This is a genomic window from Microbulbifer maximicatervae (SeqCode), from assembly GCF_052467825.1.
Genome location: NZ_CP174327.1, coordinates 1,403,848 through 1,865,220, shown reverse-complemented (window position 1 = coordinate 1,865,220; position 461,373 = coordinate 1,403,848). Strand labels below are relative to the sequence as shown.

Annotated in this window: 388 protein-coding genes, 3 tRNA genes, 1 pseudogene and 1 riboswitch (1 of these 393 only partly in view); of the genes and pseudogenes, 144 read left to right on the top strand and 248 right to left on the bottom strand. The window is 50.0% G+C overall.

Annotation, left to right across the window (positions count from 1 at the left end; translation table 11 throughout):
* Window positions 1-680 carry the 5' portion of an amino acid--tRNA ligase-related protein gene (locus ACJJII_RS08245; protein WP_413664195.1) on the bottom strand. It extends 352 nt beyond the left edge of the window, so 680 of the gene's 1,032 nt are visible here — the first part of the coding sequence; it begins with the start codon at window positions 678-680; its stop codon lies off the left edge, out of view.
* A gap of 212 nt (window positions 681-892) precedes the next feature.
* Here ACJJII_RS08245 and ACJJII_RS08240 point away from each other — a divergent pair, with 212 nt between their 5' ends.
* Window positions 893-1,492 carry a 3'-5' exonuclease gene (locus ACJJII_RS08240; RefSeq protein WP_444912004.1) on the top strand — a complete coding sequence of 200 codons (600 nt, stop codon included), beginning with the start codon at window positions 893-895 and terminating at the stop codon, window positions 1,490-1,492.
* A 65-nt stretch (window positions 1,493-1,557) separates the two neighbouring features.
* On the opposite strand, the gene bioD is transcribed toward ACJJII_RS08240, so the two are convergent.
* Window positions 1,558-2,256 (bottom strand): dethiobiotin synthase, encoded by a 699-nt coding sequence (bioD, locus tag ACJJII_RS08235; RefSeq protein WP_444918877.1) that lies wholly within the window; start codon window positions 2,254-2,256, stop codon window positions 1,558-1,560.
* Window positions 2,257-2,437: 181 nt separating this feature from the next.
* Here bioD and ACJJII_RS08230 point away from each other — a divergent pair, with 181 nt between their 5' ends.
* Window positions 2,438-2,977: a L,D-transpeptidase family protein gene (locus tag ACJJII_RS08230; protein ID WP_413664192.1), complete on the top strand. Its 540-nt coding sequence runs from the start codon at window positions 2,438-2,440 to the stop codon at window positions 2,975-2,977.
* Between the two features lie 46 nt (window positions 2,978-3,023).
* Here the strand turns inward: ACJJII_RS08230 and bioC are convergent, their stop codons facing one another.
* The 3 genes from bioC to bioB are packed head-to-tail and all read right to left on the bottom strand — an operon-like array spanning window position 3,024 to window position 6,804.
* Window positions 3,024-4,568, bottom strand: a complete 1,545-nt coding sequence (bioC, locus tag ACJJII_RS08225) for a malonyl-ACP O-methyltransferase BioC (RefSeq protein ID WP_444912003.1) — start codon at window positions 4,566-4,568, stop codon at window positions 3,024-3,026.
* Window positions 4,565-5,758 carry an 8-amino-7-oxononanoate synthase gene (gene bioF / locus ACJJII_RS08220; RefSeq protein WP_444912002.1) on the bottom strand — a complete coding sequence of 398 codons (1,194 nt, stop codon included), beginning with the start codon at window positions 5,756-5,758 and terminating at the stop codon, window positions 4,565-4,567. The genes bioC and bioF overlap by 4 nt, the downstream gene beginning before the upstream one ends.
* Window positions 5,755-6,804 (bottom strand): biotin synthase BioB, encoded by a 1,050-nt coding sequence (bioB, locus tag ACJJII_RS08215; protein WP_413665834.1) that lies wholly within the window; start codon window positions 6,802-6,804, stop codon window positions 5,755-5,757. The genes bioF and bioB overlap by 4 nt, the downstream gene beginning before the upstream one ends.
* A gap of 180 nt (window positions 6,805-6,984) precedes the next feature.
* On the opposite strand from bioB, the gene ACJJII_RS08210 reads away from it, so the two are divergent.
* Together ACJJII_RS08210 and ACJJII_RS08205 are read left to right on the top strand one after the other, a co-directional pair.
* Window positions 6,985-7,677 carry a ComFC family protein gene (locus ACJJII_RS08210; RefSeq protein ID WP_444912001.1) on the top strand — a complete coding sequence of 231 codons (693 nt, stop codon included), beginning with the start codon at window positions 6,985-6,987 and terminating at the stop codon, window positions 7,675-7,677.
* A 159-nt stretch (window positions 7,678-7,836) separates the two neighbouring features.
* Window positions 7,837-8,982, top strand: coding sequence for a beta-ketoacyl-ACP synthase III (locus tag ACJJII_RS08205; RefSeq protein WP_444906554.1), 1,146 nt, complete (start codon window positions 7,837-7,839; stop codon window positions 8,980-8,982).
* A 135-nt stretch (window positions 8,983-9,117) separates the two neighbouring features.
* On the opposite strand, the gene ACJJII_RS08200 is transcribed toward ACJJII_RS08205, so the two are convergent.
* Window positions 9,118-9,606 carry a DUF1203 domain-containing protein gene (locus ACJJII_RS08200; RefSeq protein WP_444912000.1) on the bottom strand — a complete coding sequence of 163 codons (489 nt, stop codon included), beginning with the start codon at window positions 9,604-9,606 and terminating at the stop codon, window positions 9,118-9,120.
* Window positions 9,607-9,702: 96 nt separating this feature from the next.
* Window positions 9,703-10,248: a PadR family transcriptional regulator gene (locus ACJJII_RS08195; protein ID WP_444906556.1), complete on the bottom strand. Its 546-nt coding sequence runs from the start codon at window positions 10,246-10,248 to the stop codon at window positions 9,703-9,705.
* Between the two features lie 242 nt (window positions 10,249-10,490).
* Between ACJJII_RS08195 and alaE the strand changes: the two genes are divergently transcribed.
* The 5 genes from alaE to ACJJII_RS08170 all read left to right on the top strand — a co-directional run bounded on the left by alaE (window position 10,491) and on the right by ACJJII_RS08170 (window position 15,093).
* Window positions 10,491-10,988: an L-alanine exporter AlaE gene (alaE, locus tag ACJJII_RS08190; RefSeq protein WP_413664185.1), complete on the top strand. Its 498-nt coding sequence runs from the start codon at window positions 10,491-10,493 to the stop codon at window positions 10,986-10,988.
* A 40-nt stretch (window positions 10,989-11,028) separates the two neighbouring features.
* The gene (locus ACJJII_RS08185) at window positions 11,029-11,730 is read left to right on the top strand and encodes an aspartate/glutamate racemase family protein (protein WP_444906557.1); all 702 of its coding nucleotides are present in this window, start codon (window positions 11,029-11,031) and stop codon (window positions 11,728-11,730) included.
* A gap of 374 nt (window positions 11,731-12,104) precedes the next feature.
* Window positions 12,105-13,478: a response regulator gene (locus ACJJII_RS08180; RefSeq protein ID WP_444918876.1), complete on the top strand. Its 1,374-nt coding sequence runs from the start codon at window positions 12,105-12,107 to the stop codon at window positions 13,476-13,478.
* 168 nt (window positions 13,479-13,646) lie between these two features.
* Complete coding sequence (locus ACJJII_RS08175) at window positions 13,647-14,000, top strand: DUF4870 family protein (RefSeq protein ID WP_413664182.1); 354 nt, start codon at window positions 13,647-13,649, stop codon at window positions 13,998-14,000.
* A 373-nt stretch (window positions 14,001-14,373) separates the two neighbouring features.
* Window positions 14,374-15,093, top strand: coding sequence for a cysteine hydrolase family protein (locus tag ACJJII_RS08170; protein ID WP_413664181.1), 720 nt, complete (start codon window positions 14,374-14,376; stop codon window positions 15,091-15,093).
* A gap of 562 nt (window positions 15,094-15,655) precedes the next feature.
* Here the strand turns inward: ACJJII_RS08170 and ACJJII_RS08165 are convergent.
* Entirely contained in the window at window positions 15,656-16,963 is a 1,308-nt protein-coding gene (locus ACJJII_RS08165; protein ID WP_444911998.1) for an NAD(P)/FAD-dependent oxidoreductase, read from the bottom strand.
* Window positions 16,964-18,133: 1,170 nt separating this feature from the next.
* A complete protein-coding gene (locus tag ACJJII_RS08160) occupies window positions 18,134-20,008 on the bottom strand; it encodes an MFS transporter (RefSeq protein WP_444918875.1) in 1,875 nt (624 codons plus the stop codon).
* A 322-nt stretch (window positions 20,009-20,330) separates the two neighbouring features.
* On the opposite strand from ACJJII_RS08160, the gene ppc reads away from it, so the two are divergent.
* Complete coding sequence (gene ppc / locus ACJJII_RS08155; protein WP_444918874.1) at window positions 20,331-22,994, top strand: phosphoenolpyruvate carboxylase; 2,664 nt, start codon at window positions 20,331-20,333, stop codon at window positions 22,992-22,994.
* A 73-nt stretch (window positions 22,995-23,067) separates the two neighbouring features.
* On the opposite strand, the gene ACJJII_RS08150 is transcribed toward ppc, so the two are convergent.
* Window positions 23,068-24,312: a DUF945 family protein gene (locus ACJJII_RS08150; RefSeq protein WP_444918873.1), complete on the bottom strand. Its 1,245-nt coding sequence runs from the start codon at window positions 24,310-24,312 to the stop codon at window positions 23,068-23,070.
* A gap of 682 nt (window positions 24,313-24,994) precedes the next feature.
* Between ACJJII_RS08150 and ACJJII_RS08145 the strand changes: the two genes are divergently transcribed.
* From ACJJII_RS08145 to ACJJII_RS08135, 3 genes are all read left to right on the top strand, one after another.
* Window positions 24,995-25,381 carry a hypothetical protein gene (locus tag ACJJII_RS08145; protein WP_282934530.1) on the top strand — a complete coding sequence of 129 codons (387 nt, stop codon included), beginning with the start codon at window positions 24,995-24,997 and terminating at the stop codon, window positions 25,379-25,381.
* A 134-nt stretch (window positions 25,382-25,515) separates the two neighbouring features.
* Window positions 25,516-26,454, top strand: coding sequence for an NADP-dependent oxidoreductase (locus ACJJII_RS08140; RefSeq protein ID WP_444918872.1), 939 nt, complete (start codon window positions 25,516-25,518; stop codon window positions 26,452-26,454).
* 47 nt (window positions 26,455-26,501) lie between these two features.
* Entirely contained in the window at window positions 26,502-27,101 is a 600-nt protein-coding gene (locus ACJJII_RS08135; RefSeq protein ID WP_413664175.1) for a DUF1287 domain-containing protein, read from the top strand.
* 27 nt (window positions 27,102-27,128) lie between these two features.
* Here ACJJII_RS08135 and ACJJII_RS08130 read toward each other — a convergent pair whose 3' ends face one another.
* The 3 genes from ACJJII_RS08130 to ACJJII_RS08120 all read right to left on the bottom strand — a co-directional run bounded on the left by ACJJII_RS08130 (window position 27,129) and on the right by ACJJII_RS08120 (window position 28,856).
* Complete coding sequence (locus tag ACJJII_RS08130; protein ID WP_413664174.1) at window positions 27,129-27,983, bottom strand: AraC family transcriptional regulator; 855 nt, start codon at window positions 27,981-27,983, stop codon at window positions 27,129-27,131.
* Between the two features lie 80 nt (window positions 27,984-28,063).
* Window positions 28,064-28,366: a DUF1330 domain-containing protein gene (locus tag ACJJII_RS08125; RefSeq protein ID WP_282934534.1), complete on the bottom strand. Its 303-nt coding sequence runs from the start codon at window positions 28,364-28,366 to the stop codon at window positions 28,064-28,066.
* 58 nt (window positions 28,367-28,424) lie between these two features.
* Window positions 28,425-28,856 carry a DUF4345 domain-containing protein gene (locus ACJJII_RS08120; protein ID WP_143729557.1) on the bottom strand — a complete coding sequence of 144 codons (432 nt, stop codon included), beginning with the start codon at window positions 28,854-28,856 and terminating at the stop codon, window positions 28,425-28,427.
* A gap of 209 nt (window positions 28,857-29,065) precedes the next feature.
* Between ACJJII_RS08120 and ACJJII_RS08115 the strand changes: the two genes are divergently transcribed.
* Both ACJJII_RS08115 and ACJJII_RS08110 read left to right on the top strand, forming a co-directional pair.
* On the top strand, window positions 29,066-29,980 hold the full coding sequence (locus ACJJII_RS08115; protein WP_444918871.1) for an SDR family NAD(P)-dependent oxidoreductase: 915 nt from the start codon (window positions 29,066-29,068) through the stop codon (window positions 29,978-29,980).
* A 117-nt stretch (window positions 29,981-30,097) separates the two neighbouring features.
* Window positions 30,098-31,993 carry a multicopper oxidase family protein gene (locus ACJJII_RS08110; protein ID WP_444918870.1) on the top strand — a complete coding sequence of 632 codons (1,896 nt, stop codon included), beginning with the start codon at window positions 30,098-30,100 and terminating at the stop codon, window positions 31,991-31,993.
* 67 nt (window positions 31,994-32,060) lie between these two features.
* Here the strand turns inward: ACJJII_RS08110 and ACJJII_RS08105 are convergent, their stop codons facing one another.
* Together ACJJII_RS08105 and ACJJII_RS08100 are read right to left on the bottom strand one after the other, a co-directional pair.
* On the bottom strand, window positions 32,061-32,909 hold the full coding sequence (locus tag ACJJII_RS08105; RefSeq protein ID WP_444918869.1) for a putative porin: 849 nt from the start codon (window positions 32,907-32,909) through the stop codon (window positions 32,061-32,063).
* A 579-nt stretch (window positions 32,910-33,488) separates the two neighbouring features.
* Window positions 33,489-33,857, bottom strand: a complete 369-nt coding sequence (locus tag ACJJII_RS08100; RefSeq protein ID WP_444918868.1) for a hydroxymethylglutaryl-CoA lyase-like TIM-barrel protein — start codon at window positions 33,855-33,857, stop codon at window positions 33,489-33,491.
* 146 nt (window positions 33,858-34,003) lie between these two features.
* On the opposite strand from ACJJII_RS08100, the pseudogene ACJJII_RS08095 reads away from it, so the two are divergent.
* The 3 genes and pseudogenes from ACJJII_RS08095 to ACJJII_RS08085 form a co-directional block, all read left to right on the top strand.
* Window positions 34,004-34,087, top strand: a pseudogene (locus ACJJII_RS08095) (hypothetical protein); the annotation flags it as partial.
* Between the two features lie 13 nt (window positions 34,088-34,100).
* The gene (locus ACJJII_RS08090) at window positions 34,101-34,355 is read left to right on the top strand and encodes a multicopper oxidase domain-containing protein (RefSeq protein ID WP_444918867.1); all 255 of its coding nucleotides are present in this window, start codon (window positions 34,101-34,103) and stop codon (window positions 34,353-34,355) included.
* 182 nt (window positions 34,356-34,537) lie between these two features.
* Window positions 34,538-34,978 carry a hypothetical protein gene (locus tag ACJJII_RS08085; RefSeq protein WP_444918866.1) on the top strand — a complete coding sequence of 147 codons (441 nt, stop codon included), beginning with the start codon at window positions 34,538-34,540 and terminating at the stop codon, window positions 34,976-34,978.
* A 295-nt stretch (window positions 34,979-35,273) separates the two neighbouring features.
* Here ACJJII_RS08085 and ACJJII_RS08080 read toward each other — a convergent pair whose 3' ends face one another.
* The 7 genes from ACJJII_RS08080 to ACJJII_RS08050 form a co-directional block, all read right to left on the bottom strand.
* On the bottom strand, window positions 35,274-36,173 hold the full coding sequence (locus ACJJII_RS08080; RefSeq protein ID WP_444918865.1) for a hydroxymethylglutaryl-CoA lyase: 900 nt from the start codon (window positions 36,171-36,173) through the stop codon (window positions 35,274-35,276).
* Window positions 36,173-38,173 (bottom strand): acetyl/propionyl/methylcrotonyl-CoA carboxylase subunit alpha, encoded by a 2,001-nt coding sequence (locus tag ACJJII_RS08075; RefSeq protein ID WP_444918864.1) that lies wholly within the window; start codon window positions 38,171-38,173, stop codon window positions 36,173-36,175. Before ACJJII_RS08075 ends, ACJJII_RS08080 begins: the two co-directional genes overlap by 1 nt.
* 5 nt (window positions 38,174-38,178) lie before the next feature.
* On the bottom strand, window positions 38,179-38,976 hold the full coding sequence (locus tag ACJJII_RS08070) for an enoyl-CoA hydratase/isomerase family protein (RefSeq protein WP_444919266.1): 798 nt from the start codon (window positions 38,974-38,976) through the stop codon (window positions 38,179-38,181).
* A gap of 72 nt (window positions 38,977-39,048) precedes the next feature.
* A complete protein-coding gene (locus ACJJII_RS08065; RefSeq protein WP_444918863.1) occupies window positions 39,049-40,656 on the bottom strand; it encodes a carboxyl transferase domain-containing protein in 1,608 nt (535 codons plus the stop codon).
* A 118-nt stretch (window positions 40,657-40,774) separates the two neighbouring features.
* Window positions 40,775-41,944 carry an isovaleryl-CoA dehydrogenase gene (locus ACJJII_RS08060; protein WP_108731530.1) on the bottom strand — a complete coding sequence of 390 codons (1,170 nt, stop codon included), beginning with the start codon at window positions 41,942-41,944 and terminating at the stop codon, window positions 40,775-40,777.
* Window positions 41,945-42,054: 110 nt separating this feature from the next.
* Window positions 42,055-42,471 carry a MerR family transcriptional regulator gene (locus tag ACJJII_RS08055; protein ID WP_444914920.1) on the bottom strand — a complete coding sequence of 139 codons (417 nt, stop codon included), beginning with the start codon at window positions 42,469-42,471 and terminating at the stop codon, window positions 42,055-42,057.
* A 98-nt stretch (window positions 42,472-42,569) separates the two neighbouring features.
* The gene (locus ACJJII_RS08050) at window positions 42,570-43,682 is read right to left on the bottom strand and encodes a hypothetical protein (protein ID WP_444918862.1); all 1,113 of its coding nucleotides are present in this window, start codon (window positions 43,680-43,682) and stop codon (window positions 42,570-42,572) included.
* Window positions 43,683-43,992: 310 nt separating this feature from the next.
* Here ACJJII_RS08050 and serB point away from each other — a divergent pair, with 310 nt between their 5' ends.
* On the top strand, window positions 43,993-45,102 hold the full coding sequence (gene serB / locus ACJJII_RS08045) for a phosphoserine phosphatase SerB (protein WP_444918861.1): 1,110 nt from the start codon (window positions 43,993-43,995) through the stop codon (window positions 45,100-45,102).
* 427 nt (window positions 45,103-45,529) lie between these two features.
* Here serB and ACJJII_RS08040 read toward each other — a convergent pair whose 3' ends face one another.
* On the bottom strand, window positions 45,530-47,473 hold the full coding sequence (locus ACJJII_RS08040; RefSeq protein WP_444918860.1) for a M1 family metallopeptidase: 1,944 nt from the start codon (window positions 47,471-47,473) through the stop codon (window positions 45,530-45,532).
* 311 nt (window positions 47,474-47,784) lie between these two features.
* Between ACJJII_RS08040 and ACJJII_RS08035 the strand changes: the two genes are divergently transcribed.
* Window positions 47,785-49,446 (top strand): alkaline phosphatase D family protein, encoded by a 1,662-nt coding sequence (locus ACJJII_RS08035; RefSeq protein WP_444918859.1) that lies wholly within the window; start codon window positions 47,785-47,787, stop codon window positions 49,444-49,446.
* Window positions 49,447-49,515: 69 nt separating this feature from the next.
* Here ACJJII_RS08035 and ACJJII_RS08030 read toward each other — a convergent pair whose 3' ends face one another.
* Both ACJJII_RS08030 and epmB read right to left on the bottom strand, forming a co-directional pair.
* Entirely contained in the window at window positions 49,516-51,603 is a 2,088-nt protein-coding gene (locus tag ACJJII_RS08030) for a GGDEF/EAL domain-containing response regulator (protein WP_444918858.1), read from the bottom strand.
* A 381-nt stretch (window positions 51,604-51,984) separates the two neighbouring features.
* Window positions 51,985-53,025 carry an EF-P beta-lysylation protein EpmB gene (gene epmB, locus ACJJII_RS08025; RefSeq protein ID WP_444918857.1) on the bottom strand — a complete coding sequence of 347 codons (1,041 nt, stop codon included), beginning with the start codon at window positions 53,023-53,025 and terminating at the stop codon, window positions 51,985-51,987.
* 1,017 nt (window positions 53,026-54,042) lie between these two features.
* On the opposite strand from epmB, the gene ACJJII_RS08020 reads away from it, so the two are divergent.
* From ACJJII_RS08020 to epmA, 4 genes are all read left to right on the top strand, one after another.
* Entirely contained in the window at window positions 54,043-54,753 is a 711-nt protein-coding gene (locus tag ACJJII_RS08020; RefSeq protein ID WP_444918856.1) for an iron-containing redox enzyme family protein, read from the top strand.
* A gap of 202 nt (window positions 54,754-54,955) precedes the next feature.
* The gene (locus tag ACJJII_RS08015) at window positions 54,956-55,750 is read left to right on the top strand and encodes an aldolase (protein WP_444911975.1); all 795 of its coding nucleotides are present in this window, start codon (window positions 54,956-54,958) and stop codon (window positions 55,748-55,750) included.
* 312 nt (window positions 55,751-56,062) lie between these two features.
* Window positions 56,063-56,635 (top strand): elongation factor P, encoded by a 573-nt coding sequence (gene efp, locus ACJJII_RS08010; protein WP_108731510.1) that lies wholly within the window; start codon window positions 56,063-56,065, stop codon window positions 56,633-56,635.
* 53 nt (window positions 56,636-56,688) lie between these two features.
* A complete protein-coding gene (gene epmA, locus ACJJII_RS08005; RefSeq protein WP_444918855.1) occupies window positions 56,689-57,642 on the top strand; it encodes an EF-P lysine aminoacylase EpmA in 954 nt (317 codons plus the stop codon).
* On the opposite strand, the gene ACJJII_RS08000 is transcribed toward epmA, so the two are convergent.
* The 13 genes from ACJJII_RS08000 to ACJJII_RS07940 form a co-directional block, all read right to left on the bottom strand.
* Window positions 57,629-58,441, bottom strand: coding sequence for a GNAT family N-acetyltransferase (locus ACJJII_RS08000; protein WP_444918854.1), 813 nt, complete (start codon window positions 58,439-58,441; stop codon window positions 57,629-57,631). The genes epmA and ACJJII_RS08000 overlap by 14 nt on opposite strands.
* 92 nt (window positions 58,442-58,533) lie before the next feature.
* Complete coding sequence (gene cysE, locus ACJJII_RS07995) at window positions 58,534-59,361, bottom strand: serine O-acetyltransferase (RefSeq protein WP_413664156.1); 828 nt, start codon at window positions 59,359-59,361, stop codon at window positions 58,534-58,536.
* Window position 59,362: 1 nt separating this feature from the next.
* A complete protein-coding gene (locus ACJJII_RS07990; RefSeq protein ID WP_444918853.1) occupies window positions 59,363-60,349 on the bottom strand; it encodes an SrkA family protein kinase in 987 nt (328 codons plus the stop codon).
* Window positions 60,350-60,508: 159 nt separating this feature from the next.
* Entirely contained in the window at window positions 60,509-60,979 is a 471-nt protein-coding gene (locus tag ACJJII_RS07985; RefSeq protein ID WP_444918852.1) for an ankyrin repeat domain-containing protein, read from the bottom strand.
* Between the two features lie 56 nt (window positions 60,980-61,035).
* Window positions 61,036-62,535, bottom strand: coding sequence for a catalase (locus ACJJII_RS07980; RefSeq protein ID WP_444918851.1), 1,500 nt, complete (start codon window positions 62,533-62,535; stop codon window positions 61,036-61,038).
* Window positions 62,536-62,700: 165 nt separating this feature from the next.
* Entirely contained in the window at window positions 62,701-63,087 is a 387-nt protein-coding gene (locus ACJJII_RS07975) for a DUF6632 domain-containing protein (RefSeq protein WP_444918850.1), read from the bottom strand.
* Between the two features lie 25 nt (window positions 63,088-63,112).
* A complete protein-coding gene (locus ACJJII_RS07970) occupies window positions 63,113-63,490 on the bottom strand; it encodes a VOC family protein (RefSeq protein ID WP_444892625.1) in 378 nt (125 codons plus the stop codon).
* Window positions 63,491-63,636: 146 nt separating this feature from the next.
* Window positions 63,637-64,053, bottom strand: coding sequence for a hypothetical protein (locus ACJJII_RS07965; RefSeq protein WP_444906581.1), 417 nt, complete (start codon window positions 64,051-64,053; stop codon window positions 63,637-63,639).
* 197 nt (window positions 64,054-64,250) lie between these two features.
* A complete protein-coding gene (gene acs / locus ACJJII_RS07960) occupies window positions 64,251-66,188 on the bottom strand; it encodes an acetate--CoA ligase (protein WP_444918849.1) in 1,938 nt (645 codons plus the stop codon).
* 216 nt (window positions 66,189-66,404) lie between these two features.
* Entirely contained in the window at window positions 66,405-66,770 is a 366-nt protein-coding gene (locus tag ACJJII_RS07955) for a cupin domain-containing protein (RefSeq protein ID WP_444914935.1), read from the bottom strand.
* A gap of 40 nt (window positions 66,771-66,810) precedes the next feature.
* Window positions 66,811-67,185 carry a 2-thiouracil desulfurase family protein gene (locus tag ACJJII_RS07950; RefSeq protein WP_444918848.1) on the bottom strand — a complete coding sequence of 125 codons (375 nt, stop codon included), beginning with the start codon at window positions 67,183-67,185 and terminating at the stop codon, window positions 66,811-66,813.
* 56 nt (window positions 67,186-67,241) lie between these two features.
* Window positions 67,242-69,059 carry an Ig-like domain-containing protein gene (locus ACJJII_RS07945; protein ID WP_444918847.1) on the bottom strand — a complete coding sequence of 606 codons (1,818 nt, stop codon included), beginning with the start codon at window positions 69,057-69,059 and terminating at the stop codon, window positions 67,242-67,244.
* Between the two features lie 265 nt (window positions 69,060-69,324).
* On the bottom strand, window positions 69,325-69,819 hold the full coding sequence (locus ACJJII_RS07940; RefSeq protein ID WP_444918846.1) for a 2-thiouracil desulfurase family protein: 495 nt from the start codon (window positions 69,817-69,819) through the stop codon (window positions 69,325-69,327).
* 178 nt (window positions 69,820-69,997) lie between these two features.
* On the opposite strand from ACJJII_RS07940, the gene ACJJII_RS07935 reads away from it, so the two are divergent.
* Window positions 69,998-70,915, top strand: a complete 918-nt coding sequence (locus ACJJII_RS07935) for a polysaccharide deacetylase family protein (RefSeq protein WP_444918845.1) — start codon at window positions 69,998-70,000, stop codon at window positions 70,913-70,915.
* Window positions 70,916-70,959: 44 nt separating this feature from the next.
* Here ACJJII_RS07935 and panD read toward each other — a convergent pair whose 3' ends face one another.
* Window positions 70,960-71,346, bottom strand: a complete 387-nt coding sequence (panD, locus tag ACJJII_RS07930) for an aspartate 1-decarboxylase (protein WP_413664143.1) — start codon at window positions 71,344-71,346, stop codon at window positions 70,960-70,962.
* 13 nt (window positions 71,347-71,359) lie between these two features.
* Window positions 71,360-72,208: a pantoate--beta-alanine ligase gene (panC, locus tag ACJJII_RS07925; RefSeq protein ID WP_413664142.1), complete on the bottom strand. Its 849-nt coding sequence runs from the start codon at window positions 72,206-72,208 to the stop codon at window positions 71,360-71,362.
* 293 nt (window positions 72,209-72,501) lie between these two features.
* Between panC and ACJJII_RS07920 the strand changes: the two genes are divergently transcribed.
* The 6 genes from ACJJII_RS07920 (at window position 72,502) to ACJJII_RS07895 (ending at window position 79,621) form a co-directional block, all read left to right on the top strand.
* Entirely contained in the window at window positions 72,502-73,200 is a 699-nt protein-coding gene (locus tag ACJJII_RS07920; protein WP_444918844.1) for a DUF6515 family protein, read from the top strand.
* Between the two features lie 232 nt (window positions 73,201-73,432).
* Window positions 73,433-75,355 carry a biosynthetic arginine decarboxylase gene (gene speA, locus ACJJII_RS07915; protein WP_413664140.1) on the top strand — a complete coding sequence of 641 codons (1,923 nt, stop codon included), beginning with the start codon at window positions 73,433-73,435 and terminating at the stop codon, window positions 75,353-75,355.
* A gap of 72 nt (window positions 75,356-75,427) precedes the next feature.
* The gene (locus ACJJII_RS07910) at window positions 75,428-76,621 is read left to right on the top strand and encodes a saccharopine dehydrogenase family protein (protein ID WP_444906588.1); all 1,194 of its coding nucleotides are present in this window, start codon (window positions 75,428-75,430) and stop codon (window positions 76,619-76,621) included.
* Between the two features lie 69 nt (window positions 76,622-76,690).
* Window positions 76,691-77,884: a carboxynorspermidine decarboxylase gene (gene nspC / locus ACJJII_RS07905; RefSeq protein ID WP_444918843.1), complete on the top strand. Its 1,194-nt coding sequence runs from the start codon at window positions 76,691-76,693 to the stop codon at window positions 77,882-77,884.
* A 63-nt stretch (window positions 77,885-77,947) separates the two neighbouring features.
* The gene (gene speB / locus ACJJII_RS07900) at window positions 77,948-78,820 is read left to right on the top strand and encodes an agmatinase (protein ID WP_413664138.1); all 873 of its coding nucleotides are present in this window, start codon (window positions 77,948-77,950) and stop codon (window positions 78,818-78,820) included.
* Between the two features lie 111 nt (window positions 78,821-78,931).
* Window positions 78,932-79,621 carry a DUF6515 family protein gene (locus ACJJII_RS07895; RefSeq protein ID WP_108735126.1) on the top strand — a complete coding sequence of 230 codons (690 nt, stop codon included), beginning with the start codon at window positions 78,932-78,934 and terminating at the stop codon, window positions 79,619-79,621.
* Here the strand turns inward: ACJJII_RS07895 and ACJJII_RS07890 are convergent.
* The 6 genes from ACJJII_RS07890 to rpsF all read right to left on the bottom strand — a co-directional run bounded on the left by ACJJII_RS07890 (window position 79,611) and on the right by rpsF (window position 84,364).
* A complete protein-coding gene (locus ACJJII_RS07890) occupies window positions 79,611-80,702 on the bottom strand; it encodes a winged helix-turn-helix domain-containing protein (RefSeq protein WP_444918842.1) in 1,092 nt (363 codons plus the stop codon). The two genes, ACJJII_RS07895 and ACJJII_RS07890, sit on opposite strands and share 11 nt — an antisense overlap.
* Window positions 80,703-80,756: 54 nt before the next feature.
* Window positions 80,757-82,199, bottom strand: a complete 1,443-nt coding sequence (gene dnaB / locus ACJJII_RS07885; RefSeq protein WP_282930237.1) for a replicative DNA helicase — start codon at window positions 82,197-82,199, stop codon at window positions 80,757-80,759.
* A gap of 109 nt (window positions 82,200-82,308) precedes the next feature.
* Window positions 82,309-82,755: a 50S ribosomal protein L9 gene (gene rplI / locus ACJJII_RS07880; RefSeq protein ID WP_282930238.1), complete on the bottom strand. Its 447-nt coding sequence runs from the start codon at window positions 82,753-82,755 to the stop codon at window positions 82,309-82,311.
* A gap of 36 nt (window positions 82,756-82,791) precedes the next feature.
* Window positions 82,792-83,634 carry a YybS family protein gene (locus ACJJII_RS07875; protein WP_413664135.1) on the bottom strand — a complete coding sequence of 281 codons (843 nt, stop codon included), beginning with the start codon at window positions 83,632-83,634 and terminating at the stop codon, window positions 82,792-82,794.
* A gap of 43 nt (window positions 83,635-83,677) precedes the next feature.
* Entirely contained in the window at window positions 83,678-83,908 is a 231-nt protein-coding gene (gene rpsR / locus ACJJII_RS07870; RefSeq protein WP_108731487.1) for a 30S ribosomal protein S18, read from the bottom strand.
* A gap of 12 nt (window positions 83,909-83,920) precedes the next feature.
* Window positions 83,921-84,364 carry a 30S ribosomal protein S6 gene (gene rpsF, locus ACJJII_RS07865; RefSeq protein WP_282930240.1) on the bottom strand — a complete coding sequence of 148 codons (444 nt, stop codon included), beginning with the start codon at window positions 84,362-84,364 and terminating at the stop codon, window positions 83,921-83,923.
* 307 nt (window positions 84,365-84,671) lie between these two features.
* Here rpsF and ACJJII_RS07860 point away from each other — a divergent pair, with 307 nt between their 5' ends.
* A complete protein-coding gene (locus ACJJII_RS07860; RefSeq protein ID WP_444918841.1) occupies window positions 84,672-85,499 on the top strand; it encodes an alpha/beta fold hydrolase in 828 nt (275 codons plus the stop codon).
* 223 nt (window positions 85,500-85,722) lie between these two features.
* A complete protein-coding gene (locus ACJJII_RS07855) occupies window positions 85,723-86,520 on the top strand; it encodes an isocitrate lyase/PEP mutase family protein (RefSeq protein ID WP_444918840.1) in 798 nt (265 codons plus the stop codon).
* Window positions 86,521-87,298: 778 nt separating this feature from the next.
* On the opposite strand, the gene rlmB is transcribed toward ACJJII_RS07855, so the two are convergent.
* Complete coding sequence (rlmB, locus tag ACJJII_RS07850; protein WP_444918839.1) at window positions 87,299-88,054, bottom strand: 23S rRNA (guanosine(2251)-2'-O)-methyltransferase RlmB; 756 nt, start codon at window positions 88,052-88,054, stop codon at window positions 87,299-87,301.
* A gap of 12 nt (window positions 88,055-88,066) precedes the next feature.
* Window positions 88,067-90,805, bottom strand: coding sequence for a ribonuclease R (rnr, locus tag ACJJII_RS07845; protein WP_444918838.1), 2,739 nt, complete (start codon window positions 90,803-90,805; stop codon window positions 88,067-88,069).
* Window positions 90,806-91,048: 243 nt separating this feature from the next.
* Between rnr and ACJJII_RS07840 the strand changes: the two genes are divergently transcribed.
* Window positions 91,049-91,135 (top strand) — tRNA-Leu (locus ACJJII_RS07840).
* Between the two features lie 171 nt (window positions 91,136-91,306).
* Here ACJJII_RS07840 and ACJJII_RS07835 read toward each other — a convergent pair.
* The 3 genes from ACJJII_RS07835 to ACJJII_RS07825 all read right to left on the bottom strand — a co-directional run bounded on the left by ACJJII_RS07835 (window position 91,307) and on the right by ACJJII_RS07825 (window position 115,597).
* Window positions 91,307-110,797: a beta strand repeat-containing protein gene (locus tag ACJJII_RS07835; protein WP_444918837.1), complete on the bottom strand. Its 19,491-nt coding sequence runs from the start codon at window positions 110,795-110,797 to the stop codon at window positions 91,307-91,309.
* Between the two features lie 110 nt (window positions 110,798-110,907).
* A complete protein-coding gene (locus ACJJII_RS07830) occupies window positions 110,908-112,893 on the bottom strand; it encodes a ShlB/FhaC/HecB family hemolysin secretion/activation protein (RefSeq protein WP_444918836.1) in 1,986 nt (661 codons plus the stop codon).
* Between the two features lie 82 nt (window positions 112,894-112,975).
* Entirely contained in the window at window positions 112,976-115,597 is a 2,622-nt protein-coding gene (locus ACJJII_RS07825; RefSeq protein WP_444918835.1) for a bifunctional serine/threonine-protein kinase/formylglycine-generating enzyme family protein, read from the bottom strand.
* A 589-nt stretch (window positions 115,598-116,186) separates the two neighbouring features.
* Here ACJJII_RS07825 and ACJJII_RS07820 point away from each other — a divergent pair.
* The 6 genes from ACJJII_RS07820 to ACJJII_RS07795 all read left to right on the top strand — a co-directional run bounded on the left by ACJJII_RS07820 (window position 116,187) and on the right by ACJJII_RS07795 (window position 121,505).
* Entirely contained in the window at window positions 116,187-116,675 is a 489-nt protein-coding gene (locus ACJJII_RS07820; RefSeq protein ID WP_413664127.1) for an Hcp family type VI secretion system effector, read from the top strand.
* A 163-nt stretch (window positions 116,676-116,838) separates the two neighbouring features.
* Entirely contained in the window at window positions 116,839-118,746 is a 1,908-nt protein-coding gene (locus ACJJII_RS07815; RefSeq protein WP_444918834.1) for a type VI secretion system Vgr family protein, read from the top strand.
* 13 nt (window positions 118,747-118,759) lie between these two features.
* Window positions 118,760-119,338 carry a DUF6931 family protein gene (locus ACJJII_RS07810; protein ID WP_413664125.1) on the top strand — a complete coding sequence of 193 codons (579 nt, stop codon included), beginning with the start codon at window positions 118,760-118,762 and terminating at the stop codon, window positions 119,336-119,338.
* Between the two features lie 3 nt (window positions 119,339-119,341).
* Entirely contained in the window at window positions 119,342-119,635 is a 294-nt protein-coding gene (locus tag ACJJII_RS07805; RefSeq protein WP_444918833.1) for a PAAR domain-containing contractile injection system baseplate protein, read from the top strand.
* A 59-nt stretch (window positions 119,636-119,694) separates the two neighbouring features.
* Window positions 119,695-120,111, top strand: a complete 417-nt coding sequence (locus ACJJII_RS07800; RefSeq protein ID WP_444918832.1) for a DUF6795 domain-containing protein — start codon at window positions 119,695-119,697, stop codon at window positions 120,109-120,111.
* Window positions 120,112-120,335: 224 nt separating this feature from the next.
* Window positions 120,336-121,505 (top strand): lipase family protein, encoded by a 1,170-nt coding sequence (locus tag ACJJII_RS07795; RefSeq protein ID WP_444918831.1) that lies wholly within the window; start codon window positions 120,336-120,338, stop codon window positions 121,503-121,505.
* Window positions 121,506-121,612: 107 nt separating this feature from the next.
* Here ACJJII_RS07795 and tssH read toward each other — a convergent pair whose 3' ends face one another.
* The 18 genes from tssH to ACJJII_RS07705 form a co-directional block, all read right to left on the bottom strand.
* Window positions 121,613-124,282, bottom strand: coding sequence for a type VI secretion system ATPase TssH (gene tssH, locus ACJJII_RS07790; protein ID WP_444918830.1), 2,670 nt, complete (start codon window positions 124,280-124,282; stop codon window positions 121,613-121,615).
* Between the two features lie 41 nt (window positions 124,283-124,323).
* Window positions 124,324-125,454, bottom strand: coding sequence for a type VI secretion system baseplate subunit TssG (gene tssG, locus ACJJII_RS07785; RefSeq protein WP_444918829.1), 1,131 nt, complete (start codon window positions 125,452-125,454; stop codon window positions 124,324-124,326).
* Window positions 125,418-127,247, bottom strand: coding sequence for a type VI secretion system baseplate subunit TssF (tssF, locus tag ACJJII_RS07780; protein WP_444906604.1), 1,830 nt, complete (start codon window positions 127,245-127,247; stop codon window positions 125,418-125,420). Before tssF ends, tssG begins: the two co-directional genes overlap by 37 nt.
* Window positions 127,247-127,720: a type VI secretion system baseplate subunit TssE gene (tssE, locus tag ACJJII_RS07775; protein ID WP_444895421.1), complete on the bottom strand. Its 474-nt coding sequence runs from the start codon at window positions 127,718-127,720 to the stop codon at window positions 127,247-127,249. The genes tssF and tssE overlap by 1 nt, the downstream gene beginning before the upstream one ends.
* A 5-nt stretch (window positions 127,721-127,725) precedes the next feature.
* Entirely contained in the window at window positions 127,726-129,240 is a 1,515-nt protein-coding gene (gene tssC, locus ACJJII_RS07770; RefSeq protein WP_444906606.1) for a type VI secretion system contractile sheath large subunit, read from the bottom strand.
* A gap of 107 nt (window positions 129,241-129,347) precedes the next feature.
* The gene (tssC, locus tag ACJJII_RS07765; RefSeq protein WP_444918828.1) at window positions 129,348-130,835 is read right to left on the bottom strand and encodes a type VI secretion system contractile sheath large subunit; all 1,488 of its coding nucleotides are present in this window, start codon (window positions 130,833-130,835) and stop codon (window positions 129,348-129,350) included.
* Window positions 130,832-131,353, bottom strand: coding sequence for a type VI secretion system contractile sheath small subunit (gene tssB, locus ACJJII_RS07760; RefSeq protein WP_444911959.1), 522 nt, complete (start codon window positions 131,351-131,353; stop codon window positions 130,832-130,834). Before tssB ends, tssC (ACJJII_RS07765) begins: the two co-directional genes overlap by 4 nt.
* A 44-nt stretch (window positions 131,354-131,397) precedes the next feature.
* Window positions 131,398-132,699 carry a type VI secretion system protein TssA gene (tssA, locus tag ACJJII_RS07755; protein WP_444918827.1) on the bottom strand — a complete coding sequence of 434 codons (1,302 nt, stop codon included), beginning with the start codon at window positions 132,697-132,699 and terminating at the stop codon, window positions 131,398-131,400.
* Window positions 132,700-132,877: 178 nt separating this feature from the next.
* Window positions 132,878-133,678, bottom strand: a complete 801-nt coding sequence (locus ACJJII_RS07750; RefSeq protein WP_444918826.1) for a hypothetical protein — start codon at window positions 133,676-133,678, stop codon at window positions 132,878-132,880.
* Window positions 133,679-133,799: 121 nt separating this feature from the next.
* Window positions 133,800-134,525, bottom strand: a complete 726-nt coding sequence (locus tag ACJJII_RS07745) for a SapC family protein (RefSeq protein ID WP_444918825.1) — start codon at window positions 134,523-134,525, stop codon at window positions 133,800-133,802.
* Between the two features lie 16 nt (window positions 134,526-134,541).
* Window positions 134,542-135,219: a type VI secretion system-associated protein TagF gene (gene tagF / locus ACJJII_RS07740; RefSeq protein ID WP_444911956.1), complete on the bottom strand. Its 678-nt coding sequence runs from the start codon at window positions 135,217-135,219 to the stop codon at window positions 134,542-134,544.
* A gap of 14 nt (window positions 135,220-135,233) precedes the next feature.
* A complete protein-coding gene (gene tssM / locus ACJJII_RS07735) occupies window positions 135,234-138,776 on the bottom strand; it encodes a type VI secretion system membrane subunit TssM (protein WP_444918824.1) in 3,543 nt (1,180 codons plus the stop codon).
* 57 nt (window positions 138,777-138,833) lie between these two features.
* On the bottom strand, window positions 138,834-139,697 hold the full coding sequence (icmH, locus tag ACJJII_RS07730) for a type IVB secretion system protein IcmH/DotU (protein ID WP_413664109.1): 864 nt from the start codon (window positions 139,695-139,697) through the stop codon (window positions 138,834-138,836).
* A 1-nt stretch (window position 139,698) separates the two neighbouring features.
* Window positions 139,699-141,036, bottom strand: coding sequence for a type VI secretion system baseplate subunit TssK (gene tssK / locus ACJJII_RS07725; protein WP_413664108.1), 1,338 nt, complete (start codon window positions 141,034-141,036; stop codon window positions 139,699-139,701).
* A gap of 72 nt (window positions 141,037-141,108) precedes the next feature.
* The gene (gene tssJ / locus ACJJII_RS07720) at window positions 141,109-141,768 is read right to left on the bottom strand and encodes a type VI secretion system lipoprotein TssJ (protein ID WP_413664107.1); all 660 of its coding nucleotides are present in this window, start codon (window positions 141,766-141,768) and stop codon (window positions 141,109-141,111) included.
* Window positions 141,746-143,593: a type VI secretion system-associated FHA domain protein TagH gene (tagH, locus tag ACJJII_RS07715; RefSeq protein ID WP_444918823.1), complete on the bottom strand. Its 1,848-nt coding sequence runs from the start codon at window positions 143,591-143,593 to the stop codon at window positions 141,746-141,748. Before tagH ends, tssJ begins: the two co-directional genes overlap by 23 nt.
* An 86-nt stretch (window positions 143,594-143,679) precedes the next feature.
* Window positions 143,680-145,176, bottom strand: a complete 1,497-nt coding sequence (locus ACJJII_RS07710; protein WP_444918822.1) for a type VI secretion system contractile sheath domain-containing protein — start codon at window positions 145,174-145,176, stop codon at window positions 143,680-143,682.
* An 80-nt stretch (window positions 145,177-145,256) separates the two neighbouring features.
* On the bottom strand, window positions 145,257-145,976 hold the full coding sequence (locus ACJJII_RS07705) for a transposase (RefSeq protein ID WP_413664104.1): 720 nt from the start codon (window positions 145,974-145,976) through the stop codon (window positions 145,257-145,259).
* Between the two features lie 190 nt (window positions 145,977-146,166).
* Here ACJJII_RS07705 and ACJJII_RS07700 point away from each other — a divergent pair, with 190 nt between their 5' ends.
* From ACJJII_RS07700 to ACJJII_RS07690, 3 genes are all read left to right on the top strand, one after another.
* On the top strand, window positions 146,167-147,030 hold the full coding sequence (locus tag ACJJII_RS07700) for a Stp1/IreP family PP2C-type Ser/Thr phosphatase (protein ID WP_413664103.1): 864 nt from the start codon (window positions 146,167-146,169) through the stop codon (window positions 147,028-147,030).
* Window positions 147,031-147,053: 23 nt separating this feature from the next.
* Complete coding sequence (locus ACJJII_RS07695) at window positions 147,054-150,137, top strand: DUF6531 domain-containing protein (RefSeq protein ID WP_444918821.1); 3,084 nt, start codon at window positions 147,054-147,056, stop codon at window positions 150,135-150,137.
* A 93-nt stretch (window positions 150,138-150,230) separates the two neighbouring features.
* On the top strand, window positions 150,231-151,253 hold the full coding sequence (locus tag ACJJII_RS07690) for a succinylglutamate desuccinylase/aspartoacylase family protein (protein ID WP_444919265.1): 1,023 nt from the start codon (window positions 150,231-150,233) through the stop codon (window positions 151,251-151,253).
* Window positions 151,254-151,260: 7 nt separating this feature from the next.
* On the opposite strand, the gene ACJJII_RS07685 is transcribed toward ACJJII_RS07690, so the two are convergent.
* The 13 genes from ACJJII_RS07685 to ACJJII_RS07625 form a co-directional block, all read right to left on the bottom strand.
* A complete protein-coding gene (locus tag ACJJII_RS07685) occupies window positions 151,261-152,481 on the bottom strand; it encodes a lytic murein transglycosylase (RefSeq protein ID WP_444918820.1) in 1,221 nt (406 codons plus the stop codon).
* Window positions 152,482-152,658: 177 nt separating this feature from the next.
* Window positions 152,659-153,312 (bottom strand): PAQR family membrane homeostasis protein TrhA, encoded by a 654-nt coding sequence (gene trhA / locus ACJJII_RS07680; RefSeq protein WP_282930278.1) that lies wholly within the window; start codon window positions 153,310-153,312, stop codon window positions 152,659-152,661.
* A gap of 141 nt (window positions 153,313-153,453) precedes the next feature.
* Window positions 153,454-154,776 (bottom strand): adenylosuccinate synthase, encoded by a 1,323-nt coding sequence (locus ACJJII_RS07675; protein WP_444918819.1) that lies wholly within the window; start codon window positions 154,774-154,776, stop codon window positions 153,454-153,456.
* A gap of 112 nt (window positions 154,777-154,888) precedes the next feature.
* Entirely contained in the window at window positions 154,889-156,082 is a 1,194-nt protein-coding gene (locus tag ACJJII_RS07670; RefSeq protein WP_413664099.1) for an ATP phosphoribosyltransferase regulatory subunit, read from the bottom strand.
* 199 nt (window positions 156,083-156,281) lie between these two features.
* The gene (hflC, locus tag ACJJII_RS07665) at window positions 156,282-157,154 is read right to left on the bottom strand and encodes a protease modulator HflC (RefSeq protein ID WP_282930281.1); all 873 of its coding nucleotides are present in this window, start codon (window positions 157,152-157,154) and stop codon (window positions 156,282-156,284) included.
* Between the two features lie 11 nt (window positions 157,155-157,165).
* Window positions 157,166-158,320: an FtsH protease activity modulator HflK gene (hflK, locus tag ACJJII_RS07660; RefSeq protein ID WP_282930282.1), complete on the bottom strand. Its 1,155-nt coding sequence runs from the start codon at window positions 158,318-158,320 to the stop codon at window positions 157,166-157,168.
* 186 nt (window positions 158,321-158,506) lie between these two features.
* Window positions 158,507-159,817 carry a ribosome rescue GTPase HflX gene (hflX, locus tag ACJJII_RS07655; protein WP_413664097.1) on the bottom strand — a complete coding sequence of 437 codons (1,311 nt, stop codon included), beginning with the start codon at window positions 159,815-159,817 and terminating at the stop codon, window positions 158,507-158,509.
* A gap of 131 nt (window positions 159,818-159,948) precedes the next feature.
* Entirely contained in the window at window positions 159,949-160,233 is a 285-nt protein-coding gene (hfq, locus tag ACJJII_RS07650; protein WP_020413623.1) for an RNA chaperone Hfq, read from the bottom strand.
* A gap of 191 nt (window positions 160,234-160,424) precedes the next feature.
* Window positions 160,425-161,348 carry a tRNA (adenosine(37)-N6)-dimethylallyltransferase MiaA gene (miaA, locus tag ACJJII_RS07645; protein WP_444919264.1) on the bottom strand — a complete coding sequence of 308 codons (924 nt, stop codon included), beginning with the start codon at window positions 161,346-161,348 and terminating at the stop codon, window positions 160,425-160,427.
* 70 nt (window positions 161,349-161,418) lie between these two features.
* Window positions 161,419-163,305: a DNA mismatch repair endonuclease MutL gene (gene mutL, locus ACJJII_RS07640; protein ID WP_444918818.1), complete on the bottom strand. Its 1,887-nt coding sequence runs from the start codon at window positions 163,303-163,305 to the stop codon at window positions 161,419-161,421.
* A 45-nt stretch (window positions 163,306-163,350) separates the two neighbouring features.
* On the bottom strand, window positions 163,351-164,661 hold the full coding sequence (locus ACJJII_RS07635) for an N-acetylmuramoyl-L-alanine amidase (protein ID WP_413664095.1): 1,311 nt from the start codon (window positions 164,659-164,661) through the stop codon (window positions 163,351-163,353).
* 55 nt (window positions 164,662-164,716) lie between these two features.
* Entirely contained in the window at window positions 164,717-165,211 is a 495-nt protein-coding gene (tsaE, locus tag ACJJII_RS07630) for a tRNA (adenosine(37)-N6)-threonylcarbamoyltransferase complex ATPase subunit type 1 TsaE (protein WP_444918817.1), read from the bottom strand.
* Window positions 165,211-166,692 carry an NAD(P)H-hydrate dehydratase gene (locus ACJJII_RS07625; RefSeq protein WP_444918816.1) on the bottom strand — a complete coding sequence of 494 codons (1,482 nt, stop codon included), beginning with the start codon at window positions 166,690-166,692 and terminating at the stop codon, window positions 165,211-165,213. Before ACJJII_RS07625 ends, tsaE begins: the two co-directional genes overlap by 1 nt.
* A 134-nt stretch (window positions 166,693-166,826) precedes the next feature.
* Here ACJJII_RS07625 and queG point away from each other — a divergent pair, with 134 nt between their 5' ends.
* The gene (queG, locus tag ACJJII_RS07620) at window positions 166,827-167,942 is read left to right on the top strand and encodes a tRNA epoxyqueuosine(34) reductase QueG (protein ID WP_444918815.1); all 1,116 of its coding nucleotides are present in this window, start codon (window positions 166,827-166,829) and stop codon (window positions 167,940-167,942) included.
* Between the two features lie 13 nt (window positions 167,943-167,955).
* Here the strand turns inward: queG and orn are convergent, their stop codons facing one another.
* Window positions 167,956-168,495: an oligoribonuclease gene (gene orn / locus ACJJII_RS07615; RefSeq protein ID WP_444918814.1), complete on the bottom strand. Its 540-nt coding sequence runs from the start codon at window positions 168,493-168,495 to the stop codon at window positions 167,956-167,958.
* A gap of 86 nt (window positions 168,496-168,581) precedes the next feature.
* Between orn and rsgA the strand changes: the two genes are divergently transcribed.
* Genes rsgA through asd form a run of 3 tightly spaced genes read left to right on the top strand, consistent with a single transcriptional unit; the run spans window position 168,582 to window position 171,302 of the window.
* Window positions 168,582-169,622, top strand: coding sequence for a small ribosomal subunit biogenesis GTPase RsgA (gene rsgA / locus ACJJII_RS07610; RefSeq protein WP_444918813.1), 1,041 nt, complete (start codon window positions 168,582-168,584; stop codon window positions 169,620-169,622).
* Window positions 169,619-170,413, top strand: a complete 795-nt coding sequence (locus ACJJII_RS07605) for a sulfurtransferase (protein WP_444918812.1) — start codon at window positions 169,619-169,621, stop codon at window positions 170,411-170,413. The genes rsgA and ACJJII_RS07605 overlap by 4 nt, the downstream gene beginning before the upstream one ends.
* Window positions 170,414-170,438: 25 nt before the next feature.
* Window positions 170,439-171,302 (top strand): archaetidylserine decarboxylase, encoded by an 864-nt coding sequence (asd, locus tag ACJJII_RS07600; RefSeq protein ID WP_444918811.1) that lies wholly within the window; start codon window positions 170,439-170,441, stop codon window positions 171,300-171,302.
* Window positions 171,303-171,355: 53 nt separating this feature from the next.
* On the opposite strand, the gene ACJJII_RS07595 is transcribed toward asd, so the two are convergent.
* The 11 genes from ACJJII_RS07595 to ACJJII_RS07545 form a co-directional block, all read right to left on the bottom strand.
* Window positions 171,356-172,708, bottom strand: coding sequence for a cyclic di-GMP phosphodiesterase (locus ACJJII_RS07595; protein WP_444918810.1), 1,353 nt, complete (start codon window positions 172,706-172,708; stop codon window positions 171,356-171,358).
* A 170-nt stretch (window positions 172,709-172,878) separates the two neighbouring features.
* Complete coding sequence (hemE, locus tag ACJJII_RS07590; RefSeq protein ID WP_444918809.1) at window positions 172,879-173,958, bottom strand: uroporphyrinogen decarboxylase; 1,080 nt, start codon at window positions 173,956-173,958, stop codon at window positions 172,879-172,881.
* Window positions 173,959-174,118: 160 nt separating this feature from the next.
* Complete coding sequence (locus ACJJII_RS07585; protein WP_282930294.1) at window positions 174,119-175,537, bottom strand: glutamate synthase small subunit GltD family protein; 1,419 nt, start codon at window positions 175,535-175,537, stop codon at window positions 174,119-174,121.
* 20 nt (window positions 175,538-175,557) lie between these two features.
* On the bottom strand, window positions 175,558-180,006 hold the full coding sequence (gene gltB, locus ACJJII_RS07580) for a glutamate synthase large subunit (protein WP_444918808.1): 4,449 nt from the start codon (window positions 180,004-180,006) through the stop codon (window positions 175,558-175,560).
* 343 nt (window positions 180,007-180,349) lie between these two features.
* Window positions 180,350-181,435 carry a 3-dehydroquinate synthase gene (aroB, locus tag ACJJII_RS07575; RefSeq protein ID WP_444918807.1) on the bottom strand — a complete coding sequence of 362 codons (1,086 nt, stop codon included), beginning with the start codon at window positions 181,433-181,435 and terminating at the stop codon, window positions 180,350-180,352.
* Window positions 181,436-181,502: 67 nt separating this feature from the next.
* Window positions 181,503-182,024 carry a shikimate kinase AroK gene (gene aroK / locus ACJJII_RS07570; protein WP_444913413.1) on the bottom strand — a complete coding sequence of 174 codons (522 nt, stop codon included), beginning with the start codon at window positions 182,022-182,024 and terminating at the stop codon, window positions 181,503-181,505.
* Window positions 182,024-184,198 carry a type IV pilus secretin PilQ gene (locus tag ACJJII_RS07565; protein WP_444918806.1) on the bottom strand — a complete coding sequence of 725 codons (2,175 nt, stop codon included), beginning with the start codon at window positions 184,196-184,198 and terminating at the stop codon, window positions 182,024-182,026. The genes aroK and ACJJII_RS07565 overlap by 1 nt, the downstream gene beginning before the upstream one ends.
* Window positions 184,198-184,728 (bottom strand): pilus assembly protein PilP, encoded by a 531-nt coding sequence (locus ACJJII_RS07560; protein ID WP_444918805.1) that lies wholly within the window; start codon window positions 184,726-184,728, stop codon window positions 184,198-184,200. The genes ACJJII_RS07565 and ACJJII_RS07560 overlap by 1 nt, the downstream gene beginning before the upstream one ends.
* The gene (locus tag ACJJII_RS07555; RefSeq protein ID WP_444918804.1) at window positions 184,725-185,345 is read right to left on the bottom strand and encodes a type IV pilus inner membrane component PilO; all 621 of its coding nucleotides are present in this window, start codon (window positions 185,343-185,345) and stop codon (window positions 184,725-184,727) included. Before ACJJII_RS07555 ends, ACJJII_RS07560 begins: the two co-directional genes overlap by 4 nt.
* A gap of 15 nt (window positions 185,346-185,360) precedes the next feature.
* Window positions 185,361-185,933: a PilN domain-containing protein gene (locus ACJJII_RS07550; RefSeq protein WP_444918803.1), complete on the bottom strand. Its 573-nt coding sequence runs from the start codon at window positions 185,931-185,933 to the stop codon at window positions 185,361-185,363.
* Between the two features lies 1 nt (window position 185,934).
* On the bottom strand, window positions 185,935-187,011 hold the full coding sequence (locus tag ACJJII_RS07545) for a pilus assembly protein PilM (RefSeq protein WP_444918801.1): 1,077 nt from the start codon (window positions 187,009-187,011) through the stop codon (window positions 185,935-185,937).
* A 148-nt stretch (window positions 187,012-187,159) separates the two neighbouring features.
* Between ACJJII_RS07545 and ACJJII_RS07540 the strand changes: the two genes are divergently transcribed.
* On the top strand, window positions 187,160-189,820 hold the full coding sequence (locus ACJJII_RS07540; protein ID WP_444918800.1) for a penicillin-binding protein 1A: 2,661 nt from the start codon (window positions 187,160-187,162) through the stop codon (window positions 189,818-189,820).
* A 63-nt stretch (window positions 189,821-189,883) separates the two neighbouring features.
* Here the strand turns inward: ACJJII_RS07540 and ACJJII_RS07535 are convergent, their stop codons facing one another.
* The 6 genes from ACJJII_RS07535 to pilG form a co-directional block, all read right to left on the bottom strand.
* The gene (locus tag ACJJII_RS07535; RefSeq protein ID WP_444918799.1) at window positions 189,884-190,363 is read right to left on the bottom strand and encodes a chemotaxis protein CheW; all 480 of its coding nucleotides are present in this window, start codon (window positions 190,361-190,363) and stop codon (window positions 189,884-189,886) included.
* 35 nt (window positions 190,364-190,398) lie between these two features.
* Window positions 190,399-196,665 carry a hybrid sensor histidine kinase/response regulator gene (locus ACJJII_RS07530; RefSeq protein ID WP_444918798.1) on the bottom strand — a complete coding sequence of 2,089 codons (6,267 nt, stop codon included), beginning with the start codon at window positions 196,663-196,665 and terminating at the stop codon, window positions 190,399-190,401.
* Window positions 196,666-196,804: 139 nt separating this feature from the next.
* On the bottom strand, window positions 196,805-198,946 hold the full coding sequence (locus ACJJII_RS07525; protein ID WP_444918797.1) for a methyl-accepting chemotaxis protein: 2,142 nt from the start codon (window positions 198,944-198,946) through the stop codon (window positions 196,805-196,807).
* 160 nt (window positions 198,947-199,106) lie between these two features.
* Window positions 199,107-199,646, bottom strand: coding sequence for a chemotaxis protein CheW (locus ACJJII_RS07520; protein WP_444892581.1), 540 nt, complete (start codon window positions 199,644-199,646; stop codon window positions 199,107-199,109).
* A 16-nt stretch (window positions 199,647-199,662) separates the two neighbouring features.
* Window positions 199,663-200,025, bottom strand: a complete 363-nt coding sequence (pilH, locus tag ACJJII_RS07515; protein WP_108731421.1) for a twitching motility response regulator PilH — start codon at window positions 200,023-200,025, stop codon at window positions 199,663-199,665.
* A gap of 234 nt (window positions 200,026-200,259) precedes the next feature.
* On the bottom strand, window positions 200,260-200,655 hold the full coding sequence (gene pilG / locus ACJJII_RS07510; protein WP_020413651.1) for a twitching motility response regulator PilG: 396 nt from the start codon (window positions 200,653-200,655) through the stop codon (window positions 200,260-200,262).
* Between the two features lie 350 nt (window positions 200,656-201,005).
* Between pilG and gshB the strand changes: the two genes are divergently transcribed.
* From gshB to ACJJII_RS07465, 9 genes are all read left to right on the top strand, one after another.
* Complete coding sequence (gshB, locus tag ACJJII_RS07505) at window positions 201,006-201,962, top strand: glutathione synthase (RefSeq protein ID WP_444919263.1); 957 nt, start codon at window positions 201,006-201,008, stop codon at window positions 201,960-201,962.
* A gap of 92 nt (window positions 201,963-202,054) precedes the next feature.
* A complete protein-coding gene (locus ACJJII_RS07500; RefSeq protein ID WP_444918796.1) occupies window positions 202,055-202,966 on the top strand; it encodes an energy transducer TonB in 912 nt (303 codons plus the stop codon).
* A gap of 34 nt (window positions 202,967-203,000) precedes the next feature.
* Entirely contained in the window at window positions 203,001-203,585 is a 585-nt protein-coding gene (locus tag ACJJII_RS07495) for a YqgE/AlgH family protein (protein WP_282930307.1), read from the top strand.
* Window positions 203,586-203,605: 20 nt separating this feature from the next.
* Window positions 203,606-204,028, top strand: coding sequence for a Holliday junction resolvase RuvX (gene ruvX, locus ACJJII_RS07490; protein WP_413664071.1), 423 nt, complete (start codon window positions 203,606-203,608; stop codon window positions 204,026-204,028).
* Between the two features lie 77 nt (window positions 204,029-204,105).
* Window positions 204,106-205,023 (top strand): hydroxymethylbilane synthase, encoded by a 918-nt coding sequence (hemC, locus tag ACJJII_RS07485; protein WP_444895456.1) that lies wholly within the window; start codon window positions 204,106-204,108, stop codon window positions 205,021-205,023.
* Complete coding sequence (locus ACJJII_RS07480; protein WP_444918795.1) at window positions 204,920-205,807, top strand: uroporphyrinogen-III synthase; 888 nt, start codon at window positions 204,920-204,922, stop codon at window positions 205,805-205,807. Before hemC ends, ACJJII_RS07480 begins: the two co-directional genes overlap by 104 nt.
* A gap of 120 nt (window positions 205,808-205,927) precedes the next feature.
* A complete protein-coding gene (locus tag ACJJII_RS07475; RefSeq protein ID WP_444918794.1) occupies window positions 205,928-207,256 on the top strand; it encodes a uroporphyrinogen-III C-methyltransferase in 1,329 nt (442 codons plus the stop codon).
* Window positions 207,253-208,503, top strand: a complete 1,251-nt coding sequence (locus tag ACJJII_RS07470; RefSeq protein ID WP_444918793.1) for a heme biosynthesis HemY N-terminal domain-containing protein — start codon at window positions 207,253-207,255, stop codon at window positions 208,501-208,503. Before ACJJII_RS07475 ends, ACJJII_RS07470 begins: the two co-directional genes overlap by 4 nt.
* Window positions 208,504-208,591: 88 nt before the next feature.
* The gene (locus ACJJII_RS07465; protein WP_444918792.1) at window positions 208,592-209,641 is read left to right on the top strand and encodes an alpha/beta fold hydrolase; all 1,050 of its coding nucleotides are present in this window, start codon (window positions 208,592-208,594) and stop codon (window positions 209,639-209,641) included.
* Between the two features lie 177 nt (window positions 209,642-209,818).
* On the opposite strand, the gene ACJJII_RS07460 is transcribed toward ACJJII_RS07465, so the two are convergent.
* The 15 genes from ACJJII_RS07460 to proC form a co-directional block, all read right to left on the bottom strand.
* Complete coding sequence (locus ACJJII_RS07460; protein ID WP_444918791.1) at window positions 209,819-210,148, bottom strand: hypothetical protein; 330 nt, start codon at window positions 210,146-210,148, stop codon at window positions 209,819-209,821.
* Window positions 210,149-210,455: 307 nt separating this feature from the next.
* Complete coding sequence (locus tag ACJJII_RS07455; RefSeq protein WP_444918790.1) at window positions 210,456-210,959, bottom strand: hypothetical protein; 504 nt, start codon at window positions 210,957-210,959, stop codon at window positions 210,456-210,458.
* Window positions 210,960-211,045: 86 nt separating this feature from the next.
* The gene (locus ACJJII_RS07450) at window positions 211,046-212,266 is read right to left on the bottom strand and encodes a serine hydrolase domain-containing protein (RefSeq protein WP_444918789.1); all 1,221 of its coding nucleotides are present in this window, start codon (window positions 212,264-212,266) and stop codon (window positions 211,046-211,048) included.
* Window positions 212,267-212,450: 184 nt separating this feature from the next.
* A complete protein-coding gene (ubiD, locus tag ACJJII_RS07445) occupies window positions 212,451-213,917 on the bottom strand; it encodes a 4-hydroxy-3-polyprenylbenzoate decarboxylase (protein WP_444918788.1) in 1,467 nt (488 codons plus the stop codon).
* 156 nt (window positions 213,918-214,073) lie between these two features.
* Window positions 214,074-214,343 (bottom strand): RNA-binding regulator, encoded by a 270-nt coding sequence (gene rbp, locus ACJJII_RS07440; protein ID WP_020413665.1) that lies wholly within the window; start codon window positions 214,341-214,343, stop codon window positions 214,074-214,076.
* Window positions 214,344-214,618: 275 nt separating this feature from the next.
* The gene (gene rho, locus ACJJII_RS07435; protein WP_108731406.1) at window positions 214,619-215,878 is read right to left on the bottom strand and encodes a transcription termination factor Rho; all 1,260 of its coding nucleotides are present in this window, start codon (window positions 215,876-215,878) and stop codon (window positions 214,619-214,621) included.
* Between the two features lie 365 nt (window positions 215,879-216,243).
* On the bottom strand, window positions 216,244-216,573 hold the full coding sequence (gene trxA, locus ACJJII_RS07430) for a thioredoxin TrxA (protein ID WP_282930316.1): 330 nt from the start codon (window positions 216,571-216,573) through the stop codon (window positions 216,244-216,246).
* Window positions 216,574-216,720: 147 nt separating this feature from the next.
* Window positions 216,721-217,935, bottom strand: a complete 1,215-nt coding sequence (hemW, locus tag ACJJII_RS07425) for a radical SAM family heme chaperone HemW (RefSeq protein ID WP_444918787.1) — start codon at window positions 217,933-217,935, stop codon at window positions 216,721-216,723.
* Window positions 217,928-218,545, bottom strand: coding sequence for an RdgB/HAM1 family non-canonical purine NTP pyrophosphatase (gene rdgB / locus ACJJII_RS07420; protein WP_444906642.1), 618 nt, complete (start codon window positions 218,543-218,545; stop codon window positions 217,928-217,930). Before rdgB ends, hemW begins: the two co-directional genes overlap by 8 nt.
* Window positions 218,546-218,637: 92 nt before the next feature.
* Window positions 218,638-219,087, bottom strand: a complete 450-nt coding sequence (locus ACJJII_RS07415) for a DUF4426 domain-containing protein (protein WP_413664060.1) — start codon at window positions 219,085-219,087, stop codon at window positions 218,638-218,640.
* Between the two features lie 140 nt (window positions 219,088-219,227).
* The gene (metW, locus tag ACJJII_RS07410; RefSeq protein ID WP_444918786.1) at window positions 219,228-219,818 is read right to left on the bottom strand and encodes a methionine biosynthesis protein MetW; all 591 of its coding nucleotides are present in this window, start codon (window positions 219,816-219,818) and stop codon (window positions 219,228-219,230) included.
* Window positions 219,818-221,020, bottom strand: a complete 1,203-nt coding sequence (metX, locus tag ACJJII_RS07405) for a homoserine O-succinyltransferase MetX (protein WP_444918785.1) — start codon at window positions 221,018-221,020, stop codon at window positions 219,818-219,820. Before metX ends, metW begins: the two co-directional genes overlap by 1 nt.
* Before the next feature lie 119 nt (window positions 221,021-221,139).
* A complete protein-coding gene (locus ACJJII_RS07400) occupies window positions 221,140-223,107 on the bottom strand; it encodes a dynamin family protein (RefSeq protein WP_444918784.1) in 1,968 nt (655 codons plus the stop codon).
* A gap of 232 nt (window positions 223,108-223,339) precedes the next feature.
* Window positions 223,340-223,948, bottom strand: a complete 609-nt coding sequence (locus ACJJII_RS07395; RefSeq protein WP_444918783.1) for a YggT family protein — start codon at window positions 223,946-223,948, stop codon at window positions 223,340-223,342.
* 67 nt (window positions 223,949-224,015) lie between these two features.
* Window positions 224,016-224,849 (bottom strand): pyrroline-5-carboxylate reductase, encoded by an 834-nt coding sequence (gene proC / locus ACJJII_RS07390; RefSeq protein WP_444906645.1) that lies wholly within the window; start codon window positions 224,847-224,849, stop codon window positions 224,016-224,018.
* A gap of 126 nt (window positions 224,850-224,975) precedes the next feature.
* Here proC and ACJJII_RS07385 point away from each other — a divergent pair, with 126 nt between their 5' ends.
* Complete coding sequence (locus ACJJII_RS07385; RefSeq protein WP_444918782.1) at window positions 224,976-226,991, top strand: S9 family peptidase; 2,016 nt, start codon at window positions 224,976-224,978, stop codon at window positions 226,989-226,991.
* A gap of 77 nt (window positions 226,992-227,068) precedes the next feature.
* Here the strand turns inward: ACJJII_RS07385 and ACJJII_RS07380 are convergent, their stop codons facing one another.
* Both ACJJII_RS07380 and ACJJII_RS07375 read right to left on the bottom strand, forming a co-directional pair.
* Complete coding sequence (locus ACJJII_RS07380) at window positions 227,069-227,356, bottom strand: hypothetical protein (RefSeq protein ID WP_444906647.1); 288 nt, start codon at window positions 227,354-227,356, stop codon at window positions 227,069-227,071.
* A 38-nt stretch (window positions 227,357-227,394) separates the two neighbouring features.
* Window positions 227,395-228,099 (bottom strand): YggS family pyridoxal phosphate-dependent enzyme, encoded by a 705-nt coding sequence (locus ACJJII_RS07375; RefSeq protein WP_444906648.1) that lies wholly within the window; start codon window positions 228,097-228,099, stop codon window positions 227,395-227,397.
* Window positions 228,100-228,168: 69 nt separating this feature from the next.
* On the opposite strand from ACJJII_RS07375, the gene ACJJII_RS07370 reads away from it, so the two are divergent.
* The 4 genes from ACJJII_RS07370 to ACJJII_RS07355 all read left to right on the top strand — a co-directional run bounded on the left by ACJJII_RS07370 (window position 228,169) and on the right by ACJJII_RS07355 (window position 232,021).
* Complete coding sequence (locus ACJJII_RS07370) at window positions 228,169-229,203, top strand: type IV pilus twitching motility protein PilT (protein ID WP_108731395.1); 1,035 nt, start codon at window positions 228,169-228,171, stop codon at window positions 229,201-229,203.
* Window positions 229,204-229,263: 60 nt separating this feature from the next.
* On the top strand, window positions 229,264-230,415 hold the full coding sequence (locus ACJJII_RS07365) for a PilT/PilU family type 4a pilus ATPase (protein ID WP_108731394.1): 1,152 nt from the start codon (window positions 229,264-229,266) through the stop codon (window positions 230,413-230,415).
* Between the two features lie 236 nt (window positions 230,416-230,651).
* Window positions 230,652-231,401: an SDR family oxidoreductase gene (locus ACJJII_RS07360; RefSeq protein WP_444918781.1), complete on the top strand. Its 750-nt coding sequence runs from the start codon at window positions 230,652-230,654 to the stop codon at window positions 231,399-231,401.
* An 11-nt stretch (window positions 231,402-231,412) separates the two neighbouring features.
* The gene (locus tag ACJJII_RS07355; protein ID WP_444918780.1) at window positions 231,413-232,021 is read left to right on the top strand and encodes a LysE family translocator; all 609 of its coding nucleotides are present in this window, start codon (window positions 231,413-231,415) and stop codon (window positions 232,019-232,021) included.
* Window positions 232,022-232,024: 3 nt separating this feature from the next.
* Here ACJJII_RS07355 and ACJJII_RS07350 read toward each other — a convergent pair whose 3' ends face one another.
* Window positions 232,025-232,771 carry a LytR/AlgR family response regulator transcription factor gene (locus ACJJII_RS07350; RefSeq protein ID WP_444918779.1) on the bottom strand — a complete coding sequence of 249 codons (747 nt, stop codon included), beginning with the start codon at window positions 232,769-232,771 and terminating at the stop codon, window positions 232,025-232,027.
* Window positions 232,768-233,925: a sensor histidine kinase gene (locus tag ACJJII_RS07345; protein ID WP_444918778.1), complete on the bottom strand. Its 1,158-nt coding sequence runs from the start codon at window positions 233,923-233,925 to the stop codon at window positions 232,768-232,770. The genes ACJJII_RS07350 and ACJJII_RS07345 overlap by 4 nt, the downstream gene beginning before the upstream one ends.
* Before the next feature lie 89 nt (window positions 233,926-234,014).
* Here ACJJII_RS07345 and argH point away from each other — a divergent pair, with 89 nt between their 5' ends.
* The gene (argH, locus tag ACJJII_RS07340; protein ID WP_282930328.1) at window positions 234,015-235,439 is read left to right on the top strand and encodes an argininosuccinate lyase; all 1,425 of its coding nucleotides are present in this window, start codon (window positions 234,015-234,017) and stop codon (window positions 235,437-235,439) included.
* On the opposite strand, the gene cyaY is transcribed toward argH, so the two are convergent.
* The gene (gene cyaY, locus ACJJII_RS07335) at window positions 235,436-235,762 is read right to left on the bottom strand and encodes an iron donor protein CyaY (protein ID WP_444906653.1); all 327 of its coding nucleotides are present in this window, start codon (window positions 235,760-235,762) and stop codon (window positions 235,436-235,438) included. The genes argH and cyaY overlap by 4 nt on opposite strands.
* Window positions 235,763-235,869: 107 nt before the next feature.
* On the opposite strand from cyaY, the gene lptM reads away from it, so the two are divergent.
* The 4 genes from lptM to ACJJII_RS07315 all read left to right on the top strand — a co-directional run bounded on the left by lptM (window position 235,870) and on the right by ACJJII_RS07315 (window position 239,270).
* Window positions 235,870-236,220, top strand: a complete 351-nt coding sequence (lptM, locus tag ACJJII_RS07330) for an LPS translocon maturation chaperone LptM (RefSeq protein WP_282930330.1) — start codon at window positions 235,870-235,872, stop codon at window positions 236,218-236,220.
* 11 nt (window positions 236,221-236,231) lie between these two features.
* A complete protein-coding gene (gene lysA / locus ACJJII_RS07325; RefSeq protein ID WP_413664047.1) occupies window positions 236,232-237,485 on the top strand; it encodes a diaminopimelate decarboxylase in 1,254 nt (417 codons plus the stop codon).
* 93 nt (window positions 237,486-237,578) lie between these two features.
* Window positions 237,579-238,409, top strand: coding sequence for a diaminopimelate epimerase (gene dapF / locus ACJJII_RS07320; RefSeq protein ID WP_413664046.1), 831 nt, complete (start codon window positions 237,579-237,581; stop codon window positions 238,407-238,409).
* A 123-nt stretch (window positions 238,410-238,532) separates the two neighbouring features.
* On the top strand, window positions 238,533-239,270 hold the full coding sequence (locus ACJJII_RS07315; protein ID WP_444918777.1) for a DUF484 family protein: 738 nt from the start codon (window positions 238,533-238,535) through the stop codon (window positions 239,268-239,270).
* A gap of 74 nt (window positions 239,271-239,344) precedes the next feature.
* Here the strand turns inward: ACJJII_RS07315 and ACJJII_RS07310 are convergent, their stop codons facing one another.
* The 5 genes from ACJJII_RS07310 to ACJJII_RS07290 all read right to left on the bottom strand — a co-directional run bounded on the left by ACJJII_RS07310 (window position 239,345) and on the right by ACJJII_RS07290 (window position 242,809).
* Entirely contained in the window at window positions 239,345-239,569 is a 225-nt protein-coding gene (locus tag ACJJII_RS07310) for a hypothetical protein (RefSeq protein WP_108731384.1), read from the bottom strand.
* Window positions 239,570-239,952: 383 nt separating this feature from the next.
* Window positions 239,953-240,291 (bottom strand): P-II family nitrogen regulator, encoded by a 339-nt coding sequence (locus ACJJII_RS07305; RefSeq protein ID WP_108731383.1) that lies wholly within the window; start codon window positions 240,289-240,291, stop codon window positions 239,953-239,955.
* An 87-nt stretch (window positions 240,292-240,378) separates the two neighbouring features.
* The gene (gene amtB, locus ACJJII_RS07300) at window positions 240,379-241,638 is read right to left on the bottom strand and encodes an ammonium transporter AmtB (RefSeq protein WP_282930335.1); all 1,260 of its coding nucleotides are present in this window, start codon (window positions 241,636-241,638) and stop codon (window positions 240,379-240,381) included.
* Window positions 241,639-241,692: 54 nt separating this feature from the next.
* Window positions 241,693-242,031: a P-II family nitrogen regulator gene (locus ACJJII_RS07295; RefSeq protein WP_282930336.1), complete on the bottom strand. Its 339-nt coding sequence runs from the start codon at window positions 242,029-242,031 to the stop codon at window positions 241,693-241,695.
* Window positions 242,032-242,083: 52 nt separating this feature from the next.
* Window positions 242,084-242,809 (bottom strand): TorF family putative porin, encoded by a 726-nt coding sequence (locus ACJJII_RS07290; protein ID WP_413664042.1) that lies wholly within the window; start codon window positions 242,807-242,809, stop codon window positions 242,084-242,086.
* Between the two features lie 426 nt (window positions 242,810-243,235).
* Between ACJJII_RS07290 and ACJJII_RS07285 the strand changes: the two genes are divergently transcribed.
* Window positions 243,236-243,478: an accessory factor UbiK family protein gene (locus tag ACJJII_RS07285; protein WP_108735120.1), complete on the top strand. Its 243-nt coding sequence runs from the start codon at window positions 243,236-243,238 to the stop codon at window positions 243,476-243,478.
* Between the two features lie 29 nt (window positions 243,479-243,507).
* Window positions 243,508-244,998 (top strand): YifB family Mg chelatase-like AAA ATPase, encoded by a 1,491-nt coding sequence (locus ACJJII_RS07280; RefSeq protein WP_444918776.1) that lies wholly within the window; start codon window positions 243,508-243,510, stop codon window positions 244,996-244,998.
* 85 nt (window positions 244,999-245,083) lie between these two features.
* Here ACJJII_RS07280 and ACJJII_RS07275 read toward each other — a convergent pair whose 3' ends face one another.
* Window positions 245,084-245,785 carry a hypothetical protein gene (locus ACJJII_RS07275; protein ID WP_444918775.1) on the bottom strand — a complete coding sequence of 234 codons (702 nt, stop codon included), beginning with the start codon at window positions 245,783-245,785 and terminating at the stop codon, window positions 245,084-245,086.
* Between the two features lie 309 nt (window positions 245,786-246,094).
* On the opposite strand from ACJJII_RS07275, the gene ACJJII_RS07270 reads away from it, so the two are divergent.
* The 3 genes from ACJJII_RS07270 to ACJJII_RS07260 are packed head-to-tail and all read left to right on the top strand — an operon-like array spanning window position 246,095 to window position 247,027.
* Entirely contained in the window at window positions 246,095-246,382 is a 288-nt protein-coding gene (locus ACJJII_RS07270; RefSeq protein WP_444918774.1) for a putative quinol monooxygenase, read from the top strand.
* A 7-nt stretch (window positions 246,383-246,389) separates the two neighbouring features.
* Window positions 246,390-246,833 carry a MarR family winged helix-turn-helix transcriptional regulator gene (locus ACJJII_RS07265; RefSeq protein WP_444918773.1) on the top strand — a complete coding sequence of 148 codons (444 nt, stop codon included), beginning with the start codon at window positions 246,390-246,392 and terminating at the stop codon, window positions 246,831-246,833.
* Window positions 246,830-247,027, top strand: coding sequence for a putative antibiotic biosynthesis monooxygenase (locus tag ACJJII_RS07260; protein ID WP_282930358.1), 198 nt, complete (start codon window positions 246,830-246,832; stop codon window positions 247,025-247,027). The genes ACJJII_RS07265 and ACJJII_RS07260 overlap by 4 nt, the downstream gene beginning before the upstream one ends.
* A gap of 31 nt (window positions 247,028-247,058) precedes the next feature.
* Here the strand turns inward: ACJJII_RS07260 and bla are convergent, their stop codons facing one another.
* The 6 genes from bla to ACJJII_RS07230 form a co-directional block, all read right to left on the bottom strand.
* A complete protein-coding gene (bla, locus tag ACJJII_RS07255; RefSeq protein WP_444918772.1) occupies window positions 247,059-247,931 on the bottom strand; it encodes a subclass B3 metallo-beta-lactamase in 873 nt (290 codons plus the stop codon).
* A gap of 9 nt (window positions 247,932-247,940) precedes the next feature.
* The gene (locus ACJJII_RS07250) at window positions 247,941-248,891 is read right to left on the bottom strand and encodes an alpha/beta hydrolase family protein (protein ID WP_444918771.1); all 951 of its coding nucleotides are present in this window, start codon (window positions 248,889-248,891) and stop codon (window positions 247,941-247,943) included.
* A gap of 145 nt (window positions 248,892-249,036) precedes the next feature.
* Window positions 249,037-249,594 (bottom strand): GNAT family N-acetyltransferase, encoded by a 558-nt coding sequence (locus tag ACJJII_RS07245; RefSeq protein WP_444906662.1) that lies wholly within the window; start codon window positions 249,592-249,594, stop codon window positions 249,037-249,039.
* A 12-nt stretch (window positions 249,595-249,606) separates the two neighbouring features.
* Window positions 249,607-250,110: a GNAT family N-acetyltransferase gene (locus ACJJII_RS07240; protein WP_444906663.1), complete on the bottom strand. Its 504-nt coding sequence runs from the start codon at window positions 250,108-250,110 to the stop codon at window positions 249,607-249,609.
* Between the two features lie 17 nt (window positions 250,111-250,127).
* A complete protein-coding gene (locus tag ACJJII_RS07235; protein WP_152450565.1) occupies window positions 250,128-250,580 on the bottom strand; it encodes a YaiI/YqxD family protein in 453 nt (150 codons plus the stop codon).
* A 2-nt stretch (window positions 250,581-250,582) separates the two neighbouring features.
* Window positions 250,583-250,801 carry a DUF3565 domain-containing protein gene (locus ACJJII_RS07230; protein WP_252084134.1) on the bottom strand — a complete coding sequence of 73 codons (219 nt, stop codon included), beginning with the start codon at window positions 250,799-250,801 and terminating at the stop codon, window positions 250,583-250,585.
* Window positions 250,802-250,954: 153 nt separating this feature from the next.
* Here ACJJII_RS07230 and rep point away from each other — a divergent pair, with 153 nt between their 5' ends.
* The gene (rep, locus tag ACJJII_RS07225; RefSeq protein WP_444918770.1) at window positions 250,955-252,988 is read left to right on the top strand and encodes a DNA helicase Rep; all 2,034 of its coding nucleotides are present in this window, start codon (window positions 250,955-250,957) and stop codon (window positions 252,986-252,988) included.
* A 57-nt stretch (window positions 252,989-253,045) separates the two neighbouring features.
* Here rep and ACJJII_RS07220 read toward each other — a convergent pair whose 3' ends face one another.
* Entirely contained in the window at window positions 253,046-255,568 is a 2,523-nt protein-coding gene (locus ACJJII_RS07220) for a hypothetical protein (protein WP_444918769.1), read from the bottom strand.
* Window positions 255,569-255,868: 300 nt separating this feature from the next.
* Window positions 255,869-256,291, bottom strand: a complete 423-nt coding sequence (locus ACJJII_RS07215; RefSeq protein WP_444918767.1) for a c-type cytochrome — start codon at window positions 256,289-256,291, stop codon at window positions 255,869-255,871.
* 191 nt (window positions 256,292-256,482) lie between these two features.
* On the opposite strand from ACJJII_RS07215, the gene ACJJII_RS07210 reads away from it, so the two are divergent.
* Window positions 256,483-256,559: transfer RNA gene (locus tag ACJJII_RS07210), tRNA-Arg, on the top strand.
* 346 nt (window positions 256,560-256,905) lie between these two features.
* Here ACJJII_RS07210 and moeA read toward each other — a convergent pair.
* Together moeA and narL are read right to left on the bottom strand one after the other, a co-directional pair.
* Window positions 256,906-258,147 (bottom strand): molybdopterin molybdotransferase MoeA, encoded by a 1,242-nt coding sequence (gene moeA / locus ACJJII_RS07205; protein ID WP_444918766.1) that lies wholly within the window; start codon window positions 258,145-258,147, stop codon window positions 256,906-256,908.
* A gap of 41 nt (window positions 258,148-258,188) precedes the next feature.
* Window positions 258,189-258,854 (bottom strand): two-component system response regulator NarL, encoded by a 666-nt coding sequence (gene narL / locus ACJJII_RS07200; RefSeq protein WP_108731363.1) that lies wholly within the window; start codon window positions 258,852-258,854, stop codon window positions 258,189-258,191.
* Window positions 258,855-259,052: 198 nt separating this feature from the next.
* On the opposite strand from narL, the gene ACJJII_RS07195 reads away from it, so the two are divergent.
* The gene (locus tag ACJJII_RS07195) at window positions 259,053-260,666 is read left to right on the top strand and encodes an MFS transporter (protein ID WP_444918765.1); all 1,614 of its coding nucleotides are present in this window, start codon (window positions 259,053-259,055) and stop codon (window positions 260,664-260,666) included.
* 54 nt (window positions 260,667-260,720) lie between these two features.
* Here ACJJII_RS07195 and ACJJII_RS07190 read toward each other — a convergent pair whose 3' ends face one another.
* The 12 genes from ACJJII_RS07190 to ACJJII_RS07135 all read right to left on the bottom strand — a co-directional run bounded on the left by ACJJII_RS07190 (window position 260,721) and on the right by ACJJII_RS07135 (window position 271,003).
* On the bottom strand, window positions 260,721-261,923 hold the full coding sequence (locus ACJJII_RS07190; RefSeq protein WP_444918764.1) for a hypothetical protein: 1,203 nt from the start codon (window positions 261,921-261,923) through the stop codon (window positions 260,721-260,723).
* A gap of 100 nt (window positions 261,924-262,023) precedes the next feature.
* The gene (locus ACJJII_RS07185; protein WP_444918763.1) at window positions 262,024-263,142 is read right to left on the bottom strand and encodes an ATP-binding cassette domain-containing protein; all 1,119 of its coding nucleotides are present in this window, start codon (window positions 263,140-263,142) and stop codon (window positions 262,024-262,026) included.
* Window positions 263,142-263,864: a molybdate ABC transporter permease subunit gene (gene modB / locus ACJJII_RS07180; RefSeq protein ID WP_444918762.1), complete on the bottom strand. Its 723-nt coding sequence runs from the start codon at window positions 263,862-263,864 to the stop codon at window positions 263,142-263,144. Before modB ends, ACJJII_RS07185 begins: the two co-directional genes overlap by 1 nt.
* Window positions 263,861-264,643 carry a molybdate ABC transporter substrate-binding protein gene (gene modA / locus ACJJII_RS07175; RefSeq protein ID WP_444918761.1) on the bottom strand — a complete coding sequence of 261 codons (783 nt, stop codon included), beginning with the start codon at window positions 264,641-264,643 and terminating at the stop codon, window positions 263,861-263,863. Before modA ends, modB begins: the two co-directional genes overlap by 4 nt.
* Complete coding sequence (gene moaE, locus ACJJII_RS07170) at window positions 264,628-265,107, bottom strand: molybdopterin synthase catalytic subunit MoaE (RefSeq protein WP_444919262.1); 480 nt, start codon at window positions 265,105-265,107, stop codon at window positions 264,628-264,630. Before moaE ends, modA begins: the two co-directional genes overlap by 16 nt.
* A 10-nt stretch (window positions 265,108-265,117) precedes the next feature.
* Entirely contained in the window at window positions 265,118-265,363 is a 246-nt protein-coding gene (gene moaD / locus ACJJII_RS07165) for a molybdopterin converting factor subunit 1 (protein WP_444895498.1), read from the bottom strand.
* A 21-nt stretch (window positions 265,364-265,384) separates the two neighbouring features.
* The gene (gene moaC, locus ACJJII_RS07160) at window positions 265,385-265,876 is read right to left on the bottom strand and encodes a cyclic pyranopterin monophosphate synthase MoaC (RefSeq protein WP_444918760.1); all 492 of its coding nucleotides are present in this window, start codon (window positions 265,874-265,876) and stop codon (window positions 265,385-265,387) included.
* A gap of 3 nt (window positions 265,877-265,879) precedes the next feature.
* Window positions 265,880-266,422 carry a molybdenum cofactor biosynthesis protein B gene (gene moaB, locus ACJJII_RS07155; RefSeq protein ID WP_020413723.1) on the bottom strand — a complete coding sequence of 181 codons (543 nt, stop codon included), beginning with the start codon at window positions 266,420-266,422 and terminating at the stop codon, window positions 265,880-265,882.
* A 2-nt stretch (window positions 266,423-266,424) separates the two neighbouring features.
* Window positions 266,425-267,024 carry a molybdenum cofactor guanylyltransferase gene (gene mobA, locus ACJJII_RS07150; RefSeq protein WP_444918759.1) on the bottom strand — a complete coding sequence of 200 codons (600 nt, stop codon included), beginning with the start codon at window positions 267,022-267,024 and terminating at the stop codon, window positions 266,425-266,427.
* A 4-nt stretch (window positions 267,025-267,028) separates the two neighbouring features.
* Window positions 267,029-268,006, bottom strand: coding sequence for a GTP 3',8-cyclase MoaA (moaA, locus tag ACJJII_RS07145; protein WP_444918758.1), 978 nt, complete (start codon window positions 268,004-268,006; stop codon window positions 267,029-267,031).
* Window positions 267,995-268,145: riboswitch (molybdenum cofactor riboswitch) on the bottom strand. Its footprint overlaps the gene before it by 12 nt.
* A gap of 195 nt (window positions 268,146-268,340) precedes the next feature.
* Window positions 268,341-269,549 carry an alginate export family protein gene (locus ACJJII_RS07140; protein ID WP_444918757.1) on the bottom strand — a complete coding sequence of 403 codons (1,209 nt, stop codon included), beginning with the start codon at window positions 269,547-269,549 and terminating at the stop codon, window positions 268,341-268,343.
* A 143-nt stretch (window positions 269,550-269,692) separates the two neighbouring features.
* Complete coding sequence (locus ACJJII_RS07135; RefSeq protein ID WP_413664019.1) at window positions 269,693-271,003, bottom strand: MFS transporter; 1,311 nt, start codon at window positions 271,001-271,003, stop codon at window positions 269,693-269,695.
* 403 nt (window positions 271,004-271,406) lie between these two features.
* Here ACJJII_RS07135 and ACJJII_RS07130 point away from each other — a divergent pair, with 403 nt between their 5' ends.
* The 5 genes from ACJJII_RS07130 to ACJJII_RS07110 all read left to right on the top strand — a co-directional run bounded on the left by ACJJII_RS07130 (window position 271,407) and on the right by ACJJII_RS07110 (window position 278,491).
* Window positions 271,407-272,882, top strand: coding sequence for a NarK family nitrate/nitrite MFS transporter (locus ACJJII_RS07130; RefSeq protein WP_444887739.1), 1,476 nt, complete (start codon window positions 271,407-271,409; stop codon window positions 272,880-272,882).
* 101 nt (window positions 272,883-272,983) lie between these two features.
* Complete coding sequence (locus ACJJII_RS07125; RefSeq protein WP_444918756.1) at window positions 272,984-274,756, top strand: bifunctional protein-serine/threonine kinase/phosphatase; 1,773 nt, start codon at window positions 272,984-272,986, stop codon at window positions 274,754-274,756.
* A gap of 955 nt (window positions 274,757-275,711) precedes the next feature.
* Window positions 275,712-277,292, top strand: a complete 1,581-nt coding sequence (locus ACJJII_RS07120) for an AAA family ATPase (protein ID WP_444918755.1) — start codon at window positions 275,712-275,714, stop codon at window positions 277,290-277,292.
* 2 nt (window positions 277,293-277,294) lie between these two features.
* Window positions 277,295-278,158 carry an HNH endonuclease gene (locus tag ACJJII_RS07115; RefSeq protein WP_444918754.1) on the top strand — a complete coding sequence of 288 codons (864 nt, stop codon included), beginning with the start codon at window positions 277,295-277,297 and terminating at the stop codon, window positions 278,156-278,158.
* Window positions 278,159-278,284: 126 nt separating this feature from the next.
* Window positions 278,285-278,491 (top strand): hypothetical protein, encoded by a 207-nt coding sequence (locus ACJJII_RS07110; protein WP_444918753.1) that lies wholly within the window; start codon window positions 278,285-278,287, stop codon window positions 278,489-278,491.
* Between the two features lie 423 nt (window positions 278,492-278,914).
* On the opposite strand, the gene csrA is transcribed toward ACJJII_RS07110, so the two are convergent.
* On the bottom strand, window positions 278,915-279,085 hold the full coding sequence (gene csrA / locus ACJJII_RS07105) for a carbon storage regulator CsrA (RefSeq protein WP_444918752.1): 171 nt from the start codon (window positions 279,083-279,085) through the stop codon (window positions 278,915-278,917).
* 723 nt (window positions 279,086-279,808) lie between these two features.
* On the opposite strand from csrA, the gene ACJJII_RS07100 reads away from it, so the two are divergent.
* The 10 genes from ACJJII_RS07100 to ACJJII_RS07055 all read left to right on the top strand — a co-directional run bounded on the left by ACJJII_RS07100 (window position 279,809) and on the right by ACJJII_RS07055 (window position 286,568).
* A complete protein-coding gene (locus tag ACJJII_RS07100; protein ID WP_444918751.1) occupies window positions 279,809-280,393 on the top strand; it encodes a hypothetical protein in 585 nt (194 codons plus the stop codon).
* Between the two features lie 421 nt (window positions 280,394-280,814).
* Window positions 280,815-281,354, top strand: a complete 540-nt coding sequence (locus ACJJII_RS07095; RefSeq protein ID WP_444918750.1) for an SF0329 family protein — start codon at window positions 280,815-280,817, stop codon at window positions 281,352-281,354.
* A 526-nt stretch (window positions 281,355-281,880) separates the two neighbouring features.
* The gene (locus ACJJII_RS07090) at window positions 281,881-282,573 is read left to right on the top strand and encodes a hypothetical protein (RefSeq protein ID WP_444915032.1); all 693 of its coding nucleotides are present in this window, start codon (window positions 281,881-281,883) and stop codon (window positions 282,571-282,573) included.
* Between the two features lie 8 nt (window positions 282,574-282,581).
* Window positions 282,582-282,998, top strand: a complete 417-nt coding sequence (locus ACJJII_RS07085; protein WP_444918749.1) for a hypothetical protein — start codon at window positions 282,582-282,584, stop codon at window positions 282,996-282,998.
* A 247-nt stretch (window positions 282,999-283,245) separates the two neighbouring features.
* The gene (locus ACJJII_RS07080; protein ID WP_444918748.1) at window positions 283,246-283,752 is read left to right on the top strand and encodes an HD domain-containing protein; all 507 of its coding nucleotides are present in this window, start codon (window positions 283,246-283,248) and stop codon (window positions 283,750-283,752) included.
* A gap of 358 nt (window positions 283,753-284,110) precedes the next feature.
* On the top strand, window positions 284,111-284,407 hold the full coding sequence (locus ACJJII_RS07075) for a hypothetical protein (RefSeq protein WP_444918747.1): 297 nt from the start codon (window positions 284,111-284,113) through the stop codon (window positions 284,405-284,407).
* 78 nt (window positions 284,408-284,485) lie between these two features.
* Complete coding sequence (locus ACJJII_RS07070; RefSeq protein ID WP_444918746.1) at window positions 284,486-284,947, top strand: hypothetical protein; 462 nt, start codon at window positions 284,486-284,488, stop codon at window positions 284,945-284,947.
* A complete protein-coding gene (locus tag ACJJII_RS07065) occupies window positions 284,944-285,273 on the top strand; it encodes an energy transducer TonB (protein ID WP_444918745.1) in 330 nt (109 codons plus the stop codon). Before ACJJII_RS07070 ends, ACJJII_RS07065 begins: the two co-directional genes overlap by 4 nt.
* Before the next feature lie 626 nt (window positions 285,274-285,899).
* A complete protein-coding gene (locus ACJJII_RS07060; RefSeq protein WP_444918744.1) occupies window positions 285,900-286,310 on the top strand; it encodes a hypothetical protein in 411 nt (136 codons plus the stop codon).
* Between the two features lie 114 nt (window positions 286,311-286,424).
* Window positions 286,425-286,568 (top strand): helix-turn-helix domain-containing protein, encoded by a 144-nt coding sequence (locus ACJJII_RS07055; protein ID WP_444915039.1) that lies wholly within the window; start codon window positions 286,425-286,427, stop codon window positions 286,566-286,568.
* Between the two features lie 133 nt (window positions 286,569-286,701).
* Here the strand turns inward: ACJJII_RS07055 and ACJJII_RS07050 are convergent, their stop codons facing one another.
* Window positions 286,702-287,187, bottom strand: coding sequence for a hypothetical protein (locus ACJJII_RS07050; RefSeq protein WP_444895515.1), 486 nt, complete (start codon window positions 287,185-287,187; stop codon window positions 286,702-286,704).
* Window positions 287,188-288,080: 893 nt separating this feature from the next.
* Here ACJJII_RS07050 and ACJJII_RS07045 point away from each other — a divergent pair.
* The gene (locus ACJJII_RS07045) at window positions 288,081-291,119 is read left to right on the top strand and encodes a TonB-dependent receptor (protein WP_444918743.1); all 3,039 of its coding nucleotides are present in this window, start codon (window positions 288,081-288,083) and stop codon (window positions 291,117-291,119) included.
* Window positions 291,120-291,640: 521 nt separating this feature from the next.
* Here the strand turns inward: ACJJII_RS07045 and ACJJII_RS07040 are convergent.
* The 7 genes from ACJJII_RS07040 to ACJJII_RS07010 all read right to left on the bottom strand — a co-directional run bounded on the left by ACJJII_RS07040 (window position 291,641) and on the right by ACJJII_RS07010 (window position 301,525).
* Complete coding sequence (locus ACJJII_RS07040) at window positions 291,641-292,105, bottom strand: PraA/PraB family alkane oxidation protein activator (RefSeq protein ID WP_413663995.1); 465 nt, start codon at window positions 292,103-292,105, stop codon at window positions 291,641-291,643.
* Between the two features lie 1,135 nt (window positions 292,106-293,240).
* On the bottom strand, window positions 293,241-293,888 hold the full coding sequence (gene can / locus ACJJII_RS07035; RefSeq protein ID WP_444918742.1) for a carbonate dehydratase: 648 nt from the start codon (window positions 293,886-293,888) through the stop codon (window positions 293,241-293,243).
* Window position 293,889: 1 nt separating this feature from the next.
* Complete coding sequence (locus ACJJII_RS07030) at window positions 293,890-294,714, bottom strand: peptidylprolyl isomerase (RefSeq protein WP_282930421.1); 825 nt, start codon at window positions 294,712-294,714, stop codon at window positions 293,890-293,892.
* 54 nt (window positions 294,715-294,768) lie between these two features.
* Window positions 294,769-295,458, bottom strand: a complete 690-nt coding sequence (narI, locus tag ACJJII_RS07025) for a respiratory nitrate reductase subunit gamma (RefSeq protein ID WP_282930422.1) — start codon at window positions 295,456-295,458, stop codon at window positions 294,769-294,771.
* A 4-nt stretch (window positions 295,459-295,462) separates the two neighbouring features.
* Window positions 295,463-296,185, bottom strand: coding sequence for a nitrate reductase molybdenum cofactor assembly chaperone (gene narJ / locus ACJJII_RS07020; protein WP_444918741.1), 723 nt, complete (start codon window positions 296,183-296,185; stop codon window positions 295,463-295,465).
* A 19-nt stretch (window positions 296,186-296,204) separates the two neighbouring features.
* The gene (gene narH / locus ACJJII_RS07015) at window positions 296,205-297,752 is read right to left on the bottom strand and encodes a nitrate reductase subunit beta (protein WP_444918740.1); all 1,548 of its coding nucleotides are present in this window, start codon (window positions 297,750-297,752) and stop codon (window positions 296,205-296,207) included.
* Window positions 297,753-297,754: 2 nt separating this feature from the next.
* Window positions 297,755-301,525: a nitrate reductase subunit alpha gene (locus tag ACJJII_RS07010; RefSeq protein WP_413663992.1), complete on the bottom strand. Its 3,771-nt coding sequence runs from the start codon at window positions 301,523-301,525 to the stop codon at window positions 297,755-297,757.
* 320 nt (window positions 301,526-301,845) lie between these two features.
* On the opposite strand from ACJJII_RS07010, the gene ACJJII_RS07005 reads away from it, so the two are divergent.
* Both ACJJII_RS07005 and ACJJII_RS07000 read left to right on the top strand, forming a co-directional pair.
* Window positions 301,846-303,696: a histidine kinase gene (locus ACJJII_RS07005; protein ID WP_444918739.1), complete on the top strand. Its 1,851-nt coding sequence runs from the start codon at window positions 301,846-301,848 to the stop codon at window positions 303,694-303,696.
* A gap of 481 nt (window positions 303,697-304,177) precedes the next feature.
* Window positions 304,178-304,855 carry a CHRD domain-containing protein gene (locus ACJJII_RS07000; protein ID WP_444892519.1) on the top strand — a complete coding sequence of 226 codons (678 nt, stop codon included), beginning with the start codon at window positions 304,178-304,180 and terminating at the stop codon, window positions 304,853-304,855.
* Window positions 304,856-304,977: 122 nt separating this feature from the next.
* Here ACJJII_RS07000 and ACJJII_RS06995 read toward each other — a convergent pair whose 3' ends face one another.
* A complete protein-coding gene (locus tag ACJJII_RS06995) occupies window positions 304,978-306,177 on the bottom strand; it encodes an alginate export family protein (protein WP_444918738.1) in 1,200 nt (399 codons plus the stop codon).
* A 471-nt stretch (window positions 306,178-306,648) separates the two neighbouring features.
* Between ACJJII_RS06995 and ACJJII_RS06990 the strand changes: the two genes are divergently transcribed.
* Entirely contained in the window at window positions 306,649-307,092 is a 444-nt protein-coding gene (locus ACJJII_RS06990; RefSeq protein ID WP_444918737.1) for an SRPBCC family protein, read from the top strand.
* A gap of 317 nt (window positions 307,093-307,409) precedes the next feature.
* Complete coding sequence (locus tag ACJJII_RS06985) at window positions 307,410-309,245, top strand: histidine kinase (RefSeq protein WP_444918736.1); 1,836 nt, start codon at window positions 307,410-307,412, stop codon at window positions 309,243-309,245.
* A gap of 687 nt (window positions 309,246-309,932) precedes the next feature.
* Here the strand turns inward: ACJJII_RS06985 and rtcA are convergent.
* The 4 genes from rtcA to ACJJII_RS06965 form a co-directional block, all read right to left on the bottom strand.
* A complete protein-coding gene (gene rtcA, locus ACJJII_RS06980; RefSeq protein ID WP_444918735.1) occupies window positions 309,933-310,952 on the bottom strand; it encodes an RNA 3'-terminal phosphate cyclase in 1,020 nt (339 codons plus the stop codon).
* 46 nt (window positions 310,953-310,998) lie between these two features.
* Entirely contained in the window at window positions 310,999-312,159 is a 1,161-nt protein-coding gene (locus ACJJII_RS06975; RefSeq protein WP_444918734.1) for a slipin family protein, read from the bottom strand.
* A gap of 368 nt (window positions 312,160-312,527) precedes the next feature.
* Window positions 312,528-312,599: transfer RNA gene (locus tag ACJJII_RS06970), tRNA-Ser, on the bottom strand.
* A gap of 189 nt (window positions 312,600-312,788) precedes the next feature.
* On the bottom strand, window positions 312,789-314,018 hold the full coding sequence (locus tag ACJJII_RS06965) for an RtcB family protein (protein WP_444918733.1): 1,230 nt from the start codon (window positions 314,016-314,018) through the stop codon (window positions 312,789-312,791).
* A 219-nt stretch (window positions 314,019-314,237) separates the two neighbouring features.
* On the opposite strand from ACJJII_RS06965, the gene rtcR reads away from it, so the two are divergent.
* The 3 genes from rtcR (at window position 314,238) to ACJJII_RS06950 (ending at window position 318,258) form a co-directional block, all read left to right on the top strand.
* Window positions 314,238-315,836 (top strand): RNA repair transcriptional activator RtcR, encoded by a 1,599-nt coding sequence (rtcR, locus tag ACJJII_RS06960; protein ID WP_444918732.1) that lies wholly within the window; start codon window positions 314,238-314,240, stop codon window positions 315,834-315,836.
* A gap of 60 nt (window positions 315,837-315,896) precedes the next feature.
* Window positions 315,897-317,387 carry a C13 family peptidase gene (locus ACJJII_RS06955; RefSeq protein WP_444918731.1) on the top strand — a complete coding sequence of 497 codons (1,491 nt, stop codon included), beginning with the start codon at window positions 315,897-315,899 and terminating at the stop codon, window positions 317,385-317,387.
* 88 nt (window positions 317,388-317,475) lie between these two features.
* Window positions 317,476-318,258, top strand: a complete 783-nt coding sequence (locus ACJJII_RS06950) for a TSUP family transporter (protein ID WP_444918730.1) — start codon at window positions 317,476-317,478, stop codon at window positions 318,256-318,258.
* An 84-nt stretch (window positions 318,259-318,342) separates the two neighbouring features.
* On the opposite strand, the gene ACJJII_RS06945 is transcribed toward ACJJII_RS06950, so the two are convergent.
* The 10 genes from ACJJII_RS06945 to ACJJII_RS06900 form a co-directional block, all read right to left on the bottom strand.
* Window positions 318,343-319,569 (bottom strand): glycosyltransferase family 2 protein, encoded by a 1,227-nt coding sequence (locus ACJJII_RS06945; protein WP_444918729.1) that lies wholly within the window; start codon window positions 319,567-319,569, stop codon window positions 318,343-318,345.
* Entirely contained in the window at window positions 319,566-320,549 is a 984-nt protein-coding gene (locus tag ACJJII_RS06940) for a glycosyltransferase family A protein (RefSeq protein ID WP_444918728.1), read from the bottom strand. The genes ACJJII_RS06945 and ACJJII_RS06940 overlap by 4 nt, the downstream gene beginning before the upstream one ends.
* Before the next feature lie 259 nt (window positions 320,550-320,808).
* Window positions 320,809-321,852: a DUF5700 domain-containing putative Zn-dependent protease gene (locus ACJJII_RS06935; RefSeq protein WP_444918727.1), complete on the bottom strand. Its 1,044-nt coding sequence runs from the start codon at window positions 321,850-321,852 to the stop codon at window positions 320,809-320,811.
* A gap of 252 nt (window positions 321,853-322,104) precedes the next feature.
* Window positions 322,105-323,889: a DUF885 domain-containing protein gene (locus ACJJII_RS06930; RefSeq protein ID WP_444918726.1), complete on the bottom strand. Its 1,785-nt coding sequence runs from the start codon at window positions 323,887-323,889 to the stop codon at window positions 322,105-322,107.
* Between the two features lie 205 nt (window positions 323,890-324,094).
* Window positions 324,095-324,832, bottom strand: a complete 738-nt coding sequence (locus ACJJII_RS06925; RefSeq protein ID WP_413663975.1) for a YopT-type cysteine protease domain-containing protein — start codon at window positions 324,830-324,832, stop codon at window positions 324,095-324,097.
* A gap of 616 nt (window positions 324,833-325,448) precedes the next feature.
* The gene (locus ACJJII_RS06920; protein WP_444918725.1) at window positions 325,449-326,186 is read right to left on the bottom strand and encodes a YopT-type cysteine protease domain-containing protein; all 738 of its coding nucleotides are present in this window, start codon (window positions 326,184-326,186) and stop codon (window positions 325,449-325,451) included.
* 647 nt (window positions 326,187-326,833) lie between these two features.
* Window positions 326,834-327,841, bottom strand: coding sequence for a fumarylacetoacetate hydrolase family protein (locus ACJJII_RS06915; RefSeq protein WP_444911876.1), 1,008 nt, complete (start codon window positions 327,839-327,841; stop codon window positions 326,834-326,836).
* The gene (locus ACJJII_RS06910; RefSeq protein ID WP_252084079.1) at window positions 327,838-328,398 is read right to left on the bottom strand and encodes a VOC family protein; all 561 of its coding nucleotides are present in this window, start codon (window positions 328,396-328,398) and stop codon (window positions 327,838-327,840) included. Before ACJJII_RS06910 ends, ACJJII_RS06915 begins: the two co-directional genes overlap by 4 nt.
* Window positions 328,399-328,412: 14 nt before the next feature.
* Window positions 328,413-329,492: a 4-hydroxyphenylpyruvate dioxygenase gene (gene hppD / locus ACJJII_RS06905; protein ID WP_444906715.1), complete on the bottom strand. Its 1,080-nt coding sequence runs from the start codon at window positions 329,490-329,492 to the stop codon at window positions 328,413-328,415.
* Window positions 329,493-329,766: 274 nt separating this feature from the next.
* Window positions 329,767-330,018, bottom strand: a complete 252-nt coding sequence (locus tag ACJJII_RS06900; RefSeq protein WP_413663971.1) for a hypothetical protein — start codon at window positions 330,016-330,018, stop codon at window positions 329,767-329,769.
* A gap of 348 nt (window positions 330,019-330,366) precedes the next feature.
* Here ACJJII_RS06900 and ACJJII_RS06895 point away from each other — a divergent pair, with 348 nt between their 5' ends.
* Window positions 330,367-331,347: a calcium/sodium antiporter gene (locus ACJJII_RS06895; protein WP_413663970.1), complete on the top strand. Its 981-nt coding sequence runs from the start codon at window positions 330,367-330,369 to the stop codon at window positions 331,345-331,347.
* A 138-nt stretch (window positions 331,348-331,485) separates the two neighbouring features.
* A complete protein-coding gene (locus tag ACJJII_RS06890; RefSeq protein WP_444918724.1) occupies window positions 331,486-332,472 on the top strand; it encodes a glycerophosphodiester phosphodiesterase family protein in 987 nt (328 codons plus the stop codon).
* Between the two features lie 6 nt (window positions 332,473-332,478).
* Here ACJJII_RS06890 and ACJJII_RS06885 read toward each other — a convergent pair whose 3' ends face one another.
* The 7 genes from ACJJII_RS06885 to ACJJII_RS06855 all read right to left on the bottom strand — a co-directional run bounded on the left by ACJJII_RS06885 (window position 332,479) and on the right by ACJJII_RS06855 (window position 338,408).
* Window positions 332,479-332,799 carry a chaperone modulator CbpM gene (locus ACJJII_RS06885; protein WP_413665909.1) on the bottom strand — a complete coding sequence of 107 codons (321 nt, stop codon included), beginning with the start codon at window positions 332,797-332,799 and terminating at the stop codon, window positions 332,479-332,481.
* A gap of 5 nt (window positions 332,800-332,804) precedes the next feature.
* The gene (locus tag ACJJII_RS06880) at window positions 332,805-333,758 is read right to left on the bottom strand and encodes a DnaJ C-terminal domain-containing protein (RefSeq protein ID WP_444918723.1); all 954 of its coding nucleotides are present in this window, start codon (window positions 333,756-333,758) and stop codon (window positions 332,805-332,807) included.
* A 260-nt stretch (window positions 333,759-334,018) separates the two neighbouring features.
* Window positions 334,019-334,387: a hypothetical protein gene (locus ACJJII_RS06875; RefSeq protein ID WP_282930449.1), complete on the bottom strand. Its 369-nt coding sequence runs from the start codon at window positions 334,385-334,387 to the stop codon at window positions 334,019-334,021.
* 310 nt (window positions 334,388-334,697) lie between these two features.
* Window positions 334,698-335,261: a TFIIB-type zinc ribbon-containing protein gene (locus tag ACJJII_RS06870; RefSeq protein ID WP_444918722.1), complete on the bottom strand. Its 564-nt coding sequence runs from the start codon at window positions 335,259-335,261 to the stop codon at window positions 334,698-334,700.
* Between the two features lie 121 nt (window positions 335,262-335,382).
* Window positions 335,383-337,092 carry a flotillin family protein gene (locus ACJJII_RS06865; RefSeq protein ID WP_444918721.1) on the bottom strand — a complete coding sequence of 570 codons (1,710 nt, stop codon included), beginning with the start codon at window positions 337,090-337,092 and terminating at the stop codon, window positions 335,383-335,385.
* Window positions 337,093-337,746, bottom strand: coding sequence for a YqiJ family protein (locus ACJJII_RS06860; protein WP_444918720.1), 654 nt, complete (start codon window positions 337,744-337,746; stop codon window positions 337,093-337,095).
* Window positions 337,746-338,408, bottom strand: a complete 663-nt coding sequence (locus ACJJII_RS06855; RefSeq protein WP_444918719.1) for a PspA/IM30 family protein — start codon at window positions 338,406-338,408, stop codon at window positions 337,746-337,748. The genes ACJJII_RS06860 and ACJJII_RS06855 overlap by 1 nt, the downstream gene beginning before the upstream one ends.
* A gap of 560 nt (window positions 338,409-338,968) precedes the next feature.
* Between ACJJII_RS06855 and ACJJII_RS06850 the strand changes: the two genes are divergently transcribed.
* The 11 genes from ACJJII_RS06850 (at window position 338,969) to ACJJII_RS06800 (ending at window position 353,392) form a co-directional block, all read left to right on the top strand.
* Entirely contained in the window at window positions 338,969-339,106 is a 138-nt protein-coding gene (locus tag ACJJII_RS06850) for a hypothetical protein (RefSeq protein ID WP_282930454.1), read from the top strand.
* Window positions 339,107-339,143: 37 nt separating this feature from the next.
* Entirely contained in the window at window positions 339,144-340,556 is a 1,413-nt protein-coding gene (locus ACJJII_RS06845) for a nicotinate phosphoribosyltransferase (protein WP_444918718.1), read from the top strand.
* 198 nt (window positions 340,557-340,754) lie between these two features.
* Window positions 340,755-342,386, top strand: coding sequence for a TldD/PmbA family protein (locus ACJJII_RS06840; RefSeq protein WP_413663966.1), 1,632 nt, complete (start codon window positions 340,755-340,757; stop codon window positions 342,384-342,386).
* A 35-nt stretch (window positions 342,387-342,421) separates the two neighbouring features.
* Window positions 342,422-343,753: a TldD/PmbA family protein gene (locus tag ACJJII_RS06835; protein WP_444918717.1), complete on the top strand. Its 1,332-nt coding sequence runs from the start codon at window positions 342,422-342,424 to the stop codon at window positions 343,751-343,753.
* Between the two features lie 27 nt (window positions 343,754-343,780).
* Window positions 343,781-345,412 carry a TldD/PmbA family protein gene (locus ACJJII_RS06830; RefSeq protein WP_444918716.1) on the top strand — a complete coding sequence of 544 codons (1,632 nt, stop codon included), beginning with the start codon at window positions 343,781-343,783 and terminating at the stop codon, window positions 345,410-345,412.
* A gap of 214 nt (window positions 345,413-345,626) precedes the next feature.
* On the top strand, window positions 345,627-346,352 hold the full coding sequence (locus ACJJII_RS06825) for a DUF4159 domain-containing protein (protein WP_444918715.1): 726 nt from the start codon (window positions 345,627-345,629) through the stop codon (window positions 346,350-346,352).
* Between the two features lie 2 nt (window positions 346,353-346,354).
* Window positions 346,355-347,353 carry an AAA family ATPase gene (locus ACJJII_RS06820; RefSeq protein WP_444918714.1) on the top strand — a complete coding sequence of 333 codons (999 nt, stop codon included), beginning with the start codon at window positions 346,355-346,357 and terminating at the stop codon, window positions 347,351-347,353.
* Between the two features lie 5 nt (window positions 347,354-347,358).
* The gene (locus ACJJII_RS06815) at window positions 347,359-348,261 is read left to right on the top strand and encodes a DUF58 domain-containing protein (protein ID WP_444918713.1); all 903 of its coding nucleotides are present in this window, start codon (window positions 347,359-347,361) and stop codon (window positions 348,259-348,261) included.
* 1 nt (window position 348,262) lies between these two features.
* Window positions 348,263-349,483 (top strand): BatA domain-containing protein, encoded by a 1,221-nt coding sequence (locus ACJJII_RS06810; RefSeq protein WP_444918712.1) that lies wholly within the window; start codon window positions 348,263-348,265, stop codon window positions 349,481-349,483.
* A complete protein-coding gene (locus tag ACJJII_RS06805) occupies window positions 349,476-351,704 on the top strand; it encodes a hypothetical protein (RefSeq protein WP_444918711.1) in 2,229 nt (742 codons plus the stop codon). The genes ACJJII_RS06810 and ACJJII_RS06805 overlap by 8 nt, the downstream gene beginning before the upstream one ends.
* Complete coding sequence (locus ACJJII_RS06800; RefSeq protein WP_444918710.1) at window positions 351,701-353,392, top strand: hypothetical protein; 1,692 nt, start codon at window positions 351,701-351,703, stop codon at window positions 353,390-353,392. The genes ACJJII_RS06805 and ACJJII_RS06800 overlap by 4 nt, the downstream gene beginning before the upstream one ends.
* Here ACJJII_RS06800 and ACJJII_RS06795 read toward each other — a convergent pair.
* Together ACJJII_RS06795 and ACJJII_RS06790 are read right to left on the bottom strand one after the other, a co-directional pair.
* Window positions 353,381-353,944 carry a lipocalin family protein gene (locus tag ACJJII_RS06795; protein WP_444918709.1) on the bottom strand — a complete coding sequence of 188 codons (564 nt, stop codon included), beginning with the start codon at window positions 353,942-353,944 and terminating at the stop codon, window positions 353,381-353,383. The genes ACJJII_RS06800 and ACJJII_RS06795 overlap by 12 nt on opposite strands.
* A 140-nt stretch (window positions 353,945-354,084) precedes the next feature.
* The gene (locus ACJJII_RS06790; RefSeq protein WP_444918708.1) at window positions 354,085-354,861 is read right to left on the bottom strand and encodes a ferredoxin--NADP reductase; all 777 of its coding nucleotides are present in this window, start codon (window positions 354,859-354,861) and stop codon (window positions 354,085-354,087) included.
* 124 nt (window positions 354,862-354,985) lie between these two features.
* On the opposite strand from ACJJII_RS06790, the gene ACJJII_RS06785 reads away from it, so the two are divergent.
* The 4 genes from ACJJII_RS06785 to ACJJII_RS06770 all read left to right on the top strand — a co-directional run bounded on the left by ACJJII_RS06785 (window position 354,986) and on the right by ACJJII_RS06770 (window position 359,106).
* Window positions 354,986-355,867: a LysR family transcriptional regulator gene (locus ACJJII_RS06785; protein ID WP_444918707.1), complete on the top strand. Its 882-nt coding sequence runs from the start codon at window positions 354,986-354,988 to the stop codon at window positions 355,865-355,867.
* A 274-nt stretch (window positions 355,868-356,141) separates the two neighbouring features.
* Window positions 356,142-356,633, top strand: coding sequence for a hypothetical protein (locus ACJJII_RS06780; RefSeq protein WP_413663955.1), 492 nt, complete (start codon window positions 356,142-356,144; stop codon window positions 356,631-356,633).
* A 23-nt stretch (window positions 356,634-356,656) separates the two neighbouring features.
* Entirely contained in the window at window positions 356,657-357,055 is a 399-nt protein-coding gene (locus ACJJII_RS06775) for an ApeA family protein (RefSeq protein ID WP_444918706.1), read from the top strand.
* Window positions 357,056-358,041: 986 nt separating this feature from the next.
* Entirely contained in the window at window positions 358,042-359,106 is a 1,065-nt protein-coding gene (locus tag ACJJII_RS06770; protein WP_444918705.1) for a hypothetical protein, read from the top strand.
* A 46-nt stretch (window positions 359,107-359,152) separates the two neighbouring features.
* Here ACJJII_RS06770 and ACJJII_RS06765 read toward each other — a convergent pair whose 3' ends face one another.
* The 20 genes from ACJJII_RS06765 to ACJJII_RS06670 form a co-directional block, all read right to left on the bottom strand.
* Entirely contained in the window at window positions 359,153-359,785 is a 633-nt protein-coding gene (locus tag ACJJII_RS06765; protein WP_444918704.1) for a sulfotransferase family protein, read from the bottom strand.
* Window positions 359,786-359,943: 158 nt separating this feature from the next.
* Entirely contained in the window at window positions 359,944-360,477 is a 534-nt protein-coding gene (locus ACJJII_RS06760) for an acyloxyacyl hydrolase (RefSeq protein ID WP_444918703.1), read from the bottom strand.
* A gap of 36 nt (window positions 360,478-360,513) precedes the next feature.
* Window positions 360,514-361,740 (bottom strand): beta-ketoacyl-ACP synthase, encoded by a 1,227-nt coding sequence (locus ACJJII_RS06755; protein WP_444918702.1) that lies wholly within the window; start codon window positions 361,738-361,740, stop codon window positions 360,514-360,516.
* A complete protein-coding gene (fabG, locus tag ACJJII_RS06750; protein ID WP_282930472.1) occupies window positions 361,740-362,468 on the bottom strand; it encodes a 3-oxoacyl-ACP reductase FabG in 729 nt (242 codons plus the stop codon). The genes ACJJII_RS06755 and fabG overlap by 1 nt, the downstream gene beginning before the upstream one ends.
* Complete coding sequence (locus ACJJII_RS06745; protein ID WP_444892484.1) at window positions 362,469-362,915, bottom strand: hotdog family protein; 447 nt, start codon at window positions 362,913-362,915, stop codon at window positions 362,469-362,471.
* A 5-nt stretch (window positions 362,916-362,920) separates the two neighbouring features.
* Complete coding sequence (locus tag ACJJII_RS06740; protein WP_444918701.1) at window positions 362,921-364,081, bottom strand: beta-ketoacyl-ACP synthase; 1,161 nt, start codon at window positions 364,079-364,081, stop codon at window positions 362,921-362,923.
* 2 nt (window positions 364,082-364,083) lie between these two features.
* Window positions 364,084-364,584 carry an ApeN family LolB-like membrane protein gene (locus tag ACJJII_RS06735; protein WP_444918700.1) on the bottom strand — a complete coding sequence of 167 codons (501 nt, stop codon included), beginning with the start codon at window positions 364,582-364,584 and terminating at the stop codon, window positions 364,084-364,086.
* A 35-nt stretch (window positions 364,585-364,619) separates the two neighbouring features.
* Window positions 364,620-365,849: an NAD(P)/FAD-dependent oxidoreductase gene (locus tag ACJJII_RS06730; RefSeq protein WP_444918699.1), complete on the bottom strand. Its 1,230-nt coding sequence runs from the start codon at window positions 365,847-365,849 to the stop codon at window positions 364,620-364,622.
* Between the two features lie 3 nt (window positions 365,850-365,852).
* Window positions 365,853-368,117, bottom strand: coding sequence for an MMPL family transporter (locus tag ACJJII_RS06725; RefSeq protein WP_444918698.1), 2,265 nt, complete (start codon window positions 368,115-368,117; stop codon window positions 365,853-365,855).
* A gap of 4 nt (window positions 368,118-368,121) precedes the next feature.
* Window positions 368,122-368,736 (bottom strand): LolA family protein, encoded by a 615-nt coding sequence (locus ACJJII_RS06720; RefSeq protein WP_444918697.1) that lies wholly within the window; start codon window positions 368,734-368,736, stop codon window positions 368,122-368,124.
* 2 nt (window positions 368,737-368,738) lie between these two features.
* A complete protein-coding gene (locus ACJJII_RS06715) occupies window positions 368,739-369,173 on the bottom strand; it encodes an acyl-CoA thioesterase (protein ID WP_444918696.1) in 435 nt (144 codons plus the stop codon).
* Window positions 369,163-370,722, bottom strand: coding sequence for an HAL/PAL/TAL family ammonia-lyase (locus ACJJII_RS06710; protein WP_444918695.1), 1,560 nt, complete (start codon window positions 370,720-370,722; stop codon window positions 369,163-369,165). The genes ACJJII_RS06715 and ACJJII_RS06710 overlap by 11 nt, the downstream gene beginning before the upstream one ends.
* A complete protein-coding gene (locus ACJJII_RS06705) occupies window positions 370,719-371,642 on the bottom strand; it encodes a lysophospholipid acyltransferase family protein (protein ID WP_157953838.1) in 924 nt (307 codons plus the stop codon). The genes ACJJII_RS06710 and ACJJII_RS06705 overlap by 4 nt, the downstream gene beginning before the upstream one ends.
* Entirely contained in the window at window positions 371,639-372,379 is a 741-nt protein-coding gene (locus ACJJII_RS06700) for a glycosyltransferase family 2 protein (RefSeq protein ID WP_444918694.1), read from the bottom strand. Before ACJJII_RS06700 ends, ACJJII_RS06705 begins: the two co-directional genes overlap by 4 nt.
* Window positions 372,372-374,078: an ApeI family dehydratase gene (locus tag ACJJII_RS06695; RefSeq protein WP_444918693.1), complete on the bottom strand. Its 1,707-nt coding sequence runs from the start codon at window positions 374,076-374,078 to the stop codon at window positions 372,372-372,374. Before ACJJII_RS06695 ends, ACJJII_RS06700 begins: the two co-directional genes overlap by 8 nt.
* Window positions 374,079-374,087: 9 nt before the next feature.
* The gene (locus ACJJII_RS06690) at window positions 374,088-374,615 is read right to left on the bottom strand and encodes a COG4648 family protein (protein ID WP_444918692.1); all 528 of its coding nucleotides are present in this window, start codon (window positions 374,613-374,615) and stop codon (window positions 374,088-374,090) included.
* Window positions 374,616-374,635: 20 nt separating this feature from the next.
* Entirely contained in the window at window positions 374,636-374,890 is a 255-nt protein-coding gene (locus ACJJII_RS06685; protein ID WP_413663941.1) for an acyl carrier protein, read from the bottom strand.
* Between the two features lie 11 nt (window positions 374,891-374,901).
* Window positions 374,902-375,159 (bottom strand): ApeE family acyl carrier protein, encoded by a 258-nt coding sequence (locus ACJJII_RS06680; RefSeq protein WP_108731261.1) that lies wholly within the window; start codon window positions 375,157-375,159, stop codon window positions 374,902-374,904.
* The gene (locus ACJJII_RS06675; RefSeq protein ID WP_444918691.1) at window positions 375,156-375,926 is read right to left on the bottom strand and encodes a lysophospholipid acyltransferase family protein; all 771 of its coding nucleotides are present in this window, start codon (window positions 375,924-375,926) and stop codon (window positions 375,156-375,158) included. Before ACJJII_RS06675 ends, ACJJII_RS06680 begins: the two co-directional genes overlap by 4 nt.
* Window positions 375,927-375,930: 4 nt before the next feature.
* The gene (locus tag ACJJII_RS06670; RefSeq protein ID WP_444906745.1) at window positions 375,931-376,656 is read right to left on the bottom strand and encodes a beta-ketoacyl synthase chain length factor; all 726 of its coding nucleotides are present in this window, start codon (window positions 376,654-376,656) and stop codon (window positions 375,931-375,933) included.
* Window positions 376,657-377,012: 356 nt separating this feature from the next.
* Here ACJJII_RS06670 and ACJJII_RS06665 point away from each other — a divergent pair, with 356 nt between their 5' ends.
* Entirely contained in the window at window positions 377,013-377,732 is a 720-nt protein-coding gene (locus ACJJII_RS06665) for a 4'-phosphopantetheinyl transferase family protein (RefSeq protein WP_444906746.1), read from the top strand.
* A gap of 26 nt (window positions 377,733-377,758) precedes the next feature.
* On the opposite strand, the gene ACJJII_RS06660 is transcribed toward ACJJII_RS06665, so the two are convergent.
* From ACJJII_RS06660 to ACJJII_RS06620, 9 genes are all read right to left on the bottom strand, one after another.
* Window positions 377,759-379,384, bottom strand: a complete 1,626-nt coding sequence (locus ACJJII_RS06660) for a M28 family metallopeptidase (RefSeq protein WP_444918690.1) — start codon at window positions 379,382-379,384, stop codon at window positions 377,759-377,761.
* A gap of 176 nt (window positions 379,385-379,560) precedes the next feature.
* Window positions 379,561-380,304 carry a hypothetical protein gene (locus ACJJII_RS06655; RefSeq protein ID WP_444918689.1) on the bottom strand — a complete coding sequence of 248 codons (744 nt, stop codon included), beginning with the start codon at window positions 380,302-380,304 and terminating at the stop codon, window positions 379,561-379,563.
* 14 nt (window positions 380,305-380,318) lie between these two features.
* On the bottom strand, window positions 380,319-380,729 hold the full coding sequence (locus ACJJII_RS06650; protein ID WP_444911866.1) for an ACT domain-containing protein: 411 nt from the start codon (window positions 380,727-380,729) through the stop codon (window positions 380,319-380,321).
* Window positions 380,730-381,088: 359 nt separating this feature from the next.
* A complete protein-coding gene (locus ACJJII_RS06645) occupies window positions 381,089-381,763 on the bottom strand; it encodes a hypothetical protein (RefSeq protein ID WP_444918688.1) in 675 nt (224 codons plus the stop codon).
* A gap of 45 nt (window positions 381,764-381,808) precedes the next feature.
* Window positions 381,809-382,288 carry a hypothetical protein gene (locus tag ACJJII_RS06640; protein WP_444918687.1) on the bottom strand — a complete coding sequence of 160 codons (480 nt, stop codon included), beginning with the start codon at window positions 382,286-382,288 and terminating at the stop codon, window positions 381,809-381,811.
* A gap of 265 nt (window positions 382,289-382,553) precedes the next feature.
* A complete protein-coding gene (locus ACJJII_RS06635) occupies window positions 382,554-383,018 on the bottom strand; it encodes an ecotin family protein (RefSeq protein WP_444918686.1) in 465 nt (154 codons plus the stop codon).
* Between the two features lie 44 nt (window positions 383,019-383,062).
* The gene (locus ACJJII_RS06630) at window positions 383,063-384,259 is read right to left on the bottom strand and encodes a biotin/lipoyl attachment domain-containing protein (protein WP_444918685.1); all 1,197 of its coding nucleotides are present in this window, start codon (window positions 384,257-384,259) and stop codon (window positions 383,063-383,065) included.
* Window positions 384,260-384,382: 123 nt separating this feature from the next.
* On the bottom strand, window positions 384,383-385,069 hold the full coding sequence (locus ACJJII_RS06625; protein WP_444911864.1) for a thiol:disulfide interchange protein DsbA/DsbL: 687 nt from the start codon (window positions 385,067-385,069) through the stop codon (window positions 384,383-384,385).
* Window positions 385,070-385,298: 229 nt separating this feature from the next.
* A complete protein-coding gene (locus ACJJII_RS06620; RefSeq protein WP_282930502.1) occupies window positions 385,299-385,973 on the bottom strand; it encodes a c-type cytochrome in 675 nt (224 codons plus the stop codon).
* Window positions 385,974-386,097: 124 nt separating this feature from the next.
* Here ACJJII_RS06620 and yihA point away from each other — a divergent pair, with 124 nt between their 5' ends.
* Window positions 386,098-386,757: a ribosome biogenesis GTP-binding protein YihA/YsxC gene (yihA, locus tag ACJJII_RS06615; protein WP_444895556.1), complete on the top strand. Its 660-nt coding sequence runs from the start codon at window positions 386,098-386,100 to the stop codon at window positions 386,755-386,757.
* 75 nt (window positions 386,758-386,832) lie between these two features.
* Here the strand turns inward: yihA and ACJJII_RS06610 are convergent, their stop codons facing one another.
* From ACJJII_RS06610 to polA, 4 genes are all read right to left on the bottom strand, one after another.
* Entirely contained in the window at window positions 386,833-387,045 is a 213-nt protein-coding gene (locus ACJJII_RS06610) for a hypothetical protein (RefSeq protein WP_444895557.1), read from the bottom strand.
* A 13-nt stretch (window positions 387,046-387,058) separates the two neighbouring features.
* Entirely contained in the window at window positions 387,059-387,517 is a 459-nt protein-coding gene (locus ACJJII_RS06605; RefSeq protein ID WP_413663928.1) for a hypothetical protein, read from the bottom strand.
* A 727-nt stretch (window positions 387,518-388,244) separates the two neighbouring features.
* A complete protein-coding gene (locus ACJJII_RS06600; RefSeq protein ID WP_413663927.1) occupies window positions 388,245-389,213 on the bottom strand; it encodes a ribose-phosphate diphosphokinase in 969 nt (322 codons plus the stop codon).
* Window positions 389,214-389,623: 410 nt separating this feature from the next.
* The gene (gene polA, locus ACJJII_RS06595) at window positions 389,624-392,362 is read right to left on the bottom strand and encodes a DNA polymerase I (RefSeq protein WP_444918684.1); all 2,739 of its coding nucleotides are present in this window, start codon (window positions 392,360-392,362) and stop codon (window positions 389,624-389,626) included.
* Window positions 392,363-392,696: 334 nt separating this feature from the next.
* Here polA and ACJJII_RS06590 point away from each other — a divergent pair, with 334 nt between their 5' ends.
* Window positions 392,697-392,990, top strand: coding sequence for a hypothetical protein (locus tag ACJJII_RS06590; RefSeq protein ID WP_444918683.1), 294 nt, complete (start codon window positions 392,697-392,699; stop codon window positions 392,988-392,990).
* 55 nt (window positions 392,991-393,045) lie between these two features.
* Here ACJJII_RS06590 and ACJJII_RS06585 read toward each other — a convergent pair whose 3' ends face one another.
* Entirely contained in the window at window positions 393,046-393,948 is a 903-nt protein-coding gene (locus tag ACJJII_RS06585) for a metal ABC transporter substrate-binding protein (protein WP_444918682.1), read from the bottom strand.
* 121 nt (window positions 393,949-394,069) lie between these two features.
* On the opposite strand from ACJJII_RS06585, the gene znuC reads away from it, so the two are divergent.
* The 3 genes from znuC (at window position 394,070) to ACJJII_RS06570 (ending at window position 398,504) form a co-directional block, all read left to right on the top strand.
* A complete protein-coding gene (gene znuC / locus ACJJII_RS06580) occupies window positions 394,070-394,861 on the top strand; it encodes a zinc ABC transporter ATP-binding protein ZnuC (protein ID WP_444919261.1) in 792 nt (263 codons plus the stop codon).
* On the top strand, window positions 394,862-395,662 hold the full coding sequence (locus ACJJII_RS06575; RefSeq protein WP_444918681.1) for an iron chelate uptake ABC transporter family permease subunit: 801 nt from the start codon (window positions 394,862-394,864) through the stop codon (window positions 395,660-395,662).
* A 202-nt stretch (window positions 395,663-395,864) separates the two neighbouring features.
* Window positions 395,865-398,504, top strand: coding sequence for a TonB-dependent receptor (locus ACJJII_RS06570; RefSeq protein ID WP_444918680.1), 2,640 nt, complete (start codon window positions 395,865-395,867; stop codon window positions 398,502-398,504).
* 87 nt (window positions 398,505-398,591) lie between these two features.
* Here the strand turns inward: ACJJII_RS06570 and ACJJII_RS06565 are convergent, their stop codons facing one another.
* From ACJJII_RS06565 to ACJJII_RS06525, 9 genes are all read right to left on the bottom strand, one after another.
* Window positions 398,592-398,762, bottom strand: a complete 171-nt coding sequence (locus tag ACJJII_RS06565; protein ID WP_413663921.1) for a hypothetical protein — start codon at window positions 398,760-398,762, stop codon at window positions 398,592-398,594.
* 194 nt (window positions 398,763-398,956) lie between these two features.
* On the bottom strand, window positions 398,957-399,193 hold the full coding sequence (locus ACJJII_RS06560) for a hypothetical protein (RefSeq protein WP_444918679.1): 237 nt from the start codon (window positions 399,191-399,193) through the stop codon (window positions 398,957-398,959).
* Window positions 399,194-399,278: 85 nt separating this feature from the next.
* Window positions 399,279-400,475, bottom strand: coding sequence for a dipeptidase (locus tag ACJJII_RS06555; RefSeq protein ID WP_444918678.1), 1,197 nt, complete (start codon window positions 400,473-400,475; stop codon window positions 399,279-399,281).
* A 197-nt stretch (window positions 400,476-400,672) separates the two neighbouring features.
* Window positions 400,673-401,464, bottom strand: coding sequence for a CPBP family intramembrane glutamic endopeptidase (locus tag ACJJII_RS06550; RefSeq protein ID WP_444918677.1), 792 nt, complete (start codon window positions 401,462-401,464; stop codon window positions 400,673-400,675).
* A 56-nt stretch (window positions 401,465-401,520) separates the two neighbouring features.
* The gene (locus ACJJII_RS06545; protein WP_413663917.1) at window positions 401,521-402,189 is read right to left on the bottom strand and encodes an SCO family protein; all 669 of its coding nucleotides are present in this window, start codon (window positions 402,187-402,189) and stop codon (window positions 401,521-401,523) included.
* Window positions 402,190-402,196: 7 nt separating this feature from the next.
* Complete coding sequence (cyoE, locus tag ACJJII_RS06540; RefSeq protein ID WP_444918676.1) at window positions 402,197-403,090, bottom strand: heme o synthase; 894 nt, start codon at window positions 403,088-403,090, stop codon at window positions 402,197-402,199.
* A 37-nt stretch (window positions 403,091-403,127) separates the two neighbouring features.
* The gene (locus ACJJII_RS06535; RefSeq protein WP_444918675.1) at window positions 403,128-404,219 is read right to left on the bottom strand and encodes a COX15/CtaA family protein; all 1,092 of its coding nucleotides are present in this window, start codon (window positions 404,217-404,219) and stop codon (window positions 403,128-403,130) included.
* Between the two features lie 25 nt (window positions 404,220-404,244).
* Window positions 404,245-404,883, bottom strand: a complete 639-nt coding sequence (locus tag ACJJII_RS06530) for a redox-active disulfide-containing membrane protein (protein ID WP_444918674.1) — start codon at window positions 404,881-404,883, stop codon at window positions 404,245-404,247.
* A gap of 1 nt (window position 404,884) precedes the next feature.
* On the bottom strand, window positions 404,885-405,646 hold the full coding sequence (locus ACJJII_RS06525) for an SURF1 family protein (protein WP_444911856.1): 762 nt from the start codon (window positions 405,644-405,646) through the stop codon (window positions 404,885-404,887).
* A gap of 32 nt (window positions 405,647-405,678) precedes the next feature.
* Here ACJJII_RS06525 and ACJJII_RS06520 point away from each other — a divergent pair, with 32 nt between their 5' ends.
* Window positions 405,679-405,903, top strand: coding sequence for a DUF2909 domain-containing protein (locus tag ACJJII_RS06520; protein ID WP_413663912.1), 225 nt, complete (start codon window positions 405,679-405,681; stop codon window positions 405,901-405,903).
* Window positions 405,904-405,948: 45 nt separating this feature from the next.
* Here ACJJII_RS06520 and ACJJII_RS06515 read toward each other — a convergent pair whose 3' ends face one another.
* Genes ACJJII_RS06515 through coxB form a run of 4 tightly spaced genes read right to left on the bottom strand, consistent with a single transcriptional unit; the run spans window position 405,949 to window position 410,137 of the window.
* Window positions 405,949-406,839, bottom strand: coding sequence for a cytochrome c oxidase subunit 3 (locus ACJJII_RS06515; protein ID WP_282930522.1), 891 nt, complete (start codon window positions 406,837-406,839; stop codon window positions 405,949-405,951).
* Window positions 406,840-406,844: 5 nt separating this feature from the next.
* Entirely contained in the window at window positions 406,845-407,417 is a 573-nt protein-coding gene (locus tag ACJJII_RS06510; protein WP_413663911.1) for a cytochrome c oxidase assembly protein, read from the bottom strand.
* A gap of 3 nt (window positions 407,418-407,420) precedes the next feature.
* Window positions 407,421-408,971: a cytochrome c oxidase subunit I gene (ctaD, locus tag ACJJII_RS06505; protein WP_282930524.1), complete on the bottom strand. Its 1,551-nt coding sequence runs from the start codon at window positions 408,969-408,971 to the stop codon at window positions 407,421-407,423.
* Window positions 408,972-408,991: 20 nt separating this feature from the next.
* A complete protein-coding gene (gene coxB, locus ACJJII_RS06500; RefSeq protein ID WP_282930525.1) occupies window positions 408,992-410,137 on the bottom strand; it encodes a cytochrome c oxidase subunit II in 1,146 nt (381 codons plus the stop codon).
* Window positions 410,138-411,089: 952 nt separating this feature from the next.
* Here coxB and ACJJII_RS06495 point away from each other — a divergent pair.
* Complete coding sequence (locus ACJJII_RS06495) at window positions 411,090-412,376, top strand: MATE family efflux transporter (protein ID WP_444918673.1); 1,287 nt, start codon at window positions 411,090-411,092, stop codon at window positions 412,374-412,376.
* Between the two features lie 211 nt (window positions 412,377-412,587).
* Here ACJJII_RS06495 and ACJJII_RS06490 read toward each other — a convergent pair whose 3' ends face one another.
* The 3 genes from ACJJII_RS06490 to ACJJII_RS06480 are packed head-to-tail and all read right to left on the bottom strand — an operon-like array spanning window position 412,588 to window position 415,777.
* The gene (locus ACJJII_RS06490; RefSeq protein WP_444918672.1) at window positions 412,588-413,418 is read right to left on the bottom strand and encodes a hypothetical protein; all 831 of its coding nucleotides are present in this window, start codon (window positions 413,416-413,418) and stop codon (window positions 412,588-412,590) included.
* Window positions 413,415-413,693, bottom strand: a complete 279-nt coding sequence (locus ACJJII_RS06485) for a YheV family putative zinc ribbon protein (RefSeq protein WP_444918671.1) — start codon at window positions 413,691-413,693, stop codon at window positions 413,415-413,417. The genes ACJJII_RS06490 and ACJJII_RS06485 overlap by 4 nt, the downstream gene beginning before the upstream one ends.
* 35 nt (window positions 413,694-413,728) lie before the next feature.
* Window positions 413,729-415,777 (bottom strand): M3 family metallopeptidase, encoded by a 2,049-nt coding sequence (locus ACJJII_RS06480; protein WP_444918670.1) that lies wholly within the window; start codon window positions 415,775-415,777, stop codon window positions 413,729-413,731.
* A gap of 65 nt (window positions 415,778-415,842) precedes the next feature.
* Between ACJJII_RS06480 and ACJJII_RS06475 the strand changes: the two genes are divergently transcribed.
* The 3 genes from ACJJII_RS06475 (at window position 415,843) to ACJJII_RS06465 (ending at window position 417,935) form a co-directional block, all read left to right on the top strand.
* Window positions 415,843-416,397, top strand: a complete 555-nt coding sequence (locus ACJJII_RS06475) for a gamma carbonic anhydrase family protein (RefSeq protein WP_444918669.1) — start codon at window positions 415,843-415,845, stop codon at window positions 416,395-416,397.
* Between the two features lie 19 nt (window positions 416,398-416,416).
* On the top strand, window positions 416,417-417,331 hold the full coding sequence (locus ACJJII_RS06470) for a LysR family transcriptional regulator (protein ID WP_444918668.1): 915 nt from the start codon (window positions 416,417-416,419) through the stop codon (window positions 417,329-417,331).
* A gap of 85 nt (window positions 417,332-417,416) precedes the next feature.
* Window positions 417,417-417,935: a carboxymuconolactone decarboxylase family protein gene (locus tag ACJJII_RS06465; protein WP_413663903.1), complete on the top strand. Its 519-nt coding sequence runs from the start codon at window positions 417,417-417,419 to the stop codon at window positions 417,933-417,935.
* A gap of 32 nt (window positions 417,936-417,967) precedes the next feature.
* Here the strand turns inward: ACJJII_RS06465 and ACJJII_RS06460 are convergent, their stop codons facing one another.
* The 8 genes from ACJJII_RS06460 to ACJJII_RS06425 form a co-directional block, all read right to left on the bottom strand.
* Window positions 417,968-418,369 carry a hypothetical protein gene (locus ACJJII_RS06460; RefSeq protein ID WP_282930533.1) on the bottom strand — a complete coding sequence of 134 codons (402 nt, stop codon included), beginning with the start codon at window positions 418,367-418,369 and terminating at the stop codon, window positions 417,968-417,970.
* Between the two features lie 15 nt (window positions 418,370-418,384).
* Window positions 418,385-419,218, bottom strand: a complete 834-nt coding sequence (gene aroE / locus ACJJII_RS06455) for a shikimate dehydrogenase (RefSeq protein ID WP_444911849.1) — start codon at window positions 419,216-419,218, stop codon at window positions 418,385-418,387.
* Window positions 419,215-419,664: a DUF6841 family protein gene (locus ACJJII_RS06450; RefSeq protein WP_413663901.1), complete on the bottom strand. Its 450-nt coding sequence runs from the start codon at window positions 419,662-419,664 to the stop codon at window positions 419,215-419,217. Before ACJJII_RS06450 ends, aroE begins: the two co-directional genes overlap by 4 nt.
* Window positions 419,665-419,694: 30 nt before the next feature.
* Window positions 419,695-420,600: an oxygen-dependent coproporphyrinogen oxidase gene (hemF, locus tag ACJJII_RS06445; RefSeq protein ID WP_444911848.1), complete on the bottom strand. Its 906-nt coding sequence runs from the start codon at window positions 420,598-420,600 to the stop codon at window positions 419,695-419,697.
* Window positions 420,601-420,627: 27 nt separating this feature from the next.
* Window positions 420,628-421,194: an L-threonylcarbamoyladenylate synthase gene (locus ACJJII_RS06440; protein WP_444918667.1), complete on the bottom strand. Its 567-nt coding sequence runs from the start codon at window positions 421,192-421,194 to the stop codon at window positions 420,628-420,630.
* 295 nt (window positions 421,195-421,489) lie between these two features.
* Window positions 421,490-422,923, bottom strand: coding sequence for a catalase (locus ACJJII_RS06435; RefSeq protein WP_444918666.1), 1,434 nt, complete (start codon window positions 422,921-422,923; stop codon window positions 421,490-421,492).
* 127 nt (window positions 422,924-423,050) lie between these two features.
* Complete coding sequence (dprA, locus tag ACJJII_RS06430; RefSeq protein WP_444918665.1) at window positions 423,051-424,217, bottom strand: DNA-processing protein DprA; 1,167 nt, start codon at window positions 424,215-424,217, stop codon at window positions 423,051-423,053.
* A 78-nt stretch (window positions 424,218-424,295) separates the two neighbouring features.
* On the bottom strand, window positions 424,296-425,378 hold the full coding sequence (locus ACJJII_RS06425; RefSeq protein ID WP_444918664.1) for a LysM peptidoglycan-binding domain-containing protein: 1,083 nt from the start codon (window positions 425,376-425,378) through the stop codon (window positions 424,296-424,298).
* A 183-nt stretch (window positions 425,379-425,561) separates the two neighbouring features.
* Here ACJJII_RS06425 and def point away from each other — a divergent pair, with 183 nt between their 5' ends.
* The 9 genes from def (at window position 425,562) to ACJJII_RS06380 (ending at window position 435,633) form a co-directional block, all read left to right on the top strand.
* Complete coding sequence (gene def, locus ACJJII_RS06420; protein WP_444918663.1) at window positions 425,562-426,068, top strand: peptide deformylase; 507 nt, start codon at window positions 425,562-425,564, stop codon at window positions 426,066-426,068.
* A gap of 75 nt (window positions 426,069-426,143) precedes the next feature.
* Window positions 426,144-427,091, top strand: a complete 948-nt coding sequence (gene fmt, locus ACJJII_RS06415; protein WP_444918662.1) for a methionyl-tRNA formyltransferase — start codon at window positions 426,144-426,146, stop codon at window positions 427,089-427,091.
* Between the two features lie 2 nt (window positions 427,092-427,093).
* Entirely contained in the window at window positions 427,094-428,401 is a 1,308-nt protein-coding gene (rsmB, locus tag ACJJII_RS06410) for a 16S rRNA (cytosine(967)-C(5))-methyltransferase RsmB (RefSeq protein ID WP_444918661.1), read from the top strand.
* 30 nt (window positions 428,402-428,431) lie between these two features.
* Window positions 428,432-429,817, top strand: coding sequence for a Trk system potassium transporter TrkA (gene trkA / locus ACJJII_RS06405; protein WP_282930545.1), 1,386 nt, complete (start codon window positions 428,432-428,434; stop codon window positions 429,815-429,817).
* 86 nt (window positions 429,818-429,903) lie between these two features.
* Entirely contained in the window at window positions 429,904-431,355 is a 1,452-nt protein-coding gene (locus ACJJII_RS06400; protein ID WP_282930546.1) for a TrkH family potassium uptake protein, read from the top strand.
* A gap of 97 nt (window positions 431,356-431,452) precedes the next feature.
* On the top strand, window positions 431,453-432,484 hold the full coding sequence (locus ACJJII_RS06395) for an efflux RND transporter periplasmic adaptor subunit (RefSeq protein WP_444918660.1): 1,032 nt from the start codon (window positions 431,453-431,455) through the stop codon (window positions 432,482-432,484).
* Between the two features lie 46 nt (window positions 432,485-432,530).
* Window positions 432,531-433,226 (top strand): ABC transporter ATP-binding protein, encoded by a 696-nt coding sequence (locus ACJJII_RS06390; RefSeq protein WP_444918659.1) that lies wholly within the window; start codon window positions 432,531-432,533, stop codon window positions 433,224-433,226.
* A complete protein-coding gene (locus tag ACJJII_RS06385) occupies window positions 433,223-434,383 on the top strand; it encodes an ABC transporter permease (RefSeq protein WP_444918658.1) in 1,161 nt (386 codons plus the stop codon). Before ACJJII_RS06390 ends, ACJJII_RS06385 begins: the two co-directional genes overlap by 4 nt.
* Window positions 434,384-434,445: 62 nt before the next feature.
* Window positions 434,446-435,633, top strand: a complete 1,188-nt coding sequence (locus ACJJII_RS06380; protein WP_444918657.1) for an ABC transporter permease — start codon at window positions 434,446-434,448, stop codon at window positions 435,631-435,633.
* A gap of 34 nt (window positions 435,634-435,667) precedes the next feature.
* On the opposite strand, the gene ACJJII_RS06375 is transcribed toward ACJJII_RS06380, so the two are convergent.
* Entirely contained in the window at window positions 435,668-436,555 is an 888-nt protein-coding gene (locus tag ACJJII_RS06375; RefSeq protein ID WP_444918656.1) for a lysophospholipid acyltransferase family protein, read from the bottom strand.
* A gap of 159 nt (window positions 436,556-436,714) precedes the next feature.
* On the opposite strand from ACJJII_RS06375, the gene glyQ reads away from it, so the two are divergent.
* The 4 genes from glyQ to ACJJII_RS06355 all read left to right on the top strand — a co-directional run bounded on the left by glyQ (window position 436,715) and on the right by ACJJII_RS06355 (window position 443,646).
* Complete coding sequence (gene glyQ, locus ACJJII_RS06370) at window positions 436,715-437,671, top strand: glycine--tRNA ligase subunit alpha (protein WP_282930551.1); 957 nt, start codon at window positions 436,715-436,717, stop codon at window positions 437,669-437,671.
* Entirely contained in the window at window positions 437,671-439,752 is a 2,082-nt protein-coding gene (glyS, locus tag ACJJII_RS06365; protein WP_444918655.1) for a glycine--tRNA ligase subunit beta, read from the top strand. Before glyQ ends, glyS begins: the two co-directional genes overlap by 1 nt.
* Window positions 439,753-439,808: 56 nt before the next feature.
* Window positions 439,809-440,360 carry a D-glycero-beta-D-manno-heptose 1,7-bisphosphate 7-phosphatase gene (gene gmhB / locus ACJJII_RS06360; protein ID WP_444918654.1) on the top strand — a complete coding sequence of 184 codons (552 nt, stop codon included), beginning with the start codon at window positions 439,809-439,811 and terminating at the stop codon, window positions 440,358-440,360.
* A 304-nt stretch (window positions 440,361-440,664) separates the two neighbouring features.
* Window positions 440,665-443,646 carry a S8 family serine peptidase gene (locus tag ACJJII_RS06355; protein WP_444918653.1) on the top strand — a complete coding sequence of 994 codons (2,982 nt, stop codon included), beginning with the start codon at window positions 440,665-440,667 and terminating at the stop codon, window positions 443,644-443,646.
* Between the two features lie 371 nt (window positions 443,647-444,017).
* On the opposite strand, the gene ACJJII_RS06350 is transcribed toward ACJJII_RS06355, so the two are convergent.
* Complete coding sequence (locus ACJJII_RS06350; RefSeq protein WP_444918652.1) at window positions 444,018-445,013, bottom strand: GlxA family transcriptional regulator; 996 nt, start codon at window positions 445,011-445,013, stop codon at window positions 444,018-444,020.
* 269 nt (window positions 445,014-445,282) lie between these two features.
* Here ACJJII_RS06350 and ACJJII_RS06345 point away from each other — a divergent pair, with 269 nt between their 5' ends.
* Window positions 445,283-446,473: a class I SAM-dependent rRNA methyltransferase gene (locus ACJJII_RS06345; protein ID WP_444918651.1), complete on the top strand. Its 1,191-nt coding sequence runs from the start codon at window positions 445,283-445,285 to the stop codon at window positions 446,471-446,473.
* Window positions 446,474-446,544: 71 nt separating this feature from the next.
* Here ACJJII_RS06345 and ACJJII_RS06340 read toward each other — a convergent pair whose 3' ends face one another.
* Entirely contained in the window at window positions 446,545-448,725 is a 2,181-nt protein-coding gene (locus ACJJII_RS06340) for a TonB-dependent receptor family protein (protein ID WP_444918650.1), read from the bottom strand.
* 230 nt (window positions 448,726-448,955) lie between these two features.
* Between ACJJII_RS06340 and ACJJII_RS06335 the strand changes: the two genes are divergently transcribed.
* Complete coding sequence (locus ACJJII_RS06335; RefSeq protein WP_444918649.1) at window positions 448,956-449,402, top strand: GNAT family N-acetyltransferase; 447 nt, start codon at window positions 448,956-448,958, stop codon at window positions 449,400-449,402.
* Between the two features lie 139 nt (window positions 449,403-449,541).
* Window positions 449,542-450,222: a phosphoadenosine phosphosulfate reductase domain-containing protein gene (locus tag ACJJII_RS06330; RefSeq protein WP_444918648.1), complete on the top strand. Its 681-nt coding sequence runs from the start codon at window positions 449,542-449,544 to the stop codon at window positions 450,220-450,222.
* A gap of 221 nt (window positions 450,223-450,443) precedes the next feature.
* On the opposite strand, the gene ACJJII_RS06325 is transcribed toward ACJJII_RS06330, so the two are convergent.
* Window positions 450,444-450,950, bottom strand: a complete 507-nt coding sequence (locus tag ACJJII_RS06325) for an SRPBCC family protein (RefSeq protein ID WP_282930559.1) — start codon at window positions 450,948-450,950, stop codon at window positions 450,444-450,446.
* A 96-nt stretch (window positions 450,951-451,046) separates the two neighbouring features.
* Between ACJJII_RS06325 and ACJJII_RS06320 the strand changes: the two genes are divergently transcribed.
* The gene (locus tag ACJJII_RS06320) at window positions 451,047-451,940 is read left to right on the top strand and encodes a LysR family transcriptional regulator (RefSeq protein ID WP_413663881.1); all 894 of its coding nucleotides are present in this window, start codon (window positions 451,047-451,049) and stop codon (window positions 451,938-451,940) included.
* A gap of 259 nt (window positions 451,941-452,199) precedes the next feature.
* Here the strand turns inward: ACJJII_RS06320 and ACJJII_RS06315 are convergent, their stop codons facing one another.
* The 5 genes from ACJJII_RS06315 to dnaA all read right to left on the bottom strand — a co-directional run bounded on the left by ACJJII_RS06315 (window position 452,200) and on the right by dnaA (window position 460,725).
* Complete coding sequence (locus tag ACJJII_RS06315; protein ID WP_444918647.1) at window positions 452,200-453,981, bottom strand: hypothetical protein; 1,782 nt, start codon at window positions 453,979-453,981, stop codon at window positions 452,200-452,202.
* Window positions 453,982-454,290: 309 nt separating this feature from the next.
* The gene (gene gyrB, locus ACJJII_RS06310; RefSeq protein WP_444918646.1) at window positions 454,291-456,711 is read right to left on the bottom strand and encodes a DNA topoisomerase (ATP-hydrolyzing) subunit B; all 2,421 of its coding nucleotides are present in this window, start codon (window positions 456,709-456,711) and stop codon (window positions 454,291-454,293) included.
* 18 nt (window positions 456,712-456,729) lie between these two features.
* The gene (recF, locus tag ACJJII_RS06305; protein WP_444918645.1) at window positions 456,730-457,836 is read right to left on the bottom strand and encodes a DNA replication/repair protein RecF; all 1,107 of its coding nucleotides are present in this window, start codon (window positions 457,834-457,836) and stop codon (window positions 456,730-456,732) included.
* A 117-nt stretch (window positions 457,837-457,953) separates the two neighbouring features.
* The gene (gene dnaN / locus ACJJII_RS06300) at window positions 457,954-459,060 is read right to left on the bottom strand and encodes a DNA polymerase III subunit beta (protein ID WP_444895604.1); all 1,107 of its coding nucleotides are present in this window, start codon (window positions 459,058-459,060) and stop codon (window positions 457,954-457,956) included.
* Window positions 459,061-459,093: 33 nt separating this feature from the next.
* Window positions 459,094-460,725: a chromosomal replication initiator protein DnaA gene (gene dnaA / locus ACJJII_RS06295; RefSeq protein ID WP_444918644.1), complete on the bottom strand. Its 1,632-nt coding sequence runs from the start codon at window positions 460,723-460,725 to the stop codon at window positions 459,094-459,096.
* 511 nt (window positions 460,726-461,236) lie between these two features.
* On the opposite strand from dnaA, the gene rpmH reads away from it, so the two are divergent.
* Window positions 461,237-461,371, top strand: coding sequence for a 50S ribosomal protein L34 (gene rpmH, locus ACJJII_RS06290; protein WP_020413885.1), 135 nt, complete (start codon window positions 461,237-461,239; stop codon window positions 461,369-461,371).
* Window positions 461,372-461,373: the final 2 nt, after the last annotated feature.

The following is a 461,373-nucleotide window of genomic DNA, read 5'->3' as shown; positions in this document are numbered from 1 at the left end:
ATAGTTCTGATAAGCTCTCGTTCTCCCGCTCTAGTAAGATTTCGCCCGTAATCAGTTTTATCGATAAACTCAGGCTTGTCCTGAAGAAGCTTGGCAGCCTCATCAAAAGTAACAGAATTAAAAGTTAAATCTCCGTTTGCCACTGACTCTAAGTGACTTAGACTGCCGGCTGCTCGTGTAATCGACTCAGCTTGCTCCCTAAGCATCGCTTTGCTGAGCGCGCGGATATACCCTTCAGCCAAAGACATAGCCTCAGCCAAGTCCCCACTAATTTCTACCTCGCTGTGCATAAACTGGCAGAGATGTGTAGCGTCCCAGTCCTCCCCACGAAATGACGGCATTAGATAATAAGCGCCTCGGGGCTTCATTCGACAACACAACTCAAGCTGAAACTGCATGGAGTCGGCTAAATATGTTTCCTGACCATTTAATTGAATACATACAGGAATTGAGTCACTTCCCAGCCCAACTGGACTTGAAATACTGCCAGTCGTAACAGGTAAGTGAACGGTGCCAATCCCCTGGTTCCACCAAAACACAGCTGTCTCTCGAGTAAGTATGTCTTGTAAATCTACCAGTAAGTTAAACCAAGGATTATTTGCGAGTTTCAAATATCTGCTGGGATCTTCAAGAATCGGTGGTTGCCAGCCATTTGTATGCCCATTCGTAGTCAATTTCACAACCCCAATCAGAGAGATATCCCCATAAGAATATATCCATCTACTTTTTACTGCCGGGTGATACAAATTTTTGCTGCGTGTTTTAGCTCCCCCTTTAAAAATTCAATAACTGCAATAGCCGAGTAAGGAAATAATGAAAAATTAGAAAAAATCACGACAGTTTTATCAGAATAACTACATAGACTATAAATTAAACATTGCCATGAATATTCTTGCAAAAAGTTTCTCAATTAAAGATGAAAAATCAAACTTACATTCTTTTGGTTGATCTCGAATGTACTTGTGATAACGAGCCGCCCATCCCTCCAGAGGAAGCCGAAACCATAGAGTTGGGTGCGATAGTGGGAAGTTTGACACAAAAAGCTTTTGTTCAATTAGATGAAAGGCAGCTTTACGTAAAACCCACTATTCACAGAGAATTGACACTATTTTGTACCGAGTTAACGGGTATTACTCAGGAGCAGGTTGATAAGGCCTCGTTGTTACCCGGGGTACTGGATAAATTCAAAGATTGGCTTTCCAACTATGAATTAGCCGCATGGGGCAGCTGGGGAAATTTTGATGCATGGCAATTGCACATGGAAACAGGCGGAAAGGAAATAGCAAACCCCTTACAATACCTGCCTCACATTAATGTGAAGCAAATATTCGCTGACAATAAAGGATACCGCGTCGACCTAGCCAAGGCTATTCAACTATCGGGGCTTAAATTTAAAGGGCGACAGCATTCCGGTATCGATGACACACGAAATATCGCCCAACTTCTGGAAAATGATATCGCCCTGCGAACTAGTTTTTTAAATCAGATATAATCAGGCCTAGTAATATCACCTTGTAAGAACAGCATTCTGCGTCTTCTCCTTACCCTACCGCCCCATCAGTGATCGGCTTGGGCAATTAACCCATCGACATCCAGGTACTGGGCAGCATTGCGATAGTTCGCGGCGCTATCGAATGGAAGGGATCCTAGAAGAGGAGCCGGCAGTAGAGCCTTAAGGGTATGCAGATTCTCCTCTGCGCGAGCCATACCCTCACCACGTACAAAGTTGGCTACCCAACCCACTAACGGAAGCCCATCACGGCGGATTGCCTCTACCGTGAGTAATGCATGGTTGATACAGCCAAGTTGCATTCCCACCACGAGTATGACCGGTAGGTTTAGTTCCCGGGGCAACTGGGACAGAAAGCTTCTTGGACCCAACGGGGTGCGCCAGCCACCAGCACCTTCGATCAAAACCAGGTCGGCCCCTGCAGACATCACTCCCCGACAGACGCCAGCCATCCGCGCAACATTTAACTGCTTACCCACCTCTGCGGCCGCTATATGCGGAGCAATAGCGGGCTCCAGGGCAAAGGGGTTTACTTGCTGGTAAGGCAGCTTCAGAGTCATCGCTTCCTGGAGCAAAAGGGCATCTTCATTGCGCAGGCCATCATCCGTGTGCTCACATCCAGATGCCACAGGCTTCACTGCCGCCGTTTGCAAGCCTGCCTCCGCCGCTGCCGATAGCAGTGCGGCGCTCACATATGTCTTGCCGACCTCGGTGTCAGTACCGGCGATAAAATAGGTTTTTGCCAAGGCCTAACCCCCTCCTCCAATTAAAGTTAACTTTTTTCATAACGTGACTTTTCACGCCACTCAGATGGTGATAAATTAACCCGGTAGCGCAAATTTTGAACAGATCAAGCCGTACATCGATAAGAAGGCACGGGGTTGCGCTCACACAATAACCCCCTCTTAAAGGGGACAGACAGCAGGGATGCGGTGTCATTGCGAAATAACCGACAACTACCCGAACTGCTTAAAGACCATGCGATACCTGACCTTTGCCCTGCTCCTGCTGGTGCCAATCTTTGCTTCAGCGAAAGTTGATCCCGTTGACCACGTCGTAGTTTATAAGTCCAAGAAACTCATGCAGCTGATACGGGACGGCCGTGTCGTGAAAAGCTATACCGTGTCTTTTGGGGATAACCCCAGGGGACACAAAGTTCGCCAGGGGGACGAGCGCACCCCTGAAGGCCGCTACACACTGGACTGGAAGAATCCCAACAGCCGCTTTTACCGTTCAATCCACGTGTCCTATCCCAACAAGCAGGACCGTGCACGGGCAGCCAAAATGGGGGTCAGTCCCGGCGGTGACATTATGATCCACGGTATCAAGCCCCAGTGGTCCTACATGGAAAGGCACCTGCGCCGCACCAACTGGACCGATGGCTGTATCGCCGTGGCCTCCAATCGTGAAATGGACGAAATCTGGGCTCTGGTGAAGACGCCAATCCCTATCGACATCTACCCCTGATCTCTTCAATCTTGCACCCGGCTCCCTGCGTTGCGATAGGCGCAGGTCAGCCGGATTTTTTTGCCCTGCAAGCGGTGAGATTCATATAGATCACCTCGTAAGTTACCGGCAATCCTCGCTCTTCCCGCTTATTTTCATAGGCTACGGACAAGTGCTGCAGTTTGCGACGACCTGTCATACCTTTATCCGCCGCCCGGTTAATATTGTGTGCACCCACTCCCTTAAGCTCCCGCATCAACTGCCGCAGGCTATCAAAGTGCAGTAGGCGCAATTCATCCGTAACCAATCCGCTGAGGTCACTGTGCAGTGCCGCTTCACGCCATTGCTCGGCGGGCAGGAACTGATTGACATGTACACCCCCATCCACTTGAGCCCAACTCTGTTTCAATTCCACCAGGGTTTTAGGGCCAAGGGTGGCAACCAGGCACCGCCCTTCAGGGGCCAGTATTCGCTGCAACTCAGCAAACAATTGCGGCAGGCGGTAGCACCATTGCAGCGCCATACTTGAAAACACCAAATCAATACTACCCGCCGCCAGGGGTAACTGTTCGGCATCGGCCACAATGTAACCATCAGCTTCGGGTCTTTGCGTCCGGGCAAACTTCAGCATCCCCTCCGCCAGATCCAGGGCAATAATTTGCGACTGAGGAAAATGCCGCCGCAACAGTTCAGTACCGAATCCGGTGCCACTGCCCAAATCGAGGATCATACGGGGTGCACAGCTGTCATCGGCTTGGGCCAACAGTTGCCGGCAGACTGCCCGCTGCAGATGGGCGCAATCATCGTAGCCCTGTGCTGCCCGGGTAAAAGAGCGAGCTACCGCAGCCTTATCAAACGGATCAGCCGGGGGATTTCCAATAGACTCGAGAAGCTCGAATAGATATTCAGCGACGATGTCAGCTTTGGTGCAATGGGGTAAATGGCCCGTCTCGGGTATGACTTTGACGGTGCCCCCACACGCCTCAATGGACCGAGCAGCTTCAATGGGAACCAGGGCATCCCTGTCACCAAACAGGTGCAGTGCCGGCACGGACAGATGTTCCAGGTATTGGCGATTATCCAGCTCTGCCAAGCAGCACAATGCTCCCCGCCAGGCATCACTATTTATTTGTGGTTTTTGTGCCTTAAGGTCCTTAAGCAAAGAGCGCATGGAGCTATCACCCCGCGCCTGTAGTGAGCAAAAACGCTCCCAGGTACTCTCCGGAGATGATGTAAAAGCATCGAAAAATGCCTTGAAAGTGCTCTCGGCCATGCCTGGCCAGCCGTCTCGTTCCACAAAGCAGGCATTGGCAGCTATGGTCACTAAACCCAGAACTTTGTCCTGCTTCGCTATAGAAGCCAGGCGAACGGCCAGCATACCGCCGAGGGAGTGGCCAACCAGGACACAGCTAGGGGGAAGTTGCTGGTAAAGCTTCTGCAGCAAAGCTTCTAGTGGGGGCCAGTCTTCAGCACCTTGTGTAGCAAATCCAGGTAACTCAATACAGTGGAGTTGCAATTCTGTACGACGCGCCAGGGATTCTATAAGCGGCTGCCAAAGATCTGCACTCCCGCCCCACCCGTGCAGGAAAACCAAGTGTTCAACCCGTGTCACTTATCCAGTACCCCTGCGCCCTGCAAAATCTGCTGCAGTGCGCCTAGTAGCTCATCAATATCCTCGGCCCGGTGAGCCGCGCTCAGGGTAATGCGCAAGCGTGCAGTGCCCAGCGGCACTGTAGGCGGGCGAATGGCACCCACCAGGAACCCGCGCTCCTGCAATTCTCTGGCAACCGCCATCACAGTGTTTTCACAGCCCAACACCAGCGGCTGTATCGCACTGGCTGACGCCTGAAGAGGTAGACCGAGCTGTAGTGCCCTGCGGCGGAAATAAGCGATATTTACCCGCAAGCGCCCTTGCAACTGAGGCTCATCGCGAATCAATTCGATAGCAGCCAAGGCACCGGCAGCCACTGCTGGCGTCATTCCGGTGGTATAGATATAGGGCCGCGCAAACTGGGTGAGGAAATCTATCAGTGCCCGGGAGCCCGCAATAAAGGCACCGGCATTGCCAACCGCTTTACCCAAGGTACCCATCACAACCGGGGCTTGTTCCTGGGTCAGCCCCGCCAGGGCACAGCTGCCCGCCAGCGGGTATGCTTCACTACCCATTACGCCAAAGCCGTGGGCCTCATCAACCATTAACCAGGCGTTGTATTGCTTACACAGAGTGGCAATCTCAGCCAGAGGGGCCAAATCACCATCCATGCTGTAAACGCCATCCACCGCTACTAAAGTAGCGCCACCCCGGCTAGTAGCGCGCTGCAATTGGCGTTCAAGGCCAGCGAGATCGTTATGGGCAAAGCGCAGACTGTTGGCGCCACTCAAGCGGGCACCGTCAATCAGTGAGGCGTGATTAAGCCTGTCCGAAACAATATTGTCGGCTCGCCCCAACAGGGCACAAATAGTGCCGATATTCGCCATGTAGCCACTCGAGAATATCAGCGCCGCTTCTCGCCCACTTAATTCGGCGATGCACTGCTGCAAGCGGTGATGAATATCCAGGTGACCATTAACCAGGTGAGAGGCTGTGGCGCCTGCACCACACTCTGCTCCCGCCTTCTGTGCTGCGATGACTTCCTCGCGGCTGGCAAGCCCTAGGTAGTCGTTACTGCTAAATACCAGTAGCTCCCGCCCATCGACCCGGGCTCGCGGCCCGGGTGCGCGATCGAGGGTTTTTAGTTCCCGGTACAGATTCTGCTGGCGGCGCTCGGCGAGGCGCTGTTGCAGGACTTCATTCAGGGTCATTTGGCCGCGTCGTAGAAGAAGGCATCATTTTGCTGTTCGGTGATCTGCGCGTTCAATTCCGCTTCCACCTCAGCCTCATCGGCGTACTGCTGATACTCTTCTGGCTTAATACCCAGGCGACTGAACAACTGCATATCTTCGTTAGCTTCCGGGTTCGCGGTCGTCAGCAGTTTTTCACCGTAGAAAATAGAGTTGGCGCCGGCGAGGAAAGCCATTGCCTGCATCTCATCGCTCATCTGCTCGCGACCGGCGGATAGGCGCACATGGGATTTCGGCATCATGATACGAGCCACAGCAATGCAGCGAATAAACTCGAAGGGATCCAGGTCCTTTTGTTCTTCCAGCGGGGTACCTGCGACTTTTACCAGCATATTGATGGGCACTGATTCGGGGTGCTCCGGCAGGTTCGCCAATTGCATCAATAACCCGGCGCGATCTTTATCGCCTTCACCCATTCCCACAATGCCACCAGCACAGACCTTCATTCCCGCTGAGCGCACTCGCCCCAAGGTTTCCAGGCGATCCTGGTAAGTGCGAGTGGTAATAATCTCACCGTAATATTCCGGCGAAGTATCCAAATTGTGGTTGTAGTAATCGAGGCCTGCATCCGCCAACTCCTGGGCCTGATCATCATTTAACATGCCCAGGGTCATACAGGTTTCCATACCCAGCGCCTTTACTTCACGTACCATCTGGGTCACGTAAGGCATGTCTTTTTTCTTGGGGGAGCGCCAGGCGGCCCCCATGCAGAAGCGGGTAGCACCGCCGGCCTTAGCTGCCCTTGCCTCCTGCAACACCTTTTCAACCTTCATCAGTTTTTCCCGCTCCAGCCCGGTGTCATAGCGGGCACTTTGGGGACAGTAGGCACAGTCCTCAGGGCAAGCACCGGTCTTGATAGAGCAAAGGGTACTGACCTGTACCCGATTGGCGTCAAAATAAGCTCTGTGCACTTGCTGCGCGGTAAACATCAAGTCGCTAAACGGCATGGCGAAGAGGTCCAGTACCTGCTGGCGGGTCCAGTCGTGGCGGATCTCTGCGGCGGGCATTTGCTGGGCGGCAGTCACAGGGCGTACTCTCTCTGTTGCTTATTAAAATCGGATACTCACAGCCTGTTAGCAGGCTCTAGTGGAATCGATCAGCGGGCTCTAATTCAGCCTCTGCCGTTCAATCCACCAGACTGGCCAGTTTAGCCACGGCCAAACCGCTGTCAACTCGGAAGAGACGATATGGTTTACAAGCTTTTCAGTAGAAAACTTGCCCAAAGTCTGGCCCGCTGCCTGCTGTGCGGCGGAGTATCGGGAGAGGTTGGAATCTGTTCTGCCTGCACCCAGGAACTACCGGCGCTAGGCCGCGGCTGCCGCTACTGCGCCCTACCCTTGGCGGCGGCAAAAGATAATATTTGCGCGGCCTGTTTACAGAGGCCACCCGCCTTAAAGAAGATCAGTGCTGCCTGGCAATACGCTTACCCGATCAACCACTTAATCCAACATTTCAAATACCACCGGGACCTGGCCGCCGGACACAGCCTTATACAGCTAGCAGCCCGCCAATTGGGGCTTCCAGAGGATATGCCTGACATACTTACCCCGGTTCCTCTGCACTGGCGTCGCTATTGGCAACGCGGTTACAACCAGGCTCAACTTATTGCCAGTGGTCTGGGGCAAAACTGGTGCCTGCCAGTAGATCTGCAACTACTGCGCAAAACAACTTCCACCAAAACCCAGTCTCAACTCAGCCGCAACCAACGGCTGAAAAACCTGTCTGACAGCTTTGCCGTGCGTGGAGGAATATCGGGTGCCCATATCGGCCTGGTAGACGATGTTGTAACCACGGGAGCGACCCTAGAAATCATCACTCGCCAGCTACTCACAGCCGGGGCAAAACAGGTCAGCGCCTTCGTTTTGGCCAGAACGCCATGACTGTTCGGCGCGACTACAAATAGACCCATAGTCACCCCGACGTCACAATAGCTTACCTTGCCGTTCTGGCGCCTCAGTCCCTCACCTGCCAGCACTGCTAAGGTTCTAACAGCGACTAAATTGCCCGCATTTCTGTTGTCGCGGGCCAGGAATTCAGCGATGAGTGAATACAAGTTGCCACGGGGCATTGTCATCAGCGGCACAGGCCTGTGGACCCCACCGGAATCTATTAGCAATGAAGAGTTGGTAGATGCCTATAACACCCATGCCGAGCAGTACAATCTTGAGCATGCTCAAGAGATTGAGGCCGGTGAGTGCGCGGCAAAACCTTTCTCTTCTGCAGAATTTATCGAGAAGGCCTCAGGCATCAAGAGCCGCTATGTGGTGACCCGCGATGGCATCCTTGATCCGAAGCGCATGCGCCCCCTTATTCCCGAGCGCGCAGATGACGAGCTGAGTGTACAAGCCGAAATGGGCTTAAAGGCCGCCAGACTAGCTCTGGAGAAAGCCGATAAGCAGGCGTCTGACATTGATTTGGTCATTGTCGGTGCCTCCTATATGCAGCGCGCCTACCCCGCTATTGCTATTGAAATCCAAGGTGCACTGGGTATCGATGGTTTTGCCTTTGATATGGAAGTGGCCTGCTCCTCAGCCACCTTCTCACTTCAGCGTGCGGTGGATGCGATCTGCTCAGGCTCAGCCAAAACTGTACTGGTCATCAATGCCGAGCTGGCCTCACCACAAGTGGATTACACCGACCGAGACAGCCACTTTATCTTTGGCGATGTAGCCGTAGCCAGCATTATCGAGCGCAGAGAAACCTGTACTGTCGAAAGCGCCTGGGAAATTCTCGGCACCAAAGCGAAAACCGTTTTCTCCAACAATATCCGTTCGAACTTTGGCTACACCGCTCGCGCCGCCGATGTGGACCCTTTTGGCCCCGGTAAGTTGTTCCGCCAGAATGGGCGAAAGGTATTTAAAGAAGTTTGCCCCATGGCGGCGTCCCATATTGAGGCCCACCTGCAAGAGACAGACACCGATCCTCACAGCGTGCGCCGCTACTGGCTCCATCAGGCCAATATCAATATGAACAACCTGATCGCCAAGAAGCTAATGGGTGACAATGCAAGCGTTGAACGCGCGCCCATCGTTCTGGACCGCTACGCCAACACGGCAAGTGCCGGCTCAGTTATCGCATTTAATTTGCACAGCGATGACTTGCAGGTCGGTGACCGGGGAATTATCTGTTCCTTTGGTGCAGGCTATTCTATTGGCAGCTTGGTATTGGAAAAAATCTCCATTTAATTTTGAAATATTTTCGGAGTTCGGGAATAAATACTGAACTCCGAAACAACCACCAAAAAGACCGGTGGTTCTCACTACCACTGACACCAGGATTTTATTAACCGGCGACCTGGCCTTCACAAATATCTATTAAAACTATGCGCGATCCAGCCGCAGCGCATAGCAACCATAAGCAGCGAAGCGCAGCAGAGCGAAATCAATCTGATCCTGCATAAAATATTCACTCACTTCTGTTTTTATTTGTTCAGGGCCCACCAATTTCGCAGACACGATATGCTCTTCAGCGCTATAGGCGCGAAGCACTAGTGGCACACCATTCTTGAAATAATCTTCCGCATTATTATTTAGCGGGGGGAAGCTGTTCTGTACTCTGAAGTTTTGTTCCGGCTGTGGCTGCGCCAGTACAAATACAGGCCCGTACTCCCGATAAGGACCGGCAAAAGAGAAAGGGCAGTAGCTGGCCAGGAGGATTTTCTCCCCGGGCCGTGCGCGCCGCCGCACATCACGACATGGCTCACCGCCCTGGGCGCTCAGCTGCCGTACCGGCTGCCCTAGATCATCTAGACCTGCTTGACGAACCTTTTCTAAAAAATCTTCGCGGATAGGTGTTACGGTAAAAGTCATGGCTAAGGTCACCCCACTTGCTAAAAGAACGAGGTTACTGAACACCAAACAGCATCGCTGGCCAGATTCGGGCGCGTCATTCCAAGTGAGTAGCAGTTATTTTTTTGCGGACTCTTCAAGCTCACTCAACAGACCTTCCGCCCAACTGATCCAGGTCTTTTCCGCCTCAATACCCAAAAGCAGGGTTTGATGTGCCAACCAGTAGCGCTCCTGGAGCGCTGTATCACTCTTTAATACGCGCTCATTTTGCTCCTGGTAACTTTCCAGAGAGCTGCGATGTTGGCGCAGTTGGCCCTCCAGAGCATCTCGCATTTCATCCTTGCTCAGGTTGTGACCGGCGAACATACGCACCAGAAAAGGCTCGCGAATCTTCTGCGGCGCACTGGGCTGAATGACCCAGTCACGCAGCTCGGCGCGGCCTAGATCCGTGAGGCTATAGACCTTCTTGTCCGGCTTGCCTTCTTGGGCCTGCTCCTCACAGTCCAGCAGGCCCTCCTCATGTAACTTGTGCAGCTCGCGATACATCTGCTGATGGCTGGCACTCCAGAAGTGGGAGACGCTGCGCTCAAAGCGCCGCTTAAGGTCATATCCACTGCCGGGCTCAATATCCAGCAAGGTGAGAACGGCAAAGCGCAGAGACATGAAAACTCCAACTCATCTTATGCAAAGAGTTGCATATTAACCGGAGCCAGCCATTTATGACCAGCTGCCGGGTTTTCATAACAAGATAATTAGATTAATAAAACATTAAAAAATAGGACAAATGTATCGACAAAAACTAACAGTCGAGATGTAAGGCTAGCTTTTATGCAAATTGGAGATATAATCGCCGGCTTGTCGCCAAAGTCGTTTAGGCGACCACTGTCTACGAGGTTGTTTGCCCAATGTCCGCGCCCGCACTATCCCCATCCAGTCCAGATGCCCCAGATGAAAAGGCTTCTGGTGCGCGCCGCTGGGACTTTATGCTGGACATCTTCGCCATGAATAGCTTCTCTTGGGCTGTAGCGATCCCCATCGAGCTGGTTCTGGCGGGTATGAGTTGGAACGAACACCTGAAAGTTCGCCTGATGGCCCTGGTATTCAATACCCTTATCGCCCGCCCATTCAGTATGTATCGCAACTGGATTGTGAACCGTTTTGGGGGTGGCGGCTTTATCAATGCCTACCTGGTAGACACCTTTGTATTCCTCAGCTTCCAGTTCCCGCTATATATGGCCAATATGCGCCTCGGTGGGGCCAGCTGGGACGAAATTGCCACCGCCAGTATTACTTTTATGCTCATCGCGGGAGCTCTTGGCCGCCCCTACGGAATTTATCTCGACTGGGTGCGCCGAGTATGGATTAATACGCTTGTCCCCCTGTGGAGCAAACGCGCTGCCTGAGGGGTCACCGATACTCGATTAGGCATTACGAGAGAGGAACATGACTGTGTTGACCGATAACGCCATTGAAAACAGTTCCATGACCGTTGGCGTGGTCGCCGGCACCCCCACAGATACCCGCTTCGGGTTGGACTTCCTCGCCGCGCGCCAACTTCGTGGCGTGGGCCTGTCCCTATCCTCGTCTCCCCAGGCCCAGACTCAATTGCAGGCGCTGGAGCGCGACGCCCTTACCCAACAATTGATCGAAGCCATTGAGCAGCTGTACCAGGCCGGTGCAGAAGCGGCCATGATCTACTGCAACTCTCTTTCCGGTGCTGTGGATATGACGGTGGTAAAAGCTGCCTCCCCCATTGAGGTGGTATCCCCTCTCGAGGTCTACGCTGAGCTTACCCAGCGCTATCGCAACTTTGGACTGTTGGCCGCCAACTGCCAGAGCTGCGCCAATATCGAGCGGGAAATACTCGAGCGCAATACAACCGCCAAAGTCATCGGTATTGGCAACTTGCAAATTGTGGAAGATATCGAGGACGGCCTCGCCGCAGAAATGATTGTTCGCCAACATGCCCTTGATGACTTGGTCGCGGCATTGGTGAAAAGCGGCGTACAGATCCTGATTTTGGGCTGCACCCATTTCGATTATTTTTATCGGGAATTGCTCGCACACTGCGATGGCATTCGCCTTTTCCTTCCCTCAGAGCGTATGTTGCAATTGCTGCAAGAGCGCATTCCCCAAGCCGCCTGAATACTATTTCCTCACGGCAGCTCCCGCGCAATTTGTTCTGGAGCTGTCGCTAAACTACCCATCCAACCTAGTAAATTGCTGCTAGATCCCTCTATGTAATCAGATGCAATCTGTGGATTAACTCCCTGCCAACAACCCGGCTACCCGATCCAAGGGCTGAACAGACGGGGCTGGCAGGCTACTTCTCTATTGGTACGTTCACTGAAGCGCCTCTGCTCCCCCCACAGCAGAAGGAAAATTTTTCTTGTACCAAAAGCGGGCTTATTGCAGTATCAAAAATCTCCGATGTGCCTGGGTATCCATTACAACAAGTCGTATTAAAACCTTTTTGGACTGCAGGATTTAGTCCAATTTAAATAACGTTGGTTACAAGGATGATAGAAACCACTTTGTCTGGGGGAATTCCCTCTCGTCACGTATTCTTGCGTGCCATATGCCTCGGCCTATTGGTCTCGGGTTCGGTATTTTTATCGAGTACTGCACAGGCCGATGTTATTACCACACTAAAAAGTCAGGTCCCGCTCTTTTGGGTGGGAATACCCGCTGTACTTGTACTGCTAATTTGTGCGTTTGCAATAAATAGGCAAGTTAAATTACGCCAATTAACCCTCGATACCAATGCTCGGCTTAAAAATTTGAGCAAGGAAAATAGCAATCTTTTCCAACAGGTACACAGTCGTAACAGCGAATTTGTCGCACTGGAAAAACAACTTGCTGATGCCCTTAGTAAGCTTGAACAATTGCGCCAGGAAAAATCTGATCTCCTCACCATAACCCGGCACCATTTACAGCATCCCCTGGATACACTTCTCGGCACTTTGAATTTATTAGCTCGCAGCGAAGACAACAATACGCGCGCCCTGGTAGAAATCGGGAAAAGACAATTAAACAGCGCCCTTAAATCCCTGGAGAACTTACATCAGTGCGGTAATGTTGAGACAGTAGAATTAAAACTCCCCACTGAAAGCCATCGTGCGCCCGGCAAACGGCTCTCTGTTTTACTCGTTGAAAACAGTAAGCATGACTCCCTTCAACCCACCCTGGAAACCATGGGCCATAACGTACAGCGGGAGTGCAATGGGATCGATGGGAGCAGCGCTGCACTGCAAAAAAACTTCGATCTTATTTTGGCAGATACCCATCTTCCGTTGATGGATGGCGTTGAAGCAGTGCGGGAAATCCGTAGGGAGAGAGGTGCTGAACTACCTATTTTTGCCCTGTTACAAAATGCCAGCTCTGGCGATAAGGAGCGCTACCAGGCCAGAGGCTTTACCGGGGTATTGACCCACCCGATCGGCGACCGACAGCTGATGCAATTATTGAGCTGGGCTGTTCGCCGAAGCCAGGGCATTGCAGGCCCCCAGGGAGCAAAGCCCACTCGACTCCTTAATACCAATACCCTATTTCGCCTGCGGGATACATTGGACCACCATACGTTTGCCGAATTACTCAGCGAGCGTACCGCCACCCTGCCAAAACAAATAACGTCATTAACCAGCGCTATTACTGGACGCCACTGGCTTGATGCAGAACAGCAGGCACAAAGACTGGCTCGCTCAGCTATTGAGGTCGGCCTCGAAACAATAGCTTCTCGCTTACGTACCCTGGCCGCAAACCTCTCTATCGATAGTGAAAGAGAACACTGTCGCCAACAGCGCACAGAGCTGTTACAGCTTATGCGCGAATCTGTGCGCCAACTAAAGGCCTGGCGCGAGCGCAATGTTCACACTGAGTGGGCATTAAAATAAACCACCCTACTGTGGCCCGATTTCGAGTCACAGTACTCTTACTGGGAAACAATGGGGCGGAAGAGGCGTCTGCAGTCCACCGCGCAAATAACACATCCCAGCGCAGCTAAGTTGAAATGCACTATTTGCACCACACTATATTGGAGTGAATAGTAGAGAGAACAAGTTATGTCAGAGCAGTATCCCGAACGCAGCCACGAAGCCCGAGAACAAAGCGGGCGCGACCTGGCCATCATGGTTTACCTGATCCAGGCGATCAGCTTATTTACCGCAGTACCATTTTTTATCGGGGTATTAATCAACTACTTTAAGCGCAGCGATGTTCGCGGAACCCTGGCCGAGTCCCATTTCCGCTGGCAGATTCGCACCTTCTGGTTTTGGCTGCTGTGGACCATTGTTGGCTCCCTAACCATTTGGGTACTGGGGCTGGGCTATCTGATTCTGGCAATTAACTGGGTGTGGGTAATCTATCGGGTTATTCGCGGCTGGCTGATGCTGGTAGACAGACGTCCGACCTATTAAAAGTAAGCCTTCAATTTGGGGCCCGAGTGATTGTGGGCCCTTGTAAAATTCTGAGTTATTTAAATAAATTCCCCACTTCGAATATTTAATCCACTTTCACACTTCAATACTTCGGACAGTTTTAAGAGATGAAATGGGTGGGAATTATGGGCAGGTATTGCCTAACGTCTCATGGACACAACTTTCAACGACTTAGATCTAGGTCTAAGATGTAGAAAAGTTGCCAGTATTTATGAACGGTATAGTGACTACGGGGCTATAGCTGGATAAAGCCTTCCGAAGTGTTACGATTTAAGAATTACAAGATAGTACTGCTGTGGGGCTGCTATAACAGTTTTGTCTCATCGATAACCCCAACAACTAAGACTTGAGTATGGCTGATGATGGAGATGACAATGTGGTAAATTATCTGTCAACGAATATCAGCGCGGCTCTGGTTGTTGTCGACATGCAAAACGATTTTTGTTGCGCGGGGGGCTATTACGACCGTAGGCGACAGGGTTCCAGCAATATTGAGCTTGAAACTCCGTCACCAAGTAGAGATTGGAGTCCGCGGATCATCCGCAAAGGTGATGATCTGAAAAAGGTAGTTAATAATATTATTTTATGTATGAGGGTTGCCAAAGAGAGAGAGATTCCTATTCTTCTGTTAAAGACAGTTATTAAGCCAGATCATAAATATCTTAATTCTTTTCTTCGTGGCGAGGAAAATAGAGGTAGGTGTTACTATCCGTGTAAGTTAGGTACTTGGGGTGCGGAAATTATAGAGCCTATTTGGCAGATGGCAGAAGAGGGGGTAATTGTAGTTGAAAAGCATGTTTATAACGGCTTTGTTGGTACCTCCCTGGAAGAGGAATTACTAAGTTTAGGGGTTGATACAGTTTTTATTGTCGGTGTGGAAACACACATATGTGTCCTGGCTACTGCACAAAGTGCTTCATTTCGTTTCAAGACGTATGTTTTTGAAGATGCTGTTTGGAGTGCCAATTGTGAGCTTGCTAAGCATGCACTTTCAATATTTAAAGATGGCTATGGTTATATCGCTGACCACAAGATTTTGTATTTTGTGGGGGTATCACATGGCTCTCCATAAACAATATTTTAGAGTTGGTTTATCTTGAATTTAGTTTTCTGTCTAAACTATTTCGAATAGCTTGCCATATCCTAAAAATTTCGCGCAGTTTTAGGCTGTAAAACAGGCCGGCCCTTGGGTAGACCCTGAGGAAAATAAGGTTCGGCCCTTCCGGGTATCTCGCTAAGATAGTAAAACTGTCAAGCGAGGTTAAGTATGAAAACAAAAAGTACACGAAGGAAATTCAAGCTGGAATTCAAGAAAGGGGGCTGAGTTCTAGTCTCTGAGCAAGGATATTCATTTTCTAGGACTGCAGAGGCTGTAGGAACCAATACCTGCGACGTGAGGTAAAGCAGTTGTGTATGGAGAAAGAAATCATAATTTTTTTCATGGGGAGGTTGTCTTCCTGTCGATATTACTAATAAGCCAACTCCCCGATCCCTGAAGACCTTTTGCCCTGCTCGCGCCTCAGTATCCTATGCATTGTCACTACTTCAGTGCCCCCCGGTGAGGATTAACCTTAAACAGGGCGACTTCGGTGTGTAGTCATCTTTTTGTCGTGATAGTTTTTTATTTATCCTTATCAGTGCATTTTAAGACCGGGATTCAATGCTCGATTGGCTTGACTAAGTAAATAGAGCAGTATGGCCTTGGGCCAGCCGTGGATTGCCGCCAAGTGCATTTGGTAAAGGGAGTGGTAGGCCAAACTGGCAATACGGCCCTCAAGAGTAAGGTTTCTTCTTACAAAAGACCCCCTTAAGTTTCCTACAGCAGTGTTTGTACTAAGAGAAACCAGCGAACCACGATCCCGGTAATAGAAGTGCCCCAGGGATTTTTTTTCTATCAGGGCGATCAGGTTGGTGGAACAGAGCTTGGCCATCTGTTGTGCGGCGAGTGCGCGTGATGGTACACGCCGTTTGTTACCGTCGATGCAGCTGGCACAATCCCCTATAGCAAAGACATGGGGGTCATTTTTGCTTTGCAGGGTGGTTTTCACCTCTATCTGGTTGAGTTGGTTGGTGAAGAGACCATCCAACTGAGTGAGGAACTCCGGTGCCTTAACCCTGGTGACCCAGGCTCGAATTGCTGCGGGGATCTCTTTGCCGTCATCGGTAGTGAGGCTGTTGGCACTTGCAGTCTTAATATGGCAGTTGGTAAGTATACGAACCCCCATTTTAGATAGTTCTCGCGCGGCGCTGTTGCCTAATCTTGCCGGTAATCCCGGTAGTAACTGAGGCTCGGCCTCGACTAATGTAATGTCAATGGCACCGGTTCGGATACGCCCATATTGACTAACCTGTCTACTAGCAGCCATCAGCTCCGCAGAAAGTTCCACCCCAGTACAGCCACCGCCGATAATGGCAATTTGTAATGTTCTATCGGGGTGTGTTTCTAGGCATAAAAAGTAATCGAGCAGTTGCTTGTGAAATTTGTGTGCCTGCTCAATGCTGTCGAGAGGAATGCAGTGCTCGCGCACTCCCTGTGTATTGGAGTCATCGCTTATGCTGCCAACGCAGATCACTAGATAGTCGTACTCTAGCTCGCGCGGAGGTATTAGTTCGCAGCCTTTGTCATTCAGCACCGCCCCTAGGGTCAAAATCTGGCGCTTCCTGTCGAGGGATTGTAGTGAGCCGAGCTGGAATTCATAGCCATTAGAGCTGGCGTGAATTTGGTAGTTAAGAGCATCCATGCTGGTATCTAATGTGCCAGTGGCCACCTGATAGATTAGGGGCTTCCAGATATGGGTGCGATTCTTATCGACTAAAGTGATCTGAGCAGATGGGGCCTTACGCTTAAGCCCAAACATCCGAGTAGAATTGAAATGGCGTCCAAGTCGAGTTGCTAAATGAAGGCCGCTGGCTCCGCCACCGATGATCACAATCTTTTTCATGAAGGTTGGTCATCCTGTTTATTACTTAAAAAGTTGACTCACTAATCTTTTTATAACTCTTGTTATATATAGGTGCTTGTCGGCGTCAATTTTGACGTCATAAAACTCAGAATTAACGGCGATAAAGTAATTTAGGCTAGTACGGGATTATCACACTTGGCTGTGTTCCGCTTCGTTATCGCGGGTAAGTAACTGCCGTCATTAGCCATTTCTACGCAGGTTTACCTTTGGGTGTGGCTTCTCATTGCTACTGATCACATCAATGATAGAGGCTTGGCTGCAACTCTCTACGGTAGTGCGCACACACAGGGCTCCACTTTGTCTGCCGCCTCTGCAACGAACAGGCCACCACAGTCCTATGGATCTATGAACAGGGCCCAATGTCGCAGGGATTGCCATTCTCGCAGGTTTTATACAAAAGCCGCGATACAGGTACGCGCCCGGCAACGGATTAGTAGCCCACATTTACAACGCTATGGCGTGGGCGTGGGAAATCTATCTCTATTGAGTAGACGCCAACCTTTTGGATAGGGTAGGAAAAAAATGGTGAAAATACAGAGTGAAGAACATGTATATCGAATACTCAAAGGATTTCAAAGTTAGAGTGGTAGTTCTCATTAATCAACTGAAAGTAGAGAAGGCAAATTGGTCGAGAGGCCCAGCCGTAGAATAAGTATGACAAAGACAGCGAAATCTCAATCTCAATCTCAATCTCAATCTCAATCTCAATCTCAATCTCAATCTCAATCTCAAAATGATGATAATGAGATAAAATGTTTAAGAAAATAGGTTAAGAAATTATAGAAGGAGGAAGCTTCCCTAAAAAGTGGGAAGTATTTCTGAAAGATTCGCGTGGGCAGCCCTTAATCCGTAGGGAATTGGTGTCAGGTACCTATGTAGATATTTGAGCGATTCACCCCAGGAGTTTTATAAGTGGCTTCACCGTGATGAGAGTGATCGAGACATAGAAAATTGGCGAACTCTAGAAAGCACTTTCTCTCATGAGAATGCTATAGAAGGAGCGCGCGTAGCTTCCTACTGTGAGTATGAGTCAGTTAAATATACAACTTGGCTTCAGGTAATATAAAGGAATTATTGATTTTCTGAGCTAAGAATAACTAAGCCTCTGTACGCATTCTCGTTTCTATCGTTCCTATCGTTCCTTCCTTATTAATTTTCCTTAAGATCTCGCATTTGTTTTTGTAGGCTTTCCGAATCTGTATTAATACTTTCTACCGGTTGCCCTGCGATAACAAGAACTTCGGGAAATAAGCGTCGTTTTCTTTTCTTTTTAAACTGCTGCACTGAATTCTCGGCTTGGGAACCGGCTCCATGTAAGGCAATGGGAATAACCGGAACAGACTTGCGCTTTAAAATTTCCTCAAGGTCTTTCAGAAATGGCTGCAACTCGCCATCTTCGCTGATTTTTCCCTCAGGAAAAATACAGAGTAATTCCCCATTTTCAAAACTTTCCACTATGGTTTTGTAAGTGCGTTCACGGCTGTTTGGATCATCGAGATCCAAACCTATGGGAATAGCATCGCTCATATGCAATATACATCGCAGTAAGCGGGATTTATAGATTTTAGGGTGTGCGATAAAGCGCACATAACGCTCGATGGTGTCCGCTAATATTACTGGATCTAGAAAACTGATGTGGTTACTGATAATGAGGGCGGGTCCCTCTCTGGGGATTTGATCCAATCCTTTTAGGCTGACCCGATAGAGGATTCGTGCAGGCAGCAATAGCAGCCCGCGCATGATGAACTCTGGTAGCTTGGCAAAAATCAGGGTGACCACAATCAGGTTTAGTAAAGCGATAATGATGAAATATGTGGGGATAGAGATCTTTAGGATATCCAGGAAAGTGATACTCACGAGAGTAGCGGCCACCATAAACAGTGCATTGACCATATTGCTGATCGCGATAATCTGCGAGCGGATCTTTACACTTGAGCGGTCTTGGATCATTGCGTACAAAGGAACAGTAAAAATACCGCCAAAAATACCAAGGAGCGCCATATTGAGAAGGATCCAATAGGAACCATGATGATTAAAAAATTGAGTCAGGTTTGCGTTGGGAAGTGTATGAAAACTATTGGATTGGAGACCCAGCGCCAATCCAGCGCAAGTGATGCCAATAGCACCCAATGGCACTAAACCCGATTCGATACGACCTCGGGATAGCCAGTTGCACAGCAACGACCCCAAGGCAGTGCCCACAGTGAGGCTGCTCAACAACAAAGTGATAACATCTTCATTTCCACCAAGAGTATCGCGGGTAAAGTTGGGAATCTGCGCAAGGAATGCGGTGATTGTCAGCCAGAACCAGGAAATAGCGAAAATGGAGTAAAACACTGGAGGTGTCTGCCATGCCAAGTACATGACACGCACGACGTGTGCCACCGGGTTCCAATTGATGTGCAGTTTCGGAGATAAAGGCGGGGCCTTAGGAATTGCACAACTTGCCAGAAAACCAATGACGGCCATGAATACCAAAATGACCGCGATAAATGTCAATCCGTGTTGGCCGGGATGGGTGAATCCGACCAATATAGTACCGACAATTGTTCCGGTCAGGGTACCAATAAAAGATCCCATTTGGATTAACGCATTGCCAGCGAGTAGCTCACTTCTATTTAATTGCTGGGGTATCAGGGAAAATTTTGCCGCACTGAAAAGTGTAGAGGAAGTGCCATAGCAGAAAAAGACCACCATGCTCAGGGCATAATGCTGGGTAAACATAGCAATAATACCCACGATACCTATGCCTATTTCGGCCAATTTGTAGATTCTGATGAGCTTACTTTTATCGAACTTATCGGAGATTTGGCCTGCCAAGGAGGAAAAGAGGAAGTAGGGCAGAATCATCAGGCTAAAGGCAATATTGATCAGCGTGTTAGCTTCTTCTTCAGCCATACGGAATGCGAGTAGAACTATTAACCCATTCTTGTACATATTACGACTGAAAACTGCAAGAACCTGGGTTACAAACAGCGGTAGAAAACGCCGCGTACCGAGCAGCTTAAACTGGTTTTGAGCCATTACTTATCGCTCTTGTGGGCAATGCTCCGCATGGTGGCTGTGGCGCTATAGATTGCTGCTTAAAGATCCAATGATGCTTATGCAGCTATGGATCTATCGGCTGAAATCCGAATCTGTACCTGAATATAGCGAATTCAGTAAACTGTCCGAAATGTTGACACTTTAAAACCGCCACAATCTGGCTGGACATTAACGCACCGATATTTCCCGTTATTTTTCCGCCAAAAGTTGCAGCTGCAACATTGCATGCTTCAGCGCAAAGTGTGCGAATATGCCTATCCGATTGACTTTCACCGCGTTGTTAACAGGGAGAAATAGATTCGTGAACCAGGACCAGAATGCCCCCTTGCGGGAAGATGTACGCCTGCTGGGTGAAGAACTCGGCGCAGTATTACGAAACCAAGTTGGCGAGCCACTATTTGATACCGTTGAAAATATTCGTCAGGCGGCCGTTGAAAGCCGCAGCAAAGGGGCTATGCAGGCCGACCACTTGCGAGAGCTACTCGACCCCCTGGATGATGCGACCCTATTGGAAGTTGCCCGGGCATTCAGCCAATTTCTAAACCTAGCCAATATTGCCGAACAGCGCCATCGCGAGAGACTGCACCGCCAGCATCAGCGCTTTCCCGGAGATCCCGATACAGACCGCGGCCTGCGACAGGTACTGGCAGAGTTAAGCAAAGCGGGTAAGTCTCCCGAGGAAATCCACGGAACACTTAAAGAGCTATCCGTAGAACTGGTCCTAACCGCTCATCCCACCGAAGTGACACGCCGTACCCTAATTCGCAAATACGATCGAGTCGCAGACCTGCTCAACACACTGGACAGGCCCGACCTGACCCCAGAAGAATCCCAGGATTTACGTCGCCACCTACAAGAGCAAATCCTTTCCGCCTGGAGCACTGACGAGATCCGCCGCTCCAGGCCCACCCCAGTTGATGAAGCCAGGTGGGGCTTTGCCACCATCGAGCAATCCCTGTGGCAGGCACTTCCCAGAAATATGCGGGAAATAGACAGTGAATTGGCCCTGGCCAAGCTGCCCCCATTACCGGTGGATTGGGTTCCCATCCACTTTGCCTCTTGGATGGGGGGAGACCGGGACGGCAACCCCAATGTCACCGCGAGCGTCACCCGGGAAGTTCTGCACCTAGCCCGCTGGATGGCCGCCGACCTCTATCTGCGCGATGTGGAAAACCTGCTCGCAGACTTGTCCATGCATCGCGCCAGCGAAGAGCTTTTACAGCGCACTGGCCCCAGCCACGAGCCCTATCGCCTGGTGCTGCGCCAGGTTCGAGACCGCCTCAAAATAACCCGGGAAAAAATGGAGGCCCGCATTGGTCGACGCGCAGAGCCTTCCGGCCTCGCGTTTACCAGCAACGAGCAGCTAGCCGACGAACTGCGCCTGATCGACCGCTCCCTGCGCGATGTGGGCCTCTCAGCCATCGCCGATGGCCAACTTAAAGATACCCTGAGGCGACTCAACTGCTTCGGCATCACTCTATTGCGTTTGGATATACGACAGGAGTCCACCCGCCACGCTGACACCCTGGATGCCATTACCCGCTACCTGGGTATGGGCAATTACAGCAGTTGGAGCGAAGAGGAGAAGCAGGTGTTCCTGGTGTCCGAGCTGGACAGCCGCCGCCCACTGGTGGACGAGAGCTTTTACCGCAGTGATTTCTGTGACGAAGAGGTAAGTGAAGTCTTACAGACCTGCAAGGTCATTGCCGAACAGGGTCCCGAGGGATTAGGTGCCTACGTTATCTCAATGGCGACCACACCTTCCGATGTTCTCGCCGTAATGCTACTGCAAAAAATTGCCGGGGTGCAGGTGCCAATGCGAGTGGTTCCCCTGTTTGAAACCCTCGACGATCTCGATGGTGCAGCAACCACAATGAGTACCCTGTTGAATATCCCCCTCTACAAGCAGCGTGTGCTCGATGGCCAGGAAGTGATGATCGGCTACTCGGACTCCGCCAAGGATGCTGGCTTCCTGGGCGCCGCCTGGGCACAGTACCGCACACAGGAAGCTCTCACCGGAATATTCCGCAACCACGGTATCCCCCTAACTCTGTTTCACGGCCGAGGCGGCTCCATATCCCGGGGCGGCTCGCCTACTCGTATGGCCCTGCTGTCGCAACCACCGGGATCAATAGCCGGGCGTATTCGCGTTACCGAACAGGGAGAAATGATTCGCTTCAAATACGGCCGTCCCTCTGTAGCCGCCTACAACCTGGAGCAGTATGTCGCCGCAACTCTGGAAGCGACACTGATGCCCCCGGCAGAGCCACGTTCAGAGTGGCGCGCGGAGATGGACCGGCTCACGGAAGTCTCCGTCGGCAACTACCGGGAAGTCGTGCAGGATGATCCGGCCCTGGTGGCTTACTTGCGCACTGTCACCCCGGAAACCGAGTTGAGCCGCCTGGCCCTGGGCAGCCGCCCGGCAAGGCGTAAACCCGGTGGCGGTGTCGAATCACTGCGGGCGATTCCGTGGGTGTTTGCCTGGACCCAGATACGACTGATGCTACCAGCCTGGCTGGGCACTGGCGCCGCCTTGGAGAATGCCCTCAAGCACGCAGATGAAACCGATATCTTGCGGGATATGAGTCGCCAATGGCCCTTTTTCCAAGGCGTTGTGGATATGCTAGAAATGGTACTGGCCAAGGCCGATCCCCGCGTTGCCTCCTGGTACGAAGAACGACTCACTGAGGATGCAGACCTAATCCAACTGGGTGTCAGTTTGAGAGAGCGACTGGCTCACACCGTAGAGGCCCTAAAACAGCTTACCGGGCGGGAGAGCTTGTTGGATAACAATCCCGTGATGCGCTGGTCCATCCGCGTGCGCGATCCCTACACTGACCCTTTGCACCTATTGCAGGCCGAGCTGATGGCACGTTTGCGCGAACGGGAAAGTGATGCAGTATTGGAAAGTGCGCTGATGGTCACTATCGCCGGGATTGCAGCGGGTATGCGCAATACGGGTTAGAAGGAGACTCCGGCCACTTTGGTGCACTGGGATTTGAGGCCTGCTCTTTTCACAACAGCAGGCCCCCAAGCAATCAGAACCTGCCGGTAAGTGCCATCACGAACAGGTCTGCCGGCAACTGCTCTCCATTCACCTCCAACTGGCCACGGTTGACCTTGAGGTACATTTGCAGCTCGCCATTGTCTTCGATCAGCAGTCCATAATCTCGCAAAAGCATTGCCTGTCCTACCAGGGGAGACTGCAAAAGCGCCTGCTCTGCAGCGCTAACGGTCATACTACCTACCAGCGGTTTGAGCCACTGATCGATCTCACTGGCACCTCGGCGGGAGGATTTGCGCATACCCCGCCAATCGATATCAGCATCTACTAACACCGGGCCATTGCGGGATTGAATCGCCAGCTGTTGCTCCAGGCGCAGCGGGCGACTCATTTCACGGGCCCAATTCCGTTCAGGGGCCGGCAACAATACACGCAGGTAGTGCCCCAGATCCGCAGTCTTAATTCTCGGCAAGGTCATCTGCTGGCGCACAGAGGTAATCGGTGTTGCCGAGTCCACGGTGGGGAGCTTCAGGTCACTGATAATTTTCAGGGTCTGGGCAGCCAACTCTTCCAAGGTCAGGTCCAGGGTAACATCGCGCAATTGAACCGGTCCGGAATCTGATTCTGCCCTCAGCAACGACAAGCGCAGCTCCGCATTACCGCCCTCGCCAGGCATATATTCAAACTCGCCTTCAAGGGGCTCGGTAAACAGTACTTCGATACCTTCGCGAATATGGCGCAAGCTTCCCAGCTCCACGACACCGTTCAGCACAGCACCGGTGTAATCCGTAGATACGGCAATCTCCCCACCGTCAAACTCCAGCTCCCCGAGTGGGCCAGTATTTTTGAAAGGGTCTAAGCGGAGGGTATTCAGCACCCGGTTGTCGGCGGTAACCAGGGTTTCCAGAACTACCGGACTCGCCTGTAAAGCGCCATAAATGGACTCCAATTGAGCGCGCAATTCAGTCTGTAGTTGATCCAGCTCCAGCCGGGTCTCGGTATAAACCACACCCAGGCGCGGCCCCTTGGAGGTAAGCAACACCGGCCCATGATGGATCTCGGTATTGAGCTGGGTAGTGCCATCCGGCAATGCCACTTCAGTATTGGTTTCAGCACCAAACCATCCGCGTTCGTAACCCGTGGAATTCCCCCCCTGCAAGCGGCCCAATTGCTGCTTCCAAATTTCCTCTACTTTGGGGCCGATAAAACCCGGCGCAGCCAGGGCAGATATCACCATTAGGGCAAGCACAATAAATAGAAGTGAACGCAGTAGTTTCATAAAAAATCATCTAGCGAAGGGGTTTGCGCCGATGGTATCAGATTATGAGGCTATTAGTGCGACAAGAGCCTCGTTACTTGGTACGAGTGCTGAACATTCATCAACCACGGCATAAGGACCTACGACCCATTTCTAAAGAGCAGAATCTCGGCTTGTAAATTAGTAAATCTATATTTCAAAAGCTCTGATCAAGCCTAAGAAGAGGGGGTTGTAAGCGGCCATAAATTGAAATTGACCATTATCGCTAGAGATCAGCTCGCAAGTCTCTTGATCTCCTGTGGCACGCCTGAGTAATTTTATGGCTCGATGACAGTTTTAAACAACAATGTAATTTTTTAAACCACTCTTTAACTTCCCCTAAATCAGAGCAATTTAAAATGGTAGGTGACAATCTATTTTTCTTGTATTTCAATCTAACCCAGATTCTTATCTCCACGATTTAGCTTTCTTACAAATACCTCCGCAAAATAAAGGTCCTGATTACTATAAGAAAACCGCTATCTAGGAAATTTTTTTGTTTTCTACCTATTCATGTAAAAAATAATTATTGAATTCATAACCGTTATCTCGATCGGATCTTAAAAGATACCTTTACAACAACCGAAACTTCCATTACCGCACGTTGGGACACTCCCCCAGTTTGAGTAGACTTGTGGCCAAACTAGGAGAAGGAGAAGACGTTATGCGATATCTTGTTTCAATGGTGCTCTTGTGTTCTCTCGCAGGTTTCAGTTATGCAGATGACCGCATGACGCGCCTCCCATCCAACGCTGAACCCGTGCAAATTCTCGGCAAGACTTATTATCAAAGTGGTAATACTTTCTATGCCTTTAATGAGCAGGGCCGTTATTTCTACAGAGTACAGCCCCCCACCTCTATTCGTAGTTATGAGAATCCCCGGGATATGTATATCCGCGGCTCACAACCTCGCCCCCAAACTTGGGGTCTGACTAGAGACCAGGTAGAAGGCTGTATGAATGCCGCTGCAGATATGGCAAATGCTAACCCTGCGGTAGGTGGTAAGATTTATATTCGCGAATATAACCGCTGTATCAGTAACTTGCGCTAGCCATTGTGGCTATATTTACTGCTACAAGGGGCCTTCGGGCCCCTTTTTTCAATCGTTATTTTTTATAGTTACTAAACTAGCAAGTCTTTCAACACACTAAAGCTATCAATCCTCTAATTTTAGAGCTGTGAAATATGCAAGCAGCTATTATCAGGTCTTATGGCAGCCCCATCGAAATTGCACAGATGCCTAAACCTTCACCGGATAAAAATAGTATTTTAGTAAAGGTACAATCGGCCAGTATCAACCCCCTCGATAACTGGGCAATATCGGGGGCTTTACAAAACGTAATGCCTGTAAAAATGCCGCATATTGTCGGGTACGATGTTACTGGGAAAGTAGTAAAAATTGGCAGCGCTGTCAGAAATTTTAAAATTGGCGATCTGATATTTGCACGCCCCGATACAAATCAAGCGGGTACGATTGCCGAATACACTTCAATCAAAGCAATGGACGCAGCTATCCGCCCCTGCAATCTTTCCAACAATGAGTGTGCCGCTTTCCCTCTCGTGGGTTTAACAGCCTGGCAATCTCTCATTGAAGTGGGAAAATTACAGAAAGGGCAAAGAGTTCTTATCCACGCTGGCTCCGGCGGAGTCGGTACTATCGCTATACAAATAGCGAAATATATTGGCGCCTTCGTAGCCACAACCACCAGTGATGCCAACTTTACATTAGTCAAACGACTCGGTGCCGACACTGTTATCAATTATAAAACCGAAAAATTTGAGGAATTACTCGAGGATTATGACCTTGTACTCGACTCTTTAGGCGGAGAAGTATTAGAAAGGTCTGCCAAAGTTCTTAACAAACATGGTCTATTAGTATCAGTCTCCGTCAAAACTAAAGGGTCAGATACCTTAATTGAAAAGATGAGGCAGCGTCTCCAACTAGTCTATTCATGGCCAAGTGGCACTACTCTCGCAGAACTTGCTTCATTACTTGAGAAAGGATTTTTGAAACCGGTTATTGATAGAGTCTACCCCATACATGAAACTCAAGCCGCACTCGACTACCTAAATAAGGGAAGAGCCAAAGGTAAAATAGTTATTGATGTGTTGCAGGGTAAATAAACGATAGTATAGGATTTCAACCTAGACTCAAAAAAACTGGAGCCCTAGTGAAACGGATATTTCTATTTTTGGGTACCCTGATTTCTGCCGCCAGTTATGCACAAAATATAACTTTGGCCGAAGCTGCTCTGGAGCGAACCTATCATAAGGTACGCTACGATCCAGCTTATGTGTCTATTCCCTATCCAAATGGAGATGTGCCGGCTGATACCGGTGTTTGTACCGACGTAGTGATTCGATCATATAGGAAGCTGGGGATCGATTTGCAAAAAGAAGTTCACGAGGATATATCGGGTCATTTTCAAGCCTACCCATCTAAACGCATTTGGGGACTTTCCAGGCCAGATAAAAATATTGATCACCGGCGAGTACCCAATCTACAGGCTTTTTTTACTCGCAAAGGACAATCACTCTCAATAAGTGACAAGGCAGAGGATTATCTACCAGGGGACATCGTTACCTGGATGCTGCCCGGTAATTTACCACATATCGGTATTGTGACTGCGAAACGCTCTCTAAAGACCAACCGGTACTTGGTCGCACACAATATCGGGGCTGGACCCGTGCTGGAAGACATGCTGTTTTCCTTTAAAATTACCGGGCATTACCGATACAACGCCGGCCAGGCAACCGAAAAGATTGAGTAGCGAAAAAACTACGCTAGTGCCAAGCGATTACGGCCTTTCTTTGACCGGGATATGGAGAAACATTTCCGCTGTCGGGCTGGTAACCTGATATCTGGGTGGGTACAGCTCAAAGTCTGGCCTCTCAATATAGTCGTAATTGGACTTTGGCAACCAGCTTCCCCAAATATACTTCAATGTCTGTTCCAGGGTGGTAATAGATCCACGGTGAACAAATTTTGCATATAGCTGCTCCGGTAGTTCCCGCGCCACCATACCCTCGGGTACCTGAGTCAAGTCGGCAACCGGCGCACAGCAGACATACTTAAACTGAATTTCATCACCCGCTTCCTCATAACATTCATAGATACCAAAAGATTCATCGCTGATACGATTGGGGATTTTATCCCTGTAGGGCCGAAATGCAGACCAGAGCTTTGGCAAGCTGAGATTTTCATGGTCGTATTCCTGCGCTACCCCCACCAATTGCATCGCTGGCCGCGAAATAATTTGTGGCTCCATGGACAACTCATTTTGCAAGAAGTGCAGCATATGAGGGCTAAATTGATCCTTATACAACAACCGAAAAGGATCCTGCTGCTTTCGATACTGTGCCGGGGTTACGTTAAATAAAGCTTTAAACGCGCGAGTAAACGCTTCTTGGGAGTCAAATTGGCACTCCATGGCAAGCTCAAGAATACCAATATCTTCACTCAACAACCTCTTTGCGGCGACGGTCAATCGGCGCTTACGCAAATACTCTTTCGGTGAGTCCCCCACTAATGCCTTAAAAATACGGCTGAAGTGGTAGGTGGAGTAATGAGAGGCAGCAGCAATTTCGTGAACAGAAATTTTGTCATATAGATGCTGCTCTACGAAGTTAATACTTTTAAAAAATCGCTGCATGAGAGGCTCCTTTACTGCCAGTCTACGTTGGGACGGTGAAATTTTCGAACAATACCTTCTCGGTTTAGTATGCCTTTAAATTAAATTCGCTCACTAGTGATAAAAAAGCGTAAATGGGCAAATGCTTTGTCCCTCAAAGGAATAATCGCCTGGTAGGCTGGATCATTAAAGAATGCATAGATCGCCTCCCGATCCGGAAAAGATACCACAACAAATGCCCTTGGTGACCGACCCCCGTCCAGGGCCTCTTCCACATCATAAGAGGCAATAGGCACCCCCCCATACTGTTGCATTAATTGCGGTGCCAGACCTATATACTGCTGAAGAGCCTGCAATTCCTGTAAGTTTGGTGAAGACTCTATATGTAAAAATACTGGTAACAAAGTAATAACCTCTTAAGTGTAAATAAATTTTAGTTGCTTAACTAAGAGCTTCTAATGACTAACTTTGAGAGGCTACTCGCCTATGCCAAAAAACCAGAAGTGGAACTATCGCAAGCTCAATAATCGTAGGGGGTAAGACCTGATCATCCACCAATCCAAATTCCAGAATATTGCTTAAGCGGCCCAGACCGCCAATAAAGAGGGATAAAGCCACGAAGTAAAACAATGCTTTATGTTTTTCGATATTGCTCAGGAAATACAGTAGAACCAATCCCTGGGCAAAGAAAACACCAAAGGCAAATCGATATTGATTATCCCCAAATCCTCTCAAAGGGCTATCCGGGCCAAAAATCATAGCACCACCACTCAGGGCAGCACTGCCATTCAGCCCTCCAAATGCACTGATACCACCGGGTACAAAACAGATCACCGCTAGCGCTACCACTAACAATTGGAAAATTTTTCTTTCTATAGAACTCGCCTGATTCATAGTGTCACCTTAGTTTGCCGTATTTGGAGTGATGACCTAATCATATTGGCCAGTAAGGCCCTACTTTTGATATTTCTTGCGGTCTTGGTATCCCACTAAGACAGCAAGAAATGTCAAAAGACGAGGCGATTAACCGCTTATCTTTCTCTCCAACAGCCGGGTATATCCATATCCGGGCACCAGTTCCCAATATCCACAGAGACAGAAAGATGATTAAGAGTGTTTTGATTACCGGAGCGAATGCAGGCTTAGGCAGGGAATGCGCCAAGCAACTGGCGGAATACCAGCAAATTAACAAGATCTATCTCGGCTGCCGCAATCTGCACAAAGCCAAGGAAGCCCAAGCCGATCTGGTGTCGGTAACAGGCAGGAATATCTTCGAAGTATTGCTGATCGATGTCGCGGATCAACAATCTGTGAAAGAGGCAGTTAAGAACCTGGACTCCCCAGTTGATGCGCTGGTTATGAATGCTGGCGGTACCGGGGGGAAAGAGTTTTACAACAAGACCCCCGAAGGAGTCACACAAATTTTCGCCGTCAACCTGCTCGGGCATGCTCTACTGACTAACGAGTTACTGAAAGCCAATAAATTAACCCAGACTGCTATCTATGCCGGCTCCGAGGCCGCTCGCGGCGTAAAAGAGATGGGTATGAAGCGACCAAACCTGAAAAGCGCCTCTGTGGAGGAATTTATGCAGATCTGTGAAGGAAAGCTCTATGCCAGCACCAAAGACGCTACGGTACCCTATGGTCCGATAAAGTATATGGGCGCCCTATGGATGTCTTCCATGGCGCGGGAATTCCCCCATATCCGCTTCGTAACCATGAGTCCCGGGGCTACGGTAGGCACAGAGGGCTTCAATACACTGTCGTTATTCAAGCAATATATGATGAAGGGCATGATGCAGATTATGCTGCTACTTGGCAAAGTCCACAAAGTAGAAATAGGCGCCAAGCGCTATATCGATGCCCTACTGGATACAAGATCCTTCCGCACAGGTATTTTTTACGGCAGTGAACGCGGATTGACTGGACCTCTTGGTGAACAGCGGAAGCTTTTCCTGGACCTGGACAATCCTACCTATCAAGACAATGCCAAAACAGCGATCAATCGCTTTATCTAATGAAGGGTCGCATCAGGGAAGGGCCCTGTACACTCTTCCCCGCCCCCAAGTTAACGCCACCGAAACCGCTTGTTTACCTATACTTGACTGTTAAATACTTACTGCTAAAAACAGCCAATGTTTCGGGTAATCTTTTCCCTGCTGTTGTTAATTCCCCTTGCCCTGACTGCTGCTGAAGATGTAGCTAAAGCAGCTCCCCTGCGGCTGCTGGATCCAGCAACTGTGGATAAGTTCGTCAATGAACTGCCAATACCCGTAGAAATCCGCCCTCAGAGCTCAGCCCCAATTAAACTACCCGCCCGCCCCACTGAAGTTTGGATGGGGCTACGGGATAAGGAAGGCAAACGTTTAATGACAAAGGCCTGGGGTTTTGAATATGCAGGTCGCATCCACTCTCCTGGCCCTACTATTCGCGCCCGAGAAGGCCAACCGGTATTTGTACACTGGGCCAATGAGCTACCGGGTCCGCATCTATTTCCTGTGGATCGATCCATTCACCTCGCCGACGTAAAAGATCCAAAAGCTGTACCTATGGTTATCCACCTTCACGGCGGGCATACAGAGTGGAAAAGTGACGGCAACCCCCTCGCTTGGTACACCCGCAATTATCGTGAGACGGGACCATTATTTGAGAAAAAGGTTTACGAATACGACAACTCCCAGGATGCCGCCACTATCTGGTATCACGACCACACCCTGGGCATGACGCGCCTTAATGTTTACGCAGGTCTATTCGGTTTTTACCTGGTTGGCGATGACAATGAAGACCGTCTGATACAGGAGAAACTGCTCCCTGCAGAAGAGCGCACTTTTGTAGCCGCTATTACAGACAGCTTGTTTAGCTCCGATGGGCAGCTGTATTTTCCTGGCTGGAGGGACCAGCCTCCATCACCGGTTTCCCATGAGGTGGTTAAAGCCAATTGGCCCAATCCGTCCCATCTCGACGAATTTTTTGGCAATATTATTCTGGTAAACGGCATGACCTGGCCCAAAGTCAGTGTCACTCCACACGTCTATCGATTTCGGTTACTCAACGCATCCGATACCCGCACACTGATACTCAGGATCGACGAAAATACACCCTTTGTACAAGTCGGCGGTGACGGCGGATTTCTCGATTACCCTGTAAAATTGAACGAGTTGATATTGGCACCCGCAGAGCGAGCAGATGTTTTAGTAGATTTCAGCGGTTATGAAGGGCGTGAACAAACACTGCGAAACTTTGGACCGGATGTCCCTTTTAAAGGCTTTGTAGAGGCCAATGATCCAAAGAGTTCGATTCCACTTGTCTACAACCCGGGAGGTAAACGCGTATTAAGCGATGGACGCGGCGGCATCACACCAGCTACCGATCCAAATACTACAGGCCAGATCCTACAATTTCATATTGCTTCAACACCGATCCCCCCCCCTTCTAATAAACAGAAATCAGAGATTAAAAATACCATTGGAGATTTAAAACTCACCCTAAATACTCCCTTGCGCACCCCACTTAATAGGCTTAACCAAGCCAGTCGTACACGACAACTTGCCACCTACCGATTGGACGATCCCTACGGCCGCAATCTGCTCATGTTAGGTCCAGTAAAGGAGGGCTCCCTATTTTTTGAAGACCCTACTACAGAAATAATCCAACACAACGCCGTTGAGATCTGGGAGATATACAACCCTACAGTATCGGCTCACCCTATCCATATTCATCTGGTTGAATTCCAGGTGCTTGACCGCCAGCCGTTTAGAGGCAAACTGATCCCCAAGCCGCAGAAATTCATGCATACCAATAAGACATTCCAGGGAGCACGACTGGAAATTGAATCCCTACTAGGAAAACCCCTGCCACCACAACCAGAGGAAAGTGGCCCCAAAGATACCGTGATTGCCCTTCCCGGCCAAGTGACCCGGGTAATTGCACGATTTGACCGCAAAGGCCTTTATGTATGGCACTGCCATCTACTCTCCCATGAAGATTACGATATGATGAGGCCGTTTGAGGTTTTGCCGCCTAAACCATGAGATAGCCTTAGTTTCAAGAAATAACTGCAAAAGGATTTAGTCGATCAACCCCTTTTGCCTTCTTAAACTAAAATTGCATCGTAACTCCCAATTCAAACTTATCTACTTCCGTATCCGTATTCCAGCTGGCTTTGTAGATATCACTTCCAAAGCTGGAATACTTAAATGGACTTCCTAACCTAGTACTATAAGAAGCCTCCACCGCAACGTTCCGATTAAAAAAGTGAGATAAACCTAGCTTGTAATCATTATTTTCATCATAACTAGCACCAAGGGAAGTACTCTCAGTAAAATAGTAATTGCTTCCAACCTCCCAATAATCATCCCCTTCATTATAATTTAAATAGCTAAACTCAAAAGAAATGTACTGGACATCACCAATTTTTGAAAAGTATTTAGAGGAAAAAGTCTGCCAGTCAAAAACAATATCGGCAGAAAAGTCGAAACCAATATAATCAGTTTCATTTAATTCATAATTATAACGAAATTTACTATATGTATTGCCCTCAGTATTATAAAATTTCATCAAAAAGTTAGGAGTAAACATGTAACCTAAAGCTATAGTATTAAAGCTCTCACCTCCAAGATCTGCAATGTTAGCTCCCAGCACAAATCCATTTTCGGCAAAATATTCACCAGCGACTGCAAAACTATCGCTATTTGTAGACCCAATGCTTCGATGGTAGTAAGCCGCAGACAAATTACTTGCCTTATTAATAAACTCAAACTCTCTTAGAGGCCCAAGAGTTTCCTTGCCAGAAAAATAATAAGTTGATTCAGTAGAGAGTTCATTCCCACCTCTTGCACTGAAATCCAAATTAGAATAACCGGCAGTAGTAATTGACTTATACTCTTCAGCAGTGGCATTAACAGCCATAAAAAAAACCAACGAGAGAGCTGCGAAATATATTTTCATTTTGATATCCTATTTTTTGAGCACTGAGTATGACCATCCACTCAAAAAAAGTTCAAAAAAATAAATCAAATTATATTCACTAGCAGTGAAGGTGCGCCCAACAAACTCTATAGATCACTATCATTTTCTGTGGGAAATTCTGATGGCTATCTCATCCCAAGGTTAGGTAATAAAAAGCGTGAAGGAAGGTCTACCCCAACGAAATATTCAAAGAATTCAACCTGAACCTACAAGAGATGCTGTATAGTCATAATTGTCAGCATAACTCAAACAATGAAGTTGATAATAAAAAATCCAGCCACAGAAAGTGTGAGCATCAACCCACCTAATATTTAATCGACACTAGATAAAGGCAGAATCTATCTCTAACGGCCTTTAATCACAGGAGTATAATTTTTAAATCAGGTAAAGGTGGCCCCAACAAAGACGGCTTGTTAATATGTGAAGCGGGTTGTACACCGTGAAGAAAATTTTAACTTGTAGATAACGGATTATTATTCTCCGTTATGTAGACTGCTACAAACTTGTAATTCCAGTAGTAAAAAACGTAGGATATAGCTTCTAGAGAGGTGTTTCACTCTAAACTCTAGCGATTAAATTCACATCAGGATAAATATAATCCCGATGTGAACCTATCAAAAACTCAACAAGGCACCAAAGTCTTAGCCACACGGGAGTTAGTCTCCTGCCCCTGCTGTTCAGAAATAAAGTTCCCAGCAACTGTATATCCACGCCAGTTCCAATACCCATGCCATTGAGCATATAAAGCACATCCTCACTGGCAACATTACCGGAAGCGGCACGGGCATAGGGGCAGCCGCCCAAACCAGCTACGTCGGAATCTACTACTGCGACACTCATTTGTAAGGCCGCGTAGATATTGGCCAAGGCCTGGCCGCAGGTATCGTGGAAGTGCACCGCAAGTTTTTCCACGGGTACGCGGGCCATCACCTGTTTCAGTATACGCCTGGATGCCCCTACGACCCTAACTTGCTGATGGTAGGTCCAGTAAAGGAGGGGTCCCTTTTTTTGCGGACCCTACTAAAGAAGTAGTTCAGCACGACGCCATAGAAACCTGAGAACTATACAATGCCACCGTATCGGCCCATCCTATCCATATTCACCTTGTAAAATTTCAGGTGCTAATCCCTCAACCTTCAAATGGAGCTTATCCCTAAGCCACAGAAATTTATGCATATCGATAAGATATTTCAGGGTGCACAACTGGAAATAGAATCTCTACAGGGGAAACTCCTTCCACCACAACCAGAAGAAAGCGGCCCCAAAGATACGGTCATCGCCCTTCCCGGCCAAGTAACACGGGTAATTGCGCGCTTTGATCGAGAAGGCCTCTATGTATGGCACTGTCATCTGCTCTCCCATGAGGATTACGATATGATGAGGCCGTTTAGGGTGTTGGCGCCAAAGCCAATAAACAACCAGTAATCTATTAAGCTTTAACATCTAATCTCAGATAAAAAGTAAACACCTAAAAACTTATCGATAAGCCGAACAATAAATAAGACAGCAAGAAAAAGAATAGAACAAAACAACATTATCAATGGTTACAATCATCCAAGAAAACCAAAAACAACTCGGAATTGATCTGCACAAAACAAGTAATTACGATGAAAACACTAATAATATTATTATTTTTTACACTGGCATCAGGGGCAATTGCCGCTGAAACACCGGAATTAACAAAGGAAAACTTGAAGAAAAAAGCTGTCCTTATCAATGAGCTACAAAACAAAATACTGATGAAGGGATCGACAGTCGAAGATATCGACAAACTATTTTTTCACTACACAGACGACTTTATCTATATCCATGAAGTTTATGGCGGCACCTACACCAGAGAGCACCTATACAACAACTCCATAAAGTATTTAAAGGAGGGAGAATATCAAATGACTGGCGCTAGATATAAAATTATATCAATCATCGCTGGTTACAAAGCAGTCTCACTTGAGCGGCAACAAACCTATCAAGGCGTTACCTCTAACCACTTAACAGTATTTGAATTTGAGGGTGATCAGATTTCTAGGATTATTGAATACTGGAAATAGGAATCTAATGAAATGTTTGATTATAGAGCTCTATACATGTCTCTAAATCTATCACTCTACATGTCGTTAATTTCTGTCAATAAAAATCAACAACCAAGAGGGGATATTATTTCTCTAAGCGGGAAGCTGAGCAGACGCTTAAGAATTGAAATTTAAGAATTAACTGAGAAGGGGTGAGGCAAAATATCTTAGAACAGGCAACCCTGTTTATTTTAGCTCTGACAAAAATGATTCTAAAATTCTCTAAAAGGTCCTCTCCAGAAAAAACACTCTCTGGAGAGAACCCACTACTCACTCAGCAAGGCACCAAAGCCTTAGCCACACGGGAGTTAGTCTCCCGCCCCAGCTGTTCAGAAATAAAGTTCCCAGCCTCTGCCAGCAACTGTAAATCCACGCCGGTTTCAATACCCATGCCATTGAGCATATAAAGCACATCCTCACTGGCAACATTACCGGAAGCGCCGCGGGCATAGGGGCAGCCGCCCAGGCCGGCTACGGCGGAATCTACTACTGCAACACCCATTTGTAAGGCCGCGTAGATATTGGCCAGTGCCTGGCCGTAGGTATCGTGGAAATGCACAGCAAGTTTTTCCACGGGCACGCGGGCCATCACCTGCTCCAGCATACGCTTGGCGGCTTCCGGGGTGCCGACACCTATGGTGTCGCCGAGAGAGATTTCGTAGCAGCCCATTTCCAATAGAGCAGCACTAACTTCTGCCACTTTGGCCGGGTCAATATCGCCTTCATAGGGGCAACCAAGTACGCAGGATACGTATCCGCGCACGGGTATGCCGTCTTGCTTGGCCTTTTCCACCAGTGGGCGGAAGCGCTCCAGACTCTCAGCGATACTGCAATTAATATTTTTCTGGGTGAAGGCTTCCGAGGCCGCACCGAATACGGCGACCTCATCTGCTTTGGCTTCCACTGCGCGCTCATAGCCTTTTAAGTTTGGCGTGAGCGCACTGTAGATAACACCGTCTTTGCGCTGGATACCCGCCAGCACTTCCTCGCTGGCGGCCATTTGCGGTACCCATTTGGGGCTGACAAAACTGCCGGCTTCAATAACCGACAGCCCACTGGCACTGAGCTTGTCCACCAGAGCGATACGGGTCTCCACAGAGATAGGCTGCTTTTCATTTTGCAGTCCATCGCGGGGGCCCACTTCGACGATTTTGACTTGCTTGGGCAAAGTCATTACTGCTCCTCCCCAGCAAAATCCACCAGCAGACTGCCACCATCCACTAATTCACCTTCGGCACAGAAGAACTGCTGCACGGTACCGGCGGCTGGAGCCCGCAGGGTGTGTTCCATTTTCATGGCTTCCATTACCAGTAGCGGCTGGTCTTTTTCCACCGTAGAGCCGGGCTCAACCAGCAGCGAAATTATGGTGCCGTTCATGGGGGCATCGAGGCCGTGGGCCTGGTCATTGCTCTCACCGATATCCGGTGGCAACAGCTTGAATTCCACCTGAGTGCCATCGATAAATACAGCACCGCCATCGCGGGTATCCACGGCGGAGAAACTCATGCGGCGGCCATCCACCAACATCAAGTCACGTCCCGGCAGCAGGCGAATCTCACCGCTGTTTTGTTCCTCAGGCAAGGCATCGCAAGTCCAGCGCAGGCTATCGCCCTCCGCAACAAAGCGAATTTGAGCGTGCTGGCCACGGTAGTCCACCGTCTGGGTGCGACTGCCAGCCAGAGCATTGCGCCAGTTATCACCATTGTGCCAAGGAGAGAAAGGATCCCGCTGAGGTGCGCTATTGCGCAGATCGCGCTCTTCACGCTGCTGCAAATAACCGGCAATAGCAGCACATTTCAGCGGCGTCAGTGTCTGCTCCTGATGCAGTACTTCCGCCTCGTAGTCCTCGATAAAGTGCGTCGAAATACAACCGCTGGCAAATGCCTGGTGATTGATCACTCGGCGCAGGAATTCGATATTGTGGCGCACACCGGCAATTTGATAATCACGCAGTGCGCGATCCAATTTGGCCAGGGCTTCTTTGCGGGTGCGGCCGTGGCAGATTAATTTAGCGATCATCGGGTCGTAATGCACACTGATTTCATCGCCGGTCTGCACACCGGTATCCACTCGCACACCCTCGCCTTCCGCCGGGGGCTGGTGGCGCACCAACACGCCCGTTGCCGGCAGGAAATCATTGTCCGGGTCTTCGGCATAGATGCGCACTTCCATGGCGTGGCCGTTGATCTGCAGCTCATCCTGGCTCATGGGCAGGGTATCGCCAGCGGCAACTGACAGCTGCCAGGCCACTAGGTCCTGGTCGGTGATCATTTCCGTCACCGGGTGCTCCACCTGCAGGCGGGTATTCATTTCCATAAAGTAGAAGGCACCGCTGGCATCCAGCAGAAATTCCACCGTGCCGGCCCCCACGTAACCAATCGCGTGGGCCGCGCGCAGGGCCGCTTCACCCATGCGGGCGCGCAGCTCCGGAGTCATACCCGGTGCGGGAGCTTCTTCCACTACTTTTTGGTGGCGGCGCTGCACCGAGCAATCCCGTTCAAACAGGTAGACGCCATTGCCCTGCTGATCACAGAACACCTGGATTTCCACATGGCGGGGACTCACCACATAGCGCTCTAGCAACATAATGTCGTCGCCAAAGGCATTCATGGCCTCACGCTTGGCAGCGGCCAGAGCTTCGTGGAATTCATCGGCACTGTCGACACGGCGCATGCCCTTACCACCGCCGCCGGCAGCAGCTTTCAGTAATACTGGGTAACCGATGCGATTGGCGTGGCCTTCCAACAGATCTTCATTTTGGTTGGTGCCGTGGTAACCGGGCACCAGGGGCACATTAGCCTCTTCCATAATGCGTTTGGCAGCGGACTTGGAGCCCATCGCCTCAATCGCTCCGGTGGGTGGGCCGACAAAAATAATGCCGGCGCTATCGCAGGCGCGGCAAAACTCGGCATTTTCCGACAGGAAGCCATAACCCGGATGGATGGCATCGGCACCAGTCTGCTTGGCAGCACCCAATACTTTGTCGATATCCAGATACGAATCCCTGGCCGGGGCCGGACCCAGGTGCACCGCTTCGTCCGCCATCTGCACATGCAGGGCGTCGGCATCCGCATCGGAATAAACGGCGACAGTGGCCACCCCCAGGCGGCGCGCGGTCTTGATAATGCGACAGGCAATTTCGCCGCGATTAGCTATTAACAGTTTGCGAATCATAAAAATTACCCTTCGCTACCATTCATCCAACTGGGTGCACGCTTTTCCAAAAACGCACTCAACCCTTCCTGTCCTTCCGGCGACACACGCACGGCAGCGATCAGCGCGCTGGTCTGGCCCTGCAATTCATCGTTGATAACCCGGTTGGACATGGACATAGCCAGTTGCTTGGCCATGGCGACTGCCTTGGGGCCATTGTCGGCAATGGCATTCACTAATTTCTGCACATGCAGGTCCAGATCGGCCTCGGCACAGACTTCGGATACCAAACCGATCTGTTCCGCGCGTTCAGCGGGAAAACGTTCCGCTGTGACAAAGTAACGACGCGCATGGCGAGTGCCGATAGCATTGATGACATAGGGACTGATGGTGGCGGGCAGCAACCCGATTTTGACTTCGGACAAACAGAAGCTGGCGCGCTCAGAGGCCACGGCCATATCGCAGCAGCTCACCAGGCCCACGGCCCCGCCAAAAGCGGCGCCCTGTACTCGCGCAATGGTGGGCGCAGGAAAAGTGTCGAGCTTGTACAGCATGGCGGCGAGCGCAGCTGCATCGCGGCGGTTTTCCTCTTCTGAATAAGTCGCCATGCGCTTCATCCAGTTGAGGTCGGCTCCGGCAGAAAAGCTCTTGCCATTGGAGGCTAGTACCAACACACGTACAGCGGGGCTTTGCGCCAGGGTGTCAAAGGTGGTGGCCAGCTCGTGGATCAGTTCATCATCAAAAGCGTTGTGGATTTCCGGCCGGTTCAGGGTGACCGTGGCCACGCCCTCGCTATCCACTTCGCACAGCAATTTATCGCTCATTGTAATTCCTCGATTGGGGCGTCTATCAAAAGCGGCACCGGAACATTTCGCTGGCGCCGCAACCACGGTTCCTTACATGCGGAACACGCCGAACTTGGTCTCTTCCGGTTCCTTGTGGCTGGCCGCCGCCAGGCACAGACCGAGCACGCGGCGGGTATCCGCCGGATCGATAACGCCGTCATCCCACAAGCGCGCGGAGGCGTAGTATGGGTGCCCCTGGTGTTCGTAGTTATCCACAATCGGCTGCTTAAACTGGCGCTCTTCCTCTTCGCTCCAGGATTCACCCCGGGCGGCCATCTGGTCGCGCTTCACCTGGGCCAATACGCCAGCAGCCTGTTCACCCCCCATAACCGAGATGCGCGCATTGGGCCACATAAACAGGAAGTTGGGATCGTAGGCGCGGCCACACATACCGTAGTTACCGGCGCCGAAAGAGCCGCCGATGAGGATGGTAATTTTGGGCACCTTGGCGGTAGCGACAGCGGTCACCATCTTGGCGCCGTGTTTGGCGATGCCGCCCGCCTCGTACTGTTTGCCCACCATAAAGCCAGTGATATTTTGCAGGAACACCAGCGGGATCTTGCGCTGCGCGCACAACTCAATAAAGTGCGCGCCCTTCTGCGCACTCTCCGCAAACAGGATGCCGTTATTGGCAACAATTCCCACCGGGTAGCCCTGGATACGGGCAAAACCGGTTACCAGGGTGGTGCCGTACAACGCTTTAAATTCATCGAACTCAGATCCGTCCACAACCCGCGCGATAATCTCACGCACGTCAAACGGCTGACGCGAATCTTTGGGCACCACGCCGTAAATGTCTTCCGGTGGATAAATCGGCTCCACAGGCTTTTGGATATCCAGGCCAGGATTTTTGATACGGTTCAGGCGAGCTACAGAGCGGCGCGCTAACTGCAGGGCGTGTACATCATTATTGGCGTAGTGATCGGAAACCCCGGAAGTGCGACAGTGCACCTCGGCACCGCCGAGCTCCTCAGCGGAAACTTCTTCACCGGTGGCCGCTTTCACCAGGGGCGGGCCCGCCAGGAAGATGGTGGCCTGCTCTTTCACCATAATGGATTCGTCTGCCATGGCCGGCACATAGGCTCCACCGGCGGTGCAGCTACCCATAACCACCGCGATCTGCGGAATATTCTGTGCAGAGAGATTGGCTTGGTTAAAGAAGATGCGACCGAAGTGCTCACGGTCAGGGAAAACGTCGTCCTGGCGCGGCAAATTAGCACCACCGGAATCCACCAGGTAAATGCACGGCAGATTGTTCTGCTCGGCGATGGTCTGCGCGCGCAGGTGTTTTTTTACTGTGAGGGGATAATAGGTTCCGCCTTTTACAGTGGCATCGTTAGCTACTATCACACAGGGCTGACCGGAGACGGTGCCGATGCCGGTAATAATACCCGCAGCCGGAACATCCTCACCGTAAACCTCGTGAGCGGCCAGCTGGGAAAATTCCATAAAAGGGCTACCCGGATCGAGCAGCGCATCGATACGGTCCCGTGGCAATAATTTTCCTCGCGCCAGGTGTTTTTCCCTTGCGCGCTCGCCGCCGCCCTGGGCGATGGCTTCCACTTTCTCGCGCAGGTCTGCCACCAGCGCCTGCATCTGCTCGCGGTTTTCGCCAAAGGCGGTATCGCGCGTGTTTATTTTGCTCTGCAACTGATTCATAAAGTCCGATTCACTTTCCCGGAGAAAAGACCTCCACAGGGCGCAGCTTATTGCCGCAGTGCCCGGCTGGAGACAGCTGCCGCCGGCAGGCGCCGGCGGCGAGAAGAAATGCCCAGCCTTAGCGGGTCTCTTTAAACAGCTCGCGACCAATCAGCATACGGCGCACTTCAGAAGTGCCCGCGCCGATTTCGTAGAGCTTGGCATCGCGCAGCAGACGACCAGTGGCGTACTCGTTGATGTAGCCATTGCCGCCCAGTGTCTGGATAGCCTGCAGGGCCATCTGTGTTGCGCGCTCCGCAGTAAACAGGATTACAGCGGCGGCGTCCTTGCGCGAGTCCTCACCGCGATCACAAGCCCGGGCCACAGCGTACAGGTAAGAGCGGCTGGCATTCAGGTCAGCGTACATATCGGCGATCTTGCCCTGCATCAGCTGGAACTCACCGATGGCCTTGCCGAACTGCTTGCGCTCGTGAATATAGGGAACCACCACATCCAGGCAGGCCTGCATAATTCCGACAGGGCCTCCAGAGAGAATCGTGCGCTCGTAGTCGAGACCGCTCATCAATACGCGTACACCGCCGTTCAATTCACCGAGGATATTTTCTTCCGGCACTTCACAGTCTTCGAACACCAGCTCACAGGTGTTGGAACCGCGCATGCCCAGCTTGTCGAGCTTTTGTGCCTGGGAGAAGCCGGCAAAGCCGCGCTCAACGATAAATGCAGTGATACCACCGGAGCTGATGCCCGGCTCAGTGCGGGCGTAGATCACGTAGGTATCGGCATCGGGACCGTTGGTGATCCACATTTTATTGCCGTTCAAAATAAAGCGATCACCGCGCTTCTCGGCGCGCAGTTGCAGACTTACCACGTCGGAACCGGAGTTGGGTTCACTCATGGCCAAGGCGCCTACATGTTCACCGGAACACAGCTTGGGCAGGTACTTGAGCTTCTGCTCGCGGGTACCATTTTTACGGATCTGGTTTACGCACAGGTTGGAGTGGGCACCGTAGGACAAGCCCACAGAAGCAGAGGCGCGGGAAATCTCTTCCATGGCCACAGCGTGTGCCAGGTAACCCATATTGGAACCGCCGAACTCCTCTTCCACGGTCATGCCCAGCAGACCCAGCTCGCCAAACTTTTTCCACATGTCCGCTGGAAACAGGTTGTCTTCATCGATCTGCGCCGCGCGCGGGGCCAGCTCCGCCTGGCAGAACTTGTAAACCATGTCACGGAGCATATCGATGTCTTCACCGAGACCGAAATTCAGGGTTGGGTAGGAGGTGTTCATAACGGCTCCACTGATATTTAAAAATGTCTTTAATTCAAATAACCGCCTTGGCGGCTGTTCAATACCACATGAGGCAACTGCGCCACTCTTGGCACAGTGCCGAAATCTGTTTAGGAAACGCTGCTGTCATCGCTTTGCGCCAGGGACTCACGGGCCCTGGATTCAGCTTCATCCAGCTCTTCCATCAGGCTTTCGATATCCCGCAGTTGCTGTTGTAACTGCAGTCGCTTTTGCGCGATGCGCTCCAATAGACGGTGCAACTGCTCTACATTGCCGTGGGCCGGGTCGTACATATCGATAATTTCGCGGCTCTCATCCAGGGAGAATCCCAGCCGCTTTCCGCGCAGGATCAGCTTTAGGCGCACACGCTCTTCGGGACTATAGACGCGAGTCTGGCCGCGACGCTCCGGATTGAGCAGGCCCTTGTCCTCATAGAAGCGGATGGCGCGAGTAGTGATATCGAACTCCCGCGCCAGCTCGGAAATGCTGTAACTATGGGGCTCAATTTGGCTTGCTTCTGCTTTCATAACGACTTCCTCAAGATGCCATCAAGCCTAACAAGAGTTTACGTTAACGTAAACGTAAAGCACGCGCCAAAAAAGAACCCTAAGGCACTTCCGGTCACTTAGCCTACGGGGGTCCTGTGGGGAGTAGACTCAGCGCCGAGCAGCTGTTGTAGCTGATTATTGAGAAGTTTTTGATAGGAAGGGGTTAGGCCGGTCACCTCCAATGCCCAACCGGCACCGTGATGCTCAATTCGCCCCACCAGGGAACTGTCCTCAAGAAGTTCCGGGTGCAAAAACAAGCCACGGGACTGGTTGAGTAGCTGATCGGCACAGAAATCCGGACTCTGTGGCTGGGATGGGACTACCGCCAGAGCCAGTTTCAAACCGGTCGCACGGCTAACGCTCTGCATCTCCCGCAGCAATAAACCACAGCAGACTGCGCGGAAGGCCGCATCAGTTCCAGTGAAATCCAGGCCGATCTGTGGCCCGGCGCAACTCAAGGGGGTGGCGCCGTATATGCGCTGCAACAAACGCATACGTCCATCTAGCTCCCGCTGCAAACCCTCCAGGGCACTGCGACTTAACTGGTTGCCCAACTGCGCCCAGTTAAGGGGGCGAAGATAAAGCCCAATGCTGGGCTCGGTAACTTCAGCTACAGCTTGAGCAGACTCAGTAACTTGTGCGGGCAATTTGCGCTCCCGGGACAAGCTACCGGTAAGCAGGGCCGCAGCTGCACTAAATGGCAGGGCAAAAACGAGGGTCAGCAACAAGCTGGCCCAAGGGAAGGTAACGGAATTACCAGGCTCAAACGCTACGGTAATATTGCCGGCAATACTATCGTGCAGGACCACTGGCTCGGTGATCGTCTCCCCCTCTTTCAGGTCCCCCACTTCGGCCAGGGAATTCGATTCCACATCCTCAATTAAAATGCCGGAAACCATTGGAAGCTCCAGCAGTTGGCGAGCGATGAGCTGTAAGCTGATACGATCCCCCGCAACAATACTCTCCAGGCTCTGCCCCGCGAGAATAGTCGCTGCCGCCTTCGCGGTAACTCTGTCTCGCTCTATCTGGCCGGTGCGCTGCTGACCATAAAAATGCCCCAGTGCCGCCGCACAGAATATTGCCAGTGTTAGCCAGATAACCAGTGCCAATAAACGCTGACGGGCGCGTTTGGACAACTGTGCTAATTGAGCCGGTATTTTGCGAAGAATAGATACAATGGAAACTGACATAAACGGCGGCAGACATCTTGCGTATTGTTTTTTTACTATTGCCCCAGCTGTTTTGGAGCAGCGAGCATTTTAACGGTAGGCACCAAAATTGTGCATACCCAATTAATTCCTGAGCGATTGGTAAAGCAAACGACGAAATAGTTCAATTCAACTCGCACAATTCGAAAAGGAATTTTACTCTCCATTCGAACTGAGCCCATTAAAAACCCTGCTGACCGGCAGTCAATGAAATTAAAGCCCGGCAATTTTAGCGAAGAATCTCATAAGAGCTATAATGCGCCGGACATTTAATTCAATCGGGACAGAGCTTATGGGTGATCAAATAAATTCACAGGAATTCCACCTCTCCCTGAAACAGATTTCCCAGGCGTCAGGAAGTGGCACCCTGCGCTACCTGAGCTATCGAGATCAAGTCGCCAAGCTCGGCCTGGAGTATTCCGGTGTAGCCCCTTTTCCCGGTGAGGCTACGGACTTTACCCCGCCCCCCGAAGAACCGAGTGCACTTGAAGCCATTTGGTGTATCACCCTGCTGAGCCCCTCTGCCTCCCTATCCCAACTCCAATACCTTCTGCGATTTTTTGATGAGCAACAGTGGAGCCTATTCGCCGCTGATACTTTGGCACAAAGACGCGATCGCACCGTTATCCGCTTCCAAATTGATGGCGACCTCGATTTTGACAGCGCGCGCCTGGCCTGCCTTGGAGTGGCCGATGAGTTGGGAGTAGACCTAACAATCCAGGCTTCTGTTACCCAGAGAGTGCCAAAGCTGGCGGGCTTTGATATGGATTCAACCCTGATTGATGCTGAAGTCATTGACGAGCTGGCAAAAATTACTGGTATCGGTGATCAGGTTGCCGCCATCACCCAATCTGCCATGGCAGGGGACATAGATTTCTGCGAGAGCTTTAAGCGGCGTATGGCCCTGCTAAAAGGTTTTTCCGAGCAGCGTTTGGCAGAAATTGCCCGGGAATTGCCGTTAAAAGAAGGGGCCTATGAGTTACTGGCAGCCTTGCACGCACTGGGCTGCAAAACGGCACTGCTTTCCGGCGGCTTTACCTACTTCGCGAAATTCCTGCAGCGAGAGCGCCTGCCCCTGGATTATATCCATGCCAATGAACTGACATTTGCCGAAGGGGCCCTCACCGGCGAAGTAGTGGAACCCATTATTGATGGCGATCGCAAACGCAAGTTACTGCAGGAAATTGCCGGAAGCTTAGATTTAGCACTGGAAAGTGTGGTCGCTATGGGTGACGGCGCCAACGATATTCCCATGTTGAATTTAGGGGAACTGGGTATCGCCATTCACCCCAAGCCCAAGGTGAGGCTACAGGCCCCCCAGGCCATCAATCTGTTTGGCCTGGACGCCGCCCTCTACTTATTTGGTCTCAATGACCAACAAATTGCCAAGCTCGGGGTATAACCCGGCTTAGCTCTTAAAGCATCGCGTGAGGAAAAGGGAAACTCGGCCGCTTATTGTGATCCGTGCAAGCACTGGGCCCGGGTTTCTGCCCACAACTGGCAAGAAAAAGCCCCAGGACGACTATTAGTAAAGCCCGTTTATACATAGGTGCCTCCCTTCCTGAGTAAAATCTCTGGGCAGCAGAGTACGCAAAGGCAATCCATTTGAACAGCCGTTTAATGATTTTTATGCCAGAAATCTGGCGTATTAATCACGCTATCGTACCAGTTCACTTAGCTATAAAAACAAACTGAAAGAATGCCCATAAAAAATATTTTGTGGAGCAAACTTTAGCATTAGCCAAAGTGGAAGGGAAAAAGAAAGGGGAGAGTTGCCGCAACTCTCATATTGACCTATGGGAATTGCGACAACCGGGAAAAGAGAGCGATTAACTCTCTTTTTTACCGTAAATAACCAGGCTATTTACTTTTACCGTCAGCGGGTGATAACCCACCTTGGCGCGCTCAAAAATGCGTGCAGCCACGTCTTTTTTACCAGTCTCAACCATATTGCGATATAGCGGGCGCAGGAACTTGTTGCGGCCGATACTGGTGAGAAAATTCTCAAGGCGCTCGAAGGCCGGCTCGTAATCGTTGCGCACTGCAATCATCAGCCAGCTGAAAGCCACCTCGTTATTGCGGGATTCGGTCAGGCCAAAGGCGCCGTCCAACTCCTTCAACTGAGCTTCCGTCAGTTTTTCCGGCATACCATCGAGGAAGTACTTCCACTGGTGGAAAGTCCAGCCTTTGGTATCGATATCCTTCGCCGCCAGTTTGCCGTCCAACCACTGTTGACGCACTGGATCCAATTTAGTGAAGGCATCGGACTTCGGATGCGGCGCACCTTCGGGAATACCCGGATCGAAGATCCACTGAAGGATGCGGTCGCGGTCCAACTTATCGGCGTGCTCAACCAACAAGGTCTTGTCGAGATACTTAACGAAGTCCTCGGTGGTGATGCTCTGGAAGGAGAAGTGGTTGAAGTACTCCATCAGGAAGCGGTCAAACGCTTCGCGACCTACTTTCTGCTCCAGCTCATACAGGAACAGGGAGCCTTTCTCGTAGGGAATATTGGAGAAAACTTCATCCGGGTCACGTCCGCGCAGGTCGATCGCCATAATTTCATCGCGGGGCTCTTTATCAGCCAGATCCGCTTGCAGGTCGTCATAGCCCAGGGCCATTTCCATCTGGTAGCGCTCATCACCGTAGACGAACTGCATGATGCGGTTAGTCAGGTAGGTGGTGAAACCTTCATTCAGCCAAAGGTCGCGCCAGCTGGCATTGGTTACCAGGTTGCCGGACCAGGAGTGGGCCAGTTCGTGGGCAATCAGGGCTACCAGGCTCTTATCACCGGCGATCACCGTCGGAGTGATAAAGCTAAGACGCGGGTTTTCCATACCGCCGAAGGGGAAGCTGGGTGGCAGAATCAGCAGGTCGTAACGATCCCAGTGGTAGGGGCCATAAGCCTTTTCGGTCACTTCCAGCATGGATTCGGTATCGGCAAACTCCGCCGCTGCAGATTCCAGCATGGAGGGCTCAGCGTAGACACCGGTGCGCTCGCCCATGGGCTTGAACTTCAGGTCACCAACCGCCAGGGCAATCAGGTAGGAGGGGATGCGCTGGGGCATTTCAAACTCGTAGACGCCATCTTTGGCCGCCTGCGGGTCATTGTTCGCACTCATGACTGCGCGCAGTTCTTTCGGAGTGCGTACAGTGGCGTTGTAAGTGATGCGAACTTTCGGGGAGTCCTGCAGCGGAATAAAGCTGCGCGCGTGAATTGCCTGAGCCTGGGTAAACAGGAACGGATGCTTTTTACCCGCAGTCTGCTGGGGCTCCAGCCACTGCACGCCAGAAGCGCCCGGCACTGTACGGTAGCGGATAGTAATGCTGTCGGCATCTTCCGGCAGCTCAATGTTCAGCGGAGTGCCCAGGTGGCTGTCTTTCTCGCCCATGGAGAATTTTACTGGCGCGCCATTGGCGGATACAGAAACCACTTCCAGTTCGCGGGTATCCAGTACCATCGGCAGGTTCTTGTCGTTGAGACGCTTGAAGTCCAACTTGGCTTCACCCTCAAGAACCTTGCGAGTGAAGTCGACAGTCAAATCCAGATCCAGGTGTTGCACCTGGTAGTCATTGCTGTTGGCGAAAGAGTGGTAATCCACACCGGACTGAGGTGCCTTTTTAACACCCGGCTTCTTCTCGATCACAGCGGACGCCTTCATCGGCGCGCTCGCACTGTCTAATTCGGCCTTGGAAGGCTCCGACTTGGAACAGCCACCGGCAACGGCAAGGCCGCCAACGATCAGACTGGTACACAGTAAACGGGGCAACATGGGTCTACTCCCTGAGTTCAGCTTTTCAATTTGCGCCACAGGATACCTGACAGAGCGCAGATGAGAAACGACAGGGGACTCTGCACCCGCCGCAAGGGGGCACACTGATCACCCGCTCAAGCCACCGGTACCGACGGTCATGCCGCGTTTTGCCAATAAACCAGATTAATGTCTCAGTTTCGTCGCCTTAGGACGAATTTCATGACTAATAGCAGCGAGGGAAGAAAAATACTGACCGGGAATTAATACATCGTTCACTTTCCAGATTCAGACTGCGGCTCTTTTATAACAAGCACTATAAGGAGAACCCCATGTCTCTGTCCCGGAGGCGGTTTCTACAATTTTCCGGCGCAAGCCTGGCGGCCCTGCCCCTACTAAAAGCCTACGGTTCCGGCCAGGAGCCCTTCCAGCACGGCGTAGCCAGCGGTGACCCCCTGGCAGATCGCGTAATTCTCTGGACCCGTATCACTCCGTCCGCCGATCCAGAATTCCAGTCCATGGTGCCCTACACCTGGCAGGTCGCTCTGGACCCGGAAATGGCCATGGTGGTCAATAGCGGCAGCGGTATTACCGGGCCTAATGTGGACTACACCATCAAAGTGGATGCCAGCGGTCTGCAACCCGGCACCAGTTACTACTACCGCTTCTACTCTAACGGTATCGACTCGCCCATAGGCCGCACTCGCACACTGCCCATCGGCCATGTGGATAAGCTGCGCTTTGCGGTGACCAGCTGCTCCAACTATCCCATGGGTTATTTCAATGTTTACCGGGAAATTGCCCTGCGTGCAGACCTGGATGTGGTACTGCACCTGGGGGATTACATTTACGAGTACGGACCCGGTGGCTACGGTACCGGTACGGGCCTGGGGCGAGAGCCAATCCCCGCCAAGGAAATGGTGGATATCCAGGATTACCGCCTGCGCTACGCCCAGTACCGCGCCGACCCCGATTTGCAGGAAGTACATCGCCAACACCCGTTTATCTGCGTCTGGGACGACCATGAAACCACTAACAACGCATGGGCTGGCGGTGCCGAGAACCACAATGTCCAAGATGGCGAGGGCGACTGGTTTGTACGCCGCTCGGTGGCCAACCAGGCTTACTTCGAGTGGATGCCCATCCGCGATAACGGCATCTTTGATCTATTTGGTGACAGGGCCATCTACCGCAGCTTCCGCTTCGGCAACCTCATGGACCTGATGATGCTGGATACCCGCATCGCCGCACGCTCCGAGCAGGCCAACTGGTTCGATCAGCAGACCGCCGACGACCCGGAGCGCAGCATCCTCGGTACCCAGCAGGAACAATGGCTGCACAGTAGCCTGACCCAGTCCCAGTCGGATGGCGTGCGCTGGCGGGTATTGGGGCAACAGGTAATGATGGCGCAACTCACCCTGGCCAGGGATTTGTCTGTGAATATGGACCAGTGGGATGGTTACACCGCATCCCGCGAGCGCCTGTTCAACCACATTGCCGACAATAATATCGACAATTTTGTCGTCCTCACTGGAGATATCCACAGCTCCTGGGCCTGGGACCTGGCCAGCAATCCTTTCAGTATTTTGAAATACGGGCGCCTGACCGGACGCGGCGCCCTCGGCGGAGAATTTGTCACCCCCGGAGTAACCTCCAGCTTCCTGGACAAATCCCACCTGACGGATGTTGCAGCGATTGCTATGGACGGGTTAATACCGCACCTCAAGTGGGTGGAGATAACCCAGCGCGGTTACCTGCTGATGGATGTTTCCCACTCCCGCGCCAAGGCCCACTGGTATCACGTGGATACAGTCACCAGCCAGAATTACAGCGCCAGCCTGGCAAGGATTTATAAGCAGGAAGCGGGGCAGAACCATATCCAGCGTGCCTGGAGTGAAAGCACAGCTGATGAGTTGGTACCGGCACCGGCACCGCAGTACGGCGCCCTGGCGCGCAATACCATCGCCGCCCTACGCAGCCGCTACAACGCCTGATTTGCAGGCAATAAAAAACCGCACCCCTGTTAAGGCGGTGCGGTTTTTTAAAAAGCTTTCAGAGAGAAATTATTCGAGACTGAAATCGAAGTTCATATCCTCCGCCGGCGCCTGCACATAGTACCCCTGAATATAATCAGTACCGGTCTGCCACAAAGTCGGCAGCATACTGGCCTGCTCAATATGGGGCACTATCACCTTGGTATCCGCCTCACCCAAGCGCTGTACCAATCCTGCCAGGGAGTCACTGCTCTCGCCTTCATCCTGGACCTCGCGCACGAAGGAGGGATCGATCTTGGCGATATCCACTTTCACATGCTCAAGAGCCTTGAACGGATTGAGTCCGGTGCCGAAATGACAGACCGAAACGCGACAACCCAATTGCTGGACCTGAGTGGTAAAGTCCCGGGCCGCGTGCAGGTTGCTGTTGATATCCTCCTGACGCAACTGGAAGATCACCGTTCCCGGCGCCACCTTGGCAGCTTTGAAGGCAACCCCCAGCCAGCCGGGTAAGCTGCTGTCCACCAGTGAAGCAGTGGTGATATGCAGCATCAAAGAAATATTCTTTCCCTCAGCCCTGGCGGCTGCGGCGGCCTTGATCGCGGTAATAATTACCCAGCGATCCATTTTCGCCGACAGGCCCGCATCGCCGAGTTCCTGCAGGAAGGCCAGCGGCGCCAGCTCTTCCTTGTCATCGAGCATACGCACCAATACTTCGTACAGTTGCTCGCCAGTTCCCTGCAAACTGAGAATTGGCTGATAAAGCAGCTTCAAGCTGCCGGCCTCCAGGGCCTGAACCACCCGTGCACGGTGATAGGTATCGGCGTCGGCACCACCTTCATTATCGGGCTCGTAGAGCGCAAAATTCCCACCTTTCTTCTCTTCACCCAAGGCCTGCTTGTGAGCAGATAGCGCTTGGTCCAGCACCTGTTGCGCACCGCTGGAGGCCTCACTCATCAGGGAAATACCGATAGAGGCGGTAATTTGCAGGGTTTTGCCATCTGCATCGAAGATGGTGTCGGAAATCTTCTTCAATATATCCTGCGCGCGTTGCTCGATGCTGTCCGGAGTCGTATTCGGGCTGAGCAGGCAAAAGGCATCTTCACTGTACCGGGCCAGGGTATCGCCACTGCGTTGGCAGGACTTGAGTAATTCCGCCATGCCTTTTTGCAGGGCGTCGGCACCGGCCACTCCAACAACTTTCAACACTTCATCTTCAAAGCGATCCACTTCTATCAGCATCAGACCGCCAGTATTGTGGGAGTCCGCTGCAGATTTGATGCTGGAATCCAGTACCTGCAGGAAGTGCTGACGGTTGAAAAGCCCCGTCAGCGGATCGCGGTTCTTGATATCGCTGAGCTGCGCTTCCAATTGCTCCGTATCACCCCGGCGCGAGGCAATACGCACCTGCAGACAGCGCTCATCGTCGTAGGTGGTACTGAGTACCTCTGCGCGAGTGGGCAGGGATTCGCCAGAGGCGGTCTTAGCGGTAAATTTCCACTCTTTCGCCTCCAGCTCATTGTTGTCGATAGCGCAGCTTTTGAGGAATTCACGCCCCTCTTCCTGCTCATTTTCAGCCAGCATATCAATCAGTGGCTGGTATTCGATGTCCTCGCCAGAGTCGTAACCAAAGCGCTCTGCAAGGGAGTCATTGGCGTAGACGATCAAACCATCAGATATATAAGCGATGGCATCTTTGGAGCTATCGAGTAGCTCCTTGGCACGGTTAAGGGTCGCGTGATAGCGGCGGTCGTGTAGGCGAGCCTGACGGCGATTGGCGAGCGCCCCTAGCTCCCGCTGTATCACAAAGAGAAGGTGTTGGTCTTCATCCACCACTACAACATCGCGGGCTCCGAGCTTCAAACCTTCCACCACGGGTTGGGCACCGGTGCGCTCGGTCAGCATAATTACCGGGACATCTTTTTGCAGCTTGCTGATGGTGCGCAACGCCACTGAGGGGGGCACCTGAGTACTGCTTTCAGCCGCGATCACTAAATCCCAGGTTTTATCCTGGAGCAGGCGGTTAAACACAGCCTCGCTGGCCACATGCTGTGCTCGGTTGGGACGGCCTGCGTTGTGCAGCATACTCACAAGGCGCTGGGCTTCCGACGGGGTATCGTGAATCAGGAGAAGTCGTATTGTGTCGTTGCTACTCATTATTTGCTCTATTTTTTTAATGGCGGCACACAGCTACCGCTGGCGGTAATTTTAGGGGGCGTCAAGGATGGCATACAAGGGTAGATCAAACTGGTACCTGTGATCTAAATCACACAACGCTCCCCTATAAAAGCTTCCGCCTTTCCTATTTGCGAAACCACAGCCGCTAATCAAACTTTCCCAACCTAAGAAGCCCCTGAATACAGCGCTATAAAGCGAAATAGCAGCTGCTGAATAGGTCGACCGGACAACTATATCTGGCACTGGCGTTACGGGGTTAGCCTAGATCAATTTGGCGGTATTTATTCGTCCAACCTATCTCTCTTTATGAAAATCCCTGTCGAATACACAAAGATAACCCATACAGCTATCAGCTGAGGTTTAGCTATGTTCAGCAACTATCGGGGATTTTGATGGGACGCCGGGGATTTCACGCACCAGTTTTGGTACCAGATAACCGGGTAACTGCTGGCGGAGATGTTCGATTAGTTCCAGCGCTTTCGCATCAGAGACTTCAAAATGTGCGGCACCATTTACTCGATCCAGCTGATGCAAATAGTACGGAAGTACTCCTGCTGCAAAGAGGGATTCGCTCAACGCACCCAGCGCCTCGCGACTATCATTGACGCCTTTTAATAGCACCGCTTGGTTGAGCAGGGTGACCCCTCCACTTCGCAACTTTTGCAGAGACTCCCGCACCTCACTATCAATTTCATTGGCGTGGTTGCAGTGCAACACCAGCACGGGCTTCAGGCGGGAACCAGTAAACCAATCCAACATTTTCTGGTTTACCCGGCTAGGAGCAACTATCGGGAGGCGGCTGTGAATTCGCAGCTTATCCACATGGGGAATCTCGGCCAGTTCATCGGTGAGCCAGGCCAGTTGACGGTCACTCATAACCAAAGGATCACCGCCGCTCAGAATCACTTCGCGCAGCTCAGTGCGCGCGCGAATGTAGTCTAGAGCTGCCAGGCTCTGTCTGCGAGTTAGGTGGTTGTCGCCGTAGGGGAATTCACGTCGGAAACAGTAACGACAATTAACCGCACACTGGCCCGCAGTGATCAGCAGTAGGCGCCCGTGGTATTTGTGAACAACTCCAGGTAGAGGGTTAGCTTCTGCCTCTTCAAGGGGGTCTGAACTAAATCCCGGCACTTTCTCCAACTCATCCGCACCGGGTAAAACCTGTAACAACAATGGGTCTTCGGGATCGCCGCAACGCATGCGCCGGACAAAGGGGCGCGGCACGCGTAGGGAAAAGCCAAAAGCCGCTTGCAAGGCCTTCGGGAGGTTACGCGGGTCTAGCTGTAGTAATTGAATCAACTCTGCCGGATCAGTGACCAGATCAGACAACTCATCCTGCCAGCAGCGGGATTCCTGTGTGTCGATAAGCTCTATACCGGGGGCCGATGATGACGCCATCATGGAGATACACTACAAAATAAGAGATTGTATCAGATCCCCCACTGCAATCTCCCTCCACCACTGACAGTGATGCCCCACAAAGGGTGCCGTGACCAGGTAGACATGGGAATGCGTACAAACCCATTAGAGAAATGGCATCTGTTTCAGACCCTATCTAGTGAGTTAGTTGAACCCTCAAATCGATTCCCTAGGGTAATTACATAAACTGAATTTATTTTTGCAGAAACCCTATAAACATAATCAAAAAACCTTCACCAATCTTCTGTGGAAAAATATCGGATAGTTAGACTGTATCTTTAAGCAACCAGAGCCTTAAGGAGCCTATGAATAATTCCGTAATGCCTCTGCGGGTCTTGAAGGCTGCAGATGTTAGGCGCAGCTCGCCGCGAATGGCCGTAGCCCTTTGCAAGAGCTGCAACGTAGCAGCTGTGGCCTTCAAGGCTCGCCCTTCGGGGCTTGCAGAGCGATTCACACTCCGCGTTGCGACTTCTTGAAAGGTCTAGACATTCCTGCGAAGCCGCACCTTGATTGTGAATCGCTCTGCATGCCAGAGGTATCATGGAATTATTCATAGGCTCCTTAACTCTTCTTTACCCGAATTTAGGAATAGACTCATTATCGGCGAAGCAAGTATTCACTCTACCTACCAATAAAAACCCTTACCCCACAAAACACTCCACTGCAACAAAGAAAATCTACACAGTCGACATTTCCACAGTGAATTCAGGGAGCAAAAAACATTTTCCTTGAGAAATTCGGCAAGGATAAAGCAAAGCAAAAATTATTTATTAATAAAATTTTTATCACTAGAAGAAACATCCTCCAAAAACCATCAACAAATATCAAAAAATTCATAATTCCCTTATTCACAATAGGGATAATTCGGTGTTAATTTAAACGCCGGCAAAGAAAAACCATTTTGCCGACCCCGCCAAAGGCGGGCACTATCAAGAAATAAATAAAACACCTAAAAGGTGTTCAAACAGTAAGTTTAGAATTACAAAAAGGAATTACCCAATGGAAATGCAGCTTGAATTGCTTGAAGCCAATAAAGACCTACTGATTGAGCAAACTCGCGCACATCCTTTCTTGAAGCGTTGCCGTGAAGGCTCCATTACGCTGGACGAATTAAAAATATTTTTGGTTCAACAAGGTATTTACAGTGGATTCTTTGTTAGATATCTCTGTGCAATGATGGCAAACCTTCCGAGTAACCACGAAGTCCTGGAGCTTGCCGAAAATCTAATGGAAGAGCTGGGCCTGGAACCAGACAGCCCCAAACCCCACGCAGAAATCTATCGCGAAACCCTCGAGCATTTTGGTTTGACCCTGGAAAACGCAGAAGTTTTACCAGGCACTCAGCACCTGATCGATACCATGTTCAAAAACTGCCGGGACCTCAGGGCCAGTGCAGGATTGGGCGCCCTATGCCTGGGAGCCGAAGCCCTGGTACCCGATTTATATACAGATATTGTTGCCGGATTCCGCTCTTGCGGCGTAACCGATGCAGAAATGCAATTTTTCCTGCTGCATATTGAATGTGATGACGGCCATGCAGAAACCATTCGCGATATTATGGTAGATATCGGCTCCAAGGATCCCAGCCAACTGGACATAATGCTTGAAGCCGGGCGCCACCTTGTAGAGGCCCGCTTACAATTCTTCGATTCTATTGAAACCGCCTACCACTCCACTAAACATAAAAAAGCTGAAGCTGTTACAGCTTAATGAGCAAGCACTTATCAACCCACTCACAGGTGTTGTTGGAGAAAGCACGGGCATAGGGAAATGCCACAAACATAAATTCGACAGAGATCGAATCATTTTGAGTTAGGTTTTTAAAAATTATTCTGCGATAAGAAAATAAAAAAGGAAAATTTATTAAATATCGCAGAATTAATATGACTTGCTGTGAGAATTGGAGATAACAATGGCTGAAACACTATCACTGGCAAAAAACGAACTGGTTGAACGAGCCAGTGAAGCAATGAAACAGCACCTCAGCACCCCCGAGTGGTCTCTGAGAGAAAAGCTTGCGCTGACTTGCCGAATTTTATTTAACGATGGCCACGACTCCGGCCTGGCTGGGCAAATTACCGCCCGCGCGGAAAAGCCCGGTACTTATTACACCCAACGCCTGGGCCTCGGCTTCGATGAAATTACCTCATCCAACTTATTGGAGGTCAACGAAGACCTCGAAGTACTGTCCGGAGAGGGCATGGCCAATCCGGCCAATCGCTTTCACTCCTGGATCTACCGGGCGCGCCCCGATGTGAACTGCATCGTGCATACCCACCCCATGCACGTATGTGCACTTTCCATGCTGGAGCGCCCGCTAAAGATTTCCCATATGGACGCCTGCATGTTGTATGAGGATATTGCCTTCCTCAAAGACTGGCCGGGTGTACCCGTGGGTAACAGCGAGGGCGAGCTGATTTCCGCCGCTATTGGGGACAAGCGCGCAATCCTACTGGGACACCACGGCCTGATTATGGCCTGTCGCTCTGTTGAGGAAGCCTGTGTAATGGCGGTTCAGTGTGAGCGCGCTGCCAAACTGCAAATACTGGCTGAATCCGCCGGCACCATCCAGGATATTGATCCCGAACTGGGCCGCGAAGCCCACGACTGGATCCTCCAGGAAAAACGCACGCAAGCGACTTTTGCTTACTTTGTGCGCCGCATGCAGAGAAAAGGTTATGGCGGCGGGGACGACCCATTAAGTTAAGTGCTTTTGTGCAATGGGCTAAAGCCCATTGCACTGCCGGCTGCCCCAATAATTGCAGCTTGGCTATAACAACCGGAACGCCTCCCCTCCATTTCTCTCTGGTATTCGTTCAAGCTCCCACCCTCCTGTATAATCCCGCTCCATCATGCAGGGCTGGCGGTGAAGTCTCTTTTCCCCAGCCAGACGAGTTACCTGCGGCTACCATTTGTGGCGGAAGCGGAGGGCGTTAGCCCGGCCTTGGCCGGAATCGGCTAGAAACAAAAAACTCGTTAAAAATCATATAGATAAATGACTTAAAGGGCTCTATTTGCTATGGCTAGTTACTCCACTAACGAATTCAAGGGCGGCCTCAAGGTGATGCTGGACGGCGACCCCTGCTCAATCGTGGAAAACGAATTCGTCAAACCTGGTAAGGGCCAGGCGTTCAACCGCGTGAAGCTTCGCAACCTGAAAACCGGTCGCGTATGGGAGCGCACCTTCCGCTCCGGTGAAAGCCTGGAAGCGGCGGATGTGATGGATCGCGAAATGGAATACTTGTACAACGATGGCGAGTTTTACCATTTCATGGAGCCCGAGACTTTTGAGCAGCACCAAGCCAGCAGCGATGCTGTGGGCGATGCTTCAAAATGGCTCAAAGAGCAGGATATCTGCACTGTAACCCTGTACAACGGCTCTCCGCTGGCAGTTACTCCGCCCAACCACGTTATCCTGGAAATTACCGATACCGATCCGGGCCTGCGCGGAGACACCGCCCAGGGCGGCACCAAGCCGGCCACTTTGGCTACCGGCGCCGTTGTGAAGGTTCCTCTGTTCCTGGAAATCGGTGAAACCATCAAGGTAGACACCCGCACCGCCGAATACCTGGGCCGTGCCAAGGAAGACTAAGTACCTCCTCCCCTCGAGCGGCCTACGGCCGCTCGTCTCCAGAGCTACCCCCCATGAGCACAGATACCTGGCGCCCCACCGCCACTATTGCAGCCCTGCGCCAACGCGCTGCACTACTCGCTGAAATACGCACATTTTTTGCTGAGCGAAATGTTGTAGAGGCCGAAGTTCCGGTGCTATCCCAGCGCGCCACCAGCGACCCCCATATCGAGTCCATCACCACAGAGTGCCGGGGCAAAAACGCCTACCTGGCCACCAGCCCTGAATTTGGTTTAAAGCGTTTACTCGCCGCAGGACTCGGAGATTGCTACTACTTGGGCAAGGCTTTTCGCCAGGGCGAATCCGGCGGTCGACACAACCCCGAGTTCACCATGTTGGAGTGGTACCGCTGCGGTTGGGACGATCACCAACTGATGGAGGAGGTCGCCAAGCTGCTCTGCGGTATTTTGGCGACGGACCAGGTCCAGTCCCTCAGTTACCGGGAATTGTTTTTACAAGAGCTGCAACTGGACCCCCACAGTGCCAGCGAAGCCGAGCTGATTTCCTGCGTTAAACGGGAAATGGAATTGTCTTTTGTGCCCCGTGAACGCAGTGAGTGCCTGGACCTGCTGATGAGCCACCGCCTGGAAGCCACCATGAGTGAGGGCATCACCCTGCTCTACGACTTCCCCGCAGAGCAAGCGGCTCTGGCAAAAGTAGTGGAGGACGAACAGGGGACGTCCGTCGCCAGGCGCTTCGAAGCCTATGTGGGTGGATTGGAACTGGCCAATGGCTATTGGGAGCTGACCGACAGCGCGGAACAGCAGCGCCGCTTTGAAAAGGATCTGGAATACCGCCGTGCTAACCAGCGCCCTGTACACCCCTTTGAAGAACGTCTGGTTGCGGCCCTGGATCAAGGCATGCCCGAGTGCGCAGGGGTCGCGCTGGGAGTCGACCGACTGCTGATGTTAAAAACCGGTTACCAATCGATTGATGAAGTTATCGCCTTCCCTTTCAGTCGGGCTTAGCGGCTGCCGGCGCCGGAGTGTATTGATAGCGGGCAACCTCGCCAACTGCAAAAAAGCCACTATCGAGCAGTAGCTGCTGACGATCCGCCGGCACTAAAGCTACAAGATTTTTATGGTGGCTACCCTGGGCAGCGGTTAGCAGATGCTTGAACAGGGCCCGACCAATCCCGCGACCCCGGTAACCCGGAAGTGTCACCAGGTCATAGAGCCCCAATGCATCCGCTGCCGCAAACAGGCAACCGGCGGCCACCGGCACACCATCCAGCTTAGCGAGAAATAATTTCAGTCGCCCGCGTCGCTGCTCGGGGATTTCCTGCAGGCCCTGATAGAAGTGCGCCAACTGCGCCCCCTCCTGCTCCCCTGCCGCCGCTGCCTGCACCGCGCCGTAATCAGGCAAGGCCTCTTTTTTCACCGCACTGATAGCTAACTGTTCCACTACCGGAACCTCGGCAGCGCTGAGTCGGGGTATCTCGGCGGCCATAGCTACCAGGGACTGGCGCCGCTTTAGCCCAAGCTCATCCAAAGCGTCATTGTCCAGGGGTTTGGAGGCACTGTGCCAAAGGGTGAAGGGGCTGTGCCGCTCGGCAAAATAGTCCAGCGCAAAACGCTGAATAATGCGCGGCGGCATTACCATATTGGAAATCACCTGATTGAGCCCAATGGAAGGCAGGCCGCTATCACTGCGGACAATACCCGTAATTTCCTTGGTGCAATCGGGAGTTACCAGGCTCGCGCGGTAATCCGCATAAGCCTCCAAATTTCGGCAGGTAAGATTTTTAGCGCTGAGACTATATTTCATGGGTCAAAGGATAGTGCCAAGAACAGTGCCGTTGCATCATTTCCCCAGTGATCCCAGCCCCGCAGCCGGTGTTCGCTACGGGGCGACAAGCCTTACTTCTGTACTTGCGACAGGGCACACTGATCCATGGATAATGCCGGTTCAGCACAGGTGGCGGCCCCGACAACTTTTGCCGGCACTCCAGCCACTAACACCTTTGCCGGTACCGTTTTAAGAACCACACTTCCGGAAGCAATCTGGGCGCACTCGCCAATTTCAATATTGCCCAGCACCTTGCTGCCCGCACCGATTAAAACCCCATGGCGGATTTTCGGGTGGCGGTCCCCGCTCTCTTTGCCAGTGCCGCCCAGTGTAACGGACTGCATGATGGAAACATTGTTTTCCACTACAGCCGTTTCACCTATAACGATACCGGTCGCGTGATCCAGCAATATACCGTCACCCATACGCGCAGCCGGGTGGATATCCACACTGAATACGACAGAGACACGGTGCTGTAAGAACATAGCCAGGGAGCGGCGCTGCTGCTGCCACAGCCAGTGGGCCACACGGTGAACCTGCAAGGCGTGAAAGCCCTTAAAGTACAGGAAGGGCTCGTGCAGGGAGTGGCAGGCGGAATCCCGCAGGTAAATTGCGTTCAAATCCGCTCGCGCCGCATGCCCTATGGAGGGGTCAGCTTGTAGCGCCTCATCGATAACCTCGCGAATTAACAGCGCCGGTGCCACCGCATTGTCCAGCTTGTTGGCCAGGTGAAAGCTGAGCGCCGCCTCCAGGGAATTGTGGTTCAGGATGGTCGCGTGTAGAAAGCTGGCCAGGATCGGCTCCCGCTCTACCTGCTGCGCCACCTCTATACGAATCTTCTCCCAGATCAGATCCGCCTCGGCCTCGGTGCATGTCGCATCCATTATTGCTTTCTCCATGTTACACAGCCCCCAGGGTCAACGGGGGTTCTAGCAGTGCCGACTGCTGCTCGCGCAATGCCAGTATATGCTCTGCCCAGTAACGGGCAGTATTAAACCAGGGAAACGCCTGGGGAAAAGCCGGGTCCTGCCAGCGTCGCGCCAACCAGGCGGCGTGGTGCATCTGCCGCAGGCAGCGCAGAGGCTCCACCAGCTGCAACTGCTGGGGATCAAAACTATAGAAGGTTTCATAGCCTTCCAACACTGCATCCAGGTAAGCGGTTTGCTCTGCGCGATTGCCGGAAATCAACATCCAGATATCCTGGATCGCCGGCCCCATCAGGCAGTCGTCCAAGTCCACAAACCAGGGAGTCTCATCCCGCCACAGGAAGTTGCCACTGTGACAATCACCGTGCAAGCGCAGCATATCCCAGTCCCGCTCAAACAGCGGGGCTATCTGTTCGATAATGTGGCCCGTGACGGAAGCGTAGGCCTCGCGGTTCTCACGTGGCAGGAAATCTCCATTCAGGATAAATTCCCGGCTATCAATTGCGAATCGCTGCAAAGTGAGGGATGGGCGATAGCTGAAAGGTTTGGCGCTGCCGGCCGCATGAATGCGACCCAACATGGTCCCCACCTGCTCCAGGTGATCAAAGTTATCCAGCTCCAACTGGCGACCGCCCCGTCGGGGGAAAAGCGCAAAACGGAATCCAGCGGACTCCATCAGGGTGCGCCCATCAAACTGTATCGGTGCCACCACAGGAATTTCGGCCTCTGCCAGCTCCAGAGTGAACTGGTGCTCCTCCATTATCTGCTCATCACTCCAGCGCCCCGGGCGATAGAACTTGGCAATCAACGGCTCGGCATCCTCAATACCCACCTGATAGACGCGGTTTTCATAACTGTTTAGAGGGAAAATACGCGCATCAGAAATCAGTCCGGTAGTCTCGACACAGTCGATCACCACGTCCGGCGTGAGGGCTTCATAGGGATGATGATTCGAAGTCATAGTGGGTACCAACTGGATTGCAGCTGGCTATGCTAACGCGGTCGCGGGGGCGGGGACAAACTGAGAAATGTGCCGCAAGCTAAAGCAGCCAACTCAAGGGGATTTCACGCAGGATAGGAGCGGTGACACCATCCAATGCCAACCGCACAAAAAACTGTCTTAGTCGCCATCTGCCCGCTGTTGCTCCAATAGTCGAACCATCTGGTCACGACCAAAGACTTCGGCAAAATCCTCTGCGGAGTGGCCGGCCTTATTCACCTGTTGCGAATCGCAATCCTGCTTTAGCAGGGTTCGTGCAAGGGCAAACTCACCGCGAAAAATCGCTGCCATCAGCGCAGTATTGCCACGGCGATCCTGGGCACAGGCATCTGCACCTCTCTGCAACAGGTAATCCACAGCTTCCCCGTTGCCGTTGTAAGTGGCAATCATCAGTGCGGTGTAACCTTTCGGGTTGCGGACATCCAGGGGAAAACCCGCTTGCGAAAATTCACGCAGCACCTCGGTATCGCCAATCCTGGCTGCAGCAAAATAATACTGGGAGAGTTCGGTAAAATCAGATTCCGTTTTTTCCGGCTTCCCTGCCTGAACCCCCAGGGTGAGAAAGAGTAGTGCGAATAAAAATGATCTCATAATTTCACCTGTATAAATTTAGCGGGCGACAGAGGTCGCCCGCACTTGGGTAAAAATTACCGGGCCAGTTTTTTCACGCGATCCAGATTTCCACCAACTGCTTTGGTTAAGCGCTGTCCGTAGTCCTTGTCCGCTTGGTAGAAGTGACTCAGCATAATGTGCTTAGTGTTTTCATCACTCACTTTACCCAGATCACCAGCGAGGTTTTCAATCAGATTCTGACGCTCTTCAGAACTCAGGCTGCGGTAGAAAGCACCCGCCTGGGCAAAAGGCAGTTTCTTTTCAATGGCCTTTTGCTGGGTGCTGCCATTCAATGCCTTGTTGCTATAAAGACCTTTGGGGTCCTCGGTGCGCGCATCGATACGGCTCGGCTGATAGTTCACATCTGAAGTCTGTTGGCCGTAATTACCCGCCCCATCCTGGTTCCAGTTACTTACTGCAACACGGGGACGGTTGATAGGCAATTGCTGGTGGTTGGCTCCCAGACGATACATTTGCGTATCGGAGTATGAGAACACGCGACCCTGTAACAAGCGGTCTTCCGAAGGCTCAATACCCGGCACAATATTGGCTGGCGCAAATGCGGATTGCTCAGTTTCCTGGAAGAAATTTGTGGGCACACGATTGAGTGTCATGGTGCCAACTTTGGTTTCCTTCACGTCCAACCACATTTTGGTGGCGTCCAGGGGGTTGTAATTGAAGCTGCTCAGCTGTGAGGGCTTCAGTACTTTAATAAACAGATCCCACTGCGGATATTCGCCTTTTTCAATCGCGGCATACATATCGCGAGTTGCGTGGCTGAAGTCCTTGCTCTGAATTTCCGCTGCCTCTTCCGCAGTCAGGTTCTTAATGCCCTGGCGAGTTTTCCAGTGGAATTTCACATAGTTCACTTCACCCTTGTCATTGATAAATTTATAGGCGTGAACACCCCAGCCATCCATCTGGCGCAGGTTAGCCGGTGTACCGTAATCGGAATAGACCCAGCTCAGCATATGGGTGGATTCCGGCACATGGCTAAAGAAATCAAAGAAACGGTTGGGGTCCTGTTGATTAGTCACCGGGGAGGGCTTTAGGGAGTGAACCATATCCGGGAATTTAATCGCGTCGCGGATAAAAAATACCGGCAGGTTGTTACCCACTAAATCCCAGTTGCCTTCTTCCGTATAAAACTTGGTGGCAAATCCACGGGGATCGCGCAGAGTTTCCGGGGAACCTTTTGAGTGGATTACTGTTGAAAAACGCACAAACACTGGCGTTTTACTGCCGCGCTCAAACACCGCTGCGCGGGTTAAATCACTGAGGTCAGCCGTCGCAACAAATTCACCGTGAACACCAGTTCCACGAGCATGAACTACACGCTCGGGAATACGTTCACGGGCAAAACGCTGCAATTTTTGAATCAGTTGAACATCTTGCAGCAAATTACCGCCATTTTCGCCGGCGGTTTGTGCGTTTTGGTTGTCTCCGACAGGGGCGCCATTATCGCGAGTCAATGTCTCTGCATTGGCACCGCCTATCAGACCGATAGTTAATGCAAATAAGGGTAAGTATTTCATGGGATTATTTATCTCTACTGCCATCTCTATTACAGGAGTAGAGCTTATAGGGGAGAACAATAAGCGGGAAATTAGACCTTGTTATCGCTCTTATAGCAGGGATCAATAACGGTGAGTCAGAAAGAGCTATTCAGATTTTTTAGCAAGTCAAAATAAAGTAAATGCTCAATCAGATTTTTTTCGCCTGGGCATAAGGTACCAAAGCACAGCGGCAATCAAAAAAAGTGCGGGAATATCTCCCATCAAATTGATTCGCTCTGTTTTATCCACCAATGCCTGCACCAACATAATGACGGCGTGTACAAGGCTAGACCATATAGTGAACCAAATTAAACTGGCATTTGCGGCGGGATTTTTTGCAGCACGTATTAAAAACACCCCCAAGGTAACATAAATACCGATAATCATTTGCTCGTATTCTGGCTGCCGCGGAGTCCAGCCCCATCCTTCCGGCCAAATCCACATCATCATCGGGTAAATCGCCAGAATAAAAAGCACTCCTACAACGACCAGCGCTATTGGCAGGTATTTTGCTCGAGTTACCTCGTTCATAAATTACTCCCAAATCTCAATCGACTTATTCCTGTAAGTCCCCTGGTAAATGACACACCACTTCCAGGTTATGTCCATCGGGATCAAGTACGTAGGCGGCGTAATAATCCGGGTGATATTGTTCGTAGACAGCCGGTGCGCCATTGTCTTTACCCCCGGCCTCCAGGGCCAAGCGATAGAACTCCCTGACCACCTGCCGCTCTTCAGCGCGAAAGGCGATATGCAATTGTGGAGTGGTGCTGGTCCCTCCACGAATCCAGAGTTCCGCTTTATCTGCCCAGCCAAAGCCCGCCCAATCCTCAAACTCCATCACTAACTGGTATCCCAGCGGCATCAGCGCCTGCTGATAGAAGTCCTTACTGCGTTCATAGCTGTGCACATAAAGGCGAATATGATCAAGCATCGTATAAACCTCGGGAGGGAAGCGGATACTTCTGCAAGATAGCCTAGAGAGGCCGGCAGCGCCGACTTTTAAACGTGCGAGACAAAGAGGAGGTTGTGGCGGGTGGTTCACATCTTACAATCATACCCGCCACTGCAAGGTTGGGATTAGGGGGAGATATACCAGTGATAAATACCGTAAGAAGCGACGCCCAGACCAAAGAACAGCTGCCCCACCAACAAAACCCTGAAAGCGAAAGTGTAACGGGCCAAGTCACCTCGGCGAATGGCATCGTTGGAAAAAATTCTCGCTTCCTCCGGGAATCCCATTTCCAGGGTTTTCAGTGCCGGAACTGCAAGCTTGAGAAGCTGGCGGCTGCGAATGTCCATCAGCCAAAATACAGTGACCAGTATGACCACAAACCCTCCCAGCAACGCCAGGATTAGAGGGTGGAAGTCTTTCTCCATGGCAGTGAAAATTCCGCCCTCAACAAACATGGTTAACACAACAAAAAAATTAAAAACCTTGAGGCGCTGATCGGCGGCGAAGCGGTAGTGATCGCAGAGGTACTGTCCCTGTTCCAAACGGAATCTCCTTAACTGTAAATACCCTTAAAACAATATCCGGAGTTAGAGGGTTACTAACTGTGCAAAGCAGCAGGCATTTACTTGTCTATTTAGCTGAAAATGGCGCAAAAATCGGGGAGGAATTTAACCTCTTGCCCCAATGAAAAGGCCGGGCTATGCCCGGCCAATAAAACCTTCACGCGCCACACCTATGGTCAGCGATTTTCGCGGTGATCAATCAATGCGTCAACCATAGTGGGATCGGCAAGAGTGGAAACGTCTCCCAGATTGTCCAGCTCATTGCAGGCAATCTTCCTCAGGATACGCCGCATGATTTTGCCGGAACGGGTTTTTGGCAGTGCAGGCGCCCATTGGATAAAGTCAGGCTTGGCAATTGGCCCTATCTCCTTGCGGCAGAGCTCAATTAATTCAGTCTTCAGCTCATCACTGGGCTTATGGCCGGATTTAAGCATCACAAAGGCATAGATTCCCTGCCCTTTGATATCGTGGGGATAACCTACCACCGCCGCCTCCGCCGTATCATTGTGCAGTACCAGAGCGCTCTCAATTTCCGCTGTTCCCAGGCGGTGTCCAGAGACATTTAACACATCGTCAATACGCCCAGTAATCCAGTAATAACCGTCACTATCTCGACGGGCGCCATCGCCGGTAAAGTAATAACCGGGGAATGCGGAAAAATAAGTATCCAGCATTCTCTGGCGATTGCCATACACATCCCGAATCATGGAGGGCCAGCTCTTCTTAATCACCAGAGAGCCCTCGCCCTCCCCTTCAATCTCCCGACCTTCACTATCCAGCAGCGCGGGCTGGACGCCAAAGAAGGGCCGGGTTGCCGACCCGGGTTTCAGAGCCATGGCACCGGGCAGTGGCGTGATCATCTGCGCACCGGTTTCAGTCTGCCACCAGGTGTCCACAATCGGGCAGCGCTCATCGCCCACTACGCTGTAATACCACTCCCAGGCTTCCGGGTTTATCGGCTCACCCACGGTGCCTAAAAGTCGCAGGGAGCTGCGCTCGGTGGCTTTTACAAACTCGTCACCCGCTCCCATCAACGCACGAATCGCTGTCGGCGCGGTGTAGAAAATATTGACCTGATGCTTATCCACAACCTGCCAGAAGCGTGAGGCATCCGGGAAAGTGGGCACGCCCTCAAACATCAGACTGGTGGCCCCAGCGCACAGGGGTCCATAGACGATATAGCTGTGTCCAGTGATCCAACCCACATCGGCAGTACACCAGAAAATCTCTCCCTCGCGATAATCAAAGGTATATTTGAAGGTCATGGTGGCCATCAGCAGATAGCCGGCAGTGGTATGCAGGACCCCTTTGGGTTTACCGGTAGAGCCCGAGGTATAAAGGATAAACAGCGGGTCCTCCGCTCCCATCACTTCAGGCGCGCAGTCCGGCTCCATCTCACCTATGGATTCGCCATAGCAGATATCACGCTTGCTATCCCAGTCTACTGGTGTGCCCGTGTGTTTAACCACAATGGCCGTATGCACATTAGGGCAGTCCACCAGCGCTTTATCCACATTGGCTTTAAGCGGTACTCGCTTACCGCCGCGAACCGCTTCATCAGCAGTAATCACCAGGCGACAATCGGAATCGAGAATACGGTCTTTCAGGGACACCGGGGAGAAACCACCAAATACTACCGAGTGCACAGCGCCGATACGGGCACAGGCGAGCATCGCATAAGCCGCCTCGGGGATCATCGGCATATAAATACACACCCGATCCCCCTTTTTAACTCCCCGGGATTTCAGCAGATTGGCCAAGCGACACACATTTTCGTACAGGCTCTGATAACTGATCGCCTTACTGTCAGCGGGATTATCTCCCTCCCACAGAATTGCGGTCTGCTCGCCACGGCTGGCCAGGTGCCGATCGATACAGTTCACGGTCACATTCAACTGGCCATCGGAGAACCAGGCGGTATGGCCTTTGTGCAGATCCTCCTCAAGAACCTGAGTGAACGGCTTGTCCCACTGCAAAAAGTCCTTGGCCTGTTGTGCCCAAAACGCCTCTGGGCTCTCTACCGACTGGCGGTACATTGTCTCGTAGTCTTCGGCGCTAATAAGCGCATTGGCAGCAAAACCGGGGGAGACTGGGCGGGTATGCACTTCAGACATCATCTTCTCCTTTATTATTAGCGCGGCATGGCTAGCCTAGAGAAATCTGAGTTTATTAGAGCTTTATTCTTGTCACTTTATAACATAGCCGCTGCGAAACAGTCCCCTCATCTCAAAATTTGGCATGGGCCGAGGACAATCCAACGCAGGCCCTGAAAGGTGCAAGTTAATCAGACAAGCAAACAGTAAAAGAAAGTTGATTAACAGCTCAATCACTTAGATCCAGACATCATTTTTCGCAGTTAGATCTCCACCGGCATCGCCCGTATTAACGACCCCTTTAGGCTCAATCAATAGTACTTCACATTCCTGTTCAGCTCTGGGTTTATGCTCCACACCCTTTGGTACTACCGTCATCTCACCAGGTCCAAGGGATATGACACTATCGCGAAACTCGATCTGCATATGCCCGGAAATTACAACAAACACCTCATCGGTATCGGGATGATCATGCCAGGTAAATTCACCCTGGATCTTAACCAATTTAAACTGGTAATCGTTCATCTCGGCAATCACTTTAGGGGACCAGTGCTCCGAGAACAGGTTCAATTTTTCTTTAAAATTGATAACTTTAGAATTCACTTTTATACCTACCTTTAATATGACTATATATCTGGAAAGCTTAGTTATCTCTGGATACTTCCAAAAGCTTCCTAAGCCTGCCCACAATATTCTGGTTAAATACCTGTATACCCTCCCTCCTCAGTAGTGCAGACACAACGCCAGAACCAACTATTTTCGCACCAGAAAAACTACCATCGTAAATATAATCACTACCACATGATGGGCTATTTTCCGTAAGTACTGCGTATTTAATATTGTGCTGCAGACATAGCTGTAATGCCCGTTTAGCTCCCCGTATAAATTGCTCAGTTAAGTCTTCTTTATTTATCCCTAAAACTTTGGCTGAGCCAGCTAAAACCTCTGCACCTCTACCGCCGCTAATCTCAGCCGGAACCCTGGGAACAGGCAGTCCGGCTGCAACCTCAGAAAACAAATCAACTTAAGTTTGCCTGTACCGGGTTACCAGCCCGGTACATTTAACAGAGAAAACTAGCGAGATTGGAAAATAAGAAAGCGGTTATTACCCGAGTCGTTGATAATCAACTTATCTTCATAAGCGGTAATACCGTCGGGCCATTTCAGCGTAGCAGCACTTGGCAACTCCCCCTCGTCAGTAACGCCATTTTGGTTGCTGTCGTTGAAGGCACTGCGATCAAAATCTCCCTGCCCCAAGACAATATCTGCTGGAACGAAATTTTCCTGTGGCCACTGGTTCCAGATCAACACTCGGTTATTACCACTGTCCGCCACAAATAACTGAATGCCATTCGACCAGATACCCCGTTCGAATAAACTCAGGGTTTGTCGACTCGGGGGCTGACTTTCATCACTGACAAAATCTGCTTGCCCCAAAACTATATCCGCCGGAGCAAAGCTACTAGTAGGCATTGAGTTCCACAGAAGTACCCGGTTATTTTCCGAGTCGGTGATAGCTAACTTTTCTCCATCGCTCCACACATCTCCGGGCGTAGCCAATGTGCGAGCACTGGCCTGCATAACCGAGCCATCTTGCTCACGGTCGTTAGGGGTGCAGTTTTCCAGTGTGGATTGGCCCAGCAGCCAATCCGGTGCCGCATCTTCCATTGAGGGCAAGTCATCCCACACCACCATTCGAGCTTTAGACCACGAGGCCGCGAATACGCGTCCCTCGGCAATCATTGCACTGGAATATACGGAGCCGTTACCCTGGCAGCTGTCCTGCGGCAGTTTGGCACTAGGCAGTGCCCGACCATCTTCGGGAATAGTATCGTAAACAAAAATACTGTGGCCCCGAGTACCAAACAAGTAATTTATTAAAAGTTTTCCACTATCAAAACTTATGCTTGTGGGCCCGCCACCAAACTCTCCCCCGCTGCTATCGTCAAGACTATCTTTATTAAGCGCCGCATTGGCCGGCGCTCCATTGCTTGTGGGGACCGAATTAAAAATTAACACCCGATTATTTGTATAATCGGGTACGAACAACTTCCCCTCATCAGTAACGGCAGCGGAACCCAGGGGCCCCTCGCCAAGATTTTTTGCATTGATGGCGGTCAAAGTACTGGAAAAATCATCCTGGCCTATCACGACCTGCGCACTGTCAAAATTCTCAAAGTACAATGGCACAGTAAAATTGTGCTGTTCAGCGGGGAGATCCAGGCCAGCGGGGTCTTTGGCTTCAAGGTGCAGGCTGCGATTCTCCCCGGACAGCCAGCGGCTCTTGGGAGCTATCACCAAGGTATCGTCATTAAAGCGCGACTGGGACCAGGTCAAAGTGTATTCATCATTCAGCAACAAACCGCTAATTTGCAGGCTGTCGCGATCCATCGACTCAGAAAACTGTACCGTGATTGCGCCATCCTTCTCCAAACGCTCCTGTGCTGGGGATACACTGACTACGGAAGGGGCAATTTCATCCACGGTATAGTGAGCATCAACCTCTGCCATCTGGTTGCCAGCCGCATCCTGCGCGGCAATTGTCAGGGAGAGTTCTAGTCCCTTTGCCCACTCCGCTATCGGGGTTAAGATCAGGGTGTCCTGATCGACTTGAGAGAGCTCTCCCATTTCCTGCATGGCGCCACTTAAGGACACATCCTCCAATGCCACCGCTTCGCTAAAATCCAGCCGTAGGGTGTCGGTTGCTGCAATAGAGGCCCCGCTGGCGGGAGTCAGTGTCAGGCTCGGCGGAGTGGTATCCACAAGCGCAGGATCTTCACCACCACCGCTGCCACCGCTGCCACCGCTGCAGCCATAAAACGCGGAACTGATCGCCAGTACCAATGCGGCTTTGATAAACTTGCTATCGGCTTTAAAAAACTTGCCTTCCACCACTGCCTCCTGCAGCCATTTAAATAGCCAACAGGGTATTCAGTCTTACCTGTTTATTGCCACAGCAGTCACTGCCAATCTGGACCCTAAAAATGACAAAACCTAACAGGCTGGGTGCTGCGTCACAAAAGGATAATTTTCAGGGACACTGCGCTAATCGTACCGACATCTGGCAGCCACCGGCTTCGCCGGTATTAATCAACCTACAGGGCCTAACTATGACCAATGCCCTTTTTGCCGATCTAATTTTATTAATGCTAACAACTTAGTTAGCTCTGGATGCACTTATCAATTCTCTAAGTTGCCCAACAGTATGTTGACTAAAAACTATTATTCCCGCCCGTTGAAGAAGGGCAGATACAACACCAGAACCCATTATTTTTGTTCCTGAAAAACTGCCATCGTAAATATAGTTACTTCCGCAAGAGGGACTATTTTCCGTAAGCACTGCATACTGGATATTGTGTTTCCTGCATAATTCCAGAGCCAGTTTGGCCCCCAGCATAAATTGCTCAGTTAGATCTGTTCTATCACTACCTATAACCCCGGCAGTTCCATCTAACACCTCTGTTCCATTTGCGCCACAGATCTCAGCCGGCACCCTCGGAATAGGCAATCCCGCCACCACTTCCGGACACAAGGAAACAATTTCCTGAGTATCCACAAGCCACTCAAAATCATCGCTACAAGCCTCAACACTACTACCGTCATAGCGCACGGCGCAGTTCAAAAGGCAGGAACTAACAAGTATTTTGGCCATATACATCTGAAGCTATAGTGGACACAATAGGAAGCCGTACTCTACCGCAACTGAGCCTAGGCTACTGGACAACGCAGGTTATCTGACCAGTAAATTAAGACAGAAAACCTGAATAGAAGGACAACTAAATCCCAGCCTGGCGAACAGCTCGTAATTAAACTCATTAGAGTAATAAACCATGCAGCGTTCAGTCATATTATTGATAATTTACTTATTGGCAATCCCAGTCGCTAACGCCAAACAACTGGCAATTACTTTCGATGATGCCCCCCGTAAAGCCGATGGTTATTTTGATGGACCAACCCGGGCCAAAACATTAATTGAAAACATAGAAGAATATAAAGTTGGCAAAGTAGCCTTCTTTTCCAATACTCAATCCTTCGATAAGGAAGGGGTGGAGCGGATGCACCGCTACGATAGGGCTGGGCATATTATTGGCAATCACACCCATAGCCATCCCAATTTTCTGGAAACAGGGCTATCCACTTATCAAGCGGATTTTTTGCAGGCCCACCAGCTGCTTCAACAATTTGACAACTTTAAACCCTATTTTCGCTTTCCCTATCTGCGCGAGGGCGAAACTGTCGAAAAACGCGATGGTATCCGGGATCTACTACAGAAAAATAACTATCAAAACGCCTATATCACCTTAAATAACTACGACTGGTATATCGAAGAACTTTTCCAAACGGCAGTAAAAGATGGGAAAGCAGTTGATATGGAAAGACTCTCCAACTTTTATGTCGACGTTCTTATGGCGAGCATTAAGTACTACGACGATATGGCAATTAAATATCTCGGGCGCTCCCCAAAGCACGTCATACTGTTGCATGAAATGGATATTTCAGCCCTGTTTATTGGTGATCTGGCTGAACGACTGAGGAAGGAAGGCTGGGAGATAATTCCTTTAGAGGAGGCCTATCGGGACCCCATCGCCAAATACCAACTCGCCCAACCGATTAAATATAACCCTGGCAGAATTGGCGAAATCGCTCTAGCTAAAGGACAAAAGAAAAATCTCTGGCACTACACCCTGGACGAGTCCTACCTGGAAAAGAGGTTTAATCAGGAAGTGTTATTAATGTCTGATCAATAAGCGGCGGGGATGCTACAGGGCACAACGCCCTGTAGCGAAAAGAATCAGGCTTCGGCTAGCTGAACCGGAATAGTATTAGTGCTGCGCTCTACCTTGTTATTCTCATCCAGGTAGACCAGCTTGGGCTTGTGGTTATCGGCTTCGCCCTCTGTCATCTGCGCATAAGAAGCGATAATAATGCGGTCACCCACCTGCACTCTACGTGCAGCGGCGCCGTTCATGGAGATAATACCGGAACCGCGCTCGGCGAGGATCACATAGGTGTGGAAGCGCTCACCATTGCTCACATTGTAAATATCGATTTTCTCGAATTCGCGCAGGCCAGCCAGTTCTACCAGGTCCTCATCAATTGCACAGGAACCGTCATACCAGAGTTCGGCCTGAGTCACTGCGGCCATGTGCAACTTGCACTTCAACATTTCAATTTGCATAGTTGGATGCCCCTCAGAGTTTCAGGGAAACATTGTCGATCAGGCGCGCTGCACTGGTGTACATAGCTCCCAGGATCGTGATTTCTTTATCGTCATCTGCCGCTGGCTGTAAATCCTTGCTGTAACAGATGGAGAAGTAGTCAACTCGAAAGCCACTCTCTTCAATTCTCTTGCGCGCCTCTGTCTCGAGGTCGGCGAAATCCCGGCGTCCAGCCACAATTTCATCCTTAGCCCAGTTAAGTAACTGGTTGAGCACGGCAACCTTCGGTCGCTCTTCCGCAGTGATATAACCATTGCGGGAGCTCATTGCCAAGCCATCTTCCTCACGGTGCACCGGCGCCGCCACAATTTCCACCGGCATACACAGGTCTTCCACCATACGGCGGATCACTGCTAACTGCTGGAAATCCTTAATCCCGAAAATAGCCTTATCCGGCTGCACAATGTTGAAAAGCTTCGAAACTACGGTGGTGACCCCTTCAAAGTGACCCGGTCGGCTGGCGCCGCACAGGACATCGGTCATCGCCGGACAAACCACGCGGGTCTGCTGGTCCATGCCGTTGGGGTAAATCTCACTCTCATCCGGATGGAACAGGAAGTCACAGTCCGCTTCCCGCAGGCTGGCCATATCCCGCTCCATAGTGCGCGGATACTTATCCCAATCCTCATTCAAACCGAATTGCAGTCGGTTGACGAAGATGGATACCACAACTAGATCGCAGTGTTGCTGGGCGATTTTGACCAGCTCTATATGGGCATCGTGCAGATTGCCCATGGTTGGCACAAAGCCGACGGTCTTGCCGTCTTTGCGGGCCTGGGCCAGCGCCTCGCGCAGACTTGCTACGTGGTGGAAGACTTGCATCTTGCTACCGCTCACTATGAATCAGCGCGGCATCATACTCGCTGAGACCTGGTGTCTCAACATAGCAAAATTGCCGCTCTCAATAAGATTTCGCCGCAGAATCCAGCCTGTGGCCCCGCCAGACAATCTCTGCCCATACCTGAACTGCTAGTCACTATCGACGCCGTCGATTGCCGCCGAATTTTACCCCATTCAGTTCAGGAAGTGTTCAGACCCGCCAGGGCAAACTTCACGCCAAGATACACAAAAGACCTGATCTGAAAGAAAAGAGCCCCACGCTCGGGAGAGATGTTATGAAACACCTCACTACTGCCATCGCCACCCTAAGCCTGCTGCTGATCGCAGCACCCGCCCTGTCCGAGTCACATCGCGGGCACCAGCGCGCCATGGTCGACCACCACAAATATGGAAGAGCCGAACGCGAGCAGCGCCACTTAAAGAAACAGCACGACAAGCATCACGACCGCCAGCAGGAAAAGAAACGCCGCAGACAAGAGCGCAAGAAAGAAGAGCGCAGACGTGAACGCAGAGAGGAGCGCCAGCACCGCCGCGAAGTTCGCCACGCCTATAAAGAGGGCTACAACAAAGGCTATAACAAAGGGCATAGAAAAGGCCACAAGCAGGGCCACCGCCACGAATATCGCGCGGCACACAGACCGGTTTACCGCCACGGTTATCGCGGCCACCGCCCCCACTACCGTCCCTCGCACTACGGTTATGGATACCGCTGGCGCCACCTGCCGCGTAATTTCGTCAGTATCAGTATCGGAACAGCGGGCTTCTACTATAGCGATGGAATTTTTTATCGCCCGGCTTCTCACGGCTACGTAGTAGCCCAGGCCCCCCACGGCGCCATCGTGCACAGCCTGCCAGCATCAGCACTGACCGTGGTAGCCGGTGGACACAATTACTACGTGGCCTATGACACCTACTACCTGTGGGACCATAGCCACCGCGGCTACCGGGTTGTCCCCAAGCCGACCTATTACTGATTACCCAATCCCCCCCTCCCTGCGGCCCTCGGGCCGCCTTTTTTTACTCAAATTTGCGCAGATCAATCACCTTCTTAAGCCCCCTGTCGCAGAGTGCAAAAGAGCTGGCCATCCACTCGCTCCCCATTTACTTTTCAGTGCGCAAAAATTAGCGTTTTTTTATCTATAGTTATTGCTTTCCGGCCCTGCTGGGCCCAAGATTCGCGCCCGCCAATATCAACAGAAAGGCGCCATGAAAAAGCAACAAGTAAAAGACTGGACTTGCGAAGATTCGGCCGAGCTCTACGGCATCCGCAATTGGGGCGCCGGATATTTCGATTTGAACGAAAATGGTGAAGTTTCACTGCAAGTCGACGGCCCCAACGGGGTAACACACAGTGTTTCGCTGATGGACATTGCCCGAGGCGCCACCGAGCGCGGCCTGGGTATGCCCCTGCTATTGCGTATTGAGAATTTACTCGAAGCGCAGATCGCTCGGATTAACGAATCCTTTGCTCGCGCTATCGACGATTGCGGCTACGGCAATGTTTTTCGCGGCGTGTTCCCCATTAAGGTGAACCAGCAGTGTCAGGTCATTGAAGAAATTGCCAATGCCGGCCGCCGCTTTAACCACGGCCTGGAGGCGGGCAGTAAAGCAGAACTTATCGCTGCCCTGTCCATTCTGGATAACACCGAATCCCTGATCGTTTGCAACGGCTATAAGGACGAGGAATTTATTAACCTCGGACTGCAGGCCCAACGCCTGGGCGTACAGGTTTTCTTCGTCGTGGAAACGCCCTCGGAAGTGGAGACCATTATCCGCTGCGCCGAGCGCGAGCAGGTGCGCCCAAATATCGGCGCACGGGTAAAACTCGCCTCCAAGGTGGGCGGCTACTGGAATGCGACCAGTGGCGACCGCAGTATTTTCGGTCTGGGCAGTAACGACCTGATCGCCATGGTCGATCAACTGCGCAACCACGATATGCTCGACTGTCTCAAGTTGTTGCACTATCACCTGGGCTCGCAGGTACCGAATATCCGCGACATCCGCACCGGAGTTTTGGAAGCCTGCCGCTACTACGCCGATCTGGTGGAAGAAGGCGCACCCATGGGCTACCTGGATCTGGGCGGTGGCCTGGCGGTGGATTACGATGGCAGCAAGACCAATTACACCCACTCAAAGAATTACTCCCTGGACGAGTACTGTGTCGATGTAGTGGAAGCCATTATGGGCACCCTCGATAGCGAGGGAGTCGAACATCCGGTGATTATCACCGAATCCGGCCGCGCCACTGTAGCCTACTCCTCTGTACTGCTATTCGATATTCTCGACACTACCCGTTTCGAGCCGGTGGAACTGGAGCACACCAAGATCAGCGAAGGCGACCACCAGATGCTGCTCAACCTGCAGGACGCAGTGCGCAGTATCACCCCCAAAAACCTGCAAGAGAGTTACAACGACGCACTCTACTACCGCGATGAAGTGCGCTCTCTGTATCTGCACGGCCAGGTGAGCCTGCGCGAACGCGCCAATGCGGAAAACCTGTTCCTGCAGAGCGCCCAGGATATTCGCAAATTACTGGATGAGGCCGAAGAGATTCCCGCAGACCTGCAAGCCCTGCCGGAGGTACTGTCGGATATCTACTACGCCAATGTGAGCGTATTCCAATCGGTACCGGACATCTGGGCTATCGATCAGGTATTCCCACTGCTGCCGATCCACCGCCTGGACGAAGCTCCGACGCGCTCCGCCATCATCGCCGACATCACCTGTGATTGTGATGGTAAGATCGACCGCTTTATTGGCCGGGAAAAAGAGCAGAAAACCCTGCCTTTACACGAGCTAAAGGATGGCGAGGACTATATTCTCGGCACTTTCTTAATTGGCGCCTACCAGGAAACCCTGGGTGACCTGCACAACCTGTTTGGGGACACCAATGTCGTGAGTGTGCGCATCCAGGAAGACGGCAGCATAGACTTCAGCCACGAGATTCACGGTGACAGTATTTCTGACGTGTTAAGCTACGTGGAATACCAGCCCAAGGCGCTGTTTGAGCGCTTCCGCCGCCTGGCAGAACGCGCCGTCAAGCAAGGGTTGATTACCGCTGCCCAACGCAAACAGATTTTGCAAACCTATACCGCCAGCATGAGCGGTTACACCTACTTTGAAAAATAAATTTTAAAAATGAGGCGCCAACGCCTTTGAGAATATAGCGGTAACATTAGCCGCAGATTTAAGGAGATCTTTATGGCCAACGTACTGATCATCGGCGCCGGCGGTGTCGGCCAGGTGGTTGCGCACAAGTGCGCACAGGTTGCTGAGGTATTTGAAAATATCACCCTGGCAAGCCGCACCAAAAGCAAGTGCGACAAGATTGCCGCTATGCTGCCGCGCAAAATCGACACCGCTGAAGTAGATGCGGACAATGTGCCTGAATTGGTAAAGCTGATCGAAAAAGTGAAGCCGGACCTGGTCATCAATGTGGCCCTGCCCTACCAGGATCTGCACATTATGGATGCCTGCCTGGAAACCGGCGTGCACTACCTGGATACCGCCAATTACGAGCCGCCGGAAGAGGCCAAGTTCGAGTACAAGTGGCAGTGGGCCTACCAGGAGAAATTTGAGAAAGCCGGCCTGATGGCACTGCTGGGCAGCGGCTTCGATCCCGGCGTCACCAGCGTATTTACCGCCTACGCCAAGAAGCACCACTTCGATCGTATCCACACCCTGGATATCCTCGACTGTAATGCCGGCGACCACGGCCTGCCGTTCGCCACCAACTTCAACCCGGAAATTAATATCCGCGAGATCACCGCCAACGGTCGCTACTGGGAAAATGGCCAGTGGGTTACCACCAAGCCGATGGAAGAGAAACGCGTATTCAACTTCCCCGAAGGCATTGGCGATAAGGATATCTACCTGCTCTACCACGAAGAGCTGGAATCCCTGTCCAAGCACTTCCCGGAAATTGAGCGCGCGCGTTTCTGGATGACCTTTGGCGAGAGCTACCTGAAACACCTGGAAGTTCTGCAAAACGTCGGAATGACCGGCATTGAGCCGGTGGAATTCCAGGGCCAGCAAATTGTACCTATCCAGTTCCTTAAAGAGCTGCTGCCAGACCCCGCCAGCCTCGGCCCGCTGACCAAGGGCAAGACCTGCATCGGCAACATTATCCGTGGCACCAAAGACGGCGAAGAGAAAATCTACTACGTCTACAACACCTGCGACCACCAGGACTGCTACCAGGAAGTTCAATCCCAGGCGATCTCCTACACCACCGGTGTCCCGGCCATGATCGGTGCCAAGATGATGCTGGAAGGCAAGTGGATGAAGCCCGGCGTTTGGAATATGGAGCAGATGGATCCAGATCCCTTTATGGATGACCTGAACAAGTACGGCCTGCCCTGGCAGGAAACCTGGTTGGATAAGCCCTTCCAGTAAATCGCTTCTTTCCCGACCTAGCGGGGCGGACTCCAGTGCCCGCCCCGCCGCACCAGGATATAACGCACCATGGACCTCACTCCCCCCGTTGACTATTTCGGCAGCTTCGATCCCTACCGCGTTCCCTCTCCCTGTTTTGTGATCGATGAAATTGCCCTGCGCAATAATTTGGCATTGCTCGCCGATGTACAGGAACGCAGCGGTGCCAAGGTACTGGCAGCGCTCAAGGCCTTTTCCATGTTCAGCACCGGGCCCATCGTGGCTGAATATCTATCCGGGACCTGTGCCAGTGGCCTGCACGAAGCCAAACTGGGGTTCGAAGAGTACGGCGGTCGCGACAAAGGCAAGGAAGTTCATGTCTTCAGTGCGGCTTACAAGGATGAGGAACTGCGGAAAATACTGCAATTTGCCCACCATGTAATTTTCAATTCCTTCTCCCAGTGGAAGCGTTTTCGGGAGTTGTGCCTGGATATGCAACAGCAGCGGCCAGAGCTGCGTTTTGGCCTGCGTATCAACCCCGAGCACTCCGAGGGCCACACCGATCTCTACGACCCCTGCGCCCCTTGTTCGCGCCTGGGCATCGTGCGCTCGCTGTTTGAAGGGGAGTCCCTCGAGGGCATCAGCGGCCTGCACTTCCACACGTTATGCGAACAGGATTTCAAACCTCTGCAGCGCACAATCGCTGCCGTGGAGGAGAAGTTTGGCGATCTGATACCACAAATGGAGTGGATTAATTTCGGCGGCGGCCACCATATTACTCGCCGGGATTACCAGGTGGATGAGCTGGTCGAAGCGGTGCGCAGCTTTTCCGACAAGCACAATGTACAGGTCTACCTGGAACCCGGTGAGGCCATCTCCCTGTTCGCAGGAGTCCTTGTGGCTGAGGTAGTGGATATCGCCTGGAATGGTGAAAACCAAGCCATCCTCGACGCCTCTGCCACCTGCCATATGCCCGATGTGCTGGAAATGCCCTACCGACCGGAAATTACCGGTGCCGCTCGCCCCGGTGACTTACCCCACACCTATCGCCTGGGCGGACAGAGTTGCCTGGCCGGCGACAGCATCGGCGAATACAGCTTCAGTCAACCACTGCGGATTGGCGAGCGACTGGTATTCGAGGAAATGGCCTACTACACCATGGTGAAAACCAATACTTTTAACGGTATCCCCCTACCGGCTATCGCCCTGTGGAATTCGGATACCGACGACCTGAAGATGATCAAAACTTTCGGCTACGAAGATTTTAAGGAACGCCTCTCCTAAACAGTGCCGATAGAGATAGATGCGGCAGGCAATGAGTTATTGCCTCCGCCAGAGGACCAGTAGATGTTGTCAGAAAACGAATACCCCATTTTTCTCGGCTCCGAAATCGAGCAGCCGAAGCCGGAAGACGCCCTCTTTCACATTATCCCCATCCCCTATGAGGAAACCGTCTCCTACGGTGGCGGCACCGGCAAGGGCCCGGCCTCCATCCTGGAAGCATCCTGGCAACTGGAAACTTTTGACAACTTCTCCAACCCCTGTGACCTGGGCATCTACACCCGCTCGCCGGTCTCGGTTTCCGGCCCTGCAGAACAGGTGATGGAGAATATCGCCGCCGCCACCAAAGAAGTGTTGGCGCTTGGCAAGATGCCGGTGGGTATCGGCGGTGAGCATTCGGTGACCTGGGGTATTATCAAAGGGCTACTGGACGCCGGTGAAACCGATTTTGGCGTGGTGCAGATCGATGCCCACGCCGACCTTCGCGATCGCTATGAGGGCCACAAACACAGCCACGCCAGCGTGATGCGTCTAGTGGTAGAAGCCGGTGTCCCCCTGTTCCAGCTGGGTATCCGCGCCTATTGCGAAGAGGAAGTGCAGGCCCGCAAGGACCACAACGTGGGCTATCTGGATGCCCACCAACTGGTGCCCAACAACGTGCAGGAATTCCAGTTACCGGAGAATTTCCCCAAGAAAGTCTTCTTTACACTGGATGTGGACGGTATGGATCCATCGGTCTTCCCTTCCACCGGCACCCCGGTACCCGGCGGTCTCGGTTGGTACCAGACCCTCAACTTATTCGAATCTGTTGCGCGACAAAGAGAGATAATTGGCTTCGATCTGCTGGAATTTGCGCCGATCGAGGGCTTTCACGCCTATGACTTTGCCGCTGCACAGCTGATGTACAAGCTGATGGGAATCATCCAGCGCAACCGCTGACCACTGATCCAGCCTCCGGCACTTTGACAATTCTTAACCAATTAACCTGTCTTTAATGTCAGGATAAGGGTTAGTATGTCAAATGTGAGTAATCACTTCGCTGGAGAGACTGTGAATAAACTGAATGTCGTAATTGGCGCCAGTGCGTTCCTGGCGCTGGCCGCTTTTGCCTTTAGCCCACCGGCCGATGCGCGCGGTTATGAGCGCGGGGGAGATCATCGCCACCACCACCGTGGCGGTGTTTATCGCGGACCACGTGTTTCGATCGGATTTGTTGCGCCCGTACTACCCGTTGGCCATGTGCGTGTGGCAGTTGGCGGACGTCCTTTTTACTACCATGGCGGGCACTTCTACCGCCACGGTCCCCGTGGTTACGTCGTTGTCGCTGCCCCTCTGGGCGCCTCGGTAGTCACCCTGCCAACTAGTGCTGTCAGAGTCCATGTGGGCGGAATTACTTATTACCAGTACGCCGATGCCTACTATCAGTGGCACCCGGCTACCCGAACTTATGTCGTGGTAGCACCACCTGCAGTGGCTGTAGCTCCAGCACCCGTAGCCGTTGTTCCAGCGCCTGCGCCGGCTGTAGCCGTTCCTGTTGCAACGGCAGCAGCTCCCGCTACTGTGCCTGCAACCCCGGACCCTGGCCCGCAGGGCTTCCAGCCCGGACAAGTGGTGGAAACCCTACCCAATGGCTATGCCGCTGAAATTATCAATGGCATCCAGTACTACCGCTATGGCGGCAATTACTTTATGCCGACCCAGCGCGATGGCCAGGAAGTCTACGTAGTCGTCAAGCTGTAAGCGCGGCTTCGCTTTCCAGCCCGTGAAAGCGGGCAAACTGCCCCAGAGCCCGGTGGTAACTCGCCTCCAGCGAGACACCGGGTTTCTTGTCCCAGTGCAGGGCCTCTACCCGCAATACACCCGCATCCCGATCAGCCTTCAAATCCACCTGCCCCACGAATTGATCGCCGTATAAAATCGGCAGGCAAAAATAGCCATAGCGGCGCTTGGCCGCCGGTACATAGCATTCCAATTGATATTCAAAATCAAACAGCCGGCGCAGGCGTTTGCGCTGCAATATCACTGGGTCGAATGGGGATAACAGGCGCACTTTGCGCGATGGTCGTACCGGCTCCCAGTCCAGATGCTCGGTGAGCATCAGCTCTTTCCCCCACTGAGTGAGCTCACCGGTTGCCAACATGCGCTTAATTGCCAGCTGGATAAGGGGTTTGTCGTCCCTGCGCAGGTAAGCAATTTCCTCCGCTCGGCCAATCCCCTGACACCCCAGAAAAGTGCGCACCAGATGGCTACCATGCTCAATTTCCGAGGCGGCATTGGTCGAGATTTTTGCTGGCAGTATCCGCTCCGGGAGATCGAAGACTTTTTGAAAGCCCTCCCGGTGGCTGACCATCAGCTCACCTTCATGAAACAACTGCTCCAGGGCTTTCTTTTCATCGGACCACTCCCACCATCCACTCTTGGTGCGCACAAAATCACTGGCCCGCAGGGCACCCTCCTCTCGCACACGATCGAGAACATAGCGACACAGCTTGGCATTCTTTTCAAACCAGTGGCGCTGACCGGCGCGGATACGATCCATACGCACCCGCGCATAGGGGTAGTGGGCCATTGGCAGGTAGGCAGCGGCGTGGGACCAGTACTCGAAAATTTCGCGGCGCTCTTCAGCTTTAGCCAGGTGTGACTCGCGGTAACGGGGCAGGCGATTGTAGAGCTGGTGGTGATGGGCCCGGGTAATTCGCTGGATAGCATCCAACTGTAGGGCGCCAAGATGTTGCAACAACCCCGGCAATCCTTCAGTCCAGGAGCTGTGGATAAATTGGCGTTGCAGCACCAGTGCGCGGATCTTTTGTTCGGATAACAAGAGGTGGCTCCCCTAGGCTCGGATATTCGACAGCCGCGAACCTAGCAGAAAGGCTTATTCGCCCTGGTAGTATTCCGGCGCCAGATTATCGAAGCGAGTGTATTTGCCTACAAACGCTGCGCGGCAGGTGCCAATCTCACCGTTACGCTGCTTGCCGATAATCAACTCGGCCATCCCTTTATCCGGGCTGTCCTCGTTATAGTATTCATCGCGGTAGATAAACAGGATCACGTCAGCATCCTGCTCGATCGCCCCGGATTCCCGCAGGTCCGAGTTCATCGGCCGTTTGTTGGGGCGCTGTTCTACTCCCCGGTTGAGCTGCGACAGGGCAATCACCGGGCATTCGTATTCTTTCGCCAGCGCCTTGAGAGAGCGGGAGATCTCGGAGATCTCCTGGGTGCGGCCCTCAGTAGACCCCTTCACCTGCATCAGCTGCAAATAGTCCACCATAATCATGGCGGGCATACTCTTCGCCTCGGCGTCTTCGCGGCTTAACTTGGGGTTCTCGCGCATCAATTTGTTGATGTGATCGCGCACTGTGCGCTTGGTACGCGCGCGCACCTCGCTGGGACTCAGTGCCGGCGTATCGTCGATATACAGGGACTTGCCCTTCATCTTCTGCACGGCGCTGGATAGCTTGGGCCAATCCTCTTCCTGCAGCTTGCCGTTCCTGATGCGCCCCTGGTCGATACGACCAATAGAGGACAACATCCGCATCACCAGGCTGTCCGAGGGCATCTCCATACTGAAGACCAGAGTCGGGCTCTCCTGGCAGAGCATGGCGCTCTCGATAAAATTCAATGCCAGTGCGGTCTTACCCATGGAGGGACGTGCGGCGAGAATAACCAGTTCGCCCGGCTGCCAGCCGGAGGTGCGCTGGTCCAGTTCGGTCAGACCGGTGCTGATACCGGTGATATCACCCTCGGTCTTGAACAGCTCATCGATACGCTCGACGGTCTTTTTCAGCAGGGTATCCACGCCGACAAAGCCGCCCTCTTTGGCGCGCCCCTCGGCGATTTCCGCCACGCGGCGCTCAGCCATCTGCAGCAGGTCGGCGGAGGCAAGGCCACCGGGATTAAAACTGGTGCGGCTGATCTCACCGGCGGCGGCGATCAACTGGCGCAGCATGGAGCGCTCACGCACGATCTTAGCGTAGGCGACGATATTCGCTGCGGAGGGAGTGTTTTCGGCCAATTCCGCCAGGTAGGCAGGGCCACCCACTTCACCGAGCAGGTCGCGGCTGGCGAGGCCTTCGGCGAGGGTAACGATATCCAGGGGCTGTTCGCCATTACTCAGCTCGCCCATAACCGCAAAGATCTTGCGGTGACTGGCGCTGAAGAAATCCTCTTCACTCAGCTGTTCGGCAACGGCATCAATACGGCCCGGGTCCAGCATCAGGCCGCCGAGCACAGACTGCTCCGCCTCTACCGAATGCGGCAGGGGTGAACTCTCTTCGCTGTGGATCTCTTCTTCAGGGGCGGCGTATTCGTCGATCATGGAACTTTACTGGATAGTAAAAACAAAACAGGCGCTGGACCCGATAGGGTGCAGCGCCCGATTGTAGCGCGGCTGGCGCCCGAAGCACCAACCGTTCGTCAGCAAAACCTTACTCGGCTTCGATAACGACTTTAACTGCAGCAATTACGTCGGAGTGCAGCTGTACGTCTACGTCGTACTCGCCCACTTCGCGCAGCGCGCCTTCCGGCAGCTTAACTTCAGCTTTAGCTACTTCAACGCCACCAGCAGAGATCGCTTCAGCGATATCGCGAGTGCCGATAGAACCGAACAGCTTGCCTTCGTCGCCAGCGTTAGCAGCGATGGTAACAACCAGATCGGCCAGCTTGGTAGCGCGGCTCTCAGCTTCAGCCAGCTTAGCGGCAGCAGCGGCTTCCAGTTCAGCGCGCTTAGCTTCGAACTCAGCAATGTTTGCGGCGGTAGCAGCAATTGCCTTACCAGTCGGCAGCAGGAAATTGCGGCCAAAACCGGCTTTAACATCAACGCGGTCACCCACGTTGCCCAGTTTGCCTACTTTATCGAGCAGAATAACTTCCATCTCGGTTTCCTCAATTTCTGTATTGTGCGGGCGCGCTTATTTGGAAGAGCGTCCGCGAATATCTATCCAGCTATCTACCAGGGCCAGGCCGCAGAGGAAGCCCGCCAGGGGCAGCCCTCCAATCACCAGCATGATGTACATCGCCACCAGGGGACCTACTCCCCAACCGCGACTGGCAACCAGCCAGTGGACCAGGGCAATACCAGCTACTACCATCGGGAACGCAATCACCGCTCCCCAAAATGCGTAGCCTGGGGTTACCAAGCTGACTACCCACAACAACATGCTTGTCGCTGACAGCCACAGGGGCAGGCGCAGCTGGTGGAACTCCTGGCGGAAACCGCCGGGGTTGTACAGCAGGGCCTGCCAGTAACGCCCCAGTACCAGAGCCAATGTGGCGCTCATCGCCGATATCAGGCCCAGGTAACCGGTAATTTGCAATTCACCCGAAAATATCTGCTTCAGTTCATCCATTGGAACAGTATTGGGCTGTTCCGCTGCATTCTCGACTGCCTGCAAGAACCCTTGCATCAGTCCTCCACTGAAGAGAGAGGTCAGCAATATGCCTGCTGCTGATGCCGCCGTTACAGCCACCAGGCCAGCGGCCCAGGAGCGACTGCTGCGCAATGCCATGGCGCCGCAAAAAACTGCAACAAAATGGCCTGCGGATATACCAGTCACCAGTGGTGGTACATGACCACTCATACCCATAACGACAATCGGCAACAGAGCCCAGGCCAAAACCATCAGGCCGTCACTGCTGCCTCGGCGCAAACTCACCAGAGCGAGAATTGCCGGGCTTATCAGCGGAATCCCCAACATGGTGAGGATTACCGCCCTGACGCGTCCGCGCATAATAAATTCAGCTACGGCGCGCATATCTAGATAGCTTCTCTATTAATGAGTCTAAGCAAACTGCGGCTTAGGCTTCGTGGCTGTCCGTGTACGGCAGCAGGGCCAGGTAGCGAGCGCGCTTGACCGCAGAGGCCAGCTGACGCTGATACTTGGCTTTGGTACCGGTAATACGGCTTGGAACAATTTTGCCAGTCTCGGAGATGTAGGCTTTCAGGGTATCGAGATCTTTGTAGTCGATACGCTTAACACCTTCAGCGGTGAAACGGCAGAACTTGCGACGACGGAAAAAACGTGCCATCTGATAATCCCCTTACTCTTCGCTTTCAGCGTTATCGGAAGAAGCTTCTGCAGCGTCGGAAGAAGCTTTCTCTTCTCCGGCGCGCTCGCGACGCTCGGTGCGCTCTGCACGGGCAGCTTTGCGCTCACGGCTTTCTTTTTCCGCTTTCATGATCGGGCTCTCTTCAGTGATCGCCTCGTCTTCACGAATTACCAGATTACGGATAACCGCATCGTTGTAACGGAAGTTGGTAGTCAGTTCCTCAAGGGCTTCTTCAGAACATTCTACGTTCATCAGAATGTAGTGAGCCTTGTGGATCTTGTTGATCGGGTAAGCCAGACGGCGACGGCCCCAGTCTTCCAGACGGTGAACCTGTCCACCGCTCTCCTTGATGGACGCAGTGTAGCGCTCCACCATGCCAGGTACCTGCTCGCTCTGGTCCGGGTGAACCAGGAATACAATTTCGTAATGACGCATTTTAGCTCCTTACGGGTTAATCAGCCTCTCGGACAGTCCGATGAGGCAAGGAGTACAACGGGCACGGATAAACCGGGCCCATTGCGGGCGGCGTATTCTAGGCAGTTGTGGGGTTGGTTGCAAGTTGATCAATTGCATCAAGCCCAATGCCTTCGTCTGCCCGGTTGCAAGTTGATCAAAATGACTACCCTGCCACTCGCCTTGTCTCTGAGATTTGGCGGATTGGGACACAGCACTGCGCGGTCTGGTCATGGGTTTGGCAAGCTGGCTTCGCCTATGATGCCGGACTGTTAAAGGGAGAAGTACCATGCCCCAACAAACCCACCAATTAGAATTTGGCGCCTTCCAGGTACCAGTAACCACAGTACACAACGGCGAAGGCCCCCTGGTATTGGTACTTCCCGCGATGGGCGTACCGGCCAACCGCTACCGCCTGCTCTTGGAAGAACTGCAAAAGCTCGGTTACAACACCGCCATCAGCGAATTGCCCGGCACCGGGGAGAGCCTGCCGCGCCCCCACCGAAATGCCGACTACGGTTACAACGATCTGGTATTTTCGTTTATCCCACAGTTAATCCAACTGCTGGAACAGCAATTTCCCCAGGGGCCAGCGCTGATTCTCGGCCACAGTATCGGCGGTCAAACCAGCACCCTGGCAGCCCGCGCCGGCCTCACTGGTAACGCCAAGGTTGTCAGCATCGCCTCCGGCCATGTGGACCACCGCAGCTGGAGTGGCCTGCACAAGTACGCCATCCTGCTCTTCGCCTCAATTGCCAGTGTGACCTCAAGCCTGCTGGGTTATTTCCCCGGTGCGCGCATGGGATTCGGCTGGCGCGAAGCGCGCAGGCTAATGAAAGACTGGGCCCGATCCATATTTAGCGGCCGCTTTGCTCCAGAGGATCGCTTTGGGCAAATGGAAAAGACAAGCCAGCCCACCCTGCATATTGCGCTGGACGGCGACCCCTTCGCCCCTATTCAGGCTGCCCGTAAATTAGCGGCGATCGTCGGCGGCGAAACCCGGGAGATGAAATCCACTTATCCCAAGGGCAACCCTCACCTCAGCTGGATCAAGAATCCCGCCCCCGTAGTTGAGGCAGTACAGCAGTGGCTACATAAAGATCCCGCTCTCAACTGATTTTCCTTTTTTCTGTCTTTCCTGCATGGCCAAGAAAGCAATTCACAGCTTTCTTAGCCATGTATTAATAAAAACTGCCCGCTCCACCTCCCTCCCACATCGCAGCCAACAATCTTATTTGTCTTTCCGGTTTTCACGGTTCAGTTCCGTTTGTGGCCAGTGAATCAATCTCTTGAGCGGTAAATTCACCACTCAAACGACATCGCTCAAGTAGGTTATCCCCATGAACAACAGCCCATTCAATACCTTCACCAAGTTGCACCAAACTGACGCCCCACTGATCCTGCCAAATGCCTGGGATGCTGCCAGCGCTTTAATCTGCCAAAACACAGGCGCCCAAGCGGTAGGTACCAGCAGTGCCGCCGTCGCCTGGTCACTGGGTTATGCCGATGGCGGTGCCCTGCCAGTTGAGGAACACCTAAACGCTATCGCGCGGATTGCCCGGGTGACCTCATTACCTCTGAGTGTGGATATTGAAGATGGATATTCTCAAAACCCCGAACAGGTAGCTGAGCTGGCTTGTAAAATGATGGAGCTGGGCGTAGTGGGTATCAATATTGAAGATGGTAACGACACCCCCGAATCTCTCGGCGAAAAGATCGGCGCTATTCGCCAAGCACTAAACGGCCGCCCGCTTTTTATTAATGCCCGTACCGATGTTTATCTCAATGCACTCGCAAGCGGTGATAAAGCGGTAAATATGTGCATAGAGAGGTTAGAGCTTTATAAGAGTGCCGGTGCTGACTGCGGCTTTGTGCCTGGGCTCTCTTCAATTGAGGAGGCAAGGAGTTTGGCAACGGGTATCAACCTGCCAATCAATATTATGCTGCTTCCGGGAATTGCTCCTATATCGGAGTTTTTTGCCGCAGGCATAAAGCGCTTTAGTACCGGGCCAGCTTTATTCCAATCTGTCTATGGCCATTTAAGCGAATCATTAAAACAGCTGGCAGCGGTTAAAAGTGACACTAATTTGTTTAGCACGGCGTTGGACTACGGCACTATGAACTCCGCATTTACTTAAAGGATGTGGAAAGAAGTTTTATGTCCGGGTATTTCTATACCCGGCTTGTAAGGACTTACAGTAACCCCGTGGATCAAAGTTTCGAAAGAACTAAATAATTCTCCGCTCACCAACCTAATATGGGAACACCGCAATTTTAAATATTGAGCAATTCTCTAAATCTTAAATGGGGGAAAATTATCTGTAGATATTTATACGACCTAACTGATGAGTTTAAAGAAACCATTACATCTATTAGGTAAGAGCCAGTTACCATTATTTACTTCGATTGCCAACCCGTCCACTTAGCAAAATCTACCAGGACAACAAATGGTACTACTATCAGCCACCAACAAATAATTTTCATTCTCATAAATATATTATTTTCCTAGTATCATTCTATACCTATGATATAAGTGCCGTGACACTTTAACTTTTAGAGTAGTGTCAAATTGCTGCTTTTTATTTCAGCAAATATTAATAAGAAAGCCCTAAGGGGCTCCGAATAACTAACCGATTCGCTGTAACACAAAGACACCAAAGAAAATCCAGACTGGTATATTAGAAGCGGCTAACAAACGCATTAAAACATCAACACTTCAAATGATTTAAGTGTGCCCAATCAAAAGATACTTAAAAAGTCGACTCCAGAATCCAATTAACAATAAAAGTCATGGTAGATACTTTCATCACCATCCAGAGGTTATTTGGAAAGCTTTATAGAGGCCAGATTTGTTATAACCACCAGATTGCACGGCCAGTGAAGATCATCCCTGGCACGCGCAGAATAGACCAACTATTAGCCGTTGCGCTGACGCACGGCCTCAAATAAGCAGACACCCGTGGCAACAGAAACATTTAAGCTGCTTACCTCTCCCGCCATGGGAATTTTGATCAGATGATCGCAGTGTTCCCTAGTCAGGCGACGCAAGCCGCTGCCCTCGGCACCCATAACCAGCGCCAGAGGGCCGGTTAACTGACTTTGGTATACATCCTGTGTCGCCTCACCGGCTGCACCATATATCCACACTCCCGCCTGCTGCAACTGCTGTAACGCGCGAGCCAGGTTAGTCACGGTGACAAAGGGCAATACTTCGGCAGCGCCGCAGGCCACTTTGCGGGCTATTGGTGTCAGTCCGGCGGATTTATCTTTCGGCGCAATCACCGCATGTACTCCGGCAGCCTCTGCCGAGCGCAGGCAGGCACCCAGGTTGTGGGGGTCAGTCACGCCATCCAGCACCAACAAGAAAGGCGCTTCGCCGCGCTGATCCAGTTGTTTTAGCAGGTCGAACAGGAATTTTTCATCGTGAACTTTTGTTTTGCCAGAACAGATAGCAACAACACCCTGGTGATTAGCGCCATCCTCAACTTTTTCATCCAGCGCTCGCCGGTCAATAAAGCGCACGGCAATATCATTTTTTTCCGCCTGCTGGATTATTTTTTGCAGGCGCTGATCCTTGCGGCCACGCAGTAACAGAAGCTCCGATACATTCTGCGGAGAACCTTTTAGGAGGGCCTGCACTGCGTGCAGGCCATAAATAACTTCCTGACTCAATTTATTCCTCGATCACTTTTTCTTTTTACTGCTAGAAGAAATCTTTTTCTTCTTTTTTAGTTTACCCGAACGGGTTTTGGCATTTTCAGCCTTTTGCGCGGCTTTACGGGCAGCCACTGCAGGCCGCTTTCCGCCCTTGCGTGTCGGGGTACGCTTTTTAATCTTGCGTTTGGGCTGGGCATCTTCCCCTTGCCCGCCTTCACCTCGCCTATTGAGCCGCTCTTTTTCCGGTTTTGCTACAGGGGCTTCAACACTGGCCTCTACTGGCACAGCCTCATCTGAACCCACCTTGCGCTTGCGGAAAGGCGAGGACTTGGCTGTGGTCTCGGTATGCTTGGCCCAGGGGTTAGCACTGGTATTGCTGGGTTTTTCTTTTTTATCGCGGCCCCGGCGCTCGCGTTCCAACTGATGTTCTACTGCCATTTCCATAGCGCGGGCACTCACCCGCGTACTCTCTTTCTTTTTCTTCGACTCACGCTTTGCGCGTGGGACCAGTTCATTCAAGGTGAAATCCACCTTGCGCTCTTCGAGATCCACCCGTGCAACCTGCACGGTGACAGAGTCGCCCAAATGGTAACGCTTGCCACTGCGCTCCCCGATAAGACGCTGGTGCGCCTGCTCAAAGCGGTAATAGTCTTTGGGTAGGGCGGTGACATGAATCAGCCCCTCCACGTAGAGATCATCCAACTCCACAAATAATCCAAAGCCGGTTACCGCACTGATAACGCCGGAATAGGTTTCGCCTACATGATCCTGCAGGTATTCACATTTTAGCCAGCTGAGCACATCCCGGGTCGCATCGTCGGCGCGCCGCTCGGTCAGGGAACACTGCTCCCCAAGTTGCAACATGGCCGGCATGTCGTAGGGCAAAATCTGCTCGCGTGCAATCGGTTTGGCGCCGGGCACCGAGTAAACTTTTTTTGCCACCGCAGCTTGGTTGGCACTGCCGTTGCGTATCAACCAGCGCAACGCCCGGTGCAGGAGCAAATCCGGATAGCGGCGAATCGGGGAGGTGAAATGGGCATAGGCCGGGTAATCCAAACCGAAGTGTCCGCGATTCTCCGGCTGGTAAACCGCTTGGTTCATAGAGCGCAACAGCATCACCTGAATAATATGCGCATCTGCACGACCCTCGATCTGCTCCATCAGGTCCTGGAAATCTTTGGGCTGTGGCTCACCACCACCGGGAAGGCGCAGCCCCAATTCACCCAGGTACTCGCGCAAATTACTGAGCTTTTCCTCTTTGGGTGCATCGTGCACCCGGTAGAGTGCGGGCAGTTCCGATAGCTCCATCAGACTCGCCGCGCAGACATTGGCCGCGAGCATACACTCTTCGATCAGCTTGTGAGCATCGTTGCGCACCACCGGGATAATCCGCTCAATTTTTCGCTGGGCGTCAAATATTATCCGGGTCTCAGTCGTTTCAAAATCAATAGCACCCCGGCGCTCCCGCGCTTCGCGCAACGCCTGGTAAAGATCGTGGAGGTTGTCCAGGTGTGGGGTAAGGGTCGCAAATTGCTTGCGGGCACCACTGTCGCGGTTATCCCGCTCATCGAGTATTTGCCCTACCTGGGTGTAAGTCAGGCGCGCGTGGCTGCGCATAACCGCCTCAAAGAAACGATAGTCCTGAATTTCACCGCTTCGGTTGATGTGCATTTCGCACACCATACACAGCCGATCAACATCGGGGTTTAGGGAGCAAAGGCCGTTGGACAATTTCTCCGGCAACATGGGTACAACGAAATCCGGAAAATAAACCGAGTTTCCACGGCCGTGCGCTTCCTCATCCAACGCACTACCCGGACGTACATAGTGGGAAACGTCGGCAATGGCTACCAGCAATTTCCAATTGCCATCGGGTAAAAGTTCGCAATAGACCGCATCATCAAAATCCCGCGCGTCTTCACCATCAATAGTAACCAGCGGCAGCTGGCGAAGATCCACCCGGGATTTTTTGTGATCCTCAAGCACTTCATCGGCGATTTCATTGACCTCCGCTGTCAGTGCACTGGGCCAGGTGTGGGGAATTCCGTAGTTGCGAATAGCAACATCGATCTCCATACCCGGTGCAAGATGATCACCGAGAATTTCGCTGACCTCACCTTGCGGCACTTTATCCCGGCCCGGTTGGGTAACTATTTTTACTACAACATACTGGCCGTGATCAGCTCCGGCGGTGTCCTCAGAGGCCACCATAATATCCAGGTTAATGCGCGGATTATCCGGGCGCACAAAACAAATGCCGTTTTCCCGGTACAAACGCCCGGCCAGCTGCTCGGTATTGTGCTTGATCACCCTGATAACAGCGCCCTCGCGTTTACCGCGAAAACCTCCGGGGGTTTCCCGCACTAAAACTTCATCACCATCAAAGACTTTGCGCATCTGTCGATGGGATAAAAATAGATCGGTGCCACCATCACTGGGGATAACAAAACCAAAGCCATCCCGGTGCCCCATAACCCGGCCGCGTATCAGGCTCATTTTATCCAGTACACCAAAATCACCGGCGCGGTTACTTGCAATCTGCCCATCCCGGGACATGGCGATCAAACGGCGCCTTACCCCTTCGCGACGATCCTCATCGGTTATTTCCAGTAAATCGGCCACCGCTTCCCAGGGCACAGGTTCCGCCTGATTCTCAAGAACTTGTAACAAGTACTCCCGACTGGGCACGGGCTTTTCATATTTCTCCGCCTCGCGCTGGGCATGAGGGTCAATATTGAAGGGGTCTGAGGTATTTTTTTGAGTCAAAACAGCATCCGTTGTTGGGCAGTTGCCAAGTTTGGCAACCTCCGGAGATTATCCGGCCATAAAGAAAGGCGGCGTTGGTGGTGGATTTCTGGTCAATAATTCGCCGCTATTGGACGCATTATAAGCGATTTCGCCAATTTTCCCGACCTAAGAAAAAAATGATGAAAAAAGCGCAACGCAGCCGTTGACACAGGGGGGGCAGATCTCTATAGTTCGCGTCCTCAACGGAGCACACGTTGATTTGCCCAGGTGGCGGAATTGGTAGACGCGCTAGCTTCAGGTGCTAGTGACCTAACGGTCGTGGAGGTTCAAGTCCTCTCCTGGGCACCAATTCCAAAAAGGCTGACTCGCAATAGTCGGCCTTTTTTCGTTTGTGGATTTTACAGTTGCCAAGATCACCCCGCTTCTTTTCGATTACATCAAAAGATAAAACACCCGATGTAAAAAAGCCGGCCCCATGGGCCGGCTTTTTCTAAATAAAGTTAAACTCAATTAATCTTATTACATGCCCGCATTGCCCGAGAGCCCTGTGCGATCAGATTGATCTGCTGTTGAGTCTGAAGCCCCTTCATCTAGCACCGCATCAAAATCAGAGTTCGCTTCAGGTACATCCTCTACTGCTGCAGCCGCCGGTTGCAGCTCCCCAGATTTCAATCGCATCTCCGGGGAATTTACCGCATCCACGCCACTCGTATATGGGTTAACAGCACTGAAAATTGCAGGATCTAATTGCGTGAAGTCCTCCACACTATTTTGCACCGCAGACCTGAGGCCTTGGGCCGCTTGGGCGCCAGCGATAGATTGGAGTTCATCACCCTTACTCGTAAAGCTAGGCACCTGACCTATAAATTCAGGTTCGTAGTAAGAGATAGAAACGACTTCAACATTTTGCGTCGCATCCATACGTAATGGAATCAGTTCACTACCAATCACACTCCAAAGTTCTGTATCAGTACCCAGAGCTACATTGGCCGCCGTAATATGTGTGTCTCCGTAGGTTTCAGCAGTAAGTGCCCCAAAGCCCAAACTCGCAAGCTGTACATTACCTCGCCCAGCATCAATTTCATCAATTACCAGGTCCTCTTGGGCAAGCACAGTAATATCAACATCAGGACCAGAAGTCGCTATCCCAAGGACGCCAACATCAGATTCAATATTTACATCTCCAGCAACGGTAAGCTCCGCACGATTTGCTTTTAACAAACCTCCAATAGTGCCACTCGAACTACTGACCACACTAATATCACCAGTGCCATCGTAGCCCAGTCTCATACCACTAGAATGGAAAGATAATCCCGCCCCGCTAGTATTAAATAGTCCAGAGTAATCGCCACCATCAACAAAATCGAAACTCAAGTCTGTTTCCAATGACAGATTGTTCGCAGTGTTATCAAGCAACTCAAACTCTGAAAAGCCGTAATTACCTACACTATTTCCCGTAGAGAAAATCTGCCAAACGTCATCAGACATACTGTACTGGAAGGAATCATTCCCTTCGCCACCGGAAAGTGCAACAGCACGATCTCCCACAGCATCCACCTGTAAATAGTCGTCACCGTCACCTAGCGAAATACTATCGATAGTAGTGCCAGAAAGCGTTACTGTATCGTCGCCTTCTCCACTGTCTATACCGCTAAGCTGCCCCCCAGATAAGTTGAAGATATCTACCCCAGTACCAGCATAAATAAATTCTATACCGCTAAATGAAAGTGACTTCTCGCTTGTCGACACGCTACTTTGCGAGGCCGTTATGTCCCAGTTTGCATCCACATTAGCGCCATAAAGTGAATCTTCAGCACTACCGGCAGATAAACTTTCCAAACTAGCAAAGGTTACCCCGCCTACAGTCATCGTATCCAAGCTGCTAAATACGTACTTGCTAGCAACATCTTGGCCAACATAAACACCGGCACCCTCAACAAGCTCTAAATTATCAAACTCAACAGAAATACTATTAACAGTAGCCACAGCGCCGCCGTTCACTAGCGAATTATCATTGACACTAGAAGTCCAGGTTGCTCCGTCCGCAGTTACAGTGTCATCTCCAGTTCCAGCATCAAGTATTTCTAGGCCTGTAAAATTAATACCCGCAACGCTGATATCACCCTCAGAAGAGAGGGTAAATTGGTCATCACCTGAAGTACCAATTAACTTATCCGCACCATCATAACTTGTAACCGAATCAATTCCGGTAAAAGAAATACCTGCTGACTCAAGCCCGCTCTCAGTTAGCTCAAAAGTATCATCAGCCCCTGTGCCAAATAATTGAGCACTATTAGTTGCAACTGCATCTATGCCACTAAACTCAACATCGTTAACTGTAACTTCGCCATTGACACCATTGAGTTCCCAACTTGTTGCATCACTTGAAATTTGATCTCCAGCGCCAGTGCCTGCGGTTACTTGAGAAACCGAACTGAAAGTAATTCCGCGAACCTTCAGTTCTTGCCTTGACTTACTTAGCTCAAATACATCCGACTGGTCATAGGTTGCTGCATCAACAATTGCACTGTCAGCAGACACCATTTCAATGCCGCTGAAGTCAATACTCGTTATAGAGATATCACCGTCATTTTCACCTAAGGTCCAACTCTCACTACTAACACTCGCCGTGCCGATAATCGAATCTGAGGTTCCCGATGCTGCAATGCTAAGCAACGTGGAAAACTCCATATTGTCGACTTTAACCAAAGCAACACCACTCTCAGTACTAATAGTGAAATCATCACTATCGCTGCTGCTCAAGCTGCCGTCGCCACCGCTCAGGGCTTCGGCGCCGGTGATGGTGACGCCGTTGTGCACCACTTGGTTGTCGGTGGCGGTCAGGCTCCAGCCGTAATTGGCGCCGCCGCTGACACTGTCGGCACTGCCGCTGGCGGCGATGCTGCTGAGGTCGGCGAAGACCATGCTGTCGACGGTCACTTCGTCGGCATCATCATTAAAGCTGTAGCTGTCGGTTTCGCTGCTGCTCAGGCTGCCGTCGCCACCGCTCAGGGCTTCGGCGCCGGTGATGGTGACGCCGTTGTGCACCACTTGGTTGTCGGTGGCGGTCAGGCTCCAGCCGTAATTGGCGCCGCCGCTGACACTGTCGGCACTGCCGCTGGCGGCGATGCTGCTGAGGTCGGCGAAGACCATGCTGTCGACGGTCACTTCGTCGGCATCATCATTAAAGCTGTAGCTGTCGGTTTCGCTGCTGCTCAGGCTGCCGTCGCCACCGCTCAGGGCTTCGGCGCCGGTGATGGTGACGCCGTTGTGCACCACTTGGTTGTCGGTGGCGGTCAGGCTCCAGCCGTAATTGGCGCCGCCGCTGACACTGTCGGCACTGCCGCTGGCGGCGATGCTGCTGAGGTCGGCGAAGACCATGCTGTCGACGGTCACTTCGTCGGCATCATCATTAAAGCTGTAGCTGTCGGTTTCGCTGCTGCTCAGGCTGCCGTCGCCACCGCTCAGAGCTTCGGCGCCGGTGATGGTGACGCCGTTGTGCACCACTTGGTTGTCGGTGGCGGTCAGGCTCCAGCCGTAATTGGCGCCGCCGCTGACACTGTCGGCACTGCCGCTGGCGGCGATGCTGCTGAGGTCGGCGAAGACCATGCTGTCGACGGTCACTTCGTCGGCATCATCATTAAAGCTGTAGCTGTCGGTTTCGCTGCTGCTCAGGCTGCCGTCGCCACCGCTCAGGGCTTCGGCGCCGGTGATGGTGACGCCGTTGTGCACCACTTGGTTGTCGGTGGCGGTCAGGCTCCAGCCGTAATTGGCGCCGCCGCTGACACTGTCGGCACTGCCGCTGGCGGCGATGCTGCTGAGGTCGGCGAAGACCATGCTGTCGACGGTCACTTCGTCGGCATCATCATTAAAGCTGTAGCTGTCGGTTTCGCTGCTGCTCAGGCTGCCGTCGCCACCGCTCAGGGCTTCGGCGCCGGTGATGGTGACGCCGTTGTGCACCACTTGGTTGTCGGTGGCGGTCAGGCTCCAGCCGTAATTGGCGCCGCCGCTGACACTGTCGGCACTGCCGCTGGCGGCGATGCTGCTGAGGTCGGCGAAGACCATGCTGTCGACGGTTACTTCGTCGGCATCATCATTAAAGCTGTAGCTGTCGGTTTCACTGCTGCTCAGGCTGCCGTCGCCACCGCTCAGGGCTTCGGCGCCGGTGATGGTGACGCCGTTGTGCACCACTTGGTTGTCGGTGGCGGTCAGGCTCCAGCCGTAATTGGCGCCGCCGCTGACACTGTCGGCACTGCCGCTGGCGGCGATGCTGCTGAGGTCGGCGAAGACCATGCTGTCGACGGTCACTTCGTCGGCATCATCATTAAAGCTGTAGCTGTCGGTTTCGCTGCTGCTCAGGCTGCCGTCGCCACCGCTCAGAGCTTCGGCGCCGGTGATGGTGACGCCGTTGTGCACCACTTGGTTGTCGGTGGCGGTCAGGCTCCAGCCGTAATTGGCGCCGCCGCTGACACTGTCGGCACTGCCGCTGGCGGCGATGCTGCTGAGGTCGGCGAAGACCATGCTGTCGACGGTCACTTCGTCGGCATCATCATTAAAGCTGTAGCTGTCGGTTTCGCTGCTGCTCAAGCTGCCGTCGCCACCGCTCAGGGCTTCGGCGCCGGTGATGGTGACGCCGTTGTGCACCACTTGGTTGTCGGTGGCGGTCAGGCTCCAGCCGTAATTGGCGCCGCCGCTGACACTGTCGGCACTGCCGCTGGCGGCGATGCTGCTGAGGTCGGCGAAGACCATGCTGTCGACGGTTACTTCGTCGGCATCATCATTAAAGCTGTAGCTGTCGGTTTCGCTGCTGCTCAGGCTGCCGTCGCCACCGCTCAGGGCTTCGGCGCCGGTGATGGTGACGCCGTTGTGCACCACTTGGTTGTCGGTGGCGGTCAGGCTCCAGCCGTAATTGGCGCCGCCGCTGACACTGTCGGCACTGCCGCTGGCGGCGATGCTGCTGAGGTCGGCGAAGACCATGCTGTCGACGGTCACTTCGTCGGCATCATCATTAAAGCTGTAGCTGTCGGTTTCGCTGCTGCTCAGGCTGCCGTCGCCACCGCTCAGAGCTTCGGCGCCGGTGATGGTGACGCCGTTGTGCACCACTTGGTTGTCGGTGGCGGTCAGGCTCCAGCCGTAATTGGCGCCGCCGCTGACACTGTCGGCACTGCCGCTGGCGGCGATGCTGCTGAGGTCGGCGAAGACCATGCTGTCGACGGTCACTTCGTCGGCATCATCATTAAAGCTGTAGCTGTCGGTTTCGCTGCTGCTCAGGCTGCCGTCGCCACCGCTCAGGGCTTCGGCGCCGGTGATGGTGACGCCGTTGTGCACCACTTGGTTGTCGGTGGCGGTCAGGCTCCAGCCGTAATTGGCGCCGCCGCTGACACTGTCGGCACTGCCGCTGGCGGCGATGCTGCTGAGGTCGGCGAAGACCATGCTGTCGACGGTTACTTCGTCGGCATCATCATTAAAGCTGTAGCTGTCGGTTTCGCTGCTGCTCAGGCTGCCGTCGCCACCGCTCAGGGCTTCGGCGCCGGTGATGGTGACGCCGTTGTGCACCACTTGGTTGTCGGTGGCGGTCAGGCTCCAGCCGTAATTGGCGCCGCCGCTGACACTGTCGGCACTGCCGCTGGCGGCGATGCTGCTGAGGTCGGCGAAGACCATGCTGTCGACGGTCACTTCGTCGGCATCATCATTAAAGCTGTAGCTGTCGGTTTCGCTGCTGCTCAGGCTGCCGTCGCCACCGCTCAGGGCTTCGGCGCCGGTGATGGTGACGCCGTTGTGCACCACTTGGTTGTCGGTGGCGGTCAGGCTCCAGCCGTAATTGGCGCCGCCGCTGACACTGTCGGCACTGCCGCTGGCGGCGATGCTGCTGAGGTCGGCGAAGACCATGCTGTCGACGGTCACTTCGTCGGCATCATCATTAAAGCTGTAGCTGTCGGTTTCGCTGCTGCTCAGGCTGCCGTCGCCACCGCTCAGAGCTTCGGCGCCGGTGATGGTGACGCCGTTGTGCACCACTTGGTTGTCGGTGGCGGTCAGGCTCCAGCCGTAATTGGCGCCGCCGCTGACACTGTCGGCACTGCCGCTGGCGGCGATGCTGCTGAGGTCGGCGAAGACCATGCTGTCGACGGTCACTTCGTCGGCATCATCATTAAAGCTGTAGCTGTCGGTTTCGCTGCTGCTCAGGCTGCCGTCGCCACCGCTCAGGGCTTCGGCGCCGGTGATGGTGACGCCGTTGTGCACCACTTGGTTGTCGGTGGCGGTCAGGCTCCAGCCGTAATTGGCGCCGCCGCTGACACTGTCGGCACTGCCGCTGGCGGCGATGCTGCTGAGGTCGGCGAAGACCATGCTGTCGACGGTCACTTCGTCGGCATCATCATTAAAGCTGTAGCTGTCGGTTTCGCTGCTGCTCAGGCTGCCGTCGCCACCGCTCAGGGCTTCGGCGCCGGTGATGGTGACGCCGTTGTGCACCACTTGGTTGTCGGTGGCGGTCAGGCTCCAGCCGTAATTGGCGCCGCCGCTGACACTGTCGGCACTGCCGCTGGCGGCGATGCTGCTGAGGTCGGCGAAGACCATGCTGTCGACGGTTACTTCGTCGGCATCATCATTAAAGCTGTAGCTGTCGGTTTCACTGCTGCTCAGGCTGCCGTCGCCACCGCTCAGGGCTTCGGCGCCGGTGATGGTGACGCCGTTGTGCACCACTTGGTTGTCGGTGGCGGTCAGGCTCCAGCCGTAATTGGCGCCGCCGCTGACACTGTCGGCACTGCCGCTGGCGGCGATGCTGCTGAGGTCGGCGAAGACCATGCTGTCGACGGTCACTTCGTCGGCATCATCATTAAAGCTGTAGCTGTCGGTTTCGCTGCTGCTCAGGCTGCCGTCGCCACCGCTCAGAGCTTCGGCGCCGGTGATGGTGACGCCGTTGTGCACCACTTGGTTGTCGGTGGCGGTCAGGCTCCAGCCGTAATTGGCGCCGCCGCTGACACTGTCGGCACTGCCGCTGGCGGCGATGCTGCTGAGGTCGGCGAAGACCATGCTGTCGACGGTCACTTCGTCGGCATCATCATTAAAGCTGTAGCTGTCGGTTTCGCTGCTGCTCAAGCTGCCGTCGCCACCGCTCAGGGCTTCGGCGCCGGTGATGGTGACGCCGTTGTGCACCACTTGGTTGTCGGTGGCGGTCAGGCTCCAGCCGTAATTGGCGCCGCCGCTGACACTGTCGGCACTGCCGCTGGCGGCGATGCTGCTGAGGTCGGCGAAGACCATGCTGTCGACGGTTACTTCGTCGGCATCATCATTAAAGCTGTAGCTGTCGGTTTCGCTGCTGCTCAGGCTGCCGTCGCCACCGCTCAGGGCTTCGGCGCCGGTGATGGTGACGCCGTTGTGCACCACTTGGTTGTCGGTGGCGGTCAGGCTCCAGCCGTAATTGGCGCCGCCGCTGACACTGTCGGCACTGCCGCTGGCGGCGATGCTGCTGAGGTCGGCGAAGACCATGCTGTCGACGGTCACTTCGTCGGCATCATCATTAAAGCTGTAGCTGTCGGTTTCGCTGCTGCTCAGGCTGCCGTCGCCACCGCTCAGAGCTTCGGCGCCGGTGATGGTGACGCCGTTGTGCACCACTTGGTTGTCGGTGGCGGTCAGGCTCCAGCCGTAATTGGCGCCGCCGCTGACACTGTCGGCACTGCCGCTGGCGGCGATGCTGCTGAGGTCGGCGAAGACCATGCTGTCGACGGTCACTTCGTCGGCATCATCATTAAAGCTGTAGCTGTCGGTTTCGCTGCTGCTCAGGCTGCCGTCGCCACCGCTCAGGGCTTCGGCGCCGGTGATGGTGACGCCGTTGTGCACCACTTGGTTGTCGGTGGCGGTCAGGCTCCAGCCGTAATTGGCGCCGCCGCTGACACTGTCGGCACTGCCGCTGGCGGCGATGCTGCTGAGGTCGGCGAAGACCATGCTGTCGACGGTTACTTCGTCGGCATCATCATTAAAGCTGTAGCTGTCGGTTTCGCTGCTGCTCAGGCTGCCGTCGCCACCGCTCAGGGCTTCGGCGCCGGTGATGGTGACGCCGTTGTGCACCACTTGGTTGTCGGTGGCGGTCAGGCTCCAGCCGTAATTGGCGCCGCCGCTGACACTGTCGGCACTGCCGCTGGCGGCGATGCTGCTGAGGTCGGCGAAGACCATGCTATCGACGGTCACTTCGTCGGCGTCGGCATTAAAGCTGTAGTGGTCATCATAGATACTGCTGAGGACGCCGTTGCCGCCACTTACAGTGCTGGCATCAGCAATAGTAATTCCAGCATGGACTACCTGGTTATCGCTACTTGCTAGCGTCCACTCATAACCATCTAGACCTATTACTCCCGCATCATCAGCAATTAGAAGGGTTACACCTTCAAAGTTTATTTCGTAATTAGTTGCTGCATTTTCTGCTGTAACAATCCAATCCTCACCGGTATAACCTGTAACGCTATCTGCAAATCCGTTGGTTATTACATTTTCCACACTTGTGAAGTTATATTCATATCCATTGCTCAAATCACCGTCAGTATCTGAAGCAATATGACCACTTCCGAGGACATGAAAGTCACCTGACTGATCTGCTCCAATCGACAAGTAACTCGCAGCGATGCTACTTAAATTAAGGAATAGAATTCCATTAATTTCACCGTCTTCTAGATAAGCTTCATCAACATTTAGGGTATCTGCTCCGTCAAGTGCATTGACGGTTTCCAGATTACTAAAGACAAGGTTGCCACCAACTTCTAAATCACCGCTATCAGTAATGGCAAATTCATCAACCCCATCAGTACCCAGCAGGATATCTGTATCTGAACCATCCCCTTTACTGCCTGCATCAATAGAACTGTTAAAGCCGGTAAACGCAATCTCATTCGCAGTGATTTCACTATCACTCACCAGAGCAAAGGTATCGCTCTCTTCCGAACCAACGATTATCCCGGTTGTGGCATCGCTAAACGCCACACTGTCCATATTCTGGAAAGTGATGCCGGTATTAATCAATTCTTTGGCGGTGCCGGTGAGGTCTACTTGAGACGCGGTGATCAGTGTATCCGCATCACTGGCATCCAACTCGATTCCTGCGTCAATGGTGCTGTTAAAGCCCGTAAAACTAATATCGTTTGCAGTAATTTCTGAACTGCTGACTATCTCGAAAGTATCACTGTTACTGGAGCCCGCAATAATGCCAGTTGTGGCATCGCTAAACGCCACACTGTCCATGTTCTGGAAAGTGATATCGGTATTAATCAGCTCTTTAGCGGTGCCGGTGAGGTCTACTTGAGACGCGGTGATCAGTGTATCCGCATCACTGGCATCCGACTCGATTCCTGCGTCAATAGTGCTGTTAAAGCCCGTAAAACTAATATCGTTTGCGGTAATTTCTGAACTGCTGACTATCTCGAAAGTATCACTGTTACTGGAGCCCGCAATAATGCCAGTTGTGGCATCGCTAAACGCCACACTGTCCATGTTCTGGAAAGTGATACCGGTATTAATCAGCTCTTTAGCGGTGCCGGTGAGGTCTACTTGAGACGCGGTGATCAATGTATCCGCATCACTGGCATCCGACTCGATCCCTGCGTCAATGGTGCTGTTAAAGCCCGTAAAACTAATATCGTTTGCAGTAATTTCTGAACTGCTGACTATCTCGAAAGTATCACTGTTACTGGAGCCCGCAATAATACCGGTTGTGGCATCGCTAAACGCCACACTGTCCATATTCTGGAAAGTGATACCGGTATTAATCAATTCTTTGGCGGTGCCGGTGAGGTCTACTTGTGACGCGGTGATCAGTGTATCCGCATCACTGGCATCCGACTCGATTCCTGCGTCAATGGTGCTGTTAAAGCCCGTAAAACTAATATCGTTTGCGGTAATTTCTGAACTGCTGACTATTTCGAAAGTATCACTGTTACTGGAGCCCGCAATAATGCCAGTTGTGGCATCGCTAAACGCCACACTGTCCATATTCTGGAAAGTGATGCCGGTATTAATCAGCTCTTTGGCGGTGCCGGTGAGGTCTACTTGAGACGCGGTGATCAGTGTATCCGCATCACTGGCATCCGACTCGATTCCTGCGTCAATGGTGCTGTTAAAGCCCGTAAAACTAATATCGTTTGCAGTAATTTCTGAACTGCTGACTATCTCGAAAGTATCACTGTTACTGGAGCCCGCAATAATACCGGTTGTGGCATCACTAAACGCCACACTGTCCATATTCTGGAAAGTGATACCGGTATTAATCAGCTCTTTGGCGGTGCCGGTGAGGTCTACTTGAGACGCGGTAATCAGTGTATCCGCATCACTGGCATCCGACTCGATCCCTGCGTCAATGGTGCTGTTAAAGCCCGTAAAACTAATATCGTTTGCAGTAATTTCTGAACTGCTGACTATCTCGAAAGTATCACTGTTACTGGAGCCCGCAATAATGCCAGTTGTGGCATCGCTAAACGCCACACTGTCCATATTCTGGAAAGTGATACCGGTATTAATCAGCTCTTTGGCAGTGCCGGTGAGGTCTACTTGAGATGCGGTGATCAGTGTATCCGCATCACTGGCATCCGACTCGATCCCTGCGTCAATGGTGCTGTTAAAGCCCGTAAAACTAATATCGTTTGCAGTAATTTCTGAACTGCTGACTATCTCGAAAGTATCACTGTTACTGGAGCCCGCAATAATGCCAGTTGTGGCATCGCTAAACGCCACACTGTCCATATTCTGGAAAGTGATACCGGTATTAATCAGCTCTTTGGCAGTGCCGGTGAGGTCTACTTTAGATGCGGTGATCAGTGTATCCGCATCACTGGCATCCGACTCGATCCCTGCGTCAATGGTGCTGTTAAAGCCCGTAAAACTAATATCGTTTGCAGTAATTTCTGAACTGCTGACTATCTCGAAAGTATCACTGTTACTGGAGCCCGCAATAATGCCAGTTGTGGCATCGCTAAACGCCACACTGTCCATATTCTGGAAAGTGATACCGGTATTAATCAGCTCTTTGGCAGTGCCGGTGAGGTCTACTTGAGATGCGGTGATCAGTGTATCCGCATCACTGGCATCCGACTCGATCCCTGCGTCAATGGTGCTGTTAAAGCCCGTAAAACTAATATCATTTGCAGTAATTTTTGAACTGCTGACTATCTCGAAAGTATCACTGTTACTGGAGCCCGCAATAATACCGGTTGTGGCATCACTAAACGCCACACTGTCCATATTCTGGAAAGTGATACCGGTATTAATCAATTCTTTGGCGGTGCCGGTAAGGTCTACTTGAGACGCGGTAATCAGTGTATCCGCATCACTGGCATCCGACTCGATCCCTGCGTCAATGGTGCTGTTAAAGCCCGTAAAACTAATATCGTTTGCAGTAATTTCTGAACTGCTGACTATCTCGAAAGTATCACTGTTACTGGAGCCCGCAATAATGCCAGTTGTGGCATCGCTAAACGCCACACTGTCCATATTCTGGAAAGTGATACCGGTATTAATCAGCTCTTTGGCGGTGCCGGTGAGATCCACCTGTGTTGCCGTAGTTAAAGTGTCTATAACACCGCTATCAGCTCCGGCATCAACGGTTTCCAGATTGCTAAAGACAAGGTTGCCACCAACTTCTAAATCACCGCTATCAGTAATGGCAAATTCATCAACCCCATCAGTACCCAGCAGGATATCTGTATCTGAACCATCCCCTTTACTGCCTGCATCAATAGAACTGTTAAAGCCGGTAAACGCAATCTCATTCGCAGTGATTTCACTATCACTCACCAGAGCAAAGGTATCGCTCTCTTCCGAACCAACGATTATCCCGGTTGTGGCATTGCTAAACGCCACACTGTCCATATTCTGGAAAGTGATGCCGGTATTAATCAGCTCTTTGGCGGTGCCGGTAAGGTCTACTTGAGACGCGGTAATCAGTGTATCCGCATCACTGGCATCCGACTCGATCCCTGCGTCAATGGTGCTGTTAAAGCCCGTAAAACTAATATCGTTTGCAGTAATTTCTGAACTGCTGACTATCTCGAAAGTATCACTGTTACTGGAGCCCGCAATAATGCCAGTTGTGGCATCGCTAAACGCCACACTGTCCATATTCTGGAAAGTGATACCGGTATTAATCAGCTCTTTGGCGGTGCCGGTGAGATCCACCTGTGTTGCCGTAGTTAAAGTGTCTATAACACCGCTATCAGCTCCGGCATCAACGGTTTCCAGATTACTAAAGACAAGGTTGCCACCAACTTCTAAATCACCGCTATCAGTAATGGCAAATTCATCAACCCCATCAGTACCCAGCAGGATATCTGTATCTGAACCATCCCCTTTACTGCCAGCATCAATAGTGCTGTTAAAGCCGGTAAACGCAATCTCATTCGCAGTGATTTCACTATCACTCACCAGAGCAAAGGTATCGCTCTCTTCCGAACCAACGATTATCCCGGTTGTGGCATTGCTAAACGCCACACTGTCCATATTCTGGAAAGTGATACCGGTATTAATCAGCTCTTTGGCGGTGCCGGTGAGGTCTACTTGAGACGCGGTAATCAAGGTATCCGCATCACTGGCATCCGACTCGATCCCTGCGTCAATGGTGCTGTTAAAGCCCGTAAAACTAATATCATTTGCGGTAATTTTTGAACTGCTGACTATCTCGAAAGTATCACTGTTACTGGAGCCCGCAATAATACCGGTTGTGGCATCACTAAACGCCACACTGTCCATATTCTGGAAAGTGATACCGGTATTAATCAATTCTTTGGCGGTGCCGGTAAGGTCTACTTGAGACGCGGTAATCAGTGTATCCGCATCACTGGCATCCGGCTCGATTCCTGCGTCAATAGTGCTGTTAAAGCCCGTAAAACTAATATCGTTTGCAGTAATTTCTGAACTGCTGACTATCTCGAAAGTATCACTGTTACTGGAGCCCGCAATAATACCGGTTGTGGCATCACTAAACGCCACACTGTCCATATTCTGGAAAGTGATACCGGTATTAATCAATTCTTTGGCGGTGCCGGTGAGGTCTACTTGAGACGCGGTGATCAGTGTATCCGCATCACTGGCATCCGACTCGATTCCTGCGTCAATGGTGCTGTTAAAGCCCGTAAAACTAATATCGTTTGCAGTAATTTCTGAACTGCTGACTATCTCGAAAGTATCACTGTTACTGGAGCCCGCAATAATACCGGTTGTGGCATCACTAAACGCCACACTGTCCATATTCTGGAAAGTGATACCGGTATTAATCAGCTCTTTGGCGGTGCCGGTGAGGTCTACTTGAGACGCGGTAATCAGTGTATCCGCATCACTGGCATCCGACTCGATCCCTGCGTCAATGGTGCTGTTAAAGCCCGTAAAACTAATATCGTTTGCAGTAATTTCTGAACTGCTGACTATCTCGAAAGTATCACTGTTACTGGAGCCCGCAATAATGCCAGTTGTGGCATCGCTAAACGCCACACTGTCCATATTCTGGAAAGTGATACCGGTATTAATCAGCTCTTTGGCAGTGCCGGTGAGGTCTACTTGAGATGCGGTGATCAGTGTATCCGCATCACTGGCATCCGACTCGATCCCTGCGTCAATGGTGCTGTTAAAGCCCGTAAAACTAATATCGTTTGCAGTAATTTCTGAACTGCTGACTATCTCGAAAGTATCACTGTTACTGGAGCCCGCAATAATGCCAGTTGTGGCATCGCTAAACGCCACACTGTCCATATTCTGGAAAGTGATACCGGTATTAATCAGCTCTTTGGCAGTACCGGTGAGGTCTACTTGAGATGCGGTGATCAGTGTATCCGCATCACTGGCATCCGACTCGATCCCTGCGTCAATGGTGCTGTTAAAGCCCGTAAAACTAATATCATTTGCGGTAATTTTTGAACTGCTGACTATCTCGAAAGTATCACTGTTACTGGAGCCCGCAATAATACCGGTTGTGGCATCACTAAACGCCACACTGTCCATATTCTGGAAAGTGATACCGGTATTAATCAATTCTTTGGCGGTGCCGGTAAGGTCTACTTGAGACGCGGTAATCAGTGTATCCGCATCACTGGCATCCGGCTCGATTCCTGCGTCAATGGTGCTGTTAAAGCCCGTAAAACTAATATCGTTTGCAGTAATTTCTGAACTGCTGACTATCTCGAAAGTATCACTGTTACTGGAGCCCGCAATAATACCGGTTGTGGCATCACTAAACGCCACACTGTCCATATTCTGGAAAGTGATACCGGTATTAATCAATTCTTTAGCGGTGCCGGTAAGGTCTACTTGAGACGCGGTAATCAGTGTATCCGCATCACTGGCATCCGACTCGATTCCTGCGTCAATGGTGCTGTTAAAGCCCGTAAAACTAATATCGTTTGCAGTAATTTCTGAACTGCTGACTATCTCGAAAGTATCACTGTTACTGGAGCCCGCAATAATGCCAGTTGTGGCATCGCTAAACGCCACACTGTCCATATTCTGGAAAGTGATACCGGTATTAATCAGCTCTTTGGCAGTACCGGTGAGGTCTACTTGAGATGCGGTGATCAGTGTATCCGCATCACTGGCATCCGACTCGATCCCTGCGTCAATGGTGCTGTTAAAGCCCGTAAAACTAATATCATTTGCGGTAATTTTTGAACTGCTGACTATCTCGAAAGTATCACTGTTACTGGAGCCCGCAATAATACCGGTTGTGGCATCACTAAACGCCACACTGTCCATATTCTGGAAAGTGATACCGGTATTAATCAGCTCTTTGGCGGTGCCGGTAAGGTCTACTTGAGACGCGGTAATCAGTGTATCCGCATCACTGGCATCCGGCTCGATTCCTGCGTCAATGGTGCTGTTAAAGCCCGTAAAACTAATATCGTTTGCAGTAATTTCTGAACTGCTGACTATCTCGAAAGTATCACTGTTACTGGAGCCCGCAATAATGCCAGTTGTGGCATCGCTAAACGCCACACTGTCCATATTCTGGAAAGTGATACCGGTATTAATCAGCTCTTTGGCGGTGCCGGTGAGATCCACCTGTGTTGCCGTAGTTAAAGTGTCTATAACACCGCTATCAGCTCCGGCATCAACGGTTTCCAGATTGCTAAAGACAAGGTTGCCACCAACTTCTAAATCACCGCTATCAGTAATGGCAAATTCATCAACCCCATCAGTACCCAGCAGGATATCTGTATCTGAACCATCCCCTTTACTGCCTGCATCAATAGAACTGTTAAAGCCGGTAAACGCAATCTCATTCGCAGTGATTTCACTATCACTCACCAGAGCAAAGGTATCGCTCTCTTCCGAACCAACGATTATCCCGGTTGTGGCATCGCTAAACGCCACACTGTCCATATTCTGGAAAGTGATGCCGGTATTAATCAGCTCTTTGGCGGTGCCGGTGAGGTCTACTTGTGACGCGGTGATCAGTGTATCCGCATCACTGACATCCGACTCGATCCCTGCGTCAATGGTGCTGTTAAAGCCCGTAAAACTAATATCGTTTGCAGTAATTTCTGAACTGCTGACTATCTCGAAAGTATCACTGTTACTGGAGCCCGCAATAATACCGGTTGTAGCATCGCTAAACGCCACACTGTCCATATTCTGGAAAGTGATACCGGTATTAATCAATTCTTTGGCGGTGCCGGTGAGGTCTACTTGAGACGCGGTGATCAGTGTATCCGCATCACTGACATCCGACTCGATTCCTGCGTCAATGGTGCTGTTAAAGCCCGTAAAACTAATATCGTTTGCAGTAATTTCTGAACTGCTGACTATCTCGAAAGTATCACTGTTACTGGAGCCCGCAATAATACCGGTTGTGGCATCACTAAACGCCACACTGTCCATGTTCTGGAAAGTGATACCGGTATTAATCAGCTCTTTAGCGGTGCCGGTGAGGTCTACTTGTGACACGGTGATCAGTGTATCCGCATCACTGGCATCCGACTCGATTCCTGCGTCAATGGTGCTGTTAAAGCCCGTAAAACTAATATCGTTTGCGGTAATTTCTGAACTGCTGACTATCTCGAAACTATCACTGTTACTGGAGCCCGCAATAATGCCAGTTGTGGCATCGCTAAGCGCCACACTGTCCATGTTCTGGAAAGTGATACCGGTATTAATCAGCTCTTTAGCGGTGCCGGTGAGATCCACCTGTGTTGCCGTAGTTAAAGTGTCTATAACACCGCTATCCGCCCCAGCATCAACGGTTTCCAAATTGCTAAAGACAAGGTTGCCACCAACTTCTAAATCACCGCTATCAGTAATGGCAAATTCATCAACCCCATCGGTACCCAGCAAGATATCTGTATCTGAACCATCCCCTTTACTGCCTGCATCAATAGTGCTGTTAAAGCCGGTAAACGCAATCTCATTCGCAGTGATTTTACTATCACTCACCAGAGCAAAGGTATCGCTCTCTTCCGAACCAACGATTATCCCGGTTGTGGCATCGCTAAACGCCACACTGTCCATATTCTGGAAAGTGATGCCGGTATTAACCAGCTCTTTGGCGGTGCCGGTGAGGTCTACTTGTGACGCGGTGATCAGTGTATCCGCATCACTGGCATCCGACTCGATTCCTGCGTCAATGGTGCTGTTAAAGCCCGTAAAACTAATATCGTTTGCGGTAATTTCTGAACTGCTGACTATCTCGAAAGTATCACTGTTACTGGAGCCCGCAATAATACCGGTTGTGGCATCGCTAAACGCCACACTGTCCATATTCTGGAAAGTGATGCCGGTATTAATCAGCTCTTTGGCGGTGCCGGTGAGGTCTACTTGTGACGCGGTGATCAGTGTATCCGCATCACTGACATCCGACTCGATTCCTGCGTCAATGGTGCTGTTAAAGCCCGTAAAACTAATATCGTTTGCAGTAATTTCTGAACTGCTGACTATCTCGAAAGTATCACTGTTACTGGAGCCCGCAATAATGCCAGTTGTGGCATCGCTAAACGCCACACTGTCCATGTTCTGGAAAGTGATACCGGTATTAATCAGCTCTTTAGCGGTGCCGGTGAGGTCTACTTGTGACGCGGTGATCAGTGTATCCGCATCACTGGCATCCGACTCGATTCCTGCGTCAATGGTGCTGTTAAAGCCCGTAAAACTAATATCGTTTGCAGTAATTTCTGAACTGCTGACTATCTCGAAAGTATCACTGTTACTGGAGCCCGCAATAATACCGGTTGTGGCATCACTAAACGCCACACTGTCCATATTCTGGAAAGTGATACCGGTATTAATCAATTCTTTAGCGGTGCCGGTAAGGTCTACTTGAGACGCGGTAATCAGTGTATCCGCATCACTGGCATCCGACTCGATTCCTGCGTCAATGGTGCTGTTAAAGCCCGTAAAACTAATATCGTTTGCAGTAATTTCTGAACTGCTGACTATCTCGAAAGTATCACTGTTACTGGAGCCCGCAATAATGCCAGTTGTGGCATCGCTAAACGCCACACTGTCCATATTCTGGAAAGTGATACCGGTATTAATCAGCTCTTTAGCGGTGCCGGTGAGATCCACCTGTGTTGCCGTAGTTAAAGTGTCTATAACACCGCTATCCGCCCCAGCATCAACGGTTTCCAGATTGCTAAAGACAAGGTTGCCACCAACTTCTAAATCACCGCTATCAGTAATGGCAAATTCATCAACCCCATCGGTACCCAGCAAGATATCTGTATCTGAACCATCCCCTTTACTGCCAGCATCAATAGTGCTGTTAAAGCCGGTAAACGCAATCTCATTCGCAGTGATTTCACTATCACTCACCAGAGCAAAAGTATCGCTCTCTTCCGAACCAACGATTATCCCGGTTGTGGCATCGCTAAACGCCACACTGTCCATATTCTGAAAAGTGATACCGGTATTAATCAGCTCTTTGGCGGTGCCGGTGAGATCTACCTGTGTTGCCGTAGTTAAAGTGTCTATAACACCGCTATCCGCCCCAGCATCAACGGTTTCCAGATTGCTAAAGACAAGGTTGCCACCAACTTCTAAATCACCGCTATCAGTAATGGCAAATTCATCAACCCCATCAGTACCCAGCAGGATATCTGTATCTGAACCATCCCCTTTACTGCCAGCATCAATAGTGCTGTTAAAGCCGGTAAACGCAATCTCATTCGCAGTGATTTCACTATCACTCACCAGAGCAAAGGTATCGCTCTCTTCCGAACCAACGATTATCCCGGTTGTGGCATCGCTAAACGCCACACTGTCCATATTCTGGAAAGTGATGCCGGTATTAATCAGCTCTTTGGCGGTGCCGGTGAGGTCTACTTGTGACGCGGTGATCAGTGTATCCGCATCACTGGCATCCGACTCGATTCCCGCGTCAATGGTGCTGTTAAAGCCCGTAAAACTAATATCGTTTGCGGTAATTTCTGAACTGCTGACTATCTCGAAAGTATCACTGTTACTGGAGCCCGCAATAATACCGGTTGTGGCATCGCTAAACGCCACACTGTCCATATTCTGGAAAGTGATACCGGTATTAATCAGCTCTTTAGCGGTGCCGGTGAGGTCTACTTGAGACGCGGTAATCAATGTATCCGCATCACTGGCATCCGACTCGATCCCTGCGTCAATGGTGCTGTTAAAGCCCGTAAAACTAATATCGTTTGCAGTAATTTCTGAACTGCTGACTATCTCGAAAGTATCACTGTTACTGGAGCCCGCAATAATACCGGTTGTGGCATCGCTAAACGCCACACTGTCCATATTTTGGAAAGTGGTCCCATTATTAATAAGCTCTTTTTCAAGACCGGTTAAATCCACTTGACTGGCGGTAATTAATTTATCAGTGATACCAGTGTTAGAGCCAGCATCTACTAATTCTACATTGCTAAAAGATATACTAGCGGCGAAATCTTCACTCTGGGAAACACTAAAGCTATGCTCTTCATCCCCAGAGCTAATATATTCAGCCTCGGATGAAAGCGTATACTTATCCTCACCTGCCCCACCGGTGATTACGGCAGTTCCAGAGAATTCTATTTCACCAAGTTCGTTTTCCGAGCCATCACCCGACTGCCCCACTGAGAAAGAGAAATTTGTAGCATCGATAGAACCGGTATTAACAAATGAATCTGTTGTTTCAACCTCAAGCTGTGCATTGACATCTTCGGTTCCTCCATTCGTTAGAGAAACTTCTAGATTCCCGCTATTAACAACACTCCCACCAGAACCGAAAAGGCGAATTTTTCCATCGCTGGTATCAATACCCCTAGCCTGAATAGTACCTTCATTATTCACGGCAGCCGTGAACAAATCACTAGATACATTTGCCTCCATTAAAACAGTGGCTGACTCGATAGAACCACTATTGAGAACCGCACTATCAACACCTAGAGCATTTTCTGCTACAGCAGATGTCACCTCAACCCCGATTAACCCATCGGTATCAAAAGTTAAGGCAGCTGTGTCCCCTGCAGCCAAAATCACTAACTCAGCTTGAATCAATCCAGTTGTGTCGGCAAGAGAGGTATCACCAAGACTGTTCTCTACATATTTACCTACAAGAACGGCGCTAGATGCATTAATAGTGCCCCTATTAATAACGAAACCTGCTTCACTATCAGTGCCAACACTTTCAAGTACAAAATCCGTATTCAATGCCATGAAATCTTCTGAAGTAATCTCAAGGCCGGAAGCAGTTAGAGCCCCTACATTTACTGTCGCAGTTTCTGTAAATAGAATTCCGCGAGGGTTCACCAAAATAACATGGCCATCTGCTTGGATAGAGCCATGAATATTACTTGCACTTTCATCAAGAATTCTATTAAGAACAATATCTGATGCACTTGACTGATCAAAAATAACTGTCTCATTTGCCTCAACATTAAATGAGTTCCAGTCGATGGATAAAAGACCAGAATCTTGATCAATGGTAGTTACATCACCACTATAATCAATGGTCCCTTCACCGGCAATTATCGAGCCACCTTCTGGTGCGGCAATAGCCAAAGGGCTTAGTATTCCAGCTGCAATTCCAAAACATGCCAAATGTGACATTCTGACCGCCAAGGCCAGCCGCTTTATTTTCAAAGAATTTTTATCGCTTTTCATACCAGCACCTTTCGTAGAGCTCCTGCTCAACTTCAGCTAATAAATATTTTAACCAATTAATTATAAAATACAGAAAAATCCGCATATACCGTGGGCTCATCCATATCAAGCCCTGTACCCTCGACTGATGAGGCCGTTTTTATCGGCCAAGCTACCGATAGCTTGCTGGCAAAGAAATCATTCCAGTTAAACTTAAAGAGTAAACCTCCACCGGCAAATTTTGCCCAATCATCTTTTTTGCCTTCTTTGTAATTATTTACGATGCCATAACCAAAATCTGTAAATAATGCCATTTGAAACATATCATTTAAGCGCTGATCAAATAGGATCGGGTTTACCATATCAGGGAAAGCCATATACCACTCTGCAGATAAAAGCCCTGCTGTATCGGCTGAAAAATCCCTCACATCAAAAGCCCGCACACCATTTGCCCCACCGAGTGACAACTGTTCAAAGGCTGGTAAGGCATTATCACTATATTGTGCTCGAGCTTTGAGTATCAGACGTGACTGATCATCACTGAAGGGCATAGGCAAAAATAAGAGAGAACTACCATTCAAAGAAAATTTAGTAAAATTGTCACCACGGGCCTTTTCTAGTGATTCCTCTAACTCTCTTTGGTGCTCTCCATACTGAATATTTGTACTCAATATATTAAGCATAGGAATCACACCGCTAGAGAGATGATCAAAGTAAAGACCCAACTCGCTACCATATACGTGATCACCCGGCTCATCAAAAGAAGTGATTGCCAAAAGGTTAGATTTTTTCTCTGTTAAACTAAAAGAACTGGTAAAATTAAAGTCTCTTGATCTGCGGAATTTATGATCTAACGTAATCGCGTAACTCTTATTATCGCCATGTATATCTAGTTTATTTACAGTATTATCTGGATCTTCCACATCTTTTAAAATAAATTCATTATGATCGGCCGAAAATTGAACTCTAGTACGAGGACCAAAAATTGGAAAACTATATTTAAATTGCCCCAAATCTGAACCAAAATTTGATTCATAATTAGTTAAACTAGTTGATTTTAAGTATCCGACGGTAAGAGCATCACCGATTCCTAAGGGGTTTAGCCAATCAATGGTTGTGTAGAATCTTTGATCGCCGGTATAAGCTGAACCATGGTTATCCGTTCTAAAGGTGGCTTTCCAGCCTTTTGCATCTCGCACCTTTAAATTAAGCCGTGTTTCACCTGGATTTTCCCCTGCACTAAAATAGCCAGTAACATTTAAGCCCGGCAAGTCATTAAGCAGGTAAAGCCCTTCCTCAATACTCTCATGATCAACTAATTTTCCACGCTGCTCCTTAAAAGGCTCTGCTAACTGCTCTAATGCATAGCCTTTATTATCTTCTGCAACAACCTGCCCTAACAAACCCTCTTGAACCGTAAGAGTAACCACACCATTTTCAACTTCCTGCGCAGGAATCTGAACTTGCGCTAGAAATAAACCTTGGCGGCGATAGAAGTTAGTAAGTTCAGCGGCTATTTCTTCAAGATCCGCATAACTAATGCCTCGTTCTTTATTTTGCTTTTCGATAACACTAGTCAGTTTTCTCAATTCTGCAGGGCCTAACCCTCCCGGGTTGGACCGGGCATCCATACTGTCCAGTAATACTGCTAGCTCTTCCAGGTCCTCTACCGTATAGCCACTAGCGAGGATTTTATCCTCCTTCATAAATCGTATACGGAGTTCCTCAGCCATCTTCTCGACTGTTTCGCGATCAATCCCGAATTCTGGGTACTCTTCCAATCGGTGGAATTGAAATTTTTTAATTGTAATTCGTGGCCCTTGATTTCTTTGAGATATCTCCGGAATTTCGGCATCTAGATTAGGAGATTTTGCTTCATATGTACGCTGCAAAAAATCCTTGGTTACATCAGCCTCAGTAACAGTAGCTGTATCTTGATCAAAAGCCTGCCTAACCTGACTTCTAAAACTCGAACCTTCACCCTGAGAATAGCCAGGATAATGAAATAGTAAAAAGCTAGCCCCCACAACGAGTGCCAGCTTATTTTTTTTAAGCCCGAGCATTTTGCCCCCAGACAATTAATTAAAAAATTTTTAGTATACCAAGCTGTTGTGTACTTATATCAGTCTCGGTCAAAATGAATAATCAATTCACATCTCTAACGATACGAAAGCCTGTTAACCGATCTGGCTCACCTGTATGGTGCTTTTTCGTTATTGCCAAACAACGACTCATAGGGTCTTCTCGGCTACCACCAAGTGCCATTATCTCTTCACCCGTGCCTCGAACCCACTCTTGTACATTCCCCACAGGATTTACCAGTCCAAATCCATTTGCGGAACCAGAACCAACCGGCACTAGCTCAGCACCTTTTTCAATGCCCCCGTACTTCAAATGACAATTGCGATCAGCAACTTCACCCAATCCATTAGCGCTTGCAGCGGCAAACCATTCTTGCTCGGTGGGCAAGCGATAATTATACCCAGTCTCATCGCTCAACCAGCTCAGGTAAGCTTCAGCTGTCTCAATAGCTAAGTTATTTGCTGGTAACACTGATAAACCCAGTTGCAATGCCTCGCATCCGTCAATAGTGTCACAATAAACTTGGAGGTCTCCGTTACTCACCTCATATTTACCTACAGCAAGATGGCGCCCCCCTTCTCCCTTGATAACAACCATCGCAGGACCTTGACTTCCATCTGCTAAGCGATCGCGACAGCTATATCGCTCACCTCTCCCACCACTACCCGGCGGGAGGTGCCCGCAAAAGTCCAGACGAAACTCCCTCAAAGGCCGATAAGTGGGTACAAGGGCTCTAAACTGATCGACCAGAGATTCCGCTTGAACTGGATCCTTAGCTCCCAGGGTTGACGCACATTTCGCCAGCTCTGCACCGACAACGGGTCGGATTTTCCTTCCCTTTATCGCATCGAGGCGCGCAAGCCGAGATAGCTGTGCACCAATACTTGAAACTTTCATTTCAAAGCTGCAAGTAAGTGCCACTTCCATATCATCAAGCACCATATCAATTTCTTTTTGCTTAGCGGCGGCTACACGACGGCGTTCAGCCTGTTCCTCAGCCAGCCGAAGCTGCTCAGCCTCTCGTTCTGCTGCTACTCGTTCAGCTTCTAGCCTCTCCCGCAAGCTTTCTCTATCTGCAGCTAGCTGCGACTTGATCGCCGCTGCTTCACTGGAATCGCCATACCAATTAGCCACGCCTTTGAGCATTACATCTGCCTGATCAAGATTACCTAAATTCAACTGACCTGTGGCCGCCGCCAAGAACAGCTCTGATATCTGGCGACGCGAAGAATCTTGAAACTCTGTATCAGAGGGGTTCAACTTAGCGTACTCATCCAGTTCAAGCTTGAGGTCCTCCTCCCACGCGGGGGTCAGAATACTCAAAGCGATTAGCCTAGATATCGCTTCTTTCTTGTCCGCAGTACGGCGCTCCAACAACTCCTGCTCATGTTTGCGTTCAAGCTCTATCCTGACCCGCTCCTGCTCTACTGCATTCTGTTGCTGCAAGTGGCTATAGCCCACTACAGCTCCGCCCAAGACCAAGACAAACGCACTGCCTAGTACCCACTTCCAGGCATGGCTAACAAAGAACGCCTGTACAAACTTCTCTACGGTACTGGTGCGGTTTTCGCGCTTTAGTTCAAGTGCTGACTCAAGTGCGCGCCACTGCCTGCGATTAAGCCCTTTGATCCGCTTGGGCCGCAGGCCCTGCTCCAAGGCTTTATCGGCAGGTGTCTTGTCATAAGGGTGGCGCCCGCAGAATAGTTCGTAGGCAACACAACCCAACGCAAATACATCATCACTCGGTGCCGGTTCAGCTCCCTTGAGCATCTCAAGGCTCGCATATGCCGGAGTCAGGGCTCCGAGAGTGCCCGCGTCAAATACTGTCGTTTCACCAGCTTTATTTGCGATTCCCCCCTCAGAAACAGCTCGGGCAATACCAAAGTCAAATACTTTTGCACCTTTCTTATTGGTGACAAAAATATTGCCTGGCTTAAAGTCCGAGTGAACAATTTTATGGGAGTGGGCATATATCAGCGCTTGGGAGATATCCCAAAATACCGAGCGGGCACGCTCAGGCTCCAAACCAACATCGGCATGATCGCGCAACAACTTGTCCAATGGAGCACCCTCAAGGAACTCCATTGTCATAAATACGCGATCTCCATCGCGGTCAAAATCGTAAACCGTTACGATATTAGGGTGAGCAAGCGTTTGTGACTTGCGCGCTTCCCGCTGGAGAGAAATAAAAGCATCGGGGTGCTTTTGGAAATCATCATTAAGCAGCTTGATAGCGACATAGGGCTCGCTGTCACTGGCTTCTAATTTACGGCGGTCAAGGGCTTTGTAAACTGCCCCCATTCCCCCTATACCCAGGAGTTTGTCAAGCTCAAATCGACCTTTGATTACAGTTTTGGTCACTGCATTTGAGCCGGAAGCTTCAAAGGGTTCAGGTATTACTGCCGAATCGGCAGAAACCCCACCCAAAACTTCATTGGCCCCAGCCCCACTTCCCATCCGATTAGGATTAGGGGAAGGCGCAAAGACAGTAGCATCTGAGCTAAAGCTGGCAGCAGCCGAAGGGATTACCGGTTGGGCACCTTTAACCGGGGGGTGATCATTTGCTCCAGTCTTATCCTGCTGCACAACAACGGTGATATCACCATCTTCTGTCAGCCCGCTGGTTGATTGGCCTGAGCCCGGCGGAGTGTCACTCGGCCGAACAATACGCGTCTTATCGTTCAATTCCGCCTCCATGGGAAACCATTACGACACATCCAAATCCGCAAAAACTTTGTTATTGATCTAATGGGCAAGGCAATAAAGTAGGGTGCGAAGTATATCGAACAGCCTATGTGGCAACAATGAATCAATATTCAAATAAATTTGCCTTAACACGCCATCAAACTATTATCTTGATCCAGCCCCCGAAAACACTGAGTATCGCTCCGATATAAGGCTGAATTACATATTATTACAAAGCAAGCTTATCAAAAAAATACCAGTAAATGCTTTCAAATAGATATTTGACTGTCAATCAATATCCATGACTCAAACCACTTATTTATCCCCGTTAGAGATTTGTTACTTTTTAACAATATTAAATTAGTGTCAGAGTCAATTAGGGCAAACAGGCATAAATCGTAACAGCATAAAAACACCTCTCGAAATTAGTGCCAGAGTCGATTAAATAACTCGAAAATTAGTTTGTTTTTAGCTTTCTCTTTGTTTAAATCATCACAGTTGCCACCGCGACGACCACCTGAACTACTGCGAATCGCGGTGGTAAGGGATTAACCACCAACATCACACGCCAACTAATGAGGGACATCCCATGGCTATCTACATGAACTACAACAACAAGGCCATCAAAGGCAATGTTACTGCTTCCGGCTACGAGGACTGGATCGAAATTGACAGCTTCAACTTCGGTGTTGGCCGCGGCATTACCATGGAAGCTGGCGCCATGTCAAACCGCGAAGCTTCTCGCCCAAGCCTGAGCGAAGTAAGCTTCACCAAGCGCATCGACGCTGCTTCCGGCGGCCTGTTCAAATCTTCTGTAACCGGTGACGAAGGTGTTACCGTTGAGATCCACGTAGTACAAACTGGTGCTAACTCTGTAGAGAAGTACGCTGTTTACAAACTGGAAAACACCCTGATTTCCTCCTACAGCATCGGTGCTTCCGCTGGTGGCGCTCCGGCTGAGTCTGTATCCCTGAGCTACGCTAAAATCGAAGCAGATCTCAACCACGCAGACAAGACCAACAAGAACCCCAAAAATATGCGTGTTGGATACGATCTGGAAACAGCCAAGCCGCTGTAAGCCAGCAGAATCTGATCTGCATATATAATGGTCTGCAGGAAAACTGCAGACCATTATTTAGCAGTTATTTAGCTGAACGCTTGTTGAGTTTTCAGCTAAATAACTGAACGTATAATAACTAGTACTATTCTCCAAGGCACCGTAGGGATAGTAGGGGCTGCCCATGACTACATTAAATCAAGATAGAAGACTGATTAAAGTCGACAGCCCACTCGGCACGGATGCGGTAATCGCTACCAGCCTGCAAGGCGAAGAGCACATTTCCAAACTCTTCCGCTATGAAGTTCAGCTCCTGTCCGATGACCATGCAATAAGCCAGAAAGATATCGTCGGGAAGGCTGTTACCATTTCTGTTCACCACTCAGAAACTCCTCGTTATATCAATGGTTACGTCACTCAACTTTCTCTGCGCGATGTAAACGCTGAGGGAGTACGGAGTTATAGCGCCACAATTCAACCAGGCCTTTGGTTTACGAGCCTCGGAGGTTCCAACAGAATCTTTGAAAAGAAATCTGCTAAACAGATTCTTGAAGAAGTTTTGGGTGAGTACAGCAAAGTTGTTAAACTAAGCGTCAAATTAAATGCTGAATATATAACTCGTGAATATTGTGTGCAGTTTGATGAAAGCGATTTTGAATTCATCAATCGCCTTATGGCTGAAGAGGGTATCTCCTATTACTTCAAGCACTCAAATGGGCAACACGAACTTGTACTTTGTGATGATAGCCAGGATTTCTATGACTGTGAAAGCGAACAGATAGAGTACGATGGGAGCGGCAGTCATCCGACAAAAAACACCGTAAGTAGTTGGCAGCGAAATTTCAATTATCATGGTGGCGGTTTTGAATTGAAAGATTATTGTGAGTTCACCGCAACAAAAGATAATAAACAGCAAGTTAAAACCACTAGCCAACTGAATGATGTCAACAATTACATGCGCGGCCTTTATGGGCTAAACCATTTCCAGGCTGACGGTGAAAATAAGCACAAATTTACAGATAGTTACCATAAAGCGCTAGCCGAGCGCTCAATGGAAGCACAAGAAGCTTTGTTTGATGTGAGCCATGGGCGCAGTGACTGCCCCTCATTCACAGCGGGCGGCCGTTTTAATTTTGACCACACATTATCGTCAGAGAAAGGGAAGTACCTGATTACTTCCCTACATATCTCTGCTACAGACGGCAATAGTGCGGAAACACATTTCCACAATACTTTCAGTTGTATCCCATCATCAGTAACTCCAAGACCTGAACCGAATGTTTTTGCGAAGAAAGTACACTCTCCGCAAGTCGCACGCGTCCTTGAAGTTAAGGCCACCACTTCTGACAGTTCACAAGACCCCTACACCCAAATCAAAGTGAAGTTTCCATGGAATTCACAGCAGAACAGCTGTTGGGTACGGGTGATGCAGTCATTTGCCGGAAAAAACTGGGGCGCCAACTTTGTCCCCAGAGTCAATCAAGAAGTTATTGTTACTTATATTAATGGTGATCCAGATAGACCACTGATAACTGGAGCCGTATATAACGGCGACAATCCTGGTCCCAACTACACTGCGACTCAAAGCGGCTGGAAAACTGAGTATGAAGGTAGTGCCTTTAACGAACTTCGATTTGATGACAAAGGCGGAAGCGAAGAGCTTTATATGGAAGCCGGCAAAGACCATAACTTTGTCGTCCATAATGACCAAACAGGTAAGATAGAGAACAAACAAACCCTTGAGGTTAAGCAAGACCGGACTATTACGGTTACCGATGGCAGTGAAGTTGTCACCATCTCAAAAGGTGATCAGAAACTTAATGTCAGTAAAGGCAATCAAGTTGTAACTATCGGGTCAGGAAATCACACACTCAAGATCAGTAAAGGTTCTCAAACTACTGATGCAATGGGTGCAATTAAGATTTCCTCCAAAGCATCCATTGAACTAAAAGTCGGCGGTAGCAGTATTAAACTGACTCCAGCTGGTATCACCATCAAAGGAACAATGCTTTCCTGTAAGGGCGACGCTACTGCAGAAGTTAAAGGTGGCGGAATGCTGACCCTGAAAGGCGGCGTAACCATGATTAACTGATGGGGATATACCAATGACAGACCTCATTAAAGTAGAAGCTCTCACCGCAGATGAGCTACTTAAGAATTTTGAAGTTAGTGACGAGGCAGAAGATCATCTGGTACCGGATACAGCACCAGAAGTCAGCATAAACCGCCTAGTGGAAGCAGGCCTATTTCCAGACGCGATCAAGTTGCTTGCTCATGGTCTACCAAAGCGGGAAGCCGTGTGGTGGGCTTGCCTCGCGGCCCGAGATATCCAAGGCCCTCAAACTGACGATGACAATGTGAATGCGCTTAATGCAGCTGAGACTTGGGCAAAAAAGCCCAGTGAAGAAGCCCGCTTACGCTGCAAACTATTCGGCGATAAAACAAAACATAAAACTCCAGCGAGCTGGGCAGCTACTGCAGCGAGTTGGTGTCATGGGAGCTTAGCAGCCGAAGGTGAGCCGGTAGTAGAGCCGCCAGAACACCTTTATGCTCATGCAGTCGCAGGCAGTGTTACCCTTGCTGCCGTGCTATCTGACCCAGTCGATCCAAACAAAAGGTTCATGCGCTATATGGAGCAAGGTCTCGATCTAGCACGAGGCGGAAACGGTAGGGTTGAGGGATAAACTATGGGTAAGCCAGCTGCCCGTATTGGTGATATGCATGTATGCCCAATGGTCACCGGCACAGTACCCCATGTGGGTGGCCCAGTAGTAAGCCCAGGAGCACCCACCGTTATCATCGGTGGGATGCCTTCAGCAACCGTTGGTAGCACTTGTACCTGTGTTGGACCGCCCGATACGGTCGCTATGGGAAGCACTACAGTAATGTTGCAAAAGAAACCCGCAGCAAGGATGGGAGATACCACAGGGCATGGTGGAAAAATAGTTATTGGCTGCCCGACGGTATTAATTGGCGGCTGAAAATGTCTAGATTTCTTTTATTTATTGTAATAATACTGTCATCCACTAGCGGAGTATCTATGTCAATTTTCACAAAAGATGAGGTTTTCCTTTTTTCTCCCGTTAATGGCTATTTAACATATGAAAACTCCCCAACTCAAAATACATCAGTAAAAAGAGTAGTGGAGTGTGATGGAAAAACTTATGAAGATATCACTATAACTGATAGTTACGGCCACTTTTCTTTTGAACCACTCACAAAACTAGAGAGAAATTTGCTTCCCAAAGAGTTCGTCTCTCATCAGAAAATAATAGTTAACTATAATGGGAAAGATTATTTGATTTGGGAAACAGTAAAGAGAAGCGAAGAACTGAACTCTGAACTTGAGGGTAAAAAACTAGATTTTCAATGCGAAATAACGGATGAATACAAATTTATTCATTTGACATTCAATTCTGTGGGCACCAACTGCAAACTTAAAGCACAAGAAAGCTAACAACCCTAAACTATTAATCAATCACCTACATAACATCTACCACTCATAAAAATAATAAGCCTTTAACAATAAAGGCCTAATCATCAGCACGTGTGCTACGTGTTAAAATTTAATCATGAGCAGAAAACCATCTGGTCAAGATATGTTGTATTTCATACGTATTTATCGGAGTTAATTAGCAACAAACCACCGAGGTATTTCATATCACGGTTAGGAGGACTAAGATGGGAAGTACAATTACGCATAAAGATGCTGCATTATTAGCAAGCTCAGTTTACGAAATTCAAAGCGATAAATTCACCCCACCAACTATTGATCGCTTTAAAAACCAGTGGGATCTTTCAAATCATGATGATGTAATTGAAGGCTCTTCTGGCACATTATGGGTTATAAAGAAAAGAACCGGATTTGGAGTTATAGCAAAAGGAAAAGGAGAATTTAAGGGTGATGTACTCATTCTTCTAAGAGGAACTGACAATAACTTCGATTGGGCAACGGATGCAACCGTTGGATTTTCCCCATCAGAAACTGGAAGAATTGTTCACACCGGTTTCAATAAATGTTTTGGTAGTATCCTGCCAGAAATTAAAGAAAAAATTTCTTCTCTAGGTCATAACGTTAGAACGATCCACTGTGTTGGACACAGCCTTGGAGGAGCTCTAGCAACACTTACCAGTGAATGGTTAAAAAAATCAGGGCTATCTCCAACTAACAATATAAAACTTTATACTTTCGGCAGTCCAAGAGTTGGGGCTTTAAGTTTTGTTAAACTGGTGACCAGTGAGTTAAATAAAGGTAAAGATATATATCGGGTGTATCATAAAACGGATGTTGTTCCTATGGTGCCAATGTGGCCTTTTTATCATTTACCATATGGGGAGAAAGCATATTGTCTGAACAGCCCGGGTAACTCACCTTCAGGTGAATACCATAAAATGTTTAGATATATAGAGAGTGTAAATAAGGCTAGCTCTTGGGATACTATGTATGAACTAGAACCACCCACCTCTCCATCAGAAATTGAAAATTGGCTTAAGTCTGACAGCCCAATAAGCTTCACAATTAATACAATGGACATGATCAATAAGGCCATATCTTATGTGATCTTGAAAATTCTAAAACTAACTGGAATTGCCTTTCAATTCGGCATAGCGACAGGTGTGACGCTGTTAGACATGCTAGCTTATGTTCTACAACAAGGAATTGACTTCTCCAAAAGTCTATCTTCTTGGGTATATAATTTGATCAAGAAGATAATGATTATGCTAGGAATGAAGATCAAAAAAGATATAAACCTAACATATCAGTTTATTCGACACATCCTTACCTCATTAAAACAAAAAATTGATCTTCTTGTCGAAAAAGCAGCAAGATCAATATTTAGAGATGAATAAACTTAGAAATCGCTAGAGCGAAAGCTTGCAATATATTTTGTTTAGAAATACGACACTTAAACTATTGAAGGCTTGGTGGTTTTTACACCACCGAGCCTTCACTAAACTTAAGCTACGCTATAGACAAACTCCCCATCCTCAGCTGCGGATACTTTAATTACTTTCACTTCTTCACCGCGCGCCATTTTATCCAAACATTCGCTAGCCAATTCAGGCAATAATGTTTTATTCAGAATAACTTCAATATTACGAGCACCTGTATCAGCTTCGTGACAACGAGCAACAATGTTAATCAAAACATCCTCGTCATAGCTAAAGGAAGCACCGTAATGCTCGTGAACGCGCTTTTCAATCTTACGCATATTGATTCTGCAAATCTCTACCAGATTCTCATCATCGAGAGGGTAATAAGCAATCACATTTGTTCGACCGAGGAAAGCAGGCTTGAATTTTTGTAGCAGATGTGGGCGGATATTATCCATCAATACATCCGGCTCGGGCTTTTCTTCTACCTGATTGAAGATAGCTCTAATTGCATCCTCTCCTGCATTGGAGGTCATAATTATTACGGTGTTCTTGAAGTCGATATCCCTTCCTTCACCGTCTTTAATGGTCCCCTTGTCAAACAGGTTATAGAAAACATCTTGTACACCTGGGTGAGCTTTTTCCATCTCATCCAATAAGATTACCGAATATGGCTTACGGCGTGCAGCTTCGGTAAGAACACCGCCCTCTCCGTAGCCTACATAGCCGGGAGGAGAGCCCAACAGCATAGATACTTTATGCTCTTCCTTGAATTCAGCCATATTGATGGTCGTGATATTTTGCTCACCACCAAATAGCTCATCAGCCAAGGCAAGGGCAGTCTCTGTTTTACCTACACCGCTAGTACCACAGAACATAAACACACCCACCGGTTTACGCGGGTCTGTCAAGCCTGCTCGAGAAGTGCGAATTGCCTGAGCTACAGCCTCGATAGCATGGGGCTGACCAATAACACGTTTATTCAGACGCTCTGCCAAAGTTTTCACAGCAATAATTTCATCGCTAACCATCTTGCCGACAGGAATTCCAGTCCAGTTAGCAACTACTGCGGCAATAGCCTGTTCATCGACAGCTGGCTGCATTAACGGGGTATCCCCCTGGATAACCTCCAAGTCCGCAGTTAATGTTTTGAGCTGTTGCCGATAGTCGGCTAATAAGGCCTCGTCGGGTGTATCTTCACCTTCACCACCTTGGGCCTTCATAAACTCTACATCAATCTGATCGCGGAGTAGTTGAATCTGTCCGATTAGCTCATTCTCTTTAAGCAATTGCTGTTCGAGAACTTCCAAACGCTTTTCTTCGGAAGCTTTAAACTCTTTTAGCTCTGCCAGTTGCTCCTCATGCTCACCCATTGCTGCGTTTTCACGCTCAAGTTTAGCCAGGGTAGTATTAGTGCGATCTATATTGATACGAGCATCTTCAATCGCCCCAGGAGTAGCAGACTGGCTAAGAGCGACACGCGCGCAGGCCGTATCCAGTAAGCTAACAGACTTATCTGGTAATTGGCGCCCGGGAATATAACGATGAGATAACTTGACCGAAGCTATGATAGCTTCATCCAGAATGCGTACTTTATGGTGCTCCTCCAACGAGGCTGCAATACCACGCATCATATCAATCGCGTTGCTCTCATCAGGCTCTTCCACTTTTACTACCTGGAATCTACGGGTCAAAGCAGGATCGCGTTCAAAATACTTCTTATATTCTGCCCAAGTTGTGGCAGCTAAAGTACGCAATTCACCACGAGCCAGTGCTGGTTTCAGGAGATTAGCCGCATCACCCTGCCCCTCTTTACCGCCCGCGCCAATCATGGTGTGCGCTTCATCAATAAATAAAATAATTGGCGTTGCAGATGCTCGCACTTCTGAAATTACAGACTTCAAGCGGTTTTCAAACTCACCTTTTACACTGGCACCAGCCTGAAGAAGTCCCAAGTCAAGCGTGCGTACGGCTACACCGCGCAATGGCTCAGGTACATCACCACTAGCTATTCGAAGAGCAAAACCTTCAACGACAGCAGTTTTACCAACACCTGCTTCACCAGTCAGGATTGGATTATTTTGACGCCGGCGAGTTAAGATATCGATACATTGGCGTATTTCCTCATCACGACCAAGTACAGGGTCAATCTCTCCCTTCTTCGCTCTTTCAGTTAGGTTGATTGTATATTTGTCCAAAGCTGGAGCTTTAGAAGCAGCTGCAGCAACTGCAGCTGCGCCATCATCCATATCCGCCGTGGCACTAATATGGCTAGACTCTCCACTTTGCCCAAACATTGCACGAGCGGTTTCACGAATCGATTCTGGAGCAATCTCTTTCAGTTCTGGGCAGGATTCTAAAATCTGGCGACGAGAAGTTTCTTCCAGTAAAAGCGCAGCCAAAAAGTGTCCGGAACTGATTGCTCTATGTCCATAATCAATAGAAGCCAACATCCAAGCATTCTTCGCTGCTTCTACGATAGTTGGGGACAGGGCTGGTGGACGGCTACTGCCTGCCCGAAATCCAGCAATCGCTGTAGCCAGCTGCTTGGCAAAATTTGCTGGATTACAGTCGTGTTTTTCCAACAGATGGTAAAGGTCAGTATCAGACTGATCCAAAAGTTTCAGTAACCAATGCTCTAATTCAACATTGTACTGGTTCTGTGATAGACAAAGCCCAGCAGCGCCCTCTAGTGAGTCACGCATATGCGGGGTCATGGTATCAACCAATCGCTTCAAATCGATATTGATCACGTTGAATATCCTTTCCTAAATATTAATGTTGTTAATTTTACTTATGCAGCAGGTAAAGCTTCATCAGGTGAAATATTGTCTGCACTTAAGGTTATCTGTACTAACCTTTCACCATCTTGTTCACTAGCCATGTGAGTATTCCATCCCAGTAAAGGTTCATTATCAGCTTTTCTATTTAGCTGGATAGGTGCTACCTGGCTGGTTGAAAGCGTCACCGACAACTCAAAATCCAATTCAATACCAGCACTAAAGCGAATAAACTCCTTAAGCGATTCCAACTTTTTCGTACCGGGAGCAATAGTCATAAATTGCTCATAAGGCATTGACTCAATAATTACCTGAAATTTATTCTGGGCCTGAAAACAGTGCGTACCCAGAATGGTATTTACCCCCAAGCAATTATTAATCCCCTTCGGCACCTGAGCACTGGGCAATCGGCACAAAATATCATCCGGTAACTCATCCCACTGTCCCTGAAATTGCTCGATGCTTACCGTTAAATCAAAATAATGCTTGATCATGCTGGATAAAGCGGTAGCGGAACAACGTCCACTGGAAAGGTGTCCTCCCATTCCAACTAGTGCTTCATCCGGTATCGGCATTCGATAGCGCATTTCATTTGTACCAAGCCCTGCAAGGGACGCAAGAGCCTGGGTAAACTTATCTGGCTCTCGAGAATTCTGCAGGCGTTGCCGCTCATAATTCACAGGCAACTGGTATTTATGCCAAGCTTGATAAAAAAGGGAAATACTTCGGTGATTAAACATATCCAGAAAATCACGCAGTGCCGTATTGTTCTCCCTAAGCTCCCTCTGCACTAACTCTGTCAGGTAATAGGGCATCACCCCCTGACTACCGATTAACCCTGTAAAACCCACCTCCATATGCCACTGATGAGTCTCATTTTCATCGGGCTCTTCATGTTCAACGTTTTTCTTCTCTAGACGTAAAACATCCGAGCCAATAAAAGACAACCCAGATTGAGCACTAAACCGAATCAGCTCTTTATTCGGAGGGGCAGCGCTCGCTATAGGTTCTTTACTGAAACCTGTACCTGCCAGATGTACTGCACGCTCTACCAGCCTTACCGCTTGAAAAAAATCAAAGTTATAAGGCTCTCGGCGTAAACGTTCAATTACAGTAAAGCTTTTTCGCCGGCGCGAGGTGGCCATCGCTTCAACTCTCCATCTCGACCACTCATAGTGGCAATCAGTTTTGTAAATGAATTAATTGAACAGTATAAGCCCAGGAAACGCTCTATGATGCTAGCAAATAACAATGGACTTGTTCCTGTTAACATCATGGAATCAAGCTCAATCTCAACTTCTGTGCCGCGACATAAAACTACACTTTGATCAATCTGAATCGGAGCAGTAACCGGTTTAGTATTAAGCTTTAATAATGACTCGATTAAATTGCGCGTACTAGCAGAGTCACGGAAGTCATAAAGCCTAAAAATTTCTTTTAACGCATTACATCCCTCTGCACCCGATAGAGAAAGATGATTTAAGTTAAGGTGGGAGATTAACCTCCAATACCCTCGCTCTCGTCGAGGTGGCCGTATAGTTGCCGTTGGGGAAACCACACAACTAATTCGGCTAACTGGCAAATCACCGTCAACAACCTCTAAATAAGGCTGGGCGCTACCACTAGGTAATTTTTTGGCCAGATTTCGATTACAGCAGGTTAACTTAATATCTAATGTCTGATCACTAATTCTATGTGGGTTAAAGTCCAGATCGACTAAGCTTATATCAATCTCAGATGCTTGTTCATTCCGATGCTCTCCTTCGATCACATCTCTGCGACGACTAAACCAAAAGGCAGATTGATCAGCATGATGTTGACTGTGTCGAATTCCATAGAAAGGGCGATAACTGGTTGTCTCTCCATCACCGTTAGTTGCCGCGACTTCATCCACTGAGTATATTTCCAAGCCATCACTCCTGCGAGCATCCGGGACCACATGGTAACTATACTGCGAGTGATTAAGTGGAATAGGATCTGCACTTTGCTTAAATAAATTAACAACTGGAGCACAACCCAAAGCAAACATGCTTGGAGAAATCTGTTTTTCCAACTCTTCATGAGTTTCGGATAAATAAAAATACAGATTTAACGTGTCGTCAAAGCTCTCGTTTAACGCCTCACCAATGTTCAACATATCCAAGAAAAGGAACTTTTCTGGAAAAGCAAAATATTCAGTTAGGAGTCGATATCCTACGAATGCGGTATCAGGATATGGCAATAAACCCTCATCTGGACTTAGCCCTACTTGACATATTTCATCAGGAGAAAGAAAAGTTGGCTTTGGATCACTCTCTCCATTGGCAACAACCAACCTTACACACTTGCTTAGTAGCAAGTCATATAAACTATAGATATGAGATGGCTGGCCACGAAGGAAAAAGCGGAGACTCTCAGGGTTTAACTCAGAAAATTTAATGCTTGGGCTAAAAGTTTTAAGGGACAATTTTAAAACTGCATTAGCGCCCTGAATGTCATTACAGCCCGGAGCGATAAATGGCCTTGGCATCAGGGTGGCACTTACCGCCTGAAATGGACAAATTTCTGCCGGATAACAAGTTGTAAAGCGGCAGGTTTGCCCTTGAAAGCTGTCACTTTCGAGTAACGTCTTCGTTTCTACCCGGGTTATCGCATCCAAATCCTTTTCCGGCTCAAACTGAACAATGGCACAAGAGGGAATTGGACGAAGATAATGAGGATACAGAGTTTCCAGCATTGCATCCGTTAACTCCGGAAAATCATCACTCAGCTTTTGCTGCACCCGAGCATTCATGTAAGCGAAGCCGGACAACAGTCGCCCTACTAAAGGATCATCAACTGTGTCTGCATCCAGCTGAAGTCGGGATGCGGCAGCTGGGTGCATCTTTGCAAATTCAGCAGAAGTTTGCTGAATGAATGCGAGCTCTCGCTCGTAGAGATCTATTAATTTTTCACTCATCACATAATCTCAGAGACATCCACCAGCTGGGTAACTGGGTTGAGTGCCGAATCAAATACAATAACTTCCGACGCTGGATTTACATGTAATACAGCTTCAACACGAAAGCGTATACTAGGATCTTCGACATCCACTTTGTCTTGGGTGGTTACTTTTACCGAACGTATTCTGGGCTCAAAATTTAAAATTGTTTTTTCAATATCTCGACAAAACTGTTTTCGGCTTGCGGCAGAGGAAAGATTGACTGTTGATAGGTCTGGTAACCCGTAGTTAATATTTGACTGCTCTAAACTTTCATGAGTTGAAGGTGCGGAAATACATTTAAACCTTGTATTGAACAAGTATTCCAAATCACGACGCACCCCTTCACGCAACTGCCTCAACACTTGATGGGATTGATGTACATCCAATTTACTAGATGATTGTAATAATCGATCCAATACCGGGGCCAATAATCGCTTTTCTCTAACCATAATAATTAGGTAGCTCCGACGCCGATTGTTGCCAATGCGGTTGTAAGTTTTAGCTCGGATACAAGATGGTCAACGGTGTAATGACTCTTGAGATGAATCACACTTTGATAGCTACCCGCCTTGCCTGGCTCATCCGTTACTTGCACCCGAGACTCCCGTAGAGGGTATCGAGCCTGCATTTCCCAGGAAAGGTCATCCCTTCCCGTTGTGTATTCATCCAACCAATGCTGCAACTGCCGTTCGCAATCTGCAGCATTCATATAGGCACCCACCTTATCCCTTATCATTACCTTGATATAATGAGCAAATCGGGATGCACAAAGTATTTGTTGTAACATAGAGCTAATACGCGCATTAGCCGTGGCTGCTTTAGATGTGTATTGCTTCGGCCTTTGAAGTGATGGAACACTATTAAAGGCGCTGTAAGGAGTATCGTAACAATGACTCAAGCATACATACCCTAAGTCACTTAAATCCCGCTCAGCAAAATCAGTTACCAAAATTGAAGTGGCCATTCGGATCATGCCAGGAGTACTATCTGGCCTATAAGGCACCATTGGTAGCTGGGTTACCAGCCCTCCGCCCAGATGGTCACGTGCAACCCCTCTAATATGTGAAAACCAGCCAACTTCACTAAACTCTCTTAACAGTACGGCACCCAATGCAAAGCAGGCATTCCCCCATAAATAATTCTGGTTATGGGATGCCCGTACCTGCTCCTGAAACCTCAAACCACGATAGGATGAAAATTCCTGATTATAAGGTTCTCTCATCAAAACTTGAGGAAGTGTCAAAGCAATAAATCGGCTGTCTTCCAGGTCCCGAAGGCCATTCCATCGAATGTATTCTTTTTGACGGAACACTTCTGAAAAATTGATAGGCTTTGCTAGATCCGAAAAGTTGTCTACACCAAAAAGTTGCGGTGCTGATGCACAAACAAACGGTGCAAAGGCTGCGGCAGCAGTATGTGCGATGCCCTGCAAAGTAAAGACATCATCATAGGGGTGGTCAGGCAGTGGCCGATGGGATACATAGTAATCTCCAAGTAACAAACCAAATGGCTCGCCGCCTGGAGTGCCAAACTCTTCATTGTATATAAGATGAAACAGGCCAGATTGGTCAAAATCCGGGGCTCGCTCTATATCCTTCGCGAGGTCTTTCCAGCTGGCATCTAAGAGTTTGATTTTAATATTTTCAGCGTGGGGTGTATCAAACACCAATAAGGATATCCCCCGCCAGCTCGCTTCAAGTCTCTGAAACTTCTGGTGATGAATTATACAATTCAGCTGGTCACAGATTAGTTCGTCCAACTCGGCGATAATTCGACTCAGATAATGGCGAACGGAATAATTATCCCTATTTGTACAGGGGGATAACTCTGTGAGCCAATATTCAAATGCAAAAAGGTCATCCGGTTCCTGCAGAAATTTATGTAGCTCTCTCTGCTGCCCTCTCGCCAATTTCTCCGGTAGAACATCTGATTGATCTTCCGATATTTGGTCATGTGCTGCACGGGGCACCGGTATACTCCAACAAGAATTATTATTTGAATAAATAATGGTAAAACGCAGGCCTTGAACAAGGCCATGTGAAGAGAGAACCCGCCCCTAGAGGCGGGCCCGGAGCCTTATCCCGCAGATGGGATATTTGCCACCATGCGCAAGGACGTCGTCAATTCTTCCATCTGTAACCAGGGTCTCAGATAGGCAATCGCACTGTAACATCCAGGCTGACCCGGAATCTCTTTTACTTCTACACGCGCCTCAGAAAGCGGGTACTTCGCTTTCATTTCAGGGCTCGCGTCGGGGTTGGAGTTAGTGTATTGGGAGATCCACTTGTTCAACCAGCGCTCACAATCACCAGCTTCCATAAAGGAACCCACTTTATCGCGCGCCATTACCTTGAGGTAATGTGCAATACGAGAGGTCGCCATCAAATAAGGTAAGCGGGCAGAAATAGCTGCGTTAGCAGTGGCGTCAGGGTCATCGTATGCCTTCGCCTTTTGCGCACTTTGAGCACCAAAAAATACAGAGTAATCCGTATTCTTGTAGTGACACAGAGGCAAGAAGCCCTGAGCGCTTAACTCAGCTTCACGGCGATCGGTAATACCAATCTCTGTGGGACATTTCTGATCGAGATCCCCATCGTCACTCTTGAACACGTGAGATGGCAGCCCTTCTACTTTACCACCACCCTCAGCACCACGAATTGCAGTACACCAAGAGTTCTCAGCGAATGCTTTAGTCATGGTGGTACCCATAACATAAGAAGCATTCATCCAGCAGTATTGATCGTGCTCTGCCGGACGGGAAACGCCAGCTTCATCCACTTCAAACTCTTCAAAGTCAAAAGCTTCAATCGGCTTGGTGTTAGCACCATAAGGGGTACGGGCCAAAGTGCGCGGCATTACCAAAGTGACAAAACGGGAGTCGTCACTGTCACGGAAACTGCGCCACTTGATGTACTCGGCGGATTCAAAAATACCACCCAGATCTCTCGGCTTAGAAAGCTCCGTATAATCATCAAAACCAAACATGCCGGCACCGGCAGCAGCAACAAACGGACAGAAGCCAGCCGCAGCTACATTAGACATCTTGCTCAGAAGCTCGATATCCTCAGGGTGGCTGGTGAACTCGAAATCCCCGATCATTACGCCGTATGGCTCACCACCCGCAGTACCAAACTCTTCTTCATAGATTTTTTTGAAGGTCTGGCTCTGGTCGAACTCAACTGCCTTATCCAGGTCGCGGAAGAGCTCGCGCTTGCTCAGATTGAGCATGCGGATTTTCATGGTGGCGCCAGTTTCCGAGTTCATGACCAGGTGATTCAGACCACGCCATGATCCTTCCAGCTTCTGGAATTTCTCGTCATGCAAAATAGCAGATAGCTGCTGGGACATGGCCTTATCAATCGCGCTAACTGCTTTCTTGATGGTCTGGGTCAGGTTACGATCCCAGGTGACCGTCCCTTTCATTACTTGCTCTGTTAAATTCGCAAGCAAGTCTTGTGCTTCTTGAGGCTCAGTTTGTTTAGTTGCCGCAATCGCCTGGTCTAGGAGACTCGCCGATTGCTCTTCAGCTTCACTACCTGCAACATTTTCTACTTCAGTGCTCATTCTGAGTCCTCTCCTTTATCCTCATTCAAGCCCAACTGGTCAGAGATAGCGCTGACGTTTTCTGTGCTCTTGAGAATATCCTCAAGTACTTTTTCAAGCTCCTCAGAGCGATCAGCTTTACTCAGCAGATCACGTAGCTTGCTGCGTGCTTCGAGCAATTGCTTGAGGGGCTCAACCTGCTCAACAATTTGTTCTGGCGAAAAATCGTCCATATTGTTGAAGTCGAGATTAACAGCCATTTTACTGCCGTCACCCGATAAAGTATTTTCCACCTGGAGATCCAGTTTCGGATTAACTTTACCCATTACATCGTTGAAGTTATCGCGATCAATCTGGATAAACTTGCGATCTTTTAGAGCTTTGCGATTCTCTGCATTATCGCCAGAGTAATCACCCATAACGCCGGCTACAAAAGGAAGCTCCTTTTTGACTTCGGCTCCGTTAGTTTCAACATCGTAAGTGATATGTACACGCGGCTTACGCACGCGCTTAAGTTTGTTGTGGATGCTTTCAGACATCTAAGGTCTCCTTTCCGACTTTAGGGACTGCTGTTCTCAGTTAATTACCAACCAGTGCTGGCTTCTTCTTGCGGTTGCTCACCCCAACCATCATCAGAGACTGGCGCGGATACACTTTCAGTAGGTGTATCTGCGGCAACCGCAGGAGCTGATGAAGTGCCACTCGTAGTCACTGGTGGGGTTATATATTTTTGCGTATCCGTGCCATCGAGACGAACTCCCGTCAACTGGGAGTAAAGCGCCTTCGACTGGTCATCGGGTAGCAATTCAGACATCAATTGTGAGACGGTCATTCGTCCCCAGCCTATCAGCCTCTCCAGGCCGGGCGCCAGCGGCGTATGCGGCTCATAGGTACGAAAATACTTTGCCGCCTGTTCAAGCAATTTTAAAGCATCCTCTCTGGACACTACCGGACCGGTAGGAACAGCTACAGCAGTGGCAGCCACAGAAGCAACTGTTGCAGCTGCATTTCCAGCCTGAACTTCCCCTGTAGGCTCTTCTGATGATTCAGGCGCCACATCTTCTTGAATCTGCTCCAAAGACTCTAAGTGAGCCTTATAAATGAAGCGGCTTGTCCGCAACACTTCATCCAGTAGAGATGAAATATTCGTGGATGGGGGGGCATCATGGCCGCAGCTTTGTCGCAGGCTATCATTTATGGTCTTAAAGTGCCCCAGCGCAGCCTCGATTGTCTGGACGAGGTTTTGGGCCCACTCACCGCTCGCACTGTTTACACATTGATCAATTTGCTCAAGGTTATAACCCAACGTTTCTATTCGAGCAGCCTTGGCATCGTCATCTGCAATTCTGTCAGCATCCCGTGCCTGCTGGAATTGGAAGAATGAATAGTCCCCATAATCCCCTTCGGGAGTAATACCGGCACTGCGAATGGGCATTAGCAAAGTGCCATCACCACCATCACCATTCAAACCTGTCAGGGGGGCTACTTTTGTCTCAAGGCCATCTTCGTCTGGTAAGGGATACAAGCCGTCCCAATATTGCTCTACTAACGAGTCGATCACCTGCAGGCCATCTCTCAAGCCAATAAAGCCATGTAAGCGAATTAAGGCCTCGGTATACCAGCTGGCAACCTCTAAGTCCTTACTCTTTTTCCCTAGGATATTTTCTGCAGCTTTTGCTACATCCCTCCAAGGTGCGAGTAGGTCTGTATCTGCATCATCGAACATTGCGGAGCGTTCAGCAGCTCTTGCACTGTTGCGAGCATCTTTGATCGAGTAATAGTCAGAAGTTGGCGAACGATCCTCTCGGATATCTTCCCCTACGGGATTATCCTCTGAGATTGGAGCAACTAATTCATCGATATTTATCGTGTTTGGGAATGCCATCAATAAAGGCCCTTATACCGAATCAAATCCTTTAATCAGAATTCTGAGAAGAGTACACGTTGTAGATATCTAATCAAGGCAAATAATGCGCTTGGTACCTATTACTTTAAAAAACATGTTCAGTTGACAATTTTACGCTATTTATTTTTGTTAGATTTTGGCTTCTTATTCCAAGCCATTACATAGGAACTGATGTTGAATCGCAACTCCCCATACTAGTCGCAAGTTTAAATGTGGCAAAAATATGCAAAAACTCAGACCTACTCTTTTCAAAGTTCTCAAGAGATGACCACAAAAACACAGAATAGAAACTTTCCTGGCTCTGGAAGAAAGTGACCAAATAGCGAACTGGTGTTTTTACAACCTCAGCAGACATCTCATAAATATGACCATTTTGACTATTACTTATCAGTGGCTCAGGCCCAGATATAATAACGCCATTTTCCACTCTAGCCAGACACTGCTGTATTTGTGCTTTACCAAAATGCTCGATCGACAAGTCATGGGGAAGCAGGGATCGATCTTGCTTTAGAACTATCAAATAGCGACTTAACTCTGAACTTCCGGCCTGAATCACAGCTTCCCTATTCAGATTATCAAACCCTTGCCAACCGGCTGGAATACCAATAGAAGCTGTGCCATCTGTACTTTCCAAAAACTCCAGAGCAGGAGGTAACGGAGGGTCTCCACAATTACTAGACTTTTCAGTACAGTGTATTAATTGATCACCCAAACAGAGCTGTGTATGCCATCCCGCCTCCCAGAATTTTTTCATTAGTTGGCAGGCTTCTCTCCTATCTTCTGTGACTTTAACCTGAGAGTTTGTACCGCCCAGCAGCCCTTTTATCTGACTAAAGGCCAAACCAAATTCACGCCCCAATGCAGCTATTGCATAGCGTCTCTCTACAGAACCTCTTATTTCTCCGGTAAAAATTACTCCGTAAGACATATCTGTAACCTTAGCTTCCTGCTCTGACAATTTCTTTACAACCGAGAATCTCTGATACGACCATCCAAACTCAATTAAATTTTATAGGTTTTCTTGAGATTGATTTTTTTAAACAGATCCACGGGTGAAAAGTAAATTTCCACTCTTAGTATTAATGAATAATTTTTGCGTGATATCTTTTATGCAGCTCGCTCAGAGCTGAAGTTTGCTGCAAGGAAAACAAATGCGCATAAATGAAAGGTAAACAACCTGATTCACGCAACTCCAGGAAGGCTCTAGAATCAAGCTCCCCCAATCTCTCCTCTGAAATGCAATAAACACCTGTTAATTTATGCTTAACTTCACCTGGCAAATCTACATTTATTTGATTTTCTACCAGCAATTTAAACCGCGTTAAAAGAGCTACAAAGTTAGTGACCCGTATTTTTTGAAGGTGGATATTTTCCAAACGACGTTGCGCCTCTAACAAGTAGCTACTTGGCTTTCCATTTTCTTCAAACAGCCTTATAGCTTGAGAACTATTTTCGTTTGCGGTAAGCAAAGAAGATTCAACACAAATGTAAGCACTAGAAGAGTCACTCTGTTTGTATTTTAAATAAAAAGGATAAGTGCGGATAGTCGTGGGAATATACTCACCCAACCATTGATCTTCTTGCCAGAAAAGATTTTCCCCAGGAGTTACGCCAAGTAATGCACAGCTCTCAAGCTTTCCCGTCTCTTTTGATCGAGTAAATATAATAGGGCAGGCACGCGCTACCGGTATAAACTCAGGCAACAAAATTGGACAGACATGTAAACTCTTGCTATGGGAAAGATCACTTTTGATTAATTTACAATTACGGTGCTTCTTCTTGTCCAAGATAACCAGCTGTCTCACGCTGTGCCCTCAAATCCTAACTTATATTCTTCTGTAACTGCACACCAAGCATTGAGCTATAGAGCTCAGGGCTTGGCAGTGATGGGCACAGCAAGGTTGTCGGGGCCAAGTGTTGAGACCCCTCACTCCACCACAGACTATATGCGGAGTAGCTACTTTTGCTCATCTGCCCTAATAGACCTGCAAAACCTCTTTCCAGACTATTCGATTGACCTGTGGAGACGACAAAGTCTCCCTGTGCTGGAGGCAGAGAGATAATGCCCGCCCTGTCAGGGGGAGCACTAAATGCCTCACATAACTGGTCTGCATGTAGCATATTTTGCAGCGATGTAATTGCTAATTCAGACAAGCTCTGGAACCAGCTCTTAGCATCAGACATAAAAGCAAATGCATCCACTACCGGGGATAGCGGAGCAGCAAATGTCAACGGAAAATAGCGCCCAACACTGTCCACACTAGGTACTAAAATTCCGGCCCACGCATTGGCATCAATGATGCCTTTGCTGTGGACAAACCTCCAAACAGGACTGGTCAAGTAGTAGTCCAACCACTCTTGACCAACGAGTTCACGAGATCCAAATACCGCTCGTTGTAACCAGCCATCCCATACAGTGACAAAACTACCTGGCAGCTGCCGCTGAACAAAGTCCCCGTGACCCGGCAACTTACCAAAAATACCAACTGTATTTTGCAAATCATCTACTCCGTCTACAGGGTCTCAGGGCATCGATATCCGCGCAGTAAACTGCGGTCGAACGGATTGTTTACATTAGATGCAATCAATTTAAATTGAGCCTTTCGCCCTTCCTCAGAGAAAGTGACAAAGTGTTCTGCATTACTTCGCCCGGCTTCCAAATCTGAGCTCGCTAACAGTCTGTACCATGCCCAGTCCCCTTCAAAATGCTTGCGATGAACAGTCTCATTCAGATCTTCAAAGATAATGCGGACGCGATTACTTTCACCACCACGCCAAGTCAGCTTTTTAGTGGTTTTAGGGCCATGGGAGTAAGGAACTCGTTGCTCTCCAAGTTCAAGTTCAAACAAACGAACACTGGAATCCAGTTTCGTGGGCTCAATACGGAAGGAGTAAGAAGCTCCTTCGCCGGCACTGAAGAAAGTTTTTCGAATACGTTCAGCTCGACGCAACTGGGAAAGGGCTTCCCTTGAAAGGCTAATACCCTGCCCTTCAACGTATTTGATTTTCCAGTTTCTGGTATCCACAAATGGTTTCAGATACTGATTGACAAATTTCTCCTCAATACCACCTGGTTTGAAGTACTGGTTAAACTCCATCACCGGCACTTCCTGGTCACGGTCGCTGCGCAGTGGGTACCGGTTTGCCAGGCTATTGCTATAGCTTTGATAAACCTCTTCACGCCAGACACGGTTGATATGCGCCTTAGTCTTGGCCATTACCAGCCCCCAAGCGCTGTCAGCAATATCTGTCAGCCACTGGTCAAAAGGTGCTGGCGCATTGGCAGCCTTAACCCTTAACTGTTTAATCGCATCGCTACCGCCGGCAAAACGCGCTTTGGCACGTCCAAAGGCCGCTTGATTCGAATCGGGAGCGCTGTCGATCTCAGTGAGGTATTCCTGAATTTTATTAATAGTATCCAGGTATTCTTGGATACGCGCTGGCCGCCCCTTCTCACTCTGAGTGATTCGCTGAACCTCCTCAAACCTAACATCAACAATGTTTGGCTTGTAATGATCCTGCAAGGCACTGGTTGCACTACCCAGTGCGGCTTGTCCCAGCTTTCGAGTAGTACTGGATACAGGTAGAGGTACCCCAGAAGCATCGACTGGCACTTCAGGACGAAGGGTCAGACGAGTGTTATCTGAAGTTATCTCGGTAATCGCAAGCAGGGGTGAATAAATAGGATCAGACAACTTTGACAACACATCCAATGCCTGTGAAGTGCTACCAAACCTCTGTATTTTGAACCCGCCAAGGAAGCCCTGCCAACGCTGTAAGTACTCCCCAAGATAGATTCGTTTTACTTCCTCACCAAGCTTTTCACGGTCGGCTTCGGTAAAGTCCTCACCACTCAGATCTCCTCCATAAATCCAGCGTTCTTCAGCCATATTTGTCATCAGCTGAGAGTCTGCTCCAAAGTCCAGTTCTTTATAACCCGCCTTTGTATAGAGGAAGGGAATCGTGAAGTTTGGATTATTGGCTCCCATACCAAAAATTTGCTGAGTGTCTCCACCAATTTCCTGGTAGAGATCTACAGGGGTCAATCCGAAGTCACTATTTTGTAGTTGAGCAAATAACCGCTGAGGCACAGGGATACGACGCAGTTGTTGTCGCGCGCGAGCTACCACCCTCTCATTCTCTTCCATTGAATTGGGTAGAGGCTGAATAAATAGTTGATCTAGGTGGTAGCGCAGTTCTTCCTGCCTCCCAGCTTCACCGGGTAGCTGACGCTCCCAGCGAGCAGTGTAGTAAGCCTCTATGGTTTTCAAATCCATTTTATCTGGATTAAAAAACATCAAATAGGTTTTGAGAGTACTTACCAAGGCGGGATCATTACTTCCGAGACGACTTAAGTCACTCTCTATATCACGAAGTAAAGCGGGAAGATAAATAGTTTCTAATTTATGGCGATAGAGATCATTTGCCGCGGTATCAATTCTGGTGTCATAAAGTCCCAAATTGCCAATCCACGGATGTTCCTCACGATCGTAGACCGCACTAGCCCGCTTCAAAGGCTCTAACAAATTTAAGGCACTGATGGGCGTAATATTTTTACCTTTCAGCTCACTCTCTGCACCTTGGTACGCGCTGAGATTATCGCTAACCTCTCCCATGGATAATTTATTCTGTGCGAGACTGCCACTCCATAAGAAAATAGCTCCGACAAAGCCTCCCGCCAAAGTAGCAAAAACTCCCCGGCGTAACCAAAGGTTAGCTGACTCAATCCGGCGATTAACGCCTACTAATTCAGCCTCGGGGAAAACGACATCCTTCAATAGTCGATGCAAGAAAAAGCTCTTACCAACACCCTGGAATTTTGGCCCGACGCTACGCTCTAGTCCAAAATCAGCGGTTACGGAGGACATCATACGGTCAACAGGACTGCCCTCCTGAGTGCCACTAGTAAAGTAGACCCCTCTGACCATAGGGACGGTTTCGTAACGATTTGGACCGAAAGTCTGCTTTACAAAATCTGTCAAAATATCTGTAAGGCTTTCCATTCGGGCAGGAAAACCTTGCAACAACGCCCGCTTCTCTACATTCCTCTCCTGATGAACACGCCACAATACGCGTTGGTTCAAACGCTCTATCAGCTGCTCAAATTCTGCTTTGAAATTATCGAGAGGGGCCCCTACAGTGGCGTTAGCTTCACGGGGAAAACTCATTCCCCAAACTTGCTCACGCTCAGCTTGAGAGAGGTTGTCGAAAAACTCTGTAAAACCTGCAACTAAGTCACATTTTGTGAAAGTGAGATAAATCGGGAAGCGAATACCCAACTCTTGTTGCAGTTCATTTACACGCTGGCGGATAATTTTTGCCTGGTGTTGGCGCTGCTCTTCAGTTTGCACCATTAAATCTTGCAAGCTAATTGCAACCAGAGCACCATTGATCGGGCGGCGGCGGCGGTATCTTTTCAATAAGCTCAGAAAAGCTTTCCAAGCGCTATTATCGTAAACCCGGTGACTGTCCTGAGTCGTATAACGCCCTGCGGTATCAATTAAAACTGCATCATTGGTAAACCACCAATCACAGTTACGGGTGCCCCCTACCCCACCCAGGGCTTCCTTCCCATGACTCTGCGCCAGAGGAAATTCCAACCCGGAGTTCACCAGGGCTGTTGTTTTACCACAACCGGGAGGCCCAATAATGATGTACCAGGGAAGCTGATAAAGGGAAACTTGTCCCTTGTCAGATTTAAACCGAGCACTACGTAATACACCCATCGCTTCACGGAAGCGACCAGAAAGAGCATTCAACTCTTCCAGCGAGCGTTCTTCGTCTGGATCTGTAGAATCGGCTTCTTGTGATTCCTCAATGCCTTTTATTAAAGCCTGGTTTTGGCGTCTCTCTACCAACCATTGGCTAATATTCCACACAAGCCAAATAGCAAAAATAAAAACAATAATAGTTAGCCGGACAGAGTGAGAAAGCGTGGCATTATCACTACCAAACTTAATGTAATCAGCCGCAAACCAAATGAGGAGGGAAAGAGCTGAGAGCCCTATGAGCCCCAACACCCACTTATTGGTAAAAAAGTTACGCAAGCGTTTCATGAATTGCTCCGTCTTCCAGGGTATCGACCATACCCAGGATCAATATCAGCCCGAGTGTTACCCTTCTCCTTGCGGAGACTCATCATCACTTTTGGACAAATCTAAAATCTGGTCCGCGACCGGTGTCGTCGTTTCATAGAGCCACCAGCGATAACCACTATAAGTTGCAAGTAACAATCCCAGGACAACACTCATAATCACCCAGAGGGGTATATAGTGAATCAGCCGGGATTTTCGCTCTACGCATCCTTGCCAACGCGGCGAAAGATCTCGGTCCATTGGCTGCTTGTGCTGTTCAATTGTTCTGTAGAGCTCATCACGAATCTGTTCTATTTGTTCGTGTCCACGCTGTACGAGCCGATACTTACCCTGAAAGCCCAAGCTCAAACACAGGTAAAAAAGCTCAAGGAGTTCCAAATGACTTGCGGGAGTTTCCAGCATGCGCTGCAAAATGACAAAACACTTCTCCCCTCCAAAAGTCTCTTTGTGAAATAGGCTAAGTAGAGAGTGCTGGCTCCAACCGCTAGCTGTACCCCAAGGCGTGGTCAAAACAACCTCGTCCACGACGGTACATAGTAAGTAACGGGCTGTTAGCACTGATTCAGGTGTTAAAGCCAGTTGCTTTGCCTCACGCTCGAAGCTTTGGATTTCCGTAGTAAGTCGCTTGTGCAGATCAGGTACGTTGGCGTGATTCATCGTTGTGCGCAATTTGATAATTACGCCTAACAATTTCGAAGCCGCAGACACCAATGGATTAAGACTGTTGCGGACCTGAGCCTCGACCGGGGCATCTTGGCTGGCAAAGAATTGTGGCTGAGCCTGAGCTGCTGCCGGTGCTGCTGCGGCACCGGGTGTCGGTATCAAAACCGTTCTATCCCCAGCATTAGGGGCCCGTGGAGGAGTAAAGCTGTCATTACTCATATTAATTATTCCTTATGGCCCAGAGTTCCATAGTTAATCCAGGGAACTCTGCGCCCAGATGCACTGCAAAACCACCCGAGCGAGTCATGGCCTGCCATAACTCTCCACTGCGCTCCACCTCAAAGTAAGTGAACCCTGCGTGATAGGGGATTTGTCGAGGAGCCACGGGAAGTGGGCGCAGAGTCAAGCCAGGCAACTGCGCAGAGATAAGTTCTCTAATCGCCTCAACTGGGGCAACCTTTGCCTGCGTGGGGAAGCGGCTGCGCAATAGATCGCCAGGCATATCCGCTTTTGCGGCCATAATAAAACTGGCTGATTTTAATAATGAAGGATCGGTAACCGGAGCAACATATATCCCGAATTTGCGCTGCACCAATTCCATTGCAATCGCTGTTTGCTCCAGTACTGTGGAGAGCGACTGCCTAAGTGCTGAAAACAGCCCAGCAAAGCTTACTTGCAGATCCTCATGTGCATACACCGGAATTTCTGGAGGGCGCTTAGACTGAGCAGTAAACGTCGAAAGTTCGCCTGCCAACTGCAATAATTCAAGAAATAAGTTGTGCGGATGTAATCGGGGCTGAGCCGTGATCTGCTTTAATAAGGGTTCAAAGCGGTTAATAACCTGCAGTAACAAATAATCAGCAATTTCTGCAGATCCGCTTCTTCCGCTGTCGCTCAAACGATGACCCAGAGCCGAGCCTCGATGGTCGAGCAATCCTTTTACTTCTTCAATATATGCATTGATAACCGCAGAAGTCTCCGCATTTAACAGCGGTGGGATATAGTCGGAATCAAGCTCTACCGGCTTTTCTGGTTGGCGCTCTTTAATTCGGGCAACTCCAACCGCAGCATAGCCACTCAGATCATCACTACCTAATTTGAGACAAGCTCTTAACTTTCCGACTTGGATACGCGCGGACTCACCAGAAGACGCCGCACTATTACGGGCATCAAAGTTCGAAGCCTGATAACGTGCCTGCGGGAAGTCCTCTTGATCTCGAATCGACTCCTGGCTACCTGGGCGCTTCATCGGCACACATAAGTAGACTATTTCATCACGAGTATTAACCGGAACATCCAGAACATCCGGCAAATGCTCATTTTCAGGGGCAAGTATCGGGGTACCATCGGGAAAAACAGCTTTCACTCTCGATAGAGAAATTTTTCCCATCGATAATGGCTCACTATCGATCGCCAGCTCTACAATCCCCCAGGTATAAGGCCCGAGCGGAGCTGTGCGCGCTTCGACAAGCTGTTCGAGATAGCGATCCTGCTGTTGAAAATGCTGAGGGCGTAAAAACATGCCCTCGCTCCAGATCACTTTATTGTTTGCCGACATAAATGTTCCTTAAAAAGCTCTCGTAATATTTCCAGGGCAGCAATTTTTATTGCCCGGGCAATAATTTCTGCCCTATTGAGACCGCTGCATATCAGGGAGCGTTTTTTTCATTCTTTCATAATCTTCTTTGGAGATTGTTACTGTTTCCCCACTATCATCTTCACTGCCACGAGTAGTCAATTTTGCTCGACGACGCTTGGCAATATCATCTGGTGAACCAATTCGTACATCAGCCAGCGATACTTCATATTCATTTTTTTTGTGGTCTGTAATTGGCAGCACCATTAGTGCCTCTGCATCCTGATACTGTACAAACTCAGCTAGAAGCCCGATATATTTTACGTCCGGCGTTAAAGCCAGTTCTTCTATACGCTGTTCCCCTGGAGCAAACTCTTTAAGGATTACAGTATCAATCAAATCCTTGCCGAGGCGGGATTGAGCATTCTCGTAAAGGTTAAGAAAATCTTCACGGGCAAACTGGCGCTCGTCCGCGAGCATAAACACTCGTATAACAACGGGAGAAGCTCGGCCATCATCATCTGGGTTCACGTCATTCTGTGTCTCTACAACCAACTCGAGACTGGTATCCAGATTTAGAGTCCGCCTCGTTGTTTGGCAACCAACAACTGCAACTGCCAAAACAGCGATTAAACTGACCTGAAATAATTTTTTTATCGACACAAGCAATTCCCTCTTTTCCGTCAACTTATTAATTTTTAATGCTTCGCGCATTTTTTAACTCTGATAATTGATTTTCATAAGTAACTGCAAATTCATCACCAAACAACTTGCGATAGCAATTATCCGGATCACCAACTAGCTCCCTGTAAATTGCAGTAAATCCTTCCCATTTTTTTGCATTTTTGTTTCCAAAAACGCCGGAAGTATTCCCCAGTCTGCGCTCAATATTTTCTGGGCTAAAGAATTTGAGCATGGCGTTGTAACCTGCTCTCATTCCAGCCAAAACCGCAACTTGATGATCCGACAAATCATCAAAACTATCCTTCACTGCCTCAGCGGGATTCATAAAAGCACCGGTACCCGCAAACATGGCTTCCAATGCATCCCGTTCCGTAGCACTAAATTTCAGCGGATTATTAGCTTCCGTTTGAATCATGGTTCGCTGCACACGCAGCTCATTCTTTATGCTGTTTCTTGCGCGCAAAAGGTCAATAAGACGAGCTACTGTTTCCCGGACAATTTCAGCTGCTTGCTGGTCCGCCTGTTGCAACTGGACCGTGTTCATATTCAGGCCGAGAGTAGATGCAAAAACGCTCCCCCCTGAAGAACCTGTGGGCTGAGTTACTGGGGATTGCTGTAAATGCGAAAACTGCTGAGCTTGGGCAGCCAAATCCAGTTGTGGATTTGGTTTTGGCTGTAGTTGCGGTTGCGGTTGCGGTTGCGAGGACGATTGCCCGGAACCAAACCCTGGAGCGCCATCAACTTGTTGCCCCTGCATAGCAGCGAAAGAGTCTGCAAAGGGGTTATCTTGAGCAGGCGGAGAAATTGGTTGCTGATTAAACCCTTGGGGCTGCCCTAACGGCTGAGATTGCATTGCCTGTGGCTGTAGCTGTAGCTGTGGCTGTGGCTGTGGCTGTGCCTGTGGCTGTGGCTGTGGCTGTGGCTGTGGCTGCATAGCCTGAGGTTGTGGTATCGGAGTTGCGACAGGTTGCTGTGAAATCCCCTGGAAACCACCCATAGGAACTTGCGGCTGCGGAGATACCACTTGAGATTCAGGCACCGCAACCGTCTCAACGACAAGTTCCGGTACCGGCTGGGGATTTATTTGCATTGAGTGCTGGTCAGCTGGCACATGATCATCGTCACTACCATCTTTCCACCACTCATCATCAGACCATTGATTACTGGATTGCTGCTGACCCGTAGAACCCACTAAGCCACCGACGGGTGACATCTCAGGAGCACCACCAACAAGACCAGACGGGTCAGATTGGCCAAAGGCAGCAAGTGGGTCCAGAGGGCCCGATTCCGAGGTGAGAAGACTATCGCTAGTTGGGGTGTTAGCCTGATTACCCAGCCCAATCGAGCCCCACTCCCCAGTTTGAGCCACATCTGACTGCGGGCTGGAACCCGGCTCAAGCCAACTATCCAATTCTTTCGCTTCTGCCTGGCTTTGCATTTTTGCCATGGCATCCGCGCTGAATGTTGTTCGATCCGAGGTATCGAGAAAATCTGCACTTCCCAGACCTTTGGGAAGATCTCCCTCTTCCTTAGGCTGTCGCAGTGAAACTTTCAATTTATATTCCCCGAGAACGATCATGTCGCCCTCTTTTAATGGGACTTGATTTCCCTTTCCTAACGGATTTTCTGAATCATTGTAATAGGTTCCATTAGTACTAGTATCTACCAGAAAAAACTGATTATCGGTAAAGGAAATCTGTGCGTGTTTTGAGGAAACCACTCGATCTGGATCGGGTAAAACCCAATAATTATCGGCAGAGCGACCCAAACTGCCACCAGCTTTCGTGAACAGTTTTGTATGTTTAAGCATATTGGCGCCAGAAGGGTCGGCCAATACTGATAGAATTAGATCCATTTATTCCTGACTCACAATAGTGGTTTATTCATAGTCTTCAGGTAGATTTTTGCCTGCGTATACCTGTAAAGATCCAATCCCTACACTTACACCCAAGGGCCTTTGAGGGTACCGCCACCCAGAGAGCTAAAGCTCGGAAGAATGACTTGATCCCGCCCTTGCACCGAACGCATAGTGCTAATACCAGCCTGCATAAATTTTGCAGCTGCCCTATCTGTCAGGAGCGCTTCTGCACAAGGCGTCAATAATTCGCCATTAGGTAACTTGCGTAAATGAAGGGGTAAGTCTTCATAGCTTGCAGACGAAGGGGGCTGTAATTTGCCAGTTTGAGAAAAGCCTTGGCAAACCGCTAACCCCAATAAATAAACACTATTCCCCCAAAGATAATATTCATGACCCTGCTCTGGGGTTAATTCTTCAAAATTGAAATACTCTGTTGTAGAAGTATTTTTCCCAAAGGGGAGTCTCAGCATAAATCTGGGAGCTGCCAACGCAACATGCTCACTAGCGGAGTATTCACGGACTGCCTGCCAACTTTCCGCAAACTGATCGCTCAACGGATAGTACCAATCATCGGGATCTACTGAACCTGACAAATTTGGACAGCCTGCTAATTTTGGATCCCCACCCAATAAAAGTGCACTTCCCGCAGCCTCTGCAATCGTGGATAAATCTATCAGCAGGTGAAGATCTCGCTCCTCATCAGTAACAAAGTAATCCCCAATGACCAGGTTATAGGGGATATTCCCAGAAGCTGTTTCACGCTCAACCAGTAACTTAAATGTCTGCGATTTTTCCAAGTCGCTTTCGGCTTCAGCAAAATCAGCTAGAAGCTCTTCTTTACTGACGTCTATTAAGTAAAAATCCAGGTTCCCGTGCTCTTCAACACGTCTCAACAAAAGTTGCAGACTCAGCCAACTAGCCTCTAACTGACGAAAATCACTGTGATGCATCAGTTTACGCATCGCATCAGACGTAGCTTCAGCCAGGGCATTTAGATATTCACCCTGGCGGGGGTCCTCACTTTTCTGCACATAAGGAGCGACAATATCTTTGATGAGCTGGTCAACCTGGAAGGTGTTTTGACCTTCCTTTGCATTACGCTCTCGACCGGCAGCCAGGATTTCATCCAATATCGACTGCTCGCTATCTCGCTGACCCAAGCCCTGCTGAGCGGCCAACTCTGGTTTCCACTGTTGAATTTCCTCAGCTGCCTGCTGGAACTGACGCGGATCGAGCAGCCTGCGCTCCAGCTCAATAAACTTCTTAAACAGTGGCAAACGGCTATAAAGGTAATCTGGGTGTAAATCATCAAAGCATGGTAATCCCAGAGGGCGATCCAGTACGGGCAACTGCAAACTCACACCTAGATCAGCAAAAACGCCCTCAAAGGTATCGCGGTTCAACAGGTATACCCTTCGACTGGAAATCGTTTCGGGTTCACACTGGCGGCGACTCGCTCTCCCGCTGAAATCACCCAGGATCGCAACTTTCAATCTATCAGTGCCAAAATCCATAACTGGTTTTTCCTTATTGTTATCGCCAAGGATCTGAAATCCCGTTGAAATGCTGGGCCTACTCACAATTTGTCACCTGCTGACAGGGCTTAATTACCCTACTTCTTATGGCCTTTTAACGCCCTCAACCCGACATTAGGTTTTCGCTAGGCAGTTTCTTTTGGTTCTTTTTCGACTTTATTTGCTTTTTTAGGGCGACCACGCTTAAGCGGTCGTACTCTTTGGTTAACAATCTGCTCAATTTTCTCTTTAAACGCATCCCCGCCGAGCACATGACCTAACTTAATCGTTTCAGCGATATAGTCGAGCAACTTTCGATCAAAGCTATACTGAAATAACTTCCTGTAAGATTGCGCTCTCTCCACCACTGTATCCCCAAGAGATAGATACAAGCGGTGATCCTTGATCAAATTATCTTTCTTAATGTTTGCGTGATGGTTAAAACTTGACCACTCGTAATCCTCAAGGGAGTCTGACAATCCCAAATACAGTGGGCGCAACTCTACGTATCTGTAACAGGTCAACAAATACGCATCAGAATCAATCAAGCTGGACTTATAGCGTCCTCGCCATAGTGTTCCGGAGCGCTTGTAACGGTGATTGACAAACTGCACATAGCGACGCCCAAGGGATTGCATCATAGATGATATCCCATCCGGTATCGTGGGCGTAGCTATGATCTGGATCATATTGGGCAATAAAACATATGCGTGAACATCAACGCCATATTGGTCTGACGCGTTACGCAAACTAATCAAATAATATTGATAATCTTCCTCGTCAAAGAAGCAGGGCAGATTGTTGTGGCCTACCTGCACAATATGCTGGGGAACATTTATCAAATTGAGCCTGGGCAAACGGGGCATTTTGCCTATGGGTCCTTTTTTAGCTGGCTTAAAGCCTTTTCTGTAGAGAGGTAAGGCTCTTATTATCGCAAATCAGTGAAAAGTATTTCAAACTTGGTATGCGAGCAAGTTAACATTAGCCTCGGTGATCGGTTGTAATAATATTACGCCGCATTGTATTGCTTTTTATTAAAGGGGAGTTGCACCAGACATGGATCAAATTAGTCTGGCGGTCAACGGGCGCACTGACATTGGTCAGGTTCGTGAGGAAAACGAAGATAGCATTCGCTGGTACGCGTCGGCGGAGCAGCCTTTTGCCTATATTGTGGTAGCCGACGGGATGGGCGGTTACACCGGTGGCGCCACCGCCAGTAAAATTGCAGCTGAGACGGTTCAAGCCCATCTCGATGACCTGCTGAAACACACTTTTTTCTCCTGCACGTCTGAACAGCAACAGCTTATATTGCGCGCCACCCTAATCGACGCAGTCAACAGCGCAAATACAGCTCTAATCAATACCAAAAACCTGAACCCCCAGTTTTCCAATATGGGAACAACTTTGGTTGCCGCGGTCATGTGGCGCGACTTTTTAATCGTTGCACATATTGGCGATTCTCGCGCATACCTGTGGAACAATTATGGATTGCAGCGCCTTACACGAGATCACAGCGTTGTACAGGAGATGATTGATTCAGGTCAATTAACCCCCGAGCAAGCCAAAGAGTCCAATGTCCGCAACCATATTACCCGTGCCTTGGGGGTTTCCAGCAGTGTAGAGGCGGATATAAATAGCTGGAAACTCACGCAAAACGCACTCCTTTTGTTATGTAGCGACGGGCTCACTGAATATCTTGATGATCATGCGATAGAGCGCGTACTGGCCACTCATCGTCCGGCATTAGAGTGTGTATATCGTTTTATTGACGATGCTAATCGCCTAGGTGGGCGCGACAATATTACTGCAGGAATATTGGAATATTCTTCACAATCATTGCGTCAAATACTCCCCCACGAACAAAGTGTTACCGAACGTCCCAGTTCTTCTGACGTAACAATTAGAAAGTTACACCGCTAATTTGATTTACCGGATACTGTAATATGACACCGGAACGTCTAACCCAGCTAATACCTAACTTACTCAATACGCTTACCCCTCCGACAATTACTCTTTCTCATGAGAGCCCTGCATCGGCTGTGCGCTGGCTCTCTCAGGTCGAACATACTTTAAAAAACATCTCACCCACTCCAGTGAATGAGGGCTTTTGGCCAAAGCTGCCAAGTATCACGTCTAATCGCTTTAGTATCGATTCAGCACCAATATTACCCCTCCTGTATGAAGCTGAAGACAACCCCACGCAATTCACCAATACCCCTGGTATTAACCCCGAGAACGAGGTGGTACCAGCTTTAGATCGTTGCCATCGAATTAACGGGCACGTCGTTACCGCAACAGGGGAAGTCGCTTTCGAGCGAACAGACGTACTTATTCCTGGACCGCTGCCGTTTGAATGGAAACGATATTTTCGCTCCTCTCTCAATGAGGATACTGGCATTGGTGTGGGCTGGCGGCACTCTCTCAGTGAAAAGCTTGTCGTACACGATAACGTTGTAAAGCTGGTTTCTGCCGAAGGGAGGTCTGTAAAATTCAAATTACCCGCCATTGGTCACGGGTGCTACAACCGCTTTGAGCGGTTGATGTTATTCAGGCAAAGCCTGCACAGTTATCGATTGACGACATTCAATCAGCATCACAAAATATTTCGCGCTGATGGTGTAAATAGCGCTCTACCACTTGTAGAAATCAGGGATCAATTTGGTAACGCCATAACAATCGACTATCAGGAGGGCCTGCCTAAGAAAATGGTCAGCTCCTGGGGTCGTGTTATTGAATTTAAGTGCCAGAACGGTCATATCCATAATTTAATAAATAGCCACGCTGCCGAAGGACAAAGTGATCTCTGCAGCTACAATTATCAAGATGGTCAACTACTCGAAAGTTGTAGCGGCCTTAAAAAAGAAAGATACCAATATAACAATACACAGTTAGTACAGTTAAATAATAGCCAATCTGGAATTTATCAATTTACCTACGATGCACACGGCCGGTGCCAGCTAATACAGTCCAATGAATTAATCACCAGTCTAAACTGGCACGCAAGTCATAATACCTGTACGGTCGAGTCAGAGCTGTCCGGTCCCATTTTTATACGCTTTAACAAGTTCGGCCAGAGAATTTCTGAACAGCAGCAATCTCGTAGCCTTAGCTGGCTTTTTGATTCCTACGGCAATCTCAGTGAAGAAATTCAGGCCAGCGGCCATAGGCTTTTCTTCCGTCACGATGAATTCGGCCGGCTTGTCCGATACACCTCTCACAATATTAGTAATCGATATCTCTATGATGATCGCGGCTATTTACAAGCGGCAGTTATCAATGGAGAGACCCTATGGCAATACAAGTTTAACGAGAAGGGACGCCCAGAACGTATCGTCGACCCGGCAAAACAAGTTTGGCTGTTTCTCTATACAGATAGGGGGCAGATCACACAGATTCAGGACCCAGAGGGAGGCAAAGTGGACTTCAGCTGGGATGGGCAAGGCCAGCTGCAGTCCGTTCGTAGAGACGATAAAGTCCTAAGCTTTGAGTACGACCACTGGCAACGAATCACTTCGCTTAAAATGAATGGCGAAGTATGGCGTGAGTGGAGTTATGGCAATGCGGGCGAATTGCGTGAAGCCCACTTGGGTATTCACCAGTACGGTCTGGACTACTCTGAACGCGGCCTGCCCAATGCTATCCACGGAGACAGTGGCCAGAGTATTCTTTGTGATTATGACAACGCGGGCCGCCCGTGCCATATCAATTTCGCTGATGGTAACAACTGGGAATTAATCTACAGCCCTAGGGATGAACTCACCAGCCTGGAGAGCCCCGTAGGGAATTACTACTGGGAATATGATCACTACGGGCAATTAGTTAGCCACGAGGCACCACAGGATCGAACTTGGCGTTGGCATTACAATATAGACGGCAGCCTGCATGAATATTGTGATAATGACTCTCGCTGGTACTTTAATTATAACAACAGCGGTGTATTAACCGGTATTCGCAATAACAGTGGCCAAAATAGTGAGTTCCACTACGACCAGCATAACAGGCTGGTACAGGCAGATAATGCCCTTTCCTCAGTGCGCTTTAAATACGACAGCCGCGGTCGGGTAACCGCAGAGCATCACGACAGTGCCGATATCCGGGATTTCAGTCTTCAGTATCAATATGACAAACGCGGCTGGTTAAAGAGTGCCAGCTCCGACAATCTCGACTTGTCTTATACATTCGCCCCTTGTGGAGCCCTGTATGGCATCGATGCCAATGGTGAAGCCATTGTTCGCACCGAATCCAAAGGCCAAGATATGCTCCAGGTTCAAGGAGAGGTTCGCAGTAATCACAAATATTTATTTGGGCGCCTGGTAGGTATGGAGTCCGGTCAAGCATTTTCCTGGCACTTTGATAAATCCCCTCCCCTGCAAATGACCAACCCGCTGCGGGCACAGCAAAGTCCGACTCAACCTCAAACAGAAAGTGACAAGCGCGGCAATATTATTAGTGAAAGCAACATACCAGGCCGCAAGGATTATCAATACCAATACGACGGCTGGGGCCTGATGAGCCATGCGGAGTGCGGGGAATTTAAAACCTACTTCCGCTACGACCCCTTCGGTCGGCGCTTAAGCAAGACATGTACCCACCGAAAATCAACCCGCCAGCGCCGCGTTGTCACTATTTGGAGCAGCCTGGGTATCTGGGGGGAAATTCACAATATTGACGGCAAGTCCCGAGGTTTAAGCCATTGGATTCACCAACCCCAAACCAATGCCATTCTCTGCCAATGGACTGCCGACAATATTGAGCATTACCTTTCCAACCCCGACGGCAAGCCACTCGCGATTTTTGATACTCAAGGTGCCGCTCAGTGGTCACAAGGTGGGGAGGCTGGAGAGAAAGGAAAAGACCCCCACAATCAAGGGCCGAGTGCCTGGCGGGGAACTAACTTACTCGCGGATGTAGAGACCGGGCTGTGGTACCACCCCTCAGGCTACTGGAGCCCTGCCCTCGGTATCTGGCTAAATGGGGAGCGCTCTCATAACCTGACGACTTCTGCCCAATCAATCGGGCAGCTGTAGCGAAGTACTCGGGCAGCTGCATCAACATTTGCTGCCCGGGTCAACTCTTATCTACCTATACACTATGGGTATGTCTATTTGCCCGTGAGTGTTATGGAAGAGCGCTCGGATTTTGAGATCGGTGGGGTCCATGTCGCCAGGGGCGAGTCCTGCCATATTGATCTGCCCGTTGTGCGGCTTTACACAAGCACAGAAATGGCAATCCCAGTTTATGTGCAGCGCGGTAAAAAAGATGGTCCCAAGATGTTCGTTTGTGCCGCCATACACGGTGACGAACTCAACGGTATTGAAGTAATAAGCCGGCTTATCCAAAGCGGCCGCTTGAAGTCATTGCGCGGGACCCTGGTTGCAGTTCCAATGGTTAATGTTTACGGGGTACTGCAGCACACTCGCTATCTACCTGACAGGCGCGACCTAAACCGCTCATTCCCAGGGTCGGCAAAGGGGTCTCTCGCCGCACGTATGGCTCACGTCTTCCTCAAGGAGATTGTCACCAAATGCGACTATGGCATCGACTTACACACAGGAGCCGTACATCGCAGTAACCTCCCCCAAATTCGCGCTAACTTGGACGATGAGCAAACCCGAAAACTCGCCAAGGCCTTTGGTGTTCCCGTGCTACTCAACGCTTCTATTCGCGATGGATCCCTGCGCCAAGCAGCCGCGGATCTCGGGGTAAGAGTATTACTGTATGAAGCTGGTGAAGCCCTGCGCTTTGATGAACTCAGTATCCGCGCCGGTGTTAAAGGTGTGATCAATGTGATGAAACACCTGGAGATGTTGCCGCAAACCCGAAAGACAAATGTGATAGAGCCATGTGTTGCTCGACGCAGCGGTTGGCTTCGCGCGGGGGATAGCGGCATCGCCAATCATCTTAAGGCACTCGGGGATCAGGTCTACCGGGGCGACCTGCTGGCGACCATTGCAGATCCATACGGCCAGGAACTGGACCAGCTGATCTGCAATGAGGATGGAATCATTATTGGGCGACAGAATATCCCCCTGGTTCAGGAAGGCGAGGCGATGTACCACATCGCCTATTTCCGTGAACCCGAGGGTGTTGTCGAGAACCTGGAGCTACTCCAGGATACGCTCCTACCGGATGAGAACTTTTAGGGAGTCCCTATTGTTTCTTCAACAACTCCAGGACTTCCTTGCTCGGGTAGCCCTGAACTTCAACGCCGGCACTCTTTTCAAATTCACTCACCGCTTTGCGGGTACCCGGACCTGCCTTGCCATCAATTTCTCCGGTGTAAAACCCTTTCTGTTTGAGCAACTTCTGCAACTCTTCCACTTGAACACTATCCAGTAGAGTAAATGGACGCTTCCAATCATTTACCAAAGGCGCACCGCCGCCAATCCGATCTGCCAGCAGGCCTATAGCTATCGCATAGCGATCTGAATTGTTGTAACGCTTGAGGACAAAGAAGTTCTTGAACACTAAAAATGCCGGGCCATTGCGGCCGTCTGGTAACTTTAATTCGGCAATGGCTTTCTTGTTGGGAAAGGGCTCACCATTAGCTCGTGTGACACCAAGCTTTTCCCATTCGGCTACCGACATCTTTCCCGCGGGCATTTTACGAGCGGGAATATTGACCTCATAGCCCCAGGGTTTTCCTCGCTGCCAACCGTTACTGGATAACAGGTTGGCGGCAGTCGCGAGCGCATCCGGAATGGAGTTCCAGATATCCCGTTTACCATCACCATCGATATCCACCGCATAGGCTTGATAACTGGTGGGAATAAATTGGGTATGCCCCATAGCTCCAGCCCATGAGCCCAGCAAGTGCTCACCCTCGATATCTCCTGCCTGCAATATTTTTAGCGCGGCCAGCAGTTGCTGACGGCCAAACTTTTTACGCTGGGGATCCGCATAGGCGAGTGTTGCCAGTGAGCGAATGACACTGCGCATTACCTTGTCATTACCGAGGATGCCGCCAAAACTGGATTCCACAGACCAGATCGCAAGCAGGATATTGGGGTCCACCCCAAAACGCTTCTGGATCTTGTCCAACCAGGGCTTCATTTTTTCTTTTTCCCGCTTGCCTCGTTCAATCGCTCTCTTTTGCACCCGATTATCAAAGTACTGCCACACCGGTGCTTTGAATTCGGGCTGATAGGCTGCACGATCCAGAACCCATTGGTCTGGAGAAGTGATCCCTTTAAAGGCTTGGTCGTAAACCTCCGCAGAGATTCCACTCTTAATCGCGGTTTTGCGGAACTCCTTTACCCATTGTTCGAAGGCCGGATCGGCTTTCTCTTGTGCATGGGTATTGGAAGCCAGGAGAACTGCGCTTATCACGAGGATGGCAGACAGATATTGAAACCATTGCAATTTGGGCATGGAGTTACCTTCGACACAACTTTTGCTCGCTCAAGGGTAGAACGAGCCACTCTTATCCGAAAGGTGGATTGGCCGGTAACCGTTGAACTTCCCACCCACTATTAAACTGGACAGTCACATGAGAGGGAAGTTCGTGCTGCTCACCTTTAGAGTGAGCTCTGCCGCAAAACGGGAAGATTAGGGAATGACGTAAAACAGCACCGCAAAGAAGTGCAATATACCGCCCGCCAGCACAAAGAGATGCCAAATTGCATGGTGGAAGCGCAGGCTGCGCCAGAGATAAAAAGCGATTCCGCCGGTGTAGCAGAGACCACCGAGAACTAACAGCCACAAACCGCCAGTTTCCAGACTGTCCGACAGCGGCTTGATCGCAGCCACCACGACCCACCCCATCAAGGCACTGAGAGTGATGGACAGGGCTCGGATCTTCTTCAGCGGGGTGAACTGAATAATCAATCCGATCAGCGCGAGCCCCCAAATAATACCGAACAGCCACCAACCCCAAGGGCCCCTCAGGGTGACCAGGGTGAAGGGAGTATAGGTTCCAGCAATCAATAGAAAGATTGACGAGTGGTCCAGGGTCCGCAGTATCGCTTTGGCGCCGATATGGCTGACTGCGTGGTACAGCGTGGAGGCTAGGAAACAGAGTATCAGGGTGGAGGCATAGACGCTGGAGCTGACAATATGCCAGGCGTCCCCGCGCAGGGCAGCAAATCCGGTCAATACACCCAGACCGGCAATCGCCAGAAGAGCTCCAACACCATGTGTCACACTGTTGGCGATCTCTTCAGCAAAACTGTAACGACTGGCAACGGAAACGGAAGATGACATAAATTAGCCCGGTTAAATTCAGGTCATAAGCCTGCGTGTAGTGCACGACCAATAACTTGGAACAGGTCTAATAATCAGAGGCCTCACTTAAAATAGCAAGGCCATCACCAGACTGCACATTCACAACCGGGCGGTCAGGGCTTAAACGCTAGCGTTGTGAATACCCATTTCGCACAAAGCGGAAGATTCGCGAACAATGGTTTCGTTGCGATCGGGGCCTGTAGAAACAATGTCTACCGGAGCGCCCACCAGCTCTTCGATTCGAGCGATATAGGCGCGTGCATTGGCCGGCAAATCTGCTTCACGACGCACACCAAAAGTGTTCTCTGTCCAACCGGGCATAGACTCATAAACCGGCTCGACACCTTCCCAACCTGCAGCATCAAAAGGTACTGGTACTTCTTCACCAGCGCTGTTGCGGTAGCCCACACAAACCTTTACCTCCTCGAGGCCATCGAGAACATCCAGTTTGGTCAGGCACAGGCCAGAAATACTGTTGATTCGGATCGCGTGGCGCACAGCAACAGCGTCAAACCAACCGGTGCGGCGCTGGCGGCCAGTGGTAGCGCCAAACTCGTGACCTTTTTCACCCAGGTGACGACCAACTTCGCAGTCCAGCTCAGTTGGGAAAGGACCACCGCCAACGCGGGTGGTGTAGGCCTTGGTAATGCCCAATACATAATCCAGGTACAGAGGACCAAAACCAGAACCAGTAGCGGTACCGCCAGCAGTGGTATTAGAGGAAGTTACGAACGGGTAGGTACCGTGGTCAATATCCAGCAGGGAACCCTGGGCGCCTTCGAACAGGATATGCTCTCCGCTCTCGCGCGCTTTGTGCAGGTGATCGGCAACGTCGGTGATCATCGGCACCAGTTGCTCGCGCCAGATTTTGGCCTGCTCAACGGTGTCCTCATAACTGACCGGATCAACTTTATAGTATTCGGTCAGAGCGAAGTTGTGGTAATCAATCAGCTCTTTCAGCTGGTGGCAGAAGTTATCCCAGTTGCACAGATCACCCAGGCGAAGACCGCGACGAGCAACTTTATCTTCGTAAGCGGGACCAATACCGCGACCTGTAGTACCGATCGCTTTGGCGCCGCGTGCTTTTTCACGGGCCTGGTCGAGGGCAACATGCACAGGCAAGATCAGCGGACACGCCGGGGAAAGACGCAGGCGCTCGCGCACAGGAACTTCGCGCTCTTCCAGCTCAGCCATCTCTTTCAGCAGCGCCTCCGGGGAGAGCACCACACCATTGCCGATCAAGCAGGTTACGCTGGGGCGCAGGATACCGGAGGGAATCAGGTGCAGTACGGTTTTTTCGCCATCGATAACCAGCGTGTGGCCCGCATTGTGACCACCCTGGAAACGCACTACCAGCGAGACCTTCTCGGTTAGCAAATCGACAATCTTGCCCTTGCCCTCATCGCCCCACTGGGTACCCAGTACTACTACGTTCTTGCCCATCTGTATAAATCTCTAAACTCAGGTTTTTCTCTGCGGGAGCCGGGGCCCCACATAAATGGATGTCTGCGGGTAGGCCCGCGCGATAATAGGCACATCCACTGCGCCCGAAAAATCAGTCTCGTGGTTTTACTACCCACGAATCACCCTCAGCAACCAACTCGCGGTCACAGCGGGAATCCAGTTCACTATCGGCACCACCAGCGAGGGCTGTGATGACCACTTCGCCTTGAGCCCGCAGCTCGTGAATCGCCTTCCACAGTTCAGCGCCCTGGGAGCCTCTGACATCTGGCGCCAATATCGCAGCGCCCTCTTCAACAGCGGCGCTGCCCAGATTACTCAATGCCACCAGGTCACTACTGAAGCCTGTTGCTGGGCGATCGCGCCCAAACACGGCTCCGATACCGTTGTAACGTCCGCCATTGGCCAATGCCTGGCCGTGGCCCGGTGTATAGGCGGCGAATACCAGACCGGTTTCATAGTCGTAGCCGCGTACTTCACTCAAATCGAAGAACAGTGTCACCTCTGGATAGCGTTCATTCAGAGCCTCAGCTACCTGCCTCAAATCGGAGACTGCCGCCAGCAAATTTTGCGGGGCTCCAGAAAAGAGTTCGCGGGCCTTATCCAGGCATTCCCGTCCCCCAACCAGCCCCGGGAGCGCCTTCAGCCACTCGGCAGCCTTCTGGTCGCCAACATTCTCCTCGACCCACTCGCACAGATCAGCAGTCGCCTTGCTCTGCAACATAGCCAACAGGGCGCTGCGCTGCTCGTCATTGAGGCCCGCCGCTTCAACCAGACTCTGGTAAATCGCGACGTGGCCCAGGTCCAGGTGCACTTGGCTGACACCCGCTACCTGAAGGCTTTGCAGCATCAGCGAGATCACCTCAAGGTCTGCACCGAGGTTGTCCACACCAAACAGTTCGGCACCAACCTGTATCGGCGCTCGCGAACCCATCGGGGTTCGCGGCTTGGTGTACACCACCTGACCGGCATAGCAGAGGCGGTTGGCGCCTCTGCGGGGAAAGCTGTGGGCATCAATCCGAGCAGTCTGCGGAGTCATATCCGCGCGTATACCTAAAGTGCGTCCAGATATCTGGTCGGTAACCTTAAAGGTGCTCAGATCTACATCATGGCCCATCCCAATCAGGAGGGACTCGGTGAATTCCAACATCGGCGGTATCACCAACTCGTACCCCCAGCAGTGGTAGAGGTCCAGTAGTTGGCGGCGCAGAGTCTCCAATTGCACGGCATCCGCAGGCAGAATTTCTGCAATGCCATCCGGTAACATCCAGCGATCGGCTTGAGTCATGATGAAATGAATTCGTCAGCGAAGAAATTGCGGTGCCACAGCGCTTGCCACAAACGAGCCGCAGCACTTCCCACAAAAAAACCGGGCTGGGCCCGGTTTGCGTGATTTTAGCATCAAGTGCTAACAGGAAGGTAGGGTTATCGAATCTAACCCGGCGCCTATAGCACCAGTTGCCCAGTGCTACACAGCATTTTCAGCCCTACTCTCCTTTCGGGTCTTTCAGGTAGCGGAAGAATTCGCTATCTGGATCGACCAGCAGCATATCTGACTTGCTTCGGAAGGACTCCTTGTAAGCCTGCAGGCTGCGGGTAAAGCGGTAAAACTCCGGATTCTTGCTGTAGGCCGCAGCGTAAATAGCTGCCGCCTCTGCATCACCCGCACCGCGTAACTCTTCCGCCTGGCGGTAGGCCTCAGACTCAATCACCACTCTTTGGCGATTGGCATTAGCCTTGATACGCTCACTGGCCTCCTGACCCTTGGCGCGATGATCCCGCGCCTCCAGCTCACGACCAGCGCGCATACGCTGGAACACAGACTCGGAGACTTCCGGCGGCAGGTCAATCCGCTTGACGCGCACATCAATCACATGCACTCCCAGGTCATCCTGAGCCACCTTATTCAGGTTTTTAGTGATCTCCGCCATCAACTCATCGCGCTCGCCACTGACTACCTCATGCAGATCACGCACACCAAACTCGTTCCGGAGCTGATCATTGATCCGCTCCGACAGCAGGCGCACCGCATTGCGATCGTCACCACGAGTGGCGATATAAAACTTATCCACATCAGAGATTCGGTATTTGGCATACGAATCAACCATCATGAATTTGTTTTCACTGTTGAGCATACGAACGGGGCTGGAATCCACCGTCTGAATACGCGCATCAAACTTGCGCAACCTTTCCGCAAAAGGGATTTTGAAGTAGAGACCCGGCTCGGTGTAGGTGCGCACCAGCTCACCAAAGCGCAGTAGCACGGCTTTTTCAGTCTCTTTCACTACAAAGGCGCTGGAAGAAAGTACCAATACTCCAACCAGGATGACAACAATGATACCCAGTGTTTTGTTATTCATATCATCCCCTCCTAGCGAATAGTCTGACTGCGACGGGTGCTGGCGTCATCCCGACGAAGGCGCTCAATAACACGCTGATAGACTTCCTCAATCATTACAGGCGAGGTGTCCTGGCTTTGGGCTGCTCGCGCTGCTCCAGCGCCGCCTTGCGCCAATTTATCTAGCGGCAGGTACATCATGTTATTGCCACCCTCTACATCCACCATCACTTTGGAGGTGTTGGCCATCACATCCTGTACCGCATCCAGGTAGAGACGCTCGCGGGTAACTTCCGGGGCACGCTCATATTCAGCCAGCAGTTTCTCAAAGCGCACAGCTTCACCTCGGGCACTCTCGATGACGCGGGCTTTGTATGCCTCGGCCTCTTCGATAATGCGCTGAGCCTGACCACGGGCAACCGGGATTATCTGGTTAGCATCAGCCTGAGCTTCATTTTGCAGACGCACCTCGTCCTCACGGGCTTTAGTCACATCGTCAAACGCATCCTGCACTTCGCGCGGCGCCTTAGCATCAGTGAGGTTAACCACATCAATGCGTATACCGGTCTGGTACAGGTCCAAGTATTCCTGTAATCGCTCCTGCGTATCGGCAGATACTTGGGTCCGGTTCTGGGAAATCACACCGTTTAAAGTGAGAGAGCCCACCACGTGACGAAGGGCGCTGTCGGTGGCTTCCTGCAAGCTCTTCACCGGATCGCGAACACGCAGTACAAAAGACTCAGCATCCCCAACCTGCCACTGCACAGTGAGTACCACTTCTACGATATTGGCGTCTTCGGTCAGCATCTGACCGGTAGTGCGCTCGGTACGCACCTCAGTCATATTGACCTTGGTGACGTTATCGATAAGCGGCGGATTCCAGTGCAGGCCGGCAGATTCCGTGGAGTGGTATTTGCCCAGGCGCAAAACAACCGCCTGTTCGTTGGCGTTGACCTGGTAAATCCCCAGGCCGCCATAAATCAATACGGCGAGACCAATAACCAGTACCCAGGGAAATTTGACAGAGTCGCCACTTGGGCTGCCGCTGCCACCACCACCAAACAGGCCACCTAGTTTCTGCTGAATTTTTCGCAGTAGTTCATCGAGATCGGGCGGGCCTCCGTTATTGCGGTTACCGCCACCACCCCAGGGGTCTTTATTGTTACCACCCGGCTCATTCCAGGCCATTTAACTTACTCCAACTATGATCACTTAATCTTTTACTTCGGCGGATTCTAGCATCCATTGCCGACAAAATATTGCCGACAGGCCCTAGCCTGAGGCAAGTGGGCAGTCTGCGGAGACCAACCCCGAACAAATTCGACTAAAGGTCGCAATATGACCTGAATTTTAAAATCAATGTTTATACGACAACTACTCAGCAATGGGTTCTTCCAAAACCCATTCCGGCGCGTCATTGCCAGCAATATGTGGCGCCAGCAGACGCTGGAAATCACTACGCGGCAATAATATTTGCAATTCGCAGTCACCATTGTCGCGGTAGACTTCCGACTGCACCGCATTAATTTCAAATAGCTGCGCTCGCAGCCTGGACTGATGAGGCTTCACTACCAGTTGCCCGCGCACCATTTGCTCGCCCAGGCGCTCGGCAATAGCCTCAATCAAAAGTTCACAACCCGCACCTGTTACCGCAGAGAGCCAAACTGCCCGGGGTACACCCTGATCATCCCGGTCTATACGCGGTTCAAAATCTGCCAGCAGATCAATTTTGTTATAAACCACCAGTTGCGGCAGTTCCGAAGCATCAATTTCTTCCAGAACCGTTTGCACCTCTTCCATCAGGTGTAACCGATCATCTGCCGCGGCATCCACCACATGTAGAAGCAACGTCGCACTGGCGGCCTCTTCCAGGGTTGCCCGGAATGCCTCTACCAGTTTATGCGGCAAGTGGGAAACAAATCCCACCGTATCAGCCAATACCATGGCGCCAACATTGGGTAATTCAACCCTGCGCATGGTCGGGTCGAGGGTGGCAAACAATTGGTCCCTGACATAGACATCTGCATCGGTCAGGCGATTAAACAGGGTCGACTTGCCCGCGTTGGTGTAGCCAACCAGAGATACTGTGGCCATTTCTGCCCGGGAGCGCGCGCGGCGCCCCTGCTCCCGCTGGCGGCGTACCTTTTCCAGCCGCTTCTCGATGGAGTCTATGCGCGCGCGCAGCAGTCGCCGGTCTGTCTCCAACTGGGTTTCACCGGGTCCACGTAGGCCGATACCACCCTTTTGCCTCTCCAGGTGGGTCCAGCCTCGCACCAGCCGCGTTGCCATATGGCGCAGCTGGGCCAATTCCACCTGAAGCTTACCCTCGTGAGTTCGCGCACGCTGGGCAAAAATATCCAGAATAAGTCCTGTGCGATCCAGCACCCGGCACTTTAATTCGCGCTCAATATTGCGCTCCTGGCTCGGAGACAGGATGTGATCAAAGATAACCAGGGCGGCTTCCTGATCTTTGACCACCTGGCGAATCTCCTCCAATTTACCTCGGCCAACAAAGGTCTTTGGGTCTGGAGTGGCGCGCTGGCCAAAAATAAAACTGACAGGATCTGCTCCGGCAGATAGGGCCAACTCCTCAAATTCACGAGGGTCGTCGGGACTGTCGATGGCGGAGAGTTCTAGGTGTACCAGTACTGCGAGCTCACCGGATTCCGGTCGATCGAAAAACAATGGGAATTCTCTATTGCGAAAAGGGCGCGATAAGCCCTGACTGAGGTGACAACCGGCAAGCCCTGCAAGGGGCTCACCGAGCTGCTGGCGCCCCGGCAAAACGGGGTGCAGGTGAAATTGATACGGATCTTTTAGCTAAAGGATTCGCGCTCACCGCCTTCACCATTACCCTCGCCGCCGTGCTGGGCTGCGGGATTCAATAGCGGTACGCGCACTGCACGCGACGGAACAACCGTAGAAATGGCGTGCTTATACACCATTTGGCTCACAGTATTTTTGAGTAACACCACGAACTGGTCGAAGGATTCAATTTGCCCTTGGAGCTTGATGCCGTTTACCAGATAGATAGAAACCGGAATACGCTCTTTGCGCAATACGTTGAGGTAAGGGTCTTGTAAGCTGTGCCCTTTTGACATCTTTTTTCTCCTTGTCAAAAAGCTGAATGCGGTATGCAGGCCGCAATCGCACCCGCGAAGAGCGCGGATCAAAAAACGACTGAGGTTGAATACGCGTATAAGTAGTGTAGTAGCGAGCCGGAAAAGGCCGGACTCTGTGAAAACTGACTGAACGGGCTTGTCGTTTAATAGCCCAACCACGTTATGGATGCTTAAGCGAGAAATTTCAAGGCTTCTGCCAATATTTCGTCATTCTCACGCACCCCACCTTGCTCATCCTGAGTGTACAAAGTTAGCAGGTCTGGCCAGCGCCGCAGCCAGGTTAACTGGCGCTTGGCAAGCTGCCTCGTCGCCGCAATTCCAGCGGCCACCATATCATCGTAATCGGTTTGGCCTTGCAAATGTTGCCAAACTTGTCGATATCCCACCGCGCGAATTGCCGGTAAGTCCTCGTGCAGGTCTCCTCGGTCCAGCAGACCCTGGACTTCATCAATAAAGCCCGCTGTGAGCATCTTGCGAAAACGCAGTTCAATTCGCTGGTGAAGCAGGGAGCGATCGCGGGGCATAATGGCCATCTGGCACACCTGGTACTGCTCCTGTATTCCCCCAGCTTCCTGCTCGCGACGCAACTGCGAGAGCGGAACACCGGTGAGGCGGTAAACTTCCAGTCCCCTTTCGATACGCACCGAATGGTTGGGATGTAGCTCTGCCGCCAACTGCGGGTCCACCTGGGCCAGCTCTGCATGCAATGCAGGCCACCCTTCACGCTCTGCGCGAGCTTCTATTTCTGCTCTCACCGCTGCGTCCGCCTCAGGCAATTTTGCCATACCTTCCAACAGAGCACGGAAATACAACATAGTTCCGCCAACCAGTAATGGCACTTTACCAGCAGCGGTAATTTCTGCCATAGCTTCCAGCGCATCTTTGCGGAAGCGGCCTGCCGAATAAGACTCGGATGGGTCGCAGATATCGATCAAACAGTGAGGGTAAGCAGCTAGTTCTTCCACTGAGGGCTTGGCCGAGCCGATATCAAGGCCTCGATATACGAGAGCAGAATCAACACTAATTAATTCCACCGGCAAACGATCGGCGAGCGCCATGGCCAGATCCGTTTTGCCGGAGGCCGTTGGACCCATCAAGAAAATTACACGGGGCTTATCACCCGGCAAGCTGTTATTCAAACTACCACCCACTTCTGCCGCGTACCTATTGGCCGCGCATAAACCACTTATCCATATCTGCCAGTTTAACCTGGGTCCAGGTCGGGCGACCGTGATTGCACTGGCCACTGCGCTCCGTGCGCTCCATATCCCGCAGCAGAGCATTCATTTCCGGGATTGTCAGACGTCGGTTTGCGCGAACAGAACCGTGACAAGCCATTGTCCCCAGCACTTCGTTGATGCGCTCACCAATACGGGCGCTGTCGCCTTCGCCGAGCAGGTCCGAGAGTACATCGCGCACAAGCTGTTCCACTTCCGCGCCGTGCAGCATTGTGGGTACCTGGCGCACCAGTAAGGTCTCCGGACCGGCCCGCTGCAATACGAAACCAAGCGCGGTAAACACCTCGCTGCGCTCCTCGAAGCAGTCCGCTTCCCGCTGACTGACAGCCAGACTCACTGGAACCAGGAGGGGCTGAGCCTGAATTCCACCGGCCGCATAAGCCACTTTCATCTGCTCATAGACAATGCGCTCATGGGCAGCGTGCATATCGACAACAACCATCCCGTGCTCGTTTTGCGCGAGAATATAGATTCCATGCAACTGCGCCAGAGCAAAGCCCAGCGGCGGCACTTCTGATTCGCCTTCAATGCCCGCACTGGCCCCTATGGTCGTCCCGGAAGATGCTTGGGGCACGGGCACTGGCCGGCTGCTAGGGGCGCCCCGCGGCTGTTGTGTCGCCGGGGATGAGTCCTGATACGGTTGGTGCAGAGCGCCATAAGCGTTCATCTGCTCGCGCAGATTTGAGGGCGAGGGGCGATTGCTGAGTGGCATTTTATGCTGCCCGGCAAATTCACCGGCCTGTAAACCCGTGACCTGTTCCTGGCGCTCCTGCTCCGGCTCGCTTTCTGTTTCCTCTTTCTGCCCCGGACGCACATCCGCCAGGGCCCGGTGCAAACTGCCAAACAGGAAGTCATGCACCAGGCGACTATCGCGAAAACGCACTTCGTGTTTGGTCGGGTGCACATTCACATCGACGGAAGCCGGGTCCAGCTCCAGATAAAGTACAAATGCCGGATGGCGACCATGGTACAAAACATCGGCGAACGCCCGGCGCACCGCGTGGCTGACCACCTTGTCGCGAATAGCCCGGCCATTGACATAAAAGAATTGTAAGTCGGCCTGGGAGCGCGAGAATGCGGGTTCCGCAACCCACCCCCACAGGCGCAGGCCGCTGCGCTCCACATCGATATGCAGCGCATTCTGCATAAACGCCGGCCCACACACCTGGGCGACACGGCGCTCCATTTCCACCCGCCCGGTGCCCGCACGCAGATTATGCACACCCTTGCCGTTGTGGCGCAGGCTGATAGAGACATCAAATCGGGACAGCGCCAAGCGCTTAATCGTCTCGTCAATGCGATTGAATTCTGTTTTTTCTGTGCGCAGGAATTTCCGCCGAGCGGGCGTATTGAAGAACAGATCGCGCACATCCACAGTGGTGCCACGGGGGTGAGCCGAGGGCGCGAGCTGCGCCTGCATGTCGCGGCCCTCCGCACTTACCTGCCAACCCTTGCCACTTTCATCGCGGCTGCTGGTCAATGCCAGGCGCGCCACCGAGGAAATACTGGCGAGGGCCTCACCGCGAAAGCCCAGGGTGGCCACCGCCTCCAGATCTTCCAATGCATGAATCTTGGAAGTCGCGTGGCGGGCCAGGGCCATTGGCAGGTCTTCCCGCTCTATGCCCTTGCCGTTATCGCGCACTTTCATGCGCTTGCTACCACCGCCGTCCACATCGACCTCTAGCCGTGTAGCGCCCGCATCCAGGCTGTTTTCCAGCAACTCCTTGATTACTGATGCTGGGCGCTCAACTACCTCACCAGCTGCAATCTGGTTGGCGAGGCGGGGAGAGAGTTGCTGGATTTTATCGTGCATGAATCTGGCCTGTTAATGCTGCAAGGACCGCTCGACACTGAGGTCTCAGCCGGAAGGAATACTCAGGGTCTGCCCCACTCGAATCACGGAGTTCTTGATGCCATTCGCTCTCATCAGGGCGGCGACGGAGATATTATATCGCGCCGCGATACCCGAAAGGGTCTCCCCGCGAGCGATAACGTGGTTGCGAGACTTATCGCTCTGGTTGGCGGCGAGCCAGGTATCCGCCGGGGGGCGGCTCTTAAAGTGCGCCACTATACCGTCACTGAGCTTTTGCGCCAGCTTGCGCTGGAAACTGGGATCGCGCAGGCGTTTCGCTTCCTGGGGATTGGTAATAAAACCCGTCTCCACCAAAATTGAAGGCACATCCGGCGAACGCAGCACCGAGAAATTGGCCTGCTCCACCTGTTTTTTGTGCAGGTGAGTGACGGTGCCAATCTGTGACAGCACACTGGCGCCGATATCCAGGCTGGCATTCATGGTGGCAGTCATAGAGAGGTCGAGCAATACGCCGGCAAGGGTGTCATCCTTATCGCCTAGGCTCAAACTGCCGGCACCACCGATAAGATCGGACTCGTTTTCCCTCGCGGCCAAAAAGCGGGCGGTTTCACTGGTTGCGCCCCGGGAGGAGACCGCATAAACCCCGGCGCCACGGGCATCTTTACGGGTAAAGGCATCGGCGTGGATCGACACAAAAAGGTCCGCACGCATATTGCGCCCAATTTTTACCCGTTCCCGCAAAGGAATATAGTAATCCCCTGTACGCACCAGTTTGGCGGTAAAGCCCTTCTCACCGTTTATCTTTTTGTGCAGCTGTTTGGCAATCGCCAGCACCACATCCTTTTCCCGCAAGCGACCGGGACCGGAAGCCCCGGGGTCTTCCCCGCCGTGCCCTGCATCAATAGCGACAATGATATTGCGTTCACTACTGACCTGCTCCAGCGTCTTCTCGCTGCCTTTAACCTCGTCATAAAGGTCGATCACCAATCGATCCGGCAGGTTTTCATGGCGCCGCAAAGCAAAGCTGCGCGGATTGGCCTGCTGCTTTAGGTCCAATACAACCCGTAGATCTTTTTTATTCTGACGGGCATGGCGCACCCGGGCGATCGGCGTCTTGTCCAGATCCAACTTGTCCAGCTCAGCCTTCAACTCGGTATCAGAGAGGTCGACAACCACCCGGTGGGGGTCCTTGAGGGTAAATAACTTGTGCTCTGCCGGGTCGCTTAAATCAAAAACCAGACGCGTATGGTCGGGTGCTCTCCAGACGCGCACACCTTCCACTTGCGTCGCAGAAGCCGGCAGGAAAACTGCCAACCACAGCGCGACAACTAACAGAGACCGCCACATAAAACTCATTACTTCCCAGCCCCTTTGCTTATTGGTATCAGTATTTCCCTGTGTTCAGGCGTTTTCAGGATGCTCGCAGCAGCTTTTGCAGCAGGTCTATTACGCGCTCACCCTCGGACGAGTGCGCAATTAACCTGAGCTGGCGACCACTTTCCGGTACTTCCAACTCAACTTCCAAGTCTGGATCGGGCAATATGCCCTCGCCCCGCTCGGGCCACTCTACAAGACTCAAACTCTGCGCAGAGAAATAATCCCGCACCCCCATAAACTCCAACTCTTCCGGGTCACCCAGACGATAGAGGTCGAAGTGGTAAACCCGGTGAGCCTCGAGTTCGTAGGGTTCCACCAGGGTGTAAGTGGGGCTCTTTACCGCACCCTCGTGCCCAAAGGCCCTCAGTACCCCCCGACAGAAAGTTGTCTTTCCCGCACCCAGCTGGCCATTTAAATACAGCGTCAGCCCCTGTTGCAGGCCCGCCGCGAGACAGGCCTGCCCGAGCGAGTTGCCGCCGGATACGGTGGCTGCTTCATCAGCCAAATGTAATTTCAATTCACTCGCCATCAATCTACCAAACGTCTAATCCAGGGCAATAAGTCCGTAGCGAGTAATCCCCGCATACCCTCTTCGGCAGCGCGATTACCCGCCTCTCCGTGTAACCACACCGCCAGTCGGGCAGCCTCCACCAGCGGCAAGTGCTGGCCAATCAATGCTGCAACAATACCGGTGAGGAGGTCTCCCATACCACCGGAAGCCATGCCCGGGTTACCGCTGTTGATCAGGTCAACACCACCATCATGTGCAATCAGGGTGCCGGCGCCTTTTAATATCACCACGCCACTGAATTTTTGCTGAACTGCAATAGCAGCTGCGCGCGGATCGGCGAGCACCTCGGCGGTATCACAACCCAGGAGGCGGGCGGCCTCCCCCACATGTGGGGTCAACACCCAGTCATCCCGCCGGACCCCGGCCAGAACCCGGCCCTCGGCGAGAATATTCAATGCATCGGCATCTACGACCAAGGGCGCCTCAGCTCGGCCGGCTCGCGCCAGCAGCTGCTCACTCCAGGGGGAGCGTCCCAAACCGGGGCCCACTGCAATTACGCTGGGGCCTTCGAGCAGCGGTTCCAGCTCCTGCCCGGAAATCACCGGATGGGCCATCACTTCTGGACTGCGAGTTAACGCTGCGGACAAATGCTCAGGGCGGGTCGCCAGGGAAATCAGCCCGGCTCCACAGCGCGCTGAGGATTGCGCAGCCATCAATGCAGCACCGCCAAATCCGGTATCACCGCCGACAACCAAAATATGGCCAAACTGGTTTTTAAAGCTATCGGCAGCACGCGCTGGCAGGCGACGGATGGCATCAGCCTCGTAACGCATAGCCAAAGGCTCAACTGCTCGGTAGGCAGCCTCAGGTGCCCCCAAGCCTTCGAAAATTACCTCTCCGCAGAGCGCCGGGCCGCGACCGCAATAGAGCCCCATTTTGCGACCGATAAAAGTCACTGTCATATCGGCACTGACCGCCTCGCCGGCACTGCCGGTTTCGGCACTCAGACCGGAGGGGATATCCACCGCCAACACCGGGCCGGGGCTTTTGCGGATTCGCTCAACCGCATGCGCCACGCCGGAGCGCAGCTCACCGCTAAAGCCCGTTCCCAGCAATGCATCCACAATCAGTGTATTGGCGTCTGCCGTATCCAACTCTGCGAGAGAGTTCACCACCTGGACACCTTCCCGGCAGGCGTACTCATAGGCCTCCCGGGCATCGCCACTCAGGTGCTGAGGATCGGTACACGCATAGACGGTGACCGGGATTTTCTTTTGCGCGGCGAGGGCGGCAATCACATAGCCATCCCCACCGTTGTTCCCACCACCGCAGAAAACCTGGAGGCGGCCGATCTCCGGCCAGTGCCTGCGTAGATGTGAAAAAGCCGCGCGACCGGCGCGCTTCATCAGTTGAATGGAGGGGATTTCCAGTGCAGCAATCGTCTGTCGATCCAGCTCACGTACCGACTCGGCACTGTATAGAGGTTGAGGCGTGTCCATGCAGCTCCCGCGATGTGGTCAAGAATTCATCTGTGGCAAAATAGGCAATTACATCGCCATCGTTTGCGCCAACCGCAAAGTATACCGCCCCGGCCAGGCATTGTGCTTGCAGGGAATATCGAGCCGCTTTATCTATGACCGAATCACTGCTCGCCGACTTAGCCCAACAGATCAAAATTTGGGGCAGAGAACTGGGCTTCCAACAAGTGGGTATTACCGATTGCCAGCTGGAGGAGGAAGGGGAACGCCTGCGCGCCTGGATTGATGCGGGCTATCACGCTGACATGGACTGGATGGGCGCTCACGGTGAGAAACGCTGGCGCCCCGAATTATTGGAGCCGGGAACACTGCGGGTAATCAGCGTGCGTCTGGACTACCTGCCGCCGGACACCCAGCCGATTAAAGTGTTGAAGGATTCGAGTAAGGCCTATGTATCCCGCTATGCGAATGGCCGCGATTACCATAAGTTGATCCGCAAACGCCTGGCCAATCTATCAAAGCAAATTGATACCTATTGCGCCGAGCGGGGCATTGAATCGAAAGGTCGGGCTTTTACCGACAGCGCCCCGGTAATGGAGAAGGCCCTGGCAGCCAAGGCCGGCCTGGGCTGGATTGGTAAAAATACGCTGGTACTGAATTCGACCGCCGGCTCTTACTTTTTCCTCGGCGAAATCTACACCAACTTGCCACTCCCCATAGATATCAGCGAGGAGCATGATCAGTGTGGCGACTGTGTCGCCTGCCTCAGGGTTTGCCCCACCGATGCCTTTATCGATGACCGCACCCTGGATGCACGGCGCTGCATCTCCTACCTCACTATTGAAAACAAAGGCCCAATCCCTGAGGAATTTCGCGAGCCCATCGGCAACCGAATATACGGCTGCGACGACTGCCAAATAGTGTGCCCCTGGAATAAGTTCGCCAAGCCCACCAAGGAAAAAGATTTTCATCCCCGACACGGACTGGACAATGGTGAGCTACTGAAGTTGTTTACCTGGAGCGAAGAGGAGTTCCTACGCAAGACTGAGGGTTCGGCGATTCGCCGAATCGGCCACGAGCGCTGGCTGCGCAACCTGGCTGTTGCCTTAGGCAATGGGGAGGCCACGCCCGAAGTCATCAATACCCTGGAGAGTGCGCGCGCCGACGCCACGCCCCTGGTGCTAGAGCATATCGATTGGGCGCTGGAGCGGCTGCGCAGCGGGCGCAGGCGCAGGCGCAAGCGTAAAATCAAACGCAAGCCCGCTGGCTAATCGAGAGTGGGGGTCAGAGGCGGAAAAAAGTCTCGCGGTAGTGGCGCAATTCCTCAATAGAATCGCGGATATCGTCGAGCGCCAAATGGCTGCTGTGTTTTTTTACTCCATCCAAAACCTCTGGGCGCCAGCGACGAGCCAATTCCTTCACCGAGCTGACATCCAGATTGCGGTAGTGGAAATAGGATTCCAACTCCGGCATATATTTCACCAGGAAGCGGCGATCCTGGCCAATAGAGTTGCCACACATGGGAGATGCTCCTTCAGGGACCCACTGTCGTAAGAACTCCAGGGTCTCCCTTTCCGCGTCCCTTTCGGAAATGCTGGACTCTTTAACCCGCGTTACCAACCCGGAACCTCCGTGCTGTTCGGTATTCCATTCATCCATTGCATCTAGCAAGGCATCGCTCTGGTGGATAACCATTGAGGGACCCTCAGCGAGAATATCCAGGCGTGAATCCGTCACGATTGTGGCAATTTCAATAATGCGCTCTTTGTCCGGATTCAGGCCTGTCATCTCCAGGTCAATCCAGATCAGGTTGTTCTGATCCACAACGGGTCTCCTCAAACTTTCCGCGCAAGTTACCGCAACTACCCTGCAATAGCTATAATCCGCCGCTAGTCTCCAGGTGCTAGTGCATGAGTAAACGCAAATTAAATCGCCGCCAACAGTGGCGTATCAACAAAATCCAGCAGGAACGCGAAGCCCGCGCCCGCAAGCGCGAGCAATCTGCCGAAGAGGCCCTGGAAGAGGGGCAACTGGGGCAGGAACAGATCGGTCTGGTTATTGCCAACTATGGCACACAGGTTTTAGTGGAGAGCGAGAGTGATCCGAGCCTGCGCCAGCGCTGCCATTTGCGCGCCAATATCGAAACCCTGGTGACCGGCGATCGCGTTGCCTGGCACCCCGCCAGCGAAGACAGCGATGGGGGCATTGGTGTTATCGGCGCGCGCCTGCCGCGCAATTCCGAGCTGCAAAGACCCGATCGCTACGGCGACTTGAAAACGGTCGCCGCCAATATCGATCGCATATTGATCGTTATCGCCCCCTACCCTGAACCCTTTGCCAATGCTATAGACCGCTACCTGGTAGCCGCAGAGACCACCGGCATAGCACCAATGCTGCTGCTCAACAAAACCGACCTGATCGATGAGCGCAATCGCGATTCATTGGAGGAGCTACTCGCCCCCTACCCGGAGCTCGGCTACCCGGTTTTACGGTTATCGACCAAAACTGGCGAGGGCCTGCCGGAGCTGCTGGAAACCCTTGCGCAGGGATGTAGCGTTTTTGTAGGGCAGTCCGGGGTGGGCAAGTCATCCCTGGTCAACGCACTGCTTCCCAGTGCCGGCGCCCGCACCGGTGCCCTTTCAGAGGCCACACAGAAGGGGACTCACACCACTACAGCGGCGGAACTGTTTCACCTGCCCAGTGGGGGTGATCTGATAGACTCCCCAGGCATTCGCGAGTTTGGACTCTGGCATATGGAGGAAGCCGCCCTACTGGAAGGGTTTGTCGAATTCCGACCGTTTATAGGGCACTGCCGCTTTCGCGACTGCCGCCACCAGGGCGAACCCGGTTGCGCTATCCAGAAGGCACTGACCGATGGAAAAATTAGCGAGCGCCGTATGAATAGTTTTCTGCATTTGCGCAACAGCCTGGAATCGGAGAACAAGTTTTGAAACTGATCATCGAAGCGGATGAGCTCGCGACTCAGCTTGAGCGCGAAGAACTGCTGATTGTAGACCTCAGCTCACCCCACAATTACCTCAACGGCCATATCCCAGGGGCCGTTCACCTGCCGTTCCAGGCGCTGATGGCTGGCACCGCGCCCGCACCGGGAAAACTGCCCGGCATCGAACAGCTGACCCAGGTGTTTCAAGCTATCGGCTTAAAGCCGGAACAACATGTGGTCGCCTGTGACGACGAAGGCGGTGGTTGGGCTGGGCGCTTTTTGTGGACCCTGGAAATGATAGGCCACCGCAATTACAGCTACTTGAATGGCGGCATGTTGGCCTGGCGAGGCACCGACCTTCCTCTCACTACCGAGGCACCGGATATCGAGCCGAGTGATATTCAAATCACCGTCAACAACGCAGCTGCGATGGACGCCCAGCAAATCCAGGATCAACTGGGCAATGATGAATTCCTTGTTTGGGATGCTCGCTCACCCCAGGAATATCGCGGTGAGCGGGTCCTGGCCATGAAGGGCGGTCATATCCCGGGAGCAATAAATTGCGAGTGGACCCAATTGATGGACCCGCAAAAAGATTTGCGTATTCGTGCGGATGCCCGCGAATTCCTCGCTGCACTGGGAATTGATAGCTCACACAAGATTGTCACCCACTGCCAGAGCCATCACCGCTCCGCTTTTACCTGGTTAGTGGGCAAATCCCTGGGATTGGATATTCGCGCTTATCCAGGCTCCTGGAGTGAGTGGGGCAATTTGCCCAATACTCCGGTACAGCAGTAGATACATTGAGAAAAGACGTAGATTTATGAACCCTAAACTTTTTGCCGCCCTGCAATACCTAACGCCGCAACATGCACTCTCCCGCGCTGCCGGCTGGTTGGCGAATACAGAGCTCAAGTGGATCAAAGATCCTTTCACCCGCTGGTTTGTTGAGAAGTACGGTGTAGATATGCAGGAGGCCAAAGAGAGCGACTGTACTGCCTACCGCACCTTCAATGAATTCTTTACCCGCGAGCTGGTAGACGGAGCCCGCCCCATTATCGAAGGGCAACACACCCTCGCCAGCCCTGCCGACGGCGCCATCAGCCAGCTGGGCCAGATCCATAACGGCCGTATTTTCCAGGCTAAAGGTCACGACTACAGCCTGGTTGAACTGGTGGGCGGTGATCCCAAGGTAGCGGCGCAATTTAATGACGGGCACTTCGCCACTGTGTATCTGTCACCGAAGGATTATCACCGTGTGCATATGCCCATGGCCGGCACCCTGCGCAGCATGACCTATGTGCCCGGACAACTCTTCTCTGTAAATACGGTAACTGCAGAAAACGTTCCGCGCCTGTTCGCGCGCAACGAGCGTCTGGTCTGCGTATTCGATACGGAAGCAGGCCCCATGGCAATGATCCTGGTGGGTGCAATGATTGTCGCCGGTATCGAAACCGTTTGGGCCGGACAAGTCGCTCCTATCCAGCGCAAAGTCATCAACACAGATTATCTGGATAAGGCACCCATCCACTTGGAGAAAGGTGAGGAGATGGGACGCTTTAAGCTGGGCTCTACCGTCATTATGCTATTTGGCGCAGACCAGGTGAGCTGGCTCGACCAGCTGGAAGCCGAGTCGCCCGTGCGCATGGGTGAGCATTTCGGTAATTTATTATCCGGCAAGGACTGATATTAGTAAGGGACAGCGGCAGTTTTAACTGCCGCCTCTGAAAAAGAGAACGTTTATTTTGTCAGGCGCGTCAGTAGCTGCCCCAGTCGACCACCGCGGAATAAATAATTGTCGCGAATATTCGCCGCATCCACCTGGGGGTAAGCTCCGGGTTCTATATCCCTGAGGATACTGACCTTTTCCTCGACGCTCATCTTGCCACGCTCGATAAGCTTCTGTTCTCGATCCTCAACTTCAGCTAAGTCACACAGGCGAGGCTTGCTGAGCGTCTGTTTTTGCCCATCGAGAACGATCATTATCTTTGGTCGCAAGCGCCGGTCGTAGGTCTGTTCCACCACCACGCCGACTTCTCCGGTGGACAACTCTACCTGGGTACCCGTGGGATAGAGGCCAATTGCCTGAATGAACTCCACTACCAACTGCTCCTGGTAGGCGATACCCCGCAGGTCATACAACTTGGCAACTGCCCGGGATGGCGCTACCGGCTCACTGGAACCTCTTGGGTTAGTGGCTTCATCATAGAAAGTCACTATTCCGCACATGCGCGCCAACACTGAAATCCTGTCACCGCGCAAGCCCTCAGGGTAACCACTACCATCATGGCGCTCGCAGTGGGCACTAATGACTTCGATAACCTTGGGATCTATTTGTGGGTCTGCCGACAGCATCTTGACGCTGTGCTGCACAAACTTTCGATACTCCAATTCACTGCGCGGATCGCGCTGCTTCATCTGCAGCACTTCCCCGTCGATAGCCAGCTTGCCTACATCCTTCAGCAGAGTAGCCACCCCGAGCTTTAGTAAATCACTGCGTGAAAGACCGATATGGCGGCCGAATAGCACCGCCCAAATACTGGCACGTACCGAGTGACTATAAGTGTGCTCATCCTTATCTCGTACACGAGCCAGCCAGGCAAACGCATCGGGACTGCGCAGCACACTTTCTACTAAATCCTCAACGACTTGGTTGACCTGCTGTACCGGTATGGGCCTGTTGTTAGCAACAAGCCCCATCACTTCACTCATACCATAGAGGATCTGGCCGTGAAGCTTACGCGCGTTACTGGCTTCTCGCTGCGCCGGCTGCGGAGGGGGGTATTTTTTATGGGAAACAGTGACAGGCTTACAAGGGATAGTGACCGCTGTGCGGCCAGAAGAACGACCCCTTGCGGAAGTGTCGCTGCCTCCGAGCAATCGACGCAGGGTAACACCGGCACTACCGACAGTTTTGTGTATATCGACATAAACAAACCGGCAGTATTTCTGTAGCTGGCGGATTTCTTCCAAATCGCGGATATAAAAACCCTGCAGCGCAAATGGGGTTCGTGTCCAAGGCCGGTCAAGCTTGGAGACGAACATGCCGCGCTGTAAATCACCGACAGAAATTTTTGCTTGTTCGATTGCCACTGGGGAAGGTGCCGACAACTGTAGTTAACGCTAAAACGCTGCCCTGAAAGACCCCGTGGCGTAAGATCCTCGGTCCTCTGGGCAAGCTCACCTTTATATCATGGAGAGATATTAAGGTTCACCCGCCCAAAGTGAGACTGTATTCACAGACTCAGAGATCAGTGGCCAGTTTAGGCGTGATATTGGGCTGACAGTTCTACCACAGCTTCAATCATGGCTCCGGCATGTTTGGGGTCTACCTTCGGGGTAATTCCGTGACCTAAATTGAAAACGTGGCCACTACCTTGACCAAAAGACTTCAAAACAGCCGCCACTTCTGTGCGAATTCGTTCGGGACTCGCATAGAGAACAGCAGGGTCCAAGTTGCCTTGCAGGGCCACCTTGTCTCCCACTCGGGCGCGGGCGCTGCCAATATCTGTCGTCCAATCCAAGCCCAGGGCGTCAGCGCCAGTATCAGCCATTGCTTCCAACCACTGACCGCCTCCCTTAGTGAACAGGATGGCCGGCACTCGACGACCGTCGACTTCTTTAATTAGCCCCTGGAGAATTCTCTGCATATATTTCAGGGAGAATTCACGGTAAGCACTGTGGCTGAGTGCCCCGCCCCAGGTATCAAAGATCTGTACGGCCTGGGCACCAGCGCGAATCTGGGCGTTCAGGTAATCGGTAACAGAGTCGGCCAGCACCGTGAGTAACTGGTGCATCAGCTCAGGGCGGTTGTAGAGCATTTCCTTGCAGCGGGCAAAATCCTTGCTGGAGCCACCTTCAACCATATAAGTCGCCAGCGTCCAGGGGCTGCCGGAGAAGCCGATAAGCGGCACGCGACCATTCAACTCGCGGCGGATGGTGGACACGGCATTCATCACATAGTCCAAATCCTTTTCGCTGTTCACCACTTCCAGGGCTTCGATATCAGCCGCCGTGCGCAGGGGCTTGTGGAACCTCGGGCCCTCTCCTTCAGAGAAATAGAGGCCCAGGCCCATGGCATCGGGAATAGTCAGGATATCGGAAAACAGAATGGCGGCGTCCAGCGGGTAGCGCTCCAGGGGTTGCAGCGTTACCTCACAGGCCAGCTCAGTATTGCGGCACAGATCCATAAAGCTGCCAGCTTCGGCGCGGCTGGCTCGATATTCCGGCAGGTAGCGCCCCGCCTGTCGCATCATCCACACGGGCGTTCGATCCACTGGCTGGCGCAGAAGGGCGCGAAGAAAGCGGTCGTTTTTCAATTCGGACGGTTTGGTATCAGACATAGGCACACCGAGCGGGCTAAAAAAACGGGCATTGTACAGGGGCTTGGCCGCTATACACAGGGTGGCAAAGATATTGCGAGGTGCCTATTGGGACTGGCACAAATGTGCACGGAATAATTGGGCAGTGAGGGACCGTGCCCCCACTGCAAATCAGAAACGATTAAATATCCAGGTAATCGAGAATACCTTCACCGGCCTGGCGCCCTTCCCAGATAGCGGTCACTACCAGGTCGGAGCCGCGCACCATATCGCCGCCGGCAAACACCTTCTCATTGGAGGTCTGGAATTTGTATTTTTGTTTTTCTGGAGCGACGACGCCACCCCAGTCGGCAACTTCAATATTGTGCTGCGGAAACCACTCCGCCGGGCTGGGACGGAATCCAAAGGCCACCAGAACGATATCCGCCGGGATAATTTCTTCAGAACCGGGCACCACCTGAGGGCGACGGCGGCCGTTTTCATCGGGCTCACCGAGCTCCGTAGTGACCACTTTAACCCCGGCCACCTTGCCATCCCCAACGATCTCAACCGGCTGGCGATTGAACAGGAACTGTACGCCCTCTTCCTTGGCATTGGCCACTTCCCGACGTGAGCCGGGCATATTTTCTTCATCGCGGCGGTAGGCACAGGTTACGCTCTTAGCGCCCAATCGAATCGAGCTGCGGTTACAGTCCATGGCGGTATCACCACCGCCGAGAACCACCACGCGCTTGCCCTCAACCGAAACAAATTCGGAAGCATCGCGCTCCCAGCCCATATTGCGATTTACGTTGGCAATCAGGAATGGCAAAGCATCGTGAACACCGGGCAGATCTTCACCAGGGAAGCCGCCCCTCATGTAGTTGTAAGTGCCCATCCCCATAAAGACAGCATCGTAGTCATTGAGCAGCTGCTCAAAACTGATGTCCTTACCTACTTCAGTATTGAGACAGAACTCAACGCCCATCTCAGTAAACACTTCCCGGCGCTGCTGCATTACCGACTTCTCCAGCTTGAACTCGGGAATACCAAAAGTAATCAGGCCGCCAATTTCCGGGTGCTTGTCGAACACCACCGGCTGCACGCCGTTGCGCACCAAAATATCAGCGCAGCCCAGACCCGCCGGGCCGGCACCAATCACCGCTACTCGCTTGCCCGTTTTCTCAACATGACTTAAGTCCGGGCGCCAACCCAGGGCGAAGGCTGTATCAGTAATATACTTTTCCGCATTGCCTATGGTGACCGCACCAAAGCCATCATTGAGGGTACATGCGCCCTCACAGAGGCGGTCCTGGGGACACACCCGGCCACAGACTTCCGGCAGAGTATTGGTTTCGTGGCAGAGTTCAGCTGCCTCAATAACATTGCCCTCACTGATCAGCTTCAACCAGTTTGGGATGTAGTTGTGTACTGGGCACTTCCATTCGCAATAGGGGTTGCCACAATCCAAGCAGCGGTGCGCCTGGCTGGCCACCTGCCGCTCACTGAAAGGCTCATAAATTTCAACAAACTCGCCGGTGCGGGTGATGATGTCCTTCTTCGGCGGATCGATGCGACTTACGTCGATAAACTGGAAGTCGTTGTTCAGTCTGTCTTTCATACTGTTTCTCCACCCCGCCTTTATTCGCCGCGCTTGCGCACGTCGGAAAGAAGATCTGCAAGGCTCGCCGCCTTTGGTTTAACCAGCCAGAAACGGCTCAAGTAATCATCGAAGTTATCCAATAACTCGGCGCCCCAGGCGCTCTGGGTCTCCGCCGCATACTCTTCGATAACTTCGCGCAGGTGACTCTGGTGTGGCTCGAGAATTTCGCTGCTGATTCGGCGCAGCTCGATCAACTCATGGTTGCAGCGATCGAAGAAATCCCGCTCCATATCCAGGACATAGGCGAAACCACCGGTCATACCGGCGCCGAAGTTAAATCCGGTGCGCCCGAGAACCGCGACCATACCCCCGGTCATATATTCACAGCAGTGATCTCCAGCCCCTTCGACTACCGCAAAGGCACCGGAGTTACGCACGGCGAAGCGCTCACCGGCACAGCCCGCCGCAAATAACTTGCCGCCAGTGGCACCGTAGAGACAGGTATTGCCGACAATACTGGTTTCCTGGGAGGCGAATGAGCTACCTTGCGGCGGTCGTATAACCAGCTTGCCGCCGGCCATGCCCTTACCCACATAGTCGTTGGCATCGCCATCCAGATACATATCCAAACCACCGGCATTCCACACACCGAATGACTGGCCGGCGACCCCTTTGAGGCGCAGTTTCACCGGAGCTTCAACCATGCCCTGGTTACCGTAGCGCTTGGCGATCTCACCAGACAGGCGCGCCCCCAGGGATCGGTCACAGTTGGTCACGTCGTAGCTGAACTCGCCACCTTTAAAGCCTTCGATGGTAGGCAGGATATCCGCCACCATCCGCTCCGCCAGTTCACCCTTATCCCAGGGATCATTCGTCGCGGACTGACAGGTTTGCGGCTTGCTGTCCAACAGCTCATCCGTATGCAACAGAGGCGCGAGATCCAGCTTTTTCTGCTTGTCAGTTTCGCCATCCAGCACGCGCAGTAAGTCCACACGCCCCACCAACTCTTCTAGGCTGCGCACCCCGAGCTTGGCCATCCACTCGCGGGTCTCCTCGGCGACAAAACGGAAGAAGTTCATCGCCATTTCTGCGGTGCCGATATAGTGCTCGTCACGCAGGTCCTTCTTCTGGGTGGCGATACCGGTGGCACAGTTATTCAAGTGACAGATGCGCAGATACTTACAGCCGATCGCCACCATGGGTGCCGTTCCAAAGCCGAAGCTCTCGGCACCGAGAATTGCCGCCTTGATCACATCGAGGCCGGTTTTCAGACCGCCATCAGTTTGTACCCGAACCTTGCCCCGCAGATCATTGGCACGCAGGGTCTGGTGGGTTTCCGCCAACCCCAGCTCCCAGGGCGACCCGGCATAGCGAATCGAGGTTATTGGGCTGGCCGCTGTGCCGCCGTCGTAGCCGGAGATGGTGATCAAATCCGCATAGGCTTTGGCAACACCTGCGGCAATGGTGCCAACCCCGGGCCGCGATACCAGTTTTACCGAGACCAAAGCATCGGGATTGACCTGTTTGAGGTCGTAGATCAGCTGCGCCAAATCCTCGATGGAATAGATATCGTGATGTGGCGGCGGGGAAATCAGGGTCACGCCGGGCACCGAATAGCGCAGCCGCGCGATCAGTTCGTTGACCTTGCCACCGGGCAACTGACCGCCTTCACCGGGCTTGGCGCCCTGGGCTACCTTAATTTGCAATACCTCTGCATTTACCAGGTAGTGCGGTGTTACGCCAAAACGACCGGAGGCAATTTGCTTAATCTTGGAGACTTTATCAGTGCCAAAACGGGCAGGATCTTCACCGCCCTCGCCACTGTTTGAACGCCCACCCAGGCGATTCATCGCTTGGGCCAGGGATTCATGGGCTTCGGGGGACAGGGCCCCCAGGGACATGGCCGCCGTATCAAAGCGACGCAAAATCTGCTCTGCCGGCTCCACATCTTCCAGAGCTACCTGTTCGATGTTCTCCTTGAAGTCCAGCATGTCCCGCAATGTCGCCACGGGGCGCTGGTTAACCAGCTCCGCATAGTCCCGCCACGCGGCATAGTCACCAGTGCTGGCAGCGCGCCGCAGGGTGGTCACCACATCCGGGTTAAAAGCGTGATACTCCTGGCCGTAGACAAACTTGTGCAGGCCGCCGGGGGAGACAGGCTTACGGGCTTTCCAGGCTATATCGGCACGGGCCGCCATATCGGCTTGCAGCTCGGGGAAGCCGGCACCTTCGATGCGAGTGGGCGCTCCGGGGAAACACAGATCCACCACATCCCTGGAAATACCCACCAGCTCGAACAGCAGTGCGCCGCGATAAGAGGCAACGGTGGAAATGCCCATCTTGGACAGGATCTTTAACAAGCCCTTGATAATGCCGTTGCGATAATTTTTCTGCGCCTCAGCGGCATCCAGCAGCAATTCACCGGTATCGATCAGGTGATTGATAATGCTGTAGGAGAAATACGGGTGTACTGCGGTGGCACCGACGCCGACCAAACAGGCCAACTGATGTGCATCGCGGGCACTGGCGGTATCCACCACAACATTGGAGTCACAGCGCAAGCCCGCATGTACCAGGTGGTGGTGCACCGCGCCCGTCGCCAGGAGCGCATCGATTGGCAAGTGCCCCTCTCGAATATCGCGATCGGACAGTACTACAATCACAGCCCCCGCCCGCACTGAGGCCTCAACTTTGGCGCAGAGCTGTTCAATCGCCGACTTGAGGTCCTGTTCAGCGGGGTCGTAGTTCAGGTCGAAGATCTCCGCTTCGAAGCCCGGGCGATCAAGGGATAAGAGTGCCGTGTACTTCATATGGGAAAGTACTGGCGAAGACAGGATTACCCGGTCCGCGTGCTCTGGAGTTTCCTCAAATACGGATTTCTCTCGACCCAGGCAGGTTTCCAGGGACATCACCACAGTTTCCCGCAGGGGGTCAATTGGCGGGTTGGTTACCTGGGCAAACTGCTGGCGGAAGTAGTCGTAGAGCGAGCGGTTGTAACGGGACAAAACCGCCATCGGCGTATCATCGCCCATTGAACCGACTGCTTCCTGCCCCGCTTCAGCCATGGGCCGGACGACTTTGTCGCGCTCTTCCAGGGAGGAACTGAACAGCTTTTGGTAGACCTTGAATTGCTGGTGGGAGAAGTTGTTGTCCACCGGCGCAGTAACCAAAGTAGAGCGGATACGGCGTGCCTTATCCTTGAGCCAACGCTTATAGGGCTGTGCCCGCTTGAGCATATTATCGATGTCAGCGGTGTGGTAGAGCTTGCCCTCTTGGGTGTCCACCGACAGCATCTGCCCCGGTCCAAGGCGGCCCTTAGCCACAACATCTTCAGGGGCATAGTCGTACACGCCCACCTCGGAAGCCACAGTGATCAGGTCATCCTTGGTAATCACCCAGCGTGAGGGGCGCAAGCCGTTGCGGTCCAGGGTACACACGGCATAGCGGCCATCCGTCATCACCAATCCAGCCGGCCCATCCCAGGGCTCCATATGCATGGAGATATATTCGTAAAAAGCGCGGAGGTCCGCATCCATTCCTTCAACATTTTGCCAGGCCGGCGGCACTAGCATGCGCACGGCCCGGTGCAGCTCCATGCCGCCCGCCAACAGCATCTCCAGCATGTTGTCCAGGCTGGAGGAATCGGAACCCTCACGGTTAACCAGGGGCACCAGCTCATTCAGCTCTGGAATCAGGTCAGTGGCAAATTTACTGGTGCGGGCAACAGACCAGTTGCGATTGCCGGTAATAGTGTTGATCTCGCCATTGTGTGCCAGCAAGCGGAATGGCTGAGCCAGGGGCCAGCGGGGCATGGTATTGGTAGAGAAGCGCTGGTGGAAAACACAGATCGCGGTTTCCAGGCGCGGGTCGGCCAGTTCTGGGAAAAACTTGGGCAGATCAGCCGGAATCATCAGGCCTTTGTAGGAGAGAACACTGGTTGAAAGGCTCGCGATATAGACTTCGCTACTTAAGCGCAACTCGGCTTTGCGACGGGCCACATAGAGACGGGCATTGAATTTCGCCTCGCCGAGGGGCTCGTCCGCATCGTTGATCAGCAGTTGCTCAAAGTGCGGCAGGCAATCCCGGGCAATAGGGCCCAGGCATTCCGGGTTAGTCGGTACGGTGCGCCAGCCGACGGTCTTTAGGCCCTGAGCTTGCAACTCAGTTTCGAGAATTTTGCGGGCTTTATCGGCCTCGGCTTGATCTAGTGGGAGCATGATTGATCCCACTGCGTAGGTTGCTGTCAGCTCAGCACCAAACAGGGTCTTGGCTTCTACGCGGAGGAAAGCATCCGGCTTTTGCAGCAAAAGACCGCAACCATCACCGGTTTTACCATCGGCGGCAATACCGCCCCGGTGGGTCATGCAAGTGAGGGATTCAATGGCCGTCTGCACTAACTTGTGACTTGCCACACCGTGCAAATGAGCGATCAGACCAAAACCGCAGTTGTCCTTAAACTCATCCAACTGATACAGACTGCTACCCATAGAATTCCTCGTCGCTATCGATTGGGGGACCACTGGCGCTTAAAAAAAAGAAGTGCCTGTTATGGGCGAATGTCACTTTAAGCTTCGCGCTACGCTCTCCTGCGGTCCCTTGGAAAAAGATCCCGAGATAAAAAAAGCCCTCTGCTGGGGCTTTTTTTGTTGTTATTGGCGGTTTTTTGCCCCGCCTTTCCTTTCGGGGGGGCGCAATATTACTTGTCCAACACTACATTTTCAACTTTTAGCAGTGTATTAGTCTGTCAAATCAAACAAAACCAAACTTATCTTCTAACAACTAACCTTTCTGGTACCCAATCCTATTTTTAAGACAATAAGAGCAGGGTTATCACTCGGCACCACAGTTTTTCAGTGCATTTATAATCATTTTTCTGGGGGCATCATCGACAATAATTGCTTCTCCCAGCGCCTTTAGCAGTACCAAACGCAATTTTCCGTCCAGCACCTTCTTATCCACTTGCATTACTTGGAGGAATTCATCGGTTGTCATACCTTGCGGTGCCTGCTGCGGCAAATCAGCCGCCTTTAGCATCACTCGCAACCGTTCCACCAGCTCTGCATCGATATCTCCGCGCAATCTGGATAACTCCAGCGCCATAATCATGCCGGCGGCAACGGCCTCACCGTGTAACCAGCTGCCATACCCCTGCACTGCCTCAATGGCGTGGCCGAAGGTGTGGCCAAGATTCAGTATCGCCCTACGACCACTCTCGCGCTCATCACTGGCAACAACATCCGCCTTGTCGGCGCAGCAGCGCTCAATAGCGTAAGCCAGTGCTGCGGGCTCCCTCGTTAATAACTTTTGTAAATTCTCCTCGATCCATTCGAAGAAAGGGCTGTCACAGATCAATCCGTATTTAATGACCTCGGCGAGGCCTGCGGAAAATTCACGTGCAGGCAATGTGGCAAGGGTATCGGTATCCGCAAGGACAAGGCGGGGCTGGTGGAAGGCGCCAATCATATTTTTACCAAGGGGATGGTTAACGCCGGTCTTTCCCCCAACAGAGGAGTCAACCAAAGACAACAGGGTAGTCGGTACCTGAATAAAGTTAACCCCGCGCTGATAACAGGCTGCAGCAAAACCGCACATATCTCCAACGACACCACCGCCCAACGCGATTAGTGTCGTAGTGCGGTTGTGACGCTTTTCCAGCAGCACATCAAAAATTCGATTCACTGTGTCGAGTGATTTAAAAGCTTCACCATCGGGAAGCTTGACAACATCCACTTTATCGAGCCCTTTTAGCCCTTCCAATAATGTCGCCAAATAAAGAGGAGCAATAGTTTCATTGGTAACAATGCAAACTTGCCGGCCTTTAATGTAAGGGAGGATATATTGCGGGTCACCGAGCAAACCTGAACCAATAATTATCGGATAACTACGCTCGCCGAGTTCTACGTTAAGGCTTTGCATACTGCTCTCAATCCCCTAGTGCTTATCTCAACAGAAGTGAGACGCACTTTAGCACAGACGCTTGGGACTAATCGGACAGCAGGCTGCCTAAGTGTTCTGTGACCAGGAGGGATGCTTGTTTGGGGGAGAGGTCATTGGTGTCGCAAATAATATCTGCAACCTCACGATACAGAGGCTCGCGTTCCTGCAAAATTTCCGCAATACGCTGACGGGGGTTGGGTACACGAAGCAACGGGCGATTGGTATTCTTTGAAGTGCGTTCCAGAAGCTGATCGATATTGGCCTGCAAATAAACTACATGGCCATATTTTTGTAGCTGGCGTCGATTCTCCTCGAGCAAAACTATTCCACCACCGGTACCAATAACCTGGCACTCACCCTGGCAGAGCTCTTCCAATATTTCAGTCTCACGGCGGCGAAATCCCGCTTCGCCTTCCACATCAAAAATCCAGGGAATATCCGCACCAGTGCGCTCTTCCAGCACTTTGTCGGTATCGGCAAAAGGCAGCTGCAATTGCGCTGCCAACAACCTGCCGATAGTAGACTTGCCGGCCCCCATGGGGCCGACCAGGAAAATAGAGCGGGTGATCACTTAGAGTAAAAAGCCTCATCTTCAAGAATACGCGGTGTGATAAACATCAGGATCTCACGTTTATCGTCCGTGCGTATAGTCTTTTTGAACAAGTTGCCCAGGTAGGGAATATCACCTAACAGCGGCACTTTTGTTTCACCTTCTACAGCAGTACTTTCAAAAATACCACCTAAGACGATTGTTTCACCATTACGAACTAGCACTTTGGTGGTCAAAGTATTGACATTGATAGAAGGGACTTCCCCCTGCCCAACACTTACATACTCGCCAATACTATTCTGCTCAATATTAAGTGACATAATAATATTGTTATCTGGGGTAATTTGCGGTGTAACATTTAATTCAAGTACCGCTTCACGAAATGTAATCGAGGCAGCCCCGGAAGATGTCGTTTCCTGATAGGGAATTTCTACACCAGATTGAATAATAGCCTCCTGCTTATCACCTGTAACTACTTTTGGTTGTGACACGATCTCAGCCATGCCCGTATCTTCCAATGCAGAAAGTTCCAACCCAAGGTAAAAATCATTTTTTAAAATTGCATACGCGATACTACCTACAGGGTTACTCACTCCAAGATCAACCATTAATGGGTCATAATCTGTCACAGCTAAATTACCCAAGGGGTCCTCATCTAGAGAGACGCCTCCGCCAGCAGTGCCATAAGTACTGTCATTGATCTCAGTGCCATTGACAAAATCCCACTTTACTCCCAACTCTCTTTGAAAATCACTATTGGCATTTACTATACGAGCTTCGATCATTACCTGACGAATTGGGATATCAATTACTTCTATCAACTCACGGAACTGAGCAATCTTCTCTTCTGTATCAGTAAGGATAATTGTATTGGTTCGCTCATCAACAATTGCACTACCGCGAGATGATAAAATAGTTGGATTATTCGAGTTGCCTGAGTTTCCGCCAGCAAGCCCCCCCTGGCTAGCTCCGCTGTTACTTCCACCAGAGAAAAGTGCAAATAACTCGCCAGCATCTGCATAGCGTACGCTAATAAACTCTGTACGCAATGGAGCTAACTCTTCTAACTGCTTACGTGTCTCCAGTTCTTGGCGTTCCCTCTCAGCGATTTCAGCAGCAGGAGCAACCATTATAACGCTACCCTCCTGGCGCTTATCTAAGCCCTTTGCTTTCAGGATGAGAGCTAACGCTTGATCCCACGGAACACCATCGAGCCGAAGAGTTATTCGACCTTGCACAGTATCACTTGCAACCAAATTAAGATCCGTGAAGTCAGCTATCACCTGCAATACAGAGCGAACCTCTATATCTTGAAAATTAAGTGACAATTTCTTTCCATTGAATTGAAACTCCTTTTCTTTCTCACGAATTTCTTGCGCAGACAAGGGTTTCACACTAAGCACATATTCAGTGTCAGCTTGATAGGCCAAATAGTCATATTCTGTATCATTTGGATCTACAGCAATTACCGTATTACGCCCATCAAAGTCCACAGTGATATTACTTACAGGAGTTGCAAAATCAGTCACATCCAGCCGCTGGCGTAAAGCTTCTGGTAAATCCGCCCCTAAGAAAGTTAGATAAATTTTACCGTTAGTACGTTCAACGTCGATATTCACCGCCGGATCAGTAAGGCTAACAATGACCTTTCCTTCTCCTTCATCACCACGTCGAAAATCAACATTATTGACTGCAATATTTCCGGAGGTTTGAAACTGCTCTTCTCTGCCATGCTTCAAGCCACTATCGTGCTTAACATCCTTGGGTATAGACACAGCACTGTCAGAAGAACCAGAACCGATCTCCATAACAAGCTGATTTCCCTTTAGTTCACTGGAGTAAACCGGAAGCTGGTCAAGATTCACTATTAAACGTGTACGGTCTTCACTTGAAACAATTACAGCACTTCTAGCTGAACCAATACCTAGAGAATATTTTTTCTGAGGTAAAACACTCTGCACACCAGCAAAATCTAAGATGATTCGGGCTGGTTGTTCTATTGTATAACCTGTTGGTTCCGGAGGAAGATCGCTAAAACTCAAGCGTAGTTGTACTCGGCCGCCTGGCAACTCAGAAAACTGTATGTCATTAAGTTCATTGACCTGAGCTACTGCAAAAACTGGCAATATTAGCAGCCCAAATATTAAAAGTTGGAATCGAGCCATCACATTGGCGAACTGTTTTTGGTTCATTATCTATTGTCCCTCTCTTCCAACACCAGTGCCCGTGGCCTCTCAATCCAGCCGCCAGTGCCATCCGGTACAATTTCAAGAATATCGAGCTGTGAGCTTGTCGCGTTAACCACACGGCCGTGGTTTTTACCTAAATAATTACCTACTGTAATACGATGGATTCCACCGGCTCCATCATTAATCAACGCCCACATTTGCCCTTCTCGAGAAAGGCTGCCAACCATTGACAACATATCTATGCTAACACCTTCAAGCAATTCTCTCTGACGAGCTAGATCAGGTGCAATATCGAGCCTACGGCCTACAATACGCTGCTCTGACTCAATTACTGGACGAGTAAATGGACTACGTAGCGCAGCAGCGCTATAAACATATGGGCTATATGGGGTGAAGGTGGGTATTGGCTCAATCTGTCCTTTTGGTTGCCTTTCAACATCACGCATTTTGCTCTTCAGATCAGTATGATCGGAATTCAAACCACACCCTGACAGAAGTATTAAGGGTATTACAAAATACAGATATTTTGTCATCCCTCTTCCCCTTGGTTTTTATAGCGATAGGTTTTCGCACTGATTGTCATTTTTAGAAGCCCCTTGTCACCGCGATTACCTACAATGTTAAAGTTATGTAAGGTCACTATTCGAGGCATTCCAGCAATGCCGCTTACAAAAGCTCCAAATTCATGATAACCACCTTCGACCTCAATTCGAATCGGTAACTCTACATAAAACTCACCTACCCGCTCTTTGAGCAAAGCAACTTTATTAATTGTCAATCCTGCGCCACGGCCATACTCATCAATATCTTCGAGCAAACCAGGAACTTCAGTATCTTTTGGCAATTGCTTTAACAAAGCGCCAAAAGTTTCTTCCATCTCAATCAGCTGAGCTCTATACGCATCAAGATTTGATGCTTGAAATTGCTTTCTTTCAAACTGAGTAAAAAGTTCTCGCTCTTTCCTAACTTCAAAATCAAATTTTTTGTATAAATCTTTTACAAAAAAGTAATACCCGCCACCGATGATTATTATGGCGGCCAGAGCCAATACAGCTAGACGGCCGGGTAAAGGCCAAACACCTATCCGCGAGAGTTCAATATCATTGATATTAAGTTCATTAATCCGTGCTACCGAGTCAGCCAGTGCCATGATCAAAATCCTTAACTATTTTGCACTATTTTCACTAGCGTCTTGCTTTCGCTCACTAACATTCACCGTAAGCCTAAACTCGCTTGCTTGATCACCAAATTGCGGTGTTGCTGTTACTCCAGTAAGGTTTGGAGATTCATACCAGTCCGATTGATCAAGATTACGCATGAAAGAGGAAACCCGATTATTAGATTCGGCAACGCCTGTTAGATTTAATCTATTTCCCTCTCGTTTCATATCACTAAGCCACACCCCTTCTGGGGTCGCCTGTACCAACTCATCAAAGTAACGCACTGAAAGAGGGCGATTACCCTGTAATTCTTGTATCACTCTCATGCGGTCAATCAGTTCTTGGCGGCGTTTCTTTAGCTCCTTAATTTCTCTTACCTGAACATTAAGAGCGTTAATTTTGGTCTGAAGAATCTGGTTTCGCTCTTTTTGATTAATGACCTGTTGATCTACCATTTTCATCCAAACAAAGGCTATGACAACCGCTGCAATAAATACCAGCAGAGCTACCTGCAAAAATTCCTTATGCTTTTGTGCACGGTATTCCTGACGCCAAGGTAGAAGGTTAATTTTCGCCATGTTAGTAGTCCCTCTCCCTCATAGCCAAACCTGTAGCGATCAATAAAGATGGCGCCTCACCCATCAACGCTTTCTGGTTAACTTTGGAAGAAACACTCATCGTTAAAAATGGATTAGCTACTAGAGTGGGCCTACTCAATTTTTCGCCAACTAACTCACCAATGCCTTCCATGGCAGCAACACCACCTCCCAGAAGGATATAATCCACATCGCTATATGAAGTTGAAGAGTAAAAGAATTGTAGAGAACGAGTTACTTGCTGGACAACAGCATCACGGAAGGGCTCCAACACCTCTGTAAAATAGTCATCAGGTAATCCACTACCACCTTGACGCTTTGCCAAAGCTGCCTCTTCTGCTGAGAGACCATAACGACGCTGAATTTCATCAGTAAGCTGTCGCCCGCCAAAAAGCTGCTCTCGGGTATACACTGTCTTGCCATCCACCAGCACAGATAGCGCACTCATTGTTGAGCCAATATCAACAACAGCGACTACTAGCTCTTCTTGCGGTGGAAGCTGCCCCTCTAAAAGAGTATAAGCGCGCTCTATGGCGTACGCTTCAACATCAACTACTCCGGGCTTCAATTCAGCTTCTCCAAGCGCTGAAATTCGTTGATCAATGTTCTCTGTACGGCAAGCAGCAAGTAATACCTCCATTTGGCCCTCGCCCTTTTCAGAAGGCCCCTGCACCTCAAAGTCTAGGCTGACCTCTTCCAGCGGGTAAGGGATATACTGGTCAGCTTCAGCAGCAATCTGAGACTCTAGATCATCATCAGTAAGGTCCGCCGGCATTTCGAGGGTCTTGGTGATCACCGCTGATCCAGACACAGCAACGGCAGCTTCGCGTAAGCGCGTCTTGGAGCGTCGTACAACTTTGCGAATAGCCTCGGCCGTCGCCCCCACATCATTGATATTCTTATCAACTACAGCATTGGGTGGGAGAGGTTCCACGGCGTAACTTTCGACACGATATTTGTCGCCGTTGCGACTTAGCTCCAGCAACTTGACCGCAGTAGAGCTAATATCGAGTCCCAACATGGCCTTGGGGCCTTTACTCAGAAAAGGGAAAATTCCCATTTTTTCTTATCTTTTCCGTGGGTTATGAGGGTTTGATGTTATAGCACTTTAAATTAACGCTTCAACCTGCATTTGCATAGGTAATAGCGCACAATATTCGTATAATTATTCACCTAATCACTTTGATGAAGTACACAGAAGCAGTTTCATGACCGTAAAAGCCCGCAATCGTCTGCTCGCACTGCTTTGGCTCGGCCTTGCCGGTGTAGCCGCTACAGCAATGGCGCTGGCCAGTATCTATCTCTACCTCAAACCGGGGTTGCCCTCGGTGGAGAGCCTCCGCGATATCCGCTTACAGACCCCTCTGAGGGTCTACTCACGGGATATGAAACTGATCGGTGAGTTCGGTGAAAAGCGGCGCAACCCTATCACGATCGAGCAAACGCCAGAACCCTTTATCAAAGCGATCCTCGCCGCTGAGGATGCAAGCTTTTACTCCCACAATGGTGTTTCCATCAAAGGTTTGATGCGGGCGGCCTCGCAGCTGATTAAGACCGGCTCTATCCAGTCTGGTGGTAGTACACTGACAATGCAGGTGGCGCGCAACTTCTTTCTCAGCCGGGAACAGCGTTTTGTGCGCAAGTTCAATGAAATTTTGCTATCGCTGCAAATCGAGCAGGAGCTGACCAAGGACGAGATCCTAGCCCTTTACATCAATAAGATCTTCCTGGGAAACCGTGCCTATGGTTTCCAGGCTGCAGCTCAGGTCTATTACGGCAAAGATATCAAGGATCTGAATCTGGCCCAGTGGGCTATGATGGCGGGACTCCCCAAAGCGCCATCAACCTTCAACCCTCTCGCCAACCCCTCCCGAGCCTTGGTGCGCCGCAACTGGATCCTGATGCGGATGCTCGATCTCGGCTATATCAACCAAGATCAATATAACCAATCTATTACTGCGCCAGTAACAGCCAGCTATCACAGCCGCGACCTCGACCTGGATGCACCCTATATTGCCGAGATGGCACGGAAGGAGGCAGTAGACCTCTTTGGCGACAACGCTTATACCGATGGCTACCAGGTCATAACAACGGTAGACAGTCGCCTGCAGGAGTCGGCTCGCAATGCGCTTCAGCACGGTCTGGAAACCTATGATGCGCGCCACGGCTATCGTGGCCCAGAGCAGCGTCTAGCACCGGAATTGCTGCAAGATAGCGACCAACTTATCGATTTACTCAACGAAATTCCGATTCTCGGTGGTCTGGAACCCGGCGTTGTCACTGCAGTAGAACCCAAGAAACTTCAAGTTCAACTGAGAGATCGGCGCGTAATTGAATTGCCTTGGAGCAATGGGCTTAGTTCTATCAGGCCCTATATTTCTGAGAGCGCCCGGGGAGCACGCCTTCAATCCGCTGAAAAAATGTTTGCTCCCGGGGATGTTATTCGGCTGCGCAAGGTCGTTAAGGAAAAGAAAGAGAGCAACTCCAGTAGCGAGATGATCGCCACCGCTGCAGATGAGCCTCTTCAAGCCGATCCATTTGCGGATCCCGAGGGCGGTGATATCGAGCCTGCCGAACCCCAGGTGACCGAGGAGTGGGTTCTAGCCCAGGTCCCCGAAGCTCAGGGCGCTCTGGTCTCTATTGAGCCGGAAGATGGGGCTATCCGCGCCCTTGTCGGTGGTTATGACTTCCGCCAGAGCCACTTCAATCGGGCCACTCAGGCAGCCCGGCAACCTGGCTCCAGTTTCAAGCCCTTTATTTACGCCTCCGCGATCGAGCGCGGATATACAGCGGCCAGCATTATCAATGATGCCCCGATTATCTTTGAGGAAACCAACCTACAAGATGTATGGCGGCCTGAAAATGACGGGGGGACCTTCCTCGGCCCAACTCGCCTGCGTATGGCTTTGTACAAGTCCCGCAATATGGTCTCAATCCGGTTGCTGCAATCCCTAGGACTGGACTACGCCCTAGGCTTTGTCGAAGGCTTTGGGTTTGAGCGCAGCAAGCTTGCCCGCAACCTGACCATCGCCCTGGGTAGCTCCGCTCTCACGCCCCTGGAGATGGTGCGAGGCTATGCCGCCTTCGCCAATGGTGGCTACCGAGTGGAGCCCTACCTGGTTGACCGGGTATTGGATGTTAATGGCGAAGTCCTGTATCAAGCACTGCCTCTCACGGTCTGCGATAACTGTCCCGAGCCGGGCACAGGCTCTGAAACCCTGTCCGCTGAACCCGTCGATCTCGCGGAATTACAGCTGGAAGGACAAGGGGTCGATCAAGGTGAAGAGCCAGCGGAACTACACGTACTGCCCGTTGGCCCCCTCGACCCGAGCAAGAGCCAAGCGCGTCCTCGCGCTCCGCGAGCCATGTCCGCAGAGACGGCATACATAATGGATTCGATGCTTAAAGATGTTATCAAAAAGGGTACTGGGCGCCGCGCTCTGGCGATGAAACGCGGTGATATTGCCGGAAAGACCGGTACCACCAATGGTCCACGGGATGCGTGGTTCTCAGGTTACAGCCCCTACCTGGCTACCAGTGCCTGGGTTGGCTTCGATTCCTATGGCGAACTGGGTAAAAATGAATACGGTGGCTCGGCCGCTCTACCTATCTGGATCGATTTTATGAGCAGTGCCCTCGAAGGTCTTCCCGAGCGCCACCTGGCTCAACCAGATGGCATAGTTACGGTACGCATCAACCCTCAAAATGGCTTGCGCACCTCTTACGGGGGCATGTTTGAGATATTCAGGACCAACCGGGTGCCCGGCCGCGAAGTGTATAACCCATATCGCAATCGCTACACCGATGAAGATATGGATATGCCCAGCCAGGATGGCCGGGAGGATTCTTTACCGGAAGAGCTGTTCTAAGCGAACAGCCCAATCAAAAAAGGGGCCTCAGGCCCCTTTTTTGGTGATACATTGCAAAACAACTCAGTCACTGCGATAGCGCAAGCAGGCCCTCTCTAATCCCTGCAGGTCGGGAATAACCGCCTCCTCACCAGAAAGCGCCACATGCATTAACTCTCCAGGGCTTAGCGGCTGCTCTCGCAGTGCCAACTCCTCAGGGGTAACCCGTACCAGGCGCGGAGTGCCGCGCAAGAGCAATGCAAAATACGGCAGCTCACCATCGGGATTTCCCGTACTCAGCACCGCAATACGCCCCTCTTCTGCAACTGCTCCCAAGGCACCACCACGCATCACTTCAAAAGATACCACCGGCAGGCGCTGTTCCCGCCAGATCAGATCTCCCAAATACCACTCGGGTACATCTTGAACTTCCATCGGCGTCTGCATTGCAACAACCTCTGAGAGGCTGTCCACCGGCACCAGCAGCTGCCCCTGCTCAAGGGGCAATAACAGGCTGCTCACTTCCTGGGGGACATCTACCGGCAGCGCTTCAACTTCACTCATTGCCTATCTCTATATTATTCCTGATATTTGCCGTCTCAGCTTCCGACAGCTTCGGCATCCGCGTACTCACGAATAGCCGCCAGCAGTACATCTTCCTGGTAAGGCTTACCCAGGTAGTGGTTAACTCCCAGGGACATAGCGTGATCGCGGTGCTTATTACCGGTACGCGAGGTGATCATTACGATAGGAATATCCCGCAGGCGGCTGCTGGAGCGAATATGGCGCGCAACTTCGAAGCCGTCCATACGCGGCATCTCAATATCCAGCAAGATCAGATCCGGGATCTTATCCTGCAGCTGGATAACAGCATCCTGACCATCCTTTGCAGTGCTAACCAGATAGCCCTCTCGCTCCAGGAAGCGTGTCGTTACCTTGCGCACTGTAACCGAGTCGTCCACAACCATAACGGTCTGCTGGCGCGCCTCCTGCTCGGACTGCACTTCAGACTCTTCCTGAATTTGAAGCTGTGGTACTTCCGGCCTTGCCAACTGGGTGGCCTGGCGACGCAGCAGGGCGTGAGCGTCGAGAATCACCACGACGCTACCATCACCAGTTACCGTTGCACCTGATACCCCTTGAACCCCGGAGAACTGCGGGCCGAGGCTTTTCACTACAATCTCGCGGCTGCCCTTAATGGCATCCACCTGTAATGCCATAGCGTGCCCTTCAGAGCGCACCAACAAAACGGGCAGTTGCATATCATCGACACTGAGCTTGGGTTGAGCACCAGACTTCAGCAGAGTACCGAAATAGCTAACCTGATAGAGTTCTCCGGCGTATTCGAAACGCGCATCATCTGAGCGATAGTAGTGCTCCAGCTCAAATGGGCTGAGGCGCACAATACCTTCGATAGTATTCAGCGGCAGTGCAAACAGGTCATCGCCAATTCGCACCATCAAAGCGCGGTTAACCGAAACTGTGAACGGCAGACGAACGACAAATTCTGTTCCTGCGCCTGCCTCTGAGTTGATATGGACGCTGCCACCGATCTGCTTCAGCTCGGCGGATACAACGTCCATGCCCACACCCCGGCCAGAGATCTGGGTAACTTTTTCTGCAGTGGTAAAACCGGCCTGCAGAATGAACTGAAGAATCTCATTATTCGAGAGCTCAGCATCCGGCCTCATCAGGCCATTTTCCACCGCCTTTTCACGCACCCGGATCAAATTGACACCGGCACCATCATCGCGGATGGTGAGGACAACTTCACTGCCCTCCCTTTTCAGCGCCACATCGATACGCCCACGCTCAGACTTGCCGGCAGCCAAACGCTCCTCTGGCATTTCAATGCCGTGGTCCACAGCGTTGCGCAGCATATGCTCCAGTGGCGCAACCATACGCTCCAACATGGACCGGTCCAGCTCGCCTTCAACGTTGGAGAATCCCAACTCGACCTGCTTGCCCAGCTCAGCACTTACTTGGCGCACGATGCGACGCAGGCGCGGTACCAGACGGGAGAAAGGTACCATGCGGCTGCGCATCAGACCTTCCTGCAATTCGGTATTTACTCGGGACTGCTGGAGCAACAGGGTCTCTGTATCCCGCGCCTTGTTATTCAGAGTGGAGCGCAGCTCCATCAAGTCAGATGTGGACTCCAGCAGGGAACGGGATAACTGCTGAATAGACGAGTAACGGTCCATTTCCAGCGGATCGAAGTCGCCGTCCTGTTCTGCCAACTGCTCCTGGCGGAACAGGATCTGAGCCTCGGTCTCGCGGTCCAGGCGGCGCAGCTGTTCGTTGAGACGCACCAGCGTCACATCCATCTCGTCTAGGGCGAGACCGAACTCACTCATCTGCTCTTCAAGACGACCACGGGAAATTGCAGTCTCACCGGCGAGGTTTACCAACTCCTCCAGAAGTTCAGCAGCGACACGCACCATCTCCTGGGGCTGGTTCCGGGTCGGTGCCGCTACCTCCTGCTCTGCATTACCGGCCTTGCGGATAAACGGCAAAACGTTATCGCTTTCCTGACCTACAGCGATCTCGGGCAGCTGCGTAGCAACTACATCAGCATCCGGCTGAGTACTCTCGGCCGCAATGACTTCATCACCTTGTTCCGCATCCGCTACGAGAACAGTTTCTTGAGGTTGTTCGTCTGAAACTTCAGATTCAATAACTGCTTCTGCAGCTGCCGAGTTAGCCGGCTTCTGATCCGCCCAATCGGTGCTGACCAGCTGTACAAAAGCATCAAGCTGTTCACCAGCCATCCACGCGCGAACTGTCTCTACTCCATCGGCGAGACGATCGTGGATACCATGGGCATTGGCGAAGAAATCTGCGGAGGGCCGATCGTTGTCGCGCATGCCTTCGATCACCGTTTCAAAACGGTGAGCTACTTCACCCAACCCCATTAGGCCAGCCATACGTGCACCACCTTTAAAGGTGTGCAATACACGCTTCAGGGCCTCACCTTGCTCGCGACCTTCCGGCTGCTCTTCCCAACTCTGGATCAGTTCCTCCAGCTCATCGGTAAGATCTCCCGCCTCCTCCATAAAGACATCGACAACATCCGGATCAATGTCTGCCAACAACTTCTGTAAATCGACTGATTGAGCGGAATCCTGTGGTGACACCTCGCTACCCGGTTGCTCGATAGTCAGGTCGCCAGCAGGTTCAACTTCAGGTGCAGAGAAGGGTTCTTCAAATTGAGAAACGTCCTCAACGGCGGCCTCAACTTCTATGGCCTGCAATTGAGGAATTTCCGAATCCTCAGCCTCGCCATCGAGAGATTCCCCATCGTGCGACACCTGTAATACAGGTGGCTCAATCCACTCATCAGGGGATGCTTCTGAAACCAAAAGCTCGGTTACTTCCGTGGGCTCCGGCGCCTGCTCTTCAGGCTCGGCAATAGCCAGTGCTTCGCTATCGATTCCCAGTTCATCGAGGTCGTAGTCATCTTCTGCTGATGAACTGGTTTCCTCACCCTGAGCCAGGTAGCGAAGCGCCTCTTCCACAGCTTCGCTGACTTCAGGGAGGTCTTGTGCTGCTGCTACTGCATCGATTAAATCGAGCAACTCGTTGTGTCCCTGCTCAAGAGAGGCCCATAGTGCGGGCTCCTGCTCAAGGTCACCAGCAAGGACTTTGCGATAAACATTCAGCAACAGCTCAGCGAGCTCGGCCAGGATCGGCAACTGCGCCCGGCTGGCCGCCTCCTGCAGAACATTGAGTTCGTCAGCGACCAATACAACACGACTTTTATCTGCCGGGTCGGCGCGCCACTCAGTCAGCATTTGGTCTGCATCAAGTAGCACCCGCATGCCATCAGCCATCAAGACTTCGAGAAGCTGGGGATCGACCGCGCGAGGTTCATTCGCCTCGCGCTCGCGAATCAAGTGGCCTACAGAGCGCTCCTGCAATTCAGCAACGCGAGCAAGGAACTGTTCCGATTTCTCTATTGCGAGAGGCTCTGAAGAGCGAATCTGTTCCAGCACTTCACGCACATAGGTGGCGCTATCATTGATCAGATCAAAAATATCTGCATCGATAGGCACCTGATAAATACGCAGCTCTTTAGCGAAGCGCTCCAGTGGCGCCATAATTTCGGCAACCACTTTGACTTCCGCCATATGTGCGGAGCCTTTAAGTGTGTGGAGTGCCCGGTGCATTGGATCGCTGGGAACACCATACAAAGGCGCGGCAGCCTGCATATCCTGCAAATACTCATCTACGACATTGAGGTGCGTCTCTGCCTCCTGGGCAAAAATTTCCCAGAGTTGAGCCAGGTCTTCTCCGGTGTCCTCAACAACGTCAACTGCCGCGACACCGCCTGCACTTTGGGCTTCCAGATCAGCGGGCATCTCTCCCGCACTCAGCTGCTCAGCCCAAGCTTGTAACTGCAGGGTAAGCTGCTGATCGGGGTCGCTCTGTCCGTGTTTAAACGCCTCAATCATTGAGGGGAACTTCTGATACACCTGCTCAATCAGGTATACATGGGCAGGCCCGGGTTTCACGCTGCCATCGATAACCCGGTTGAGCATATTCTCCACAGACCAGGCCAGTTCACCAATATCCAGGGCCTCGACCATACGGCCCGACCCCTTCAGGGTATGGAAGCCCCGACGAAACTCTACCAGGGCATCCTGATTGGCAAAATTGGCAGCCCACTCCGGGAAGTAACAACTGATATGCGCAAGAACTTCCCCGGCTTCTTCCAGGAAGATCTCGATAATTTCATCGTCAATCAGGCTCTCAGTGTCATCACCGAGTTCCTCCGTCGTATCCGCGACCTCTGCAACTGCAGCAACCGGCTCAACCTCAGCAGACTCTACCATCGGTGCAGCTTCAATGAAGTCAGCAATCTCAGCAGGCGCTTCCTCAGCTTCAGGAGCCTCTATCCCAGTTTCAACTTCAAGTACCGGAGCAGCTTCAACCTGAGGAGCCCCATCAGAGAACCAAGACTCCTCCGGAACAGACTCTCCATCGATTTCCAGCTCGGACTCCACAACAGAATCTGCTTCATCGACAGGCAGCTGCAAAGTTATGGCAGATGACTCTTCCGCATTTATTTCAGCTTGAGAGTCCAGAGATTCGTCAGAAACCGCAGTGGCTTCGTCATCGGGGATTAAATCGTAATCAATAAGATCTGGCAGTTCGGGTTCTGATATCGGGGGCGCTTCCAGACTGGCGTCGGCCTCACTCTCGTCGACGATCTTCAGCGAAACGCCCAAAGCCTCTACGCTATCTTCAGCCAGTGCCAAAAGCATTTCTGCATCAGCCAGACCTTCCGCACGACGCTCCAGGTAGTATTCAACACTGGTAATGGCATCTGCCAGAGTATCCAGCATTGTCCATTCGGGCTGTTCTCCAGCCTCAATCAGGGAGCTGCCAATATAGCGGTTGCAAGCGGAGATGATTTCACCCGCTCGCTGGTAACCCACCATTTCGAGACCACCACAGACTTCCTGTAAACGCTGTGGCACACGACTCAGGTAACTGATATCCCAATGGCTGGCCACATACTCCATGACCGCTTCTTTTACCGCTTCCAGACCGAGTCTGGCCTCGCGTAATACAGAGTCAGTGGCGTCGCCCATAATGGGCTGCTCATCGTCGACTTTTTTATTGCGATCGACGGTGGCGGCAAGCGCTGAATCAAGCTGAACCAATTCCCCGGCGGCACGCATCAGGTACTCTTCAACGTCAGTACCACGGGAAGCATCGCGAAGGTCTTCGTAGACACTGCGAGCGCGAACCCGCTGCGCCTCCAATCCCAAAATACCGAGTGTATCCGCGAGACGCTTGGCCACTGCGGCAGTGTCAGACAGCGAGGGTTGTTCTGTATCAGTTGTACTGGGCTCCAGTGCTTCACGCACCAACTGCAGTTCATCGCGCACTGCAGCAATTGCACTGCCTAAGGCTTCTGGCCCCATCGCCAATACGTCTTCAGTATCCGGGCGAGGTGTACCGGGAACTGCCTTATCTAGTGCGAAGCGCTGGTAGAGTTTCTCGCAGTGCGGCCCATTCGGACCGGCGAGGTAGACATAAAAAAGTAGGTTGCGCAGAAAGTCCTGATCCAGGCGCGCATCCAATACCTTTGCGCCACGCCCCTGCAACAGCCTGAATTCAATATCCACCTTGCGCAATAGATGGCGCAGTGCGGGCTGTACATTAATACGGTGCTCGCCGAGCGCCTCCAAAATACCGAACAGTACCTCCCACAGGGATTGGCGGCAGCTGCCACTGTAAAGCAGCTGCATTTTTTCAATAATCTTGGTGAGGTAAGCCAGGCTTTCGCCGCTGTTTACATCCCGGATCAGACCCGCAGCCGCTACGTGATACATCTTGCGCAGCTTGGTGACCAGGTCATTTAAGCGGGCGCTATCGGCGACGAGGGGCTGGCGCTTTCCAATCACCGTTGCCAATGAAGACAGTTCTGGCGAGAAAAGTGCTCCTTCACTGATCAATCGCTCGCGGCGCACTGCGCGCAAGTCATTCATCAGGGGAAGTAAGAGAACGGCATTGTCACGACGCTGAAAAGAAACCTTTTCGAGGTAAAGGGGCAACTCCAGCAATGCGCGCATCAAAAATTCGCGCGTCTCGTCGGTATTTTCAACCGCACCAGTGGCCAGGGCCTGGATAAGTTGCTCCATCTCTTCTGCTAACATCGCGGCACCACTGAGCTGTGCCATATGCAAGCTACCGTGCACCTGGTGCACCAGCGACAAGCTGTTTTGCAGAAGAGAGGCACCCGCATCGGGTTCTACAGCGAACGTCTCAAGAAATTGGCGCGCTTGCGCCAAAGTCTCGTTAATTTCACCGATCAGCCAATCCAAGGCCATAAAGTTCGGGTTGTCGTGACTCACGCCAAGTCCCCAATAATTTATTCAGTACTCAAGCGCTACAGTTTTCAGCGAGAAAAACCCGCGGATTTATCGGAAGCAATTCCGTGCGCCCCTTTTGCACCCGGCCAACTTTCACAATGGCCGGGTATTATTGTGTGGGTTAGGCCAGGGCCCGGTCTTCGCGGGACTCCAATGAATGAGTATCTTCACCTTCAATAGCGAAAGTATCTGTATCCATTTCCGGCAACTCCACGTCATACAGCTCGCTGTTGCTTTCAACACTTTCCTCTTGCGGAAGTTTGAAGCCGGCAACGGATTCGCGCAGTGCACTGGCGGTTTGCGCCAGGTTACCAATGGACTGGGCGGTAGCCTGGGTACCCGCAGAGGTCTGCGAGGTAATTTCCTGAATCACGTTCATCGTGTTGGAAATGTGGCCTGCAGACGAAGCCTGCTGACGTGCAGCGTTAGAAATGTTCTGAATCAACGATGCCAGGTTGTTGGATACATTCTCAATTTCTTCCAGTGCAACACCCGCATCCTGGGCCAGACGAGCTCCACGTACCACCTCACTGGTGGTTTGTTCCATGGAGATTACCGCCTCGTTGGTATCAGACTGAATCGCTTTTACCAGACCTTCAATCTGCTTGGTTGCAGCTGCAGAGCGCTCCGCAAGTCGCTGTACCTCATCCGCTACCACCGCGAAGCCTCGACCGGCATCACCGGCCATGCTCGCCTGGATCGCGGCATTCAATGCAAGAATGTTGGTCTGGTCGGCAATGTCGTTAATCAAACTTACGATATCGCCAATTTCCTGGGAGGATTCACCCAGGCGCTTAATTCGCTTGGAGGTATCCTGAATCTGCTCGCGGATGTTATCCATGCCTTTAATGGTGTTCTGTACCACCTTGGCGCCATTACTTGCGATATGTACCGAGCGCTCGGCTACCTGGGCAGATTCGGAGGCGTTGGCAGATACCTGGTCAATGGTGACCGCCATTTCGTTAACCGCGGCAGAAGCTCCGGCAATTTCCTGTGCCTGGTGCTCAGAGGCCTCGGCCAAGTGCAGTGCAGTCTGCTGGGTTTCCTGGGACAAGCCAGATACTTCCTGTGCAGCACCATTAATCCGCGATACCAGCACACGCAGCTGGTCAATAGTAAAGTTAATGGAGTCGGCAATCGCACCAGTAAAGGCTTCGGTTACCGTTGCAGAGGTGGTCAAGTCACCGTCGGCGAGGTCGGCCAGCTCGTCCAGCAACTGCATAATCGCGTGCTGGTTACGCTCGTTGGTATCTTCCTCTTTTTTCAGGTTTCGGCGGGTACCGGAGAATGCCATCGCCATCATACCGAAGATCAACAAAACGAAGACCAAAGCCAGTGCAGCAATGGTCAAGTTGTTGGGCTGGCGATCATCTGAAAGGTTTACGATTCGGTCATTCAGCGTACTCAATGCTTCGATCAGCTGGGGAGATGACGCGATAATGCCGTCAGAGGCCTGGCGGGTAGCAAACAGGGCTGGAGTTGCTTCGAAGATATCCCGTACGGAGGTGCTTACGAAGCCGAACAGCTCAGTAATTTCATCCAATGAGTGGCGAGCCTCTTCATCGGTAATACGGGAAATCCCCATCACCACATCGCCGCTCTTCATACCGTCAACCACCTTACCGAAAAGACTGGCGTCGGTATTAAACTGGTCAGCGGCGGCTTCGGCATCATCGCCACCTTGGAGCATTTTATCGATATTTCGACCAATACGCTCCGCACGCCATACCTGCAACTGGGCCTGCTCCACCTGATTTGCCGGGGCGTTGTTAGCCAGCAGAATTTCTACAATATTGTTGTGCTCCGCCTGTAATTCCGGAAGCGAGTCACTCAGCGTTGAAGCGATATCGTTAAGAAATACGATGGTTTCCTGGTTGCCGATAATCGTGTCGACCTGCTCGCGCAAGCTGCGCCAAACCTGATCGTAAGCAGACAGCTGAGCACCCAGGGCGCGGCGACTATTGTCATCCATTCGCTGAAGCTGGTTCCAGGCATTAGCCATTTCTTCGGTAACATTTTCCAGCTCGGTAAAGGCCTCACTATCGCCTGCGGTTGCCGCCGGCGCATAGGAAACTACCTGATAGGAAAGGGCCCGCAACTCGGCGACTTGCTGCAGGTACTCTTTATCCTGCTCGTCTCGAGTCTGTACCAAATAAATACTGACAATAAGCCCCGCCAGCGTGGCGAGTACCAGTAGACCTAATACCAGCGCGGCAGGATTACTGCGCAGCGCGGAAAAGGAACTCTGGGAGCCTGGTTTCATAATTTACTCCTAGCGGGCCATTGCATTAGGCCGGTTTAATACCACTTTAGTTTTAACGCTTTAATGACAAGACCCCTCAGTCAGTGCTGTACATCCCTGCACTAATTGCGGGCCATCCGGTCGACCACCCTCGGCTACCGGAAAGAAAGAACTGGATTAGTCAGCGTAAAGCTGCATCCATAAAACGCGCATCCTTGATCAGTGCCCGCATATCGAGAACGAGCCAACGATGCTGCTGTAAAACAAACTGGCCGTGCACCATTGGCGCAAATGGTTCACTCAAATCTGTCGGTGCCTCACGGGCATACTCAAACGCCAAGTGCTGCATCCCAAACAATTTATCCACGATAAGCCCCACGTAGGTCTTATCCCTCTCGAGCACCAAAACACGACGTTGCTGGCGCGGACCTGAGAGGTAGCCGCCATAAAAAGCTGCGAGATCAATAAGGGGAAGCAGGCGACCACGAACATTAGAGACGCCTTTTACCCAAGGCTGAGCGCCCGGAATAAAGGTGTGCTGTGGCACTTCGAGCAATTCCACAACGTCATCCATGGAGGCGACAAAGTGGTTATCCAGAAGAGAGAAACCGATACCGGTCCAGTAGGGTTTGATTTCCCGGCGGCCAGGCAGGCCAGTGGCCTGCGCTTTGGCGCGCCGTGCAATATCAACCAGAGCTAAATAAGGTGTTTGTGACTGCACTTTTCGCAGCTGGCTATTAGGCCAACACCTCCCCGATCGCATCCAGCAATTTGCTCTCATCGACAGGTTTGGTCAGGTAAGCCCTGGCTCCCTGGCGCATACCCCAGACACGGTCTGTATCCTGATCTTTGGTAGTTACCATAATGATCGGAATTTCACCGGTATTGCTGTCTTTGCTCAATTGGCGGGTGGCCTGGAAACCGTTGAGACCCGGCATCACAATATCCATCAGGATCAGATCGGGGCGTTCGGCGCGGGCTACTTCAACTCCGCTTTCACCGTTGGGAGCGGTGATTACTGCGTGGCCATTCTTTTCAAGAATGGTTGTCAGCTTATGTGTTTCTGTAGGAGAGTCATCAACTATTAGTACTCTTGCCATCATTTCCCCCATGACATCTTTTCGGCAACAACTACTGCGCTCGGCGGTTTTTGTTGTGATTATCCTCGCTAGCATGTGCCGAGATGCACTATGACTACCGATAGTGTGGGTACAAAAATCAACCGGTCTATAACAACCGGAAATCTGTACTCTAATTAAATTTTGGTACCGAGCTTGTGGGCACAATGCCCACAATGGAGTCCGTTATCTATATTTTTTTTCTGTAGGCCACTTTTATGCGGCATGGTGCGGCTTGGCATGAGCGGAAATAGCACCCAGCAACTCGCTTTTACTAAAAGGTTTGGTCAGATATTGATCGCAACCAACAACACGCCCTTTTGCCTTATCGAACAAACCGTCCTTACTCGACAACATTACAACAGGGGTGGAGCGGAATTCGCTGTTATTTTTTATTAACGCACATGTTTGATAGCCATCAAGGCGCGGCATCATAATATCGACAAAAATGACATCCGGACGGGAGTCCGCGATTTTTGCTAACGCATCAAAACCGTCTGTCGCGGTGACCACGGTACAGCCCGCCTTTTGCAGCAACGTCTCCGCAGTGCGGCGAATTGTCTTACTGTCGTCGATCACCATGACAGTCAGACTTTCCCAGTTAAGCTCCATAGTCTTTTTTGAATCCCCTGTTTACTTATTTTCGGGCACGCGAAAACTTTAGTTGCGCCCTTTTTTCAAACCGCTTGCGGGGTCCGGGCGCCTAGCCTGGCGAAGGTCGCACGCTGAGACGAACTTTTATCACAGAACCCCAGGCGAATCTAGCTGAGTCGACACACTGCAGGCGACGCAGTTCAAATTATCACCACTTATACATTCATTGGAGGTATTGCGTTAAGAAGGTTGCACCTTCGCAAAGCTGCTCTTACCTTATCTATCCAACAACGCTGGTAGCGGCCACAAATTTGGGAGCAAAACCAGTGATAACTGGGATAGAAATACCCAACGATTTGGAAACCCGTATGAATTATTCCCTCGGTGTGGTGATGGACCCCATCGCCCAGATCAATTTTAAAAAAGATACGACGCTTGCACTGTTACAAGCCGCACAAGATTGTGGTTTCCAGCTGTTTTATTTCGAGCAGAGCCATCTTTACCTTGAGAATGGACGCGCAACTGGGCGCGGCTGCCCTATGCAGGTTTTTGATGATGAGAATCGTTGGTTTTCTCTGGAAGAGTCCAGAGAAATGCCTCTCGGCGAGCTGGATGTAATCCTGATGCGTGTCGACCCCCCCTTTGATAATGAATATATTTATTCCACTTATATTCTCGAAGCGGCAGAGCGCGAAGGTGCGACGGTAGTCAACAAGCCTCAGGCGCTACGCGACTGCAATGAGAAAATTTTTGCGACAAATTTCCCCCAGTGCTGCCCACCGGTTCTAGTCAGCCGCGATATGGCCAAGCTGCGGGAATTTCATCGAACTCATCAAGATGTCATTTTTAAACCTCTAGACGGTATGGGCGGTGCAGGCATCTTTCATTGCAAACCAGATGGCGCCAACCTTGGAGCAATTCTGGAAATGCTTACCGAGCACGGCCGCCAGCAGATTATGGCGCAGCGTTACATCCCCGAAATCAAAGACGGTGACAAGCGTATCCTGGTCGTTAACGGTGAACCGATTCCCTATTGCTTGGCGCGAATTCCGGAAGCGGGCGAGACTCGCGGCAATCTTGCAGCCGGCGGGCGCGGCGAAGCACGCCCCCTGACCGATAGAGATCGTTGGATCGTTGAGCAAGTCGCTCCCACTTTGAAGGAAAAAGGTCTGTTATTTGTCGGGCTGGACGTTATTGGTGACTACCTAACAGAAATTAACGTTACCAGTCCCACTTGTGTACGGGAAATTGATGCCGCTTACAATACGGACATAGGCGCGCGACTAATGAGCGGCATCACACACCTGCTGGCACAAAAAAGGTAAACTGGGCGTTTGATAACTCTCAGGGCGGTTTACCACTGAGAACAAGGCTGTGTGAAACGCACGCCCGAATAAGTAGTAGTTGATAATAGATAATGAATTCCTCTGCCAACGCGACACAGTTTCATGCAATGCAGCGTGAACGCTTTGTGTTCTCATTATTTCTAGCCGCCGCGTTACATGCGCTAATTGTTTTCGGAGTGGCTTTTGCTGCTCCGAAAGGTGCACAGGCGCCACCGACACTTGAAGTCACACTTTCTTTGCAAAATTCCGCTCAGGCCCCAGAGGATGCTGACTACTTGGCACAGCACAACCAATTAGCCAGTGGTACCGCAGACTCTCGGAAAGAGTTATCCACTAAACGCCGTGCCGAGTTTGCCGATACGCAAATTCATCGCGTGACGCCTTTGCCACAACAACAATCTGCGCGGCCAGCAGAGCAGCGCCGCCTGTTAATTACCACAGTTGGTGAGAGCCCGATTCAGGCTCCTGAACTTTCGGCAGAAGATAAGTTATCCGAGGAAAAGCGCGGCGACGCACCCAATGACCTGCCATTGAGCAACCCTAAAATAGCTAGCCTAGAGGCGCGTCTCGATAAAATTCGCCAAACTATTGCCGAGCGCCCCCGAGTACGCAGATTGACATCTGTAGCTACCAGAGCCTCAGCCGATGCCGCTTATTTACATGAATGGCGCCAGAAAGTAGAAGCTGTTGGCAGCGATAACTTTCCCGAAGAGGCTTTGGAAAAACAAATTAGTGGCGAGTTACGCATGATGGTGCGGTTGCTTCCCACCGGAGCCGTCGAGAAGGTTGTTATTCTTCAATCCTCCGGGGAGCGCATTCTCGATGATGCGGCCCAACAAATTGTGCGTCTGGCTGCTCCCTTCGCTCCCTTCCCATTAGAGATCAAGAACGAGGTTGATCGACTGGAAATTATCCGTACCTGGCAATTCGAAAGAACCGGGGGACTTACTACTTCTGCGGGGGATCTGCCCAGCCGAGGCTAAAATGGGCTTTCAACTGGCGGTTTATTACTGATCTATGCCTAATTCGAATATCGATAGCGACTTGACTCACGGAAACCTGCGCGGCCAGTTCCTTCTGGCCATGCCCGGTATGGAGGACCCGCGCTTCAAACACGCTATCGCACTGATTGTTGAGCACAATAGCGACGGTGCCATGGGCATAGTGATCAATATGCCCAGTAAGGTACACTGGCACGAGGTATTCGAGCAGCTGTCTTTGGAGGATCTCAGCTTGCGCGGTGACGAACCAGTTCTACTGGGCGGTCCCATGTCACCAGAGCAGGGATTTGTACTGCACGGCACCGGCATGCACTTCGACTCTACAACCGAAATCAATTCAGATATCAGCCTGACCGCTTCCAAGGATATCCTCGAATCCCTCGCCGCAGGGCGCGGCCCTGACGATGTACTACTCGCCCTCGGCTACGCAGGCTGGGGGCCCGGTCAGTTGGAGCAAGAGCTGACAGAAAACGCCTGGCTGACACTGCCGGCAGAGCCCGAAACCCTATTTGCCACACCGGTCGAAAAGCGCTGGCAAAGCGCCGCCGCCCGCCACGGCATCGATCTTTCCGGCCTCGGCTCCCAAGCTGGCCACGCCTAACAGAAAAACTACTGACCTCTATGAATAAACCCGTCACAGCGCTAGCTTTTGACTTTGGAACCCGCTCTATTGGCGTAGCTTACGGCCAGAGCCTTACCGGTGGAGCTCGGGAACTGGCCCCACTGCCCGCCAAAGATGGCAAGCCCAATTGGGACTCCGTCGAAGGCCTGATCAAAGAGTGGCAGCCCCACCTTTTACTGGTTGGCCTCCCCCTCAATATGGATGGCAGCGAAAGTGAATTTGGCGTGCGTGCGCGAAAATTCAGCCAGCGCCTGCACGGTCGCTATGGACTACCGGTAGAGCTCATTGACGAGCGTTTAAGCACCCGAGCCGCCAAGGAAGAGGCCAACGAACGCGGACATCGTGGCAACTACGCACAAGACCCAGTGGACTCAATAGCCGCACGGATAATTCTCGAAGACTGGCTGCGCACCAGGGGCTAGCCCCTCGGCTACAGAGAACCTCACGGCATTGCGACTCTGTTAGAATGGCCGCTTCAACCAATAAGTGATTGAGCCGCATGTCTATAGATCGTATTCGCATTGCCACCCGACAGAGTGCTTTGGCTCTGTGGCAGGCCAACTATGTCAAAGACCGCCTGCAACAGGCGCATCCCGAACTTCTTATCGAGTTACTCCCCCTCACCAGCCGGGGTGACCAGGTTTTGGACATCCCACTAACCAAAGTGGGCGGCAAAGGCCTGTTCGTTAAAGAACTGGAAGTGGCGATGCTCGAAGGCCGTGCGGACATCGCAGTTCACTCGATGAAAGATGTCCCCATGGAATTCCCCGAAGGACTTCACCTACCGATTATTTGCGAGCGTGAAGACCCCCGCGATGCCTTTGTCAGTAATCTTTATGACAGCCTCGATGACCTGCCCCAGGGAGCAGTAGTCGGCACTTCCAGCCTGCGCCGACAATGCCAATTACTTGCCCGTCGCCCGGACCTCAAAGTCACCTTTTTACGGGGCAATGTGAATACTCGACTGGCCAAACTGGATGCCGGCGATTACGACGCTATCATCCTCGCTGCGGCCGGACTGCTGCGACTTGAAATGCCGGAACGCATCCGCAGCTTCCTGGCAACGGACATCCTGCTCCCCGCTGGCGGACAGGGAGCAGTGGGTATCGAATCGCGCCGCGATAGCGAACTGGAAGCCTTGATCCAACCGCTCCACTGTCCGGAAACCGCAGCCCGACTCAGTGCGGAGCGCGCCCTGGTTAAGCGCCTCAACGGCGGCTGCCAAGTGCCTATCGGCTGCTACGCCGAGCTGGATGGTGACACCCTGTGGCTGCGCGGACTCGTTGGCAGTCCCGATGGCAAAACCATGATACATGCCGACAATCGTGGCCCTGCCGCTGAGGGAGAGCGCCTGGGTACTGAGCTCGCGGAACAGTTACTGGCCGATGGTGCCGATAAAATCCTCGCCGCTATCTGATATGGGCGATCTCACCTCCGACCTGCTGCAGGGCAAACGTATTCTCAGTACGCGGCCAACGCAGCAGGCTGATAACTGGTGTGCGCTACTGCGCAGCCTGGGGGCCCAGGTAGATAACATCCCCATGCTCGGCATAGAGCCAATTGAGGATCAAGCTGCCATGCAGGCCTTAAAAAACTCAATCCTCGATTTCGATCAAACGGATGTCGCGATCTTTGTTTCCCAGAACGCCGTGCGCTACGGCGTAGACTGGCTTGAAGATTATTGGCCACAGTTTCCCCAGGGTCCTCGCTTTCTGGCGATCGGCGCGGCAACCGCAAGCGCCCTGGAAAAGCGCGGTATACCCTGCGAGCAAAGTGGCAATACGATGAACTCCGAGGAGTTGCTGCGCCTACCCTGGTTACAGCAGTTGGACGGGAAAAGAGTTCTTATTTTTCGCGGCTCCGGTGGCCGCCCTCTTATCGGCGACACCTTGAGTGATAGGGGTGCGCGAGTAACTTATTGCGAACTCTATCGGCGAGTGCTGCCACCGGAGGCTGCAACCTCCCTGGCTGAGTATAAATTCCAACCCGATATTATCAGTGTGCACAGCGGTGAAACACTCGATAACCTGGTTACCTGTATCCGCCAGATAAACCGCAATACACTCTTTGAAACCGCTCTTATCTGCCCGAGTATACGAGTTGCCACTCGGGCAAATGAGCTTGGTTTTGCCCATTGCTATAGCGCGCTAAATGCCGGCGATAACGCTATGCTGGAAACACTGCGTAAGGCCCTCGGCTGATTTGCTATCAAATTCTCGATCGCTTTGCGCTAAAAATCTTAAAACGGCGTTTAGCCCGCTATTAAGGCTCGCGCCACTCGTTATAATCTGACGACATTTTCCACCTGCGCCGCCATACCCATGACCGATAAAAAAGATCAAAATATAGCCGCGACCAATGAGCCCCTGGAAAACACAAAGCCTGTAAAAGGCAAAAGTAATTTCGCCAAAGCCTCAGAGGAAAAAGCCTCTACTGGTAAAGCCAGCGGCGGTGCTGCGGCCAGTAGATCCAATGGGCTGTGGTGGTGGCTACTGTTCATCATCATTTTGATTGCTGTGGCCTCACTGGCCTGGTTTAACTCTCCTCAGCTGCGCGAACACCTTGGCGCTTACCTCAACTATCTACCCGGAAAAACGGCAGCCCCGGAGAGCACCACCACTATTAGCCCTGCAACGGAAGTGCCGGCTGCCGCTGAAAACACCACCCAAGCGCCGACCTCCAATATCGCTTCGGAAACCCCTGCTGCTACCTCTGCCCCAATTGAACCCCAAACCCCCGATTATTCCGGGGAATTCAGTCAGCTGGAGCAGGCCGATGCCAATTTACGCAATCAACTAGAGCGACAAAATCGCACTATCGCCCAACTGCAACAGCAACTGGCTTCCATGCAGCGCAGTGTCACCGCGCAGGGAAACCGCTTGGGTCAGCTGGGAAATGTAAGCCGCGACGATTGGCAATTAGCTGAGGCAGATTATCTGTTGCGTCTAGCCAACCAGCGCCTGCTTCTCGAAGACGATAGTCGCGCTGCGCTGGGGCTGGTCGAGCGCGTGGACGAGATATTGCGCGATGTGGACTTACCGGATCTGTACGGGGTACGCCAACAGCTTGCCCGTGATATCACCTCACTGAAGCTGGTCCAAAACATCGATCGCCAGGGTTTATACCTCCGTCTCAGCGCCTTGGAAGAACAGCTAATCCGCACAAATATCCAACCACAATTCGATATGGCTTCGGCAGAACAACCCAGTGAAGAGCAGCCCAGCATTAAGGAGAGTGCCCCCCTGTGGAAGCGGGAGTGGCACAACTTCACCCGCTTCATGCGCGAATCGGTGCGCCCCATTGATGGAGACATCAACCCGGTAATGCTATCCCCACAGAGTGAAGCTCGCTTTCGCCAGACTCTGCGCCTTTATATGGAGCAGGCCCAACTGGCATTGCTTCGCGGCGATACCACGGTTTACAGGGACGCTCTGGATAGTGCGCGGTCGCTACTACTCAGTTATGGCACTGCCAGTCCGCAGCGCGATGCGCTGGCCCAACAACTAACGGAACTTAGCAAACAACGTATCCAGGTCGAAATGCCTGACCTCAGCGCCTCCCAGCTTGCCCTGCGCAATTATATTGAGCGTTTACACAAAACATCCGGCACCACCACACCAACTGCCTCGCAACAGGAGGAGAACCAGTGAAAAAACTGTTCTTCACCGCTCTGGTACTACTGCTGCTCGGCGCTTTTCTACCGGAGGCTATTAACAATTATCCCGGCTACCTGGTAATCGGTATTGGCGGTGAGCTGAATAAAGGCTACGAGATGAACCTCTGGTTCGCAATTTTCTCGCTGGCAGCAGCTCTAATCATCCTCTTCTTTGCCATTTGGCTGGCTCGCAGTATCTTTCGCGGATTCCGAGGTAGTGTCGACCGGCTGAGATTTGGTCGCCAGCGTGTAGCGCGCCGACGCCTGACCAGCGGCTTGGTGGAATTTATGGAGGGCAACTGGTCCCGGGCGCGCCGTCAGCTGCTGAAGAGCGCCCCTCGATCTGAAGCCCCGCTGATCAATTATTTGGCGGCAGCGCGCAGCGCCTTTGAGCTGGGCTTTCGTGAGGAGGCCAATGAGCTGCTAGCCAAGGCGGAGGCCTGTGGTGAAGATACCCGCCTGGCTGTAGCCCTAAGCCAAGCTCGTATGCAGCTCCTCGATAAACATTACGAGCAGTGTATTGCCAGCCTGGAGCGCGCCAAGCAACTCGAGCCGAAACATCCTGCCCTGTTACAACTTCTCAAGCAGGCTTATTACCTTCTGGGTGACTGGAGCCGTCTTCGCGCATTACTGCCCGAGTTGGAGAAACATGCGAACATGCCCGAAGCTGAGCTGCACCAGCTTGAACTCGAGGTGTATCAACATCAGCTGACCGAAGCAGCTAATCGCAAAGATATCGATAAATTACACGATACCTGGCAAAGCCTGAGTGGCCGCTGGCAACGCAACGAAGCCCTGCGCAGTCTCTATGCACAGCAACTGCATCGGATTGGTGAAGATACAGAGGCAGAGAAGCATTTGCGCTGGCTACTCAATCGAGCTTGGGACCCCAAGCTTGCCGAACTCTACGGCTGCCTGGTGGGGGCCGCCCCTGCGGCACAAATATCAGCAGCTGAAGGTTGGCTCAAAGAGTATGGGGAGAGTGCCGCACTGCTAACCTGTCTCGGACGCCTCTCAATGCGCAATGAACTTTGGGGCAAAGCTCAGCAATATTTTGAGAAAAGCCTGTTGTTGCGCCAAGATCCCGCTACCTCCGCTGAACTGGCTCGCCTATTTCAATCCCTTGGGGAAAAAGATAAAGCAGCAAAACTCTATGAGGAAGGCTTGCTACAAGCAGTCAAGGACTTGCCCCAGTTGCCTATGCCCAGTCAAGGCACTCCCCTACTAGGCGCTCACGCCTGAGTCATCTCCCCTGAAAGGCCGACGGGCCTTTCAGCCACTCCCCAATTGCACCTATAGTAAACTCCCGTTTACCAATAAGGACACGGCTGTGACCCTCTGTGTGCGCTACATAGTTGCCTTACTTTTTACCGCCAGTGTGTTTTTTACCGGCCATGCATCTGCTGAATATTCAGTAACGCCTCAAGATAAAGCCTTAACTGATTACGAATATCCCTATCCAGTTCATCACTTTCATTTCGAACAACAGGGGCAGCCACTGGCAATGGCCTTTATGGATGTACCGCCTGCAGAGGGTAAAAATGCAAAAGGCACGGTACTCCTGTTACACGGTAAGAATTTTTCGGCGGCCTACTGGAAGGAGACTATCTCCCAACTCAGTCAGCTGGGGTACCGGGTTATAGCACCGGACCAGATCGGTTTCGGAAAATCCAGTAAACCGCTTACCCAATATACTTTTCAGGGGCTTAGCAACAATACCAAAGTTTTATTGGATAAATTGAAAATAAGAGAGGTTATGGTAGTTGGGCACTCTATGGGAGGTATGCTGGCTACCCGGTTTACCCTAATGTACCCGGAGCGAGTCAAAAAGTTAGCACTTGTAAACCCTATAGGCCTTGAAGACTGGAAGCGATGGGTTCCCTATGAACCTTTGGACCAAGCCATTGCTCGCGAGAAAAAACAAACTCCAGAATCTATCAAACGCTACATGAGTAAAGCCTACTTTTTTGAGCAGTGGCGCGAAGAATATAACCCGCTACTGGATATTCAAGCTGGCTGGACCCTGGGACCCGATGCAGCTCATATGGCAACCGTGGATGCCCTAACCTCCGAAATGGTATTCACTCAACCGGTACTTTATGAGTTTGCCAATATCAAGGTACCTACCCTACTGATTATAGGTACCCGAGATCGAACAGCTATTGGCCGCGCCCGCGCGCCTAAAGCTGTACAAGAAAAATTAGGCCGGTACGATCAATTAGGCAAGCGTACAGCAGCAAAAATCCCCAAAGCCGAATTAGTCGAGATGGAAGGAGTTGGACATTTACCCCAATTCGAAGCTTTTCCAACTTATATTGATGTTTTAAGTAAGTTTCTTACGGCCCCTGTTGAAAAGCCTAACCTCCAGGCTGCTCAGTAGAAACCCAGTCTAGGAAACATATCATTGGCACGGAGGCTGATGTGTAGAGCATCCATTTGTTTAGAAAGTTATAGCTTGCACGCAAGGAGACTATTAGCAATCAATGATAGTGCAAATGGCGATTTAACATTCAACAAATCGCCGCTTGCAGCTTTTCTGCGAGAATTTATTTCGTTTTTAAACAGCCCAGGGCAATCCCACAAAGAGTAGCATAGCAAAATAAGTAATTACCCCTTGTAAAAGGGCAATTAGAATAGCCTTTAAAAAACCCGTACCAAGTACCAGCATATAGGCAATAGCAGCCAGAGGAATTGTCAGTAAAATTCCAGCGCTATCCGTCACACCCGGCAACATGCCGCCAACAATTCTTTGAATAATTAGGGCCAATAGCAAAGCGAAAAGACAATAAAGTACACCCGTATTTTTCGCCCCCAACATGGCAGCTGCCAACTTCAGAGGCAGTACAAGAACTGCCACCATAATAATTACAAAAATAATTAATTCCATTTGTTACCTCTCCATTTAATTTTAGTTATTTACTCACTTCCAACTTCTACCGTTTCCCAACCCCAGGAATTAGATATCCACTTGTTTTCAATGCAGCATGTCGTCATACGCAAAAATACAGCCCAGACATAACCTGCATTGTCACCCCGTGCCAATATACTGGCAGCAGCATGCAAATTCAGTCGCGAATCATACTTATATAAACCAAAACCACAATAAAGTTCACAAATAAAAAAGCTGGCGCGAATTTCGCCCCAGCTTTGAGAAATAATACATCTAAACTATCAGTTAATAACGATTTGGCAGCTTATTTACGTACCAGGGTCAGGGATGAGGGTAACTGCTGCCCGTTCTTCAAGTAAGTCTCTTCCCGCTGTAACTTGCCGTTACCTAACCAGGTAAAAGTGAGGCTATCCAGACGACTCTTACTGTCCAAAGTAAAATTAGTTACATCCTTGAAAGAGAATGCCAAAGTATCTTCAGCGCTATTTTTTTGCCAGCTTAACCTGGGCTGATTACCCTGGGGGCAATAGTGCGTCACTATTAAATTATCGTTATCCAAGTGGTAGGCCGTCAGGGAATGTTGGCGCCCGTTATAGAGCCAACTTTCTAGTACTACGCTTCCCCCAGCTGTATCGGAAAAACTAATAACAAAATCGTCATTTTTTGCCCCTTCCTCTCTCCATTCTCCAGCTAGCCCTTTGATCTTCTCAAAAATTGCCTCTGCACCATTACCCTGGCTGGCAATTACAGGCTGAAATATTACTGTCCCAAAAAATAGAACTACTAGTTTTGATAAATTCCCTATCATATTCTCATCCAACCTTAGAAAAATACACAACAAGAAAGACCCTCCTTAAAATAAAAATTTCAGGAGTGGTCATCCTACAGTTGTTTTTATATTTTCATAAGACGAATAGCAATACGCTTCATCGCATTGGCCGATTTAATATCCATATCTCTATTCATCAAGATAATAAAACCATCCTTACTTTCTGGCTCAAAATACATAGCTACAAATACACCCAGATCAGTTCCCATGTGCCCAGTAAGGCCATTGCGATCGCGCCAAAAGAAGCGCTGCGAATCTGATACAGACAACGGTAATTGCAGACGAAACATTTCCTGATACATAACATCTGATAAGATCTGAGTTCCAGATTTATCCCGATTATTAAGCAGCGCTAGCAAGAAATCGCTGAGGTCAGCAATGCTTACACGAACACCACCGTCGGGATATTGCGGATTACCACTGTGTGCATACGGATGAAATTGCTTGTACTCAAAAGGAGGATCAATAAATCGACCAATTAAATAGTTCATCTTCTCCGCTTCACTATCTACACACAGACCGATATATGGTACACATTGCTCTACTTTGTAGGGAACTGCGATAGAGCTCAGATCTACTCCATTGAGTCTCCAATTGGCAGTCTCCATATCCAGGCTGTGAAATAAAGTATCCCGGCTATAATTGGCGAGAGACTGGCCGGTTACTGACTCAACCAATAACCCAGCTAAACCGGCAGAAAGATTACTGTATTGTCTGTGCTCCCCGGGGTTATTTGTCAGATAATAATCCCCACTACCGTACAGGCTTTCCCCTTTAACCAGCAGGGAACGTAGATGTTGCTCCAAACTGATAGAGGGATCACGATTTTCAGTGTAAGTGGCGTAGTCAAAATAATCTTTAATTGCTGCAGAGTGACTCGCCAGATGTCTCAGTGTAATTTTTTCCCCTTCTATATGTGGATTGTCGACCTTAAATGGTAAATAGCTATTAATATCCTCATCCAACGCCAATTTACCATCGTCGACCAATTGCAATAGTGTTACGCCCATAATCGGCTTACTTATCGACGCAATATTAAATAACGTATCCTGAGTAACTGGTTTGCCGGCCTCAATATCGGCCATCCCGTATACTTGTTGAAGCGCAAGTTCACCCTCTTTTATTCTGGCAACGGCTATTCCGGGTATAGCTGCCTCATGCATAACTGCAGGAATAAAATCTTCGATATTATCAATTCCGACACTTTGCTTCTGCTCACTTGGTACGACTAGTAAAAATATGAAAATACCTATCGATATCAGGCCCACTAAATAAATTTTCCTCATTAAAGCAATCCTTATAGTTAATTCAGGGCCACGGTTGAGCCCGTACCTGACTGCGACGCCAGCAGTAACAGCTATAGATGCAAAGAAGGAAGAAAAAATAAAGAGTGACCGCTAAGCGGTCACTCTACTGAGCGCCACCAGAGGCGCTTATTCGGACGGGAGTACTGAGAATATGTCGCCGTGCTTATTCGAGGCCCAATTTAGACCATATTTCATCAATCTTTTTAACCACATTCGGGTCGCGCTCAATAGGTACACCCCACTCACGACTAGTTTCACCTTCCCATTTATTAGTCGCATCAAAACCTATTTTTGAGCCTAAACCGGAGACCGGTGAAGCAAAATCTAAATAATCAATCGGAGTATTTTCTACCATCACCGTATCCCGCGCCGGGTCCATACGTGTGGTCATCGCCCAGATTACATCTTTCCAATCCCTGGCATTGACGTCTTCGTCAGCGACAATAACAAATTTGGTGTACATAAACTGACGCAGGAAGGACCAAACACCCATCATTACCCGCTTGGCATGACCCGCATACTGCTTCTTCATGGTGACCACGGCGAGACGGTAAGAGCATCCCTCCGGCGGCAAATAGAAGTCGACAATTTCAGGAAATTGCTTTTGTAGGATTGGCACAAAAACCTCGTTTAAAGCCTCTCCTAAAATCGCAGGTTCATCCGGTGGACGCCCGGTATAGGTGCTGTGGTAAATGGGGTTTTTACGGTGCGTAATCTTCTCTACCGTAAATACAGGGAAGCTGTCCACTTCGTTGTAGTAACCGGTGTGGTCTCCATAGGGCCCCTCATCAGCCATATCATCGGGATAGATAAAGCCTTCCAGAACATATTCGGCACTGGCAGGCACCTGAAGATCACTGAGTAAGGCATCGGTCACTTCTGTCTTATCCCCCCGCAGCAGGCCGGCAAAGGCATACTCAGACAAAGTATCCGGCACTGGGGTAACGGCCCCCAGAATTGTGGCGGGATCGGCACCCAGGGCAACAGCTACCGGATAGGGTTCACCGGGATGCTTCTTGCACCAGTCCCGATAATCCAGCGCCCCCCCGCGATGACTGAGCCAACGCATAATCAGGCGGTTCTTTCCGATTAATTGCATCCGGTATATGCCCAGATTTTGCCGTTTCTTCTCAGGCCCTCGGGTAATTACCAAGGGCCAAGTGACCAGCGGAGCGGCATCTCCCGGCCAGCAGGTTTGGATTGGCAGCTGATGCAGATCAACCTGATCCCTCTCAAGGACTACCTGTTGGCAAGCTGCACCCTTTACGACTTTTGGCCCCATATTCAGGACCTGCTTAAAGACCGGCAACTTCTCCCAGGCATCGCGGAGATTTTCCGGTGGCTGCGGCTCCTTGAGAAAAGCCAGCAGTTCTCCCACTTCACGCAGTTCGGCAACACTCTCTCTTCCCATCCCCAGGGCGACTCGCTCTGGTGTTCCGAAAAGATTGGCAAGAACTGGGGTCTCAAAGCCTACCGGGTTCTCAAACAACAATGCAGGCCCCTCAGCTCGCAATACGCGATCGGAAATTTCTGTCATTTCCAAAATGGGGTCAACAGGGTGCTTGATTCGTTTTAGTAGGCCGCGCTTTTCCAGCAACTTAATAAAGTCGCGTAGATCTTTATATTTCATGGGCTAACAAGGCGTGACTATAAACCAGAGCGCAGTGTAAAACAGAAGGCGCAGGATGGGTAACAACACACCAATTGGAATGAAGAGAGAGGCGGGAGGGAGTCGCGGCTCGCAAGCCTAAGCTGCGAGCCGCAGAAATAATAAGCTTTTTACAGCTTAGAAGCGGGGGCGACGCGGACGATCTTCGCGAGGCTTAGCTTCGTTAACGCGGATGTTACGGCCAGACAGCGGTTGGTCGTTCATCTCTTCGATAGCTTTGCGCGCTTCATCGTCGTTAGGCATTTCTACGAAACCGAAGCCTTTAGAGCGGCCAGTCTCACGGTCGGTGATAACAGTAGCCCGAGAGATCTCTCCGAATGCACCAAAAGCTTCGTGCAGGTCGTCAGAGGTTACCGCGTAGGCCAGATTTCCAATATAGATATTCACAAAAGGTTCTCACTAGGTGTGTGGGCTGTCGTGCAGTCACAAATGGATAACCAGCTCCACCAGATTAACCATTTGAGATTGGCCCTTTGCGGAGAAATAAACCCCTGGGCCAATTCAGTAAGGCGCGTTGCCTAAAATCCATATCAAGCGCCACAATGTGGAACTTTATATGCCTAATGGCTCGCCTTTTCAACAGTAATAGACGCAATTAATCGTCTTATTCTGCTCCTAATAAATAAAGAGCGCCTTTTTAGGCGCTACTTTATATACAAAAATTATTTCCGTTTCATGGATAGGAAGAATTCGTCATTTGTCTTGAAATCTTTCAATTTATCCACTAGGAATTCAGTCGATGCAACATCTTCCATATCGTGTAACAGCTTACGCAAAATCCACACTCGCTGCAGCTCGCCCTCAGGCATTAACAGCTCTTCCCGGCGAGTGCCGGATCTGCGCACATTAATGGCCGGATATACGCGTTTTTCAGCAATTTTGCGATCCAGCTGCAATTCCATATTACCGGTACCTTTAAATTCCTCGAAAATCACTTCGTCCATTTTCGAGCCGGTATCGATAAGTGCAGTAGCAATAATAGACAGACTTCCGCCTTCTTCAATATTTCGCGCTGCCCCAAAGAAGCGCTTCGGGCGCTCTAAGGCGTGAGCATCAACACCACCGGTTAATACTTTACCGGAGCTAGGAACTGTTGTGTTGTAAGCGCGAGCCAGGCGGGTGATAGAGTCGAGCAAGATAACCACATCTTTCTTGTGCTCAACCAGGCGCTTGGCTTTTTCAATTACCATTTCCGCAACTTGTACGTGACGTGCCGGCGGCTCATCAAAAGTAGAGGCAACAACTTCACCGCGCACGGAGCGCTGCATTTCTGTCACTTCCTCAGGACGCTCGTCAATCAGCAGTACGATCAAATGGCACTCTGGATTATTGCGCGTAATGGCCTGTGCCATATTTTGCAACATAATCGTTTTACCGGCCTTCGGCGGCGCAACAATCAAGCCGCGCTGGCCTTTCCCGATTGGAGCTACAAGATCAATAATACGACCAATCAGGTCTTCGGAGGAGCCGTTTCCGCACTCGAGGGTGAGGCGATCGTTGGGGAAAAGAGGAGTGAGGTTTTCGAAAAGAATTTTGTTACGTGCGTTTTCCGGTTTGTCAAAATTAATTTCGTTAACTTTTAATAAGGCAAAATATCTTTCACCTTCCTTCGGTGGGCGAATCTTTCCGGAAATTGAGTCACCCGTACGTAAATTAAATCGGCGAATCTGACTTGGAGATACATATATATCATCCGGTCCCGCAAGATAAGAGGAGTCAGCAGAACGCAAAAATCCAAAACCATCTTGAAGGATTTCTAATACGCCGTCGCCATAAATATCTTCACCGCTTTTGGCGTGGCGCTTGAGGATATTGAAAATAATATCCTGCTTGCGCGAACGGGCCAGGTTTTCAAGGCCCATGCCTTTGGCTATTTCAATCAACTCTTCAATGGGTTTGGTTTTTAATTCGGAGAGATTCATACCAATTGCTTATTAATGTTTCTGTTGTCATATGGCGCGGACACGCCTGAAATTTTGAGGAGGGGTTTGATATTAGAGATTAGCTCGTTTATTTACCCGATACACCTAGGTACCTTTTCCTACCAAGACCACAGTACTCAGTAAACTTTTGCTCTCCATAATCAATTTATGGAGCATTATCAGAACAAGTTCAACTCGAGGAGTATACGCGCCGGGGATGGTCAGGGACCCTGTGGAGGGGCGTTTTGTCAGCTCGTCTCATTTAATTCAAGACCGCTGAACTATTTCAGAATTACAGCCAGTATAACGGGTGTTTCCAATCCTGCAAAGAAATTTACCCCCTTTGCAGGATGGAAACGACAGTCTTACAGCTGACCGTCGATAAACTCAGTCAGCTGCGCGCGGGACAGTGCGCCGACTTTAGTACCTTCGACATTGCCGCCTTTGAACAGCAGCAGCGTGGGGATACCACGGACATTGTATTTGGCCGGGCTCTCTTTATTCGCATCAACGTCTACTTTTACGATCTTCAACTTATCGCCGTAGTGGCCTGCCAGGTCTTCCAGCACTGGAGCGATCATCTTGCACGGACCGCACCACTGTGCCCAAAAATCTACCAACACCGGGCCTTCAGCTTTGAGAACTTCTGCTTCGAATTCAGCGTCAGATACGTTGACGATTGAGTGCTCGCTCATATTGCATTCCTGTTCTTTAGTTACTCGATGCGTGGGCACCGCCAACGCATCTTCTCACGGTCACAGCAGTGGTTATACAGCTGCGATGCACCATTGCCCTCAAAATTGGGGCGCAAAATGGGATTTCAAGTCTTTCCTGCCACAGACTTACGCCTGCTCCAGGAAGCGCTGCAAAATCTCATCGATATAGTCAAAGCCAAAAGCCGTGGCAGCAATCCGCTTATCGAGACACTCTACAAGCTCCATTGCCATCAGGGTAGGCCATTGTTTTTGCAGCTCGGACATCGGCAGCCCGGTGTAGCGGGTAAAAGTATCACTGGGAACACCATCCGCCAGGCGAAGGGCATTCATAAGAAACTCCAGTGGCAAATCCTCATTCTCAACCCTGTCAGTATGGGGTTCAGACAAGGCACTATGCAGCAGCTCGGGATGTTGCCTGGCGATAGATAAGTAGTCCCTCGGAGTGCGTGTGCGACGACTGCGCAGAATTTGCCCAGTTTCAGCTAGGGTTACCTTGCCATGAGCACCGGCACCAATCCCCAGATAATCTCCGAATGACCAATAATTAATATTATGGCGGGATTCAAGTTCGGGTTTGCTATAAGCCGACACCTCGTAACGACGATAGCCCTCGGACGCCAGTAGTTCGCGTCCGCTGCCCTGCATACTGGCTATCAGCTGGGAGCCGGGGGTGACTGGTGGCGCACTGTAGAATGCAGTATTTGGCTCAATCGTTAATTGGTACCAGGAAATATGCTCTGGAGCCAAGGAAATTGCACGGCGCAAATCGCCAAGGGCTTCCACCTCGGTCTGATTGGGCAATCCGTGCATCAGGTCGAGGTTAATATTGTCAAAGCCCGCGCGACGCGCCATTGCCAGGGCACCTTCGGCCTCTTCTCCGCTGTGAATACGTCCCAACTGTTGTAGCTGATTGGAATCGAAGCTTTGCACTCCAATAGAAAGACGATTAACTCCAGCAGATCGATAGCCAGTGAACTTGGCTTGTTCAAAAGTGCCGGGGTTGGCCTCCAGGGTTATCTCGACCCCCTCAGCAAAACCCACCACCTGCTCAGCAGCCTCCAGGATCTGCCCAATTGCTTGGGGGGAGAACAGACTCGGCGTGCCGCCACCAAAAAAGATGGACTGCAATTTTCGCCCCTGCACCCAGGGCAACTGGCTGATCAGATCCAGGCGCAACTGCGCCACATACTCGGATTCCGGTAGGGCGTAGTCCGAATTAGCCCGGTCTCTATCAGCCTGGTGGGAGTTGAAATCACAGTAGGGACATTTGCGCACACACCAGGGGATATGGATATACAGGCTCAGCGGTGGCAGCTGTAATTCAGCAATCTGATCAGGCAAGGTCGGCACCCTGCATATTTTGCTGCCATAAAAGCTCAAATTGAGACATAGCCTGGGCCCTGTGGCTCAGTCGATTCTTCAAGTCTCTCGGCAGTTCAGCGGAGGTCATTCCCTCAGATTCAACAAAGAACAGCGGGTCATAACCAAAACCCTGCTCTCCCGCCGGCTCCCGCAAAATTGTCCCACTCCACTTTGCACTAGATACCAAAGGCACCGGGTCATCCCATTGCCGCACAAAAGCCAGTGCGCAGTGGAAACTGGCAGTGCGATGCTTAGATTCAACATCAACCATGGCCTCCAATAACTTCGCATTGTTTTTTTCATCAGTCGCCCCGGCACCTGAGTAGCGTGCAGAGTAAATTCCCGGCGCACCACTCAATGCATCTACCGACAGCCCGGAGTCATCGGCTAATGCAGGCAGGCCACTGATACGGCTGGCGTGGCGGGCCTTAATCAAAGCATTCTCAATAAAGCTCAATCCGGTCTCATCAGCGTCACTTACCCCAAAGTCAGACTGAGGAAGAACCTGTATATCCCATGAGGCGAACAGCTGTGAAAATTCGCGAAGTTTGCCGGCATTACCGCTGGCAAGAACAATTTTATTTACCATATTGCTTCAAACAAAAAGCGGGCCTCGGCCCGCGGTGAATCTTAAAGAAGGGGTTTCGACCAGCTCTCAGCCAGCGGAACCTTGGCAGATGTCTATCGGTTCAATCTGCGACGGAAAGTGATCGTCTCACTTTTACCATTGGGCAGCTTGATATCTACGTTAAAGGTAAGGGTCTCCTCATCCTCAAAGCGCAGGGGTGCGAGATAGTAAACAGCATCTCCTTCCCGAATTTCTTTGAACTTAAGTGGTCTTGACTGCTGGATCAGGTTGGTAGCTGTGCCAGACATCTCAGCGCTGAGGCCATGGGTTCCGCCCTCTTTCTTGACGACAGAGACATTTACATACGCCCGATCTTTTGCTCGAGCCAACTGGTACTGACGGGCGATATCCGGCTGGATAAAATCGCTATTGAACACTGAATAGACTACTCGATAGTCGCCAAAATCAGCGTAGTTCTTAATCGTACGCGCTTCTTGCGCGGCAGCGCCGACAGATAAAAATAGCAAGGCCACAGAAGCAGCCAGGGTAAGGATGCGTTTCACGCTCCACCTCCAGTTGTTATAGGCGCCACCTCTCCCGGTAGGTTTGGTGGTCAATTCCAGTCAGGCCCCCTCAGGAGTGCCTCTCTCGATCTATTTATCGCGCCAAAGTCCTCCACAAAAGAGCTGGCGCAAATCTTAGTTTAGCGAGTTAGATGATAGATGGCTGTCTCACCAAACAAATTTGGTAAAAAGTCTTTGAATGCCCGCCCAACCGAGGACTCAGAAACCACTTGCCGATGCAGAATCGCCCAGCCATTTTCTCGGCATAACACCTCAAAGTCTGTAAAAGTACAAAAGTGAATATTGGGAGTGTCATACCATTCGTATGGCAATAAGTCGGATACTGGCATGCGCCCGGAGAATGCGAGGTGCCAGCGGGCCTTCCACTGCCCAAAATTGGGAAACGTAATAATGCAATCCCGCCCAACCCGGAGCATTTCCTCTACCACTAAATGAGGCTGACTCAAGGTTTGCAGTGCCTGGGTCATCACCACAGCATCAAAGCTGCCATCAGCAAAGTTTCCCAGCCCTGTATTCAGATTTTGCTCGACAACATTGACCCCACGGGCCACACATCGCTCTATTTGCTCGGGATCAATCTCCAGGCCATAGCCTTTCACATTTTTATTTCTCCCCAGCTGATCGAGCAGTGCACCATCGCCACAGCCGAGGTCGAGAACCCGGCTGTTGGGAGCGATCCATTCCTGGATCACATCCAAATCTATCCGCATCAGTACACCTCCTCAGCAATTTCTGCCGCAACTCTCTGCATATAGGCACGAAATACACCTTCATAACGACCATTGGGCAGCAGGAAGGCATCGTGTCCCATTGCTGACTCTACTTCGGCATAGCTGACTGGAATATCCGCGTGCATCAGGGCATCGGCGATTTCCCTCGAGCGCTCCGGCGCAAAGCGCCAATCAGAAGTAAATGACACCAATAAAAACCGGCACTTGGCATGGGAGAAGGCCTCTACCGGGTCATCCCCGTATTCCCGAGCTAAGTCGAAGAAATCCAGCGCTCGAGTCATCAGAATGTAAGTATTGGGATCGAAGGTGGTGGAAAAACTGGCTCCCTGGTAGCGCAGATAACTTTGTATCTGAAACTCCACCTCTTCATCCGACCCCTGCTGAAAGCTGCCACTGCGCAATTCTCGACCAAACTTGCGCCCCAACCCATCGTCAGACAGATAAGTGATGTGCCCGATCATACGCGCAACGGCCAGGCCTCTACGGGGTAACTTATCCTGTTGGAGGTAGTGCCCATCGCAAAAGTCTGGATCGGATGTTATCGCCTGGCGTGCGGTCTCATTAAACGCGATATTCTGTGCAGATAACTTCATGGCAGAGGCAATCACCACACAATTACGCAGGCGCTCAGGGTATTCCAGTGACCAGCGCATCGCCTGCATTCCACCGAGACTGCCGCCAACAACCGCCGCCCACTGTCGAATGCCTAGCATATCCGCCAGACGCGCTTGGCTGTGGACCCAGTCGCGGACACGCAGTGATGGAAAATCCGGCCCCCAGGTAGTGCCGGTATCCGGGTTGATGGATACGGGGCCAGTAGATCCGTGGCAACCGCCGAGATTATTAACGGACACCACAAAGAAATGATTAGTATCTATCGGCTTACCCGGACCGATATAGTGGTCCCACCACCCCGGACGCTTATCATCGATACTGTGTCGCCCCGCAGCGTGATGATGCCCAGACAGAGCATGACAGATCAGAACTGCGTTAGTCTTTTCCCTATTGAGTTCACCGTAAGTCTCATAAACCAGAGTGTAATTTTTCAGTACTCGACCACAGGCCAATTCCAGCGGTTCACTAAAGTGATGGCTTTTAGGCTCAACAAGGCCCACGGAGTCTGGGTCACCGGTAGTTGCGGTTTGGGCTTCCGCAGAAGCGATAGGATTTTCCGTTGACAAAGCACTGTATCTGTCAGGTTGATAGGTGCTGCCTGGCAAATTGCCGAAGCAGTCAGTGAATAAGATCACTGCAACTTATAACAAATGCCAGTCAGAACCAATATCAATTAGCACCCAATTCAGGTGGTATGGGAGGCCTTCAAGGGGGTTACATTGCGCGCGCGCGGCGCCGGCGCAACCGGCTGTGGTGCAGAGCTGTTGTGCCGCAGTAAATCCTCTAACGCCACCAGCGCCTTATCATTGCGCTGAACCTCATCCTCGAGAGTTCGAAGATCCGTGCGACGACTGCGAGTTTTCTGTTTCAACTCGGTGAGCTTAATCAAATGGCGATTGAGTAATTGTTTCTGATACTGCGCATGCTGTTTAAGAGGCTCAAGAGCCTGCTCTAACCAATTTTCCGCTTTGTTACCCATATCGTCGTACAGCCGACCCACTTCACTGGCAAGCGTGGTAATAAAGCGCTCGCTGAGACGGCTGCGGCGCGCCAATAACAGCTGCGGGGATCGCCTCAGCTGAGCGGCCTGGCGATGCAGTCCACGCAACGCGAAGCGAAATTTGCGGATAGTAAAATACTGCTCGGCATCATCCACTTTCTTTAAGCTGGAGCGCTCAAAGACAGCGTCGAGCAAGCGATTAGCCTGATCCACTTCCCGCTCGAGGTTAGACATCTGATGGTCTACCCCTTCCATAAAAGTATCGATAGCCCTGGCCATGCCCATGGGCGTCCAACGGCGATTGAGAGTAGCCAGTGTATCGTCAATCAGCGCCTGCAACTGCTGTCTGGATATCGGCGCCAACAAAGAAGTGCTTTGTCGTGTAAGCATTCTCTGGCTGGATTTGAGCGTCAGCAATTCCTGATGACAAATCTTATGCTGCTCGCGCACGGTCGTCTGCAACTGTTCCAACTCTGCCAATTGCTCTGAGGTGTTGCCACTATTGCGCTGCAGGTGAGCCAACGCTGCCCGGCCACTATTCAAACGACGCTTGAGTAGATCGCGGGTATCAGCCATCAGGGTGAGAGCTTGATGCAGTGAGCGGTGCTCGGCCATTTTATGCCGGTGCTCCAGCAGGCGCTGAACCAGCATCCTTTCAAACTCACCGAAGCGGCTGCTTCGCACCAAATCCGCATCCCGCTGCTGGCGCCCCAACAGAGCCATTTTTGCAGAGACTCCGGCAACACTTTCCTGAGGCAGAGACAAGAGACCGGCCACTTCGCTGCGCATGCGTCGCAGCAGCAGCTCAGCATCCTCCTCCGGATCATCCCAAAGCACATCCATCTTGTTGAGCAGGGCCATCACGGATGTTCCGCGATGCTCTTGCAGTGGCGCCAGGTGAGTTTCCCACATGCTCATATCGGTACCACTTACCCCAGCATCGGCAGCCAGCAGAAAGGCAACCGCCTGGGCCCCGGGCAGTGTACTCAATGTGAGCTCCGGCTCATTGCCGAGGGCGTTCAGTCCCGGGGTATCAATAATACGCAACCCCTGATCCAGCAATGGGTGCGGCAGACAAATCAAAGCAAAACGCCAGGCGGGGATCTCAACTAGATTCCCTTTGCCATCCAAGTGGCGCCGATCGAAGCCATAGCGAGCGGCCTCTTCCGGCATTACTGACTTGGTCGAGGCAACCTTCAATAAAGTCTCTCGGGTCGCCTCGGGATCATTGGCATCAAACTCGTGAGTTACCCACTTTTGCGGAATTCGACGGAAGCTCTCCAGGCTGGTATTCGTCGCCAGGGTCTCAATCGGAAGCAGCCGCAAACTGGCGCGCTCGCCGCCATCACTGAAAATTTCCGTGGGACACATAGTGGTGCGCCCCGGCCTTGAGGGCAGTAGACGCTGTCCGTAAGTTTGCGACAACAGGGCATTGAGCAGTTCAGTTTTCCCCCGTGAAAACTCCCCAACTAAAACCAGGGTGAACTGATCATCTGCAAGTAGGGCGCGGGCCTGCTGTACAACCTGGCAGGCACCAGCAGAATTAGAGAAGTGCTGTTCAAGCCATTGGCTGAAGTGGGCAAACTGGCGATCGAGATTCTTTTTCCAACGGTCGTAGTCAGAAATATGCTGGCGTAAAAGTGCGTCTTCCATTTCACGGTGTTCTTGTTATTGAGACCCGGAACTACCGGCCCCTACTAAGACAAGAGAAAGAGCCGTCAGTCGATAGTATAAGAGTCTAACACCGCGCCAAATACGATCTAGTGCGCACAGGTGAAGAAATGTTCAGCCGGTCACAATTTAAGAAACCTTCGAACAACTGCGCAAGCCCCAGAGGGCGGGGCTTGAAAGGTGCAGGGGATATTTTGGGGTGATCAGAGTCCGGTTAAAAGCCGGGGATATGCCAAAACAGGCTGTACACGAAAGCCGGCATGTTGGCCATTTGGGCAAAACCAATAAGCAGCCTGTTAATCACAGTGAGCAGGATAAAGACAAATATCGGGCTGATATCAATCACCCCCAACGGCGGAATCATGCGTCGCACAGGTCCGCAAAATGGCTCCAGGAGTTGGTGCAGTAAAATTAGAATTGGATGGCCGCTATTCGGCGCAATCCAGCTGGCAACGATGGAGACCAATAAGCCGACAAACACCATCGCTATCACAGTGGAAACACAGCCGATCAACGACCACAGCAGGGCACTGAGGGGGTTAACCAGGCCGTAACCTGCAATCATGGCGCAAGCCATAATCATCGCCCAACCGACTATCAACGCCAGCACTACTGAGGCCATATCGACGCCAAAAAGTCCTGGCACCACTTTGCGCAGCGGCAGCAGCAAAGGGTTGGTAACCTTCACAACTCCCTGAGATATGGGGTTGTAAAAATCCGCACGGCCCAACTGCAATAGGAAACGCAATAACACGGCGAAAAGGAACAAAATGCCCAGTATGCCCACGACATAAACGCCGATATCGCTGAAGGTATTGACCATGGATAAACCCTAAACAAAAAGATTTTCAGCAGCCACCGCTGCACCTACCCAATTGGACCGGAACCTGTTACCGATCCAATTCCTTTGCCATTTCCGTCGCCCGCTCCTCGCAATCGCGCATGGCATCGGCCACTAACTGCGGCAACCCACCCTTCTCGAACCGTTGAACAGCGCGCTCAGTGGTTCCACCTGGTGACATCACATTGCGCTTCAACTGGGCGACGTCAACATCGCTGGCGACCGCCAGTTTGGCGGCGCCCAGAGCAGTTTGCAACACAAGGCGCTCCGCATCTGCACGAGCAAGGCCACCGGCGGAAGCCGCATCAATCATGGCCTCCATAAACTGGAAAAAGTAAGCCGGTGCCGATCCCGCTACCGCAATCACCTGATCGATGCCGCGCTCTTCCTCAACCCAGTAGGAGATACCTACCGCATCGACGATGCGCTCGGCAAGTTCCTTCTGTTCACCCGTAACCTTGCTATCGGCATAGAGACCGGTAACTCCGGTTTGCACCAGGGCCGGGGTATTAGGCATAGCCCTGACAATAGGGAGGTGCATTCCCATCCAACGGTGGTAAGCCGCGAGCGGAATTCCCGCAGCAAAAGTGATAATCAAGGGCGAGCGATCCACCAAATGGGGTTTCAGTCCCTCACAAAGTTCTCGCATAACTTGCGGTTTCACCGACAGTACAATTACATCGGCATCGACAATAGCGGCAACATTATCGTCACTAATAGCTACCCCATGGCTCTCGGCAAAAGCATTGAGTTTGTCCCGATCACGGCCTGTAGCAGTAATCTGGTCCGCCGGATAACCGGAGGCCACCAAACCACCGATCACTGCCCCCGCCATATTGCCGGCGCCACCAATAAAAACCATCTTAGGGTTCGCTGTACTCACTCATATCACCTTGGGCGGTTACAAAAATTTTGTTGCTTTTCCCCGTTCGGGGCATTCCGCTAATATGTGGCCGCCAGATTCAAATAACAAGAGAGCCATACCAAGTGGCTCCTAACGGAGGGCAGTATGCAAAAAGGATGGCGTTCACTGCTTATAGCGACACTGATCACTGCGACCAGTGCCGCTGGTGCAGTAGAAACTCGTACGCTAAACAACGGCCAATTGGTACTCGAAGATGTGCCAAACATTCCCCAAACTATCATCAATGAGCTCAATCGTTATCAGAACGTACGCTCAGCTAGCTTCCGGGGCTGGGACCTTGAAGGTAACGGTATCTATGTCAGTACCCGCTTCGGCGAAGTTTCTCAATTACACAAGGTAGAGAATGCAGGTGGCGCTCGCCGACAGCTAACCTTTTTCGAAGAACCGATAGGCGGCATCTCTACCCGCCCAGAGCACCGCCAACTGGCATTCACCATGGATGCCGGCGGCAATGAATACGCCCAGATTTTCCTGTTTGATACAGAAAATGGCACTAGCGAGATGATTACCGATGGTGAGTCTCGCAATGGCAGTATTCTCTGGAATAAGCAGGGCTCAGCTATCGCTTACCAGAGTACCCGCCGAGATGGCAGGGCCAATGATATATGGCTAACCACTTTCGACGGTGACAAAAAAGAAGACCGCTTGATCCTTAAGTCTGAGGATGGCAGTTGGTGGGGGCCCAGTGATTTCTCACAATCCGGCAGCCAAATTTTGGTCATGCAATATATCTCCTCCACTCGATCCAATGTCCATTTGCTGGATCTCGACAGCGGAGAAGTCTCACTACTCGCCGGTACGAGCGATGAAGAGGCTGATTCCCGCAATTTCCCAGCGGGTTTCAGTTATGACAATCACTCGGTTTATATCATCTCTGACAAAGGGCGCGAATTTACCCAACTGATCCGCAAAGACCTGGAGAGTGGCGATGAAAAGATAATTACCTCCGATATCCCCTGGGATATCAGCAGCTTTATCCTCAGTAAAGACGGTCGCCGCGGCGCTTTTGTCGCCAACGAAAATGGTATGTCCACCCTCTATCTATACGATCCACGCAATGACCGCTACCGCAAGGTCGACTCGCTGCCGATCGGTCTTATCGGCGGAATAGAATTTAACCCCGAAGGTGATAAGCTGGCCCTAACCCTAAACACGCCTAAAACTCCCTCCGATTCCTTTGTAATGGACCTTGGCCGCCGCCCGCTATCCAGTGGTGACCTTACCCGATGGACATTTAGTGAAGTCGGTGGTCTCGACAGCGAAAGCTTTGTCGAACCCGAACTGGTGCACTATCCCACTTTCGACGAGGTGGATGGAAAGCCGCGTGAAATTCCCGCATTCGTCTATAAGCCGCGCAATGCCAAAGGCCCCGTACCTGTGGTTATTTCAATCCACGGTGGCCCTGAAGGGCAGTACCGCCCCATGTTTTCCAGCACATACCAGCTGTGGCTAGAAAAACTTGGCGTTGCTGTAATTGCTCCAAATGTACGCGGGTCCGCTGGTTATGGTAAGAGCTACCTAGCCATGGATAACGGCTACAAGCGAGAGGACTCAGTTAGGGATATCGGCGCTCTTCTGGATTGGATTGCTACCCAGCCTGACCTGGATGCGGAACGCGTTGCTGTGTTTGGCGGCAGCTACGGTGGTTACATGGTGCTGGCCAGTAGTGTTTACTACTCCGATCGTTTAAAAGCAGCAGTGGATATCGTAGGCATCTCTAACTTTGTCACCTTCCTCACCAATACCAAGAGCTATCGTCGCGACCTTCGTCGAGTCGAATACGGTGATGAGCGGGATCCGCAGATGCGCGCTTTCCTGGAAAAAATCAGCCCCAACAACAATGTGGACAAGATCCAGGTGCCAATGTTTGTAGTGCAGGGACAAAATGACCCTCGGGTACCTGTCACCGAGGCTGAGCAAATCGTGGCTGCACTTCGTGAGAATGGCAATCAAGTCTGGTATATGAACGCACTCAATGAAGGGCACGGCTATCGCAAGAAAGAGAACAGTGATGCCTTTACCCAGGCAACAGCTCTCTTCTTTGCCGAACACCTACTGAGTGAAGATCAAAAAAAGCAGCTCAGTTTGAATGAACAATAATTATTTGTTCCCAGAAAAAGAAAACGGCCTTTAGGGCCGTTTTCTTTTTAGAACTTAACTATGTAAGGAGCCCCTGATTAACTAAACAAAAAAGGAAATGTTTCCACAATCGCAATCAAGTTCAGAGCAATCGCCAGTATCCAAAGCCAATAGCGGCTCTTATCTCCGAATATCCCAATAACTGCCGAATTCAAAAAGCCGGTCACCAATGAGATTTTGGGAGAAACAAATGCAATCAGGCAGATAAAAGCCAACCACTCAAGCGCTACCCAAGTCACCAGTACACTATTCGTTACAGACAGAGATAGCACTGCGCTCACTGATAAAAGCAGCAGCAATACATCTACAGTCCCAGATTTTGTCATCCCATATCCCAAAAAAATCTACTTGCGTACTAATTCTGTCATGCAGAATAGTTTCGTGTCCCAAAAATATCTGTGCCGATACGCACAATAGTCGCGCCGCAGGCAATAGCAGCCTCCATATCTTTAGACATCCCCATGGATAGAGTATCGAAAGTCTGCTCAGGAAATTCTTCGCGAAGGCTTTGCAGCAACCCTGCCAACTGGATAAATGGTTTTTCCTGCTCAAATACATTGTCACGAGCAGCGGGGATCGCCATCAAACCGCGCAGGCATAGTCCCGGCAATGTCATCACTTCACGCGCCAGAGCCACCAAATCCTGTGGAGCTATGCCAGACTTGCTCTGCTCGCCATCGATATTCACCTGCAAGCAGATATTGAGTGGTGCCATATTACTGGGACGCTGTGCCGATAGCCGCTGGGCAATTTTTAAGCGATCCACCGTGTGCATCCATTGGAATCGCTCTGCCACAGCGCGGCTTTTGTTCGATTGAAGCGGCCCAATAAAATGCCAGTGAATATCCAGGTCGGACAGGGCATCCTGTTTTTGCAGGGCTTCCTGTAAATAATTTTCGCCAAAGTGATGCTGGCCAGCTGCAAAAGCAATCCGCAGGTCTTCCGCCGGTCGTGTTTTGGAAACCGCCAACAGGGTAATTTCTGCAGGGTTGCGATCGCAGTTGTTGCAGCATGTCACAATCCGCTCACCTACTGCATTCAGGTTTTCGACGATTGTCTCTTTGCGCATATACTGATGCCCTTACCGATTTGAGCGGCGATTTTACCTGAGCCCAAACAAGAACCATAAGGTAGCAGTATGGATATCACTGAACTCCTCGCCTTTAGCGCCAAGCAAAACGCCTCGGACTTACACCTCTCGGCGGGCCTGCCGCCGATGATCCGTGTCGACGGCGACGTGCGCCGTATCAACCTGCCCTCAATGGAGCACAAGCAGGTACACGGCCTGATCTACGAGATCATGAACGATAAGCAGCGCAAGGATTACGAAGAACTACTGGAAACAGACTTCTCTTTTGAAGTCCCCGGTGTCGCCCGCTTTCGTGTAAACGCCTTTAACCACAACCGGGGTGCCGGCGCCGTATTCCGGACCATTCCCTCCAAGGTTCTCACTATGGAAGACCTGGGAATGGGTCAGGTGTTCAAGCAGATTTCGGATACTCCCCGTGGCTTGGTGCTGGTGACCGGGCCCACGGGTTCCGGTAAGTCCACCACCCTGGCGGCGATGATGGACTACATCAACGACAACAAATACGAGCATATCCTCACCATCGAGGACCCGATCGAATTTGTGCACGAATCCAAAAAATGCCTGGTGAACCAGCGTGAGGTGCACCGGGATACCCACGGCTTTGCCGAAGCACTGCGCTCTGCACTGCGTGAAGACCCGGATATCATTCTCGTAGGTGAGATGCGGGACCTGGAGACCATTCGCCTGGCGCTGACTGCGGCAGAGACCGGTCACTTGGTATTCGGCACCCTGCACACCACTTCCGCCGCCAAAACCATTGACCGTGTGGTGGATGTATTCCCGGCGCAGGAGAAAGCCATGGTGCGTTCAATGCTGTCGGAATCCCTACAGGCCGTTATCTCCCAGACGCTAATGAAGAAAAACGGCGGTGGCCGGGTCGCTGCCCACGAAATTATGCGTGGTACCCCAGCCATCCGTAACCTGATCCGCGAAGACAAAATCGCGCAGATGTACTCGGCCATCCAGACCGGAGCCAGCGTCGGCATGCAGACCATGGACCAATGTCTGGAAGACCTGGTGGCACGCCGCATCATCAGTCGCGAAGTGGCTCGCGAAAAAGCCAAGATGCCGGAGAACTTCTAAACGGCCAAAACCCGCCCCCAATCTGGGGAAGAAAAGTCGAGATAAAACGCGGTAAACACCATGGATATTGAAAGACTTCTACAACTGGTTGTAGAGAAGGGCGCTTCGGATTTATTTATCACGGCGGGCGTCCCGCCCTCCATCAAACTACACGGCCGAGTGGTGCCCTGCAGCAGCACCGCGCTCACGCCAGAGAAAGCGCGCGAGTTGGTGGTGGGAACCATGAACGAGAAACAGCGGCGCGAGTTTGCCGAGCAAAAGGAATTGAACTTCGCGATTGCAGTGCGCAACGTGGGGCGTTTCCGGGTATCGGCCTTCTTCCAGCGCAATCTGGTGGGTATGGTGCTGCGTCGCATCGAAACCAAAATCCCCACTATCGATGGACTCGGACTACCCGATGTACTCAAAGACCTGGCCATGACCAAACGCGGGCTGATTATTTTTGTGGGCGCCACCGGTACCGGTAAGTCCACATCCCTCGCCTCCATGATCGGCCACCGCAATGAGAACACCAAGGGCCATATCATCACCATTGAGGACCCGATCGAATTTATCCACCAGCATCGCGGCTGTATTGTGACCCAGCGCGAAGTGGGCCTGGATACCGAGTCTTTCGATGTAGCCCTGAAAAACACTCTGCGTCAGGCACCAGATGTTATTCTGATCGGTGAGGTACGCTCCCGCGAAACCATGGACCACGCCATCGCTTTCGCCGAGACCGGCCATTTGTGTCTGTGTACCCTCCACGCCAACAATGCTAACCAGGCCCTCGATCGGATCATTCACTTCTTCCCGGCAGACCGCCACAAACAGTTGTTTATGGACCTGTCCCTCAACCTGAAGGCGATGGTGGCCCAGCAGCTGGTACCAACCCCCGATGGCGATGGCCGCCGTGCCTGCCTTGAGATCATGATCAATACCCCACTGATGTCGGACCTGATCCGCAAAGGCGAAGTGGATAAGATCAAGGAGTTGATGAAGCGCTCTGGTGAGCAGGGAATGCAGACCTTCGACCAGGCACTCTACGAGCTCTACGATGGGGGAGAAATTACCTATGAGGATGCCCTCTCCCACGCCGACTCCGCCAATGATTTGCGCCTGATGATTAAGCTCAAATCCGAATCCGATGCCGAGTACTTAAATAGTGCCGCTGGCGAGTTGAGTCTACAAAATGATTCAGAGTACGGAGACGGTGGTCCTCAGCTCTACTAGCCCCCGATCCAGCCAGATCAAAACCGTTTACAGACATATCAAAGGTTCCCAGCCTGTAAACGGTTTTCACCCGGTATAATCCGCTGCGGATATTTCCGCAATGCAAAAGCTGATCCCGCCCGATATTGAATGATATCGCAGGCTCTTTTCTGCAGCATTTTTATTGGAAGAAAATAGCCTTTCAATAAGTCTCTATTTTCCTGCGCAATATCCCGTTAAAAGAGTGACCAATCAATATGAATAAAAAAGTCGCGTTGATCACTGGTGGCAACCGGGGCATTGGTGCCGCGACAGCCAAACTACTTGCCCACAGGGGGTACCAGATTGCCATTAGCTACCGGCAGCGCAAGCAGCAAGCGGAAGAACTGATCGCCGAGCTTCGGTCTTTTGGTGTTTTAGCAATAGCCGTTCGCGCCGATATATCCTCAGAGAAAGATATTGTTCAGCTATTCAATACGGTCGACGAGCAACTAGGCCCAATTAGCTGCCTGGTTAACAACGCGGCAATCATTAAACCGCAAATGCGTGTCGAAACGATGGACTCTGAGCGCATCAATGAAATCCTGCGTACCAATATCACTGGCACCCTGCTCTGCTGTCGGGAAGCAATCAAAAGAATGTCTATCAAAAATGGGGGCACTGGAGGAACCATCGTGAATATATCCTCTGCTGCCAGCCATTCGGGATCACCTAACGAGTACATCGACTATGCAGCGAGTAAGGGCGCTGTCGATACGCTGACCATCGGGCTCAGCCAGGAAGTTGCCGATGAAGGGATTCGCGTAAATGGTGTTAGGCCTGGCTTTATTTATACAGAAATGCACGCTGATGGTGGCGAAGCAGACAAAATTGAGCGAGTAAAGTCTGCGATTCCACTCAAGCGTGGGGGGCGAGCAGAGGAAGTGGCTAAAGCTGTGGCTTGGCTACTCGGTGATGAATCCACCTTTACTACCGGTTCATTTATTGACGTTGCAGGCGGGAAGTAGGACCAAAAAATATGTTAGAAGCACTCTTTTCACTAATTGCAGCAACCGCTCTATTGCTCGGCTCCCCTGGCCCAGCACCACTTGCCTTGGCCGCATCGGGAGCGACATTTGGAGTGAGAAAAAGCGGCGGTTTCCTTATCGGCATCCTGCTCGGCCTGAGTGTCGCCATTGTCGGGGCAACCGCCGGCATCGCCGCACTGCTGGCAGCCTGGCCAGAAGCGCGCTTGGCGGTTCAGCTTTGCGGTGCCTTATATATTGGCTATATCGCGATCAAAATTGCCACGGCCCCGGTACTGGAGCAGGGCGCATCGGCGGAAGCTCAGCCTCCGTCGCTGTTGGATGGGTTTATTTTTAACTTATTGAACCCCAAGGCTTATGCCGCCTTCCTTGCCATATTCTCCCAATTCTTACTACCGATTGAAGAGAGTGGCCTGAGCTATTTAGCCACAGGCTTGGTCTGTTTACTGGTAGCCGCTGCGGTGGATTTTATCTGGTTGTGCTTAGGAGGAAGCCTGAGGCCGGTTTTTCATAAACCCAGGCAGGCGCGAATAATTAGGGTATGTTTTGCGGTATTAATGGTGGCAGCCGTACTCGCTGTTTTTATCCGCGGAAGCATTTAAGCTCTAACACATCTCTGCGATCAATCCTTTTACCGAAGGCAGCATGCGCCGGCTCACCAGCGGCGCTGCTGTTACGCCATCCAGCTCTACCCGGTAATTTGTACCGTCCCTGCGCAACCCAACAATATATTGCACAGCCACCAGTGCGCTGCGGTGAACACGCACGAAACGCTGTCCAAACTCACTCTCAAGCTCTTTTAGAGACTCATCCAGAATGGTCTCTCCAGCGGAGTGATGGGCTACAACATACTTGCTGTCCGCAACCAAACAGCGGATAGAATCTACATCCAGCAGCTCCACCCCCAGGCGGCTTATCGCCTTAATGCGGCTCCGACCACTGGGCTCCACCTGATCCTGTTTAGTTAACAACTGCTGCTGCGGCTTACTCAAACGCTGCACTTTGGAAACTGCCTCCCGCAGCTGTTCAACATTCACAGGTTTTAATAGATACCCAACCGCTGAGGTGGCAAAAGCGGGCAAAGCAAACTCATCGTGAGCAGTGCAGAAAATTATTGCCGGCGGACACGCAAAACTGGATAACTGCTGAGCCAATTCCAGGCCGCTACCACCGGGCATTTCAATATCCAATAGCACAAGGTCCGGGTCGAGTTCGCGGATCTGTGATAATCCAACTTCAATATCTGCCGCTTCTCCCACAGCAATACAATTATCAATCTTCTCCAACTGCCGGTGCAGACGGGCACGAGCCAAAGGCTCGTCATCAATAATCAGTACGCGCAATTGGGTCACTCCATCACCTCGATAGTTTTCTTGGATTTTATGGTGGTCTCTGTTTCCCGCCGGTCCACTTCCCGGGGAGATAAGGGTAGCTGTAGTATGACCCGGTACCGGCCCTCCTCCCGACGGGCGGTAAATTTGAAGCGATCGCCGTAGTAGGCGGTGAGACGCTGGCGAATATTCTCTGTCGCCATGCCATTACCAGTCTTCGCAGGAACTGCACTGTCCTGTGGCAATGGGTTTTCAATAACAACTTTGAACATGCCCCCCTCTTGCGAGAGTTGTACTCTGATCTCTCCGCCTGCCCGCAACTGTGCCACACCGTGCAACACCGCATTCTCCAATAGGGGTTGTAGCAACATACTGGGCAGCTGAACCTTATCCAGGCCCTCGTCTAGCTGCCAACTCTGGCGCAAACGCTCCCCCAGACGCAGGGCTTCAATCTCCAAATAGCGTTTGGCTAGAGTAATCTCTTGCGCTAAAGGCACCAGCTTTGGATCGGCGAGGCTTGCACGAAATAATGCACATAAATCCTCTACCAACCGCTCCGCGCGATCAGGATCAACAGCGATCAAACTAGCCAGGCTGTTCATACTGTTAAAAAGGAAGTGGGGGCGAATCCGCGATTGAAGTGCCTCGATTCGGGCGCCGAGCTCCGCCTGCTGCTGGTTGTAGAGTTGCTGTTGAAGATAGGCGTAGCGCAATACCACCCCCGCACAAATAGCCCCAAGCAGGCAGTCGCCCGCAAACCCCCAGCTGTCAAAGCTGGTCTGTAACAGCACCGCGCGCAGGGAGCGCTGCACTGCCATCACCAATATGAGCACCGACAGCACTGCAATAAAACTCAAGCCTCCAGCGAGTTTGTGGGGCATTTTCGCCAGGCTCGGCCGAAGCCGGCAAAGTAGCGCGGCCGAGGGCAATATCACCCATTGGATCACCAGAGAGATCAGCCCCAGGCGCTGCCAACTGAATTCCGGTAAACCATCCAGGGCCAGGACCAGCACCAATGCCAGCAATTCCCCCATCAACACCAGTACCGCCAGAGAGGTGACACTGCAGAGGTCTGGCAGAAACGGAAGCTGCCCAGATTGCGCAGAATCCTTATTTCCCGTGCGATATTTTCGAATTTTCTGCGTTATAATGCCCGACGGCCAGGGGAATGACATGCAGTTGTTATTCTTGATTGTCCCAAAGTTCCAAGCGCAAGATATCACCAAGCTCCCCAGCCTTTCATCTCACTGCAGCCAGGAAAACCATGAGTAACGAAAAATCCCCCTCCGAGTCCGCCAACAATCCTGCCGCCAAACTCTGGGGCGGCCGCTTTAGTGAAGCCACCGATGCCTTTGTCGAGCGATTTACCGCCTCGGTGACTTTTGACCAGCGCATGGCCATGGAAGACATCCAAGGATCACTTGCCCACGCGCAGATGTTGTCAGAAGTGGGGGTATTAAGTGCTGATGAATATCACAAGATAGCCGACGGCCTGAAGGGCATCGCCGAAGAGATAAAAGCGGGAGAATTTCCCTGGTCTGTGCAGCTCGAAGATGTCCATATGAATATCGAAGCGCGCCTGACCCAACGCATTGGTGCCACTGGCAAGAAACTGCATACCGGCCGCTCGCGCAACGATCAAGTGGCAACCGACATCCGCCTGTGGCTGCGTGGGCGCATCGATCTGATTGCTGCCGAACTGACCCGCCTGCAAAATGGCTTGGTCGATTTAGCCGAGCGCGAAGCCGATACCATTATGCCCGGCTTTACTCACTTACAGAGCGCGCAACCAGTGACCTTTGGCCACCACTTACTGGCCTGGAATGCCATGCTGAGCCGGGATTTCGAGCGCCTCATGGATTGCCGCAAACGGGTTAACCGCTCGCCGTTGGGAGCCGCAGCACTGGCCGGCACCAGCTATCCGATCAATCGCGCACGCACAGCGGAGTTGCTGGGCTTCGATGCCCCCACAGAAAACTCCCTCGACTCCGTCAGCGACCGGGATTTCGCTATCGAATTTTGTGCTTTCGCCGCGCTGCTGCTCACCCATCTATCCCGGGCCAGTGAGGAACTGGTGCTGTGGACTTCCAGCCAGTTCGACTTTATTGACCTGCCCGATCGCTTCTGCACCGGCTCCTCAATTATGCCGCAAAAGAAAAACCCCGATGTTCCGGAGCTGGTGCGCGGAAAAACCGGCCGGGTTAACGGCCACCTGATTGCGCTGCTCACACTGATGAAGAGCCAACCGCTGGCCTACAACAAGGACAACCAGGAAGATAAAGAGCCGCTATTCGATGCCGCCGATACCGCACTGGATTGCCTGCGCGCGTTTGCCGATATGGCGCCAGCACTGAAGGCAAAAAAAGAAAATATGCTGGAAGCTGCGGCCAAGGGCTTCTCCACCGCGACGGATCTGGCCGATTATCTGGTACGCAAAGGGGTGGCCTTCCGCGATGCTCACGAAATTGTCGGGCAGTCCGTATCCTTTGCTATTGAACAGGATAAAGACTTATCCGAACTCAGCCTGGCCCAACTACAACAGTTCTCAACAGAAATTGGCGAAGATGTATTTGAGGTGCTGACTTTAGAGGGCTCGGTTGCGGCTCGCGATCATATTGGCGGTACCGCACCGAACCAGGTGCGCGCGGCCTGTAAGCGCGCACGGGAAGAGATTTCGCAGCGCGTTTAAGCGGATAATTCGAGGGAAACCTGTTCGCCTTGCTGCTCGCTCAATACGCGGTCGAGCAAAGTCGGCAGGTCCTCACCGGTCGTGGTGCACTTCCAACCGGGGTTTTCAAAAGAAAGATGGTAGCCACCGGATTTGGCCGCGACCCACAACTCCCGGTTGGCAGACTGGCGCGAGAGAATTACCTGGCTGCCATTGTCTTCCAGGGTCAGGGTCAGTACCGCATCACTGCGTTCGTAGTCAATATCCCAATCGCAGTGATCGAGTGCATCCTCAATACCGATTAGAGTCTGCTCCACAGCCGCATCATATTCCGCTTGGCTCATCTTTGGTTACTTCTGTTACCGTGTAATGTGTTGAATCAGGTGGGCCGCTATACTATCAGGCTTTTGCCGGTTGCCGCTGCGAATCTCCGACTCTCAGGATGTTATCGATGCTCAAAAAACGACTCTCTCTATTAACCATCACCATCGGTGCCACCGCACTGTTACTGGGCTGTGGCCAAAAAGGTCCTCTCTATCTTCCACAGGACCCCGCCATGCCCGCCTCCAATATTCCAGGTGGCCCGCCGGAGACAGTACCCACCAGTGGTGCAGCACAACCCGGCGAGCCCGGCTCTGCAGCAGAGCAAGCGGTGGAAACCGTTGATGAAATTGAATCTGAAGACGGCTATGGGCCCGACTTTGATATCGATGACACCATTGAGACCGGCCCGACTATCGAAGTCGACGACGAATCGGGCACAGCGGATGACTCCAATGTCGAGGAAGATTTAGAAGAGTAAGAACCGGTCATATGAGAGAGTTTAGTTATCGCGACGGTAGCCTGTGGGCTGAGCAGGTTTCACTGGAACAAATAGCTGAGAATTTCGGCACCCCCACTTATGTCTACAGCCGCGCGCACTTTGAACGGCAATATCGGGATTACGCCGAGGCCCTCGGCAATCGTCCCGGCCTAATCTGCTACGCAGTGAAAGCCAATAGTAACCTGGGCATTCTGTCAGTGCTGGCACAGCTGGGGGCGGGCTTTGATATTGTTTCCGGCGGGGAACTTGAGCGAGTGCTGCTCGCCGGCGGCAACCCATCGCGAATCGTATTTTCCGGAGTGGGTAAAACCTCAGAGGAAATGCGGCGCGCTCTGGAGGTTGGAGTGCACTGCTTCAATATTGAATCAGAAGCGGAAATTGACCGCCTTGAGCGCGTGGCCGCAGAGTGTGGCAAGACCGCCCCGATTTCCATCAGGGTCAATCCCGATGTGGATGCACAAACCCATCCCTATATTTCTACCGGTCTCAAAGAAAATAAATTTGGCATCGCCATAGACAAGGCGATCGAGGTTTATCAGCACGCGGCGGATTCCGAGCATCTGAAAATTACCGGTGTGGACTGCCATATCGGTTCCCAGCTCACCGAAGTCGCCCCCTTCCTGGATGCACTCGATCGCCTGCTGGTTCTTATCGATCAGCTCGCCGAGCTGGGAATTACCCTGGAACACCTGGATCTGGGCGGAGGCCTCGGTGTGCGTTATCGGGGTGAGGAACCACCCCCTGTCGGGGATTACCTGGCGGAGGTCCACAAGCGTATCGGCGAGCGCAATTTATCCCTGATTCTCGAACCCGGCCGCTCCATTGCCGCCAACGGCGGCGCCCTGCTGACCCGGGTCGAATACCTGAAGCGTACCGAAGAGCACAACTTCGCTATCGTCGATGCCGCCATGAATGACAACCTGCGTCCGGCCCTTTACCAGGCATGGCAGGATATTGTGCCAGTGACACCGGACGAGAGTGAAAGTACCCTGTGGGATATTGTCGGTCCGGTATGCGAAACGGGTGACTTCCTGGGTAAAAACCGCTCCCAATCTCTGCGAGAGGGGCAGCTGTTAGCCATGTTGTCGACCGGTGCCTACGGTTTCACCATGAGTTCCAATTACAACAGCCGCTGTCGCGCTGCTGAAGTACTTGTGGATGGCGACAAAACTTACCTGGTGCGTGAGCGGGAGACTTTTGCTGACTTGGTTCGCGGTGAAACCACTGTCCCCAAAAAAGCCTGATCAGCTACTTGCATCGCAGTGGGGTCCATTTTTCAGCCCGGGCCCCAAACCGCAGCTAACGCCGCGGAAAATCAGTACGAACAGAGAAATGGAATGCGCGTTAAATTCAGCAAGATGCATGGGCTCGGCAACGATTTCGTGATGCTCGACGGCGTCAGCCAAAAAATTAAGCTGACCCCGGAAAAAACTCGTCGCCTGGCAGACCGCTGCCTCGGCGTGGGCTGCGACCAGGTACTGCTGGTGGAGCCGCCCCGCACACCCGAGGCGGATTTTCGCTATCGCATATTTAACGCTGATGGCAGCGAAGTGGAAAATTGCGGCAATGGCGCCCGCTGCTTTGCCCGCTTTGTACGTGAACGCCGCCTTACCGGTAAGAAAAATATCCAAGTAGAAACTGCCGCCGGTTTACTGCACCTGAGAGTGCTGGACGGGGATCAGGTTAGTGTCGATATGGGAGCACCGGTCCTCGAGCCCCAAAAAGTACCTTTTTCCGCCGATCGCCGTGCAGAGTCCTATCCCCTGGAAGTGGACGGGGAGACCTTCACCATTGGTGCTGTATCCATGGGAAACCCCCACGCGGTTCTCCTGGTGGAAGATATAGCTTCCGCACCGGTAGAAAGACTCGGGCCCCTAATTGAACGCCATCCGCGGTTCCCGCAAAAGGTCAACGCTGGCTTTCTGCAAGTGGATACACGCACCGAAGCCCGGCTCAGGGTATTTGAGCGCGGGGTTGGCGAAACTCGAGCCTGTGGCACCGGCGCCTGTGCTGCCATGGTATACGCTCGCCTGCGAAACCTGGTGGATGACAAAGTCCAAATTCAGCTCCCAGGTGGCACACTGACAATTCACTGGAGCGGACCCGGCCAGCCAGTTACTATGACCGGGCCCGCAACCACAGTTTTTCACGGGCAGATTATTCTCTAAACAATTGTCCGGGTATTTGGCAGTAAACCCGCCACAAGCGGGTACGGGATAACTCAGAGAGCAGAACGCTTCGCCACATCAGTTGTCCGATGCCCCATCCCCGTGCCAGAAAAAGCAAACACAATGGAACACACAGACGCCAATCAGCCCCCCGAAGAGATTGCCGGCGACACTCACAAGGAAACCCAGCGTGACGATAAACTGCTGGCGCGGCAGGTAGCCCGCTACCTGATTCAAAACCCGGAGTTCTTTGAAGAGCGCATGGAACTTCTGGAAACCATCAAGTTGCCGCGGGAAAATGGCAAGACCGTGTCGCTGATGACCCACCAAACGAATTTGCTGCGTGAGCGCAATATCGAAATGCGCCAGCGCCTCGACCAGCTCTTGCACAACGCCCGGGACAACGACCAGTTATTTTTCAATAGCCGCCGACTTATCCTGGCACTGCTGGAAGCTGAAAATATCGGTGAAGTCACAGAAGCTCTCTATGCCAGTTTCGCCGCTGACTTCAATGTTGAGTTCACCAGCCTGACTCTGTTCGAGCCATTATCTGCTCCCCGCCAAAGCCTGGGACAAGTTCAGACCAGCACATTTTCCGATGCCGAGACGGCAATTGGCGGAATAATTCGTAACGGCCGCCCCATCTGTGGTGTTTTGCGCCAGCGGGAAAAAGAATTCCTATTTGCGGAAAAAGCGCAATATATCGCTTCAGCTGCCGTAGTTCCTTTGGGCAATCAACTTGGCGCTCTAGCGGTAGGCTCTGCTGATCCCCAGTACTACCGGTCTAGCCTGGGTACTTTATTCCTATCCTATATCGGCGAAGTCCTGGAGCGCCTGCTACCGAAACTGCTCAATCGGTAAAAGCTCTGAGAGGCTGAGAGGGGTTTGGCCAACTGTCACTCCTCCTGCTGGAGGAGCAACAGCGACCAGAGAGATTAGATAGGGCGGCTGCCGTATTTTGGCTGCGGTTTGCGCGGGGGGTCGGCGGTAACTTCTGGATCAACTTCACTAATCGCGCCGCCACCGGCGAGAAACTCCTCTACATCGGAACTTAACTGGCTTCTGGCGCGCTGGCGAGAGGTGATACTGCGTTCTTCTGCAAATTCCTCGGAGTCCTTGCTGCGAGAGTTCTTACCCTGATCTTCATAACCATCTTTCATAGCTAAAACCCTGTAACCTTTACTCCTGTTACAGAGGGAGTACCTCTGTGCCGCCCCTTTCCCGCGGCATCTACAAAACTGACAACCACTTTTCAGTGGCGATCCCCTACCGCGTCAATAGCGGCGATTAATTTATAGGCAGTTCCCCACCCCCGTGCCAGTAACACAAGGAGGAGGCTGTAGAGTTTTTTGTTGGGAAATGAAATGGGAATATTTCAGTTAGTTATGCAGATTTTTGCGCCTGCACCGGTAGCAGGTATTTCAAGCAAAATAGATAACAAAGATCGAAGGCGAGATAGCGGGACTTATCAGAAGTGCGTATTAAGCCCCTTGCGGGGCTTATGATACTCAATCGCTACGTTATGAAAGAGTTATCAAACAGGTTACACAGCTTCGCTACCGGTTTCACCGGTACGGATACGAATGACTTCTTCGAGAGCCGTGATAAAGATTTTGCCGTCACCGATTTTGCCGGTTTGCGCCGCCTTGGTGATTGCCTCGACAGCGGAGTCCACCATCTCATCATCAACAGCGAGTTCCAATTTTACTTTCGGTAGGAAGTCCACCACATATTCGGCGCCACGATAAAGTTCTGTATGGCCTTTTTGACGCCCAAAACCTTTTACCTCGGTGACGGTCATTCCTTGCACGCCCACTTCAGACAGGGCAGTGCGTACATCATCCAATTTGAAGGGCTTTACTACAGCCGTAATCAATTTCATCTTGAGTATTTCCCCTGATTCGTCCTCGTCGAGAGAACCTTACCCAGGCCACTGCCCCGCCTATGGGGCAGCACCGACACTGTTAACTTACTTGTTCATAAATTCCGGGTAAGCTTCCATTCCGCATTCGGTCAAGTCAACACCCTCTTGCTCCTCATCTTCGCTCACACGGATACCAGTGACGAGCTTGAGCAGGTACCACACTGCAAATGAACTGACGAATACCCAGCCAAAGATGGTCAGTGCACCAATCAATTGCCCGCTGAAACTGGAATCATTATTAGTCACAGGTACCAATAGCAAACCGAGCAAGCCGACAACACCGTGTACAGAGATAGCGCCTACCGGATCATCAATTTTCAGCTTATCCAGGGTGATGATAGAGAAGACCACCAACACACCCGCGATCATACCGAAGAGGGTTGCCTGCAATGCAGTCGGGGTCGAAGGCTCCGCAGTAATTGCTACCAGACCGGCCAGGGCACCATTGAGCAACATGGTCAGATCAGCTTTACCGAACAGGATACGGGCGGTGATCAGTGCAGCAATAGCACCACCGGCAGCAGCGGTATTGGTATTCACAAAGACCATGGCAACAGAGTGTGCACTGGCAGCATCGCCCAGCTTCAGTACGGAGCCGCCATTGAAGCCAAACCAGCCCATCCACAGGATAAAGGTACCCAGGGTTGCCAACGGCAAGTTAGCACCGGGAATGGCATACACTTGGCCGTTGGGGCCATATTTGCCTTTGCGCGCGCCCAGTAGCAGGACACCAGCAAGCGCAGCCGCTGCACCCGCCATATGCACGATACCGGAACCGGCAAAATCAGAGAAACCGAGATCGCCCAAGTTATACAGGCCGAAAACCTCTTTACTACCCCAAGTCCAGGCACCTTCCAGTGGATAGATGAAACCGGTCAAAACTACTGCAAAGGCCAGGAAGCTCCACAGCTTCATACGCTCGGCAACCGCACCGGACACAATGGACATGGCGGTAGCTACGAAAACCACCTGGAAGAAAAAGTCTGAAGCTCCGGAATAAACGGAGTCACCCTCAAAACCATTTTCTGCAGAATCGCTGAGTACGCCTTCCAGACTAAACGCCTCAATACCGGACAATGCCCAGCCACCATCGTACATAATGGCGTAGCCAGTCAGCAGATACATAATGCAGGCAATCGCAAACAGGGCCACATTCTTGGTGAGAATTTCCGTAGTGTTTTTGGAGCGCACCAAGCCGGCTTCCAGCATAGAAAAGCCGGCGGCCATCCACATTACCAAGGCGCCGCACATCAGAAAGTAAAAAGTATCAATTGCATACTGCAATTGAAAAATTTGGTTCTCCATATTCCTCTCCGTTCAAATCTGGATATTTATTAAAATTATGTTTTCGGTTTTTAATTAAATTGCTGCATTACCGGTTTCTCCGGTACGTATGCGCACGACCTGCTCAAGCTCTGCGACAAATATTTTTCCGTCACCGATCTTGCCACTCTGCGCGCTGGAACCAATTGCTTCGATAACCGCATCCAGTTGCGAATCTGCCACCGCTATTTGCAGCATGGTTTTCGGAAGAAAATCCACCACATACTCTGCACCGCGATACAATTCCGTATGCCCTTTTTGGCGACCAAAGCCCTTCACTTCAGTAACCGTTACACCATTAACCCCCGACTCCCGCAGGGCATCTCTCACAGCATCCAGCTTGAAGGGTTTAATGATTGCAGTGATTAATTTCATGGTATTCCCCTAAAGAAAAACGGGCCCTCGTATTAGCGAAGGCCCTTTTGTATTACCAGGTATAAGTCGCGCCAGCGAGCAATGTAGGTTCGCACCAGTCGGTCTCGTAGCACTCTTTATCGCTGACATCGGTGCCCACGAAAGAAGCGCTCAGGCTCAAGCCGCCAAATTCTTTACTGAGGGAAACGGAGTAATCGATATAGGAATCAGATCCATCGAGAAAACCTTCTTCTTCAAAAAGGTTTAATCCCAGATGTAGATCGAGAGAAAGATCTGAGGGAAGAGCGAAACTATATTCCGCATAAGGGTAATAAAACTCACCGGTATCCGCCCAATAATCATCGGAATAGGCAAACCCCAACGTTAAGTCTGAAAAACTCAGGCTGCCGTATATTTCCTGATAATCTTCATCTTCACTTCCTCCGTGATAGGCGTAATAAATGTAGCCAACATCAAAGCTAACGCTGTCATTGATATCCGCACTATAACCGCCGTAAAAATCCTGTTCGTAGTCGGTTTGATCAGTCTCGTAATCAAAATCCACTTGGGATGCCCAGGTGCCAATATAAATGCCGTTTCCAAAATCGACATCGACACCACCCTGTAATGCGGGGCCTCCATCAGTCTGGCTAATACCACGGAATCTATAGTCAGAAACAAGACCCACATTGGCACTAATGCTGGGACCGCCCTCGGCAGCCATCGATAAATTTGCAGCGCCCAGTGCGAGAACGGCACCGGTGACGAGAGTGGCAACTTTATACATTTTATTTTCCACTTTAATCCTCCAAGGCTTTTGAAGCTGTTTTTTCGAGTGCTTTTATGGCGCCGCCTGTAATCAGTCCTTCACTGTCGGGTGTGACAGAGGGTCGCTTGCGTCTCGTGAACTGCTACTTTCCCAGACTCCCAATGATCGTTAATGGGACACCTGCACAGATTGTTTGCAGACTTGATGCCAACACTGCAACCGCAAGCAAAATCAATAAGTTAGGAGTAATTGAATTAGTAAAATTCGTACGAATAGAAACTCGGAGGCGAAGTGTTGCACCAACATGGAACTACCTTTCTTCCTTTGCACTGAAGTGGGGAGGTAAAGATTAAGGTGCGCTCAGAACGGTGCGCTGTTAGGCTGCTTTTTCCAAAAAATGCACTGGGTTACAATCCCGTGCTATTCATATCCATCTTATTTAGCGAGGAAATGCCCGTGGCAGCAGATAAACTGCAACAGCTGCTGAAAGAGCTACAACAACAGGGCGCCGTGGTGACCAGTGACCTGCGCAGTGCTCTGGAGGTATCACTGGATAAATTGCCATTGGTCTCCCAGCGAGAGTTCGACACTCAGGTGGAGATACTGCGCCGGACCCGGGAAAAGCTGGCACGACTCGAAGATAAGGTCGAAATGCTGGAGCAAGCCCTGGCGCAGAGAGACAGCGCCGCCAAGGACTAAGCCCAGGGAGCCACTTCAAGGATGAAATCGTGAGCCTCTCAGTCACCTACTCCCGAGCTCAGCTCGGGGTCTCTGCACCTCTGGTTACCGTAGAAACCCACCTGGCAAATGGCCTCCCTGCTTTTCATATTGTGGGTTTACCGGAAGCGGCGGTGCGGGAGAGTCGCGATCGTGTCCGCAGCGCCCTAATCAACAGTCATTTCGACTTCCCCCAGCGCCGTATTACCGTCAACCTCGCCCCCGCCGACTTACCCAAGGAAGGTGGCCGCTACGACCTGGCCATCGCCATCGGCATTCTCAGCGCCTCGGGACAGGTTCCCACCGAAACTCTGGAACGTTATGAATTTATTGGCGAGCTAGCACTCACTGGCGCCTTGCGGGAAGTAAGTGGTAGCTTACCGGCAGCCGTAGCCTGCACCAATGAAGACCGTAAACTCGTTGTGCCTACCGAGAACGGTGCGGAAGCCGCGCTGGCAACCGGCGAAGTCAGCATTGCCAACTCCCTACTGGAAGTTTGCGCCGAACTTCATGGGCGTGAATCTATGCCCAAAGCTGTTGTAGAGCCTATTGCCGAAGAGCACCTTTGCGCAGACTTGGCCGATGTGCGCGGCCAACTAAAAGCCCGCCGCGCTCTCGAAGTGGCAGCAGCCGGGAGCCACAATCTGCTTTTTTACGGTCCGCCCGGCACCGGCAAAACCATGCTGGCCAGCCGCCTGCCAGGAATATTGCCCCCGCTGACAACTGAAGAGTCACTAGAGGTAGCGAGCGTTTACTCCAGCGCAGGCCTACCTCACCAGAGCCTGCGCCCTTTCAGGGCCCCACACCACAGCGCCTCCCCAACAGCGCTGGTCGGTGGGGGCAGTACTCCACGGCCCGGTGAGATATCCCTCGCGCACCGGGGAGTCCTATTCCTTGATGAGATGCCCGAATTTCCCAGGCACGCCCTGGAGATACTGCGGGAACCCCTGGAGAATGGTGAAGTGCGTATCTCCCGCGCCCGAGCCCAAGTCACCTACCCCGCCCACTTTCAGCTGGTCGGGGCTATGAACCCTTGCCCTTGTGGCTATTTAGGCGAACCCCGCTGTCGCTGTACCCCAGACCAGATAGATCGATATCGCAACAAACTCTCAGGCCCTCTGCTGGATCGTATCGATATGCAGGTAGAGGTGGGCGCTATGAATGCTGTGCAATTACAGGATTCAGCTCCCGGAGAAACTTCCGATACCGTGAGAGAGAGAGTTTGTGCCGCACGCCAGCAACAAATACAGCGGCAAGGTAAGACAAATAACTTGTTAAAAGGCGCAGAGCTGGAAAAGCACTGTGCCTTGGGGGAAAAGGAGAAACACCTCTTACGTCAATCGGTGGAAAAACTGGGGCTATCTGCACGTAGTTACCATCGGGTCCTTAAAGTAGCCCGAACCTTGGCAGACCTTGCTAATTCTGAACGTATAAGCACAACTCAAATTGCTGAAGCTTTGGCGTACCGCAATCTGGACAGGCGCCAAACGGCTACGGCATAACTTGCCTATATGAACACTTACACATCCCGAGGAATCTATACCGGTCTCGATACCTTTATTCGTAAGCTGAGGTGGATACTCAATATCAGCTCATGAAGTAATTTAAATTAGGATCCCGACTATAAGACCCCATTTCCAAAACATGGAGCACTTTACGCCCCAAATATTGTGCACCTTGTTCACGTCCCCCAACCCCATAAGGAAAGATCACATCGCTTAAAAAATTCCTCAGGTGCGCCAGATAATTAAATTGGAAAGTCCCAATATTTGGATCAAAAAATATCAAATTTTCAAGATCCAAGGCCATAGTATGCGAATGAAAACTTCGAGTGGAAATTATTCGAAATTGATTTATAGCTGGCCCCTGACAGCAGTAATCACCAACCCAATTTCTAAGTCTATTGACATATTCTTTACGGGGCATATTTCCTACGAAACCGTGAGTATTCATCCACAAATGGGCATCCTTCATCTGAGTATTCGCAGCTTTTGTGGCATTAAATAATTCTATTGCCGGCGAAAGAGCATCAGCAATAACTCTCTTATTCTGCCCGACCATAGGGTCTAGATAGCCCCTGTTTTTAATTTGCCCCTCAAGCCAATAAAGTGCTAGTGCTATACATATACCATCTCCAACTCCCCTTTTAGTGAGTACAGTGTGAATTTTACTTCCAGGGGATTGTGAAAACTCAACGACTCTAATACAACCCCGAGCTCTTGCTGCTAAGATAACTCTTTCTATAATTCTGCGAGTATCTCTTGCAGTTCGATTCATCCATAAAGGCATATTTATCCTCACCCAGTAAAAGCTTCGATCATTATTCGACAAATTATTGCAACTCAACTTGTCGACAACTTTTCGTCCGATTGCATGTACATGAACAATTAACCTTCATCCTACAGTGAGGCTTTACTGTATTTTTGATTTTTCTTGCTATTTCTCCCCCTAGTGATTTCAGTATTTTATAAACCCAACCCGCTTAAAATAGGCCTGTATTCATTCACATTAATCATTGCAATTATTGACATGGCGATCAGTTGACATAATCATCCAGGTAGTTATCACGGTAACCATCTATATATAAAGGCACTATATATGAACAAGCATCTATTCATTATTGCCAAGATTTCCCCCAAGGCTGAATTCTTCATACAAGCCAAACAGGCCATCCTGTCCATAGTGGCTAATACATTGGAGGAAGAGGGCTGCCTGCAGTTTTCTGTGCACGAGGACGGGGAAAACCTGTTTTTATACGAGGAGTGGCGCAGTCAGGAAGATCTCGATAAGCATTACACTATGCCCTACATAACCCCGATTTTCGAAGCCTATCAAGAGTGGCTAAAAGAGCCTGTGGAGATCAATAAGCTGGTGAGGTTAGCTTAATACCCTTATGTTTTTTCTCAAAGAACTTCCCTCACAACAGATGGTTGAGGGATATTCCAAACGATTTTCTGTAAAAGACCCCACTGCCATTCAGGGCGCCCTCACCATGATGCGGGATGCGAGCCTCCTATTGCGGGAGCTGGAGGGTTACTTTTCTGAACACGGAACCTCCCAGCTGCGCTTCCTGGCAATGATCGTTATCGACCGGGAGCCTCAAAGAGATAGTTTACTCGCTTCAGAAATCGCAGAGCGCATCAATGTTTCTCGCCCGGTAATGACACGAACCCTGAAAAGCATGGTGGAAGATGAGCTCATCGTTATGGAAGCAGACTCCAGCGATGGCAGGGCAAAATGTGTAGCACTTACTGAGAGTGGAAAACAATTTCTACAGAAAATCTTGCCCGGATATTTTAAGACAATTTCTAAATTTATGGGGAAATTGAACAAATGAAGAAACCGATTCTACACGCCCTGTGCATCTGGGCACTGGTTTACCCTATTGTTACTCTATTACTTCTAGGGATGCAGGCACTGGAATTGCAAATTGCAATTGGTTTAAAAGCGCTAATAATGACCGCTATTCTGGTCCCACTAATGTATTTCTATCTTGTGCCAAAGGTACATCAATTTTTGGCCCGGCATTAATATGCCGAGCCATGTTTTGTGGCGCCAACATCTAGTCAGCTGAACCTTTCTCCGCTTCCAGCTTTTCACTTAATTTTGCGTCCGCTTTCTCTGCATATTGAAGACAGCTGACTAATTTTTTCTGTATGGCTCTGTTTTTAAACTCCCAGCCGCTGGCAGGTGCATGAGGGGTAAGTAGTAAATCACAAGGTAAATCCCGCACACGGGCAAAGCTTGTGCGGAAGTCCTCTACGATATTGGGGTAGCGGCGGTTATCAATCAGTTGATAACCGGGCGCTGTAAGGCTATCCACATAAGCTATATCTTTAGTTTTACCATCAACTTTGTCTTCCCAGGTCCAGGCCATACTGCCTGGTGTATGGCCTGGGATAAAATGTACGCGTAGACGCAAATCCCCTAGAACCACTTGCTCGCCATCGTGCAGGATACGATCCGCCTTTATTGGCGGATATAAAAGTTCGTCGGCAAAATGAATATCATTGGCACCACCGCGAGCCATTAACACCGCTGACTCGGCATTAGTTACCACCTGTGCACCAGTTACGCGTTTTAGCTCCGCTAAGGAACCTATGTGGTCTGCATGGGCCTGACTGTGCAAGATTAATTTGAGATCTGAGGGGGCGACTCCCAATCTGTGCATATTCTCCAATAAATGCTCAGCTGTCTGCTCCATGCCACCATCAATTAGAACCGATCCCTCTTTGCCTTTTAATAACAGTGAGGTAATTCCCTCAGTACCTATTTGCCACGTGTTACCTGCAATCTTTAGAGGCGCTACTGGCTGACGCCAGGATTCTGGTACCTTGTAGGTTTCCAGTTGTGGTAAGACAGCATAGTTTTCCGCTGCCGAAAAACTGGAATAAGCGGCCATCACTATTGCGGCTAATTGGATTCTTATATTCATCTATCAGTCTCAACTTTTACCGGCATCAGGAATACACCCGGGAGCCCCATTTAGTGCAGCTTTGTTAATCCATCCTGCAATTCTTTCAAAAACTTCTCCCCGGTGATTTACGCCATCCCTATCTGTCATATAGTGATCGTAACCGGAGTACTCCCAATAAGTCAGCTCACAACGTCCGGCTGATGCATAGGCATCTCGTGCTGCTCGGCCGGAACTGACCGGGGCAGATTTATCTTCTGTGCCCTGGATCAATAATACGGGGGCATGGCTGTTCAATAAATCGTTGACCGGTACCCGATCGACGACATCGGCCCACCAACGCATAGAGTTTCCACCCCAGACTTCCGCGCTTTCTGGGTTAGCTCGGGCATAGGCGAGTTTGGCATCTACCTCTTTAGCTACGTGGGGCGGAACCAAGCTCTTTAGCTCTTGAGCAAAGGATTCCCCCAATCCACTTGAAAAGACCACTGCCGCATCGGGATTTAGCCTCGGCGCCAGTCGTGCAACAAGATCACCACCTTCGGAACCGCCGAACAAGACCAGCTTGCCATTCCACCAATCAGCCCCGCGCAGTTCGTCGACAATCTGCTCTACATCTACCGCACGCTGCTCAACGGTATGGTTAGCTACATACTCTTTTGAACAATCTTTAAATTGCTCTTCCGGGCTGTCAGAGTGAGTTACACCATATTTTTCTACCACTAAAACAACATATCCTGCCGCTAACTCTTTAGCCTGCTGGATAGTAGTATTTTTAACAGCAGGTAGGCAGCCAGATCCCTGGGCTATCAGGAACAAGCCATATTTCCCTTTAGCCGATGGTTGCTCTAAAGACCAGTAAAGCGTTGATCCATCAGGGCGTTTACTGACTTTAAGTAGAGGTTCGGCGGACACGCCGATATGCAAAGTCGCTAGCAGAAAACCAGTTGCCGTTATAAAGGCCGATTTAAGAAAACCCATAGCGAGAACTCCCTGCCCTCACCTGAAATTAATGGTGGGGCTATATTTGCTTAGTTATTGTTGAAGAGGGGGTGGACCTCATATTTATCCCCTCTCCGAACCCAAGAAAAAGTAATGGTTCCCGAGCTAACTGAAGCTAATCACATCAAGATTTTTTCCAATCATCAGCACTTAAGCGATAAAGGCAGTGCCGCTGTAGATGGCTTTCGCTGGGGACCAGTGGATGTTCAAAGACGAGAGAATCCCGCCGCATACCCAGTCGCTCCATCACCCGCTGGGAACGAAGGTTTTGTAGTGCAGTAAAGGAAACGACTTCGCTGAGATTCAGGGTATTAAAAGCTACATCCAAAGATGCTTGTGCAGCTTCACTGGCATAGCCTTTTCCCCAATGGGGAAAGGCCAAGCGCCAGCCAATCTCTACCGCTGGAGTGAAGGGCAAATCTTCGGTCACATTTTTCATACCGACAAATCCGAGAAACTCGTTGGTGTCTCTCAGCTCCAAGGCCCAAAAGCCCCAGCCGTACTTCTCAATATGCGCAATACTGCGATCCACACCGGCATCACTCTGCTGTCGCGTCAGCAATGAGGGGAAAAACTCCATCACCCTTGGGTCGGCATTCATTTCCGCGAATACAGGCTTATCTTCCGCTCGCCACTGGCGCAGCTGTAAGCGTTCGGTCGTGGGTTGTATTAATTCAGGCATGAAATATTCGCGCTATTCAATATTTTGTTTCTGCTGAAAATCTACAGACGGTGCGACCATAAAATCGCACTGATCCAGCCATTTTCGCTGCCCTGGATAAGCCGCTTCCTCAAAACCCAATTTCTGGTAGAGAGTCCGTGCCGCTAGATTAGTACGCAGGACAAATAAAGAGCACTCGATTGCATCCAGGGCTCTGGCTCCTGTTTGTGCAAGCTGTACTACCAGCGCACGCCCTAATCCGGCTCCGCGATGATTGGGAGAGACAATTAGGCGACTTAGGTGGCAACGACCCAGGTGTTGGTAATACTGCCCAAAAGCCAGCACATCACCGCTGCTGTCCTGAAGTGCGTAGCTGGGCAACTCCGGCCAACGACAATCCTCCAAGAAGGACCTCCCCTCGAACGGAAACCTGAAATCAGGACCACCCCACTGTTGGCACTGCTCCCTATCAGGTAGCCAAGACATCAATGTTGGGAATTGCCACTCTTCCATTGGCTTCAGTCTCAAATTATCCACGGCAATTCTCCTTAAAGTTACTTGCGACTCTTTGCCAGCCATCGATCTAACTGATCGGCAAAAGCTTTGCGGTCCGCCTGGCTAAGGGCCGGTGGTCCGCCGGTATGCACGCCGCTGGAGCGCAGGGTATCCATAAAGTCCCGCATATTAAGACGCGCGCGGATATTGGCCTTCGTATAGCGCTCCCCACGGGGATTAAGGGCTTCAGCACCCTTGTCGATCACCTCTGCTGCCAGTGGGATATCGCTTGTAATAATCAGGTCCCCCGCCTCACAGCGCTGCACTATCTCGTTATCCGCCACATCAAAACCGGCTGTCACTTGCACGGAGCGAATATAGCGCGACGGCGGCACCCGCACCGCTTGGTTGGCCACCAAAGTCAGTTCTGTGGCTGTGCGCTCAGCGGCGCGAAACAGGATTTCCTTGATGGCGACCGGGCAGGCGTCGGCATCGACCCAGAGTTTTGTCATGGCTATACAACCTTTTCGAGCGTATCGGGCGGTGCACCCTCATCGCATTTCTTGCAATTGAGCTGGAATCCCAGCATGGACTCGCGCCCTTGTTCAGTAATCACCCAGGGCCGGTTGGTCCAGGGAGGATTGTGGCGTACATGTTGGAAGTGGCCACAGGCGAGCTCCGCCACCCAGTGATTCTCTTCATCCAGGTGGTAGCCGGCGATGGGTTGTTGCATGGGGTTACACAAGCAGGGAATAAGGCGCAGTTATAGCCAATCCCAAGGGCAAAGTATACGTGTGGCCGGTGGTTCGCACTGGTACTGGGATGATTCGAGCCAAGACTGCTAGAATCTCCCGCTTTTCCGCGACGCGAAGATGCAGCCCCATCTATGACCCAGCTCAATCCCCGCCAATCCGAAGCCGTGAAGTACGTCGATGGCCCTTGCCTGGTGCTGGCCGGTGCCGGCTCCGGCAAGACCAGCGTAATCACCCGCAAGATCGCCTACCTGATCGAGCAGTGTGGCTACGCCGCGCGCAATATCGCCGCCCTCACCTTCACCAACAAGGCGGCACGGGAGATGAAAGAGCGGGTCAGCAAACTGCTGGCGGGCCCGGATGGCAAGCGCTCCAAGGCGAGTCACGGCCTGACCGTATCCACCTTTCACAACCTTGGGCTGAATATCCTGCGCAAGGAATACCGCGCCGCCGGCTTCAAGCCCGGTTTCTCCATCTTCGATGCGGAAGACGCCCGCGCCCTGATCAAGGAGCTGATGCTCAGGGATGGCGACCTGGATACAGACCTGTTGGATCGGGTACAGAACCAGATCTCCAATTGGAAGAACGATATGCTCACCCCGCGCCGCGCCCTGGAGCAGGCACAAAGCCCCGGTGAGCAGGCCATCGCGGTTGCCTACGATCGCTACTGTGAAGCCCTCAAGGCCTACAATGCCGTCGACTTCGACGACCTGATCCTGCTGCCGGTACAGTTGTTCGACAAAGATCCAGAGTTGCTGCAACGCTGGCGCAAAAAGATTCGCTACCTGCTGGTGGACGAATATCAGGACACCAACAACTCCCAGTACCTGCTGGTGAAGCTGCTGGTGGGTGGGCGCGGCGGCCTCACAGTGGTGGGAGACGATGACCAGTCTATCTACGCCTGGCGCGGCGCGCGCCCGGAGAATATGAGTGCGCTGAAGACCGACTTCCCCAATCTGCGTCTGATCAAACTGGAGCAAAACTACCGCTCCACCAGCCGCATCCTCAAAGTGGCCAACCACCTGATCGCCCACAATCCTCACGAATTCGACAAAGCATTGTGGTCCGATCGCGGCCTGGGTGAGGAGATCCGCGTGCTTAAGGTGGCCAATGAAAACGAGGAGGCCGAGCGGGTCGCCAACGAGATATTTCTGCAGAAGAGCCGCCGCGGCTGCAAGTTTATGGATTTTGCCGTGCTCTATCGCGGCAACCACCAGGCGCGCCTGATCGAAATGAAACTGCAGGAGCACCAGGTTCCCTACCAGATGTCCGGCGGTACTTCCTTCTTTGCCCGCGCCGAAATCAAGGACGTGATGGCCTACCTGCGCCTGTTGGTGAATCCGGATGATGACAACGCATTCCTGCGCATCATCAATACCCCGCGTCGCCAAATAGGTACCAGCAGCCTGGAAGCCCTGGGCAACTACGCCAAGGGTCGCGAGATTTCCATGTTCAAAGCCTGCTCGGAATTGGGCTTTAAGGAGCATATCAACGAGCAGGGCTACGAGCGCCTAAATCGCTTTGCCCTGTGGCTCGAAGGGGTACAGCGCAACTGTCGCGATACCACCGCCAATGGCGCCCTGCGTGAAATGCTGGAAGATATCGACTACGCCGGTTGGCTCTCGCAAAACGCCAGCAGCAAGAAGGTGGCCGAGAAGCGCATGGAAAATGTGTATTGGCTGCTGGAGAGCCTCAACAAGATTATGGAGGGCACCGACGATGAGCTGGAGCAGGATATTCGCCTGGAACAGGCCATCTCCAAACTGATCCTGCGGGATATGCTGGAGCGCCAGGAAGAAGAGGAAGCCACCGATAAGGTCAGCCTGATGACCCTGCACGCCGCCAAGGGCCTGGAATTCCCCCACGTGTTTATGATCGGTATGGAAGAGAACTTACTTCCCCACCGCAACAGTATTGAAGACGACAACATCGAAGAGGAGCGCCGCCTCACCTACGTGGGTATCACTCGCGCCCAGCGCACCCTCACCATGACTTTGGCAGGCAAGCGCAAACAGTTCGGCGAAACCCAGGACACAACACCCAGCCGCTTTATTGACGAATTGCCGGAAGAAGATGTGTTGTTGGAAGGATTTGGTAAGGCGACGCCGGAGCAGAATCAGGCGAAGGGAGAGGAAACTTTAGGGTCTTTGTTGAGTATGTTTGATTGAGGTTGCACATATTGGTCAGGATATAACGGCGTATATCCTGACCTTAAGTCAATCAAATCAATACGAGATAGCGGTAGCCATATTACTCTCAGGATTAATTTCCAATATTGAGTTTGTATTTAAATCCAACCCAAATAGATATCCAGAATCTGGATCAAGCGCGATACTAGCCAGCTTATGTGAACTATTTAACGGGGTATGTTTTAGTGGGGCGGAAAAATTCACAGGGATAGATTTAAGCCCGTCTCCAGCATAACTATGAACGAATATTAATGTTTCTTCATCCGCACTCAATATCATGTCCACACTTCCCGTAAGCTCACTTGAATCACTAAAACGGGAGGTCATGACAATAGATCCAGTCTCAACATCTACAGTATACACTTCGCGTGAAATCGGCTGACTCCAAGAAGAATATCCCAATAAATAAAGGTATTGCCCATCCTTTGTCATAGCCATAGTTTCAATATTCACCCAGCTACCTGAACCGGTGAGTTGGCCAAGAGTATCTTTAAGATCAGTTTTCTCCCCTGTTTCCAGAGAAATAGAGGTTAGCCGCCCTAAATCTGAAATTACCCATGCACGCTCATTAACCTGATCAATTTCCACCTCAACAGCATCAGTTAAAACTAGAGCGTCAGAGCTGTTATTGTCACTTATTAGAGTTCGGTTTCCCGATGGGATATCTACATGAATTAGGGAAAATTCGTCCCGATGCCCATCAAGAGCATAAAGCGACCCTGTGCTACCAAAAGCTAAATCATAAATAAAGGAAAAAGACGGACCAGTGCCTTTTTCAGGGCCAGTAATGACTGATCGCTCTCCAGACTGTGGGTCAACAGAAATAATTTTCCCCGCTGTATCTCTTTCTGCTGAAGAGGAAGTTAGGTATAGCTTTTTCTCCTCGCTACTATAAATGAGTGGTTCAAGTACAGATTCTGCAACTAGCTGAGGCCCTACACCCCGAAATGGTTCTGTCAATTGCTCAACTTCACCAGAGGTCAGATTAACCTCAAATATCTCATCAGAACTTTCGGTTGTTAATAAAAGATTAGTAGAATCTCCTTTCTCAACCACTTTTGCTTCACTCAAATTTAAATTGAAAGGCTCGAGAGAGTTAACACCAACGACCTTCGTTAAACTATTACTTAAAACTTCCCATTGATAAATTTCACCCTCTTCATATGTTGATCTAACAAAGTTTGATATACGGTAGGGCCTACCAATAAACACAAAGCTATCATCTAAGGGGCGATAAATTAAATCTTCGATAGATGCTATTGGAAAATCTACATGGCGCCCAAAACTAGTCAGTTCAACAACAGTACCATCTTGAATATTCAGAGAAAACAATGCAGCTCCAGATTCTCCACTAGAACTTTTATTAGTTGCAAACACCAACTGATCATTAGCCCACTGAAGAGCCGTCACTCGCTGAAAGCGATCACCATTCAAGAGGTCATCCTTGATAACAGAAACAGCATTTGTTGCCAGCTCCAATTTCCCTAGTGAATAATTCCCATCATCTTTTTTCAAGAAGTAAATGTTAGATTTGGAATTATCAAACACCAAGTCAAAAATTTCTTCCCCTAATTCTCCAGAATACAACTCAGACTGTTTTGACTCAGCTGAAAAATTATCTAACCTATAGATAGATCCATTGATATAGCCAACAACAAAATCATTCGCCTGATCGTAGACAAAACCCTCTAAGCTCTGAATCCAATCATCGACTTCAACTGAAATAAATGTTTTGCTTCCAAGGTTATACCTGCTCAGTGGGCTACCAAATAACAATTCTCCTCCGTTGGAGGAAGAATAAGCAAACCCTTTTCTTGGCAGACGCTCATAGCCTTTATTGGTATACACTTCAACGCCAGAAACTTCCTCTCTGTTCTGGTAAATATCAATAGCATCTACCTTTATCTGGGTAGAGCCATCTTCAACTAGAGGAATAGTGGCATGCCATTTTTTTGATTCACTGTCATAATCACTTTGAACTCCGTTAACTTCTATCCTTTCTATGCCATTATCATCTTCAGCCACACCACTGACTGTGAGCTCAGAATCAAATAAATAAACTCCATCTTTCACAGGAAAGTCTATACGCACAGATGGATTACTCAAATCCCCCTTAGTCGTGACATTGAATGTTGTCATGAAGTCACCAACATTAATATCAGAAGAAACTACGCCCCCCAGCTCAACATGAGATATAAGTCGAACTACAAGAGTTTGATTATTTTCTATATTACGAGATTCAGAGGAAAAATCTTGGCCATCGATAGAAAATTCCCCCTCAGATACTTCAACAAGTACCGCGGTATCAATTCCAGTAACTATTACTGGTAATGAAGTTATTAATGTTTCAGGAAGAGCATTTTCAATATCTAAAAAACTAATTTCATCCGGAGTACTATCTGAGCCACTCCCCCCTGAGCCACCGTTATTGGAGCCACCGCCACCATTACTAGAGTTATTAACATCACTATCTGTACGAGAATCACCACCTCCACCGCCACCACAGGCAGTCAAAAAAGATGAAAGAATAATAAATGAAAGAAGCTTCCCCAACTTCATGCTCAATATCCTTATGTTGTTATATACATCTGACTTACAAACAGACACGGATAATACAGAGTTTGCGCATCAGGGGGGATTAAATGTCGAATAACTGCTAATTACTAATTACCTACCAGCAAATTATCCAATTGTCATTTAAGACAGCTTTTTTTGATAATACCTATAATTTCATTGGAAGGTACAAGTCGTACTTGAAAATTACAGAAAAATGAGGCTGGTTAGACGAGGAGATATTTTGCTTAGCAGAAAACAAAAAAGGCCGCTCAATGAGCGGCCTTTTTCCAACAGAGAAACAGCTTACTTGCTGTTATCCACCATGTAATTCACAGCAGCTTTGATCTCGTCATCGCTACAGTCCATACACAGGCCTTTGGCCGGCATGGCATTGATACCATTGATGGCATTATTGTAGAGAGTATCCATGCCCTTGGCGATACGGGGTGCCCAAGCTGCGGCATCACCGAATTTTGGCGCACCTGCAACACCCATTGCGTGACAGGTCTGGCAGCTTGCGTTGTAGATATCCTGACCACTGCGAGCAGCGCCGCCGCTAGTACCTTCAGGTGCTGCCGCTACTGCCGCCGCACACTCTTTACCTTTCATGCAGGTTTCACCTGCCGGAGCAATTCGCTCTGCGATTTCTTCATTAACAGACTGCTGGGCCACTGCCGTAGCCGCACTGACGGCCAATGCCGCCACAATACCCAAAATACGCTTCATCATATTCCCCCAAAAGGACCGAAGTGAGTTGGCCCACAAACGTTCAAAATATCGTCGCAAACTCCTACGCCGCGCATTATAAGCACTGCATCGCCACCTGCCAAAGACTATATAAGCCAACAGAATGTCCTTTAACCCGCCCCCCAGCTTCTGTATAATCCGCCTCCCATTGGCACAGATAGCCAATTAAACCGCCCGTAGCTCAGCTGGATAGAGCGTCGCCCTCCGGAGGCGAAGGTCAGAGGTTCGAATCCTCTCGGGCGGGCCATATACAAAAAAGCCCGCTTATGCGGGCTTTTTTGTATATGGCTAACTCCCAGGGTTTTGTTCGAACTCAGGTTCGACTCGGAGGCAGCAAAGCTGCCGTAGAGCAGCGAGCCCAAAGGGCGAAGCTAATCCTCACGCACACCACCCGCTTATGCGGGCTTTCTTGTATATGGCTAACTCCCAGGCTTCGCTCAAACTCAGGTTCGACTCGGAGGCAGCAAAGCTGCCGCAGAGCAGCGAGCCCAACGGGCGAAGCTAATCCTCATCGCCCTTACCCATTTCAATCAAATTAATTTGGATATAGCTTATACGAGCCCATACTCAATACGAAAGCAGCTATAAAAAACCTACCCCAACGGCACCCTCAGAGGCTCAATCACCACCTGCTCCCCAGCCTCTACACTGCCACTCTCTCGCGCCAAAACGATAAAGCAGTTAGCAGCAGCAAGGCCGGAAAGAATATGGCTCCCCTGGGTACCAACCGGTTCTACTACCAATATCCCGTTTTCATCACTGCGATATACACCCCGCTGGAAATCGGTACGGCCCGGCTTTTTCTTCAGGGGTTTTAACAGTTTTGCCTGCAAGGTCTGCGGGCCAGTCCACTGATCACCTTTCATCACACTCAGGGCGGGCACGGCCAGTTGGTAGAAAGTTACCAGGGCGGAAACCGGGTTGCCGGGTAAGCCAAAGAAAGGGGTTCCTTGTAGGAAACCGAAGGCAAAAGGTTTACCGGGCTTCATCGCCACTTTCCAGAAGCCGATCTCTCCCAGTTCTTCCAACACTTCACGGGTGTAATCCGCTTCGCCAACGGAGACTCCACCGGAGGTGATAATAGCATCGGCCTCTTCGGAAGCACGCTGCAAGGCATTGGTAATAGCCTGTTTGTTATCGGGCAATATACCCAAATCCAAAATATCCAGGTCCAGCTGTTCCAGGGCGGATAACAGGGCAATGCGGTTGCTATCGTAGATATCGCCCTTACCCAGGGCTTCGCCGGGCTGGCGCAGTTCATCGCCGGTGGAGAAAAGTGCGATTACCGGTTTGCGCACTACAGTCACTGTGCCCACACCGGCAGCAGCGAGCAGGGCAATATGTGGAACGCTGATGCGCTCTCCGGCCTTAAGCAGGCTAGCTCCTTCAGCCACGTCTTCACCGCAGCGGCGAACATGGTCGCCAGCGCGAACTTCACAATTTATTCGTATCGACTCCCCCTGGGCATCGACATTTTCCTGCATCACTACCGTATCTGCACCGGCGGGTACTGCGGCTCCTGTCATAATGCGCACGCAGGTGCCGGGGTTCACCACACCGTCAAAAGGTGCACCGGCAAAAGATTTGCCGATCAGTTCCAGCGGCAAGCCACTAGCCAGGTCTTCAAAGCGCAGGGCGTAACCGTCCATTGCGGAGTTGTCGCAAGGCGGTAGGTTTACTGTGGAGATAACATCCTCAGCCAATACTCGACCGGCGGCTTGTGCCAGGGGCAAAGTCTCAGTGCCACTGATTGGGCTCAGTGCCTCAAGAAGTTTTTCGCGGGCGCTTTCGATGGGCATAAGGCCCGGTTGGCTACAGCAGTCGATAGTGGGCATGGACAATATCTCTTACTTCATTCCTTTGCGGTTGGGACAAACTAGTGGCTGCGGTTTTGGGATTCCGGTCGCTTCTGATTAACCATCCACACGGCAGCTTCCACCCGGGAGCGCATGCCCAACTTTTTCAATAAGTGTTTAACGTGAACCTTTACAGTGGCATCACTGATATCCAATTCACGGGCGATTAACTTGTTACTGAGGCCATCGGCGATCAATTGCAAGATCTGGTATTCGCGACTGGTGAGCGTCGACAGGGTATCCGCACCGGAATTATCCGGCTTGCGCAGAGCGGAGGCGAGGATCTCGGTAAGGCGCTGGCTGATAGCGAGCTTGCCGTGTGTGGCCTGGATAACCTGATCGAGAATATCTTCCGGCTCCATATCCTTGAGCAGGTAACCATCGGCACCGGCACGAATACAGGAAACTACGTCCGCATTGTTATCGGAAACCGTGAGTATCACGATGCGAGAGGCTACATCGGCTGCACGCATTGCCCGCAGGGTATCCAGCCCGTCCATACCGCGCATATTCAGGTCCAATAGAATAAGGTCCGGCTCGTGCTGTTTGGCCAGCTCCAGCGCTTCCTCCCCGCTGCTGGCCTCGGCTACCAACTCCAAGCTGGGCTCCATAGCAAACAATTGCTTGAGACCTTTACGAAACAGAGGATGGTCATCAACCATCATTACCGTGGCAGAAGAAGTCATGGGGTGTCCTGCTTCATTGCTGTAAGTTGTACTAATTCTGAACAGTGACTTTAACACAGGGCTCAGTGCCTGCGCTTACCCCCAAATGGGTAGCTATTACGCGCGGGGGCAAAGGGGTTACTTACTGTTGGTAATTGAGCAGGGATAAGCCCCGGCCCATAGTGGCCGGACGAATCATTTCGAGGAGGAGTGGCCGCCGTGTCTGACATCTACGAGTGGGCCCCAGAGGACAGCAAGTTCTGGCAGTCCAAGGGCAAAAAAATCGCAAACCGGAATTTGTGGATATCTATTCCCAGTTTGCTGTGCGGCTTCGCCGTGTGGCTCTACTGGGGCATTATTACCGTTCAAATGCTCAACCTTGGCTTCCCCATTGCCAAAGCCGATCTGTTTACCCTGATGGCAATTGCCGGCCTCACCGGCGCCACCCTTCGAATACCCAGTAGTTTCTTTATTCGATTGTTCGGTGGGCGCAACACCATTGTCTTTACCACGGCCCTATTGATGGTCCCTGCCCTAGGCACGGGTATCGCCTTGCAAAATCCTGAGACCCCATTGTGGGTATTCCAGTTGCTGGCTCTGCTGTCAGGTATTGGCGGTGGTAACTTCGCCTCTTCCATGTCCAATATCAGCTTCTTTTTCCCCAAGGAAAAACAAGGGTTGGCACTTGGCCTGAATGCGGGCCTGGGTAACTTCGGTGTTACCACCATGCAGATCCTGGTACCGCTGTTTATGACCTTCGGTGCCTTCGGCGCTGCCGGCGGCGACCCCATGACCCTGGTGAGCAGCTCTGGCTCCCTGATTGGTAAAGTACCAGCCGGTTCTGAAGCGTGGATTCAAAATGCCGGTTTTGTATGGCTGCTGTTCCTGATTCCACTGGCCTTTGTAGGTTGGTTCGGTATGAACAACCTGCGCACCGACGAAGTAACCCCGGATGTGGGCAGCTCTATCGGCGCGATGTTGAAGATGACCATGATGTTGGGAATCGGCCTCTTCACCGCAATCACAGGTCTGTGGCTGTTGCTTCCCGAAGCGGCTAACGGTTCAGGCTGGGGGGTGCCCAAGGAAATCGTATTGGTGCTGGTAATCGCCGCTACTGTGTTCGGCTTGAAGCTGTTGCCCGGTGAGATCAAAACCAGCTTGCAGCGTCAGTACCGTATTTTCAACAACAAGCACACCTGGGTGATGAGTGTCATTTACACCATGACCTTCGGCAGCTTTATCGGTTTCGCAGCGGCCTTCCCCCTGGCTATCAAAGTGATCTTCGGATACAGCCACGTGATGGTGGATGGGGTTATGACTCACGATACCATCAACAACAATGGCCCCAGCGCCCTGATGTACGCCTGGATGGGTCCATTTATCGGCGCCCTGATTCGCCCGGTAGGTGGTTGGATCTCCGACCGCATCGGCGGAGCCCTGGTTACCCAAATCTGTGCTGCAATCATGGTAGGTAGTGCCCTGGGTGTGGCTTACTACATGAAGGCCGCCTACGGCTCAGCCACTCCGGAAGAGTTCTTCCTGCCCTTCTTCCTGCTGTTCCTGGTGCTGTTCGCCGCTACCGGTATCGGCAATGGCTCTACCTTCCGCACCATCGCCATGGTGTTCCCTAAAGAACAGGCAGGCCCGGTATTGGGATGGACCTCAGCAGTTGCCGCCTACGGTGCCTTCTATATTCCCAAGGTCTTCGGCGAGCAGATCAAAGCCACCACCCCGGAATACGCTCTAGCAGGCATTGCAATCTTCTACGCGGTTTGCCTGGTGGTTAACTACTGGTTCTACCTGCGCAAAAACGGCGAATTCTACAATCCATAATTTGGTCTCACGGGCGGGAAACCGCAGTTGCGGGGAGGTTTAACCTCCCCTTTTTTATTTCACCTGAATCAATATCGGCGTTATATCCGAACCTTCAAGCAGGCTGGAAATCAGCTGTCTATCGGTATCCCTGCGATAGTAGATCGTCACTTCATCCAAGTCTTCAACGGTCGGCATCGTCGGGCATAGATGCCTGGCAATAGCCATACACATCTGCTCATAAAAATCTAAATCGTGCAGTTTATCCAGATAGATATGGCACCCTGCGATATCCTCAGCACTAATCGTATAGTTGTAACCTATGGGCGGCTGAAAATAGTAGGCCTGCACAGTAATAGACCCATCTGCATTTTCAGTGACTTCGTATTGGACAGGTCTGCCGCAGATACTCTGTTGGTATCCAACAAGATCCTCCGCAACTGAGGCAAGACTGTCATCCGTCTCAATGGTGCTCTCAATTTCACTGTAGGTTTGATGGATAGCTTCAAAGCAGCTCAAGCAAGACTTAACACCCGCTTCTTGCAGCTCTGGCAGCAGTTCTGTCGCCATATCTTCTAGCAATTGCACCAGCTTTTCTGCCGAGATAGCGTCGCGAAAATAGTAAGAGCCTTCTCTCTCAAGCGCCGACTGGAAGATTTTTAGCTTGCGCTCCGGGCAATAGAAATCGAGGTGGTAGAGAGGCTGTTCTGGATCGGAAGTGTGGTTATTCAGCTCTACCTTGCCCAAATACGGGATAAAAAAGGTAAAGGACCAGTACTCCGGGCAGTGAATAAATCGCCGGCAGTGCTCTTCGATATAACAGGGCAGATATTGAAGGTCGAAGAGATTAGCCAGATGATAGTTACCACCACCCAGGTATTCCGCTATGGAGTCATAGTTATAAAACCGGTGCTCGCCGTGGAAATCTATCTTAACTCTCTGCCCACTGGCTGCGCGGCAAGCCAGATGAAAGTATAAGGCATCGTCTTTGTAAGTAGAGTGGATAACGATAGCGTCGCCATTTCGGCGAAGCTGATAACGGAAAGCATCGATCCGGTAGGGCTCACAATCCTCAAGTAGCTCGGCAATTTCCAGCTCACCTGATTCCAGGCGGCTTACTCGATAGTTGTGCCCGCCTTCGTCTATGCAGCGAGTAAGTACTGGGTGTAGATCCTCAATGGTCACAGCTTTCGCTACAGGTAAGCCCTCGACCTGTGCTTTTTCCCGGTAAAACTTATCGCCCTCGTTAAAGAGGGAAATTCCCAACACAACGCCCATAGGAGCACCACTCAGTTAGCTGATATTCAAACTTAGCAAAAAAATTGCTGGGGTTTTAGGGATCGAAGAAATGCACTTTCAGAAATTGCCCTGGAACTACTTACAAACCAGCAAGACTACCGGCCTTAAACTGGGCAAAGTAGGTAGTGCCTTCACGCAGTTCTAGGCGCTCGCAGGAGAGACGGGAAATATCTGCGTAGAACACCTGATCAGCAGCGGCTAACTGTAAACGAATGCGGCCGTCGGTAAGGTTCTGCTTAGCAACTAAAGTTACCGGCAGGCAATTGAGGATACTGGACAAGCCCGGCTTCTCTACACTGAGGCTAATATCTCCAGCTTCCAGCAGAAAAGCTGCGGTATCGCCTTTGCGATAATGGCCTGCCACCCTATCTGCAAAGATAGAAATCCCCCCCAAATCCAAAGTCAGCAGACCATCGTTTAGGGATTCCACTCGCGCTTCAATCCGGCTGCGACAGCTATCCCCTACGCCGTGGCTATCCAGGCGCTGGGCAACTTCAGGTAAGGGAAGTGGCGCGGACAAATTGGTAGAACCCATCCACAAACAGCGCTGGGCTAGCAGCTGGATTTCATCAAAGTCGTGACTGGTCCAGATTACCAGCGCCGGATATCGGGCCCAGAAATCCCGCAGGGTCGGCAATAGGCGCCGAAGTACCTGGGCGCGGTCAACCGCTGAAAGCGGCTCATCAAATAATTGCAGCGGCGCGTTGTTATAAAGCTGTCGTAATACAGCCACTCGCTGGGCTTCTCCACCAGACAATAGCTCCACCGGCTGATGGAGTAGCGGTTCAATACCAAAAGCCTTTAACAGCCGATCACACTCCTCCATAGGCAGTGGCCTGCGGCTGTAACGGCGGGCCAGTGCCAGGTTATCTGCCACTGACTGGCCGGCAAACAAGCGGCTGTCCTGAAAGCCCAAAGAAAGCGTTCTTATGTGGGTAGCCAGGGCGCGGCGTCCGCGCTGCCAAACCGTATTGGCAAAAGTGATATTGCCACGGCAATGGCGCTGGCCAGCCAAAGCAGCCAGTAATGTGCTCTTGCCGCTGCCGGAGGGGCCGGTAAGGCCAAAAACTCCAGAGGCAGGTAGCTCTAATTGCCAGGGAGTCGCAGCGTTAAGCGGAGTCACCAGCCCTGTAACACTCAATCCGGTGGAATCAGAAGTGGTAGACGCAGTACCGAAAAGGGGTAAGGTGATTTCCATTAGCCCAGCACCCCCATTACCGGTTTAACGCGCTCGTTGTTTGATCCACGCGGGGCCAAACTATGTCCCAGCCAACGGGCAGCGAGTAGCAGTACCGTAGTAATTCCCATCAACATCAAAGCCAGCCGGTGCGCGGCACCGTATTCCATCGCCTCCACATGTTGATAAAGAGCGATAGAAACCACCTGGGTCTCACCGGGAATAGCGCCACCAATCATCAGCACTACCCCGAACTCACCCAGGGTATGGGCAAAAGTTAAAGCGCAGGCACTCACAATAGCGGTGCGACTCGCCGGCAAAAGAACTTTTAACAATGCCGCCCAGGGCGGTATACCCAGTGCTGCGGCAGCCTGGGTCAAACGCTGACCATTGGCATTAAACGCGGCCAACAGAGGTTGCACCATAAACGGCAGGGAATAAATTACTGACGCAAATACCAGGCCGGTAAAGGAAAACACCAAAGGGCCATCAAAAAGTTGTGACAGCCACTGCCCGGGCGCATAGTTGGGGGAAAATAAAAGCAGTAAATAAAAGCCCAACACCGTGGGTGGCAGTACCAGCGGCAGGGTAATTAATACCTCGATACCGTGGCGCCAGCGGCTCTGCCATTGGCTCAATTTCCAGGCCAGGGGCACGCCGATAATAAACAGGAGTAAGGTGGTTAAGCCGGCCAATTTTAAAGTTAACCACAGGGCCTGCCAGTCGGCAGCGGCGATATTCATAAGCCACTCCCTCCATCTCTACTTCGATCTTGAGTCGGCAAAATACCGTAACCCAAGTGCTGTAGTTGCGCCTGCACTTCCCCTGAACGCAAATAGTTAGCGAGGGATTGTGCCTCTTTAGGTCGGCGACTCTGGGTGGGAATCAGCAGCTGCTGTTCAATGGGTTTGTACAAATGCTGCGGCAGCAACCAGTAGTTATCGCGGCTAGCTGCTTGCATCTGGCTGGCGGCGACAAAGCCCAGCTGCGCATTGCCGGAATCCAGCATTAAATAGGCTTGGCCTGCATTGTGGGCCCGGGCCAATTGAGTTTGTTTTTTCTTCCACAAACCCAGGCTTTGCAGCGCTTGCCGTGCGGCACTGCCGAACGGCGCTACTTTCGGATCGGCTAATACAATTTTATCGGGCCAGGTTTGCAGTAACTGCTCGATATTCGATTCCGATTTTGGGTGCCAGAGGGCCAGTAAACCCAGGGCGTAAGTCTGGCGACTGCTACCCAGTGCCCCACCCTGCTTTTCCAACAGTTCGGGGCGCTCGCGATCCGCAGACAGGAATAAATCGAAGGGCGCGCGGTGCGCTATTTGTTGGTAAAGCACCCCGGAGCTGCCACTGCTGATTTGCACCACACAAGCATGGCGACGCTCAAATTCTGGCAGTACCTCTTCCAGTGCCGGGCGGAAGCTGGCCGCTACCGCCACCCGCAAGGTGCAGTTATCCGCGTTAACCGGCTGCGCGATGGCCACCAGTAAAGCGGATAGCAGCAGGCTCAGCCGGCGGACCACTTTTCCATCTCCGCAGCATCACTGGCCCGGGCTTCGACCCAACGCTCTGAAGGCTTACCGGATTTATCCGCAACCGCTTCGCGCTTCCAGAAAGGCGCCTCAGTTTTGAGGCGATCCATGATGTATTGGCAGGCGGCAAAGGCGGCCTGACGGTGGGGGCTGGTGACGCCGACAAAAACAATCTCATCGTTGATCTGCATGGGGCCAACACGGTGGACGATAGTCACACGCCCCAGGGACCAGCGATCGCGGGCATCATTGATAATCCGTTGCAGGCTTTTTTCGGTCATGCCCGGATAGTGTTCCAGGGCCAGGCCGCAGACATCACTACCGGCATTGAAGTCCCGCACCGAACCCACAAACAGCGCGCAGGCACCATCACCACTGTTGCCTTGCAGCGCAGTATATTCAGCCGCTACGTCGAGGGGCGTTTCACAGACTTCAATACGATCAACGGCTTTCATATTGGCACCACTAACCGCCGGTAACCGGCGGGAAAAATGCAACTTCATCCCCAGCCTTCACCTGGGCTCCGGTTTCTGCCAGCTCCTGGTTCAGGGCCATACGGACATCGTCTCTTTGCAGATGTGAGCTCCAATCCGGGTGCTGTTCACATAGGGTATTGCGCAACTCGCTGAGACTGCCGGAAAAGTCCTCCAGGGTAGTCTCGCCCATGCCCAATTGCTGGCGCAGACGCGCGAAAAACAGAACCTTTACCATCGCTTTACACCTCTGAAATTTTTACGCCTTGTCCGCAGCATCGCCGCGCCAGTGGCCGCGCTTACCGCCGGTTTTTTGCAGCAGGCGGGTCGGGCCGATTTCCATCGCCGGGTCCACGGCTTTACACATATCGTAAATAGTCAGAGCCGCTACCGAAGCTGCGGTTAACGCTTCCATCTCTACTCCGGTGCGCCCGGCCAAGCGGCAGAAAGCAGTGATATGCACATTATGCTTTTCCGGCTGTAATTCGAAATCCACCGCTACTTTGGTCAATGCCAGTGGATGGCACAGGGGAATTAAATCCGATGTTTTCTTGGCGGCCTGGATGCCGGCGATACGAGCTACAGAGAGCACGTCGCCTTTTTTGTGCGCCCCCTCACTCAGCAGTGCAAAAGCCTCTGCACTCATACAGATGCTGCTCTCGGCCAGGGCGCTGCGGTCAGTGATGTCCTTCTCGGTAACATCCACCATGCTGGCTTCGCCGCGCTGGTTTAAGTGGGTTAACTGACTCATGAATTACCCCCGGCTCTCGCAGGGCGCGCTGGCAAAGCGCACATGGGGGATAAAGTTACAGGGCTTGTGGCGGGCATCCAGCTGCTCCAGCAATATGCCTTCCCAAGCAGTGCGACAGGCTCCGGTGGAACCGGGCATACAACATATCAGCGTGCGATTCGCGAGGCCGGCAAGCGCGCGGGATTGCACGGTAGAGCTGCCGATATCCCCCAGGGAAATATGGCGGAACAGCTCGCCAAAGCCGTCGACGGTTTTGTCGAACAGCGGGCTCAGGGCCTCCGGCGTGGAGTCGCGATCGGTAAAACCGGTACCGCCGGTCACCAATACCACCTGCACTTTGGGATCGGCAATCCAGGCGGAGACCAGCGCGCGCATCTGATAAACATCGTCCGGGGTAATGCGCTTATCCGCAAGCTGATGGCCGGCAGTTTTAAGGGCTTCCACCAGGTACTGGCCAGAGGTATCAGTCTGCTCGTTGCGGGTATCGGATACAGTGAGTACCGCAATGTTGAGCGGTACAAATTCTTTGCTAGCGTGTGCGGACATAATCAGTGGTCTCTCAAAAAACTGTTTTCTGGAGTTTTATCCGGCGTACTCAAGCCGAGATAATCTGCCGGCGTATTGATATTGCGATGCCAATCGCCGACACTTTTTATGGGTATGGATTTGGCCCCCAGGTGACGCAGCAGCGCGCCGACAGAATTGCGTGCACTGCCCTCAACGGCACGGCGCAAATAATCCAGGCAGTCGCCATTTAAAGGCAGCCACAGGGGAAAAAAGAAGTTTTCAAAATAACAGGGCCGGCCACTTGCCTGCCCTTCAGCCAATAACTCTGCGAGGTGTTCATGCCCGAGCAGGGGCATATCTACCGGAATCACCAGGGCCGCATCAGCACCGGTTGCCAGGGCCACCGAATAAAGGCCACCCAGAGGGCCCCGCTCTGGCACCAGGTCTTCAATCGCTCCGGGGCGGGCGCCGCTGGTGACGACTTTTTCCAGCGGAAGCTCACTCAGCAATGCCTCAGCATGCTGCAAAAAATTGCCCCGTTGGGGGTGGGCCAGCAGGGCCTTATCACGGCCCATCCGGCTGGAACGGCCGCCGGCCAGCACCACGCCGATTGTCGATTTGCCAACGAAAGCCCTGGCCATAACCCTAGCCCCCCAGCATCGCCAGGTTGCGGGTAGCGCCGGTAAAACCTTCGTGCAGCTGGTGGCCTGCAGTCTTATCCACTATCAACTCACGGATATGGGCTGCCAGTGCCTCGCTATCGCCATCGGCGATGATTTCGCGCATATCAAAGCCCTGGTCGGCAAACAGGCACAGGTGCAACTTGCCCTGGGCCGATACCCGCAGGCGGTTGCAGCTTGCACAGAAGTCTTTGCCGTAAGGGGTAATCAGGCCAATACGGCCGGCGTAATCCGGGTGGAAATACTCCCGCGCCGGACCGGCATCGCGGGTGCGGATCACCTGCTCCCAGCCTTCCTGCAGCAACAGGGTTTCTATATCACTACCGGAGACATGGTTGCTGGCGAAGAACTCGCGGTTATCGCCGGTGCGCATCAATTCAATAAAACGCAGGGTCACCGGAGTCTCGCGAACCCAGGCGAGGAAGTTATCCAGCTCCGCCAGGTTGTACTGGCGCATCAGCACTGCGTTGACCTTGGTATCGATACCCAAGGCCAGGGCGCGATCCAGGCCTGCTAAGGCTTTATCCAGGCGATTATGGCCGGTGATATGGTGGAATTGAGCCGGGTCGAGGCTGTCGATACTGACATTCACCTGATCCAAGCCCGCGCGGTGCCAGTCGTCAATCTGACTGGGCAGGCGGTAACCATTGGTGGTGATGGCTAAGCGGCGAATCTTATCGCTAGCGCGCACGGCTTCGAGCAGCGGCACCAGGTCTTTGCGCAGGGAGGGCTCTCCGCCAGTAAGGCGTACCTTTTCCGTACCCAGTGAAGCGAAAGCGCGCACTAATGTGCCCACCTCAGCGACTGAGAGAGGATTTTCCCCTTCCAGGGAACGTCCGCAACCGATGCCCTCGGGCAGGCAGTAGTTGCAGCGGTAATTGCAGATGTCCGTCACGGACAGGCGCAGGTAGTAAAACCTACGGCCAAAATTGTCTTGTAACATTAAACGCCTTTCCAATGTCGGGAGGCCGCGCAGTTTCCCGCTAGACCCTGGTGGCCGGTACGGCCACGGTCCCGGCACCTTGCAACGTCAATAAAAAACGACGCGGTTTAGGTAGCGGGACTCGGTGTTTAAACTGATGTCAGTGTATCAAGCTGGTTAATTTATGCTTGGGGCAAAGGTGGTACTCCCTTGGCGCTCGAATTGATGTCCCTCTAGGGACATCAAAATGTGGAGCTTCAGTCGATTATAATTTATAGATCAGAAAATCAGGTTCAAGGTGCGGGGAAAACCCCGGCCGAAGCCGGGGGCCTCGCTAAGGAGTTCTTTCAACCGCTTAGAAATTAGCGGTTACCATGATCCAAAGCTTGTCGGTGTCAGTGCTGTACTCATCAGCACGATAAGTTGCGTACTTAACGAGTGCAGAAATGTCGTCGGTAATTTTGTGCCCGTAGCTCAGGTTCCATTCGTCACCATAACTAACGGAGCCCTCGGCCGCTTCAAAATTGTGATAGGTCAAACCCAGCTTGCCGCCGGCCACTTTCATGGAACCGCCAACATACAGATCTTCGACACCATCAGCAGGGGTTCCCAGGAATTTATCAGTGAAGCCCTGGAATTTATGCAAGGTTGCCAGCGGGGTTTTAAAACCAACGTCATTGTCGGAACCCAAAACTTCATAACCGAGTTTTGCCGCAACTGGACCCAAATCAGCGCCAAGCTCTGCCAGGTAATAATTGGCACTATAGTCATACTGGTTGTCACCAATATCTGACTGGTGCGCATAACTCAGGTTGGCTTTTACCGGACCAAATTTACCTTTGTAATCTACCCCATAAGTGCGGCTGGCATTATCGGTGAGATCTTCCAGGTCCAGATTGTAAACAAAAGCGCTGATTTTATGGTTTTCAGCTACTGGATAAATTGCGTGTAGCAGTTGGATATCGCCGCCCATATCGGAACCAGCACTGTCTTCACCGAAAATACGGTTAACGTTGTAGACGTAGCTATAATCCAACTGGAAGCTATCAGCACTGCCGTACTGATAACGAACACCATCGTAGGTCTGCTCGTTTTGTCTCCAGCCAACACCGCCGACAAATCGCTGCCCGTCCAGGTTAATGCGCTGGCGACCGGCGGTAATTATGGAATTTCCACCACTGTAGCGAATATAGGCCTGGTTAATTTCAGTTCCTTCCGGATCAGCCACTACCGGGTATTCGCCTTCACCATTAACGGTGGAGTTGTAGCTGTCATTGCCAACTGCCGTAACATCATCCATTTCCAGGAAACTGGTAAAGCCACGGTAGCTGCCACTGCGCCAGTTGAGGCGGGTTCTTAAAGTGGATGCAACTGCTTCATCATCAATACCATCCTGATCAACAGTCTCTACGCGGTAACGCAGATTCAATCCGACTTCACCGGATTTCAACGCATCCACCAGAGTGGCATTTTCACTTTCCTGCGCAGCGGCCTGCAATGCGACAGTGCTGCATGCCCCCAACAGTAAGGCACCGAGAATTTTTGGGAATTTGGAAACGGTCATGACGCTTTTCCTTTGCAACAACGGAGTGAACAGTGACAAATTACAATTTTTCAGACTCGACTGAAACCATAGATTTTTTCCTGCTTAATTAATCTTTACTCCCTAGCCTTTACTCAGGCGTAATCCCTTATTGGTAGTGGGCACTACCTATCCGGCAAAGCCTCGGTTTCGCTGGTTTCCTCAAGCAGGAAATTATTTTGCTGTGCGTACTGTAAACGCTGCATATAATTTTCTCTTTGAATCGCCAAATACATAACCAACATACAAATAGCGAGCACACCGTAGAGCAGCATAAAGGCCGCACTGTGGATACCTACTAAGTCCTGAGCGATACCAAAAAGAACAGGCAGGGTAAAACCACCGAGGGCACCAATAGTGGCTACGGTACCGCCAACACTCCCCATATGCGCGGGGAAATTATCGTGCAGCGCTTTGTAAACAGACGCGCGGCCAAATCCCTGGGCGATACCGATAACCAGTAGCAGTAAAGTGAACAGCTCAATACCCACTTCAATATTTAAATGCACATCCCGTTCCACCCCGTGAATTGTCATGCTGGTGGGCGGGTAACTGAGGAAGAAAAGACAGACCAGGCAGGTCCAGAAAACACTCCAATTGACGGTGCGCGCACCGTAGCGATCGGCAAACCAACCCCCTAAAGCGCGCAGTGAACTGGAAAGGGCCACAAACAGCAGGGTGAGTGCCATTGCTACTGGTGTGCTGACTTGGTACACCGACAGATAGTAATTCGGCAACCATAATAAAAGCGCGAGAAAACTGCCAAAAACAAAGTAATAGTAGAGCCCATAACGCCAAACCCGGATTTGCGTTAACGGCTTTAAATGACTGCGCAGATCCGGTTTTCCCCGGCTGCGCATATAGCGGGTTTCCTCTGGTGCAAAAAATTCGAATAAAACCATCATCAGGATAATCCCGGCTCCATAAGCCGGCCCTATCCACTCGCGCCCAAACCAATTTTGAATGGCTGGAGCCAATGCCAGGGTAATTGCAGCTCCGGCATTTCCTGCACCAAAAATGCCCATCGCAGTACCCTGCCGCCCTCTTTCGAACCACGGGCTGATATAGCGAATCCCCAAAACAAAAGACACCCCGGAAATACCCAACCACAGCCCCGCCAGCAAATGGGCCCCGTAGCTATCGATAAAGGGCAACAAAAATAGCACCGGCAGCAACAGCAGCATCTGCAATAAAATCAGCTTTTTCGCAGAAAAATATTCCACCAGTAATCCCACCGGAAAACGCAACAGCGCCCCGCTCAAAATCGGCGCAGCCAGTAGAACCCCGTATTCAGTTGCAGACAGATCCAACTGCCCACGAATCTCTACCCCCAATACCGCGTAGAGCGTCCAAACAGAAAAGTTAGCGGCGAACATGGCCGAGGCAAATATCAGCGCGCGCCCGGCGAGTTGCTGTGTATATTGCACGGCAGGCATCTCCAAAATATTGGCTGTCGAAAATTAATTGCCACCCCGGTTATTCACCGCATTGAGCCCCCGCCCAAGAAAAGTGATCACAGAATTACAGCGGGGGCGAGAAATCTATAGAGGCAAGCTACTGGCAAGATGCACAAAAAATCGGCTAGCGACAATTACTCCCAAAAACCCTTTTTAATCATTATCAATTTCCGCCAACTACCCCCACAGGGGTAGAAACACACTAAAAACCGCCCCTACCCACTCCGAGCTACTAACCCCAAGGGGTTACTCCCTTCCATATACAAATCGATTTCCCTTCCACTTACCCCTTTTGCGCACTTTCCCTCTGGCGCTGCTCAAATACTATCGGTCATGACCCTATCCACCTCTAAAAATTTCTGAGAAGCCGGAGAAAATAGTCATGAGTCAATCCAGCGGCCTCAATTTATTTAATTGGGGCGATCCCAAAATAAAGACGCTGCACGTTACTTGGTTTGCGTTTTTCCTGACTTTCGTGGTGTGGTTCTCCCACGCTCCGCTGATGGTCTTTATCAAGGAAGCGTTCGACCTCACCAGCCAGCAAGTAAAAGCCCTGTTAATCCTCAATGTGGCACTCACCATCCCCGCCCGTATCATTATCGGTATGCTGGTGGATAAATTGGGGCCGCGCCTGGTGTACAGCGGGCTGCTGATGACCTCATCTTTAATCTGTTTGGGCTTCGCCACCGCAGACAGTTATGAATCCCTGGCCCTGTTCCGCTTCCTGCTGGGATTTGTGGGTGCCGGCTTTGTAATTGGTATCCGCATGGTGGGTGAATGGTTCCCAGCCAAACAAGTCGGCCTGGCAGAAGGTGTTTACGGCGGCTGGGGGAATTTCGGTTCTGCTGCCGGTGCCATGACCCTACCCACCATCGCCCTGCTGTTCGGCGGTGAAGACGGCTGGCGCTATGCCCTGGGCCTCACTGGCATCATCGCCGGCCTGTACGGCATCATCTACTACCGCGTTGCCCGCAACACTCCTAAAGGTTCCACTTACTTCAAGCCGAAGAAAAGCGGCGGCCTGGAAGTGACCAGCAAGCGGGATTTCTACTTCTACCTGCTGATGAATGTGCCCATGTACCTGGCACTGGCAGCGCTGGCTTACAAACTATCTCCCAGCGGCGTAGCCCTGCTGAGCCAGAATGCCACCTACGTGATGTGGGGACTGCTGGTAGCACTGTTCGCCTTCCAGACCCGTATGATCTGGAATGTAAACAAAGACCACCTACGCGAAGGTGTGCCCGAGCTGGAGAAATACAACTTCAAGCAGGTAGCCATCCTCGACCTGGCCTACTTCGTCACCTTCGGCTCAGAGCTGGCCGTGGTTTCTATGCTGCCTCTGTTCTTCCTGGAAACCTTTGAAGGATTGAGCCCGGTGAAGGCCGGCCTGCTCGCCTCTGGCTTCGCCTTTATGAACCTGGTGGCTCGCCCAACCGGTGGATACTTCTCTGACAAACTGGGACGCCGCCGCAGCCTGATGTTCCTGATCGGCGGCCTGGCAGTGGGTTACTTTGTACTGAGCCAGATCAACGGCGGCTGGTGGATTCCCGCTGCGGTAATTGCCACCATGTGCTGCTCTTTCTTCGTGCAGGCCGGTGAAGGTGCCGTATTCGCCGTCGTACCCCTGGTGAAGCGTCGCATGACCGGGCAGATCGCCGGTATGGCCGGAGCCTACGGCAACGTGGGTGCGGTTACTTTCCTTACCGCCCTGTCTTATGTCAGCTACAGCCAGTTCTTCCTGATTATCTGCGGCGCAGCAGCGGTGATCTTCTTCGCCTGCCTGTTCCTGGAAGAGCCCAAAGGCAATATCGCCGAAGTGCTACCGGATGGCACAGTGCAGCTGATCAGCGTGGAGTGATTGGACAGCAGTTATCAAGCAACAAACGCAAAGGAGGGCCAATGGCCCTTCTTTGTTTTTCGCCGTTGGTCTGAGGGGACGAAAAGAGATAGGAGAAAGCTGTGAGCGAAACCAATTCCGGGGTGCAAACAGAAACTGAGGCAAACCCCGAAGCCCAGACACCGCGATTGAGCCACGGCCTCTGCACCAGTGCCGGCATCAAACCGCAGAACGAAGACGCGGCAATCTATCACTGGCCAGCCAGCCCGCACTTGCAGGAATACCTAGGCGCAGTCGCCGCACTGGCCGATGGAGTCAGCTCTGCCGAAGCCGGTGCCCAAGCCAGCCAAACCGCCACTGAGCAGTTTGTGCGGGACTATTACAAGGTGCCGGATACCTGGTCTGTCGCCCATGCCGGACAGAAAATTCTCGCCTCCATTAACAGCAAGCTATACCGCAAGAGCCACGACTTTCCCCAACAGGAAAAGGGCTTCCTCTGCACCTTCTCTGCCCTGATTTTTAAATCCCGCACTGCCCATTATTTCCATATCGGTGACAGCCGTATCTATCACCTGCGCGGTGACAACCTTAAATGCCTCACCCGGGACCACAACATCACCCTGGCCCACCGCCAGCAGATGCTATCCCGCGCGCTGGGCATGGATACCGGCCTACAAGTGGATTACGGCCAGCTAAGCCTCGCTAAGGACGATGTACTGCTGATTACCAGCGACGGCGTGCACGACTTTATCAAACAGGATTTGCTGCGCGAGCTGCTGGCAGATACCGAAATAAGCGAACAGGAAACAGCGGAAACCCTGGTGCGCCTCGCCGAGGAAAACGGCAGTGACGATAATCTCTCCGCATTAGTGGTAAAGGTAAAAGCATTGCCACAAACTACCCTGGACGACTACAGCCGCCAGCTTACCCGCCTGCCCTTCCCACCGGAATTGGAACCGGGCATGGTATTGGATGGTTACCAGGTGGAACGGGAGCTGTTCTCCTCCCAGCGCAGCCAGCTGTACTTGGTGCGCGACAGTGCCACCGGGGAAATCCTGGTAATGAAAACCCCCTCGGTAAATTACGAGGACGATATCCACTATATCGACCGCTTTATTCAGGAGGAGTGGATAGGCCTGCGTATTCGCAGCCCCCAGGTAGTGCGCCTGCACCGGCAGACCCGCCCGCGCACCGCGCTCTATTACCTGATGGAGTATGTGCAGGGCAACACCCTGGAGCAGTGGATCACCCACAACCGCTTTCCCAAACCGGCGGAGGCGTTTCGCATCCTTAAGGAGATTGCCACCGGACTACAGGCCTTCCACGATCAGGAAACCATTCACCAGGATTTGCGTCCAGCCAATATCATGATCGACGGCGACGGGCGGGTAAAAATTATCGACTTCGGTTCAGTGTATGTAGCCGGCAGTGCCGAGATTTTCCGCCCCCTGGAACACCCAGAAGCGCTGGGCACCGCCAGCTACTCCGACCCCCACTATATCCTCGGGCACAACAGCGGTATTCGCGGCGATATCTATGCCCTCGCCACTATTGCCTACGAAATGTTTACCGGCGAATTGCCCTACGGCGAAGAAATTGAAAACTGCCGCTCCCACGCCGACTTCGAACGCCTGCGCTACCGCACCGCCAGCCAGTTTAATCCCATAGTCCCCATCTGGTTCGACCGTGCCCTGGAGCGCGGATGCAGTATCGACCTGGAACAGCGCTATTCCACGCTTACAGAGTTTATGCGCGACCTGGCTAACCCAAACCCGGATTACCTAAGGGAAGATCCTACTGAGAAAGGGGATGCCTCTTTGTTCTGGAAGATTCTTTGTGGGATTTGGGTGGCTACTTTATTGGCGGTGGCGGCGTTGTTTTCTTCTAGTGCTTGAGATTAGCACTTTAGGTGTAATAGGTCTTGTTTACAAATCTACTGATCTATCATATCTATGAATCGTTCTGATTCAGCAGGTGCTTTTGAATAGATAACATCCGAATGCTTTTCTATCTGCCTTTATGCTCAGTGTTGTAGTTGGTGATTTCACAGCTTGTTAATGCCAAAGGTCACAAGCGACTTTATATTAACTTTTGAATAATGTTTTGCAGCGCTGGCTAGCATACTGATCGATCTATTCTTTACTGAGAAGGCTGATCCCGTTCTTGATATTTGTTAACTAGTGATATAATGCAATTTCTTTTAAAGATGGTGTTAGCTAAATCTTTAAGAATGAAAATGGATATCGAGCGAGAAAATAAAAAGCCACTGTAGATTCTGTGGACACGAAACAAACCACAATATCTTGTCAAAGTAAATTGAATTTTCTCCTGATAAATACACCTTTAATCAATCATTCCATATAATACAATGCTTAGGTTGTAACACTAAGTCATTTCGGGGTATATACCAAGAAATTGTGCACGCTTGTCAAATCAGCGAAGATACGTGGGAAATTTCAACATCCATTAATGTATATCTTTGATTAAAGAAAGGCCAACGAGTTCTAGACGAAGAATACTACCTACCAAGTCTGGTGGGGAGAATTTATAAAGAAGTACCTCTCGTGTTCCAAGAGGGTGCACTAATCCTTGCAAACCTCGACTTAAGGGGAGCAGTAGATGTTGTATGTAATAATCACGAAGTAAGCGAAAGAAGTATATAAGTAACTGGGCAAGTAATAGACAAAATTGAAAAATATAAAAATGGTTTTCGGAGCTATATATCAGTGTAACCTAAAAATTACAGATACTCGAACTTAATAGAGCTGGTCAATCTATATGATATTATAGCTTGTAAGCGAACGTGCAGTTTGCTTTGTCTTTTGAGGCTCTCAAAAAAGGATAATTTTAATGGCAATCAAATTTCAAAAGGTTTCTAGACTAGGTTACTTGCCTCCTCAAGTTCGAAATACGGCCTATTTACACCCTGAAGATTGGGATGATTTTGGCCATAAGACGCTATTTACACTTACCGTCTTCGATGAGCAGGGAAATAAGCAAGAAATTGGTAATCTTAAAATTGGTTTTATCGGTCAAGATAGAGAATGGACTGAAGAAAAAATCCAACAAAACTTCGATGTATTGCCAAGAAATTTCTATTCTCTCGGCCAGGATGCCGACTATTACCGAAATCTTGTAAGTAAACTTTCTAATCAGATGACAATAAATGTACTAACGGCTCTAGGTGATGTTACTCATGATCCAGAACACTTGTCTATGGCAGAAAGTGAAAATGCTTTTAACATCTCACTAATGAGAAATTTAAATCGTTCAACTATAGAACATCAGTTTCGCAGAATACTAAGATACGAAGCCCCACTTACAAGTTATAACTTTTCCTACGAGAAGCCACCTAGTGAACGTTACTCGGGGATTAAGGTAAACTTTCGCGTTAATCCAAATAGCAAGCCTTCTTCCAATATTCACATATTGATTGGTCGTAATGGCGTAGGGAAAACAACCCTATTGAATAATATGGTAAATGCATTACTTCCTGATCGAGGAGATACAAAGGAAACAGGCTATTTCTCTACTCCCAGTGATTTCATAGGTACCACCACCCTTCATGAAGGATATTTCTCAGGAGTTGTATCTGTAGCCTTTAGTGCGTTTGATCCCTTTACCCCCCCTGCAGACCAGCCTAATGATAGTGCGGGTATGCGTTATTACTATATTGGACTAAAAAAACGAGTGACTCTACAAGGTCTGGATCAGTGGAACCTCAAGGAAAAAAATGATTTATGTATCGATTTTACAGAGAGTTTAAAACTATGTTTTGCGCTAATGGCAAAACGTAACCGATGGATTAATGCTGTTATAAAATTAGAGTCAGATTTTAATTTTGCAGAAATGAGCCTTCGCCAACTAATTAACGATTATGATGAAGATGTTTCGAATGAAAAATTTAATTTTTCAAAAAAAGCTAAAAAATTATTTGATCGAATGAGTTCAGGTCATGCCATAGTACTTTTAACTATCACAAAGTTGATTGAAACCGTTGAAGAAAAAACATTAGTCCTAATTGACGAACCAGAAAGTCATCTTCACCCGCCATTACTTTCTGCATTTACTCGAGCATTGTCTGATTTACTTGTTAATCGTAATGGTGTAGCAATTATCGCTACTCACTCTCCAGTCGTTTTACAGGAAGTGCCTAAATCATGTGTATCTATTCTCAGAAGAACCCGACTGGTTTTAAATGTAGATAGACCAGAAGGCGAAACCTTTGCGGAGAATGTAGGTGTATTAACTAGGGAAGTATTCGGATTAGAAGTTTCAAAATCTGGTTTTCATGACTTACTCGCAGGCTCAGTAGATGAAGGCAAGAATTTTGAAGAAATAGAGGAAGAGTATCAACATCAATTGGGTTTTGAAGGGAAAGCAGTACTGCGATCAATGATAACGATTAAAGGTTTACAGGAAGATAATTAAGAATGAGAGCCATAATCGCTCCAAATGAAGATCCACAAGTGGTTTATCAAACTTGTGTTAATAGCATTACTGATGAAAATTTACGCTATAGGCTTAACGAAATAACTAATGCTATTGGTACCGCAGCTCTTGAATACCATAACAGGGCCACGTCTAAGCAGCTTTACACTCTTCCTTCAAATAATTGCAGCAATGAAGAAATAGCTTTAGGTACCGTAAGTAAAAAGGAGCTAACAAGCGTTTATAGTTCACATATGGTGGGAAAAACCAAGCCTGCAAGATATATATATGATTCATTGTTATCCAGAGCACCATTAGGCCGATGCCCATTTTGTGGCACAGGATATGCGTCTACACTCGATCATTATTTACCTAAAACCAAGTATCCTCAGTTGTCAGTTGTGCCAATTAATTTAGTACCGTCCTGTAAGGATTGTAATACTGGTAAAAGCTCTTCTATTTCTTCTACTGCTGGACAGCAGAACTTGCACCCATACTATGATCATCAGTATTTTATTGATGAGCAGTGGCTTTATGCTGAGGTTCTTTACACGAAGCCAGCAACTATCCGTTTCTATGTTCTAGCACCGAATCATTGGGATAATACTTCTAAAATGAGGGTCCAATCACATTTTGAAGACTTCAAATTAGCAGCTCGTTATTCGATAGAAGCCAGCAACCAAATTGCTTGTTTAAGGGATACCTTATCGCATTATAGAGAGTCGCTGGGTACAGAGGGAGTTAGAAAACACCTAATAGTTGAAGCAGAAACAAGCAGTAAACAGCACAAGAACTCTTGGCAAACGGCCATGTTTCAGGCACTAGCCAACAATGATTGGTATTGTAACGGGGGGTTCTATGAGTGATACACTTAACAAACTACGAATAGCTCATAACAAGTGCATATTACTGCTAAATTATAGCTATTCGCTCAACCTATGATAATTGTCAGGAATATATTTTTCATCAAACTCAGTTGATAAAGGGAGAATATGCACTTATTAAATGAAATACCAACGAGTACATTTATTATATTAAGCGCCTTAGTTGGAGGTTTTTTTGCAGTTTTTGTCCCTAGAGTCAATCGAACTAGTGAAGCTTCAAATAATTTCAGAAGAAATGTAATGGATATATTTAGAGACGTTTATCCTACGCCTGAAAGGCAGCCTAAAGATATAAAAGAAATTATCCTAGTCTAAATGCAGAAATTCATAAATTCCGACCATTTATTCCCTGGTATAAACGGTCTAAATTTGATAAAGATTGGAACAACTTTAGAGGCTTTGATCAAGATGACTATTTCAGCCGGAATACTAATTTCTTCAAATATGGAGAACACTCTATAGATGGTGTTCCAAACAAAGGTTATGAGCAATTTCAAAGAAATTTATCAAAATTACTGTCATATGCAAGAAAGATATAAACTTTTTATATGATCTTATCTCGGAAGCTGATGACAACCTTTATGAAAGAACTCAAGAAACTTTGTTGATCTATGTATGAATAATACTAAAGTATTGCAGCCGGCTTAGATGCACGGCTGGAATAGGACAAAAATACTCAATCCATCCCTAAATCAAATATTCTATTGTCTCCAATATATTCTTAAATTTTTTAATCCCTCAGTACACGTTCTTTTTTATTTGTACATATATTTCTTCACGATACACAGGTAAAGATTTGGGAGCACGTATCCCTATCTTCACCTGCTTGCCCTTAACCTCCAAGACTGTAATTAAAACATTGGCCCCAATTCTTAAGTTTTCACCTGCCCGGCGCTTTAAGATCAACATATTGATTTCCTACTGATACTCAAATCATGGGTAAACCTTCTCTGATGGAAGGCTGAGAAAGTAACTTTTTGAGGAAATACGGGGTGGTGCGCGGGAACGATAGGCATAGAAGAAGAAAAGGCAGGCACAACGCTTCCAGAGCTTGGGGAATCGCACCAAGTCGCTGAATCGACTCCACTTTATTGAAGACGAACGGGTTTCTAGCGTATGATCCATATAGCCATTTTGATAGTCATGTTATCAATTTGGTCAGCTGGCCCCTGGTGTTGCTGCACCTTGGGTCAGCGCCTTTTACTGTCTCTTACGTCACGCTACCGTTCTCCTGTGAGAAGATGGTTCTTTAGAAAACTTTAGATGTCTTGATTCTCTCGAATCCCTTTGATCTTTGGCCATCGGCCTACAAAAGGCCGGCCAAAATACCAATAAATATCAATCGATTTTACGCAGCTTTGACACTAAAAAAAACTGAATAAAATCCAATAAGATCATTTTTGTGCCTATATTTTTAATGGCGATGCCCTTTCCACTAAGTGCTTCAGGCATGAATATCCGGTACGTAAGTCCCTTTCTACTCATAAGTAATATTTTTTTCCACCCGAACAATCCTATCGGTAGATAGTTTTTTTCTGGATAGAAAAGCTTTCGATTTTTGGAATCAGTGGACCAAATGATATGATGCGATTTCTTTTGAGTATTCTGATTTACCTTCGGTAGGGTGTAAAAGTGTATAAGTACTTCGGGTTATTAGCGTTAATATTTGTATCTGCCTGCGCTACAAATATACCGGTAGAAAAATTAAGTGGTTTAGAAGCAAGAACACACCTTGATCATGAATACTGGAGCGTCTCACTGCCAGGCAAGTGGAGCTATGAGGATAGTGAGGGGATGATCATCGCAACATCTCCAGAAGGTCAATATGCGCTCTATATAACGGTTTATACCGCCTCAGAACCTGCATCCAGCATAGCCTGGGGCAACGAGGAGATTAAGCATCTTAAGTCTGGAAAATATTCAAGGCCGGGGTATCTTTTTGACTTTCAAAAAGAGCAGAGTTATGAAAAAAACGGCAATGCTTATTACGAGCTTGATGGTATAGACCTAAAGAATGAAATGAGGCTATATAGCAAAGGAATACATCTGGGCAGTAAATTCTACACAGTATCATTTAATGATTACTATTACACCGACTCGCAAGAATCAAACAGTATATTAGAATTGATTCTTAACTTGTTTGAAACAAAAAGAGATGAAATTAAGCGAGAAGGTATAAAGAGCTTAGTCCAAGACAGTACAGCAAATGACCAGTAAGGGGAGATCACATACAACCTAGACCTGCACAGATATTGAATGCCCGTAAATATCTAAGCCAATAGGATATATAAGTATTGATGAATTTAAGACCAATCAAAATTCTACTAATATATTTGCTGCTCCCATGAAGAAGATAATGACCTTATTTTTAATGATGTTAAGTTTGTATACGTTAGGCTTCTTTACTCAAGCTTTGGCTTATTCTCAACTCGGTATTAATCTTAACAAGTATCTATATGCTCCATGGATCAAACATTTAGAAATAGACAACCCTATAAAAGTAACTTATAACAAAAGCGTAGAGTTCTGGTGTTCTCGTGTAGAAGGATGCAGTTATCAGAACCCTAATCTTTGATTGGCCACAGCAATCGAATCAATTTATTAATTAGATGTTATTAGTAAGTAGGAGTATCCCCCAATGAAATGGAGCAAGCTGAAATCTCTAGTTGAAGAAAAGTTTTCTCCATCTTTGGATGGCCGTATCTCTATCAACAGTACCAGTTATGGAAACTGTTCATGTGGACATGCCTGGTTGACACTTGATAAAGAAGTCATAGCAAATTTCTGTACAAGGGCTTTTTGGAATAGAGCGAGTGGTGATTACTATCGAAAGGATAATCGCTGGGTTACTGATTCCGAAGTGCCTGAGCATGTAAGTGAAAAGCAGAAAATATCCTATGGTGAGATGGAATATGGAGAGTTATCTCGGCAAGATGCGTATCAAGCTTGCTGGGAATTCGTTCATACCCTCAAAATTGATGAGGCTCTAAACTCCGAAAACCCATTGATTCAGTCCCTAGCCACACTGGATAAGCGTTTAGGCAAGCGCAGACTCAAAGAGATTGATACAGCAACTTTGCACCCATTATCAAAGAAATTATTGAGCATAAGATTGGAGTCTGAAGGTATTAAAGCCCCAGCAATCACAGAACAAACCTCTTCAACGCAACATCCATAGGTTATTTAATTATCTAAGTATCCAGCAAGCCATCAAGATAATATTACAAGGTTTAGATAGCAGGGCCGTTTACTCCAACACTTAACACCAGGCATACCCGGTACGATAGTCCACTTTTCAGAAATGTAGCTCCAAATATAGATAACGCGCTCTGATTTAACATAAAACTTTGGGCGAAGATTATCTATCACACCCCATTTTTTTATTTCTTATACTCGGTGTAATGCTATGTTATTTCTTGCGTTAGTAGCATCAAGGTCCAAAGGCTTCCAAGTGCATACCTACTATACACAGTACTAACTTTCTGATTCTTAATGATTTATGTCTGTGATTGATAAATATCAAAAATAGAAGATGTGAAATAGCTCCGTTTTTAGAGCGATATTATCAGCCCAAAATACACTATAACAAACTCAGCAGTACAGGATCTCTATTTTCACTTCCTTGACCCTAATTAGCTATTGTCATCTAATCAAATCGTTCTCGATAAGGAAATTCCACAATAATAACAACTGGGAAGTTAGGTATGACAAAGACATTTTCACAGCATGCTGTAGACAAGATTAATTCTATTATGAATGATCACAGCAATCATGTTGGTAGCCAGCTTAAAATAGGTAACCCCACAAAATATAAAAATCATATTTCTAGCGATTGTATAACAATGGCAATTTGGGTTCTTAAATATAGTTTTGAGAAGCTTGGAAAGCTTAATTCCAGCAAGCGAGTGGGTGGACTTGGAGAAAAAGGTACCGAGTTAGCAAAATACTTGATTAATACTCATAACTGGAAAGGCGTATATTATAATCCTGACGTTAAGCACCCTAGTGATGGTCTTGGTGAACATATTGCGAGCTACTACAATCAGGTAAAGAAAAACTGTACCTATAGTGTCAGTCGTGTGCCGATCAGCAATACTGTTATAAACTATAAGCCGAGCAAAAATAAAGTGACCACCTATTTGGATTTAACCAAGAAACAAGACGCAGATTACAACACATTTTCAAATATTCCATTTGGACTGGGAATGTCAAGTGGCGGCAGGCATGTATGGCTTTATTCAAAAGAGTTTGTGTACGAATCACACTGGGAAAAAGAAGCTGGCGATGGATTATATACTAAGACACAATTAAAAATGTTTCCCTGGCTCTCAGGAATTATTGTTGTACCACCAGACACGCACAACCTTTTAACTATTACTTCCACTAACTGTAAGTAATTATATCTATGCTAAAACCTATAAAAATCCTACTAATATTTTTAATGACATTGTCATCCTTCACCTGTGCTAGCACGGAAACGGATGATGTTAAACTGGACAAAGCTCAAGTTAATGTTGTCTTACGAGAGTGGAACAAAAAGGGATTCGGCGATAAGATTGAAACAACTACACTAACGATAATAACAGCTCCAGATTACAAGGGTGATATCGTTATTTTACGTGAAAATGAGCCAAAACGCGGTTTCACTGCGGAAGTTTACAAACCAAAGCCAAATGCACTGAACCCTGAGCTATGGGAGTTTGTATCTGGTGATATTGAAAAATCCATAGTGAAACAACCTAACGGTAAATTCCATTTATCCGAGATGGTTGATAAAGGGGTAAGAATAGAAGTTATCGACCTAAGCAATGAAAGTAACTAGCTATGTAAATTAGAGTAGCAACCCAGAGCCCCATAGATTTGTCATTTGCATTACTACTTCTATAGAATCTGGATAGCTACTCTATTCATCATAGCAAGACTATATTCATCCGGTTTAAGATCAGCTCTATTTCTAGACCATCACAAGTTTCTAATGGTTGGGTACATTATCCAAGAGATAAGACAGAATCATCAGAAGCTTCTGTAAATTTGATTTTAACGTAACCAGTTTTAGGAGATATATTTCATTGAGCGATAAGGTGAATATGAGAAATAAAGCACGTAGTTTTGCTATTCAGGCACATGGGGACCAGCAGTATGGTAGCCTCCCATACTCGGTTCACCTTGATGAAGTAGCTAAAATCGCTAGCGAGTATGGTGAAGAGGCCGAAGTGATAGCATATCTTCACGATGTAATTGAGGATACCGATGTAACAGCTAAAGAGATTGAAGATATCTTTGGCGAGCTGGTATCCAGGTGTGTGTGCATACTCAGTGATGAGCCAGGAGAAACCAGGAAAATAAGAAAATCTGCAACATATCAAAAAATGGCCAAGGTATCGGGATCAGAAGTGCTTGCTTTACTAGTAAAGGCCGCTGACCGCCTAGCTAACATAAGAGCTTGTCTTCGATCAGGTGATAAAGCTTTTCTTAATATGTATCGAGCAGAATACAAAATCTTTCGTCGATCAGCCTATCGGCCAAACCTCTGTGACAACATTTGGTCAGAAATAGAAGAAATACAAAACTTATAACACAGTAAGTAGGAGAGATGATTTTGAAGATCACAGGGATATATATAAGATCATCAAGGTAAAAATATTGTTAATTTACTTACAGTTTATAAATCGATAATACAATATCAGCAAAAATACTTCTACACGATTTATGATAAAAGGATTTCTAAATGACCCCCGCTGATTCATCCTACTCAGCCTCTTTTGGAACACAATATCATTTCTAGTTTGCTATCCAGCTTAAAACGCTAGTTCGTAGGTAGCATGCTGATCTGATGTCTGACAGTTTACATTCCTGCTTGCTTTGCCCTTTTTGCTAAGCTATAAGAGAGTTGCTCCTTACTAGGGGCAGCTAAGTAAAAGGTCATATGTATCAATGAAAATGCCGCTTAAAATATCAACGATTGTTAGTTGCTTTGCAGTTTTGTCAGCTGGGGGGGCGTTTCTCTTTTCACCCCCTATAGCTTGCAGTACAGACTACGAGTTCCAAAAATCGCTTGTTGTAAAACATATTGAGTCTAAAGGTTGGTCAGTAAAGCATCTGACTCCAACAGATAATCCTAATAGCAGTTGCCAAGCAAGCTTTCTTTATAAATCCGATACCCAACACATGAAGTTTGTTGTTGTCGCCGGCACTAAAGTAACATGGTGGGACTTCAGTGAACGCGGTTAATAGAAATTCCAAAACAATGGCACTATTGAATAGCTAAATCTTAATCAGTTATTAGCACCATACCTAAACTAAAGAAAAATGAAATATCTACTCCTGATTCTTATTTTCTTTACCATTGGTGGCTGTATTTCTCAAGAGCCAAAGGAAATTTTGTTACCTAAAATCATGTATATTGATGGTAATAATTTTATTTCTGTAAATATATTCAAAGAGTATGAATTAGAAATTAGCAGGCCAAATAGTGGCGAATTCAGCGTAAATATACCGGAAAAAGAAGCACCCAATTACTATGCATGCGGTGGGGTTTACTGGGACGAATCCCTATATGCTCAAAAGGTCCTAGAAGAAGCAGATTTAGTATTGGATTTTAAGGGCGTGAAAGAAGTTTGGGTCCCAATTGAAGGCGAGCCTAAGAAACTATATATTTTCGAAGTTCGGCAGCATAGCGAATTTCTGTATCCGATTGTATACACTCTTTTCGCCATACTGAAGCAGGGCGGTTTCATTCCGATACGGCAAGAAGGAATCAATACGTTATGAGAATAGCCACATTATTTATATTGCTTTTTTTCGCTACATTTAGCTATTCTGAAGAGATTACCAATTGCCCCCAACAACTTCAACGAATTGAAGGGTATGACCCTAGTTATCCAATCCGAGAGAGCCGTCAACCTGTAGATGGCTGGGTAGTTCTAACCGCTCGGCTTAATCCAGATGGGGAGTTAGAAGAGATCGACATTGTAGAATCAGTGCCAGATAATTTTTTTGATCGATCTGTTTTAAAAGCTGTAAGAAGTTGGAAGTTCGACTGGTCGGGTAGCTGGTGTAAGTATAAAACTAAGATTAGCTTCGTATTTATTGGCTGACCATTTTATGATTAAGTCACTTACAAGTAAGTTATATAAATTATGAAAAGATACGGCTACAAATTCGCCAAAGATGATGGCGGGCTATCTAGATTGAGTGGACTCCGCTTCTTTATCGGGCTATGTGCTTTTTTCAGTACAATCGCCAGCTTGATTTTCTCTGGTGAGAGCTACTTAAAGATATATTTAGCCTCACTCTTCGCTTTTTGGCTTGCGGCCTTCTTGGCAGAAGTTATCCCCAAAGTAAGATCCTATCCAGTTATATTTTCCGCACTAACGGCAAGTATAATTTTCTGGATTGATCAGAGAAATGTTTTCATAGTCCGTCAGTGTGAAAACTGGAAATGTATTAATGTTGAAGATTTAAGCGGTAAAATAATATATTTGGGTTTTTGTGGATTAGTAATAATTGCTTCTCTGTGGTCTTTGCGAAGACAGTCACACTAACGCATATAGGTATCATTCGACCCATTGGCACGAAAATGCTATATGGATATAGTGCGCCAAAAAACGACATAGCTTCAGCACACAATAGTAGTTTATAATTTATTTAAAATTTAATTCCTGTGCGACATATACCATCAATAATTGCTGCAATTCTTATTCCTTCGATAGTACTTTTGTTAATGGCCGGAACGTTAGGATTTTCTAAAATAAATTCAGCCGGCCCAGCATTTATTTTTATTTTTTCAATCTCTATATCACTAGCACACATGATTATTTATGTACCACTTGCATTAATCATAGAAAGATACTTTGGGTTAAATCTATTCAAATGTATTTGTCTAGGCCTAATTGTTGGCTCACTATACCCTGGAGTTAATGCTTGGCCGTATCCTGATGGAAGTTACATTGGTAAGGTTGAAGATACTTTAATGGGCATAGATGTGATCAAAGCAATTAATAGCTATCCAACGCTTTGGGGTTGGTTAATTTACCTAAAGCATGTACTTACAGTAGGCCTCCTTTTTGGAACCACTAGCGGTTTAGGTTACGGTCTTTTTTATAAAAGGCCAGTATCCTCTATCCATAGATAGAGAGATCTAATTGTTATAGATATCTTCATCAACACTTCATTAATGGCCCTCAAGTACACTGAATTTTTTATGTCATACGGTTCTACAGAGCACTTGAGATAAAAGTACAATGTATTGCTGATACGAAAGTTAAGGTTGCAACATGGCATGACTCAGGAGCGATTAGCACAGATTACATGGCTCAGTGTGCGTACCGTTCAGCGCACCGAAAGAGGTCAACATTTTGGCTCGCAATTACCAAATAGAATAAGAATCTAATTTCTCTGGTATTGTCGCTCTTTATAAGAGCCATAGTTTAGTCAGATTAAAAGTGCTTGACCGGTAAAGCCCCTAATATTTTAGGGACTTAATAAGATTGTCAGTTAAGTAAATTTACATGGCAAATTTCTGATTATAGCTTTGCCTGCCCCCAAAAGGTTTTGCAGATTGACTTCCAGAGTTTGCCGACTAGATCCTGATTGGAACGAGAGGCAGATTCTACAATTGCTCTATGTAGCTCCTTTTCAGATTCAGTAAATTCGCTTCTATATTTTTCTTCAATCTGTGCATAGGTCAGCCCTTTTGCCTTCATAAACCAAGATAAGAGTTGCCCTAAGTAAGATATTTTTTCTCTTGTTTTTTTCAGCTCATGATTTCTCTGAAGTACAGCGCCCTCACCTAACATCTTCCAAATACCAGCTTCAATCTGTTGAGCTTGCTCTGCAGTAAGCTGCTTATCTTTAGTTGCTTCTTCAAACATTTCATCTGCAAGTGCCTGTACGTTATCTGGCATAGTTGAAAGTGGAACGGAATATTCTCGCTCTCTGATTTTATAATCTTGAATAGTTGCCTGTAATATATAAATTACCGCAGCAATTAATGTGGTGATAAATTTCATTGTTATGCCTCTGTTGATTGAAGATTTTATATAAGTATTTTGAACTCAAGCTGATCCTCTAAGAGCTAAGAAATATCGGTATAAGTTCCCCCTCAAAAGACTGGATTAGGACCCTACTGATGGATCAAGAACGGAAGACATGCACCAGATCAGAGCATAAAAATCACATACCTGAAAAATGCTATAAATTTAATAGATAGAATTTTTACAGAAATTTATTTGATGAGTGATATATCAAATTCTATAGAATATATATCTAAACTCACCAAATAGAATGACATGCTTTTAATAGAATAAGCTTACCTGGAAAAATATCTGTCAAAGGAAAAACAAACGCCAGAATTTAAATTAAAAATTTTTAAATATTAGAGTTTTATGATTTTTTTGATATTTTCTACCTACTTTAGACAAGGCCATTCTCACTACTAGCATACTTATCTAGTAAGACTTAGGTTTACCAAATAGTAACCACATTTAATTTCCATGCTTCTTTAACGGACAATAAGCTGAATCAAGCTAGACATTAACCTTATGATATCTATGAAAAGCTCTTTCTTTCATATGTTATACAATTCTGTTCTACGTCAACATTCTGTGAGGACTTACATTATATCTACAATGTAAATATGAGATCCTGAAGGTAATTATTTGTTGAAAAATTTCTATTTAATATAGATACCACCAACCATTCAGGCACTGTTTTCAACGCTCAGACTTCGATTGTGCCCAATTCTTGTGCGTTACTTAGAAAAAGTAAAATTTTTAAACTTCTATCTTCTTTTTTATCCCCCCTAATATCTTTTTTTTACGTCTTCAATCTAGTTGGGCCCCAAGGAAGGCAGTTTTGGCCTTGAAAAAAAAATAATAGTGAGCATAAGAGAGAGAAACTCAGTATGATGATGCGCCTTCGTAAACAAAAAAATTTGATTGCTCAAGCAATCCCCGCCACAAACCCAAACGACTATTCAACCCCCTGGTACAGTGTGGCAATTGCCTGTTTGGTAATAAATACTGCATCTGTGGCAGCATTTGCCCAGGAGGGGCAAGGGGACAAGCCCAGTAACTATTCTGGTTCGGCTATTGAAGAAGTAACGGTTACAGCACAGAAAATTGAGGAAAGCATTCAGGATGTGCCTATTGCAGTCTCTGCGCTATCTGGGGATAACATGGATGCTTTAAAGATCGAAGGGGGCAATGAACTGTTACGAGCCGTTCCCAATGTTAACTTCTCCAAAACAAACTTTAGCTCATACAATTTCTCTATTCGAGGAGTGGGAACTCAGTCAATTTCTGCCAGTAGTGATCCTGCCGTTGCAGTAAGCTTTAATAATGCTTCTTTAATCAGGAATCGTCTGTTTGAGCAGGAATTTTTTGATGTACAGCGGGTAGAAGTTCTGCGTGGCCCTCAGGGCACATTATATGGTCGTAACGCCACTGCTGGTGTGGTTAATATGTTACCAATCATGCCGGAAGATGAATTCGCCTCAGAGATTGAGGTTGAAGTGGGCAATTATAATAGTAAGCGCACCAAGGGTATGTTGAATATACCGCTGGGTGAAACTATGGCTTTCCGCTTTTCTGGAGCCATGACCAAGCGGGATGGCTTTGATTACAATACTTATACCAAGAATGATGTTAACGACCGGGATCTCTACTCCACGCGTGCCATTTTTGAATGGACTCCCAGTGATAAGTTTAATGCTAATTTGATTTGGCAACACTTTGATGAAGATGACAAGCGATCCCGCACCGGTAAGCAGCTTTGTACTACTGACCCCGGTGACGACATGGTCGGGAACACAGAGACAACAAGTCTATCAAAAGGTATGACAAGTCAGGGCTGTTTGCCTGGTTCACTATACAGCGCAGATGCTTTTGATGCACCCAATGGAACGGGGCTCGCCTATATACTTTCAGCAGCGGGGCTGATTGACCCATACCTTTTTGGAGGTAGTTTATCAGACTGGAAAGATCCCTACAGCGGTGTAGAGCAGTCGCGAGATTTACGTGAAATATCTACTAGTTTTGACCCAGTATTTCGTGCGGAAAATGACTTGGTACAGCTGAATTTTGAATGGGCTTTATCTGATACCCTCACCTTTTACTCCCAGTCTACCTATGCTAAGGATGATTACTATTCTTCACAGGATTATAATCGGTTTACCACTGGCGCGGCCTTTAATGACCTAGCAGAAATAGGTGATCAGTGGTCATTGGGCCCCACCCCCGGAGGCATTTATACTGACCCACAACTTGGTCCTTCTGACGGTATTTTAGGAGTTGATATCAGCCGTTCCGATAATGAACAGTGGAGCCAGGAATTCCGGTTGCAGACTGCATTTGATGGGCCCTGGAATTTTTCCTTCGGTGCGAACTACCTGAATTTTGAAACCCAGGATGACTACTTTGTCTTTAATAATATGTTCACCATGATTGCTGAATATGTTTACAGCCGGGGAACAGATGAGGATGGCAATAATATTCCGATCAATTGCGTTGACCCCACCACAGATTTAGTTGGGTCAGACTGTATATATATTGACCCTAATTCCCTGGAAAATATTGATGAAATGGGACACAACTACTTCCTCAGTCGTAACTTAGTAGATACCCGTTCCTGGGCTGTATTTGGGGAGGCATATTGGCAAATCACGGACGATGTAAAACTTACCACAGGCCTCCGGTATACTGATGACGAAAAAACTACCACCCCTATATCCAGCCAGTTATTACTTGGTACGTATCATGAAGATGGTATTACTGTTCCAGGTAACAGCTCAGGTGGCTATACGCATATGGGATATCCTGAAGGGGAGAAGTTTTCTCAAAGCTGGAAGGAGTATACCGGACGAGCGGTGCTGGACTGGCGAACAGATACCCCCTTTACCGATGATACAATGTTCTATGTTTCTTTTGCTCACGGTTATAAAGGAGGCGGCTCCAACCCACCACGGGCGGAGATTGACCCTGCGCGGGTTCAATATCAACCACTAGACAACACTTTTGAGCCGGAATTCGTAAATTCCCTTGAATTCGGCACCAAGAATGTTTTGCTGGATGGCCGCCTAAACTTAAACGCAACTGCCTTCTATTACGACTATACCGACTACCAGGTTTCCCAGATTGTTGACCGTATCGCATTAAACGAAAACTTTGATGCAGAAAGTATGGGACTGGAGTTAGAGCTGGCATGGCAAATGACAGAGAGTACCAGGATGAATATGAATGTGGGTTACTTAAGAACCCGCATAGCGGAAGGGGAGGAATCCATAGATGTCATGGATCGTACCCAGGGGAATGAAGATTGGACCGTTCTGCGGCCCTCCTTACAGGTACCTTCCAACTGTATTGCCCCAGTCGAGTATGTTGAAGCTGCTATTGCTTTAGAGCCTATATTTTTCATGACACCCCTATGGGCATTATGTGCAGGCTCAAAGCAGTGGGGCTCATACTCTGATGCGATTGAAGCTCCCCTAAGATATGATCAAATTTTAGCTCTTTTCGGTTACGATCTGCCCCAATATAACCCGCTAACAGATGCCCCAAATGGCGGGCGTGGTTTTTCTGCTGACCTAAGTGGCAATGAATTACCAAATGCTCCTAAGTTAACGTTTAACTTAGCAGTGGAGCATGTTATTCCACTTTCGGATTGGGAATTAGCTTTACGTGCAGATTACTATCGACAGTCTGAGAGTTATGCGCGGGTTTATAATACCGAGTATGACCGCTTAAAAGCCTGGGATAACTTCAATGCATCAGCGACCCTAACCCATCCGGAATCAGAATTGCAAATGCAGTTATATGTGAAAAATATCTTTGATGATACGCCTATCACAAGCGCCTTTACCAATAGTGATGACTCCGGCCTTACTACCAATGTATTCACCCTGGATCCGCGTATTATAGGCTTTAGTCTAAATAAGCGTTTCTGATTTTTATATTTCCAGTAAGGCACTAATAGTTCTATAGTGTCTTACTGGTTTTTCAGACTGGCTATGCCTGAAAATACCTCCATTTCTAATCTTCTTTTCACTCATATAAATCATCGACCAATCGTGTAGCGGGCGGTTGATGATTGTTTGCTAGGACTAGCCACACACCTCCCAATTGTACTTTATTTTGGGAATAGCCTAGTCTCTCTGCATTGTCTTCTTATTAAGGCCTAAAGTAACTTTGAGCCGAAATGCAAGTTTATACAATCTATAGACAAATAGTTTGGCAAAAACTATAAATCTGTACATTTGGTAAATTATTAACGTGCAGAGTTAATGAAGCGAACGGGTAAACTAATTGCAGGCATATTAAAAAAAGAGGATGAGAATTTTTTTGCAGATAATGATTGATATTTAGAAACAAAAATCTTGTTTTTTTATGAATATACAGCCGGGGAAAAAGTAGAGTAGCCAGTACTTTCTGACTACTCTACTTTAGATATTGGCCTTTTAAAGGTTACTTATGGCACGAAAGATGCCTGGGGATTTGTGGAGATAGTACCGGTTATTTTGCAGTCGCTACCAAAACCTACGCTTGGGAGTACCGCGGCATTAAAAGTAATTTCTCCGGTAGATTGGTTAAAACTACCGGTAATATCACCAAAACAATTGCCGGTAATAGCTGCAACAGTTACATCTTTTAGGGTAACGGTATTCCCTGCATTACCTACCAATGTGTAGGGCAGATTGGTAAAGCTAACTGACCCACAAAGGAAACCAGTATTCAATGACAAGCTGCCCACAGAGGCGTTACCTGCTGAATTTGTAGTAGAACTACCAGATAGACCACAAGTAAGGTTTATACCCTTAGATACTTTTATATCACCGACATTGGCCAGGCCAATGGTACCTTGGGGAGACCAGGTGTCAGCGGCTGCACCGGTGCTAACAATTGCCAGGGCGAGCGCGGTAAGGATCTTTTTCATGTTCATTATTTCCTATTTTTAGTAATTAGAATAGGTAGAAGCATGAATACGCTGAGTATTCATCCCTTACGGGTAATGCATCTACATTAATCATCGCTGGAGAAGCAAAAAATTGGGCCCACTTAAACTGCAGTAATATTCAACTTCCAAGTCCTCTTATCTCCACTCCTATAAGACGCTTTTCTCCGTCAGTTCGGAGGGATACAAATTTTGATAAACATGGTATTTGATGCCAGTTTTAGTTATATTTTTTCGTGAGGATAAATATCGGGAGTGTTTATTAATTTTATGAATTTATAAATTACTTAATGATTTTCATTTATTCGCGAATATATTTATTTATAATAAGTAAGCCACAATCTGGGGGCGTAAAACTCTTTATCTTTGTCTGCTTATCCTTAATTTCTTGTTACTAAATTTGAATAATTTTTAAATATCGAGTCTTCAGTAATCGAAGGTTTTAAGATAAATCTTTTTGTCTCCTATCGATGTTCGAAAATCAGATAGAACTCAGACGATAAAGTGGCATATAAAGTAGCGTTTTAGGAAAAGCAGAGTGCTACGGGGAGCAGCAAGCGCAGAATAGGAGAAAGAGAGATTTTAGCGTATAACTCACATATCTAAATTGATGTTCAAATGATCAATTTGATTTTGTACTTCTAAAAGTTGTTCAGCTCGTTCTAGGGTTTAGCCTTCTTTTTTTGCCAACTGATTATCTCCTCACCAAAATCTATCTCTAGCTCTTATTACGCCAGTATCCCGCGATCTTGAGTGCATTGGCTTTATTTCGCAGCTTAAGTAATTCAGGTATTTGAGGGCCCTATCAGTAATAAACCGCTATTTATTTATCATATTAGGGATTTAATCACTGTGTCTTGCACTCAGTGCAGTATTGGGAGTTAGAAGAAATAGAGATAAGCATGGGGCGAACATGTGATTGAGGATAACGGTATTTATGGTTACCCTCTTTGCAGTTTGGAAAGAGACGGCGGTATCGCTCCGCCCCACCTGATGCTGATAGCCGTCTGCTTTAGCAGAAGCCAAGTAGAATCGAACGTAGTATTACTAAAAAATATTTAAACGCAACTGCGCTATTTATACTTATGGTCTCGAAGGGGGTAAAGCAGTTATAAACTCACCCCTCCTCCTGCACCTCACCATAAACATGATAAATCTCTGGCACCTGGCCGCGGTCGTCCATCCGCATTCCCAGATCTCTAATCAGGCCGTCGCGAATATCGTAGATCCAGCCGTGCAGGCTGAGGCGTTGGCCTCGGTCCCAGGCGTGCTGGACTATTTTGGTCATGGCCAGGTTTTTTACCTGTGCCATCACATTTAATTCACAAAGGCGCGCTGAGCGGGATTCTTTATCGAGGGATTCCAGCTCTTGCCGGTGGCGGGCGTAGACATCCTTGATGTGGCGTAGCCAGTTATCCACCAGGCCACATTCGCTGTGGCCCATGGCGGCCTGTACGCCGCCACAACCGTAATGGCCACACACCACCACGTGTTCCACCTTGAGTACTTCTACGGCGTATTGCAGCACCGAGAGGCAATTAAAGTCTGTGTGTACCACCACGTTGGCGATATTGCGGTGAACGAACAGCTCCCCCGGTGCCATGCCCACAATCTCGTTGGCGGGCACGCGGGAATCGGAGCAGCCGATCCATAAATACTTGGGTACTTGCAGGCGGCTCAGGCGTTGGAAAAACTCCGGGTCCTGTGCCGTCCTATCTTCCGCCCAATCGCGATTGCGCGCGAACAGTTGGCGAATCTCTGCCACCTCAGTGGGCCTCCCCCGATAAGTCCAGGCCGGATATTTGCGCGGCCTGCACCATTTTTTGCAGGTAGTCACTGGTCATTTGGCGGCGGCGTTTTTCGGTCAGGTATTCCTCGATACGCTCCGAGACATATTCGTATTCCAGTGGGCGGCCCGGTTCGCATTGCTCCACATAAATCAGGTGCACACCGTAGGGGGTCTCCACGGGTTCCGCTACCAATCCGGTGCCCTGCTCGAACACTGCGCGTTCGAAGGAGGCGACGGTATCACCGCGCCCTACCTGGCCGAGGCTGCCACCGGCTTCGGAGGAGGAGCAGGCTGAGTGGGATTGGGCCAAACGAGCGAAAGATTGAAGCGGATTGGAGTCGGCGCGAATCTGTTCCAGCATATTCTCGGCTGCGGTGCGTGCCTTGGCGCAGGCCTCGGAGTCATCCGGTGCGGCCGGGATCAGGATATGGCGTACTTCTGCAAGGGGATCGGAGCGGAACTTATACGGGTGGGCTTCGAAGTAAGCGCGGCACTCGGCGTCGGTTGCCGGGTTCACCTGTAGCTCGCCTTTTAATAGATCTGAGACTGCGCGATCGAAAGCCTCACTGTGCAAGTCTTCGTCGGCAGCGCAGAGCCCCTGCCCTGCGGCTCGATCTCGTAACAACCAGCCGATAACCAGAGCGCGTGCGGCGCAGTAGATCGCCTGACGCGGAGAATCGGCAGGCTGGTACTGCATCTCTTGGTAGATCAGGTCGGCGGGGATTTCAGTCCCGTTGACGGCCACTACCTCGGCCATCTCAAATTCGCCGCCGGCAGCATCAGTGGCCAGTAATGTATTCATGACTCAACTCCACACTGGGCCCGCTCATGGCGGGCCATTTAATAGTTGCAGGGATTAGCGCGCAGCTTTGGCGCGGACTACCTGGTAATTGCGGCGGAAGTACTGCACTGGAACACTCCATACGTGTACCAAGCGGCTGAAGGGGAACAGCAGGAACAGTGTCATGCCGAGGAAAATATGCAGCTTGTAAATGATGTTCACTCCGCTGATTGCAGCAGCTGCACCGGCACCATCTAGCGTGACAATGGACTGAGCCCAAGCCATCAGTTTGAGCATTTCAGCACCGTCCATATGGCCGGCAGATACCACAATACTGATCAGGCCGAGGATCAATTGCGCGTAGAGCATCAGCAGTATGGCCAAGTCCATTTTGGAAGTGGTGGCGCGTACGCGCTTGTTGGTGAGGCGGCGCTTCACCAGAATGGTGAGGCCGATAAAGCAGATCACCCCGAAGAAACCACCGATCCCCATTGCCATCATCTGTTTGGTGGAAGCTTCAATGCCGAGGAAGTGCCACACTGCCTTGGGTGTGAGTAGGCCGACAAAGTGGCCCGCGAGAATGGCGATCACCCCGATATGGAACAGGTAACTGCCGATGCGTAATTGCTTGCGCTCCAACAACTGACTGGAGCCGGTACGCCAGGTGTACTGATCCCGGTCGTAGCGGATCAGGCTACCCACCAGAAATACCGTGAGGGCGACAAAGGGATAAATGGCGAAGAGCAGCGTATTCAGATAGTTCATCTTGTTACTCCTGTGGTGCGGGCTGGGCAGAATTCTGCGCGGCGTTGGCCCAGTTAAGGGGCTGGCCGTCGCGCAGCTGCGCATTGCTGGGCCGCGTTATTGACTGGTCGCAACTGTTGGCGCCGCTAAAGCTAACGGCCTCTTCCTCCCAGATCTTGTCCAGCGCCTCGGGGGTATCGTCACGTTCTTCGTTGGCGACTTCTTCTTTGAGTGCTGTCAGATCGACATATACCCCGGCCATCTGCAAGAGCGCATCCATCAACAGGTGGTAGGGACTCTCACGCTTGGACAAGCGCGCGCTCAACAGGGCAATCACATGGGTAATATCGTGAACCCAGCCGTAGGCTGCTTCCCCCTGGGTGGCACAGAACTCCAAGTAGGTGGGCAAGTAATCCGGCAGTTCGCGCTCATTCAGCTCAAGGCCGGCGCTGCGATAGCGCGCGGTCAGGTCTACCATGGCTTGGCCACGATCACGGGATTCGCCGTGGATATGCTCGAAGATATGCAGGGATACAGCGCGGCCGCGCTCAAACAAACCGTCGTATTCGCTCTGCCAATCGAGCGCATCCATACGCTCGTAATGGGAGATAAATGCCAGCAGCTTGTCGCGCAACGGAACATCCAGATCCTCGGATTCAGCCAACCAGCTGGTCAGCTCATCCAGGTGCGCCACCAGCTCATCGGACGGGTAATCCAGCAGGCGGGCTATCAGGTTTAGTACTTTCATCGGTATTCTCCGCTCGACCTTAGTCGACTACTTTGGCGGGTATTACTTCGCGCACCGCTTGTTGCTTGCCACCGAAAATATTGGTGCTGTCGTTGCCGGTGCTACAGCCGTTGCCGAAGCTGAAACCACAAGAGGACTTCATGTCGTAGGCGTTTTCGGCGTAGGCCTTATGGCTTGAGGGCACCACGAAGCGATCCTCGTAATTGGCCAGTGCCATGTAGCGATACATCTCTTCTACCTGGGCTACGGTCAGGCCAGCCTCTTCCAGCAATTCGCGCTCCTGAATGCCGTCCACATGGATGCCGCGCATATAGGCGCGCATCACAATCATGCGTTCCAGGGCACGGGCCACTGGCTTCTCGTCGCCGGCGGTGAGCAGGTTGGCCAGGTATTGCAGCGGGATACGCAGGGTGGAGAGATCGGGGATCTCGGCGCCGCGACCCACGGTAACGGTTTCCACTTGGCCGGCCTGTACTGCGTTCTGGATCGGAGACAGGGGTGGCACGTACCAAACCATGGGCAAGGTGCGGTATTCCGGGTGCAGCGGCAGGGCGATCTGCCAGTCGATAGCCATCTTGTACACCGGAGATTTCTGCGCAGCTTCGAGCCAGGCTTCGGGGATACCTTCGGCGCGGGCAGCTTCCTGGACCTTCGGATCGCTGGGGTCGAGGAAGATATCGCACTGGGCCTGGTAGAGCGCTTTTTCGTCTTCTACAGAAGCGGCTTCCTCGATGCGGTCTGCGTCATAGAGCAGTACGCCCAGGTAGCGGATACGGCCCACACAGGTCTCGGAGCAGATGGTTGGCTGACCCGCCTCGATACGTGGGTAACAGAAGATACACTTCTCAGATTTACCGGTTTTCCAGTTGTAGTAAATCTTCTTGTAGGGGCAGGCGGATACGCACATGCGCCAGCCGCGACATTTATCCTGATCGATCAGAACAATGCCGTCCTCTTCGCGCTTGTAGATGGCGCCGCTGGGGCATGCAGAAACACAGGCCGGGTTGAGGCAGTGTTCGCACAGGCGCGGCAGGTACATCATGAAGGTGTTTTCAAATTCACCGTAAATGTCGGCCTGCACCTGCTCGAAGTTTTTGTCCTTTTTACGCTTCTCGAATTCGGTGCCGAGAATCTCTTCCCAGTTGGGGCCCCATTCGATTTTTTCCATGCGCTCGCCAGTAATCAGCGAGCGCGGACGGGCTACCGGTTGGTGTTTCTGCTCCGGTGCCTTGTGCAGGTTCTGATAGTCGAAGTCGAACGGCTCGTAGTAGTCGTCGATCTCCGGCATATCCGGGTTGCCAAACAGGTTGGCTAGTACGCGGTGCTTGCCACCAATCTTCGGCTGCAATTTACCGTTCTTCTTGCGGGTCCAGCCGCCGTTCCATTTGTCCTGGTTCTCCCACTCTTTGGGGTAGCCAACACCGGGTTTGGTTTCGACGTTATTGAACCAGGCGTATTCAACCCCCTCGCGGGAGGTCCACACATTTTTACAGGTCACCGAGCAGGTGTGACAGCCGATACATTTATCGAGGTTCAGCACCATGCCTATCTGGGCTCTAACTTTCATTGCTACACCTCCTCTCGCGTCGGCTCTTTGACGTCTTCGCCATCCAGCCAATCGACCTTGTTCATTTTCCTGACCACCACAAATTCATCCCGGTTACAGCCCACAGTGCCGTAGTAGTTGAAGCCGTAGGACTGCTGGGCGTAGCCACCGATCATATGGGTGGGTTTCATCACCGCGCGGGTTACGGAGTTGTGGATACCGCCCCGGGTGCCGGTAGTTTCCGCTCCCGGTGTATTCACGATGCGCTCCTGGGCGTGATACATCATCGCCATACCGTCGGGCACTCGTTGAGATACCACTGCGCGGGCAGCAATGGCGCCGTTAACGTTGAAGATTTCGATCCAGTCGTTGTCTTCAATACCTGCCAACTTGGCGTCGTACTCACTCATCCAAACGATGGGTCCACCGCGAGACAGGGTGAGCATCAGCAGGTTGTCGGAGTAGGTGCTGTGGATGCCCCACTTTTGGTGCGGGGTGATCCAGTTCAGCAGGATCTCCTTGTTACCGTTGGGCTTCTGGTTCAACACCGGTTGCACGGTTTTCAGGTTGATCGGCGGCTTGTACACACACATGTTTTCGCCGAAGTCACGCATCCACTCGTGATCCTGGTAGAACTGCTGGCGGCCGGTGATGGTGCGCCAGGGGATCAACTCGTGCACATTGGTGTAGCCGGCGTTGTAGCTCACATGCTCATCTTCCAGGCCAGACCAGGTGGGCGAGGAGATAATCTTGCGGGGCTGTGCCACGATATCGGCGAAGCGAATTTTTTCGTCTTCCTTGGGCTTGGCCAAATGGGTGTGATCGCGACCGGTAATCTCACCGAGGGCTTCCCAGGCCTTCACGGCTACCTGGCCGTTGGTTTCAGGGGCCAGTGACAGGATCATTTCGGCAGCATCTACCGCACTGTCGATACGAGCGCGGCCATCGCGAGCAGTCTCATCTTTCCAAGTGCGGTTGAGCTTCTTGAGGAAGTCCACCTCATCATCAGTATTCCAGCTGATGCCCTTGCCGCCGTTGCCGAGTTTTTCCAACAATGGGCCGATAGAGGTAAAGCGGTTGTAGGTATTGGGGTAATCGCGTTCCACCTCAATCATGCTCGGCGCGGTAACGCCGGGGATCAGGTCGCACTCGCCTTTCCACCAAGCCTGTACACCGAACGGCTGGGCGATTTCTCCGGGCGTATCATGGTGAATCGGCAGAGTCACCAGATCCTTTTCCACCCCCAGGTGGCCATCGGTCAGGTTGGAGAATTCCTTCGCTATGCCTTTGAAAATTTCCCAGTCACTTCGCGCTTCCCAGGCTGGGTCCACCGCCTTGGTGAGCGGGTGAATAAAGGGGTGCATGTCTGAGGTGTTGAGGTCGTCCTTCTCATACCAGGTGGCCGTCGGCAATACGATATCGGAGTAGAGACAGGTGGTGGACATACGGAAGTCCAGTGTCACCAGCAGATCCACTTTGCCCTCGCTGGGGGCGTCATGCCAGGCCACGTCTTCTGGTTTTTTTCCGCCTTCTTCACCCAGGTCTTTGCCCATCAAACCGTGCTTGGTACCGAGCAGGTGGCGCAGCATGTACTCGTGGCCCTTACCAGAGGAGCCGAGTAGGTTGGAACGCCAGATAAACATATTGCGCGGGAAGTTCTGCGGGTTATCCGGGTCCTGGTTGGCGAATTTGAGCGCACCGCGCTTGAGCTGCTGCACCGTGTAGTCTTTGGCAGACATACCGGCGGCGGCGGCATCTTTAGTCAGTTGCAGGGGGTTGATCCCCAGCTGCGGCGCGGAGGGCAACCAGCCCATGCGCTCGGCGCGGCTGTTGTAGTCGATGATGGAAGCCTGCCACTTGCTCTTGTCGGCCAGCGGTGAAACCACTTCATCCATCTCCAGCTTCTCATAGCGCCATTGGCTGGCGTGGTTATAGAAGAAGGAGGTACCGTTCATATGGCGCGGTGGACGCTGCCAGTCGAGACCGAACGCGAGTGGGGTCCAGCCGGTCTGCGGACGCAGTTTTTCCTGTCCCACATAGTGAGCCCAACCACCGCCACTCTGGCCGATACAACCGCACATCATCAGCATATTGATGATCCCGCGGTAGTTCATATCCATGTGGTACCAGTGGTTGAGACCCGCCCCCAGAATTACCATGGAGCGTCCACGGGTCTTGTCGGCGGTGTTGGCAAACTCACGGGCTACCTGGATGACATTCTCACGACGACAACCGGTCACCTTTTCCTGCCAGGCGGGGGTGTAGGGCTTGTCTTCGTCGTAGTTCTGAGCACAGTTGGGGTCGTCGAGGCCGTGCTCGACACCGTAGTTCGCCAGGGTCAGGTCGTAGACGCTGGCTACTTTTAGAATCTCGCCATCTTTGTTTTGAACAAGCTTCACCGGCACCTTGTAGTCGATTACTTCATCGTGTTCGGTGTGCTGGAAGTAATTGTGCTCGTGGGTCTGGCCGCCGAAATAGGGGAAGGCGACTTGTGCAATTTCATCGGCGCAGTCTTTGAGGCTGAGCTTCAGCTCCAACTCTTCGCCACTGCGACCATCGCGTTGCTCAATATTCCACTTGCCACGGCCTTCTTTCGCTGAGGGCTCTCCCCAGCGATAACCCATAGAGCCCTGAGGGGAAACCAGCTGGCCATCGTGATTAACACCGATGGTTTTCCATTCTGGGTTGTTATCCTGGCCGAGGTTATCCGCCAGGTCAGAGGCGCGCAGGAATCGGCCCTGTACCAGCTTGCCGTCGCGCTCTTCCAGGGTCACCAACATCGGCATATCGGTGGTGGTGCGCACATACTCGGTGAAGTAGGCGCTGGGCTTGTCGACGTGGAATTCTTTCAGGATCACATGGCCGAAGGCCATCGCCAGGGCCGCATCGGTACCCTGGCGCGGTGCTAGCCAGGTGTCGCCAAACTTGGAGCACTCTGAGTAGTCAGGGGTGACCACACAGGTTTTGGCGCCCTTGTAACGTACTTCACTGAGGAAATGCGCATCCGGGGTACGGGTTTGAGGCACATTGGAGCCCCATACGATCAGGTAGTTGGAGTTGTACCAGTCGGCGGACTCCGGCACGTCGGTTTGCTCACCCCAGACCTGCGGTGAGGCGGGCGGCAGGTCGCAGTACCAGTCGTAGAAACTCAGACAGTTGCCGCCGATCAGAGACAGATAACGAGCACCAGCGGCGTAGGAAACCATGGACATGGCGGGAATCGGCGAGAAGCCGGTCACCCGGTCGGGACCGTATTTCTTGGTGGTGTAGACGTTGGAAGCGGCAATCAGCTCGTTAACTTCATCCCACTTGATCCGCACAAAGCCGCCCATACCGCGACGCTCTTTGTAGGACTGCGCCTTGGCCGGGTCTTCGACAATACTGGCCCAGGCCTCCACCGGATCACTGTGTCTCAACTTGGCTTCGCGCCAGAGTTTTACCAGACGTTTGCGGATTTTCGGGTACTTTAGGCGGTTAGCCGAGTACATATACCAGGAGTAGCTGGCACCACGGGGGCAGCCACGAGGCTCGTGGTTGGGCAGGTCCGGGCGGGTGCGCGGGTAGTCGGTCTGCTGGGTTTCCCATGTGACCAGGCCGTCTTTGACGTAGATCTTCCAGCTGCAAGAGCCGGTACAGTTCACCCCGTGGGTGGAGCGCACAATCTTGTCGAACTGCCAGCGACGACGGTAGCCATCTTCCCAGCTGCGGTCGTCATTCGTCTTTTCCCCGTGTCCTCCGGAAAAGGGCTCTTTTTGTTTCTTCAGATATTTCAGTCGGTCCAGGAAATGGCTCATGCGGTACTCCCAGGGCATCGGCATGCGGTTAAAGCATCGGTTTACCGGGAATATAAAAGGGAGGGACGGCGGGATCACCTGACCAAAAAGGGGTAGAAAAGCGACGAACTACCCCCGAATAGGTAGGGAAACGACGCCAGGGGGCCGCTATGGTGGAGCCTTATCCCAGCAATAACAGGGCCTCTGTGCAAAAAACAGGCGTCAGGTTAAATTATGTGCAAAACTGGCGATCTTTAGTGGTACCCACAACTTTGTGCGCCAATGGACGGCACAATAGAGATCAGCCATCCACAACCGCCCCTGGGCGAAGTGAATCCGATATGCTGAACCGAATTCGACAGTCCATCGTCTACCGCATCGGCACCCTGATGCTGCTCACTGTGCTGGTAGCACTGAGCTCTATGGTGGCGTCCTATATTATCTCCGATGCCGCCGAAAACGATGCCGCCGCCGTTAACCTGGCCGGATCATTGCGGGCTATGAGCTACCGACTTGCGGCCACTGCACCCTCTGGGGATGTCGAAGCCACAGCTGAGTTGGCAGACGAGGTGACCGCACGCCTGACCCGGGTGCTCAGTATTTCCGACTTCACTGCCAGCGATAACCTGCCCGCAGCGCGCAATTACCGCAAAGTAATCGAAAGCTGGGAGGGAGAAATCCGCCCACTGCTGGAGTCCATTGCCGCCGGGCGCACTTCCATGGACTCCTTGCAATTGGCCAACCGCCTGGAGCCCTTTATCGGTGATGTGGATACATTGGTGTTCGATTATCAGACCATCGCCGAGGAAAAAATAAGCCTGCTGCGTTTGGTCCAGGTGGGCTCACTGTTTGCCATTGTGACCCTGGTTTATCTCTCTTTGTGCATTCTGCACCGCTCTGTGGAGCAGCCTCTCAAGCAGCTGACCAACCGCTCCCTGAGCATCGCCCAGGGAGACTTCAACCAAAACCGCCTGGAGATTAACAGCGAGGACGAGCTGGGGGTTTTAGCGCGCACCATCAATTATATGAGCGATGAAATTCATGCGACTCACCGGGATCTTGCCCATCGCGTGGAGTTGAAAACCTCACAGTTACAAAAGAGCCATGAGGCATTGGACTTCCAGTACCGCTTGGCTCGACGGATCAGCGAGGGTCCCCTCTCGGGAGCGGAATTGGGCCAGTGGCTGGGAGAGTTCGCCAATGTCGCCAGCCTGGACAACCTGGATCTGTGCCTGATGACCCCGGAGGGCGAAGCGCCCTACGAGCATCTGGTACAGGGGCTCGGCAACACTCAGTGCACTGGTAGTGAATGCCATATCTGTGTAAACACCTGCGGCCCCTCTGATGAAGACCAACAGCGCGTGTATCGATTCCCACTGGAGGTGGACAAACGCAATTACGGCGTACTCACCTGCACCCTGCCCCGAGGTGAGAGCCTTGATGAAGAACAGCAGCAGCGCTTGGCTACCTTTGCCGACAGTGTCACTGCGGCCATCGCCATTAATGAGCGAGAGGCTCAGGAGCGCCGTGTTGCCCTACTGGACGAGCGCGCGATCATCGCCCGGGAGCTACACGATTCCCTGGCCCAATCCCTGTCCTATCTGAAAATTCAGGTTACCCGACTCAACCGCGCCAATCGCAGTGAGCAGGTGGACAAGTCCAAGGTAGAGGAGATTATTACCGAGCTGAAAGAGGGTCTAGATTCCTCTTACCGTCAGCTGCGCGAACTGCTCACCACCTTCCGCCTGCAAATAGGTCCCGGCGGCCTGCGCAGTATCCTGGAGCAATCTATCCTCGCTTACCGGGAGCAGCACCCGCAAATTAATGTGCTGCTGGATTACCATCTGGACGAGGTGCCCCTCACTCCCCACGAGGAAATTCACCTGTTACAACTGGTGCGCGAGGCCTCGCAAAACGCTGTGTACCACTCCCAGGGCGACATGGTGCAGATCAGCCTGACCCAGGCCGACAACCACTCCCTCAATGTACGTATCCTCGACAACGGCATCGGTATCAGCAACGCGCCGGAGAAACGCAATCACTTCGGTATGTCGATCATGCAAGAGCGCGCCAGCAACCTAAATGGCAATCTGAATATCCGCCGCCGCGACGAAGGGGGCACCGAAGTGCGTTTCAACTTTATTCCTCTCTACGCCCGTGAGCGGGAGTTGGTGTGGAAGGACGTGGGGTGATAACTCTCTACCTTTATGAAAGGTCACTTGGGGCGAGCACATAATTGCCGCCCCTATCTTTCGAAATCCGCCAGTATCTTTATTACTAAAAAGGGAGAAGGAGAGAATACACCGCGCTCGGGACCCTATGAGGCATGGATGCCGATTAGGAGCTTACAGGGATGTATTCACTGCGTGTCTCGAGTGCGGTGTATTCTTTCCTTCCACCCCAGTAGTAACTATCTTCAACGACCTTATTACCTATCCAAGCGCACTTCCATCCTGAAGCTCCTCCAACACCCAAGTAGCTATCGTCAAAAATTCTGACTCTTAAATTGACCCCCAAGGGCCAACCGCGAGCCCATATGCTACAAGTACTTATCGCTAGCCTATCCCGTGATTCACACCGATGACATTGGTGAATATCAGCCTCCTCGATGGCCTGGCATCCAACCATTCCATCAAGCAATGACTATATCGATTTAATAGAGAGGAGAGGTTTATGAAACTGAGTTCATTGCCCAGAGCCACTTTCTTAATGTTGGCAGTATTTCTGCTGGCTTATTCTGCATTCACGGTTTCCGATAGCCATAACAAAAAAGAGAAAGATCCATCAGCTGCCAAGCATGGGGCTGGTGGTGAGAAAGCCTGGTCCAAAGCGGGCAATGACAAGATGTTCACCATCTTTAAATCTGACCTAACCACCGCTAATGAGAATATGCTCGGAAAGAAGGTGAATCCGCAAACCCCCAAAGATGCTGATGGATTCTTTATTGGCGCCTACGACAAACAGTCACATATGCTGCACTTTATGGTTGGCTACAGCGATCTATCAAAGGGCGGGGTGGCAATGTCGCACTTCCATATGCAATGTGCAGGCGATGGCAAAGAGCCCCCTATTTGCAAACCGGGTAAACCCAGTGGCCCGATTATTCAAACCATCTGCGGAATGCCCAATCATCCGGGTATGGTTCCCGACTGGCCCGAGACTAAAACTGACAAAGGCAAGCACGGCTTGGCAAAAAAATGTGCTGAAGGCACCAGTGGATATATTATGGGTAAATGGATGGTGGAGGAGCCCTATCGCAAGGCGTTAATGGATGGGAAGGTCTTTGTTAACTTGCATACCCAGCTGGACCCCAAGGGTGAGGTTTCCGGCCTGTTAACAATGGACAAATAGATTGTAAATTTACTGACGCGTCTATAAGCCAAAATTTACTGCTGAGACAAGAAAAAGCTGGGCTTCGTTATGTAGAAGCCCAGCTTTTTTATATCTACCTGAAAATTGTTAATTAACAAAAATCAGAATTTTGCTGTAAGCATCAACCAGAGCTTATCGGTATCCTCACTGTATTCATCTGCATCGTAAGCGGCATACTTTACCAACGCTGAGAAATATTCATTAAACTCGTGACCGTAACTGATATTCCACTCAGTCCCGTAATCTGCTGAACCTTCATTGGCCTCAAAACTGTGGTAAGTAATTCCCAAATCTCCCCCGGCAAGCGCCAAGCTGGCACCGAGATATAAATCTTCAACACCATCTGCTGGAGTTTCAATGAACTTATCTGTGTAGCCTTGGAATTTGTGTAGTGTCGCCAGTGGTGTGCTAAAACCCACACCGTCGTCAGAACCCAGAACTTCATAACCCAACTTGCCTTTTACCGGCCCCAATGGTGCGGCAACTTCAGCAAGATAATAATCGGCTGCAAAATTACTGGGATTATTGCCGATATCCTCCTGGCGGGCATAACTCAGCTGAGTTTCAAACAGGCCAAAATCTCCCCGGTAAGCGGCACCGAAAGTACGGGATGAGAATCTCTCAGCGTTATCCAGGTCCAAGTTGTAGAAGAAGGCAGTTAACTTATGCGCTTCTACCAGTGGATAGCTGGCATGAAACAGTTGAATATCCCCATCCAGGTCCGATAAGTCACTGTCTTCACCAAAAATACGGTTTACGTTGTAGATATAGCTGTAATCCAGCTGTAACTCCCCTTCCCCGCCAAATTGGTAACGCAGGCCGTCATACGTCTGTTCATTCTGGCGCCAGCCCACACCACCGACAAAACGCTGATCATCCAGGTTAATGCGCTGTCGACCAGCAATCACCATAGAGTTAAAACCACTGTACTTTAAGTAAGCTTGATTAACCTCTGTGCCCTGGGGGTCGGCAACCACGGGGTGCTCGGTATTGCCATTCACGGTGGAATTGTAATTGTCGTTGCCAATTTCACTAATGTTATCCACTTCAAAAAACGCATCAAAACCACGGTAACTGCCACTGGTCCAATTCAGTCGGGTTCTCAAGGTTGAGGCGATAGCAACATCGTCCATATTGTCCTGATCAACATTTTCTATCCGGTAACGAAGAATTACCCCCGCCTGCCCTGAAGTCAGGGCATCAGTGAGTGTGGCGCTTTCATTCTCTGCTGCAATTCCCTGAGAGCCGGAAATGCCAAGGATGATGGCCGCGATTACGGTGGACAATTTCTGTTGTTTCATTCGCCGTTCCTTTGCAAAAGATTAAGTAGAAGGCAACCGCTGAAACAGGATTCATTCCATAAAATAATTCCAATATTCAGCAGCCATCCCAGGTGCGGGGAGCATTATGCAGCTCAAGTAGCAACTTAGCTATTGATATAAATCAGTGAAATTGTCTTCTTCTAAATATATTCAGCTCTTTTACAATTTAATTTAACTGAGACACATCAACCACTTGAAATAAGATTTTCCATAGCTAAATAAAATAGAAAAAAAACAGCTTAATGGAACATTTTGAACAAATTTAACTAATATAGGTATTAAAAAATCATAATAAACACCAGTTACTATGAGTGAAATAAAAGAGTAATACCATTAGGCCGGCTCAATAAACCAAATAATTTCAACTTAAACATTTGCAAGAATAGTATTTAACGCTAAAACTAATATTTAAAATCTATCCAAAGAAAAAACCTAAGTGGGAGGAGAGTTATGTCTGACTATACCGTATCTTTCTTTAGTACAGTTACACAGGAAAGAGCTTATCTGGCAGTAACTGAACAAATGCCTAAGTGGTGGACTCCCACAAGCGCTCCGTTCTTGGCAGTTGACGATATCGCCAAAACTGGATTTACAGGGAAGTCATATTGTATATTTCGCGTCAAAAAATTAATACCTATGCAGCTGATAGAACTCGAATGTATACAGTCTTTTATGATCTCAGAATATGTTGATGATCCCAAAGAGTGGGAAGGAACCACACTACGTTTTGAATTTAGCAGTGCCAACAATGGAACCGAAATCATATTCACTCATATTGGCCTATCCCCTGACATTAAATGCTGGGATATGTGTAAGAGTGGTTGGGACCACTATCTACTCGGCAGCCTTAAGTCTTATTTAGAAATTGGTGAAGGCAGGCCTAACAGTTTTTAAATCCACATATATATGCATGTAGTGCGAGATCCATACTAGACAAGGTTAGTAAAATTTATTTGCGCCAATGGAAACATGTTTCACGTGCAAGCAATACTTTTAGCATTACTCCAACAGGAACTTCTGTAGCAGTTAATACAGCAAAAAAAAACCGCCACTAATGGATATTATTCAAGTATCGTCCGCCTGATACCTATATAAATAACTATTTTATATATTATTTGGTTTAAAACTATTCTTTTGGCACAATCTAAGTCCCGATTTACACAAGCATGTACAGCCTTACTTAAATGGTATTTATTAAATCAAACTCCAACATGAAAATCCTAACGACCTCTATCTTCATTCTACTTTTATCCCTGCTTTCTGCTTGTGGTGGTGGCAGTTCGGGGAATTCTGTATCTCCTGAGCCAACTCAACCAGAACCGGAACCACCAGCCCCACCAAGCCAACCACAGAATTTCAGCCTGAGCTTCGAAGCAAACAAGCTCTTCCAGTTTAAGTGGGATGCTGCTGAGGGCGCCGAGTACTATCGTCTTCAAGAGAACCCAAATGGTATTTCCGGATTTAGCCAAGTTGGAGAGGATATCCCCCAAGACTCCGAAAGCTATGCCCTGGAAGTACCACTCTATGCCAGAATTAACGCCCAATACTTATTACAGGCCTGTAATACCGGGGGGTGCTCGGACTCTCAAGTTGTTACGGTAGACGGTACACTTGTTGACAGTATCGGCTATTTCAAGGCCAGCAATACTGATGAATATGATCTCTTCGGCTCTTCCATCAGCCTTAGCGATGACGGAACTGTACTCGCCGTAGGAGCAATTAGCGAGGATAGTAATGCCACAGGCATTAATGGCGATCAGAGCAATAATGATGCACCCTCTTCCGGCGCCGTGTATGTATTCACTCGAACCGACACTAATTGGGTTCAGCAGGCCTATATAAAAGCCAGTAATACCGAAAAAGGTGATGGTTTCGGATTTGTTAGCCTTAGCAGCAATGGTAATACCCTTGCGGTAGGAGCTCCTAACGAAGATGGTAATGCCACAGGAATCAATGGCGACGAGAGCAATAACGACGTGACTAGTAGCGGCGCTGTATATGTGTTCATTCGTACTGACGCCACCTGGACTCAAGAGGCCTATCTCAAGGCCAGTACCACCGGAGAGTACTATCGTTTCGGTAGTTCTATCAGCCTCAGCAACGATGGCGATACTCTCGCAGTGGGAGCCTATGGCGAAAGCAGTGATTCCACAGGCATCAATGGTGATCAAACCAATGACAATGCAAATCATGCCGGCGCTGTGTATGTCTTCACCCGCACTGTTGATACCTGGAATCAACAGGCTTATATCAAAGCCAGCAACACTGAGGAACATGATCAGTTTGGCAGCTCGATCAGTCTCAGTGGCGATGGCAATACTCTCGCCGTTGGAGCAAATGAAGACAGCAACGCCTCAGGTATTGACGGCGACCAAAGCAATAATGATGCCCCCTATTCCGGTGCCGTGTATGTATTCGCCCGGACTGACACCAGTTGGGCTCAGCAAGCCTACATGAAATCCAGTAACAACCATGAAGATTCGTACGATTATTTTGGTACATCGGTCAGCCTCAGCGAGGATGGCAATACTCTCGCGGTTGGAGTAAAACAAGAGGAAAGTAATGCTACAGGTATTAATGGCGATCAGAGCGATAACAGCTTAGATAGAGCCGGTGCCGTGTATGTGTATACCCGCACTGATAGTAGCTGGGCTCAGCAGGCTTATATCAAAGCCAGCAATACCGGAGAAGATGATCGCTTTGGCAATTATGTTAGCCTCAGCAATGATGGTAATAACCTCGCCGTGGGGGCCAGTTACGAGAGCAGTAATGCTAACGGTATCAATGGCGATCAGACTAACAACGATACTCCTGATGCCGGTGCCGTATATATGTTTACTCGCACTGATACTATCTGGGCTCAGCAGGCTTACATCAAAGCCAGCAATACCGATGAAGATGATCACTTTGGGGGTAACCTCAACCTAAGTGGTGATGGCAGCACCCTCGCAATAGGAGCCAGGGTCGAAAGAAGTAATGCCACTGGAATCAATGGCGACCAAAGCAATAATGATTTGACTGCTCCAGGCGCCGTGTATGTTTATTAATAACAATTAATAATATTCTAAATTACATATCGGCTTGGTCCTATACAACTAGTATTATCAGCTGCCAGATAATCTGGGGAGTCCTCCACATATCCGGCAGCCCTACCGCAGCGACTACAACCATGTTCTCAGGCATCTCCCAAACAGACTATTTGGGTTGCTCGAAAGCTTCTTTAAGATAGCGCTCCTTTTCTGCAACGGTCATAAATTTAGTTGTTGCAGCACGCTTAACACTGCTATTAAATCAGTCTGAGAATAAGCCACCAAACCCATACTGGATAAATTGCCCTAAAGGACCTTATTCAAAATTCTGGGGCTTTACCTATCTCAATTGCTAGTTAGCTTTTTAAAACCACTAAATAATATTGACCCTTTCATTCGATCTGTTGGACTCAGTTTCACAAGATTTCTAGGCACGCATTTAGCACTGACACACAAGGAGGTGAAATACTGAAAAATATATAAGCGGTAGATATCGCTACTTACTTAGCAACTTTCAGGAATACCTCAAGACAAATGTCTATCAGCGATATAGATCACCCCTTTATCATCTTAAGGAATTTTCCCCCACAGATTGCGGTCTTTAGAGGAAGACAGACTAAAAAATGCTTTAATACTCTGACAGGGCAGATCTGGCATCTCTAGGCAAGGGATAACTGAGTACCATTGATTGGCTTGCATTCCCTTTTAAAGCTTACCTATTACCACTCGCCACTGGCCCTCTCCCACTTGGTGCAAATCGATAGCCACTCCTGTTATCTGACGCACAACTTCGATATTGGTCAAGAGGTGGAGGCTCGGCTTCAGGGTAGTGAAGCTTCCACCGGCACCCAGCACCAATGGGAGTATCAATTGGTCGGCCAGATGTTCGCCCACAGGTACGCCAGCGTGTATATAGCGCTGCATCTGCCGAATCGCGCGATCGGCAACGCGCTCAGCGCTAACACCCTGCTGCCCCATAGCCTCAAACACCTCAGTCACTTGTTGGGATTGCAGACGCAGGGACAGCACATTGCCAGGCCCTTGGGACTTCACCTGCCTTTGATGCAGACGCTCCGATCGCCACTCGCACTTCTTACGTACTTGCGCCAACTCCCGCTGGGCCACATGAGCAGGAATATGGGCCGAGGTCGCCACAGCTTCAGCATTCAGAAGTTCACCCCGTTCTGTCAGCTCTAGTTTTGACCACTGCGATAGCGGCTGGATACGTGTACGCCATAAGCCACCCCCGGCAGGATAGAAACCGTAATCATCCAAGGCCACTTCCACACCAGCGCCCATACGAGCCAACAGGGGCAAATAGGCCTGAGCTATAAAATCAAAACTGGGAGCACTTGTATTGTGAGTGCCGCCTTCAAAGCACAGCTCACTGACACCATCGGCCAATAACAGCGGTAGCAACACGGTTTGAAACACCAAACTGGTACTACCGGCCGAGCCAATAGGAAAGTGGTATTTACCGGGACGCACTTTTCCCGGTGCAAAAGTTATTTCCGAAGCACCCAATTGTTCGCCGCTAACTTCGGCATGGCTAATTGCTTTGGCTGCTCGCAAGCAGGCTAGGTGCTGGCGCAACAAACCGGTTTTTTTACGACCCGCTCGAATATTCTTAATTCGAACCGGTACCCCTAAACAAACAGACAAGGTGAGGGAAGTCCGCAAAATCTGTCCGCCGCCCTCCCCCTGGGCGCCGTCTATCTCAATCACTGTTTAATTCCTTAAAATTTACATCTTTTTTTGGTGAATGGCGCCTTTAAGCCGTAGGACGTAACTTCACCAACTCATTCATCACCCCATCGAGACCGCCATATACGGAAATTTTATCGATGCGGGTACTGACCCGTTCCAAAGCTTCCAGTTCTTTCAAGCGCAGCAGTACCGGGTTGTTATCCATCAGCTTGGCGGTATTGTGCAGAGATCGCATAGCTTGGGTTTCTTCTCGGCGCTTAATCAGGTTTGCCTCAGATTCCTTCTGCGCTTCTACAACCTGATTAAGGATCATCTTCATATCACCGGGCAAAATAATATCCTTGACTCCGACACTAGTAAGCTCGATACCATATTCCGCCAGCTTGTCACGGATGCCAGTCGCAATCACAATATTCAGCCTGTCCTTATCGGCCAGAAGGCTATCCAGGGTTTGGGTACCCACGGCCTCGCGCAAGTGCAGCTGCAATTCGCGATAAATAAAGCCTGTACTATCGCTGAGCTTTAGCGCCACCTTTTTTGCATCAGTAATTTTGTAAGCGCCGGTTAAATTGACACGTAGGCTGACCCTATCCTTGGTCAGAATTTCCTGGCCACTGACTTCGATGGTTTTCAACCGCAAGTCCAGTACCTTGACCTCGATAGAGCGGTTGTATTTCCAGTAGCCATAACAGCCGGGCTGTAACACCTTTTCCAACTTACCGTTGACCATTAACAGGCCCACATGCTCATCGGGAATCTCGTTGTAGTTTACCGCCTGAAGGGCGGTGCGCATTTGTCCAGCACGTACACCTCGCCCCAGTAAGCCCAGGACTTTTTTATCGATGGCGTATTCCTCAGAGATATCCACGATTTCCACCCGCACGGATTCACCGCCCTTCCACACAGCGCGAAAAGTACCCGGTGGCAAAATATCGATCAAATGATTATCCCGGTAAAACAATCCCACCTGATGGTCTGACAATTCATAGGATTGCAGGTATTCACCAAGGATCTCACCATAGGTGTTTAACAAAAATTTGGCTTTGATTTCACCGAATACCACATCGGTAATATCATAAGTTTCTGCCCGTACATCACCGGACAATAGGGATATACGATGGCTGCCAGGTGGCAGCACCCCTTCAAAACGGTTGCGGCGAAATAGCAACACTCGCTCGCTATCCGCAACATCCACGTTCTTCCATATTTTGAACAGAGATATCATGGTTCTTATCTTTTATTCCATTTTCATACTGCGCTACCCCAATGGGCCGCAAGGGTGGGGCCCGTCCAGCGACAGGTGGTAAACCGTTTGTGCCGAGCGGGGCCCAGCGGCAGAGGAAATACGATTTTCCCCACATGGCTCCCCTGAGCCTGCAGCCAAAATCCTTGGCCAGGAGACACAACCGTAAATCTTGCCGCTGGATCGCACAGGGCAGACCCACAATTAACGACACAGTTGCCAGAGTGCCTCCGCAGTAAATCGCTAAACCCTATTTACCGTATCGAGAGGCTATCGGACCCCAGGTAGATTTTTAATGGGGAGTCGAACCCCAGGCTCTCGCCTCTTTCCAGGTCGTTTGGATAACGATAGGACTTTGGCAGGAATCGAACCTGCTACAAATCGATAAGTTATCGACTGCTCTACCAAATGAGCTACAAAGTAGGCGTTTGAACTTCTATCCCGTGGGTACACCTGCCGCCATAGGCGGTGGTGCCGGGCCGGGATTCAGAACCGGCTCCGCTGACGGGCTAAAGGCCTCAAACTCGGTTGCGGCAACCCGGCGAATTCGCCCGGCGGCCTGCATACTTTAGCAATTGCCTTAGTTCGGCCGATCCCTGGCCTAAAACGCGTCAGCCTTTGACGCAAACCACTTGCTTGAGGGTGTAGACGATTTCCACCAGGTCTTTCTGTGCTGCCATAACCTTTTCTATAGGTTTGTAGGCCGATGGGGTCTCATCGATCACGCCCTCGTCTTTTCGACATTCCACATCGGCGGTGGCCGCGCGATGCTCTTCCAGGGAGACCAGCTTTTTAGCCTTGGTACGGGACATCACTCGTCCGGCCCCATGGCTACAGCTACAGAAGCTTTCTTCATTACCCAGCCCCCGCACAATAAAAGACTTGGCCCCCATACTACCGGGAATAATGCCCATTTCGCCGGCACGCGCTCTTACAGCGCCTTTCCGGGTCACCAATACATCTTTGCCGTAATGATGCTCGCGGGAAACGTAATTGTGGTGACAATTCACCGCTTCCATCCGTGCCTCAAAATCCATCCCCAGGGCCTGCTTCACCGCGCTAATAGTTCGCACCATCATTACTTCACGATTGATACGGGCAAACTCCTGCGCCCACTCCACCGCCTGCACATAGTCATCAAAGTGCTCTGTACCTTCCGGGAAATAGGCCAGGTCACTGTCCGGTAAGTGGATATGCCAGCGCTCCATATCCCGCTTGGCTTTCTCAATAAAGTAAGTGCCTATTCGATTTCCCACTCCCCGAGAGCCACTATGCAACATCAACCACACGCTACCCTGTTCATCCAGGCACATCTCGATAAAGTGATTGCCTGTACCAAGTGTTCCCAAGTGATTGATATTATTAGTATTCTTTAATGCCGGATGCCTCTCTTTGAGCAGTTCAAACTGGGCGGCTAGAGGCGCCCAACCGGCAAGTGCATCGTCCGGTGGATTCTCCCAGGCCCCCTTGTCCCGCCCTCTCCCCCGGTGCCGGCCAGTGCGGCCGTGGGGCACGGCGCGTTCGATGGCGCTGCGCACTCCAGCCAGGTTGTCCGGCAGTTGCGCCGCCGTCAGGCTGGTGCGAACCGCCATCATGCCGCAACCAATATCCACCCCTACGGCAGCGGGAATTACTGCCCCCAGAGTTGGGACCACACTGCCAATAGTGGCGCCTTTGCCTAGATGTACATCAGGCATCGCCGCGACCCATTTATGGACGAATGGCATCTGCGAGATATTTTTGAGCTGCGCTTTGGCTTCATCTTCAAAAGGCACACCCAGGGTCCAGGACTTAATCGGTACCCCACCTGCCTGCATTACTTCATATGGCATTGGTTTCATCTTCTACTCCTTTTGAAACCGCGCTTGGTATTCATGTGTTTCATTTAGTTATTGATATAGCGAATTGGGTGCCAACTTTTGCAGACAACTGAAAAATACTTGTAACCTATTGTTTTTTAACGATTTATTTTTTATCTCAGGATTTTTTAGTAGAATTCTTGAGACAGGGGATTCATAAATATCTATCTTTTTTGATAGTTAAATCATATTTTAGATAGCATGAAGACAATCGCTATCAGTATTCTCGGTACCAGCAAGGACCGGCGCGGCAAAGGCGACAAGCGCTGGGATAAATGGCGCCCAAACATTTCCATGTGCCAGCACGATGACCTATTGATCGATCGGCTGGAGCTCCTTTTCGACAACCACTCGAGAAGCCTGGCTGACCAGGTCACAGAAGATATTGCGCGGGTCTCTCCAGAGACCGAAGTGGTCCACCACCGGGTGAATTTCAATGACCCTTGGGATTTCGAGAGCGTGTATAGCAATCTGCTGGATTTCGCCCGCGCCTATAGCTTCAAGCCGGATGACGAGCAGTACCTGGTGCATATCACCACCGGTACTCATGTAGCCCAGATCTGCTTGTACCTGTTGACAGAGGCGGGGTATTTCCCCGGGCGTCTGCTGCAAACTTCCCCGGCGCGAAAGAACAGTAGCTTGCCGGGCGAATACCAAATCATCGATTTGGACCTGTCCAAATACGACCAGATTGCCTCGCGCTTCCAGAGGGAACACCAGGAGGGCACCACCTATCTGAAGGGGGGAATCGAGACCAACAATCTCGCTTTTAACCAGATGATCGAGCAGCTGGAGCAGGTATCGATTCGCTCCGACGCCCCCATACTAATTACCGGTCCCACAGGGGCAGGTAAATCCCAGCTGGCCCAGCGTGTCTTTGAACTACGCAAGCAGCGGGGCAAGCTGGAGGGTGGCCTGGTAGCCGTTAACTGCGCCACCCTGCGCGGCGAAAATGCCATGTCCGCCCTGTTCGGCCATCGTAAAGGCGCCTATACCGGTGCCACCACCCACCGGCCAGGCTTGCTAATGGAAGCAGATAAGGGCCTGCTGTTTCTCGATGAAATCGGTGAGTTGGGATTGGACGAGCAGGCCATGTTATTGCGTGCGATTGAGCACAAACGCTTTATGCCTTTCGGCTCTGATAAAGAAGTAAGCAGTCACTTCCAGCTGATCGCCGGTACCAACCGGGATCTGGTACAGCTCTGCCAAGAAGGTAAATTTCGCGCGGACCTGCTCGCCCGTATCGATCTGTGGACCTACCGACTGCCCTCTCTACGAGAGCGTATTGAAGACCTGGAACCCAATATAGATTTTGAGCTGGAGGCTTTCTCCAGGAAATCCGGGCATCTTGTCAGCTTTAATAGAGCAGCACGGGAAAAGTACCTGAGTTTTGGGCGCTCCCGCGAGGCCAGCTGGTCTGCGAACTTTCGCGACCTTAACGCCAGTATCCTGCGTATGGGTACCCTCGCCGATGGTGGGCGTATCACGACTCAGGTAGTAGAAGAGGAAATCCATAGGTTGCGGATTAAATGGCAAAATCCAGTAACAGATTCATCACTATCCCTTGCCCGTATCGAAGCACTGTTGGGTCGTGACCACACCGAACAGATGGATTACTACGAGCAAATCAAACTAGCTGGGCTAATTCAGGTTTGTGAAGAATCCAATTCGATGGCAGAGGCCGGACGCAAATTATTTCAAGTAAGCCGCACCTCAAAAAAATCCAATAACGACTCACACCGGGTACGCCAACTTTTAGATAAATACGGTCTTAAATTCGACCAGCTGAATAAAACATAGAGGCCACTTGGCATTATTTTTTGTTAGTCTGATTCCAAAAGCCGGATGCTGGATCATGGAATGAAATACACCTATTTAACGCCGCTTATTTTCTTTCTCAGCGCATGTGAGCCAACCCAATTCGCAGGTGGTACCGCCTTGCCAGATGGCTCTGTTTACAAAGGCGAGATGCTTAACGGTCTGTTTCATGGACGGGGTCAGCTCGAATGGCCCAATGGCAGCCATTATCGTGGCGACTTTCGAAAAGGTCGCATGACAGGTGAAGGTGAGTTAACTGGAAGTGATGGCTGTAGCTATGAAGGGGAATTCCTCAATGGAGAGCCCCACGGCAAAGGTCGCTATAGTTGCGATGAAACTGAGTGGGCGGGAGAGTTCCATGAAGGGGAGCTGCAAAGCGGTACTTTAAATTGGGATGAAGGTGGGAGTTATCATGGTGAGTTTTTAAACTTTGATCCCCACGGCAAAGGCAAACTCACTGCAGAAGATGGCAGCTTTTATCAGGGCAGCTTTGAAAACGGTTTTTTAATACAAGGTAGCTATTCGGATAGCGATGGTCATCGTTATACCGGCAATTTCGAATACGGCTCCTATTCCGGCGAAGGTGAACTCACACAGCCCGACGGTACGATTATCCGTGCTACTTTCCGCTATGGAGAAGCAGAAGGTGAAGGTGTGCGAATTATTGCCGATGCTGAAGGCAACACAATTGAAGAGCCTGGTTATTTCTCCGATGGCACTTATTACCCCAGCGAAGACGCCTGGCGCGCACAGACGGATATTCCCGGTGCCCAAGCAGAAGCCAGGCTCTACAGCGAGAGTGAGCGCTTACAAAGCGCCATAGCCGCCCTCCCCTCACAGCGGCCCGGCGTACGCGATATTTACACCCTACTGATAGGTGGTGACGGTACCTCTCCAGTATTTGCCAGGGAGCTGGACTGGGTGGCAGAGCGCCTCGATGAAGCCTTTAGCATTGACCAACGTATGCTGCGCCTCAGTAACGGCGGCGGATACGGTTTCCCCCTGGCTACCCGCACCAGTATCCAGGAAAGCCTTAATGCAATTGATCAATTAATGGACCCCAAAGAAGATTTACTTGTCATACACCTGGTCAGCCATGGTGCTCGAAATGGAGATTTCAAAATTGCCGAGGGGGAGATTCCCCTAAATGATTTCTCACTGAAAGATGGGCAACGATTGCTGGACAATATTAACGCCCAGTACCAGTGGATCGTTGTTTCAGCCTGCTTTTCCGGTCAATGGGTAGAAGCCCTACATAGCCCCAATCGGGTCATCTTTACTTCGGCCGCTGCGGATCGCAGCTCCTTTGGATGTAGCGATGATTCCGAGCGCACCTGGTTTAGTTCCGCGCTTTACGGTGAAGCCCTCAATCAGGGAGTGAATAATCCTGAGGCATGGTTTGAAGCCGCCAAGTTAAAAGTAACCGAGATGGAACAGGAACAGGGGATTAAAAGAAGCCGCCACTCCCTGCCCCAATATTCAGTGGGAGAGAATTTCCTAATGTGGTGGCATGGAAAAAAATCGATTTATTAATTTTGGAATTCCGGTGCAAACCGACTAAAAAATTATTTTTGGTACTAATCACTATCTACCATAATACCAAGCGAAAGGAGATACCTTCTTGGAGTTCGCTAGCCTCTCTGTAGAGTTATTGTTTATATTGTTTTTCGTCGCCGTTATTGCGGGCCTACTTGATACACTAGCAGGTGGGGGCGGCCTGATAACTGTACCGGCCCTTATTCTTAGTGGCGTCCCGCCACTAGCTGCCTTGGGCACCAATAAATTACAAGGCAGTATTGGTACTGCAACTGCTACCTACATGATGCTTAAAAACAACAAGATCAGTTGGGATGGAATTAAAAATCTAATGCTATTTGCCTTTATTGGCGCAGCCATGGGCACAATAGCAGTACAGTTCATCAATACTGATGTTTTGTCATTTATTATCCCTGCTGTTCTTTTATTTATCGCTATTTATTTTATAGTTTCTCCATCCTTTACTCATAGTAGTACTAAACCCAAGGTCTCAAGAAAGAAATACCAATATGGCGTAATCCCATTTATTGGTTACTATGATGGTATGTTTGGCCCCGGAACTGGATCATTTTTTGCCTTATCAGGCGTTGCCTGTAGGGGACAGGATTTACTAACCTCCACGGCCAATGCAAAACCTCTCAATTTTTCCACTAATATCGCATCTTTAATCGTATTCTTATTTGCCGGTCAAGTTTTATGGGCTGCGGGAATCTTAATGATGATTGGACAAGTTATAGGTGCCTGGCTGGGATCTCATTTTCTATTTAAAATTAATCCTGGTTATTTACGGGGAATGGTAGTTCTTATGTGTGGTGGAATGTTAATAAAATATATCCACTCTATGGGATGGATAGATTATATCTTCTGAAAGGTATGGAGGTGGCTGGAACTCAGAAAAATCAGATTAAATATTAAGACTTTGGATTGTTTTATGGAGTATCTAAAAAGATCTTTAATGAACTTCTTTTTTAAGCTCCATCAACTCCTTCTTGATCTCGGTGATTTGATTCGATAGCTTGCTCTCAAAATCTTCATTGATTATCGACATATACTGCTCAAACCGTCCCTGTTTTATTAGATATTCTAATCTCTCTAGCAATTCATCATTGGAAACTCTTCTCTTGGCTCTTTCCCTGGTAAATTTTATCAGTGACTTTACCCAGTCAGGCAGTCGATAATAAGTATTTTTAAACCCTCTGCTCATGGAGTATCTAAAACCATTTAGCCGTATATAGCTAGATAGCTTTGATGGCAGCAACCTATAAAATAGATTTAAATATTTATCCATCTTATTGCAGTCAGAATACCACTCTCTCACCAAACTCTGCTTATCTCTGTCTAACTTCAGAGCGCCTAAAGCTTCATTAAATTCTCTTTCTGTATATTTCTCTATTAATTTTGACTTAATTAATAGAGAAATTACTTTTTTATCACCATAAAGCGGTCGTAATTCTATCAAATACAGCAACCAACATCCCAGAAGATCATTCTTATAATCCGCACCTCTAGCATTTTTTGTTAAGTAGTCAAATACAAAATGGTATTGATTCACCAATCGCTGAATCATTAGATCACTTTTCTTTTCATCCATGTTGACTAAACTATACGACCCAATTTCTGGTAAAACTAATATTGATTTAGCCTTGACGGTTGTTATCCAATGTAGAGAGTGACCATTAACGCAGGAACCCAAAATAAATTCGGATAGCTTATTTCCACAAACAAAGTCCCTGCGATAAAACCTCCTGACATTTATAGAATTTATTTTTAAAACAAACCTGGATTTATCATCAATGGATTCTGAGAATTTTTGTAGGGGTTTATTATGGCTAAAAAATACTACATCTGGATTCTCACTATTGACTATATCCTGTAATTTAGGGATCAATGTAGGGTACCAACAATCTCCTTCATCGATAAATCCAACATACTCTCCTAAAGTATTTTTTACTCCAAATTCAAAAATTAGCTGGTCATCAATCTGTGAAGTACTCGGAATATGAATACTTCGAATTATGGGCATTGAACCTGTAAAGTTATTAATCCGGCTTCGCTCATCATTTTCGCAAAAATGAAGAACAAGTATCTCTATGTCCTTGTACTGCTGTCGAATAATACTCTGCAGACAGGTATTGAGATAGACACCGCTAGACTTTGAAATAACGACAATCGAAATCATGCGCATACCACTGAAGTTCGGTAATCTAATACAGAATTAGCAGTATCTGGATCTTTGTCAAAGAGCATTCTCAAATCCGCATTACTCAATGATAGAAAAGATCTTGTAAACTGAGATTGAAAGCTCTCCCTATACTCTTCGTCAAGATTACGCCAGCACCAGTTAAACAATGCTAACTTGCTTTTGACATACAAGTGGTAAAATCTATCTCTAAGATTAACATTCTTATTAAAGAAGTCTTCAACCTCATCAAAAACCTGTAATACAGATATACGCCGTGCATCTGAAATATTTGACAGCCTATTTCCTGTGGAATCGACATTATGAATACAAAAAGGGGATTCAAATAATGCAATATCTTTAGCATTTGTGAGCAAATTCCAATGTGCTAACACATCATTATGTACAGGCGTTTGTGAAAATCTAAGGGAAACCCTTTTCGCATAACTGGTTTTAATCAATCTATTCCAAGGGAAGGGTGTTAAACATAGAATTCTATCATGATCAAAAGTGGAAAAAGCCCTGTTACCAAAGGTTCTAAGCGCTCTGTAGAAAATGAAATTGTCATCACCTGCCATACCGAGATTAATAGTGCTTCCCGGAAATCTACACTGATAGGCCATCAACAAAACATCACTGTTAACTTTTACAGCAATTGAAACAGCTCGATCCAACATATTTGGGAGGATTAGATCATCGGCATCAAAAAATAAAGTCAGCGGTTCAGCTATTTGATCGAGAGCACTATTCCTACAATAGCCTGTCCCATTGTTACCATCGTTTAAAATAATTTTATATGGGATTCTATTTTTCTGAAGAAAATCAGCGGCCAACCCAACCGTGGTATCTGAGGAATTATCGTCAGATAAGTAAATTTTTACATCAGTCGTATTATTATGAACAATAGAGTTCAATGTATTAACAATATTATTTTTTTCATTGTATGTTGGTATCACCACCCCAACTTTACTGTTAGGCATACAAATTCTCTTTATAATTCTCTCAAAACAGCAGAATTAAATGTAAACACAATAAGTAAATTAATTTGAATATAATCAAGTCTGATAAAGGCTGTACCACTTAAAGTAGACAGCTATACACCTTTTTTCAAACTTATTAATCGATAATTTGCTTAAGCTAGATGCTTTCGGGAAGACTAGGGTATGTAAAAAGAGAATTAGACGCCTACTCAAGGCGCCTAGATTTTCCAAAACCAACTCTTAGAGTTTTGATTAGGTGCTATATGGCAAGAATAATATCTTCAATCGGCTTATCAAATGTTATTAAATCTGTATTTTTCTCATCTTTATAAAGCTTAATATAGGCTTTAAACATAGCTGAAGGTGATTCCTGCAAAAGTGAAATCAGATAATCCCTACCCTTTAACTCTTCGATTCTGTTACCGATATAGAAACCTACAAAATACAGAGGGCTATCCCATACTGCAGAAAAACCCAAATGATAGATTTTGTTGAAGTCTAAACTTGAGTCACGGCATGCACGAAAAAGCATTGTTTCAAATAAAACAAAGTTACTATCTATTCGCTGTAAATTTCTTTTAAATTTTTTCTTAAACCATTCTGTGTACTCTTTTCCGTCTGTAACACTTAATGGAGAACCCACAATAGAGGCTATCCCCTCCAGACGGGTTTGATTTAAGATTTTCTCACAATTAGAGTCTGGATTTTTTCCCTTTCCATAAAAATTGGACTGAGCAACATGATATAACTCATGCGTTGAAAGTGTCAGTAAACCTTCATAATCTCCTTTAAAATACTGCAGCGCAATATAAAAGTTATCATCTTGAGACCAACCGTCAGAAGTTCCCCCGACTACCATAAAAATATTGGTATCAAAGAAAATATCTTTAGGAGAATAATCACCAATTCCCCTCTTTACACTATTTAAGTATTGCTGAGGATTGCGCTTTATTATCTTGAGTATATCTTCAACTTCGGACAATCGTTCATTTAACTGTTGAAATCTAAAGGGATCATTTTTAACTGGATTACCTTCAACAACATCGATCAAACTAGACCGAAATGACTCAGCATTGGCTTTATTGTCAAATCTTGAGGTTTGATGGATCATTGCTTGTATACCCTGCAAACTCATCAGCTTATCTAATTGATTATCAGGTACTTTGTCTCCAGATAAAATATCAACCAATCTATCAGCACTCTCAAAATCAATTGTTATATTATCAGTTACTTTCGCTGAGGAAAAAGCCATAAGGCTTATCAGTGACAAGCCTAAAAAAATCACCCACTTAAAGATATTCATTTTACCTCTCATAAAAATGTAAAAGAGAAGAATAACCAGGTATTCAACCTGAAAAGATTGCTTATTGTGTGATTATTAGACCTTTTTTGCCAACACAACCTCCACTCCAAATATGAGACAAAAATATTGCAGTTTGTGCCACTAAAGGAGCTTGTGTTTTCAGCTATCTAAAAGAAAGTTTTGCTTACGACAGAGGACATCTTGAAAAGATTGAATCCCACCCACAGGTTGTGAATGGGATTCAGGGTAGGCTTAGGCAGACTTCTGCTCTTCAATAAAGCGCTGCATCCGCTCTTCCAGCATCGAAAGAGGCAAAGCACCATTACTTAGCAGTGCATCGTGAAATGATCGCAAATCAAACTTATCGCCAAGCTCTTTTTCCGCAAGAGCTCGCAGCTGTCGAATTTTAATTTCCCCCATCTTGTAAGATAGCGCCTGACCCGGCCAGGATATATAGCGATCTACTTCTGCACGTACATTAGCCGGAGAGAGGGATGTATTATTGGAAAGAAAGTTTAATGCCTGCTGTCGTGACCACCCCTGAGAATGAATGCCAGTATCAATTACAAGGCGTGCGGCACGCCACATTTCATAGCTGAGTCGCCCAAAGTGCTCATAGGGAGTGGTGTACAGTCCCATCTCTTTACCCAGTCGCTCTGAATAAAGGGCCCAACCTTCTCCATAAGCACTCAGATAAAGATTGCGACGAAAGTCCGGTACATTCTCAAGCTCTTGCGAGAGAGCATTTTGTAAATGATGGCCCGGTACTGCTTCATGCAAGGTAAGAGCAGGTAGCTCATACAAGGGACGCTGGTCCAGCCCGTGAGTATTCAACCAGTAGGCACCACCGCGAGTACCGCCAATGGCGGCTGGATTATAGGAGGCCGTAGTGTAGTTAGGTGCTATTTCACTGGGAACTGGTACCACGCCATAGGGAGTACGCGGCAGTAAGTTAAAGAACTCCGGCAATACATAGTCAATACGCTTGGATATATAGGCCGTTTCCTTGAGCAGCTGTTTCGGTGTTTTAGCGTAAAACTGTGGGTCTGTGCGCAGGAATTGGGTGAATTCTGTAAAGCTGCCCTTAAAGCCTGACTCCTTGATCAGGGCTTTCATTTCCGCACGGATTCTCTTCACTTCGGCAAGGCCCGTGCGATGAATCTCCGCAGGGTCCAGATCCAGGGTCACGTAGTAGCGAATGTTGTGGCGATAGTAGTCGCTACCACCAGGCATCTGTTCAGCACCCAAAGTCTTTGTGGCCGCCTTTAGGTAGTCGCCCTCAAGGAAATCCGCTACCCGTCCAAATGCGGGTATAGCTACTTGCTTAATCACAGCTAAGCCCTGCTCTCGCAGACGCTTCTGCTCATCGGGCGCGATGCTTTGCGGCATCTCAGCAAAAGGCTTATACAAGCTGCTTTTACTGGGATCTTTATATACTTGAGCGCGAACAGTTGGCGCTATACCTTCTACAACGATTTTGGGCAACACAAAGCCAGAGCGAATACCTTCGCGCATATTGGCAATGTTCTCATCGAAGTAGCGACCAAATTCACCGATACGGGCAATATAGTCCTCGTAGTCGGCGATATCCCTCATCGCCAAACCACTATTTGCCTCAAGCGCACTTGCGTAAAAACTTGAGAAGGTGTTTAGGGGAATTCGGTCGAGAAACAGTTCCTCTTCCTCAACTGAGCTGGCAAGAACCCAAGAGAGAAGCTCGCTATTGACGCGGTCTGAAGCACTTAACTTACTTTGATCGATAGCCTCAAGGCGCCGGATAAAGGCCTGCTCAGCCTCTATACGACGTTGACGATCCTCTGCAGTTACCCGGGGCAGTTCTCGATTGTAATCGGAAACGCCAACTCGCCCGGCAGTAATCGGGTCTTCTCTCAGCGTGTATTGCCAGTGATCGTTAAGAACACTTTGAAGCTCTTCTGTAGCAGTTGCTGCCCAGGCTGAGGGCATCAATAGGCTAGTGGCAATAAGCGGTCCTGTTAGGGACTTGAGGTAGTAAGTAAGTGATTTCTTGAATTTCACCCTTGGCTCCGTAGTGCTGTTGGTATCTAAAAAGAACAACAGAGCTTGCTCTTTTAGTTACCCTACAGAGTAGGCGTGGCAAGCTTGTACCAGCACTATACACGAAGGATGGATAATAGTGACTCAGCGGAATAAACATACCGCCATAAGTGAGGTGGAGGAGTATAATTTCCTCCACCAAGTCGTCAAACAGTTGGCTGGTAACTTAGGTGGCATGCGCATAACAGCGCACGTCATAGCTCCCACTCAGACCAATGGCATACATAGATGTATTCCAGAAAGAGTTTACAAACCAGTTGCGGAATGCGTTCTTGGTTGGGAACCAGAATTCTCCAAAATTTGGGTCGAAAAACAACACATCTTCCGCAACCCAAGCTGCCATGGCGTGGGCCCCCACCTTACCTGAAATACCGATTTTCTTGTAAGAGCCAGCGCTTCTCGTCGGCTCCCTAATAATTTCATCAGCAAGCGCTGCAGAGTTGCGCATAGTAGTTTGCCCACGATCTAACCGAGGGCCTGTGACCACGTGAATTTGGCGCTGACCATTTGGCCCAGCAATACCCACACCGCCATTATTCTGAAGAGGCAGAATATTGTGAGATTGCAGCCACGTCTCTGAGACCTGATCCTGGTTTGGTGCATTTCCACCAATCTGGTGCAAGGTCATCACATGGAAAAGATGCTGCTCACTCAATGTATTATTGGGGAAGAGCCAATTCCAAAGGCTTCCATCCTCTGCGTGAAATTTAATCCAGTGGGCACTCAGGGATTCACAGACCCCTCCAGCAGTATCCTGGTGTATGGTGATCTGTGCCTTCACCGGATCCAAACACTGACTGAAATTATATTGTAGTGTGCCACCGTGCTGGGCCACAGATCTCTGAACAGGACCAACCCTTGTCCCGGTAAGTGCAAGTACTGTTTTATCAAACCAAATCGGCATGTCCATCTCCCCTGTATTCACAATGTAGAAACACTTATTCAGCGATTAGTTAACGGCTTCTGAGAAGTGCTTTCCGGTATATGCATTAGATTGAAACAGAAAATTTACAGGGCAGATAGATGTCCATTTTTTTTTAAAATCGACTCTGGCACTCTTTTATCAGGCCATAGATAGCAACTCGAAATAGATTGAGGCGCAAGTATTTATTTGACTCTGGCACTATTTTTTATGGGTAGGAATATCACGGCTATTTACGATTAATTCCACGCTAGAACAGACCCAGCTACGCTTGCCAGTCAGATTACACGGGTCCTTTAATTCGACTCTGGAACTATTTTTGGTGCAAAAAAATTGACCTATGACATGGAAACTATCTAAATGGAAATGTTTTTTTGTAGTTGGTGACAATTGGTTTTATCTTTCCAGAGATAGAGCTTATTACCTCCAGATAATTGCGACTTGAAAATGAGTCAATGATAAGAAGTGAAATAGGTAGAAGTGGTGACAACTAAAAAAGGCAGCCGGGTGAACCCGGCTGCCGAGCGCCCATGGGGGAAGGGCTAAGAGGAAAAAATTGGTAGTGGATTGCTAACCACTAAAAACAGCTACTGCCAATTTATGTGCGGCGAGCGTAAGAGCGAACTTCATAGCCACCGCTTAGCCCTACAGAATACATAGAGTTATGCCAAAATGATTGGGTAAACCAATTAAAGAATGAATTTCTGGATTCGAACCAGAATTCACCAAAGTTAGGGTCAAAAAAAGTAATGTCCTGCGCAACCCAGGCAGCCATTGCATGACCAGCAAAAGTGCCATCAAGACCTATCTTCTTATAGCAACCAGCACCGCCCGTCTGATCCAAAATAATCTCCCTTGCCAAAGCATTGGGGGAGAAAACGCCACTCTGGCCTTGCGCTCTGCGGGAATGATGAATACCCCGAATAGTATTTCCTCCCCGGCCATTCGGGAAAGCACCACCAAATACATTTTGACTGGTGGGGAAAATATTTTGTGTGCTCAGCCAGGCTTCAGTAGTTGCGTCTTGGTCATTCTGTGTGCCCGCCTGTTGCAGGGTCATTACGTGAAATAAGTGCTGCTCATCCAGTGCACCAGCCGGCATTAACCAATCCCACAAGCTCCCTCCATCAGAGTGATACTTGATCCAAAAAGCGGAAAGCGCTTCACAAACGCCACCGGAAGTATCTTCGTGAATAGTGATTTGTGCTTTTACCGGATCCTTACACTGGCTGAAGTTGTATGTCAGTTGACCCCGATGATTGGCTACAGATTGTTGCACGGGGTTTACGCGTGTTCCAGTTACAGCGAGAACGGTTTTATCGACCCAAATAGGCATATTCGATCCCTCATTTTATGAGATAAAAACGCTGCACAAATCCTTTTTTAAAAACTGAAAATTTGTAGCGCCTTTGAATTGGGCGGGCATTGAACCAGAAAAGTTCCAGGGCCAACAGAGTATAAAAGCGCTTTTTAAATCGACTCTGGCACTATTTTTTTATCTAGCGTTAATCTTGCCTGAATCCTACTTTGTTGAAATCTATTAGCCGATAATAATCTGGCAACAAACAATATTTAGCCATTTCCAACTGCGAAGACAAAATAGAGATAAGAAGATATTTTTACTTATAAATATTTATCATTCTTAATCTCAAATAGGACGCATAGCAATTTATAGAAAGTACACTTTTACAAAACTCACCAGTTTAAAAAAGTGGCTTGTAACAACAAAAAGCTGTTAAAGCAGATGGGCAAGTACAAAAGCTATGAAATAAGTTGCATATATAAACTTAGCAATAACATCTGTGCCGGTCTCTTTGCCAACACACTTTTAGCCATTCAAGGCAGCACTACTAAGTTGGTTGTGAAAAATTTAGGGAGGAATAATTCAACAGCAGAATGGTAAGTAAAATGCCTCGACCAAATTCTGCCCCTAGGTCGTTAACTCCAGGGGATGAAATCCGGTCGAGGTTTGGCTAAGCGGTGTTAAACCTGCTCTACAGTCTGCTCAATACGTCCAAAGATAGATTGCCCTTGATCATCGAGCATTTCGATGGAAATGGTATTTCCAAAGTCCATAAATGGCGTGCTTGCAGAGCCATTCTGGATGGTCTCAATCATGCGAATCTCGGCAATACAGCTGTAACCAACACCGCCTTCTGCTACAGGCTTACCGGGGCCGCCATCCAACTTATTGGACACCGTTCCAGAGCCAATAATGGTGCCTGCGCAAAGTGGACGAGTTCTGGCCGCGTGGGCGACCAGTTGCCCGAAGTGGAAGGTCATATCCACACCGGCATTGGGCTCGCCAAACTTCTCACCATTCAGATGGGAAACCAGTGGCAGATGCAATTTACCCTCGCTCCAGTTTTCACCCAGCTGTTCAGGGGTTACGCAAACAGGGGAGAAAGCACTAGAGGGTTTGGACTGGTAAAAACCAAATCCTTTGGCCAGTTCCGCAGGTATCAATCCGCGCAGGGATACATCATTGACCAACATTACCAACTTGATATGGGACAGTGCATCCTCAGCGGACACCCCCATAGGAACATCGTCGGTGATCACGGCAATTTCTGCCTCGAAGTCGATGCCAAAGCCATTGCTTTGCGGCATCTTTACCGGCTCGCGTGGATCCAGGAAGGTATCGGAACCACCTTGATACATGAGCGGATCGCTGTAGAAGCTCTCCGGCACCTCGGCACCGCGGGCTTTGCGCACCAGCTCAACATGATTCACGTAAGCACTACCGTCGGCCCAGTGATATGCGCGCGGTAAAGGCGAAGCACACAGAGTTTGGTCAAAGGCTTCCCCTTGAATCTCGCCACTTTGCAGGCGTTCGTGTAGCTTCTCCAACTCGCTGCTGACTGATGCCCAATTGTCCAACGCACTCTGCATGGTGGGGGCAATATCGCCAGCTGGCACCATACGGGTAAGATCGTCGCTAACAACAACCAATTGGCCATCTCGGCCGGATTTAAGGCTGGCTAACTTCACTGTGCCTCCCCTTCAGTTTTTTCCACAAATTCTTCTTCCCCATGCATCCAGGCGGCGTGCCTTGGGGCTTTTTTAGTACGTGACCACTCTTCCAACATATCCTCAGCAACCCGCTTCAGCTCTTTGTGCATACCGGGCTTGGCGGTATTGGCGGCCAGCTCGATACGATGGCCGTTGGGGTCGAAGAAGTAGATCGACTGGAAGATAGTGTGATTGGTAGGGCCGAGTACGTCGACCCCGGCCGCTTCCAGTCGTGCTTTGGTCTCAAGCATTTCTTCCATGGACTCCACTTCGAAAGCGATGTGCTGCACCCATTTGGGTGTGTTCTCATCTCGCCCCATCTCCGGGGAGTTGGGGATTTCGAAGAAGGCAAGCACATTCCCCATACCCGCATCCATAAAGACGTGCATGTAAGGGTCCGGCTCACCGGTTGAGGGTACCTCGTTTTCGGCAATGGCCAGCTGGAAGTCCATGCCGAGAAGATCGCGGTAGAATTCCACTGTCTCCTTGGCGTCCCTACAGCGATACGCCACGTGGTGAATGCGCTTAATGCCCATTGAAGCCTCCGTTATTATTCCTTTTCTTTAATGACGCCACGCTTGAGCTGGTCGCGCTCAATGGATTCGAACAGGGCCTTAAAGTTACCCTCACCAAACCCTTCATCTTCCTTGCGCTGGATAAACTCAAAGAATACCGGGCCGAGCATATTAGCGGAGAAAATCTGTAGAAGCAGACGCGGTTGGCCGCCCTCAGTGGTGCCATCCAGCAGGATGCCACGGCTCTGGAATTCTTCAGTAGGTTCACCGTGCCCAGGCAGGCGCTCTTCCAGCATTTCGTAGTAGGTGTCCGGCGGCGGGGTCATAAACTCCATGCCGCGCTCTTTCAGGCGATCCCAACAGGCAATTAAGTCATCACAAGCAAAGGCGATATGCTGGATACCTTCGCCGTTGTACTTCATCAGGAACTCTTCGATCTGGCCGCCGCCACCAGCTGCTTCTTCGTTCAGCGGAATACGGATCTTGCCATCCGGTGCAGTCATCGCCTTGGACAGCAGGCCGGTGTATTCGCCTTTGATATCGAAGTAACGAATCTCGCGGAAATTGAACAGGTCTTCGTAATACTTGGCCCAGTAATCCATACGGCCGCGATACACGTTGTGGGTAAGGTGATCCAGAGTGTGGAAACCACAACCTTCAGGGCGACGCTCTACGCCTTCTTCCCAGATAAAGTCGATATCGTAGATGGACTCACCATCTTCGTAGCGATCAATCATGTACAGGGTCGCACCGCCAATACCTTTGATTGCCGGCAGGTGCAGTTCCATCGGGCCGGTATTCACATGAACAGGCTGTGCACCTTTACGCAGGGCCTCTTCGTAGGCGAACTTGGCATCTTTTACGCGGAAGGCAAGGCCACAAGCGGAGGGACCGTGCTCTTGGGCGTAGTAATAAGCGTGGCTGTTGGGCTCGTAGTTGGTGATAAAGTTGATATCACCCTGGCGCCACAACTCCACTGCCTTGGAGCGGTGACGGGCGATTTTCTCAAAGCCCATGGCGGTAAAAACGGTTTCAAGGATGCCTTTTTCCGGCGCTGTAAACTCTACGAATTCGAAGCCGTTAAGTCCCATCGGGTTTTCAAATAAGTCGGCCATGCGGTCCTCCATTTCTTATCATCGCAGCACTTCAAAGCGGGGCTGCGGATTGTGGATTTAAAGCGCAAACGAAGTTAGTTGCAGATGTAACTAATGTCAAGAAACTCTGGATCAGCTAAAAAATGAGTACTAGAAGAGTTCTTTTAGTCACCAGCCTCCAAAGCTAGCGCCTGGGAGAATAACCAGCTGGCAACGGGTCCTTGAACAGGATCGGGAGAGTAATCGGGAGCCGGGTGCGACACAGTGGTTGCGCCACACCCGTGCACAGCCGACCTTATTTACGCGTGCATTTACCGGTATCGGTACGACACATATGATCCTTGTGAAACTTGCCGGTCATCTGGTCGCACTGGGATTTGCTCACATCTCCAGCACAGGCATTTTCGGCATGCTGGCAGCAACCGGTTTCAGCGGTGCCCATTCCTTTATTGCCGTCCATCCCTTCATCTTTCTTGCGCTGTTCGCAGGCAGACAGGGTCAAAACCATCGCCGCGGCCAGTATCCCAATTGAAGCTTTGAGTCTCATAAAGGCCTCCTAAATACCCGGCTTAGCGGCCGGTGACATGGATATCGCGGAATCTGCCGCGCATTGCTTTGTGCGACCCGCGTAGATTTACCCGACATCTCCACCAGCTCAGGGATTTTGCGATTAGGCGCGCCATCCCATTATCACCCTGCAGATTTACCGGGCCATGCATTGACTGTAGCCCACACTGGCAGCGAAACCATCTGACTGACGGGACATTTACGTTAATTTGCCCCTGACAGCCCATCCAAATAACTGAATACCTTTTTGTATTTGCCAGAGCCGGTACAATCGGCCCCCGTTTGTCGGGTAAAAACCCCGCCTGAATGTATTTATTGAGGACCCCCTATGCTTCTCGCCGCTGCTGCCATCATTGCTGGCTTTATTGTGCTGGTCTGGAGTGCCGATCGCTTTGTGGATGGAGCTGCCGCCACTGCTAAACATTGCGGCATGCCCACTCTGTTAATTGGCATGGTGATCGTCGGCTTCGGTACTTCCGCTCCGGAAATGGTGGTCTCAGCCATTGCCGCCTTGAATGGCAACCCCGGCCTCGCCCTGGGTAATGCCTACGGTTCCAATATTGCCAATACCGGTTTGATTCTCGGTTTCAGTGCCCTGCTGATCCCACTATCGGTACACTCAAAGATTGTGCGTAAAGAGCTGCCACTGCTGCTGGCAATCACCCTTCTCAGTGGTGCCTTCCTGTGGAATGACCGCTTGGAGCGCTGGGAGGGTATTGTTCTGTTATTCGGTTTCTTCGCCCTGATCGGCTGGAGTATATTTTCTGCAATGCGCAATAAAGGTGACCAGCTTGAGGGAGAAGTAGAAACTGAGCTGGAAGACAACCCTATGCCACTCGGAACTGCCATATTTTGGTTGGTAGCAGGACTGGTGCTATTGATTGTCAGTTCCCGAATTCTCGTATGGGGAGCAGTAACCATTGCCGAATCTTTGGGGGTCAGTGACCTGGTGATAGGCCTGACTATTGTTGCCCTGGGAACCTCACTGCCGGAACTGGCAGCAACTTTAGTGGCCGCACGAAAAGGTGAGCACGATATCGCCATCGGTAACGTTGTCGGCTCCAATATGTTCAATCTGCTGGCGGTGGTTGGCATTGCCGGCACCATTGCTCCCATGAACAACGTACCCCACGAGGTGCTGTCCCGGGACTGGCCGATGGTTCTGGGCCTCACAATTGCCCTGTTTATTTTTGCCTACGGCTTCAAAGGCCAGGGCCGAATCAATCGCTGGGAAGGCTCCGCGCTGCTAATGGCTTACCTCGTATATACCGGCTACCTGGTGGGAACCATTACCAAAGCTGCACTCTGATAATATTCGGGGTGGTGCCGCACCACCCCATAGTTACTGCCTGAATTCACCATAATTCGCCACCTCTGCGCCCATTTCTCTTCCCAAAAACTGACTAATATCTGCAACACCTTCCAAGGAAAAGTGCAGAGCAGCTAGATGAAGAGAAGCACCATTGGCAAAACCGTAGCTATAACAGCCCTAATTGGACTCGGTGCAATTTACCTACTCAATGCCTCTTGGCTAGCGACAGCCCAGCAAGGAAAACCAATCCTGATTGCCCATCGCGGCGTCTACCAAACTTACAACCGGGATAATCTGACCCGTGACGAATGCACCGCAGTCCGTATCTATACCCCGGAACACCGCTATCTGGAAAACACGATTCCCTCTATGGAAGCCGCCTTTTCCCATGGCGCGGACATTGTCGAAATCGATGTCCATCCCACCACTGATGGCGACTTCGCGGTATTTCACGACTGGACCATAGACTGCCGCACGGATGGAACAGGTGTTACCCGGGAACAGTCCATAAAGGACTTAAAGAAGCTGGATATTGGTTACGGCTATACCTTTGATGGCGGCAAGACATTTCCCTTCCGTGGCCAGGGGGTAGGTTTACTTCCCACTTTAAAAGAGGTCTTGCTGCACTTTCCCGGCAAGCAGTTTCTGATCAATATTAAGAGTAATGATCCAACAGAAGCAGAGCGATTGGATAACTATCTTCGGCAACACCAATTGCCTATTAATTCCCGACTTATGGTCTACGGTGGCGATCGCCCAATTAAAAGGATACGGCAGTTGCGACCAAGTGCATTGGCCTTCAGTAAGACAAGTGCCAAACAATGCGCTCTGCAATATGCACTATTCGGTTGGAGCGGCTACTTTCCCGAGGCTTGCCGAAACAGCATCGTTGTTGCACCCAATACCTGGCGATGGGCTTTGTGGGGTTGGCCCAATCGCTACTCTGAACGAGTGGCCAAAGCCAATAGCTTGGTTATGGCAGTGGACCATAAAAATGGCAAGCGGGGCTTGCCCGGTATTTACACACCGGAAGAACTCAGTTTTCTACCCGAAGGGTACAGCGGAGCTATTTGGATTGAGAAGATCGAGCTGATTGGCCCATATCTACAAGCAAGACAATAGATAACCTTAGCGTTTTCGACCTTTCTCCAGCCGTGCCAGATGCGCCTGAAGACGCTCTATTTCTTCCAGCAGCTCTATCGCTAATGCAGCGCCGGCAAGATTTACCCCCAGATCTCGCTCCAGGCTGTAAACCCGGCGCACCCGGCGCACACAAATTCCGCTAAAGCGCCACTGCACTTCCCTGCTACGCGGCTCAATAATTCCCTCCTCAACCAAGGCAATGATACGCTCCGCCGGTACACCACAAGCCCGACACAGTTCACTCAAAGTTAACTCACTCTCTTCATCCAGGAGAACACCGCTAAGCTGCTCAACCTTTTTAGGCATCACAATTATCCTCCCATGGACTGGCGGGGATTGAAGTTGAATGCGTCGCCAAACTGACGGTATGCCTCGCGTTCATTATCAGTAGTGGCTGGCGGCGTAACAGTTTGCATCACTATATACATATCCCCCGGCTGCTTTGCCGGGATACCGCGGCCCTTGAGGCGCAGTTTTTTACCGTTGGTGCTGTTTGCTGGAATGGTCACTTTAATGGGACCATCGGGAGTGGGTACCTGAACTTTGGCTCCAAGCGTTATCTCCCAGGGAGCCAAAGGCAAATCCAGGTAAACCGTTTTACCTTCTGTATGGAAAAGGGGATGGGGGTTGAAAGCAATTTCCAGGTAGAGATCACCAGGCTTACCTTCTCCAATGCCAGGCTCACCCTGTCCAGCTAAGCGAATCTGTTGCCCTTCAGTGATCCCCTTGGGAATTTTTATATTAAGAGTGCGCTCACGCAGTTGCGGTCGCCCATCTGAACCCAATACCGAGTGCTTTAAGGTTACTTGGCGTGTACCGCCACGGTAACTATCTTCGAGGTCTACTGTGATGCGGGCATAGGTATTTTCACCCTGGGCACTATAAGAGCGGCGCTGCCCCTGCCCATAAGCCTGACGAAACCCGCCGCGGCCAAACAAGCTTTCAAAGAAGTCACTAAAAGCTTCAGGATCAGCTTCGGTATATCCACCACCGTGAAACTCAAAACCCTGGTCCCAATTGGGGGGAGGTCGGAAATCCTGGCCAGACTGAAAACCACTGCCGAGCTGATCGTAAGCAGCTCGCTTCTCTGGGTCCTTCAATACTTCATAGGCCTCATTTACTTCCTTAAAGTGTTCTTCGGCGCCCTCCTCTTTACTGACATCCGGATGATATTTACGTGCTAATTTTCGATAGGCACGCTTAATCTGTGCCTGATCCGCACTCCGATCCAGGCCGAGTATTTTGTAATAGTCCTTGTATTCCATGGCTTTAATAAAAGCCAAAGATGGTGCATTTTGCCATGCATAATTTAATTAACTAGCAGAAGAATATGTCAGTGATGAGTGAATCCGCCAACCTAATTTAAGAGTCATTAGGATGCGGAACAAACAGCATTAAGGTGAAGACACTGAGGATAATTATTAAACTTCGATATGGCGCATTTATACTTTAAGTCCAGCAGGTATACCGCAATACATATATTATATTTGACGCCGACATAAAATTCGGCGCCAAATACCACAGGTTAATGACCTGTTTCATACCACATATCAGCACTCACATACTCAATACTGCCATCAACATAGTGAATATATGCTTGGCCTTGATTTGTTGAATAGGCTCTTACTGTCACATTGCATGAGAGGCCTGAACTACAACCTTTTATCCAATTTATTCGATCAATAGACTTGGTTATATTCGTAATAGTCCATTTTCCAGAGGTGGAATTTCCAAAACTAAAATCTATCCCCGTGCAGCTAGAGGTGCCATTGCCAAAAACTTGACCTCCAGACTTTACATTGAGCTGACACACAAGATTAGCAGATAGCGCAGGCAACGAAATAGATGCACCCACTAATAGTAAACTTGCCAGTAATAATTTTTTGATATCCATATACCTAACCTTAAATTTAAATGTCTCTATTATTTTTTTAAGTAAACAACGAAATTAAGGTTATCATTGAACAGTTGCACTTCCTATACGACTCCAAAAATACGCCATAAAAATAAGCTAACCAGTTATCAAATCAAGACAATTAAATTCCATTAATTCAAAAAAACAATGTAATCAAATTAAATCTGTAATTTTTCCGGATATGATCGATTGAAAATAAATCTGTTTTTACATGAGAGCACAATGGAGCTAATATTTCAGGGAAGCCACGTTAGCCAGCCTCCCTGGAACAGGACATATTGATTAGGCGTTAACGTTCAGCAGAGTAAGGATCTTCCGCATTTAAATAGGCCAAAACATCTGCTTTCTGTTCGGTTGAATTAAGCCACTTGCGAACTTCTTTAGCTTTATCATATAAGTCATCGCCAAATTTACTCCGATACATTTCAGAAAAAGTCTCTTGGGCCTTATTCTCCCTGATCTTTTTCTGCCATTCATGAGTAACTAAAAAGTTAAGTGAGCCAGCAAGTCCTTCAGCTTTTAGTAAATCCCACTCGCCTTTATCTAACCAAACTCCACCGACAACAGTGCTGTAATCAATACGGTGCTCACTACTAGCAATAATTTTTATCTTTTGCATTATGGAGCCAGACAATGGGCACAGGATAGCTCGTTTAGTATCTTCGGCAACTACATCATGCAGATTACTAATGTCTTCTGAAAATTTATATTCAGGATTTTGTCTTTTCCAGCTTAAGTAATCTTCAATAAGAATCCAGTTACCCTCACAGGAAGAACAGGTATATCCACGAAATAACTCTTCGATAGATCCTGGTTTAAGAACGCCATCTTTACAGCTGGTACAGCGCTTCATATTTTGTACCTTAATAAAAAATAACCCGGATCTACCTATTTAGAACCGGGCTATAAGAATCATTTATTTCTAAAAACAATAGTTAATTTTGTACTATATAATTTAAAAAATGTACGTTGTTTTAACTATCAATCTCAGTAGTCTTATTGAGGTCGCCAACTCCAGCTTCTTTTAAGAGCGAGTCTACCAGCGGCGCCATAGCCCGATGTTTTAGAGCACTACCCACCAGAGCCTCAGGCAAGCTTTGTCCTTTGGATTCAGCCTCGCCATCTAAAATGCCGCTGCTTGCTCTACCATCAACACCATTTAAGCCTTCAACAGAAATAATTTTCATGCCCTCAATACTCTCCATCGGCTTAACGCTTTCTCGGATAATATTGGGCAGATTTTCGTGCAAGCTGAGCACCTTCTTAAGGGCAATTTGGGCTTCATTCAGGCTGTTATAGGCTTCATTCATCAGGCGCTGACCCTCAGCGTCCACTGCATATTTTTCACGATCAGCTTCAACTTTAATACGAATAGCCTCAGCTTCAGCTGCAGCCTGCAAGCGCAACGCTTCGGCCTTATCTTCAGCAGCCGCTTTCTCCGCATCGGCCATTACTTTAATACCCGTGGCCTGACGTTCCGCTACTTTTTGAGCTTCAATAATTTCAATGCGCTTATCACGCTCTGCAACTTCAACATCTTTGGCAGTGCGGACTTGTTCTTCGGCTTTTACGGCTTCAGCCCGGGCCACGTTTGCCTGTTGGTCAGCAAGGGATTGCTCTTTTGATTTCTCCGCAACGGCAATGGCACGTTCCTGTTCAGCAATTTCTACCGACTTCTCTTTGGAAATACGCTGTTCATCAAGGATTCGATCTCCCTCGATTTCCTGCTCTTTCAAACGGCGCTCTTTTTCAATCTCCAGTAACTTGGTCGCCTGTTCAGCGGCGATCTGGGATTGGCTCACTTCGCGCTGGGCTTCAATTTCAGCCTTGCGTGCGGCGCGCTCCTGCTCAGCCTGCTCGCGAGCCATATCCGCTTTCTGTGCAGCTTCGCGATTTTCCAGCTCTCGCTGCTGCTCCAGATATGCGTAGCGTTTCTCTTTATCAATCTCCAATTTCTGGCGTTCAGCTTCGAGATTTTTCTTCTCGATCTGCACCATAGTTTCCTGCTCAACGTCATTGACCTCTTTACGACGCGCTTCAATAGAGCGGGTCATACTGGCAAGGCCCTCAGCATCAAACACATTATCCTGATTAAAGAACTCTTTATGAGTTTGATCCAAACCAGTAAGGGATACAGCCTCAAGTTCCAATCCATTTTTCAATAGATCTTCGGAAACTACCTGCTGAACTTTTTGTACAAATTGACTGCGCTGCTCATGCAATTCAGCCATTTCCATTTCAGCTGCTACCGAGCGCAATGCATCAACAAATTTACCCTCGATCATTTCTTTTAATGCTTCGGGGTCTAAAGTACGCAGCCCCAAAGTCTGTGCAGCATTGGCTATCGCATCTACATCCGGTTTTACCCGCAGATAAAATTCAGCAAGTACATCAACACGCATACGATCCTTGGTGATCAGCGCTTGATGCTCTTTACGGGAAACCGCCAGGCGCAAAGTATTCATGTTCACAGGAATAATTTCATGTAGAACCGGTAGTACCAATGCACCTCCATTCATTATGACTTTTTGACCACCCATACCAGTACGCACAAATGAGCGTTCTTTTGAGGCTCTTGTATACAGGCGCGCAAAAATAGTTCCAATAACAATTAAGGCCACTAGTACAGCCCCGGCAATAAATACCATAACCGGTAGGTTTCCTATCACTTCTAGATTCTCCATTTAGTTATTCTCCATAAGATGTATACTGCTGGGGCGTGTTACTCGAAAATGTGCTCCCAGCTCTTCAACCAGTAACACCTTATCCCCCTGATTAAATGTTTCACTTTCATCCGGTTCCACCATCACATAATGTGTAGTTCCGTATTCATCACTAAAACGTGCTTCTGCTGGTGAACCGATTTCTGCTTTACCGATCGTAATAATAGCTACACGGCCAATAAAGGAATTTCTCTCAACTGCCTCGGATTCATCACCCACAGCAAAGCGCCGCATAATGTTGCCAACAAAACGTACCTGAGGTAGCGCAAGAAAAAAGACTGCCACAGCAAGTAAACCGCCTGGCAATAAATATCCAACAAGAGATTCTATGAGCATTTGGGCTACCAGGCCGGTCACTCCAAAGCTAACCAGAAAAGTTACTAACAGTATAAGTGCAGGAACTTCACCGAAACGCAACCACCCAAGCAGCTTAGTCATCCCCCCAGACAACCCTGTATCTGGCACGTCAACATCAAAATCTGGTAATAAATTATCCAGTAAATCTGAAATACCAACACCAATCAATGTCATGACGCCTTCAAGAAGCGCTATCATAAACATTAAAATCAGCGCACCGGTAAAGATCAGGTTTTGGTCTTGCAATAAAAATATCATCAGCCCCCCGATTTAATCTTGGCTAAACGTTCTTTCACACGATTATTTCGTGCGAACTCCTCAAGCTCTGCTAATTTGCTGGCATCTATCCCAGAGTCAAATGTCGATATAGCTGTATTACCTACTGCTCGATTAAATACATCAGTAGCTTGTTCTACCTGGGCTTTTGGTTTTCTCTCTCTGCCATATTCATCGGCAGTAACTCTACTACTTACCTTTTTATTAACTGCAATAAATTCTTGTAACTGCTCACGCATTTCACGTTTCTTACCTTGCAGGGCAAGAATATAGGAACCTAGTTCCTTTATTTCTATCTCATTTTCATTGATCGCTTTTTCTAAAATTGGAAGTTGCGCCTCAATATCCATTTGTTTGGCAATGGCGACTTCAGCCAAATCATCACGACCTTCACTTATAGCAATATCAATTTGTTCAGCTAAACGCTTATGACGAGCATTTTCATCGCTTAACGCTCTACTGTTTAGATACTTGGATGCCTCCACCTTCCCTAGCTGATCTCGCACATCTGCAATTGCATCATCCACCTCCCGAATTGCCTGCTCCATCACTGACTCTGGAGCAGTGGCTTCAACCGAGTCCACGACGGCATTGGCGGACACAGAGATTAAACGTGATATGCGCTTTATAAACCCTTCACTCATAACTTATCTCCTGCTCCCAAATAGAAGAATCCACCTTATTATTAGCTACAAACTTCAAGTGAAGTCGAAACAGTATCCAATCTCTCACCATAGATACTGTTTATGCTTTCCTGCTATGACGGCAAGACAATTTTTCCGCAAAGCATTACGAGTCTGCAGCAGAGTTTTTATAAGTAGCTCAATAGGATTAGAATCAATACTAAATTATATCAATGCCGTATTCTCTACGAGCAATTCCAATATCATTCAAATTAGTAAACTGCGATGACTTTTTCCCAAACAACAAGTCATTAATGGAAGGAACGCTTCTACACAGGAAAGTTATGATAGGGCAGATTTTTTTGCTCTGCCGAACCTCTCTCTACAGCAACCAATTTACGCATTTTTTACTTTGTGTGACAGCGCTACTGTGATCGATCGACACCATGGTAGGCATAGTCATCCGCCGGTAAACACGCCGAAATTTACTGGAGTCCATTGAGCATGACGTTCCTTTGCCTCACATGCATATAAATGTACACATACCAATAGAGTAGGTCAATCAATAGGAGGTAAAATGAGTGGATGACAAGTTTTTAAACGTGGGTCGCTTGCTTTTATGCTTTGCTAAAGTAGCAGCTATTAGCGCTGTAAAACTGAACATTGTGGTTGGCATACAATTCAAAAATCAATTACACGCTATAACAGCAGGCAAATAGTGACATAAAATCAACGCCAACTTATGGTTTTGAAAATATGAACGCGCCCAGTTCTAATTCATCCTTTCAGTGCTTGGAAAATCCTATTCTCAATGTCGATAGCTATAAAACTAGTCATTATCTGCAGTACCCCCCAGGAACATCACATATTAGTAGTTATGTAGAGTGTCGTGGTGGAGAATTTACGTCGACGGTATTCCTTGGCTTGCAGGCGTTTATCAAGCAATACTTGAGCACCCCCATCAGTTCTCATCACATTAATGAAGCTGAAAATATTTTAAACCCCCATGGACTACCATTTAACCGTGATGGATGGAATCATATTTTAAATGACCACAATGGTTTAATGCCCCTTGAAATTGCAGCGATAGAAGAAGGACAAGTCATTCCAGTAACCAATGTTTTAGCTCAGGTTGTAAATACCTGCCCCTCCTGCTTTTGGCTCACCACTTATATTGAAACTGCACTTTTACGGAGCATCTGGTATCCATCAACCGTAGCTACCCAGAGCCGCGAAATAAAGAAAATTATCTCACAGTATTTATTTGAAACAGCGGAAAATCTGGATACGCTGGAATTTCGTTTACATGATTTCGGGGCTCGGGGAGCCAGCAGTCTCGAAACAGCCATGCTGGGAGGTATGGCTCACTTAGTTAATTTTAAGGGGACTGATACGATATCCGGAATATTAGCCGCAAAAAAATTTTACAACGCCGCTGTACCTGGAGCTTCCATTCCCGCCGCTGAACACAGCACTATTATCGCTTGGGGACAACAGCATGAGGAAGATGCTTACCGTAATATACTTGAACAATTTTCTGGGGAAGGAAAAACTGTGGCTGTTGTCAGCGATAGCTACGATTTGTGGAATGCTATAGAGAATATCTGGGGAAAAAAATTAAAGGATAAAGTTACTCACAGTGGCGGCACATTAGTAATAAGGCCTGACTCCGGCAACCCAGAGGAAGTCGTGATAGAAGCAATAGAAAGGTTGATGCGGATATTTGGCTCGCAGAAGAATAAAAAAGGGTATCGATTACTACCCCCCTTTATTCGCGTTATACAAGGAGACGGTATCACCCGCTTTGTAATCCCGAAAATTCTCCAAGCAATGAAAGAAAACAATCAAAGCACAGAAAATCTGACCTTTGGTATGGGTGGAGGATTACTACAAAAAGTTGACCGCGATATGATGGGGTTTGCAATGAAAGCCAGTGCTATCTGTATCAATGGCAGTTGGTACGATATTTTTAAGAATCCGAGAACCGGACCCGAGAAAAGGTCCAAGGGTGGCCGCCTTGGCTTGATTCGCGGCGATGATGGTGCACTTCGAACTATTGCGCAGAGCGACCTAAAATCAGAGGCTAACCTGCTGAGGCCCGTTTACCGCAACGGTATCCTGCTTAAAGATATTACTTTCGACAAAGTTCGAAGAAATGCTGCCCTTTGAATCCCTTTCCACCCTCACAACGTCTTACCCCTACGAAACTTCACTTTACCGAGCGAGTACTTTACAACTTTAGGTTGGTCCTGTTAGTTGTGCGTATCCAAAGTCTGACCTCCGTGCACATAAGGCCTCCAGCGTCAGTCGTAATAACAATAAGTACCCGCAGAGAGTGCTCGTGCTCTCGTGGGGTAAAGGTAGCCAATGGAAAGAAGAAAATTCCTCAAGATCGCCGGCGTCGGCTCCAGTGGTATTTTGTTGCCTCTACAGGGCATTCAGGTCAGCGCGGAGCAGCTGCTCAATGAGGGCATGCACAGCTCCCATAAAAGACACCTGGCTGATGTAGTCCTGAATACCGCGCGCAAAGCCGGGGCCAGTTATACCGATGTGCGTATCGGCCGCTATCTGAACCAGTACGTTATGACCCGCGAAACCAACGTGGAGAATATCGTCAACACAGAATCCCTTGGCGCAGGTATTCGTGTGATCGCCAATGGTACCTGGGGCTTCGCCGCCACCAACGACCTTACAGCGGATGGCGTTGCCCTTGCCGCGCGCCAAGCTGTTGCCGTAGCTAAGGCCAATGCCAAGTACCAAACTGAGCCCGTGCGTTTGGCACCGGTAAAAGGGGTGGGCGAGGTTTCCTGGCAGACACCTATCGAACAAAATGCCCTCCAGGTCCCCATCAGTGAAAAAGTCGATTTCCTGATGGATGTTAACAATGGGGCACTCAAAGCTGGGGCCAGCTATATTCGTTCTTCCCTGTATCTGGTCAATGAGCAGAAGTACTTTGCTTCTAGCGACGGCTCCTATATTGACCAGGATGTCCATCGCCTATGGGCACCTATGCAGGTGACCGCTGTTGATAAGCAGAGCGGTGCTTTCAAGACTCGCAACGGTCTCAGTGACCCAGTGGGGAGAGGCTATGAATACCTGGCCGGTCACGACAAAGACAAGATTCGCGGTCAGACCACGCTCTACAAAGCTTCCTATGATATGGCCGAGGATGCAGTGCTTGCAGCCGAGCAGGCCCAAGCCAAGCTATCAGCCAAGTCCATCGATCCGGGCAAGTACGATTTGGTACTGGAACCCTCGCATCTGTGCCTGACCATCCACGAATCTGTGGGCCATCCTCTTGAGCTGGACCGCGTACTGGGTTACGAGGCCAACTATGCGGGAACTTCCTTCGCCACCCTGGATAAGTGGCGCAGCGGTAAATTCCAGTACGGCAGCGATAAGGTCACCCTGTTTGCCGACAAGGTACAACCGGGCTCCCTCGGCGCCGTCGCCTATGACGACGAGGGGGTAAAAACCAAGCGTTGGGACTTGGTAAAAGACGGCATCCTGGTGAACTACCAGGCTACCCGCGATCAGGTGCATATGATCGACCAAAAGGAATCCCACGGTTGTAGCTATGGCGATAGCTGGTCCAGTGTGCAATTCCAGCGCATGCCCAATGTCTCCCTGGCTCCGGGCGAGAAGAAGTACTCAGCCAAAGACATGATCCGCGATGTGGAAAAAGGCATTTACATTGTCGGACGCGGCTCTTATTCCATCGACCAGCAGCGCTACAACTTCCAATTCGGCGGGCAGCTGTTCTACGAGATCAAAAACGGCGAGATCGTCGGCCAGGTTGAGGACGTCGCCTACCAGTCCAATACCCAGGAATTCTGGAATTCATGCTCGGCGATATGCGACAGCAGCGATTACCGCTTGGGCGGAACCTTCTTCGATGGCAAGGGCCAGCCGAGCCAGGTGAGTGCAGTCTCCCACGGCTGTTCCACCACCCGTTTTGACCAAATTAATGTAATCAATACCAAGCGCAAGATTTCCTGAGCGGCGCACAAGAATAAGTAATTGGAGAAAAGGCAATGGCCATTCTGAGTAGAAGTGAAGCGAAGCGTATTCTCGACAAGGTTTTAAAATACAGCCGCGCCGATGAAGCCAGCGCGCAGCTGGCCGGCAGCGAAACCGGCAATATTCGCTACGCGCGCAACAGCGTTTCCACCAGTGGTATCGTCAACGATATCGAGCTGGCCGTAGAGGCCCGTTTCGGCAAGAAATCCGGTGTAGCCACTATCAATGAATTCAGTGATGCCTCCCTGGAAAAAGTGATGCGTCGCGCCGAAGAGTTGGCCAAGCTATCTCCGGAAAACCCGGAAGCCATGCCGATGCTGGGACCGCAGAAATATGTCAGCGTAGACGGCTTCGCCAAGTCCACTGCAGATATCACTCCAGACCAGCGCGCCAAGGCTGCGGCAGATTCCATTATTGCAGCCAAGGAAAAGAAAGTGGTTGCCGCAGGTTACCTGGAAGACCAGCGCTCTTTTGCGGCAGTCGCCACCAGTAAAGGCTTGTTCGGCTACCACGCTTCTACCTCTGCCAATTTCACTGTAACTATGCGCACCGAGAATGGCCTGGGTTCTGGTTGGGCCGAAAGTGACGTTACCGATTTCGGTGCAATGAGTACCGGCAGCACCTCTTCTGTCGCTATCGACAAGGCGGTCCTGTCCCAGGAAGCCCGCGCCCTGGAACCGGGCAAGTACACCGTGATCCTGGAGCCCAATGCAGTGTCCGGCCTGATGGGTTACATGATGAGCGGCTTCGATGCGCGCAGTGCCGACGAAGGCCGCAGCTTTATGAGCAAAAAGGGCGGCGGCAACCGGACCGGCGAGAAGATGTTCGACAAGCGCGTAAATTTCTACTCCGACCCCACCAGCCTCGATGTGCCGGCTCAACCCTGGACCGACGGTGATTTTATGCAGCTGGGACGCACCGAATGGGTGAAAGACGGGGTAGTGAAAAACCTGGCGCGCAGTCGCTACTGGGCGGAGCAAAGCAAAGGCGAAGCGGTCCCTGAGCCCAACAACCTGATTATGGTCGGCGGTGATAAATCCACCGAAGAACTGATCAAAAATACCCGCCGAGGCATTTTAGTAAGTCGCACCTGGTATATCCGTATGGTCGATCCGCAGTCCATGCTCCTGACCGGCCTCACCCGCGACGGCACCTTCTATATCGAAAACGGCAAGATCAAATACCCGGTGAAGAACTTCCGCTTCAACGAGAGCCCGGTAATCATGCTCAACAATATCGAAGATATGGGTGTACCCCAGCGAGTGGGTATGTGGGGCATGTCCGCCATGATTCCCGCGTTGAAAGTGCGCGACTTCACCTTCAGCAGCCTTTCCGACGCCGTATAACAGCCAGCACCCATCGAGGATAACGAAATGGAAAGAAGAAAATTTCTCCAGCTCAGCGGTGCCGGCCTGGGTGTTTCCATGTTGCCGCTATCCGGCAATCTGGTCGCCGAGAGCAAACTGACGCAAAGCGGTATTGATCTCTCTGTAAAAAAAGAATTTGCCGATGTCGCCCTGAATACCGCCACTAAACTCGGCGCCACTTATGCCGATGTGCGTATTGGTCGCTACCTGAACCAATACGTGATCACCCGCGAGATGAAAGTGCAGGACGTGGTGAACACCGAATCTATCGGCATGGGGATTAGGGTTATTGCCAACGGCACCTGGGGCTTTGCTGCCACCAATGACCTGACAGCCGATGGCGTCGCTCGCGCCACCCGCCAGGCAGTAGCTACCGCCAAGGCCAACTCCAAGTACCAGCAGGAGCCAGTACAGCTGGCTCAGGTAAAAGGCCACGGCGAGGTGAGCTGGCAGACACCCATCCAGAAAAACGCTATGCAGATCCCCCTGGCCGACAAGGTGGACCTGTTAATGGACGTGAACAAGTCCGCTATGGATGCCGGCGCCAGTTATATCAATTCCATGTTGTACCTGGTGAATGAACAAAAGTATTTTGCCTCTACCGACGGCTCCTATATCGACCAGGATGTTCACCGTTTGTGGGCGCCCTTCTCGGTCACCGCAGTGGACAAGAAAACTGGCGGCTTCCGTACCCGCCAGGGCCTCAGCCAGCCTGTAGGACGCGGCTTTGAATACCTGGATGGCCGCGCCGAAGACAAGATCCAAGCGCAGACAGTGCTCTACCGCGATTCCTACGATATGGCCGAAGACGCACGCCTGGCGGCGCAACAAGCCAAGGAAAAGCTCACCGCCAAATCAGTCAAACCGGGCAAGTACGACCTGGTGTTGGACCCAAGCCACCTCTGGCTCACCATCCACGAATCCGTCGGCCACCCACTGGAGCTGGACCGCGTGCTCGGCTACGAGGCCAATTTTGCCGGTACCTCTTTCGCCACTATCGATAAATGGCGCAGCGGCAAATTCCAATACGGCAGCGACAAGGTCAACCTGTTTGCCGATAAGGTACAGCCCGGCTCTCTCGGCGCCGTCGGCTACGACGATGAAGGCGTGAAGACCCGCAACTGGGATCTGGTAAAAGACGGTGTGCTGGTGAACTACCAGGCCACCCGCGACCAGGTACACATGCTGGGGCAAAAGAAATCCCACGGCTGCTGCTACGCCGACAGCTGGTCCAGCGTGCAATTCCAGCGCATGTCCAACGTTTCGCTATTGCCTGGCAAGGAGGAGCTAAGCGTCGACGATATGATCAAGGATGTGGAGAAAGGCATTTATATTGTGGGTGCCGGTTCCTTCTCCATCGATCAACAGCGCTACAACTTCCAGTTTGGTGGACAGCTGTTCTACGAGATTGAAGACGGCAAGATTACCGGCATGGTGGAGGATGTCGCCTACCAGTCCAACACCCAGGAATTCTGGAATGCCTGTTCGCAGGTCTGCGGCAAAGATGATTACCGTCTGGGTGGTTCCTTCTTTGACGGTAAGGGACAGCCGATGCAAACCAGTGCGGTATCCCACGGTAGTTCCACTGCACGCTTTGACGGTATCAATGTGATCAACACCAAGCGCAAGCTGGGCTAGCCATTGATCCAGGCGGGAGCTGGCCAGCAAACCAGTCAGCTCCCAGCATTGAAAATAAATAGGTAGAAGGAAAGAAGGTGCTCCGTTCGAGACCGTATGAGGCATGGATGCCGATTACGAGCGTACAGGGATGTATTTACCGCGTGTCTCGAACGGAGCACCTTCTTTCCTTTGCTCTCAACAATAAAAACCAACGCAGTAACAGAGTTATCCCGTGTCCCTCACCCGCAAGGCTTTTCTTCAGCGCCTGATCCTGGGTAGCTGCGCCGCTGCGCTGCCTCAGGGCACACACGCACAAAATACCGCACCGGGTAGTGCGCAGGAGCACTACGATTTTTATTTCACCCGCTTGATGTACGAGTCCGGTGACTGGGATGTGGATCAGCGCATGCCTTCCAACCTGCTCAATTCACTGGTGGAATACACCAATCTTAGGGTTGATCCCAAAGAGCACATAGTGCCGCTGGCCGATAAGAAAATGCTGCTGGCGCCTTTCTGCTACCTGGCCGGGCACAAGCTGGTGCAATTCACCACGGAAGAGGCAAAGAATTTTCGCGATTACGTAAATCGCGGTGGCTTTGTATTTGTCGACGACTGCAACCACGATATCGACGGTCTCTTTGCCAAATCCTTCGAAGCGCAAATGGCCGAGCTATTTGGCGAAGACTGCCTGCAAAAGCTCCCAGACGATCACGACCTCTACCACTGTTTCTTTCAATTCGATGAATTGCCGGTAACCAGCTTTGAATTAAATGGCTGGGGTGATGATCTGGTACACGACTACCTGAAAGCCATTGTTGTAAACGGCCGTATCGCCGTGCTTTACAGCAACAAAGATTTCGGCTGCGAATGGGACTACGACTACCGCAACAAACGCTGGCTCGCCATCGATAACACAAAATTTGCGGTGAACATTGTTATTTACGCACTGACGAGCTGATTATGCTGACCACCCTGGAAAATAGTATCGAAGAACAACTGCACAGCCTCGACAATCTTCAACAGGAAATTGCGCGGGTGATTGTCGGCCAGAAACCTGTGGTGGAACAGATGCTGATCTGCCTGTTGGCCGGCGGCCACGCCCTACTCGAAGGGGTGCCGGGACTGGGTAAAACCCTGCTGGTAAAAACCCTCGCCGATGCCAGTGCGCTGGATTTTAAGCGGGTACAGTTCACCCCGGATTTAATGCCCGGAGATATTCTCGGCAGTGAGATCCTCGAAGAGGATCACAGCACCGGCAAGCGCTTTTTTAAATTCCAGCAGGGCCCGGTTTTCACCAATATCCTGCTCGCCGATGAAATTAACCGCACACCGCCGAAAACCCAGGCAGCCCTATTGGAGTCCATGCAGGAAGGCTCGGTAACCGTGGGCGGTAAAACACTGAAATTGCCCGATCCCTATTTCGTACTGGCCACACAAAACCCCATCGAACAGGCCGGCACCTATCCGCTGCCGGAAGCTCAGCTGGACCGCTTCCTGTTAAATATTCATATCGACTATCCCGATGAGCGGGATGAAGTTGAAATCCTGCGCTCCACCACCGGTGCCAGCAGGGTCAAACCCAGTCCCAGCCTGGATGCGGAGCAACTGCGCGAAATGCAGAAACTGGTGCGGGAAATTCATGTCAGCGACGATCTCTACCGCTACGTGGCGACACTAGTGCGCGCTACCCGTATGGAAACCAGCGGCAGCGATACCCTGCAACAGTGGATCAAGTGGGGCGCCGGCCCCCGCGCGGGGCAGGCTCTGATTCTCGCCGCCAAGGCGCGGGCCCTTTTGCAACGACACCTCGCCGTCACCCGCGAGGATATCCGCAGCTTGTTACTGCCGGTACTGCGCCACCGGGTGCTGCTCAGCTTCCAGGCACAGGCCGATGGAGTGCAGATGCCACAGCTGATTGAAGAATTACTGGCAGCGGTGCCGGAACCGGGCCGGGACTGATCAGCGTGGAATACCTGTCCCCCAAAACCCTGGCCAGCTGTCGCGATCTGGTATGGCTATCGCGGCATATTGCCGAAGGCGTGATGCTCGGTGTGCAACACAGCCAGCGCCGTGGCACCGGCTTGGAATTTCACCAATACCGAGGCTATCAAGCGGGTGATTCCATCCGCCATATCGACTGGAAACTGTTTGCACGCAGTGATCGCTACTATGTGCGCGAGACCGAGCAGGAGAGCCGTATGCACGTGTGCTTTGTGCTCGATACCAGCGCCTCCCTGGGCCAGGCAAGCTTTGTCGAGCCCAGCCTGAATAAACTGCATTACGCCAAGTGTTGGATTGCCAGCCTGTGCTGGCTGCTCAACGCCCAGGGAGACAGCTTTTCCCTATTGGCATTTAACAGTAGCCGAACGGTTTATGTGCCCGAAGGCCAGGGCGAGAGCCACCCGCGTCAAATCGCTCTTCAGCTACAACAACTCGACGCCAGCGACCACTGGCCAGATCACACTCAACTGGCGCCGCTGTGGCAATACTTTGAGCGGCCCTGTCAGGTGGTATTGCTGAGTGATTTTTTTCAACAGGACAATGAGATCGGCGATTTTGCCGCACGCCTGCATGGCGCCGGCCGCCCCTGCCTGCCACTGCAATTGTTAATTGAGGCAGAACAGACTTTTCCTTTTGGCGGAGAGCTAAAGCTGCTCAATCCAGAAGTAAACACCAGTACTCCCGCAACTTTAGAAGTGGACGCCGAGCGGCAACGCCAGTCTTACCTGGATGCTTTTGCTCAAGCACAGAGGGAGTTAAAAGCACGCTTTGCCGCACAGGAGTGTTCACTACAGACCGACCTTATCGAGCAGCCTGTGGAAAAGTCACTGCGACAATTTGTTCAGCTGCACGGCAGGTTGTGCTGAGATGTTGTGGATAAATAACTTATTTCAATCCCCACAGTGGCTATGGCTATTCACAGCCCTGATTATCCCTATCGCCATTCATTTGCTGCGCCGAAGTAATCCACAACAGATCTCCTTTGCTGCGCTGCAATGGGTACAAAGATATTCACAGAGTCGCGCGCGCCGCCCTATTGTGGATAACAAGTGGTTGCTGCTATTGCGCCTGCTAATCGTCGCCATGCTGGCAAGTTTATTGGCTCAGCCGCTGATTAAACGGGAAATTTATCCCCAAGAGGGCGTGATACTGGTAGACCCCAGAATTGGGGCGGACGAAGCGAATACATTTATCCACAATTCACTGCCGCAGCTTGTGGGGGAAGGTAATAAAGTGCTGTGGTTATCCCCAGAAACGTCTTCCGTAACCTCACCCCCACCACAAAATGTGGACCTGTGGAAAACTCTATCAGCACTATCACGCCGGGCGGATTTGCGCAGGGCTCATATCCTGTTGATAAACAACGGGGTTCCAGCATCCCACCAGGCACTAAGAGTCAGTCCCCATTGGCAGTGGCACGGCCTCAACAAAGCATCCACAGCTCCGAGCCAGGCATTACCGAGTATCGCTTTAATGGGCAAAGCGCCCAGCTGGTGGGCGCCGGTGCTGAAAGACTGGCAAGGCAATATGCCGGGACTATCGGTGCATATTCAGGAACAAGAAGAGACTCCCAATGCCGAGCAGGCAGATTGGTTGATCTACACGGGCCCCGCGCCCCTGCCACAAGCCGTGCTGGAATTTGTTTCAGATGGCGGCCTGTTAATCACCGACAACAGTATCCCCCCTGCAGATGATCTCAACTTCGTTGCTGTGGATAACAGCCAGTCAGCTCAAGCGGCCTCAATGGGACGGGGAAGTTGGCTGCGCTACGAAAGTGACTGGTACAGCGAGGCCTTTTATCGCCGCGCAGATTTACCTGAACGTTTATGGCAGCACTGGTCTGGGCAAGACTGGGCTCTGCAACACCAAAATCGTGGCCACTGGTCTGCCAATAAAGTAGTGGCAGACATAGCTGGGGCAGGCCTTCCTGTAGAAGACAGCGAGGTAGAAAACCGCCGTATTGAACAACTGCAACCCTGGTTAATAGCCGCCCTACTGTTACTTCTGGCTTTTGAACGCCTAATTGTCCTATCGCGACCCGCAGTCATCATGGCAACTGTTAGTAACGGGGAGGCCGACCATGGATAAGCGTGAGTCCACCCTTAACGCTGTGCACAGGCGCTGGCTACTGACAGCCCTGCGGCCCTATCTCTGGCTTGCCACTGGCCTCAGCCTTCTGGCTGGCTTGGGCATTTTTGTATTCGGCTGGCCACAGTGGCTATTGCTCGCCTGGCTCGGAATTATTGTTGTAGCAATTCTATTGGATCGCAGCTGGCGCCCAAGCCCTGAAAACCTTTGTCGACAGTTGGATGGGCAATATCCACAGCTGCAAGACAGCAGCCAGTTGCTTAGCCAACAGAAAACCAACCTAAGTCCATTGCAGCAATTACAGCGCACGCGTATCGAAACAGAGCTGCAACAACTGCTGGAAAGTGGCGACCGGTCGTCTTTCGGTCCAAAAAAACTCCGCCGTACCCTGACAAATGCCTTCGGTGCCTGCCTGGGACTTTTGTTATTTGTACTGAGCGATTCTCACTTCACCGGGGATAAAACTGAGACCACGCAACAAAATACAGCTATTCACGTTGCCGAAAAACTTGCCATAACGCGCGCGGCAACCCATATCCAGCCGCCCGCCTACACTGGGCTCGCAGCCGACAGCCAATCCTTACAAATCGATGTGCCGGAGCAGTCTGCGGTCGAGTGGCAAGTTGAATTGAATCAGCCGGTGCAAGGGCTGGAAATGTTGGCCGAAGCTGAGCGCTTCACCTTTTCTCCGCTAGGTAATCTACCCAGTAAAAAATGGCAATTACAACGCACTATCGCTAAGGCAGACTTTTACCAGCTCTCAGTGCAACTCGCGGAGAGCCAAATGCTATTGCCGGAAATTCATAATATTCGGGTGCAAAAAGACAATGCTCCGGAGTTTACCTTTGAGGCACCCAGCTTGCGCGTCGATACCATTAAAGGGAGCGCTCAAAGTATTCCCGTGAAAGTAATCATTAATGATGATTACCAGGTGAGTTCTGCGGATTTATTGGTCACCCTTGCCAGCGGCACCGGGGAAAATTTACGCTTTCGCGAAGAGCGTATTCCGCTCGCCAGTTTGCACTCCACTGCTTTATCAACAAGCCTCTCGGAAGATAAGAAAGCAGCTCGCTACGATTTCCTCCTGCCCATCCACCAGTTTCCCATGGAAGCGGGAGATGAACTCTACTGGTATCTGGAGGCCAGGGATAACCGCGAGCCCAGCGCCAACGTTGCCAAGAGCCAACACTTTATCTTGCGCTGGCCGCAAGAAGAGATTTTCGGGCTGAGTGACAGCGAGGGGATGGCGATTAAGATATTACCGGAGTACTTCCGCAGCCAACGCCAGCTGATTATTGACACCGAGGCCCTGCTAGCCGAGCAAGAGCAGCTGCATCCGGAGGAGTTTCGCAAACGCTCCGAGGGTTTAGCCTATGAACAGAATTTGCTGCGCATGCGCTACGGCCGCTTTCTCGGCGAAGAAGACTCGGAAGCGGAGCATTCTGGAGGAGATGGTGAGCAGCACGAGGATGAAGAGGAATCTGAACACGACCATGACCACCATCATCCAGAACAAGGTGAGCACAAGGTACATGGTGAAGAAACTACCGCTCCCTTTGCCCAGCGTGGCTCCCGTTTCGAACTGGCAGAGCGCATAGTCGCTTCCGTCGGGCATCAGCATGACAGCTCTGAACACGCCACCCTATTTGACCCACAAACAAAGGAGCTACTGCGAAACGCTCTGAACGCCATGTGGAGTTCCTGGCGCGACCTGTCGGTTATAGAGCCCCAAGCCTCTCTGCCCCATCAACACCGGGCGCTGCGCTTTATCAAGGAGGTACAGCAGGCCTCGCGTATTTACTTACAAAGAATCGGCTTCGAGGCGCCTCCCATAGACGAGAGCCGTCGGCTTAGCGGTGAACGGGAAGACGTAGCGCCAGAAACTGTCGACAGTGCCTTTGAACAAAAACAAAGAGCACAGGTGCTCGCCCTAATGGCCCAAGTAGACTCTGGCGCCGAACTCAATACCGATCTGCTGGTGCAGATAAATGAACTAGCCACAGAGCAATCATTAGATCTTGGCCTGGAGCTGTCCAAACAGCTGCGTTTATACCAGCAGCGCCACCAGCAACCGAATTGCATTGGTTGCACGAACTCCCTGAATCAGCTGCTCTATCAGCTACTGCCAGCACCGGAGTCTGCGCCTTCACTGCCTTTGCAAACTGAGGCCGACGGCCATTTCAGCCGTTGGCTACACCAGCAAGGGGAGAAATCACTGTGATTGATTTCTTGATACCCGGCCTGTGCCTGTTGGCCTGTTTAGCATCATTGGTACTGTTGCGCCGCCGAGGCGCCAAGCCATTCGACTATGGCCTGCAACTGGCGATTTGGTTGAGCGCCTGGATGCTTTGGCAGCCGCCGGCAATCATTCCCGCCGAGCGCAATATCTCTATCGACAGCAAACAGCTGGCGAGCTTACATCCAATAAATCTCAATGGTGTGGAAAGTCTCTCCCTCAATGGGGAGCCACTCGGCCGCGACAAACTGCGGGACCTGGCACCAGTGCGCCTGGAGCTATCGAATATCCAGGAAGCTGGTAGCAGCTGGGAATTCGACTGGCAGCGGCGAATTACCTTGGGTGATTCTTTAAAATTAAAGGTTCACAACAACCAGCCACTGACTGAAAACCTACAAATTAGTCTGCTCAATCCCTACGGCCATATTGAAGACAGTCTTGAGCTGAAAGTGGGAGAAGCAATTCAGGCACAACTCACTGCCACTCCAAAACTCGCGGGCCCCCAGCTATACCGAGTACGGACGGAAAGTGAAACCGGCGAAACCCATACAGATCCTTTACCCATCCTGGTGCGAGAACCGCTCCAACCCAAATTATTACTGTGGCTGGCACGCCCCTCTTTTGAGACGGCAGCCCTCTCTCGCTGGCTGCGCCAATCCGGTGTAACAGCACAAGTGATGACCCAGTTGGCACCTGAAATTAGTAGAAAAGAAACTCTCAACGGCATTCCACTTACCGAGTCTGCGGATTTATTCACGAAAGAAAGTCCCTTCGATTTAGTGATACTTGACAGTAGTTTGTGGCCACAATTTTCTGCTCTGCAAAAGCGTCAGCTCAACGAGCTGGCCACTACAAAGTCACTGTTGTGGTTAGTCACTAGCGATAGCTCTGAAGAGTTTCTCCAGTACGCTGCTGCCCAATCCATGCCTCTACAAAAGGAAGAAGCCACCCACTTACATTCCGGCTTTGGCTACCAAAAAGCGGACAATCCAGAGATTCCCCCACTGCGTAATCTTGGCTTCAAAGTCACACAGCCCGGCTCCTACGACTTTTTACTGGGCAATGGAGAGTCCCCACTTTTCTGGGGGCGTTCGACTGAGACACAACACCTGGGGTTTATCCTATTTAGTGACAGCCATCGCTGGCTAACCGGTGGGTTTGCTACTGAATTCGCCAGTCTATGGAAGTCCATTATTGATTACCAACTCAAGCATTTGGGTAGTCAGCAGCCAATAATCCTCTCCAATGAGTTACCGCGTACACAAGAACGCATCACCCTATGCAGCCCACTTTTTTCTGATCAGAGTCCATTCTTATCAGAGTTTCAAGATAGCTCCCGCTCTACCAGAGGAATCGCCGCAAGCAGAAGTTCCCAGGGTCAGTGCTACAGCTTCTGGCCCCAAAATTCAGGTTGGCACCAGCTTTGGACTGAATTGGAAGGGGACTCGGTACTAGACTTCTATATCTTTGCCAAAGAGGACTGGCCACTATGGCAGCAGTCCCTGAATGCCAGGGAAACCCAACTAATGGCTGCCGCACGTTTGGGGCCAGAAGCAAATAATCACGCAAACAGAGTACTGCTGGGGCGCCAATGGCCGGCCCTTATATTGCTGTTACTAGTGTGTATAAGCTGGTGGCGGGAACGCAGGCTTTTGAACAGATCACGACCCTGAGGACTGCACCGAGGGCTGATTTCCGGGCTTAGCCTCTTGCTTGGGAAATATCATCTGGTCGACGGGATACCCCAAAGCTTTGGCCTTCTGCAAAAACTGCTCTAATACATCCTTGGGCATGGTTGGGGTGCGGGACAATATCCACAGATAGGATTTATCGTAGCCGGATACCATCGCATATTGGTAGTCATCCGATAAAGCAATCACGATATAGGATGAGTAAAAGGGGCCAAGAAAAGAGACTTTCAAATGGCCCACATTTTTCGGGCCGACAAACTCGGCCCTCCCCTCCGCCATTTGCCAGGCATCACGCGCTTTTGAATAGCCGGTATTGATCACCGCGACAGAACCATCATGGTTGAGACTGTAGTCGGCAGTTACCTGGGTCAGGCCGCGCTCGAATGAGTGATCCAATCGAGCAATCTCATACCAGTGACCTAAATATCGCTGTAGCTGGAAGTTTTGGACAGGCTCAACCCCCTCCGGCACCCGGGTACAGGCACCCAGCCAGAAAAAGGAAAGCAGTAATACACCCAGTGAAAACAGCTTCATCTAGCCACTCCCAGCAAGCTCCCCCTCAAGTCAGAATAGAAGGCAGGGGTTTCACAAGATCAGGATAGTTTCGGGAATCTGTATTTCACCCATAAAAAAACCACCGCGAGGGTGGTTTTTTTATCGCTGGACTGACCAACTTATTTTTCGACGAAAGCGCGCTCAATCACATACTCGTGAGGTACACCTGCGCGGGTCTCCTTGAATCCCCAGTCATCAAGGATATTGGTGAGATCCTTCAGCATTGCCGGGCTGCCGCACAGCATAAAGCGATCTTCCTCAACATTCGGCTTGGGCACACCCAGATCGGTGAAAAGCTTTCCGGACAGCATGAGATCAGTCAGGCGGCCAGTATTCCGATAGGGCTCACGGGTCACGGTTGGGTAGTAAAGCAGTTGCTCGCGTACCATCTCGCCAAAGTACTCGTGTTCCGGCAATTCGTTCTCGATCTGCTCCTGGTAAGCCAGCTCAGAAACATAGCGAACACCGTGAGTAAGGATTACCTGGTCAAAACGCTCGTAGACCGTGGGATCTTTGATGATGCTCATGAAAGGTGCCAAGCCAGTACCCGTGGACAGCAACCACAGGCGTTTGCCCGGCAGCAGGTGGTCCGCCACCAGAGTACCGGTGGGTTTTTGGCTCACGTAGATTTCATCGCCCGGCACAATCTTCTGCAGGCGGGAGGTCAGGGGGCCATCGGGAACCTTGATACTGAAGAATTCCAACTCATCTTCGTAGTTGGCACTAGCAATAGAGTAGGCGCGCAGCAGTGGACGGCCATTGTCCTGCTGCAAACCGATCATCGTGAAATGTCCGTTCTCAAAGCGAAAACCCGAATCCCGGGTGGTCTTGAAGCTAAACAGTGTGTCGTTCCAGTGATGGACTTCCAACACCTTCTCTATATTCAATTTGGACATAAACTTAAAACCGGTTATTCCACGACTCTCTTGATAGTTGAATTTTAGCCCTAGAAGATCTATTGGCAAAGTGGGATATTTCGATATTCCTTATCTATTTTAACGATCAACTGGAGATATCCCTTTGCGCTACACGCTCCGCCAGTTAGAGGTGTTCCTTGCCTGTGCCCATCACGAGAATGTCAGTCGTGCTGCGGAGAGCCTGAGTATGTCCCAGTCCGCAGCCTCCACAGCGCTGAAAGAGTTTGAACAGCAGTTTGAGTTACGCCTGTTCGAGCGCACCGGTAAACGGTTGCGCCTCAATGAACTGGGACGGCAGTTGTGGCCAAGGGCGGAAGAACTCCTGGAGCGAGCCCAGGAACTTGAGCAGACACTGGCCACTCACCGGGAACTGGGAAGCCTGAAGATCGGAGCCACCCTAACCATTGGCAACTACCTGACTGCCAGCGTGATGGCTCGTTATATGGAAGAGCAGCCCGGTACTCAAGTACAACTAGAAGTTGCCAATACCGCCGCGATTGCCGAGAGGGTGCTCAATTTTGAATTGGACCTGGGATTAATTGAAGGAGAGATCAATCACCCGGATCTGGAAATCATTCCCTGGCGCCATGATGAGCTGGTTGTTTTCTGTGCACCAAACCACCCTTTGGCAAGCCGCAAGCGCCTCGCCGATAAAGACCTGATCGGTGCGACCTGGATCACCCGGGAATCGGGATCTGGAACGCGACAGACTTTTGAGAGAGCCATGGTAGGGCTATTGCCACAACTACATATCCTATTGGAATTACAACATACAGAAGCGATCAAGCGGGCCGTAGAAGCGGGGCTTGGAATCAGCTGCCTTTCCCGTGTTTCATTAACTGATGCTCTTAAGCGCGGCTCGCTTATTGAGCTACCCGTACCAGATAGAGACTTTCATCGAGAATTCTATTTTGTCCTGCATCGACAAAAATACAGAAGCGCCGGAATTAAGCGATGGATGGAATTATGTGACTCAGCAGGATAAAAAAAGATTAATTATTTGAGAAAATTTGTATTTAAATCATAGAGTTATCTAATTTGCTTAAAATCAGTAAAGTTACATCATTCCAGTCTTTAAGCCGTATGGGCTAACCCTGCGTTTTGCGTATGATGAATTCTCATCTACCTCTATCATCAATCCAAGATCTACTACCTATCTACTTATTTTGGTAAATTACGCAACTTAAGACGACCTCCCCAACCTATAGTTTTATCTATGATTTTTTAAGTGGTCTGCTCCTTACTTACAAAGAGATTATATGAAGATTAAAGGAATTTTATTGTTTTGTGCTGTTTTCAGCCTCTCACTATCCGCTTACGGAAATGGCCTGATTTCCATCAATGAAAAAGCCGAATATCACGACGAAGAATTAATTGCATCCAATATAGTTAAAGAGTGTAATAACCTTGGTTATCAATTTTCAAGCTCAACCAAGAAATTTCTTGGTAAGCATGGATTTGCCAGTTCACTAGACCCAGAGTTGGATATTCAATCAGAGGGATACAGTCTTAAATTAACAATTCTCAATGCATATAGCGGAAGATATATTTCAGGTAGCCATCAAAAATCAGTCTCAATTGAGGCTGAACTCTACAAAAACGGCGACTTGATAGATACACTCAAGACCACCAGAAATTCAAGTGGAGGCTTATTTTATAAATTCAAAAGCTCCTGCAGTGTTCTTGAACGTTGTGTTCACACCCTTGGCAATGACGTAGCCAAGTGGATCTCTAGAAACCATAAAATTTAGCTTCACCCAAATAAGGAAACATCATGAATTATATTATTAAATCCATATCTGCTGCAGCCTTTGCATTAATAGTATCTGGCTGTACAAGCAATCCGATTATGAATATTGAAAGTAGATTAATTCCCGATCGTCTTGACGGGTCAGCTCAAACTCAAGATTCAATTAAAAAATCAATTATTGCAGGGTGCATCGAGAGAAACTGGACTTGCCAACAAGTTGCTCCTGGGAAAATATTAGCCACCATTAACGTTCGCAAGCATCATGCTGAAGCAGATATTATATATAACCTTAATAGTTATAGTATCACCTATAAAGACAGCGATATGCTTGACTATAGTGAAAAATATTACACCATTCACAGAAACTACAATCGCTGGGTTAGAAATTTAAATGATGCGATTGTTAAAGAACTTTCAATATAATTTATCTCCCGCTATAGCTAACACTATAGCGGGGTATACCGTAAAAAAATATATTTCTTTTTACTATATTCTATAATCTCAAGCAAAAATCATATATTGAATTTCTTTGAAAAAAGTACATTTTTTAAGTAAATATTTCTTGGCACAGGCAAGGACTTTATTATAGCGAAATACATTGAAATACTGTCCCTTTAATCTCAAAAGAAACCACTTATATCCTCGTACTAAAGTCAGTTAATCTATTCACCGATTATCTTTTGCCTGAACATGGATGTACTTCCCAATTACCTTTTTATTCCTGTCTACAGTAAAAAAATAGACCCTAGCAAAAAAACTGACCTACTAGTTTATCTTCTCTCCGATAAATGTTATCACTATATACATAACACTCTTTCCTTTTATGTATCCCACCACCTAAGATACTGTATAGATTAGTAGCTTAAAATCATCATGTGTATTTGCCTCTAAGTATAATGCCTACCTCAATCAGACTCTCCTTCTGGCGAGCTAATTTAAAAAATATCGCAAGTAACTTTCTTCGAGGCTGTCGAAATAAAGATCATCTGCTAAAACAGAGAATAAATAGTATATGGTACTTACATATCTAATTCATGCGACTTAAACTATTCAACTGCTTTATGATGACTAGGTTCTATATTATTGGCGAATCACACATCAGAATTTCTATGAGACTTTCGACACTATACGCGCCTTTACAGAAAACCAGGAAGGCCTCTCTCTTCGAATGGTTTTTTCATCTTTTAGAATTCAATTAATATTAAATAGACCCCCAAAAACCATATTTAGCATTAAATTAACTTCAAACAATTATTAAGACCAATTAATACTAAATTATAATCTGATTTTGCTATTGGTGGTGTAATTAGTTTTATATGTTAACATGAATATATGAGAATTCATTCCTGGTTAGCGTAGAATTTTCATTAGTCTCCATAAGTGTACTTTTGTAAAGGATGAAGCAGTACATGAGTAAAATTTATTTGTTGATCATAGTTTTTATGTTGATCGGATGTACTAATTATCAACCAATATTTCCTGAGGGCTATGCGGGAGATCGATCGACTATTAGCGACACTTTTATCCAAGTCGGTTCAGGCGAAGCACAGTTTTTTTATGTTGAATCAGTAAATAGAATTCCAGTAGAGAATGCTCTAGATATAACATCCCAAACTTCATTCAATAAAGGACGAGTAATATATCCTTCTGGATACATTCGAGAGGTCCCATCCCAACCATTGACGATTAATGTCATCGGTAAAAACGTATACTCAGCCCCAATATTAGGGCTAATGGATTCTAATAATCTATATACAATTCAAGCGGATTTAGAAATTAACCCTAAAAAAAATCACGACTATTTAATAAAAGGTATACTAGAAAATAATTATCGTGCCATATGGATTGAAGATAATACTGGTGGCATAGTCTCGAGCATATACACATATATAAATGGTAAGTCAGAATATATTTCTAGCAGAGAACTAAAGGGATACTCACCAGCTAATACTAAAGAAGAGATTTATTTACAAATCAAAGGGGGAGAAACCAATGGTACAATTATTAAGAAAATTGGTCATCCTGACAGAATAGAAAAGTTACCTTCAACTTTATTTAGACCTTTTCGGCAAACGATATATAAATATGATCAGCTAGGTGAAATACACTTCTATAATTTTTTTGGAACATTATATACAAGAAAAATAGTTCCGAATATAGGTGACATTAAACTGGAATTAACTGAAAGATTGACCAATAATGATCCAATATATCTACGCGAATTAGGAATTTTTTACTACAAAAACTCTAATTTATCTACTGATGAACTAGATTTGTTTGCTCAAAAGATACTAGATTTGAAACACAGTAAAGATCCCTATATGGTAGATGCTTTAGCATGGTTCTGTAAAATTCTAGGAGCCTCTAAAAATACAAAATATAAAAATTTACTTCAAAATCTATCACAAGATGATGTACATAACAAATTAAGAAGATATGCCAGATCAAGTTTTAAAGAGATCAACGCCAACTAAAATTCAACATGAATAAACGATTTAGCAGAGTAGAAGTCTCTTAGATTTATTTTTTACTCTGCTTTTTTAACATACTAGAAAAATTTACAGCTTTATTTTCATTCGGAAATTCAGAATTAGGCATATCGCAGCATAAGAAACTACAAAGAGGCTCCCAACCATCTTTAACATTGAAAAACAAAATGTTGTCCTTTGGAATAATCTCTTTAATTTTACTTATATGAGAATGGTATATAATACGGGCGTGATCCTTTGAAAAATCATTAGCAAATGTTTTATCAATTATGTATTTTTTTACAATTTTAATAAAATATGAAGCTCTTTCATAATCAACATGGTTCGCCCAGTATAGAGCGGGGAAAATTGTGTTGCTCATACTGGAATACCAATCATCAAAATTTCTCTCAGTGAATATTACTTTTGCTGACGGATTCTCGGAAAAAAATTCTTCTATAAAGATACAGACTGGCCAGTCCAGCATTACCTCATATTTATCTGAAAGAGATTTCCAGTCGGGAAATTCCTTTTCCAACTCTATTAACCAGTGCTGACTAAGACTATGAGATGATGCAAAATCACTCATATGTAGACAAGATCTAAATCCTAGTGCCTCCAAAGCTAACTTTAATGAAAAAGTCCCTGTGCGGCCAAACCCCGCACCAATTATTTTAATACTCATTAACGCTTAAATAGGAAAATATCAAATATCGTAGCCATTTAATCCACAGGGAATAAAAGAGAGGGTAGCTCCAAATGTTATTAAAAATAAAATAAGATTACTTGCCACCATCATCACTACTAGACTAAAAAAAAATTGGGATATAAAAAATATAATTGCTAAAAATTAACACCTAGATTAATAACAAACGGTACATCTATTCCATCATTGTCACTGAACAAGTTGGCGTTGGAGAAGTGTTTCCAGGAAACCATTAGCACCAGATCTTCTTTTCTTCTCCAGTTGATTCGCGCAGCATATCCAACCTGTGCCTGGAAAGAAAAGTTATTATCCTGACGACGGTTTCCCAATTGGTTGCTGGAAATATAGCTAGGACCCAACGCTCTAACAAAGAAATAAGGTTGCCCCCAACTTCTTTGCCTGGGATATAGATTTAATTGAGGATAGATAGAAAACGCTCTTATACGTTTATTTTCATCGGCATCAGTAGTTAGCTCTGTATAGCTAACACCTATATCAATGTGCTGACGGTAACTCTTTTCAAAAGTTTTAAAGGAGTAATCTATCCCGTAGGTTTTATTATTCTGACTTGAATCAGGCTGCGGGCCACCGCCAAAACTCACTAAGAGTTCATCAGCAGTAACTGGCTGAGCCAAAATAATTGTCGAAACTACAGCCAGTACCCACTTCATATGCTATCCCTAGGTTAAAGCTCTCTAAGAGGAAAATTAAATACGTCTTTTAAATATTAAAGAAGTATTGATTCCGCCAAAGGCAAAATTATTACTCATCACATACTCAGTATCGATGTGCTTTCCACTGCCTTGGATATAATCCAATTCCGCACAGTCAGAATCAACCTCTGCCAAATTAATCGTGGGATGGAACCAACCGTTACGCATCATCTGAATGCTTGCCCAAGCCTCCAATGCGCCACAGGCACCCAGCGTATGACCGGTATAGCTCTTAAGTGAGCTTATGGGTACTGCACGCCCAAATGCATTACGGGTTGCGTGGCTTTCTGCAATATCACCTCGGTCCGTAGCTGTGCCATGCGCACTGACATAACCTATTTCGCTAGTCTCTACCCCAGCCTGTGCTATTGCCTGCTGCAATGCCACCTGCATAGTTGCCGATTGAGGTTGGGTGACGTGGCTGCCATCAGAGTTGGTTCCAAACCCTGCGACCTCTGCATAAATCCTGGCTCCACGGGCAATCGCGTGCTCATACTCTTCCAAGATAAGTGTACCGGCGCCCTCGCCGATAACTAATCCATCCCGGTTGCGGTCGAAGGGACGAGGAGACAATTCAGGGGTGTCGTTCTTTGTTGAAGTCGCATATAAGGTGTCAAAGACCGCAGCCTCAGTTGCACACAACTCCTCTGCACCACCGGCCACCATAATGGTTTGGCTACCATTGCGAATTGCCTCATAGGCATACCCAATCCCCTGGCTTCCAGAGGTACAAGCGGAGCTTGTGGTATAAACCCGTCCACACAAGCCGAAAAATACCCCAATATTGACCGCCGCCGTATGGGACATCATTTTTATGTAACTGGTCGCATTGAGGCCGTCGGTGCGGTGATTTATCAACATATTGCCGAAATCAGCCACTGCTGACGGAGTGCCTGCTGACGAGCCATAGGAAACTCCGACAGCACCACTTTTGAGAATGGGGTCATCCAACAATCCCGCATCCTCAAGCGCAATCTCACTGGCGCGAACCGCCATTAATGAAACGCGCCCCATGCTGCGCACACGTTTACGGTTGTAGTGGGCCGGTTTTTCGAAGTCCTTTACCGGCGCGCCCAGTCGGGTTTCAAGCCCCTCATACTTATCCCAGTCTTCCATGTAGGAAATGCCTGAAAGACCGCTCTGTAAAGCCTGACTAACCGAGTCCCAACCTTGGCCGATAGGGGATATTCCGGCCATTCCTGTAACAACCACGCGTTTCATTAGCAGAGACCACCATTTACTGAGATAACTTGACGGGTGATGTAAGCAGCACGTTCATGCATCAGGAACGCTACAGTTGCCGCCACTTCTTCTGGTTTACCCATTCTGCGGGCAGGCACCATTTTTAAAATTTCTTCAACGGGCAAGTCTTCATCTAACATATCGGTGTCAATGAGGCCCGGAGCAACACAATTCACGGTAATCTTTCGCTTGGCTAACTCCAACGCCAATGCCTTACTTGCACCGATCAAACCCGCTTTGGATGCGGAGTAATTTACCTGGCCGCGATTTCCAGCAATGCCGGATACAGAAGTCATCACGACAATACGGCCGGGCGCACGGCGCCTGACCATTGGCATGGTTAAGGGGTGTAAAACATTGTAGAAACCATCCAGATTGGTGTGTACAACAGAATCCCAATCTTCAGCAGGCATCGCAGGGAAAGCATTGTCGGCAGTAACACCAGCATTGCACACAATGCCGTAGTAACAGCCATTACTCTCGACATCTTCCAATAAGACATCCCGTGCTTGCTCCCGGTCGGCAATATCAAACTGCAAAATTCTGCTTTTTCGCCCTAACTTAGCAATCTCTTCTGCTGTTTCCTCTGCTTGATCACGGCGGCTGCGGCAATGTAAAACAATATCGTAGCCATCTTCAGCTAACTGAAGTGCAATCGCCCGGCCAATACCACGACTGGAACCGGTAACTAAAACCCACTCTGACATTTAGTTTCTTTCCTTCAAATACTGTTCTACGTTATCCGGCTGATAAACATTAAGTCGTGCACTCTGCTCGATAGATGAGCCGGTTATCACACACTCAAATGTCGCCATGCCATTTTCAGCCTGGAGAATGCGCTGGACATCAATTGTTAATTCTTCCCCGCAGCGATAACTCTCGATATTTGACAGGAACTTGCGAGTACCCAGTAAAAAACCCAGGCGAACGTCTTTACCCTGCTCTTTTGCATGATATCCGGAGAAAGCTGCGATGGATTGGGCCATATATTCAATGCCCACGTAAGCGGGAACACGACCGTTGCGGGAAAATATTCCATCATCACGAACTCGCAACTTTGCCTGTAGCTGCTCCTCGCCTACAGAGATCACTTCATCGAGGAGTGACATATTTCCACTGTGTGGCACCAGTTCTTCAGCAGTATATTTTTGCATCTATTTTACCTCTGACTGCCCAAGATTACCGAGCAATTACTCCCACCAAAGGCAAAAGAGTTACTCATTACATAGCGCAATTTTCCAGGAGCCTCGTGGCCTTGATACAGGTTCAGTCGCACGATCTCCGGATCATAGTGGCCATCATACTGATGGCGGGGAAATTGATCATATTGTAAGGCAAGCCAACAAAAAGCCGCTTCAAGAGCGCCTGCAGCACCGAGTGTGTGCCCGGTGAGAGGTTTTGTGGAAGAACACGGTAGCTGGCTTCCAAACACTCTTTCAACGGCCAGAGCCTCCATAGAGTCGTTATGTGGCGTTCCCGTACCATGAAGATTCAGATAATCAATGTCGGCGGTATCCAAGCCGGCATTCTCCAGAGCCCCGCGCATACAGGCTTCCGCACCACGTCCTTCTGGGTCTGGGGCCGACATATGGTGGGCATCAGACGTGGCAGCAACACCGGATAGAACTACAGGACCAGGCTCTTTGCTCAGCACAAACATTGCTCCAGCTTCCCCGAGATTAATACCATCCCGATTAACGCTGAAAGGATTGGTCTGGCCGGTACTAAGTGCCCCCAGGCTATGAAACCCCCGGACTGTCATGCCACAGAGAGAGTCCACACCGCCAACAACAACGGCATCACAAGTACCGGTTGAGATAAGGCGCCGGGCACTGGCAAAAGCATTGGCACTGGAGGAACAAGCTGTGGAGACGGTGAGCTGAACGCCTTGGATTCCCAGGTACTTCGCAACAAAGGTACTCAAACCAGCCATTTGCTGTTGAAGCCGATAATTATATCCGGTCTCTCTCTCACCACTTAAGTAGGCCTCACCTGAGTCTATTCCCGAGGTTGAGGTTCCCATCACAACGCCAATTCGGCCCGCACCATGTTTTTCTATTAGTTCAGCGACTGCACTTTCAATTTGAGTCAGCACAGCCATAGCCAACTGGTTATTGCGGCAGTGGTAATCTTGCAACGAACTCGGTAAATCAGGCAGCTTCCCCTGCACAATACCCAGATTCCCTCTGTATTGTGGCAAATAGGTTTCATCGACCTGCATATGAGAACTCTCATCACCGAACAAGGAATTAGCTACTGCCTCGGCAGTATTTCCCAGGGTGCAGATGATCCCCATATGATTAAGATAGAAATTTTTCATACTTAGAAATTCCTAATGCTTAACCTATAACCCAGTAGTTTGTGCTCCAGCTCAATTTGGGCCTTCCAAATATCTTTACTGCTATAGCGAGCCACTGAATTCACTTCACCATTGTGTGAGAGTTTTCGCGTGTAAATTCCCTCGACAATAGCCTCGTCCAAATTCCAGCCTACGGGCAATACTTCACGAAGCTGGGCAATTGGCCAGTATACAAACTGGATATCTGCCAGCAATTTCTCTGGTGGCACTCTCTCTGCTCTACTCATGTGGTAATGGGTGCTGACCTCATTACCATCGTATGTAACATCCAGCAGGCTTATCCCTTCAGGGCTGAGAAGAGATATCTTTAAACTCTCCATAGTGTGGAAAGTAGCCGCCATCAATTCATACTCATCGCCTTGATAGACAATGCGTAAATGTTGATTGAGCTGGCGCGGTCCCTCGCTCAATAGCGGGGCCAAAGGCCAACTTTGCAGCTCTTCTTTCCTCCCCCCTGTGGACATACATCCCACCAGAGTAAGAAAACTCAAAAACAGTATTACTTGGCGGAACATATTTCTACCAGTGTATTCAATCGACGCTCAGCAGCGGCAACAAACGGATTTTTTTTATCCCATGCATAACCCGCTAAGATTGAGCAAATCATGCCTTTTATTTCTTTTTGGTCGGTTTGATAAAAAATTACATCCTGGAAACGACCGTCATACCAAGCTTTGACATAGGTTTTAAAAACTTCCACACCATGCTTCAGGGGTTCAACAAACTCTTCATCCCAATCAACCGCTTCCCCTGAGAGCTGGCGATGCAGGCACTCAACTGCTAACTCTGAGGATTTCATTGCAATGGTAACACCGGATGAAAATACCGGGTCTAGAAACTCTCCGGCATTCCCCAAAAGCGCAAAACCTGGGCCGGCCAGTTTGGTCACATCACTGGAATATCCACGAATACGTTGTATTTCCGTATCGAATTTTGCATTGCGCAGAGTTTTTGCCAACTCGGGGGCGGAGGCAATAGCCCCTTTCAATATCTGTTCCGAATCCTGCCCCCAGGTCGAAATCTTTTCTTTCTCACCTACAACCCCAATAGAAGCTCTTCCATCTGCAAAGGGAATCAACCAGTACCAAATATCCCGCTCACTGGGATGCACAGTGATTAAGATTTTATCGCGGTCAAAATGGCTATCATCAATATTGTCTTCAACATGTGCAAATACGGATTCTCGAACAGGAAACTCTGACGGACGATCGAGATCAAGTAATCGCGGTAAAACTCTGCCAAAGCCACTGGCATCCAATACAAAGCGCGCCTGGAAAACCAGGTTTTCGCCATCATTCTCGGCAATTAACTTTGCGTTATTCTCAGCAATATCAACTGACACTACAGAATGGCGATAATAGACCTTAACACCCTGGCGCTCTGCCTCATCAGCCAGGATTTTATCAAACTTAGCTCGCTGTACCTGGAAGGTGGTGCCATGCCCCGAGGAGAACTTCTCCCGGAAATCAAATGATGTACGAGCACCATCCCACTCAAAAGCAGCACCATTTTTATATTGAAAGCCCGCTGATTTCACAGCTTCTAACATATCTGCTTTTTCAAGATACTCGATACATTGAGCCAGTAGGCTTTCACCAATAGAAAAGCGAGGAAATTCTTCCCGCTCAACTATCGAAACTTGCCAACCTTTTTTAGCCAATAACGCACCTGCGATAGCTCCGGCAGGACCAGCACCAATAATAACAACGTCAGACTTAATTTCTTTCATTGGCTAATATCCCTTACCCCGTGTACAAAAAAATAAAAATGCCAACAACAAAGTTAATACTGTGCCCACAGCCAGGACTAACCCAAAATTTGCTATCGCCGGTGTGCCAGACAATGCTAACAAACCAAACCCTAAAAAAGTTGTTAACCCAGCCATAGCTATCGCCAGCAGGGTATAATGCTGCTCTGCCTTTCTGCTTGTATGGCTAAATATTGCGTAATCTATACCAATACCAAAGACAAGTAATAAAGCCGCAACATGAAATAAATTAATTGCTGATCCCTGTAAAATCACTATCGCAAGGGTGCCTAGTACTGCGCTGGATGGAAGTGCAACTATACTTAAGGCTTGCTTTATTCCTGTTTTAGTTGCAGTTACCAGAAATACAACAATGAATATTAGTGGCAGTAATTGCAGCAACAGATCACGCTGTTGTGACATAACATTAGAGATACTTCTGGTAGTATCAACATAGGTTACTCCAGGCAGTAACTCTAAAGATGACAAATCTTCTTTTAAGCCATAAATACGTACCACAGAATAACAGTGATTATTTTCACAACCCAGCCATAATCCTTTATATTGCCGACCTGCAACTGGCAACCATTCAGAGAAATTAAAGGTATTGAATGGCTGTATTTTAGAACTTAACTGCTGGTTAATATCTTGTGCAGAATAACCCAATTGCAGATAAAAAGACCTGACAGCATCCCCACTGTAAAACTTCGACAATAACTTCCAGTCATTTTCTTGAACCTCTTTTGGAGGTATCCGGTTAGTTACCCCTTGAAAACCACTAATAATTTCCTTTTCTACTAAATAGCCTAGTTGATTTCTAAGTTCCCATTCTCGTGTTAATACTTGTTGTTCATCTTCACCAAAAACCAAAAAATAACGGGAGTCTGGCCGGGATTTAATCAGAGAATTTAGATATATTTCATCTTGTGTAAGAAATTCTGGAGGCTGGTAAAACAGTTTTAGGTCATCATTAAATTGAATTTTCTGAAGTGCCGCAGATCCAAAAATCAACAGCCCAACCAATGGAAACAGGTAGTACTTAATATTGAGTGTAGGAAACTGACTGGAAAATGATAAAGTCCTATGCTTAATATTAACCCAGCCTGGGAATAGCAAGATTACAGTTAACCAGGCCCCTATTAAACCACAGCCGACAAAAACCCCTATTTGTTGTAAAAGCGGAAAAGGTGTTAATGCAAGAGAGAAAAATGCCAAGCAGCTTGATATCAAGCCCAGCAATAGCCCAGGTAATATATCCTTATCTTTTGGCTTGCCCAGCCTCAATCTATTACAAATAAAGTGAAATGCGTAGTCAATCGCCAATCCAGAAACCGTTGTACCAAATACAAAAGCCAGTATATGAATTTGGCCCAAAATAATAATAACACCAGATATACCACTGGCGACACCACATAGAATTGCGAATGTACAGGCTAGTAGAGGTTTTAATGAGCGAAAGACAACAATACATAGACAGCAAATAGCAAGGATCGAAAGGGAGCCAATCAGGCGTATTTCATCCTGTGCCATAGCAGCAGCATACTCTGTATGCAGGGGGGCTCCAGCTACCAGCAGCGAATAACCATTTTTTTGAGCCCATTGCTTTAATTCTAACTGTAAAGAAAGAAGTGATATATCGCTCTCTCCAGTCAAATCAACTGGTGCGGCCAGCGTATAAAGCAGGGTAAAAACTTTATGTCCTTCTGTATGTACCGGAATTCCATCAAAGACTTGTGGAGTAATTCCAATATCAGCGGTAAAGTAATTGCGAAAAGTTGAGAAAGTATCTTTCTCCAAATCAATTCCAGCGCCGTCAGGCCCGTATAATTTACTCAATTGACGCTGTATAAGTTCCTCTGGCGTAGCGTCTAATAACGCCCTATCTTCAGGGCTGAGTAGCTGTTGGCGCAGAGGAAAGAGCAGCTCCCACTCCTCTTTATAGCTTTCAGAATCGGCCCAACGATATTCAACAGACTCTAAAGATTTAGCGGCCTTTAGTTTCTGCGCCAACTCTTGGGTATGCCTGGCCAGACGTTGTGCTTCTTTTCCTTCAGAAACTAAAACCCAAATTAAACTTCCCTGTAATTGCTGACTGACTTTTTTCTGGATGCCAGCACTACTTACCGAGTCGGAGTTATTATCAGCTAATAACAAAATATCTGTTTGCAGCCAGCTGGATTGATAGCGTAATACAGTTATCCCAATAATTACACTAACAAAGGAAAGCCAAATAACAACTCGACGTGACATGGGATTATTTCTGGTTATCTTCTGAGAATTCACTCAGCAGTTGACTGTTATTAGCTTCAACTGAATGTAAATTCATAATATCTATTTCAGTAATTGCCATGTTGGCTTCAGCTAGTACTATTTTTCGAATATTTTTGTCTCCCACGACTTCTATCGATTCAATAACCTTTCTAAAAGCCTCTTGTTTGGGAATTAAGTTAATTCGCCATTGCTCTTCTGCGATCTCTGGTCCCACCGTAAAAGTCTGATCCAGCTCACTAAAATCACCACTGATAATCTTTAATAGTGGATCAGCTACATGATTTCCTACAATATTGCTATTGACCCGATTTCCGGAATCAGCATCATCTAGTTTAAATATTCGATGGGATTCTATTGGATTCTCTATTCGCCAGCTTAATCCTAACTCTTCAGAAATAGCCAGGACGCCTGAAGAAACCAGAGGCCTGGGCAACTGGGGCAGCCTCTTTGTCTGGGAAAAAGTGCCAAGCATCTGTGGAGATGACACAATGTTTTTCTCTATCTCCCGCAAAACCGCCTGCTGCTCTGAAGTCAAAGCAGAAGTTACTGTGGAAAATAGAAAACAAATAAAAAATAAAACAAAACGCTTGGTAGTCATCACTAATTTACCCCTAATTTTTCCAGCAAAATTGGAGGCGATGCAAACAGCATTTCGGCACTACTTATTTCGACAGCTACCTGTACGGTATGTCCCTTTGTTAAGCGTACACCGGTATCTCTATCTGTTATCGTATAATTGATCTTAAATCGATTTTCATATTCAGAAACCTCAGCGCAAATAACAATCCATTGCTGAAACCGCAAAGGCTTTGCATATCGTACGCGCAAATCTATGACCGGCCAGGCAAAACCTGATTCCTTCATCTGTTGGTAGTTATATTCCAACTGATCAAACAATGCACATCGGGCTATTTCAAAGTACTTTGCATAATGCCCATGCCAAGCTATCTCCATCATATCCACATCGTGGAAAGGAATTTGTAGTTCAACTTGTGCCGTCCATTTTTCAGGGCGCATAGGTTTATTAGTTTTCATATAAGCGCCAATGTCTTTGCTGAATTAACGAAACGAATTTTCTCAATGGCTGTTCAAGCTCTCTATCTTCCTCCAGAAAAGAAAATTCATCTCCTATCTGCCTGATTGTGGTATTAAGAGCGGTAGATAATTTTTCCAAATCCACTCCTCCACTACGAACTCGAAGCTGAATGCCCTGCCAAGCAGCCATCAGTGCCGCTGCGGTTGTTTGCTCCGTTAACTGTAATACCCTGATACAGTCCCTGGCAGCAATGGTGCCCATACTGACCTTATCCTGGTTATGACACTCCGTTGATCTGGAAAAAACACTTGCGGGCATGGTCTGCTTTAGTGCTTCAGCAGTCCAGGCACCCGCACCAATTTGAACAGCCTTAAAGCCATGGTTAATCGATCTTCGAGGCCCGGTTACACCTGATAGGTTTGCCGGGAGTCCATTATTGAACTTAACATCTACCAGTTGGGCTATTTGTCGATCCAGTAAATCAGAGAGGTTTGCTACCGCATTCTTCAGGCTATCCATGGCGAAGGCTATATGCCCACCATAGAAGTGCCCACCATGAAGCACCCTCTCGTTTTCACCATCAATGATCGGGTTATCATTGGCACTGTTTAGTTCGTTATGAATAAACTGCTGGAGCCAGGGCAGAGAGTCCTGTAACACACCCACTACATGGGGAGCGCACCGAAGTGAATAGCGATCCTGCAATCGGCTATTTTGTCTTGGAGCAGCACCAACATTGAGATCGTCATGAATCCACTTTGCAATCTGGTTTTGACCGGGGTGAGGCTTCACTGCAAAAAGCGCGCTATCGAAATGATAGGCATTGCCATCCAACGCAACGCTCATCATGGAGGTAATACGAGCACTCAGCTGTGCTAGATACTCTGCCCGTTTGTAGGCTAAGCACGCCAAGCCAGTCATTGCGGCGGTGCCATTCATTATCGCCAAACCCTCTTTTGGGTATAGCTTTAATGGCTCAATCTGCAATTCATCGAATACCTCAGCAGTATCTCTCTGGTGGCCTCGGTACCAAACTTTGCGCTCCCCGCACAAAACCGCAGCAACATAAGACAGTGGGGTCAAGTCGCCACTGGCTCCCACAGAACCCTCTTGGGGAATTACCGGAATAATGTCTTTCTGAAGTAACAAAACCAATTGCTGCAACAGCCGATATCGGACCCCTGAACTGCCCTTTGCAAGGCTGGCAATCCGGGCAGCAACAATCGCTCTACTCTGCTCAAGAGTAAAGACTTCCCCCATTCCACAACCATGGAAGGTAAATAATCGATGAGGTAACTCTTCCACCAGGTCTGCTGGAATACTTTCGGTACAGGAATCACCATATCCAGTGGTTACTCCGTAGATCACACCTTCCTTCTGCCAAAGGCTATCCAGGAACTCGGCACCGCGATTTATCCTTGCGACAAAGCCCTCTTCATCAGATAGAGAGATATCGCCACGGCCAGCTGCAATGGTGTTTACCTGATCAATAGATAGATCTGTGCCATCAAAGACTACTTGGGTTCGTTGTAATACTGCTGAATTCATTTTTGCTGATCCCAGAACGGGTAAAAGTTATACCATTGCAAAGGTGCTATATGACAATAGCGTTCCAACCGTCGCGCAAACTCCTCGACAAGAGAGCGAATATGCCCCTCTCTGTCACCGCGTTTCATCACAACGCGATCGCAGAGTTTTTCCATATAAATATCGTATCCGGAAGTACTGCGCAGACAGAAAAGTGTGTACACCGGGCACTTGAGCAGCGCAGCAAGAATATAAGGCCCCTGGGGAAAAGGCGCTTTTCGCCCTAGGAATTCTGCCTCGCAGGTGCGCCCCATAGAGTTAATAGGTGTTCTATCACCGACAATAACAACCAGCTCCCCAGCCTCAACAGCCTCGGAGAGTCGCATCGCTAGAGCGGGAGTTACTTCTGTCACCTGAATAAGCCGTACTTGACTCAGGGGGTTGAGCATCTTCATCATGCGATTAAATTTCACCGCATGCTTTGTATGCACCAACACATTTACCCGTACCTTTGTCAGGCTGCCAAGCGCTCTGCAAACCTCCAGGTTCCCGAGATGAGAGCCAATTATTAATCCACCCTGGCCACTAGCCGCCAACTGGTGAAGACCCGCTCTTTTCGGGAAATTTACCTGACTATCCGGGATACCCACAAACCAGGCTTCAAGCTTTTCTCTAGCACTGTTAGCAAAATTAAGAAAAATTCTAAATCCGGTTTTCCAATTCGGTTCTATACCGCTAGATGGGTAGCGTTTAGCGAATAATTCCAAGTACTCACGGATCGAATTGCGGCCACTCTGATTTTTTAGGTAATAGCATAAAACTACCGGGTATACCGCAACTTTAAAGGCAATCGGACCCAACCAGTGATGCAACCAGAATAAGAACTTGATACCCAGGAAAAAACCTTGTTCCCGATATTTTGACCAGTGTAAATTACTCACGCTTTTCGTCCTACTGTCGAAACACGCAGAGTTCTGGCCAACATGCCAAAAAATAGACGGGTGTGCATTGCCGATATAAGGAAGTTATCCTCAAATCCCCGGAAATGGGAAACGCCATCTATTGGGTAGCTCACATTAACAGGTACCTGGCAGAGACCGCCTTTGCTCCAATACCACCGTACCAAGATCTCTGGATCAAAATCCATTCGATCACCGGTATACTCGTTATCTAACAAATCTACAGTTCGAGATAAGGGATAACAACGCAGCCCACACATGGAATCCTTAATCTCCAGAGAAAGAGTATTAATCCAGATCCATACATGAGTTAGATAGCGTCCCCACAAACGAACTTTAGGTACTGATTTATCGTATTGCGGATAGCCACAAATCAGTGAATCAGGGCACTTTCTGCTTTTCTCTAGGAATTGAGGTATATCAGCGGGGCTGTGTTGACCATCGGCATCGACTTGAATTCCATGACTATATCCAAGCTCTTTCGCAGCTCGCAGACCACTTTTTACCGCAGCACCTTTTCCACCATTAGCCTGGCGAACAACCAAGTGAACCCGGGGACCATAGCTCTGCTCTAAGCGTTGTAGTTCAATTCTACAGGGTTTATCACAGCCATCATCTACCAGAATGTAAGGCAGGTTAAAGCCATCCAGAGATGCCAGCGTCTGTGCGATCGCCCCCTCATGATTATAAACGGGTATTACAAAACAAAAGTTAGACATGGCTGAAGCACAACCTACCACTGCTATATTCTATATTGCCATCTTGAGTGTTTCGAAAAGAATAATTTAATTTGTTCTTTTCCTGGCTGAACTCCAAAGATAAAGTGACAGCATCACCGGGCATCATTAACTGCTTAAATTTAATCACTTCCATTTGGGTAAACGTACTGCCGGCTTTTACAAGTGGGCGGCCAAAATGCATAGCCCAATCCAGCTGTACCACTCCCGGCACTACCGGTGAGCCTTCAAAATGACCATCCAAGCAAGGCAAATCGTCATTAACCGTAAAATTAACTTGACGAGTATTATCTAATATTTCGCTGCTAATAATCTGTGGCACCATTGCTGCCGGAATTTCATCAAAAAGTTGCATTAGCAGGTCTCTCGTTATTTTTCCCTGTAAGTTAGTGGGAATTTCATCAACAAAACGCCAAGAACGTGGCACAGCCACGCCATCAAGATCCTTGGCCAGGGTTTCTCTAAGTTTACGAACAAGAGAAGCCTTTCCTTTCTTTTGCAATAGTTCTTTCCCGGATTCCGTAAGTGTGGCAACAGCGGCAACTACTTTTCTTTTACGCTCCAGGACAAGTGCATTGGCTTTTACAATATATGAGCTACCAACTAGTAGGGACTCAACCTGTGTAAGAGAAATTCTTTTCTCTTCAATCTTAATAATGCGATCAGCCCGCCCCTTAAGTTCGAACATACCGTCTGTACTTATTAGTACTTTGTCCTGACAAATAAACTCCTTGGGTAACCACGGAGAAGAGACTTTGAGTAACCCATCGCTATTTTTTGCAATGTTCACTCCTTTTAGTGGACTCCAACTTTTCTGACGCAATTGATTACGCCAGGCAATCCCCCCGGTTTCAGTGCTTCCATAGACCTCTATGGGCTGGATTCCACACAACTGATCAATCGCCTTTGCATCTCCTTCCAGTAAAGGCCCCCCAGAAGAAAAGATATCCACTAAGGACTTTCCTAACTCCCATGGCCAGGAAGAAATACGGCGGCTTAACTGTGCAGGGCTTGCAACCCACACGGCAGGCCCCCATTTCTGGGCGTCTTGGAGTAATCCCACAATATCCACATAAGTCTTACTAACAAATCGACGCCCGCTGGCTAGCGGCCACAGTAATTTAAACAGTAAGCCATATATATGCTGGTGGCTTACTGTTGCCAAAGTAGTTGTATTAACCACCCGGGATGACCACTTCAGATTATGGGCCTTAACCTCATTGAGCAATTGATATAAGGTTTTATCAACGGTTTGTGGTTCACCACTGGTTCCTGATGTGAATAATTGAATACCAGCATCAAAATAACTGGGAACAGATAGCTCTTCGCTATATTGATCCGGAATATTTATAGTAAATGCCGAGCTGTCTTCCCAGCTGCCCAGTAATAGGGTTTGCTCACCCAGTTTTTGCTGAGTAAATCGCTTGTTATTTGCCGGAATAACAACAACTTCACAACAAGACATAGCGGCAAAAAAAAGTAAACTAAACTCGTAACTATCTTCACAGAAAATGGCAGCTTTTTTGATCCCAGCTTCGTTTAGGGATTTTTTTAGCTTTCGCTCAACAAATGCCAATTCACGCTTAAATTGTGCGAATGAAATTTCCCCACGACTTGAATAGCTAACTACTGCTTGGTCATTCGAGTAACCAAACACCTGTTCAAACTGTACTTTGTCCACGGCCTTAACTCACACCTTATTTTGGACGCGACGACGCAGTAGCCATTCACCACCCATCATAATTCCCATTAGCACATATGAAACAAGGCCATTGTAAAGAGTCCAGACTTTCATATCGCCGTTTAAAACAGTTGCCAGTGCGAGGCTTCCATTAATTAAAAAGAATAGACACCATGCCTTGGTAACCTTTCGTGTATATAGAATACCTTCAGGTGGTAAATCTGGAGTCGTAAGGCGAGCAAGCCGTTCTACTAATGTTTGCGGTTGACTCAAACTGTATAAAAACAGTGAAAATAGAATCAAGTTACAAAGTACTGGATACCAAAGAAGTCCGTTTGAGTCGCCCCTTAACCAGGAAACCCCAACAACAAAAGCCAAGGCCACGGCCATTAACTTGGTGCCAATCGCCTTATTCGCGCCGCCAAACAATACCCTTAAAACCGCAACCATCAACAGCAGTAACAGAATACTACTTAAAGACAAGTATTCTATGCCAAAGTAAATTGCCACAGGGTACAGTGTCAGAATAATGACCAATATTAGCTGCGCGAATCGACTCACTTCTCTGCCATTACCTTTTCAATTGCACCAACTACATCTCCAACAGTTCTTACACTTTTGAACTCTTCAGGTGCAATTTTCTTTCCTGTTACTTCTTTCAAGCGAACAATTAGGTCCACAGCATCAATACTATCTATATCAAGATCATCAGAGAGGTGGGCTTCTTCTTTTACATCCGCCTCATCGACCTCAAACATCTCAACCAGAATTTCGGTCAATTTTGGCAAAATTTCTTCTCTGCTATTCAACATAAATACCTCTATTATGCGCGGCTGCTGCTGACAAAATTTGCCAGGCTATTCACATTAGCAAAATGCGATTTTGTATCTTCGCTTTCTGCATCTATTGATATGTTGTATTTTTTTTGCAGAGCAAGACCTAACTCTAGTGCGTCAATAGAATCCAGCCCCAAGCCCTCTCCAAAAAGGGGCTCATCTGCTACGATTTCTTCTGGAGTAATATCTTCCAGATTTAATACATCAATAATCAGAACTTTAAGCTCTTCAACTAACTCTTTCACGCAGCACACTCCTCGGTAAAAAATGCTTTTAATTCTTGAGTAACCTCTCGGGCTACTTGTGGTGTTTCATCTTTTTCTTTTACTTGAATAAAACTCTCTGATTCATTCACATCGAATTGAAAATGTGGTCGACTCAGAGGAATACTGTACCAAGGAATATTTTTCATCAGCATCGGTGGATTACACCGTATTGTTACCAGAGTTGGGGTCACCCCGGAGCGTAACGCCATGTAGGCTGCCCCACGCTGAAACCTAAACGGTTGTCCTGGTACAGAGCGAGTTCCCTCTGGAAAGAGAACTACTGATTCCCCTTTTTGTAGTGATTTCGAAGCCAGTTCGATAATCTGTTCCGGGTCATCATTAGGTATATAGCCTGCAGTCATTACTGCGCCGCGCATAAACGGGTTTCTAAATAAACTGGCTTTTACAATACAGTTGGCATTCGGTATTCGGGATATTAGAAATACCACATCAATAAGCGATGGATGATTTGCCAATATCAATTGGCCTGGTTTAGCTAACTTTTGTTCATCACGAAATTGATAGGTGTAGATTCCCGTGATATGCATAAAGCCAATAAACAATCGAAAAGCGTTGTGGATACACAAACGAGCCTTGCATTTTCGAACTTCTGCGTCCCGATAGATCACCTTTAATGGTGGGAACAGAACAAACCGCAGTATCAATCCACCGATACCGAACAGGCTAAATGCTATCGCCGTAGCGACCAACCTTAGCCAATACTTGTCTTTTTTCTTTGCCGGCAATAAGTTAACTGGCATTGATCTGTAGCTCCCATCTCTCTGAAACAGGTATACGCCCCTCGCGATCAATCAAAGATCTAATCAACGGAAGCTGGTAATCAGGCTCTGCAAATACTGACTCAGCTCCCGCACATTCACTGGCAGTTAACGATAGTTTTATATCTGTATCACTAGATTTATGTTTCGCCAAGCGCATAGCCGTTGCGCAAATATATGTTGAGCTCTCAGCGCTGGGATAGTAAATCTCAGGTAGTGTTTCTTCACAGAACACTAAAAGCAATTCCTCAGCACCCTCTTGGAGTAGACCAGCAGCCTCTATAAAACCCGACTGCATAGGAAAATCCCCCCCAGCTAAAGCAAGTGCTGGAGACCTGGTTTTACAGGCAATAGAGAACTGTCCTGCAATTGCGTTGTGTACAGAAAGTCCAAATGCAGTTGGCGATAGGTCTTCACTTGCTGCAACGCCTTGTAACAAGGAATAAGTCCTCATTGCTTCGCCATGCACTGAGCAAAGCAGTAAAGGAATATCTTCCTGCTCTAATAGCGGAAAAGCGGTATTAAAAACGGCTTTAGCCAGCGGACTCAACCGACGGCGCTGCATTGCAGGAAGAAAAGACACATCCGCCTGGCTATTTCCACCAAGCTGCTTTTCTCCTCTACGCCAACCCTGCCAATCCGATTGATCTGATATTCCCGAGCACCATGCTCGCCAATTACTGACAACAAATTCCATAACCAAACATTAATTCTGGAGCAGAGCTCCATCCCCCAAAATCAAAAAGCTGAAGCTGGCCTTTCCCACCATTATTTTTAGTTGGCTAATAGGTATTGCGCGACCAGAGACAGGGCGGGAATGGTACACAAAATGACCAATAGCCGCCAGTAAAAGCGCTGAATTATAGGTCGATGCGCGGCCTTAGATTACAGTGAAATACACGGGCTTTTCCGGCCACTTATTCTCTCGTACTATGGTACACATTTGCCATGGGAAACTTGTATTGCACAGCCCCCCAGCCGTTAAAGTGAAGGTTTTTTAAGTCGACCAGATTCCATCGCTTCCAAAGGGAACAAATTCTTAGGGGTTATCAAATGCCTTACTTTACCTGCTCTTCCTTCAATAGCTGGTCAGGAAACTGGCAGGGAGATTCCATTCACCTGCTGGGAAGCACTGAGCTCTCACGGCTGGAGAAAATACACAGTATTAAACGCCGAGCCCAGTTCCTGGCCGGGCGAATATTACTGCGCACTTTAATTGCGGAGCAATACGAGTATTCACCTTGGGAAATTACAGTTGAGGCTGAAGCACCGACCATTGCTATGGTTAGAGGAAAACCCCTTTGTCATATTTCCATAAGCCATTCCGATGACTTTGTTGCCGTAGCAATAGCGGAAACTCCAGTAGGTATTGATTGCGAAAATGAGTCCCACCAAAGGAATTGGTTGGCCATGGCTAAGCAATACTTCCACAAGGCGGAGATAACCGAACTAAACTCGCTCCCAACATCGCAAGTAGCTGCTTGTTTCCTCACTAAATGGACCGCCAAAGAAGCATTAGCTAAATGTTCTGGTGTCGATTTGGGGCAGCTGCTGGCCTCAGCTCCTGTAATTAACCGACCTCAGCAATTGAACCATCCGTACAAGAATTACCTATTGTGGACAGGACAGCCGAAGCCTGGAGCCTACCTAAGCCTTGCGGTTAAACACAATCAAGCCACCTCTGTCGTAAACCCAATAGGCACATTTAGAGCTAGCCACTGCGGGAGAACAAGCGATAGTACTATCCTGAAGCCAATCAATGGTTTCAGTTAGGGTTGCTCCCAGGGTGTTCAAACCGCTCAATCCCTGGAAAATAAATCCCCAAAGAAATCACCTTCGTACCAATATGGTTGACTGTCGGCATCGGCAACTTGCCGGGCAATCAGGTAATTTACCTGGGTAAATTCCTCAGCCGCCTCATAATTAATCTGCTCGTCCGCAGCATCCCCTGGCTTGTGGTAGCGCTCGCGGAAGAAAGCCATCTGTGCAGCAGTACCATCCACACTGGGGTCTTTTGCCTCCCTTCCGGTAATCAAGTAGATTGAGGGCACTCCGCGACGGACAAAATTGTAGTGGTCACTGCGCACGAAGATAACTTCCTCCGGCATAGGATCGGGACTGAGTTTAAGCCCGGAACGGTTTGCAGCCTCCTCCGCAACTCGCCCCAAAGATGAATGTTCAGCACCGAAAGCAATAATATCGCGGAATGGATAGAGCAGCATGGGCATATCAAGGTTGATATTGGCTACGATCGATTCCAGTGGCACCGTGGGGTATTCGGCAAAATAATCCGACCCCAACAAACCTTTTTCCTCTGCGGTAACAGCAACGAACAGCAGTGATCTTCGAGGATTTTGCCCGGATTCAACAAAAAGACGTGCGGTTTCCAACATCACCGCAATACCGGCAGCATTATCCTGGGCACCGTAGTAAATCTCGCCGTCCTCTTTCTTTCCAACATGATCCAGGTGTGCGGAAAAAACAACATATTCATCTTTCAGGATTGGATCACTTCCCGGTAAAACAGCCACTACATTCGGGCTGGTTACGCGCTTGTGGTTAGAGCTGCTGCTCATTTTTGCACGGTAACTAAGGGGGAAGCCTTCTGGAGTTATTCCTTGCTCAATATCGGCAAAAATACTTTCAAGACTGCGCTCAGCGCCATCAAACAGCTTGCCGCCTGCAGCGATGCTCAACATAACTCCCGGGTGCATCCCCGGGATTGCACTACCGGGCATACCAGTCTTTTTCACCCAATCAAAAGTGTCGTCAAAACGGTGCTTCGCATAGTAGTCAAATGGGCGGCGTTTCTCCCGCTCAGGCGTATACAGGCGAACAAAACCCACAGCGCCATGTTTTGCGGCAACCTGGCGTTTGGTGCGAGGAGAGGAGTGGTGAGCCCCCACTTCACTGGGCAAGCTCTGCGGCCGGCCTGCTAACACAACGACAATCTTTCCCTGTACATCCAGGCCGTGATAGTCATTAATGCCAAAATCCGGAGCCTCAATACCGTAACCGACAAATACCAACTCGGCATTGATCTGCGAGCGCTCACTCAGTGCGGAGGGCGATGCTAGAAAGTCCTCGCCAAATTGCATGGCGATTTCATCGTTCTGGCCCTCTAAGACAAATTCAGGATCACTCCCATCCCAACTGGCACTGCGAAAAGGCACTTCCTGGAAGTAACCTTGCTCCCCTGCTGGAATCAGCCCCATCTTTTTAAATTGGCCAGCCACATACTGTGCCGCTTGGCGATAACCCTCGCTACCGGTATCGCGACCCTCTAGTTCCGCTGATGCGAGGAAATTGATATCTCTACGGATGTAATCACTATCTGCAATGGGGCCAGTGCTGTTAATGCTGGAGGTGGTACAAGCCACCAATAGTGCCATAGCCAGGGCACCCAATAGACTTTTAACTCTCATGGGGAGTGCTACTTCTCAGGAATACAAAGCGTGATTGTTGATACGGACAGGTCATTTGAAATCGCACCACTACAGGTGCTTGTGGACCGTCAAGCAATTGCCCATCTTACCACGATTTAGGGCAATCTAAGCTGAGGCCCAGTGAGCTGCGCCCTGACTGTACTCGCTAAACTCATCTATGCAGCCTTCCCCAAACCGGGGAACGCTTGTCCAACCGCATAAGCTACTTTCTCGTAGGCATTATCCGCACAAAAATCTCCATGAGCCGCAAGAAAGTGCAAAAATGGCTGCCTTAGGATTTGTTCGAAGTCGTACTTCAACCACAGCCTGGGATTTTTATCACTTGGTGTCACCCTTGCTCTCCAGGAGGGAGCAATCTGCATACCTCGGCGGATACCAGAAAACCTCAGCAGGTTTTTACCAAGCCAATTGCACCCATGCCATGACTGCCAATACTGCAAGGCATCACAACTGACCAGTAGTCCGCCACTAAACGGGAGCCACAATACGGCCTCTGGAAACTGACTTTGGGAAAAGACAATAAATTGCCCCCCCGGTATTGGACAAACACCCTCCTGTCGCAACACCTTATCTGCTTTCGGCGGATAAAAATCTGAGCCGCGCTGTGTCCAAAAGGTAAGATCAAAGTGGTCTCTGTAGTAGAGATCATCACGTCCATGGTGATAGCCAAGCCGTATCGCGTGACTCACACGCCCGAGATCTTTTAACTTTTCCTCCTGCTGTGGACGCAATCTGATGGGATTAATCAAGGTAAGGTGATCCTGCCAGCGAGCGATTCCCATATTGCGATTGATAGTGACCCCCGGCGCTAGTTTGATAGTTCCGGGAACATAAAAAAAATTAGGCAACAGTTGGCGAATCTCACCATGAGGCTCTGTGGGGGGGTAGTTGATACGCACTGGCAGGCTACATATCAGCTATATTGAACTCGATTTCGAATACCGCGCAGAATTTTTACTGCAAATTCCGCGCGCTCATCAGGGACAAAAATGTGGTCACGGTGTAGTGTGGATACCACGCTGGTATCTATTCCAGCCTCCATTAATTCCTGGGCGACCACAGGAATAACCCGCACCGCATCAAGACCAGCCAGGATCTGCAAAGTGATTTGGCGAAAGGGGGCGCTTGCGGCAATATCTAATTGCCGAGCCGAACGTTGAGGCAGTATCACACTCATTCCCTCACCTTCTCGGAAGAAACACAAACTCTCTGACAAAATATCTGTAAACCGACTATCTGAAACCTGACAAAACACATAGATTTCATCGTGCAGCTTGGGATACAAAGTTCTCAATGCTCTCACTACGGATAGATCAGCTTTCATGCTTTCTTTGCCGTCTGGAAGTTTTCTCCAACCTGATTAATACGACCGGTTTCTACACGGTCGCACTGCTTTTGGATCAATCTTTCTGATTAATACCTGTTTTCAGGTGAAAATAGTCCAACTCTAAAACTACTTTTTGTGGGCTCTCTATTACCCGGCAGGCTATTTTAATTTGGAAAAAATAAGATCACGCATTTTTTTAGAATTATTTTCCTAACAGAGCTGGCAGTTTAATAACTAAATATTTTTAAGAGTTTTCCTGAAGCTTAGAGAAGTCGGATTTTAGCTGGTGGAAAGTTAAAAATATATTGATGGGATTACTTCTTATTGAGAGAAGTTGACCCAATGACTGTGAGAAGTTACGGATTTCTCAGCTCTTCACCATCAAATTCCGGTTCATTGGGTGCCGGAGTTGTATCCACTTCCGACGAATCCTGTTCAACCTCCCAGCTCTTCAGCACCGCATCAATATCCTTTTCCAGTCGCACACGGGGAAATTTGGGGCAGGGTGAATCTCTATCTGGATCATGCCATGCGGATAGGGGGGCTACAAAAACTACGTAGGATTTATGCAGGCGATTTCGCCCAATACTCACTTCTGTCCATGTTGTTTGCCAGGCAAACTTTCCCCTTACCGCATAGTCGCTTTCGTAGGATTTTAAAGTGAGAAAATAGGGGTAAATCTTCCCTCGCTTGCAAATAATTCTGCGTCCGGTCTTTATATTGGCCATTTGAGTAAATGGATCAAAATACCAATTAATATCGTATCCAAATACGAATTGCATCTCTCCATTTTGCCTTAAAAAAGCGTAGGATCTCCCAGTGCCATCGGGCTTGAGACTCCAGACATGCCGCGCTTCACCATCGCGGGAAATCAGCCAGGCCCCAACCCATTGACTGGCATCGTAGCGTGATTTTGCATGCCAGCCTTCATTAAGTGTTTTTCGTTTCTCTTCACTGGCATTTGCAGTTACGACAAAAATTAGCAGTGGCAGGAAGAGATAGAATTTTATCCATTCCCACCCACTACTCATCTTTTCCACGCACGGATTAAATAGCGTTCGCACGGAATTAAGCTGCTAGCGACTGACAATATCCGGGCAACTTGCACCGGCCTTGGGGGTTCGCCAATCAGCCAACCGACGCTGAAAGCTCAGAAGTCCACCGCCCGCCTGCAGCCAATGACGGCCATCAATCACTGCAAATAGGAGGGTGGCACGGCTCCAATCTCGAAATGCGACAGATACAACCCCGCCCTTACAGCGCACCGAAGTTCCCGTTTTAACTCGCACCCGGTCACCATCCAATTGCCAGTTAATGGCAAAACCATGGGTCAATAGGCCTTTGGTATTAAATCCATAGGCATATCCGGAGCCATCGGCATGCAGTTGCCACACTAATTGATCATCGCCTTCACTCACAACCAGCCAATTTCCCGCCCACTTTTGCTGGGCGGACTCCGCCGAGGCCCACATTGGTATCGCTAGGAAAATTGCTGTGACAAATGGAACAACCGGCTTGATAAAATGCCGCTTTGGTAAATGACGCAAAAACTTCATGCGCTGCCCTACGGTATCGGCCCCAGTGCATTACAGGGGGCGGGTTATTCAAAAGACGACTGGGGAAGTCGCCAATTTTCCTTTCCGATTACGGGGCTAAAGCCTCACTTATCGGCATGAAAAAACGCTCAGGCGCTATTTTTCACATCCCTCGAAAAGTAAGGCTAGACGCAATTTACAACGGTGGCAGGTTAAACGTTAAAAATATTCAAATTTACGACAAATTCACAAAAAGAATGGCAAGTCACTTTTACCGGTAGTCCAACTATCTGGATTTTGCTTCGGAAAAATTCTTGTCTGCTCTCCACACCCGATACTTTAACTGCACGCCCTGAGGCAGATATATAACCATTGGCAACTTACTGCTATAAGGCAGCATCAAGCCATCACCGCGCACGGTGATAAATCGCCGGGATTCGCTGCCTTGGGCACAGACCTTTTGCGTATCTGTGGTCGGGGTCAGGTCGGACAGGACATAGAAGGGGTAACCCCAGCCTGGGAGTATGTCCTTGCGCAATGGGGCGCTAAAGCTTTGCAAGTTGCATTCCGCGACTTGGCTTTTTCCCGGTATCAACTCAACCCTAAAGCGACTTTCATCGACAACCTTGGGCAGCTTGATTACGTGACGTAACTTGCCATCAACCTCCTCTGGAAATGCATCCAGAGGCTCAGAACTGTGGCAATCCAGGGCCAGTAACAAGATGAAGGCAGTGGCAACTAATTTTGACATGGTATGGCCTCACTACTGCGCCGGGAAATGGCGGACAAAACTTTTTAAAGTCTAGTTCGCTTTTGTCTTCGCAGTCCCCACCAGAGCAGCGCCCCCAAACCAATTGCCAAAGCAAACAGAGCGGCAGTCCATAGGTATCGCTCCTCCCCCATCGCAGGTGGCTCCAACTTGGAGTGGGCCAGATTGAGATCCGTCCGCAGATTTTGAAACGCGGCAATAACTTCTGTAGAACTGGCGCCACCAATCAAGTCACCCCGCAATTGCTGCCATTGGACCTGAAGCTGCTCCACCAGTACCTTGTCACGAATCAGCAGCTCCTGTCGTAACGGCCTATACCCATCACGATAAGCCAGCATTAACTTACCGTATGCCGATGTTATATCTCCTCCTCGATAGTCCGTCTCCGCCAGCTGCAGCAAGCCAATTGCGCTGATAAGAGGGGGGATCAGAGTGCGTACAAGGTGGGGGTTTCCGCGCCACCACATCAATGCTTGTTGCAGAGTTGGCTCAAGTTCCGCCGGTTTAGTGGTCGCCATTCCCGGGAGTCCCAGTAACCCGGGGTAACGGGTCGCCAAGTCGGAAGAGGGTGGTAACTGATTCGCCACTGGAAAAGCAGCGACAGTCACCGCTAATGCCCAGCGCTGTAGGCCGGTCAGATCTCCATCAATGTCGACTGTGTGAATAGAGTCAGTTTCTGGGTCCAGGGTGTTATAAAGATCATAAAGACTGAACCCCGCCATTCTCTCGAGATCATTGAGGGCTGGGCCTTCATTACTACCCTCACCGTCGACACCGTGGCAGATGGCACACCGCTGCTGATAAACAGGCATCATAAAACCCGGCGAGGGCAAAGAGTAACTGGGTGACCGCTGCAGCTGATACAAAGCAGCAAGGCGATCGGCGATTGCATTGGCTCGACGGCGCACCTCTGCGCTGGAATCCTTATCCTCAATCGCCTTACGCAAGTCCGAGAGGCTTTTCTGCAAACCCTGCCGACCAGGCCGATCGGGGAGTTGAGTGACCAGACGCAGTACTTCTTCTACCTGTTGCTTCTGTAGTTCATACAGAGGAGTGTCCAGTCGCTGCCCGTTCTCTACAGCATCGCCGTAGTCTACCGCTATATAGGAGAGAAGATTGCTGGCCTGAGCGGCCACAGTATTGCTGCTTGAAGTGTCCTGGGCTGAAACAGGTGCGATTAAGCCAGCTAGGAGGGTAAACAGTAAAATCCATTTGAATCCCATTAGTGGCTTCCGGATCGGGCAAGGTTGATCGATGTTAGGAGCCTCTCGACAGATTGCGGGGCACCTTTCTTAGGGTAGAAATAAAAAACCCCGCTCGAGGCGGGGTTTCTTCAATCGGAAAGCTTAGCCGCGATCCGCTCGCTCTTTGGCAATCAGGTAATCCGCCACTTGCAGCATCAGCTCCTGGCCATTGCTCTTACCTTTATATCCGGGGAAAGAGGAACTGATGCGGTATTTACCCGCAACAACAACTTCCGGGGTACCAGTCATTTTGTAAGCGCGCTGATTGGCCATACCTTGCTTAACTTTGCTGTTGATAGCGAAGGAATTCATCAGCTTCGCAGCTTTGGCACCATCTTCACCATGCTTGTTAAACAGAGTCTCGATAGCCTTTAAGTCAGGCACCCAGTTGCGACCTTCGCGGACAGCCAGCATCTGGCGCTGAGTGTAGATGGTGTTAAAGATAGGAGTGTGCATCTTTTCCAGAACACCCATGGAGTCTGCTACGTAGTAAAGACGAGCGTGTACATCCATAACCGGCTGCCAAATTGCTGGCAATTTCAGCAGCGCAACATCGCTGGGCATCTTTTCTTTCCAGCGCTCCAGAGTTGGCTCAAAAGTGAAGCAGTGGGCACAGCCGTACCAGAACATCTCAGTCACTTCGATCTTGTCGTTGCTCTTTTGTGGTACAGCCTGCGGCAATACTTCATAGTGCTGGCCCGCTTTGAACTCGCCACTTTCCTGGGCGCAGGCAACGAGGCTGAACATTACAGCAAAAACCATCGTGATCGGGGCGAGAAATGCTCTCATAAGTCTTCTCCAACTTTTATTTAGTGGTGCGAACGCCATCTAGCGGCGGGCTGTCGAGCCACTGAGGACACAATAGACAACGCAGATTATTTAAGTTCCCGGACCCTCGTGCAAGGAAACACTGCAAAAACTGCCTAGTACGTCTATGGAAAGCGGCTTTATGCTCAGGCGACAGGCACAAAAAAGGCCGGTTGCAGACCGGCCTCAGTGTACTCAAATCCTGTGACTATTAGTCAGTCAGGCCTGCGATATAGTTGGCCAGCGCCTTGATCTCTGCATCGGAGAGTTGCTTGGCCACGGTGCGCATAGTGCGAACTTCACCGTCATTGTTGCGGGTACCCGCACGGAATGCTTTCAGCTGGGCTTCGATGTACTCTGGATACTGACCGCCCAGACGAGGGTAACCGGCCGGTGCATTGCCCAGTCCAGCAGGTGAGTGGCATCCCATACATGCGGGAACACCAGTCTCCATATTGCCACCACGGTAGATTTTACGTCCAAGCATCAGGCCGTCGACGTTCTCACCGTTGTTTAGCATCACGGAAATAGCCTCAGATCCGGTCAGCTGCATTGGCTGCGAGGCAAAGTAAGCGGCGATATCCTGCAGGTCCTGATCGTTGAAGTTGTCCAACTGACCGATCATTTGCGGCACATCGCGGGCCTTTTTACCGTCAGGTGTACCTTTAATATCTTTAAGCTGCTTATACAGATATTTTTCGCCGAGTCCGGCAATCTTTGGAAAAGCTGGAGCAATACTGTTACCGTCTGCACCGTGGCAGGCTGCACATTGAGCGGCTTTTGCCTTGCCCGCAGCAGCGTCGCCCGCAGCCAGCGCCAAGGGCACGGCGCCCAAGCCGAAAACTAAACCGAGTGCCAGAGCAGTGTTCTTGATAATGCTGTTCATACGTCGTCCCGTTGCGCGCTGAGAGATGGCGTTTCGCACCGCCCCCGATAGTCCTGCGACGCGAAAACGGCGGCATTATATACTTGCGCGCCAAGCGAGTGTACCGAATAAACAGACTTATACGATGTCAAATTCAGAATTTAAAGCCCAACCACCAAAACTGAACTACCGTTCCATACAATTTCTCACCAGTGCCCCCACCCTGACTGAGTGTCCGGAGGACTTTGGTGCCGAGGTGGCCTTTGCCGGTCGCTCCAATGCGGGGAAGTCCAGTGCCATCAATGCGCTCACGGAAAACAACAAGTTAGCGCGTACCTCTAAAACACCGGGGCGCACCCAGTTGATCAACTTCTTTCGCCTCTCCGACCAGCAGCGCCTGGTGGATCTGCCCGGCTATGGCTTTGCCAAGGTCGCCCGCAGTATGAAAGATGAGTGGCAGCGCCATCTGGCCACCTACCTTGAGAAGCGTGAGTGCCTGCGTGGACTCGTGTTACTAATGGACATTCGCCAACCCCTCAAGGAGTTCGATCTGCATATGCTCACCTGGGCAGTAGAGGCCGAGCTCCCAGTGCACATCCTGCTAACCAAGGCCGACAAGTTGAAGAACGGTCCAGCCAACAACACTCGCTTTGCAGTGGAGAAGACCCTCAAGGAGCAGGGACTCAATCACGGGGTCACTCTGCAGATCTTCTCATCGACCAAAAAAACAGGCCTGGACAAACTCGAGCGCAAGCTCAATGAGTGGCTGGAAATCCCAGAGGAAGCCGCACCCACCGACGATTGAACGAGCTGGGAGCCCGGGGGCAGCGCCCCCCGAGCAACACAAGCACTTCAATTTTTCTCACACCGGAGAAAATTCCTAAAAGTGAACTCCGGGCACACCAGTTGCCGCTGCTTTGCGCTTCTGTTCGGGGATCAGGGAGCGAAGCAGTACCCGGTGCAGCCGTCGGCGTGCCCCCGGAGTTAAACAATGCAATTCCTCTGCATGTAAGTACCTCTGCGCGAGAAGAGCGGCAAGGGTTTCTTCGTGTATGGCAATCGTCAACAGACGGGAATTGCCATCGGCATTCATCTTTTCATTCCCCTCAGTGCACTCTGTTTCCGCCATTAATACAGGCGGATATTCTGGCTGTGGAGAACTCACGTACCTGCTGCTGTGTCTCTCCGGGGTAGAGTGAGCTGATGCAATCCGCCGCAACCCTTTGCTTATGGCTATCGCCCAACTCGCGGGCGAGTACTGAGCTGGCGCCGGCAAGTATGTAGTTTCGAAGTTTTTCATCACCCAGCTCCCGGTAGGCAGCCATTAACCAGATAGCGCTTTCACTAAAACGCGTTGCCGAAATGGCATAAGTTGGCCACTGCTTTTCCAGAAGAAAGCTGGCCAGATCGAAGGCGCATCCCAAATAAGGTATTGCTTCGGCGTAATTGCACTCTTCAAGCAAAAGCTTGCCGCGCTCAATCCAATCGAGCCACGCCTTTTCTGCTCGATCCGTGTCAGCGGTCAACCATTGGCGATGGTTGGCACACAAGTAACGTAAATTCACCGATAACCCCCCATATTTGATTTAACTTAATGATAATGCGAACCATTATCATTTGCAAGCGCATTCACAAGCAACTTTTGCTTTCTTCTGTGATGGAGTCATTTAATGAAATAAAAAAAGCCGGCAGATGGGGCTGCCGGCTAGGGGACAGTGCCCTTGGGGTGGGGCACTTGTCAGACGCACCCAGGGGGACGGGTACGCCTGAGGGTTCTTTTCATCCCAAAATTTCTTTACCTGTTTCGATGGTAGGCTGAACTTTCATGCTTCCCAAGCGCATGTGTGAACCTTTAGGTTAGACCTATGCCATGCCCCAATTATGCCGGAAGTGGATAACAGGCAATGTAGTCGTGGGACCCAGGGGTAACTGTGAAAAACCTCTGCGGGAGTCTTGGGGAGATCCAATCTAAGGGCCTGCTCGCCGCATACGAAAACTTAAACTAGCTGAGCGGCTCACCAAACGATTTAAGCGCTTAATTCAAAAAGGAAAGGACAGGTGCCCCGATGGATGAAATTACATAAATTCACGAAAGACATAAAAAAACCCCGGAGTTGGGGACCATCCGGGGTAGAAAAAGCTAAACGCTTTGGGGTTAGGGAGCAACAATGAACTGCTTACTTGGATAGGCTCTCAAGCCCGATGGTTCCCGCTCCTTTGGTAAATAAGTGTAAACAAAATACGTGTTTTGGCGCCTCATACGTTCTTCTATGTAAAGGCGGTCGATTTTTATCAAATTGTTAACTCAGCCACTGGCCCATTGCTGTGCAGGCGGCGAATACAATCTGCAATCAACGGCGCACAATCTATCCACTCACAGTTTCCTCGCAGCTGCGACTGAGGAAGAGAATTAGTCACCACAATTGATTCCACCGGCAAGCGCGCCATTGCTGTATGGGCATCGCGACTAAATTGTCCGTGGACGCAAAACACCAAAATCCGCCTCGCTCCCGCTTTTATCACCGCGTCCACTGCCCGTGTAACTGTGTGGCCAGTAGCAAGTAAGTCATCGACGATAATGACCGTGGCATCCTTAACTTCCCCAATCAAAGTTCCCCCACTCAACAGAGCACCGCTGCGATACTTCTCCACAAATGCGCTAGCCACCGGCACCCCCAACTGATCCCCAAGGGCCAAACGGAATTTTTCCGCACGCTTTATCCCTCCTTCATCTGGAGACAAAACAACCAGGGGACCCGGGTCTCCGGACAGGCGCATTCGCGCTACTTCAATCAACAGGGGGTTGGAAACCAGGTGAACGGTGCGGCAGCGGAATGCGTTCTCAAAGGCCGCCAGGGAGTGAACATCCATAGTCACGACTACATCCACTCCGGCGGCTTCCAGAAAACTGGCTAGATAGCGACTCGGCAGGGGGTCGCGCAATTTGGTTCGCCGCTCTTTTCGTGCATAGCAAAGGTAGGGGATGACCGCAGTCACTCTCGCGGCACCGGCATCGCGAAGCGCCCCAATGAAAAACAGGCAGCGCATAAGTTTCTGGTCAACACAGCTGCTGGTATCGGTGTAAAGGGATTGGACCAGAAAAACATCCGCCCCTTCCACATCATCCAGTGGCCGAACTTTGTGTTCGCCATCATCGAATTGACGCTCTTCATGGCGAGATACCGGTTCACCGAGACTCGCGGCGACACGTCCTGCGAAGTCTGCTCCCACATCGAGACTGAATAACTTAATGCGGCTCATAAGCTCAGTACCCTGCCTGGCGCCTCACACTCGCTAAGCGCCTTGCCCACGTTTTAATAGAAGTATGGACAGTGGAATTTAGGATCTGGAGTACTGCGGGTGTTGCAGTTGTTGCGGCTTGGGTAGATAGGGAGGGTCAGGGCTGAAAGACAGGCAAAAAAATGCCCCGGACTTGGGGGAGTACCGGGGCAAACATCTGACTTCCTTGGGGGATGATGACGCATTCCAACGATCTTGCCTTTTTAGAGGGGCTGTCGCCGGAACAGTTCCACGGAATTTCAAAAAGATTGTAAAAACGCCTAACAAAACACAAAAATTGGCATTTTATTCATCCGTACCAACAAGAGCGCGCCAAATCATTCCGAGCAGCGCGCCCTACCCTCAATTCTTAGATGGTTTCTTCAGTCAAATTAGTGCGCCTGATCCCAATCTCGGCCCTGCCCCAGATCCACAATCAGGGGAACGTGCAGTTCTGCCGCGCCTTGCATCAATTCAACAATGCCATCGGCCACAATTTCGACCTCACCCTTGGGTACTTCAAGAACCAATTCATCGTGTACTTGCATAATCATCCGGGTCGCCAGCTTCTTCTCCCTGAGCCAGTTATCCACAGCGATCATGGCCCGCTTGATAATATCGGCGGCAGTGCCCTGCATTGGCGCATTAATTGCGGTCCGCTCTGCTGCTTGGCGCTGCATACCATTGCGTGAGTTAATTTCCGGCAGATAGAGACGGCGTCCAAACAGGGTTTCCACATAGCCCTTTTCTGCGGCCTGTGCACGGGTATCCTCCATATAGCGCAATACACCCGGGTAGCGCTCAAAGTAACGGTCGATATAAGTTTGGGCGTCAGCCCGGGGGATATCCAACTGCTTGGCCAGGCCAAAAGCCGACATGCCGTAAATCAAACCAAAGTTGATCGCTTTGGCCCGCCGGCGCTGCTCATCAGTCACCTTATCCTGAGCTACTTCAAAGACTTCTGCCGCCGTCGCGCGGTGAATATCTGCGCCTTGAGCAAATGCATCCACCAACCCTTTGTCCCCAGACAGGTGAGCCATAATACGCAGCTCAATTTGGGAGTAGTCCGCAGCGATGATCTCACTGCCACCATTGATTCTTGGGTCAACGGTGAAGGCCCGACGAATACGGCGCCCCTCCTCTGTACGAATGGGAATGTTCTGTAAGTTAGGGTCACTGGAGGACAGGCGCCCGGTAGCCGCTACTGCCTGGTGATAAGAGGTATGTACACGACCGCTACCCGGGTCGATCATCTTTGGCAGTTTATCGGTGTAGGTATTCTTCAGTTTGGCCAGGCCGCGATACTGCATTATCAGTGCGGGCAGCTCGTGGTTGTGGGCCAATTCCTGCAATACAGCTTCAGCGGTAGAGGGCGCACCTTTGGGGGTCTTCTTGATCACTGGAATCTGCAGCTTTTCAAACAGGATCGCCCCCAGCTGCTTGGTGGAGCCCAGATTGAACTCTTCGCCGGCTACTTCGTAAGCCTGCTGTTCCAGCTCTCGCATTCGCTGCTCAAGTTCAGCACTCTGCTCCGCCAACATCTTGGCATCGATATAAGCTCCGTTACGCTCCATACGGGCAAGAACTGGTAGCAGGGGCATCTCAATTTCATCGAGTACCTTTACCAGAGTTGGCTCTCGCTCAAGACGCGCACTCAACTCATTGTGGAGACGCAGGGTGATATCTGCATCTTCAGCCGCATAGGGGCCCGCTTTGTCCAGCTCGATCTGGTTAAACGTCAGCTGTTTGGCGCCTTTACCGGCAATATCCTCGAAGTGAACCGTATTCTCCCCCAGGTACTTGAGTGCGAGACTGTCCATATCGTGGCGACTGCCAGTGCTGTCCAGAACATAGGACTCCAACATGGTATCCCGTGCAATGCCGCGCAATTCAATATCGTAGTTGGCCAGGATATGACTGTCGTACTTCAGGTTCTGCCCCACCTTCTTCTGCTGTGGATCTTCCAGCAGGGGTTTGAGTTTGGCCAGTACTTCATCAAACGGCAGTTGCTCTGGTGCCCCCATATAGTCGTGGGCCAGGGGAACATAGGCTGCACGATAGGGCTCCACCGCGAAGGACACCCCCACTAATTTTGCCTGCATATAATTGAGGCTGGTGGTTTCCGTGTCGAAGGCAAAGATGTCTGAACCCTTCAGTTGTTCCAGCCAGGCATCGAACTCCGACATTTCTGTGACGATGACGTAATCGCGCTCAACGGCTTCCGCCATAGCTTCTTCAGCCTCTTCACTGGTTAGCTCTTCTAACCAGCCGCGAAATTCATTCTGCGTGAATAGCTCAACCAGTGCCTCTGTATTGGGCTCTGAATTGTGCAGTTCCTGGGGGTGATAAGGCATCTCCACATCGGTTTTGATAGTGGCGAGCTTATAGGAGAGTTCTGCCGCCTCGCGGTGCTCCGCCATCTTTTTGCCGAGGGTTTTTGAGCCACGGAACCCCAGCGGTGCAATGGCATCCAGGTCGGAATAAATGGTCTCCAAGCCTCCCAGATTCTGTAACAGTGCCAGAGCGGTTTTCTCGCCCACACCAGGAACTCCGGGAATATTGTCGGATTTATCTCCCATCAGGGCGAGAAAATCGATAATCAGTTCTGGACCTACGCCAAATTTCTTAGTCACGCCCTCACTGTCCATTTCGGTATTGGACATGGTGTTAACCAAGGTAACGCCCGGACGCACCAGCTGCGCCATGTCTTTGTCGCCGGTGGAGATTATGACTTGCTGCCCCTGACTCTGGGCCTCCAGCGCCAGGGTGCCGATCACATCATCAGCTTCAACACCGTCGACCACCAAGCGCGGCAATCCCATAGCGTCGATGATGTCGTGAATGGGCTGAATCTGCTCACGCAAGTCATCTGGCATAGGAGGGCGGTGGGATTTGTATTCGGCAAACATCTCATCGCGAAAAGTCTTGCCCTTGGCATCAAAAACAACCACTACGGGACTGCCTGGATGCTCCTTGAGGTGGCGGCGCAGCATACTAATCACACCGCGCACCGCACCAGTAGGCTTACCCTGGCTGGTGGTCAATGGCGGCAGCGCATGAAAAGCGCGATAAAGGTAGGAGGAACCATCCACCAAAATCAACGGGGCGGCTGAGGTATTTTGTTTACTCATAGACGATGAATTCTTGCTTGCTTAGTTTGGCGTTCAGGACGCGCGGCAGGCCGATAGGATAACGCCCTTCGCTCTGTTTTTCCGCTTACTGATTCTTTCCCGCCAGACACCGTAGGCAACCTCTGCACAAAAGCCCACTCGACTTACCCCGCCGATTAAAACTATCGGCGCATCGATCTCACCAAATCCCCAGGCTTGGCTAGTCTTGCCGGTAGCGACCTTATGCGTTCGCTACTCCCCGGAAGTCAAATTGTCGCAGGCTGCCCCCAGGCAGTCAGGGATCTTTTATTTCCAAAAAACTGTGCCACCCGATGTTGAAGGAAGGATTCGAAAGATGAGAGGAGTGATGCGTGCCACCCTGTTGTTTGCCGCAAGTATCTTTGCCATTTCGGCAAGTGCCGGCTCAGATTGCAGTGGAGAGCATACCGCTGAAGCCGAGGCGACTGATGAAACACACTCACAGCAGTCTGAGGTAGAAGGCCATGAATTAATACTCAGGCAAGCTATCCGTGAAAGAGAGAATGATTTGCTGGAGAGACAAAAACAGCAGCTGGAGAAACTGCAAAAACAAGCGGAAAGAGATGCTGCCCGGGTAGAGAAATTACAGCAAATAACCAATCGTTCCTAGAAGCCACCCTACCAGGTCCCGCCCCCGCCCTGGGTAGGCGGGATACTGGGTACGCTCAAGGAGCCTCTGATTTATCCTTGTTGCGGTCGGGAACCTGACTCAAGCAAGTGCGAGCTTGAGACAAGAGGGACTCTATCAATTCCCTGTAATCAGCATTTTCACTCAACTGATCTCCCAGCAGATCCAAAGCGGCGTAACGCAGCCCCAAATTTTCTGCCAACTGTTGATCTCGTTCATTAGCCGGCATGTCTCCAAATAGACAGCCGTCGCCAATCTGTGACAAATCCAGCATTGCCTTGGCACCATAGCCCCCGCCACTGCCATCGCCCAGGGCATGGGTTTTCACTCCTGCGGAACCAAAAAAGTGACCATAGGCATCGTGCGTAACAACGATGGGAACTTCGCGATATCCGTACAAGGCCCGATCGAGAACTTTCTGCAAGTTGGCCATCGAACTGGAAAACTGCCGTGCACGCCCCATAAACAGCTCCGCCTGCTGTGGCTGTAATTGCGCCAGGCGCTCAGCGATCTGCGCCGCAGCTATTGCCGCATTGCGGGGGCGCAACCAGAGGTGGGGGTCGGTAGCACTGGCTCCCTCATATTCAAGGGTCTCTATATCCAGAAGCTGCATTTGCCGGCCCGCTGGTAACAGCGCTGCCTGTTTTGCCAATACCCCCTCCATTTGCGGTCCCAACCACACCAATAGTAAGGCGCGCTCAAGTGCAGCCCGATCGGAAACCGAAGGGGCATAATGGTGAGGATCCGCTCCCTCAACTAGCACCCGAACAGGAATATCCTCACCGGTTATTTCCCGGGCGATCAGGGCTAAAGGGCGCACGCTGACGACCAGCTCTCCACCACTGTCGGATTCCGGTTTGCTACAAGCCGGGAGAAAGAGCCCGAATAGAAGCACCGTGGAGATTGTAAAAAGACGTTTGAAGGGATACATCAGAGACATTAGGCGGCGAAAAATTGCGATATAATCACAACCAGCGCCAAGCTGCCAGCCTGGTTGTCCATATCCGGTAAAGAAGGTATGGAAGCAAACATCTTAAAGACTTCCCTGCGGAGATTGAATTCTGAATCCACCCCAGCCGCTTATCACAGCTGACAATATCGCCCTTCAGGTGGGCGGCAGGCAGTTACTTAAAGATATTACAGTCGAATTGTCCCAGGGGGAGATTGTCACCTTAATAGGCCCTAATGGAGCCGGCAAAACCACTCTCCTTCGCCTTCTGCTGGGGCTCAGCCAGCCGACCCAGGGCCGCGTGTGGCGACAAACTGGGTTGCGTATTGGCTATATGCCCCAGCGGCTTCATATCGATAGCTCAATGCCCATGTCAGTTGAACGCTTCTTGCAACTTGGCCAACCGGCCATGAAACCCGAGCAAGCGCAGTCGGCATTGGAAAGAGTCGGAGCAGGACAGCTTAGAGGCGCATCTCTGGCAAATCTATCCGGTGGAGAAATGCAGCGGGTCTTACTCGCTCGTGCCGCATCGCGCAAGCCTCAGCTGCTGGTCCTTGATGAACCCACTCAGGGAGTCGATATAGGTGGTCAAAGTGAGTTGTACCAGTTAATTGCCACTCTGCGCGACGAGCTCGGCTGCGGTGTGTTACTGGTTTCCCACGACCTTCATTTAGTCATGGCTGCAACCGACCGGGTCCTTTGTTTGAACCAGCATATCTGTTGTCACGGACACCCTGAGCAAGTAAGCCGCCACCCTGCCTATCTGGAATTATTTGGGGACAAGGTCGCCCCCTATACCCACCAACATAACCACCAACATAAATTAAGTGGAGATATTGCGCCCGCAAGCAGCTGCAATCATCAACACACTCACACAAATACTAAAAACAAAGAGCAAAAATAAGTGGTCGATTTCGGCGAATTACTGCACAGCCAATTTCTCTGGTACGCCCTCGCCGCCGGCCTTATGGTCGCTGTTGTCAGCGGCCCTTTGGGCTGCTTCGCCGTGTGGCGACGCATGGCCTATTTCGGCGACACCCTGGCTCACTCAGCCCTTCTTGGAGTGACGCTGGGTTTTGTACTTCAAATTATGCCAACGGTGGCCGTCGGTGTTACTTGCTGTGTACTGGCACTGCTGCTGATGTATTTACAGCAGCGCCAAAAGCTCGCTGTAGATACCTTGCTGGGCATATTGTCCCACTCCATGCTGGCACTGGGGATTGTCACCGTCAGTTTCTTTAAGATTAAGGTGGATCTCTTATCTCTGTTGCTGGGAGATTTACTCGCGGTCAGTGGCCAGGATCTGGTACTAATGGCCATTGCCGCCGCCACAATCCTGGGACTGCTTTATTTCCTGTGGGAACAGTTACTGGCTTTCACCCTGCATGAGGAATTAGCTTCAGTGGAAGGTGTCCCTATCGAACGATTGCGGATCGCTCTGATGTTGATGCTGGCAATACTGATTGCGATCGCAATGAAAGTTGTCGGGGTTCTGTTAATTACCGCCCTACTGATTATTCCCGCAGCTACCGCGCGAAAACTGTCGCACACTCCAGAGCGTATGGCGGTGTTGGCCTCATTGCTGGGATGCTTAGCGGTAGTACTCGGCCTTCTTGCCTCTATCCTGTGGAATACACCGGCGGGCCCGTCCATTGTTCTGGCCGCAGCACTGTTCTTTCTCACTTCACAACTGCGTGCCAGCTGAAGGTAGCCGCAGGTTAATCTCATCCTAATTTCTTATTTTATTTCGTTATTTGTCGCAAATTGTCGCTTAAATCTACCTATTGGTGAGATGCCCGTCACCGTTTATCGCAATAAGCTGATGGTTAGCCGCTAGCTAATTGTGTCAGTTTTCCGTCGTTGCTAGTGTTGCCCGACGACCAGCCCTATTAGGCCGGTCACCAATAATGACAAAAAAATGGACTCACAACGATATGGAAAAGTTCTCTCTTCGTCGCAAGGTATTAACTACAGCCATAGTGGCGGCAACCGCTGCCACTAGCCCACAAACACTCTTTGCCGCCGAGGATCAGGCGATGGAAGAAGTTGCAGTTGTGGGTTCCCGTATTAGTCGAAACGCTGAATTTGAAACAGCTACCCCGATCCAGGTAATGGATCGCGATGCCATTGAAAAGTCCGGCTATACCAATCTGCAACAGCTTTTTGAAAAAAACCCCGCCGCAGGTAATGGCACCTTCTCAACCCGGGGTAACAACCAGGACTCTACCGCAAACGGGGCTGCCGCTGTGAGCCTGCGCGGTATGGGTGCTGACGCCACTCTAGTACTGGTAAATGGTCGCCGGGTGGCTATCAGCGCATTTGCCGAGAGCATTACTACCAACTTTGTGGATATCAACAGTGTGCCCCTCGCGGCGATTGAGCGGGTCGAAGTCCTAAAGGATGGTGCCTCCGCAATTTACGGTTCCGATGCCGTTGCCGGTGTGGTCAATCTGGTGTTACGTAGAGACTTTGAAGGTACTGAGGTATCCGTAGATTACGGTGGTGCCGATGGCTATGACGAGCAATCCATGTCCGCCGTCTGGGGCATCAATGGGGATGACTCAAACCTGACTGTTATTTTTGACCACCATAAAAACAGCCGCCTATCCAGCACCGAACGCAGTGGTTTGGATACTGCTAACCAGTCCAGCCGTGGCGGTATGGACTTCCGCTCCTCCAGGGGCTATCCCGGTAGCTTTAATGTGGGCGGTACCTTTGTTTCCGACCCCAACTGTCCCGAGGAGCGCGATACCGGTGAAGTCTGTGTCTATGATTACGGCCCCTGGACTTTGATCACACCCGAAGCCGAGCGCACTGGCCTATTAATGCTTGGCCATACCCAGTTGGCCGAAGGCTTGGAGTTCTTTAGCGAGGTCGCTGTTCAGCACAATACTTCCGTAGCCCAGGGTGCACCCACTCCCCTCGATGGCGACGCGGGTCTCTATGTGCTGGCAGATCATCCCAATAACCCATTCGGCGAAGATGTGGATATTTACCGCTATCGTACCGTGGATGCAGGCGCCCGCCAGTGGGATATCGAAACCGATAACTTGCGCGGTGTCTTCGGCCTGCGCGGCTCTGTCGCCGACTGGGACTGGGAGGCTTCTGTGCAGCGCTCCCGCAGTGAAACAACCCAGACCGGTGACCGCTCCCAAGGCTGGGTGCGTACGGACCTGTTACAGGAGCAGATTAATGCCGGTAACTACAATCCGTTTGGCGGGGTTCAGAACCCGGACTCAGTGATTGATGCCATCACCACCAGCCTGGTCCGCCAAGGCAAGTCTGACCTGACCAGCTATAACTTCTCAGTCAATGGAGATTTAGTCGATACCGCCAGTGGCACCATCGCAATGGCCGCAGGCCTGGAATACCGGGAGGAAAAGGCTTCCGATATCCCTGATGACCAGTTCCAGCGCGGTTTGATCTTCGGTACCGAGTCCGTATCCGCCAGTGCTAGCCGGGATATCTCCTCCGCTTATGTTGAAGTAGCTATTCCCCTCCCCGCTAGGTTCGATCTGACTGTGGCTGCCCGTTACGACGATTACAGCGACTTTGGCAGCACCACCAATCCCATGGCAAATCTGCTGTGGACAGTAACCGACCAGCTATCCTTCCGAACCTCTTGGGGTACCGGCTTCCGCGCGCCTTCACTGGCACAGGTCGGTCTCGGCCCATCACAGGAATCCCTCTTCTTTGAGGATACCTATGGCTGTGAAGTTAACGATGCCTACTGTGCAAAGACCGACTACACCATTGTCTTCTCCGGCAACCCGGATCTGGATGCAGAAGAGTCAGAATCCTTTAACATCGGCGCTGTTTACGAGCCCATAGAAGACCTGCGACTGTCTCTGGATTATTGGAATATCACCCAGGAAGGTAAGATTGACGAGGTCCCCTTCGGCTATATCTACAGTCTCTACTGCTGGGATCAAGACAGCACTGTGTGCCGCCGCGATACACCAGTTGACGGCCAAACCCTTGGCGCTCTGCAATCTATCGACAGCAGCTTCACCAATATTGGTGAACAGGACGTATCGGGCGTTGACCTAAGTATTGTCTACAGCGGATTTGAGCTAGTGGGCGGAGAGCTTGGCCTGCGCCTGGATTACTCTTACCTGGCAGAATTTGAGCGTGTTGAACTGAACTCCAGCGGCGACGCATTTATCACTCGCGACCTGGCCGGTGAATACGAGTATCCACAACACCGTTGGAACGCTACCGCTGACTGGACCTTTGACACCTTCGGATTTAGTGCCGGGCTCAGCTACATTGGTGAATTCGAGGATACTCCGGATATCGATTTCGACGGGACACTCGACTATGACAGCAATAACTCCCGCACCGTAGACTCTTTCCTGACCATGAATATGCAGGCCCGTTATACCGGCTTCGAGAATATGGTGTTGAGCCTGGGTGCGGATAATGTCTTCGATGAAGAACCGCCCTTCGCTATCGGGGATGGCGACGGAGACCTTTATGGTTATGTACAGTCACAACACGATCCCCGTGGTCGCTTTATCTACGGCAAGATGACTTATAGCTTCTAATCACTATAAGTAGATCAGCACATAAAAAAGGGGAAGCTTACCGCTTCCCCTTTTCAATTTTCGCCGCTTTGCTTTTTCAGCCGCTATTTATTTGTTCTCTATATTCTGTCTAGCCTTCTTTGCAGCAGCCTCTAGGGAAATTCTCTGTTTAGCCATTTCCAGTCCCGCTTTACGAAACTCATGGATACCCAGCATAATACCGATCAATTCAAACAGTGAGACTGCTATCCCAATAAAAAGTAAGTAAGACTCTGGCACAGTTAGTTCCTGCGGGCCAATAGAGCCGTCACTTTGAAATAGATACCCAAAGTGAGCACGGTTGGAACCCAAAGGGCGGTAAATATGCCCTGCTCCTTATAGCCGCTAAACCATAAACCAGCGGATAATACCAGTGAAACTAAAACTGCCAACAAGATAAAGAAATCTGACGCCTTCAACACCTAGCAAGCCCTCTAATCTTCATCGAACTCCCAAAATCCTATTGCAGCCATCAGTAATCCAAGCACGGTGAGGGCCGCAGGAATTCGCAATCCCAATACGCCAAAAATATCTAACATTGAGGGAATAAAGGGAATAAAACCCAAAATTCCCCACATAAAGAATACACCGGCAATCGACAATCCAGTCCAACCCACCGTCAATCGTACTTTCTTAGATCGAAAATAACCGGCCAAAAGCATTTTCTGCATTAATAATACAAAACAAACGGGCTTTGCCCGTTTGAACATTATTGACAGAATAGTGCAGCCTCAGCTGGTTAGAGGAGTGTGAGTCTCATCCTTTATTGCGCTTGGCGTAATCTTCATTAGCTTGCCAAACTCTAACTAAATTTCCGCCTAGAATTTTTTTAATGTCCTGCTTGCTATACCCACGCTTTAGCAGACCTTCAACCAAATTAGGATATTGAGAGACGTCTTTTAAGCCGACTGGCAAGCTATCTCCGACACCGTCAAAATCCGATCCAATGCCTATATGATCCACTCCCACTAAATCACGAATATGGTCGAAATGATCAAGAACATCTTCCAAATCTGCATAAATGAACTTCTCAGCTGAAAGCTTATCGGAGTACTCCTCAACTTCCTTACTATCTTTGGGTAAACCCTTTTCTTTAACAAATTTCTCAACCTGATCAGTTATTTCACGATATGAATTCAGTGAATCACCACTAATAAAAGTAGAGCCAAAATTCACCATGATGATACCGCCGTTGTCAGCCAACGCCTTTATCATTTCATCATTCATATTTCGTTCAAATCCCGGCGTAAAATGCCTTGCCGAAGAGTGTGAAGCGATAACAGGAACAGCGGATAAATCAACAACTTGCCAAAAAGCTGCATCTGATACGTGGGAAATATCGATCATTACTCCCATCCGATTCATCTCTCGTACCAAGCGCTTTCCGAATGCACTCAAGCCTTCCCAGGGCCTGTTTTTATCATACGAGGAATCAGAGATATGATTGCTCTTTGAGTGGGCTAAGGTAATGTACTTCACCCCTCTATCAGAGAAATACTTTAAATTGGCAAGATCTCCCTCAATAGGAGCCCCGTTCTCTATACCCAAAGGTAAGGAAATTAAGCCAGCATCGACTTGCTTTTGTAGATCATTTATTGACTTAGGTATTGCAAACTTATCCGGGTGCTGTTTGACCATTGCCTCCACTTTATCAATCAAAGTATCTGCATACGATTTGGCAACACCCTCGTCCTCCTTTTCTGCTGGGACATAAATAGACATAAAGGGGGCATTTAGTCCACCAGCTTTAGCTCGAGGGTAATCAAAGTCTCCCTTATCCGTACTAAGTCCAACATCTTCTTCAGCTTGTTCGAGACGATAGGGAACATCTACATGTCCATCAACAATCAAATACTCTTGAACCAGCTCTTGAGCTAGATCTTTACCTTCACCTGCAAATACAGGGTTGCAAGTTAGTGCACATAATGTCCCAACTAAAAAATAATTTTTCAAATGACAATCTCCCTATTTGTATGAATATATCTAGAAAATTTACTGTAGATAGTGCTCATCTAGAATCACATTTCTTAAATACATTACTTTGATTTGTTAATCTACAAAGATTAAATCGTTGTCTTTCTTATAACTGCAGATTGGCTGAATCTTAGGGGTAACAATAAAACAATGATCCAAAGCAGATGATATATGGCCTAACCGGGTAACGGGTAAGGTAACAAGAGCATATGCAAAAGATTTACCCCCCAATGCGTCATTACGCATATCCAAAAATTCTGTCGCAATGTCCAAATCAATGCATAACAGATTGAGGCAACTATCAATAATAGAACTGCGGAGATATCTGTTGACCACCCTCCATGTAGAAGCACAAACACCGTAGCTACAACTGGTACGGATAACCAGCGCCAGCGCCCTAATAGTTCTTCGGTACCCCGCTGTAATATCCACCGGAAAAACCCCTCTTCAGAAATGCAAACAATTACTAGGTTTATCATTACCGCAACGGCGATAGTGCCAGTAAATTTTATCGAAGACGTATATAGGAGTAGACCCAATGCAACGGGAGTAAATATAGCCAATAAAAGATAAGGTAAGTCCGTAACACGGAAGGTCTGCTTCATGCGCAACATAAAAGCCAATAAGGCAATAGCAATAACTGCTTTACCGCTGTTTATACTGGCATAGATAAGATTACCACTTGCATCTGTATAGGGTGGCAATACCTGGATATGTTCACTACCGGGAAGCAAATTTAACCCAGATACCAGCATTAAAACTGCTACAGAAAGAAAAGACAACGCTCTCGGCCAACTGCAAGTAGACTCTATTGCTCGCAGGAAAATCCAGATTAAAGGGGCTATAAGCCCACTCCAGCCAAAAGGAATTATACAAAGTGATAGCAAGATAGGTGCAGCCCAAGGACTCGCCATACCAGATGGTGTCTGATCTTCTCTTCTCCTTAAAGAAGCAACTTCATTTTGCATCGATTGGCCCAGAATTAATATCTTATTTGATAACAATAGCTCATGCGATTCCTTCACTATCCATTAAAGGTCGCTCGTATTGAACGATAGGTCAACTTCATTTTCGCAGGATCTAGAGGTGCCTTAAAAAAGGCGTGATAATGTCCTCTAGGATTAATTAATACAACTTGAGATCCATGATCGATAGTATAACCGCCCTCAGCAAGAGAAACTTTATTAAAAGGTACATTTAGCTGAGTGGCAAATTTCTTCAGCTTAAAAAAATCACCGGTAATACCACGAAATTCAGAATTAAAATAACGGACATATTGCCCCAACTGCTCCGGCTTGTCCCTACTTGGGTCAACCGATACGAGTACTACATCTGTAGATGCTCTGGTACTTTCGTCTAAAGTTTTATAAAAATTATTAAGTGTAGATAGAGTTGTTGGACAGATATCTGGACAGTGGGTAAACCCAAAAAATACCAGGGTCCACTTACCTTGAAAGTCTTTAGTATAGAAATCTCTACTGTCATCAGACAATAATTGTATATCTTCTATGATTCTTGGTCTCTGCAGTTTTACAGTGCCATTAATTCTAAGTTCCTCATCAGTAATAATACGAGGCTGTCCGAGCTTATGTATAAATCCAGCAAGCACAGCAAGAATCAATACTAGAAGAACAATAACGGTAATTCTAATTCCACGTTTCTGTTTATCGATGGCAGAATATTGATTTTCCACTTTTCCCTCACACCTCAATTAAATAATGATCTAATAGCATGATAAAAAATAGTGCCATTAAATAAATTATTGAATATTTGAAAGTCTCCATACCAGCATTGGGGGTTTTTCCAATGAGCATTACAAAGCTCCAATAAACAAAACCAAATCCAAGTACGACAGCTCCCAGCAAATATAACCACCCAAACATCGCGGTGGCAAAGGGCAATAGGCTAACGGCCAGTAAAATAAAGGTATACAAAACTATATTTAGGTTTGTATAGGGTATTCCATGTGTAACCGGCAACATAGGAACATCAGCTTTTGCATACTCTTCTTTTCTATGTACGGCAAGGGCCCAAAAGTGTGGAGGAGTCCAAGCAAAAATAATCAATACTAACAACAATGCATGCCCATGCACTTCCCCAGTAACCGCAGTCCATCCCAGTAGGGGCGGAGCGGCTCCTGCAAGCCCTCCAATAACAATGTTTTGTGGTGTGGCGCGTTTCAGGAACATGGTGTAAATCACCGCATATCCGAGAAGAGATATTAAGGTTAGCCAAGCCGTAAGGGCATTTACAAAAAACAACAGGATAAACATCCCCGTCACGCCCAAGATAAGAGCAAAAGCAACCGCTTTAACTGGCTCAACCCGTCCTTTCGCAATCGGGCGATTACTGGTACGAGCCATTTTTGTATCAATATGACGATCAACTAAATGATTTACTGCCGCAGCACTACCCGCACAAAATGCAATTCCCAAATTACCAAATACTAAAATATCTAGCGGCACCATTCCTGGAACAGCTAAAAACATTCCAATAACAGAAGTTAACAGCATAAGCATAACTACTCGAGGCTTAGTAAGCTCATAGTAGTCCCGCCATTGAATTTGATGTATTCCCGTGGAGTTTATGGCCATATTCGCACCTATTTTTATATTTATATACGCTTAGTATCTAATTAAGATTGGATACGGTTGTTAAACCTTCTCCCCGCTCTATTACTTCCACATCGACTGCCTCTTGTTTATTTATAATGACGGCATTCATTGTGTATATTCGATAACAAAAAGTTAGCAAACTAAGAAGTAGAAGAGCTGCACCAGCATTGTGTGCCACAGCAATCCATAATGGTAGAGACATAACAACATTTGCTATTCCCAAGCTGACTTGAAGAAGTAGTACCCCGGTAAGCCATAATGACCAACCTCTCAATCCATATCTCCAAGCTAAAACTGAAAGAATAAGTATAATTGCTGTTGTAATCAGTGCTCCAATACGATGGGCAAGATGTATGGCTGTACGTGCATCATTCTCTAATGCACCACCTAAATAATTTGGACCAATTTGTTGAAAAATATTAAAGCCTTCCACAAAGTTTGCCTGTGGCCACCATTGGTTATGACAAGTTGGAAAATCTGGACAGGCTAAAGCTGCGTAATTAGAGCTGGTCCAACCGCCGAGTCCAATCTGTAGAATTACTATTGCAACTGCAGTCAGAGCAAGTAGCCGTAGTCGCCTTATTCTCGGTAAATACCTCCCATGTAATTGTCTAGGTTTATCAGCCAACCTTTCACAGAGAATCCACAACATAGATAATGTTGCCATTCCACCTAATAGATGAGCAGTAACTACCTGCGGCCAAAGCTTCAAGGTTACCGTCCACATCCCAAAAGCAGCTTGCAGTATAATAATAATTAAAAGAATATGTGTTTGCTTAAAGGTTGGGGCTTGCCGATCTCTCCAAGCAAGATAAGTGAGCAATCCAACGAATAAAAGTAAAGTTCCCGCAAAGTATCGATGGACCATTTCCGGCCAAGTTTTACTGACATCTACCGGAGAGTCCGGAAAAATCATATTGGCCGTTTTAATTTCTTTTATATCGTTCGGCCAGGTGAGATGACCATAACAACCGGGCCAGTCTGGACATCCCAAACCAGCATCCACCAGTCTAGTAAATGCACCTAGAACAACAACTACGACAGCGAGAATACAGGCCGCCCAGGTAATGATATGTCGCCAATTCTTAGGGGTTTCTTGTTTAGACACTACTGAAAATCTCCGAATACTAATCTTATTGCTCGTAGGAGTACTTCAATAATCTTTTTATATCTTTAAGCAATTGGTTTCCGCTATGCTGCCGATCATAGGCCATCATTGCATAACCCTCCTGATCAACCAGCAACGCCTTGGTTGAAGTCACACCGTCATGATCAGTTTTCTGTACCAACTGCTTAAAGTTTTCATCATCCAAATTCACTATTTTTAGTTTCGGATGCTCAATTTGTATTTGTTCTTGTCGTTTTTCATCCAAACTATCACCAACCACCAGTAACCTCTCAACCCTATGAGCTTTTTCCCCCAGCCGAATATGAACCTGCCTACTTATATACAAGAGATCTTCACAATCTTTACCACAATCACTGTCACTTAATATTAGATATCGCCATTTTGATTCTCCCTCTTGTGCCAGGGATTGCTGTTGTCCTTGAAAGGTGATTTTTATTTCAGTGATATCAAATGGGGGCTGCAATAATTCACCTTGATTAATCGTCTCTTTAGGCATGCCTAAGCCCGTATAGTAAACGACATAGGCAGCTGTAATTGGGAGTACGACGGATGCTAGCACTGAGAGTCCTTGAATGATTTTATTCGCTGGCTTCCTTTTGCTCAGATTTCTTTCAGGTGAAACTGGCTGACTATTTGATTTCATTTTAAAACTCCTTTTTCAAACTTCTACTCAATCTACGACGTAATCTAAAAATAATATTTGTGGCTGAATAAGCCCATAAAAGCCAGACAGCTATTGCCATCGTGAACCACTGGAAAGCATACGCTTGATGTTTTTCAGGGCCACTATTGAAAAAATTCCAATCAGTAATTAAAGCTGCACCTGAATCCGCAAACAAACGGATCGACCATCCACTGTTAACTAAGCCTATAGTCTCAATGAAATTTGAATTTATTTGTTGAATTCTATTATTAAAAACCGGGTCTAGACTAACACTCAAGGAGGTTTCAGTATCGATAGGGTATAAGTAGCCCTGAAGTGATTTCACATCAAGTGAAGCTGTTACTTCAGGTAAGCTATCTCGGTCGCCAGTAGAGGGAATCCAACCTCTATTGATAAGCCAATCAGTACTTTCTGTTGAAAATACTTGTAGTACTTCATATCCAACACGACCGTTTCTTGTTCTGTTATCCAGAAAATATATTTCCTTCTGGAAAACTCCCGCTAAAGTTACAGACGCATACTCTTGATAAGAACTTAGATTTGAGATTTCCTGCGGTTGCAGAGAGAGCCTACTCTCTACCTTTTGTATAAGTTCGACTTTCTGCTTTGCTCTATCAAGCTGCCACAATCCTAAAAAGATAAAAAGGATGAATGCACCCAGAGAAAATATCGTGATGGGCCAATTGCGAATCAGTGGTAAACTGATATCTTTCGCAGAAGCTGATGGAATATCTACTATCATGCGCAACTACATAAATAATGGAAAATAATAAAATGTGGCTAAAGATTGTTATTGTTGTCCTATTCCTTTCCGTACTTGCCAGTCTTTCAAGTGCACTTTTTTTTCTACTTAGAGATATGGGAACACCTCAATCCAAGCGCACACTCTACGCATTAGGTATTAGAATACTCCTAGCGTCACTCTTACTTCTTGCCATTTGGTACGGCTTTGAAAGTGGCATTTTGGCAAAAACGGCACCTTGGGCTGATAAATATTAAGAAAACAAAGGCTTTCTATTAATACGATAGAAAGCCTTGCCCACATTAAGCACCTAGAACATATACAAATATAAACAGCCCGACCCAAACTACATCGACAAAATGCCAATACCAACTTGCTGCTTCAAAGCCAAAGTGATCATCAGGTCTAAAATGATTGGCTATCACAGACCTTAACAACATGATCAACAACATAATTGTACCGAGTGTGACATGAGCACCATGAAATCCGGTCAGCATAAAGAATGTTGTACCATAGATTCCTGACTCAAGTGTTAACCCCAGGTGTTGATAGGCTTCGTAATATTCTTTACCTTGTAGAAAAATAAACGCCCCACCCAATGCTACAGTGATTGCCAGTAATATATTGAAATTTTTTCTTTGATTCTTTTTCAGGAAAACATGTGCGAAGTGTACAGTTACACTGGAAGTGAGAAGTATGATGGTGTTCCATAGTGGTAAGTGCCATGGGTCTATCACATCTTTAGGCCCCATAAATTTTGCCGTTTCTCCGTTTGCTGCGGCGTCAGGAGTCACATATAGGGGCCAGCTACTTTCGAATCCCTCCCAAAGCATATTGGAAATTCCACGATCACCTTCACCACCTAGCCAGGGAACTGTAAAATTGCGTATGTAATAAAGTGCTCCAAAGAATGCAGCAAAAAACATCACCTCAGAAAATATAAACCAGCCCATCCCCCAAACATATGATCTCTTTAACTGTTCACTGTTGAGCCCTGCCATATTCTCCTTGATTACGGCAGCAAACCAAAACCACAAAACTGCGGCCATCGCTAACGCACCGGTGAAGAAAATATAAGAGCTTCCTCCATTAATCCAATTTGCTGCGCCGAACGCTATTAGGAATAGACCTATCGTCGCAAAAATTGGCAGCCTGGATTGTTCGGGCACGTAATAACTGCTTTCACTAGCCATAATTTTTATCCCTCTCGCTCGGGGTCGATATCATTCTTATCGGTTTTATTGGCAAACCTTTCCGTTACATCAAACAACGTATAGGAAAGCGTTACAGTATTAACACTTGCGGGAAGATCTGGATCCACAATAAAACGTAGTGGTAATTCTGCAGTCTCTCCCGCTTTTAATTCTTGCTGGTTGAAGCAAAAACACTCTGTTTTATGAAAGTACTCAGCAGCTTTGAAAGGAACCATACTGGGAATTGCCTGACCAACCATATCCCTAGATGTCTTATTTTCTGCAATAAAAACAGTATCTTTAATTTCTCCAGGGTGTACTTTCAAAGACATCACACTCGGGCGAAATTCCCATGGCATATTTTCATTATTGTTTGCCACAAATTGCACTGTGACCAGCCTATTTTTATCAACCGCAGCTGGCATAGCTTCATAACGACCACCGGTTTTACCATTGAGTCCTGTGATTTCACAGAAGACATCGTAAATAGGCGGCATAATGAAAATTGCAAATACCAGCATGCTGGTCGCCACGGCCAGCAGCTTGATAGTTACCTTTGCATTTGCTCCAACTTTCATAGGTTAGCGTACAACCGGTGGCGTACTAAACGTGTGATATGGGGCAGGGGAAGCAACCGTCCATTCCAGTCCCTCAGGATCATCCCAAACCTGATCGGATGCTTTTTTCCCGCCCATTACAGTTCGTACCACATTAAACAAAAATACTATTTGTGCAGCGCCAAACAGGAAGGCACCGATACTGGATATTTGATTGAAATCCGCAAATTGCAGTGCGTAATCAGGTATCCGACGTGGCATGCCGGCCAAGCCAACAAAGTGCATTGGGAAGAAAGTTACATTGAGACCAATAAATGCCAGCCAGAAATGTACCTTGCCCATAACTTCGCTATACATATGGCCAGTCCATTTGGGCAACCAATAGTAAACACCAGCAGTAATTGAGAAGATTGCACCAGGAACCAGCACATAGTGGAAATGGGCAACCACAAAGTACGTATCGTGATATTGGAAGTCTGCAGGCGCAATCGCTAGCATCAGACCAGAGAATCCACCGATGGCGAAAAGAATGATGAATGCAATTGCAAAAAGCATCGGGGTTTCAAATGTCATGGATCCCCGGAACATGGTGGATACCCAGTTAAAGATCTTCACTCCTGTAGGTACAGCGATCAGCATTGTGGCGTACATAAAGAACAGCTCACCAGCAATCGGCATTCCCACGGTAAACATATGGTGCGCCCATACGATAAAGCTCAGGAATGCAATTGCTGCGGTTGCATATACCATCGAGCTGTATCCAAAAAGAGGCTTACGAGCGAAGGTGGGAATAATTGCAGAGATAATGCCAAAGGCCGGCAAAATCATGATGTAGACTTCCGGGTGTCCAAAGAACCAGAACACATGCTGGAATAAAACCGGATCACCGCCACCGGCTGCACTGAAGAAACTTGTGCCAAAATGAATGTCCATCAACATCATGGTCACTACTCCGGCTAACACCGGCATTACCGCAATCAAAAGGTAAGCAGTGATCAGCCAGGTCCATACAAACAACGGCATTTTCATCAAGGTCATACCAGGAGCACGCATATTCAAAATGGTAGCGATAATGTTGATCGCACCCATGATGGACGAGGCACCCATAATATGAATGGCAAAAATGAAGAAAGTTACGCTGGGTGGCGCATATTCCGTTGAAAGTGGTGCATAAAATGTCCAACCGAAATTAGGCGCTCCCCCTTCCATAAATAAGGTCGATGCCAACATTGCGAAAGCAAAGGGCAAAATCCAAAAACTCCAGTTATTCATTCTTGGCAGTGCCATATCTGGCGCACCAATCATCATTGGTATCATCCAATTAGCCAACCCCACAAAAGCCGGCATTACGGCACCAAATACCATGATCAGACCATGCATAGTGGTCATTTGATTGAAAAATTCCGGCTGTACAATTTGCAAACCGGGCTCGAATAATTCAGCGCGTATAACCAATGCCATACATCCGCCGAGCAGGAACATCGCAAAACTAAACCACAAATACATAGAGCCTATATCTTTGTGGTTGGTCGTATAGAGCCAACGCTTTATACCGGGCTGAGGACCATGTGCCATTCTTAAATTCCTCCGGGCGCTTACTGCTTATTCTTAAAGTTGAGGATATCTACGGGTTGGACGGTATCACCCATCTCATTGCCGAAAGCGTTTCGCTGGTAAGTAATTACCGCAGCCAGATCCACTTCTGATAGCTGCTCACCAAAAGCCTGCATTGCGGGGTTTACCGTAGAACCGTCGATAACGATATCTAAGTGGCCATTGAGGGGACCGGTAGCAATTTTTGATCCAGCAATTGCCGGGAATACTCCGGGTACTCCCTGCCCGTTCGGCTGGTGGCAGGCGGCACATGTGCGTGTATAGACTTTTTCACCCTGAGCAAAAAGCTCTTCGAAGGTAAATGTCTTCGCTGTAAGTTCACGCATTTTCATGGCTTCTGCTGCACGAGAACTCAGCCAGGCATCGTATTCCGCCTGTGGCACTGCCTTCACAACAATAGGCATAAAGCCATGGTCTTTTCCGCACAATTCAGCACACTGTCCGCGATATATTCCCGGCTCCTCAATACGCGTCCAGGCATCATTGATAAAACCGGGGATAGCATCTTTTTTAACGGCTAGATCTGGGACCCACCACGCATGTATCACATCATTGGCAGTAATCAGGAAGCGTATTTTTTTCTTGATAGGAACAACCAGGGGCTCATCGACTTCTAGGAGGTAGTTAGCACCCTTAGGCTGAAGGTTATCAATTTGAGCTTTGGGAGTGGACAAGCTGGAAAAGAATGAAACATCAGTGCCCCGATATTCATATTTCCACTTCCATTGATAACCGGTGATTACGATATTGAGATCTTCTTCCTCAGTATCGTAAATATCATAGAGCGTTTTGGTGGCCGGAATCGCCATCAGAATCAGGATGACGGTGGGAATAATAGTCCACACCAACTCCACAACCGTGCTCTCATGAAATTGGGCCGCTTGGTATCCCTTACTTTTGCGGTGCCGCCACATGCTGTAGAACATGATGCTGAACACCAATGCCCCTATAGCCACACAAATCCAAAAGATCAGCATGTGTAGCTCGTAGGTGGTCTGGGCGACTTCTGTCACCCCCTGGGGCATATTAACCCCCCAGCGCTCAACGTCCTGCTCATTCGCTAACACCGCTTGTGCAGATAGCGAAGTAGCCAGCAAGGCGAACAGCCGATCAAAGCCTTTCAACATCGCCTACAGATCTCCGTGGTTGCGGGTCTCTCAGGGAAACCCGTAATTTTTATTTTGGCCACTGGCCTTCACGGATAAGCGAATTTTACCTGTATCAACTGCCTAACAGGATTAATTCCACACAAAATTTGTGGACATACTGTAGTAACACAAGACTACATACACTGGGCGAGGAGACCACCTCGCGTTACTGCCGTCAGTGCAACTTGTTATTCTTAGTAAAAGATTTTTTACTCCAGATGCCGTCGTCCGGAAAGGTACAACCAACAACCAGTTTCTTTATTTGTCGCAACTACTGCAGGTACAAAAGGAACACATCGACAAGAAAAAGTCAATCGGGATCATTTTTGAATAACGTTGCTGCTTTATGAAAAAATTCGGTGATTAACAAATAAATTTAACCACTTTGATAGGATACTTTTCCACAAGTAGAAAAAAGTCGCTCCAAATAGAGACATGGCAATTTATTTGGTGAAAGATGACAACTAATCAAGCATTAATAATGCTGCCAAGAGAAGTATAAATCCTCGGGTTCAAGTGCCCCTGATTACTTTTACACAGATTGGCAACGATTTTTAATCTCTAATACTAAATTCTGACTGCTTCACACAACCAAGGCAGATTAGTTTCGATAAGCTTGAGGATTATCAGGCAGATCAATACAGAATCCTGTACTATCTACACTCAATCAAAATGATTTTTCCGCCAAATATTTCGTTTCGATTTTGTAAGCGTTACGAAATGAATTGCTAATAGCAGTATTGGGAGACCGATTTAGGAAAAGGATCTTATCAGCTCTGTACTGTTACCATTGGTAGAATCCGCCTGCACAGCTTTTCTTTTTCCGATTTCGGCTAGAAGCCAATCTATCCGCTAGTTGTTATGACTTATGCCTTCTTCTACAAAACTTGAATCCCAACCTATGTCTCGCGTCTGGAATCTGGCTTGGCCAATGATACTGAGTAATATTTCAGTGCCATTACTCGGGATAGTAGATACCGCAATTCTTGGTCACCTCCCATCTGCAGAGTACCTATCCGGTGTAGCTATCGGGGCTAGCGTAATGTCGATGCTTCTATGGGCATTTGGGTTTCTGCGCATGGGTACTACCGGACTGGTGGCTCGGAGTACAGATCTTGGGATTCAATGGTTAGTACGTGCACTAGTATTAGCCATGGGGTTGGGAATCACTCTGTTTATTGTTGCCTCTCCTTTAATCTACTATATCGTTGAGTGGATGAATGCCAGTCAGGAAGCACAACCCCACGCACTGGCCTACCTACAAATACGTCTGTTATCTGCCCCCCTGGCTCTGGCAAACTTTGCCATTCTGGGTTTTTTTATTGGTCGACAAGATAGCCGTGCGCCTCTATATATACTTTTCGCTGCCAATCTTCTGAACATAGCCCTCGATTTCCTATTTATCCTTGGCCTGGGCCTAGGGGCAAAAGGTGCAGCAGCGGCAACGGTACTCGCTGATATTTTTGCATTTCTACTGGGTCTATATCTTCTTACCAGGGTTCATGTTGATATCTGGTCTTATATACACAAAGAAATTGGGCAGAAGAAACTTCTCCCCTGGATCGATTCATCCCCATGGATCAATCTTTTAAAGATAAATACAGACTTATTTATAAGAACCTGTTTGCTCTTGCTAACACTCACTTTTTTTACTGCACAAGGGGCAGCCCAAGGTGATAATGTACTTGCTGCAAATGCTATTCTTATACAGTTATTAATGATGACTTCCTATGCCCTGGATGGTTTTGCTCATGCTACCGAGGCCTTGGTTGGGGAATCCATGGCAAAGAGATCAACGGCTCTATTCAGAAATACCGTTCGCAGTGCAGGTTTGTGGGCCCTGGGAAGCGCTGTCCTGATTACGCTGGTACTAGTTTCAGGGAAACCCTTGATTCTATCCTTATTTACAGATATCAAACCAGTAATCCACCAAGCGGAACAGGTATATTGGTGGCTCTGTGCACTACCTTTATTAGCGGTTTGGAGTTATCAGCTCGATGGTGTTTTTATCGGTGCTGGGAAAAGTCGCGATATGCGTAATACTATGTTTATAGCCTCAGTACTGGTTTTCTTTCCCGCCTGGTGGTTTACAAGGGATTGGGGGAATACAGGCATATGGTTCAGCTTGTTTTTATGGATCGGAGCACGATCTTTAGGACTCATAGTATATTTTCAATACTACACTGTAACCAATTCCTGGATACGTAAATTACAGTAAAACTGTGGCAGGATATTTAGAGTTATTTTTTAATGTATAAATAACAGAATATGACAAATTTTGAGATTGAGAAATTAACTATTTCAGTCAGGATTACTCACTATCAAAATAGTAAATCTCTTATGATGCTACAAACACATTTAAAGCTATAATCTCAGGTTGGTAAATAATGAGCGGGCAAAGCAACAAATAATAAAGCCCGCTCACATTTTTAATAGCTTGAAGACCGCACCTGTTTTTGCACTAAAATTTGCTTAAAATTTCCATAAAACGCTCCTTCTCCCTGGATGACAGCATTATATAAGTCTTCAACCTTCTGCTTTAATTCTTGGCTATAAAAATATAGGCTGCCGTTTCGGACACTGTAGGACTTTGGGTTCTCGGCCATGGTTTTGTAAAAAAGGGATACCCTTTCCAGATAGGTATCTGCCTGCTTTTTGGAAAAATTACCTTGTTGGTAATTATCTAAAACCTGAGAACTGATTCTTTGAAGAGTTAATTCGCGCTCTTCATCTGAAAAACGAAAGGCTTTTAATTGCGTGTTGATATCACGCTTTAGGTCTTTCATATAGCGAGCAGCAGCTTCTGCTGATTCATATAGTGCGTGAATAGTCTTTTCCCGCTTCCGCAGAGCACCGCGATCTTTCAAGGTATATATATTGGAGATTTCCTTTTCGGAGAAATCGCCCAGGGGGCGAAAAATAGTGACATGTTGCAAATTGCTATTCCTTGTGAGCTTGTCACAAATCTTTATTGCATGTCTCCACTTTTCAAAAGATTTTCCTTTAAGGATTTGATCAGGTAAAGCTTTTACAGCCACTCCCAACCTATTTTCCTCTTCAATGTAAAAATCTGGATGGGCTTTCCAGTCATTAGCTTGTAAACGGAATAACGTAAGTATCCCCTGATTCACACAGCTCGCCAATAGGTAGGCAACTTGTTCTCTCTGCTGCTCTGTTTTTTTTCGATAGCGATCAAGGCCATAGAGACCTATGATCGCAACCGCAATAAAAACCACCAGTATAAAAAATATTTTTTTCACTTTTTACGGCTACTTGTGGGTTGGATAAGTTTCACTGGCTCCTCGTTAATATCTTTCTCTGTATCTTGGTTAACACGAGTAGACAGTTCTGTTGGCGCTGACTGCAATCGAATTTCATCCTTAAACCCACAGGCAACACATTCCCTATAATTTTTCCCATCCTTGTGATAGTTAATAATTTTATCCATTTCGCTACAGCGGGGGCACACAGCCCCTGCAATAAAGCGTTTTTTAACGATCTTACCAGACTCAGCCGAATCTTCTTTCTTCATCATGACTACTACTCAATATTTCATGATTGACTTATCCGTTACACAGGACTGATATTCAGCTCTTGCTGCTCGATACCAGAGTGACGCAATAGGGCATCAATTTGCGGCTCTCGTCCACGGAATTGAACAAACAGCTCCAACGCATCACGGCTACCACCCTGTTCCAAAATACTGTGCAGAAATTTATTTCCCGTCTCTCTATTAAAGATACCATCTTCCTCAAATAGAGAAAAAGCATCTGCCGAAAGCACTTCTGCCCATTTATAGCTGTAATATCCTGCGGCATAACCACCAGCAAAAATATGGCTAAAAGCATTTTGGAAGCGGTTTTCTGCGGCGATAGGCACAACAGCAACCTCTGCTCGTACCTGATCCAGTAAAACCTGAACTTTATCGGCGGTCAATGCCTCTTCGCTGGCATGGAGGCGAAAATCAAAAAGTGCAAACTCCAACTGGCGTACTGTAAACATGGCAGACTGGAAATTTTTCGCTGCCAGCATTTTATTCAGTAAAGCTTCGGGAAGGGCCTCTCCAGTTTCGAAATGTGCAGAAATTATGGAAATAGCCTGGGGTTGCCAACACCAATTTTCCAGAAATTGGCTGGGCATTTCCACCGCATCCCAAGCAACACCATTAATACCAGAAACTGCTGCCACATCAATCTGTGTCAACATATGGTGGAGGCCATGGCCGAATTCATGGAATAAAGTGGTTACTTCCGTGTGGGTTAAAAGTGAGGGGATATCACCTGCAGCCGGACTGAAATTACATACTAGATAAGCTATAGGCAACTGGAGTCCGTTGAGCGTGTGGCGACGACTACTTACTGTATCCATCCAGGCCCCGCCACGTTTTTTCTCACGCGCGAACGCATCCAAATAGAAACCAGCTATCTTTTCGCCATCTCTCAGCAGCCAAAAGAACTGCACGTCGGCATGCCAAGTAGCAACGCTGGTATCTTCTTCAACTGTGATTCCGAATAATTTGTCCACCACAGTAAAGAGGCCGTCAACGACTTTGGAGTAAGGGAAATAGGGCCTCAATTCCTCTTGGCTGATGGCGTATCGCTGCTGTTTGAGCTTTTCTGCGGCCCAGGCCACATCCCATGGTTGCAACTCTTCAATACTGAGTTGGTCTGCAGCAAACGCTTTCAGCTCAGCCATTTCTCGTTGGGCAGCTGGCCTGGCTCGTTCAGCCAGATCCTGTAGAAATTCCAAAACCCGCTCTGTATTTGGAGCCATTTTGGTGGCCAATGACAGCTCCGCATAGCTGTTCATTCCCAGTAAACTGGCCTGTTCAGCGCGCAATGCGAGAATTGCCTCCATCACTTCGGAGTTATCGTATTCACCTGCCTGGGGACCAACTTCGGATGCTCGACTAACAAAAGCCAAATGGACATCCCGACGCAGAGATCTATTTTCAGCGTGGGTCATAACAGCGAGAAAGCTGGGCCCCTCTAAGGTAATCAACCACCCATCGAGGCCTTTTGCCTCAGCTGCATTCCGTGCAGCGGCAAGAGCAGTTTGAGGAAGCCCCTGAAGCTGAACTTCATCATTCGTATGCCAGGTCCAGGCATTAGTTGCATCGAGGACATTGTTGGCAAATTGGCTGGATAACTCCGCCAAACGCTGACTGTTAGCGGCAAACTTTTCACGGGCCTCTCCTTCAAGGCCTACACCACCAAGTTCAAAGTCTCTGACTCCCAGCTCCAAAGACTTCTTGCGTGCCTGTGGCCAGTTTGCAAATTCGGGCGACTGCATTAATTGGAGGTACAGGTCGTAAAGTTCGCGATTTTGCCCCTGCTTTGTCCAGTAAGCCGTCACTTTGGCTAAAGCGGCCTCAAAGGGCGCCCGCCAGGGGCCACTTAGAACGCTATTCAGGTGACTGACTGGGGAGAAGGCTCGATTTAGCTGATCTTCCGCCTGTTCCAGAGGCACCAGCGTATTATCCCAGCTGGGGGTCTCCAATCCCTGTTGAAGGGTTTGCTCACACGTTTTAATCAGTTCGGCGATGGCGGGTTCCACCTGCTCGGGCTCGAGATTATCAAAAGGCGGCAGCAGCGGGATATTCAACAGTGGATTGGACATATAAGACTCTGTGCTCGAATTAGGATAAAGCTATGATAGAGGATTCATTGTACAGGAGCTTATTTATGTCCCCACTGCGCAGCCACGATGATTCCCACGGCGAGAAGTTTCCAGAACTTGGCGACAGCGTATATATCGATCCGCAATCCGCAGTCATTGGTGACGTTACCCTGGGGGATGATTGCTCCGTATGGCCCATGGCCGTTGTGCGCGGTGATATGCATAAGATCCGCATCGGCGCGCGAACCAGTGTACAGGATGGGGCCGTTCTCCATATCACCCATGCGGGACCATTCAACGCCGACGGTTGGCCGCTGACTATTGGCGAAGATGTCACTATCGGTCATAAAGCCTGCCTGCACGGCTGTACCATCGGCAACCGGATCTTAATTGGTATCGGATCTATTGTTCTCGACGGAGCCACTATTGAAGACGATGTCGTACTGGCAGCCGGAGCACTGGTTCCGCCCGGTAAAACCCTGGAGAGTGGTTATCTCTATGTAGGCGCCCCCTGCAAAAAGGCGCGCCCCCTGTCTGACAAGGAAAAGGCTTTCTTTAAGTATTCCGCTGAAAACTACGTGAAACTGAAAGATCAGTATCTCCTTAAACAGCAACCATAGTGACAGCCGGCTCCCCGCTATGCTTAACCTGAATATGGACCAGCTGCATATTTTTGTGCGCTCCTGTGAAGTCGGATCTTTTTCGGCGGTTGCTCGCGAAGTGGGCCGGGCTCAGTCTTCTGTAAGCAGCTTGATTCAAAATCTTGAACTCGACCTGGGGCTGACTCTCTTTAACCGCGAAGGGAAATATCCCCAACCCACCGACGCCGCTTTGGCATTACTGCCATTAGCACGTCAATCGTTGGGGCAGTTGCAGCGCTTCCAACAGGCGGCAAATTCCTTCCAGCGGGGAGAAGAGCCCCAGCTCAATATATTATTTGAAGAGCTGGTAATGCCGGATCGACTCAACGATATGCTGGTAACTTTCAGCGAGCGCTTCCCGCATACTGAGCTTCAGCTCGGCAGTGTTACTGGGAAGGAAGCGGTCCAGCAGGTGACACATGGTGAAGCCGATTTTGCCTTTGTCACCTCCAGGGATTCCTATCCCAGCTCGCTGGATACCAGTAACCTGGGACAACAGCGGGTACTTAGCCTGGCCTGTCCGGAACATCCCCTGGCCCAGAAAAAACAATCCTCATTGAATGAAGCGGCCCAGCACCGACAGATCACCACAGCACCAGAATCCCAAAGGTACCGTTGGCAGCTCTCTGCACAGACTTGGCGAAGTGATTCTCTGCTACAGGCCCTGGATCTGGCATGTAAGGGGGTTGGGTGGGTCAATGCGCCCTACGAACTGGCCCGACCCTTTTTAAAAAGCGGCAGGTTGGTTGAGCTCAACTTAACCGGTTCTCTCAATACCTGGAGCCTCGGTGTGGATCTGCTCTGGTCCAAGCAGACGCCACAAGGCTTAGCTGCGCAATGGTTCGCCCGAGAGGCCCGGCGACTCTACGGTAACTTTTACAGCCCACCTATCGAAATATCCGATAGAAACTAATTTTTACCTATCAGGCTTTTACATAAGACTTGGCGTTGTAGGCCGATGGTCTGTGACTCAATCCGACTTGATTAGGAGCCAAACTATGTCCAAACAGCAATATCTCCAAGAAATGGAGGCCTTCTCCCAAAAGTACCGCTATGACATGGACTACTTGCGCGAGTTTCTTCAGGGCTCTCCTGAAGGCTTTGAAAAATTTAGAAATTTTCAGCCCCTATCCATGCATAGGGAGTTTTTACCTATTGATGTTTTTTGGGTGAGTAAGATAGCGGCAATGCAAGTAGCTGATTGCGGCATGTGCCTGCAACTGAATGTGCGTATGGCCCTAGAGGCTGGTGTTGAACCCCACTTGGTGAAAGCTTGTATCCAAGGCGGCAGCGGCCTGCCTGAGAACTTGCAGGACATTTTTGATTTTGCAACAGCCGTGGCCAGCTACAAAACAATCGACCCGGTTCTCAACGAACGGATAGGTGCACAACTGGATAACCGGCAGAGAATCGAGCTGGGGGTCAGCGTCGCTACCGCGTCAGTCTTCCCCACGATCAAGCGGGCTATGGGATATACCCAAAGCTGCAGCTTGGTTGAGATCGAATTTAAACAGTGATGTGGTAGGCCTTGGCAACCAAGGCCTCCTCACTATTTACCCTGTAGACGCAGCAGTGCCGATGCACCTATGCCGCCAATGGCACAAGCCAAAACGATAACCAGGGGCGTCATTTGTCCCAGTACCAGAGCACCGTAGTCATAACCTCTCTGCGGCAGAAGATACAACAACATCAACCCTGCCGGCACCAGGGATAAGAGGAAGCCCCGTATTAACCAGGCGTTGCGCAAAGGCAACAAAAACAGCAACCCGAAAACTCCACCCCAAACTACGCGCTGGTACAGGTAGGCATTGCTCAGGGATGGCGCCAAATCTACCCCTAGAAACTGGGTAAAGCCATACCGCCCCATGGCCCATAGCCCCACGGCATAGCAGAGCCCACCGAAACACCCCACAGCAAAACAAATCGACAGGTTTCGCACAATATCACGCACAACGCTTTCTCTCTTTTAATTATCGGTTGTCTGATTGAGGTCCCGGCGCAACTTGGCCATGATCGGCGCTGTTTCAGGACGTACACCACGCCACAGTAAAAATGACTCAGCGGCCTGCTCTACCAACATCCCAAGGCCATCAGCACTCTCTGCGCCCTGTCCACGCGCCCATTGTAAAAAAGGCGTTGGCTCGGCGGCGTACATCATGTCGTAAGCTTTACCAAGACTGGCGACACAGCCTTCAGGAAGCGGCGGCAGCACACCGCCAAGGCTTGCGGAACTCGCATTGATAATCAGGTCGTAGCAGCCTCTCAATTCCTCCAGGCCGCCACCACTTAATTCTCCCAACTGGGAAAATTCTGCCGCAAGCTGTACCGCTTTTTCTGCGGTGCGGTTGGCAATATGTAAATGTGCTGGTTTTTCCGCAAGGATTGGCAGCAATGCTCCCCGGGCGGCTCCGCCAGCTCCCAGCAAGAGAACTTTCCGATCCTTGATTTTCCAGCCCAAGTTGGTGCAAATATCAAATACCAGGCCGGCCCCGTCGGTGTTATCGCCGAGAATCTTTCCACCTTCAGTCAGTGCCAAGGTATTCACCGCTCCCACTGACGCAGCCCGCTCGGTCAAGTTATCCGCCATCTCAAATGCTTGCAGCTTGAAGGGCACCGTCACATTAAGGCCACAACCACCCTCAGCAAAAAAAGTTCGCGCGTAATTAACAAAGCCATCCAGGGGGGCAAGCAGTTTACTGTAATCGATATCCTCGCCTGTTTGCGTGACAAAGGCTCGGTGTATCTCCGGTGAGAGGGAGTGCTCTATAGGGTTACCCACCACCGCATAGCGGTCACTCATGATTCCGCCCTTTTGCGCTCTCTCGCTGCCTCACGAATCTTGGCACTTTCATCGACAATTATTAAACCGTCAATTTTGAGGCCGTCGGCAGCTTCGGTGACTAAATAGCGGGTTTGTGAGCTGTACAGCTCTACCGCCTTTTCTTCCCCCTGCGGGTGTAACAAGGTCCAGCGCAAGCTCGCAAGGGTGCTGTAATTATTCAGCTCTATCACCTCGGTAACAGTGCCGAGAATCTGACAGACACCAAGGCGTCGATAAGCATTGAGGAGCTTAACCACCTGCTGGATAAATTCATCCCGTTCTACAGTGAGCTTTACGCCATCTTCCCGGTAGTAGTGCAGTGGGAAACGATAAAAGTCAGCAATCTGCTCAACATCTCCCGTTTCAAAATGCCGCCTGTAATCGAGAAACAGGGAGTTGATTCCTTCCAATCGCGATGGGTGCACAACAAACCTCCATTGTGACAAATTGCTTGGCTATACCCAGTCTCTGTGTGGCAGAAAATCAGTGTATAGCTTCTCTTCCGCAGATCCCGGCTCTGGTTGCCAGTCATACTTCCAACTCACCAGTGACGGCAAGGACATCAGAATGGATTCTGTACGCCCACCACTTTGCAATCCGAACAGAGTGCCACGATCAAAGACCAGGTTGAATTCCACATAGCGCCCACGGCGGTAGAGTTGGAATTCACGCTCGCGCTCACCGTAAGCAGCCTCTTTGCGCTTCTGTACAATGGGTAGATAAGCCTCCAAGTAACTATCGCCAACAGCGCGCATAAGCGCAAAAGCATTGTCGTAGCCACCTTCGTTAAAATCATCGAAAAAGAGTCCGCCGACTCCCCGAGCTTCATCCCGATGCTTCAGGTAGAAATATTTGTCACACCACTGCTTAAAGCGAGGGTATACCTCGCTGCCAAAAGGGTCACAGGCCTGCTTGGCCGTTTGGTGCCAATGTACGACATCCTCGTGATAGCCGTAATACGGGGTCAAATCATAGCCACCACCAAACCACCAGATGGGCTCAGCTCCTGGCTTTTTCGCCACAAATAGACGCACGTTTGCATGGCTAGTGGGCACGTAAGGGTTGCGCGGGTGAATGACCAGGGAGACGCCCATTGCTTCAAAAGAACAACCGGCCAGTTCGGGGCGATTAGCCGTGGCCGAAGGCGGGAGTCCATCCCCATAAACATGGGAAAAGTTCACTCCGCCTTTTTCGATCAGATTCCCCTCTTCCAGCACTCGAGTTCGACCACCGCCACCACCGGGCCTGTCCCAGTTGTCCTCACGAAATGACTGACCGTCTTCTTCGCTCAGGGCATTGCAAATACGGTCTTGTAGGCCGAGTAGATAGGCCTTTACTTCCTTGGTATCGATATCACTCATAGGCGAAAACTACGTCTCTGTTTGAGGTTAGGCACCCGCCCTCAGCACACGGCCGCTTTGCAGATCGCGAATTTCACTGGGGGCGCTGCGGCCGCCGGTCGAGCCGCCTCCGACAAAGTCGAGGTCGCGGCCGAAATAGCGTAGTACCTGGTACTTATTACGGGCGGGCTGAGACCCGGCCGGGTTTGCTGAAGTGGATACGATAGCACCGCCAAAGGCGCGTGTTAACGCAGCAGTAAACGGGTGATCGGTGCAGCGCAGGGCCACAGATTTATGTACCCCACAGACCCAGGCAGGAATTAAGCCCCGATGGGGTACGAGCCATGTCACCGGTCCCGGCCAGCTGCAATCCAGCTGTTCCTCTTGCTGATCACTAAGGTTTCTAAGGAGCGGATCAAAATGTCTTCTGTCACCGGAGACCAGGATCAAACCCTTCTCAAGTGGGCGATGCTTGAGTTGTAGCAAGCGCCTGACAGCCAGCAGGTTATTGGGGTCGCAAGCCAATCCCCATACAGATTCAGTGGGATGGGCAATAACACCACCCGCTGCCAGGGCGCGGGCAGCCTGTCTTACGGAAAGCGGTGAGTACTTCATTTTTAAGCTGGTCTTACTTCATTTTTAGGCCGCTGCCAATCTTGCTGCAACGGAATATGGAATTTATCCAAGGCGCCAGGCAACTTTTCCTACAGGCAGATCGAAGTCAAAGTCCACGAGGATCGCTCCAAAAGGCTTCTCTTTCGACTTACTTTACTGCCGATCGAGGTAAACCACTGCAATCTAGCGGATTGCCCAACTGCGCACAAGACGTAACCCCCTCGCCCACCTCAGTAATCAGTTTGAAAGCAAATCCCATGGCAATTTATATTGAACTGGGCCTGCGAACCGCTCTTCAAAGTGCCATTTTTACCCCTGCGGCATAGCTGGGATGTACTTTGTGGAACTCAGCCAATTGTCGCTTAATTATTTCATCCGGTACACCCGCCATCGCTTCTGCAATATTGTTATATAAGCGCTGTTTTTGTTCATCGTCGAACAAATCAAAGAGCGCTCGAACCTGACTGTAATCGTCATTACCTCTGCGGTGGTCATATCTATCTGCAGCACCGGATATTGGTAACGGGGGTTCTTTCGCTTTTGGGTCCTCCTCTGCTCCAGAAAAACTATTCGGCTCATAAAAGGCATCCGGATTGCCACTGCGGATACCCGTACTATTCATTTCACCATCCCGATAATAATTATGGACAGGACAACGCGGTGCATTCACTGGAAGACTCTCATAATGAGTTCCCAAGCGGTGACGATGTGCATCGGCATAAGAGAATATACGCGCCTGCAGCATCTTATCCGGTGAGAAACTGATACCCGGTACGATGTTGGATGGAGAGAAAGCTGCCTGCTCGATTTCTGTAAAGTAGTCTTGCGGGTTGCGATTCAACTCCATGGTTCCCACCTCGATGGGAGGGTAATCACCGTGGGGCCAAACCTTGGTGAGGTCAAAGGGGTTGTAGCTTGTTTTGCCAAGGTCTGCCTCGGGCATGACCTGAACTTGGAATGTCCACTTCGGACATTCCCCATTTTCTATCGCGCTGTACATCGCCTCCTGGTAACTCTCCCTCGAGCGTCCAATCACAGCTTCAGCTTCCGTATTGGTGAAGTACCTATGTCCCTGCTGAGTCTTAAAATGAAATTTGACCCAGAAGCGCTCTCCATTGTGATTCCACAGTGAGAAGGTATGGGAGCCATAACCATTCATATGCAACGGGGATATGGGCAAACCGCGATCGGAGAACAGTATGGTCACTTGGTGAAGGCTCTCGGGGCTCAGCGACCAGAAATCCCACATGGCCGTAGGGGAGCGCAAGTGAGTGCGGGGGTGGCGTTTTTGTGTGTGGATAAAATCCGGGAACTTGTAGGGGTCTCGTACAAAAAAGACCGGCGTATTGTTGCCGACCAAATCCCAATTGCCCTCCTCCGTATAAAACTTCAGTGCAAAACCACGAACATCCCGTTCCGCATCAGCTGCACCTAACTCGCCGGCCACAGTTGAAAATCGAGCCAACAGTGGGGTCTCTGCTCCAGGCTGCAGCACCCGGGCACAGGTGTAGTTAGAAATATCACCGGTTACCCTCAAAACCCCATAGGCGCCCCAACCTTTGGCATGTACCGCCCGCTCGGGTATACGCTCACGATTTTGATGCGCCAGTTTTTCGATAAGCTGATAATCTTGAATCAATAGTGGGCCATCTGGCCCCGCTGTAAGGCTATTTTGATTATCGGGAACCGGAGCGCCGGCATCAGTGGTGAGTTTGGGTTTATCCGCCATAATGAGACTCCACTTTTGGAATCCACTGAGTATTAACGCTGCTCCAGAGCAGCGCGAATTGATCGGCGGCTACACCATCAACAAGGAGTTTCTGATTAATTCTCTTCGTAACTTCCCAGTAAGACCTTTAGAGACTCACTAACTCCTCACAAGTTTTAGCCAGTTTTTCCCCATCCGTGTAACGGCTGCCCTTCAGAGTTAGCTGGTAAGACCCTGTGAGTTGCTCCACCAGGCCCTCTAACTCCAATTCCATCAATACGGCCATCAATTCACCCGCCTCAATCCCGGTATCACGAGACAATAGCTCGATACTTCGAGGCCCACCGACAAGCGCTCTGATGATATGTTGCTGAAGCTCTGGCAGTGGTTTACCGGGGGGGAGATCAGTGGGTGTGGGCTCTGCCAGTAAACCGCCGAGCTGGCCGGCTACATCTGCGCTGGTTTCAACCAGTGTCGCACCTTCTTTAATCAGGTGGTGGCAACCCCTGGCCATTGGGTTGTGGATAGAACCTGGAATCGCAAAAACCTCACGATTCTGCTCCAGTGCTAAACGCGCCGTAATCAGAGAACCTGAGCGCATCGCTGCTTCTACCAGTAATACCCCCATTGAAAGACCACTGATAATCCGGTTCCGCCGTGGGAAGTTCTTCGCCTCAGCACTGCTGCCTATAGGCAATTCGCTTATTAGAGCACCGCCTGCAGCGAGAATGTCCTCCGCCAGGGGGCGATTGTGTTTTGGATAAATGCGGTCAACTCCACTACCCAAAACTGCAATCGTGGAGCCCGCTCCCTGCAGCGCTCCTCGGTGAGCTGCGGCATCCACGCCCAGAGCCAGCCCAGAAGTGATAGCAAATCCGGAACCTGCCAAATCCGTGGCGAAGGCCCGGGCATTATCCAGACCCGCCACAGTCGCCCGACGGGCACCCACCATCGCTACCTGCGGTAGATTTAGAGCGCTTTTTTCACCACGGATATAAAGCACAGGCGGGGGGCGCGAGGTCTCCGATAAAAGGGCGGGATAGTCGGGATCGCTGTGACAAATCAGCTGCACGCCCAGGTCTGCGCAGCGGGCTCGCTCACGCTCAACCCAATCAGCGAGCTCACTGGCGGCAGATCGGCTGGAAAATTCCCGCCACTGGATTTGGGCCCGCGGTGATAATTTTTGCAGAAGAGGTTGAGGAAACTGCTGGAGAGCCTCTTCGGCAGTGGCAAAGTGCTCCAGTAATTGCCAGTAGCGAGCCGGGCCAATTCCCTCGAGACGCAGCAACGCCATAGTAGCGGTCAATGCATCCATGCAACTTACCATTTTCTGTTTTGAAAGTTGTGCGACAGGGCAAACAGCAACACCTGCCGCGAGATTTTCTGGGATCGCTTAAGGGTTGCGCACCATATCCATCACTGCCAGCGGGCGACGAGCGTCCAGTACCAGAGCGAGACTCATTTTTTCAAAGGTGCGGAATACCATCAGCTCACCGGCACGAGTATCGGGAAGCTTCACCACGTCACCGGCAATGCGGTCACGTACTGTTGAACCGGCTTTGTATATCGCCAGGACATTGCCGGCTTGCAAGCCATCCCGTTTGCCAGAATTAAGGATAACCACATCAAACTTGGCAATCTGGCTCACCCCTTCATCGACCCCAACAATCAACCCATCAATCGTGACTGTCGGTGCACTGGGGTGGAACAGCGCATCAATTGAGCGCTCCTCAACCGGCATCAAGCGATCTTCAAGGCGAATCTCCCGAGAGGTGTTGCGCACGCCCATTGTCGCTATCGAAAAGTTCGAGTTGTCATCCGGACTGCTATCTGGGTCCAGCTGTAACAGGTCTAAAGCACCTATGCCAAGTGCCTGGCGTCCGAGAACTTCACCAGATACTGGGTCAGTATAAATAGGACCAGGGCGATAGAGCCCGTACGAAGGTAATGGCGCCGCAAAATCACCGCGAGCGTAGAGGATATCTCCAGCACCCATCAAAATATGATTTTCTGACCCAGAAACTACATAGGGAGTCCCCTCAAAAGCACCGGGCTCTACAATACGAGTCCGCGATAAAAAAGCATTGATCGCATCTAGCGGAATTGCCGGAATTGCATCCTCAACTGCCTGGCGTCGGATCGAAGGCGACAGGCGGTTGTCATCAACGCCCGGGGACAGTTGATAGGCTCGAGGGCCGCGTTGCAGCTGTAGCTGTGGTTGACCGTCGACATAAACAAGGCGCAGGCTATCTCCTGGATAAATCAGGTGGGGGTTTTCCACCTGTGGGTTCACTTGCCAAATCTCCGGCCAGTACCAGGGTTGCACCAGGAACTGACTGGAAATATCCCAGAGCGTATCGCCCTTTTGCACCACATAAGCGTCGGGGTGACTGGGGTTCAGGCGAACCTGATCCTGTGCTTCGACACCAAGGGCAACCGCTAACATCGAGATCGCGGCCAGGATAATTTTTTTCATGGAAGCATTCCTATGCTCTTTATCGCTATAATTCTCAGCGCCGGGCCACTCCCGTGAAGGGAGCGAGACCGGACCCGGGCGCATAGCGCCAGCAAAAACAGGGGTCCACTCGGTAAATTTTGAGCGCGATCATAATGTTATCAGCGCACGTTCAACGAATACTAGAAGTTTGTCACAGGTGTTATGGCTAAACTCGAGATACTGGAATTTCCCGATCCGCGCCTGCGCGAGGTCGCTAAACCCGTCGCTGAAGTGACCGACGCCCACCGCCAACTGCTCGACGACATGTTTGAAACCATGTACGCAGCGCCCGGCATCGGCCTCGCCGCCATCCAAATCAATGTGCAGGAGCGCATTGTGGTGGTGGATATCTCTGAAGACGGCAATGAACCGCTCGGATTTATCAATCCCGAGATCGAAGTACTGGACCCGGAGATCCACCAGTACGACGAGGGCTGCCTGTCAGTGCCCGGTTTCTACGAAACGGTGGAGCGCCCGCGCAAAGTGCGTGTTAAAGCCCTGGACCGCAATGGCGAACCTTTTGCCCTGGAGGCCGAGGGATTGCTGGCGGTCTGTATCCAACATGAAGTCGATCATTTGGACGGCAAGCTGTTCGTGGATTACGTCTCACCACTAAAGCGCAACCGCATCCGCTCCAAGCTGGAAAAGTCCCAGCGCCGCCGCGCCTGATCTGCGCCAACCGCAAGAGCCTGGAGCTGCCGCCCTACGGCAGCTCTCCCACCCCCCTTACTTGAGAGCAAGTCAGTGAATATTATTTTTGCCGGCACGCCGGACTTTGCCGCTGTGCACCTGCAAACGCTGCTCGACAGCGAACACAATGTCATTGCCGTTTACACCCAACCGGACAGGCCGGCAGGGCGCGGTAAGAAATTGCTCGCCAGTCCGGTGAAACAGCTGGCACTCTCCCACAATATCCCGGTGTACCAACCCCTGAGCCTGCGCGATGAGTCGGCCCAGGCAGAACTCGCAGCTCTTGAAGCGGATATTATGGTGGTGGTGGCCTACGGCCTGATACTGCCTCAAGTGGTGCTGGATACCCCACGCTTGGGCTGCATCAATGTGCACGCCTCTCTGTTGCCACGCTGGCGTGGCGCAGCGCCGATCCAACGCGCGGTGGAAATGGGCGACAATGAAAGTGGCGTCGCCATTATGCAAATGGAGGCGGGCCTGGATAGCGGCCCAGTTTTGGTGGAAAGCCGCTGCGCGATTACTGAGTCCGATACCGGTGGCAGCTTGCACGACAAGCTGGCGGAACTCGGCGGCCCATCCCTCCTCCAGGCCTTGGCTCTACTGGAAAGTGGCAGTGCCAACCCTCAGGTACAAGACGATACCCAGGCTAACTACGCCAACAAAATTACCAAGGAAGAGGCGCAGATCGACTGGCAGCGCCCCGCTGCTGAACTGCATCGATTGATACGCGCTTTTAACCCCTTCCCGGTGTGCTGGAGCACTTATCAGGACAAGAAGGGCGAGCAGCGCCTGCGTATCTATAGCGCCGCCATCGAACAGGGCTGCCACAGTGATCAGCCCGGTACCATTCTCTCCAGTGACGACGAAGGTATTTTAGTGGCCTGCGGCCGCGAGGCCCTGCGCCTCCAATTAATACAGCTACCGGGTAAAAAAGCGCTTCCCGCAGCAGAAATTTTGAAAGGCTACCGGGAGCAGTTCGCCCCGGGTACCAAACTGGGATAATTATGAGCAGAGATGTACGCGCCGAGGCCGCCCGAGTTATCGCCTCACTGCTGGAAGAACATGGCTCGTTGGCAAGACTTCTGCCTGCCGCCGAGGACAAAGTCGAGGAGCGCGACCGCCCTCTGTTGCGGGAGCTCTGTTACGGCAGTGCCCGCACGGCACCGCGCCTACAATTGATCGCCGCCAAGTTGCTGCGTAAAAAAGTCTCGGATATTGAGATCAATGCACTGATCCTGCTGGGCATTTACCAACTCGAGTACACTCGCATACCCGATCACGCCGCCATATCTGCAACCGTCAATGCCGCGCGTAGCCTCGGCCTGAACAGAGCGACCGGGCTGATCAACGGGGTGCTGCGCAACGCCCTGCGCAACAGTGAGCAGCTTCAGCGCAAGCTGTCCGGCAATCCACAGTTCAGCTCTATGCACCCGGCCTGGTTACAGCAGCAGATTAAAGCCGCCTGGCCTGAGAAGGCGTCAGACATCTTCCGCGCCAACAATACCAACCCACCCATGACCTTGCGGGTAAATACTGCCAAGATCTCGCGCGAGGACTATTTACAACAGCTCGATGAAACCGGCCTCTCCGCCGAGCCCTGTACTATTTCCCCGGTCGGTATCACCCTGGTTGAGCCGGTTTCAGTCACAGTGCTGCCGGGCTTTGCCGAGGGCTTGGTCAGTGTTCAGGATGAGTCCGCACAATTAGCGGCGCTGCTGTTACAGCCGCAGGAAAATGCCCGGGTGTTGGACGCGTGTGCGGCACCTGGAGGCAAGAGTTGCCACTTATTGGAGCAGGAATCCAGCATTCAGTTGAGCGCGTTGGATATTGAGGAGGACCGCCTGGTGCGGGTCGAGGAAAACCTCGAGCGCAACGGGCAGAGTGCCGAGCTTATTTGTGCCGATGCCACGTCTCCGAATGAGTGGTGGGACGGGCAGCAATACGACCAGATACTACTGGACGCACCCTGTTCGGCAACCGGGGTAATTCGCCGCAACCCGGATATCAAACTATTGCGCCGGGAAGAAGACATTGCCGAGTTAGTGGCTTTGCAGGGCAAGATCCTGCGCGCTCTGTGGCCCCTGGTTAAACCGGGTGGGCAGTTGCTTTACGCCACCTGTTCCAGCCTACCGACGGAAAACAGCGAAGTCGTCGCAGCGTTCATTGCGGAGACAGAGGATGCGAGCGACAATACCCCTGAACTGCTAAACGATAAGCCCTGGGGCGAGAAACAAGTTGCCGGTATGCAGCTTCTACCCCAAACCGGCGGCGGTGACGGTTTCTACTACGCTCTGCTGAGCAAAGCTGAATAACGACGTCGCTAGTCGCGAGTCTCATCCGATATGAAAATTGTCATTCTCGGCGCCGGCCAGGTGGGCGGCTCTCTAGCGGAGGCCCTGGCCTCCGAGCGCAATGATATTGTCCTGGTGGACAGCGACGAGAAAACCCTGCGCGAACTGCGCGACCGCATCGATATCGGCGTGGTACTGGGCCACGCCTCTCACCCGGATATTCTGATGGAAGCCGGGATTGAGGATGCGGATATCCTGGTTGCAGTCACCAATAACGATGAGACCAATATGGCGGCCTGCCAGATTGCGCACTCTCTGTTTCGCGTCCCCACCAAAATCGCCCGGGTACGGGCCTCCTCCTACCTGCAATACCCGGAATTATTCGATACCCAGGCCATCCCTATCGATGTACTGATCAGCCCGGAGCAACTGGTTTCAGAGTATATCTCCCGCCTGATGGAACATCCCGGAGCCTTGCAGGTACTGGATTTTGCCGGTGGTCGCGTACAGCTGGTAACTGTTTTAGCCGTTCAGGGCGGGCCTCTGGTTGGGCACCAACTGCGCTATTTGCGCGAGCATATGCCCAAGGTAGATACCCGGGTTGCTGCGATTTATCGCCGCAACCGGCCAATTATTCCCCAGGGTGATACGGTGATTGAAGCCGGCGATGAGGTGTTCTTTATTGCCGCGCGAGCAGATATTCGCGCGGTAATGAGCGAACTGCGTCGATTGGAACACGGTTATAAACGAGTGGTGATCGCCGGCGGCGGCAATATTGGTTTGCGCCTGGCCACCCGGCTGGAGAATCGCTATTCGGTAAAAATTATTGAGCAGAGCCACGAGCGCTGTGTATTTTTATCCGAGGAGCTGTCTCACACCATTATCCTGCACGGCAGCGCCTCCGATCAGGAGTTGCTGCTGGAAGAGAGCATCGAAGATACCGATGTTTTTCTTGCCCTGACCAATGACGACGAGGCTAATATCATGTCGTCACTATTGGCCAAGCGTCTGGGCGCACGCAAAGTGATGACGCTGATCAATAACCGCGCTTATGTGGACCTGGTACAGGGTGGTGAAATCGATATTGCCATCTCACCGCAGCAAAATACGATTGGCAGCCTGCTCACCCATGTGCGCCGAGGAGATATGGTCAACGTCCACTCCCTGCGTCGAGGTGCAGCTGAAGCCATTGAGGTTATCGCCCACGGTGACGAGCGCACTTCCAAGGTGGTGGGGCGCAAGATCGAAGATATCGACTTGCCCGAGGGCGCCTCGATTGGCGCCATAGTACGGGAAACGGAAAATGGCAGCGAAGTTTTGATGGCACACGATGATGTCATTGTGCAAAGCGATGACCACGTGATTGTCTTCCTTATCGACCGCCGCCAGACTCGCCATGTTGAACAACTGTTCCAAGTTGGTTTTGGCTTTTTCTGAGCAAATAATATTTTCGTTTTCCGGCGATAACGGTCTCCGCCGTCCAGATAACATTGCAACAAATAACGATAGGCTGATAGGCGCCAATGCGAATTGCGGTAATTGCGCGAGTTTTTGGAATTCTCTTGACGGTGTTCAGCCTGACTCTGCTGCCGCCGATTGGCGTATCCCTGTGGTATGAAGATGGTACTCACAGCGCATTTGTCGCAGCCTTTGTCATCACTCTGATCACCGGCCTGTTTATGTGGCTGCCAGTGCACGATTTGCGCGAAGACCTGCGCACCCGGGACGGATTCGTGGTGACATCTTTGTTCTGGCTGGTACTGGGCAGCTTCGGTGCCCTGCCCTTTATTATCAGCCCTCAGCCCGACTTGAGTATCACCGACTCTATTTTTGAATCCATCTCAGGGCTAACAACCACCGGCGCCACGGTGATTACCGGGTTGGACTCACTGCCTCCGGCCATTCTCTACTACCGCCAGCAGTTGCAGTGGTTTGGCGGTATCGGCGTAATTGTTATCGCCCTGGCCATCCTGCCGATGCTGGGTATCGGTGGTATGCAGCTGTATAAGGCAGAAATTCCCGGCCCGGTAAAAGATACCAAATTGACTCCACGTATTGCCGAGACAGCACGGGCACTAATTGTTATTTATGTGATTCTTACAATCCTCTGCGGCATCGGCTACTGGTGGGCCGGCATGACGGTATTCGACGCCGTTGGCCATGCGTTTTCCACTGTGGCCAATGGAGGCTTCTCCACCCACGATGCCAGTATGGGGTTCTACGCCCACAACCGCGCGATCATGATTATTTGTATCGTGTTTATGTTTACTGCTGCCATTAACTTCGGTCTGCATTTCTTCGCATTTCGCAACAGGACCCTCAGCCACTATTGGCGCGACTCAGAATTCCGCTTCTACGTTATGCTGATTCTCGGTGCCGGCCTGTTGATCAGCTGTTACCTGTGGATATTGAATATCTTCTCCCCCGGTAACAGCCTGCTACACGGTTTCTTCCAGGTGGTCTCGATCAGCACCACTGCCGGCTTCGCCTCTGAAAATTTCTCAGCCTGGCCAGTATTCTTACCCTACGTCCTCTTGCTGTTAGGTATTCTCGGTGCCTGCGCCGGCTCAACCTCAGGGGGCATTAAGGCGGTGCGCGGTATGCTGATTATGAAGTCCGGTATGCGCGAGCTGAATCGCTTGGTACATCCCAATGCGGTTATCCCTATCAAGATCAACCGGAAAATTGTCCCCGATCGAGTTACCGACGCAGTGTGGGGCTTCTTTGCGGTCTATGTTTCATCCTTTTTTATCCTCGCCATTATCGTCATTGCCACCGGTGAGGACTTTGTCACCTCCGTTACTACAGTAGCCTCCTGCCTGAGTAATATCGGACCGGCCCTCGGCGAAGCCGCTGCCCACTATGGTGCGGTTAATGAAGTCGCCAAATGGTTTCTTATCCTGGCGATGCTGATGGGACGCCTGGAAATTTTTACCCTGCTAGTACTACTTACCCCGGCTTTTTGGCGCCACTAGCGACACAAGATGTCATGGCCACGCTAACGCGTGGCAATATTTTTTAATTTCTGCCACAGTTGCTGTTTACAGGAAGTAACTAATAAAAACAGGCTGTATGAGCAGAGATACTAGTGCGCTGCTCGGTCAACTCAAAATTGATCGGGAAACAGCGCCCGAACCCAGTTCCCCATCGCGCAAAGTTATATTGGCGGCATCTGTCGGCCTAGTTACTGGCATAGTTATAGGCCTTGCCGGCGCTTCTCTATTTGCAAAAGACAGTACACCAGTGCTCCCCCAAAGTAGCGAACCTCAAGCCAAGACTCTCAGCTTGATCCCCAGGGAGGAAAAATTTCACGAGACCATTCTTAATGCTTCCGGCTATATCACACCGAGGCGCATGGCTACGGTCTCTGCTGAAGTAATGGGCCTGATCAGTAGTGTGGATGTCGAAGAGGGAATGCAGGTCGAGGAGGGGCAGGTTCTGGCCCGCTTGGATGATGCCAAAGCGCGGGTCGCGCTGGATTTTGCCCAGGCACAAATTCAAGTGCTTCAAGCTAAGGAAGCGAGTATTCACGCGAAGTTAAAAGAGGCTGAACGCCAATATCGGCGTTTTGCCGGACTTCGAGACAAAAACTATTCCAGCAAAGCGCAGCTCACCCAAAGTGAATCCTCGGTAGAGGGGTTACGGGCAGACTTAAAAAGTGCCCGCGCCAATATTCAAGTCGCCATTCTTGAAGCTGAGAGGCAGCGAGAACGCCTGGCAGATCATATTATCCGCGCGCCTTTTGCCGGGGTAGTCACGACAAAAAATGCACAACCTGGCGAGATAGTTGCCCCCAGCTCTGCCGGCGGAGGTTTTACCCGCACTGGAATCTGTACCATCGTGGATATGAATTCACTCGAAATCGAAGTGGATGTGAACGAAGCCTTTATCGGCCGGGTTGCCAAGGGACAGAAAGTTAACGCCAACTTGGATGCCTACCCGAACTGGGACATCCCAGCTACCGTTATCGCCATCATTCCAACGGCCGATCGAGCCAAGGCAACTGTCCGGGTACGAATCGCTATCGATGACAAAGATGCCCGAATCTTGCCGGATATGGGCGTTAAGGTGGGCTTCCTCGCAGGCGAGGCCGCAGCTCCTTAGCAAACACCAATAAAAACACAACAGTATTTATAAGAGGGAATTTGAGATGTCAGAGGAAGTGTTGTTTCAGCTGAAGGATATCAGCAAAAGTTTTACCAAGGGCAAAGAGACCATTTCCATTTTTGAATCCCTGAACATGGAAATTGATCGCGGTGATTTCGTTGCCATTATGGGGCCTTCTGGCTCCGGTAAAACAACGCTGTTAAATATGTTGGGCGGCGTCGATCAACCCAGCGGTGGAGAGATATGGTTTGACAGCGAGCGCATTGACTCCCTCAATGAAGGCGCCCTAACCCGCTGGCGAGCGAGAAATATTGGTTTCATTTTCCAATTTTACAATTTAATGCCGATGCTCAATGCGCAGCGCAATGTAGAGCTGCCGCTACTGCTGACAAATCTCTCCAAATCACAACGCCGCCACAATGTGGAAACCGCACTGGCCCTGGTGGGATTAAGTGATCGGGCAAAACATATGCCCAGTGAAATGTCCGGCGGACAACAACAGCGTGTTGCCATCGCTCGCGCGATCGTTTCCGATCCAAAACTGATTCTGTGTGATGAGCCCACTGGTGACCTGGATCGGGCCACAGCAGATGAAATACTGGAAATGCTGCAATTGTTAAACCGCGATCACGGCAAAACCATCGTGATGGTTACCCATGATCCCGCGGCTGCAAGATACGCCAAGCGCACCCTGCATCTGGATAAAGGACAATTTGTGCAGAGGGAAATAGTGGCATGAGTGATTTTTATTTGGTTTTTAAAAATATGACAAGGAAGCCCTTGCGGCTATTCCTTACTTGCTTTGCTATTTTTATCGCCTTCTTGATTTTCGGTGCGGTTACCAGCCTCAAGTCCGCATTAAATTCCAGCGTGGAATTATCCGCCGATAATCGTCTGGTGGTATTCAATAGAATTAACTTTACCCAGTCACTACCCATTGCCTATGTGCAAAAGGTTGCAGCCGTCGAGGGAGTGAAACATGTAACTCATCTCAACTGGTTTGGCGGTTATTTTCAGGAACCCAGCCGGCAGGTCGTTTCAATGGCTGTAGATCCAGAATCCTATTTAAAAGTCTATGAAGAAGTTGTTATTCCCGAGGAACAAAAGCAGGCTTGGTTTAACAATCGGCAAGGGGCCTTGGTTGGGGAAAAACTCGCGCAGATTTACGGCTGGAAAGTAGGCGATAGGATTCCTTTATCCTCCAATATTTTTTCACACAAAGATGGTGGCTACACCTGGGAATTTGTGATTTCCGGGATTTTTAAAGGGGATACGGAACAGTACGATACACGCCAATTATTGTTTCATTATAAATATTTTATGGAGACACAGACTTTCGGTGGCGACTGGATTGGCTGGATGGCACTAACAACCGATGATCCCGCTATCAATGAAAACGTCGCAAAAAATATCGATGATAATTTTGCCAACTCGCAGAATGAAACCGATACCAGTACCGAGAAAGCCTTTAATAAAGCCTTTATTGAACAAATCGGAAATATTGGCTTAATTATTTTTTCTGTGGTGTTTACTGCCTTTTTCACCATATTGGTAGTGGTTGGCAACACTATGGCACTGGCGATTCGCGAGCGTACCGGGGAAATCGCCGTATTAAAAACCCTGGGTTTTTCCAGCACTCGTATTTTCCGAATGGTGCTGTCGGAGTCCCTGTTAATTGCCTTTGTCGGCGGCCTTTCCGGCCTGGCCGCAGCCTGGCTGCTGGTCGAAGGGGTAAAAACCTTCCTTGCCCGCTTTTTGCCCAATTTGATTTTGGATGGGGATATCGCCCTGCAAGCCATTCTATTTATGTTGTTGTTGGGGCTGATTACCGGGCTGATGCCAGCCTTTCAGGCTCTGCGACTCAACATAGTAACTGCATTTAACCGACAACAATAAACTGGTGCCCCACTGAAACCACGCATGGTTTTCACTGGGGGAGCCTTAAAGGAGAAGAAATTATGGGTTCTCTTATTGCACAAATTGTTTCGGTAACCCTGATGAATCTGGGCAGCCTGCGTCGGCGCCTGTGGATGTCACTGGCCATGGTATTTGCCTCGGCAGTTGTCGTCGCAATCCTGCTGGCGTTTCTCGCTATGGCCAAGGGCTTTGAGGCGACCATGAGTGGGGCCGGCTCCAGCCAGGTCGCTATCCTGATGCGAGAGGGGTCTGCCAGTGAAATCAACTCTGTAATCCTGCAGGACCAGGTCAACCTGGTCGCGGAATCCGCCGGTGTTGCCGCCGATTCCAACGGCCCGCTGGTATCGCCGGAGCTCTACGTGATTGTCGACGGTCTGAAGAAATCCACAGGCACCGAAGCCAATATCCCCTTGCGCGGTCTCAATAAAACCGGCATGGCCATGCGCAATAACATGCGTATGGTGGAGGGGCATATGTTTACTCCCGGCACTAACGAAATGATTGTTGGTGAAGGGGTATTGCGTGAATTTAATGGTTTCGAAATCGGTAAAGAAGTGCGCTTTGGCAAAAACCAGTGGACAGTTGTTGGGATCTTTTCCACAGGGGGTAATATATTTGAGAGCGAGCTGTGGGCAGATATCAAAATTATCCAAAGTCACTACAATCGCGGTAACAGCTACCAGTCAATCCGCTTGCAATTGGAGAATGACGGCGATCTCAAGCCCATTCAAGAAACCATTAAACGCGAGCCCCGCCTGAACCTGGAAGCGCAAACCGAACAGGAGTACTTCGCCAGCCAGGGTAAACAACTGCAATATATCGCAATTTTTGGCTGGATTATCAGCTCGGTGATGGCCCTCGGCGCACTGGCCGGGGCGCTCAACACCATGTACACCTCGGTAGCGGACCGGGCTCGTGAAATCGCCACGCTGCGCGCGTTGGGGTTCAGCAACTTCTCCGCGTTCTGCGGCACTATTGCGGAGGCCATGGTGTTAGCCGTTGCCGGTGGACTTTTGGGTTCCCTGGCTGCTTACCTGTTTTTCGACGGTCTCAACACCTCAACTCTGGGAGGCAGTTTTACCCAGGTGGTGTTCAGTTTTGAGATGTCCCCAGACCTGTTTGTGCAGGGCGCCATACTGGCGCTGGTGATCGGCTTTATCAGCGGCTTCTTCCCCGCCTGGCGCGCGGCACGCATGCCGGTTGTGGTCGCTTTCCGGCACGCGGCTTAAATACTTTTCAGCTAGGGGCTTCTATCAAGAGCCCCTACTTTTTCTTGCGGTAAATTTTGCTCTTACCTTCCGGCTGTTTCCTGAAGCGCTTGTATTCCCACTGATACTGCTCTGGTGCCTGGGCAATACAGGCCTCCACTCCCCGATTCATCGCCGCCAGGGAAACTTTCTGCTCATCGTTATAAATGGCCTTTTCCGCAGGAACAAATACCAGTTCAAAACCACCTTCAACGCGCTTGCCGAAACCAAACACCACATGGCAATTAGTGCGCTGTATCAAATTGTGAACCAAGGTCATCGTCAATGCGGGGCGCCCAAAGAAAGGAGCAAAATCACCTCCCATATCCGGCTCCTGATCGGGAAGTATCAGGGCAAAATTACCGGCTTTGAGAGCCTTAAGTAGCGAGCGAACCCCATGTACGTTGGTGGGAACCATCTTGCCACCGGTCACTTCCCGCCCATTGCGAATAACCGGGTCCAAAGCTTCAATTTTGGGAGGCTGGTATAGCACTGTGCAGGGAGCCAGGGTGCCTACATGCAATCCAAAAATTTCCCAATTGCCCGTATGCGGCATCAGTACAATTGTGCCGGTCCTGCCTTCTTCACTCCCGTCGAGCAAGTGCTGGTTGCGCACTCCCACAATCGCATTCTTACTTTTGGCCCAGGGGGTGTTCCATAGGGCCGCCATCTCAAAACCGGCCATTGCAGTACTGATCACGCTCTCTCTGGCGAGCCGTTCGCGCTGCTTTGGGTCCATGGCCGGATAGCACAACTCCAGGTTTATACAGCTCAGACGCAGCCCCTCGGAGCGCGTCCACACAGCAATTTTGCCAACGAGTAAACCGAGGCGTCGCGACCAAGACAACGGCAGTTTGCCAATGATTTTCAGTGCCCCTACTGCAAGGCGCCCTTTAATATCCACTGAATTACTTCCTATCCACAAAAGCCATTTTGAGACGGCTATCTAGTTCGAGAATGAACATTGACACCTCCGAAGCGGCTATAGCGCTTTAAGCACAGGAGCCGCTGCCGCTATAATTGCGTCCCTTTGCCCACAGCAGATACTGATCCGGAGATAGCGGTGTCCAAGCAATACGATCTCAGTACCTTTCAGGGACTCATTTTTGCCCTGCAGGATTATTGGGCGCGCCAAGGGTGCGTCATTCTACAGCCTCTGGATATGGAAGTGGGCGCCGGCACCTTTCATCCAGCGACCTTCCTCCGTGCCATAGGCCCGGAAAACTGGAATGCGGCCTATGTACAGCCCTGCCGCCGCCCTACCGATGGCCGCTACGGCGAGAACCCCAACCGCCTTCAGCACTACTACCAATACCAGGTAGTAATGAAACCATCCCCGGACAATATCCAGGAATTGTACCTCGATAGCCTTCGCGCCATGGGCGTAGATCCCGCTGTCCACGATATTCGCTTTGTTGAGGACAACTGGGAATCCCCAACCCTGGGCGCCTGGGGCCTCGGCTGGGAAGTTTGGCTGAATGGTATGGAAGTTACCCAGTTCACCTACTTCCAGCAGGTTGGCGGCCTCGAGTGCTACCCAGTTACCGGCGAGATCACCTACGGTCTTGAGCGTATCGCCATGTATCTGCAAGGTGTCGAGTCTATCTACGATTTAGTGTGGACCCGCAACCCGGATGGCAGCCCCGTCACCTACGGCGACGTTTTCCATCAGAACGAAGTGGAAATGTCCCATTACAACTTTGAACACGCCGATGTGGAGTTCCTGTTCGCGACCTTCGATCACTGCGAGCGCGAGAGCACACGCCTGATTGAGCTGGGCCTGCCGCTCCCCGCTTACGAGCAAGTTATGAAGGCCTCCCACGCCTTCAACCTTCTGGATGCGCGCCACGCCATCTCTGTGACTGAGCGCCAGCGCTATATCCTGCGCGTACGAACCCTGGCCCGCGCCGTGGCACAGGCTTACTACGATGCGCGCCGCGCCTTAGGCTTCCCCATGGCGGATGAAGCTCTGCGGGCAGATATTTTGGCGGAAGACATCGAGCAAGAGGAGAAGCAGTAATGGCTCAGGATTTTCTGGTAGAGCTGGGCACCGAAGAGCTGCCGCCCAAGGCGTTACACAAATTAATGAGCGCTTTCGCCGATGGTATTACCCAGGGCCTCAAAGGCGCCGAGTTGTCTTTTGGCGAAGTTAAAGCCTACGCAGCCCCACGTCGCCTGGCGGTAGCGGTATTCGGTTTGGCAGATAAGCAGCAAGACAAACAAATTGAAAAGCTGGGCCCGGCTGTCAAAGCCGCTTTCGATAAAGAGGGTAAGCCCAGTAAAGCCGCTGAGGGGTTCGCCCGCAGCAACGGCGTAACTGTTGAAGAGCTGGGACGCAAAGAGACCGACAAAGGCGAGCGCTTGGCCTTTATCAACGAGCAAAAAGGCGCTGAAACCGAATCCCTGTTAGCGAGCATTGTCGAGAAGGCATTGGCGCAACTTCCAATTCCCAAGCGTATGCGCTGGGGTGCGCGCCGCGAGGAGTTCGTGCGCCCGGTGCACTGGCTCGTCATGCTGTTTGGCAACAAGGTAGTAAACGGTGAAGTACTCGGCTTAAAAGCCGGTAACACCAGCCGTGGTCATCGCTTCCACTGCAATCGCGAGCTGGAGATCCACTCCGCCCACGACTATGCACAGGTTTTGCGCGAACCCGGCTACGTAATGGCTGACTTTGCCGAGCGCCGCGAAGCCATTCGCGCCCAGGTGATTGCCGAAGCCAACAACGTCAATGGTGAAGCGGTCATCGATGACGATCTGCTCGACGAAGTGACTGCATTGGTGGAGTGGCCTGTTGCCCTCACCGGCCGCTTCGAAGAGCGCTTCCTGGAAGTACCCGCTGAAGCCCTGATCTCCTCCATGAAGGAGCACCAGAAATATTTCCATGTAGTAGATGAAGATGGCCAGTTGCTGCCTTTCTTTATCACCGTGTCCAATATCGAGAGCCAGGATGCCGCCCAGGTTATCCACGGCAATGAGCGCGTAATCCGTCCGCGCCTGGCGGATGCCGCCTTCTTCTTTGAGACAGACAAGAAGACCAGCCTGGAATCACGACGCGAGAAACTGCGCCAAATCGTATTCCAGCAGCACCTGGGTAGCGTCTACGACAAGACTGAACGGGTAGCTGCCTTGGCCCGCACCATCGCTGAGAAAACCGGAAGCAACGGCGACTGGGCCGAGCGCGCTGGCCGCCTGTGCAAGTCAGACCTGGTTACCGAGATGGTGTTCGAGTTTGCCGATATGCAGGGCATCGCCGGCTACTACTACGCCGAAAACGACGGTGAGCCGTTGGATGTAGCCAAGGCCATGTACGAGCAGTATATGCCCAAGTTTGCCGGCGACGAGCTGCCCGCCAGCGACACCGGCACTGTAATTGCCCTGGCGGATCGCCTGGATACTTTGGTCGGCATCTTCGGCATAGGCCAACCTCCCAGCGGCTCCCGCGACCCCTTCGCCCTGCGCCGCGCCAGCCTGGGGATCATCCGCATCCTCATAGAGAAGCGTCTCGACCTGGACCTGCGCGAATTGCTGGAATTGGCCCGCGACAGCTATCCGCGCACTGCCCTGGGTGAATATGACAAGGTGGTGGAACAGACTCTGCAGTATGTACTGGAACGCTTCCGCGCCCGCTACGAAGACCAGGGTATCGCCACCGAAGTATTTATGTCCGTTGCCGCGCGCAAGCTGTCGCGCCCGCTGGATATCGACAACCGCGTGCACGCGGTCAACGCGTTTAGCCAGCTGCCAGAGTCTGGTGCTTTGGCCGCCGCCAACAAACGCGTTTCCAATATCCTCGCCAAGTTAGACAGTGCTGTACCCAGCAGTGTGGATGAGGCTCTGTTGCAGGAGGAGGCGGAAAAGGCTCTGTTCGCCGCAGTACAGGTTGCCCGCACAGAAGTCGAGCCTCTGTATAGCGATGCGCTCTTCGCTGAGGGCCTCGCCGGCCTGGCTGGCCTGCGTGAAACCGTAGACAGCTTCTTCGACCACGTGATGGTAATGAGTGACGACGAGCAACTGCGCAACAACCGCCTGGCCCTATTGGCCCAACTGCGCGCACTGTTCCTCGAAGTTGCCGATATTTCCCTACTGGTTCCTGCCAAGTAATGACTTGAAGAGGCGGGGCATTAACCCCCCGCCTCGCAAATCAGGGAGATACGAATATGGCAATTATCATTCTCGGCCGCGACGGGGTGATCAACGAAAACCCCGATAAATTCGTCAAATCCGCCGACGAATGGCAACCCCTGTCCGGCAGTATTGAAGCGCTGGCAGCGCTCAGTCAGGCCGGCCATCAACTGGTGATAGCCACCAATCAGAGCGGCCTGGCGCTGGGCCAATTTGACCTGGATGACCTGGAAGAAATGCACGCTAAAATGCGTGCTCAGGTGGAAGATGCCGGTGGCGAAATCGCCGCTATTTTCTACTGTCCCCACGGCCCTGAAGATAATTGCCGCTGCCGCAAACCCCTGGCGGGTCTGCTGGATGCCATCGAGGCTGAATTTGATACCAGCCTGCACGACTGTTATTTGGTCGGAGACAAGCTGGCAGATCTTTATCTGGCGTTGGAGAAGGGGTGTAAACCCGTTCTGGTAAAAACCGGTGCAGGTGATCAGACGTTACAGCACCTGATCGAGCAGCCGGATCCCCGCCTCGCTAATACTTCAGTATTTGTTGATCTTTCGCATTTTTCTCAGTTTCTATTATCCCCCTAAATCACTCCCTCTCTCTTTTCGCTAGATGATTCAAGCGACCAATATCTAACCTGGCGCACCATTTTTGCGATCTGTTGTTCAGCTAGGCGCCAACATGTTGAGCTGTATGGCGCATTCCTTTAAAAGCAACTAGCGGGAAGGCGAGCCCATTGTTGTATCAATGATTCGTGCCAAGCCAAGGATGGGTAAGGCTTAAATGACGCTCTGAACATTCCTGTCGGGGGAAAAGGAGTAATGCCCCCGGCGACGAGCTCTTTTAAGCCTTTTGTTGCCGCCTGCACAAAACAATAAAAGGGATACTTCAATGAAAAGAAAAATTCTTACTGCCCTGACAGCCGGTATGTTGTTATCCAACAGTGTATTTGCTGAATCAGCCACAAGTAAGTTTGCCCCCAGTCAAAAAAAACCAAAAAAAGTTTACATTGTTCAACTGGACAGCGAACCTCTGTCCTCCTATAGCGGTACCATCCCCGGCTTATCGGCCACCAAACCGACCAAGCGTGGCAAAATCGACCCCCAAAGCAGTAGCTACCAACACTATTCCAATTTCCTCCGGTCGCGGCGGGAACAAGTTCTATCCACCGTTCCCAGCGCACACACTGTTCATGAATACGACACCGCTTTTAATGGCTTCGCCGCCGTAATGAGTGAAAAGGAAGCGGCTGCTCTGCGCGGTCGCGCCGACGTTAAAGGTGTTTGGGAAGATGAATTACTAAAGCCCCATACTGACTCCACTGCGGACTTCCTCGGCATCACAGATATGCCCAGTCCATGGCTTTGGGGGATTACGGGTGAGGATATTGTTGTAGGTGTTATCGACACGGGGATCCACCCTGAACACCAGAGTGTCGCAGATATAGCTACACCGTTACAGGGCAACCTGGGGCCCCAAGTTCCCTACGGTTCAATACCCGACAGCTTTACTGGTGACGGTTGTGAATTTGGAAACAGTGACCAAAACCCCAACGACGCTGCGTTTACCTGTAACAATAAGCTGATTAAGGCCAAGTCATTTTCCGATGCCTTCCTGACCAACAACGAATTGGCAGATTACGAATTCCTGTCAGCCAGGGATGCAGACGGGCACGGTACCCACACCGCGACCACTGCCGCCGGTAACTATGGCGTTATTACCCCGGATGGAAAAACCCTTACCGGAATGGCGCCACGAGCCCGCATAGCGGTGTATAAAGTGTGCTGGGATGCTCCAGACCCCGATGATAGTGGTTGCTCGTCCGCCGACTCCATGGCGGCTATTGATGAAGCCGTGGCCGATGGTGTGGATGTTATTAACTTCTCGATAGGTGGCGCCAGTACCACCTTTAGTGGTGCCGATGACATCGCATTTTTATTTGCCGCCGATGCCGGCGTTTTCGTCGCCACATCTGCCGGTAATAACGGACCAGGCCCAGAGACCATGGGAACCCCTTCAGGGGTTCCTTGGATAACCGCAGTCGGCGCCTCTGAAGATGACCAGAGCTTCGGCTTAGCCCTACAAGTATCCTCACCAGAGTCGGTTTCCGGCACTTACGAAGGACGTGAGGGTAACGGCACAGTAAGTCTGGAAGAGGTTGGAGCAGTCTCTGCTGAGGTTGTTCTCAGCGAGCCGTTAGAAGCTTGTAGCGAAGTCACTAACAGCGAGTCTTTGGAGGGCAGTATTGCTCTGGTAAGACGTGGGGGTTGCTCCTTTACCGATAAATATAACAATGCTGCCGATGCCGGAGCCTTGGCTATCGTCGTTTACAACGATGGTACTGCAGACGATCGCATCAACCCGATTTCCATGTCAGCCCCTGATACCCGTATCCCCGGAATGATGATCTCGTACTACGAGGGCGAAACTCTCGCAGCCAGTAGCGAAGTTTCTGGGGTTATCGATCCATCTCAATTGATCCCCAGGGAAGACCGCGTCGCAAACTTTTCATCTCGCGGCCAGAACGGCGGAGCTCCGGATATTATCAAGCCGGATATCAGTGCCCCGGGGGTTGGCATTATCGCGGGGATTTCTCCAGTGTTAAGCGGAGGAGAGCTATTTGGAGCCCTCAGTGGAACTTCTATGGCCAGTCCCCATGTCGCCGGTGTAATGGCCATGCTGAAACAGGCCAACCCCCACTGGAGCCCAGCAATGGCCAAGTCCGCATTGATGACGAGTGCACGCAATGACCTGCGCAAGTCTTACGGACTAGCGGATGCAACACCATTTGATATTGGTGCCGGTGCCATAGTGCCCCGTGACGCCTTTAAACCGGGTCTGGTTTACGATGCGGGCTTCAATGATTATCTCGCCTTCCTATGTGGCGCTGAACTCCAGCCCGAGATGGTCGATAGCAACACCTGTGATGCTTTGACGTCCCTGGGATACTCTAGCGATTCCAGCGACCTGAACCTCGCTTCTATGGGGGTCGCCGACCTCCTCGGCAGCCAGACCATCAAACGCCGGGTTACTAGCGTCGCCCCCGGCCAGCGTTGGTATTGGGCATCCATCAACGCGCCACTCGGTATCGATGTAGATATCAACCCGAAAGTGCTACGCCTCAGGGAGGGAGAGAGTGCTGAGTTTGAGGTGACCTTCACCGCCACAGAGTCCGCCGAAATGAATACTTGGGTCTTTGGTGACCTCACCTGGCAATCCGTAGGCTCCCAGATCAGTGTGCGCAGTCCAATTGCTATTCGACCCGTTCCTCTAGCTGCGCCACAGCAATTAACTGGCAGCGGCACCGATGGCAACCTCGAACTCAATGTGGGCTTCGGCTACAACGGTGATTTCCAGGTGAATGTCACTGGCCTGGCGGAGGGTGAGGCCACTACAACCACTGTTGAAGATGGCGATGTTCAAGTAATTTTCTTTGATATACCTGAGGGAACAGAGCTTGCGCATATCGCTATGTATGATGCCGATGTGGGCAACGGTAGCGGAAGTGACGACCTGGACCTGGAAGTTTATGGCCCAGCGCCAAACTATCCCGAAGTCGGTACCAGCGGCAGCGCCACTTCCGCAGAGTCAGTTTCCCTGGCTAACCCCTCTCCCGGTCAATATGCAGCCGTTGTTGTCGATTATGCGACATCCGCCGGCCCCACCAGTTTCAGCTTATTCAACTTTAATCTGAACGGGGACAACGGGAATACCGCAGTGGATGCGCCAACTCAAGCACAGATTGGGGAAACTGGAGTAGTTTCTTTGGAGTGGATGAATATTACTCCCAGTACCCGCCATCTTGGTATTTTAGCTCATGGTGATGGAGAAAAAGATTTTTCCGAAACCCAGGTCATGATTAATACTCAATAGGCCTCACACGCTGATAATTGATGGTAGGAAGTGAAAGTCAAAACCGGCCAGAGTTTGGCCGGTTTTTTTATTCGCAATTGAGTGCATTCTGCTGATAAATAAAAGCGCTCTCTATGTCTGGGGATAATCGACCAAAGTGCCAAAAATTTTTTGTCTTTCGATTGATATTCACAGCAGCAGAAAGCTTATACTCCGGTAGTATCATCAATCCAGAAAATTCTTCCTAAGCTAAAAAATAAGCTTCGGTAAAAATGAATGAGTAAGTTCAGTTGATGTGCGACTTAAAACATCAATTACTTTTTACTGCACTAAATATAAATCTCCCAAATTAAATATTTACAATTGTCTGCAAGTAATTAATAACTATATTTTTAGTGAAAACGCTTTCGATATTCACTCGGCAAAATACCCTTGTGCTTTTTAAAGGCTCTTCTCAATTGCTCTTGGGATTGAAACCCACAGAGTTTTGCCACTTTATCCTGTGACTGATTTTGTTCGGAAAATAATTGGCAAGCTCGTTCCACTCTTATTTGCTCTAGAAAACGAGCAGGCGTTACACCAAGCTCTCGCACAAAGCTTCGGGCAAAATTCCGTGGGCTCATAGCCGCTTCCTGAGCCAGCCTCTCCACCGTTATAGGTTTCTTGATATTCTGGTACATCCATTCAATCAAAGTTGCAAAACGATCGCTGTTTATCTGATTTTCCAGTCGCACACTAAATTGCTGCTGTCCCCCATCTCTCTTTAAGTAGAGAACAAGAATTCGAGCCAGGTTGAGTGCCAAGCCCCTCCCATGGTCCTCCTCGATCATGGATAGAGCTAAATCAATTCCAGCAGTAATTCCGGCCGACGTATAAACATTACCGTCGCGGACAAAGATGGCATCCGCGTCCACTTCTATCTGGGGGAATCCCTGCAACTCAGGAACATCCGCCCAATGCGTCGTAGCACGACGTCCATTGAGAATGCCTGCGTTGGCGAGCATCAAGGCCCCACTACAGATTGAACCAATACGAGCAACTTTTTTCTGCTGCTCAGCCAGCCACTCCAGAACAGAACTATTGGCACAAGCGCGCTGACAGGAGTCCGGTGGCATGCCGCTCACCAACAGGGTGTGAATCCCCTCAGCTTCATGAAACGGGAGGTCTATAAAAACCTTAACCCCTGTCGAAGTCGTAACCGGGCCAGACTCAAGTCCCACCAACTGAATATCATAGAAATCCTGGTTGGAACGCCCTTGTTTGCGCAACTGGTCATTTGCCAAGGCAAAAACCTCTAGGGGACCTGTGATATCCAGGCTAGTAGCACCCGGGCAGACCACCATGGCGACTTTCCTAGCTCCATTTTGTGTTTGTTGGTGCTTATTCATCTCGGCAGTTTTCCACAACGGCTGGGGATAAGAATGACTTACAGGCGCCAGATTCTGCCAGTTATAGCCAGCTTAGACACCCTGTTACCCCAAATTGATAGTCATTTTCTCTGGCACTGACGTATGAACTTTGACGGATATGAGTAACCCTCGGGTGACTATTGGTTCTTAAAGCTCCGAACGAGCCATACATCAGCTTGAGGCTTGACCTTCACTTAGCTGTCCGCACAATTGGCCCCTAATTTGTACACATCAACGGAGATCCCCTTTTGCTGGAGTTAATACTGAATCGAGGCGCAGAGCGCCGACTCAAGCGTGGCCACCTATGGATTTACAGCAATGAGGTGGACACTAAGCGCTCTCCATTAAAGGGAATTGATGCGGGTAGTCAGTGCCAAGTTCACGATAGCCAGGGCAAGCTGCTCGGCACAGCCTTTGTAAATCCGAGCCAACTTATTTGTGGACGAATAGTCAGTCGCAATTCTGACTTTTCCACAGATACTGTTTGTGAGCGCATACAAACTGCCTTTGAGCAACGCCAACGGTACTTTTCCCACCCCAGCTACCGGATGGTATACGGTGACTCTGACTGGCTTCCGGGCTTGGTAGTGGACAGGTTTGGGGATTATTTAGTAGTCCAGGTCAGCAATTGGGGAATGGAGCGCTACCAACAAACGATTGTGGATAAGTTGGTGGAGATGGTTAACCCCAAAGGCATCCTGCTGCGCAATGATCATCAGGGGCGCGCAGTTGAAGATATGCCGCTGGTACACACCGTAGCCTTTGGAGATGTACCCGAGATAGTCCCGTTCGAGGAGAACGGCGTTCCACTTCTGGCCCCGGTACACCAGGGGCAGAAAACCGGTTGGTTTTACGATCACCGGGAAAACCGCAGGCTATTGAATCGCTGGGTCAACGGCAAAAAAGTATTAGATCTGTTTTCCTACGCGGGCGGTTGGGGTATTCAGGCACTGGCCAATGGTGCGGCAGAGGTAGTGTGCGTAGACGCCTCACAGCAGGCCTTGGACTGGTGTTTGCTCAATGCGGATCACAATGGATTCGCCGACAAGCTCAAAACCATCCAGGGTAAAGCACTGGATGTCCTCAAAGGGTTGGTCGCAGAGGGGGAGAGGTTTGATGCGATTGTGCTCGACCCACCCGCTTTTATTAAGCGGAGGAAAGATCATAAAGCCGGCTTGGCGGCCTATCGCCATATCAATGAACTCGCAATGCGTTTGTTGGCAAAGGATGGGCTGTTAGTAAGCGCTTCCTGCTCTATGCATCTGCAATCTGATGAGCTTCTCGACTGTATCCGTGGCGCCGCTCACCGCTTGGGGCGCCCAGCCTCAATTCTGGCCAGTGGTGGTCAAGGGGCCGATCACCCTGTGCATCCAGCAATTCCGGAAACCAACTACCTAAAAGCTCATTTTGTACATCTAGGGGGAAACACCAATAAGTAGGTGCTCATGAACCCCACAAGGCCCCGGTAATGACCGGGGCCTTGTTCTCAGATCGATGAGCCTACTTCAGGTCAAAAGACATACTTCATGCCTAAAGTGGCAGTGCGGGGCCGATTTGCACGGGCGCCATCTGGGCTGCGGCTAATAATAACCTGCTCATCCAACAGATTATCCACTTTCAGGTAACCGGTCAGGTCAGCCATGAAATCATAATGCGCAGCAGCATCTACAACCCAAAATGACTCGGTATAATCAAATTGGTCGGTATCTCCCCGGTTGCATTGGGTATTAACACACATCTCGTCCTGATAGGCTGCAGTCAGGTTCAAACGCCAAGCAGCGCCGCTATCCAGACCCGCAGATATCGCAAAGACATTTTCTGGAAGGTATTCGAGGTTGTCGCCCGCAAGCAGGTCATTACCGTCACTATCTTCACTGATTTCTGCATCAGTAAAGGTATAGGTTGCCCGCACCGGTAGTATCCAACCGTTTGTGAGCACCCACTCACTTCCAAACGTAGCTTCCAGCCCTTTGATTTCTGCTTCACCCAACTGGTAGGTACCACTCTCGGCACCATTGGGACATTTCACCGCCACCGAGCAGTTTTGCACAGCATTTTCATAGTCACTGTAGAAGGCGATCAATTCAGCATTCAGGCTTCCGTTATCGAAGCGAGCACCCCATTCATAGTTTGTGGATAACTCCGGCCCCTGGCCATCGGCTGCACCTGCGCCGGGAGGGGCGAAGCCACGGTGCACACCTGCCAGCAGGCTCCACTGTTCGCTTGCCTGGTAAACAAGTCCCAAACCTGGCAGCCATTCATCCACCTGATTGGAGCGATAACTGCCCTTCTCGGTACGCTCGGCGTCGTTATAACGCTGCTGCTCGGTCTCTATATCCTCGTAGCGAAGAACAGCAGTGAGAGTCAGCTTATCGTTCAGCTGGATATCGTCGTAGATAAAGAACGAAGTTGCATCCGCTTCTTCAACACGGTTATTGCTGCTTTCTTCAGCGGTATCGGGAATATCTGTGCTCAGATACACCAATTTGCCATCAACCTGCTCATAGTTTTCCACAGGCTGGAATCTATCCACTTCGTCTTGATGCTGGCGCACTCCAAAGGACAGCTCATGACTAACGGAAGCAGTATTAAAGCGCCAATCGGCACTGATCTGCAGGCCCTTGGCCTCGTACTCACGATTGTTGTGCTTAACACCGAAGGTGTAATCTTCAGTACCATCCAAAACCGCTTGAGGGTCTAAAACTCCATCAACACTGCCGCCGGTATTAACAGCATCTATCAAGTCACCCTCGCTGACCTTAAACCAGTCGCGTTTAAACTTGTTGTAGTAAGCCTGGGTATGTAGGGTAAAACTGTCACTCAGTTCGATACTGTGGTTCAGCTGGATAGTGCTGTGGCGATTCTGCATTTCATCCAGGGCGCTGATACCGTATCGACGGTTCGGATCTTTCTTAAAGTCGGCATCCGTTAGGCCCAGATAACTCATGCCAGACTCCTCTTCGGAGTACTGCAGCTTGATGTCCAACTGCTGGCGATAAGTTGCATTTCTATCGGAACTGATACGACCCTTTAACAGATAGTCTTCTTTAGCAATATCTGCGCTGCCGGCACTATCGATTTCTCTGAATCCATCTGCATACTGCTGCTGTGTTTCCAACAGCCAGCCAGTATTTTCTGTACTGGCGCCATAATGAGCATGCAAGCGGGTCTCACCGAATTCTCCGGCCTCTAGTTGCACCATACCTTCACTGGCAGTGGGAATAGGTGTGCTCAACATATTGACTGCACCACCCACGGTGAATGGGCCATATTGCAGAGAGCCGGGGCCTTTCAACACCTCAATTGCATTCATGCGGCCCGCACTGGGGAAATAGTAAGCTTCTGGTGCAGAGTAAGGAGCCGGAGCCACTAACACTCCATCTTCCATCAAGGAAATTTTGGCGGAGCGTCCCCCTTGGGCACCGCGAATCCCGATATTCGGACGCAATCCGTAGCCATCTTCTTCAAGAATGTAGACCCCAGGAACTGAGCGCATCATGCGATTGATATCTACAAACTCGAACTCGGCTAACTCATCAGCATCAACCAAGTGTGCAGACCCAGGCAACTTGGAAATAGATGAGGAGTCGCCGATTACTGTTACGCTCTCCAGCTGTTGCTCGGCTAAAGTCGGCGCAGCAATAAGAGTGGCTATCGTAAAGGCCAGGGGTGTAAATGGAATGTGCTTCATGAACCCTCCAAGGATTATTAGTAACCTTGAGTCATTGTTTTTATAAATACGAATGATTGTATTTTAACATTCCCATTACACTTTATTTACACTCTTATTTTTGTTGTTTAGCGTCACGTACTTCATTGGAGTGCCTGCAACTTTAAGGTTTTCTTATAAGCAGATGTTTTCTAGGATCTACTCTTCGATCTGACTAGCATTGGGCTCACGTATCCGCTTCGGGTGTGCCCATGATTAGAAAGGCAAAACTCAAAGAGCTGGACAGGTTGGAGCAACTTTGGCTACATGCATCAGCGAACTCTCACCCCTCCATACCCCGCCAGTTTTGGGTGGACCGTATAGCTCAATTTCGTAAAGACTGCCGTAATGCCACTCAATGCCTGGTTTATACCGGTCGCAACAACGATGTCGCGGAGGCCTTTATCACGCTGCTTAGTGACGGTATCGTCACTCATCTCTGTGTCAGTCCTTTATTTACCGGTTGTGGAATTGGCACTAACCTCATTTCTGCAATTCGTGACCGGCGTTATCCACTAAAGGCTGAAGTACTTCGTGAGAATCTTCGCACTCGATACTTTCTACAAAAGCATGGTTTTGTAGAGGTGGAGCGCAGCTATAACGTGGAGTATGGCCAGCATTCAATCTCCATGCAGTGCCCGAGGGCATCTGCAAGATAAAATTTGCAGCATTATGCCCATTGAATAGGCTTTCCCTTATAACTGAAGCTTATTGAATCACTTCTTTTTATTGTTTCTACGCGACTCTTGAACCGGGTAGCATGCCTCCCATCATAATTTTCCTGAGCGCTGAATTTTTATGGGACGCAACGCTTCCAGCCAAACTTTACAGCCTATTCCAGAACGCACCTTTCATCACGATGCGGATCTGGAGTCCATGAACCTGCGTTTCGCTAGCGCCAAGCCAAGCGAAATTATGCAGTTCACCATGGAACACGCTCAGAACCCGGTGGTTTTTACTAATTTCCGCCCATTGGCGATAGCTTTTCTTCACTTGGTTACCCGCGCCAAACCGGATATCCCGGTAATTTGGGTGGATCACGGCTATAACACCCCGGAAACCTATCGCCATATCGAAAACGTGGTCAAATCTCTCGATTTGAACCTGCGCACCTACTCACCGAAGATGTCCGCGGCCCACTACAACGCTGTGTACGGGGGAATCCCACAGCTGGATACCCCTGAGCATGACTTCTTCTCCAGGACCGTCAAATTGGAGCCGTTTAACCGCGCTATGCAGGAATTGCAGCCGGATGTATGGCTAAACGGTATCCGCCACGATCAGAATTCGCACCGTAAAAACCTGGATATTTTCACCCAGGGCAACCACGGTACTATTCGAGTGGCACCGATGTTCCACCTCAAGGAAATCGATGTGGAAGAGTATGTTTACGAGAATGATCTTCCCGATAACGATATTTACTTTGATCCAACTAAAGGTGAGGAGCACCGGGAGTGCGGATTGCTGCTGGAAAAATAGAATGGACTACTCGGCGAGGACTAGCGTACTTCGCCTATCTCGTTAACAAGACCTTCTATCCCAGCCGTTTTTAAAGTAAATACTTTTTACGTATTTACCGAATAATAAAATCTATTACAAAAGGCGAGTCTCGACTCGCTGTATTTTCTTAAAAAGGAGACTCTTCTATTTACTTCCGCGTAAATCCAGAAGAGTCTTTAAATTACTTATCATGCGATAGGCTAGGCAACTGCCCCTTTTGCAAGATGACCTCCTTTTTCCATGTAAATTTTCAGGTCCTTCAGCATTTGCTCAAATTGAGAGCCAGTCATCTTCTTCACCACAGGACTCAACACGCCTCCTAAAGCATTTAACTCCATATTTGCAGTGAAATTCACTGTTGTGCCTCCACCAACAGAGGGGCTTAATTTAAATTGAGATAAACTCTTTTTAACGGGGAATCCCGGTGGCGTATTTTTGGTTTCAACCGAGACATCCAGTTCATAGTTTTTCTCATCAAACCTTGTAATAGTTTCATCTGCGACAAGACCCGACGGTCCCTTATTTGTCAGCACACAAACCCGGCCTTCTACACTCGCATTTTCAACTGGTTTTCCCTCCTTAGCGAAGGAGTGAGGGATTAACGTCATCCACTCGTAAGCTGTATCAAAATCAACGGCGAGCACTTTCCAGACCTCATCAATTGGGCGGTTAATTGCGATTTCTCGGTTTACTTGGGCTTCTTTCATCTCTGATCTCCTGAGTTTCTCTACGGAGTGCTATTGACGGGAGACAGATTAACTGGACACTATATGCAACGGAATACAGTAAAATAGGACAGTGTGTTGCATAAAGAGTCCATCGATTGGGGAGATATCCAGTTCTTTATCGCGGTAGCCAGGAGTAAGAGCGCTCGCAGCGTTGCTGACGACTTTAAAGTCAGCCATTCCACAGTTTCTCGCCGTATTGATGCCCTGGAGGAAAAGCTCCAGGCCAAGCTGTTTTATCGCAGCTCCAAGGGCTATCAGCTGACGGAGGATGGCAAGGCGATGCTCGACTACGCCCAATCGGCAGAGCAGTATCTAAATGCCGCGCAGAAGCATTTACAGGGCGGGAGTAACCAGCTCTCCGGGGAAGTTCGCATCACTATGCCGGATGTAGTCGCATCGCACTTAATTATCCCCTACCTAAATGACTTCTCACGTACGTATCCAGAGATCAATGTACAGCTACTGGTTACTAGCCACGTTCTCGATTTGGAAAGTCACCAAGCCGACATAGCACTTCGTATTCTCCCCAAAGGCGACGTCGATGTTTCGGATCGACTTGTTGCTCGCAAGCTCGCCGACCTACCCAGTTGCTGTTACGGTTCTCCGGGGTATATCGAGAAATCTGTACCTGACGATGGCCACTGGCTCGGCTGGAGTGGCGATGACGCCACATTGAATTGGGCCAAAGACACGCCCTATCCACAGATGCCTTATCAGCACCAGATTAATCACGGTTTGATACAGCTAGAGGCAGTTAAGAGTGGACTGGGGCTAGCCAGGCTGCCCTGCTTTCTTGCAGATGGTGCTGAAGGAGTCGTTCGGGTCCCTGGGGCAGCTCCATCCAGCCTGCATGAACTGTGGCTAGTCTCCAACCCAGAGCACCGCAATGTCATGCGTTTTAAGGTTTTTAGAGAGTTTATCGTGAAGTTGTTTAGCCGCCTGAATGATAAGTTAATAGGCAAGGCTTAACTGCATCGACTGATATTTTTCTAAAAGTGATGGGATGTATTGTGACTTTAGTGATAACTCAATACTGATTTACACGCTTTTTGGCCATAATTTTTGCCGACCAATACCCAATTTTCTGGGAGCTGATTGTCAGAGTGGATACTTGGTAATGGGGTAATGGGGTAATCGGTTCATCCACTCTCATCACCAAGCTTAATATTGTCGCAAAGTAAGCTCTGTTACAGCTTACTTTGCGCCTTGCCTAACTTCTACTGGATAGCTACATCTTTGTAGTTGAATTCATCAATACTTCACCTTCCGCGTAGAGTTCACAGCGGTCCTTTATCTGGTGCTGCTTTCGCTGTTCTTCACAGGCCTGAAGAGCACTTCGGTTCGCCTCAGCTTGAGTGCTTCCACCATCTTCGTTAAAACCTGCCACAAATGCGCCACGATAATCCACAGCCATTGCCAAGGCTTTGTTTCCTGAGTACTTCCTGTAAGTTGACATTAATTGGCCCAAACCATCGCTCTCAAGCTCAAACTCCAAACCCTCCTCCACCTCCAACTCATCCAGCATTGACTGCAACCATGCCCGCGAGCCCTCTTCTGCAATTTGCATGAATAACGGTTGAGAGACTTTTGCGAAGAGATCTTTATCTCGGTCCAGGTAAAGCTCCAGCACATACCACCAAGCGATTCCTGTTTCTCTCGGTGCGCGTAAATACGCCTGCTCTAGTATTTCCGTATACTTCTGGCGGGGATACCCCAAAACTTGCATTGTGATCGCCAGTTCATGCCAGTACGCCGGTACTTCCTCATTGGTATTTACCAATTGAACATATTTATCCCGGATACCTTTCATATTTCTGAGATTGGGGCGTCCCTCCTCCGCCAAGGCTGCCGATAAATCATTTTTTGCCTGGGCTTCAAGATACCAGGTTTCTCCGTGGTACTGCGCCGGAATAGAGTCCAAGACTTCCTCAGCGCGGGAATAATTTCCTTCACCTGTCAAAGCAATAGCCAGTGCTGATTTTAACGATGGGCTAGAAGCCTGTTTTTTATCTGCATAGGCAATATATCTCTCTAGTACCTCGGATCCCTGCTCTGAAATTGCCATAAAGTACGCCATTTCTGCGACTGCGGTACTACTTTCCATCTGGTTAACGGTGGGGGACTTAACAACACCATTATCGGAAAACTTTCCCTCATAATAATTGAAATGACTTTTCGGTAATTCCTTATACTGCTCATTGAGCTCTTCAAAAGTTATTCCCAGAGCTTCAGGTAGACTCGCAATTGGATCGCTGCCAGCATTGAAAGCCTCCAAATAGTTATTTAAGGCTTTATTTCTATCCGTATCAAAAATCATCCAGTGAGCTAACATCCATCCACAGGCATAAAGTGCCTCGGTATCTATTACATTCAGAGAGCCAGGTGTGGCTGAAAGGAGTTTATCCAGAGACAACTCTCTCGCTCGATTAAGGCTAATCGCTCGATCAACCGGTATTTTCCCAAAGCTGTATTTTTTATTTTCATCAAAATCTACCGTGGAAAATACTTCAGCAATACCTTCACTAAACCAGTAGGGGTAGAGGTGTTGGCTTCCGCTGTAGGTCAAAAAATGCGTATATTCATGAAACAACGTCTGACGGGCCGGATTGTCAGGTAGGATACGATTTCCGTTTAGGTTTAATAATGCAAAACTCCCATACGCAGTATTATGGAATTGTCCAATGATAGTTCCAGACGAATCGCTACCGCTAACTCCTTTAAAGCTGAGCCGATCATCCAGGGCATATTTCGTCAACTTCTGTTGATCTGCTGAATACTTGATATATCGTTTTGCAAAAACTCGAAATCGTTCTAAGTCTACTGCCAGCTTTTCAACTTGCTTGGGGTTGTCATTGGTAACGATACGAAAATGCTCGGTTTCAATCTCATACCATTCGGAATTCACTAATTTCTGCGTGCTTGTGCAACCGTATAAAGCTAGTGCGATCACACCACTGGTGGCTATAAAACGACGAGCATCGCCGAGGATAGAAGAGATTAGGTTCCCCATAAGTCTTATGGTCCGTTTAATTTTATTTTTTCGTAGAAAAAGATAAGTAGGAATGTTACCTATAATTTTTTCTTTTTAAAAATACAACAAAATTATTGCTTGGCCAGAATTTACTAAAAATTTTACTGTTTACTTTAACTGTTTGTCAGCAATTTCGGGCTTTAAAGGAAGGAGAGCTACCCGATCGGCGTGACGCTTTTGATAGGGGAAAAAAGATCTGCTTTATCGCAAGTTATTTCTAAGCGAAAAAAATATCCACAGTAACTCCCCAAAAGAGGAACTACTGTGGGATTTTCGGAAAAATGGCAATTAGACGTCGAGGTTTTCTACTGCCAAGGCGTTGGTCTCGATAAAGTCACGGCGTGGCTCTACCTGATCGCCCATCAGAGTTGTAAAGATTTGGTCCGCGGCAATGGCATCTTCAACGGTTACCTGCAGCATACGGCGGCTCTCCGGGTCCATGGTGGTTTCCCAAAGCTGCTCCGGGTTCATTTCCCCCAGTCCTTTATAGCGCTGAATACCGTAGCCTCTGCGACTCTCGCCCATCAGCCAGTCCATCACTTCGGGGAAGCTGCCAACAGGGTGCTGCTTCTCGCCGCGCTGGATAAAGGCACCCTCTTCCAACAGACCCACCATTTTCTCACCCAGAGCGCAGATAGATGCGTACTCAGCGGAATCGAAGAACTCGTGGTTAATCAGGTAGTCACTGCCAACACCGTGGGCCACGATATGGATATGGGGCAGGAATAGGCCGCGCTCGGTGTTTTCCTGAACCGTCACTTCGTGACGACGGGTTCCACCACTTTCTTCGTCACCAAGTTTCTCCTGGAGCTTCTCACTCCAAGCTGCAACTTTCTCCTGGGACTGGAGGTCTTCCTGAGACAAGCTGGGCAGGTAGATCATGCTGCGCAGCACTTCCTCGGGGTACAGACGCGACAGGCGGTCGATTGTCGCCAGTACGCTGCGGTACTCGCCTACCAGGCTTTCCAGGGAGGCACCAGAAAGCCCAGGGGCATCCGGGTTCACAAACAAAGTGGCGCCTTCCAGGGCGGCGTTGGTGAGGAACTGGGTCAGAGCGCCCTCATCCTTCAGGTACTGTTCCTGTTTACCCTTGGAGATCTTATACAGCGGCGGCTGGGCGATGTAGATGTGACCCCGCTCGATCAGCTCCGGCATCTGACGGAAGAAGAAGGTGAGCAACAGGGTACGTATATGGGCTCCATCCACGTCAGCATCGGTCATGATGATGATGCTGTGGTAACGCAGTTTGTCCGGGTTGAACTCGCTCTTGCCGATGCCACAGCCCAGTGCGGTAATCAGGGTACCCACTTCGGCACTGGAGAGCATTTTGTCGAAGCGCGCTTTTTCCACATTGAGGATCTTACCTTTCAACGGCAGGATCGCCTGGGTGCGGCGATCGCGTCCCTGCTTGGCAGAACCACCGGCAGAGTCACCCTCCACCAGGTAAATTTCAGATAGTGCCGGATCTTTTTGCTGGCAATCCGCCAGTTTTCCGGGCAGGCCGGCAATATCCAACGCACCCTTGCGGCGAGTCATTTCACGGGCCTTGCGGGCCGCCTCACGGGCTTTGGCCGCGTCGATCATCTTGGTGACGACAGATTTGGCTTCCTGTGGGTTCTCCATCAGGTAGTCTGTGAAGTGGTGGCCCATCTCCTGCTCTACTGCCGGCTTCACTTCGGATGAAACCAGCTTGTCTTTGGTCTGGGAGGAGAATTTCGGGTCCGGAACCTTCACAGAGATAATCGCGGTGAGACCTTCCCTGGCGTCATCGCCAGTGGTGTTCACCTTGTCTTTCTTGCCCAGGCCTTCCCGCTCGATATAGCTGTTCAGGCCACGGGTCAGGGCTGCACGAAAGCCCGCCAGGTGGGTACCGCCGTCGCGCTGGGGAATATTGTTGGTGTAGCAAAAGATGCTTTCCTGGAAGCTATCGTTCCACTGTAATGCCACCTCTACAGCAATGCCGTCTTCACGCTGGCTCTGGAAGTGTAGAACCTTGTTAATCGGGGTTTTGTTCTGGTTGAGGAACTCCACAAAGGCACTCAAACCACCTTCGTATTCATAGACCTCTTCCTTACCGCTGCGCTCATCCTTCAGGACAATACGCACACCGGAGTTCAGGAAGGACAGCTCGCGCAGGCGCTTGGCCAGCACGTCGAAATGGAATTCGATATTGCTGAAGGTACCCTCTGAGGGTTTGAAGTGCACCGTAGTGCCGGTGGTATCGCTGTCACCCACAACTTCCAGGGGTGCCTGGGGCACACCGTGGTGGTAGGTCTGCTCGTGGATCTTGCCACCGCGACGGATAGTCAGCTTAAGCTCCTTGGACAGAGCGTTTACCACCGATACCCCTACCCCGTGCAGACCGCCGGAGACCTTGTAGGTGTTGTCATCAAATTTACCGCCCGCGTGAAGGACGGTCATAATCACTTCTGCTGCAGAAACCCCTTCTTCCGGGTGAATCTCTGTCGGGATACCACGGCCATTGTCCGATACGGAAATGGACTCATCCGGGTGAATGGTTACACGGATCTCATCACAGTGGCCAGCCAGCGCTTCATCGATGGAGTTGTCGACCACCTCGAATACCATGTGGTGCAGACCGGTGCCATCGTCGGTATCACCAATATACATTCCGGGGCGCTTGCGCACCGCATCCAGGCCTTTTAATACCTTGATACTGCTTGAGTCATAGCTTTGCTGCTCTGACATTTATTCGCTCCATTAAACTTATTGTGCGGCCGAAGCTTCGGCACTGATCTTCCCATGTTCCACGTGGAACACTTTCGGGCAATTCCAAGGGGCATCTAGTTGCCGCCAAGGGCGGCTTGTAGTGCCCTCATCAATTCCGGTTACAAGCACCTGGCTGGCACAACGCCCAACCCAATGCGCAAAAATCTGTTGGTTACTGTCATCCAGCTCTGCCGGCAAGTCATCTACCAGGAATACTGGCATATCCCCCTGCCTGCAGACTACCTCCGCCATGGCCGTGCGCACTGCACACACCAACATCTTCTGTTGGCCTCGAGATAGGATATTGTGGGCCGACTCACCGGCTACGGTAAAACGAATATCCGCCCTATGGGGACCAATACGCGTATGCCCCTGTGAAACATCTGATTCCCGTGATTCAGATAGAGCGCTACGCAGGTCAACTTCTTTACGCCAGCCACGACGGTAACTCATATCGACACGGCTCAACAGGCTCTGTGGTAACTCACCGAGAAGTTGCGAAACAGCGGTCTGCAATTGAGAAAACTGAGCTAATCGCAGATCGTTTACACGCTCGCCACTAAGGGCCAACTGCTCTTCCCATACGCCGATGCTGGCCTCATCGATTTTACCACGACGCAGGAGAGCATTTCGCTGCCGCAGTGCGATTTGATAATTTTTCCACTCTTGGGCAAATAAATGTTCCACGTGGAACACTGTCCAATCCAGTAACCGACGCCGAACGCCGGGGCCACCATCAAGTGCAGAAAAACTTTCACTGTTTATCAGTTGAAGGGGCAGGCAACTAGCAAGCTGTGAGCTGGATTCCGCTGGAGCCTGGTTTACCCTGATTCTGCCCGAGCCATCTGCGAGGCGCTCTACCCCCAAGTTAAAACCTGTATCGAGCTGGGCAAAAACCGTAAGCCCACCAGTATCATGCTGAATAACCGACTTATGCAGGCGAGAGCGAAAGGAACGACCGGTTGCCAGCATATGTACCGCCTCTAACAGTGAAGTCTTGCCACTGCCATTCGCACCACAAAACACATTAACGCCAGGCCCCAGTTTGAGATCGGCAGAGCAGATATTTCGAAAATTAGATAAGAGAAGACGGGTCAGCGCCACAGACACCTCCCCCAGAGTGAAGAGCGCGATGCACAGGCATCGGTTTGTTTATCGGCTACCCCACCGAGCTGGGAGGTAGCCTCAATCCATTCAGAAAAGAGCAATGGGTGGGCTGCCTTACAGGCGCATAGGCATAATCACGTACAGTGCATCACCTTCTTCAGGTTGCTGCAGCAGAGCACTGCTGTTGGCATCCGCCAGACTGATACGGATCTGGTCACTGTGAATAGCACCAGTGACGTCCAGCAGATAGGAAACGTTAAAACCAATCTCCATTGGCTCACCCACGTAATCCACCATCATCTGCTCTTCCGCCTCTTCTTGCTCCGGGTTGTTGGCAACAATCTGCAGCAGCCCCTCAGAAACCTGAAGACGCACCCCGCGGTATTTCTCGTTGGAGAGAATCGCCGCTCGGGAGAAGGCCTGGCGCAACCCCTGGCGATCTGCATAGACCACATTGCCCGCGCCTCGCGGCAACACGCGCTCATAGTCAGGGAATTTGCCGTCTACCAATTTAGAGGTGAAAGTAAACTGACCACTAACCACACGAATATGGTTGTTACCCAGCACCACCTGTGCCTGTGCATCGCTGTCCTCAAGCAAACGACCCAGCTCGAGTACGCCTTTGCGCGGCACAATAGCCTGGATAGGCGTGGAGACATCCAGGCCGGGGGCATCGCGATCGCAAAGCGCCAAGCGGTGGCCATCAGTCGCAACCGCGCGCAGCTGCTGCGGGCGGCATTCAAGCAGTAAACCATTCAGGTAATAGCGCACATCCTGCTGAGCCATAGCAAAACTAGTGGCTTCTATCAGGCGGCGGATCTCGCGCTGGGAGATATCGAAACGGGTCTGTGCACTGGCCTCTTCCTGATTCGGGAAGTCCGCTGCGGGCAGAGTCGACAGCTGAAAACGGCTGCGGCCACTGCGCAGTATCAGGCGCTCACCATCGCGCTCAAACTTTAGTTCAGCACCATCGGGCAGAGAGCGACAGATATCCAGCAGCTTGCGTGCGGGAACGGTCACCTCACCTTCCATTTCTACACCGTCTACACCGAGACGGCCGACAATTTCCACTTCCAGGTCAGTACCGGTCAGGGAGAGTTCCTGGCCCTGTAACTGCATCAACACATTGGCCAGGACTGGCAGTGTTTGGCGTTTCTCAACAACACCGGCCACCAGTTGTAACGGCTTCAGAAGGGCGTCCCGGCTCACATTGAATTTCATCGGTAGTTTCGCCTTGTTTTGTCAGTTATTCGATTAAGTGGTCAGCGACCGTGTCAGCAACTTAACGTCCTCGCGAATATCCGCGTCGGACTCCTGCAACTCACGTATTTTGCGGCAGGCATGCAGTACTGTTGTGTGGTCGCGACCACCGAAGGCATCGCCGATCTCCGGCAAGCTGTGATTGGTCAGCTCCTTGGCCAGGGACATAGCGACTTGGCGGGGACGGGCCACCGAGCGACTGCGCCGCTTGGAGAGCAAATCCGCCACCTTAATTTTGTAATATTCAGCGACAACCCGCTGGATATTATCCACACTGACCAGTCGATCCTGTAGGGCCAACAGGTCTTTTAGTGCTTCGCGCACAAGGACATCGTCAATAGCGCGGCCGGTAAATTGCGAATTGGCAATTACGCGGCGCAGTGCACCCTCGAGCTCCCGCACATTGGAGCGAATACGCTGCGCAATAAAGAAAGCGGAGTCGTGAGGTAAATCCACACCCACCTGCTCGGCCTTCTTCATCAAAATAGCTACCCGGGTCTCGAGCTCTGGAGGCTCTACAGCCACCGTTAATCCCCAGCCAAAGCGGGATTTCAAGCGCTCTTCCAAGCCGTCGATCTCTTTCGGATAGCGATCACAGGTTAGGATAATCTGCTGACCACCCTCCAGCAGGGCATTGAAGGTATGGAAAAACTCCTCCTGAGAGCGCTCCTTACCGGCAAAAAACTGGATATCATCAATCAAAAGGGCGTCAACAGACCGGTAATAGCGCTTAAAGTCGCTGATGGCATTCAGCTGTAGCGCTTTCACCATATCTGCAACAAAGCGCTCGGAGTGCAAATACACCACCTTAGCATTGGGGTTGCGCTCCAGCAGTGCGTTGCCAACCGCGTGCATCAAGTGAGTTTTCCCCAGACCCACGCCCCCATATATAAAGAGGGGATTGTAGGCGCCGCCCGGATTGTCAGAAATCTGTTGTGCCGCAGCGAGGCCCAGCTGGTTGGACTTACCTTCAACAAAGGATTTGAAAGTAAAGTTGCGATTGAGTGAGCTACCGTGCTTGATGGCCCCCTCCACCTCAACCTGCCTGGCCGGCTGCTCCGGTACGGGGCGAGCCATACCATTCATAGCCGTTGGTCGCAGATCTGTCAGGGCCAGTTCGCCTGTCGTCATTTGCTCGGCAGTAACCTCCTCAGCCATCGCGGGATGAGGCACCGGCCTGCTGGCACCAAACCCAGACCCCAGCGGTGAAGTCACCGGAGGTGGCGCAGTGGCAACAGGTGGTACAGATACCTGTGGCGGTACTACTGCCGGCTGGACTGGAGGTGGTGGCGGAATTGGCGCCGATGGCGCGGGTGTCGGTACCGGTGTCGGAGGGGCATTATTTGTTACATGGCCGCGCTGGAAGCGAGCCGGCCGGCGAGCGGTAATCTCGAGCGCCACTTGCAGAGGGCGTCCCGGTGCAAACTGTTGCACCAACTCGCGAATGCGGTTCAGGAATTTATTGCCAACCCAGTCCAGCACAAAGCGGTTCGGTGCGATCAGGCGCAACTCGCCCTCCGCACTGACGGGATTGACGCGCAACGGTCTGATCCAGGTATTGAACTGCTGAGACGGCAGCTCGTCCTGTAAACAGCTCGCGCACTGCTTCCATACGGATTCAGTCAAGAAACCCCCCAAAAAACCCCAAAATGGTAAGACCAAGGAGAGACGGCAAGGCCGGATTAGGAATCACCCGGGGCCATCAAATAAGATCGGCGCAGTATACCTTTCCACCTTTAGGTTATCCACAAGAAAGACTGCATCTGTTGAAAAAACTGCGCAAAAAGATCCACACAATCAAGGATTTGCACAACAATTAGACAATTGAGGTGGAAACCCTTCGAAAGTTATCCACAGGAGGCTGTGGGTATCTTGGGGTCAATCAGTGGGCATTCAGAGATACCCCTGATGACTCAACGACTTGTCTAGTTGGCGTAAAAAATTACAGTAAACTCGCGCACCAATAAAAAGAATTTCCCTGATTAGCGCGTTGCTTTCGCTGCTGGCTTTCTATACAATCCGCGGCCTTCGCAGCGCGTAGCTCCGTCTGCACCGGCTTTGTGCCGGACCGGAGTCCAGGCCGCGGCCGGGAAAGGTCCCGAGAAATTTTGAACACAAAGTCTCAGGTAGCAAGACTATGAAACGCACATTTCAACCAAGCAACTTGAAGCGCAAGCGCACTCACGGTTTCCGCGCTCGCATGGCAACCAAAAACGGCCGTAAGATTCTGGCCCGCCGTCGCGCTAAAGGCCGCAAAGTACTGTCTGCATAAGA

What these genes read in the sequence shown, in the direction of transcription:
- ACJJII_RS08230 (WP_413664192.1), top strand. Translation starts at nt 2,438, where the DNA reads ATGCGGTGTCATTGCGAAATAACCGACAACTACCCGAACTGCTTAAAG.
- bioF (WP_444912002.1), bottom strand. Translation starts at nt 5,758, where the DNA reads ATGACCCTGAATGAAGTCCTGCAACAGCGCCTCGCCGAGCGCCGCCAG.
- bioB (WP_413665834.1), bottom strand. Translation starts at nt 6,804, where the DNA reads ATGCCCGCCGCAGAGATCCGCCACGACTGGACCCGCCAGCAGGTACTG.
- ACJJII_RS08210 (WP_444912001.1), top strand. Translation starts at nt 6,985, where the DNA reads ATGGTTTACAAGCTTTTCAGTAGAAAACTTGCCCAAAGTCTGGCCCGC.
- ACJJII_RS08205 (WP_444906554.1), top strand. Translation starts at nt 7,837, where the DNA reads ATGAGTGAATACAAGTTGCCACGGGGCATTGTCATCAGCGGCACAGGC.
- ACJJII_RS08200 (WP_444912000.1), bottom strand. Translation starts at nt 9,606, where the DNA reads ATGACTTTTACCGTAACACCTATCCGCGAAGATTTTTTAGAAAAGGTT.
- ACJJII_RS08195 (WP_444906556.1), bottom strand. Translation starts at nt 10,248, where the DNA reads ATGTCTCTGCGCTTTGCCGTTCTCACCTTGCTGGATATTGAGCCCGGC.
- alaE (WP_413664185.1), top strand. Translation starts at nt 10,491, where the DNA reads ATGTCCGCGCCCGCACTATCCCCATCCAGTCCAGATGCCCCAGATGAA.
- ACJJII_RS08185 (WP_444906557.1), top strand. Translation starts at nt 11,029, where the DNA reads ATGACTGTGTTGACCGATAACGCCATTGAAAACAGTTCCATGACCGTT.
- ACJJII_RS08180 (WP_444918876.1), top strand. Translation starts at nt 12,105, where the DNA reads ATGATAGAAACCACTTTGTCTGGGGGAATTCCCTCTCGTCACGTATTC.
- ACJJII_RS08175 (WP_413664182.1), top strand. Translation starts at nt 13,647, where the DNA reads ATGTCAGAGCAGTATCCCGAACGCAGCCACGAAGCCCGAGAACAAAGC.
- ACJJII_RS08170 (WP_413664181.1), top strand. Translation starts at nt 14,374, where the DNA reads ATGGCTGATGATGGAGATGACAATGTGGTAAATTATCTGTCAACGAAT.
- ACJJII_RS08165 (WP_444911998.1), bottom strand. Translation starts at nt 16,963, where the DNA reads ATGAAAAAGATTGTGATCATCGGTGGCGGAGCCAGCGGCCTTCATTTA.
- ACJJII_RS08160 (WP_444918875.1), bottom strand. Translation starts at nt 20,008, where the DNA reads ATGGCTCAAAACCAGTTTAAGCTGCTCGGTACGCGGCGTTTTCTACCG.
- ACJJII_RS08150 (WP_444918873.1), bottom strand. Translation starts at nt 24,312, where the DNA reads ATGAAACTACTGCGTTCACTTCTATTTATTGTGCTTGCCCTAATGGTG.
- ACJJII_RS08145 (WP_282934530.1), top strand. Translation starts at nt 24,995, where the DNA reads ATGCGATATCTTGTTTCAATGGTGCTCTTGTGTTCTCTCGCAGGTTTC.
- ACJJII_RS08140 (WP_444918872.1), top strand. Translation starts at nt 25,516, where the DNA reads ATGCAAGCAGCTATTATCAGGTCTTATGGCAGCCCCATCGAAATTGCA.
- ACJJII_RS08130 (WP_413664174.1), bottom strand. Translation starts at nt 27,983, where the DNA reads ATGCAGCGATTTTTTAAAAGTATTAACTTCGTAGAGCAGCATCTATAT.
- ACJJII_RS08120 (WP_143729557.1), bottom strand. Translation starts at nt 28,856, where the DNA reads ATGAATCAGGCGAGTTCTATAGAAAGAAAAATTTTCCAATTGTTAGTG.
- ACJJII_RS08115 (WP_444918871.1), top strand. Translation starts at nt 29,066, where the DNA reads ATGATTAAGAGTGTTTTGATTACCGGAGCGAATGCAGGCTTAGGCAGG.
- ACJJII_RS08110 (WP_444918870.1), top strand. Translation starts at nt 30,098, where the DNA reads ATGTTTCGGGTAATCTTTTCCCTGCTGTTGTTAATTCCCCTTGCCCTG.
- ACJJII_RS08105 (WP_444918869.1), bottom strand. Translation starts at nt 32,909, where the DNA reads ATGAAAATATATTTCGCAGCTCTCTCGTTGGTTTTTTTTATGGCTGTT.
- ACJJII_RS08100 (WP_444918868.1), bottom strand. Translation starts at nt 33,857, where the DNA reads ATGGCCCGCGTACCCGTGGAAAAACTTGCGGTGCACTTCCACGATACC.
- ACJJII_RS08090 (WP_444918867.1), top strand. Translation starts at nt 34,101, where the DNA reads ATGCATATCGATAAGATATTTCAGGGTGCACAACTGGAAATAGAATCT.
- ACJJII_RS08085 (WP_444918866.1), top strand. Translation starts at nt 34,538, where the DNA reads ATGAAAACACTAATAATATTATTATTTTTTACACTGGCATCAGGGGCA.
- ACJJII_RS08080 (WP_444918865.1), bottom strand. Translation starts at nt 36,173, where the DNA reads ATGACTTTGCCCAAGCAAGTCAAAATCGTCGAAGTGGGCCCCCGCGAT.
- ACJJII_RS08075 (WP_444918864.1), bottom strand. Translation starts at nt 38,173, where the DNA reads ATGATTCGCAAACTGTTAATAGCTAATCGCGGCGAAATTGCCTGTCGC.
- ACJJII_RS08070 (WP_444919266.1), bottom strand. Translation starts at nt 38,976, where the DNA reads ATGAGCGATAAATTGCTGTGCGAAGTGGATAGCGAGGGCGTGGCCACG.
- ACJJII_RS08065 (WP_444918863.1), bottom strand. Translation starts at nt 40,656, where the DNA reads ATGAATCAGTTGCAGAGCAAAATAAACACGCGCGATACCGCCTTTGGC.
- ACJJII_RS08060 (WP_108731530.1), bottom strand. Translation starts at nt 41,944, where the DNA reads ATGAACACCTCCTACCCAACCCTGAATTTCGGTCTCGGTGAAGACATC.
- ACJJII_RS08055 (WP_444914920.1), bottom strand. Translation starts at nt 42,471, where the DNA reads ATGAAAGCAGAAGCAAGCCAAATTGAGCCCCATAGTTACAGCATTTCC.
- ACJJII_RS08050 (WP_444918862.1), bottom strand. Translation starts at nt 43,682, where the DNA reads ATGTCAGTTTCCATTGTATCTATTCTTCGCAAAATACCGGCTCAATTA.
- serB (WP_444918861.1), top strand. Translation starts at nt 43,993, where the DNA reads ATGGGTGATCAAATAAATTCACAGGAATTCCACCTCTCCCTGAAACAG.
- ACJJII_RS08040 (WP_444918860.1), bottom strand. Translation starts at nt 47,473, where the DNA reads ATGTTGCCCCGTTTACTGTGTACCAGTCTGATCGTTGGCGGCCTTGCC.
- ACJJII_RS08035 (WP_444918859.1), top strand. Translation starts at nt 47,785, where the DNA reads ATGTCTCTGTCCCGGAGGCGGTTTCTACAATTTTCCGGCGCAAGCCTG.
- ACJJII_RS08030 (WP_444918858.1), bottom strand. Translation starts at nt 51,603, where the DNA reads ATGAGTAGCAACGACACAATACGACTTCTCCTGATTCACGATACCCCG.
- epmB (WP_444918857.1), bottom strand. Translation starts at nt 53,025, where the DNA reads ATGATGGCGTCATCATCGGCCCCCGGTATAGAGCTTATCGACACACAG.
- ACJJII_RS08020 (WP_444918856.1), top strand. Translation starts at nt 54,043, where the DNA reads ATGGAAATGCAGCTTGAATTGCTTGAAGCCAATAAAGACCTACTGATT.
- ACJJII_RS08015 (WP_444911975.1), top strand. Translation starts at nt 54,956, where the DNA reads ATGGCTGAAACACTATCACTGGCAAAAAACGAACTGGTTGAACGAGCC.
- efp (WP_108731510.1), top strand. Translation starts at nt 56,063, where the DNA reads ATGGCTAGTTACTCCACTAACGAATTCAAGGGCGGCCTCAAGGTGATG.
- epmA (WP_444918855.1), top strand. Translation starts at nt 56,689, where the DNA reads ATGAGCACAGATACCTGGCGCCCCACCGCCACTATTGCAGCCCTGCGC.
- ACJJII_RS08000 (WP_444918854.1), bottom strand. Translation starts at nt 58,441, where the DNA reads ATGAAATATAGTCTCAGCGCTAAAAATCTTACCTGCCGAAATTTGGAG.
- cysE (WP_413664156.1), bottom strand. Translation starts at nt 59,361, where the DNA reads ATGGAGAAAGCAATAATGGATGCGACATGCACCGAGGCCGAGGCGGAT.
- ACJJII_RS07990 (WP_444918853.1), bottom strand. Translation starts at nt 60,349, where the DNA reads ATGACTTCGAATCATCATCCCTATGAAGCCCTCACGCCGGACGTGGTG.
- ACJJII_RS07985 (WP_444918852.1), bottom strand. Translation starts at nt 60,979, where the DNA reads ATGAGATCATTTTTATTCGCACTACTCTTTCTCACCCTGGGGGTTCAG.
- ACJJII_RS07980 (WP_444918851.1), bottom strand. Translation starts at nt 62,535, where the DNA reads ATGAAATACTTACCCTTATTTGCATTAACTATCGGTCTGATAGGCGGT.
- ACJJII_RS07975 (WP_444918850.1), bottom strand. Translation starts at nt 63,087, where the DNA reads ATGAACGAGGTAACTCGAGCAAAATACCTGCCAATAGCGCTGGTCGTT.
- ACJJII_RS07970 (WP_444892625.1), bottom strand. Translation starts at nt 63,490, where the DNA reads ATGCTTGATCATATTCGCCTTTATGTGCACAGCTATGAACGCAGTAAG.
- acs (WP_444918849.1), bottom strand. Translation starts at nt 66,188, where the DNA reads ATGTCTGAAGTGCATACCCGCCCAGTCTCCCCCGGTTTTGCTGCCAAT.
- ACJJII_RS07940 (WP_444918846.1), bottom strand. Translation starts at nt 69,819, where the DNA reads ATGGCCAAAATACTTGTTAGTTCCTGCCTTTTGAACTGCGCCGTGCGC.
- ACJJII_RS07935 (WP_444918845.1), top strand. Translation starts at nt 69,998, where the DNA reads ATGCAGCGTTCAGTCATATTATTGATAATTTACTTATTGGCAATCCCA.
- panD (WP_413664143.1), bottom strand. Translation starts at nt 71,346, where the DNA reads ATGCAAATTGAAATGTTGAAGTGCAAGTTGCACATGGCCGCAGTGACT.
- panC (WP_413664142.1), bottom strand. Translation starts at nt 72,208, where the DNA reads ATGCAAGTCTTCCACCACGTAGCAAGTCTGCGCGAGGCGCTGGCCCAG.
- ACJJII_RS07920 (WP_444918844.1), top strand. Translation starts at nt 72,502, where the DNA reads ATGAAACACCTCACTACTGCCATCGCCACCCTAAGCCTGCTGCTGATC.
- speA (WP_413664140.1), top strand. Translation starts at nt 73,433, where the DNA reads ATGAAAAAGCAACAAGTAAAAGACTGGACTTGCGAAGATTCGGCCGAG.
- ACJJII_RS07910 (WP_444906588.1), top strand. Translation starts at nt 75,428, where the DNA reads ATGGCCAACGTACTGATCATCGGCGCCGGCGGTGTCGGCCAGGTGGTT.
- nspC (WP_444918843.1), top strand. Translation starts at nt 76,691, where the DNA reads ATGGACCTCACTCCCCCCGTTGACTATTTCGGCAGCTTCGATCCCTAC.
- speB (WP_413664138.1), top strand. Translation starts at nt 77,948, where the DNA reads ATGTTGTCAGAAAACGAATACCCCATTTTTCTCGGCTCCGAAATCGAG.
- dnaB (WP_282930237.1), bottom strand. Translation starts at nt 82,199, where the DNA reads ATGATCGACGAATACGCCGCCCCTGAAGAAGAGATCCACAGCGAAGAG.
- rplI (WP_282930238.1), bottom strand. Translation starts at nt 82,755, where the DNA reads ATGGAAGTTATTCTGCTCGATAAAGTAGGCAAACTGGGCAACGTGGGT.
- ACJJII_RS07875 (WP_413664135.1), bottom strand. Translation starts at nt 83,634, where the DNA reads ATGCGCGCCGTAGCTGAATTTATTATGCGCGGACGCGTCAGGGCGGTA.
- rpsR (WP_108731487.1), bottom strand. Translation starts at nt 83,908, where the DNA reads ATGGCACGTTTTTTCCGTCGTCGCAAGTTCTGCCGTTTCACCGCTGAA.
- rpsF (WP_282930240.1), bottom strand. Translation starts at nt 84,364, where the DNA reads ATGCGTCATTACGAAATTGTATTCCTGGTTCACCCGGACCAGAGCGAG.
- ACJJII_RS07860 (WP_444918841.1), top strand. Translation starts at nt 84,672, where the DNA reads ATGCCCCAACAAACCCACCAATTAGAATTTGGCGCCTTCCAGGTACCA.
- ACJJII_RS07855 (WP_444918840.1), top strand. Translation starts at nt 85,723, where the DNA reads ATGAACAACAGCCCATTCAATACCTTCACCAAGTTGCACCAAACTGAC.
- ACJJII_RS07835 (WP_444918837.1), bottom strand. Translation starts at nt 110,797, where the DNA reads ATGTCACATTTGGCATGTTTTGGAATTGCAGCTGGAATACTAAGCCCT.
- ACJJII_RS07830 (WP_444918836.1), bottom strand. Translation starts at nt 112,893, where the DNA reads ATGCTCGGGCTTAAAAAAAATAAGCTGGCACTCGTTGTGGGGGCTAGC.
- ACJJII_RS07820 (WP_413664127.1), top strand. Translation starts at nt 116,187, where the DNA reads ATGGCTATCTACATGAACTACAACAACAAGGCCATCAAAGGCAATGTT.
- ACJJII_RS07815 (WP_444918834.1), top strand. Translation starts at nt 116,839, where the DNA reads ATGACTACATTAAATCAAGATAGAAGACTGATTAAAGTCGACAGCCCA.
- ACJJII_RS07810 (WP_413664125.1), top strand. Translation starts at nt 118,760, where the DNA reads ATGACAGACCTCATTAAAGTAGAAGCTCTCACCGCAGATGAGCTACTT.
- ACJJII_RS07805 (WP_444918833.1), top strand. Translation starts at nt 119,342, where the DNA reads ATGGGTAAGCCAGCTGCCCGTATTGGTGATATGCATGTATGCCCAATG.
- ACJJII_RS07800 (WP_444918832.1), top strand. Translation starts at nt 119,695, where the DNA reads ATGTCAATTTTCACAAAAGATGAGGTTTTCCTTTTTTCTCCCGTTAAT.
- ACJJII_RS07795 (WP_444918831.1), top strand. Translation starts at nt 120,336, where the DNA reads ATGGGAAGTACAATTACGCATAAAGATGCTGCATTATTAGCAAGCTCA.
- tssG (WP_444918829.1), bottom strand. Translation starts at nt 125,454, where the DNA reads ATGGCCACCTCGCGCCGGCGAAAAAGCTTTACTGTAATTGAACGTTTA.
- tssF (WP_444906604.1), bottom strand. Translation starts at nt 127,247, where the DNA reads ATGAGTGAAAAATTAATAGATCTCTACGAGCGAGAGCTCGCATTCATT.
- tssE (WP_444895421.1), bottom strand. Translation starts at nt 127,720, where the DNA reads ATGGTTAGAGAAAAGCGATTATTGGCCCCGGTATTGGATCGATTATTA.
- tssC (WP_444918828.1), bottom strand. Translation starts at nt 130,835, where the DNA reads ATGAGCACTGAAGTAGAAAATGTTGCAGGTAGTGAAGCTGAAGAGCAA.
- tssB (WP_444911959.1), bottom strand. Translation starts at nt 131,353, where the DNA reads ATGTCTGAAAGCATCCACAACAAACTTAAGCGCGTGCGTAAGCCGCGT.
- tssA (WP_444918827.1), bottom strand. Translation starts at nt 132,699, where the DNA reads ATGGCATTCCCAAACACGATAAATATCGATGAATTAGTTGCTCCAATC.
- tssM (WP_444918824.1), bottom strand. Translation starts at nt 138,776, where the DNA reads ATGAAACGCTTGCGTAACTTTTTTACCAATAAGTGGGTGTTGGGGCTC.
- icmH (WP_413664109.1), bottom strand. Translation starts at nt 139,697, where the DNA reads ATGAGTAATGACAGCTTTACTCCTCCACGGGCCCCTAATGCTGGGGAT.
- tssK (WP_413664108.1), bottom strand. Translation starts at nt 141,036, where the DNA reads ATGTCGGCAAACAATAAAGTGATCTGGAGCGAGGGCATGTTTTTACGC.
- tssJ (WP_413664107.1), bottom strand. Translation starts at nt 141,768, where the DNA reads ATGCGCGAAGCATTAAAAATTAATAAGTTGACGGAAAAGAGGGAATTG.
- tagH (WP_444918823.1), bottom strand. Translation starts at nt 143,593, where the DNA reads ATGGATCTAATTCTATCAGTATTGGCCGACCCTTCTGGCGCCAATATG.
- ACJJII_RS07705 (WP_413664104.1), bottom strand. Translation starts at nt 145,976, where the DNA reads ATGCCCCGTTTGCCCAGGCTCAATTTGATAAATGTTCCCCAGCATATT.
- ACJJII_RS07700 (WP_413664103.1), top strand. Translation starts at nt 146,167, where the DNA reads ATGGATCAAATTAGTCTGGCGGTCAACGGGCGCACTGACATTGGTCAG.
- ACJJII_RS07695 (WP_444918821.1), top strand. Translation starts at nt 147,054, where the DNA reads ATGACACCGGAACGTCTAACCCAGCTAATACCTAACTTACTCAATACG.
- ACJJII_RS07690 (WP_444919265.1), top strand. Translation starts at nt 150,231, where the DNA reads ATGGAAGAGCGCTCGGATTTTGAGATCGGTGGGGTCCATGTCGCCAGG.
- ACJJII_RS07685 (WP_444918820.1), bottom strand. Translation starts at nt 152,481, where the DNA reads ATGCCCAAATTGCAATGGTTTCAATATCTGTCTGCCATCCTCGTGATA.
- trhA (WP_282930278.1), bottom strand. Translation starts at nt 153,312, where the DNA reads ATGTCATCTTCCGTTTCCGTTGCCAGTCGTTACAGTTTTGCTGAAGAG.
- ACJJII_RS07675 (WP_444918819.1), bottom strand. Translation starts at nt 154,776, where the DNA reads ATGGGCAAGAACGTAGTAGTACTGGGTACCCAGTGGGGCGATGAGGGC.
- ACJJII_RS07670 (WP_413664099.1), bottom strand. Translation starts at nt 156,082, where the DNA reads ATGACTCAAGCCGATCGCTGGATGTTACCGGATGGCATTGCAGAAATT.
- hflC (WP_282930281.1), bottom strand. Translation starts at nt 157,154, where the DNA reads ATGAATAACAAAACACTGGGTATCATTGTTGTCATCCTGGTTGGAGTA.
- hflK (WP_282930282.1), bottom strand. Translation starts at nt 158,320, where the DNA reads ATGGCCTGGAATGAGCCGGGTGGTAACAATAAAGACCCCTGGGGTGGT.
- hfq (WP_020413623.1), bottom strand. Translation starts at nt 160,233, where the DNA reads ATGTCAAAAGGGCACAGCTTACAAGACCCTTACCTCAACGTATTGCGC.
- miaA (WP_444919264.1), bottom strand. Translation starts at nt 161,348, where the DNA reads ATGGGTCCAACGGCCTCCGGCAAAACGGATCTGGCCATGGCGCTCGCC.
- mutL (WP_444918818.1), bottom strand. Translation starts at nt 163,305, where the DNA reads ATGCACGATAAAATCCAGCAACTCTCTCCCCGCCTCGCCAACCAGATT.
- ACJJII_RS07635 (WP_413664095.1), bottom strand. Translation starts at nt 164,661, where the DNA reads ATGAGTTTTATGTGGCGGTCTCTGTTAGTTGTCGCGCTGTGGTTGGCA.
- tsaE (WP_444918817.1), bottom strand. Translation starts at nt 165,211, where the DNA reads ATGGCGAGTGAATTGAAATTACATTTGGCTGATGAAGCAGCCACCGTA.
- ACJJII_RS07625 (WP_444918816.1), bottom strand. Translation starts at nt 166,692, where the DNA reads ATGGACACGCCTCAACCTCTATACAGTGCCGAGTCGGTACGTGAGCTG.
- queG (WP_444918815.1), top strand. Translation starts at nt 166,827, where the DNA reads ATGACCGAATCACTGCTCGCCGACTTAGCCCAACAGATCAAAATTTGG.
- rsgA (WP_444918813.1), top strand. Translation starts at nt 168,582, where the DNA reads ATGAGTAAACGCAAATTAAATCGCCGCCAACAGTGGCGTATCAACAAA.
- asd (WP_444918811.1), top strand. Translation starts at nt 170,439, where the DNA reads ATGAACCCTAAACTTTTTGCCGCCCTGCAATACCTAACGCCGCAACAT.
- hemE (WP_444918809.1), bottom strand. Translation starts at nt 173,958, where the DNA reads ATGTCTGATACCAAACCGTCCGAATTGAAAAACGACCGCTTTCTTCGC.
- ACJJII_RS07585 (WP_282930294.1), bottom strand. Translation starts at nt 175,537, where the DNA reads ATGAAAGACAGACTGAACAACGACTTCCAGTTTATCGACGTAAGTCGC.
- gltB (WP_444918808.1), bottom strand. Translation starts at nt 180,006, where the DNA reads ATGGGTAGCAGTCTGTATCAGTTGGATGAGTTTAAGGACAACTGCGGT.
- aroB (WP_444918807.1), bottom strand. Translation starts at nt 181,435, where the DNA reads ATGCAAAGCCTTAACGTAGAACTCGGCGAGCGTAGTTATCCGATAATT.
- ACJJII_RS07565 (WP_444918806.1), bottom strand. Translation starts at nt 184,198, where the DNA reads ATGAACCAAAAACAGTTCGCCAATGTGATGGCTCGATTCCAACTTTTA.
- ACJJII_RS07560 (WP_444918805.1), bottom strand. Translation starts at nt 184,728, where the DNA reads ATGACAAAATATCTGTATTTTGTAATACCCTTAATACTTCTGTCAGGG.
- ACJJII_RS07555 (WP_444918804.1), bottom strand. Translation starts at nt 185,345, where the DNA reads ATGGCACTGGCTGACTCGGTAGCACGGATTAATGAACTTAATATCAAT.
- ACJJII_RS07550 (WP_444918803.1), bottom strand. Translation starts at nt 185,933, where the DNA reads ATGGCGAAAATTAACCTTCTACCTTGGCGTCAGGAATACCGTGCACAA.
- ACJJII_RS07545 (WP_444918801.1), bottom strand. Translation starts at nt 187,011, where the DNA reads ATGGGAATTTTCCCTTTTCTGAGTAAAGGCCCCAAGGCCATGTTGGGA.
- ACJJII_RS07540 (WP_444918800.1), top strand. Translation starts at nt 187,160, where the DNA reads ATGACCGTAAAAGCCCGCAATCGTCTGCTCGCACTGCTTTGGCTCGGC.
- ACJJII_RS07535 (WP_444918799.1), bottom strand. Translation starts at nt 190,363, where the DNA reads ATGAGTGAAGTTGAAGCGCTGCCGGTAGATGTCCCCCAGGAAGTGAGC.
- ACJJII_RS07525 (WP_444918797.1), bottom strand. Translation starts at nt 198,946, where the DNA reads ATGAAACCAGGCTCCCAGAGTTCCTTTTCCGCGCTGCGCAGTAATCCT.
- pilH (WP_108731421.1), bottom strand. Translation starts at nt 200,025, where the DNA reads ATGGCAAGAGTACTAATAGTTGATGACTCTCCTACAGAAACACATAAG.
- pilG (WP_020413651.1), bottom strand. Translation starts at nt 200,655, where the DNA reads ATGGAGCTTAACTGGGAAAGTCTGACTGTCATGGTGATCGACGACAGT.
- gshB (WP_444919263.1), top strand. Translation starts at nt 201,006, where the DNA reads ATGAATTATTCCCTCGGTGTGGTGATGGACCCCATCGCCCAGATCAAT.
- ACJJII_RS07500 (WP_444918796.1), top strand. Translation starts at nt 202,055, where the DNA reads ATGAATTCCTCTGCCAACGCGACACAGTTTCATGCAATGCAGCGTGAA.
- ACJJII_RS07495 (WP_282930307.1), top strand. Translation starts at nt 203,001, where the DNA reads ATGCCTAATTCGAATATCGATAGCGACTTGACTCACGGAAACCTGCGC.
- ruvX (WP_413664071.1), top strand. Translation starts at nt 203,606, where the DNA reads ATGAATAAACCCGTCACAGCGCTAGCTTTTGACTTTGGAACCCGCTCT.
- hemC (WP_444895456.1), top strand. Translation starts at nt 204,106, where the DNA reads ATGTCTATAGATCGTATTCGCATTGCCACCCGACAGAGTGCTTTGGCT.
- ACJJII_RS07480 (WP_444918795.1), top strand. Translation starts at nt 204,920, where the DNA reads ATGCCGACAATCGTGGCCCTGCCGCTGAGGGAGAGCGCCTGGGTACTG.
- ACJJII_RS07475 (WP_444918794.1), top strand. Translation starts at nt 205,928, where the DNA reads ATGACCGATAAAAAAGATCAAAATATAGCCGCGACCAATGAGCCCCTG.
- ACJJII_RS07460 (WP_444918791.1), bottom strand. Translation starts at nt 210,148, where the DNA reads ATGGAATTAATTATTTTTGTAATTATTATGGTGGCAGTTCTTGTACTG.
- ACJJII_RS07455 (WP_444918790.1), bottom strand. Translation starts at nt 210,959, where the DNA reads ATGATAGGGAATTTATCAAAACTAGTAGTTCTATTTTTTGGGACAGTA.
- ACJJII_RS07450 (WP_444918789.1), bottom strand. Translation starts at nt 212,266, where the DNA reads ATGAGGAAAATTTATTTAGTGGGCCTGATATCGATAGGTATTTTCATA.
- ubiD (WP_444918788.1), bottom strand. Translation starts at nt 213,917, where the DNA reads ATGAAATATAAAGATCTACGCGACTTTATTAAGTTGCTGGAAAAGCGC.
- rho (WP_108731406.1), bottom strand. Translation starts at nt 215,878, where the DNA reads ATGAATCTCTCCGAATTAAAAACCAAACCCATTGAAGAGTTGATTGAA.
- trxA (WP_282930316.1), bottom strand. Translation starts at nt 216,573, where the DNA reads ATGAGCGAGCACTCAATCGTCAACGTATCTGACGCTGAATTCGAAGCA.
- rdgB (WP_444906642.1), bottom strand. Translation starts at nt 218,545, where the DNA reads ATGGTAAATAAAATTGTTCTTGCCAGCGGTAATGCCGGCAAACTTCGC.
- metW (WP_444918786.1), bottom strand. Translation starts at nt 219,818, where the DNA reads ATGCGGATAGATTTGGATGTGATCCAGGAATGGATCGCTCCCAACAGC.
- ACJJII_RS07400 (WP_444918784.1), bottom strand. Translation starts at nt 223,107, where the DNA reads ATGGAAGACGCACTTTTACGCCAGCATATTTCTGACTACGACCGTTGG.
- ACJJII_RS07395 (WP_444918783.1), bottom strand. Translation starts at nt 223,948, where the DNA reads ATGGTCAATACCTTCAGCGATATCGGCGTTTATGTCGTGGGCATACTG.
- ACJJII_RS07385 (WP_444918782.1), top strand. Translation starts at nt 224,976, where the DNA reads ATGCAAAAAGGATGGCGTTCACTGCTTATAGCGACACTGATCACTGCG.
- ACJJII_RS07380 (WP_444906647.1), bottom strand. Translation starts at nt 227,356, where the DNA reads ATGACAAAATCTGGGACTGTAGATGTATTGCTGCTGCTTTTATCAGTG.
- ACJJII_RS07375 (WP_444906648.1), bottom strand. Translation starts at nt 228,099, where the DNA reads ATGCGCAAAGAGACAATCGTCGAAAACCTGAATGCAGTAGGTGAGCGG.
- ACJJII_RS07370 (WP_108731395.1), top strand. Translation starts at nt 228,169, where the DNA reads ATGGATATCACTGAACTCCTCGCCTTTAGCGCCAAGCAAAACGCCTCG.
- ACJJII_RS07365 (WP_108731394.1), top strand. Translation starts at nt 229,264, where the DNA reads ATGGATATTGAAAGACTTCTACAACTGGTTGTAGAGAAGGGCGCTTCG.
- ACJJII_RS07360 (WP_444918781.1), top strand. Translation starts at nt 230,652, where the DNA reads ATGAATAAAAAAGTCGCGTTGATCACTGGTGGCAACCGGGGCATTGGT.
- ACJJII_RS07355 (WP_444918780.1), top strand. Translation starts at nt 231,413, where the DNA reads ATGTTAGAAGCACTCTTTTCACTAATTGCAGCAACCGCTCTATTGCTC.
- ACJJII_RS07345 (WP_444918778.1), bottom strand. Translation starts at nt 233,925, where the DNA reads ATGTCATTCCCCTGGCCGTCGGGCATTATAACGCAGAAAATTCGAAAA.
- argH (WP_282930328.1), top strand. Translation starts at nt 234,015, where the DNA reads ATGAGTAACGAAAAATCCCCCTCCGAGTCCGCCAACAATCCTGCCGCC.
- cyaY (WP_444906653.1), bottom strand. Translation starts at nt 235,762, where the DNA reads ATGAGCCAAGCGGAATATGATGCGGCTGTGGAGCAGACTCTAATCGGT.
- lptM (WP_282930330.1), top strand. Translation starts at nt 235,870, where the DNA reads ATGCTCAAAAAACGACTCTCTCTATTAACCATCACCATCGGTGCCACC.
- lysA (WP_413664047.1), top strand. Translation starts at nt 236,232, where the DNA reads ATGAGAGAGTTTAGTTATCGCGACGGTAGCCTGTGGGCTGAGCAGGTT.
- dapF (WP_413664046.1), top strand. Translation starts at nt 237,579, where the DNA reads ATGCGCGTTAAATTCAGCAAGATGCATGGGCTCGGCAACGATTTCGTG.
- ACJJII_RS07315 (WP_444918777.1), top strand. Translation starts at nt 238,533, where the DNA reads ATGGAACACACAGACGCCAATCAGCCCCCCGAAGAGATTGCCGGCGAC.
- ACJJII_RS07310 (WP_108731384.1), bottom strand. Translation starts at nt 239,569, where the DNA reads ATGAAAGATGGTTATGAAGATCAGGGTAAGAACTCTCGCAGCAAGGAC.
- ACJJII_RS07305 (WP_108731383.1), bottom strand. Translation starts at nt 240,291, where the DNA reads ATGAAATTGATTACGGCTGTAGTAAAGCCCTTCAAATTGGATGATGTA.
- amtB (WP_282930335.1), bottom strand. Translation starts at nt 241,638, where the DNA reads ATGGAGAACCAAATTTTTCAATTGCAGTATGCAATTGATACTTTTTAC.
- ACJJII_RS07295 (WP_282930336.1), bottom strand. Translation starts at nt 242,031, where the DNA reads ATGAAATTAATCACTGCAATCATTAAACCCTTCAAGCTGGATGCTGTG.
- ACJJII_RS07275 (WP_444918775.1), bottom strand. Translation starts at nt 245,785, where the DNA reads ATGCCTTTATGGATGAATCGAACTGCAAGAGATACTCGCAGAATTATA.
- ACJJII_RS07270 (WP_444918774.1), top strand. Translation starts at nt 246,095, where the DNA reads ATGAACAAGCATCTATTCATTATTGCCAAGATTTCCCCCAAGGCTGAA.
- ACJJII_RS07265 (WP_444918773.1), top strand. Translation starts at nt 246,390, where the DNA reads ATGTTTTTTCTCAAAGAACTTCCCTCACAACAGATGGTTGAGGGATAT.
- ACJJII_RS07260 (WP_282930358.1), top strand. Translation starts at nt 246,830, where the DNA reads ATGAAGAAACCGATTCTACACGCCCTGTGCATCTGGGCACTGGTTTAC.
- bla (WP_444918772.1), bottom strand. Translation starts at nt 247,931, where the DNA reads ATGAATATAAGAATCCAATTAGCCGCAATAGTGATGGCCGCTTATTCC.
- ACJJII_RS07250 (WP_444918771.1), bottom strand. Translation starts at nt 248,891, where the DNA reads ATGGGTTTTCTTAAATCGGCCTTTATAACGGCAACTGGTTTTCTGCTA.
- ACJJII_RS07245 (WP_444906662.1), bottom strand. Translation starts at nt 249,594, where the DNA reads ATGCCTGAATTAATACAACCCACGACCGAACGCTTACAGCTGCGCCAG.
- ACJJII_RS07235 (WP_152450565.1), bottom strand. Translation starts at nt 250,580, where the DNA reads ATGACAAAACTCTGGGTCGATGCCGACGCCTGCCCGGTCGCCATCAAG.
- ACJJII_RS07230 (WP_252084134.1), bottom strand. Translation starts at nt 250,801, where the DNA reads ATGCAACAACCCATCGCCGGCTACCACCTGGATGAAGAGAATCACTGG.
- rep (WP_444918770.1), top strand. Translation starts at nt 250,955, where the DNA reads ATGACCCAGCTCAATCCCCGCCAATCCGAAGCCGTGAAGTACGTCGAT.
- ACJJII_RS07220 (WP_444918769.1), bottom strand. Translation starts at nt 255,568, where the DNA reads ATGAAGTTGGGGAAGCTTCTTTCATTTATTATTCTTTCATCTTTTTTG.
- ACJJII_RS07215 (WP_444918767.1), bottom strand. Translation starts at nt 256,291, where the DNA reads ATGAAGCGTATTTTGGGTATTGTGGCGGCATTGGCCGTCAGTGCGGCT.
- moeA (WP_444918766.1), bottom strand. Translation starts at nt 258,147, where the DNA reads ATGCCCACTATCGACTGCTGTAGCCAACCGGGCCTTATGCCCATCGAA.
- narL (WP_108731363.1), bottom strand. Translation starts at nt 258,854, where the DNA reads ATGACTTCTTCTGCCACGGTAATGATGGTTGATGACCATCCTCTGTTT.
- ACJJII_RS07190 (WP_444918764.1), bottom strand. Translation starts at nt 261,923, where the DNA reads ATGGGCGTTGTGTTGGGAATTTCCCTCTTTAACGAGGGCGATAAGTTT.
- ACJJII_RS07185 (WP_444918763.1), bottom strand. Translation starts at nt 263,142, where the DNA reads ATGGAAATCACCTTACCCCTTTTCGGTACTGCGTCTACCACTTCTGAT.
- modB (WP_444918762.1), bottom strand. Translation starts at nt 263,864, where the DNA reads ATGAATATCGCCGCTGCCGACTGGCAGGCCCTGTGGTTAACTTTAAAA.
- moaE (WP_444919262.1), bottom strand. Translation starts at nt 265,107, where the DNA reads ATGAAAGCCGTTGATCGTATTGAAGTCTGTGAAACGCCCCTCGACGTA.
- moaD (WP_444895498.1), bottom strand. Translation starts at nt 265,363, where the DNA reads ATGGTAAAGGTTCTGTTTTTCGCGCGTCTGCGCCAGCAATTGGGCATG.
- moaC (WP_444918760.1), bottom strand. Translation starts at nt 265,876, where the DNA reads ATGAGTCAGTTAACCCACTTAAACCAGCGCGGCGAAGCCAGCATGGTG.
- moaB (WP_020413723.1), bottom strand. Translation starts at nt 266,422, where the DNA reads ATGTCCGCACACGCTAGCAAAGAATTTGTACCGCTCAACATTGCGGTA.
- mobA (WP_444918759.1), bottom strand. Translation starts at nt 267,024, where the DNA reads ATGGCCAGGGCTTTCGTTGGCAAATCGACAATCGGCGTGGTGCTGGCC.
- moaA (WP_444918758.1), bottom strand. Translation starts at nt 268,006, where the DNA reads ATGTTACAAGACAATTTTGGCCGTAGGTTTTACTACCTGCGCCTGTCC.
- ACJJII_RS07140 (WP_444918757.1), bottom strand. Translation starts at nt 269,549, where the DNA reads ATGACCGTTTCCAAATTCCCAAAAATTCTCGGTGCCTTACTGTTGGGG.
- ACJJII_RS07135 (WP_413664019.1), bottom strand. Translation starts at nt 271,003, where the DNA reads ATGCCTGCCGTGCAATATACACAGCAACTCGCCGGGCGCGCGCTGATA.
- ACJJII_RS07130 (WP_444887739.1), top strand. Translation starts at nt 271,407, where the DNA reads ATGAGTCAATCCAGCGGCCTCAATTTATTTAATTGGGGCGATCCCAAA.
- ACJJII_RS07120 (WP_444918755.1), top strand. Translation starts at nt 275,712, where the DNA reads ATGGCAATCAAATTTCAAAAGGTTTCTAGACTAGGTTACTTGCCTCCT.
- ACJJII_RS07115 (WP_444918754.1), top strand. Translation starts at nt 277,295, where the DNA reads ATGAGAGCCATAATCGCTCCAAATGAAGATCCACAAGTGGTTTATCAA.
- ACJJII_RS07110 (WP_444918753.1), top strand. Translation starts at nt 278,285, where the DNA reads ATGCACTTATTAAATGAAATACCAACGAGTACATTTATTATATTAAGC.
- csrA (WP_444918752.1), bottom strand. Translation starts at nt 279,085, where the DNA reads ATGTTGATCTTAAAGCGCCGGGCAGGTGAAAACTTAAGAATTGGGGCC.
- ACJJII_RS07095 (WP_444918750.1), top strand. Translation starts at nt 280,815, where the DNA reads ATGAAATGGAGCAAGCTGAAATCTCTAGTTGAAGAAAAGTTTTCTCCA.
- ACJJII_RS07090 (WP_444915032.1), top strand. Translation starts at nt 281,881, where the DNA reads ATGACAAAGACATTTTCACAGCATGCTGTAGACAAGATTAATTCTATT.
- ACJJII_RS07085 (WP_444918749.1), top strand. Translation starts at nt 282,582, where the DNA reads ATGCTAAAACCTATAAAAATCCTACTAATATTTTTAATGACATTGTCA.
- ACJJII_RS07075 (WP_444918747.1), top strand. Translation starts at nt 284,111, where the DNA reads ATGAAAATGCCGCTTAAAATATCAACGATTGTTAGTTGCTTTGCAGTT.
- ACJJII_RS07070 (WP_444918746.1), top strand. Translation starts at nt 284,486, where the DNA reads ATGAAATATCTACTCCTGATTCTTATTTTCTTTACCATTGGTGGCTGT.
- ACJJII_RS07065 (WP_444918745.1), top strand. Translation starts at nt 284,944, where the DNA reads ATGAGAATAGCCACATTATTTATATTGCTTTTTTTCGCTACATTTAGC.
- ACJJII_RS07060 (WP_444918744.1), top strand. Translation starts at nt 285,900, where the DNA reads ATGGCCGGAACGTTAGGATTTTCTAAAATAAATTCAGCCGGCCCAGCA.
- ACJJII_RS07050 (WP_444895515.1), bottom strand. Translation starts at nt 287,187, where the DNA reads ATGAAATTTATCACCACATTAATTGCTGCGGTAATTTATATATTACAG.
- ACJJII_RS07045 (WP_444918743.1), top strand. Translation starts at nt 288,081, where the DNA reads ATGATGATGCGCCTTCGTAAACAAAAAAATTTGATTGCTCAAGCAATC.
- ACJJII_RS07040 (WP_413663995.1), bottom strand. Translation starts at nt 292,105, where the DNA reads ATGAAAAAGATCCTTACCGCGCTCGCCCTGGCAATTGTTAGCACCGGT.
- ACJJII_RS07030 (WP_282930421.1), bottom strand. Translation starts at nt 294,714, where the DNA reads ATGAATACATTACTGGCCACTGATGCTGCCGGCGGCGAATTTGAGATG.
- narI (WP_282930422.1), bottom strand. Translation starts at nt 295,458, where the DNA reads ATGAACTATCTGAATACGCTGCTCTTCGCCATTTATCCCTTTGTCGCC.
- narJ (WP_444918741.1), bottom strand. Translation starts at nt 296,185, where the DNA reads ATGAAAGTACTAAACCTGATAGCCCGCCTGCTGGATTACCCGTCCGAT.
- narH (WP_444918740.1), bottom strand. Translation starts at nt 297,752, where the DNA reads ATGAAAGTTAGAGCCCAGATAGGCATGGTGCTGAACCTCGATAAATGT.
- ACJJII_RS07010 (WP_413663992.1), bottom strand. Translation starts at nt 301,525, where the DNA reads ATGAGCCATTTCCTGGACCGACTGAAATATCTGAAGAAACAAAAAGAG.
- ACJJII_RS07005 (WP_444918739.1), top strand. Translation starts at nt 301,846, where the DNA reads ATGCTGAACCGAATTCGACAGTCCATCGTCTACCGCATCGGCACCCTG.
- ACJJII_RS07000 (WP_444892519.1), top strand. Translation starts at nt 304,178, where the DNA reads ATGAAACTGAGTTCATTGCCCAGAGCCACTTTCTTAATGTTGGCAGTA.
- ACJJII_RS06995 (WP_444918738.1), bottom strand. Translation starts at nt 306,177, where the DNA reads ATGAAACAACAGAAATTGTCCACCGTAATCGCGGCCATCATCCTTGGC.
- ACJJII_RS06990 (WP_444918737.1), top strand. Translation starts at nt 306,649, where the DNA reads ATGTCTGACTATACCGTATCTTTCTTTAGTACAGTTACACAGGAAAGA.
- ACJJII_RS06985 (WP_444918736.1), top strand. Translation starts at nt 307,410, where the DNA reads ATGAAAATCCTAACGACCTCTATCTTCATTCTACTTTTATCCCTGCTT.
- ACJJII_RS06975 (WP_444918734.1), bottom strand. Translation starts at nt 312,159, where the DNA reads ATGATATCTCTGTTCAAAATATGGAAGAACGTGGATGTTGCGGATAGC.
- ACJJII_RS06965 (WP_444918733.1), bottom strand. Translation starts at nt 314,018, where the DNA reads ATGAAACCAATGCCATATGAAGTAATGCAGGCAGGTGGGGTACCGATT.
- rtcR (WP_444918732.1), top strand. Translation starts at nt 314,238, where the DNA reads ATGAAGACAATCGCTATCAGTATTCTCGGTACCAGCAAGGACCGGCGC.
- ACJJII_RS06955 (WP_444918731.1), top strand. Translation starts at nt 315,897, where the DNA reads ATGAAATACACCTATTTAACGCCGCTTATTTTCTTTCTCAGCGCATGT.
- ACJJII_RS06945 (WP_444918729.1), bottom strand. Translation starts at nt 319,569, where the DNA reads ATGATTTCGATTGTCGTTATTTCAAAGTCTAGCGGTGTCTATCTCAAT.
- ACJJII_RS06940 (WP_444918728.1), bottom strand. Translation starts at nt 320,549, where the DNA reads ATGCCTAACAGTAAAGTTGGGGTGGTGATACCAACATACAATGAAAAA.
- ACJJII_RS06935 (WP_444918727.1), bottom strand. Translation starts at nt 321,852, where the DNA reads ATGAATATCTTTAAGTGGGTGATTTTTTTAGGCTTGTCACTGATAAGC.
- ACJJII_RS06925 (WP_413663975.1), bottom strand. Translation starts at nt 324,832, where the DNA reads ATGCCGATTTGGTTTGATAAAACAGTACTTGCACTTACCGGGACAAGG.
- ACJJII_RS06920 (WP_444918725.1), bottom strand. Translation starts at nt 326,186, where the DNA reads ATGCCTATTTGGGTCGATAAAACCGTTCTCGCTGTAACTGGAACACGC.
- ACJJII_RS06910 (WP_252084079.1), bottom strand. Translation starts at nt 328,398, where the DNA reads ATGGGCATTAAGCGCATTCACCACGTGGCGTATCGCTGTAGGGACGCC.
- hppD (WP_444906715.1), bottom strand. Translation starts at nt 329,492, where the DNA reads ATGGCCGACTTATTTGAAAACCCGATGGGACTTAACGGCTTCGAATTC.
- ACJJII_RS06900 (WP_413663971.1), bottom strand. Translation starts at nt 330,018, where the DNA reads ATGAGACTCAAAGCTTCAATTGGGATACTGGCCGCGGCGATGGTTTTG.
- ACJJII_RS06895 (WP_413663970.1), top strand. Translation starts at nt 330,367, where the DNA reads ATGCTTCTCGCCGCTGCTGCCATCATTGCTGGCTTTATTGTGCTGGTC.
- ACJJII_RS06890 (WP_444918724.1), top strand. Translation starts at nt 331,486, where the DNA reads ATGAAGAGAAGCACCATTGGCAAAACCGTAGCTATAACAGCCCTAATT.
- ACJJII_RS06885 (WP_413665909.1), bottom strand. Translation starts at nt 332,799, where the DNA reads ATGCCTAAAAAGGTTGAGCAGCTTAGCGGTGTTCTCCTGGATGAAGAG.
- ACJJII_RS06880 (WP_444918723.1), bottom strand. Translation starts at nt 333,758, where the DNA reads ATGGAATACAAGGACTATTACAAAATACTCGGCCTGGATCGGAGTGCG.
- ACJJII_RS06875 (WP_282930449.1), bottom strand. Translation starts at nt 334,387, where the DNA reads ATGGATATCAAAAAATTATTACTGGCAAGTTTACTATTAGTGGGTGCA.
- ACJJII_RS06870 (WP_444918722.1), bottom strand. Translation starts at nt 335,261, where the DNA reads ATGAAGCGCTGTACCAGCTGTAAAGATGGCGTTCTTAAACCAGGATCT.
- ACJJII_RS06865 (WP_444918721.1), bottom strand. Translation starts at nt 337,092, where the DNA reads ATGGAGAATCTAGAAGTGATAGGAAACCTACCGGTTATGGTATTTATT.
- ACJJII_RS06860 (WP_444918720.1), bottom strand. Translation starts at nt 337,746, where the DNA reads ATGATATTTTTATTGCAAGACCAAAACCTGATCTTTACCGGTGCGCTG.
- ACJJII_RS06855 (WP_444918719.1), bottom strand. Translation starts at nt 338,408, where the DNA reads ATGAGTGAAGGGTTTATAAAGCGCATATCACGTTTAATCTCTGTGTCC.
- ACJJII_RS06845 (WP_444918718.1), top strand. Translation starts at nt 339,144, where the DNA reads ATGAACGCGCCCAGTTCTAATTCATCCTTTCAGTGCTTGGAAAATCCT.
- ACJJII_RS06840 (WP_413663966.1), top strand. Translation starts at nt 340,755, where the DNA reads ATGGAAAGAAGAAAATTCCTCAAGATCGCCGGCGTCGGCTCCAGTGGT.
- ACJJII_RS06835 (WP_444918717.1), top strand. Translation starts at nt 342,422, where the DNA reads ATGGCCATTCTGAGTAGAAGTGAAGCGAAGCGTATTCTCGACAAGGTT.
- ACJJII_RS06830 (WP_444918716.1), top strand. Translation starts at nt 343,781, where the DNA reads ATGGAAAGAAGAAAATTTCTCCAGCTCAGCGGTGCCGGCCTGGGTGTT.
- ACJJII_RS06820 (WP_444918714.1), top strand. Translation starts at nt 346,355, where the DNA reads ATGCTGACCACCCTGGAAAATAGTATCGAAGAACAACTGCACAGCCTC.
- ACJJII_RS06810 (WP_444918712.1), top strand. Translation starts at nt 348,263, where the DNA reads ATGTTGTGGATAAATAACTTATTTCAATCCCCACAGTGGCTATGGCTA.
- ACJJII_RS06805 (WP_444918711.1), top strand. Translation starts at nt 349,476, where the DNA reads ATGGATAAGCGTGAGTCCACCCTTAACGCTGTGCACAGGCGCTGGCTA.
- ACJJII_RS06795 (WP_444918709.1), bottom strand. Translation starts at nt 353,944, where the DNA reads ATGAAGCTGTTTTCACTGGGTGTATTACTGCTTTCCTTTTTCTGGCTG.
- ACJJII_RS06790 (WP_444918708.1), bottom strand. Translation starts at nt 354,861, where the DNA reads ATGTCCAAATTGAATATAGAGAAGGTGTTGGAAGTCCATCACTGGAAC.
- ACJJII_RS06780 (WP_413663955.1), top strand. Translation starts at nt 356,142, where the DNA reads ATGAAGATTAAAGGAATTTTATTGTTTTGTGCTGTTTTCAGCCTCTCA.
- ACJJII_RS06775 (WP_444918706.1), top strand. Translation starts at nt 356,657, where the DNA reads ATGAATTATATTATTAAATCCATATCTGCTGCAGCCTTTGCATTAATA.
- ACJJII_RS06770 (WP_444918705.1), top strand. Translation starts at nt 358,042, where the DNA reads ATGAGTAAAATTTATTTGTTGATCATAGTTTTTATGTTGATCGGATGT.
- ACJJII_RS06765 (WP_444918704.1), bottom strand. Translation starts at nt 359,785, where the DNA reads ATGAGTATTAAAATAATTGGTGCGGGGTTTGGCCGCACAGGGACTTTT.
- ACJJII_RS06760 (WP_444918703.1), bottom strand. Translation starts at nt 360,477, where the DNA reads ATGAAGTGGGTACTGGCTGTAGTTTCGACAATTATTTTGGCTCAGCCA.
- ACJJII_RS06755 (WP_444918702.1), bottom strand. Translation starts at nt 361,740, where the DNA reads ATGAAACGCGTGGTTGTTACAGGAATGGCCGGAATATCCCCTATCGGC.
- fabG (WP_282930472.1), bottom strand. Translation starts at nt 362,468, where the DNA reads ATGTCAGAGTGGGTTTTAGTTACCGGTTCCAGTCGTGGTATTGGCCGG.
- ACJJII_RS06745 (WP_444892484.1), bottom strand. Translation starts at nt 362,915, where the DNA reads ATGCAAAAATATACTGCTGAAGAACTGGTGCCACACAGTGGAAATATG.
- ACJJII_RS06740 (WP_444918701.1), bottom strand. Translation starts at nt 364,081, where the DNA reads ATGAAAAATTTCTATCTTAATCATATGGGGATCATCTGCACCCTGGGA.
- ACJJII_RS06735 (WP_444918700.1), bottom strand. Translation starts at nt 364,584, where the DNA reads ATGTCCACAGGGGGGAGGAAAGAAGAGCTGCAAAGTTGGCCTTTGGCC.
- ACJJII_RS06730 (WP_444918699.1), bottom strand. Translation starts at nt 365,849, where the DNA reads ATGAAAGAAATTAAGTCTGACGTTGTTATTATTGGTGCTGGTCCTGCC.
- ACJJII_RS06725 (WP_444918698.1), bottom strand. Translation starts at nt 368,117, where the DNA reads ATGTCACGTCGAGTTGTTATTTGGCTTTCCTTTGTTAGTGTAATTATT.
- ACJJII_RS06720 (WP_444918697.1), bottom strand. Translation starts at nt 368,736, where the DNA reads ATGACTACCAAGCGTTTTGTTTTATTTTTTATTTGTTTTCTATTTTCC.
- ACJJII_RS06715 (WP_444918696.1), bottom strand. Translation starts at nt 369,173, where the DNA reads ATGAAAACTAATAAACCTATGCGCCCTGAAAAATGGACGGCACAAGTT.
- ACJJII_RS06710 (WP_444918695.1), bottom strand. Translation starts at nt 370,722, where the DNA reads ATGAATTCAGCAGTATTACAACGAACCCAAGTAGTCTTTGATGGCACA.
- ACJJII_RS06700 (WP_444918694.1), bottom strand. Translation starts at nt 372,379, where the DNA reads ATGTCTAACTTTTGTTTTGTAATACCCGTTTATAATCATGAGGGGGCG.
- ACJJII_RS06685 (WP_413663941.1), bottom strand. Translation starts at nt 374,890, where the DNA reads ATGTTGAATAGCAGAGAAGAAATTTTGCCAAAATTGACCGAAATTCTG.
- ACJJII_RS06670 (WP_444906745.1), bottom strand. Translation starts at nt 376,656, where the DNA reads ATGGAATTTGTTGTCAGTAATTGGCGAGCATGGTGCTCGGGAATATCA.
- ACJJII_RS06665 (WP_444906746.1), top strand. Translation starts at nt 377,013, where the DNA reads ATGCCTTACTTTACCTGCTCTTCCTTCAATAGCTGGTCAGGAAACTGG.
- ACJJII_RS06660 (WP_444918690.1), bottom strand. Translation starts at nt 379,384, where the DNA reads ATGAGAGTTAAAAGTCTATTGGGTGCCCTGGCTATGGCACTATTGGTG.
- ACJJII_RS06650 (WP_444911866.1), bottom strand. Translation starts at nt 380,729, where the DNA reads ATGAAAGCTGATCTATCCGTAGTGAGAGCATTGAGAACTTTGTATCCC.
- ACJJII_RS06645 (WP_444918688.1), bottom strand. Translation starts at nt 381,763, where the DNA reads ATGAGTAGTGGGTGGGAATGGATAAAATTCTATCTCTTCCTGCCACTG.
- ACJJII_RS06640 (WP_444918687.1), bottom strand. Translation starts at nt 382,288, where the DNA reads ATGAAGTTTTTGCGTCATTTACCAAAGCGGCATTTTATCAAGCCGGTT.
- ACJJII_RS06635 (WP_444918686.1), bottom strand. Translation starts at nt 383,018, where the DNA reads ATGTCAAAATTAGTTGCCACTGCCTTCATCTTGTTACTGGCCCTGGAT.
- ACJJII_RS06630 (WP_444918685.1), bottom strand. Translation starts at nt 384,259, where the DNA reads ATGGGATTCAAATGGATTTTACTGTTTACCCTCCTAGCTGGCTTAATC.
- ACJJII_RS06625 (WP_444911864.1), bottom strand. Translation starts at nt 385,069, where the DNA reads ATGAGAGCATTTCTCGCCCCGATCACGATGGTTTTTGCTGTAATGTTC.
- ACJJII_RS06620 (WP_282930502.1), bottom strand. Translation starts at nt 385,973, where the DNA reads ATGAACAGCATTATCAAGAACACTGCTCTGGCACTCGGTTTAGTTTTC.
- yihA (WP_444895556.1), top strand. Translation starts at nt 386,098, where the DNA reads ATGTCAAATTCAGAATTTAAAGCCCAACCACCAAAACTGAACTACCGT.
- ACJJII_RS06610 (WP_444895557.1), bottom strand. Translation starts at nt 387,045, where the DNA reads ATGAATGCCGATGGCAATTCCCGTCTGTTGACGATTGCCATACACGAA.
- ACJJII_RS06600 (WP_413663927.1), bottom strand. Translation starts at nt 389,213, where the DNA reads ATGAGCCGCATTAAGTTATTCAGTCTCGATGTGGGAGCAGACTTCGCA.
- polA (WP_444918684.1), bottom strand. Translation starts at nt 392,362, where the DNA reads ATGAGTAAACAAAATACCTCAGCCGCCCCGTTGATTTTGGTGGATGGT.
- ACJJII_RS06590 (WP_444918683.1), top strand. Translation starts at nt 392,697, where the DNA reads ATGAGAGGAGTGATGCGTGCCACCCTGTTGTTTGCCGCAAGTATCTTT.
- ACJJII_RS06585 (WP_444918682.1), bottom strand. Translation starts at nt 393,948, where the DNA reads ATGTCTCTGATGTATCCCTTCAAACGTCTTTTTACAATCTCCACGGTG.
- ACJJII_RS06570 (WP_444918680.1), top strand. Translation starts at nt 395,865, where the DNA reads ATGACAAAAAAATGGACTCACAACGATATGGAAAAGTTCTCTCTTCGT.
- ACJJII_RS06560 (WP_444918679.1), bottom strand. Translation starts at nt 399,193, where the DNA reads ATGCAGAAAATGCTTTTGGCCGGTTATTTTCGATCTAAGAAAGTACGA.
- ACJJII_RS06550 (WP_444918677.1), bottom strand. Translation starts at nt 401,464, where the DNA reads ATGCAAAATGAAGTTGCTTCTTTAAGGAGAAGAGAAGATCAGACACCA.
- cyoE (WP_444918676.1), bottom strand. Translation starts at nt 403,090, where the DNA reads ATGGCCATAAACTCCACGGGAATACATCAAATTCAATGGCGGGACTAC.
- ACJJII_RS06530 (WP_444918674.1), bottom strand. Translation starts at nt 404,883, where the DNA reads ATGAAATCAAATAGTCAGCCAGTTTCACCTGAAAGAAATCTGAGCAAA.
- ACJJII_RS06525 (WP_444911856.1), bottom strand. Translation starts at nt 405,646, where the DNA reads ATGATAGTAGATATTCCATCAGCTTCTGCGAAAGATATCAGTTTACCA.
- ACJJII_RS06520 (WP_413663912.1), top strand. Translation starts at nt 405,679, where the DNA reads ATGTGGCTAAAGATTGTTATTGTTGTCCTATTCCTTTCCGTACTTGCC.
- ACJJII_RS06515 (WP_282930522.1), bottom strand. Translation starts at nt 406,839, where the DNA reads ATGGCTAGTGAAAGCAGTTATTACGTGCCCGAACAATCCAGGCTGCCA.
- ACJJII_RS06510 (WP_413663911.1), bottom strand. Translation starts at nt 407,417, where the DNA reads ATGAAAGTTGGAGCAAATGCAAAGGTAACTATCAAGCTGCTGGCCGTG.
- ctaD (WP_282930524.1), bottom strand. Translation starts at nt 408,971, where the DNA reads ATGGCACATGGTCCTCAGCCCGGTATAAAGCGTTGGCTCTATACGACC.
- coxB (WP_282930525.1), bottom strand. Translation starts at nt 410,137, where the DNA reads ATGTTGAAAGGCTTTGATCGGCTGTTCGCCTTGCTGGCTACTTCGCTA.
- ACJJII_RS06495 (WP_444918673.1), top strand. Translation starts at nt 411,090, where the DNA reads ATGATACTGAGTAATATTTCAGTGCCATTACTCGGGATAGTAGATACC.
- ACJJII_RS06485 (WP_444918671.1), bottom strand. Translation starts at nt 413,693, where the DNA reads ATGATGAAGAAAGAAGATTCGGCTGAGTCTGGTAAGATCGTTAAAAAA.
- ACJJII_RS06480 (WP_444918670.1), bottom strand. Translation starts at nt 415,777, where the DNA reads ATGTCCAATCCACTGTTGAATATCCCGCTGCTGCCGCCTTTTGATAAT.
- ACJJII_RS06475 (WP_444918669.1), top strand. Translation starts at nt 415,843, where the DNA reads ATGTCCCCACTGCGCAGCCACGATGATTCCCACGGCGAGAAGTTTCCA.
- ACJJII_RS06470 (WP_444918668.1), top strand. Translation starts at nt 416,417, where the DNA reads ATGCTTAACCTGAATATGGACCAGCTGCATATTTTTGTGCGCTCCTGT.
- ACJJII_RS06465 (WP_413663903.1), top strand. Translation starts at nt 417,417, where the DNA reads ATGTCCAAACAGCAATATCTCCAAGAAATGGAGGCCTTCTCCCAAAAG.
- aroE (WP_444911849.1), bottom strand. Translation starts at nt 419,218, where the DNA reads ATGAGTGACCGCTATGCGGTGGTGGGTAACCCTATAGAGCACTCCCTC.
- hemF (WP_444911848.1), bottom strand. Translation starts at nt 420,600, where the DNA reads ATGAGTGATATCGATACCAAGGAAGTAAAGGCCTATCTACTCGGCCTA.
- ACJJII_RS06440 (WP_444918667.1), bottom strand. Translation starts at nt 421,194, where the DNA reads ATGAAGTACTCACCGCTTTCCGTAAGACAGGCTGCCCGCGCCCTGGCA.
- ACJJII_RS06435 (WP_444918666.1), bottom strand. Translation starts at nt 422,923, where the DNA reads ATGGCGGATAAACCCAAACTCACCACTGATGCCGGCGCTCCGGTTCCC.
- dprA (WP_444918665.1), bottom strand. Translation starts at nt 424,217, where the DNA reads ATGGATGCATTGACCGCTACTATGGCGTTGCTGCGTCTCGAGGGAATT.
- ACJJII_RS06425 (WP_444918664.1), bottom strand. Translation starts at nt 425,378, where the DNA reads ATGAAAAAAATTATCCTGGCCGCGATCTCGATGTTAGCGGTTGCCCTT.
- def (WP_444918663.1), top strand. Translation starts at nt 425,562, where the DNA reads ATGGCTAAACTCGAGATACTGGAATTTCCCGATCCGCGCCTGCGCGAG.
- rsmB (WP_444918661.1), top strand. Translation starts at nt 427,094, where the DNA reads ATGAGCAGAGATGTACGCGCCGAGGCCGCCCGAGTTATCGCCTCACTG.
- trkA (WP_282930545.1), top strand. Translation starts at nt 428,432, where the DNA reads ATGAAAATTGTCATTCTCGGCGCCGGCCAGGTGGGCGGCTCTCTAGCG.
- ACJJII_RS06400 (WP_282930546.1), top strand. Translation starts at nt 429,904, where the DNA reads ATGCGAATTGCGGTAATTGCGCGAGTTTTTGGAATTCTCTTGACGGTG.
- ACJJII_RS06395 (WP_444918660.1), top strand. Translation starts at nt 431,453, where the DNA reads ATGAGCAGAGATACTAGTGCGCTGCTCGGTCAACTCAAAATTGATCGG.
- ACJJII_RS06390 (WP_444918659.1), top strand. Translation starts at nt 432,531, where the DNA reads ATGTCAGAGGAAGTGTTGTTTCAGCTGAAGGATATCAGCAAAAGTTTT.
- ACJJII_RS06385 (WP_444918658.1), top strand. Translation starts at nt 433,223, where the DNA reads ATGAGTGATTTTTATTTGGTTTTTAAAAATATGACAAGGAAGCCCTTG.
- ACJJII_RS06380 (WP_444918657.1), top strand. Translation starts at nt 434,446, where the DNA reads ATGGGTTCTCTTATTGCACAAATTGTTTCGGTAACCCTGATGAATCTG.
- glyS (WP_444918655.1), top strand. Translation starts at nt 437,671, where the DNA reads ATGGCTCAGGATTTTCTGGTAGAGCTGGGCACCGAAGAGCTGCCGCCC.
- gmhB (WP_444918654.1), top strand. Translation starts at nt 439,809, where the DNA reads ATGGCAATTATCATTCTCGGCCGCGACGGGGTGATCAACGAAAACCCC.
- ACJJII_RS06355 (WP_444918653.1), top strand. Translation starts at nt 440,665, where the DNA reads ATGAAAAGAAAAATTCTTACTGCCCTGACAGCCGGTATGTTGTTATCC.
- ACJJII_RS06350 (WP_444918652.1), bottom strand. Translation starts at nt 445,013, where the DNA reads ATGAATAAGCACCAACAAACACAAAATGGAGCTAGGAAAGTCGCCATG.
- ACJJII_RS06340 (WP_444918650.1), bottom strand. Translation starts at nt 448,725, where the DNA reads ATGAAGCACATTCCATTTACACCCCTGGCCTTTACGATAGCCACTCTT.
- ACJJII_RS06335 (WP_444918649.1), top strand. Translation starts at nt 448,956, where the DNA reads ATGATTAGAAAGGCAAAACTCAAAGAGCTGGACAGGTTGGAGCAACTT.
- ACJJII_RS06330 (WP_444918648.1), top strand. Translation starts at nt 449,542, where the DNA reads ATGGGACGCAACGCTTCCAGCCAAACTTTACAGCCTATTCCAGAACGC.
- ACJJII_RS06325 (WP_282930559.1), bottom strand. Translation starts at nt 450,950, where the DNA reads ATGAAAGAAGCCCAAGTAAACCGAGAAATCGCAATTAACCGCCCAATT.
- ACJJII_RS06315 (WP_444918647.1), bottom strand. Translation starts at nt 453,981, where the DNA reads ATGGGGAACCTAATCTCTTCTATCCTCGGCGATGCTCGTCGTTTTATA.
- gyrB (WP_444918646.1), bottom strand. Translation starts at nt 456,711, where the DNA reads ATGTCAGAGCAGCAAAGCTATGACTCAAGCAGTATCAAGGTATTAAAA.
- dnaN (WP_444895604.1), bottom strand. Translation starts at nt 459,060, where the DNA reads ATGAAATTCAATGTGAGCCGGGACGCCCTTCTGAAGCCGTTACAACTG.
- rpmH (WP_020413885.1), top strand. Translation starts at nt 461,237, where the DNA reads ATGAAACGCACATTTCAACCAAGCAACTTGAAGCGCAAGCGCACTCAC.